The 398,673-nt window shown below is 63.7% G+C and carries 362 protein-coding genes, 5 tRNA genes, 1 other RNA gene, 1 pseudogene and 2 riboswitches (1 of these 371 running past the window's edge); of the genes and pseudogenes, 167 read left to right on the top strand and 202 right to left on the bottom strand.

Annotation, left to right across the window (positions count from 1 at the left end; all coding sequences use genetic code 11):
- Positions 1-414 precede the first annotated feature (414 nt).
- Together B2246_RS26395 and B2246_RS26390 are read left to right on the top strand one after the other, a co-directional pair.
- Positions 415-1,347, top strand: a complete 933-nt coding sequence (locus B2246_RS26395; RefSeq protein ID WP_024569935.1) for an amino acid ABC transporter substrate-binding protein — start codon at positions 415-417, stop codon at positions 1,345-1,347.
- Positions 1,348-1,500: 153 nt separating this feature from the next.
- Complete coding sequence (locus tag B2246_RS26390; protein ID WP_035884832.1) at positions 1,501-2,688, top strand: benzoate/H(+) symporter BenE family transporter; 1,188 nt, start codon at positions 1,501-1,503, stop codon at positions 2,686-2,688.
- 72 nt (positions 2,689-2,760) lie between these two features.
- Here the strand turns inward: B2246_RS26390 and B2246_RS26385 are convergent, their stop codons facing one another.
- Positions 2,761-3,285 (bottom strand): hypothetical protein, encoded by a 525-nt coding sequence (locus B2246_RS26385; RefSeq protein ID WP_008649949.1) that lies wholly within the window; start codon positions 3,283-3,285, stop codon positions 2,761-2,763.
- Between the two features lie 338 nt (positions 3,286-3,623).
- Here B2246_RS26385 and B2246_RS26380 point away from each other — a divergent pair, with 338 nt between their 5' ends.
- A complete protein-coding gene (locus tag B2246_RS26380; RefSeq protein WP_011517120.1) occupies positions 3,624-3,953 on the top strand; it encodes a DMT family transporter in 330 nt (109 codons plus the stop codon).
- Positions 3,954-3,980: 27 nt separating this feature from the next.
- Here the strand turns inward: B2246_RS26380 and B2246_RS26375 are convergent, their stop codons facing one another.
- Positions 3,981-4,307, bottom strand: coding sequence for a hypothetical protein (locus B2246_RS26375; protein ID WP_152415054.1), 327 nt, complete (start codon positions 4,305-4,307; stop codon positions 3,981-3,983).
- A 651-nt stretch (positions 4,308-4,958) separates the two neighbouring features.
- Between B2246_RS26375 and B2246_RS26370 the strand changes: the two genes are divergently transcribed.
- The gene (locus tag B2246_RS26370) at positions 4,959-5,657 is read left to right on the top strand and encodes a fimbrial protein (protein WP_286881484.1); all 699 of its coding nucleotides are present in this window, start codon (positions 4,959-4,961) and stop codon (positions 5,655-5,657) included.
- 99 nt (positions 5,658-5,756) lie between these two features.
- Here B2246_RS26370 and B2246_RS26365 read toward each other — a convergent pair whose 3' ends face one another.
- The 3 genes from B2246_RS26365 to B2246_RS26355 form a co-directional block, all read right to left on the bottom strand.
- A complete protein-coding gene (locus tag B2246_RS26365; protein ID WP_008649945.1) occupies positions 5,757-6,005 on the bottom strand; it encodes a hypothetical protein in 249 nt (82 codons plus the stop codon).
- Positions 6,006-6,732: 727 nt separating this feature from the next.
- The gene (locus B2246_RS26360) at positions 6,733-6,936 is read right to left on the bottom strand and encodes a hypothetical protein (RefSeq protein ID WP_152415053.1); all 204 of its coding nucleotides are present in this window, start codon (positions 6,934-6,936) and stop codon (positions 6,733-6,735) included.
- 172 nt (positions 6,937-7,108) lie between these two features.
- Positions 7,109-7,183: transfer RNA gene (locus B2246_RS26355), tRNA-Arg, on the bottom strand.
- A gap of 109 nt (positions 7,184-7,292) precedes the next feature.
- Between B2246_RS26355 and B2246_RS26350 the strand changes: the two genes are divergently transcribed.
- Positions 7,293-8,063, top strand: a complete 771-nt coding sequence (locus B2246_RS26350; RefSeq protein WP_286881487.1) for a PP2C family protein-serine/threonine phosphatase — start codon at positions 7,293-7,295, stop codon at positions 8,061-8,063.
- Between the two features lie 817 nt (positions 8,064-8,880).
- The gene (locus B2246_RS26345; RefSeq protein WP_286881489.1) at positions 8,881-10,830 is read left to right on the top strand and encodes a DEAD/DEAH box helicase; all 1,950 of its coding nucleotides are present in this window, start codon (positions 8,881-8,883) and stop codon (positions 10,828-10,830) included.
- A 75-nt stretch (positions 10,831-10,905) separates the two neighbouring features.
- Here the strand turns inward: B2246_RS26345 and B2246_RS26340 are convergent, their stop codons facing one another.
- Positions 10,906-12,162: an ergothioneine biosynthesis protein EgtB gene (locus tag B2246_RS26340; RefSeq protein ID WP_008649940.1), complete on the bottom strand. Its 1,257-nt coding sequence runs from the start codon at positions 12,160-12,162 to the stop codon at positions 10,906-10,908.
- A 130-nt stretch (positions 12,163-12,292) separates the two neighbouring features.
- On the bottom strand, positions 12,293-13,381 hold the full coding sequence (gene egtD, locus B2246_RS26335) for an L-histidine N(alpha)-methyltransferase (protein ID WP_035884829.1): 1,089 nt from the start codon (positions 13,379-13,381) through the stop codon (positions 12,293-12,295).
- 569 nt (positions 13,382-13,950) lie between these two features.
- On the opposite strand from egtD, the gene B2246_RS26330 reads away from it, so the two are divergent.
- The 3 genes from B2246_RS26330 (at position 13,951) to B2246_RS26320 (ending at position 16,048) form a co-directional block, all read left to right on the top strand.
- Entirely contained in the window at positions 13,951-14,649 is a 699-nt protein-coding gene (locus B2246_RS26330; protein WP_008649936.1) for a TerC family protein, read from the top strand.
- Between the two features lie 107 nt (positions 14,650-14,756).
- A complete protein-coding gene (locus B2246_RS26325; RefSeq protein WP_286881494.1) occupies positions 14,757-15,551 on the top strand; it encodes a thymidylate synthase in 795 nt (264 codons plus the stop codon).
- Positions 15,548-16,048, top strand: a complete 501-nt coding sequence (locus tag B2246_RS26320; protein WP_008649934.1) for a dihydrofolate reductase — start codon at positions 15,548-15,550, stop codon at positions 16,046-16,048. Before B2246_RS26325 ends, B2246_RS26320 begins: the two co-directional genes overlap by 4 nt.
- A gap of 98 nt (positions 16,049-16,146) precedes the next feature.
- Here the strand turns inward: B2246_RS26320 and pmbA are convergent, their stop codons facing one another.
- Positions 16,147-17,514: a metalloprotease PmbA gene (pmbA, locus tag B2246_RS26315; protein WP_286881496.1), complete on the bottom strand. Its 1,368-nt coding sequence runs from the start codon at positions 17,512-17,514 to the stop codon at positions 16,147-16,149.
- 57 nt (positions 17,515-17,571) lie between these two features.
- Here pmbA and yjgA point away from each other — a divergent pair, with 57 nt between their 5' ends.
- Positions 17,572-18,171 (top strand): ribosome biogenesis factor YjgA, encoded by a 600-nt coding sequence (yjgA, locus tag B2246_RS26310; protein ID WP_411860074.1) that lies wholly within the window; start codon positions 17,572-17,574, stop codon positions 18,169-18,171.
- The gene (gene mog, locus B2246_RS26305) at positions 18,168-18,818 is read left to right on the top strand and encodes a molybdopterin adenylyltransferase (protein ID WP_286881498.1); all 651 of its coding nucleotides are present in this window, start codon (positions 18,168-18,170) and stop codon (positions 18,816-18,818) included. Before yjgA ends, mog begins: the two co-directional genes overlap by 4 nt.
- Before the next feature lie 64 nt (positions 18,819-18,882).
- Here the strand turns inward: mog and B2246_RS26300 are convergent, their stop codons facing one another.
- On the bottom strand, positions 18,883-19,764 hold the full coding sequence (locus B2246_RS26300) for an AEC family transporter (RefSeq protein ID WP_011517153.1): 882 nt from the start codon (positions 19,762-19,764) through the stop codon (positions 18,883-18,885).
- A gap of 73 nt (positions 19,765-19,837) precedes the next feature.
- Positions 19,838-20,455, bottom strand: coding sequence for an oligoribonuclease (orn, locus tag B2246_RS26295; RefSeq protein ID WP_040011205.1), 618 nt, complete (start codon positions 20,453-20,455; stop codon positions 19,838-19,840).
- A gap of 152 nt (positions 20,456-20,607) precedes the next feature.
- On the opposite strand from orn, the gene B2246_RS26290 reads away from it, so the two are divergent.
- From B2246_RS26290 to B2246_RS26280, 3 genes are read left to right on the top strand one after another with little or no spacing between them, the layout of a single operon-like run.
- A complete protein-coding gene (locus tag B2246_RS26290; RefSeq protein WP_286881499.1) occupies positions 20,608-21,858 on the top strand; it encodes a M48 family metallopeptidase in 1,251 nt (416 codons plus the stop codon).
- Positions 21,855-22,826 (top strand): ribosome small subunit-dependent GTPase A, encoded by a 972-nt coding sequence (gene rsgA / locus B2246_RS26285; protein WP_008649927.1) that lies wholly within the window; start codon positions 21,855-21,857, stop codon positions 22,824-22,826. Before B2246_RS26290 ends, rsgA begins: the two co-directional genes overlap by 4 nt.
- 34 nt (positions 22,827-22,860) lie before the next feature.
- Positions 22,861-23,178: a putative signal transducing protein gene (locus B2246_RS26280; protein WP_286881500.1), complete on the top strand. Its 318-nt coding sequence runs from the start codon at positions 22,861-22,863 to the stop codon at positions 23,176-23,178.
- Positions 23,179-23,256: 78 nt separating this feature from the next.
- Here B2246_RS26280 and B2246_RS26275 read toward each other — a convergent pair whose 3' ends face one another.
- Positions 23,257-24,237, bottom strand: a complete 981-nt coding sequence (locus tag B2246_RS26275; RefSeq protein WP_008649924.1) for a CobD/CbiB family protein — start codon at positions 24,235-24,237, stop codon at positions 23,257-23,259.
- A 195-nt stretch (positions 24,238-24,432) separates the two neighbouring features.
- A complete protein-coding gene (locus tag B2246_RS26270; protein ID WP_035884825.1) occupies positions 24,433-25,131 on the bottom strand; it encodes a pirin family protein in 699 nt (232 codons plus the stop codon).
- Between the two features lie 145 nt (positions 25,132-25,276).
- On the opposite strand from B2246_RS26270, the gene B2246_RS26265 reads away from it, so the two are divergent.
- On the top strand, positions 25,277-26,212 hold the full coding sequence (locus B2246_RS26265) for a LysR family transcriptional regulator (protein ID WP_008649920.1): 936 nt from the start codon (positions 25,277-25,279) through the stop codon (positions 26,210-26,212).
- A 41-nt stretch (positions 26,213-26,253) separates the two neighbouring features.
- Positions 26,254-27,186 carry a tRNA glutamyl-Q(34) synthetase GluQRS gene (gluQRS, locus tag B2246_RS26260; protein ID WP_035884824.1) on the top strand — a complete coding sequence of 311 codons (933 nt, stop codon included), beginning with the start codon at positions 26,254-26,256 and terminating at the stop codon, positions 27,184-27,186.
- Here gluQRS and B2246_RS26255 read toward each other — a convergent pair.
- Entirely contained in the window at positions 27,129-28,625 is a 1,497-nt protein-coding gene (locus B2246_RS26255; RefSeq protein ID WP_286881506.1) for a DEAD/DEAH box helicase, read from the bottom strand. The genes gluQRS and B2246_RS26255 overlap by 58 nt on opposite strands.
- 257 nt (positions 28,626-28,882) lie before the next feature.
- On the opposite strand from B2246_RS26255, the gene B2246_RS26250 reads away from it, so the two are divergent.
- Positions 28,883-30,490: an alkaline phosphatase D family protein gene (locus B2246_RS26250; protein ID WP_286881508.1), complete on the top strand. Its 1,608-nt coding sequence runs from the start codon at positions 28,883-28,885 to the stop codon at positions 30,488-30,490.
- Between the two features lie 68 nt (positions 30,491-30,558).
- On the opposite strand, the gene B2246_RS26245 is transcribed toward B2246_RS26250, so the two are convergent.
- Positions 30,559-31,572 (bottom strand): Bug family tripartite tricarboxylate transporter substrate binding protein, encoded by a 1,014-nt coding sequence (locus B2246_RS26245; RefSeq protein ID WP_286881510.1) that lies wholly within the window; start codon positions 31,570-31,572, stop codon positions 30,559-30,561.
- A 69-nt stretch (positions 31,573-31,641) separates the two neighbouring features.
- Positions 31,642-33,285, bottom strand: coding sequence for an acyl CoA:acetate/3-ketoacid CoA transferase (locus B2246_RS26240; protein ID WP_286881512.1), 1,644 nt, complete (start codon positions 33,283-33,285; stop codon positions 31,642-31,644).
- Positions 33,286-33,459: 174 nt separating this feature from the next.
- Here B2246_RS26240 and B2246_RS26235 point away from each other — a divergent pair, with 174 nt between their 5' ends.
- Positions 33,460-34,248, top strand: a complete 789-nt coding sequence (locus B2246_RS26235; RefSeq protein ID WP_008649898.1) for an IclR family transcriptional regulator domain-containing protein — start codon at positions 33,460-33,462, stop codon at positions 34,246-34,248.
- Between the two features lie 190 nt (positions 34,249-34,438).
- Here B2246_RS26235 and B2246_RS26230 read toward each other — a convergent pair whose 3' ends face one another.
- Complete coding sequence (locus B2246_RS26230; RefSeq protein WP_286881513.1) at positions 34,439-35,047, bottom strand: glutathione S-transferase; 609 nt, start codon at positions 35,045-35,047, stop codon at positions 34,439-34,441.
- A 270-nt stretch (positions 35,048-35,317) separates the two neighbouring features.
- Between B2246_RS26230 and B2246_RS26225 the strand changes: the two genes are divergently transcribed.
- From B2246_RS26225 to B2246_RS26210, 4 genes are all read left to right on the top strand, one after another.
- Positions 35,318-36,301, top strand: coding sequence for a 2-keto-3-deoxygluconate permease (locus B2246_RS26225; RefSeq protein WP_286881514.1), 984 nt, complete (start codon positions 35,318-35,320; stop codon positions 36,299-36,301).
- Complete coding sequence (locus tag B2246_RS26220) at positions 36,298-37,530, top strand: four-carbon acid sugar kinase family protein (protein WP_286881516.1); 1,233 nt, start codon at positions 36,298-36,300, stop codon at positions 37,528-37,530. Before B2246_RS26225 ends, B2246_RS26220 begins: the two co-directional genes overlap by 4 nt.
- Positions 37,531-37,560: 30 nt before the next feature.
- The gene (gene pdxA / locus B2246_RS26215) at positions 37,561-38,562 is read left to right on the top strand and encodes a 4-hydroxythreonine-4-phosphate dehydrogenase PdxA (RefSeq protein ID WP_008649889.1); all 1,002 of its coding nucleotides are present in this window, start codon (positions 37,561-37,563) and stop codon (positions 38,560-38,562) included.
- A 108-nt stretch (positions 38,563-38,670) separates the two neighbouring features.
- Complete coding sequence (locus B2246_RS26210; protein ID WP_008649888.1) at positions 38,671-39,447, top strand: DeoR/GlpR family DNA-binding transcription regulator; 777 nt, start codon at positions 38,671-38,673, stop codon at positions 39,445-39,447.
- A gap of 39 nt (positions 39,448-39,486) precedes the next feature.
- On the opposite strand, the gene B2246_RS26205 is transcribed toward B2246_RS26210, so the two are convergent.
- On the bottom strand, positions 39,487-40,083 hold the full coding sequence (locus tag B2246_RS26205) for a hypothetical protein (protein ID WP_035884849.1): 597 nt from the start codon (positions 40,081-40,083) through the stop codon (positions 39,487-39,489).
- Between the two features lie 240 nt (positions 40,084-40,323).
- On the opposite strand from B2246_RS26205, the gene B2246_RS26200 reads away from it, so the two are divergent.
- Positions 40,324-41,562 (top strand): glycosyltransferase, encoded by a 1,239-nt coding sequence (locus B2246_RS26200; RefSeq protein WP_286881519.1) that lies wholly within the window; start codon positions 40,324-40,326, stop codon positions 41,560-41,562.
- Between the two features lie 117 nt (positions 41,563-41,679).
- Here the strand turns inward: B2246_RS26200 and B2246_RS26195 are convergent, their stop codons facing one another.
- Positions 41,680-42,960 carry a hypothetical protein gene (locus B2246_RS26195; protein WP_286881521.1) on the bottom strand — a complete coding sequence of 427 codons (1,281 nt, stop codon included), beginning with the start codon at positions 42,958-42,960 and terminating at the stop codon, positions 41,680-41,682.
- A 209-nt stretch (positions 42,961-43,169) separates the two neighbouring features.
- Between B2246_RS26195 and B2246_RS26190 the strand changes: the two genes are divergently transcribed.
- Positions 43,170-43,427 carry a hypothetical protein gene (locus tag B2246_RS26190; protein ID WP_008649880.1) on the top strand — a complete coding sequence of 86 codons (258 nt, stop codon included), beginning with the start codon at positions 43,170-43,172 and terminating at the stop codon, positions 43,425-43,427.
- Between the two features lie 148 nt (positions 43,428-43,575).
- Complete coding sequence (locus tag B2246_RS26185) at positions 43,576-43,905, top strand: hypothetical protein (RefSeq protein ID WP_317915245.1); 330 nt, start codon at positions 43,576-43,578, stop codon at positions 43,903-43,905.
- Between the two features lie 83 nt (positions 43,906-43,988).
- Here the strand turns inward: B2246_RS26185 and B2246_RS26180 are convergent.
- A tRNA-Ile gene (locus B2246_RS26180) sits at positions 43,989-44,067 on the bottom strand.
- Positions 44,068-44,077: 10 nt separating this feature from the next.
- Entirely contained in the window at positions 44,078-46,357 is a 2,280-nt protein-coding gene (rpoD, locus tag B2246_RS26175) for an RNA polymerase sigma factor RpoD (RefSeq protein ID WP_035884812.1), read from the bottom strand.
- Between rpoD and B2246_RS26170 the strand changes: the two genes are divergently transcribed.
- A complete protein-coding gene (locus B2246_RS26170; protein WP_223277285.1) occupies positions 46,347-46,754 on the top strand; it encodes a hypothetical protein in 408 nt (135 codons plus the stop codon). The genes rpoD and B2246_RS26170 overlap by 11 nt on opposite strands.
- 82 nt (positions 46,755-46,836) lie before the next feature.
- On the opposite strand, the gene dnaG is transcribed toward B2246_RS26170, so the two are convergent.
- From dnaG to B2246_RS26150, 4 genes are all read right to left on the bottom strand, one after another.
- Complete coding sequence (gene dnaG, locus B2246_RS26165) at positions 46,837-48,678, bottom strand: DNA primase (protein WP_035884811.1); 1,842 nt, start codon at positions 48,676-48,678, stop codon at positions 46,837-46,839.
- A gap of 227 nt (positions 48,679-48,905) precedes the next feature.
- Positions 48,906-49,355 (bottom strand): GatB/YqeY domain-containing protein, encoded by a 450-nt coding sequence (locus tag B2246_RS26160; protein WP_008649861.1) that lies wholly within the window; start codon positions 49,353-49,355, stop codon positions 48,906-48,908.
- A gap of 124 nt (positions 49,356-49,479) precedes the next feature.
- Positions 49,480-49,692: a 30S ribosomal protein S21 gene (gene rpsU, locus B2246_RS26155; protein ID WP_008649856.1), complete on the bottom strand. Its 213-nt coding sequence runs from the start codon at positions 49,690-49,692 to the stop codon at positions 49,480-49,482.
- Positions 49,693-49,841: 149 nt separating this feature from the next.
- Positions 49,842-51,083 (bottom strand): NAD(P)/FAD-dependent oxidoreductase, encoded by a 1,242-nt coding sequence (locus B2246_RS26150; RefSeq protein ID WP_008649851.1) that lies wholly within the window; start codon positions 51,081-51,083, stop codon positions 49,842-49,844.
- 149 nt (positions 51,084-51,232) lie between these two features.
- On the opposite strand from B2246_RS26150, the gene tsaD reads away from it, so the two are divergent.
- Positions 51,233-52,273, top strand: a complete 1,041-nt coding sequence (tsaD, locus tag B2246_RS26145) for a tRNA (adenosine(37)-N6)-threonylcarbamoyltransferase complex transferase subunit TsaD (RefSeq protein WP_008649849.1) — start codon at positions 51,233-51,235, stop codon at positions 52,271-52,273.
- A 98-nt stretch (positions 52,274-52,371) separates the two neighbouring features.
- The gene (locus tag B2246_RS26140; protein ID WP_008649848.1) at positions 52,372-54,411 is read left to right on the top strand and encodes an alkaline phosphatase D family protein; all 2,040 of its coding nucleotides are present in this window, start codon (positions 52,372-52,374) and stop codon (positions 54,409-54,411) included.
- A gap of 66 nt (positions 54,412-54,477) precedes the next feature.
- Here the strand turns inward: B2246_RS26140 and folE2 are convergent, their stop codons facing one another.
- The 4 genes from folE2 to B2246_RS26120 form a co-directional block, all read right to left on the bottom strand.
- The gene (folE2, locus tag B2246_RS26135; protein ID WP_008649847.1) at positions 54,478-55,281 is read right to left on the bottom strand and encodes a GTP cyclohydrolase FolE2; all 804 of its coding nucleotides are present in this window, start codon (positions 55,279-55,281) and stop codon (positions 54,478-54,480) included.
- Positions 55,282-55,612: 331 nt separating this feature from the next.
- Positions 55,613-57,526 carry a 1-deoxy-D-xylulose-5-phosphate synthase gene (gene dxs, locus B2246_RS26130; RefSeq protein WP_008649846.1) on the bottom strand — a complete coding sequence of 638 codons (1,914 nt, stop codon included), beginning with the start codon at positions 57,524-57,526 and terminating at the stop codon, positions 55,613-55,615.
- A gap of 44 nt (positions 57,527-57,570) precedes the next feature.
- Positions 57,571-58,455, bottom strand: coding sequence for a polyprenyl synthetase family protein (locus B2246_RS26125; RefSeq protein WP_286881527.1), 885 nt, complete (start codon positions 58,453-58,455; stop codon positions 57,571-57,573).
- Entirely contained in the window at positions 58,452-58,760 is a 309-nt protein-coding gene (locus B2246_RS26120; RefSeq protein ID WP_008649843.1) for an exodeoxyribonuclease VII small subunit, read from the bottom strand. The genes B2246_RS26125 and B2246_RS26120 overlap by 4 nt, the downstream gene beginning before the upstream one ends.
- A gap of 459 nt (positions 58,761-59,219) precedes the next feature.
- Between B2246_RS26120 and B2246_RS26115 the strand changes: the two genes are divergently transcribed.
- The 3 genes from B2246_RS26115 (at position 59,220) to B2246_RS26105 (ending at position 62,357) form a co-directional block, all read left to right on the top strand.
- Positions 59,220-60,323: an aromatic ring-hydroxylating oxygenase subunit alpha gene (locus B2246_RS26115; protein WP_008649842.1), complete on the top strand. Its 1,104-nt coding sequence runs from the start codon at positions 59,220-59,222 to the stop codon at positions 60,321-60,323.
- A gap of 202 nt (positions 60,324-60,525) precedes the next feature.
- Entirely contained in the window at positions 60,526-61,446 is a 921-nt protein-coding gene (locus tag B2246_RS26110; RefSeq protein ID WP_035884809.1) for a DMT family transporter, read from the top strand.
- A 53-nt stretch (positions 61,447-61,499) separates the two neighbouring features.
- On the top strand, positions 61,500-62,357 hold the full coding sequence (locus B2246_RS26105; RefSeq protein ID WP_035884808.1) for a sulfurtransferase: 858 nt from the start codon (positions 61,500-61,502) through the stop codon (positions 62,355-62,357).
- Positions 62,358-62,379: 22 nt separating this feature from the next.
- Here the strand turns inward: B2246_RS26105 and B2246_RS26100 are convergent, their stop codons facing one another.
- The 4 genes from B2246_RS26100 to polA all read right to left on the bottom strand — a co-directional run bounded on the left by B2246_RS26100 (position 62,380) and on the right by polA (position 68,823).
- Complete coding sequence (locus B2246_RS26100) at positions 62,380-63,255, bottom strand: ZIP family metal transporter (RefSeq protein WP_186424897.1); 876 nt, start codon at positions 63,253-63,255, stop codon at positions 62,380-62,382.
- A 123-nt stretch (positions 63,256-63,378) separates the two neighbouring features.
- The gene (locus B2246_RS26095) at positions 63,379-64,254 is read right to left on the bottom strand and encodes a dienelactone hydrolase family protein (RefSeq protein WP_008649833.1); all 876 of its coding nucleotides are present in this window, start codon (positions 64,252-64,254) and stop codon (positions 63,379-63,381) included.
- 128 nt (positions 64,255-64,382) lie between these two features.
- On the bottom strand, positions 64,383-65,786 hold the full coding sequence (locus B2246_RS26090) for an NAD(P)/FAD-dependent oxidoreductase (RefSeq protein WP_286881532.1): 1,404 nt from the start codon (positions 65,784-65,786) through the stop codon (positions 64,383-64,385).
- Between the two features lie 232 nt (positions 65,787-66,018).
- Entirely contained in the window at positions 66,019-68,823 is a 2,805-nt protein-coding gene (gene polA, locus B2246_RS26085) for a DNA polymerase I (protein WP_286881534.1), read from the bottom strand.
- Between the two features lie 145 nt (positions 68,824-68,968).
- Between polA and B2246_RS26080 the strand changes: the two genes are divergently transcribed.
- The 4 genes from B2246_RS26080 to B2246_RS26065 all read left to right on the top strand — a co-directional run bounded on the left by B2246_RS26080 (position 68,969) and on the right by B2246_RS26065 (position 72,335).
- Complete coding sequence (locus B2246_RS26080; RefSeq protein ID WP_411431813.1) at positions 68,969-69,775, top strand: TIGR00730 family Rossman fold protein; 807 nt, start codon at positions 68,969-68,971, stop codon at positions 69,773-69,775.
- Between the two features lie 174 nt (positions 69,776-69,949).
- The gene (locus B2246_RS26075) at positions 69,950-70,369 is read left to right on the top strand and encodes a DUF2782 domain-containing protein (RefSeq protein WP_008649820.1); all 420 of its coding nucleotides are present in this window, start codon (positions 69,950-69,952) and stop codon (positions 70,367-70,369) included.
- A gap of 169 nt (positions 70,370-70,538) precedes the next feature.
- On the top strand, positions 70,539-71,525 hold the full coding sequence (locus tag B2246_RS26070) for a homoserine kinase (RefSeq protein ID WP_008649819.1): 987 nt from the start codon (positions 70,539-70,541) through the stop codon (positions 71,523-71,525).
- A 6-nt stretch (positions 71,526-71,531) separates the two neighbouring features.
- Positions 71,532-72,335 (top strand): BPSS1780 family membrane protein, encoded by an 804-nt coding sequence (locus tag B2246_RS26065; RefSeq protein ID WP_008649812.1) that lies wholly within the window; start codon positions 71,532-71,534, stop codon positions 72,333-72,335.
- A gap of 49 nt (positions 72,336-72,384) precedes the next feature.
- Here B2246_RS26065 and B2246_RS26060 read toward each other — a convergent pair whose 3' ends face one another.
- Positions 72,385-74,748 (bottom strand): UvrD-helicase domain-containing protein, encoded by a 2,364-nt coding sequence (locus tag B2246_RS26060; RefSeq protein ID WP_035884802.1) that lies wholly within the window; start codon positions 74,746-74,748, stop codon positions 72,385-72,387.
- Between the two features lie 218 nt (positions 74,749-74,966).
- Here B2246_RS26060 and B2246_RS26055 point away from each other — a divergent pair, with 218 nt between their 5' ends.
- Both B2246_RS26055 and galU read left to right on the top strand, forming a co-directional pair.
- On the top strand, positions 74,967-77,834 hold the full coding sequence (locus tag B2246_RS26055) for a valine--tRNA ligase (RefSeq protein WP_008649810.1): 2,868 nt from the start codon (positions 74,967-74,969) through the stop codon (positions 77,832-77,834).
- A gap of 114 nt (positions 77,835-77,948) precedes the next feature.
- A complete protein-coding gene (galU, locus tag B2246_RS26050) occupies positions 77,949-78,848 on the top strand; it encodes a UTP--glucose-1-phosphate uridylyltransferase GalU (protein ID WP_008649809.1) in 900 nt (299 codons plus the stop codon).
- 107 nt (positions 78,849-78,955) lie between these two features.
- Here galU and B2246_RS26045 read toward each other — a convergent pair whose 3' ends face one another.
- Positions 78,956-79,276: a hypothetical protein gene (locus B2246_RS26045; protein WP_008649808.1), complete on the bottom strand. Its 321-nt coding sequence runs from the start codon at positions 79,274-79,276 to the stop codon at positions 78,956-78,958.
- A 187-nt stretch (positions 79,277-79,463) separates the two neighbouring features.
- On the opposite strand from B2246_RS26045, the gene B2246_RS26040 reads away from it, so the two are divergent.
- Positions 79,464-80,231, top strand: a complete 768-nt coding sequence (locus tag B2246_RS26040) for a gamma-glutamylcyclotransferase (RefSeq protein ID WP_286881546.1) — start codon at positions 79,464-79,466, stop codon at positions 80,229-80,231.
- Positions 80,232-80,252: 21 nt separating this feature from the next.
- Positions 80,253-81,062 carry an ankyrin repeat domain-containing protein gene (locus B2246_RS26035; protein WP_152415051.1) on the top strand — a complete coding sequence of 270 codons (810 nt, stop codon included), beginning with the start codon at positions 80,253-80,255 and terminating at the stop codon, positions 81,060-81,062.
- A 35-nt stretch (positions 81,063-81,097) separates the two neighbouring features.
- Here the strand turns inward: B2246_RS26035 and B2246_RS26030 are convergent, their stop codons facing one another.
- Positions 81,098-82,798 carry a long-chain fatty acid--CoA ligase gene (locus tag B2246_RS26030; RefSeq protein ID WP_186424894.1) on the bottom strand — a complete coding sequence of 567 codons (1,701 nt, stop codon included), beginning with the start codon at positions 82,796-82,798 and terminating at the stop codon, positions 81,098-81,100.
- Between the two features lie 234 nt (positions 82,799-83,032).
- On the opposite strand from B2246_RS26030, the gene trxA reads away from it, so the two are divergent.
- Positions 83,033-83,875: a thioredoxin gene (trxA, locus tag B2246_RS26025; protein ID WP_286881552.1), complete on the top strand. Its 843-nt coding sequence runs from the start codon at positions 83,033-83,035 to the stop codon at positions 83,873-83,875.
- Between the two features lie 31 nt (positions 83,876-83,906).
- Here the strand turns inward: trxA and B2246_RS26020 are convergent, their stop codons facing one another.
- Positions 83,907-84,389 (bottom strand): bacteriohemerythrin, encoded by a 483-nt coding sequence (locus B2246_RS26020; RefSeq protein ID WP_029307313.1) that lies wholly within the window; start codon positions 84,387-84,389, stop codon positions 83,907-83,909.
- A 133-nt stretch (positions 84,390-84,522) separates the two neighbouring features.
- Here B2246_RS26020 and B2246_RS26015 point away from each other — a divergent pair, with 133 nt between their 5' ends.
- Positions 84,523-85,101, top strand: coding sequence for an AAA family ATPase (locus tag B2246_RS26015; protein WP_008646249.1), 579 nt, complete (start codon positions 84,523-84,525; stop codon positions 85,099-85,101).
- Here B2246_RS26015 and tcdA read toward each other — a convergent pair.
- Entirely contained in the window at positions 85,090-85,944 is an 855-nt protein-coding gene (tcdA, locus tag B2246_RS26010; RefSeq protein ID WP_008646250.1) for a tRNA cyclic N6-threonylcarbamoyladenosine(37) synthase TcdA, read from the bottom strand. The two genes, B2246_RS26015 and tcdA, sit on opposite strands and share 12 nt — an antisense overlap.
- 194 nt (positions 85,945-86,138) lie before the next feature.
- Here tcdA and B2246_RS26005 point away from each other — a divergent pair, with 194 nt between their 5' ends.
- From B2246_RS26005 to B2246_RS25985, 5 genes are all read left to right on the top strand, one after another.
- Entirely contained in the window at positions 86,139-88,340 is a 2,202-nt protein-coding gene (locus B2246_RS26005) for an AsmA family protein (RefSeq protein WP_286881556.1), read from the top strand.
- Positions 88,341-88,648: 308 nt separating this feature from the next.
- Complete coding sequence (locus tag B2246_RS26000; protein ID WP_286881557.1) at positions 88,649-89,839, top strand: MFS transporter; 1,191 nt, start codon at positions 88,649-88,651, stop codon at positions 89,837-89,839.
- Positions 89,840-89,975: 136 nt separating this feature from the next.
- Positions 89,976-90,614, top strand: a complete 639-nt coding sequence (gene pdxH / locus B2246_RS25995; RefSeq protein WP_008646257.1) for a pyridoxamine 5'-phosphate oxidase — start codon at positions 89,976-89,978, stop codon at positions 90,612-90,614.
- 214 nt (positions 90,615-90,828) lie between these two features.
- Positions 90,829-92,070, top strand: a complete 1,242-nt coding sequence (locus tag B2246_RS25990; RefSeq protein WP_035884792.1) for an SAM-dependent methyltransferase — start codon at positions 90,829-90,831, stop codon at positions 92,068-92,070.
- A 3-nt stretch (positions 92,071-92,073) separates the two neighbouring features.
- A complete protein-coding gene (locus B2246_RS25985) occupies positions 92,074-93,144 on the top strand; it encodes a DUF72 domain-containing protein (protein ID WP_035884791.1) in 1,071 nt (356 codons plus the stop codon).
- Here B2246_RS25985 and msrA read toward each other — a convergent pair.
- Positions 93,141-93,683: a peptide-methionine (S)-S-oxide reductase MsrA gene (gene msrA, locus B2246_RS25980; protein ID WP_008646264.1), complete on the bottom strand. Its 543-nt coding sequence runs from the start codon at positions 93,681-93,683 to the stop codon at positions 93,141-93,143. The two genes, B2246_RS25985 and msrA, sit on opposite strands and share 4 nt — an antisense overlap.
- Positions 93,684-93,968: 285 nt before the next feature.
- Between msrA and B2246_RS25975 the strand changes: the two genes are divergently transcribed.
- Entirely contained in the window at positions 93,969-94,529 is a 561-nt protein-coding gene (locus tag B2246_RS25975) for a flavin reductase family protein (protein ID WP_024569952.1), read from the top strand.
- A gap of 1 nt (position 94,530) precedes the next feature.
- On the opposite strand, the gene B2246_RS25970 is transcribed toward B2246_RS25975, so the two are convergent.
- Positions 94,531-95,010: an Lrp/AsnC family transcriptional regulator gene (locus tag B2246_RS25970; RefSeq protein ID WP_008646266.1), complete on the bottom strand. Its 480-nt coding sequence runs from the start codon at positions 95,008-95,010 to the stop codon at positions 94,531-94,533.
- Positions 95,011-95,159: 149 nt separating this feature from the next.
- On the opposite strand from B2246_RS25970, the gene kynB reads away from it, so the two are divergent.
- From kynB to kynA, 3 genes are read left to right on the top strand one after another with little or no spacing between them, the layout of a single operon-like run.
- Positions 95,160-95,816 (top strand): arylformamidase, encoded by a 657-nt coding sequence (kynB, locus tag B2246_RS25965; RefSeq protein WP_008646267.1) that lies wholly within the window; start codon positions 95,160-95,162, stop codon positions 95,814-95,816.
- 35 nt (positions 95,817-95,851) lie between these two features.
- On the top strand, positions 95,852-97,108 hold the full coding sequence (kynU, locus tag B2246_RS25960) for a kynureninase (RefSeq protein WP_286881561.1): 1,257 nt from the start codon (positions 95,852-95,854) through the stop codon (positions 97,106-97,108).
- A gap of 13 nt (positions 97,109-97,121) precedes the next feature.
- Positions 97,122-98,012, top strand: a complete 891-nt coding sequence (gene kynA / locus B2246_RS25955; RefSeq protein WP_008642313.1) for a tryptophan 2,3-dioxygenase — start codon at positions 97,122-97,124, stop codon at positions 98,010-98,012.
- Positions 98,013-98,074: 62 nt separating this feature from the next.
- Here kynA and B2246_RS25950 read toward each other — a convergent pair whose 3' ends face one another.
- Complete coding sequence (locus B2246_RS25950; protein WP_035884788.1) at positions 98,075-98,899, bottom strand: IclR family transcriptional regulator; 825 nt, start codon at positions 98,897-98,899, stop codon at positions 98,075-98,077.
- Positions 98,900-99,121: 222 nt separating this feature from the next.
- Here B2246_RS25950 and B2246_RS25945 point away from each other — a divergent pair, with 222 nt between their 5' ends.
- On the top strand, positions 99,122-100,315 hold the full coding sequence (locus B2246_RS25945; protein ID WP_008642309.1) for an acyl-CoA dehydrogenase: 1,194 nt from the start codon (positions 99,122-99,124) through the stop codon (positions 100,313-100,315).
- 155 nt (positions 100,316-100,470) lie between these two features.
- On the opposite strand, the gene B2246_RS25940 is transcribed toward B2246_RS25945, so the two are convergent.
- Positions 100,471-101,109 carry a peroxiredoxin gene (locus tag B2246_RS25940; RefSeq protein ID WP_008642307.1) on the bottom strand — a complete coding sequence of 213 codons (639 nt, stop codon included), beginning with the start codon at positions 101,107-101,109 and terminating at the stop codon, positions 100,471-100,473.
- 304 nt (positions 101,110-101,413) lie between these two features.
- Between B2246_RS25940 and B2246_RS25935 the strand changes: the two genes are divergently transcribed.
- From B2246_RS25935 to B2246_RS25925, 3 genes are all read left to right on the top strand, one after another.
- A complete protein-coding gene (locus B2246_RS25935; RefSeq protein WP_317915246.1) occupies positions 101,414-101,731 on the top strand; it encodes a DUF883 family protein in 318 nt (105 codons plus the stop codon).
- 145 nt (positions 101,732-101,876) lie between these two features.
- Positions 101,877-102,254 (top strand): phage holin family protein, encoded by a 378-nt coding sequence (locus B2246_RS25930; protein WP_035884787.1) that lies wholly within the window; start codon positions 101,877-101,879, stop codon positions 102,252-102,254.
- Positions 102,251-102,796, top strand: coding sequence for a DUF3318 domain-containing protein (locus B2246_RS25925; protein ID WP_008642299.1), 546 nt, complete (start codon positions 102,251-102,253; stop codon positions 102,794-102,796). Before B2246_RS25930 ends, B2246_RS25925 begins: the two co-directional genes overlap by 4 nt.
- Here the strand turns inward: B2246_RS25925 and B2246_RS25920 are convergent, their stop codons facing one another.
- The 25 genes from B2246_RS25920 to ybgC all read right to left on the bottom strand — a co-directional run bounded on the left by B2246_RS25920 (position 102,797) and on the right by ybgC (position 130,705).
- On the bottom strand, positions 102,797-104,809 hold the full coding sequence (locus B2246_RS25920; protein ID WP_286881576.1) for a diguanylate cyclase domain-containing protein: 2,013 nt from the start codon (positions 104,807-104,809) through the stop codon (positions 102,797-102,799).
- A 141-nt stretch (positions 104,810-104,950) separates the two neighbouring features.
- Positions 104,951-105,802 (bottom strand): hypothetical protein, encoded by an 852-nt coding sequence (locus B2246_RS25915; protein WP_286881577.1) that lies wholly within the window; start codon positions 105,800-105,802, stop codon positions 104,951-104,953.
- 237 nt (positions 105,803-106,039) lie between these two features.
- On the bottom strand, positions 106,040-107,401 hold the full coding sequence (locus B2246_RS25910; protein WP_186424885.1) for a cytochrome P450: 1,362 nt from the start codon (positions 107,399-107,401) through the stop codon (positions 106,040-106,042).
- Positions 107,402-107,425: 24 nt separating this feature from the next.
- Positions 107,426-108,607 carry a hypothetical protein gene (locus B2246_RS25905; RefSeq protein ID WP_186424884.1) on the bottom strand — a complete coding sequence of 394 codons (1,182 nt, stop codon included), beginning with the start codon at positions 108,605-108,607 and terminating at the stop codon, positions 107,426-107,428.
- On the bottom strand, positions 108,604-108,945 hold the full coding sequence (locus B2246_RS25900) for a hypothetical protein (protein WP_008642285.1): 342 nt from the start codon (positions 108,943-108,945) through the stop codon (positions 108,604-108,606). Before B2246_RS25900 ends, B2246_RS25905 begins: the two co-directional genes overlap by 4 nt.
- A 39-nt stretch (positions 108,946-108,984) precedes the next feature.
- The gene (locus B2246_RS25895; RefSeq protein ID WP_008642284.1) at positions 108,985-110,361 is read right to left on the bottom strand and encodes a capsule biosynthesis protein; all 1,377 of its coding nucleotides are present in this window, start codon (positions 110,359-110,361) and stop codon (positions 108,985-108,987) included.
- Between the two features lie 111 nt (positions 110,362-110,472).
- On the bottom strand, positions 110,473-112,524 hold the full coding sequence (locus tag B2246_RS25890; RefSeq protein WP_286881579.1) for a capsular polysaccharide biosynthesis protein: 2,052 nt from the start codon (positions 112,522-112,524) through the stop codon (positions 110,473-110,475).
- Positions 112,508-113,470 carry a KpsF/GutQ family sugar-phosphate isomerase gene (locus B2246_RS25885; protein ID WP_286881580.1) on the bottom strand — a complete coding sequence of 321 codons (963 nt, stop codon included), beginning with the start codon at positions 113,468-113,470 and terminating at the stop codon, positions 112,508-112,510. The genes B2246_RS25890 and B2246_RS25885 overlap by 17 nt, the downstream gene beginning before the upstream one ends.
- 138 nt (positions 113,471-113,608) lie before the next feature.
- A complete protein-coding gene (gene kdsA / locus B2246_RS25880) occupies positions 113,609-114,442 on the bottom strand; it encodes a 3-deoxy-8-phosphooctulonate synthase (protein ID WP_286881581.1) in 834 nt (277 codons plus the stop codon).
- A gap of 47 nt (positions 114,443-114,489) precedes the next feature.
- Complete coding sequence (locus B2246_RS25875) at positions 114,490-115,251, bottom strand: hypothetical protein (protein WP_152414925.1); 762 nt, start codon at positions 115,249-115,251, stop codon at positions 114,490-114,492.
- Positions 115,252-115,278: 27 nt separating this feature from the next.
- The gene (locus B2246_RS25870; RefSeq protein ID WP_081596764.1) at positions 115,279-117,564 is read right to left on the bottom strand and encodes a glycosyltransferase; all 2,286 of its coding nucleotides are present in this window, start codon (positions 117,562-117,564) and stop codon (positions 115,279-115,281) included.
- A gap of 17 nt (positions 117,565-117,581) precedes the next feature.
- The gene (locus B2246_RS25865) at positions 117,582-119,330 is read right to left on the bottom strand and encodes a polysaccharide biosynthesis/export family protein (RefSeq protein ID WP_286881584.1); all 1,749 of its coding nucleotides are present in this window, start codon (positions 119,328-119,330) and stop codon (positions 117,582-117,584) included.
- Between the two features lies 1 nt (position 119,331).
- On the bottom strand, positions 119,332-120,459 hold the full coding sequence (locus tag B2246_RS25860; RefSeq protein ID WP_286881585.1) for a chain-length determining protein: 1,128 nt from the start codon (positions 120,457-120,459) through the stop codon (positions 119,332-119,334).
- Positions 120,456-121,118: an ABC transporter ATP-binding protein gene (locus B2246_RS25855; protein ID WP_008642278.1), complete on the bottom strand. Its 663-nt coding sequence runs from the start codon at positions 121,116-121,118 to the stop codon at positions 120,456-120,458. The genes B2246_RS25860 and B2246_RS25855 overlap by 4 nt, the downstream gene beginning before the upstream one ends.
- A complete protein-coding gene (locus tag B2246_RS25850; protein ID WP_008642277.1) occupies positions 121,115-121,909 on the bottom strand; it encodes an ABC transporter permease in 795 nt (264 codons plus the stop codon). Before B2246_RS25850 ends, B2246_RS25855 begins: the two co-directional genes overlap by 4 nt.
- Before the next feature lie 1,079 nt (positions 121,910-122,988).
- Positions 122,989-123,064, bottom strand: a tRNA-Lys gene (locus B2246_RS25845).
- 69 nt (positions 123,065-123,133) lie between these two features.
- A complete protein-coding gene (locus B2246_RS25840) occupies positions 123,134-124,249 on the bottom strand; it encodes a YeeE/YedE family protein (RefSeq protein WP_286881586.1) in 1,116 nt (371 codons plus the stop codon).
- A gap of 70 nt (positions 124,250-124,319) precedes the next feature.
- Complete coding sequence (queC, locus tag B2246_RS25835) at positions 124,320-125,003, bottom strand: 7-cyano-7-deazaguanine synthase QueC (RefSeq protein WP_008642275.1); 684 nt, start codon at positions 125,001-125,003, stop codon at positions 124,320-124,322.
- A gap of 190 nt (positions 125,004-125,193) precedes the next feature.
- Complete coding sequence (gene ybgF / locus B2246_RS25830) at positions 125,194-125,952, bottom strand: tol-pal system protein YbgF (RefSeq protein ID WP_008642274.1); 759 nt, start codon at positions 125,950-125,952, stop codon at positions 125,194-125,196.
- Between the two features lie 17 nt (positions 125,953-125,969).
- Positions 125,970-126,479: a peptidoglycan-associated lipoprotein Pal gene (gene pal, locus B2246_RS25825; protein WP_011517248.1), complete on the bottom strand. Its 510-nt coding sequence runs from the start codon at positions 126,477-126,479 to the stop codon at positions 125,970-125,972.
- A 19-nt stretch (positions 126,480-126,498) separates the two neighbouring features.
- Positions 126,499-127,839, bottom strand: coding sequence for a Tol-Pal system beta propeller repeat protein TolB (gene tolB / locus B2246_RS25820; RefSeq protein ID WP_035884775.1), 1,341 nt, complete (start codon positions 127,837-127,839; stop codon positions 126,499-126,501).
- Between the two features lie 213 nt (positions 127,840-128,052).
- The gene (gene tolA, locus B2246_RS25815; protein WP_286881588.1) at positions 128,053-129,135 is read right to left on the bottom strand and encodes a cell envelope integrity protein TolA; all 1,083 of its coding nucleotides are present in this window, start codon (positions 129,133-129,135) and stop codon (positions 128,053-128,055) included.
- Between the two features lie 23 nt (positions 129,136-129,158).
- Positions 129,159-129,596 carry a protein TolR gene (gene tolR, locus B2246_RS25810; RefSeq protein WP_008642269.1) on the bottom strand — a complete coding sequence of 146 codons (438 nt, stop codon included), beginning with the start codon at positions 129,594-129,596 and terminating at the stop codon, positions 129,159-129,161.
- Between the two features lie 24 nt (positions 129,597-129,620).
- On the bottom strand, positions 129,621-130,304 hold the full coding sequence (gene tolQ, locus B2246_RS25805; protein ID WP_011517252.1) for a protein TolQ: 684 nt from the start codon (positions 130,302-130,304) through the stop codon (positions 129,621-129,623).
- On the bottom strand, positions 130,301-130,705 hold the full coding sequence (gene ybgC / locus B2246_RS25800; protein WP_008642267.1) for a tol-pal system-associated acyl-CoA thioesterase: 405 nt from the start codon (positions 130,703-130,705) through the stop codon (positions 130,301-130,303). Before ybgC ends, tolQ begins: the two co-directional genes overlap by 4 nt.
- 166 nt (positions 130,706-130,871) lie before the next feature.
- Positions 130,872-130,974: riboswitch (ZMP/ZTP riboswitch) on the top strand.
- 182 nt (positions 130,975-131,156) lie between these two features.
- Between ybgC and glyA the strand changes: the two genes are divergently transcribed.
- The 10 genes from glyA (at position 131,157) to B2246_RS25750 (ending at position 139,743) form a co-directional block, all read left to right on the top strand.
- Positions 131,157-132,404, top strand: a complete 1,248-nt coding sequence (gene glyA, locus B2246_RS25795; protein ID WP_008642266.1) for a serine hydroxymethyltransferase — start codon at positions 131,157-131,159, stop codon at positions 132,402-132,404.
- Positions 132,405-132,548: 144 nt separating this feature from the next.
- Complete coding sequence (gene nrdR, locus B2246_RS25790) at positions 132,549-133,016, top strand: transcriptional regulator NrdR (RefSeq protein WP_008642265.1); 468 nt, start codon at positions 132,549-132,551, stop codon at positions 133,014-133,016.
- A gap of 276 nt (positions 133,017-133,292) precedes the next feature.
- Entirely contained in the window at positions 133,293-133,682 is a 390-nt protein-coding gene (locus tag B2246_RS25785; RefSeq protein ID WP_080709907.1) for a hypothetical protein, read from the top strand.
- On the top strand, positions 133,679-134,539 hold the full coding sequence (locus tag B2246_RS25780) for a PilW family protein (protein ID WP_286881591.1): 861 nt from the start codon (positions 133,679-133,681) through the stop codon (positions 134,537-134,539). Before B2246_RS25785 ends, B2246_RS25780 begins: the two co-directional genes overlap by 4 nt.
- On the top strand, positions 134,533-135,093 hold the full coding sequence (locus B2246_RS25775) for a pilus assembly PilX family protein (RefSeq protein ID WP_286881592.1): 561 nt from the start codon (positions 134,533-134,535) through the stop codon (positions 135,091-135,093). The genes B2246_RS25780 and B2246_RS25775 overlap by 7 nt, the downstream gene beginning before the upstream one ends.
- Entirely contained in the window at positions 135,093-136,907 is a 1,815-nt protein-coding gene (locus tag B2246_RS25770) for a pilus assembly protein PilY (protein ID WP_286881593.1), read from the top strand. Before B2246_RS25775 ends, B2246_RS25770 begins: the two co-directional genes overlap by 1 nt.
- A complete protein-coding gene (locus B2246_RS25765; RefSeq protein WP_286881595.1) occupies positions 136,904-137,389 on the top strand; it encodes a type IV pilin protein in 486 nt (161 codons plus the stop codon). The genes B2246_RS25770 and B2246_RS25765 overlap by 4 nt, the downstream gene beginning before the upstream one ends.
- A gap of 1 nt (position 137,390) precedes the next feature.
- Positions 137,391-137,915, top strand: coding sequence for a GspH/FimT family protein (locus tag B2246_RS25760; RefSeq protein ID WP_286881596.1), 525 nt, complete (start codon positions 137,391-137,393; stop codon positions 137,913-137,915).
- A gap of 44 nt (positions 137,916-137,959) precedes the next feature.
- Positions 137,960-139,081, top strand: a complete 1,122-nt coding sequence (gene ribD / locus B2246_RS25755) for a bifunctional diaminohydroxyphosphoribosylaminopyrimidine deaminase/5-amino-6-(5-phosphoribosylamino)uracil reductase RibD (RefSeq protein ID WP_008642252.1) — start codon at positions 137,960-137,962, stop codon at positions 139,079-139,081.
- 29 nt (positions 139,082-139,110) lie between these two features.
- Positions 139,111-139,743 (top strand): riboflavin synthase, encoded by a 633-nt coding sequence (locus B2246_RS25750; protein WP_286881598.1) that lies wholly within the window; start codon positions 139,111-139,113, stop codon positions 139,741-139,743.
- 129 nt (positions 139,744-139,872) lie between these two features.
- Here B2246_RS25750 and B2246_RS25745 read toward each other — a convergent pair whose 3' ends face one another.
- From B2246_RS25745 to B2246_RS25735, 3 genes are all read right to left on the bottom strand, one after another.
- Positions 139,873-140,064 carry a YjfB family protein gene (locus B2246_RS25745; protein WP_008642249.1) on the bottom strand — a complete coding sequence of 64 codons (192 nt, stop codon included), beginning with the start codon at positions 140,062-140,064 and terminating at the stop codon, positions 139,873-139,875.
- 115 nt (positions 140,065-140,179) lie between these two features.
- Positions 140,180-141,016 carry an alpha/beta fold hydrolase gene (locus tag B2246_RS25740; RefSeq protein ID WP_286881599.1) on the bottom strand — a complete coding sequence of 279 codons (837 nt, stop codon included), beginning with the start codon at positions 141,014-141,016 and terminating at the stop codon, positions 140,180-140,182.
- 58 nt (positions 141,017-141,074) lie between these two features.
- Positions 141,075-142,109: a CaiB/BaiF CoA transferase family protein gene (locus B2246_RS25735; RefSeq protein ID WP_286881600.1), complete on the bottom strand. Its 1,035-nt coding sequence runs from the start codon at positions 142,107-142,109 to the stop codon at positions 141,075-141,077.
- A 235-nt stretch (positions 142,110-142,344) separates the two neighbouring features.
- Here B2246_RS25735 and ribBA point away from each other — a divergent pair, with 235 nt between their 5' ends.
- The 4 genes from ribBA (at position 142,345) to B2246_RS25715 (ending at position 145,919) form a co-directional block, all read left to right on the top strand.
- On the top strand, positions 142,345-143,460 hold the full coding sequence (gene ribBA, locus B2246_RS25730; protein ID WP_008642246.1) for a bifunctional 3,4-dihydroxy-2-butanone-4-phosphate synthase/GTP cyclohydrolase II: 1,116 nt from the start codon (positions 142,345-142,347) through the stop codon (positions 143,458-143,460).
- A 78-nt stretch (positions 143,461-143,538) separates the two neighbouring features.
- Entirely contained in the window at positions 143,539-144,048 is a 510-nt protein-coding gene (gene ribH / locus B2246_RS25725) for a 6,7-dimethyl-8-ribityllumazine synthase (protein ID WP_008642245.1), read from the top strand.
- On the top strand, positions 144,041-144,556 hold the full coding sequence (gene nusB, locus B2246_RS25720; protein ID WP_008642244.1) for a transcription antitermination factor NusB: 516 nt from the start codon (positions 144,041-144,043) through the stop codon (positions 144,554-144,556). Before ribH ends, nusB begins: the two co-directional genes overlap by 8 nt.
- Positions 144,557-144,737: 181 nt before the next feature.
- Entirely contained in the window at positions 144,738-145,919 is a 1,182-nt protein-coding gene (locus B2246_RS25715; protein WP_008642243.1) for a pyridoxal phosphate-dependent aminotransferase, read from the top strand.
- 112 nt (positions 145,920-146,031) lie between these two features.
- On the opposite strand, the gene B2246_RS25710 is transcribed toward B2246_RS25715, so the two are convergent.
- Positions 146,032-147,099, bottom strand: a complete 1,068-nt coding sequence (locus B2246_RS25710; protein WP_035884768.1) for a lytic transglycosylase domain-containing protein — start codon at positions 147,097-147,099, stop codon at positions 146,032-146,034.
- Between the two features lie 647 nt (positions 147,100-147,746).
- Here B2246_RS25710 and ubiD point away from each other — a divergent pair.
- Positions 147,747-149,270: a 4-hydroxy-3-polyprenylbenzoate decarboxylase gene (gene ubiD, locus B2246_RS25705; protein ID WP_035884843.1), complete on the top strand. Its 1,524-nt coding sequence runs from the start codon at positions 147,747-147,749 to the stop codon at positions 149,268-149,270.
- A gap of 86 nt (positions 149,271-149,356) precedes the next feature.
- The gene (locus B2246_RS25700; RefSeq protein WP_011517271.1) at positions 149,357-151,366 is read left to right on the top strand and encodes an acetoacetate--CoA ligase; all 2,010 of its coding nucleotides are present in this window, start codon (positions 149,357-149,359) and stop codon (positions 151,364-151,366) included.
- Positions 151,367-151,375: 9 nt separating this feature from the next.
- Here the strand turns inward: B2246_RS25700 and B2246_RS25695 are convergent, their stop codons facing one another.
- Positions 151,376-152,032: a glutathione S-transferase family protein gene (locus B2246_RS25695; RefSeq protein WP_008642239.1), complete on the bottom strand. Its 657-nt coding sequence runs from the start codon at positions 152,030-152,032 to the stop codon at positions 151,376-151,378.
- A gap of 283 nt (positions 152,033-152,315) precedes the next feature.
- Between B2246_RS25695 and B2246_RS25690 the strand changes: the two genes are divergently transcribed.
- From B2246_RS25690 to B2246_RS25680, 3 genes are all read left to right on the top strand, one after another.
- The gene (locus B2246_RS25690; RefSeq protein ID WP_035884767.1) at positions 152,316-153,548 is read left to right on the top strand and encodes a polyhydroxyalkanoate depolymerase; all 1,233 of its coding nucleotides are present in this window, start codon (positions 152,316-152,318) and stop codon (positions 153,546-153,548) included.
- An 85-nt stretch (positions 153,549-153,633) separates the two neighbouring features.
- On the top strand, positions 153,634-154,533 hold the full coding sequence (locus tag B2246_RS25685) for an aldose epimerase (protein WP_035884766.1): 900 nt from the start codon (positions 153,634-153,636) through the stop codon (positions 154,531-154,533).
- 303 nt (positions 154,534-154,836) lie between these two features.
- Complete coding sequence (locus B2246_RS25680; protein ID WP_035884765.1) at positions 154,837-155,103, top strand: hypothetical protein; 267 nt, start codon at positions 154,837-154,839, stop codon at positions 155,101-155,103.
- 91 nt (positions 155,104-155,194) lie between these two features.
- Here the strand turns inward: B2246_RS25680 and B2246_RS25675 are convergent, their stop codons facing one another.
- Both B2246_RS25675 and B2246_RS25670 read right to left on the bottom strand, forming a co-directional pair.
- A complete protein-coding gene (locus B2246_RS25675) occupies positions 155,195-155,584 on the bottom strand; it encodes a DUF5594 family protein (protein ID WP_035884764.1) in 390 nt (129 codons plus the stop codon).
- 617 nt (positions 155,585-156,201) lie between these two features.
- Entirely contained in the window at positions 156,202-157,089 is an 888-nt protein-coding gene (locus B2246_RS25670) for a phage integrase N-terminal domain-containing protein (protein ID WP_080709906.1), read from the bottom strand.
- A gap of 1,444 nt (positions 157,090-158,533) precedes the next feature.
- On the opposite strand from B2246_RS25670, the gene B2246_RS25665 reads away from it, so the two are divergent.
- Both B2246_RS25665 and trmB read left to right on the top strand, forming a co-directional pair.
- Positions 158,534-158,608, top strand: a tRNA-Gly gene (locus B2246_RS25665).
- A 75-nt stretch (positions 158,609-158,683) separates the two neighbouring features.
- Positions 158,684-159,472 (top strand): tRNA (guanosine(46)-N7)-methyltransferase TrmB, encoded by a 789-nt coding sequence (gene trmB, locus B2246_RS25660; protein ID WP_035884763.1) that lies wholly within the window; start codon positions 158,684-158,686, stop codon positions 159,470-159,472.
- Between the two features lie 56 nt (positions 159,473-159,528).
- Here the strand turns inward: trmB and B2246_RS25655 are convergent, their stop codons facing one another.
- The 3 genes from B2246_RS25655 to B2246_RS25645 all read right to left on the bottom strand — a co-directional run bounded on the left by B2246_RS25655 (position 159,529) and on the right by B2246_RS25645 (position 161,375).
- Positions 159,529-160,410 carry an undecaprenyl-diphosphate phosphatase gene (locus tag B2246_RS25655; RefSeq protein WP_011517276.1) on the bottom strand — a complete coding sequence of 294 codons (882 nt, stop codon included), beginning with the start codon at positions 160,408-160,410 and terminating at the stop codon, positions 159,529-159,531.
- An 85-nt stretch (positions 160,411-160,495) separates the two neighbouring features.
- Complete coding sequence (locus B2246_RS25650; protein ID WP_035884762.1) at positions 160,496-161,062, bottom strand: DUF1439 domain-containing protein; 567 nt, start codon at positions 161,060-161,062, stop codon at positions 160,496-160,498.
- Between the two features lie 13 nt (positions 161,063-161,075).
- Positions 161,076-161,375, bottom strand: a complete 300-nt coding sequence (locus B2246_RS25645) for a YkgJ family cysteine cluster protein (RefSeq protein ID WP_035884761.1) — start codon at positions 161,373-161,375, stop codon at positions 161,076-161,078.
- Between the two features lie 276 nt (positions 161,376-161,651).
- Between B2246_RS25645 and B2246_RS25640 the strand changes: the two genes are divergently transcribed.
- The 4 genes from B2246_RS25640 to B2246_RS25625 all read left to right on the top strand — a co-directional run bounded on the left by B2246_RS25640 (position 161,652) and on the right by B2246_RS25625 (position 165,284).
- Positions 161,652-162,416, top strand: a complete 765-nt coding sequence (locus tag B2246_RS25640) for a TetR/AcrR family transcriptional regulator (RefSeq protein WP_035884760.1) — start codon at positions 161,652-161,654, stop codon at positions 162,414-162,416.
- A gap of 259 nt (positions 162,417-162,675) precedes the next feature.
- Positions 162,676-163,329 carry a protein-L-isoaspartate O-methyltransferase family protein gene (locus B2246_RS25635; RefSeq protein ID WP_011517281.1) on the top strand — a complete coding sequence of 218 codons (654 nt, stop codon included), beginning with the start codon at positions 162,676-162,678 and terminating at the stop codon, positions 163,327-163,329.
- Between the two features lie 13 nt (positions 163,330-163,342).
- Positions 163,343-163,666, top strand: a complete 324-nt coding sequence (locus tag B2246_RS25630; RefSeq protein ID WP_017513381.1) for a rhodanese-like domain-containing protein — start codon at positions 163,343-163,345, stop codon at positions 163,664-163,666.
- Between the two features lie 136 nt (positions 163,667-163,802).
- The gene (locus B2246_RS25625; protein ID WP_035884759.1) at positions 163,803-165,284 is read left to right on the top strand and encodes a TolC family outer membrane protein; all 1,482 of its coding nucleotides are present in this window, start codon (positions 163,803-163,805) and stop codon (positions 165,282-165,284) included.
- Here B2246_RS25625 and B2246_RS25620 read toward each other — a convergent pair.
- The 5 genes from B2246_RS25620 to B2246_RS25600 form a co-directional block, all read right to left on the bottom strand.
- Positions 165,268-166,548 (bottom strand): O-antigen ligase family protein, encoded by a 1,281-nt coding sequence (locus B2246_RS25620; RefSeq protein WP_051705558.1) that lies wholly within the window; start codon positions 166,546-166,548, stop codon positions 165,268-165,270. The genes B2246_RS25625 and B2246_RS25620 overlap by 17 nt on opposite strands.
- A 128-nt stretch (positions 166,549-166,676) precedes the next feature.
- Positions 166,677-167,462 carry an META and DUF4377 domain-containing protein gene (locus B2246_RS25615; RefSeq protein ID WP_411431810.1) on the bottom strand — a complete coding sequence of 262 codons (786 nt, stop codon included), beginning with the start codon at positions 167,460-167,462 and terminating at the stop codon, positions 166,677-166,679.
- Between the two features lie 124 nt (positions 167,463-167,586).
- On the bottom strand, positions 167,587-168,861 hold the full coding sequence (waaA, locus tag B2246_RS25610) for a lipid IV(A) 3-deoxy-D-manno-octulosonic acid transferase (RefSeq protein ID WP_035884758.1): 1,275 nt from the start codon (positions 168,859-168,861) through the stop codon (positions 167,587-167,589).
- Positions 168,861-169,952 (bottom strand): lipopolysaccharide heptosyltransferase I, encoded by a 1,092-nt coding sequence (gene waaC / locus B2246_RS25605; protein ID WP_035884757.1) that lies wholly within the window; start codon positions 169,950-169,952, stop codon positions 168,861-168,863. The genes waaA and waaC overlap by 1 nt, the downstream gene beginning before the upstream one ends.
- Positions 169,933-171,318 (bottom strand): phosphomannomutase/phosphoglucomutase, encoded by a 1,386-nt coding sequence (locus B2246_RS25600; RefSeq protein WP_035884756.1) that lies wholly within the window; start codon positions 171,316-171,318, stop codon positions 169,933-169,935. Before B2246_RS25600 ends, waaC begins: the two co-directional genes overlap by 20 nt.
- 279 nt (positions 171,319-171,597) lie before the next feature.
- On the opposite strand from B2246_RS25600, the gene B2246_RS25595 reads away from it, so the two are divergent.
- From B2246_RS25595 to B2246_RS25575, 5 genes are read left to right on the top strand one after another with little or no spacing between them, the layout of a single operon-like run.
- A complete protein-coding gene (locus tag B2246_RS25595; protein WP_035884755.1) occupies positions 171,598-172,740 on the top strand; it encodes a glycosyltransferase family 4 protein in 1,143 nt (380 codons plus the stop codon).
- Positions 172,737-174,056 (top strand): sugar transferase, encoded by a 1,320-nt coding sequence (locus B2246_RS25590; RefSeq protein ID WP_051705556.1) that lies wholly within the window; start codon positions 172,737-172,739, stop codon positions 174,054-174,056. Before B2246_RS25595 ends, B2246_RS25590 begins: the two co-directional genes overlap by 4 nt.
- Positions 174,056-175,210 (top strand): glycosyltransferase, encoded by a 1,155-nt coding sequence (locus B2246_RS25585; RefSeq protein ID WP_035884754.1) that lies wholly within the window; start codon positions 174,056-174,058, stop codon positions 175,208-175,210. Before B2246_RS25590 ends, B2246_RS25585 begins: the two co-directional genes overlap by 1 nt.
- Positions 175,210-176,460 (top strand): lipopolysaccharide biosynthesis protein, encoded by a 1,251-nt coding sequence (locus B2246_RS25580; RefSeq protein WP_035884753.1) that lies wholly within the window; start codon positions 175,210-175,212, stop codon positions 176,458-176,460. Before B2246_RS25585 ends, B2246_RS25580 begins: the two co-directional genes overlap by 1 nt.
- Complete coding sequence (locus B2246_RS25575) at positions 176,457-177,563, top strand: glycosyltransferase family 4 protein (protein WP_035884752.1); 1,107 nt, start codon at positions 176,457-176,459, stop codon at positions 177,561-177,563. Before B2246_RS25580 ends, B2246_RS25575 begins: the two co-directional genes overlap by 4 nt.
- A 52-nt stretch (positions 177,564-177,615) precedes the next feature.
- Here B2246_RS25575 and wecB read toward each other — a convergent pair whose 3' ends face one another.
- The 12 genes from wecB to rfbB form a co-directional block, all read right to left on the bottom strand.
- Positions 177,616-178,758, bottom strand: a complete 1,143-nt coding sequence (gene wecB, locus B2246_RS25570) for a non-hydrolyzing UDP-N-acetylglucosamine 2-epimerase (protein WP_035884751.1) — start codon at positions 178,756-178,758, stop codon at positions 177,616-177,618.
- A 27-nt stretch (positions 178,759-178,785) separates the two neighbouring features.
- Complete coding sequence (locus B2246_RS25565) at positions 178,786-179,733, bottom strand: chain-length determining protein (protein ID WP_111733585.1); 948 nt, start codon at positions 179,731-179,733, stop codon at positions 178,786-178,788.
- Positions 179,669-180,559 (bottom strand): glycosyltransferase, encoded by an 891-nt coding sequence (locus B2246_RS25560; RefSeq protein WP_160172212.1) that lies wholly within the window; start codon positions 180,557-180,559, stop codon positions 179,669-179,671. Before B2246_RS25560 ends, B2246_RS25565 begins: the two co-directional genes overlap by 65 nt.
- Before the next feature lie 32 nt (positions 180,560-180,591).
- Positions 180,592-181,635 (bottom strand): EpsG family protein, encoded by a 1,044-nt coding sequence (locus tag B2246_RS25555; protein ID WP_035884749.1) that lies wholly within the window; start codon positions 181,633-181,635, stop codon positions 180,592-180,594.
- On the bottom strand, positions 181,623-182,672 hold the full coding sequence (locus B2246_RS25550) for a hypothetical protein (protein ID WP_133258061.1): 1,050 nt from the start codon (positions 182,670-182,672) through the stop codon (positions 181,623-181,625). Before B2246_RS25550 ends, B2246_RS25555 begins: the two co-directional genes overlap by 13 nt.
- Positions 182,673-182,709: 37 nt before the next feature.
- Positions 182,710-183,969 carry an oligosaccharide flippase family protein gene (locus B2246_RS25545; protein ID WP_133258060.1) on the bottom strand — a complete coding sequence of 420 codons (1,260 nt, stop codon included), beginning with the start codon at positions 183,967-183,969 and terminating at the stop codon, positions 182,710-182,712.
- A gap of 6 nt (positions 183,970-183,975) precedes the next feature.
- Complete coding sequence (locus B2246_RS25540; RefSeq protein WP_035884746.1) at positions 183,976-185,094, bottom strand: MraY family glycosyltransferase; 1,119 nt, start codon at positions 185,092-185,094, stop codon at positions 183,976-183,978.
- A gap of 12 nt (positions 185,095-185,106) precedes the next feature.
- Positions 185,107-185,946 (bottom strand): glycosyltransferase, encoded by an 840-nt coding sequence (locus tag B2246_RS25535; protein WP_286881620.1) that lies wholly within the window; start codon positions 185,944-185,946, stop codon positions 185,107-185,109.
- Positions 185,947-186,055: 109 nt separating this feature from the next.
- Positions 186,056-186,607: a dTDP-4-dehydrorhamnose 3,5-epimerase gene (rfbC, locus tag B2246_RS25530; protein WP_035884744.1), complete on the bottom strand. Its 552-nt coding sequence runs from the start codon at positions 186,605-186,607 to the stop codon at positions 186,056-186,058.
- Positions 186,604-187,482 carry a glucose-1-phosphate thymidylyltransferase RfbA gene (rfbA, locus tag B2246_RS25525; RefSeq protein ID WP_035884743.1) on the bottom strand — a complete coding sequence of 293 codons (879 nt, stop codon included), beginning with the start codon at positions 187,480-187,482 and terminating at the stop codon, positions 186,604-186,606. The genes rfbC and rfbA overlap by 4 nt, the downstream gene beginning before the upstream one ends.
- A gap of 9 nt (positions 187,483-187,491) precedes the next feature.
- On the bottom strand, positions 187,492-188,409 hold the full coding sequence (gene rfbD, locus B2246_RS25520; protein WP_035884742.1) for a dTDP-4-dehydrorhamnose reductase: 918 nt from the start codon (positions 188,407-188,409) through the stop codon (positions 187,492-187,494).
- Positions 188,399-189,463 (bottom strand): dTDP-glucose 4,6-dehydratase, encoded by a 1,065-nt coding sequence (gene rfbB, locus B2246_RS25515; protein WP_035884741.1) that lies wholly within the window; start codon positions 189,461-189,463, stop codon positions 188,399-188,401. Before rfbB ends, rfbD begins: the two co-directional genes overlap by 11 nt.
- A gap of 257 nt (positions 189,464-189,720) precedes the next feature.
- Here rfbB and B2246_RS25510 point away from each other — a divergent pair, with 257 nt between their 5' ends.
- Entirely contained in the window at positions 189,721-190,569 is an 849-nt protein-coding gene (locus B2246_RS25510; protein ID WP_035884740.1) for a symmetrical bis(5'-nucleosyl)-tetraphosphatase, read from the top strand.
- 36 nt (positions 190,570-190,605) lie between these two features.
- On the opposite strand, the gene B2246_RS25505 is transcribed toward B2246_RS25510, so the two are convergent.
- The 7 genes from B2246_RS25505 to B2246_RS25475 all read right to left on the bottom strand — a co-directional run bounded on the left by B2246_RS25505 (position 190,606) and on the right by B2246_RS25475 (position 196,130).
- Positions 190,606-191,421, bottom strand: a complete 816-nt coding sequence (locus tag B2246_RS25505; RefSeq protein WP_035884739.1) for a lysophospholipid acyltransferase family protein — start codon at positions 191,419-191,421, stop codon at positions 190,606-190,608.
- Between the two features lie 43 nt (positions 191,422-191,464).
- Entirely contained in the window at positions 191,465-192,739 is a 1,275-nt protein-coding gene (locus B2246_RS25500) for a dihydroorotase (RefSeq protein ID WP_035884738.1), read from the bottom strand.
- A gap of 41 nt (positions 192,740-192,780) precedes the next feature.
- Positions 192,781-193,752, bottom strand: coding sequence for an aspartate carbamoyltransferase catalytic subunit (locus B2246_RS25495; protein WP_008646281.1), 972 nt, complete (start codon positions 193,750-193,752; stop codon positions 192,781-192,783).
- 50 nt (positions 193,753-193,802) lie between these two features.
- Positions 193,803-194,327 (bottom strand): bifunctional pyr operon transcriptional regulator/uracil phosphoribosyltransferase PyrR, encoded by a 525-nt coding sequence (gene pyrR / locus B2246_RS25490; RefSeq protein WP_011517314.1) that lies wholly within the window; start codon positions 194,325-194,327, stop codon positions 193,803-193,805.
- Complete coding sequence (gene ruvX / locus B2246_RS25485) at positions 194,324-194,761, bottom strand: Holliday junction resolvase RuvX (protein ID WP_029307246.1); 438 nt, start codon at positions 194,759-194,761, stop codon at positions 194,324-194,326. Before ruvX ends, pyrR begins: the two co-directional genes overlap by 4 nt.
- Complete coding sequence (locus tag B2246_RS25480) at positions 194,754-195,326, bottom strand: YqgE/AlgH family protein (RefSeq protein WP_008646285.1); 573 nt, start codon at positions 195,324-195,326, stop codon at positions 194,754-194,756. Before B2246_RS25480 ends, ruvX begins: the two co-directional genes overlap by 8 nt.
- 96 nt (positions 195,327-195,422) lie before the next feature.
- Entirely contained in the window at positions 195,423-196,130 is a 708-nt protein-coding gene (locus tag B2246_RS25475) for a pseudouridine synthase (protein WP_035884737.1), read from the bottom strand.
- A gap of 65 nt (positions 196,131-196,195) precedes the next feature.
- On the opposite strand from B2246_RS25475, the gene B2246_RS25470 reads away from it, so the two are divergent.
- Positions 196,196-197,752, top strand: a complete 1,557-nt coding sequence (locus B2246_RS25470) for a cryptochrome/photolyase family protein (protein ID WP_035884736.1) — start codon at positions 196,196-196,198, stop codon at positions 197,750-197,752.
- Between the two features lie 24 nt (positions 197,753-197,776).
- Here the strand turns inward: B2246_RS25470 and B2246_RS25465 are convergent, their stop codons facing one another.
- Genes B2246_RS25465 through hemC form a run of 3 tightly spaced genes read right to left on the bottom strand, consistent with a single transcriptional unit; the run spans position 197,777 to position 202,069 of the window.
- On the bottom strand, positions 197,777-198,967 hold the full coding sequence (locus B2246_RS25465) for a heme biosynthesis protein HemY (protein ID WP_024569046.1): 1,191 nt from the start codon (positions 198,965-198,967) through the stop codon (positions 197,777-197,779).
- 5 nt (positions 198,968-198,972) lie between these two features.
- Positions 198,973-201,054 (bottom strand): fused uroporphyrinogen-III synthase HemD/membrane protein HemX, encoded by a 2,082-nt coding sequence (gene hemDX, locus B2246_RS25460; protein WP_035884735.1) that lies wholly within the window; start codon positions 201,052-201,054, stop codon positions 198,973-198,975.
- Between the two features lie 10 nt (positions 201,055-201,064).
- Positions 201,065-202,069, bottom strand: a complete 1,005-nt coding sequence (gene hemC, locus B2246_RS25455) for a hydroxymethylbilane synthase (protein WP_035884734.1) — start codon at positions 202,067-202,069, stop codon at positions 201,065-201,067.
- 124 nt (positions 202,070-202,193) lie between these two features.
- Between hemC and ppc the strand changes: the two genes are divergently transcribed.
- The 4 genes from ppc to B2246_RS25435 all read left to right on the top strand — a co-directional run bounded on the left by ppc (position 202,194) and on the right by B2246_RS25435 (position 209,326).
- A complete protein-coding gene (gene ppc / locus B2246_RS25450; protein WP_035884733.1) occupies positions 202,194-205,214 on the top strand; it encodes a phosphoenolpyruvate carboxylase in 3,021 nt (1,006 codons plus the stop codon).
- Between the two features lie 228 nt (positions 205,215-205,442).
- Positions 205,443-206,852 carry an argininosuccinate lyase gene (gene argH, locus B2246_RS25445; protein ID WP_008646292.1) on the top strand — a complete coding sequence of 470 codons (1,410 nt, stop codon included), beginning with the start codon at positions 205,443-205,445 and terminating at the stop codon, positions 206,850-206,852.
- A gap of 207 nt (positions 206,853-207,059) precedes the next feature.
- On the top strand, positions 207,060-207,602 hold the full coding sequence (locus B2246_RS25440) for a TRAP transporter small permease subunit (protein WP_008646293.1): 543 nt from the start codon (positions 207,060-207,062) through the stop codon (positions 207,600-207,602).
- Positions 207,602-209,326, top strand: a complete 1,725-nt coding sequence (locus tag B2246_RS25435) for a TRAP transporter large permease (protein ID WP_008646294.1) — start codon at positions 207,602-207,604, stop codon at positions 209,324-209,326. The genes B2246_RS25440 and B2246_RS25435 overlap by 1 nt, the downstream gene beginning before the upstream one ends.
- Before the next feature lie 129 nt (positions 209,327-209,455).
- Here B2246_RS25435 and B2246_RS25430 read toward each other — a convergent pair whose 3' ends face one another.
- The 14 genes from B2246_RS25430 to apbC all read right to left on the bottom strand — a co-directional run bounded on the left by B2246_RS25430 (position 209,456) and on the right by apbC (position 225,030).
- Positions 209,456-211,720, bottom strand: coding sequence for an arginine/lysine/ornithine decarboxylase (locus B2246_RS25430; protein ID WP_008646295.1), 2,265 nt, complete (start codon positions 211,718-211,720; stop codon positions 209,456-209,458).
- A 159-nt stretch (positions 211,721-211,879) separates the two neighbouring features.
- Positions 211,880-212,446, bottom strand: a complete 567-nt coding sequence (dcd, locus tag B2246_RS25425; RefSeq protein ID WP_035884732.1) for a dCTP deaminase — start codon at positions 212,444-212,446, stop codon at positions 211,880-211,882.
- Positions 212,447-212,569: 123 nt separating this feature from the next.
- Positions 212,570-213,406: a formate dehydrogenase accessory sulfurtransferase FdhD gene (locus B2246_RS25420; RefSeq protein WP_035884731.1), complete on the bottom strand. Its 837-nt coding sequence runs from the start codon at positions 213,404-213,406 to the stop codon at positions 212,570-212,572.
- Between the two features lie 62 nt (positions 213,407-213,468).
- Positions 213,469-214,044 carry a superoxide dismutase family protein gene (locus tag B2246_RS25415; protein WP_011517328.1) on the bottom strand — a complete coding sequence of 192 codons (576 nt, stop codon included), beginning with the start codon at positions 214,042-214,044 and terminating at the stop codon, positions 213,469-213,471.
- A 97-nt stretch (positions 214,045-214,141) separates the two neighbouring features.
- Complete coding sequence (locus B2246_RS25410; RefSeq protein WP_029307238.1) at positions 214,142-215,335, bottom strand: formate dehydrogenase subunit gamma; 1,194 nt, start codon at positions 215,333-215,335, stop codon at positions 214,142-214,144.
- A gap of 19 nt (positions 215,336-215,354) precedes the next feature.
- The gene (locus B2246_RS25405) at positions 215,355-215,588 is read right to left on the bottom strand and encodes a hypothetical protein (RefSeq protein ID WP_011517331.1); all 234 of its coding nucleotides are present in this window, start codon (positions 215,586-215,588) and stop codon (positions 215,355-215,357) included.
- A complete protein-coding gene (gene fdh3B / locus B2246_RS25400; protein WP_011517332.1) occupies positions 215,585-216,265 on the bottom strand; it encodes a formate dehydrogenase FDH3 subunit beta in 681 nt (226 codons plus the stop codon). Before fdh3B ends, B2246_RS25405 begins: the two co-directional genes overlap by 4 nt.
- A gap of 14 nt (positions 216,266-216,279) precedes the next feature.
- On the bottom strand, positions 216,280-219,357 hold the full coding sequence (locus B2246_RS25395) for a molybdopterin-dependent oxidoreductase (RefSeq protein WP_035884730.1): 3,078 nt from the start codon (positions 219,355-219,357) through the stop codon (positions 216,280-216,282).
- A gap of 72 nt (positions 219,358-219,429) precedes the next feature.
- Entirely contained in the window at positions 219,430-219,645 is a 216-nt protein-coding gene (locus B2246_RS25390; RefSeq protein WP_008651781.1) for a hypothetical protein, read from the bottom strand.
- A 140-nt stretch (positions 219,646-219,785) separates the two neighbouring features.
- Entirely contained in the window at positions 219,786-220,427 is a 642-nt protein-coding gene (locus tag B2246_RS25385; protein WP_200876321.1) for a TorD/DmsD family molecular chaperone, read from the bottom strand.
- Positions 220,428-220,484: 57 nt separating this feature from the next.
- Complete coding sequence (locus tag B2246_RS25380) at positions 220,485-222,665, bottom strand: 4Fe-4S dicluster domain-containing protein (protein ID WP_011517335.1); 2,181 nt, start codon at positions 222,663-222,665, stop codon at positions 220,485-220,487.
- 103 nt (positions 222,666-222,768) lie between these two features.
- Positions 222,769-223,377 carry a DUF3306 domain-containing protein gene (locus tag B2246_RS25375; RefSeq protein WP_011517336.1) on the bottom strand — a complete coding sequence of 203 codons (609 nt, stop codon included), beginning with the start codon at positions 223,375-223,377 and terminating at the stop codon, positions 222,769-222,771.
- Between the two features lie 9 nt (positions 223,378-223,386).
- Positions 223,387-223,923 (bottom strand): DUF3305 domain-containing protein, encoded by a 537-nt coding sequence (locus tag B2246_RS25370; protein WP_011517337.1) that lies wholly within the window; start codon positions 223,921-223,923, stop codon positions 223,387-223,389.
- A gap of 18 nt (positions 223,924-223,941) precedes the next feature.
- Positions 223,942-225,030, bottom strand: coding sequence for an iron-sulfur cluster carrier protein ApbC (gene apbC / locus B2246_RS25365; RefSeq protein ID WP_035884728.1), 1,089 nt, complete (start codon positions 225,028-225,030; stop codon positions 223,942-223,944).
- 353 nt (positions 225,031-225,383) lie between these two features.
- Here apbC and B2246_RS25360 point away from each other — a divergent pair, with 353 nt between their 5' ends.
- A complete protein-coding gene (locus B2246_RS25360; RefSeq protein WP_008651772.1) occupies positions 225,384-226,019 on the top strand; it encodes an OmpA family protein in 636 nt (211 codons plus the stop codon).
- A 345-nt stretch (positions 226,020-226,364) separates the two neighbouring features.
- The gene (gene metG, locus B2246_RS25355) at positions 226,365-228,437 is read left to right on the top strand and encodes a methionine--tRNA ligase (RefSeq protein WP_035884727.1); all 2,073 of its coding nucleotides are present in this window, start codon (positions 226,365-226,367) and stop codon (positions 228,435-228,437) included.
- 73 nt (positions 228,438-228,510) lie between these two features.
- Here metG and bamE read toward each other — a convergent pair whose 3' ends face one another.
- The 3 genes from bamE to B2246_RS25340 are packed head-to-tail and all read right to left on the bottom strand — an operon-like array spanning position 228,511 to position 235,219.
- A complete protein-coding gene (gene bamE, locus B2246_RS25350; protein ID WP_008651770.1) occupies positions 228,511-229,059 on the bottom strand; it encodes an outer membrane protein assembly factor BamE domain-containing protein in 549 nt (182 codons plus the stop codon).
- A gap of 50 nt (positions 229,060-229,109) precedes the next feature.
- Positions 229,110-233,294, bottom strand: coding sequence for a translocation/assembly module TamB domain-containing protein (locus tag B2246_RS25345; protein WP_286881638.1), 4,185 nt, complete (start codon positions 233,292-233,294; stop codon positions 229,110-229,112).
- Complete coding sequence (locus tag B2246_RS25340) at positions 233,294-235,219, bottom strand: autotransporter assembly complex protein TamA (RefSeq protein ID WP_035884725.1); 1,926 nt, start codon at positions 235,217-235,219, stop codon at positions 233,294-233,296. Before B2246_RS25340 ends, B2246_RS25345 begins: the two co-directional genes overlap by 1 nt.
- Before the next feature lie 157 nt (positions 235,220-235,376).
- On the opposite strand from B2246_RS25340, the gene B2246_RS25335 reads away from it, so the two are divergent.
- The 3 genes from B2246_RS25335 (at position 235,377) to panC (ending at position 237,500) form a co-directional block, all read left to right on the top strand.
- Entirely contained in the window at positions 235,377-235,568 is a 192-nt protein-coding gene (locus tag B2246_RS25335; protein WP_011517343.1) for a DUF3460 family protein, read from the top strand.
- A gap of 22 nt (positions 235,569-235,590) precedes the next feature.
- Positions 235,591-236,496 (top strand): segregation and condensation protein A, encoded by a 906-nt coding sequence (locus B2246_RS25330; protein WP_011517344.1) that lies wholly within the window; start codon positions 235,591-235,593, stop codon positions 236,494-236,496.
- A gap of 161 nt (positions 236,497-236,657) precedes the next feature.
- Positions 236,658-237,500, top strand: coding sequence for a pantoate--beta-alanine ligase (gene panC, locus B2246_RS25325; protein ID WP_035884724.1), 843 nt, complete (start codon positions 236,658-236,660; stop codon positions 237,498-237,500).
- 104 nt (positions 237,501-237,604) lie between these two features.
- On the opposite strand, the gene B2246_RS25320 is transcribed toward panC, so the two are convergent.
- Entirely contained in the window at positions 237,605-238,786 is a 1,182-nt protein-coding gene (locus B2246_RS25320) for a PepSY-associated TM helix domain-containing protein (RefSeq protein ID WP_035884723.1), read from the bottom strand.
- Between the two features lie 135 nt (positions 238,787-238,921).
- On the opposite strand from B2246_RS25320, the gene B2246_RS25315 reads away from it, so the two are divergent.
- Positions 238,922-239,497 carry a GNAT family N-acetyltransferase gene (locus tag B2246_RS25315; RefSeq protein WP_035832483.1) on the top strand — a complete coding sequence of 192 codons (576 nt, stop codon included), beginning with the start codon at positions 238,922-238,924 and terminating at the stop codon, positions 239,495-239,497.
- Here the strand turns inward: B2246_RS25315 and B2246_RS25310 are convergent.
- Entirely contained in the window at positions 239,469-240,131 is a 663-nt protein-coding gene (locus B2246_RS25310; protein WP_035884722.1) for a ParA family protein, read from the bottom strand. The two genes, B2246_RS25315 and B2246_RS25310, sit on opposite strands and share 29 nt — an antisense overlap.
- A gap of 128 nt (positions 240,132-240,259) precedes the next feature.
- Positions 240,260-241,711, bottom strand: coding sequence for a cobyric acid synthase (locus B2246_RS25305; RefSeq protein ID WP_035884838.1), 1,452 nt, complete (start codon positions 241,709-241,711; stop codon positions 240,260-240,262).
- 279 nt (positions 241,712-241,990) lie between these two features.
- Between B2246_RS25305 and cobU the strand changes: the two genes are divergently transcribed.
- The 4 genes from cobU to B2246_RS25285 are packed head-to-tail and all read left to right on the top strand — an operon-like array spanning position 241,991 to position 245,495.
- Entirely contained in the window at positions 241,991-242,581 is a 591-nt protein-coding gene (cobU, locus tag B2246_RS25300) for a bifunctional adenosylcobinamide kinase/adenosylcobinamide-phosphate guanylyltransferase (RefSeq protein WP_024569062.1), read from the top strand.
- Positions 242,578-243,558 (top strand): adenosylcobinamide-phosphate synthase CbiB, encoded by a 981-nt coding sequence (gene cbiB / locus B2246_RS25295; RefSeq protein WP_035884721.1) that lies wholly within the window; start codon positions 242,578-242,580, stop codon positions 243,556-243,558. The genes cobU and cbiB overlap by 4 nt, the downstream gene beginning before the upstream one ends.
- Positions 243,555-244,586 carry a threonine-phosphate decarboxylase CobD gene (gene cobD, locus B2246_RS25290; protein WP_035884720.1) on the top strand — a complete coding sequence of 344 codons (1,032 nt, stop codon included), beginning with the start codon at positions 243,555-243,557 and terminating at the stop codon, positions 244,584-244,586. The genes cbiB and cobD overlap by 4 nt, the downstream gene beginning before the upstream one ends.
- Positions 244,587-244,592: 6 nt before the next feature.
- Positions 244,593-245,495 carry a cobalamin-binding protein gene (locus B2246_RS25285; RefSeq protein ID WP_011517353.1) on the top strand — a complete coding sequence of 301 codons (903 nt, stop codon included), beginning with the start codon at positions 244,593-244,595 and terminating at the stop codon, positions 245,493-245,495.
- Positions 245,496-245,505: 10 nt separating this feature from the next.
- On the opposite strand, the gene cobC is transcribed toward B2246_RS25285, so the two are convergent.
- Genes cobC through B2246_RS25250 form a run of 7 tightly spaced genes read right to left on the bottom strand, consistent with a single transcriptional unit; the run spans position 245,506 to position 252,384 of the window.
- Positions 245,506-246,093 carry an alpha-ribazole phosphatase gene (gene cobC / locus B2246_RS25280; protein WP_035884719.1) on the bottom strand — a complete coding sequence of 196 codons (588 nt, stop codon included), beginning with the start codon at positions 246,091-246,093 and terminating at the stop codon, positions 245,506-245,508.
- Positions 246,078-246,857: an adenosylcobinamide-GDP ribazoletransferase gene (locus tag B2246_RS25275; protein ID WP_035884718.1), complete on the bottom strand. Its 780-nt coding sequence runs from the start codon at positions 246,855-246,857 to the stop codon at positions 246,078-246,080. Before B2246_RS25275 ends, cobC begins: the two co-directional genes overlap by 16 nt.
- 16 nt (positions 246,858-246,873) lie before the next feature.
- The gene (gene cobT / locus B2246_RS25270) at positions 246,874-247,944 is read right to left on the bottom strand and encodes a nicotinate-nucleotide--dimethylbenzimidazole phosphoribosyltransferase (protein WP_011517356.1); all 1,071 of its coding nucleotides are present in this window, start codon (positions 247,942-247,944) and stop codon (positions 246,874-246,876) included.
- A gap of 23 nt (positions 247,945-247,967) precedes the next feature.
- On the bottom strand, positions 247,968-248,597 hold the full coding sequence (cobO, locus tag B2246_RS25265; RefSeq protein WP_008644069.1) for a cob(I)yrinic acid a,c-diamide adenosyltransferase: 630 nt from the start codon (positions 248,595-248,597) through the stop codon (positions 247,968-247,970).
- Entirely contained in the window at positions 248,594-249,403 is an 810-nt protein-coding gene (locus B2246_RS25260) for an ABC transporter ATP-binding protein (RefSeq protein WP_011517358.1), read from the bottom strand. Before B2246_RS25260 ends, cobO begins: the two co-directional genes overlap by 4 nt.
- On the bottom strand, positions 249,400-250,407 hold the full coding sequence (locus B2246_RS25255; protein ID WP_011517359.1) for a FecCD family ABC transporter permease: 1,008 nt from the start codon (positions 250,405-250,407) through the stop codon (positions 249,400-249,402). The genes B2246_RS25260 and B2246_RS25255 overlap by 4 nt, the downstream gene beginning before the upstream one ends.
- An 18-nt stretch (positions 250,408-250,425) precedes the next feature.
- On the bottom strand, positions 250,426-252,384 hold the full coding sequence (locus tag B2246_RS25250; protein WP_411431809.1) for a TonB-dependent receptor plug domain-containing protein: 1,959 nt from the start codon (positions 252,382-252,384) through the stop codon (positions 250,426-250,428).
- 135 nt (positions 252,385-252,519) lie between these two features.
- A riboswitch (cobalamin riboswitch) is annotated at positions 252,520-252,781 on the bottom strand.
- Positions 252,782-252,987: 206 nt separating this feature from the next.
- Between B2246_RS25250 and B2246_RS25245 the strand changes: the two genes are divergently transcribed.
- The 5 genes from B2246_RS25245 to B2246_RS25225 all read left to right on the top strand — a co-directional run bounded on the left by B2246_RS25245 (position 252,988) and on the right by B2246_RS25225 (position 255,617).
- The gene (locus B2246_RS25245; RefSeq protein ID WP_008644078.1) at positions 252,988-253,308 is read left to right on the top strand and encodes a hypothetical protein; all 321 of its coding nucleotides are present in this window, start codon (positions 252,988-252,990) and stop codon (positions 253,306-253,308) included.
- Entirely contained in the window at positions 253,305-253,628 is a 324-nt protein-coding gene (locus tag B2246_RS25240; protein WP_008644084.1) for a cell division protein ZapA, read from the top strand. Before B2246_RS25245 ends, B2246_RS25240 begins: the two co-directional genes overlap by 4 nt.
- 345 nt (positions 253,629-253,973) lie before the next feature.
- Positions 253,974-254,191: non-coding RNA, 6S RNA (gene ssrS / locus B2246_RS25235), on the top strand.
- 73 nt (positions 254,192-254,264) lie between these two features.
- Positions 254,265-254,744, top strand: a complete 480-nt coding sequence (locus B2246_RS25230; RefSeq protein WP_035884716.1) for an EVE domain-containing protein — start codon at positions 254,265-254,267, stop codon at positions 254,742-254,744.
- A 183-nt stretch (positions 254,745-254,927) separates the two neighbouring features.
- Positions 254,928-255,617 (top strand): SIMPL domain-containing protein, encoded by a 690-nt coding sequence (locus tag B2246_RS25225; RefSeq protein ID WP_011517361.1) that lies wholly within the window; start codon positions 254,928-254,930, stop codon positions 255,615-255,617.
- A gap of 73 nt (positions 255,618-255,690) precedes the next feature.
- On the opposite strand, the gene B2246_RS25220 is transcribed toward B2246_RS25225, so the two are convergent.
- From B2246_RS25220 to B2246_RS25200, 5 genes are all read right to left on the bottom strand, one after another.
- A complete protein-coding gene (locus tag B2246_RS25220; RefSeq protein WP_035884715.1) occupies positions 255,691-257,244 on the bottom strand; it encodes a malonate--CoA ligase in 1,554 nt (517 codons plus the stop codon).
- Positions 257,245-257,358: 114 nt separating this feature from the next.
- Positions 257,359-258,141 carry an enoyl-CoA hydratase/isomerase family protein gene (locus B2246_RS25215; protein ID WP_011517363.1) on the bottom strand — a complete coding sequence of 261 codons (783 nt, stop codon included), beginning with the start codon at positions 258,139-258,141 and terminating at the stop codon, positions 257,359-257,361.
- Positions 258,141-259,151 carry a Bug family tripartite tricarboxylate transporter substrate binding protein gene (locus tag B2246_RS25210; RefSeq protein ID WP_011517364.1) on the bottom strand — a complete coding sequence of 337 codons (1,011 nt, stop codon included), beginning with the start codon at positions 259,149-259,151 and terminating at the stop codon, positions 258,141-258,143. Before B2246_RS25210 ends, B2246_RS25215 begins: the two co-directional genes overlap by 1 nt.
- A gap of 119 nt (positions 259,152-259,270) precedes the next feature.
- On the bottom strand, positions 259,271-260,692 hold the full coding sequence (locus tag B2246_RS25205) for a malonyl-CoA decarboxylase domain-containing protein (protein WP_035884714.1): 1,422 nt from the start codon (positions 260,690-260,692) through the stop codon (positions 259,271-259,273).
- Positions 260,693-260,733: 41 nt separating this feature from the next.
- The gene (locus tag B2246_RS25200; RefSeq protein WP_011517366.1) at positions 260,734-261,435 is read right to left on the bottom strand and encodes a GntR family transcriptional regulator; all 702 of its coding nucleotides are present in this window, start codon (positions 261,433-261,435) and stop codon (positions 260,734-260,736) included.
- Positions 261,436-262,224: 789 nt separating this feature from the next.
- Between B2246_RS25200 and B2246_RS25195 the strand changes: the two genes are divergently transcribed.
- On the top strand, positions 262,225-263,295 hold the full coding sequence (locus B2246_RS25195) for a YjgN family protein (RefSeq protein WP_011517369.1): 1,071 nt from the start codon (positions 262,225-262,227) through the stop codon (positions 263,293-263,295).
- A gap of 34 nt (positions 263,296-263,329) precedes the next feature.
- Positions 263,330-264,355 (top strand): M48 family metallopeptidase, encoded by a 1,026-nt coding sequence (locus B2246_RS25190; RefSeq protein WP_035884713.1) that lies wholly within the window; start codon positions 263,330-263,332, stop codon positions 264,353-264,355.
- A 68-nt stretch (positions 264,356-264,423) separates the two neighbouring features.
- Here B2246_RS25190 and lgt read toward each other — a convergent pair whose 3' ends face one another.
- Both lgt and B2246_RS25180 read right to left on the bottom strand, forming a co-directional pair.
- Positions 264,424-265,236, bottom strand: coding sequence for a prolipoprotein diacylglyceryl transferase (lgt, locus tag B2246_RS25185; protein WP_011517371.1), 813 nt, complete (start codon positions 265,234-265,236; stop codon positions 264,424-264,426).
- 52 nt (positions 265,237-265,288) lie between these two features.
- Complete coding sequence (locus B2246_RS25180; RefSeq protein ID WP_035884712.1) at positions 265,289-266,239, bottom strand: LysR family transcriptional regulator; 951 nt, start codon at positions 266,237-266,239, stop codon at positions 265,289-265,291.
- Positions 266,240-266,372: 133 nt separating this feature from the next.
- On the opposite strand from B2246_RS25180, the gene ilvD reads away from it, so the two are divergent.
- Positions 266,373-268,046 (top strand): dihydroxy-acid dehydratase, encoded by a 1,674-nt coding sequence (gene ilvD / locus B2246_RS25175; RefSeq protein ID WP_035884711.1) that lies wholly within the window; start codon positions 266,373-266,375, stop codon positions 268,044-268,046.
- A gap of 103 nt (positions 268,047-268,149) precedes the next feature.
- On the opposite strand, the gene B2246_RS25170 is transcribed toward ilvD, so the two are convergent.
- Genes B2246_RS25170 through B2246_RS25160 form a run of 3 tightly spaced genes read right to left on the bottom strand, consistent with a single transcriptional unit; the run spans position 268,150 to position 270,653 of the window.
- A complete protein-coding gene (locus tag B2246_RS25170) occupies positions 268,150-268,644 on the bottom strand; it encodes a hypothetical protein (RefSeq protein WP_035884710.1) in 495 nt (164 codons plus the stop codon).
- Positions 268,641-269,075: a DNA polymerase III subunit chi gene (locus B2246_RS25165; RefSeq protein ID WP_011517375.1), complete on the bottom strand. Its 435-nt coding sequence runs from the start codon at positions 269,073-269,075 to the stop codon at positions 268,641-268,643. Before B2246_RS25165 ends, B2246_RS25170 begins: the two co-directional genes overlap by 4 nt.
- A 45-nt stretch (positions 269,076-269,120) precedes the next feature.
- Positions 269,121-270,653: a leucyl aminopeptidase gene (locus B2246_RS25160; RefSeq protein ID WP_035884709.1), complete on the bottom strand. Its 1,533-nt coding sequence runs from the start codon at positions 270,651-270,653 to the stop codon at positions 269,121-269,123.
- Between the two features lie 164 nt (positions 270,654-270,817).
- On the opposite strand from B2246_RS25160, the gene lptF reads away from it, so the two are divergent.
- The 3 genes from lptF to B2246_RS25145 are packed head-to-tail and all read left to right on the top strand — an operon-like array spanning position 270,818 to position 273,503.
- The gene (lptF, locus tag B2246_RS25155; RefSeq protein ID WP_011517377.1) at positions 270,818-271,936 is read left to right on the top strand and encodes an LPS export ABC transporter permease LptF; all 1,119 of its coding nucleotides are present in this window, start codon (positions 270,818-270,820) and stop codon (positions 271,934-271,936) included.
- Positions 271,933-273,096 carry an LPS export ABC transporter permease LptG gene (lptG, locus tag B2246_RS25150; protein ID WP_011517378.1) on the top strand — a complete coding sequence of 388 codons (1,164 nt, stop codon included), beginning with the start codon at positions 271,933-271,935 and terminating at the stop codon, positions 273,094-273,096. The genes lptF and lptG overlap by 4 nt, the downstream gene beginning before the upstream one ends.
- 2 nt (positions 273,097-273,098) lie before the next feature.
- Positions 273,099-273,503 carry a sirohydrochlorin chelatase gene (locus tag B2246_RS25145; RefSeq protein ID WP_011517379.1) on the top strand — a complete coding sequence of 135 codons (405 nt, stop codon included), beginning with the start codon at positions 273,099-273,101 and terminating at the stop codon, positions 273,501-273,503.
- 65 nt (positions 273,504-273,568) lie between these two features.
- Here B2246_RS25145 and cobA read toward each other — a convergent pair whose 3' ends face one another.
- From cobA to B2246_RS25110, 7 genes are all read right to left on the bottom strand, one after another.
- Positions 273,569-274,333 carry a uroporphyrinogen-III C-methyltransferase gene (cobA, locus tag B2246_RS25140; protein ID WP_035884708.1) on the bottom strand — a complete coding sequence of 255 codons (765 nt, stop codon included), beginning with the start codon at positions 274,331-274,333 and terminating at the stop codon, positions 273,569-273,571.
- A 39-nt stretch (positions 274,334-274,372) separates the two neighbouring features.
- Positions 274,373-275,677, bottom strand: coding sequence for a sulfate adenylyltransferase subunit 1 (locus B2246_RS25135; protein WP_008644107.1), 1,305 nt, complete (start codon positions 275,675-275,677; stop codon positions 274,373-274,375).
- A gap of 25 nt (positions 275,678-275,702) precedes the next feature.
- On the bottom strand, positions 275,703-276,674 hold the full coding sequence (gene cysD, locus B2246_RS25130; protein WP_011517381.1) for a sulfate adenylyltransferase subunit CysD: 972 nt from the start codon (positions 276,672-276,674) through the stop codon (positions 275,703-275,705).
- A 26-nt stretch (positions 276,675-276,700) separates the two neighbouring features.
- Positions 276,701-277,501 (bottom strand): phosphoadenylyl-sulfate reductase, encoded by an 801-nt coding sequence (locus B2246_RS25125; protein ID WP_011517382.1) that lies wholly within the window; start codon positions 277,499-277,501, stop codon positions 276,701-276,703.
- Complete coding sequence (locus tag B2246_RS25120) at positions 277,498-278,073, bottom strand: DUF934 domain-containing protein (RefSeq protein WP_035884707.1); 576 nt, start codon at positions 278,071-278,073, stop codon at positions 277,498-277,500. Before B2246_RS25120 ends, B2246_RS25125 begins: the two co-directional genes overlap by 4 nt.
- A gap of 18 nt (positions 278,074-278,091) precedes the next feature.
- Positions 278,092-279,774 (bottom strand): nitrite/sulfite reductase, encoded by a 1,683-nt coding sequence (locus tag B2246_RS25115; RefSeq protein ID WP_008644114.1) that lies wholly within the window; start codon positions 279,772-279,774, stop codon positions 278,092-278,094.
- Between the two features lie 108 nt (positions 279,775-279,882).
- Positions 279,883-280,656: a sulfite exporter TauE/SafE family protein gene (locus tag B2246_RS25110; RefSeq protein ID WP_008644115.1), complete on the bottom strand. Its 774-nt coding sequence runs from the start codon at positions 280,654-280,656 to the stop codon at positions 279,883-279,885.
- A gap of 172 nt (positions 280,657-280,828) precedes the next feature.
- Between B2246_RS25110 and B2246_RS25105 the strand changes: the two genes are divergently transcribed.
- From B2246_RS25105 to B2246_RS25090, 4 genes are all read left to right on the top strand, one after another.
- Positions 280,829-281,770 (top strand): CysB family HTH-type transcriptional regulator, encoded by a 942-nt coding sequence (locus B2246_RS25105; RefSeq protein ID WP_008644116.1) that lies wholly within the window; start codon positions 280,829-280,831, stop codon positions 281,768-281,770.
- A gap of 30 nt (positions 281,771-281,800) precedes the next feature.
- Positions 281,801-282,940 carry a methyltransferase gene (locus tag B2246_RS25100; RefSeq protein ID WP_035884706.1) on the top strand — a complete coding sequence of 380 codons (1,140 nt, stop codon included), beginning with the start codon at positions 281,801-281,803 and terminating at the stop codon, positions 282,938-282,940.
- 73 nt (positions 282,941-283,013) lie between these two features.
- Positions 283,014-284,183: an ABC transporter substrate-binding protein gene (locus B2246_RS25095; protein ID WP_035884705.1), complete on the top strand. Its 1,170-nt coding sequence runs from the start codon at positions 283,014-283,016 to the stop codon at positions 284,181-284,183.
- Between the two features lie 21 nt (positions 284,184-284,204).
- Positions 284,205-285,074: an NAD(P)-dependent oxidoreductase gene (locus B2246_RS25090; RefSeq protein ID WP_035884704.1), complete on the top strand. Its 870-nt coding sequence runs from the start codon at positions 284,205-284,207 to the stop codon at positions 285,072-285,074.
- Positions 285,075-285,147: 73 nt separating this feature from the next.
- On the opposite strand, the gene B2246_RS25085 is transcribed toward B2246_RS25090, so the two are convergent.
- Positions 285,148-286,089: an alpha/beta hydrolase gene (locus B2246_RS25085; protein WP_035884837.1), complete on the bottom strand. Its 942-nt coding sequence runs from the start codon at positions 286,087-286,089 to the stop codon at positions 285,148-285,150.
- A gap of 100 nt (positions 286,090-286,189) precedes the next feature.
- On the opposite strand from B2246_RS25085, the gene B2246_RS25080 reads away from it, so the two are divergent.
- The 5 genes and pseudogenes from B2246_RS25080 (at position 286,190) to B2246_RS25060 (ending at position 289,724) form a co-directional block, all read left to right on the top strand.
- Complete coding sequence (locus B2246_RS25080; RefSeq protein ID WP_029307204.1) at positions 286,190-286,552, top strand: HNH endonuclease; 363 nt, start codon at positions 286,190-286,192, stop codon at positions 286,550-286,552.
- Between the two features lie 98 nt (positions 286,553-286,650).
- Positions 286,651-286,735 (top strand) — tRNA-Leu (locus B2246_RS25075).
- A gap of 226 nt (positions 286,736-286,961) precedes the next feature.
- Positions 286,962-288,486 (top strand): annotated as a pseudogene (istA, locus tag B2246_RS25070) (IS21 family transposase).
- Positions 288,476-289,261 (top strand): IS21-like element helper ATPase IstB, encoded by a 786-nt coding sequence (gene istB, locus B2246_RS25065; RefSeq protein WP_035884703.1) that lies wholly within the window; start codon positions 288,476-288,478, stop codon positions 289,259-289,261. Before istA ends, istB begins: the two are co-directional and overlap by 11 nt.
- Positions 289,262-289,346: 85 nt before the next feature.
- Positions 289,347-289,724 (top strand): hypothetical protein, encoded by a 378-nt coding sequence (locus B2246_RS25060; protein WP_152564952.1) that lies wholly within the window; start codon positions 289,347-289,349, stop codon positions 289,722-289,724.
- Here the strand turns inward: B2246_RS25060 and B2246_RS25055 are convergent.
- Entirely contained in the window at positions 289,695-290,852 is a 1,158-nt protein-coding gene (locus tag B2246_RS25055; RefSeq protein WP_286881665.1) for an IS30 family transposase, read from the bottom strand. The two genes, B2246_RS25060 and B2246_RS25055, sit on opposite strands and share 30 nt — an antisense overlap.
- A gap of 195 nt (positions 290,853-291,047) precedes the next feature.
- Between B2246_RS25055 and B2246_RS25050 the strand changes: the two genes are divergently transcribed.
- The gene (locus B2246_RS25050) at positions 291,048-291,287 is read left to right on the top strand and encodes a hypothetical protein (RefSeq protein WP_080709903.1); all 240 of its coding nucleotides are present in this window, start codon (positions 291,048-291,050) and stop codon (positions 291,285-291,287) included.
- A gap of 164 nt (positions 291,288-291,451) precedes the next feature.
- On the opposite strand, the gene B2246_RS25045 is transcribed toward B2246_RS25050, so the two are convergent.
- The 6 genes from B2246_RS25045 to B2246_RS25020 are packed head-to-tail and all read right to left on the bottom strand — an operon-like array spanning position 291,452 to position 300,787.
- Positions 291,452-293,173, bottom strand: a complete 1,722-nt coding sequence (locus tag B2246_RS25045; RefSeq protein WP_035884698.1) for a glycosyltransferase — start codon at positions 293,171-293,173, stop codon at positions 291,452-291,454.
- A gap of 58 nt (positions 293,174-293,231) precedes the next feature.
- On the bottom strand, positions 293,232-294,422 hold the full coding sequence (locus B2246_RS25040; RefSeq protein ID WP_286881668.1) for a phytanoyl-CoA dioxygenase family protein: 1,191 nt from the start codon (positions 294,420-294,422) through the stop codon (positions 293,232-293,234).
- 53 nt (positions 294,423-294,475) lie between these two features.
- Positions 294,476-295,738: a hypothetical protein gene (locus tag B2246_RS25035; RefSeq protein ID WP_035884696.1), complete on the bottom strand. Its 1,263-nt coding sequence runs from the start codon at positions 295,736-295,738 to the stop codon at positions 294,476-294,478.
- A gap of 25 nt (positions 295,739-295,763) precedes the next feature.
- Positions 295,764-298,556 (bottom strand): methyltransferase domain-containing protein, encoded by a 2,793-nt coding sequence (locus tag B2246_RS25030; RefSeq protein ID WP_051705552.1) that lies wholly within the window; start codon positions 298,554-298,556, stop codon positions 295,764-295,766.
- Positions 298,549-300,051, bottom strand: coding sequence for an ABC transporter ATP-binding protein (locus B2246_RS25025; RefSeq protein ID WP_035884699.1), 1,503 nt, complete (start codon positions 300,049-300,051; stop codon positions 298,549-298,551). Before B2246_RS25025 ends, B2246_RS25030 begins: the two co-directional genes overlap by 8 nt.
- Complete coding sequence (locus B2246_RS25020; RefSeq protein ID WP_200876320.1) at positions 300,041-300,787, bottom strand: ABC transporter permease; 747 nt, start codon at positions 300,785-300,787, stop codon at positions 300,041-300,043. The genes B2246_RS25025 and B2246_RS25020 overlap by 11 nt, the downstream gene beginning before the upstream one ends.
- A gap of 196 nt (positions 300,788-300,983) precedes the next feature.
- On the opposite strand from B2246_RS25020, the gene B2246_RS25015 reads away from it, so the two are divergent.
- Positions 300,984-301,322 carry a hypothetical protein gene (locus B2246_RS25015; RefSeq protein WP_152564950.1) on the top strand — a complete coding sequence of 113 codons (339 nt, stop codon included), beginning with the start codon at positions 300,984-300,986 and terminating at the stop codon, positions 301,320-301,322.
- Between the two features lie 302 nt (positions 301,323-301,624).
- Positions 301,625-302,374, top strand: coding sequence for a M48 family metallopeptidase (locus tag B2246_RS25010; RefSeq protein WP_011517408.1), 750 nt, complete (start codon positions 301,625-301,627; stop codon positions 302,372-302,374).
- A gap of 120 nt (positions 302,375-302,494) precedes the next feature.
- On the opposite strand, the gene hutG is transcribed toward B2246_RS25010, so the two are convergent.
- From hutG to B2246_RS24955, 11 genes are all read right to left on the bottom strand, one after another.
- Complete coding sequence (gene hutG / locus B2246_RS25005; RefSeq protein ID WP_008644124.1) at positions 302,495-303,310, bottom strand: N-formylglutamate deformylase; 816 nt, start codon at positions 303,308-303,310, stop codon at positions 302,495-302,497.
- Between the two features lie 49 nt (positions 303,311-303,359).
- Positions 303,360-304,769, bottom strand: a complete 1,410-nt coding sequence (locus B2246_RS25000; RefSeq protein WP_035884693.1) for a formimidoylglutamate deiminase — start codon at positions 304,767-304,769, stop codon at positions 303,360-303,362.
- Entirely contained in the window at positions 304,766-306,013 is a 1,248-nt protein-coding gene (hutI, locus tag B2246_RS24995) for an imidazolonepropionase (protein ID WP_035884692.1), read from the bottom strand. Before hutI ends, B2246_RS25000 begins: the two co-directional genes overlap by 4 nt.
- On the bottom strand, positions 306,010-306,585 hold the full coding sequence (locus B2246_RS24990; RefSeq protein WP_011517411.1) for a HutD family protein: 576 nt from the start codon (positions 306,583-306,585) through the stop codon (positions 306,010-306,012). Before B2246_RS24990 ends, hutI begins: the two co-directional genes overlap by 4 nt.
- Complete coding sequence (gene hutU / locus B2246_RS24985) at positions 306,582-308,288, bottom strand: urocanate hydratase (RefSeq protein WP_017510750.1); 1,707 nt, start codon at positions 308,286-308,288, stop codon at positions 306,582-306,584. The genes B2246_RS24990 and hutU overlap by 4 nt, the downstream gene beginning before the upstream one ends.
- Before the next feature lie 68 nt (positions 308,289-308,356).
- Positions 308,357-309,925 (bottom strand): histidine ammonia-lyase, encoded by a 1,569-nt coding sequence (gene hutH / locus B2246_RS24980; RefSeq protein ID WP_035884691.1) that lies wholly within the window; start codon positions 309,923-309,925, stop codon positions 308,357-308,359.
- A gap of 109 nt (positions 309,926-310,034) precedes the next feature.
- On the bottom strand, positions 310,035-310,802 hold the full coding sequence (gene hutC / locus B2246_RS24975) for a histidine utilization repressor (RefSeq protein ID WP_011517414.1): 768 nt from the start codon (positions 310,800-310,802) through the stop codon (positions 310,035-310,037).
- 4 nt (positions 310,803-310,806) lie between these two features.
- Positions 310,807-311,586, bottom strand: coding sequence for an ABC transporter ATP-binding protein (locus B2246_RS24970; RefSeq protein ID WP_008644773.1), 780 nt, complete (start codon positions 311,584-311,586; stop codon positions 310,807-310,809).
- Positions 311,583-312,458 carry an ABC transporter permease gene (locus B2246_RS24965; RefSeq protein ID WP_017510747.1) on the bottom strand — a complete coding sequence of 292 codons (876 nt, stop codon included), beginning with the start codon at positions 312,456-312,458 and terminating at the stop codon, positions 311,583-311,585. The genes B2246_RS24970 and B2246_RS24965 overlap by 4 nt, the downstream gene beginning before the upstream one ends.
- Positions 312,459-312,474: 16 nt before the next feature.
- Positions 312,475-313,428 (bottom strand): ABC transporter substrate-binding protein, encoded by a 954-nt coding sequence (locus tag B2246_RS24960; protein WP_011517416.1) that lies wholly within the window; start codon positions 313,426-313,428, stop codon positions 312,475-312,477.
- 329 nt (positions 313,429-313,757) lie between these two features.
- Positions 313,758-314,783, bottom strand: coding sequence for an NAD-dependent epimerase/dehydratase family protein (locus tag B2246_RS24955; RefSeq protein WP_035884690.1), 1,026 nt, complete (start codon positions 314,781-314,783; stop codon positions 313,758-313,760).
- Positions 314,784-314,793: 10 nt separating this feature from the next.
- Here B2246_RS24955 and B2246_RS24950 point away from each other — a divergent pair, with 10 nt between their 5' ends.
- Both B2246_RS24950 and B2246_RS24945 read left to right on the top strand, forming a co-directional pair.
- The gene (locus B2246_RS24950; protein WP_011517418.1) at positions 314,794-315,849 is read left to right on the top strand and encodes a CDP-6-deoxy-delta-3,4-glucoseen reductase; all 1,056 of its coding nucleotides are present in this window, start codon (positions 314,794-314,796) and stop codon (positions 315,847-315,849) included.
- 277 nt (positions 315,850-316,126) lie between these two features.
- Positions 316,127-317,314, top strand: a complete 1,188-nt coding sequence (locus tag B2246_RS24945) for an acetylornithine transaminase (RefSeq protein WP_035884689.1) — start codon at positions 316,127-316,129, stop codon at positions 317,312-317,314.
- A gap of 112 nt (positions 317,315-317,426) precedes the next feature.
- Here the strand turns inward: B2246_RS24945 and B2246_RS24940 are convergent, their stop codons facing one another.
- The 7 genes from B2246_RS24940 to B2246_RS24910 form a co-directional block, all read right to left on the bottom strand.
- On the bottom strand, positions 317,427-318,143 hold the full coding sequence (locus B2246_RS24940; RefSeq protein ID WP_011517419.1) for an ABC transporter ATP-binding protein: 717 nt from the start codon (positions 318,141-318,143) through the stop codon (positions 317,427-317,429).
- A gap of 16 nt (positions 318,144-318,159) precedes the next feature.
- On the bottom strand, positions 318,160-318,936 hold the full coding sequence (locus tag B2246_RS24935; RefSeq protein WP_011517420.1) for an ABC transporter ATP-binding protein: 777 nt from the start codon (positions 318,934-318,936) through the stop codon (positions 318,160-318,162).
- 13 nt (positions 318,937-318,949) lie between these two features.
- The gene (locus tag B2246_RS24930) at positions 318,950-320,104 is read right to left on the bottom strand and encodes an ABC transporter permease subunit (RefSeq protein WP_008644903.1); all 1,155 of its coding nucleotides are present in this window, start codon (positions 320,102-320,104) and stop codon (positions 318,950-318,952) included.
- Between the two features lie 13 nt (positions 320,105-320,117).
- Positions 320,118-321,053, bottom strand: coding sequence for a branched-chain amino acid ABC transporter permease (locus B2246_RS24925; RefSeq protein WP_008644904.1), 936 nt, complete (start codon positions 321,051-321,053; stop codon positions 320,118-320,120).
- Positions 321,054-321,270: 217 nt separating this feature from the next.
- Positions 321,271-322,476: a branched-chain amino acid ABC transporter substrate-binding protein gene (locus tag B2246_RS24920; RefSeq protein WP_011517421.1), complete on the bottom strand. Its 1,206-nt coding sequence runs from the start codon at positions 322,474-322,476 to the stop codon at positions 321,271-321,273.
- Between the two features lie 674 nt (positions 322,477-323,150).
- Positions 323,151-324,143 carry a 4-hydroxy-3-methylbut-2-enyl diphosphate reductase gene (gene ispH, locus B2246_RS24915; protein WP_011517422.1) on the bottom strand — a complete coding sequence of 331 codons (993 nt, stop codon included), beginning with the start codon at positions 324,141-324,143 and terminating at the stop codon, positions 323,151-323,153.
- Positions 324,143-324,634 (bottom strand): FKBP-type peptidyl-prolyl cis-trans isomerase, encoded by a 492-nt coding sequence (locus B2246_RS24910; protein WP_008644907.1) that lies wholly within the window; start codon positions 324,632-324,634, stop codon positions 324,143-324,145. The genes ispH and B2246_RS24910 overlap by 1 nt, the downstream gene beginning before the upstream one ends.
- A 382-nt stretch (positions 324,635-325,016) precedes the next feature.
- Between B2246_RS24910 and rpmB the strand changes: the two genes are divergently transcribed.
- The 3 genes from rpmB to nadB all read left to right on the top strand — a co-directional run bounded on the left by rpmB (position 325,017) and on the right by nadB (position 327,222).
- On the top strand, positions 325,017-325,250 hold the full coding sequence (rpmB, locus tag B2246_RS24905; protein ID WP_008644908.1) for a 50S ribosomal protein L28: 234 nt from the start codon (positions 325,017-325,019) through the stop codon (positions 325,248-325,250).
- A gap of 13 nt (positions 325,251-325,263) precedes the next feature.
- Positions 325,264-325,434: a 50S ribosomal protein L33 gene (gene rpmG / locus B2246_RS24900; RefSeq protein ID WP_008644909.1), complete on the top strand. Its 171-nt coding sequence runs from the start codon at positions 325,264-325,266 to the stop codon at positions 325,432-325,434.
- Between the two features lie 180 nt (positions 325,435-325,614).
- Positions 325,615-327,222, top strand: coding sequence for an L-aspartate oxidase (gene nadB / locus B2246_RS24895; protein ID WP_035884688.1), 1,608 nt, complete (start codon positions 325,615-325,617; stop codon positions 327,220-327,222).
- 27 nt (positions 327,223-327,249) lie between these two features.
- Here nadB and nadC read toward each other — a convergent pair whose 3' ends face one another.
- From nadC to purN, 6 genes are all read right to left on the bottom strand, one after another.
- Positions 327,250-328,113 (bottom strand): carboxylating nicotinate-nucleotide diphosphorylase, encoded by an 864-nt coding sequence (gene nadC, locus B2246_RS24890; RefSeq protein WP_035884687.1) that lies wholly within the window; start codon positions 328,111-328,113, stop codon positions 327,250-327,252.
- On the bottom strand, positions 328,110-329,264 hold the full coding sequence (nadA, locus tag B2246_RS24885; RefSeq protein WP_035884686.1) for a quinolinate synthase NadA: 1,155 nt from the start codon (positions 329,262-329,264) through the stop codon (positions 328,110-328,112). Before nadA ends, nadC begins: the two co-directional genes overlap by 4 nt.
- Positions 329,265-329,405: 141 nt before the next feature.
- Positions 329,406-330,596 (bottom strand): DesA family fatty acid desaturase, encoded by a 1,191-nt coding sequence (locus B2246_RS24880; RefSeq protein WP_029310125.1) that lies wholly within the window; start codon positions 330,594-330,596, stop codon positions 329,406-329,408.
- A 295-nt stretch (positions 330,597-330,891) separates the two neighbouring features.
- Positions 330,892-332,262, bottom strand: a complete 1,371-nt coding sequence (locus tag B2246_RS24875; protein ID WP_035884685.1) for a mechanosensitive ion channel family protein — start codon at positions 332,260-332,262, stop codon at positions 330,892-330,894.
- Entirely contained in the window at positions 332,262-333,662 is a 1,401-nt protein-coding gene (locus B2246_RS24870; protein ID WP_011517429.1) for an RsmB/NOP family class I SAM-dependent RNA methyltransferase, read from the bottom strand. The genes B2246_RS24875 and B2246_RS24870 overlap by 1 nt, the downstream gene beginning before the upstream one ends.
- Positions 333,659-334,321: a phosphoribosylglycinamide formyltransferase gene (gene purN, locus B2246_RS24865; RefSeq protein WP_035884684.1), complete on the bottom strand. Its 663-nt coding sequence runs from the start codon at positions 334,319-334,321 to the stop codon at positions 333,659-333,661. Before purN ends, B2246_RS24870 begins: the two co-directional genes overlap by 4 nt.
- Positions 334,322-334,558: 237 nt before the next feature.
- On the opposite strand from purN, the gene B2246_RS24860 reads away from it, so the two are divergent.
- Entirely contained in the window at positions 334,559-335,218 is a 660-nt protein-coding gene (locus tag B2246_RS24860; protein ID WP_011517433.1) for a response regulator, read from the top strand.
- Between the two features lie 65 nt (positions 335,219-335,283).
- Here B2246_RS24860 and B2246_RS24855 read toward each other — a convergent pair whose 3' ends face one another.
- Complete coding sequence (locus B2246_RS24855) at positions 335,284-337,074, bottom strand: ATP-binding response regulator (RefSeq protein WP_035884683.1); 1,791 nt, start codon at positions 337,072-337,074, stop codon at positions 335,284-335,286.
- 1,432 nt (positions 337,075-338,506) lie between these two features.
- Between B2246_RS24855 and ltrA the strand changes: the two genes are divergently transcribed.
- From ltrA to dut, 7 genes are all read left to right on the top strand, one after another.
- Positions 338,507-340,207: a group II intron reverse transcriptase/maturase gene (gene ltrA / locus B2246_RS24850; RefSeq protein WP_035884682.1), complete on the top strand. Its 1,701-nt coding sequence runs from the start codon at positions 338,507-338,509 to the stop codon at positions 340,205-340,207.
- A gap of 123 nt (positions 340,208-340,330) precedes the next feature.
- On the top strand, positions 340,331-341,314 hold the full coding sequence (locus B2246_RS24845) for a bifunctional riboflavin kinase/FAD synthetase (protein WP_035884681.1): 984 nt from the start codon (positions 340,331-340,333) through the stop codon (positions 341,312-341,314).
- A gap of 119 nt (positions 341,315-341,433) precedes the next feature.
- Complete coding sequence (gene ileS, locus B2246_RS24840; protein WP_035884680.1) at positions 341,434-344,313, top strand: isoleucine--tRNA ligase; 2,880 nt, start codon at positions 341,434-341,436, stop codon at positions 344,311-344,313.
- The gene (lspA, locus tag B2246_RS24835; protein ID WP_035884679.1) at positions 344,313-344,849 is read left to right on the top strand and encodes a signal peptidase II; all 537 of its coding nucleotides are present in this window, start codon (positions 344,313-344,315) and stop codon (positions 344,847-344,849) included. The genes ileS and lspA overlap by 1 nt, the downstream gene beginning before the upstream one ends.
- Positions 344,850-344,970: 121 nt before the next feature.
- Complete coding sequence (gene coaBC / locus B2246_RS24830) at positions 344,971-346,170, top strand: bifunctional phosphopantothenoylcysteine decarboxylase/phosphopantothenate--cysteine ligase CoaBC (RefSeq protein WP_008644932.1); 1,200 nt, start codon at positions 344,971-344,973, stop codon at positions 346,168-346,170.
- Between the two features lie 18 nt (positions 346,171-346,188).
- Complete coding sequence (locus B2246_RS24825; protein WP_035884678.1) at positions 346,189-347,208, top strand: LLM class flavin-dependent oxidoreductase; 1,020 nt, start codon at positions 346,189-346,191, stop codon at positions 347,206-347,208.
- A 104-nt stretch (positions 347,209-347,312) separates the two neighbouring features.
- The gene (dut, locus tag B2246_RS24820; RefSeq protein WP_008644936.1) at positions 347,313-347,807 is read left to right on the top strand and encodes a dUTP diphosphatase; all 495 of its coding nucleotides are present in this window, start codon (positions 347,313-347,315) and stop codon (positions 347,805-347,807) included.
- Between the two features lie 51 nt (positions 347,808-347,858).
- Here dut and B2246_RS24815 read toward each other — a convergent pair whose 3' ends face one another.
- From B2246_RS24815 to clpS, 4 genes are all read right to left on the bottom strand, one after another.
- Complete coding sequence (locus tag B2246_RS24815; protein ID WP_035884677.1) at positions 347,859-348,704, bottom strand: VOC family protein; 846 nt, start codon at positions 348,702-348,704, stop codon at positions 347,859-347,861.
- A 14-nt stretch (positions 348,705-348,718) separates the two neighbouring features.
- Positions 348,719-349,723 (bottom strand): tripartite tricarboxylate transporter substrate binding protein, encoded by a 1,005-nt coding sequence (locus B2246_RS24810; protein ID WP_011517444.1) that lies wholly within the window; start codon positions 349,721-349,723, stop codon positions 348,719-348,721.
- A gap of 207 nt (positions 349,724-349,930) precedes the next feature.
- Positions 349,931-352,228, bottom strand: coding sequence for an ATP-dependent Clp protease ATP-binding subunit ClpA (gene clpA / locus B2246_RS24805; RefSeq protein ID WP_008644941.1), 2,298 nt, complete (start codon positions 352,226-352,228; stop codon positions 349,931-349,933).
- Entirely contained in the window at positions 352,225-352,551 is a 327-nt protein-coding gene (gene clpS, locus B2246_RS24800; protein ID WP_008644942.1) for an ATP-dependent Clp protease adapter ClpS, read from the bottom strand. The genes clpA and clpS overlap by 4 nt, the downstream gene beginning before the upstream one ends.
- Before the next feature lie 563 nt (positions 352,552-353,114).
- Between clpS and B2246_RS24795 the strand changes: the two genes are divergently transcribed.
- A complete protein-coding gene (locus B2246_RS24795) occupies positions 353,115-353,324 on the top strand; it encodes a cold-shock protein (protein WP_008644945.1) in 210 nt (69 codons plus the stop codon).
- A gap of 406 nt (positions 353,325-353,730) precedes the next feature.
- Here the strand turns inward: B2246_RS24795 and icd are convergent, their stop codons facing one another.
- The gene (icd, locus tag B2246_RS24790) at positions 353,731-354,981 is read right to left on the bottom strand and encodes an NADP-dependent isocitrate dehydrogenase (RefSeq protein WP_008644947.1); all 1,251 of its coding nucleotides are present in this window, start codon (positions 354,979-354,981) and stop codon (positions 353,731-353,733) included.
- Between the two features lie 238 nt (positions 354,982-355,219).
- Here icd and B2246_RS24785 point away from each other — a divergent pair, with 238 nt between their 5' ends.
- The 3 genes from B2246_RS24785 to B2246_RS24775 all read left to right on the top strand — a co-directional run bounded on the left by B2246_RS24785 (position 355,220) and on the right by B2246_RS24775 (position 356,766).
- A complete protein-coding gene (locus B2246_RS24785) occupies positions 355,220-355,864 on the top strand; it encodes a pseudouridine synthase (protein WP_035884676.1) in 645 nt (214 codons plus the stop codon).
- Positions 355,865-355,969: 105 nt separating this feature from the next.
- Complete coding sequence (locus B2246_RS24780; RefSeq protein WP_008644951.1) at positions 355,970-356,170, top strand: hypothetical protein; 201 nt, start codon at positions 355,970-355,972, stop codon at positions 356,168-356,170.
- A 155-nt stretch (positions 356,171-356,325) separates the two neighbouring features.
- The gene (locus B2246_RS24775; RefSeq protein ID WP_035884675.1) at positions 356,326-356,766 is read left to right on the top strand and encodes a DUF192 domain-containing protein; all 441 of its coding nucleotides are present in this window, start codon (positions 356,326-356,328) and stop codon (positions 356,764-356,766) included.
- A gap of 57 nt (positions 356,767-356,823) precedes the next feature.
- On the opposite strand, the gene B2246_RS24770 is transcribed toward B2246_RS24775, so the two are convergent.
- A complete protein-coding gene (locus B2246_RS24770; RefSeq protein ID WP_008644954.1) occupies positions 356,824-357,309 on the bottom strand; it encodes a YajQ family cyclic di-GMP-binding protein in 486 nt (161 codons plus the stop codon).
- Positions 357,310-357,443: 134 nt separating this feature from the next.
- On the opposite strand from B2246_RS24770, the gene murB reads away from it, so the two are divergent.
- Complete coding sequence (gene murB, locus B2246_RS24765) at positions 357,444-358,454, top strand: UDP-N-acetylmuramate dehydrogenase (RefSeq protein WP_035884674.1); 1,011 nt, start codon at positions 357,444-357,446, stop codon at positions 358,452-358,454.
- A gap of 56 nt (positions 358,455-358,510) precedes the next feature.
- On the opposite strand, the gene B2246_RS24760 is transcribed toward murB, so the two are convergent.
- Both B2246_RS24760 and argF read right to left on the bottom strand, forming a co-directional pair.
- Entirely contained in the window at positions 358,511-358,822 is a 312-nt protein-coding gene (locus B2246_RS24760) for a pyrimidine/purine nucleoside phosphorylase (protein ID WP_008644958.1), read from the bottom strand.
- Positions 358,823-358,913: 91 nt separating this feature from the next.
- Entirely contained in the window at positions 358,914-359,837 is a 924-nt protein-coding gene (argF, locus tag B2246_RS24755) for an ornithine carbamoyltransferase (RefSeq protein ID WP_008644959.1), read from the bottom strand.
- 436 nt (positions 359,838-360,273) lie between these two features.
- Here argF and B2246_RS24750 point away from each other — a divergent pair, with 436 nt between their 5' ends.
- The gene (locus tag B2246_RS24750) at positions 360,274-360,579 is read left to right on the top strand and encodes a DUF3579 domain-containing protein (protein WP_008644961.1); all 306 of its coding nucleotides are present in this window, start codon (positions 360,274-360,276) and stop codon (positions 360,577-360,579) included.
- A 182-nt stretch (positions 360,580-360,761) separates the two neighbouring features.
- Here B2246_RS24750 and rpsT read toward each other — a convergent pair whose 3' ends face one another.
- The gene (rpsT, locus tag B2246_RS24745) at positions 360,762-361,028 is read right to left on the bottom strand and encodes a 30S ribosomal protein S20 (protein WP_008644962.1); all 267 of its coding nucleotides are present in this window, start codon (positions 361,026-361,028) and stop codon (positions 360,762-360,764) included.
- Positions 361,029-361,416: 388 nt separating this feature from the next.
- Between rpsT and murJ the strand changes: the two genes are divergently transcribed.
- Both murJ and B2246_RS24735 read left to right on the top strand, forming a co-directional pair.
- Positions 361,417-362,967 carry a murein biosynthesis integral membrane protein MurJ gene (gene murJ / locus B2246_RS24740; protein ID WP_286881694.1) on the top strand — a complete coding sequence of 517 codons (1,551 nt, stop codon included), beginning with the start codon at positions 361,417-361,419 and terminating at the stop codon, positions 362,965-362,967.
- Positions 362,968-362,980: 13 nt separating this feature from the next.
- Entirely contained in the window at positions 362,981-363,829 is an 849-nt protein-coding gene (locus B2246_RS24735) for a SirB1 family protein (RefSeq protein ID WP_008644968.1), read from the top strand.
- Positions 363,830-363,859: 30 nt separating this feature from the next.
- On the opposite strand, the gene B2246_RS24730 is transcribed toward B2246_RS24735, so the two are convergent.
- Complete coding sequence (locus B2246_RS24730) at positions 363,860-364,531, bottom strand: VTT domain-containing protein (RefSeq protein WP_234707108.1); 672 nt, start codon at positions 364,529-364,531, stop codon at positions 363,860-363,862.
- Between the two features lie 113 nt (positions 364,532-364,644).
- Here B2246_RS24730 and mutL point away from each other — a divergent pair, with 113 nt between their 5' ends.
- From mutL to B2246_RS24715, 3 genes are all read left to right on the top strand, one after another.
- Complete coding sequence (gene mutL / locus B2246_RS24725) at positions 364,645-366,612, top strand: DNA mismatch repair endonuclease MutL (protein WP_035884667.1); 1,968 nt, start codon at positions 364,645-364,647, stop codon at positions 366,610-366,612.
- A gap of 17 nt (positions 366,613-366,629) precedes the next feature.
- The gene (gene miaA, locus B2246_RS24720) at positions 366,630-367,577 is read left to right on the top strand and encodes a tRNA (adenosine(37)-N6)-dimethylallyltransferase MiaA (RefSeq protein WP_035884666.1); all 948 of its coding nucleotides are present in this window, start codon (positions 366,630-366,632) and stop codon (positions 367,575-367,577) included.
- A gap of 64 nt (positions 367,578-367,641) precedes the next feature.
- Complete coding sequence (locus tag B2246_RS24715) at positions 367,642-368,133, top strand: GNAT family N-acetyltransferase (RefSeq protein WP_024569078.1); 492 nt, start codon at positions 367,642-367,644, stop codon at positions 368,131-368,133.
- A gap of 71 nt (positions 368,134-368,204) precedes the next feature.
- Here the strand turns inward: B2246_RS24715 and purM are convergent, their stop codons facing one another.
- Complete coding sequence (gene purM, locus B2246_RS24710) at positions 368,205-369,257, bottom strand: phosphoribosylformylglycinamidine cyclo-ligase (protein ID WP_008641981.1); 1,053 nt, start codon at positions 369,255-369,257, stop codon at positions 368,205-368,207.
- Between the two features lie 192 nt (positions 369,258-369,449).
- Between purM and hda the strand changes: the two genes are divergently transcribed.
- The 8 genes from hda (at position 369,450) to B2246_RS24670 (ending at position 376,083) form a co-directional block, all read left to right on the top strand.
- Positions 369,450-370,157 carry a DnaA regulatory inactivator Hda gene (gene hda, locus B2246_RS24705; RefSeq protein WP_008641980.1) on the top strand — a complete coding sequence of 236 codons (708 nt, stop codon included), beginning with the start codon at positions 369,450-369,452 and terminating at the stop codon, positions 370,155-370,157.
- A 123-nt stretch (positions 370,158-370,280) separates the two neighbouring features.
- Positions 370,281-370,955, top strand: a complete 675-nt coding sequence (locus B2246_RS24700) for an HAD family hydrolase (protein ID WP_035884665.1) — start codon at positions 370,281-370,283, stop codon at positions 370,953-370,955.
- Between the two features lies 1 nt (position 370,956).
- Positions 370,957-372,546, top strand: a complete 1,590-nt coding sequence (gene pcnB, locus B2246_RS24695) for a polynucleotide adenylyltransferase PcnB (protein ID WP_035884663.1) — start codon at positions 370,957-370,959, stop codon at positions 372,544-372,546.
- 1 nt (position 372,547) lies between these two features.
- The gene (gene folK, locus B2246_RS24690; protein ID WP_008641977.1) at positions 372,548-373,069 is read left to right on the top strand and encodes a 2-amino-4-hydroxy-6-hydroxymethyldihydropteridine diphosphokinase; all 522 of its coding nucleotides are present in this window, start codon (positions 372,548-372,550) and stop codon (positions 373,067-373,069) included.
- A 23-nt stretch (positions 373,070-373,092) separates the two neighbouring features.
- Complete coding sequence (locus tag B2246_RS24685) at positions 373,093-373,734, top strand: deoxynucleoside kinase (RefSeq protein WP_008641975.1); 642 nt, start codon at positions 373,093-373,095, stop codon at positions 373,732-373,734.
- Between the two features lie 135 nt (positions 373,735-373,869).
- Positions 373,870-374,691 carry a 3-methyl-2-oxobutanoate hydroxymethyltransferase gene (gene panB / locus B2246_RS24680; RefSeq protein WP_008641973.1) on the top strand — a complete coding sequence of 274 codons (822 nt, stop codon included), beginning with the start codon at positions 373,870-373,872 and terminating at the stop codon, positions 374,689-374,691.
- A 7-nt stretch (positions 374,692-374,698) separates the two neighbouring features.
- On the top strand, positions 374,699-375,397 hold the full coding sequence (locus tag B2246_RS24675; protein ID WP_035884662.1) for an ABC transporter permease: 699 nt from the start codon (positions 374,699-374,701) through the stop codon (positions 375,395-375,397).
- A complete protein-coding gene (locus B2246_RS24670; RefSeq protein ID WP_008641968.1) occupies positions 375,394-376,083 on the top strand; it encodes an ABC transporter ATP-binding protein in 690 nt (229 codons plus the stop codon). The genes B2246_RS24675 and B2246_RS24670 overlap by 4 nt, the downstream gene beginning before the upstream one ends.
- A 30-nt stretch (positions 376,084-376,113) precedes the next feature.
- Here B2246_RS24670 and pabB read toward each other — a convergent pair whose 3' ends face one another.
- From pabB to B2246_RS24650, 4 genes are all read right to left on the bottom strand, one after another.
- Positions 376,114-378,009, bottom strand: coding sequence for an aminodeoxychorismate synthase component I (gene pabB, locus B2246_RS24665; protein ID WP_035884661.1), 1,896 nt, complete (start codon positions 378,007-378,009; stop codon positions 376,114-376,116).
- Between the two features lie 83 nt (positions 378,010-378,092).
- Positions 378,093-379,235 carry a molecular chaperone DnaJ gene (gene dnaJ / locus B2246_RS24660; protein ID WP_035884660.1) on the bottom strand — a complete coding sequence of 381 codons (1,143 nt, stop codon included), beginning with the start codon at positions 379,233-379,235 and terminating at the stop codon, positions 378,093-378,095.
- Between the two features lie 174 nt (positions 379,236-379,409).
- On the bottom strand, positions 379,410-381,356 hold the full coding sequence (dnaK, locus tag B2246_RS24655) for a molecular chaperone DnaK (protein WP_008641962.1): 1,947 nt from the start codon (positions 381,354-381,356) through the stop codon (positions 379,410-379,412).
- Between the two features lie 161 nt (positions 381,357-381,517).
- Positions 381,518-382,072 (bottom strand): cob(I)yrinic acid a,c-diamide adenosyltransferase, encoded by a 555-nt coding sequence (locus B2246_RS24650; RefSeq protein ID WP_008641958.1) that lies wholly within the window; start codon positions 382,070-382,072, stop codon positions 381,518-381,520.
- A 201-nt stretch (positions 382,073-382,273) separates the two neighbouring features.
- Between B2246_RS24650 and B2246_RS24645 the strand changes: the two genes are divergently transcribed.
- The 10 genes from B2246_RS24645 to B2246_RS24600 all read left to right on the top strand — a co-directional run bounded on the left by B2246_RS24645 (position 382,274) and on the right by B2246_RS24600 (position 392,190).
- Positions 382,274-383,692, top strand: coding sequence for an FAD-binding oxidoreductase (locus tag B2246_RS24645; protein ID WP_008641956.1), 1,419 nt, complete (start codon positions 382,274-382,276; stop codon positions 383,690-383,692).
- A 10-nt stretch (positions 383,693-383,702) separates the two neighbouring features.
- Positions 383,703-384,593: a LysR substrate-binding domain-containing protein gene (locus tag B2246_RS24640; RefSeq protein WP_008641954.1), complete on the top strand. Its 891-nt coding sequence runs from the start codon at positions 383,703-383,705 to the stop codon at positions 384,591-384,593.
- 213 nt (positions 384,594-384,806) lie between these two features.
- Positions 384,807-386,309: an FAD-linked oxidase C-terminal domain-containing protein gene (locus B2246_RS24635; RefSeq protein ID WP_008641953.1), complete on the top strand. Its 1,503-nt coding sequence runs from the start codon at positions 384,807-384,809 to the stop codon at positions 386,307-386,309.
- Positions 386,310-386,361: 52 nt separating this feature from the next.
- The gene (locus B2246_RS24630) at positions 386,362-387,285 is read left to right on the top strand and encodes an ion transporter (RefSeq protein WP_008641951.1); all 924 of its coding nucleotides are present in this window, start codon (positions 386,362-386,364) and stop codon (positions 387,283-387,285) included.
- Positions 387,286-387,317: 32 nt separating this feature from the next.
- Positions 387,318-388,421: a glycolate oxidase subunit GlcE gene (glcE, locus tag B2246_RS24625; RefSeq protein ID WP_035884659.1), complete on the top strand. Its 1,104-nt coding sequence runs from the start codon at positions 387,318-387,320 to the stop codon at positions 388,419-388,421.
- 50 nt (positions 388,422-388,471) lie between these two features.
- Positions 388,472-389,743, top strand: a complete 1,272-nt coding sequence (gene glcF, locus B2246_RS24620) for a glycolate oxidase subunit GlcF (RefSeq protein WP_008641948.1) — start codon at positions 388,472-388,474, stop codon at positions 389,741-389,743.
- Positions 389,744-389,880: 137 nt separating this feature from the next.
- A complete protein-coding gene (locus tag B2246_RS24615; RefSeq protein ID WP_035884658.1) occupies positions 389,881-390,291 on the top strand; it encodes a CidA/LrgA family protein in 411 nt (136 codons plus the stop codon).
- Positions 390,288-391,013 carry an LrgB family protein gene (locus B2246_RS24610; protein ID WP_008641945.1) on the top strand — a complete coding sequence of 242 codons (726 nt, stop codon included), beginning with the start codon at positions 390,288-390,290 and terminating at the stop codon, positions 391,011-391,013. Before B2246_RS24615 ends, B2246_RS24610 begins: the two co-directional genes overlap by 4 nt.
- Before the next feature lie 84 nt (positions 391,014-391,097).
- Complete coding sequence (locus tag B2246_RS24605; RefSeq protein ID WP_008641944.1) at positions 391,098-391,478, top strand: VOC family protein; 381 nt, start codon at positions 391,098-391,100, stop codon at positions 391,476-391,478.
- Between the two features lie 19 nt (positions 391,479-391,497).
- A complete protein-coding gene (locus B2246_RS24600; protein WP_008641943.1) occupies positions 391,498-392,190 on the top strand; it encodes a helix-turn-helix transcriptional regulator in 693 nt (230 codons plus the stop codon).
- Positions 392,191-392,216: 26 nt separating this feature from the next.
- Here the strand turns inward: B2246_RS24600 and B2246_RS24595 are convergent, their stop codons facing one another.
- Genes B2246_RS24595 through B2246_RS24585 form a run of 3 tightly spaced genes read right to left on the bottom strand, consistent with a single transcriptional unit; the run spans position 392,217 to position 394,967 of the window.
- Positions 392,217-392,711, bottom strand: coding sequence for a glutathione peroxidase (locus tag B2246_RS24595; RefSeq protein ID WP_008641942.1), 495 nt, complete (start codon positions 392,709-392,711; stop codon positions 392,217-392,219).
- Between the two features lie 55 nt (positions 392,712-392,766).
- A complete protein-coding gene (locus B2246_RS24590; protein ID WP_008641941.1) occupies positions 392,767-393,906 on the bottom strand; it encodes a PilT/PilU family type 4a pilus ATPase in 1,140 nt (379 codons plus the stop codon).
- A gap of 17 nt (positions 393,907-393,923) precedes the next feature.
- Positions 393,924-394,967 carry a type IV pilus twitching motility protein PilT gene (locus B2246_RS24585; RefSeq protein WP_008641940.1) on the bottom strand — a complete coding sequence of 348 codons (1,044 nt, stop codon included), beginning with the start codon at positions 394,965-394,967 and terminating at the stop codon, positions 393,924-393,926.
- A gap of 63 nt (positions 394,968-395,030) precedes the next feature.
- On the opposite strand from B2246_RS24585, the gene B2246_RS24580 reads away from it, so the two are divergent.
- Both B2246_RS24580 and proC read left to right on the top strand, forming a co-directional pair.
- A complete protein-coding gene (locus B2246_RS24580) occupies positions 395,031-395,720 on the top strand; it encodes a YggS family pyridoxal phosphate-dependent enzyme (RefSeq protein ID WP_035884656.1) in 690 nt (229 codons plus the stop codon).
- Positions 395,721-395,805: 85 nt separating this feature from the next.
- On the top strand, positions 395,806-396,627 hold the full coding sequence (proC, locus tag B2246_RS24575; RefSeq protein ID WP_035884655.1) for a pyrroline-5-carboxylate reductase: 822 nt from the start codon (positions 395,806-395,808) through the stop codon (positions 396,625-396,627).
- Between the two features lie 49 nt (positions 396,628-396,676).
- Here the strand turns inward: proC and ubiA are convergent, their stop codons facing one another.
- The 4 genes from ubiA to B2246_RS24555 all read right to left on the bottom strand — a co-directional run.
- Entirely contained in the window at positions 396,677-397,561 is an 885-nt protein-coding gene (ubiA, locus tag B2246_RS24570) for a 4-hydroxybenzoate octaprenyltransferase (protein ID WP_035884654.1), read from the bottom strand.
- A 114-nt stretch (positions 397,562-397,675) separates the two neighbouring features.
- On the bottom strand, positions 397,676-398,161 hold the full coding sequence (locus B2246_RS24565; protein WP_008641932.1) for a Dps family protein: 486 nt from the start codon (positions 398,159-398,161) through the stop codon (positions 397,676-397,678).
- Between the two features lie 85 nt (positions 398,162-398,246).
- On the bottom strand, positions 398,247-398,438 hold the full coding sequence (locus B2246_RS24560) for a hypothetical protein (RefSeq protein WP_035884653.1): 192 nt from the start codon (positions 398,436-398,438) through the stop codon (positions 398,247-398,249).
- Positions 398,439-398,629: 191 nt separating this feature from the next.
- Positions 398,630-398,673 carry the final stretch of a LysR substrate-binding domain-containing protein gene (locus tag B2246_RS24555; RefSeq protein WP_008641927.1) on the bottom strand. It continues 913 nt past the right edge of the window, so 44 of the gene's 957 nt are visible here — the last part of the coding sequence; its start codon lies off the right edge, out of view; the stop codon is at positions 398,630-398,632.

Raw genomic sequence — 398,673 nt, 5'->3', positions numbered from 1 at the left:
TTCCCCGGAATTCCTCGTTGAACCAAAAAAAGAAGGGCCCGTTCCTTCACGGGCCCAAGAGTCTCTCCTCGGTGCCCTGCTCGCAAGGCACGGCTGAAGAATAGCCATTCGCCTGAGTCACAAGAAGTCGGATAACTCCGTAAGGGAAAGCCCCCGTCAACGCGGGTTGGGTCGAAGCGTTGCGTTACGGGGACGCCGCCATTGCGTAGCGCACGTCTGCCGGCGTTTGCAGTTGTGTCACCGCCGCCCCCCGTGGAACAATCAGCGCCATCGGAAACATCCGATCGCACAACAAGAAGCAGCACCACGAAGCACGACAGAGCCGGACCGATCCGGCCAATTGGTGATCGGCGGATGGCCTCGGTGGCCAGCGCCGCCACGGTTATTTCTGACTATTTTTCGACGGGTGTCATCATGACCAATTCGGGCCTGCCACGCCGCGCCTCGTTCGGGGGCGTCGCGTCTGTCTTCCTTTCCCTCGCCGCATTGCTGACGCCGGCCGCCATCCCGGCCGCGCAGGCGGCATCCAGTCCGGTTATCCAGCGCATCCAGCAGACCGGCGTGATCCGCATCGCGCACCGCGAAAGCTCCGTGCCGTTCTCGTTCATGGCCGACGGCAAGCCAGTCGGGTACGCCGTCGATCTGTGCCTGAAAGCGGCTGACGCCGTGCGCGCCCAACTGAAAATGCCGCAGTTGCGCGTGGAGTGGGTGCCCGTGACGCCGGCCACGCGCATCCCGGCCATCGTCGATGGCAAGGCCGATCTGGAATGCGGGTCGACCACCAACAATCGCGAGCGTCGCGAACAGGTCGCCTTCACGATCCCGCACTACATCGCCGGCAGCCGCATGCTCGTCAAGTCGGATTCCGGCATCCGCCGCTGGAGCGACCTGCGCGGCAAGACCGTCGTCTCCACCACCGGCACCACGCCGCTGGCCATGATCCGCAAGATGGACGAGTCCGGCGCGATGGGCTGGAAGGTCCTGGAGGCCAAGGACCATGCCGAGGCGTTCGCGATGGTGGAATCGGGCCGCGCCGATGCGTTCGTGATGGACGACGTGCTGCTGTTCGGTCTGCGCGCAAACGCGAAGAACCCTGCGTCGCTGGCGGTGACCGGCGACCTGCTGACGATCGAACCCTACGCGATCATGCTGTCGAAGCAGGACGCCGAGTTCAAGAAGATCGTCGACAAGGCCCTGGTCAACGCGATCTATGACCAGGAAACCCAGAAGCTCTACCGCAAGTGGTTCCAGCAGCCGATCCCGCCCCATGGGATCACGCTGGATATTCCGATGAGCTACCTGCTGCGGGACTCGTTCAAGTTCCCGAGCGACAAGGTGGCGGATTGAGGCGCTGACGCCGACCGCCGGTCTTTCTCCCCTTTCACCCCTTTCTCCCCCGCTCCCCACTTGCGGGAGAGGGGGAGAAAACAGAACACCACTCCGGTCATCCCGTGCGAAGATACCGCCCGTTGCCCTCGGGCCCGCACCGCACGATCCACCATGACCGCCGCCCCCCTCAAGCTGTCCGACCTGTCCGTTTCCACCACGGTGGCCGGGCTGATCGCCATGCTGACCGGCTACACCAGTTCGCTGGTCCTGATGATTCAGGCCGGGCAAGCCGCGCACCTGACCGATGCCCAGATATCGTCCTGGATCTGGGCGCTATCGGTCGGCATGGGTGTCACTACGCTCGGACTATCGCTGCTGATGCGGGTGCCGATCGTGATCGCATGGTCCACGCCCGGGGCGGCGCTGCTGATCGCATCTCTGCCCGGGGTGCCCTACCCGGAAGCGATTGGCGCGTTCCTGATGGCGGCCCTGCTAATGACGGCGGCCGGCCTGACCGGCTGGTTCGACAAGCTCATGAAGGCACTACCGGCCAGCATCGCTTCGGCCTTGTTGGCCGGCATCCTGTTCCGCATCAGCGTCGACGTATTCGTCCAGGCCCAGCACCAGACGCTGCTATTGCTGGTGATGTTCGCCGTCTACCTGCTCGGGCGGCGCTGGTGGCCGCGGTATGCGGTGCCCGGTGTGCTGGTGATCGGCGTGGCGCTGGCCGGCGTACTCGGCCAGCTGCACTTCGAGCAGTTTCACTTCGCCGTGACCATGCCGGTCTGGACCACGCCGGCGTTCTCGGTATCTGCGTTCGTCAGCATTGCCGTGCCGCTGTTCATCGTGGCGCTGGCGTCCCAGAACATCCCGGGGCTGGCCGTGCTGCGTGCCGATGGCTACCACGTGCCGGCCAGTCCGCTGATTGCGGTCACCGGCCTGGCATCGGCCATCCTGGCGCCGTTCGGATCGCACGGCATCAACCTGGCGGCCATCACGGCCGCGATCTGCACCGGCCCGCAGGCTGACGCCGATCCGCGCCGCCGCTACATGGCCGCCGTGGTCTGCGGTATCGGCTACCTGGTCATGGGCATCATGGCGGCCAGCATCGCCGCATTGTTCGCGGCCTTCCCGAAGGCGCTGGTGGTGGCAGTCGCCGCCTTTGCGCTGCTTGGCTCGATCGCCAACGGCCTGACGGTGGCCATGCAGACGCCGGCCGAACGGGAATCGGCCCTGCTGACGTTCATGATCACGGCGTCAGGCATGACGCTGGCAGGCGTCGGCTCGGCGTTCTGGGGCGTGGTGGGCGGCATGCTCGCGCTGCTGGTGCTCAAGCCGCGCGAGCCAAAGTCCGCTTGATGGTCGCCTGAAGGTCGCCTGAAGGTCGCCTGATCGTCGCCGGGCAACACCCGGGCTCAACGACCCGATCTGCTACAGCAGCAGGAAGGCGATGTCCGCCACGCCGATCTGCGTGAGCAACATGCCCTTGCGGCGCTGGAACAGCACGTGCTCGAGCACCCGGTCACGGTGCTCGGCGAACACAGCGGGATCGAACCGCAATGCGGCGGTGGCGTAGTGCTCCGCCAGCAGCTTGTAGACGCGATGGCGCACCAGCAGCAGTTCGTTGTCGGTTTGCAGGCGCGACATCTCGACGCTGTGCTCATCCTCGAGCTGCCGCATGCTGACCACCACGCGCGCGTGCATCCCTCGATAGCGATCGATCTCGGCATGGGCGCGGCGCAATTCGTCGCGCAGCGTCCGCACCTCCTGCATCAGTTTCAGATTTTGCTGCACGCCTCGCTGAATGCGGGACGCTTCTTCCAGCGCGTGATCGGCGGCGGCAATTGTGTTCTGCCAGACGCCCTCTCCCGGATCGCGCCCGGGATCGGACTCCCCCTGCAAATGGCCGAGTCGCGTGGTCGGCCAGGCCGTTACCCCGTCAAGCTCGTTGTTCATGATGCTCCCCTTGATCCCAACTACAACCTCGCCAGCCGCCGGCGTATGTTTTGGTGCCGGCATGGTCAGGCCAGATTGGATACCGCCGCGACATTCTGGAGGCGCCTCTTGTGTATTCCCGGGCGCCCCGTGCGTTTTCAGCGCATACCATCATTCAATTCCCCTATCCCTTGCAGGGCAACCACCGTGTGGGAGGGTAATCGATCACCTGAAAGCACTATGACGCCAGGATTCTCGGCAATTCGTCCCATGGTTTGCAGCCCCGTTTGGGGGTGATCGGGGGCGCGGATTGCATAATATCGAATCCGCGTGCCGCAACAGTCTCTTTTGATCAATTCATGAACGGATATCTGCTCCTCGCCCTGGCCATCGTTGCCGAAGTCATCGCCACCAGCAGCCTCAAGGCCGCCGAGAACTTCACGCGCCTGGTCCCCAGCGTCCTGGTGGTGACCGGATACGTGGCGGCGTTCTGGTTGCTGATGCAGGTGATGAAAACAGTGCCAGTCGGTGTGGCCTACGCGATCTGGTGCGGCGCCGGCATCGTGCTCGTGACGCTCATTGCATCCGTGCTCTACCGGCAGGTCCCCGACCTGGCGGCCTGGCTAGGCATCGGGCTGATCATCGCCGGCGTGGCGGTAATCCAGCTTTTCTCGAAGATGTCGCACTGATTCCGACAGCACCCTGCCCGGCTGCGCTCACCCCTTTGGTGGCAGCGTGCGCAGCAGCCGATTGACCTGGGCCAGTGTCTCGCATTCGTCAGCCTTGCGCTGCCGGCGCTGCTCGACGATTTCCAGCATGGCGCGGATCTGCCCATTCTTGGCCTCGCATGCCTCGCGATTCGGCTCCGCGCACGGGACCTCCAGCTCACCCCGCAAGCTCTCCTGCACGATATTGATCAGCGCCGTGCAGCCCGATGTATCGGCCAGCGCCGGATCGGACGCCGGTGGCACCGCCAGAGCCGGCATCGCACCAATCAGGACAAGCAGCGGCAACCGGCAGAGGTTCGCGCGGACGGATGGCATGGTTGGGCGGAAGCTGGCCAAATGGGTCCTCGTTTGCGGCGTGAAGCCGACATCATATCCGTTCGCTGAATCATCCAATCGGAAATGTCCACAAGGTAAGCGGGTCGCGTCAAGAGACGCCGCGTTTCGCCTGAACAGAGACATTCAATTTATTACGATTCACACACCAACAGCCCCCCCTTAGAGTCGACACTCGACGAAACTGGCTTTGGAGCATGGCATCGAATGCACCACGATGGCGGTCACCGTTCCCTTCAATAGATGATGGACTGCCGCACGAAATCTCAATCCCGGTGCGCTTCCATCGACGACAAACGATTGCCCATGCTTGAACCGCTCATCAGACCTTTCCAATCAACCGGATGGAAGCCGGCCACGCGCGGACTTATCCGGATCACCCTCCTCGTTGGCTGCATCGTCTTGAGCCAAGTCCAGCCGGCGTCAGCGGGTGAGGTCATCTATCCATCTATCGAATCGACCTCGTTCAATCTGTCATTTGGGACGTCGTTAATGACTTCTTCGCGAGTCGAAAGGATCGGGAAGCAACTGGCACGCGAGTGGCGGAATCCCGGCGTTAGACTTTCTGATGTTCGCTGCTCAATAACGAAAACAGCAAGTGTCAGTGGGGTTCCAGTGCCAGGAATGCCCAATGTGTACCAGACCAATCTGACCGGCTTCGGTATACGCTTCGCACTCACCGACGGCTGGGCGGGGCTTTTCACGCCAGCACCACAGACGGCAACGTTTTCTGCGGCGAGTCCAAGCATCTCCGCCGCGGAGTACTTCTCTGCCGAAATCATCGTGACTGGTCCCATGGAGTCCGGTACCCTGACCGGCCTGCCTTCCATGACCGTTCAGTTCTCAGGCAGTTGCTTCAATACGGTCACCCGTACCGTGACGATCACGCCCGGCACACGGATCGTCGCCAACAGTTGCACCGTCACGACGCCGCACGTCGAGGCGGCGTTACCCCCGGTCAGGCTTGCGAGCCTGCTACCAGTCGGCAACGTTAGCGCCGAGCGCGCCGACTTCAACATCAGTTTTTCGTGTCCAACCGGTATCGGCGTCTATATCACGTTGACGGACGCAACCCGGCCCGGCAACAGGACGAACAATCTCTCGCTGACGCCTGATTCCGCGGCGCAGGGCATCGCGCTTCGACTGTCGAGTGGCGGCACGCCAATCACCTTTGGCGCCGATTCCGCAGTACGAGGAAACCCCGGGCAATGGTACGTGGGGCCGTCTGCCGCCACCACCCTTGTGCCCTTGACCGCGCGCTATGTTTCAACGGGAACCGTCATTCCCGGCGCTGTCAGAGCGCTGGCAACGTTCACGCTCAGTTATCAATAACTGGCGGGCGCGGACACCGGCCAAGATGAAAACAGACCATCGTGAAATGGTCTGCCAAAAGGGGTAGCTCGGTGGATAGGTAGATCAGCGACGGGCCGATCAGTCGTCTCCCCAACGCCAGCGTGGCGGCTCCCCCTTGATCCAGCAAACGACAAACAGCGCCAGGCTCAGGATCACCACGAGGAAGACGAAGACAACGGGACGGTGGTCAACACGGAAGAAGAAGACAGCCAGCGCTAGCATCGCGAAATACGCGCCATAGGCTACCCAGCCTTGCCAGCAAGTCGGGAGCCCCCATCCCCAGCCATAGCGCTTGGCGTGAAACCAGTATTCAGGGTCGGTCTGCATGGTCAGGCTCCGTATGCCGCATGGACGTCAGCGCAATGTACCCGCGCGTGACTGGATCCTCAACGATACGCCTGCCCCGTGGACCTAACGGGGTGCCGTCGCAGGAACGACTGTGGTCCCCGGAGGCGCGATGAACGGAATGAACTTGCAGGGCTCACGCTGTCCCAACGAGCAGTTGGATCCGATCGCGCAGCCGGTAAGTAACAAGGCAAAACACATACTGGCCAATGCTTTCATCAGAATACTTCCAGAGTATTCCTACAGCGTAGCACTGCATCCAACCAGCTCTTCGCCGCAACTGAAACACATATGACCTGCCACAACTTTTCATGTTCGGATCGTTCCCGATGCTAGCGCAGACAATCAATGTGCCAAGGTCAAGTGGTCATGGTTGGAAGGCTGACACGTAGTGAACTGCTGCGGCAATTTCTAAGGCAAGTCAATTCGCCTTGATTTCCAGCTACCAGTCTCAGCGTCAGCAAGACCACGGGCGAGGATGGCCTTGTCCGTCTCGCCCTACCTGATTGTCGGCCTTGTCCACACAGACGGGGCGCGTCCAGCCGCCCCATCTACCGTTGGCCACCTCGCGTGGCAGCAACTACGGATAGTTCATGTACAGCGTCACAATGGCGCTGACGCTTCCGCCGGTGATGACCTGCTCCGTCTGGAAATACGTAGGGAGTCCCCATCCCATCCGTGGCCGCCTGGCACGAGATCAGGACACACACTAATAATGCGGGCCGCCCTGCCAGCGATCCCGGTCATTATCGTTGTCCCGGTGATCGTTCCGGTCACGATCGCCATGATCGTAATCAGATCGACCATCTCCGCCGTAGTACCCACCGCCTCTGTGGTCACCATGGTCGGGTGTAATGACGCACCCGCCAAGCAGCGCCACGGAGGTGATGAGAATCACAAGAATGGGCTTCATATGGCACTCCTGTTCAGCCTTTTCCCTTCTCGAGCATACGCATTGGATTACCGCCACGATGTAGGAACGAGGACATTCCGCAGCAAGACGTTCTCCTACAGCGAGAGACGGCACGGCGCGAAACAATCGGAGGCAACGATGAAGGGAGGGAGAAGCCAGTGCAGACTGATGATGGTCCCGCCGACAGGAATCGAACCTGTATCTAGCGCTTAGGAGGCGCTCGTTCTATCCATTGAACTACGGCGAGCGGACCGTCTGCCTGGGGCTCGCGCCGCATCGGGGCAGGCGAGCCAAAAGACGGGGCGCAGTATAGCAAACTCGGACGCAGGATCGGCGACAGCCGCTATGCTGGACATATGGAGAACACAGCAGAGTTCCAGTGGGAATCCGCCGCCCACACGGATGTTGGACTCGCGCGGGCACGCAATGAGGATGCGTGGCTCGCCACGCCCGGCCTCTGGGTCGTGGCCGATGGTATGGGCGGCCACGCGCTTGGCGATTTCGCCAGCCACTCGATCGTGGAGGCGCTGTCGACGCTATCGCTGCCCGGCGATCTCGATCAGGCCATCGACGATACACGCGCTGCCATCCTCGGCGTCAATCAGTTGCTAATGGATGAAGCGCGGCAGGCGCGGGTACGCGTGATCGGCAGCACGGTGGTAGCGCTGCTCGCGCGCGGGCATCAATGCGCCTGTCTCTGGGCGGGCGACAGCCGGCTCTACCTGCTCCGCGCCAACCATCTGCAACAGCTCACGCGCGACCACAGTCACGTGGAGCAATTGCGCGCGCGTGGCCTTATTACCGCCGAGGAAGCGAAACACCATCCCGCGCACAACGCGATCACACGCGCCGTGGGGGCTGCCGCCACGCTTGACCTTGAAACGCTCACGCTGGACGTCCGGGACGGCGACATGTTCCTGCTCTGCAGCGATGGCCTCTACAACGACGTCGACGATACGGACATCGCCTCGGTACTGGCCTCCGGGGATTGCCGGCACGCGGCGGATGAACTGGTGAGACTGGCGCTGGCGCACGGTGGTCAGGACAACGTCACGGTGGTGGTGATCCGCGCCAGCGAGGCTGACGGCGGCTCGGAATCGCCCTCCTCGTCGGACACCACGGGCTGACCCGCCAAACGTGGCTCAGCGCAAGCAGCGCGCCACACACAGCACAAATAGAAAGCCCGCCAACTGAGTGGCGGGCTTGGGCTGCGGACGGGCCCGGACCTCCTGGGTCTGCGTCGCCGGCAATTCCGGTCATTCCTGTGCCAAGCATGTTTCCCGTGATTCCGCCCATGACGCGGACGTCCATCCGGACCACCCGGACAGTCGAAGAAAACCTGGCAATGGCAACAATGACCGCAATGCCGGGGGGCGAGTGGCAAGCCAACCTTGCCAAAGGCAGGATCAGCGGGACATGTCGTCGTCCGCCCCGTACGAGCATCGAAGCTCGCGCTCTCGAGTATAGGCAGCAAGGCCGGACATTCAAGCCATGTGCGCGATACATCCCGTTACCTTTTCGGACTTTTCGCACCGCAACAAAATATTCGGTGTTCTGCTATACTTCGCGCCGTGAGTTTCGCACTGTGAGTTCCGCAACTCGCCCGGCTTTCAACGCTGTGGCGTATCCGCTACCTCCCAAGCTCTGCTCCCTGCCTCTGTCATTTTCTCGGAAGTATCGCTGACAGGTGCCTGGCCAGAACGCACCACTCACCTGACGCTGCCTCGTCTCCGATCCTGAAGAACAGCCCGATTGTTAGCTGTTTGCCTGCTAGGGTTCCGGTTGGTTTCTCGATAACCAGTCGCCCCTGCCTGCCGCCGTTTTGCCAGCTGAGTCTGTCGAACGGCCCACCGATTGGCGCCGAAGCCTTTTTAAGACTTTGCACTGCGCCCACCCCTTCGCGCACATCTGCCAGGGGTGCCATGCATTTTTAAGACGTACGACATGACCCAGCACGATTTCCGTGCGGAGCAGCCTATTGCCTCCGCCACCGACGCATTCGCCACGCCCGCCGATACCGCCAGCCCGCTCGACAAGCTCGACGCCATGCTGAACGCTGACGCCGCACCGGCCGTGGAAGCCTCGGAAAACGGCTTCGCAAAACTCGGCCTCGACCCCGCCATCCTGCGCGCACTGGCCGAAGCCAACTACAACACACCTACACCGGTGCAGGCGCAGGCCATCCCCGCCTTCCTGGCCGGCCGCGACCTGCTGGTTTCCAGCCAGACCGGCTCGGGCAAGACCGCCGCGTTCATGCTGCCCGCAATCCAGCGCATCAGCGAAAAGCCTGCCACGACGCATCGCCCGACCGAACCGGCCAAGCGCATGAAGGGCAAGCGCCCCCGTCCGTCTCCGGCCCAGCCGTCGCTGCTGGTGCTGACGCCGACGCGTGAACTGGCCCTGCAGGTAACCGAAGCTGCCGCCAAGTATGGCCGCCATCTGCGCCGTATCGTCTGCGCCAGCATCCTGGGCGGCATGCCCTACCCGAAGCAGCTGGCCATGCTGGCCCGTATGCCGGACATCCTCGTGGCCACGCCGGGCCGCCTGCTCGACCATATCGAAGCCGGCCGCATTGACCTGTCCGCGCTGGAAATGCTGGTGTTCGACGAAGCCGACCGTATGCTCGACATGGGCTTCGCCGACGACATCGACGCCATCGTCGCCGCCACGCCGGCATCGCGCCAGACGCTGATGTTCTCGGCCACGCTTGACGCCCGCATCGCCCAACTGGCCTCGCGCCAGCTCCGCGACCCGCAGCGTATCGAGATCGCCGCCGCGCGCGCCGACCACAGCAACATCGAACAGCGCCTGCACTTCACCGACGACATGTCGCACAAGGAGCGCCTGCTCGACCACCTGCTGCGCGATGCATCGCTCAAGCAAGCCATCGTCTTCACCGCTACCAAGCGCGATGCCGATTCGCTGGCCGAGCGCCTGTCGGACACCGGCTTCTCCGCCGGCGCGCTGCATGGCGACATGACCCAGGGCGCGCGTAACCGCACGCTGACGGCCCTGCGCCGTGGCAACCTGCGCGTGCTGGTGGCCACCGACGTGGCCGCGCGCGGCATCGACGTGCCCGACATTACCCACGTGGTGAACTTCGACCTGCCCAAGCAGGCGGAAGACTACGTGCACCGCATTGGCCGCACCGGCCGTGCCGGTCGCTCGGGTGTGGCGATCAACCTCGTGAACCACGGTGACATGTTCCAGTGGCGCCGTATCGAGCGCTTCACGAACAACCGCATCGACGCCTCGGTGATCGAAGGCTTCGAACCGCGTCGCTCGCCGAAGCCGCGTTCGAACTTCGGCGGCAAGCCGGGCGGCCGCGACGGCTTCCGCGGCAACGGTGGCACCGGTGGCGGCTATCGCGGCAACAACGGCGGTGGCTATCGCGGCAACCGCGAAGGTAACGGCGACCGCAACTTCGGCGAGCGCCGATTCAGCAGCGACAACCGTGGCTTCGGCGATCGCGCCCCGCGTCCGTTCGGCGACGACAACCGTGGTGGTTTCGGCGATCGTGGCGAGCGTGGTTTCGGCGACCGCAGCAATGGCAATAGCAATGGCGGCTACCGTGGCCAGGGTCAAGGCCAAGGCCAAGGCCAGGGCCAGGGCCAGGGCCAGGGCCAGGGCCAAGGTCAGCAGCGCAGCTTCGGCGGCGAACGCAGCTTCGGCAACCGCGACTTCGCGCAGCGCGATGGCAACCGTGACGCCGCACAACGTGACGGTAACCGCAGCTTTGGCGGCAACCGTGACGGCCAGCGCGACGGCAACCGCAGCTTCGGTGACCGTAGCTTTGGCGATCGCAGCTTCGGCGACCGCAAGTTCGGTGATCGCGGTGGCGACCGCGCCGGCTTCGGCGGCCAGCGCAACAGCCGCTCGCGTTACGAGCGATAAATAAAAAGGCACCTTCGGGTGCCTTTTTTTATGCTGTCGGCTTGCCTGCGACGAGCGCGAGCCGCTGATGCCCCCTCACACCGCGCAAGTCCTGAACCCGACGAATGAGACATCGTCCTCGGGCAGCAGCGCGGTTCGCGCGCGCGTATGGCGCAGTCGCGCAGGGCTCGCAAACGACACACCCCGCACCACCTGATGGGTACCGAAGCGGCCGACGATCTCGCCGTCCGTCGGCTCTGCGATGAAGCCCAGGTAGGGCTCGTATGGCGTGGCGGTCCACTCGCGCAGCGCGCCCCACTGGAGTCCGCGATTCTGCGTGGCCGCCAGTTCCCATTCGACTTCCTGCGGCAGGCGGCGGCCCGCCCACACGCACCATGCCTGCGCCTCGAACAGGGTCACGTGCCGCACCGGTTCATCGGGGTTAAGCGTGCGCTCGGCACCGAAGCGCGACACCACCCAGCTTCGCGTCACCGCATGGCGAGACCAGTAGCGCGGTGCGGACCGCTCCTGCATCATCAGCCACTGGCGGCCCGCCGCGGACCAGTACGCAGGATGCTCATAGCCGCCGTCCTCGACGAACTCGAGGTATTGCGCGTTGGAGACCAGTGCCGCATCCATCTCGAACGCCGGCACATAGACCTTCTGGGGCGGCAGTTCATCGGGCCATGCGAAACCATCGGCATCGCTCCAGCCCTGCGTGAAGTTTCCGCCCGGAAAATGCAGCGCGTCGTTGTGCGAGACCGATGCCGCCGGGCCCACGGACGCCGGCTCGGCTGGCGCTACGCCCAAGGACTGCAACAATGCCGCGATGGTCTCCCCCTGCACGTCCTCGTGGTACAGCGCGCGGCGGAACGGGTACAGCGTTGCGTCATCGTCGTCGGCCAGCAGCGCGATGCGGCGCAGCAATCCATCCAGCACCTGGGCCGCGTACTGCTTGACGCGCGATACATCGGGTAGCGCGATTTCCCAGCGCTCGTCCGGACCGATGCGCTCGGGATCGAACCACTCGTCGGCGCCATCGAGCAACGATGGCTCGCTGGCCACCGGCAGGCGGATACCGCCCTGCTCCAGATGGCGCACACCGCGCAGACACCACCACTCGGCGTGCCAGGCGACGTGGCCCAGCGTCCACAGCGGCGGGTTGCAATCGTACTGACGCGGGACGGTCCAGCCACGGCGTGTCTGACCAAACGCACCCAGCCACGCCAGCGTGCGGTTGCGCGATTCCACGAGCGCCTGCGCCAGCCCCTCGCGCGGCAGGCGCCGCGCATCGGGCCACGCCGCCTTGCCGCCGGTAAAGTGAAGATCGGGAAGCATGGAGAAGCCGCTCATCGCAAGGTCCGTGACTGAGGGTGAAAGAAAAGCCGGACACGCCGGCTGCGCGCATTATGACACCGGCGAGCCGGTGCCATTTTCCGCGCGCCCTATCCCCCTGCCGGCGCCGCGGCTTCTCCACTGGCGTTCAGCCGCGAGCGTGGAAAACGGCGAACCAGCCACGCGGGTCGGTCCAGCTTACGGGGTCGGTGAAACCAGCCGATTCCAGCAGGATCGCAAAATCCTCGGGCCGATACTTGTGCGAGTCCTCGGTATGGATCCGCTCCCCTTTGGCAAAGTTGCGTTCACCATCGGGCCAGCGAACCGTCACCGCGCGCTCGGCCTCGAGGTGCATCTGGATGCGGGATGCCTGCTGATCGAACGATGCCACGTGGCGCCAGTCCTCGAGCGCGAAGTCGCTGCCCAGGATCCGGTTCACATTGCGCAGCACATTGCGATTGAACGCGGCCGTGACACCAAGGGCATCGTCATAAGCCGCGACCAGCGTATCAGCGTCCTTGTAGAGGTCGACGCCGATCAGGACACCATCGCCATGACCCGTCACCGCGCGTAGCCGCTGCAGTAGCGCCAGCGCATCGATCGGTGTGAAATTGCCGATGCTGGAACCCGGGTAGAAGAGCAACCGGCGGCCACGCCTGACGCTGGATGGCAGGTCGAGTGGCCCGCACAGGTCCGTGCCCAGGCCGAGCATAGGGATATGCGGATGCTGTTGCTGCAACCCGGACAGGGTGCCGCGCAGGAAATCCACCGAGATATCGAGCGCGACGTACTGGGCCGGCTGCAGGCTCGGGAAAAGCCGGGCGGCCTTCTCGCAGTTGCCGGCGCCGAGGTCGATCAGCACGCAACCGCTACCGGCACGCGCCGCGATCGCCGGGGCGACGCTGGCGAAGATCGACGCCTCGGTGCGCGTCGGGTAGTACTCGGGCAGGTCGGTGATGGCCTCGAACAGGCGCGAGCCGAGCACATCGTAGAAGAACTTCGGGCTGATGCCCGCCTGCGACCGGAGCAATCCGGAGACGATCTCCGCGCGCAGCGCATCACTGTTCTCGTGATATTGCTGAATGAATTCCGGCCGGAGCGCGGCATGGGCGCCGTTCGCCACGACCAGGCGTGGCGTCGGGTCCTGCGCGTGTTCGGGAGCGGAATGGTGGTTGGCGTGGTGGAGAGGCTGAGGCTGGGGGCGAGACGGGTTCAGTGGTGTCGTAACAGCCGGCATGACGTTTCCTTATTGTCGATGGGCACTACGTGAATCCCTCAAAGACCGCATGGCACGACGGGCACACGGTTGGCGTGGGGTGCGCTCCTGTCGTGTCTGACGCACACCGACCGACCGCCAATCCAACAAGCATAGGCGCATATGCATATGCGTGCGTCATGCATTGCATGACCCGGCAGCCCCGCATTTGCCTACACACTTTGTCCATACATTCAGACACATTGTCGGTGATGCAACATTTTTCCCGCAGCTTCGGTATAATCGCGCCCAACGCAAAACGCCGGAGCATCCGGTGTCAGCGTCCCTTCCAAAGGGAAGTTAAAGGGGAGTAGCTTGGGGGCCCATGCCCTTAGCACAATCGTCATTCCGAGGCGCTGACCCGTCTCCGGTTGTGCTGACCCTGGTACGCATACCGTGCCAGCGTGTCGAGCAAGACCTTTGCAACCTGGTGTTACGGTTTGCAAAGGCAGTCCCGCCCTTGTCGGCAACTTCCGTCGCTCCGTAATTCCAGGTGTCAAAAAACTTGCTGGCCCGATCGGCCCGCAGCAATTTGCACTTGAGGAGCCTACATGGAGTGGTTTACCGATCTGTTCACGATGCAGTTCCTGACAGCACTGCTGTCGATCGTCGTCATCGACCTGGTACTCGCCGGCGACAACGCCATCGTGATCGCCCTGGCGGCGCGTAACCTGCCGCCGCACCTGCAAAAGAAAGCCATTGTCTGGGGCACCATCGGCGCCGTGGTCGTGCGCTCGGCAATGACCATCGGCGTGGTCTGGCTGCTGAAGATCCCCGGCCTGCTGCTGGTGGGTGGCCTGGCGCTGGTCTGGATTGCCTACAAGCTCCTGGCCGCCGAGGAAGACGGTGACGAGCACGGCAGCGGCGCCAGCACGCTGGTGGGCGCGATGAAGACGATCATCATCGCCGACGCAGTCATGGGCGTGGACAACGTGCTGGCCGTGGCCGGCGCCGCCCACGGCAGCTTCCTGCTGGTGGTGCTGGGTCTGCTGATCAGTATTCCGATCGTGGTCTGGGGCTCGAGCCTGGTGCTCAAGCTGATGGCACGCTTCCCGTCCATCATCTACGTGGGTGCCGGCGTGCTGGCCTTCACGGCTGTGAAGATGATCCTGGGCGAGCCGATCACCAAGCCGTTCTTCGAGGCGCAACCCATCGTCAAGTGGGCGCTGTACCTGGTGATCGTCGGCGGTGTGCTGGGCGCCGGCTACCTGACGCAGAAGCGCCGGGAGCCGTCCACCCAAGCCAACTGACACCCCGCATCTGACGCAGAAAGCCGCCTTCGGGCGGCTTTCTGCTTTCAGGCTAAAATCCCCGCTTGCGGCCCGCGCGCCGACGTCACTTCCCACTTCCTGTTCCGATGAAACAGTACCTCGACTTCATGCGCCATGTGTACGAGCATGGCACCGAAAAGTCCGACCGCACCGGCACCGGTACGCGCTCGGTCTTCGGCTACCAGATGCGCTTCGACCTGAACGAGGGCTTTCCCGTCGTCACCACGAAAAAGCTGCACCTGAAGTCGATCATCCATGAACTGCTGTGGTTCCTGCAGGGCTCGACCAACATCCGGTACCTGAAGGAAAACGGCGTCACCATCTGGGACGAATGGGCCGATGCCAATGGCGAACTGGGTCCGATCTACGGCTACCAGTGGCGCGCATGGCCGACGCCGGACGGTCGCCATATCGACCAGATCACCGAGGTCGTGCGCCAGATCCGCGATAACCCCGATTCACGCCGGCTGATCGTGTCGGCCTGGAACGTGGGCGAGATCCCGCAGATGAAACTGCCGCCCTGCCACGCGTTCTTCCAGTTCTACGTGGCCGACGGCAAGCTGTCCTGCCAGCTCTACCAGCGCAGCGCCGACATCTTCCTCGGCGTGCCGTTCAACATCGCCAGCTACGCGCTGCTGACGCACATGATCGCGCAGCAATGCGACCTGGGCGTGGGCGATTTCGTGTGGACCGGTGGGGACTGCCACATCTACAGCAACCACTTCGAGCAGGTGGCAACGCAGCTTTCGCGCGAGCCGATGAAGCTGCCGACGCTGCGGATCAAACGTCGTCCGGACAGCATCTTCGACTACAAGTACGACGATTTCGAACTGGTCGGCTATGAGTCGCACCCCGCGATCAAGGCGCCGGTGGCCGTATGACGCTGCTGACTCTGATCGTCGCGCGCGCGCGCAACGGCGTGATCGGCCGCGACAACACCTTGCCGTGGCGCCTGCCGGAAGACTTGCAGCATTTCAAGCGCACGACCATGGGCGCGCCGATCATCATGGGTCGCAAGACCTGGGATTCGATCGGGCGCCCGCTGCCGGGGCGCCGCAATATCGTGGTGAGCCGCAACCGCGACCTGCATATCGAGGGCGCTGATGTGGTGGGATCGATCGAGGATGCGCAACGGCTGTGCATAGGTGCGGAACAGGTATTCCTGATCGGCGGCGCGCAGCTCTATGCGGAGGCACTGCCGAGCGCCGATCGCCTGATCGTCACGGAAATCGACGCGGATGTGGAAGGCGATGCGTTCTTCCCGGCCGTGGACCGCACGACATGGGTCGAGACCGCGCGTGAGGTACACCATTCGGAAACGAATGGCTTCGACTATGCGTTCGTGACGTACGAACGGCCGGCGTCCGGGGAAGAATAAAAAAGGGCGGCGCAAACGGGTTCACCCGCTTGCGCCGCCCTTCGTCGTCCCTGATCGACCCTTGTCGTCTCTCCCGTTCGGAAGAGACGCACAAACCATCAGTTCCCGGCGATCGTCATCTGCTCGATCAGGATCGAGCCAGTCTCCTTGGTGCCACGCACCAGCGCATCGGCACCAACGGCAACGATCTGGCGCAGCATCTCGACCATGTTGCCGGCGATCGTGATTTCCTCCACCGGATACTGGATCACGCCGTTTTCGACCCAGTAGCCCGAGGCGCCGCGCGAATAGTCGCCGGTCACGTAGTTCACGCCCTGCCCCATCAGCTCGGTCACCATCAGACCGGTACCCATCTTCTTCAGCATCCCGACGAAATCATCGCCCGCTTGCGTCTGCGAGCTGGTCAGCGTGAGGTTGTGCGAGCCGCCCGCGTTGCCGGTAGTCTTCATGCCGAGCTTGCGTGCCGAGTACGTCGACAGGAAGTAGCCCTGCACCACGCCGTCGCGCACCACGTCGCGCTCGTGCGTGCGCACGCCCTCTTCGTCGAACGGCGCGCTGCCCATCGCGCCCGGCACGTGCGGCCGTTCGTAAACCTGGATGTGCGGCGCGAATACTTCCTTGCCCAGCGTGTCATACAGGAACGTCGACTTGCGATACAGCGCGCCCCCCGACACCGCCTGCACGAACGCGCCCAGCAGGCCAGCAGCCAGTGGCGCCTCGAACAGCACCGGGCACTTGCGCGTGGACAGCTTGCGGGCGTTCAGGCGGGCCAGCGCGCGCTCCGCCGCATAGCGGCCAATCGCTTCCGGCTCAGCCAGCGCTCCAGGAGCGCGCTTCGATGAATACCAGTCATCCCGCTGCATGCCACCGCCCGAACCGGCGATTGGCGCACACGAGATGAAGTGGCGCGAGTAGGGATAGCCGCCCGAGAAGCCGCGCGACGTGGCCAGCACAAACTGCGAGTGCTGGGCCGACACGCTCGCGCCGTCGCTGTTGCGAATCTTCGGCGAGACGGCGAAAGCCGCCGCTTCGGCGCGGCGGGCAATGTCGATCGCGCCTTCGGCATCGATGGTCCACGGGTGGAACAGGTCCAGATCCTGGGGGTCGCGCTCCAGCAACTCTTCCTCGGCCAGGCCAGCGCAGTCATCCTCGGCCGTGAAACGGGCGATGTTGTACGCGGCTTCGGCCGTGGCGCGCAGCGCGGCGGCCGAAAAATCCGACGTGCTGGCATTGCCGCGACGCTTGCCGATCATCACCGTCACACCCACCACCTTGTCGCGGTTCTGCTCGATGGTTTCCACCTCGCCCTTGCGCACCGACACCGACAGGCCACTGCCCTCGGAAATCTCGGTGGCGGCATCCGTCGCGCCTAGCTCGCGTGCCACACGCAGCACATCGGCCGCCATGGCCTTGAGCTGGTCCTGGGTGTAGGTGAAATGCGCGGTCTGTTCAGCGGTCTGGCTCATATGGGCGGGCGTGATCAAAAGTCCAAACGGGAATCATAGCAAGATAAAATGCCGCCCATGACGCGAAATACCCGTAACAATCCCAATGGCCGATTCCCGGGCGCCTTTGCCCCGGAGGACGAGGACGACCTGCCCAAGAGCAAGTCCCAGCGCAAGCGCGATATGACGGCGCTGCAGGACATTGGCGCCGAGCTGGAGTCCCTGCCCAAGGACAGGCTGGCGCGCGTGCCCATGCCCGAGGCGCTGGCCGACGCGATCCACGCGGCCCGCAAGATCACGAGCCACGAAGGCAAGCGCCGCCAGATGCAGTTCGTCGGCAAGGTCATGCGTGGCCTGGACGACGACGAAATTGCCACCATCCGGGCGGCTCTGGAAGGCTTCAAGGGCACCAGCAAGGCCGAAACGGCCCGGATGCACCTGATCGAGCGCTGGCGCGAGTTGCTGCTGGCCGACGACGACGCGCTGACCAAGTTCCTTGGCGAGCACCCAAGCGTGGACGTGCAATCGGTACGCAACATCATCCGCAATGCCCGCAAGGAAAAGGAACTGGCCAAGCCGCCGAAGTACTTCCGCGAGTTGTTCCAGGCCATCAAGAGCGCGCTGGAAGAGAAGGACGCCGACGCGGCCCCAGACAACGCACCGGAGCCCGAAGCATGAACCCGCAGACCCCGCTGACATCGCCCGTCGCCCGCAAGAGCCCAGACGAGCTGGTGGTCGGCTTTGTGTCGATTTCCGACCGGGCGTCGTCCGGCACGTACCAGGACGAAGGCATCCCCGCGCTGCGCGACTGGTTCGGCAAGACGCTGACCACGCCGTGGCAGTCTGTGGAGCGGCTGATTCCCGACGAGCAGGCGCAGATTTCGCGCACGCTGATCGAACTGGTGGACGTGGCTGGCTGTGACCTGGTGCTGACCACGGGCGGCACCGGCCCTGCGCGCCGCGACGTGACGCCGGAAGCCACGCTGGCCGTCGGCACCAAGGAAATGCCGGGTTTTGGCGAGCAGATGCGCCAGGTCAGCCTGCATTTCGTGCCGACCGCGATTCTGTCGCGCCAGGTGGCCGTGATCCGCGAAACGCCGAGCCGCGCCGCGCTGATCGTGAACCTGCCCGGCCAGCCGCGCGCCATCCGCGAAACGCTGGAAGGCCTGCGCGATGCCGATGGCAAGTCGATCGTTCAGGGGGTGTTCGCGGCCATGCCGTATTGCATCGACCTGATCGGCGGACCGTACATCGAGACCGATGAAGCGGTGGTCAAGGCCTGGCGGCCGAAGAACGCCGTGCGCCCGAAGCCGGCATCGGCTTGAAGTTTGAGGTTTGACGTTTTCTCCCCACACCCGCCCGGCGGGAGCGGGGAGAAGACTGAAAGGTTCACTTCAAACCCAGGTACAGCCCGATCGGCACGAATACCACCGCCGCGATATTGCCGAGCAGCACGATCGACGCCACCTGATCCGGCTCCTGCCGGAAGTGGTCGGCTACCAGGAAGTTCAGCACTGCCGGCGGCAGCGCCGCGAAGACGAACAGCAGTCCGCGTTGCAGGTCGGTCATCGGCACCCACCAGGCCAGTCCCAGCGCCACGACGATCCCCGCCAGCGGGCAAACCGCTGCGCCCAGCACCCCCATCCCCCAGTTGCGCAGGCTGACGTCCTTCATACGCACGCCGAGCGCGAACAGCATCAGCGGCACCGTGGCATCGCCCAGTAGCTTGATGGACTCGTAGACCGGCTCGGGCAAGGTGAAGTAGGGCTTCGCCAGCGACAACGCCACACCGGCCACCGTGGCCAGCACCATCGGGTTGCGCGCGATCTGCGCCATCGATGCTTGCCGGTTGACGATCTTCATGCCGACCGTGAAATGCATCAGGTTCGATGCCGCGAACAGCGCCACGGCCGGGGCCAGGCCTGCCGGACCGAATGCGAACACCGACAGCGGCAAGCCCATGTTGCCGCAGTTGTTGAACATCATCGGCGGCACGAAAGTGCGGGGATTGGCCCCGATCATCCGTGCCACGAGCCAGGCAAGCACCCCCGAGCCGATCACCACGGCCACCGCGCAGGCCAGCAGGACAAGCTGGTCGGCCAGCACGAAGTCCTTGCTGATGAACGCCGACACCACAAGTAACGGCGCAATCACTTCCAGCGTCGCCCGGTTGATGCCAGTCATGTCCGGATGGGCACGGCGTCCGTAGAGCCAGCCAATCAGGATGATCAGGATGACCGGGGTGATGATCGAGACGATGCGCGTGAACATGGGCGGGGGCGACAGGGTGGCGCGGCGGAGGCCGCGCACCGGCCCGCCACGTGGAGGTACTACTTTTGAACGGTCAGGCTGCTGGTGCCTGGGGTGCGTCGGGCGCCTCGGGCGTGGCGGAGGCCGACGTCTTGATGAAATGCTGGCGGTAGTAGCGCAGTTCTTCCACCGATTCCAGGATGTCCGCCAGGGCCGTGTGAAGCTGGCGCTTGGTGAAACCCTTGTGGATCGCCGGTTCCCAGCGCTTGCAGAGTTCCTTGAGCGTCGAGACGTCCAGGTTGCGGTAGTGGAAGAACGACTCGAGCTTGGGCATGTAGCGCGCCATGAAGCGACGGTCCTGGCAGATCGAATTACCGCACATCGGCGACTTGTTGGCCGGCACCCAGCGCTTCAGGAACGCCAGCAATTCGGCCTCGGCCTGGGCTTCTGTCAGCGTGGACGCCTTGACCTTGTCGATCAGGCCCGAGCGGCCATGGGTACCCTTGTTCCAGTTGTCCATCGCGTCCAGCACGGCATCCGGCTGATGGATCACCAGCACCGGCCCTTCGGCCAGGATATTGAGTTCGGAGTCAGTGACCACTACCGCCACTTCGATAATCCGGTCGGTGTCCGGCTGCAGGCCGGTCATTTCCATGTCCAACCAGACGAGGTTGTTTTCACTTTTGACGGAGGATGCGGAAGGGCTTGTCATTCTGGCGGTACGGCTCGATATGGAGGTCGGATAAGAGCGCCCGACGAGTTACCCAAGGGTACGGCGGGCGAACAATTTATAATTCTCGCATATCCGCCCCGATGGCCAGGTATGCATGTCTTCCGCCGCGCCATCGTCAACAAGGCCCACAGATGTTCACGCTGATCTTTCTTGCCGCACTGGTTGTCATGGTGCTGACCAAACTCTGGCTGGCCAGCCGCCAGATTCGCCATGTGGGCCGTCATCGCGGCGCCGTGCCGGAACGCTTTGCCGACACCATCACATTGTCCGCCCACCAGAAAGCGGCGGACTACACCATCGCACGCACGCGGCTGTCGATGCTCGAGGTGCTGGCCGGCGCGGCCGTCCTGATCGGCTTCACGCTGCTGGGCGGCCTGCACGCGCTGAACCAGCTCTGGCTGCACGTATTCGGCGGCGGTGGCTACTTCTATGGCGTCGCGCTGATCGCCAGCGTGGTACTGATTGGCGGGCTGATTGACCTGCCCTTCTCGCTCTACGGCCAGTTCGTGGTCGAAGAGCGCTTCGGCTTTAACAAGATGACGTTCGGCCTGTGGCTGGCGGACTTGCTCAAGATGGCCGTGGTGGCCTGCGTGCTGGGCCTGCCGCTGCTGCTGGCCGTGCTGTGGCTGATGGACCAGGCCGGCACGTACTGGTGGGTCTGGACCTGGCTGCTGTGGATGGCGTTCAGCCTGCTGCTGCAGGTGATCTTCCCGACCTTCATCGCCCCGCTGTTCAACAAGTTCGAACCGCTCAACGACGAAACCCTGCGCGAGCGCATCGAGGCGCTGCTGCGCAAGTGCGGCTTTGCCAGCAAGGGCCTGTTCGTGATGGATGGCAGCCGGCGCAGCGCCCATGGCAACGCTTATTTCACAGGCTTTGGCGCATCGAAGCGCATCGTGTTCTTCGACACCCTGCTGTCGCGCCTGGATGGCGAGGAAGTGGAAGCGGTGCTGGCGCACGAACTGGGCCACTTCAAGCGTCGTCACGTGGCCAAGATGATGATCGTGACGTTTGCGCTGTCGCTGGTGTTCCTGGCCCTGCTCGGCTGGCTGGCCACGCGCGAATGGTTCTTCACCGGGCTGGGCGTGCTGCCGAACTTCGGCAGCAGCAACCACGCGCTGGCGCTGGTGCTGTTCTTCCTGACGCTGCCGGTGTTCACGTTCTTCCTGGGCCCCCTGGCCAGCGTATCGTCGCGCAAGCATGAGTTCGAGGCCGACGAATTCGCCGCGCACCAGACCAATGCTGGCCATCTGGTCTCGGCGCTGGTCAAGCTGTACAAGGACAACGCCGCGACGCTGACCCCCGACCCGCTCTACAGCGCGTTCTACTACTCGCATCCGCCCGCAGCCCAGCGGATCGACCGCCTGCTGGCGCACGCATGACCCGCAGCGCGCGCCATCACAACGCCGGGAAAGGCACCGGCAAGAACGACTCGAGCGAATCGGCACTGATTGTCGCGGCACACGGCCGGCACTATGTCGTGGAACGCGCGGACGGCACGCACCTGCATGCGTTTCCGCGTGGCAAGAAGAGCGATGCCGCCGTGGGCGACCATGTACGCGTGGAACTGGCCTCGGTGGATCAGGGTGTGATCACCGCGATCGATCCGCGCAAGAACCTGCTGCACCGCTCCGACCAGTTCAAGTCGAAGCTGCTGGCTGCGAATATCGACCAGGTCATCATCGTCCTGGCCACCGAGCCCAGCTTCTCCGAAGACCTGCTGGGCCGCGCCCTGGTATCGGCCGAAGCGCTGGAAATCCGGCCGCTGGTGATCCTGAACAAGACCGACCTGACCGCGCGGCTCGATGACGCGCGGCGGAGGCTGAAGCTCTACCAGGACCTGGGCTACGAGACGCTGGAGCTATCCGTGCACGGGCGCCCGGAAGAGGCGCTCGCCGCGCTCAAGCCGCGTACGGCGGGCGTCTCCAGCATCATGATCGGCCAGTCCGGCATGGGCAAGTCGTCGCTGCTGAACCTGCTGATCCCGGGTGTGGAAGCGCAGACGCGCGAGATCTCCGCGAAGCTCGACTCGGGCAAGCACACCACCACGTTCACCCGCCTGTACCACCTGCCCGAGGAATGGGCAGTGGTCGACGGCCGTCCGGGCTATCTGATCGACTCGCCAGGCTTCCAGGAATTCGGACTGCACCACCTGAGCGAAGGCATGCTCGAGCGGGCATTTCCGGAGTTCCGGCCACGGCTGACCGAATGCCGATTCTACAACTGCCATCACATCAACGAGCCAGGCTGCGGGGTGCTGCAGGCCATCGACGACGGCACGATTTCCACCCGCCGGCATCAGCTCTACACGCAGTTGCTGCACGAGTCACGCCAGCAGAAGCCGTGGTAAGGTAAGCGCACCTGCCCGTTCGCTTCGCACCATCATGAAACTGCTGCTGAGGACGCCATCGCTGGTCCACGCCGCGCACTGCGAAAACGTGCTGCGCGCGGCGGGCATCCAGGCCGAGGTCCGCAACACATGGCTGGCGGGCGCGGCGGGTGATATCCCGCTGCAGGAAAGCGCACCTCAGGTTTGGATTCTCGATGACTCTACCGAAACCGATGCCTGGGCGGTGCTGAATGCCGCCGCAAACCCGAGGCCGGGTCCGCCCTGGCAGTGCCGGCACTGCGGAGAATGGCATGAGGCGCAGTTCGCGGCGTGCTGGCGCTGTGGGCAGCCACAGGAGCAGGCCGTCGGATAGACCAACCATCGGCCAACGGGAAAAAGAAAAAAGCGCCAACGATGTGGCGCTTTTTCCTTTGCGAGAGTCGCTTCGGGCTCAACCCACCCACAACGCCAGCGAAATCATCGCCAGCAGAATCATCCAGAGGACCACGGCACGCCAGACCAGACCAACCGCCGATTGCAGCGTGCGAACACCCGGATCGCTGCCGAATTCGGGCGGCACGGGGTCCGAACCATCGTCCATGCCAGGAGCATAGTCGACGCCCGCCACGCTCATGCGCAGCATCACACTCGAATCGTCCTCGGCCAGCGGCGCGCCGAGCCGGACGCCAAGCGCCCCGCCACCACTGGCAAGCAGGATGCCGTTGACCGCATCGTTCCATTTGCGCGCGTGGTTGCGCCACGCGTAGACCGCATCCTCGAAGTTGCCGACGATCGCAAATCCGATCGAGGTCAGGCGCGACGGGACCCAATCGAGCACGTAGAACGCCTGCGCGGCAAAGCAACCCAGGGCCGGGCTGCGTTCGTTGGACGGGCTGTTCCACTGCCGGCTCAGATACTCGGCGGTGCGATAGAGGATCACGCCACCCGGGCCGATCGGCACCAGGAACCAGAAGAACACGCCAAAGACATGACGGTGCACGGCGACGATCGCCGCTTCAAGCGTATGACGCACGATCTCGCTGACCGGCATTTCGACGGTATCGAGCCCGGTCCACTCGTGCAGGATCGTCCTCGCGGTATGCAGGTCGTCGCGGTTGAGCGCCTCGTGGATGTCGGTGAAGTAGTGGCTGAACTGCCGGAACCCGAGGGTCAGGTACAGCAGCAGCACATTCCAGACCAGCGTCAGCGCGATGCTGATCGAAGACAGCAGATAGTGGACGATCACTACCGCCAGCGTCAGCGGTAATACCACGGTCAGCCAGGCCAGCGCGGCATCGCGCGGGCGACCGGTATCGAATGCGTGCTCGGCCCGGTCGCCCAGCACGCGCACGATGTCGAAAATCGGATTGTTCCGACCCAAGGCGCGGAACTGTTCGGCAATCAGCGCCAGAAGAATGGAAACGAAAGTCATCGGGTGACGATTAATCGGTGTGCGGCGAAGTGCCGCGGCGGTCCCTTGGCCGTATAGCCAGACGATAGCATAGCGCTTCGGTGGCTTTGCAATACTCGTGTAAGCACTGGTAAGCAAAAAGCTAAAAGCGGCAAAAATACAAAACGCCCGCCGAAGCGGGCGTCAATGCCACGGGGTAGGAAACGGATGAGCCGGTCAGGACAGATCGAAGACCAGCACCTCGGCCCCGCTGCCTTGCGACAGGTTCACGGTTTCCACGTCTTCCAGCTTCGCGGCGTCGCCAGCCTCGAGCGCCTGGCCGTTCATGCTGATGCGCCCACGCGCCACGTGGACATAGGCGCGACGGCCCGGTGCCAACGACAGCGTGGCAGTTTCATCGCCATCGAACAGGCCCGCGTATAGGCGCACATCCTGATGGATCACCACCGAACCTTCGGCGCCGTCCGGGCTGCCCACCAGGCGCAGGCGACCGCGCTTGTCGGCGGCTTCGAAGCGCTTTTCCTCGTAGCCGGGTTCGATGCCGGTCTCGTTCGGCATGATCCAGATCTGCAGGAAATGCGTCGTATCGTGCGCCGCGTGGTTGTATTCCGAATGGCGCACGCCCGTGCCGGCGCTCATGCGCTGCACATCGCCCGGACGGATCACGCTGCCGTTGCCCATGCTGTCCTTGTGGGCCAGCTCGCCTTCAAGCACATAGCTGATGATCTCCATGTCCCGGTGCCCGTGCGTGCCGAAGCCCATGCCCGGCGCCACACGGTCCTCGTTGATCACGCGCAGCGACCCGAACTGGACATGGCGCGGATCGTAGTAATCAGCAAACGAGAAGCTGTGGTACGACTTGAGCCAGCCATGGTCCGCATACCCACGCTCTTCAGATTTACGGATTTCAATCATTTTGATGGCCCTCCTTGTGGCCTGGCTATCGACCCAGATGGCTAGATCCATATGGGTCAGGGGCGTTTCGATGCTAGGCAGTTTAGGGCAGCGGGAGTATATTGGCGGGCACCACATTAGAAGCAGTCATTCAGAAAATCTGAATATGGCCCTGTCCCTGGAATCCCTCGAAGTCCTTGACGCCATCGAGCGCAAAGGCAGCTTTGCCGCCGCCGCCCACGAGATGGGCAAGGTGCCCTCCGCCCTGACGTATGTCGTCCGCAAGCTCGAGGAAGATCTCGACGTGCTGCTGTTCGACCGGCGCCGCCATCGCGCCGAATTGACACCGGCTGGCCGGGCGCTGCTCGACGAGGGCCGCCACCTGCTGCGCGCGGCCGACGACCTGGAGCGACGCGTCAAGCGACTGGCCACCGGCTGGGAGGCCAGCCTGAACATCACCGTCGACGACCTCGTCAATTTCCGCGCCCTGCTGCCCGTGATCCAGGATTTCTACGCCGAGAACACCGCCACGCGGCTGCGCTTTTCCAAGGAGGTGCTGGGTGGCGCATGGGATGCGCTGGTCAGCAATCGCGCGGATCTGATCATCGGCGGCGCCTACGAGGCGCCAAGCACGCAGGGCTTCCAGGTGCGTGCCCTTGGTGCCATGCCATTCGTGTTCGCGGTGGCCGCGCATCATCCGCTGGCCGCCATTGAAGGGCCGCTCACGACGATCGAGATCGCCAAGCACCGCATCGTGGCCGTGGGCGATACGTCGCGCAACCTGCCCGCGCGCACCCACGGCGTGCTGGCCGGCCAGGATGTGCTGGTGGTGCCCACCATGCGCGACAAGCTCGAAGCGCAGATCCGCGGCCTGGGCTGCGGCTGGCTGCCCGCGCCACTGGCCCAACCGCATATCGAAAGCGGCGTGCTGCAGGCCCGGGAGACCGTGGAGGTACGCGCCCCCGGAAACTTCAAGGTAGCCTGGCGGACGAACACGCGCGGCAAGGCGCTGCAGTGGTGGACGAACAAGCTCGAGGACCCTCGGCTGGCACAGGCGCTATTGCTTCAGCCGGCGCACTCTCCGCTAGATCAGACCGATTGAAACAGAGCGACTGAAACAGGTCGACTGAATCCCGCAGTTCCATGTCACAACGCTACCGGGGCCGTTTCGCGCCCTCCCCCACCGGCCCGCTCCATCTGGGCTCCCTGGTTACCGCGCTGGCGAGCTGGCTGGACGCACGCGCCCATGGCGGCGACTGGCTCGTGCGAATCGAGGACATCGACTACCCGCGCTGCGTCAGGGGCGCCGACGAAGACATCCTGCGCACACTTGACGCGCTGGGCCTGCACCCGGACGAACCGCCCGTCTGGCAAAGCCGTCGCGAGGGCCTGTACGCGGAGGCGCTGCGTCACCTCGATGCCGCCGGCAATCTCTACCCGTGCGGCTGCACACGCAAGGAGATCGCCGATTCGCTCGTGCACGTGCGCGAACGGCATCAGACACTCGGCTACCCGGGCACTTGCCGCAATGGCCTGCATGGCAAGCTGCCACGCGCCTGGCGCGTGCGCGTGCCAGATGGCCCGGCGGCAACGATCTGCTTTGACGACCGCTGGCAGGGCCGCCAATGCCAGAACCTTGAAACGGAACTCGGGGATTTCGTACTGAGACGGGCCGATGGGCTATGGGCCTATCAGCTTGCGGTCGTGGTCGATGACGCCGCGCAGGGCATCACGCATATCGTGCGCGGAGCGGACCTGCTGGATTCGACACCGCGACAGATCCACCTCCAGCATTTGCTGGGCTTGCCGACGCCGGGCTATCTGCACGTGCCGGTGGTGGTCAACGCAGTCGGAGAGAAATTGAGCAAGCAGAGCGGCGCGCAAGCGCTCGATGCGTCGGCGCCGCTCGATGCGCTCCGCACCGCGGGAACGCATCTGGGCATCGTGAATCAGGAGAAGACCGTGGCCGCCTGGCTGGCGACCGCAACCGGTCAGTGGCTGGAACGGCTTCGCGCCGTTCAGGACTTGCGCGGCGCGCCGCCCAGCAGCGCGGCCACGGGGCGCTTGGGCGCCTGACGTCCACGCGTCAGCGCGGCGGCCAGTTGTTCCTCGGTCTTCGGTGCCGGCGTGTAGTTGCCTGACGGCTCGTACGGACGCGAGAAGAACGGATCGTCCGACGGACGGAACGCCTGGCGACCATTCGGCTCGGTACGGCGGCGGCGCTGCTGCTCCTCGCCCTCACCATTGTCGCGAACGCGGCGAACTTCCGTACGCGCGCGGCGACGATCGCTGTCTTCCTGACGCGCACGCTCGCCGGTCGGATCGAAGCCGTCCAGCGAGCCACGCGGAATGCTGCGCTTGATCAGCTTCTCGATATCGGCCAGCAGACGGTCGTCATTGCCCGGCACGAAGATCGAAAGCGCGTCGCCGCTGGCACCAGCCCGGCCTGTGCGGCCGATGCGGTGCACGTAGTCTTCCGCACTGAACGGCAGGTCGAAGTTGATCACGCAGGGCATGGCGGGAATGTCCAGACCACGGGCCGCCACATCGGTGGCCACCAGCGCGTCGATCGTGCCATTCTTGAAACCGTCGAGCGTCTGCATACGCTCGGTCTGCGTCTTGTCGCCGTGAATCGCGGCGGCGTTGATGCCCTCGCGCTCCAGATGACGCGCCAGACGCGAGCAACCAATCTTGCTGTTGACGAAAACGATGCACTGGCGCGACTGCTGTTCGTTGGCGCGCTGCTTGAGCAGATGCACCACGGCGGCCTGCTTGTGGCCATCCTGCACCTGATACACCACCTGACGCACGTTCTCGTTGGTCGAGTTGCTGCGCGCCACTTCGATCGTCACGGGCTCCTTCAGGTAGCTGGAGGCCAGCTTCTTGATTTCGGGCGAGAACGTGGCCGAGAACAGCAGCGTCTGGCGCTGCGCCGGCAGCAGGTTGATGATGCGTTGCAGGTCGGGCAGGAAGCCCATGTCTAGCATGCGGTCGGCTTCGTCGAGCACCAGCATCTGCACCTGCGACAGGTTCACCGACTTCTGCTGCACGTGATCGAGCAGACGACCCGGCGTGGCCACGAGGATTTCCACGCCACGGCGCAGCGCATCGGTCTGCGGGTTCATGTCGACGCCACCGAAGACCACCGTGCTGCGCAGGTCGGTGTGCTTGGCGTACCGGGCGACGTTGTCGTAGACCTGATCGGCCAGTTCGCGCGTCGGCGTCAGCATCAGCGCGCGCACCGGGTGACGCGCCGGAGAGGCACTCGCGTTGGCGAGCGGCAGCAGACGCTGAATGATCGGCAGCGCGAAACCGGCGGTCTTGCCGGTGCCGGTCTGCGCGGCGCCCATCACATCCTTGCCCAGCAACACCACGGGAATCGCCTGTGCCTGAATCGGCGTCGGCTTGGTGTAACCCTGTTCGGTCAAGGCGCGCAGAATGCGCGGATCCAGCCCGAAGCTTTCGAACGTCTGCTCTGCTGCTGGGGCCTGGTCTTGTGTGGTCGTCATCGTCATGGTTGAGGTGTCTGTGCAGGGCGCGAAGCCGTCGCAATCGGACACGCGTCTGGAACTGAGACCGGGCAAAGGGTGAATTGCCCGGAAAATCAAAGACTTGGATTCTACCATTACTGCCCGGGCGTGGTCATCCCGGACGCTAGCCAGTATGGGCGCCTGCGATGTCAACAACATGTCACATCCACGCGCGACGATGTCGCCCCGGCTCAAGCGCCGACCATACCACCCAGACAAAGCGTTCCACCACGGACTCCACCATGACCACCACCCCGCTCGCCGAGCCCAGCGATCTGACCCGACGCAGGTTCCTGCGCACTTCCCGGCGCTTTCTGGGCCTGGGCGCCAGTCTGGCGCTGGTTGGACCGGCGGTGCTCGCGGCCCCGGCCGTGGTGTCGAGCGGACGCCCGAACGCGCCCGACGGCATCCAGCTTGGCGATCCGTCGGATGACGGGCTGGTTGTCTGGGCACGCGCCGAGCGCCAGTCGCGCATGGTGGTCGAATACGCCACCGAGCCGGGTTTCCGCAATCCGATGCGCATTTCGGGCCCGCTGGCGACCAGTGAAGCCGACCTCACCGCCCGCACCTTGCTGACCGGCCTGCTGCCGGGTCAGCAATACCACGTGCGCGTCGCATTCGAGAACCCCGAGCAACGCCGCGGCATGGGCGCTTGGATGGAGGGTTCGTTCCGCACCACGTCCCAGCAGGCCGATCGCCCGATCCGCTTCGACTGGTCGGGCGATACGGTCGGCCAGGGCTGGGGCATTAACCCCGACCTCGGCGGGATGCGTATCTATGAAGCGATGCGCCAGCGCAACCCGGACTTCTTCATCCACAGCGGCGACACGATCTACGCGGACAGCCCGATCACGGCCGAGCAAAAAGCCGAGGATGGCCGTATCTGGCGCAACCTGGTGACGGAGGAAGTCAGCAAGGTCGCCGAGACGCTGAAGGAATTCCGCGGCCGCCATCGCTACAACATGATGGACACCAACGTGCGCCGCTTTGCGAGCCAGGTCCCGCAGATCTGGCAGTGGGACGACCACGAGATCACCAACAACTGGTCGGCCTCGAAGGATCTCTCCGGCGACGCGCGCTACACGGAAAAAGACGTGCGCGTGCTGGTGGCGCGCGGCAGCCGCGCCTTCCTGGAAAACGCGCCGATGCGCTGGCACCGCCAGGGGCTGGCCGAGCGCGTGCATCGCAAGATCGGCTACGGACCGTTGCTGGACGTGTTCGTGCTCGACATGCGCAGCTTCCGCGGTCCAAATGGCTATAACCGCGAGACGACCGAGAGCGCGGCCACGGCATTCCTCGGCAATGCGCAGCTCGAATGGCTGGTGGCGGAACTGATGGCATCGCGGGCCACCTGGAAGGTCATCGCCGCTGATATGCCGATCGGCCTTGGCGTGCCAGATGGCAAGGACGCTCAGGGGCGTCCGCGCTGGGAAGCCATCGCCAACGGCGACGGTCCGGCCCTGGGACGCGAACTCGAAACCGCGCGACTGCTCACGCGCATCCGACAAGCCGGCATCAAGAACGTGGTGTGGGTGACGGCGGACGTGCACTATTGCGCCGCCCACCACTACTCGCCGGAACGCGCGGTGTACAAGGATTTCGATCCGTTCTGGGAATTCGTGGCCGGCCCGCTCAATGCAGGCAGCTTCGGCCCGAACCCGCTCGACAACACGTTCGGGCCGCATGTCGCATTCCAGAAAGCGCCCACCGCGCAGAACATGTCGCCGTTTGCCGGCTATCAGTTCTTCGGCGAGGTCAACATCGACCCCGCCTCACGCGCGCTGACCGTCGATCTGCGTGACCTGAACGGCGTGTCGCAGTATTCGCAGACGCTGCAGGCGCAGGCCTGAGCGTCCTCGCGAAGCCGCCGACCGAAACGCCGGACGGCGGTATCAATCGCCGGTATCAATCGCCGAGATCAATCGCTCTTGATACCGTTGTCCTGAATGACCTTGCCCCACTTCGCGTAGTCATTGCGCATACGCGTGGCGAACTGGTCAGAAGGCAGGTACGAGGCCACGGTGCCGGCGCCCAGCATCTTCTGCTCGACAGTCGGATCGGCCAGCGCCCCCTTGAGCGCGGCCGACAGCTTGGCCACGATCTCCTTGGACGTGCCGGCCGGCGCCAGCAGGCCACCCCACGACGCGGCGTCGAATCCCGGGAAGCCCTGCTCGGCTACGGTCTTCACCTCGGGCGCGAAGCTCACGCGCTTGCTTGACCCCACCGCGATTGCGCGCAGCTTGCCCGCCTTGATGTGCGGCAGCGCGGCAATCATGTCGGAGAACATCATCGGCACCTGTCCGGCCAGCACGTCGGACATGGCCGGCGCACTACCCTTGTAAGGCACGTGCTGCACGTCGAAGTGGCCGAGGTTCTTCAGGAGTTCCGTCGACAGATGGCCGAAGCTGCCATTGCCCGCGCTGGTGTAGTTCATCTGGCCAGGGTTGGCCTTCGCCTTGGCGATGTACTGCTGCAGGTTGGTCACATCGGGCAGCGCGTGCGGATTGACCACCATCACGATCGGCAGCTCATATGCGTTACCGATCGGCGCGAAGTCCTTGAAGATGTCGTAGCCCTTGCGCGGCAGCAGATACGGCGCCAGCAGCGTCGGCGTGGCAAGCATCACGATCGTGTAGCCGTCGGGCGTGGCCTTGGCCACGGTCTCGGTGCCGATGGTGCCCGATGCCCCCGGACGATTGTCGATGACGATCGGCTGCTTGAGCGTCTCGCTCATCTTCTGGCCGATGATGCGCGCAGCGGTATCGGTGGGACCACCGGCCGGGAACGGCACGACCAGCCGGATCGGCTTGTCCGGGTAGTTCGCCTGGGCCTGCGCCGCGGCAGGGACGAACGGCAGCAGGGCCGCCACGGCGAGCGTGGACAGCGCCAGACGGCGATGGGTACGTTGATGACGGTGACTACGGTATTGCACGTTGCTTCCTCCAATTGCTGCCGGCGAACAGGACACGCCGGCCTGCTTTTTCGTTCTTGAAAATCCGCTTCAGAGCTTCATGACGCCGGGCCGGAACAGCCGCGCGTCCATCAGGCGCAGGTCTTCGGCCACGGCGACCGGCGTGGCGCATTGATCGAGCACGTCGCGTTGCAGGTCCACGCCGGGGGCGATCTCGACCAGCGTCAGGCGAGCATCGCCCTGCGCGTCAGCGCGCATTTCGAATACGGCACGCTCGGTGATGTAGAGCACCGGCACGCCGAGCGACGCCACGTACGGGCCGTTGAAGCTCAGGTGCGATACCTCGGGCACGATCTTCTTCACACGACCCTCGCGCGCGATCCGCAACTGGTCCTGCTCGACCCGTATCTCGAGGCCACCGGCTGTCAGCGTGCCCATGAACACCACGGCACGTGCGCTCTGGGTGATGTTGATAAAACCGCCAACGCCGGCGATCAACGCGCCCTCGCCTTCCCCGAACTTGCTCACGTTGACGTTGCCGTGCCCGTCGAGTTCAGCCAGACCGAGGATCGCCAGGTCGATGCCGCCGCCTTCGTAGAAGTCGAACTGCGCGGGCTGGTCGACCACCGCCTCAGGATAGGCTGACGCGCCGAAGCTCAGTCCATCCGCCGGCGTGCCGCCGATCGGACCGGCTTCCACGGTCAGCGTGAAACCGCCCAGGCCGGCCTGATGCGCCAGCGCGCCAACCGCGGCCGGCATCCCGACACCCAGGTTCACCACGCGCGGTTTGCGTGCCGCTAGCTCCATGACGGCGCGCCGCTGCGCGATCGTGCGCGCATCGAGTTGCGCCGACGCATCGGGCAGCACCTCGGCTTCCTTCGCCCGCTCCGCGGCCTCGGCGGCTTCACCGCGCCACGGCCTGACATAGGCTTCGTTGTAGGCCTCGGCAAACGTCATCAGGTGATGCCCGGGCTGTTCACTGACCACCACGTAGTCCACCAGAATGCCCGGCACGTGGATGGCCTGCAGGGTCTCGTGGTAGTCGACCACCGACTCCACCTGGGCGATCACGATGCCGCCCGAGTTGTGCGCGGCTTGCGCCATCGCCAGCAGTTCGTGGTGGAAGGCCTCGCGATGCGTGCTGAGATTGCCGCGCGTGTCGGACGCCGTGCAGCGGATCAGCGCACAATCAATGCGGAAGCTCGGATAGAACAGATATTCGTCGCCACGGAAGTCGACCGCCTCTACCCAGTTCGCTGTACCGGCGGCAATGGCATCGCGGGCACGCTGGTTGACCGCGCCACCGTGGTAACGCGCGTCCTTCTCGACACGAGGATCGACGAACGTATGCAGACCGATCTTGGTCAGCACGCCGGGCTTGCCGCCAGCGATGGCCCGATAGAGATGCGTGAGCACGCCCTGTGGCAGGTTGAAGCCTTCGCACTGCTCGGTCATCGCCAGCGTGGCCAGCCGCGTGGCGGAGCGCCAGTGACCGCCGACGACCGCGCGGGTCATGCCGACGTTACCGAAATGGTTCACACCACGGGCGCCCCGGTCGCCCTGCCCGGCCGAATACACCAGCGTCAGGTCTCGTGGCAGGGCCTCGCGCAAGAAGCGCTGCTCAAGCGCCTCGGTCACCCCTTCGGCGTGTCCCGCGCCGACAAACCCGGCGCTAGCCACGGTCCAGCCGCTCTGCACGAGCGCGGCCGCCTGCGCGGTGGTGATCACCTTCATTGCTGTCTCCTGGTTCTTCTGGTTTTTCTGGCGTTTCCGGACTGTCCTGCCATCGTGGTTTTCGCCGAACCACGTTTTGCGAACATTTGTTCGGAAAACGCATATCATACGGATCGGCAGCCCGGACGCAAGCCCGGTCTGACCCTCGGATACCTTTGATTGACTTCCACGCCAATGCCTGACGACCACGCTCCGGAGATCCCGAAGAAGGAAGAACTGCTCGACTCGCTGACCAAGGGGCTTGCCCTGCTGCGGCTGTACGCCAGCGGCGTGGAGCGTCTGACGATGCAGGAGGTGGCGGAAGAACTCGACGTCACCCGCGCAGCCGCGCGCCGGCTGCTGCTGACGCTGGCGCACAACGGCTACCTGGCGCAGGAAGGCCGGCAGTTCGCCCTGACTCCAAAAGTGATGGATCTGGGCTACGCGTACTTTGCGTCGATGAACCTGCCGCAACTGGCCCGCCCCTACTTGCAGACACTCTGCGCCGAAGTCGGCGAAAGCTGCTCGGTCGGGATGCTCGACCAGGAATCCGTGGTGCTGGTCGCGCGCGAGGAACCCAGCCAGCTACTGCGCGTGGACATGGCCATCGGCCGCCGGATGCCGGCATATGCACACTCGCTCGGCCGCGTGCTGCTGGCGGGGCTCGACGCTGAAGCGCTCGACGCCTATCTCGCGCAAGCTGAACTCAGGCAACTGACGCCATTCACGATCAGTTCGGGCCCCGCGCTGGCGCGCAAGCTCGAAGCGGTGCGCGCCGACGGCTTTTGCACGCTGATCAGTGAATTGGCGGATGGCTTCGCCGGCATCTCGGTGCCGCTGCATGACCAGACCGGCAAGACCGTGGCCGGCCTGGGCCTGAGCATGGTGCTGGGCAGCCGCGATCAGGCATATCTCGAGAAACACTACTTGCCGCCGCTACGACGCACGGCGGCGCAGATCGAGTCCATCCTGAAAGCACGCTGACGACGCACGGCCAACACGCAAACGGGCCCGAAAGGAAAAAGCCCCGCTGGCCGGGGAGGTCGCGGGGCTGAAGTGGTAGCGGGGCAAGGATCCAGTCGCCCCAAGGGCTATCTTGGTGGAAGACCTGCGGCTCGGCATCACCCGAATGTGGGGAAAAGCGTGGGGTAACGCACCTAACTTCCGCGAAAAGTCATGCGTGCGGCAGATCCTGGAACGGAGCGAACCGTTCGACCGCCGATGTGAACGCCGCCAGCGCCGGATGCCGCGCCGGGTCGACCGCGCCCGGCAACATGGCCTGCGTGAACGTCCAGACCACGGCAGCGGTCAGTCCTGCCTGATCAAGCGCACGGGCGTCGGCCGGCACCGGCATCTTGGCGATCTCCTGCTCCAGCAGCTCAAACGCGGCCGCGCGCTGGCCGTCGATCCGTTCCAGCCAGGGCTCATGCTGCTTGGCTTCGGGCCGAAGGTTGTGCTCGTAGACGTTCTGGACCACCTTTTCGCAGGCCGCCAACGCCAGGCCAATCGTGCGCAGCGCGCGCTGGCGATCCACCAGACCCGCAGGCATCAAGCTGCGGCCTGCCAGCGTTTCCGCGTAGTCGATGATCAGCGTCGAATCCATCAGCACAACGCCGTTATCGCAAACCAGCGACGGCGCCTTGACCACCGGGTTGATCGCGCGGAACTGATCGAAAGTACGGAATACCGACACCGATTCATGCGTGAACGGCAGGTCGAGCAGGCGCAGCGCGATGGCGGCGCGGCGTACGTAGGGAGAGTCGAGCATCCCGATCAGTCTCATTTCCTTGGCTCCGGTGGCTGGGTGACGCGGCGATTTCCGCGCCGGGACGCATACGATAGCGCAGCCCGGACGCACATGCAGCGTGCCGCACGTGACAGCACATGACCGCGTCGCTCAAGCAACCCAATGATCATTTCGATCATATCAATGATTGAACTGGTCAGAAATTCGCATTTCGCCTACACTTCGCCCCTTAATTGATCGATTCAATCAATTCTTTGATCAAAACACACAGGCTGCCGCGCACCCCAGGCGCGGCTGGAGACGAACATGCAGATTCATATCAAGCGCGCCATCGAGCGCGTGCCGGGCGGCATGATGATCGTGCCGTTGCTGATCGGTTCACTGGTTGCCACCTTCGCGCCCGACGGCCCGAAGTTCTTCGGGTCGTTCACCAACGCGCTGTTCACCGGCGCCCTGCCGATCCTGGCGGTGTTCTATGTCTGCATGGGCGCCAGCATCAACATCAAGGCCACCCCATACATCGTCAAGAAAGGCGGCGTGCTGTTCGCCACCAAGGTGGGCACGGCAATGCTGCTGGGCGTCATCTTCGGTCACTTCCTCGGCGAGTCGCCGATCAGCGCGGGCATGTTCGCCGGCCTCTCCACGCTGGCCGTGGTGGCCGCGATGAACGACACCAACGGCGGCCTGTACATGGCGCTGATGGGTCAGTACGGCCGGCCCGAGGACGTCGGCGCCTACTCGATCATGTCGCTGGAATCGGGGCCGTTCCTGACCATGGTGACGCTGGGCGTGGCTGGTCTTTCGGCATTCCCCTGGCCGACACTGGTTGGCAGTATCCTGCCGCTGATGCTGGGCATGCTGCTCGGTAACCTCGATCGCGAGATGCGCGACTTCCTCAGCAAGGCCGTTCCCGTGATGATTCCGTTCTTCGCGCTGGCGCTGGGCGCGGGCCTCGATCTGCACAAGGTCTGGCAGGCCGGCATGCTTGGCCTCGGCCTGGGTGTGGCAGTGGTGGTGGTCACCGGCTTCGCGCTGTATATCGCGGACCGCCTGAGCGGCGGCACGGGTGTGGCGGGTGTTGCGGCGGCAAGCACCGCGGGCAATGCCGCAGCGGTACCCACGCTGGTGGCGGCAGCCAACCCCGCCTATACCGAAGCGGCCAAGAGCGCCACGATTTTGGTGGCCGCCTGCGTGGTCGTGACCGCCGTGCTGACGCCGCTGGTCACCGCATTCGTGGCACGCCGGGTAGCCAATCGCACCAGTGCGGCCGTGGCCAGGACCACCGCATGACCTGGCTGATCATCGCCGACGACCTGTCCGGCGCCGCTGACTGCGCGATCGGCTTTGCCGCGCACGGCGCGCGCGCGGTGGTCACACTCGACGTGGCCGATTCCGTCGGCATCGCCGATGCAGAAATCGTGGCGGCTGATGTCGATAGCCGCCGCATGACGCCCGAATATGCCACCACCAGCAACATCGACGCCTGGCATCGCGGCGACGGCCGGCACCGGCGTCTGTACAAGAAAATCGACTCGACCCTGCGCGGCAACTGGGCCGCCGAAACGGTGGCATTGCAGCCGCTGGCAGGGCTGGCGATCATCGCGCCGGCGTTCCCCGCGACGGGGCGCACCACGCGCGGCGGCCGCATGTTCGTCAACGGCCAGCCACTGGAGGACACCGACATCTGGCGCCTGGAAGGCCTGAACGGTCACGCTGACATGGTGGCGCTGCTCGCCGCGCGCGGACTGGCCACGGCACTACTGCCGCTCGACGTCGTTCGTGCCGGCGCCCCGGCCGTGCTCGCCGAGTTGCGTGCGCGACAGGCGGACGGCATCGCAGCAGTTGTCTGCGACGCCGAAACCGAACAGGATCTGGTGACGCTGGCCGACGCCTCGAGTCAGCTCGACACGCCGGCGTACTGGGTCGGCTCCGGCGGACTGGCGCGCGCGCTGTCCGCCGTAGCGCAGGTCTCGCGTGCGGAGACGACATCTCCGCTCACGTATCACCGGGGTCCGATGCTGACGATGGTCGGCAGCATGTCGGGCATCTCCGGCAAGCAAGCCGCCTACCTGTGCGAGCGGGCGCGAATGGAAGCCCTGATCGTGGCGCCGCAGACGCTACGCGATGGCCCGGGCCATCCCGCATGGACCACCACGCGGCAATCGATCACGACATGCCTGAGCGCCGGCCGCGATCTGCTGCTCAGCATCGGCCGCGACGATGCCTTCGACCCGGCCGAAGGGCCGCGGCTGTCGACCGCGCTCGCGCAACTGGTTCTGCCCTCCTTCGAACATGTTGGCGGATTGATCGCCACCGGCGGCGAAACCGCGCGCGCCATGCTCGGCGCGGCCGGTATTGCCGCGCTGGCATTACGGCACGAGGTCGAACCCGGCGTGCCGCTGTCCGACACCATTGAATCCCTCCCTGGCGCGCCGGCGCGCCGCGTGGCCACCAAGGCCGGTGCATTCGGCACCGAAGCCGCGTTGTGGCTGGCGTGGCAAGCCATGCGCCAGAACTGAACCGCCCCACGAAACGGGATAAAGACAAACATGAGCGACTACATTCCTGTCATCGGCATCACGATGGGTGATGCCACGGGCATCGGGCCCGAAGTCATCGTCAAGAGCCTGGCCCACGAAACCGTCTACGCCCAATGCCGCCCGCTGGTCATCGGCGATGCGCGCCGGCTCGAACAGGCAGGCAAACTCGTCAACTCGGCCCTCAGGATCCGCGCGATCCAGTCGCCCGAGGAAGCACGCTTCGAGCCGGGCACGATCGACTGCATCGACCTGGGCCTGATCCCCGAAGACCTGCCGTTCGGCAAACTGTCCGCCGTGGCCGGCGACGCCGCGTTCCGCTACATCGAGCGCGCGGTCAGACTGGCGCAGGAAGAAAAGATCGATGCGATCTGCACCGCGCCGCTGAACAAGGAAGCCCTGCACGCGGGCGGCCACAAGTTTCCGGGCCACACCGAGATGCTGGCGCACCTGACCGGCACGCCCGAAGTCTCGATGATGCTCGTCGCGCCGAAGCTGCGCGTGATTCACGTCACCACGCACATCGGCCTGCTGGATGCCATCCGCAAGATCGAGCCCGGTCTGGTACAGCGCACGATCGAGCGGGGCCAGGTGACGCTGCAGCGCGCGGGCATCGCTGCCCCGCGCATCGGCGTCTGCGGCATCAACCCGCACGCTGGCGAGAACGGCCTGTTCGGTCACGGCGAGGAAGAGCAGAAGATCATTCCGGCCGTGGAAGCACTGCGCGCGCGCGGCTGGGACGTGGAAGGCCCGCTGCCGGCCGATACACTGTTCTACCGCGCTGGCCGTGGCGATTTCGATCTCGTGGTGGCCATGTATCACGATCAGGGCCATGGCCCGGTCAAGGTGCTTGGCCTGGAAGCCGGCGTGAACATCACCGTGGGCCTGCCAGTCATCCGCACGTCGGTGGACCACGGCACGGCGTTCGACATCGCCGGCAAGGGCATCGCCGACGAACGCAGCCTGCTGGAAGCGTTGCGCCAGGGCGCGGAACTGGCTACCCGCCGCGCGTGAGCGGACCGGCGGCCCAGCCACACGGCGACACGGCCACACGGCTTGAGCCAGCCACCGCTGCGGTAAGATCGGGGATCGTTTGCGATCCCCTTTTCTCTTTTCCCATCCATGAAAGCCGCCGACCGCCGCCGCGCTATCCTCGAACTCGTACTGTCCGGCGAGGATGCCAACGTTGAACGGTTGACCAGCAACCTCGGCGTATCCGAAGCAACGGTGCGCCGCGACCTCACCGCGCTGGCACGCGAAGGGCGCATCGTGCGCACTTACGGCGGTGCCGCGCCGCTGATGCAGATCGGCGGGCACGAACCCGAGGCTTCGCTCGAGGAACGCAAGGCACTGCAACGCGACCAGAAGGAGTCGATCGCGCGCATGGCGGCGACCTTTGTCGACGACGGTGACGCCGTGCTGCTCGATAGCGGCACCACGGCGGCCGCGTTGGCCCGGATGCTCGCCGCGCGTTCGGACCTGCATGTCTACACGACGAACCTGCTTGTGGTCACTGCTCTGGCCGGCCTGCCCGAAGTCCGCGTCACGCTGATCGGCGGCGATGTGCGGCCATCGAGCATGGGCACGTTCGGCCCGCTGGCACAGTTGGCGCTGTCGCGCATCAGCGTCGACAAGGCATTCCTGGGCGCCGACGGTGTCGTGGCTGGCGTGGGCCTGTGCGAGGCCAGCGCCGAACAGGCTTATCTGAAGGAATGCATCATCCGGCAAGCCGCCGATATCTTCGTGCTGGCCGACTCGACCAAGCTGGGCCGCGCCCGCCAGCAGCATTGGACCCCGCTGGAACGCGGATGGACGCTGGTGACAGATGGCGATGCCACCGCCGACCAGCTAGAACCGTTCCGCGCGCTGAAGCAGGTGCGCGTGGCGGTCGCGAGTTAGCGTCGCGCCGCCCGCGCTTGCACATCCGCCCTCCGGCGTTCAGCCGCGACGATGGCCGTTGTGCTTGTCGTGGTAGATCTGGCCGCTGGCATGGTTCTCGGCACGATTGATCGAGCGTTGTTCCCCCGCCCCGACATGGCCGTTACGGCCCGCGCGCGCTTCTGCGTGATCGACATGCGCCTGGCCACGCTCGAGTTGCGCCGTCTCCCGGTTGGTCAGCGAGCCATTTTCCACACCATTGCGGACGCGCGTCTCCTGGTTGATATTGCGCTGGACATCGGCCTGCATCCGCTGCGACGACACGCTGTCCGGGTTGCCGACCTTGCCGTTGTGGGTATCACGCGATATATCCTGGCTCACTCGGTTCTGCGCGTTCTGGATGCGGGCCTGCTCCTGCGGCGAAAGCTTGCCGTTCTGCAGCGAATTGGCTTCCATGCGATCGACCTTCGACTCCTGCTGCTCCAGGCTTGACGCCTCTCGCGTGGTCAGCGTGCCCGACTTCAGGCCATTCTCGATACGCTGCTGCTGGTTGACGTCGCGCTGGGTGTCGTAGGTCACCGCGCCGGTTTGCGCGCTGGCGATACCCGAGAGGGTGGCTGCGATCAGGCCAGCAAGAAGAACGGAATTGCGCTTCATGATTGATTCCTCCACATACGTTGTCAGGGTGCTCGGGCCGTCGTTTCTGATGGGGACGTCGCCCTTGCCTGCATTAATGCGGCAACTGCGCAGGCAGACGACGCCCGGTCTGTAAGCCGTGTTACGGCGCATTTCGTGCAGCGTGACGAACGACTGCATGTCCGCTCGTGCAGACAAGATCCTCGCGACCATGAATGCCATAATCGCCACTCACATGCCCGTACGACGCAGAGGTGAACGATGAAGCTGGCTGTGGTGACCTATGGAACCGAAGGCGACACGCGCCCGCTCGCGGCGCTTGCCCGTGCGTTGATCGACGCGGGTCATGAGGTGCATCTGCAGGCCGACGCCTCGACGCTGCATTCGGCCGAGGCGCTCGGCGTCCCGGCCTCGGCACTCTCAGGCGATATCCGCAAGGCGCTGGCGCCGGGGCAAGCGCTGTCGAACGCGGTCTATCGCAAGGGCGGGTTCCAGGACACGAGCCGTGCGCTGGCGGCCATCGCCAATGCCAGCACACCGGCCTGGATGCGCGAGGTCGCCGACGCATCGGAGGGTTGCGATGCGTTGATCATCTCGGGGCTGGCCGCCTTTGTCGGCCTTTCCGTGGCCGAGTATCGCGGCATCCCGGCCATCGGTACCGGACTGATCCCCATCACGCCGACCGCCGACTTCGCTTCGCCTTTCCTGCCGCCTGGCAAGGTGCCGCGATGGCTCAATCGCGCCAGCCACCGTCTGGTGAACGAACTGCTCTGGCAGGCATTCAAGAAAACCACCAACGCCGCGCGAGCCGATGTCTGCGGCCTGCCCGCACGCAAGCATGTCTGGAGCGATCATCCAATGCTCTACGGCGTATCGCCAAGCCTGCTGCCACGCCCGCGGGACTGGGCTGCGAACGCATTCGTCTGCGGGCAATGGAGCGCCGCAGCGACCCACTGGACGCCACCTCCAGCGCTCGAGGCATTCCTCGCAGCGGGAGAAGCGCCCATCTACATCGGCTTCGGCAGCATGGCCGGGTTCGATCATGTGGCAATGACCGATGCGCTGATCACAGCCATCGCTGGTCGGCGCGCGCTGTTCTATCCTGGCTGGAGCGGCATTGATGGGGCGTCATTGCCGAAGAACTTCTTCATCGTGGGCGAGACCCCGCATCATTGGCTCTTCCCCCGGACGTCGATGGCGATTCATCACGCCGGATCGGGTACCTCGCATTCGGCGGCGCGGGCCGGCATCCCTTCGGTGGCTGTGCCGTTCGCGGGCGATCAGTTCTTCTGGGCACAGCGGCTACGGGATGCCGGCGTGGCCGGCGATCCGGTCCCAGGCAAACGGCTGCGGGCTTCCACGCTGACACAGGCGATTGCATTCGCACAACGGCCAGAGGTCTGTGATCGCGCCCGGGCACTTGGCGAACGCATGGCGCAGGAGGACGGATTGGTTGCGGCTGTTGGCGCGATCGGACGTCTGGTAGCCGCCCGTCTGTGATCCGGCCCCGTGCGCTAATCCCAGCCCGATGCCGGCGATTGCCAATAGCGTGCAGCGGGACACGACGTCCCGCTGCACGCATGATGACCGCCGCATCCGGCAGCGGTCATCATCAGGCTATAGCGAACACGCGAGGTTGACCGAGAGGCCGCCCCAGCCCGTTGCCTGGTTGTTGTCGAGTTGTACCTGCAGCTTGTCGCCATGTGCTACCGCACCTGCCGGAGCCTGCACGCTGCAGTTCTGCTGACCGTTACTGATCTTGCAACTCAACCCGCTGACCGGTGCGTACGTCGCGGAAACGCCGGAGCCCGTGACCTTGAACACAGCGAGGTTCAACGCGCCCGTAGCTTTGCCAAGCGTCGTGGCCGTCAGGCTAACGCTTCTGCAGTCGTACGGAATCGTGACGCCGAAATCGCTCGGCAAGGCCACCGCGCCACCGTCGCCAGTCATGACATACGCGCCACGGCTCAATGTATCGGGCACATTGAAGTTGCCGCTGTAGACGGTGCCGGTGGTCATGGTGATACCGGTGCCAGGCCACTTGCCCCCCGTCTTGGGGCCGTAGAGGGTGGACGTTGTGGTATCGAGATAGAAATCGCCGTCGACCCCGATGCTGTCGGACGGAGCGCCGCTCCCGGACAGGATGTGGCCGCCGGTGTCGGAACCGCTGCCCGTGCCAGTACCAGTATTAGTACCGCCGCCGCTGGAACTCTGGTTGATCAGCGATACGCCCGCCGGCCAGACGCCATTGGCCTTCGGCCCGTAGATCGTCCAGGTGCTGGTGTCGAGATAGAAGTCGCCATTGTTGCCAATGGTGTTGCCGGGAGCGCCGCTGCCAGACAGCACGGCGCTGCCGTTGGTACCAGGCGCGCCGGGATTGCCGCTCGGGCCAGCCGGCCCCACCAGCGAAGTACCCGGTGGCCACGTGCCATTGGCCTTGGGCCCGAATAACGTGGACGTTGCGGTGTTGATGTAATAGTCCCCGTTATTGCCAACGCTGTCGGTCGGGTCGACCGAGCCGGAAAGAATGGTGTTGCCGGCTGCTCCGGTATTTCCGGTGGCGCCCGTCGTACCCTTGGTGCCATTTACGCCTGCGGGCCCCGCCAGAGACACGCCCGCCGGCCACACGCCATTGGCCTTGGGCCCGAAGATCATCCAGGTGGCGGTATTGATATAGAAGTCCCCATCGTTGCCAATATTTGGACCGGGATCCGTGATCCCTGACAGAAGCGTATTGCGCTGGACGGTCGGAGACTGTGTGGTCGGCGTGGTCGGCTGCGTTCCCGTGCTCGTGGTAGTGGCGCTCGTTGGCGTGGAATCGCCCCCTCCTCCACAACCCGCCAACGCGATGGTCAGGCAGGCAAAGGACATTGCAGTCAGCTTCGCAGGATGTGTCATACGGCTCCCCCTTGTTCTGATTTCCCTGTACGCGTTGTTCAATGGCTCGCCATGAGCGCGACAACCGTATGGGTAACGTATCCCCTGACGTTACGTTGGAGAATCAACTGATCGTATGAGGCGTGGAGGGGTAGACTGACGTACAGGCGGGTTGGCTACCAGACGTCTTGGTGGACGACTTCGTCGCTTGATTTTGGGGAGGCAGGCAAATGACGAACATCTATGGAAGGCTCGGCGCGCTGGTCATCGCGATGGTTGTCATCCCGGCGCCCGGACTGGTCAGCGCCACTGAACAGGCGCAGCAACGCCGCGCTGGTCGCGACGTCCGCCAGGACACCCGCCAGGGCTCGCGCGAGACCAAACAGGATTGCCGCGCCGCGAACCAGAAAAGCAACTCGCATTGCCGACAGGACAAGCGGGACACCAAGCAGCAAGGGCGACAGACCGCCCGCGACATCAAGTACTGAAAGACTGAACACACCCGTTTCTGACCAGTCAGGGGCTCCGGCACGACCGCAGCCCCCGGGCCCTCCTTTTGCCGGCGTGACCTGAAGCCGGAAGCCCCCCGCGACGCCCAACCACACGGTCTCTTGCCCGGATCGGGGGATTTCGTGTTTGTCTTTTCTGCGATTGGCTGTCAATGGCGAATTCGCGCTGGAGCGTGTGGAGATCGCCACCCATCGCGCGCGAGGTGCGACGCCTCGAAGCCGAAGGCACCCGCTCGCACTCGGCACTCGCGACCTTATCCTGTCCTCGCGCACCCAGGAACGCATGTACCTGGGCGGCGATACCGACGCCGGCATCGTCTCGCTCGGCCCGGCCGCCGGCTTCGCCGACGCAATCGAGCCGGCGGGGAAGATTGTCGAGCGATTGGTGGAAGGGGCGTGTGCGGCGTTGGGGGGCGATGACAGGGCGGGTGGAACGGGCGTGGGCTTGAGTCCTTGATCGACAGTCGCGGTCGATCGCCCGGCAGAAACAGAAAAGGGGTTACGGCATAAACCGTAACCCCTTCGCATTTACAACATCAGTGGTGGGCCTCCCGTGAGTCGAACACGGCACCAACGGATTATGAGTCCGCTGCTCTAACCAGGCATGAGCTAGAGGCCCTTGAAAGGCGTTAGTTGCCTTCCAGGAAGCTCTTCAGCTTGTCGGAGCGGCTCGGGTGGCGCAGCTTGCGCAGTGCCTTTGCCTCGATCTGGCGGATACGTTCGCGCGTCACGTCGAACTGCTTGCCGACTTCCTCGAGCGTGTGGTCGGTGCTCATTTCGATGCCGAAACGCATGCGCAGCACCTTGGCTTCGCGCGGCGTCAGGCTGTCGAGCACGTCCTTGACCACGTCGCGCATGGAGCCATGCAGCGCAGCCTCGGCCGGGGCCAGCGTGTTCGTGTCTTCGATGAAGTCGCCCAGATGCGAATCGTCGTCGTCACCGATCGGCGTTTCCATGGAGATCGGTTCCTTGGCGATCTTCATGATCTTGCGGATCTTGTCCTCGGGCATCTCCATCTTCTCGGCCAGCGTTGCCGGATCCGGCTCATTGCCGGTTTCCTGCAGGATCTGGCGCGAGATCCGGTTCATCTTGTTGATCGTTTCGATCATGTGAACCGGAATACGGATGGTACGAGCCTGGTCGGCGATCGAGCGCGTGATGGCCTGGCGAATCCACCACGTGGCGTACGTGGAGAACTTGTAGCCGCGACGGTATTCGAACTTGTCCACCGCCTTCATCAGGCCGATGTTGCCTTCCTGGATCAGATCCAGGAACTGCAGGCCGCGGTTCGTGTACTTCTTCGCGATCGAGATCACCAGACGCAGGTTGGCCTCGGTCATTTCACGCTTGGCTTCGCGGGCGCGCTTCTCGCCTTCGGACATCTTGCGATTGACGTCCTTCAGTTCCTTCAGCGGCAGCACCACGCGCGACTGCAGGTCGATCAGCTTCTGCTGCAGCTCGTGCACGGCCGGCACGTTACGCTCGACGATCGTGCTGTACGACTTGCCGTCGGCCACGATGGTCTGGATCCAGTCCAGGTTCGTCTCGTTGCCCGGGAAACGGGCCACGAAGTCGGCGCGCGGCATGCCGCACTTGTCGACGACGATATTCAGGATGGCGCGTTCCAGCTTGCGCACTTCGTCCACCTGGCCACGCAGCGTGTCGCACAGACGCTCGACATTACGCGCGGTGAAGCGAATGCTCATCAGTTCGGCCTGGATAGCTTCCTGGGCCTTCACGTACGGCTTCGACTTGTAGCCTTCCTTTTCGAAGGCACGGCGCATCTTGTCGAACTGCTCGGCGATCACGCGGAATTTTTCCAGCGCGGCAACCTTCAGTTCCTCGAGCTGGCGAGCCGACGCACCGGCGCCACCGCCGCTTTCGTCGTCTTCCTCTTCGCCGTCGTCGCCGTCTTCGTCCGAATCCTCGTCCTCGTCATCGGCAGCTACCGCCTGGGCCGGGGAGTTGTCCTGGACTTCCTCTGCGTTCGGGTCGATCAGGCCATCGACGAACTCGTCGATCTTGATCTCTTCGTTCGCCACGCGCTCGGCGCTGGCCAGGATTTCGGAGATCGTGACCGGGCAGGCCGAGATCGCCATCACCATGTCCTTCAGGCCCGCTTCGATGCGCTTGGCGATCTCGATTTCGCCTTCGCGCGTCAGCAGTTCCACGGTACCCATTTCACGCATGTACATGCGGACCGGGTCGGTGGTGCGGCCGAATTCGGAGTCCACGGTCGACAGGGCGGCTTCGGCTTCTTCCTCGGCCTCTTCCTCGCTCGTGGCGGACGGTGCGTTGTCGTTGAGCAGCAGCGTCTCGGCATCCGGCGCCTGTTCGTAGACGGCGATACCGATGTCGTTCAGCGTGGCGACCAGCGTGTCGATCGTTTCCGAATCGACCATGTCGTCCGGCAGGTGATCGTTGATTTCCGCGTAGGTCAGGTAGCCACGCGATTTGCCGAGCTTGATCAGCGCCTTGAGCTTCTGGCGACGGATCTCGAGCTCTTCCTCGCTACCAGCCTGATTCGACGATGCAAATTCCTTGAGCAGGGCCTTTTCCTTGGCCTTGCGGTCCTTGGCTTTCTGCTTTTCGGTCTTGGGCGCAGCGGCAGGGGTAGCCGGCGCGTCGTTGTCGTAAAACTCTTCAGTCACGTCTTCGATGGTGCTGTCGTCTTGCTGCATCTCGGCCTTGGGCTTGCGGCCACGCTTTTTCGGCTCCGGCTTGACGGCCGGAGCGGCGGGACGCTCGGATGCAACGGGTGCGGGAGTCGCGGCACGGGCCTTGGGCGTCGCGGCAGCGGTGGTGCCTGCCTTGGCGCCTCCACTCCGTGTGCCGGCCGTCGTTGCCGCACGCTTGCTCTCGACTTCGGTATTCTGCTGTTTCGCCACGGTGATACTCTTGCCTTTCACTGGTGCAGCGGCGCTCTTGCCGCTTGTATTGGCGCTCTTGCCGCTCTCGCGTGCCGAAGTCGAGGGCTTTGTATTTTCGGATGTGCGATTCCTGGCGGAAGTGGTTCCGGCGGGCGCAGTTGCGCTCCGCGCGGATTTTGCTGGCGCAGACCGGGCTGATGTCGTCCTGACTGACGCGGTCGATGTCTTCGCCGCCGTTGTTTTCACGGACGCCTTGCCGCTCCCTGATTGGGGAGCTTTGGAGGGCGCCTTCACGGCTACCCCTTCGGTTGCTTTGGCCTTTGCCATTGGCACGCTCACTTTCGCCAGTAATGGGAAGAAAGATTTCGCAATCCAAACCGGGCATTGTAGCACGTCACCAACCCCCGGCTTCCTGTCAGGTTGTGTTTTCACCTGAAAAATCAAGGCTTAAGCAGTTTGGCCGCCAATTTTTCCATCGGTTCAGGCCACGTGCTCAACTGCTCACGCCGAAAATCGGTTCAACTATCCTCCATGGCGGCGGGCCGCCAGCCCATTTGCCTGCGCCGCTGCACTTCGCGCGATAGCCAGAGATATCGCGCCTTGGTCTCTTCGTCGGCCGTGCCCGCGCTCACCATGGTCTCGAGCGCCTTCTGCTCGCGCTCCAGCGGCTCGGCCAGCAACTTGTGGACGGCGCCGTCGAACTCATGCGTCGCCGGCTCCTCTTCGATTTCCTCGCGCAGTACCGCCGTGCGTGCGCTCGCGTAGACATCGGCGTAGGGCGTTTGCGCCAACTGCTCGCTGAAGGCCGCGAAGTTCACCTCACCCTGAATGCCGTCGCAAGCGGACACCAGGTAGCCCAGCGCCTCGGATCCGGAGTGCTGGGGGTCAAGCAGCAATGCGCGTGCGTCCCCATCGAGCCGGGCCGCCAGCGACGGGTAGCACATCAGCAACTGGATCACGCGCTGTTCGAGCCCCGTCGGCGCCTGACGCCGCGCGCGCGGGCGCGGCTGAGCGAATCGACCAACCCGTGAGGAATCGCTGCCCAGGCCACAAATCGCCTCGATCTCGGCCGGCGTGGTGCTTGTGGTATCGGCAAGTTCGCGCACGATCTGCAGCCGCAAGCCACCGGCAGGCATCGCCTGGAGCAGCGGCTTGGCCTCGTACTGCGCGCGGGCACGGCCTTCGGGCTGGCGCAGATCCTGATCTTCCGTGACGATTTGCAGCAAGAAGCGCGACAAAGGCATCGCGTTCTGAACCTGGCGCGCGAACGCGTCGGTTCCCTCCTCGCGGACGTAGCTATCCGGGTCGTGTTCGGCCGGCAGGAAAAGGAAGCGGATCGTCTTGTTATCCGCCACGTGCGGCAGGCAGGCTTCCAGCGCGCGGCGCGCGGCACGGCGGCCAGCGGCGTCACCATCGAACGAGAACACCACGGCGTCGGTCTGGCGCATCAGCTTCTGCACATGAACCGGCGTGCAGGCCGTGCCAAGTGTGGCGACGGCATTGGCAAACCCGAGCTGAGCCAGCGCGACCACATCCATGTAGCCTTCTACCACCAACACGTAGCCATTTTCGCGGATTGCGTGACGCGCCTCGAACAGACCGTAGAGCTCCGTTCCCTTGCTGAAGAGCGGCGTTTCCGGGGAATTCAGGTACTTTGGCTCGCCCTGCCCCATCACGCGGCCGCCAAATCCGATCACATTGCCCTTCGTATTGCGAATCGGGAACATGATGCGATCGCGGAAGCGGTCGTAGCGACGCGGCTTGCCATCGGCATCGCGTTTGTCCTGAGATTCGATCAGCAGCCCGGCCTCCACCAGCGGGCCGGCGATGGCGTCATCGCGATAGCTTCCGAACACGGTCTCCAGCCCTTGCCAGTCGTCCGGCGCGTAGCCAAGACCGAAGTGAGCGGCAATCTCGCCGGTCAGGCCACGACCCTTGAGGTACTGGATGGCCTGCGGGGCGCCGCGCAACTGCTTCTTGTAGAAGTCAGTGGCACGCGTCATGGCATCTGTCAGCGCCAACGACCTGGCTTGCTGCTCTGCCCGCTGGGCGGGTGGCAAGCTATTGCGCTCCTCCGGCACGGACAGGCCGACCGACTGGGCCAGCTCGCGCACCGCGTCCGGGTAGGACTGCCCCGAGTACTCCATCAGGAACCCGATGGCGGATCCATGCGCGCCGCAGCCGAAGCAGTGATAGAACTGCTTGGTCGGCGATACGGTAAAGGACGGGGACTTCTCGTTATGGAACGGGCACAGGCCCATGAAGTTGGCGCCGCCCTTCTTCAACTGCACGTACTTGCCCACCACATCGACAATGTCGACGCGGTTGAGCAGGTCCTGAATAAAGGATTGCGGAATCACCCGACTGACCGTCCTGATGGCACGGCCTGCCGGGCAAAACGCCGGCGGCCGTTTCGAAGTTTTCTGGAATACGTGACCGGGGCGTCGCCCGGCGGCTATCGAATCATTGTAGTGCAGATGCAACGCGCCACTTGGGATTGCTGACATCTACGCGCAATTTTCATCAACGCGCAGACAACATCACGCATTACATCTGCTGACGGCAATGATTCTGACCGATGAGAGGCTTACTTCGGCGCGAGCGCGGCCTTCACCAGCCCGGAAACCGCGGTCATGTCGGCACGGCCGGCCAGGCGGGCCTTCACCAGGCCCATGACCTTGCCCATGTCCTGCGGACCGGCTGCGCCGCTTTCGGTCACGGCCTTCTGAACCTCGGCAGCCACTTCCGCGTCGGAGAGCTGTGCCGGCATATAGGCTACCAGCACGTCGAGTTCGGCCTTTTCCTTGGCAACCAGATCATCGCGGCCCGCCTGCTCGAACTGGGAGATCGAGTCCTTGCGCTGCTTGATCATCTTGTCGATCACGGCGGTGATGCCAGCGTCGTCCAGTTCGATGCGTTCGTCCACCTCGCGCTGCTTGATGGCCGCCAGCAGCAGGCGGACGGTGCCGAGACGCTCGGCTTCACGGGCACGCATGGCGGCCTTCATGTCATCGTTGATGCGGGCTTTGAGGGACATGGCAATCTTCCGAAAAGTTGGATTACGCGCCAGCAACGGACGCGAGCGGGGCAAACCCGACCATAACGCAAAAACCCGCCGGAGCCATGCTCACAGCGGGTTTCGTGCTGACGCTAAGACACGGTCAGTATAGCTTCTTCGGCAGCATCTGGCTGCGCAGGCGCTTGTAATTGCGCTTGACGGCGGCGTCGCGCTTGCGTTTGCGTTCGGCGGTGGGCTTCTCGTAAAACTCCCGCGCCCGCAGTTCGGGGAGCAGGCCATTCTTCTCGATGGTGCGCTTGAAGCGACGCAGCGCAACTTCAAACGGTTCATTTTCCTTAAGGCGAATCGTCGTCATATGGCGGCCGAAATGCAATGAGAAAACCGGGTGGGATTGCGCCGGCACCGCGCCGGCGGCTTTACGAGAGCGACGATTCTAGCGCAAGGTCTGCCAAGCTGCACATGAGGGCCGGCACGAGGGCCAACATGCGGGCCGACACATGCTGCCTACGCAACAGCGCCTGCGCCGCGAGCCGCCTCGGCCACGGCTTCCCCAGCCGCCACCGCCGATGCCCAGGCCCACTGGAAGTTGTAGCCGCCGAGCCATCCGGTCACGTCCACGACCTCGCCAATGAAATAAAGTCCGTCGACTTCCCGCGCCATCATCGTGTTCGACGACAGTCCGCGCGTATCGACACCACCCAGTGTCACTTCGGCCTTCTTGTAGCCCTCGGTGCCGGACGGCACTAGCCGCCAACGATTCAGCGATTCGCCCAGTTGGCGCAGTGCCTTGTCCGGCATATCGGCCACGGATTGCGTGCCTTGCAGCCCCACCGCCGCGCACCATGCGTCGGCCAGTCGCGACGGCAGACGCTCGCCCAGCAGATTGTTCAGATGCTTACGGCTGCTCTTCTTGTGCCCGATCAACCACGCGGCGGCGTCCTCGCCATCGAACAGGTCAATCTCGATCGGCGTTCCGGGGCGCCAGTAGCTGGAGATCTGCAGCACCGCCGGCCCGGACAAGCCCCGATGCGTCCACAGCAGGTCTTCCTTGAACGTGCCCGCGGTCTTGCCGCTGCCCGTGGATATATCGACTTCCATCGACACCCCCGCCAAGGGCACGAACGGCTGCCACGCCTGGCCGTCGAACGTCAGCGGTACCAGGGCCGGTCGCGTGTCGATGATTTTCAGGCCGAACTGACGGGCGATGGCATAGCCGAAGTCCGTTGCGCCGATCTTCGGGATCGACAGCCCGCCGGTAGCGACCACCAGCGCGCCGGCTCGCACCGTGCCCTGGGATGTCAGCAACAGGTAGTCGGCACCCTCGCGGCGGATCTCATGGATGCTGCAGCCGGTCTGCCAGCGCACGCCGCCAGCCTCGCACTCAGCGCGCAGCAGGTTGATCACGTCTTCGGCGCTGTCATTGCAGAACAGTTGGCCGCGATGCTTCTCGTGCCAACCAATGTCGTAGCGGCGCATCAGCGCCAGGAAATCTTGCGGCGTGTAGCGCGCCAGCGCCGAGCGGCAGAAATGGGGGTTGGACGACAAATAGTTGGCCGGGCTGGCCTGGAGATTCGTGAAATTGCACCGCCCGCCGCCGGAAATACGGATCTTCTCCGCCAGCTTCGTGGCGTGGTCGATCAACACCACGCGCGCGCCGCGCTGCCCGGCCACGGCGGCACACATCATGCCGGCGGCTCCCGCGCCCAGCACCGCCACATCGAACCGGTCTTGTCTGCCCTGAGTCATGCCACCCCTTCAACGAAGCCCGGATTGTATCGAAATGCGGGCCCGCGAGCGCGCCTGGCCCCGGTGTGCTACCCTGCTGGCCTTCAGATTTTGCCGGCACGATCGCTGCAGATGCCTGCACGGGCGCTGCCAGCCGCACCAGAAACGCCATGCTTGTCCTCGGTATCGAATCCTCCTGTGACGAAACCGGGCTGGCCCTCTACGACACCGAGGCCGGCCTGCTCGCGCACGCGCTGCACTCGCAGATCGCCATGCATCGCGAATACGGCGGCGTGGTGCCCGAACTCGCATCACGCGACCATATCCGGCGCGTGCTGCCGCTGTTGCAGCAGGTACTGGACGATGCGGGCCGCACGCGCGCGGACATCGACGCCATCGCTTACACGCAGGGCCCCGGACTGGCCGGCGCGCTGCTGGTGGGCGCATCGGTGGCCAATGCGCTGGGCTTCGCGCTCGGCGTGCCGATGATCGGCGTGCACCACCTGGAAGGCCATCTGCTCTCGCCACTGCTGACGAGTGCCCCGCCGCCGTTCCCGTTCGTGGCGCTGCTGGTGTCTGGTGGGCACACCCAGCTCATGGAAGTAAAGGGCATCGGCGACTACAAGCTGCTCGGCGAAACGCTCGACGACGCCGCCGGCGAAGCATTCGACAAGACCGCCAAGCTGCTGGGCCTCGGGTATCCGGGCGGCCCGGAAGTGTCGCGGCTGGCGGAATTCGGCAACCCCGGCGCCTTCGAACTGCCGCGGCCGATGCTGCATTCTGGCAATCTCGATTTCTCGTTCGCTGGCCTCAAGACCGCCGTGCTGACGCAGACACGCAAGCTCAGCAATGCCTGTGAGCAGGACCGCGCCAATCTGGCGCGCGCGTTCGTCGATGCGATCGTCGACGTACTGGCCGCCAAGTCGTTCGCCGCGCTCAAGCAGACCGGCGACAAGCGGCTCGTGGTTGCGGGCGGCGTGGGCGCGAATCGGCAACTGCGCGAACGGCTCAATGAGATGGGCAAGCGCCGCAAGGTCGAGGTGTTCTACCCCGATCTGGCGTTCTGCACTGACAATGGCGCGATGATCGCGTTTGCCGGCGCGATGCGCCTGAAGGCCGCGCCGGAGCTTGCCCGGCACGGCTACGACTATGGCGTGACGCCACGGTGGGATCTGGCCGATATCCGCCTGCCCGAGGCCCGGACTTCGTAGAAAAGCTCTAATCGAGCTGACATCCAGACACATGGTGGTCACGGGACCACCGAACAATTTGCGATTCCTGCATCACATAACAAGGAAGGGAACGCAAAGTGGATCGCCGCAAATTTCTGCAATGGGGAAGTTTCGTCACCGTGACGGTGGCCACCACCGGCCTGGCCGGCTGCGGTGGTGACGACAACGCCTCGCCCGCCACCCCCTCGACCAATCCGCCCACGACGCCGCCCGCCAACGAGCCGGGCAACACGTTCACGTTCCAGCAAGGCGTGGCATCCGGCGACCCGAAACCCGATAGCGTCATGCTCTGGACGCGCGTGGACGGCAACAACGGCAGCAAGCCCGTCAACGTGCAACTGCAGGTGTCGACACAGGCGGACTTCAGCACGCTGATCGTCAACAGCACACTGGCTGCCTCGCCTGACTGGGACTACACGCTGCGCAACAAGGTGACGGGTCTGTCCGCCGGCACCACGTACTACTACCGTTTCCAGGTTGGCAATCAGACCAGCCCCGTGGGCCGCACCAAGACCGCGCCCACCGCCGGCACGCCACTGTCGCAACTGAAGTTCGCCTTCATCACCTGCCAGGACTGGAGCGTGAATCACTGGGCCGGCATGGAGGAGCTTGTCAACGAAGACCTCGATTTCGTGGTCCACATGGGCGACTACATCTACGAGACCGTCGGCGCGGCGTTCCAGACCGGCAAGGTGGAAACGCGCCATGCGCAATTGACGTTGCCCAACGGCACGCTGCGCGACGATGGCGCTCACTACGCGACCACAATCGACGACTATCGCTACCTCTACAAGTCATATCGCAGCGATCCACGCCTGCAGGCGCTGCACGCGCGCTTTCCCGTGATCGCAATCTGGGACGATCACGAATTCTCCGACGACTGCTGGCAGGACCATCAGACCTATACCGCCGCTGACGATGCCACGCCGCGCACCGCGCGCCGGCGCGCGGCGAACCAGGCGTGGTTCGAGTTCATGCCAGCCGACGTCAGCTTCGACCAGGCGGATACGTCGTTCCACAACATCCAGATCTACCGTTCGTTCACGTTCGGCAACCTGGCCACGCTGGTGATGACGGACGAGCGGCTCTATCGCGCCGATCATGTGATTCCGGAACAGGCGGCGGGCAGCGAAATCGGCAGCCGCTACTTCGTGCCGAAGACCACGCTGGCCGCGCTGGAAGGCAGCAAGCTGGCCGCCGCTGGTGGCGCGCTGACGCCGGTGTCGATCCTTGGCGACACCCAACGCGGCTGGTGGCAACAGCAGATAGGCAATGCCACGACCACGTGGAAGCTGTGGGGCAACGAGGTCTCGTTGCTACGCATGCAGATTGACGGGGCGCTGGCGGTCGGATCGTTGCTGGCCGACGCCGTGATCGCGCAAATTCCCGCGCTGGCATCGCAGAAGCGGCCCCTGACCGGCGCCATTGCGCAGGATCTGAAGGACGCAAAGGCCGCCAACAGCTACCAGGCGCCGGCCTTTACCCAGTTGCGCGGCCTGCTGACGGGGCTGACCGTGCCCGCGCTCCAGATCAACGCCATCGTGGCCGCGCTGACCGGTGGTCTGCCACCTGCGATGCTGATCGACCAGTTCATTCTCAACGCCGACCAGTGGGATGGCTACAACGCCGAGCGCAAGGCCATGATGGCCTTCCTGAAGACGCAGCGCATCAGCAATGTGGTGGCGCTGACCGGCGACATTCACGCGTTCTTCGCGGGCCCGGTCATGGACGACTACGACGCCGCGACGCCGGTCCCGGTCATGGTGGATCTGGTCACGGCGGGTCTGTCGAGCAACTCGTTCCAAAGCTACTTCAAGAGCGTGGTAGACAGCGACGCGGCATTCGCGGACGCTAAACCGCTGGTCTACACGACCGATGGCAACGGGGCGATGGTGAACACGTTCAACACGACGCTGACGTCGTTCAATCCGTGGCTGACGTATGTGAACTCCGACGCGCAGGGTTACGCGGTGGTGACGCTGACGGCTTCGAAGCTGAGTTGCAGCTTTCACAAGCTCAAGCCGATCGCGGGCGGCGTGGCCCCGGCGATGCCAGCGACAGCCAGTGTGCAGGTGGTGGAGGTTGCGGCGGGAACGCCTGCGGTGACGCTGGTCTGATACCAGCCTGATGCGGCAACGCGCCCCTCTCCCACACGTGGGCGAGGGGCGAAAAACAAGCAACCGTTACTGATGCCGCTTGTCGTGCTCGATCACAGCATAGGCGCTGTGATTGTGGATCGATTCGAAATTCTCGGCTTCCAGCGTGTATGCGACGATGCGATCGTCTGCGTTCAGCCGCATCGCGATATCGCGCACCAGGTCTTCCACGAACTTCGGATTCTCGTAGGCACGCTCGGTAACGAACTTCTCGTCGGGGCGCTTGAGCAGACCCCACAGTTCGCACGATGCCTCTTCCTCAGCCATGCGCACCAGCGCCTCGACATCGAGGTCACCGGCAAGCTCCACGCGCATCGTGATATGCGAGCGCTGGTTGTGCGCGCCGTACTGCGAGATCTTCTTCGAGCACGGGCACAGGCTCGTCACCGGCACCAGCGCGGTCATGAACATGCGTGTCTGGCCGTCACGCGCCTCAGCCACGAGCGTGACTTCGTAGTCCAGCAGCGACTGCACGCCCGACACCGGCGCGGTCTTCGTGATGAAGTACGGGAACGACACTTCGATACGGCCCGCATCGGCTTCCAGGCGAACCAGCATGTCGTCGACCAGCGCGCGGAAAGCGGCCAGGTCCAGCGGCGCCCGGTTTTCCTCGAGCAGGGCCACGAAGCGCGACATGTGCGTGCCCTTCTGGTCGGCCGGCAGGCGCACGTCCATATTGAACGTACCGACCGTGCCCACTGCGCCGGCAGGCGTCTTCAGCGTCAGCGGATATCGCACGCCCTTCACGCCGACGCGCTGGATCACGATCTGGCGGGTATCGACGCTCGACTGCACGTCGGGCATGACGAAGGCGGGATTAATGTCATTCATCTACGGTTTCCTCCAGGAGGCCGACAAAGGGGGCGCGGCCATCCTTACGGTCGCGGCGATTTCGCAGAACATCTCTACGCCGCGCAACGAGTGTGAAACGACGGGTCCAGGCTGGATGGGGGCGCCGGCCCGCAGCTGCGAACACAAAAACGGAAAGGCGATTTTACGGGATATTGGACAGTCATGTTCCCGCCCGCCGTGAATCCGCATATTTCATGCGGATAATGCCGCAGCGCTGCAGAAAAATGCCATTCCCGCGCGCCAAAAAACAAACCGGCGCGGGGTTGCCGCGCCGGTTCTCAGTACCGCGTATGACCTGTATCGGTTGGCGTCAGGCCACGCTCGCCACCTTGACCGGTTGCGCCGCCAGGCCGAAGCGCTCGCGCACCGAACGCTCGATGCCGGCCGCGTCGAGGCCGCACAGCGACAGCAGATGCGCCGGATCGCCATGGTCGATGAACTTGTCAGGCAGGCCCAGCACCAACGTCGGCAGTGCGATATCCGCCTCGGCCAGCGCCTCGAGCACGGCGCTACCGGCACCGCCCATCGTGGCGCCCTCTTCCACCGTGACCAGGAAGTCGTGATTGGCGGCCAGTTGCTTGACCAGTTCCACATCGAGCGGCTTCACGAAACGCATGTTGGCCACCGTGGCATCGAGTTGCTCAGCCGCGGTCAGGGCCGGATGCACCATTGAACCGAACGCCATGATCGCCACACGCTGACCTGCGCGGGCATGGCCTTCGCGGCGGATCTCGCCCTTGCCCACCGGCAGCGCGGTCAGTTCGGGCTGCGTGGCCACGCCGACGCCGGCGCCGCGCGGATAGCGCACGGCGGTCGGGCAGTCCTGCTGGAACGCGGTCGTCAGCAACTGACGGCACTCGTTCTCGTCTGCCGGCGCCATCACCATCATGTTCGGGATGCAGCGCAGGAACGGGATGTCGTACACACCGGCGTGCGTGGCGCCATCCGCGCCTACCAGACCAGCGCGGTCCAGCGCGAACACCACTGGCAGGTTCTGCAGCGCCACGTCGTGAATAAGCTGGTCGTAACCACGTTGCAGGAACGTCGAGTAGATCGCCACCACCGGCTTCAGGCCCTCACAGGCCAGGCCGCCGGCGAAGGTCACCGCGTGCTGCTCTGCGATACCGACGTCGTAGTAACGGTCCGGGAAGCGTTTTTCAAACTCGACCATGCCCGAGCCTTCGCGCATGGCCGGCGTCACGCCGATCAGGCGCTTGTCGGCCGCGGCCATGTCGCACAGCCACTCGCCAAACACCTGCGTGTAGGTCTTGCGCGACGGTTTGGCCGACGGACGGATACCCTCGGCCGGATTGAACTTGCCCGGGCCGTGGTAGAGGATCGGATCGGCCTCGGCCAGCTTGTAGCCCTGGCCCTTCTTGGTCACCACGTGCAGGAACTGCGGGCCGTGGCCTTCCAGCGCGCGCTGGCGGATGTTCTGCAGCGTCGGGACCAGCGACTCGAGGTCGTGGCCGTCGATCGGGCCGACGTAGTCGAAACCGAATTCCTCGAACAGCGTGGCCGGCACGACCATGCCCTTGGCATGTTCTTCCAGACGCTTGGCGAATTCGAGCACCGGCGGCGCCACCGACAGCACCTTCTCGATGCCCTTCTTCGTGGCCGCGTAGAACTGGCCCGACATCAGGCGCGCCAGGTGCTTGTTCAGCATGCCCACCGGCGGGGAGATCGACATGTCGTTGTCGTTCAGCACCACCAGCATCGGCAGGTCCTTGTAGACGCCCGCATTGTTCATGGCTTCGAAAGCCATGCCGGCGGTCATCGCGCCATCGCCGATCACGGCGATGCCCACGCGCTTCTCGCCCCGGGTACGGGCACCGAGCGCCATGCCCAGCGCCGCGGAAATCGACGTCGACGAATGCGCAGTACCGAAAGTGTCGTACTCGCTCTCGGCACGGCGCGGGAAGCCGGAGATGCCACCATACTGGCGCAGCGTCGACATGCGGTCACGGCGGCCAGTCAGGATCTTGTGGGGATAGCTCTGGTGACCCACGTCCCAGACCACGCGATCGTTCGGTGTGTCGAAGACATAGTGCAGCGCGATCGTCAGCTCCACTGTGCCGAGGTTGGACGACAGGTGCCCGCCGGTTTGCGAGACCGATTCGAGCACGTAGGCGCGGAGTTCCTCGGCCAGCGTGTCGAGCTGGCGACGGTCCAGCTTGCGCAGGTCCGCGGGGTCGTCGATTTTATTGAGCAGCGTGTAGGTCATGGTGTCCGTTCGGCCGCCGGATTCTGTGCGTCCGGCTTTTCAGTTCAGTTTGAGCGCAGCACGATCAGGTCGGCCAGTTCGGCGAGCCGGCCAGCGCGTGCGCCGAATCCCTCCAGCGCCTCGTGGGCGTCGGTGCGAAGCTGGGCAGCCAGTTCGCGTGCGGCATCCAGGCCAAGCAGCGACACGTAGGTCGGCTTGTCGTTCGCGGCATCCTTGCCCGCCGTCTTGCCAAGCGTTGCCGTGTCGGCAGTGACGTCGAGAATATCGTCCACGACCTGGAACGCCAATCCCACGGCCGCGGCATATCGATCAAGCGCCACAAGGCCGGCCTGGTCGATGTTTCCGCACAACGCACCCATGCGCACGCTGGCGCGCAACAGGGCGCCAGTCTTCATGCGGTGCATGCCTTCGAGTGCCTCACGGGTCATGGCCTTGCCGACGTTCTGGAGATCGATGGCTTGTCCACCGCACATGCCCACCGAGCCCGATGCCACGGCCAGTTCCGCCACCACTTTCAGGCGCGCTTCCGCGGCCAGTGCCGGGGTCTGGGCCAGCACGATGAACGCCTGGCTCTGCAATGCGTCACCCACCAGCAGGGCCGTGGCCTCGTCATAGGCCTTGTGGACCGTGGGACGTCCGCGGCGCAGATCGTCGTCGTCCATGCAGGGCATGTCGTCGTGGACCAGCGAATAGGCGTGAATCATCTCGACGGCACATGCTGCGGCATCGCAAGCCTCGGGTGTCGCACCGACCACCTCGCCCGCAGCGTGCACTAACAGGGGGCGCACACGCTTGCCACCGCCGAGCACAGCATAGCGCATCGCCTCATGGAGGGTGTGTGGAATTGTGTCCGTGGACGGTAGGGCCGCTTCCAAAGCGGCTTCGGTGCGGGCGCCCTGCGCCCGCACCCAGGTGGCGAAATCGCTCATTCGAAATCTGCGCTGTTGCTATCTGCGTTGTTCTGGGTGCGCGACTCGCCGGCAAGCGGCTTCAGTGCGTCACCTTCGAGTACCTTGACCTGCTGCGCCACGCGCTCCAGGCTCTGCTGGCAAAAACGCACCAGCTCGGCACCGCGGCGGTAGGCGGCAAGCGATGCCTCGAGCGGCAGATCGCCGCTTTCCATGCTCGCCACCAGCGTTTCCAGCTCGGCCATTGCGGCCTCATAGGAAGCCGGCGGCACGCTGGCGGCCGGCGTATCTTCAGGCTGGACCGGGGCGGTCGTGGTTCTTGGCATGTCAGGCCTTCATCAGGGGAATCCGGGATTTTACGCCAATCCTGAGCTTGGTCGCAGAATCGCCTGACCGGCGCAATAGCCATATCGTCCATGTGGATATCTACCTGGCACCGGGTTTTGACAGGGAAGTGACGTGTGCGGCCGGGTCGTCATTCGGAATGCGCCCGAAAGGGCACCTCCATGACGACCCGGGTCGACTTTTTCGCTAAAAAGGCAAAAAAATCAGGCCCTTAACTTTTTGGCTCGGGTACAATCCCGGGCTCGTCAGCGAGTTCCAGGCCGTTGCGTCCGCACCAACATGACCGCTCATACGCGGTGTGTCGGCGGGCACATTTTCCCCATCACTAACCCCGGGGGAACCTGGCCGGATCCTGCTCGTCTGACACGGTTTCCCAAATCGATTCATATTTCGATGGTTGGGTTGTTCACTGCTTTCGCCTGTTATAGGGAGTGGGGATAATGTCCAATCTCAGCACCGCGCTCAAGCTGGCGCCGGCTGATTCGCAGTTGCCCGTGAATGTCTACTTTGACGAGGCACTGCATCAACAAGAACTGGAACTGCTGTTCAAGAATGGCCCCGGCTACGTCGGTCACGAACTGATGGTGCCGGAGACCGGCGACTTTCAGACGCTGGCCGCCGAGGACGAAGGCCGTATGCTGGTGCGCAATCCTGACGGCATCGAACTGCTGTCGAACGTGTGCCGCCATCGCCAGGCCATCATGCTCAACGGCCGCGGCAATGCCAGGAACATCGTCTGCCCGCTGCATCGCTGGACATACGATCTCAAGGGTGGCCTGCTCGGCGCGCCGCACTTCGAGAAGCAACCCTGCACGCACCTGAACCGCTCGCCGCTGCAGAACTGGAACGGCCTGCTGTTCGAGGGCAAGCGCGACGTGCGCGCCGACCTGGCAAAGCTCGGCGTGGCGCAGGACCTGAACTTCGACGGTTACAAGCTCGACCACGTGGAAGTCCACGACTGTGATTACAACTGGAAGACCTTCATCGAGGTCTACCTGGAGGACTATCACGTCGTGCCGTTCCACCCGGGCCTGGGCAGCTTTGTCTCCTGCGACGACCTCACGTGGGAATTCGGCGACTGGCATAGCGTGCAGACCGTGGGCCTGCATGCTGGCCTGAAGCGCCCGGGCACCCCTACGTACGAGAAGTGGCACGAGGCCGTGTTGCGCTTCAACAACGGGCAACTGCCGAAGCACGGCGCGATCTGGCTGACCTACTTCCCCAACATCATGGTGGAGTGGTACCCGAACGTGCTCTGCATTTCGACGCTGCACCCGTTGGGCCCGCGCAAGACGCGCAATATCGTCGAGTTCTACTACCCCGAGGAAATCGCGCTGTTCGAGCGCGAGTTCGTCGAGGCCGAGCGCGCTGCCTATATGGAAACGTGCATCGAGGACGACGAGATCGCTGAGCGCATGGACGCTGGCCGCCTGGCGCTGATGAAGCGCGGTATCAGCGAGACCGGCCCCTACCAGTCGCCGATGGAAGACGGAATGCAGCACTTCCACGAGTGGTACCGCCGCGTGATGGACTACAACAGGTAACTGGCGTGCGCTGATCGCCCGTTATCGGTGGATGCCAGCAAACGGACCGCGAGAGCGGTCCGTTTTGCATTGGTGCGGCCGCCGGAGCACTGCTAGAATCCGTCTCTTATTCGTTGCTTTTACAACGGTTTGCCTGCCTTTGGCGCCGTGCCGACACCGGCACACGCTTCCGTTCCGCCCCCCCTCGCCCTCGCCCGCCATCATGCAATCGCTCTGGATGTTGTTCGCCGCCTTCTCGTTCTCGTTGATGGGGGTGGGTGTCAAGCTGGCGGCCGAGTTCTACACCACGGGCGAGATCGTCTTCTATCGCAGCCTCATCGGCGTGACGATCATGTGGATCATGCTGGCCTCGCGCGGAGTGCCGGTGCGCACGCCGCACATGGCCACTCACATCAAGCGCAGCGTGTTCGGCGTGACCGCGCTGCTGCTCTGGTTCACCTCGATCTCGATGCTGCCACTGGCCACGGCCATGACGCTCAATTACATGTCGCCGGTCTGGATCGCCCTGATCCTCGGCGCCAGCGCCGCGCTCGCCGGTACGACCGGGGCGGCGGATCGCAAGCTGATCGGCGCGATCCTGCTGTCGTTTGCCGGCGTGATCTGCCTGCTGCAACCCTCGGTTGGCCAGGACCAACTCACTGGCGGCCTGATCGGCCTGATCTCGGGCGTGTTCACGGCACTGGCCTATGTCGAGGTGCGCCAACTCGGCCAACTGGGCGAGCCGGAAGGCCGCATCGTGTTCTATTTCTCGGCCGTGGGGCTGGTGTGCGGCCTGGTCTGGATGCTGTTTACCGGCGTGAGCCCGCACACGTGGCATAGCGCGGGCCTGCTCCTGGCGATTGGCATCCTCGCCACGCTTGGCCAGACGTCGATGACGCGCGCCTACAAGCGCGGCAACACGCTGCTGACCGCCAACCTGCAGTACGCGGGCATCGTGTTTTCCAGCCTGTGGGGCATCCTGGTGTGGAGCGACAAGCTCAACTGGATCTCGTGGCTGGGCATGGCACTGATCGTAGCCAGCGGCATCGCCACCACGCTCACCCGCGCACGCGCTACAGACAAACACCCCACGCCGGCCACCCCGGTCAAGTCACTCGAGGCCGAGGTGCATCCGGAGGTGTAGGCCGGTGTAGCATTGGCGGCATGTTCCCGACACGTAACGCAGACAGGACTTTCATGCCGACTCCGCTGATCACCGCCACCGAACTCGACCAACTGCGCGCCGCCGGCAAGCCGCGCGTGGTCGTCTTCGACTGCTCGTTCGACCTGACCAACCCCGCCGCCGGCCGCGATAGCTATCAACAGGGCCATATCCCCGGCGCGTATTACCTCCACCTCGACAACGAACTCTCCGGACCGAAGACGGGCCTCAGCGGTCGCCACCCGCTGCCTGATGCCGAACTGTTCGCGGCGCGCCTGCGCGTGCTGGGCGTTGATGACGATACGCTGGTCGTGGCCTATGACGGACAAGGCAGCATGTATGCCGCACGGCTCTGGTGGATGCTGCGCTGGGTCGGCCATGCCGCGGCGCTCGTGCTCGATGGCGGACGCAATGCGTGGGTGGCGGCTGGGCTGCCGCTGGAGCATGGCGCAACGACCGAGCCGGAGATCGGAGGTAACCTGACGCGCCGTGCGTCACTAGTGAAGACCGTGGATGCCGACGCGCTGGTGGCGAACCTGAGCCAGCCTTCGCTGCTGGTCGTCGACGCCCGCGCCGCCGACCGCTTCCGTGGCGAAAACGAAACGCTCGACCCGGTGGGCGGCCATATTCCCGGCGCCGCCAATCGTTTCTTCAAGGACAACCTGACGGCTGACGGCTACTTCAAGCCGGCCGATCAGTTGCGCGCCGACTTCGGACAGGTGTTCGCGGGCAAGGCCCCGGCGCAGACGGTGATGCAGTGCGGCTCGGGCGTCACGGCCTGCCACAATCTTCTGGCATTGGAAGTCGCCGGCCTGACCGGCGCGGCGCTCTATCCGGGCTCTTGGAGCGAATGGTGCGCTGACCCGAAGCGGCCAGTCGCCACCGGCAGCTAAGCCGGAATTCCCGCCAGCGACATCAGTTCGATGTCACCCCGGCGGCGGTGCGCGAGTGGCGATGCCCGTGTTGCTCGTGCACGCCATTCGTGATGAAGACGATGGCCGCAATGCCGGCCGCCACCAGCACCACCTGCACCGCCGACTCCTTGAGTCGCGGCTTGCGCTGCATCTGCGGCATCAGATCGCTCACGGCGATGTAGAGGAAGCTGCTCGACGCGATCACCAGCACGTATGGAATCCAGGCCGTGAGCTGGTCGAGCAGGAAATATCCGACCAGCCCGCCGATGATGGCTGCCAGGCTCGACAGCAGGTTGAACGCAAACGCCCGTGCCTTCGAGAACCCGGCATTCAGCAGCACGATGAAGTCGCCCACTTCCTGGGGGATTTCGTGCGCGGCGATCGCCAGCGCGGTGACGATGCCGATATGCGGATTGGCAAGGAACGCGGCGGCAATCACGATGCCGTCGGCAAAGTTGTGGAAGGTGTCGCCCACCAGGATCGTCAGGCCGCTGCGCCCCGCTTCCTCGCGGTCATGCCCGTGATGGTGATGATGCCCGTCGCCCTCGTGGTGATGCGAATGACGCAGCAGCGAGATCTTCTCCAGCAGGAAGAAGCCAAGAAGCCCCGCCAACAATGTGCCGAACAGGGCGCGCGGATCGGCGCCGGATTCGAAAGCCTCGGGCAGCGAATGCAGCAGCGCGGTGGCCAGCAGCACTCCGACCGAAAAGCTCACCATGCGCTCCACCACACGCGACGCGACGGTCAGCGAGAGCAGCGCCGCGCCAAAAATGCTGCCGACGCCCGAGATTGTCGCGGCCAGCAGGATGTAAAGAAGCGTGGAATGGATGATGGGCTCCCCGGAACCGGTGTCCGCCCGGAGTCGGGCAGGCGCCACCGATTAACGCAACAATGTTGCAAAAACGTGAAAGCGGCATTGTACGTACGTCCGCACAGTCTTTGCAATGACCGCAACGCCGGAAGGGCCAGATGGACCTGATGGCCCTTCCGGTGAGTCAGGTCAGGCGACCTTGTGTTGACGGAACCAGTCGAGGCAGCGCTGCCAGCCGTCCTTGGCAGCCGACTCCACATAGCTGGCGCGATAGTCGGCGTTGAAGGCGTGCCCGGCTTCCGGGTAGACCACGAACCGCGACGCCTTGGCGTTCGGATTGGAAGAGGCGGCCAGCGCGGCCTTCATCCGCTCCACCTGCTCCTGCGTAATACCAGTGTCCTTGCCGCCATACAGACCCAGCACCGGCGCATCGAGTTCGTTGACGATATCGACCGAATTGCGCGGCTTGAGCGTTGTCGGCTCGCCCACAAGCTGCCCATACCACGCCACGCCGGCCTTCACGCGATTGTTGTGCGCCGTGTAAAGCCACGTGATGCGACCTCCCCAGCAGAACCCGGTAATGGCCAGACGGCTCAGGTCGCCACCATTGGCGCCGGCCCAGGCCACGCAGGCGTCGAGATCGCCCATCACTTGGGCGTCGGGCACCTTCTGGATGATATTGGCCTGCAACTCCTGGATCGTGCCGTAGCTGCTCGGGTCACCCTGACGCGCGAACAGCTCGGGCGCAATCGCCAGATAGCCCAGCTTGGCGAAGCGGCGGCAGATATCCGCGATGTGTTCGTGCACGCCGAAGATCTCGCTGATCACCAGCACCACCGGCAGGTTTGTCTTGCCTTCGGGCTGTGCGCGGTAGACCGGCATCTTGAAACCATTCGACTCGACCGTGACCTCTCCAGCCGTCAGTCCCTTGAAATCGGTCTTGATGGTCGTGGCGTGAACCGGCAGCACGGCGGCCGCGAAAGCCGATCCGAGTGCGGTCTTGACGAAACTGCGGCGGTCGAACGTCTGACCAGGAACGAGGCTTTCGACTTCGGGCTTCAGCATGGGGCGGTCTCCTTGATCACGGAAAATCGGATAAGTGATGCAGACATCGCCGCCAATTCTAAGCAATCCTGGAACAAGTGGGGCCGGCGGCACGCATCCTGGGTGGCGCCGGCCTCCGCCCGCTGCGCCTAATGCAGCTTCACGCGCGGGCTGGTCTTGCTGCGCAGCCAGTGCGTGATGGTGTCCAGCCCCATGCCAATGGCTCCATGCAGCGCCATTACGTGCATCCGGTACAGCGACGTGTACATGAAGCGCGCGAACAGCCCCTCGATGAACATCGAACCACCGATCAGGCCACCCATCAGACTGCCCACTGCGCTGAAGTGGCCCAACGACACCAGCGAGCCGAAATCCTTGAAGCCGAACTTTGGCAGCGGCTTGCCAGCCAGCCGCGCACGAATCGCGTCATAGAGGAAGGTTGCCTGCTGGTGCGCGGCCTGAGCGCGCGGCGGCACGGTGGTCTGCTTCTCGGGCCACGGCGCGGCAGCGCAATCGCCGAACGCGAAGATGTCCGGATCCGTCTCGCACTGCAGCGTCGGGCCCACGACGATCTGGCCCATCTTGCTGACTGGCAGGCCGAGCGTGCGCAACACACCCGGCGCGGTAATACCCGCCGCCCACACCGTCAGATCGGCATCGACATGCTTGCCGCTGGCGGTCAGCACGGCGTCCTTCGTGACTTCGGTCACGCGTTCCGAGGTGAACACGTCGACATCGAGCTTGCGCAGCAGCTTGGTCGTCTCGGCCGATACCCGCTCCGACAGCGCCGGCAGGATGCGCGGGCCCGCCTCGACAATATGGATGCGTACGTCGCGACGCGGATCGAGCTGGTGCAGCCCGTACGCATTGAGCACGTGCGCCGTATTGCGCAACTCCGCTGACAGTTCGACCCCCGTCGCGCCGGCGCCGATGATCGCCACGTCGACCCGTGGACGGCCATCCTCACCGACTCGGCCCCGGCCGTTCTGCGCGCGCACGCACGCGGCAATCAGCTTGCGCCGGAAGCGCTCTGCCTGATCGACCGTATCGAGCGCGATCGCGTTCTCAGCGGCTCCAGGCACACTGAAGAAATGCGTGACGCAACCGATGGCGAGCACGAGCGTGTCATACGGCAACTCCCGGGCAGGCAGCAACTCCGCGCCATCCTGATCGAGACACGCCGCCACCTTGACAAGCTTGCGCTCCCGATCGATGCCGGTCAGTTCACCTTGCTGGAATTCGAAGTAGTGCCAACGCGCCTGGGCCACGTACTCGAGCTGATGCGTGTTCGGGTCCATGCTGCCCGCCGCCACCTCGTGCAGCAGCGGCTTCCAGATGTGCGTGGGCGAGCGGTCGACCAGCGTCACTTGCGCCGTACCAGACTTGCCAAGCTTGTCGCCCAACCGCGTGACAAGCTCGAGCCCGCCGGCTCCGCCGCCGACCACGATGATCCGGTGTGCCTGCTTCTCCGATCGTGCCACCGTGCTGGGCTGGGTACTTACGGTTGCCGCCTCCCTCTGCGTGCTGTCCTCTTTGTCGTATGCGTGACTCATGGTCTACCCGATGTTTTCAATTTGAAAACCGGCAGGCCTCGTCGGCGACTTTCTATTGTCGTCTTGCGCCGCGAAGCCGATGTTCTTGCAGCATTTCTTGATGTACCGCAAATGCGTTCATTGTTGCCAGTGTGCTGCAGAGCAGCACCCCTGACAAGCCTTCCGCAGTCGCTTCAATCAGTACTCTTATGCATACATCGGCATCGCGTTGAGGACATCCTCTTCGCGAGGATCAGTGGGCCTCTTCCCAGTTCGCACCACTACCCACTTCGGCAACCAACGGCACATTGAGGGTGGCCACCGCGCACATCAGCTCGGGCAGCTTCACGCGGACAAGTTCGAGTTCGGCCTGCGGCACTTCGAGCACCAGTTCATCATGCACCTGCATGATCTGGCGCGTGCCGAGACGCTCGCCTTCGAGCCAGTCCTGCACGGCGATCATCGACAGCTTGATCAGATCGGCCGCGGTGCCCTGCATCGGCGCGTTGATGGCCGCGCGTTCTGCGGCCTGACGGCGCGGGCCATTGCCGCCGTTGATGTCCGGCAGCCAGAGGCGGCGGCCGAACACAGTCTCGACATAGCCCTGCTCGCGCGCCGTCTGGCGCGTCTGCTCCATGTAGTGCGCCACGCCGGGGTAACGCATGAAGTAGCGGTCGATATAGTGCTTGGCCGCCTCGCGCTCGATGCCAAGGTTGCTGGCCAGCCCGAACGCGCTCATGCCATAGATCAGGCCGAAGTTGATCACCTTCGCATAGCGGCGCTGCTCGCTGTTGACGGCCTCGCGCTCGACGCCGAAGATTTCGCCGGCCGTGGCACGGTGAATATCCTCGCCATTGGCGAACGCGCGCAGCAGGTTTTCGTCGCCCGAGATATGCGCCATGATGCGCAGTTCGATCTGTGAATAGTCGGCCGAGACGATCACGTTGCCGGGCGCGGCGATGAACGCCTCGCGAATGCGGCGACCTTCCTCGGTACGCACCGGAATGTTCTGCAGGTTCGGATCGGTCGATGCCAGGCGACCCGTCACCGCAGTGGCCTGCCCGTAGCTCGTATGCACGCGCCCGGTATTCGGGTTGACCATCTTCGGCAGCTTGTCCGTGTAGGTGGACTTCAGCTTCGACAGGCCCCGGTAGTCCAGCAGCAGCTTGGGCAGCGGATAGTCGTCCGCCAGCTTCTGCAGCACCTCTTCATCGGTCGACGGCGCGCCGCTGGCGGTCTTCTTGACCACCGGCAGCTTCATCTGGTTGAACAGGATCTCGCCGATCTGCTTTGGCGATCCGAGATTGAACGGCTGGCCCGCCGCATCATGCGCGGCGCGCTCGAGGTCCATCATGCGTAGACCCAGCTCGGCGCTCTGCGCGGCCAGGCGGTCGGCATCGATCAACACGCCGTTGCGCTCGATCTTCTGCAGCACCACCGAGACCGGGATCTCGATCTGTTCGTAGACGTACTTCAGCCCTTCCGATGCCTCGAGCTGCGGCAGCATCTTGCGATGCAGGCGCAGTGTCACGTCGGCATCCTCGGCCGCGTATTCGGTGGCGCGCGGCAGGTCGATCTGGTCGAAGCCGATCTGGTTCGCACCCTTGCCACAAACTTCCTCGTACGTGATCGTCTTCAGGCTCAGCAGGCGCTCGGCCAGGCTATCCATGCCGTGATTGCGGTACGAAGCCAGCACGTAGCTCTCCAACATCGTGTCATGCGCGATGCCGCGCAGCGCCACGCCGTGGTTGGCAAACACGTGCGAGTCGTACTTCAGGTGCTGACCGAGCTTCGGACGCGTCGGATCCTCGAGCCATCCGCGCATACGCTCGAGCACGTACTCGCGCGAGAGCTGGCCATGGTTCTCGAGGCCCGCGACGTCCGGGCCGCGATGCGCCACGGGAATATAGGCAGCCGCGCCCGGTTCGACCGACAGCGAGATGCCGACGAGCTGCGCCAGCATCGGATCGAGCGAGGTCGTTTCGGTGTCGACGGCGACGATCGGCGCATCGGCGATCTTGCGCAGCCATTCGTCGAGCGCGGCCTCGGTGGTCACGGTCTCGTAGTTGATCTCGGCCGGGGGCACATCTTCGGCTGGGGCGTCGGCCTGCGCCGGCGCATCGAACAGCCCGCCCTGCGCCGGCGTAGGCTTCGGCACCGCGCGCGCTGCCGCGCGTGCGTTCGGCAACGACTCACCGGTTGCCTCGCGCAGCCACGACTTGAATCCGTAGCGCTGGAAGAACGCGATCAGCTTTTCCTTGTCTTCGCCAAGGTCGTGCAGCGCCTGGAAATCGGCAACGGCACCGCTCAGGTCGCAATCGGTCTTGACCGTGACCAGTTCCCGCGCGCGCGGGAGCCATTCGAGCGTGTTGCGCAGGTTCTCGCCCACCACGCCCTTGATCTTCTCGGCGTTGCCCATGATCTCGTCCAGCGTGCCGTATTCGGTCAGCCATTTGACGGCGGTCTTCGGACCGACCTTCGGCACGCCAGGCACGTTGTCCACCGCGTCACCGATCAGCGACAGGTAGTCGACGATGCGCTCGGGCGGCACGCCGAACTTCGCCACCACACCCGGCGGATCGAGGACCTCGCCGCTCATGGTGTTGACCAGCGTGACGGTGTCATTGACGAGCTGCGCAAGATCCTTGTCGCCCGTAGAAACGACCGTGTTCACGCCCTGCTGCGACGCCTGGAGCGCGAGCGTGCCGATCACGTCGTCGGCCTCCACGCCTTCCACGACCACGATCGGCCAGCCAAGCGCGCGCACGGCCTCGTGGATCGGCTCGATCTGCTTCGCAAGGTCCTCAGGCATCGACGGGCGATGCTCCTTGTATGCCGGATACATGTCATCCCGGAACGTCTTGCCCTTGGCGTCGAACACACAGGCGATATACTGTGCCGGGTAATCATTGCGCAGCTTGCGCAGCATATTGATCATGCCGTAGATTGCCCCGGTGGGCAGACCTTCGCCATTCCTCAGGTCCGGCAGAGCGTGATACGCGCGATATAGATAGCTCGATCCATCGACGAGCAAGAGTGTTTTTGGACTATCCGACATTCCCATGGACTCAAAATTGACTGGTGCCCCCGCAGGCGGTGCTGACGCCGCCCCCCTTGCCGCTACAGACATTGCTGACGTTGCCGGTAACAAGGCAGACCAGCGGGCCGATAAAGCGGCCGCACATGCTGCTGCCATTGCCGCCATGGCCGATGCCGCCGAGGCAGGCAAAGGCCCCGACGAGCAGGAAGCTGCCGCACGCGATGCGGCAGCGCGCGCGAATCCGCGCAAGATGATTCCAAGCCTGCGCGCGTTGGCCGATGAAGACCGCGCCACGGCCAAGAAGGCGCGCGCCTCGTGGCAAATGTTCACGATTATGGCAGAGTTCATCGAGGCGACCGAGTACCTTTCGGAGATCCGCCCGGCCGTCTCGATCTACGGCAGCGCGCGCCTGCGCGAGGACTCGCCTTACTACCAGAAGACCATCGAAATCGCCCGGCTGTTCTCGGATGCCGGCTTTGCCGTCATCTCCGGCGGAGGCCCCGGCATCATGGAAGCGGCCAACAAGGGCGCGCACGCGGGCAAGTCCGCCAGTGTCGGCCTGAATATCGAATTGCCCCACGAGCAACAGGGCAATCCGTACCAGGACATCGCCATGCGGTTCCGCCACTTCTTCACGCGCAAGGTCACGTTCGTGAAGAATTCAGATGCATTCATCGTCATGCCGGGCGGCTTCGGCACCCTGGACGAACTGGCCGAAGTGCTGACGCTGGTACAAACCGGCAAGTCTCGTTCCGTGCCCGTGGTGATGTATGGCAGCCGCTTCTGGAAGGGCCTGCTCGACTGGTTCCGTTTCACGCTGCTGCCGATGGGCCTGATCGCCGAGCACGATCTGGACCTGATGAAGATCGTCGACGAGCCGCAGGAAGTGCTCGAAGCCGTCTACGAGTACTACGAAAAGCGCGGCGGAGAGCATCCGATTCCGCCCAAGGAAGAAATGTTCTATCTGTAAGGCATGGACGCCCGCCGGCGGTGCTGGCGGGTGGACGCTAGGGCACGAGAGCGGCCCGGAACCGACAGGAATTGCTAGAATGGAAGCATTCTCCTGCCAGATCCGGCACCGCCGGGTCCTTGCAGGCCAAATCCGCGTCGCTGGGCAGCTGGCCCGCACGCACAGGAGCCCCAGATGACTTCCCCTTCGCATACGGGTGCCAGGCTCGCCAATGTCCCGACGGCCATTGGCCGTCATGGCTACCTTCTTGCGCTTGCTGCAGCTGCGCTTGCACTGACTGTGACCACCCATGCCGTGGCCCAGGACAACGCGGAAAGCAATGCGCTGACCCAGCAGGAACTGAACGAAATCAACAACCAACCGATCGCCCCTGCCGCGAAGAGCGAGATCAACAAACCGCGCGAGCCGAGCTTCGTGCTGCGCGAGCGCGATGGCACGCAGGTGACCGAGTACCGCAACAAGGGTCGGGCCACCGATATCCAGGTTCAGTCCGGTTTCGGCACCAAGTACGAAATGAGCAAGCCCGAAGACAGCTCGCCCAAGATTCGTGACCATGACGTGAACCGCGTGCCGTCCGTGAACCTGAAGTTCTGATACGGCAGCCTTTCCCGTTATCCTGATTGTCTTTTTACCCACGATCCTCGCCGGGCGCTCGCGCCTGGCGAAGGTCGCGCCGGCCCTCCGGCAGTGATGCCGCGGCGGCGAACCGCCATTGCCATCCGCCCTCGGTTCGTCGCGTCCCGAATTGCACCAACAGAACAGTATGGCCGTTTTCACCACGGTCTCGCAGGACGAGATCGCCCGCTGGCTGCTTGACTATGACCTTGGCGAAGTGCGCGCGCTGCGCGGCATTGCCTCGGGCATCGAGAACAGCAACTTTTTCCTGACCATGGAGCAGGATGGCGTCACACGTGAGTACGTACTGACGATCTTTGAACGGCTGCAATTCGACCAGCTGCCGTATTACCTGCACCTGATGGACCATCTGGCACGGCACGGCATCTGCGTGCCGGCGCCGATGCCAGCCCGCGACGGCGAGATCCTGCGCGAACTGAAGGGCAAGCCGGCGACCATCGTCACGCGCCTGCCCGGCGCCTCGCAACTTGCACCGCAGCCCGACCATTGCGCCGAAGTCGGCGCAATGCTGGCGCGCATGCATATCGCCGGCCAGGACTATCCACGCAAGCAGCCGAATCTGCGCAGCCTGGCGTGGTGGCAGCAGACCACCCCGGAAATCACGCCTTTCCTCGATGCCGCGCAGCGCAAGCTGCTGACCGAGGAAATCGCGCACCAGACCGCGTTTTTCGGCGGCGGTGACTACGCCGCGCTGGAGGGTGGCCCTTGCCACTGCGACCTGTTCCGCGACAACGCGCTGTTCGACACTGACAGCGCCGGCAACCACCGGCTCGGCGGCTTCTTCGATTTCTACTTTGCCGGCGACGACAAATGGCTGTTCGACCTGGCCGTCACCGTCAACGACTGGTGCATCGACCTCGCGACCGGCACCATCGACATGGAACGTGCGCAGGCCATGCTGCGGGCTTATCATGCGGTCAGGCCCCTGACGGCAGTGGAGGCGGCGCACTGGCAAGATATGCTGCGCGCCGGCGCGCTGCGCTTCTGGGTATCGCGCCTGTGGGACTTCTACCTGCCGCGCGAGGCCGATATGCTCCAGCCGCACGATCCGACCCACTTCGAACGCATCCTGCGCCGCCGCATCGACGACGCCGCAGCGCTCCCCTGGATCTGATTCGCCATGCAACTACTGGAAGTTTCCGCCAAGGAAGGCTACGTCTGGTTCCGCCAGGGCATCTGGCTGTTCCGCAAGAACCCGCTGGCATTCCTGATGCTGTTGTTTATCTATCTGATTGCCGCGCAGTTGGCGATCTTCGTGCCGCTGTTCGGCATCATCGCGCTGCTGGTGTTCACCCCAGGCCTGTCTGTGGGCGTGATGACCGCCTGCCGCGACGTCATCCAGAACAAGCGTGTATTGCCCACGATATTGCTATCGGGCTTCCGCACGAACGGGAAACAGGCCACCCGCAACCTGCTGGTGCTGGGTGGCATTTACGCGGTGCTGGTGTTCGCGCTGAGCTTCATCGCCACGGCCGTGGTCGACATCAGCGCACTGGCGCCGATGGTGCTCAAGGGCGAGGAGCCCTCCGGCGAAGCGGTACGGCAACTGTATTACGCACTGTTGATCGGCGCGCTGCTGTACACACCGGTGGCAATGATGTTCTGGTTTGCGCCGATGCTCGCCGCCTGGCATGGCGTGCCGCCCGTCAAGGCGCTGTTCTTCAGCTGGACCGCCTGCTGGCGCAACCGTGGCGCGTTCTTCACCTACGCCCTGCTGTTCGCGCTGTTGCTGGTGGTAGTGCCGCTGTTCCTCGAGGTAGTGTTCGCCTCGATCGGCGCGGATACCGTGCTGTCGTTCCTGATCACGCCGTACTCGCTGCTGATGCTGGCGATCCTCTACTGCTCGTTCTACGCGACGTACCGCGGCTGCTTCAACATCGCGCCGCCGGGTGAGACGGCGAACGATAGCGTGGCGCAGTCCTGATCCTCTTTTCTCCCCGCTTCCACGTGCGGAAGTGGGGAGACCCCCCTCATCAATCGATCGCGTCCAGCTTCGCCACCGACAGCGCCAGCCACTTGGTGCCGTGGCGCTTGAAGTCGATGTTCGCGCGCGCATCGGCGCCCTCGCCTTCCAGCGCCTTGATCTTGCCTTCCCCGAACTTGTTGTGGAACACGCTCTGGCCCACGCGGAATCCAGTGGCCGCGGCGCGCTTTTCTTCGGCGTAGTTCTTGCCGGTGTCCATGCCGCCGGTCGGCTTGACGCCCGTATAGGGCACATCCTCGGCACGCTTGAACCAGTCGCGGCCCCACGCGCTTTCGCGCTCGGATGACTGGCGTCCGCTGCCCGAGCCATAGGTACCGTAGGCCTGGCCCTGCGGAGTGATCCACTTCAGCGAGGCCTCGGGAAGCTCCTCGAAGAAGCGCGACCGCACGTGATAGCGCATCTGGCCGTGCAGCACGCGACTTTGGGCGAACGACAGATAAAGCCGTTCCCGCGCGCGGGTGATGGCCACATACATCAGGCGACGCTCTTCCTCCAGACCGTCGGCCTCCATCGCGCTGTTCTCGTGCGGGAACAGCCCTTCCTCGAGCCCGGTGATGAACACCACATTGAACTCGAGCCCCTTGGCCGCGTGCACGGTCATCATCTGCACCGCATCCTGGCCGGCCTGCGCCTGGTTGTCTCCCGCCTCCAGCGACGCGTGGGTCAGGAACGCCACCAGCGGCGTCATCACCACGGGCAACTGTTCGGGGTCCAGCACCTGCTGGTCCTGTTCGCCCTGCGCCAGCGCCGGCGTGGCATCGCGGTTCGCCGGCAGCATGCGGCCCAGCGCCTCGAGCCCGTAGCCTTCCTCGACCACGAATGCCTGCGCGGCCGTCACCAGTTCCTGCAAGTTCTCGATGCGGTCCTGACCTTCCTTCTCGGTCTGGTAGTGCGTCATCAGGCCGCTGGTGTTGGTCACGTACTCGACCGTTTGCGCCAGCGTCATCCGGCTGGTCTCGGCACGCATCTGCTCGATCAGCCTGATGAAGGCGCCCAACGAGCTACCGGCCTTGCCGGGCACGTAGGCCACCGCTTCGGCCAACGAACAGTTGTATTGCCGCGCCGCGTCCTGCAGCACTTCGAGCGACTTCGCGCCGATGCCGCGCGTGGGGAAATTGACCACCCGCCCGAATGCGGCGTCATTGCGCGGGTTCTCGATCAACTGCAGGTAGGCCAGCGCGTGCTTCACTTCGGCGCGCTCGAAGAAGCGCAGGCCGCCGTACACCCGGTACGGGATACCCGACGAGAACAGCGCGTGTTCGATGACCCGCGACTGCGCATTGCTGCGATAGAGGATCGCAATCTCCGAGCGCGACATGCCCTGCGCAATCTGGTCGCGGATTTCTTCGACGATCCAAGAGGCTTCCTGGCCGTCCGAACCTGCCTGGAACACGCGCACGGGCTCGCCGTGCCCGGCGTCAGTGCGCAGGTTCTTGCCCAGTCGGCGCGCATTGTGCGAGATCAGGTGGTTGGCCGAATCGAGGATATGCCCGTGCGAACGGTAGTTCTGCTCGAGCTTGATCAGGTGGCGAACGCGGAATTCCTGCTCGAAGTCGCGCATATTGCCGACGTTGGCGCCACGGAACGCGTAGATGCTCTGGTCGTCGTCGCCCACGGCGAACACCGCCGCGGCATTGCCCGAGCCGTAGCCGGCCAGCAGCTTGAGCCACTGGTACTGCAGCACGTTGGTGTCCTGGAACTCGTCGACAAGCACGTGGCGGAAACGGTGCTGGTAGTGCTGGCGGATCGCGTCGTTGTAACGCAGCAGTTCGTAGCAGCGCAGCAACAACTCGGCGAAGTCGACCACACCCTCACGCTGGCACTGCTCGTCGTAGGCCGCGTACAGGTCGACGAAGCGACGATTGAAATCGTCATTGGCTTCGACGTCGGCCGGGCGCAGGCCCTGCTCCTTGGCGTTGTTGATGAAATACTGGAGATTCTTGGGCGGGTACTTCTCGTCGTCGACGTTCAGCCCCTTGAGCAGGCGCTTGATCGCCGAGAGCTGGTCCTGCGAGTCCAGGATCGCGAATGTCTGCGGCAGGCCGGCGTCACGGAAATGCGCGCGCAGCATCCGGTTGCACAGGCCATGGAACGTGCCGATCCACATGCCCCGGGTGTTGATCGGCAACATCGACGACAGCCGGGTCTGCATCTCCTTGGCGGCCTTGTTCGTGAAGGTCACCGCCAGGATGCCGGCCGGGGACACACGGCCGTTCTGGATCAGCCACGCGATCCGCGTGGTCAGCACACGGGTCTTGCCACTGCCCGCACCGGCCAGGATCAGGGCCGGCTCGTCAGGTAATGTGACGGCGGCGAGTTGTTCAGCATTGAGATTGGCGAGCAGACTGGACATCGGAGCAGGGCCGGAAGGATAGGCCGCAATTATACCGATGGCCCCCGCCGCGCCCTGGCAGCAATGACAGCATTCGCCCGCCCGGGCCACCTTCCGGCGCCGAAATGCGCACCGGAACCCCGCCTCCCCTATAATTTGACGTTTTCCCGGCCCAATGCCGCGGCGCGCCGATCCGCCAGCCGGCCAGAGCCCTGACCCGCACATCTCGACATCCCAGCATGACCGCAGAAGACCAGTCCCTAGCCAAGAGCTTCGAACCCGCCGCCATCGAGGCGAAATGGGGCCCAGAATGGGAGCGGCGCGGCATTGCCCAGCCCACGTTCGACGCCAATCGCCCCGATTTCGCCATCCAGCTGCCGCCGCCCAATGTGACCGGCACGCTGCACATGGGCCATGCGTTCAACCAGACGATCATGGACGGCCTGACTCGCCACGCACGTATGCGCGGCGCCAACACGCTGTGGGTGCCGGGCACCGACCACGCCGGCATCGCCACGCAGATCGTGGTGGAACGCCAGCTCGAGGCGCAAGGCGTATCGCGCCACGACCTGGGCCGCGCCAAGTTCACCGAGAAGGTCTGGGAGTGGAAGGAAGAATCGGGCTCGACGATCACGCGTCAGGTGCGCCGCATGGGCGCGTCGATCGACTGGACGCGCGAGTACTTCACGATGTCGCCCGAGATGTCGAAGGCCGTGACCGAGGTATTCGTCCGCCTGCATGAGCAAGGCCTGATCTACCGTGGCAAGCGGCTGGTGAACTGGGATCCGGTGCTTGGCACCGCCGTGTCCGATCTGGAAGTCGACAGCGTCGAGGAAGACGGTTCGCTGTGGCACATCCACTACCCGCTGGCCGAGCCGGACACCGTACGCGGCCTGACCCACCTGACCGTGGCCACCACCCGTCCCGAGACGATGCTCGGCGACACGGCGGTGATGGTGCACCCCGAGGATGAGCGCTACGCCCACCTGATCGGCAAGTTCGTGCATCTGCCGCTGACCGATCGCAAGATCCCGGTCATCGCCGACGAATACGTGGATCGCGAGTTCGGCACCGGTGTGGTCAAGGTGACCCCGGGCCACGACTTCAACGACTACGCGGTGGGTCAGCGCCACAACCTGCCGCAACTGTCGATCCTGACGCTCGACGCGAAGATCGTCGCCGATGCGCCGGCCGCCTACGCCGGCATGGACCGCTTCGACGCGCGCAAGAAGATGGTGGCAGACCTTGAGGCGCAGGGCCTGCTGGGCGAGGTCAAGAAGCACAAGCTGATGGTGCCGCGCAGCGAGCGCACCAGCAGCGTGATCGAACCGATGCTGACGGACCAGTGGTTCGTGGCCATGAGCAAGCCGGCCCCGGAAGGCACATTCAACCCGGGCCGCTCGATCGCCGAAGTCGCGCTCGAGGCCGTGCAGAGCGGTGAAATCAAGCTCGTACCGGAAAACTGGATCAGCACGTACAACCAGTGGCTGTCGAACATCCAGGACTGGTGTATCAGCCGCCAGCTCTGGTGGGGCCACCAGATTCCCGCCTGGTACGACGATGCCGGCAACTGTTTCGTGGCGCGCACCGAAGAGGAAGCACGCGCGAAGGCCCAGGCCGCCGGCAGCACCGGCGCGCTGCGCCGCGAGGAAGACGTGCTCGACACGTGGTTCTCGTCTGCGCTGGTTCCGTTCTCGTCGCTGGGCTGGCCCGAGAACACGCCCGAGATCCAGCACTTCCTGCCGTCGTCGGTGCTTGTGACCGGCTACGACATCATCTTCTTCTGGGTGGCGCGCATGGTCATGATGACCAAGCACTTCACCGGCAAGGTGCCGTTCCACACCGTGTACGTGCACGGCCTGGTGCGGGACTCCGAAGGCAAGAAGATGAGCAAGTCCGAGGGCAACACGCTCGATCCGGTGGACCTGATCGACGGTATCTCGCTCGAGCCGCTGCTCAAGAAGCGCACCACCGGCCTGCGTCGTCCGAAGGATGCGCCGAAGATCGAATCGAAGACGAAGAAGGAATTCCCGGACGGCATTCCCGCATTCGGCGCCGACGCGCTGCGCTTCACGTTTGCGTCGCTGGCCACGCTGGGTCGCAACATCAACTTCGACACTGGCCGCTGCGAGGGCTATCGCAACTTCTGCAACAAGCTCTGGAACGCCACGCGTTTCGTGCTGATGAACACCGAGGGCCATGACTGCGGCATGGGCCCGTGCAACAACGATTGCGGCCCGGACGGCTACCTGCACTTCTCGCAGGCCGACCGCTGGATCGTATCGCTGCTGCAGCGCGTGGAAGCGGAAGTCGAGAAGGGCTTCGCCGAGTACCGCTTCGACAACATCGCCAGCGCGATCTACAAGTTTGTCTGGGACGAATACTGCGACTGGTACCTGGAGATGGCCAAGGTCCAGATCCAGACCGGGACCGAAGCCCAGCAACGCGCCACGCGCCGCACGCTGCTGCGCGTGCTGGAAACGGTGCTGCGTCTGGCCCACCCGATCATCCCGTTCATCACCGAGGAACTGTGGCAGAAGGTGGCCCCGCTGGCCGGCCGCGCCAAGGGCGATGGCAGCGAGTCGATCGCCACGCAGGATTACCCGCTGAGCGCCGCGGCCAAGATCGACGAAGCCGCCGAAGCCTGGGTGGCCCGCCTCAAGTCGGTGGTCGACGCCTGCCGCAACCTGCGCGGCGAGATGAATATCTCGCCGGCCCAGCGCATCCCGCTCTATGCTCAGGGAGACAGCACGTTCCTGAAGGAAGCGGCGGCGCAAATCCAGGCGCTGGCGAAACTTTCCGAGGTCAAGGTGTTCGAAGACGAGGCCACGCTGCAGAAGGAAGGCGCCGGCGCCCCTGTGGCGATCGCCGACGGCAACCACCTGCTTCTCAAGATCGAGATCGACGTGGCTGCCGAACGCGTGCGCCTGGGCAAGGAGATCGACCGTATCTCCGGCGAAATCGGCAAATGCCGTGGCAAGCTGTCCAATGAGAGCTTCGTCGCCAAGGCACCGCCGGCTGTCGTGGCTCAGGAAACGCAGCGTTTGTCCGATTTCGAACAGACGCTGGTCAAGCTTCAGGATCAACTACAGCGATTGCCTGCCTGAGCGTAAAAAGTGCTTCCCCGGTTTCGTGCCGACTGCAGCGTCGGACGGAACCGGACAGACGGCACCCCTACCGTTACGGCACGGTATCACTCCGGATAAACAAGGAAGGCTGAAATGGAAAACCGCGTCACCAAGGCCGTCTTTCCCGTTGCAGGGCTAGGCACCCGGTTTCTGCCCGCCACCAAGGCGAGCCCCAAGGAAATGCTGCCCGTGGTCGACAAGCCACTGATCCAGTACGCCGTGGAAGAAGCCATGGCCGCAGGCATTACCGAGATGATCTTCGTCACCGGGCGCTCCAAGCGCGCCATCGAGGATCACTTCGACAAGGCTTACGAACTGGAAGCGGAACTCGAGGCCAAGAACAAGCAGGCACTGCTCGATGTGGTGCGTTCGATCAAGCCGGCGAACGTCGAGTGCTATTACGTGCGCCAGCCCGAGGCGCTGGGCCTGGGTCACGCGGTGCTTTGCGCCGCCAAGCTCGTGGGCGACACGCCGTTTGCCGTGATGCTCGCCGACGACTTGCTCGACGGTGGCAAGGACCTGCCCGTGATGAAGCAGATGGTGGATATCTACAACCACTACAACTGCTCGGTACTCGGCGTCGAAGAGATCGCGCCAGAGCAAAGCCGCTCGTATGGCGTGATCGACGGCCGCGAGTGGGACGACCGCGTGATCAAGATGTCCGCCATCGTCGAGAAGCCGGCACCCGAGAATGCGCCGTCGAACCTGGGCGTGGTGGGTCGCTACATTCTCACCCCGCGCATCTTCGACCATATCCGCGAGCTGAAGCCGGGCGCCGGCGGCGAGATCCAGCTCACCGACGCCATCCAGTCGATGCTCGACCAGGAACAGGTGCTGGCCTATCGCTACAAAGGCGTGCGGTACGACTGCGGCAGCAAGCTCGGCTATCTGAAGGCGACCGTCGAATTCGCCCTCAGGCACCCCGAGGTGCGCGACGAGTTCAGCGCCTATCTGTCGCAGCGCTGCACCAGCCCGTCGAGCGTACCCGCCTGACATCCGCCTGAAAAAACGAAGCCGCCCCGGAAGAGGCGGTTTCGGCTGGAAGGCAGAAAAAACCCCGCTTTGTTACCGAAGCGGGGTTTTTCTTTTTTCCGGGGCGGTCAGAAACCGATTGCCGCGCTGCCGACATCCACGCGCACCTTGTCGCGATCGAGCAGCCGGCCGGCGTGCCGGGCATAGTCCTGCGCCCATTCCGGATGGGTGGCAAAGCGATTTTCGCCCGAGAACTTCGCCACGTTCAGGATCTTGTCGATCACCAGGACCTTGCCGACCGGACTCGACGCCTGGCAATCCAGCTCGGCGTATTCGCGGTCAAACCAGCGCCAGGCGGCATCCTCGGTCACCGCGGCGAGTTCACTGTCGCCCAGCGTAAATTCAAATTCCTTGCCACTGCCGAACACTACGGTCAGGGTACGCGCCATTGCCGGTTCTCCGAAAATCTCCGAGGATGAGGCCCCTATTGTAGTGACTTGCCGCCGGATCAGGGCGGGCGGAAGAACTAGGCCGTTGGAACAAACCGTTGCCGACCGTTGCCTTGTACACACACCCCTGCTGGCATCTGTGGTTTCCTTGCGACGCATCAATGCGCTTTGGATTATGCTGTCAAACATGGCCATTACGCGACAGGACCTCGAATCGGACAGGCTGCGCACATCGTTGTGCAGCACGCCGGTCGCGTCCTCGTTATTGCCAGAAGCCGATGTGGAGCGTTCGCTCTGCGACGCGCTCGGCGCCCGGCCCGAGACACCCGGTCTGAACGGCGATGTCTGGCTGTTTGGCTATGGCTCTCTGATCTGGAATCCGATGGTGGTCCATACGGATCGCAGGCTGGCCACCGTGCATGGCTACCATCGAGGCTTCTATCTCTATTCCCGCATCAATCGGGGCACATGGGACAATCCGGGCCTCGTGCTCGGCCTGGATCGTGGCGGTTGCTGCACCGGCATGGTATTCCGCATCCCCGGGCACGTGATCGAGCAGGAATTCCGCGTGCTGTGGCGCCGCGAGATGCTGACCGGCGCCTATCATCCGCGCTGGCTGCGCGTGAGAGTCGGCAATGCGCCGGACGCACCCGAGCAGCGCGCGCTGGCCTTTGTCATGAACCGCGAGCATTCGGCCTACGCTGGCCGCCTGCCAGACGAACGCGTGGTGGCCTGCCTGCGCCATGCCTGTGGTCTATATGGCCCGGCGCGCGAGTATCTCCAGCAAACCCTGCTTGGCCTGACAACGAATGGCGTGGACGATCCGTACCTGGGACGCCTGTGGCGCCAGCTCCAGGAAAGCGATGCCGCCGAGTCCAACGGCGCCGCAACGCGGGCGAGTGTCGCCAGCGCTGACGCCGTCGAGTCCATTACCCAGCCGCACGAAACTGTCTGATCGATCCTGTCACCTGCCAACATGACGCGCTCCCAGACCCGTCCCCGCCGCCAGGCACTTGCCGAGATACTTGGGCTGATGGGATTGCTGGTCGCTGGGGGGTTGCTGGCCGGCCAGGGCGGGCAGACGCTGGCCCGCTCGGTGGGTGGACTGGGCGGCGCATCCGCGCCGATGCCTTCTCGCCCGTGGCACGGCAGCAATCACACACCCCTGCCGTCGCGCGGGGACGGCATGGCCGCCCTCGACCACAACCTGATCACGGCAGCCAGTATCGGCGACCTCGACCTGGTCAATCGGCTGCTCAAGGCCGGCGCATCGGCCCAGGCCACGGACGAACGCGGACGTACCGCTCTGCTCGCGGCGGTCTACAACCGTCGCGGCGATGTCACGCGGGTGCTGGTTCAGGCTGGGGCGGACGTCAACCGCAAGGACGATGAAGGCAACAGCCCATTCCTGCTGGCGGCGGCCACGAACCAGATCGACGTGGTACGGCTGGCCCTGTCGCATGGCGCGGACCTGAACAGCACCGACCGCTACGACGGCACGGCGCTGATCGCCGCAAGCCAGCACGGCAATGTGGAAATCGTGAAGCTGCTGCTCAGCGCGGGCGTCCCGGTGGACCGGGTGAACCAGTTGGGCTGGACGGCACTGCTGGAAGCCATCATCCTCGGCGACGGCAGTTCGCGCTACGAAGATATCGTCCAGGCACTGCTGGACGCCGGGGCCGATGCCAACCTGGCCGATCGCGAAGGCGTCACGCCGTCGCGCCATGCGAGGGAGCGTGGCTACAAGACGATGGTGCGGATGCTGATGCGGGCCCGCGGCCACTGAGTTTCCAGTGCCGCGGGGTGTTACGCCTCACCTGATCAGCCAGCCTGACGCGCGTTTTCCGTTTCCTGCAGTTGGCGCCACATCACCTTGCCGGTGCCGGACTTCGGCAGGGCATCGACGAACTCGACCACGCGCGGATACTTGTACGCGGCCATGTGCTCCTTGGCCCATTCGATGATGTCTTCCGGCTGGGTCTTGCCCTTGGCATCCGCGCGCAGCACCACCACCGCCTTCACCGTTTCGCCGCGATAGGCATCGCGCGTGCCGATGATGCAGGCTTCCTGCACGGCCGGATGCTTGTACAGCAGGTTTTCCACTTCCGCCGGCCACACCTTGAAGCCCGAGGCATTGATCATGCGCTTCAGACGATCGGTGATGAAGAAGTAGCCTTCCTCGTCCATGCGGCCGAGGTCGCCGGTGCGGAAGTACGTCTGGCCCTCGAACTCGATGAACGCATCGCGCGTGGCGTCAGGCTTGCCCCAGTAACCCTTGAACACCTGCGGACCGCGCACGATGATCTCGCCCACCTCGTTCGGCGCCAGTTCCTTCAGCGTGACCGGATCGACCACGCGCGCGTCGGTGTTGAACGTCGGCACGCCCAGGCACTGCAGCTTCGGGCGATCGGCCGGGTTGCTGTGCGTCGGCGCCATCGTTTCCGACAGGCCGTAGCCTTCCAGATAGTTCAGGCCGAACTGGGTCTTCAGGCGCTCCGCCACGGCCTGCGGCATCGCCGCACCGCCCCCGCCGATATAGCGCAGGCTGCTCATGTCGAACGACGCCAGGTTCGGACTGCCCAGGAAGTCGATCACCATCGTCGGGATATTGGTCCAGTGCGTGACCTGGTAGCGCGAGATCAGGTGGCCAGCCACTTCGCGATCCCAGCGCGGCAGCATTACCACCGTCGCGCCGCTATAGATCGGACCGTTCATGCCGTACTGCATCCCCGTCACGTGGAACAGCGGCAGCACCGACAGGATTACTGATTCCGCGCCGCTGCCCGACCACGTCGAGCCGCCGACGATGTTGTGCATCACCGAGCGATGGGTATGAATGCAACCTTTCGGGAAGCCGGTGGTGCCGGAGGTGTACGGCATCACGGCCATGTCATCCGGTCCGGCGGTATGCGGGCCTGGCTTCAGGCCGGCGGCAAGCGCCTTGGCCCACGGCGTGGCGTTGTCCGGCAGCGGATGCTCGGCGGTGAGCCAGGCCGGCGGCGCGTCCTCGGGATGCTCGTGGGTCGGCGGCAGGGCATCGGCGTATTGAGTCACGAGCAGATGCTGGAGGCGCTCATCGGCAGGCAGCTCGGCGTCGGCCTGCATCACGCCCGCGGCCAGATCCGCCGTGCAGATGGCCACGCGCGCCTGGCCGTCTGTCACGTAATGCTTGAATTCCTCGGACCGGTTCATCGGATTGACCGGCACCACCACGGCATCGGCACGCAGGATCGCGTAGTAGCTGATGATGAACTGCGGGCAGTTCTGCATGTAGAGCAACACGCGATCGCCCTTCTTCACCCCTGCCTTCTGCTGCAGCCAGCCTGCCAGCGCGGTGGCTTGCGCCTCCAGCTCACGGAACGTGATCGCATTGCCGAAATAGCGAATCGCCGCCTTGTCCGCATAACGGTGCGCCGAGACTTCGAGGTTGTACCAGAGCGAAGTCTCCGGCAGCACGATGCTCGTCGGCACCCGCTTGGGCCAGAACTGGAAATGGGGGCGAACGGACGGCGTTGTGGTCATGGTGTCTCCTGCGGACGGTCGGACGTCGACCGGATTTCTGGAATCGCTAGCGTCGCGAGGTAGGCCTCGCGTATCGGTCAAGCAATATAACTGAACGACCGTTCTATTTTCAACAGGATGTTTTCCCACCCCTCCCCCACGTGGGGTTGCTGAGGTTGTTTTCGGCGCTTACGCCCTCACAATAAGAAGGTCAGGCCGTACCCGACGGTCTTTTCAATTCCGAGGTGCAGAACAATGAGCGACGTCACCCTGCAGAACTTTGAAGCCGATGTCATTGAGATGTCGCGCCAGGTCCCCGTGCTAGTCGACTTCTGGGCGCCGTGGTGCGGCCCGTGCCGCACGTTGGGACCGATGCTGGAAAAGCTGGAAGCGGAATCTGGCGGCAAGTGGCGGCTGGCAAAGGTCAACGTCGACGAAAACCAGGAACTCGCCGCCCATTTCGGCGTGCGCAGCATTCCGCATGTGGTGGCATTTGCCGACGGGCAGGCCGTCGACCAGTTCATCGGCGTGCTACCGGAATCGCAACTGCGGGAATTCCTGGATCGCCTGACGCCGAATCCGGGCGAGTTGGCGCTGCGCGAAGCCGTCGAACTGGCCGCCGCTGGCGACCGCGAAGCCGCGCAGGCGTCGTTCCAGGCGGCACTGGCCTACGATCCGGGCGCAGACACCGCACGCCTGACGTACATCGGGTTCCTGCTGGACGGCAACAAGATCGCCGATGCGGAAACCGAGTTCGGTCTGCTCTCTCCGCGTGCCACGCAGGAAGATGCGTATGCCGCGCTGCAAACGCGCCTTGAAGCCATGAAGGGAGTGGGCGATCTGCCCGATGGCGCCGAACTGAAGGCGCGGGTGGCGGCGAATCCGGCCGATCTGCCAGCGCGACTGGATCTGGCGCATCTGCTGATCGCCCGGCGCGAGTACGAAGCCGCGCTTGAGCAACTGCTGGAAATCGTGCGGAGCGACCGCGGGTTCGAAGACGACGTCGGCCGCAAGACCATGCTCTCGGTGTTCGAGCTCATGGGCGACGACCCGGCGGTATCACGGTGGCGCCGCCAGCTCGCCACTGTCCTGAACTGAGTTTGAGGTAGCTGACGGTCCAGCCGGACCGTCAGGCCGCTGGCGCCTCGACCAGCGAGAAGCCGTTGGCTTTCATGTGCTCGACCATCATCGTGTCCATCGACTTCACGTGATTGTCGAACCACCCCGACAACTCACCCGTCAGGCGGCGGCCCAGCGACAGCGCGCCCTTGCCCGGACCCTCGGGGTCAGCCCGTTCCTCCACGATCTTGTCGCGCACGGCCTTGGCCACGGACATCACACCCTGATGCTCGTTGGTGTGGCAGAAGCGCGGGCCGAACTGCATCGCTTCCATCCACTGCTCCTCCTGCTCGAAGTGGTGGCGCGTATGCTCGATCCACTCCTCGAAAGCGGCCAGGAAACCGGCATCGTCGGCTTTTTCCATGGCGGCGAGCAACTGGAGGAATTCGGCGTGCGTGGCATCGGTGACGGGCTCGCCAAGGCGCAGATCGTCGGGCAGGCCTTCGGCCGAAAGGCCGGCGTAGGGGTCGGCGTAGGAGTCGGTATTGGTCATGGAACCGCAGGATAAGGAAGCCGTGAACAGTCGGCAAGCATACCCATTCCGCACCGGTCTGGTCTGATTTCCCGCAAACGGCGCGGCAAATGACGCTATCCTTGCGGCTCATGCCTCACGCTGGACACGTGCGATGCCACGATTGATTTTCTTCTGCGGCCATGCCGGTACCGGTAAGACCACCCTCGCCCACAAGCTGATCGGCCCGCTGATGCAGGCCACCGGCGAACCCTTCTGCCTGCTGGACAAGGACACGCTCTACGGCCGCTACAGCGCCGCCGCGATGCGGGCGATCACTGGCGATCCGAATGATCGCGACAGCCCCGCCTATCTCGACAACCTGCGGGACCCCGAATACGAAGGCCTGCTCGATACCGCTCGTGAAAACCTGATGCTCGGTATCAGCGTGATCGTGGTCGGCCCGCTCTCGCGCGAAATCCGCGCGCACCAACTCACCGACCCCTCGTGGCTGCGTGTACCCGAAGGCACGCGGACCCATGTCGTCTGGGTGCACCTGCCCGAAAGCGAAGCGCAGGCCCGAATCGTGCGGCGCGGCAACCCCAACGACGCCTACAAGCTCGCCCACTGGGACGCCTATCGCACGCGCCGCTTCCTGCCCGAGCCGGCGGAATATCCCGAACTGATCTACTTCGACAACGTCGCGCCCCAAGAGGCGGACATCAAGCGGCTGCTCGCGGCATTAGCCGCCTGAGGCAATCGCCCCGATCACGGCCGAAGCAGCCACGAAGCCGAACACGGCAGTCACGGCCACCGAGGAGCCAAAACCCGCGCAGGCCAGCCCCTGCGGGCCCTGGCGTGGCGCGGGCGGCACCTCGTCGATCTCGCACGCCTGCTGTTCGGGCTCGGGATAGCGCAGCGGTTCGTCAGAGTAGACAGCCTGGATGCCGAACTTCTTCTTCGGATCACGCGGAAAGCCCCACTGGCGCCGCAGGTTGCCACGAACCTTGGCCAGCAGCGGGTCCTGGATCGTGCGGGCCAGATCCTCGATGCGCACGCGCGTCGGGTCGAGCTGACCGCCCGCCCCGCCACACGTGATCACGCGAGCATCCTCGCGGCGCGCCCATCCGAGGATCGCGGTCTTGACCTTCACGGCATCAATAGCGTCGATCACGTAGTCGAACCCCGACAACAGGGCCTGCACGTTGTCCTCGGTCACGAAGTCGTCCACGGCCGTCACGCGGCAGCGCGGGTTGATCGCCACGATACGTTCGGCCATCGCGTCCACCTTGGCACGGCCATAGGCGTCGCCCAGCGCATGGATCTGCCGGTTCGTATTCGATGCCGCGATGTGGTCCAGGTCGATCAGCGTCAGGCGGCCCACAGCGTTGCGAGCCAATGCCTCGGCTGCCCAGCTTCCCACCCCGCCGATGCCGATCACGCAGACATTGGCCGCTTCGAGCCGCGCCATGCCTTCGGCGCCATACAGGCGCGCAACGCCGCCAAAGCGGCGATGATAGTCATCGTCCTCGGGGCTTTCGTGAGACAACGGCGCAGGCAGGTCCTGCGTCGCGAGAGGCGTGGGGGTAAGGGTCATGCGTTCTTGTTGCTGTGTCTGCCGGCACCGGCTGCCGACGAACCGTGCCGGCATTTTATGCCAGCCGCCGCCTCCGGGTCGGCGCCAGAATTCTGAAAGTCAGTCAAAGGCGGACAAACGCATTGGCATTGCCTCCCTACAATAGGCATAGTGGTTGATCCGCCGCATGGCTGACACCAGGAGATAACTTTCCCATGCCCGCCTCGCACCGCCGCCGCACGATCGCTCTCTTGAGCCTGTTCACGCCCCTGGCGCTGATCGCGCTGGTGGTCGTCGTCGTCCTGACCTTCGACTGGAATCGTATCAAGCCGTGGCTCAACGACAAGGTCACACAGGCCATCGGCCGCCCGTTCGCCATCAACGGTGACCTGACGGTGACCTGGAAACGTGCCGAGGGCGAAGCCGGCTGGCGCACGCTGGTGCCGTGGCCCCGCCTGTCGGCCAAGGACATCACGGTCGGCAACCCGGACTGGGCCAAGCAGCCGAGCCTCGCCACCATCCGCGAGCTGATCTTTATCCTGCGGCCAGCCCCCCTCCTGACGCACGAGATCAGCGTGCCAACGATCGTGGTGGACAGCCCGGCCGTCTGGCTCGAACGCCTGGCCGACCGCCGTAACAACTGGACATTCGATACTGGACCGGAAACCGGCGAGTCGCCGTGGCATCTCGATGTTGGCGAAATCGTGCTGGAACGCGGCAACCTGTCCCTGAACGACGGCGCGGAGAAGATCGAGTTGCAGGCCACGCTCGACACCATCGGCGACCAGCCACTCTACGATCAGGAACGCGACGGCGCGCTGGCCCCGCCCGCTGACGCCTCGGCGGCTTCCGCAGGCGCGCCAAACAAGACGGAAAGCAAACCCGAAAGCCGGTATGGCATCCGCTGGAAGGTCGTCGGCCATTACAACCAGGCCACGATCAATGCGACGGGCAAGGCCGGCACCGCGCTGAGTCTGCGCGACACCAGCAAACCTTTCCCACTCCAGGCCGATGTACGCGTCGGCGGCACGCGGGCCCGAATCGAGGGAACGCTGACCAATCCGGCGGAACTGGGTGCGCTGGACGTGAGTCTGGTGCTGTCCGGCGACAACATGGCGCGGCTCTACGCGCTGACCGGCGTGGTACTGCCATCCACGCCGCCGTACGAAACACGCGGCCGGCTGGTGGCCACACTCAAGAAAGGCGCATCGTCCTATACATACCGAAATTTCACGGGCAAGGTTGGCAGCAGTGACCTCGGTGGCACGCTGACGTTCGCGCAGCGCGCGCCACGACCGCTGCTGTCCGGTGAGCTGGTGTCGAAACAGCTGCTGTTCGCCGACCTCGCGCCGATCATCGGCGCCGAGGCCAAGCCCGGCCAGGCCGCCGCGGAAAGCACGGTCAAGCAGCCCGCGAACAAGGTGCTGCCAGTGGCGCCCTTTCATACCGAGCGCTGGGATGCCATCGATGCTGACGTGACGTTCACGGGAGAGCGCATCGTTCGCGACGAAACGCTGCCGATCACGAAACTGGCCACGCACGTCAAGCTGACCGATGGTGTGTTGCGGCTCGATCCCCTCAATTTCGGCCTGGCCGGCGGCAACCTCGTCTCGACGATCCAGCTCGATGGCAAGCGCGAGCCGATGGCCGCCATGATCGACATGCACGCCCGCCATCTGCAGATCCGGCAGCTTTTCCCGAAGATCGAATCGATGCACGCGAGCGTCGGCGAGGTCAACGGCGGTGCCAGGCTGACCGCCACCGGCAACTCGGTCGCGGCGCTGCTCGGCTCGGCGAACGGCGAAGCCCGGCTGCTGGTCGAGAATGGCACGGTCAGCAAGTTCATCCTCGAGGCAATCGGCCTGAACGTCGGCAGCGTGGTGATTTCGAAGCTCTTCGGCGACAAGCCGGTGCAGATCAATTGCGGCGTCAGCGCGTTCGGCTTCACCAATGGCGTGGCCCAGGCGCAGACGTTTGTGCTCGACACGCAGGATGCCGTGGTCAAGACGGATGGCGCGATCGACTTCAAGGAAGAGCAGCTGGCACTGACGATTCATCCCGATTCCAAGGGGTTACGCATCTTCTCGCTGCGCTCGCCGCTCTACGTCGGAGGAACATTCAAGAAGCCGTCCGTCAGTCCGAACTACGCCATCCTGGCACTGCGCGCCGGCAGCGCGCTGGCGCTGGCATTTACGGCGCCTGTCGCGCTGGTGGTCCCCCTGCTCGACATCTCGCCGCCCGAGGACAGCCAGTGCGGCAAGCTGCTGGCGAACCTGAAAAAGCGGCCCGTCATTGCCACGCCGCCGGGCAAGCCCGGTCCAAAGAACCGGCAGCCCGCATCCAGCCCGCCTGCCTCCGCCGCACCGCACAATCCGTCGCGTCCTGCCAACGATGCGCAGCTCTATCAGGGGGGCTGAAGACCGACCATGGATTCCGCATAGCTTCCACGCAACAGATCGTTGAAAGAATCTGTTGCGGATTTGCACTTCCCCCCTTCACCAACGTTGTGCATGCCCGACGTCAGTCGCATAATCAGACGGCCATTGACTAAGCAAGCATTTAACACAATGGCGAACAACGGTTGCCGTTGCTGGTCCAGTCCAGCCATTGACGACCTTGTCTGGTGCGGCCTCGCGCCGCACTGGTTTTTCTTTCGCGCGTCTTATCGCCTGGGCCCCCAAATCATTGCCGGCGGCGCGAACCACCCCATTGCCACCGCGCCCCCATGACGTTGCCCCACGCCGCCGTCCCCCCGATCAGTTGGCTGATCGCGCTGACGGTGTGCAACCATTTGGCGTTCAACGCCAGTCGCGTCGTCGTTTCCCTCTTTGCCATCTCGCTGAAGGCGTCCACCGTGACGCTGGGCATCCTCATGTCGCTCTACGCGCTATTGCCGATGTTCCTGGCGATTCGCGCCGGCAAGCGCATTGACGAGATCGGGCCACGCCTGCCGATGACGGCGGGCTCGCTGATGGTGGTGGCCGGCACGCTGCTGCCGGCGGTCTGGCATGACATAACCTCGCTGTACGGAGCCTGTGCGCTGATCGGCGTGGGCTTCATGCTCGTGCAGGTGGCCATGCAACTTCTGATCGGGCAGGTATCGACCAACGAGACCCGCCTGCGCAACTACACGCTGCACGCACTGGGCCTGTCCATCTCTGGCACGCTGGGTCCCGTGGCGATGGGCTACATGATCGAGCACGCCGGATACCGTGCGGCATTCTGCGTGCTGGTGGTCATCGCGCTGGTTGGCCAGGCTGGCCTGCAGTACGTGCGTCCGCGCCTGCCGGCCCAAGGCGGCAACGCAGGCAGGATCGCCATCGAGGACGGCTCGCGCCGCTCGACGCTGGATCTGCTCCAGCACCCCGAGTTGCGCGCGGTGTTCATCGCCAGCGCCGTGCTTTCGGCCGCGTGGGATCTCCACGCGTTCCTGATTCCGATCCAGGGCACGCATATCGGCCTGTCTCCGTCGTCGATCGGCTGGGTGCTCGGTGCGTTCTCGATCGCCACGCTGGCGATCCGCGTGGCCATGCCGATGGTGTCGCGCCACTTTTCGGAATGGCGGATCATCCGCCTGGCGCTGACCGTGGGCGCGATGGCGTATCTGGTCTATCCGTTCGTGTCGCACTTCTGGCTCATGTGCAGCCTGGCATTCGTGCTCGGCCTCGCGCTGGGCAGCGCCCAGCCGAACGTCATGAACATCCTGCACACGGTGTCGCCTTCGGGTCGCGCCGGCGAGGCACTTGGCCTGCGTTCGGCGGTACTGAACACGAGCCAGGTGGTGTGGCCGCTGACCTTCGGCGTGGTCGGCACGGCGCTCGGCATGTTGCCGATCTTCCTGTCGATGGCCGGCGCGATGGGCATGGCGGGTTACTACTCGCGCAGGCAGTCGCGCAAGATCGCCCTGCCCGACTGAAGCACCCGGTGCGCCCCCCGGGGTGCCCTGAGCGCGTTGCGGCAACGCAAATGCAGCGTGCAGCGCATTCGCTATACTCGAAGTACGCTTATCCGCGCGATTCGTGCGCGGAACGCAAACCTTCCTGATACGCGACATGACCCAACTCGCAGACCTGCGCCGCAACTACATGCTGAGCGCGCTTTCCGAAACCGACGTCGCTCCCGACCCGATTCGCCAGTTCCAGTCGTGGTTCGACGAAGCCATGCAAGCCAAGCTGCCCGAGCCGAACGCCATGACGCTGGCCACCGTGGGCGCCGACGGCCAGCCGTCCGCGCGCATCGTGCTGCTCAAGGGCATGGATGCCGACGGTTTCACATTCTTCACCAATTACGAAAGCCGCAAGGGCGTGGACCTGCTGGCCAACCCGCGCGCGGCGCTGTTGTTCCATTGGGTGCAGCTCGAACGGCAGGTCCGAGTCGAAGGTATCGTCGAGAAGGTCGAGGGCGCGGAGAGCGACGCCTACTACGCGTCGCGGCCGCTCGGTTCACGCCTGGGTGCCTGGGCATCCGAACAGAGCCGCGAGGTTGCAGGGCGCGACGTGATCGAAGCGCGCGAAGCGGATTTCCGCAGCAAGTTCGGCGAGAACCCGCCGCGCCCGCCGCACTGGGGCGGCTACAGGCTCAAACCGACTTGGATCGAGTTCTGGCAAGGCCGCCCTTCGCGCCTGCACGATCGAATCGCCTATCGCCAGAACGCCGATGGAAACTGGCAAATCGTGCGGCTCTCGCCCTGACGCCATCAGCGTCTGCGAGGTCTGATAGACATTTGTCCAATGAAGGACCTGCACTGCACAATTTCAAAAATTGGCGTAAAGTTTGACGGTTGCTGCACCGGCTATGCACCGGTGCGCACCCCAAGGCCAGCGCTGCGTATGAACGCGCAGTGATCGCAGCAGACCGTGGGGCATTCGTTCGAGAGGGATAACCAACCAATCGGGAGAAAGCCGCATGTTTTTCAAGCAGACCCTGGACAAGCAACTCGATAGCTGGATTGCCGATGTGCGCGAGCACTCGAATTTGCCCGTCAAGCTCCGACTCTGGAATGGCAGCGAATATCAGCTCGGCAGCTTTGACAGACCCGCCGTCACGCTGACCGTGCGCGAAGCCTCCGCGCTGCCATTCTTGCTAGTACCCAGCCTGGACAACCTCAGTGAAGCGTATGTCCAGGAGAAGATCGACCTCGATGGGCGCCTGGCCGACATCATCAAGGTGGGATACGGTCTCTCCGCCGCCGCCGCCCGCCGTGCGGGCGGCGTGCTGAACAAGGTGGCGCAACATTTCACGCACACCAAGGCCGAGGACAAGGCGTCGATCCAGTATCACTACGACGTTTCCAACGACTTCTACAAGCTCTGGCTCGATCCGAACATGGTCTATTCATGTGCGTACTTCGAGAACGGCAACGAAGACCTGGCCACCGCGCAGCTCAAGAAGATCGACCATATCCTGACCAAGATCCGGTTGGAGCCGGGGCAGACGCTGCTCGACATCGGTTGCGGCTGGGGCGCGCTGGTGCTGCGGGCCGCGCAAAAATTTGGCGCCAGGTGCGTGGGCATCACGCTGTCACAGAACCAGTTCGATCTGGCTACCGCGCGCGTGAGGGCTGCGGGCCTGCAGGACCGCATCGAGATCCGCCTGCAGGACTATCGCGACATCAGTGGGCAATTCGACCGCATCACGAGCGTCGGCATGTTCGAACACGTCGGCAAGGATAACTTGCCGGGTTATTTCGCCCGTATGCGCGACCTGCTGGCCGAAGGTGGCGTGGCGATGAACCACGGCATTACCGCCACCGACCCAGACAGCGGCGAGATACCGATGGATGGCTCGGGCTTCATGGATCGCTATGTGTTCCCACAGGGCGAGTTGCCGCATATCGGCATGGTGCTGACCACGATGCAGAAAGGCGGCCTCGAAGCCTTCGACGTGGAACTGCTGCGCCGCCACTATGCGCAGACGCTGCGTCACTGGGCGGAGAATTTCGAGACCAATGCCGATACCATCCGCGAGATGGTCGGCGAGAAGAAGTTCCGCATCTGGCGCATCTATCTGGCGGGCTGCTCGCACGCATTCACAAGCGGGAAGATGTCGATCTACCAGGTGGTATGCCAGAAGGCCGATCGCAATGCCGACACATTCCCGACGTCGCGGCGTTATATTTACGCGTCTCCGATCGGTACGCCTTCCTGACGCTTGACTGAGAACCTCGACCTATTCGGCGATGCCCCGGCATCGCCGCCCGTTGCGAAGCCCGCCGCCCGACCTGCGGCGGGCGATCCCGAAAAGAAAAAGCCCGTTGGCAAGATCGTCCAGCCTTGGACGCCCGACGCCGCGTTGCAGGCGCTCGCGAAGCAACTGCCGCCAAATCTCTACTTCGGCACCTCGTCCTGGTCCTATCCCGGCTGGCACGGCATTACCTACGACGGCCAGTACACCGAGAGCCTGCTCTCACGCAAAGGTCTGAGTGCCTGTGGCCAGCATCCGCTGCTGCGCGCGGCTGGCATCGACCGCGGTTTCTACGGCCCGATTCCATTGGCCGATTACCTGAACTACGCCTCGCAGGTGCCCGAAGACTTTCGCTTTCTGGTCAAGGCGCCCGCCAGCGTGTGCGACGCATGGCTGCGCGGCCCCGATGGCGCCGGTCGGCTGCAGAACGCCGCGTTCCTCAATGCCGAGATCGCAATCCGTGACTTCATCGAGCCGGCCACGAGCGGGCTCGGCCCGCGCTGCGGCCCTCTGCTGTTCCAGCTTTCACCGCTGGCTGGCATGGCGGATGACGGCCCCGCTTTCCTGGCACGGCTGGACGCCTTCCTTGCCGAACTGCCCGCGCTGGACCGCGCGGTGACGCCAAATGCCTGCTATGCCGTGGAGATCCGTGACGCGGCGCTGCTGACGCCACGCTACATCCGAATGCTGCGCGAGCGCGGCGTGCGTTTCTGCCTGGCCGCGCGTGACCGTCTGCCGCCCGTGCAACGTCAGGCTGCGGCGCAGGCATTGATGGACGATGGCGCGCCCGGCCCGCTGGTCTTGCGCTGGATGCTGCGTGATGGCCGGTCCTATTCGATGGCCGAGCAGGCATTCTCGCCGTTCGACAAGCTCGTGGACGAAGACGCCGAGACGCGCCACGCCATCGCTGACGTGATCGTGCGCACGCTGCGCGCCGGCCAGCCCGCCTATGTCATCGTCAGCAATAATGCCGAAGGCTGCGCGCCGTTGAGCATCGCGCGGCTCGCTGAGGTAATCGCCGGGAAGCTGACGACCTAGCGCCGCATCCGGTGCGAGAAATCGCGCCGGAATTTCGTCAGCTTCGGCGAGATCACAAACGCGCAGTACCCTTGCGCCGGGTGCTCCTGGTAGTAATTCTGGTGGCTGGCCTCGGCGGGCCAATAGGGTTGCTCCGGCTCCACCTGTGTCACGATCGGCGCATCGTAGACATGCTCGGCAACCAGCTTGCCAATCACATACTCGGCGACCGCACGCTGCGCCTCTGAGTGCGTGAAGATGCTGGAGCGGTACTGTGTGCCGACATCGTTACCCTGCCGGTTCAGTTGCGTCGGATCGTGGATCGAAAAGAAGATTTCAAGGATCTCGCGATAGTTGATCGCGGACGGGTCGAATGTCACCCGCACCACTTCGGCGTGCCCGGTATCTCCCGCGCAAACCTCGTGATAGGTGGGCTGGCTGACGTGTCCGCCCGTGTATCCCGATTCCACCGCGCGCACACCGGCGACCTGTTGGTAGACCGCCTCCAGACACCAGAAGCAGCCGCCACCGAGCGTGGCGATTTCAAGGCCATGGTCCATTTGCTCGTCCCCTTCCAGTCGCGGACGCCACGCTGGCTCGCGCAGGCGTCCTGTCTAGGATAAGCACTGGCCGCGCTTGCTGCCGACTTTAACGCGCCCGGACGGCTTCCAACGTCACTTCAGCGGTGATTGGCTGGACTCCGCTACAATCGCAGACAACGTTGGCTCGCCTGCTTTGTGCGAAAAACCACCGAAAACATCGCAAACGCGGTTTAGGTTGATACGCGTTGAATGCAAGGCGGCCATCCCGATATGAAGATCATGGATTTGTGTGAAGCCCGAGACATGGGCATACCCGAGGCCGAGACCCCGATCATGGCGCGCAAGGCCACCGCCCCCGATTTCGACAGCCAGCATTTCAAGCGGGCGCTGTCGCAGTTCGCCACCGGTGTGACCGTGATCACGACGCGCGCGGCCGGCCACCCGCACGCCAACGGCGCTCCTTTCGTCGGCATCACCGCGAGTTCGTTCAACTCGGTATCGCTCGATCCGCCGCTGGTACTGTGGAGCATGGCCACGCGCGCCAACAGCCTGCCGATGTTCCGCGACGGCTCGCACTACATCATCAACGTGCTGGCGGCGTCGCAGCTCGACCTCTGCCAGCGCTTTGCCACGCTCAAGGGCGACCGGTTCGCCGGCGTCGACTATCGCCTTTCCGCCACCGGATTGCCCATCCTTGCCAACGCGCTGGCATGGTTCGAATGCCACAACCGCAGCCGCTATGACGAAGGCGATCACGTGATCTTCGTCGGCGAGGTCGAACGTTGCGGCATTTTCGATACCGGCGGACAGCCGCTGGTGTTCCAGGGCGCCCAGTTCTCCACGCTTTCGCCGCTCGACCGCTAGGCTAGCCGCCCGCTTCCTTCACGATCGCCAGCGGCGATCCGTCGGTCTTGATCCGCTGCAGGACGATGTTCGAGCGGATATCCATGACACCCGGCGTGCGATAGAGCCGGTTCACGATGAAATCCGAGTAGTGCTTCAGGTTGCGCGCCTGAACGCGAAGGATGTAGTTGCTGTCCCCCGTGATCACATAGGCCGTGAGCACTTCCGGCCACGTCTGCACGACCGCGTTGAACGTGTCGTGCCACCCCTCCACGTCGTGCCGCATCGACACCTGCACGATGGCCTCGATCTCCAGCCCGAGCTTTTCGGCGTCGAACCACGCGTGGTAGCCGCCGATTACGCCACTCTCTTCCAGCAACCGCACGCGCCGCAGGCACGCCGACGGCGACAGCGCCACGCGGTCGGCCAGGTCCTGGTTGCTGATGCGGCCGTTCTCCTGCAGGCACGTCAGGATGCGCAGATCGATCGGATCAAGGTTCATTTCGCAGAATCCACGAATTTCCAGAAATGATACGCAATTTTATGCGAAAGAAGGCCAAATCGACGGCCCAATTCGCAAGGCTTTTTTCGGGCAGTTTGACTATGATGCCCACACACACCGCGCCCGAAAAAGCGCAGACGCGAGACACCATGCCCCAAGCCCCCCACAGACACGACGGTCGCCGCATCTGGGATATTTCCCCGGCCGTTTCGCCCGCCACGCCAGTCTGGCCTGGCGACACACCGTTCCAGCATGACCCGGCCTGGCAACTCGACGAGCACTGCCCGGTGAACGTCGGCCGCATCACGATGTCGCCGCACACTGGCGCCCATGCCGACGCCCCGCTGCACTACGCGGCGGATGGCGCGCCGATCGGAGCCGTTCCGCTGGACGCCTACCTGGGCCCGTGCCGGGTGATCCACTGTATTGGCGCGGCACCGCGCGTGGAACCGCATCACATCGCGCACGCATTGGCCGGCACGCCGCCGCGTGTGCTCTTGCGCACCTACACGCAGGCGCCGCAAGGCATATGGGATTCCGCTTTCTGCGCCGTGGCGCCGGAGACGATCTCGCTGCTGGCCCGCCATGGGGTCCAGCTGATCGGCATCGACACGCCGTCGCTCGATCCCGAAACCTCGAAGACGATGGACGCGCACCACGCCGTGCGTGACCACCAGCTTGCCATTCTCGAAGGCATCGTCCTCGACGAGGTGCCGGCCGGCGACTACGAACTGATCGCGCTGCCGCTGCGCCTGGCCACGCTCGACGCGAGCCCGGTGCGCGCCGTGCTGCGCGAGCTCCCCTGACATTCACGAACCGATTTCGAACGGACGAAGACCGCATGACAACGCTGACCCGAGCACACTGCCAGACGCTGGACCGGGACGACCCGCTCCGCGCACTGCGCGAACAGTTCGCCCTGCCCGAGGGCGTGATCTACCTCGATGGCAACTCGCTGGGCGCACGCCCGCGCGCCGCCGCCGCGCGCGCCGCGGAGGTCGTGAGCGAGGAATGGGGCAATGGCCTGATCCGCAGCTGGAACACCGCGGGCTGGTTCGACCTGCCGCGCCGCCTGGGCAATCTGCTGGCTCCGCTGATCGGCGCCGGCAATGACGAGGTAGTGGTCACCGACACGACATCGATCAACCTGTTCAAGGTGCTGGCGGCCGCGCTGCGCGTGCAGCGCCTGCGCGATCCGGCCCGGCGCGTGATCGTGTCCGAAGCCAGCAACTTCCCGACCGATCTCTATATCGCCCAGGGCCTGGCCGATCTGCTGCAGCAAGGCTACGAGGTCCGGCTGGTCAACAGCCCGGACGAGATCGACGCCGCCGTAGGCGCAGACACCGCGGTGCTGATGCTCACGCATGTCAACTACAAGACCGGCGAGATGCTCGACATGGCCGGCCTGACCGAGCTGGCGCACGCACGCGGCGTGCTGACCGTTTGGGATCTGGCCCATTCGGCCGGCGCCGTGCCCGTGGCGCTCAACGTGGCCAAGGCCGATTACGCGATCGGCTGCACCTACAAGTACCTCAACGGCGGCCCGGGCTCCCCGGCTTTCGTCTGGGTAGCACCCGCGCTGCGCGACCAGTTCTGGCAGCCGCTGTCGGGCTGGTGGGGCCACGGCGCGCCGTTCGCGATGTCGCCGCAGTACGAACCGGCGCAGGGCATCGGCCGCTTCCTGTGCGGCACGCAGCCGATGACGTCACTGGCCATGGTCGAATGCGGCCTGGATATCTTCGCGCAGACCAGCATGACCGTGCTGCGCGCCAAGTCGCTGAAGCTGACCGATCTGTTTATCGAGCTGGTCGAGGCCCGCTGCGCCACGCACCCGCTCTCACTGGTCACACCGCGCGACCACACGAAGCGCGGCAGCCAGGTCAGCTTCGCGCACCCCGACGCCTACGCGCTGGTGGCCGCGCTGATCGAGCGCGGCGTCATCGGCGACTATCGCGAGCCGGGCATCGCGCGATTCGGCTTCACGCCGCTCTACACGAGCTTTACTGAAGTGTGGGACGCCGTCGAGATCATCCGCGACGTGCTCGACAGCGGCGTCTATCGTGACGCGCGCTTTGCCGTGCGGACGGCGGTGACCTGAGCGGGAGTCGATCATGAGCGAATTCAAGGGATGCCCGATGGGGCACGGAACCGCCCCGCAAAACGGTGATGGCGGTGATAGCGGCGATGGCTGGCACGGCGCGCAGATGGATTTCGCGCGCGACATGAGCTATGGGGACTACCTGGGCCTGGACCAGATCCTGAGCGCCCAGCATCCGCTGTCTCCGGATCACAACGAGATGCTGTTCATCGTCCAGCACCAGACCACCGAACTCTGGATGAAGCTGATGCTGCACGAGCTGCGTGCAGCGCGTGACGGCGTCAAGTCCGATCAGCTCCAGCCGGCATTCAAGATGCTGGCGCGCGTCTCGCGCATCATGGATCAGCTTGTGCAGGCGTGGAATGTGCTGGCGACGATGACGCCGCCCGAGTACTCGGCGATGCGGCCGTACCTGGGGGCGTCGTCCGGCTTCCAGTCATACCAGTATCGCGAGATCGAGTTCATCCTCGGCAACAAGAACGCAGCCATGCTGCGTCCGCACGCGCATCGGCCCGAACATCTCGAACTGGTGGAGACCGCGCTGCATACGCCGTCGATGTACGACGAGGCCATCCGGCTGATGGCACGGCGCGGCTTCCAGATTGACCCCGAGGTCGTGGAACGTGACTGGACCCAGCCGACGCAGTACAACGCATCGGTGGAAGCGGCCTGGCTCGAGGTCTATCGCAACCCGTCGGCCCACTGGGAGCTTTACGAACTCGGCGAGAAGTTCGTCGATCTGGAAGACGCGTTCCGGCAATGGCGCTTCCGCCACGTGACCACGGTCGAGCGCGTGATCGGATTCAAGCGCGGCACCGGCGGTACCGAAGGCGTCAGCTATCTACGCAGGATGCTGGACGTGGTGCTGTTTCCGGAACTGTGGAAACTGCGGACAGACCTGTAATGCCTGCTGGTTTGCTCCCCTCCCCCCAATTCATGGGCGAGGGGAGCGCATAGCGGCGGCACTCAGACTTGTCGCCCGGCCGGGTCCGACAACCGCGTGGCCAACGCCTGCAACGCAGGCGCCAGCTTCTCCCGAAACACCTCCTCGCCGACGGCGCCATACGATGCGCTGCAGCTGAGCATGTGCAAGTCCTTCTCCCCCACTGGACGAAACGCCACCGCGCACGCGTGAATGGCGGGATGCCAGTCACGGAACGACGCCGCGTAGCCGTCGCGCTCCGCCGTCGCCAATGCAGCGCGCGTCGGCGCTTCCTGTGCCTTCCATTGTTCCGGGAACGCCTGCGCGAACTCGGCCAGCACGCGATCGCGCCGGGCCTGCGGCAGCGCAGCCAGATAAGCCCGCCCCATCGAACTCGATACCAGCGACAGGCGCGATCCCACGCCCAGGCCGAGCATCGCGCCCGCGTCGTTCCGGATCGACTCCAGATAGATGACTTCCAGCCGCTCGCGCTTGCCCAGTGACACCGAGACACCGTGCTGCTGCGCGAATGCCAGCATGTGCGGACGCGCCAGCGCCACCACGCCGGAGGCCGACAGGTACGAGAACCCGAGTGCCAGCACGCCGGCATCGAGCGCATACTTGCCCAGGCTGTCGTCATAGCGAAGGTAGCCAAGCTGCACCAGCGTGCCGGCCAGGCGGCTGACCGTCGCCTTCGGGAAGCCGGTGCGGCGCACGAAATCCTGATTGCCGAGCATGGTCTCGCCCGTGCGGAAACAGCGCAGCAGCTCCAGTCCGCGCGCCAGCGCAGTAACGAAGTTCGGATCGCTTTCGCGTTCACGCGGGGCCGGCTCTGCGGCTGGCGCGACGGAATTGGATGAAATGTCCAAGGCGAAACTCCAGATGGGGTTGGTCGATTGCCGAACGCAAATCTCCGGGGCGCGAGATTTCCCCTGTTGCGCCGCGGATCGGTTCGGCTATACTAGCTCATCGGAACAAGGTTCCGCAATGCGGAACCAAAGAAATTCCACCCGATTCCCACTTCGTGTCGTTTTTCCCGGATTGTGTGAAGGCTCCAGGCCTTCCTCGCCACATCAAAGAAGGAGACCTCCATGGCTGCCAACGCCGAATTCAACTGGGCTGACCCGCTGTTGCTCGACCAGCAACTGACCGCCGACGAACGCATGGTGCGTGACGCCGCCGCGGCTTACTGCCAGGACAAGCTGATGCCGCGCGTGCTGCAGTCCTTCCGCAACGAGAAGACCGATGTGGAGATCTTCCGCGAGATGGGCGAACTGGGCCTGCTCGGCCCGACCATCCCCGAGCAGTACGGCGGCCCCGGCCTGAACTACGTCAGCTACGGCCTGATCGCGCGTGAAGTGGAGCGCGTGGATTCGGGCTACCGTTCGATGATGAGCGTGCAGTCGTCGCTGGTCATGGTCCCGATCTACGAATTCGGCACCGAAGCCCAGAAGCAGAAGTACCTGCCCAAGCTGGCCACCGGCGAGTGGATCGGCTGCTTCGGCCTGACCGAACCGAATCATGGCTCGGACCCGGGCTCGATGGTCACGCGCGCCAAGAAGGTGGCTGGCGGCTACGAGCTGACCGGCGCCAAGATGTGGATCACCAACTCGCCGATCGCCGACGTGTTCGTGGTGTGGGCCAAGCTGATGGGCGACGATGGCAAGGAAGCCATCCGCGGCTTCATCCTGGAAAAGGGCTGGAAGGGTCTGTCGGCCCCGGCCATCCACGGCAAGGTTGGCCTGCGCACGTCGATTACCGGTGAAATCGTGCTGGACCAGGTATTCGTGCCGGAAGAGAACATCATGCCGGGCGTCAGCGGCCTGAAGGGTCCGTTCACCTGCCTGAACTCGGCCCGATATGGCATTGCCTGGGGTGCGCTCGGTGCTGCCGAATTCTGCTGGCATACCGCACGCCAGTACACGCTGGACCGCAAGCAGTTCGGCCGCCCGCTGGCCGCCACCCAGTTGGTGCAGAAGAAGCTGGCCGACATGCAGACCGAAATCACGCTGGGCCTGCAAGGCTGCCTGCGCCTGGGCCGCATGAAGGACGAAGGCACCGCCGCGGTGGAAATCACCTCGATCATGAAGCGCAACTCGTGCGGCAAGTCGCTCGACATCGCCCGCGTGGCGCGTGACATGCTCGGCGGCAACGGCATTTCCGACGAGTTCGGCGTGATCCGCCACGTGGTCAACCTCGAGGTGGTCAACACCTACGAAGGCACGCACGACATCCACGCGCTGATCCTGGGTCGCGCGCAAACCGGCCTCCAGGCATTCTTCTGAAGCCGGAAGCATGAAAAAAGCCCGGTCTTGAGTCATCAAGCCGGGCGGAAGCACACTACCAAGGAGACGACGGGCGAGCCCGCCGTTTTACGACATCATTCGAAAGGTCAGTGGCACTGAACCGGGCCGGGGGCAAACCCCGGGCCCGGTTTTTTTTACTTGTTGGGCTGCGGCGTCAGACGCAGGTACGGACGTACGGCCTTGTAACCCTTCGGGAATTTCTGGCGGATGACCTCTTCGTCCTTCAGCGAGGGCACGATCACCACATCGTCGCCGTCCTGCCAGTTGCCCGGCGTGGCCACGCTGTGATTGTCGGTGAGCTGCAGCGAATCGATGACGCGCAGGATCTCGTTGAAGTTGCGGCCGGTGCTGGCCGGGTATGTAATGATCAGGCGGACCTTCTTCTTCGGGTCGATGACGAACAGGGAACGCACCGTCAGGGTTTCGTTGGCGTTCGGGTGAATCATGTCGTACAGCTCGGACACCTTGCGGTCGCCATCGGCCAGGATCGGGAAATTGACCGAGGTCGACTGGGTGTCGTTGATGTCCTGGATCCAGCCGTGATGCGATTCCACACTATCCACCGACAGGGCGATCGCCTTGACGTTGCGCTTTGCGAATTCCTCTTTCAGCCGGGCGGTCAGGCCCAGCTCGGTCGTGCACACCGGGGTGTAGTCCGCCGGGTGCGAAAACAGGACACCCCAGCCATCGCCGAGCCAATCATGGAAGCGGATACGGCCTTCGCTCGATTCCTGTTCAAAATCCGGTGCGATATCGCCAAGACGCAGTGCCATCGGGGGTCTCCTGAAACAACAGTAAATAAACGTAAGGAACGACGTGTAAACACAGGGAACCGAGCTTAGTTGGATTGCCTTCCAACCCAAACGAATATAAAGTCACTACAAAATCACTCGAAGTCATAAAGACTTGTGGTGACCACGCTTTGACGTCCCCTGCCTTGGCGCGCTACGGCCGAAACGGGGGCGTGGCAAGTGACAGCAGCATGGATTTGCGGATTCAGGCTTGAAACGATGGCAGGCCGCCACATATGCTACTTGGACGACAAGAAACGCCACAAGCCAGGGCTGGCAAGGCAAAATGTCACCACTTGAACCAACCGCCCGCAAACAGGAGAAACTAATGAGCGATGTCAAGACCGTTCTGTCCGATGCCGAGGAACTGCTGAAGCAAGCGGCCTCGACCACCGGGGAAAAAGCTGCCGAACTGCGCGAGCGTGGCATGGGCCTGCTGAAGCAAGCCAAGGAAAAGGCCCAGGATCTGCAAGACGCCGTGGTCACCAAGAGCAAGGCCGCCGCACGCGCCACCGACGACTACGTGCATGACCACCCGTGGCGCGCCGTGGGCGTGGCAGCCGGCGTGGGCCTGCTGATCGGTCTGCTGCTGAACCGCAAGTAATACCCATCGCAGCACGGCGTCCTGGCCGCGCATCTGCGCCGGACGCCCTGGTCTGAGGCCCGGTCCGCGGCACCGCCCGCCGCACCGGGACCTTTCCATTGCAGATGCCGCCACTGCGAGCGCATCGATCCTTCGCCGGAGCCGCATGAGCGAATCCCCTTCCCCCAAGTTCCTGGAGTCCGTTCGCAACCTCGCCAGTTCCGTGGTGTCGATGCTCCAGACGCGCCTGGAACTGGCCAGTGTGGAATTGGCCGAGGAGCGCGGCCGGCTGATGAAGGTCGCGCTGCTGGCGTGCTTCGGACTCGTCTTCTTCAGCATGGCGCTGATGACGTTCACGCTGCTGGTCGCCATCGTATTCTGGGAAAGCTACCGCTGGCAGGCCCTCGGCCTCATCATCCTGGCCTACCTCGCCTGCGCCGCGATCTGCCTGTTGCTGGCGCGCCGCATGGTCCGACGCGCGCCGCCGCTGTTCGAAGCCACGCTGGCCGAGCTCGATAAAGACAGGGAGATGCTGCGCCGATGACCACGCCCGCCGACGATTCGACCAACCCGGGCCAGCGCCACGAGCATGCGCGTCCAGTCCGATTCTCCAAGGAAGTCCGGCTGCCGCTGGAGATCCGCAAGGAACTGCTGATCACCCGCGCGGCGCTGGAACGCTACGACGCCGTGCAGGCGCTGCACAACGTCAAGGGCGGCGTGCGCCGGATGACCAGCCTCGGCAACTGGCTGCCAAACCTGACCCACACCCCCGGCTGGCTCAAGCTGCTGGGTCTGACGCGCGAATATCCGATGGTCAGCACGGCGATCACGCTGGCGTTACCGCTGCTGCGGCGCACACCAATCGGCCGTGTCGCCTGGAAGGTCTCGAAGCTTGGGGTCGTGGCCGGCGCCGGCTATTGGGCCATCAAGACCTGGCAGTCCGTGCGGGGCGTACCGGCGAATGCTGGTGCATCAAAAGCGTCCACCCCGACTGCACCGACCGCACCGACCGAGGTAGTCGACACCGGCTTCCGCGATCCGCTGGTGAAATCCCCACCGGCAACCTCCACCCCACCCCAATCCTGACTAGCTGACCTCCACGCGATTACGTCCGGCACGCTTGGCCCGATAGCAGGCCACATCGGCGGCGCCGAGCGCGTCTTCCGTGCTGGAGGTCCGCTCATCGAGCCGGATCAGCCCCACGCTGACGGCGACCGAGAACACGTGCCCCCGACAGGTAAAGCGGAACGCAGCAATCGCCTGACGCAAGGATTCCGCCACCCGTTCGCCATCACTCGGCAAGCAGTGTTCGAGCAGCACCGCGAATTCGTCGCCACCCAACCGCGCCAGCGTATCGCTACGGCGTAGCTGCTGGCGCATGAGATCGGCGATCTGGCAGAGCAGTTCGTCCCCGGCGGCATGGCCACACGTATCGTTGACAGCCTTGAACCGATCCAGATCGAGGTACATCAGCGTGTGCGTGCAGCCCTCCTGCCGGGCCCGTGCAATTGCCGTTTCGAGCCTGCGCTCGAACTCGGGCCGATTCACCAGACCGGTCAATGGATCATGGCTGGCTTCATAGGCCAGCTGGGCCGCGTGCGCGCGTTCCAGGCTGACGTCGTGGAGCACGACCACCACGCCAATGGCTTGCCCAACCTTGTCCCGGATCAGCGCCACGGAGGGCTTGACGACCACTCTCGCCGAAGACTCGCCCGCCGAACGCCGGCTCAGGACCGTGACGGTCTGGCTCGGCCACGTCCCGCCCAGCGCACGTGGCACCAGATCAGTAACCAGATCGCACGTGACTTCATCGGTCAACGGACAAACCTGAGGCAGGAAGCAACCGGCGGCTTCAGCCTCGGTCCAGCCCGTCATCGCCTCGGCCACCGGGTTGAGCGATTCGATCCGTCCCCAGACATCGGTCGTGATTACTGCCTCGCCAATTGCCTGAAGCGTGACCTGCGCCCGCTCCTTCTCCGCATGCAATTGCGCCTCGAAGCGCTTCCGGTCCGAGATGTCGCTGAGCGAGCCTGCCATGCGCACGGCCTTGCCAACCGCGCTGCGCACCATGCGGCCCCGCGCCCGCGTCCAAAGATATCCCCCCGCCTTCTTCCGTAGTCGCAGTTCGATGTCGTACGGCGTGCCCTCGCGCATGTGCCCCGACAGGCGGCGCCCCAGTTCGGTGACGTCGTCGGGATGGGTCAGCGCCATCAGGGTCTCGACCGCGTGCGGGAGTTCGGTGGCGCGATAGCCGAGCATTTCCGCGCACCGAGGGGAAAAATAGAGTTCTCCGCGATGCGGATGCCAGTCCCACAGGCCATCGTTGCTACCGGCCACCGCTAGTTGCAGGCGTTCCTCGCTAGTCGCAAGTGCGGCGCGTAGCTGCCGCTCCTTGATCATCATGCTGCGTGACACCCACGTGACCCACGCAAGCAACGCCACCGCCACCGCAATCGAGCTCCACGTCAGCAGCGCGCGCACGCGCCGCGAAGCTCTGCCGAGAGTCGAGGAGAACGCCGCCTCCTGGGGTGTCAGCCGATTGTCGATATCGACGATCTCGCGCTGGATAGGCGCCACACAGCGAGCATCGCAGTCGCCAGCACGAAAGCGCTCGCGCAATGTCCGGGACAGCGTGTCGAGCCGGGCGATATCGACATCGGCCGCCGCCCAGATCTCGATAGCTTCGTCAATCTCCGCGACATCGCGGAACGTGCGGTAGAGCCGGATCATTCCGGAAATGTCGTCGGTATGATTGCCGCCGATCAGCAGCCCTTCGACGGCCCGCGTATGGTCATAGCGCGGATGCTTTTCCAGTTCGATACGCGCCTGACGATCGCCAAGCGGCACGGCGATGGCGGCAAGGTATGCGTCGTAATCGGTATCGAGCTGGCTGCGCGAATAGTTGAGCAGGTGCAGGACCGCGGCCTTCTGTCCCTTGGTCCAGAGGCTTTCCCCGGCGACGAAGCTGCGCGCGGCGGATAGCACGTCCACGCTGGCAACGCAGAACAAGGCCAGCGCCACAACCACCGGAACGAACGGCCAGATGAGGTTCGATACGTGCTCACCGACCGGCAGGCTACCCTCACCAGCTCGCTGCATTGGAGACTTCCCGTGCCGGACGTTCCGGCACCATCAAACGACTACGTCGCGCCAGATGTGGCGCAGCGTAGTCATTGTCAGCGAGCCCGCCCGGGGTGTCTCTAACTCAGACTGGGTAATTGAAACGGTTCAACCGGCACGTCAGCCCATCAAGACGATCAACAGCATGACGCCATTGACGACGGCGAGCGCGCCGAGGACGAACGCCGCATGTGACACGTGGTGCAACCGGTCGGCCAGCAACCGAACCGATGTTGGCGCCACGTTGCGGCCCCTGCCGTGTGCCAGTACCCAGGCGCACATGCAGAGAACGGCCACCGGCAGGATCAGCCAGGCGAGCACCCAGGGCGGAACGTCACGCGCCGCACGTGCCGGGACGGCAGATGTCGCAATCGTCACAGGCTCGCTGCGGACAGGAGGCGAGAGCGCCGGGGGCGGCGCCGTCGACGCGACGGACAATGCCTTGATCGCTGGCGACAACATCGGGGCCGGCGCGGGTGTGGGTGCAAGTGCAGGTGCAGGTGCAGGTGCAGGTGCAGGTGCAGGTGCAGGTGCAGGTGCGATAGTCGGCGGACGGTTCGCCGTCGAAGCCATGGTTCGCGCGGTCACGGGATGCTCGACAGGTCGCCTCGCAGGCATTCGCCGCCAGTCCGCGAACACCTCGTCGACGCACGTGACCGTCTCGCAGCCATTGCGCTTCCTGCGCCAGGCCGCAAGATCGGCCGTGCTCAGCGTGCCCGCATGCAGCATCCGCTGCTGGTCCGCGTAGATGCGTTCGTAGGCAACATTGAGCATCGCGTACTCGCAGATCAGCCGCTCGCCTGACGCCAGCCGGGCAGCCGGGCGCGCGCAGTAACTGACCGACGGATCGACACATCGGACGGTACTGGCCTGATAGTTCGGCGGACAAACGATCTCGGACGCCCGCGCGCTGCTGATGGCTGCGAGGCCCAGGGCAAGAAGAATGGCCAGCCGGCCTGCAAGCCGCTTCATGACATCCTCTCATCGGTCCTTCGCCATGTTGCGTGCGACGACCAGCCTGGAGATATCCGGATTAAATACCATGATCGACTGCGCGCCAAAGCCCGAGACGCTGCCACGCAAGTTGCGCGCAATCGGCGCAACGATCACTTGTGACGCGGCCTGCCCAGCAAGCTCCCGGCCATCGTTGGCACACGGACGCCTATCACGCCTATCACGCCCATTACGCCCATTACGCCCGAAGCCCCATCATCGGCGATGCAATCGGACTCGCACCCCATTGCCCGAGCGGACAGTGACGCGCCCTACCACCTTGGGCACGTGCATGGGGTCCGCATCCACCCGATAACGACGCACGATGCTGGCCAGGATCAGCACGGCTTCCTGCGTCGCATAAGCCGCGCCGATGCAAACACGTGGCCCCTTGCTGAAGGGGATATAGGCGCACTTTGCCGAGGCCTTTCCGGCTTCCGTTTCGAAACGTTCCGGCGCAAAGTCGTCGGGGCGTTCCCACAGCGTCCGGTGCCGATGCAGCAGCCACGGCGAGATCAGGATCGGCGACCCCGCCTTGACGTCCTTCTTGCGTATGCACTGCGATTGCGTGGCTTCACGTACGAAGAAGCCGACCGGCGGATACAGCCGCAGCGTCTCGCGAAACACGTTCCCCAGCGCAGGCAGGTCCTTGATATCTCCGGCCACAAACTCCCGATCGCCGACCACTGCCTCGATCTCCGCCACGATCTTGTCTTGCAGATGCGGGCATTGCGACAGCAGATAGAGCGCCCATGTCAGCGCGCTGGCCGATGTCTCGTGGCCGGCAAGGAACAGCGTGCAGACCTGATCCACCAGTTCCTCGTACGAGAGACTGTCACCCGTGACCGGGTCCACCGCATCCATCATTCCGGAGAGAATGTCCTGACGGTCCGAGAGCTTCCCTTCGTCCCTTTCAGCCATTCGCCGCGCGATGATGCCGGAGAGAATTGCACGAATCTTCCGCGCCGCGCGTCGGCTGCCCCAGGTCGACAGCACCGGCGGCAGCCGGTAGATCATCAGGATCATCGCCCGCTGTGCATGATGCTGGAACTCGAGGAACGCGTCGTAGATCTCCTGCGCCGTGGAGGCCTCGAGGTTGTCGGAAAGGATCGTGCGAAAGATGATGTCGGCGGTAACGTAGCTCATCTCGCCATCGACTTCATGGCTGCGCCCGTCCGCCACCGCGTCCAGACGCTGCAGCATCGACGCCGCCGCGTCCGCCATCAGCGAGAACACCAGCTTCAGACGGGCCTGCGCGAACGCCGGCTCCACCAGTCGGCGCTGGCGTTCCCACTCATCGCCGTTGGTCGTGAAAATGCTTGACCCCAGCAGCGGTTCCAATGCCCGTTGCATCAGCTCGTGCTTGGGATACTGGTGGGTATCGCCCAGAATGCGGCGCACCCAGTCAGCATCGTTGACCATGAAGATATCCATGCCGGGCTGCGATATCTTGCCCATCTTCATCGAGTAGCTGCGCTCGAAGAGCACATCGATCCACGAATTCCAGCCACGCAGGAAACGCAGAATGAACGAACTCTTGCGCACATGCGGCTTGGGATACGGCGGCTGGAAACTCATGACGTCGGGTTCAGCTTCAGAAAGTCAGAATGGTTGGATGCGGCTAGGACCAGCCGTCATGCGAAAGTAGTCGTACTCGTTCGGCAACGCGCTCGCCATCAGGTACTGAAAATGCATGCGCTGACGATTGAGCTTCATCCGCGCATAGGTACGCTTGTCGAACATCTTGAACGGGCGCACCACCTGGGCAGTTGGACGGCCACCGCCGCGGATGCCCGAGACATCGAGCGGATTCGCCTGCGAGAAGCACAGGGCGTCTGCCCTGGCATTCATGTCGAGCCACGACATCGCCCGCTCGTCGGCAAGGCGACCCAGATCGTGGTGGAACGGCTTCGCCGTCGGCATCAGGCTCAGCAGCGGAATGCACTGCCCCAGCGTGACAAGCGTGATCCTGCCGCGTTGTTCGTCCGACAACAGCGCCGTCAGCCGCGCCGCGATGGATACCGCCAGGATCGACCCGACGCTGTGGCCCACAAGCAGGACCTCGTCCGACGGTGACGCTTGCTGGTCCAGACGAATCCATTCGGCCAGCGCATCCACTCTTGCCATGACGTCGATGGGTTCCCGCGCCCCCCATGCCTGCACGAAGCAGTAGGTCCGCAATAGCCAGAACACCGCCAGCCGGTTGGCCAGCGCGATGCCGCCCGCGCCCAGCGCCGCTCCGGCGGCAATGCCACCCGCCCACGCCCATCCGGATGCAAGTCCTATCACACCAAGCAAACTGCCAACGCCGACGCCGCAAGCGATCGCGAGCAATAACAACAGAGCAAGATAAGCCATTGGATACACCGCGCTGAAGAACGGCCCGCGAAACGTTTTCTTCAGCCGGCCCAGCGCGCCGCAGCGGATGTAGTACCCGTAGTCCCGTACCGCCGCCATGATCACGCGCAGCAGGCTCCCCTGCCAGTGGCGGCGCACCAGATCGTCCCAGTGCAGGTAGTGGTAGGTCGTCTCCACGTCGTGCCCGTCCCAACGGCTATCCACATTCCAGGCGCTAACCAGAGGATCGAGCTTCGCACGTTGGCCCACCGAGATCGACGCCCCGTCATGATGCGTGGCCTGCTTGGCCGACTCTTCGCGATACAGGCGGTGATAGTAGCCAGCGCCACGTGGGTCGAAGCCGGCGACGTAATACACCTTGCGGCGCGTGACATCCTTCGGAATCGTTGCCGACGCGGTATGTTTCGCTTTGGTCGTCTGGTTCATTGCGTCCGCTCATGCAGCTTCTTCTTCAGTACCAGATCCACCACGGCCTGCTCGCGCTTGTTGGCACGCCGACAATGGTCCTTCTGAAAAAGATCGGTGACCCAGATGATGGCGCGAGCCCACCAGCGATGCTGCGCGCGCCAGGCGTGGGACGATACCGACTCCCATGCATAGCCGTTGAACAGCGTGGCATTGACGAACTGATCGAGCGCCCTCACGCCAGCGCGGCCACGCTCCGTCTTGCCGAAGAATCCGACATAGACGATCAGCAGATAGCCAACAACCGCGAGCGGCACGATAAAAGTCATCAGCAGGAATCCAGCGATGCGTTCTCTCATATGACAAACATTGAATCTCGATGATCGGTATCGCGCTCGTCATCCAACCACCAGCTCCGCAACGAAACTGATCGTGGTCGTGATATCCCAGGGGCGGCCGCTGTAGGCGTCCGCCAGAATCAGCATCGTCATGCAGACGATACGGGCCGGTGCCGACGCGGCTAATCGCCAACGCTTGTTCTCCAGTGCCGGCAGCAGCGCATCGTCCGCATAGAACGACGAATTGATCTGTGAATTGCGCACCAGGTAGTTGCGGAAGCGCGTGAAGACGCTCATATCCACTGCACCGGGGTTATTCCAGAAGGCACCCAGGGAACCCTGGAACGTCAGGCCGCGCTTGGCATAAAAGCAGCGTCCCAGCGCAATGACGGGCACGCGATGGAACAGCGCCTGCAGCCCGCTGGTGGAGTTGACTGTGACCAGACCCAGGCAGCGATGCAGCAACGACGGCAGATGCGCATCGTGGATATACACGACGCGGTCGGTCACGCCATACTGCACTGCGGATGCCGCGACCACCTTGCCGTAGTCGGTATGCCCGCGGTCCATCGGGTGATGCTTCACCACCAGCAGGCTATCGGCAGGCGCATCCGCGGAAAACGATTGAATGGTCCACTCGATGAACTCTTCCATGCGCCGCCACGGGCTGTGCATGCGGATCTGACTGTCGTTGTGAACCTGCAGGGCGACCATGAAGAAATGCGGATGATCGCTATTCAGCAAGCGCTGGCGAACGCCGCGCTCCTGCCACCGGTAGGCGTGCTTCCGGTACCACGCACGCGTCCACAACGCCAGCTCATGCAGGCCGAACGGTTTGTGATGCCGATAGTCCGGATAGCGGCGTGCGCCGAGCATACCGCCGACGAAATACCAGAACGAGTACAGCGCCATGTTGCGGAACGCATGCGCGAACCGGCGCGGCCTGGTCGGCAGCGTCGTGGCGGGAAGTTCTTCCATCGTGACGGCGGACAGCGGTGAATCGGCATTGACGCCTCCCCGCTCCAGCGTGATGTAGTCCGGACGCACGTAGCCTTCCTCGAACACCCAGAATGGCATCCCAAGGGACTGGGCCACGCGAGCGGCGATGCGATGCTGTCGACGACCGGAGCCGAACACGACGATGGCTTCGATTCGACGTTCGGCCAGCAGCCGGCGCAGCGTAGCCTCCCAGATCACCATCGGATCGGTGAAGCGCACGATATCGCCACTGCGATAGAAAAGATCGTCGCCACCATTAAAGTTCACCTTCACCACCTGACTGCCACGGCCAGTCAGGTAATCACGCAGGCGCGCGAAGAACGGACCATTCGGTCCCTGCAGCAATAACACGCGGCGATAGCAAGCCAGCCGGTCAAACGGCGCGCCCCCGCCGACGCGCTGAAGCTCGGAGGCAACGCTGCCCCCTTGCTGCGGCACGACGGCTGGTTCTCTTCCGTAGATTGCGGACTTCCCGTCCAATGACGAAATCATGCTCGCCTCGAATTCTTGTGGTAACTGGTATGTTCTTGTTTTCTGGATCGTCGCCCGTCAGTCGGGTCTTGGATTGGCGAGCCCCCTGGCCGCTGGTCTCGCCCATCGCCGCAAAAGCGGCTGCATGAGCGTTCGCAGTAGCCGCCCACCGGTCCTCTGGCGTTCGTGCTTCCATGTCAGCAGGTCCGCGATCACCTGCTCCGGCGATGCAAAGCCTGCACCCGGGTAGCGCGACACGTAGCGCGGATACAGAATCAGCGCACCCGCAACCAGTGCTTCCAGCGTCAAGACGCGCTGACGGCGCGGATTGACGCAGCGATCATCGGTCAGGCCCCATCCCGCGTAGAACGGCATCCCATGCGTGGTCACCGGCTTGCCACGCAGCAGCGCCTCGAATCCGGCAAGCGAGGTGAGGACATGCAGCCTGTCCACTGACTCGATCAACTGGTGCATGGGATAGTCGGACACCAGCTCGTCGCACAGCGTGCCAAGCCCCAACTCCGCATCGCGGCTGCCGCGAAGGCCCGCCATCACATCCGGATGAGGCTTGTAGACGATGTAGGCATCCGGCGCTTCCCGACGGGCCGCTTCAAGCAACGCCCGATTGGTGTGAATGCCCGGCGCGCCGAAACGCAGCGATGCGTCGCTTTCCACCTGCCCCACCACCAGCACAACGTCCCCCACGTGCGCGGGCCGTTGCCACGTGCCACCGCCGACGTTGTACTTGGTGATGCCAGTCCGCACGATGGCGTCGCGTAGCCGTGCCGCGCGCGCCAGCGTTGCGGCATCGAACGACGTCTCCGCCAGCAACCGCTCCAGCACCGAGGGCTGCGTCGCGTCGTAGTAGATGCCGACGTCGTCGAACACCCATGACACCGGACGCACGAGTTGCGCGCCCAGGCCAACGGAACGGAGGAATCCGTCCTCGACCGTGACGACGGACCAGTCCGCACGCGGGCAAGGCAGTTGTCCCCTGCCCCAGCGCAGCACGGTCGCCTGTGGCGGAATCGTGCGTTCACGGCGATGAAAGCGAACGGTGTGACCCTGGAGGAATTGCCGGAGGATGGGACGCTTCCATCGGGAGAAGCCGATGGCGTGCACATGTGCGGGCAACTGTTGCCGCGTGCGACGCTGAAGTGCCAGATACTCGATCGCGTCCTCCGCATCGCAACGCTGCCCGGTGTGCGGCGATACATATCGCGTGTAGCGCACCAGCGCGGCAAAGGCCAGTTGCGGCAGGGAAACCGGGATTCGGCGCTCTGGCGCGCGCAGGGCGTCCTGTGTCAGTCCCCATCCCGCATAGAACGGCATGCCGAACGTGTGCACCGGCTTGCCGTGCAGCAAGGCCTCGAAGCCCACCTGCGACGTGACCACGAACACGGCGGTTGCCTGCCGAAGCAGCGGGACGACATGAACATCTTCCTGCAGACGCAGCACGTCCCGATACTCGCCACGATCGAGCATGGCGCCGACATAGCCCTGCTTGCGCCCCAACTTGACCTCCGGGTGCTCCTTGACCACAACCTTGCAGCCGGGATACAGCCGCATCGCCGCATCGAGCATCGTCCGGAAACTCTCCGCATCCGCATAACCGTATTGCACGGAGGCATCGTTCGCGGTCTGGTCGATCACGAGCACGTAGGGCGTATCGGTCGTATCAGCCAATTGCGCCGGGTCCGGAGCGTAGTTGTACTTCGATACCCCAGCCGCACGCCATTGCGCGATCAATCGCAGCGCACGTTCGTTTTCCTCCGCGGAAAGCGGCGCGGCGATCATCGACTCCAGACGTGACGGCGTCATGGCGTCGTAGAAGATGCCGAGGTCGTCGACCACGAGCGAGCAGGTCGGCGACGAAGCACCGGGATGCATCGAGCGGAGGAAACCATCTTCAAGGCAGAGCATGCGTTCGACGCCGCGCGCGCGCGCGAACGCCCACGCCTTGCGCGCGGTCGGACGCCGCCCCCAGGCGGCTACGCCTGTCAGCCCCTCAGCCGTGCGCCGCACGGACGAAACCCTGACTACGTTCTCGCCCAGCAGCGTCTGCAGATGCTCGATGCCAAGTATCCCGCGGGAAAGGATACCGATGGCGCCGTCACACGGCCGGCTCATCGGCGCCAAGGTCGTGGATCTGAAGAATGCCGACCACGCGGCCCACATCGTTCTTCACCACCAGACCACCGATGCGTGCGGCATGTATGCGCGCCTCGGCGTCCGCGAAGCGCTCATCAGGCGACGCCACCTTCGGATCGACGGACATGATGTCCCTGGCCAGGATCGACCGGTAGTCACGATCGGAATCGAACGCACGGCGGATATCGCCATCGGTAATGATGCCCAGCAACGCTTCACCCTGCATCACGAGCGCCATACCCAGACGGCCACGGTTGACCACATGCACCACGTCGCGGAACGTCGCGTCGGCTGCGCAGACCGGGAGGTTCTCCTTGTGCATGACATCGGCCACGCGCGTCAGTAATCGGCGCCCCAGACTACCGCCCGGATGGAACCGCGCGAAGTCCTCGGGCTGGAAGCTGCGCTTCATCGAGAGCACCACGGCCAGCGCATCGCCCATGACCAGCGCCGCCGTCGTCGAACTGGTTGGCGCCAGGTTGTTGTTGCAGGCCTCTTTTTCGACTGAAACGTCGAGCACGACGTCCGCGTGTCGTCCGAGCGTCGAATCCGGACGCCCTGTCATGGCGATCACAGGATTCTTCTGATACTCGAGGAACGGCAGGATACGAATCAGTTCCTCGGTTTCGCCGCTGTTCGAGATCATCAACACCACGTCGATCGGCTTGATCATGCCGAGATCACCGTGGAACGCTTCACCCGGATGCACCGAGAATGCCGGCGTACCCGTCGATGCCATCGTCGCCGCGATCTTCTTCCCGATCAGTCCAGATTTGCCCATGCCCACCACGACCACGCGGCCGCGTGCGCCCAACACGATGTCGATGGCGGCTTCGAACGCCGCACCGATGCGACTGGACATGCGATCCAGCGCCTGAATCTCCGTGGCAACAACATTGCGTGCCAGCGACATGACCCCTTCCATGACTTCTACTCCTGCTCTTCTTTGTTCTGCTTGTATTTGTGTTGCTTGTACTTGTGCTGTTTGTCTTTGCTCTGCTCACGCGACTACAGCCGGCCCCTTCATGCCGGAGTTCCAGCCTCTGTCATCCCGACGGCGGCTTCAGTCGATGACCAGTGGCGTGAACGACTTGACGAGGTCATCCACCGCCTTGATCTGCGCGAGGAACGGCTCCAGCTTGTCCAGCGGCAACGCGCTCGGACCATCGCACTTGGCGTTGTCCGGGTCCGGATGCGCTTCCAGGAACAGACCCGCAAGACCCACCGCCATGCCGGCGCGCGCCAGATCCACCACCTGCTGCCGCCGGCCGCCCGACGCCGCACCGCCCTGATCGCGCTGCTGCAGCGCGTGTGTCACGTCGAAGATGATCGGCAAGTTGTTCGTCACGCGCTTCATGACGCCAAAGCCAAGCATGTCAACCACGAGGTTGTCATAGCCGAAACAGGTGCCGCGGTCGCACAGCATCAACTGATCGTTACCCGCCTCCTTGAACTTCTCGACGATGTTCAGGATTTGCGACGGGCTCAGGAACTGCGGCTTCTTGATGTTGATCGGCTTGCCCGTCTTGGCCAGCGCGACGACAAGATCGGTCTGCCGCGCCAGGAACGCCGGCAACTGGAGCACGTCAACCACCTCGGCCACCGGGGCCGCTTGCCACGGCTCATGGACGTCGGTGATCACTGGCACCCCGAACGCCGCCTTGACCGCCTCGAAGATCTTCATGCCCTCTTCCAGCCCAGGCCCTCGATAGGAATGGATCGAGGAACGGTTGGCCTTGTCGAAGCTGGCCTTGAAAACGTAGGGAATGCCGAGCTTCTGCGTCACGCGCACGTATTCCTCGCACGCCCGCATGGCGAGATCGCGCGATTCGAGAACGTTGATGCCGCCGAAGAGGGTGAAGGGGGCGGTGTTGCTGCTTCTCGGTAGATTGGACATTAATTTCTCTTCATCGACTGCTGCTTGGAACGCCAGGATTATGCAAACTACGTATTCAATGCCCCATCACGGGCAATTTTGGCCAGTGCTCGTTCATTTGGAGAGAAACGCGAGATACGTCGAAAGGCGCACAAACACTCATGCAACTGGAAAACAGATTCAAAGTCATTTATATAGAATCCATGCCGATCATCATCAACGGAAGAGATGCTCATCCATCGATTCCTTATGTCAGCCTTAATGAGACACTTAATATTTTCCACATCGAGCACATTTCGACCGTGAATTAAATGAATCGCTGAATCTCGGTAGTTATCAGGCATCCAATCATCCAGATTGATACATTCCTTCAATCTCGAAATTGTATTTCTCAATGCCGGCCAGCAGTACTCTTTTGTCACCTCAAAATTTATCTGAGGATTGGATGCAATTACATTGCAGTTCAATCGCACACCATGCAAAAGTGCACCATATCCAGCCATTGATGATCCAAAAAATGTGACATTCTTTGGATCAAAGAGACTGATGCAATGGTCAAACAGTTCCTCATACGAGCATCTGCCATTGGCGCCCAAGTAGTAACTATTATCAGGGTCAGTTACAAATAACAGACTTGCGCTCTTGTGTTTTCGTAGGGCGTCTATAGCAAAATAGCGATCTCCATTATTGTGGGTAGCCATCACAATAATTAGCCCTTTATCCGCCAAAACTTCTCCGTCGTCACTCAACAACGGCCAGAATACATAGCGCCGTCCGTTGAATTCACACTCCTCAATAGCACCCCATTGAGTAAAATAACGTGAGCCCATTATTACCCCAAAAAAACTGATTCTTGCCTAGGAATCCGTAGAACGGAAGATTCTCAGAAATCTTGAGTCTTTGAGGAACTGAATAGGATCTTTGCGCAACTTTCTGAGTTTCCGTGAGCGCAAAGCTTGCCGTATCGGATTTTGTGGAATATCCATTGCTCCGATTGGCTTCTTCATTTCCACTTTATTAACAAATGCAATACTCGTCTTTTCTTCCGCTTTGATAGTCGATCCTGCCTTCTGCCAATTGATCCGCCGCCCTACTGCATTGATCAATGGCTTCAGTCCAATTGAAGCATCGAGAGATTCCGTCGACTTCAGCAATATCTCTGCCACATTTATTTGACGGTCCTTGAATGCCCTCATTAATGCACGACGATGCTCAACATCACAGCTAAGCTCAGTCCGCCATCTGCCAGCAAGGTTACCGTCGTCGCAACAGATCGCGACACCTTTGTTATCTATAAGTGATCTTCCGAGCGCATAGATATTAATCGGATAGTCGAGCGCTTGCAGAAGAACAGTGGAGTTCAATCCAATGACAGCACCGGCTTCTCGCAGAGCATCCTCAATAGGCCTATCCGAATCCAAAGATACTCGCTCATTGAGGAATTTATCAATGTAGCCAACATTTCCATCTAATGGGTGCGGACGGATAATTACTTCCCAGTCCTGTGGAATTTGCGATAGAACATGACGCAGGAAATTCTCGTTTCCCTTAAAATTTGGAGAATTCACGATCAAGTTCGTGTCATTCTCGAGTTGCATTGTTACGAGCGCAACTTTCGGCAAGACAATCGTTTTTTTTACATTAGTGGGAAGTTCATAACCACATAGGGATCTAAAACCTAGAGTCGCCAGACGGGAAGCACCATTTGTGCCAACCTCGTCAAAGTAAATATTCCCTTTCTGCGGAAACCAACCCAATTCAGTATAGACAATGGGAATTCCTAACGCCTTTACTTTATTCAGCGCACCCTGATAGCGGGGATGCAGTCCGTTGTGAAAAATCAGAAAATCAGGTTTGAAGTTCTGAATATTCTTAATGAGTCGATCCGTATGCTTGATCCAATCGTAGACCGCGTATGCTTTATCCTCAATATCGAAGGCCTGGTCGAAAAGGCGACGGTGCCCCTTCTCCCTTAGGCAAACATAGCGACGATCCATATCCAATGCGCGAGCCACCGGCTCCCACATCTCTTGAATATGCTCATTACTTATGCTGAAACCGAGAAAACGCCGGCCACGCAGTCTACTAACGTCAATAGACTTCGGCACCGTCACATTCACGCTTCTCCTAAAATCGAGTGCCATCCATTGGCGATGCTGAGTCAAACGATCAATAACGGAACCCATCCCGTTCCTAAAGTCTGCCCGAAGTGAATCCAGGGCACGACGAAAATCACTCCGCTCTGGATAAGGGAAGTCCTTCTCCAGTACGTTGATCACACTTTCGCTTATAGCATCGACATCTTCAAAATCAAATGCATTTAACAATGGAGGTGGCGCTATTTCGGCATTCCCCCCTACATTCCAGCAATGAACAATAGTGCCTGCTGCCAACGCTTCTAAGATGACCATAGAGCAATTTTCGAATTTGCTCAGCATCAACAGGGCCTTCGCTCGTCCCACATAATCCAACCGCTCAGGGCCTTCGATGTGCTCGTGGCATTCGACTTGACACTTGATTGCACGACTCAGGACAAACTGTGAGGATCCACGGCCAATCAGCACCACCTTAACGTGCTCAGGCAATCTCTCCAGAATCGGATTAATGTAGGCTACTCCCTTCAGCTCCTGGAAGCGACCTAGAAATACTACGTCCAGATCTTTTTGTTCGGCACCGCGCATTGGGATCGAATCATCAACCGGATTCTTGAATACCGCTCCACTTCGGGGGTTGAATTCTGGGCTTAAATGTTCCAGCAATGCATGTGACGGCGATGAAACGAGCGTCGCCTTGTACATAACCCGCAGTTCGTTCGAGAAGGCGTCCTGATTCACGTCATGCCCGTCATATTTCTGCGCAATTGCAAGTGGACAATGAAGCCGAATATGGGTTTTGTACTGCCGCGGCAGGAGTAAAGTTGATGCCTTTGCCTCCGGAGCTTCGATAATTACGTCCTCATAGCCGTAGCGCGAAAGAACGTACTCTCGGACCGCAATCCGAAATTGAGCGGGGCTCAGGTTTTCGCTGTTTTGAAAATAATCACACTGAATTCCGATCTGCTGTAGCTGCGGAATTAGAGCTCTCGTGTAATTATCAATTCCACTTGAGCCGCCAGACAAAGGATTAATCAGGAGATATTTCATGCAGTTCACCCGTTTTGTTATAGCCCGAGGACAACCTTGGCACTAATCGCAATCTGATAAAGAATCTGGAACACGTCCTTGGCGAACTGGCGCGTCTTGAAATCGATTTTCGGCAACACCATGATTTCATCGCCCGGATAAACTGTGCCGTCCTTCTTGCCGTCCGAGAAACTGCCGTCGCGATGCGCGATGATGATTCGCGACGTATCGGCGTTCTGTGAGAAGCCGCCAGCCTGTTGAATCAGGTCGTCCAGATCCATGCGCCCGTCGAAGGCGATGGCGTTCGGGAAGAGCACTTCCCCGCTCACCAGCACGAGCCCATCCTTGACCGGCACACGCAGGACGTCGCCGTTTTCAAGCAACAGGTCATCCCGCGCGGCGGATTTCGAGATCAGGGTCTGGCCGGACGCTTCAATCTTCTTGGCGCGTTCCACCCACTGCAGCACCAGCGCGGCTTCTTCCTTGCGCAGTTGGGCCTCTTCGGCGGTGCCCGAACGGGCGGTCAGCACGCTCGACTCCAGGCTCTTCAGGGTGGTGGCCAGCAATGTCTGCTGGCGATCCTTCACGCTCAGACGGAACAGCTGAATGCTTGCGGCATCCGATTCCGGCGTGAATTGCACCTGCTTCAGCAGTTGCCCCATGCGGCTGCCATAGGGCAACACGAACTCTTGCGGGCCAGTGTGCTCCCCCTCGACGCGCACCGTGATCGTGCCGGGACGTTTGTCGGCTGTGAAATCAATCTCGTCGCCGTCATGCAGCACGATCTGATGACCTTCGGAGATCCGGAAGTACTCGACGTTCTTCACCGTTCCGGTATTGCGGACCACCCGCACGTTGGTGGCCGACGGCAAGGGCCTGGCTAGCCGAACGAACTGGTCGAGACGGGCGATATCGCCCATGAACTCGAAGCGCTTTGCGTTCTCGGCCAAGCCGCTCACCTTGACGGTTTTCTTGCGGGCCTGCACGAAGATCACGTCGCCGTTGTTGAGTTGCCGTGCCGTGAGGTCCCCCTTGAGCAGGAAGTCGTAGAGATTCACGACGTCCAGCGTCTGGTTGGCCCGCTTGATCGCAACGTCCAGGAACGATCCACGATCCGGGTCGATGCCGCCCGCCTGATCGAGATAGCGCAGCACGCTGTCGCTCGATGTGCCGTCGTACATGCCAGGGCGACGCACGGCGCCGGTCACGTACACCCGCACCGGCTGCGCGGCCAGCAGGCTGGCGTAGATCGATACCTTGCTGGCAAACGCGCGGCGCAGTGCATTGCCGACGGCGGTCTGCAGGTTGCCGTTGGTCGTGCCCTGGACGTGGAAGGGGCCAACCTCGGGCAGCAGGATGTTGCCGCCGGCATCCACCACAAGCACGGTGTCAAGGTTGTAGCCGTTCCACATGCGCAGCTGGATGCGGTCCCCGACCGAAATCACATGGCTTGGATTGAAGAGCGCCGAGCTGTCTCGACTGAACGCCCCCGTGAACAGTTGCGCGCCAAAGGCGTCGCTCGCCATATTGGCCGCGTAGTCATTGTTCTGCGGCGCGTTGGCCGGCGCTGCCGTGTCCAGGCGGGCGGGCACCACCGGCGCGGCGGCAGGCACCGCAGGCACGCCGCCGCTGACCGGCATTCCTGTCAGCAACGTGCCACCTTGCGCTGCCAGGGCCGCGTATTCCATTTGTCCGACACCGAGCGAGCGCGACGAAGTCTGCGCGTGTACCGGCATGATTGCGAGGCTGGCGGCAACCGCGCCACTGGTGATGATTCTTCTGAGCATGTCAGTCTCGGTGGTCGCGGATGATGGCGCTCAGCAGTTGCACTACACCTGCCAGCATTGAGGTCGCCAGCACGAACACCACAATGGTGTAGAGCCGTCGGGGCTGGAGCGGGTACTCCGGCCGGGTCGGGCTCTGCACCACGGCAACGTTCTTGAGTTTGCGGGTAGCTTCGATACGCGCCTTTTCAAGGGCGCCGATGGCCGTCTTGTAGATGTCGAACGCGAATTCGGCTGCCGCCTGCAGGCGATCGTGCTCTTCGACCACGCGGTTCAGGCCACGTCCCTTGGTCGACACCATCCGGCCATGCTGCTCGGCAATCTGCCGCTCCACGGCGGCGATCTGCGCATCCAGTTGCTGGATGGTCGGCGACTGTGCCGTGTAGATTTCCTTGAGGGAGTTCCGCTTGACGTTGAGCTCGGCAAGCGTGGCTTCCGCGTTTGCCACCACGCCGGAGAGGCTTTCGACTTCGCCACGCGGCGACACCAGACCGTTGGCGTTCTGGTAGGCCACCAGCGCCTGACGCGCCGCTTTCAGCCGCTCGCCCTGGTCGTGCACCTGTTTCTCGATGTAGACCACCTGCTCGCTGGCGATGCGATGGGTCATCTCGTTCATGAAGCGCTCGCCTTCGGACACCAGTTCCTGGGCGATGTCGTGGGCCATGTCAGCGCTGAATCCCTCGACCCGGATCACCAACACGCGCGCGAAGTCATCGTAATCGACGCTCACGCGTTTAAGGTAGTAATCATGAAAGCGCTCCAGCGAAGCATCCTCAAACCACAGCCGCGACAACGGGTCACGATGGCTGTCCGCGTAGTGCTTGCGCAGGCCGAGACGCGCGTCCAGCTTCTTGAGCATGTCCACGGAGAGCAGGTATTCGCGCAGCAACAGCAGGTCCTGCGGCGCGGAGGACGTGCCGGTCAACAGCGACGTGAAGTCAGAAGCGCTAGCGCCCACGCCATCGCTGCGCTCCACCACGACGCGCGCTTCAGACACATAGCGGTCGGAGGCAATTACGCTCCAGTACACAACAGCCAACAGGCAGGCGCCGAAGGCCAACTGCCAAATGCGGTTCAGGCGCGTAATGCGGCCAACCTGGCCGACCGCGCCCGACGTAATCGTCTTCATCATCCCGAAATACTTCCCCTGTACTCCCGCAGAGCCTCCTCGACGGAATCGAACCAATGCGCGCGGCCCTGATGCAGCCAGACCGCCGATTGGCAGAAATTTTTCAATGTGGATTCGCTGTGCGAAACCATGACCAGGCCCGCTCGCCCGACAAGGTCCTCGAAGGCCTTCTGGGACTTGCGCTTGAACGCCGCGTCGCCCACCGACGTCAGTTCGTCGACCAGATAGGTGTCGAAGTCGAAAGCGAGCGACAGCGCGAAGGCGAGTCGCGACCGCATACCCGACGAGTAGGTCTTCACCGGGTCATCAAAGGCGTCGTTGAGTTCGGAGAACTCGCGCACGAACTCAAGCTTCTCGTTCAGTTCGTCCCTGACGCCGTGAATGCGGCAGACGAACTTGGTGTTCTGCCGTCCGCTGAGCGACCCCTGGAATCCACCACTCAACCCAAGCGGCCAGGACACGCGGCAATTGCGGACAATCTTTCCGCCGTTTGGCTGATCGATGCCGCCCACCAGGCGCAGCAGCGTCGATTTGCCCGCGCCGTTAGCACCGATCAGCGCCACCCGGCTATGCCGGGCGATCTTGAGCGACACGCCCTTGAGCACCCACTTCGAGCCATGTGAGGTGCGATAGCGCTTGTGAACGTCGGAGACCTCGATCATTGCGCCGTCAGCCTTGTCGCGTATCGCACGTGCAAGGCCAGCCCCAGGAACATCGTCGACAAAGCACAAAAGCCCAGGTAACCCAGACTGATCTGTGTTGCGCCGTGATACGCGGCGAACCATCCAATGCGCATTGCTTCCACGCCATGCGTGATCGGATTGGCGAGCACCGTGTCACGCATCCCGCCTTGCGGCAGGTTCGACACCGAGTACATGACGGCGGACAGGAAATATAGCGGCGTGAACAGAAGCCGGACGATCTTGCCGACCTCGGGCAATAGCGTCTCGACCACCGAGAGAATCAGCCCGAGACCGAGTCCGAACGTCCAGAGCAGGCCACCCGCACCGATGACCAGCAACGGATTCGAGGGCCGTATGTCGATGTCGAACAGCGCCAGCGCAGTCAACAGAATCGCGCCAACGATGAGGTACAGGAATGCCTCGACAGCGGCGCGCACCAGCACAGTGTCCACGGGCCGCACCTGCCGGTAGGAGAACAGCGCAGCGTTCGCCTGAATCGCATCCATGCCGCGCTGCGCGATATTCCGCACCAGGAAAAAGCTCCACACACCAACCAGCACGAACACCTCGATATTGGCGCCCCGAACCACGGCATGTCTCAGCACGCCGATCACCACCATCAGAAAAACGAGGTGTGCCGCCGGTTCGAGCAGGATCCACAGCCACGCGGAACGACCAGCCGCCAGGCGGCCGTTCGCCTCGCGCAGGAACAGCGCCTGCCAGACGGAAAAAGCAACGGAGAAGTCGGTGCGGACCGATGTCCGGTTCATTGTTCGTATTTTTGTGTTGTGTTCACCAGTGATGCGGCTTCACCAAAGGCGAAGCAACGCCGAGCGGACGCCTGACTCCCCGGGGACGAGGAGGTCGGCACAGGACGCGCCCATCGCAGCAGAAAGCGCGCGAAGGCTGATGATCAGAAACCGGGTGAGAGAACGGAGGAACAGACAGGAGCCGGTCCTGGCCACGCCTAGAATGGCAGGCAGGCTCCAGCAAGGAGCAGCGCGCTCCTTTTGACGTGCCTACTTCATTTGGCCATGGCAGCAGCCTGCCTGACCGGCAAAGACTACGGACTTCCAATCGCTTTTTCCAATGCACACGACAGTCCTGTCTAGACAGGACTGTCCCAAGCACCTTCCCCATTCCTCAAGTTTCCTGAACGATCCGAGACTTGATGGCTATATCCACTACGACAACGGCCGCAATGCTAATGCACGAATTGATTAAAGTGCAACAAAAACTGACAATTTGACATATCCCCCATATGAGGCTTGACACCTCTCTTCCGCATACATGGCAGTGATCGCGATTTGCGATTATGTTGATGAATCAACGAAATTCAGGCAATGAATTCCGACGCTGCCACTGATTACCAAGGGACATCAGGCAATACCGGCGATAATGCGAATTTATAATGAGGGTATTGCGCGCACCTTTACGGGGGAACAGATGAACAACCAGAGCGCTAATCATTATTTAAGTCATTGATTCTTATAGACTAAATCCGCATAAATGGCCAATGTACCGGCGGAATATTCGCTAAGAAATGGCGACATTGGACACAGCGATGAAGAATAGGCCACAGCCGCTCTGGAGCGAGTCCGCTCCTCGTCATGGATTATCTTGATGTCAAGCCGTTCCCGACCTGGAAATTACGTTTTATCGACCATCAAACGATGCCGGAGAATAACCGGGACGGCCATCGTATTCACTGTACTCAGGGCGTCGCCCTGCAATCTGTACTTATGAGATGGAGAACACGTAGCACAGGGAGCCCGATTAATTACCCCCCATTGCGGGGGTATAAAAACAAAAAGGGCCTGTGACTTTCGCCACAGGCCCTTCGTAATACTGGTGGGTCGTGCGTGACTCGAACACGCGACCAACGGATTAAAAGTCCGCTGCTCTACCGACTGAGCTAACGACCCGCAAAAACTGAATCGGCGATTATAGGGATACTCCTACTGACTGTCAAGCATGACGGCTCGCCCGGCGCTTTAGGCCATGCGTTCGAGCCGCCAGATCTGGTACTTGAACGCCAGCACTGCCCCGACGATGATCGCGGCGAAAGCGATGAACGAGCCGACTGCCAGCGTCGACACACCCGACAGCCCCTGCCCCACGGTGCAGCCCAGCGCCGTGACGCCGCCTGCCCCCATCAGGATGCCTCCGACCATATGGTTGGCCACGTCCTCGGCATTGCCGAATCCCTCCCAGCGGAACGTGCGCGAGGCCAACGCATAGGCTGCCGCGCCAGCGATTACGCCGAACACGCTGACAATGCCGATCGTCAGCACCTTGCTCTTGTCGCTGAACATCATCAGCCAGTCCAGGGTGTACGCATACGGCGCCACGAAGCTCAGGCTTTCCATGCGACCGCTGTTGCTGGCCACGAACAGCTCTTCGAGCGTGTTCGGGTCCTCGGACACATAGCCGATATGTCCCGATACGTACCACATGCCAACGATGATCAACCCAACCGCCAGCCCGCCCAGCAGGTTGTCGAACGTGCGAAAGCCGTTGCCGAGCAGCGCCCAGGTAACCAGCACGGCGCCGATCACCACACCCAGCGCCAGTTGCAACGTGCCGCGCGCCAGGCCGGTGCCATGCGCGATAAGCGACGGCAGATCCTGCGTCGCCGGCAGTGTGACAGCCACGGTATCGACCGTGCTCACTCGCACCACGCCGAACAGGCCACGCAACGTCATATAGGCCGAGAGCCCCAGGAAGACGAACACCACCAGCGACTTCAGGTTGCCGGCGCCAATCCGTACAAGCGTCTTGCTGCCGCAGCCCGACGCCAGCACCATGCCGAAGCCGAACATCAAGCCGCCCACTGCCGCAGACAGCCAGCCGAGCCTGGCCGAGGTGTAGATCGTCTTGGTCGGATCGATCAGGCCAGCCCAGGCCAGTACGCCAGTGCCGATCATTGCCACGCCAATGGCCATGATCCACATACGCATCCGGCTCCAGTCACCGATGTTGACGATGTCGGAGACGGCGCCCATCGTGCAGAAATGCGTGCGCTGCAGGATCGCGCCAAACAGGAAGGTCAGAACGAAAGTGCTCAGCAGCACGGTGCGCGTAAGCGCTGGGATATCGATATCGGGCATGTCGGACCGGGGGTGGCTCGTGGATTTCTGTCTGGAGGGGGCACTCTGGCGGCGCCCCTCTCTTCTTCAATCAGTTGGAGGTCTGGTAACGGGTCGGGTCGGGCACGCCGGCGGCCTCGAACCCTGCCCGGCGAATCCGGCACGAATCGCATACGCCGCACGCGCGGCCATCGTCATCTGCCTTGTAGCACGAGACGGTCAAGCCGTAGTCGACGCCGAGCTTCACGCCCGCGAGAATGATCTCGGCCTTGGTCATGTCGATGATCGGCGCATGCACGTGAAAACGATCGCCTTCTACGCCAGCCTTCGTAGCCAGGTTGGCCAGCGCCTCATAGGCGGCGACATATTCGGGCCGGCAGTCCGGATAGCCGGAGTAGTCGACGGCATTCGCGCCGAAAAACAGGTCGCGTCCGCCAATTGCCTCGGCCCAGCCAAGCGCCAGCGACAGCATAATCGTATTGCGCGCCGGCACGTAAGTGATCGGAATTCCGCCTGCGGTGCCGTCGGTGGGCACGTCTAGCGCGTCATCGGTCAGAGCTGACCCCCCGAAACGGCGCAGATCGAGGTCGATGATTTCGTGGCGCTTCGCGCCGAGTTCGGCCGCCACGCGTTTGGCCGCTTCAAGCTCGGACGAATGGCGCTGGCCATAGCGCATGGACAGCGCATAGGTTTCGAAGCCGGCCGCGTTGGCCATGGCGAGGACGGTGGCGGAATCAAGGCCGCCGGAGAGCAGAACGATGGCGCGTTTGGTCATGATGATTGCGCGCGGAACAAGCGCGCTGTAATACGCCCGGATTGGGCGAAGCGCGTATTTTAGCGCGGTGGCCGGATCAGCAGGATCAGGCACGGCTGATGGCCTGAATCCCACGGCAATTGATAAGCGCCAGCCCAAAGAAAAAGGCCCGCTCGCGCGGACCCTTTCCTGGACTACATACCGGTATCGGTTACTTCAGCGTCTTCAGCCGGTTGCTCGCGGCCTGGGCACCTTCAGTCCCCGGATATTTCGCCACCACGGCTTCCAGTGTCTTCTTAGCTGCGGCCTTCTGGCCAGATTCGAACTGGTTGTTGGCGATGGCGATCATGGCGTCCGGCGCCTTAGGGTGCGTCGGGAAGTTCTTCACCATGGTATCCAGCACGTAGGTCGACCCCTTGTAGTCGCGCTGCGCGTAGAGCGAATTGCCGAGCCAGAACTGCGCCAGCGGCAAGTACGGGCTTTGCGGATACTTCTTCGCAAACGCCGAGAAGGCATTGCCCGCGCCCTTGAAGTCGCCCGACTGGAACTGCTTCAGCGCTGCGTCGTACTCCGGCTTCTCGGTCGGTTGGGCGATGCCCTCGCGCCCTTCCACGGTCACCTGCTGCGGCTCGAATTTCTTCAGGCGCGCATCCAGGTCAGCGTAGTAATCCTTCTGCTGCTTCTGCAGCGTATCCACCGTGTTTTGCAGCACTTCATTCTGACCGCGCAGTCGGGCAACCTCCTGGCGCAGACCTTCGAGCTGGTTCTGCGCGTCGAGCAGGGTCCGGCTGTTCTGGTCGATACGCTGGGATGCCGTGGCCTGGAAACCGTTGAACTGGTCCCGGATCTGGATCACCGCACGGCGCGCCTCGTCGTCGTCAAAGACGCCGGCGTGCGCGGGAATGGCTGCCAGCAGGCCACCGCCGGATACAGCGGCCAGCCATAGCAGCGTGGAAACGCGAGCATTCATGAAGAATTATCCGTGGATCAGTAAACGATATCGGCGCGACGGTTCTCGGCCCACGAGGCATCATCGTGCCCGGTTGCCTTCGGCTTTTCCTTGCCCAGGCTCACAGCTTCCATCTGCGAGTCAGGCACGCCCATCGCAGCCAGCGAACGGCGCACGGCTTCGGCACGCTTCTGGCCCAGTGCCAGGTTGTACTCGCTGGTGCCACGCTCGTCGGTGTTGCCCTGGATCAGGATCTTGCGGCTCTTGTTGCTGCCCAGGTACTGCGAGTGGGCTTGCAGCATGCCTTGGTAGTCCTGCTTCACCGAGTAGCTGTCGAAATCGAAGTACACGCTGCGCTTGGCCAGCGGGCCGTTCGGGTCGTTCAGCGGGTCACGCGAAACATCAACCGGCGCCACATTGCGTGCGTCGGTGGTCGCGCCGGTGCCGGCGCCGGACTTCGATGCGTCGTCGAGCTTCACACCCGAGCTGCAGGCGCCCAGAGCCAGCAGAGCAGCAATGGCGAGCGATTTGGTCATCATTTGGGACATGGCGAGAGACTCCTCTTTTTTACTGCATGAAAGGCCCCCAGGACGGCTCTCGAACAGCGCCGGACTGGAGAGACAGAACCTGCTTGGTGCGTCCGTCCGTGGAGACTGCCGCCAGTACGGAGCGGCCGCCCACGCGGGTGGCATAGAGAATGTACTTGCCGTTGGCCGCGAAGCTCGGGGATTCATCGTTGGTCGTATCGGTGAGCGACGTCACATCACCGTTCGACAGGTCCTGTAGTTGCAGCCTGAAGCCACCGCTGCGCGAAATGTAGGCCAGGTACTTGCCGTCCGGCGAGATACGCGGGCTGACGTTGTAGCTGCCCTTGAAGGTCACGCGCTGCGCTGCGCCGGATTCCTCGCCAGACGCCGGCATACGGTAGATCTGCGGCGCGCCGCCGCGATCGCTGGTGAAATAAATGCTGCGGCCATCCGGGGAGAACTGCGGCTCCGTATCGATGGCGCTGCTGCGGGTCAGGCGACGCAGGCCTGAGCCATCGGCGTTGACCTGGTAGATCTGCGTGTTGCCGTCGCGGGAGAGCGACACGGCCAGGTGCTGGCCATCGGGCGACCAGGACGGCGCGCTGTTATTGCCCTTCTGATTCGACACCACAACACGCTTGCCCGTCGCCAGGTCATGCACGTAGACCACCGGTTTCCTGGCTTCGAACGAGACATAGGCCACGCGGCGGCCATCGGGCGACCACGCGGGGGAGATGATCGGTTCGGTGCTGGTCAGCGCGATCTGGGCGTTCTGGCCATCCGAATCGGAGATCAGAAGCTGGTAGCGATTGCCCACCTTCGACACATACGACAGGCGCGTGGCAAACACGCCGCGCTCGCCGAGCAGCTTCTCGTAGATGTAGTCGGCGATCTTGTGCGCGGTCACGCGGAGCTGGCCCTGCGTGACGGTGAATGCCAGACCGCCAAGGCTCTGCCCCTTGGCGGTGTCATACAGGCGGAAACGCACCTCGTACTGGCCATTGCTGGTCGGCGTCACGCTGCCGGCCACGAACGCGTCGGCGCCCTTCGCCTTCCAGCTGCCCAGGTCCACCTGGGCCGATTCGGCCACGGTGGCACCTGCGGGATCGACGTTGCGGAAGCGTCCGCTGTTCGTCAGGTCGCTGCGAATGATGGCGGTCAGGTTCTGCGGGGCCTGGGCCTCGCCCTGGAAGTTGGCGGTCGCTACCGGGAACTGGTTCGAGCCAACTCCGGTGATCTCCACGTTCAGTTGCGCGTGCGCCGCGCCCGCCGACATCAATGCCGCAGCCAGCCACGCCATCAAGGCATGGCGGCTCTGGTCGCGGGTGGGATTGGCGTTCTGGCGTCGGGATAGCCAGTTGGGGGCCCAAAGCTTTCGCATGCTGCTCCTCAGTCGATTTCAGGTTTCATCGTTGCGGCGGCACAGCAAACACGGCGAGACGGGCGACATGCGGCTTGGCATGGCCCCACAAGCGTACGTATTGCACGCTGCCGGCCGCGTCAGGCAACCATTTATGGTAGCGGTGGGACCTAACGCCCACGATGAAGGTTGCATTATGTTGCAAAACATGGCGCTATCGACACGGTTCGCCGTTCAACCCTTCGGCCTGAACGTAATCGTGAAGTTCGCGGGTGCTTTGCCGTCCTCATCGCGCGGCAGCGGGTCGGAGCGGTGCACTGCACGCAGCACGGCGTTGTCCCAGTCCGAATTGCCGCTCGACTTGGTCAGCCGCGCCGACAGCAGCGAACCATCCGGCGCCAGCGAGACCGACACCACGGCTGCAGGATTGCCCTCGACATCGCCACCAAAAATGATGTTGGGCTTCACGAGGCGACGCACGCGGTCGGCGTAGCCCGGAGAAGCCTTGCCTCCCGATCCGGCGCCCGAACCCGCGGCGCTGCCGACTCCACCGCCGGACGAAACGCCGCCACCTGCCATTGCCTGCAAGCGGGCCAGTTCGCTCTTGCGCTGGGCGTTGGCCGCGGCGTCACGCTTGGCCTTGGCATCGGCGTCGGCCTTCGCCTTGGCTTTCTGCTCGGCATCGGCCTTCGCCTTGGCATCCGCGTCAGCCTTGGCCTTCGCCTTCTGATCAGCCTCTGCCTTCGCCTTGGCGTCCGCGGCTTCCTTGCGTTCCTGGTCGGCCTTTTTCTTCGCGTCTTCCTTGTGCTGCGCCTCGAGTTGCTGCTGACGCAGGTCTTCCTTGCGCTGGGCTTCCTTCTTTTCCTGGTCTTTCTTTTCCTGATCCTTCTTCGCCTGGTCCTTGCGCTCCTGCTCCTTGCGCGCGGCCTCCTGCTTCGCGGCTTCGCGCTCGGCGGCCTCTTCGGCCTGCTTGCGCTTCTGGCGTTCCAGGGCGATATCGGCCGCTTCCTCGACCTTGCTGCGCACGGCAGGCTCGGGCGGCGTGGGACGCGGCTGCTCCACCGGGCGCGGCGGAGGCGGTGGTGCAGGCGCGACGTCCGGCACCTCTTCCCAAAGCTCCGCCTCGGCTCCCACCGGCGTGCTGCTCTGCCAGTGCACGCCGTAATACAGCACGATACCGAGCAGCAAATGCATCACCAGCGCCAGCAGGAACGAGCGAAGCGTGCCACGTTCCTTGACTGGCTGGTACGGATAGGCGGCGGCTTCCACCGCGCGCGCGGGCCGTTGATGCGGATGACGGGACGAAAGGCTGGCCACTTTGAGTTGCGACGTTGAGGCGCTTACTTGGACTTCACCATCAGGCCGACGCGCTTGACGCCATCGGCCTTCAACACGGACATCACGTCGAGCACGGCTTCGTACTTGACGGAGCGGTCGGCGGCAATCACCACCGGCTGGTCCGGATTTTCATTCTGACGCTGGTGCACGAAATCGATCAGGCCACGCTTGTCGAGCTTGCGCTCGAACGCGTTGCCGGCGTTGTCCTTGCCACGCGCGGTCAGCTCGCCGTCCTCGTGCACGGTGACGATGATCGGCGGCGTCTGTTGCTGCGGCGTGGCATTGGCCACTGACGGCAGGTCCACCACGGCCGGGTTCACGATTGGTGCTGCCACCATGAAGATAACGAGCAGCACGAGCATCACGTCGATATACGGCACGACGTTGATTTCCGCACTGGCCCGACGGCGTGATCCGCCGCGGCGCTGAATGGCTGCCATGACTGGTGCTCCCCCGCTCTCGGTTTAACGCGTCTGGCGCTGAAGGATGTTCAGGAATTCTTCCATGAAGCTTTCGAACCGGATGGCCAGACGGTCGATTTCCGTGGCATACCGGTTGTAGGCGATCACGGCCGGGATAGCTGCAAACAGGCCGATCGCGGTGGCCACGAGTGCCTCGGCGATACCGGGCGCCACCGATGCAAGCGTTGCCTGCTGCACATTCGACAGACCGCGGAATGCGTTCATGATCCCCCAGACCGTGCCGAACAGGCCGATATAAGGGCTGACCGAACCGACCGACGCCAGGAACGGCAGGTGCGATTCGAGCACGTCCATTTCACGCTGGTACGCGGCGCGCATCGCGCGGCGGGCGGCGTCGAGCAGCGCGCCGGCCTCGTTGCCACGCTCGCGTGCCTTCAGGAACTCGCCCATGCCCGATTCGAAGATCCGCTCCAGGGCGCCGGTGTTGTGACGATTGTTGACCGCACTGTTATAGAGCGCCTGCAGGTCGCCGCCTGCCCAGAAATCGCGCTCGAAGCCCTCGGTCTGCGTGCGCGCGGCGCGCAGTGCCAGGTGCTTGCGGAAAATGTAGGTCCACGAGAACAGGGACATCACCAGCAGCAGGGCCATGACGGCCTGTGCCAGCAGACTGGCGTGAAGTACCAGCGAAATGATCGACAGGTCTTGCGTGACGGTCACTGGATTCATCGAGCGTTTTTGATAGTGGCGAGAACAGGGGCAGGAATCGGGGTCGGCCGGAACGTGCTTTTATCGACACATCCGACTCGAATTTGGCCGGCGGCCAGCATCAGCTCGCCACGCCAGGCTTCCTGGGCAAATTGGACCGACGCCGGTCCGACGCGTTCGATATGCGTACGGATCTCGAGCTGGTCGTCCAGCCGGGCGGGCGCATTGTATTCCACAGTCGTGCTGCGGACGATGAAGACCACGCCGGACGAATCCGCGAGGCTCTGCTGTTCGACGCCGAGCGAGCGCAGCCATTCGGTCCTGGCCCGTTCGAAGAATTTGAGGTAGTTGGCGTAGAACACCACGCCGCCTGCGTCGGTATCTTCCCAATACACGCGCAGCGGCCATACGAAATTTGGCATGGCGGGCATTGTAACGGAGTGCACTGGTAAACCCGTGTGTGACTTTGCAACAGCAAGTTGCGAGCCAATCCTCGCCAGGCCTTGCCGAATCAGGGCCGGGCGTGCATCCGGGCCGGCCGTCGTCTTGCAGCAAGCCGCTTGCTCGCGTAAACTCTGCGGCAACCATTCCACCTTGCGCGACTGGCGAAGTCAGTGGGTACTACCACGAGGAAGCGCAAGTTCATTGGGCGTGATATTCGATGCGCCTGCCGCTCGCCTGGGCAGCGAATGGGAAGCAGGGTGCGCCCTGCACCGGCTGGTCGCGTTTTCGCGCCCCCGGTGCTGGACGCCAGTGCCTTCCCCGCGCGCCCTAATACGCGAAAATTCCGCAATACAGAGTAGCGTCGACAGGCATCCGGTTTCCGTACCGGCCGTGCCATCCGCTCTCCCTTTTAAACAGACGAGTCACGCCATGTTTGAACGTAGCCGCTTCACGATCGAGCAAATCGACCCCGAAGTCTTTGCCGCGATCCAGAAGGAAAATCAGCGTCAGGAAGATCACATCGAACTGATCGCTTCCGAGAACTACACCTCGCCGGCCGTGATGGCCGCCCAGGGTTCGCAGCTCACCAACAAGTACGCCGAAGGCTATCCCGGCAAGCGCTACTACGGCGGTTGCGAGTATGTGGACGTGGTGGAGCAGCTCGCCATCGACCGTGTGAAGCAACTGTTTGGCGCCGAAGCCGCCAACGTGCAGCCGAACTCGGGCTCGCAGGCCAACCAGGGCGTGTTCTTCGCCATGCTCAAGCCGGGAGACACGATCATGGGCATGAGCCTGGCCGAAGGCGGTCACCTGACCCACGGCATGGCGCTGAACATGAGCGGCAAGTGGTTCAACGTGGTCAGCTACGGCCTGAACGCGCAGGAAGACATCGACTACGACGCGCTGGAAAAGCTGGCCCACGAGAAAAAGCCGAAGCTGATCATCGCCGGTGCATCGGCTTTCGCGCTGCGCATCGACTTCGAACGCATCGCCAAAGTTGCCAAGGCAGTTGGCGCCTACTTCATGGTGGATATGGCCCACTACGCCGGCCTGATCGCCGCCGGTGTGTACCCGAACCCGGTGCCGCACGCCGACTTCGTGACCACCACCACCCACAAGAGCCTGCGCGGCCCGCGCGGCGGCGTGATCCTGATGAAGGCCGAGCATGAGAAGGCCATCAACTCGGCCATCTTCCCGGGCATCCAGGGTGGCCCGCTGATGCACGTGATCGCCGGCAAGGCCGTAGCCTTCAAGGAAGCGCTGCAGCCGGACTTCAAGGCGTATCAGGAACAGGTGGTCAAGAACGCCGCCGCACTGGCCGAAACGCTGATCGCCCGCGGTCTGCGCATCGTGTCGGGCCGTACGGAAAGCCACGTGATGCTGGTTGACCTGCGCGCCAAGAAGATCACCGGCAAGGAAGCCGAGAAGATCCTCGGCGACGCCCATATCACGGTGAACAAGAACGCGATCCCGAACGATCCGGAAAAGCCGTTCGTCACCTCGGGCATCCGCCTGGGCTCGCCGGCCATGACCACGCGCGGCTTCAAGGAAGAAGAAGCCCGCCAGGTGGCCAACCTGCTCGCCGACGTGCTGGACAACCCGCACGACGAGGCCAACATCGCCGCCGTGCGCGAACAGGTTGCCGCACTGACCCGTCGCTTCCCGGTCTACGGCTGATTCGCCAGTCGATCGCGCTATAGTTAGCGCACACGAACGGCGCTGTCACCTCTATGGTGACAGCGCCGTTTCAACAACCGCAGGACCGCAACAGAAATCGAAGATGCAAAATGCGGTCAGGCTCTTACATTCAGGTGGTCAGGCATGAAATGCCCCTTCTGCGGTCATTCCAGCACCCAGGTTCTTGACAGCCGCGTCTCGGAAGATGGCGATACCGTGCGCCGCCGACGCCGCTGCGAAGCCTGCGACCGCCGCTTCACCACCTACGAGCGGATCGAGCTGTTCTTTCCCGCCATCGTCAAGAAAAATGGCTCGCGCGTGGACTACGCGCGCGCCAAGCTCAAGGATTCGATGCGGCTGGCACTGCGCAAGCGGCCAGTTTCCGCCGAGGCCATCGACGAAGCAATCACTCGCATCGAAGAAAAACTGCTGGCTCTGGGCGAGAAGGAAATCCCGAGCAGCCAGGTCGGCGAGCTGGTCATGCGCGAGCTTCGCAAGCTCGACAAGATCGCCTATATCCGCTTTGCATCCGTGTATCGCAGCTTCGAGGACGTTTCCGAATTCCGGGACATGCTCGACGAATTCTCGTCATCCACCCCGCGAAAGGGGTAGGAAGGACCGCAGAAGCGCTGTCTCATCACCACTTGCTGCTCTTGGGTAGAGCGAGGCAAGCGAGCGCGCTTGCAGGTCCGCCTCACGGCCTGTGTGCAACCCGGACCTCGAAAGCCAGACTTGCGTGATGTCACGCCCCTGACGACTCTGGCACTGACTCGGATGTTTCCGGGCTCGACTCGGAAACACACTGACACCAATCCTCCACAGCCAGACACGTCCTGACACCATCCCCGCCGTTATCGTGGCCTTCCGTTCCAATCGAACCGATACGCCATGGTTGCCCGCCTTCACCCCCGTTCCCCTTCATTGACTTCGTGCCGAGGTCACGTCCTGTTCGAGGCATTGCTGAGCCTGGCCGTCATCGGCCTCGGCGCGATACCGCTGGGGATGCTCGGCACGGTCTGCCTGCGCTGGACCGGTGAACAGGAACACCTGACCACCGCCCTGATGCGGGCCGCTGAACTGGCCGAAGCAAGTGCAATGGCACTGCAGCCACCCGGCAACGACGCGCTCCCGATCCCGCTTTGCGGATTGGCCGGGCAGCAAGAGCGTTGCGTGCCAGACAAACGCCTCGCGATCGCGACCATCGAGAGCCGTTCTCCAACGGATGCAGCCGGAATTGACACCATGCCTACCCGGCTGGCATTGTGGGTAGCACCATGAGGCCAAGATCGCAGCAACACGGCTTCACCTTGGTGGGCATGATGATCGGTGTCGCGCTTGGCACGATTGCAATGCTCGCTGCGCTGACCATGTGGCAGGTCATGCGGGACGCCTATGCCAGTGTGGCAGATGGGATCGAGATCGAAGAGCGCGGTCAGCGCGCATTGGCCATCATCGCGCATGCGATCCGGCAGGCGGGCTGGATTCCCGCGCAGGTTGCGCTGGAGCCCGCACACCCTGCCCCACAGGGGCCGCTTGAAGGCCATGACGATTGTGGTGCGCCGTCGATCGATGACGGGCTGGAATGTGGGCGACGCGGCGTCCGTGGCAGCGATGCACTGCTGGTGCGATTTTCCGGCAGCGGCCGGGCAACCGACCCAAGCCTGGCCGACGGCACGATGACTGACTGCAGTGGCTACGCGCTGCCTGCAAAAACAGTTGGCGACGGCATCGCGCCGCCAGCACACCATGCCGCGACCAACGTCTTCTATATCGGCAACGGTAGCGATGGCGTTCCCCAGTTGCTGTGCCGTTACCCGCGCCGCAGCGACAACCGCGCGCAGGCACACGCCCACACATCCGGCACCCTTGTGCGCGGCGTCGAGTCGATGCAATTGCGTTTCGGCATGGTCGATGAGGGCGATGGCCAGGGCGAGAGTGAGCGCGTCCCCGCTCTGCTTGACGCCCAAGACGTGGCGCGACAGCGACAACTCGCCTGGCATCACGTGCGAGCGGTACAGGTCACGCTCGTCGTCAAGGGACAGCGCCCGACTGTCAGTCGCGCGCCGAGAGAACGAACCTTCACCACGACTGTTCGTCTACGCAATCCGTCTCCATGCCGGGAAGCCCTATGCTGAACCTCCGCCCACATTCCGGTGCGGCGCTACTGGCATTCCTCTCCAGCCTGCTACTGATGATGGGTAGCATCGGCGCCGCCGCCGCGCACCTGCTGTTTGCCGGGCGAAGCATGACGAGCCAGTGGCTGGACCGCGAGATCGCCTTCCGTGCAGCGGAGGTGGCGCTGCTCGACGCGGAAGCAGATCTGATCGCCGCCATCGCGGAGGTCGGCGGCGGGCGACTGGCGTCATGGCCAACGCCCGGAACGTGTGGGACGGGAGCACAACGCGGACTGTGCATGGCCGATGGCGACATGACGGCATGGATGCCATGGCTCGAGGGCAATTTGCCCGCAGATCTCGGCATCGAAGCCGGCACGTTCACGCGTATCACCATGCCAATCCTGCCCGCCGATGTCATCGGAGCGACCACGGCACCTCGTTACGTGATCGAAGCCCTTGATGATCGAACCGGCCTGACAGCCGACGCCTGGCCGCGCTTTCGCATCACGGCGCTAGGCTTTGGGCGCCACACCGGCGTCCGGGCTCTGCTCCAGACGGAGTTTCAGCCGTGATGCGCCATCGCACATGCTTCGACGGCATCGTCATCCTTGCACTTTGGCTGAGCATGACCGCCCCCAGCCATGGCTCCACGACCGGTCAGCTTCCGCTCAGCTACCGCATCTCGGCAGGCAGTTTTCCATGGACCGGCCGGCTCCATGCAATCGTCTTCCGCACCGCGCGCATCCACACTTCCACCGTGCTCACGAAATGGGAGGCGGGCGCCGAGCTTGACCTGCGCGATACCGCCTCGCGCAGGCTATACCTCGGTGGCGATCGTCTCGTGCCATTCCATTGGCGCTCCATCGACGCCGACGCCCAGGCAGAACTTCACACCCCCGAGCCCAGTGGCAATGGCACGAGACGGCTCGCATGGTTGCGAGGCGACAGGACGGACGCCACACTTCGCCCGCGCGACACGCGATTGGCCAGCGGCGCTGGCGCCCGCGTGCGCGTTGTGGCAGCCCCAGCCTGGCTGCCGATGCAACCGGGCCACGCCCAATTTCGCCTGCGTCACGCAAACCGCGCGGTCACCGTCTGGATCGGTACACGCGACGGCATCGTGCATGGGTTCGATGCCGTGACCGGCAAGGAACTTGCAGGATTCCTCCCGCGCGCCGCGCTGGCCGGTTCCGCCGCCCTCACCGTACCGGGCAGCGCCATGCCCGTGGCGCCTTGCCCGCGCCCGGATAGCATCGATGCGGATCCATCCGGCGTCTGGCGAACGCTGTTGTTGTGCGGCATCCCGTCGACGGACAGGCGGCCGGCCGCCGTGTTCGCCCTGGATGTCTCGTCACCGGAAAGCGAAGCGCCGATCCGGCTGCTCTGGGAAATTCCTGCTTCCGAGGCGTTGCCATTGACAGGCCAGGGCCCGATCCGCGCACTCATGTGGATCGAGCACGGCGCACGTCGCTGGGCCGCGCTGACCATCATCACCGCGACACCGGAAACCGGCTCACCCGCCGGGATTGCATTGCTGCCGCTTGATCGGCCCATCGTGAATGGACTCCCATCCGGCACGGCGCCAAGGCTATATCTGCCCTCGACCGGATGCGGTGCAGACACCACCAGGACTCGGCTGCTCGCAGCCAGCGTGCTTGCCAACGCAAGTGGCCACGCCCGTGCCGCATACGTCGTCGACGACACGGGCAGACTTTGGCGATTCGGACTCGATCACCTTGGCGCGACGCAGCAGGCGGAGTCAGCACGATGCCTGCATCGTCAGCGCGGAAGTGCCACCGCCGAGGCGCCAATCATCATGCATCCGTCCAGCGGACCGCTCGTCATCTACGCGGGCGGTGGCGAGCTTTCCGCAATTCCCGATGGGCGCGGTCCGCGCGGCACCCCCTCGCGGATCGACGCCATCGTGTCAGGCAATGGCGTGATCCTCCGTGCGGGCCAGCCCCAGTTGGACACCGGTGCGAATGGCTGGACTCTGCCACTCCCCCATCCTGGGGAATCGATCACGACGCTGGACAACGTTGGCCCGGCGCATCTGAGCTTCACCACGCTAACACCCGACGGGCGCACTCGCAGCTACCTGATCGAAGCGGCCAGCGGAGAGTCAGTCATGCAGACGGACCCGGATGGCACGCTCGTGCGCGCCGTAACCGGTGTGCCGTTCGATGACCGGTTCGGCACGCCAATCGCCGTGGTATCGCCAACCTTGAACGGGGGGCCGGTCGTGCCCGGCAAGTCGACCTTCGACACGTTCGAGCTCGGCATGTGGCAGGTCGACGGCAACACCGCGCATCTCGCGCAGAACACGCACTATCGGCGCCGGCGCGGACGCCTTGGCTGGCGCGAACTGATCCGAACCGAGCCATGAACCTCGCTCATCTTGCTCATCTCGCTCCCCTCAGACGCATCAGTCGCCGCCAGACCGGCTACAGTCTTGCCGAACTGCTGGTGACCCTGCTGATCGCCGCGATCCTGTCGATGCTGGCGATGCCCGCATGGCGGCATCACCTGGAACGCGCGTGGCGCGTACAGGCACGGGCCGAGCTGGTTTCCGCGATGCTCGCACTCGAGCGGCACGCCCTGCTCACCACCACGTTCGCCAGCACGCCGGGTGCGACGACACCAGCTGGCCAGTGGCCGCGTCCCGTACCGCCCCCACCAGCCCGCACACGCCACTGGCTGACTGCCACAAGCTGTGCCGGACTCGATCTGTCGCGTTGTGTGGAGATACGCGCCGCCCCAGTCCATGTGGACAAAGCGTGTGGCACGCTGGTCCTGCGCAGCAATGGCGAGTGGCTCTCCATGCCCACGGCGGACGCCGCCGCCATTCCGTTGCCTTGGGAGTGCTGACATGCGAACCACAGGCCACGCGTCCCGAAGCGCCAAACGCGGCGCCACCTTGCCCGAACTGCTGATCTCGTTGGCCATCAGCGCGATCCTGGCCATCGCCGCGTGGCCGGTGCTTCGCAACCTGATTGCGGAGCAGACGGTGGCCCATGCCGCCGACCGGCTGGCCGCGTCACTGGCGCTGGCACGCACAATCGCGGCCAGTCGCCGTGTTGAAGTGCGTATCAGCCCCCTCGCAGGCGCCCAGACCCTGGATGGCGGCTGGCAGTTGGACAGTGACATGGAGCCTTCGCTCGCGGTCGTCAGAGCCAGCGACCCGTGCCTGCGGATCACGCTCCGCAGCACGGCGGGCCCTGCCGGCGCACAAAGCCTGCGCTTGACACCTGTGGGATACTCACGGTCTGAGCAAGGCGGCTTTCTGGCCGCCACGTTCCAGTTGCGCTGCCACCGCGCGCAGCGTCAGGTCCGGCTCGGTGCCCAGGGGCGCATCCGGATCTGCCGGCCCGGCATCGATGTCGATTGCGACTGACCGGACCGGATTCCCGACAAACCCTTTGGCCAGAATCCCACGCCATGTTTTCCGCCGCTGACTACACCGCCATGGAACAGGCCCTCGCGCTCGCCGCGCGTGGCATGTTCACCACCACGCCGAACCCTCGTGTCGGCTGCGTGCTGATGAAGGACGGAATGGTCATCGGGGAAGGCTACACGCAACCGGCCGGCCAGGATCATGCCGAGATCCAGGCCATGAAGGACGCGATCTCGCGCGGCCATGATCCCGCTGGCGCCACCGCCTACGTCACGCTGGAGCCGTGCAGCCACTTCGGCCGCACGCCACCATGTGCCGACGCGCTGGTGCGCGCAGGTATCGCGCGCGTGGTGGCTGCCATGGAAGACCCAAATCCCACCGTATCCGGCCGTGGCCTGCAGCGCTTGCGCGACGCGGGCATCGACGTCCGCTGCGGGCTGCTGGAAAAGGAAGCACGGGATCTCAATATCGGCTTTATCTCGCGCATGACGCGCGGACTTCCCTGGGTGCGAGTCAAGGTAGCTGCATCCCTCGACGGCGGCACTGCGCTGCACGATGGCACAAGCCAATGGATCACCGGCCAGCCGGCACGCGACGACGGGCACGCCTGGCGCGCCCGGGCCTGTGCCATCCTGACCGGTATTGGCACCGTCCGCGACGACAATCCGGCACTGACCGTGCGTGCCATCCCGACGCCGCGACAGCCGCAGCGCGTGCTTGTCGACTCACGGCTTGAAGTGCCGCTCGACGCGCAGATCCTCAACCGCGATACCGGCGACTTCGCCAAACCCGTGCTGGTCTTCTGCGCCATCGAAGACAAGGCCCGCCAGCGCGCGCTCGAGGCACGTGGCGCCGAAGTCGTGGTGCTGCCCAATCCGCATGGCAAGGTGGAACTGCGCCGCATGCTGGAAGAACTCGCGCGGCGAGGCATCAACGAACTCCACGTGGAAGCGGGTTTCAAGCTCAATGGCTCACTGATCCGCGAAGGCTGCGCGGACGAACTGCTGGTCTACCTGGCGCCGAAGCTGCTTGGCGACGCGCAGGGCATGTTCAATCTGCCGCCGCTGTCGAAGCTTGAAGACGCGACCGAATTCCGCTGGCACGAAGTGCGCCAGATTGGCGACGATCTGCGCCTGATCGCGCGCCGCGCCGACACCCAACGCTGAACAAACACACACACATCGAAGAGGCAAGCATGTTTACTGGCATCGTGGCGGCGGTTGGCCGCATCGAATCCGTCTCCCCGCTCGGTGACGTCAACGCAGGCGTGCGCCTGCGCGTGGCGGCCGGCGACCTCGACCTGACAGACGTCGGCATCGGCGACAGTATCGCCATCCAGGGCGCGTGCATGACCGTGGTAACGCTGGGCGCGGGCCAATTCGACGTCGACGTCTCACGCGAATCGCTCGACAAGACCGTCGGCCTAGACCAGCCAGGCCGCGTCAATCTGGAAAAGGCGCTGCGTCTGGCCGACCGCCTGGGCGGGCACCTGGTGTCTGGTCACGTGGACGGACTTGGCGAGGTCGTTCGCTTTGCACCGGTGGGCGAATCGCATGAACTCGGTATCCGCGCGCCGCGCGAGCTGGGCCGCTATCTGGCCTACAAGGGATCGGTGGTGGTCAACGGCGTGTCGCTGACCGTCAACAGCGTCAGCGATGAAGCCAACGGCTGCGTGTTCTCGATCAACCTGATTCCGCATACCGTGGAAGTCACCACGCTCAACGAACTGGCACCGGGCAAGCGCGTGAACCTCGAGATCGACCTGATCGCGCGGTACGTGGAGCGAATGCTGTCGGCTTCCGCCGAGGCGGGACAACCGCTCGTCTGACAATCGATGGCGCCGGTAGCTGCCGGCGCCTCCTCCCGGCGTCCACTCGACGGCCACCGGCGCAATGCAGAACGGCCACTGGCAATTCGATTGCCAGTGGCCGTTCGCACTTGCTGCGCTGCCTGAGGCTCAGACCTTGATGTCGATGTTCTGACCCAGATGCGGCGGATTGCGGCCAGCCGATCCAACACCGGGCATGGATTGCAGCAGTTGAGCCACGCCCTGCGACTGCATGTCGAGCGTCTTGCGCAACATCGTGATCCCGACGGGATCGCTACCTGGGTCTGAGGCGTTCAGCGAACTGACGATGGAATTGATCATTGGGTTCTGCCTGATTCAAGTTTGACAAGTGCGGCACGGCAGGCACAAGCACTTGCGCCATTCAGCCGCATCCATGTTGTCGGCAGAATTCCGGCATGACTTGAGCGCGGGTCTTTCACTCGTCGCCCTTCTCGCCCACCGTCTCCACAACCTTGCGCGTGCTAATCCAGTCGCCAATCGCCCGCATGACCACCTGTTCGCGCCCTACGAAGCCGTGCTGCGAGAACGCCTCGCAAGGCTCTCCGCGCGCCCCCTTCGACCCCTGCACCGTGATCAATGGAATGTTTCCACGCCGGGCCGCGATACTCCGGTACTGCGTCAGCGGACACGGGTCATCCTGATGATGGACAAACAACTGATCGACATGCGTCGCCGTCCAGTCAAAGTTCCACATCGGCAGACCGTGCGCATTGCGATTGCGGCCTGCGCGAGGGTCAGTAATGGTGGACGTGTGCACCGCGCCGTCGATGCGACCGTCGAGCTTGCGCGCCAGGAAGGCGCTCGACACGGTGCCATAGCTCGTGCCGATCAGGTAGACCTTGCCAATGCCAAGGTCCGCCTTGAGCTTGTCGATCGCCGCACCTACGTCGGCCGCATACTGGTCCGATGTCCGGTATTCGTCATCGCAGTTGCTCCAGCGGTCCTTCGGGCAGTCGACCATCACCGTCATCACCTGATCGCTCACCAGATGCCGGCGCGCGCGCACCAGGAAGTTGCCGCGAAGCTGATAGACCGGCGCCCCGTTCTGGACTTCGACCCGCAATACGCCGGGATAGCCCGGGAACAGTAGCGCCGCCGTCGAAGGGCTGGAGCCGGGCTTCTTGCTGACCACGAGACTCAGCTCGGTGCCTCGTGGCAGGCTTACCGTCGTGACGCTCTCATCGAGCGCGGCTTCCTGCGCCATCGTGCAGGGGCTCATGAAGACACCCAGACACAGTGCGACGATCGTCATTACGTATCTCATGTTCTCCCCCTCTCCGCTCGATGCGCGCCGTGCGCATTCGCTCCAGTCAGGCCGCCCCTGACGGCGCAAACCTCGGCGCGCCCGCCACGTCCAGCGCCCCATCCTCCTGGGCGATGAACACGCCGCGCGCCACATTGTGTGGGTGCCGCGCCGCTTCCGCGACGCTCAGCACCGGTGCATAGCAAACGTCCGTGCCGCCAAGCAGCGCGTCCCAGTGCGCGCGCGGCTCGCTCGCGAAGAGCCTGGTGAAACGCTGCTTCAACGCGGGCCAGGCCGCGTGGTCATACTGCGCGGCGGGATCGACGTCGGTCATGCCGAGCCGCTCCAGCAACAACGCATAGAACTGCGGCTCCAGCGCGCCGATCGTGATGAATCCACCATCGGCACAGCCATACACATCATAGAACGGCGATTGATGGAACGGGCTGGGTGTCGGGCCATCGAGCTGGCCGTTATTGCGCACCCACATCGCGATGCTGCCGAGCATCGCCACCATGTCGACGATGGCGCCATCGACCACACGCCCGCGCCCCGAGGCACGGGCGTCAAGCAGGGCGCAGACGATACCGAACGCCAGCCCCAGCGCGCCGCCCGCATCGCCGACCACGGTGGGCGGGATCATCGGCGCCTCACCCGGGCGGGCCGAGAGCGACAACATGCCCGTCAGCGCCACGTAGTTGAGGTCGTGTCCGGCGGTCTGCGCGAGCGGGCCGGACTGGCCCCACCCCGTCATGCGCCCATAGACCAGCTTCGGATTGCGGGCGGCGCAGTCGGCCGGGCCCAGGCCCAGCCGCTCCATCACACCCGGACGATTTCCTTCGATCAGGGCATCGGCGCCGTCCACCAACCGCATTGCCTCGGCCAGATCGTCGGGCTGCTTCAGATCGAGTGGCACGATGACCTTGCCGCGCCGCAGCGGGCTGGGCTTGTCACCGCCTAGCTGGTCGGCCACGGCCACACGCTGGCGCCGCGCGATGACCGTCACTTCCGCCCCCATGTCGGCCAGCATCCGGCCCGCCAGCGGCCCAGGGCCGATTCCTTCAAATTCGACAATGCGGATGCCCTGCAGCGGCGGTGTCATGCGCGATCTCCTTGGATGGCAAAAATCATGGCTCTAGGTATGGCGCTTCGCGCACACCGATGCAACCGGGACCAACCCGGATGCGGTGGCGTCGGGGCGCCCGGGGCCGGAGCCGGCCCGCCATGCACGGCTTGGCGTACAATAGCGGCCTTGATTTCGCCGGCATCGTCGCATCCCGCCGCCGGCCCTGCCCGCCGAAAAGCATCCCGCTCGCCATTCATACGTCGCCCCAACCATGACTATCTCTCGTATCGAAGACATCATTGCCGACATTCGTGCCGGCCGCATGGTCATCCTTGTGGACGAGGAAGATCGTGAAAACGAGGGCGACCTTGTCCTGGCGGCCGATTTCGTCACGCCGGAAGCCATCAACTTCATGGCCAAGTACGGCCGCGGCCTGATCTGCCTGACGCTGACCGCCGAACGCTGCCGCCAGCTCGAGCTGTATCCGATGGTGTCGCGCAACGGCACCGTGCATGGCACCAACTTCACGGTATCCATCGAAGCCGCCGAAGGCGTGACCACCGGCATCTCGGCAGCCGACCGTTCCCGCACCGTCCAGGCCGCCGTGGCCCGTGACGCCCGCGCGAGCGACCTGGTGCAGCCCGGCCACATCTTCCCGCTGACGGCCCAGCCCGGCGGCGTGCTGATCCGCGCCGGCCATACCGAGGCCGGCTGCGACCTTGGCACCCTGGCTGGCCTGACGCCCGCCGCGGTGATCTGCGAAATCATGAAGGACGACGGTACGATGGCCCGGCTGCCGGACCTGATCGAGTTCGCGCGCGAGCACGACCTCAAGATCGGAACGATTGCCGACCTGATCCACTACCGCAGCCGCACCGAAAGCATCATCGAACGAGTGGGCGAGCGCGACATGCAAACGCCGTGGGGCACGTTCCACAGCGTGCTGTATCGCGACAAGCCGTCCGGCCGCGCCCATGTGGCGTTGATCAAGGGCAAGCCCCAGCCTGAGCGCGAGACGCTGGTGCGCGTGCACGAGCCGTTGTCGGTGCTCGACCTGCTGGAAGCCGGCCACACCACCCATTCGTGGAGCCTGCCCGCCGCGCTGGAAGTGCTGCATGGCGCCGAACATGGCGTGATGGTGCTGCTGAACTGCGGCGACTCGCCGGAAATGCTGTTCGAGCAATTCGCCGCGCTGGAGGCCCCGGAGAACCGTCCGCGCCGCAAGCCGGACTTGCGCACCTACGGCGTGGGCGCGCAGATCCTGCGCGACGTCGGCGTGGGCAAGATGCGCGTGCTGGGTTCGCCGCAGAAGATGCCGAGCATGACCGGTTACGAACTCGAGATCGTTGGCTGCCAGCCGATGAGCGGCGAGTCGAATCGCGGCTGACCGGGAACGGATCGTACCGATTGACCCGGCAGCGGCGCATCCGCGCGGCTGCCTGACCGAATCACTGGAGAAATAACAATGGATCACGGCTTCTACGAGAGCAACCTCGACGGTGAAGGCCTGCGTATCGGCATCGTGCAGGCACGCTTCAACGAGCCCGTCTGCGACGAACTGCGCGAGGCCTGCATGGCGGAACTGGAAAAGCTGGGCGTCGAAGGCGAAGACACGCTGCTGGTGACCGTGCCGGGCGCACTGGAAGTGCCGCTGGCGCTGCAGAAGATGGCCGAGAGCGGCCAGTTCGACGCGCTGGTCGCGCTGGGCGCGGTGGTGCGTGGCGAAACCTATCACTTCGAGCTGGTCTCGAATGAATCCGGCGCCGGTATCACCCGCGTGGGCCTCGATTTCAACGTGCCCATCGCCAACGGCATCCTGACCGTCGACACCGACGCCCAGGCCCATGCCCGCACCCGCGAGAAGGGCCGCGATTGCGCCCGCGCCGCAGTGGAAATGGCCAACCTGGTGGTCGCGCTCGATTCGCTTCGCGAGCATGGCGCCGAAGACGCAGAAGACGAGGAAGATGATGAGTGACGCGCCCGACACCGGCGACAAGGGCGAGGCAGCCGGCAAGCCGGCTGGCGCCAAGCCGCGCACCGAGCCGAAGGCACCGCCGAAGAGCGCGCGTCGCCGTTCGCGCGAACTGGCCTTGCAGGGCCTGTACCAGTGGCTGCTGAATCGCAACGATATCGGCGCCATCCAGGCCCATCTGCACGATGCCCAAGGCTTCAACAAGGCCGACCGCGAGCACTTCGACGCCCTGCTGGGTGGCGCCGTGCGCGAGGAAGCACGTCTGACGGCGGCCTTCGAGCCGTTCCTGGACCGCACCGTCGACGAACTGTCGCCGGTTGAGCGCGCCGCGCTGCTGGTTGGCAGCTACGAACTCGTGCACTGCCTGGACATTCCGTACAAGGTCGTGATCAACGAAGCTGTCGAACTGACCAAGACCTTCGGCGGCGTGGAAGGTTACAAGTACGTCAACGGCGTGCTCGACAAGCTGGCCGCGCAGGTGCGGGCGCCGGAAGTATCAGCTCGTCGTTAATTCGAGCATTTAAAACAGATGTTGCATTTCGGTGCGTGGCATTCGAATATGCTCAGCACCGGCAAGACACCCGCCCCGGCGGGTGTTTTTGTTTGGTCACCCGATGTTCGGCGGGCGTAGCCGATGACGATGCGCCATGCCACCCCTTCTCTGACTCTCTGACGGGCCAGTCCCGATTGCCATGGATCTCCAGCGCCTTGCCACCGCTTCCCGCCTCGCCAACATCGACGCCTTCCACGTGATGGAGTTGGCCAAGCAGGCCGCCGAACTCGAACGCGCCGGGCGCCACATCATCCATATGGGTATCGGCGAGCCGGACTTCACGGCTGCCGCGCCGGTTATTCACGCTGCCGAAGCCGCGATGCGCCGCGGTGTCACGCAGTACACGGGCGCGCTTGGCATCCACGCGCTGCGTGAGGCGATCGCCGGCTATTACAAGACGGCCTATGGAATCGATGTCCCGGCCCGGCGCGTGATTGTCACGGCCGGCGCCTCGGGCGCGCTGTTGCTGGCCTGCGCCGTGCTCGTCGAGATCGGCGCCGAGGTACTGATGCCGGATCCGAGCTACCCGTGCAACCGGCATTTCGTGGCGGCGTTTGACGGCCACGCGAAGATGATCCCGAGCGGCCCGGAAGAACGTTTCCAGCTCACGGCGGCCCAGGTGGTCGAGCACTGGGGCGAGAACACGCGGGGCGTGCTGTTGGCATCGCCGTCGAACCCGACCGGCACGTCGATTCTGCCCGACGAACTCAAGGCCATCCTGGCCGAGGTTCGCAAGCGCCAAGGCTTCGCAATTCTCGACGAGATCTACCAGGGGCTGTCGTACGACGCGCCGCCGGTCTCGGCGCTCTCGCTCGACGACAACGTCGTGACCGTTAACAGCTTTTCGAAGTACTTCAATATGACCGGCTGGCGCCTGGGCTGGCTCGTGGTGCCCGACTCGCTGGTGCCGGCATTCGAAAAGGTCGCGCAGAACCTGTTCATCTGCGCGTCGGCCGTGGCGCAGCACGCCGCGCTGGCCTGCTTCACGCCCGAGGCGCTGGCGATCTATGACGAGCGCAAGGCGGAATTCCGCCGCCGCCGCGATGCCATCGTCCCCGCGCTCGAAGCACTCGGCCTGCGCGTACCGGTCAAGCCGGACGGCGCGTTCTACGTCTACGCCAACTGCCGCCACGTCAATCATCCGGCTGCCGGCAACGCCGACCGTCTGACGCAGGCCATCCTGCACGATGCCGGCGTGGTCATGGTGCCTGGCACGGACTTCGGCCCGCATACCGCCAACGACTACATCCGGATTTCATACGCGACGTCGATGCAGAACATCGAGGAGGCGATGCAGCGACTGCATCATTTCCTGCGGTAGAGGTAGAGGTAGCGCCTGCGCGGATTGCCTGGGTTGCTCACCGTTCCACAGGCATCAAACGAAAAAGGCACCCCAAGGGGTGCCTTTTTCATGAGCGACGAGAATCCGCGGCTCAGGCCGACTGGGCCGTATTGCCGGACGCCTCGAGCTTCTCGGTGCCTTGATGATGCTCGGCCTGCGTCTTGGTGTCGGGAACGGCCGGTGCCTTCTCCGTGCTCGGCAGACCCAGCAGGGCACGCAGACGCGCGCGCTCGGCCAGCACCTTTGCGCCATAGCCGCCGTCGGTATTGGTCGTGGCACCCACGTAGTACTTCAGCCCGCCTTCGATCGAACCGGCACGCGCGATGCAATCCTTGAGCACCAGCGCGCCAATCTTGATGTTGGCGTACGGATTCAGCGCGGCGGACACGCCGCCCACGGCCTCGTACTTGTCCTGGTGGACCTTCGTCATGACCTGCATCAGGCCCTGCGCGCCAACGCCGCTTTCCGCGTACGGATTGAAGCTCGACTCGATCGCGATCACGCCCAGGATCAGCAGCGGATCGATACCGACCTCGCGCCCCGTCATATAGGCGGCCTTCACGAGCTGCGCAGTCGCCTGCGTCGCCACGCGGTACTTGCGGGCGATGTACTCGGCCACGGCAGCCTGCTCACGCGCGGAGCCAAGCGCAGCCGTGTTGCGGGCGTCCAGCGCCACGCGCTGGACCGGAATCTGCGCGGCCAGATGCGCCACGGACGGCACCTTGCCGGCAGCCGTCTGGCTCCATTCGTCCACGCCCGACACGGTCGGCAGGCCCGAGCTGCCATGGCTGGCTACGGCGGCCATCAGGCGCGACGCGGCCACATCCGCCGACATGGGCGGCACATGGCTGATCGAATCCTTCGACATGGCAGCATCCACCAGCACGGCAGGGGCTTCGTTGCCTGCCAGCGCACCGGCGAGCGAGGTCCGCCATTGCTGGCTGACGGTCAAGGTGACCGCTGCGGCCACCGACAGCACCCCGAGACTGTTCAGGGTGTATTTCAAGGTTGTGCGGCTGCCGCGCAGCAACGCGCGGCCTGCCACCGGATGGGCCAGTCGCACTTGCAGTGCGCGGCTCACACCGGGAACCGGTTGTCTGAAGCGGACCTGCAATGCCCGCCCGATACCGGGAAGATGAAGGGTTTTCCAACCGCTCATGCTTACCTCCATCCGCTGCCCGCTGCGCGCGCCTGACAACTGCGCGAGCCCGATCTCAACGTACTCAAGTAAGGATGCTGCGTCACCTAGCAGGGGTGTCCAGCACCTGTTGGCGGGCGCTCCCCATGCGCCCAACGAGAAACAGGGTACGAACCTGGGGAGCCGCACCCTGCCACTAAGCACTCATTCATGCCCCGGCATCCCGCCAGGGTGATCGTCGATCGGGCCACTCCCGGCAGCCTCGTGATCGCAATCAATTGAGGTGTTGTATTCGCAGCGATTCGGCAGACATCCTATTGACAGAGGACAAAAAGCCATGTTGCGGCGCAACACCTCGAAGAGCAGACCGGATTGTAGGAACGCTTTTATAACCCGTCAAGCATAACAAAACAAATTAACACTACTTTTATATATATGTAACAGCGGCCTCCGGGCGGCCGTCAGCGCACCCGCAAACCCGGAATCATAAGCCGGGCCTAGTATTGCTCCCCCTCCCCGACCTGACCGAACTCGCAATTTACTTACAATTTCAACTCAGTCGCTGGCACGATTTTTTTGCGCCTTTGCGGTGGCGTGTGTATCGTCACACACATTGGAAACGTCGCGCCATGACCCCTCGCGACACCGCACCCCAAATCGATTTCACTATGCAATACAAAGACTTGCGCGATTTCATGAGCCAGCTCGAGCAGCGTGGCGAGCTGAAACGCGTGGCAGCACCGGTGTCACCGAACCTCGAAATGACCGAGATCTGCGACCGCCTGCTACGCGCAAACGGCCCGGCCGTCCTGTTCGAGCAACCGCGCCGTGACAATGGCGATATCTATAAAGTGCCTGTCCTGGCAAATCTGTTCGGCACGACACAGAGGGTGGCGCAGGGCATGGGCGCATCGTCGCTTGAGGATCTTCGCGACATTGGTCGCGTGCTCTCGGCCCTCAAGGAACCGGAGCCGCCGCGCGGCCTGCGTGAAGCCGGCAAACTGTTTACGCTGGCCAAGTCCGTATGGGACATGGCGCCCAAGCGCGTGAACAGCCCCGCGTGCCAGGAGATCGTCTGGGAAGGCAACGACGTCGATCTCGCGCGCCTGCCGATCCAGACGTGCTGGCCCGGTGATGCGGCACCACTAATTACATGGGGCCTGGTCGTGACGAAGGGCCCGCACAAGAAGCGCCAGAACCTGGGCATCTATCGCCAGCAGGTCATCAGCCGTAACCAGGTCATCATGCGCTGGCTCGCCCACCGTGGCGGCGCGCTCGATTTCCGCGAGCACGCGCTGGCCAACCCGGGCAAGCCGTTTCCGATCGCCGTGGCGCTGGGCGCCGATCCGGCCACGATCCTCGGGGCCGTCACGCCCGTGCCCGACACACTCTCCGAGTACCAATTCGCCGGCCTGCTGCGCGGCAGCCGCACCGCGCTGGCCAGCTGTATCACGCCTACGCTGTCCGAACTGTCGGTGCCCGCATCGGCGGAGATCATCCTCGAGGGCCACATCCAGCCCGATCCGAACCACCCGTCCGGCTACCAGCACGCGCTGGAAGGCCCGTATGGCGATCACACCGGCTATTACAACGAGCAGGACTGGTTCCCGGTCTTCACGATCGATCGCATCACGATGCGGCGCGACCCGATCTACCACTCCACCTATACGGGCAAGCCGCCCGACGAGCCGGCCGTGCTCGGCGTGGCGCTGAATGAGGTGTTCGTGCCGCTGCTGCAGAAGCAGTTTCCCGAGATCACCGACTTCTACCTGCCGCCGGAGGGCTGCAGCTACCGCATGGCACTGGTCCGCATGAAGAAGCAGTACGCCGGCCACGCCAAGCGCGTCATGTTCGGCGTGTGGAGCTTCCTGCGCCAGTTCATGTATACGAAGTTCATCGTCGTGGTGGATGACGACATCGACGTTCGTGACTGGAAGGAAGTGATCTGGGCGATCACCACGCGAGTGGACCCGACCCGCGACACGGTGATGGTCGACAACACGCCGATCGACTACCTCGACTTTGCCTCGCCGGTCTCGGGCCTGGGATCGAAGATGGGTATCGACGCCACCGACAAGTGGCCCGGCGAAACCACGCGCGAATGGGGCACCCCGATCACCATGGCCCCGGAGATCAAGGCCCGCGTGGATCAGATGTGGGGCTCGCTGTTCGAGGAAGGCCCCGGCAAGTAGCGCGATTGCCCGCTATCATCGCTTTTTGACCGGCAATCCAAGACAACACTCTCATGGCCCGCGCAGACGGGCTCCGGAGGAGACAAATGACGCTTGCAACCCAGGCCGGCCAGCCGGCATGGACGCCGTCCGCGGCATTCACCGAAAGCAGCCATCTGGCCGCATATATGAAGTGGTTGCGCGGCGCGCGCGGCCTCGACTTCCGTGACTACGCCAGCCTCTGGCAATGGTCGGTCACCGACATCGAAGCGTTCTGGCAGACCATCGTCGATTACTTCGACGTACGCTTCGACACACCCGCGCAGCGTGTGCTGGATCGCCGCACCATGCCGGGCGCGCGCTGGTTCGAGGGCGCGACGCTCAACTACGCGCAGCAGATCTTCCGCCACGCCGGCACCGGCCTGGCACGCCAGCGCACCGCCATTCGCCATGCCGGCGAGGCGCAACCGCTAGCCGATATCAGTTGGGACACGCTGGAATCACAAGTCGCCTCGGTTGCCCACGCCTTGCGCCAGATGGGCGTCACGCGCGGTGACCGCGTGGCTGGCTACCTGCCCAACGTGCCGGAAACGATCGTCGCATTCCTGGCAACTGTCAGCGTGGGCGCGATCTGGTCGGGCTGCGCGCCGGACATGGGCCAGGTGGCTGTGATCGACCGCTTCCGCCAGATCGAACCCAAGGTGTTGATCGCCGTCGATGGCTACCGATACGGCGGCAAGACGTACGATCGAGCGCCTGTGGTCGCCGATCTGGTTGCCGCGCTGCCCTCGCTGACCGACCTCGTGATCGTGCCGTCGATCGGCAGCAACGTCACGCCCGAGCCACATGCCCGGCGCCACACCTGGAGCGACGTGCTGGCGCACGACGTGCCGCTCGAGATCACGCCGGTCCCATTCGATCATCCGTTGTGGATCGTCTATTCGTCCGGCACCACCGGTATGCCAAAGCCAATCGTCCACGGGCACGGCGGCATTGTGATCGAGCAGCTCAAGCTGATGGCATTCCACAACAACCTGGGCACAGATGATGTGTTTCACTGGTACAGCAGCAGCGGCTGGATCATGTGGAATGCGCAGGTAGCTGGCCTGCTGCTGGGCACCACCATCGCGCTCTACGACGGCAACCCGGCGTGGCCCGATGCCGGCGTGCTCTGGCGATTCGTGGATCAGGCGCGTGTGACGATGTTCGGCGCCGGCGCTGCATTCTTCACCAATTGCATGAAGGCGGGCGTAGAACCGGCGGAGATCGCCGATCTGTCGCGCCTGCGCGGTCTGGGCTCGACGGGATCGCCGCTGCCGGAGGAAGCGTACGACTGGATCTACGGGCATGTGCGCGCCGACATCTGGCTGGCGCCGATGTCCGGCGGTACCGACTTCGCCGGATCGTTCGTGGCCGGATGCCCCCTGCTGCCGGTCTATCAGGGCGAAATGCAGTGCCGTTGCCTGGGCGCCAAGGTCGAAGCCTTTGACGACAACGGCAAGCCACTGATCGACGAGGTGGGCGAACTGGTCTGCACCGAGCCGATGCCATCCATGCCGCTGTTCCTGTGGGGCGATGCCGACGGCAAGCGTTACCGCGACAGCTACTTCGACACCTATCCGAACGCGTGGCGCCACGGCGACTGGATTCGCATCACACCGCGCGGCGGCGCCATCATCTACGGTCGCTCCGATGCGACGATCAACCGATACGGCATCCGCATGGGCACGAGCGAGCTGTATCGCGTGGTGGAAGAGTTGCCCGAAGTGCTCGACAGCATGGTGGTCGATCTCGAATACCTCGGCCGCGAATCGTATATGCCACTGTTCGTGGTGCTGCGAGAGGGCATGGCGCTGGACGATGCCCTGCGCGACACCCTGCGCGCGCGCATTCGCGTTGCGCTGTCGTCGCGGCACGTGCCGAACGAGATCCTGCAGGTGCCCGGCGTGCCGCGCACGCTCTCAGGCAAAAAGATGGAAGTGCCGATCAAGAAGCTGCTGCTCGGTCATGCACCCGAGAAGATCGCCAACCGCGATGCCATGGCGAATCCCGAGTGCCTGACGTGGTATTTCGCGTATGCGGAGGACTACCTGACGCGCGCGGCGCAGCCGGCGTAAGGCGCTACGTCAGAACTCGACGTCGAGTTCGCTGATCTCGTCGGGCTCCTCGCGGGCGGCATGAATCCATTCCTGCATCTCGGGCATGGCCAGGATCGTCTTGCAGAACTCGACTAGCGGCGCATCGAGCTTCACGCCGTACGTGATGAAACGCGTCACCACCGGCGCGTACATCGCATCGGCAATGGTGCGGCGCTTCCCGAACAGGTAAGGACCGCCGTAGCGTTGCAGGCACTCCGCCCAGATCGCGGTAATGCGGTCGATATCGGCCTGCGCGCGCGACCAGACCTTCAGCCCCGGGAAATGCCCCTTCAGGTTCATCGGCAGCGCCGCGCGCATGGCGGCAAAGCCGGAGTGCATTTCGCCGCAGATCGCGCGGCAGTGGGCGCGCGCGACCAGATCGTCCGGCAACAGCTTCGCCTTTGGCCGGATCTCGTTGAGGTACTCCGCAATCGCCATCGTGTCCCAGACGGTCACGCCCTCATGGCGCAAGCACGGCACCAGGATCGACGGCGACAGCAGCAGGATCTCCGCCCGCGCGGCCGGGTCATCCGGCGGCACCAGCACCTCCTCGAATTCAAGCCCCGCAAACCGGGCCAGCAACCATCCACGCAGTGACCAGGACGAATACGTCTTGCTGCTGATCGTCAGCGTCGTCTTCGACATCGTGCCTCCTCTGCCCCCGGGGCATTGTGCGATGTTCGCTTGCAGTATCGGCGGCGAGCGGACCATATGCCAGCACGCACCCGCGCGGTGCGTGCTGGCATATGGTCCGGCACCAGTGCGAGGCCGCCTGTCGCCGCCGCTACGGGGCCGCTCCGCCACTCCGCACCCTTTGCGTGCCCTCACCCACCAAGCCAGACAAAATTTGCAAACGGCGTGCCAACATCGACGCCCGTGGCATATATATTGCGGCAATGGGGCTCGACGGACGTGGGGGGACCGAGCCATGCTCTACCAGACCTATCAGCTCTACGCGGATATGATGCAGCCGGCCTGCTCGCTGGCCGACATCGCCTCCACGCTCATTTCCGGATACCGTCGCGCCGACAACAGCGAGACGCTGCGCGCGCTACGCGCCTGGTGCGAAGTGCTGGCACTGGCACGTCTGACTCACTACCGCCCTCCTTTCGGCATCGACCGCGTGCGTATCAATGGTCGCGGCGAGTATGTGCCCGTGACCGAAGAAATCGTCATACGTACGCCGTTCTGCACATTGCTGCGTTTTCGCCGCGAGGGCGCGCCCCAGCAACCGCGTGTGCTGCTGGTGGCGCCGATGTCCGGCCACTTCGCCACGCTGCTGCGCGGTACCGTGGAAACGATGCTCCGCGACCATGACGTCTACATTACCGACTGGCATAACCCTCGTGACATCCCGCTCATCTGTGGCCGATTCGGCTTCGACGAATTCGTGCATCACCTGATCACGTTCCTCCACGTATTGGGTGGCAACACGCATGTCGTGGCCGTGTGCCAGCCGACTGTCGCCGCGCTGGCGGCCGTCGCGCTGATGGCCGAGGACGGCGACCCGGCACAGCCGCCGAGCCTGACGTTGATGGCGGGCCCGATCGATGCGCGCGTGAATCCCACCCGCGTCAACGCGCTGGCTACCAGCCGCCCGATCGAGTGGTTCGAAAACACGTTGATCGGATACGTGCCGCTGCGTTTCGCCGGCGCGCTGCGACGCGTGTATCCGGGCTTCGTCCAGCTCATCGCGTTCATGAGCATGAACCGCGAGCGCCACGAACAGGCGCTGCGTGATCTGTATGACCTGCGTGCGCGCGGCGAGCATGGCAAGGCCGATGAAATCCAGACGTTCTATAGCGAGTACTTCGCGACCATGGACCTGACGGCCGAGTTCTATCTCGAGACCATCAGCCTGGTCTTCCAGCGCTTTCTGCTGGCCCAGAAACTGCTCGACGTGGCGGGGCGGCGCGTATCGACCGACGCGATCCGCCGCACCACCCTGCTGACCGTGGAAGGAGAGCGCGACGACATCTGCGCCATCGGCCAGACCATGGCCGCGCAGGACCTCTGCGCCAGCCTGCGCCCGTATATGCGGATGCACCACATCCAGACCGGCGTAGGCCACTACGGCGTGTTCAACGGCAAACGCTGGGAATCGCAGGTCTACCCGCTGCTGAGAGAGACCATCCACATGAGCGACGAGATGTTTGGTTGAGCGATGGCGCCTGCATGGGCCGACGAAATGAGCCAAAGAGGCAGGGTGCTAACCTTCGGTTTCCCCCCTATCTTCCGCAGTCGACATGCCCACCACCTCCACGCAGCGATACCAGGGCCAGGATCTTCTCAGGATCGGTAACGACCACAGCTATCTGCTGCTCGCCCCCGAGCATGGTGGCCGGCTGGTGCGCTGGGTCCATCATGGGCAGGACATCCTGTTCTGGCCCGATGACGCCGACTGGTCGCGCGTAGCCAAGATCCGTGGTGGCAATCCGTTGCTGTTTCCGTTTATCGGGCGGCATTTTGTCGATGGCGAAGCTGGCAAATGGCACGACCGCGATGGAACGGTTTACACCCTGCCGCAACATGGCTTCGCGCGCCACCTGCCATTTGCGGTCACCGAGGTTTCGGACTCTGCCGCAAGCCTGACGTTGACGTCGTCCGATGCCACTCGCCCGGGCTATCCTTACGAGTTCGAATTCACCGTGACCTATCGCCTGGCCCCGGACGGACTCGAAGCAGTTCTCGACACCCACAATACGGGTACGCAAACCCTGCCCTACTATGCTGGCCACCACTTCTACTTCGCTCTGCCACACGAACAGCGCGCGCAGAGCCAATTGTCGATGCCCCCGGCCGAACGCATGCGCCAAAACGACGATGGCAGCCTCACCACGCCTCAGGCTGGCAATAACACATACACCGTCGACGATCCACGCCTGCAGGACACGTTTCACGCCCTGCGCGCCGAGGGCTCCGCTCGCCTTACCATGCCATCACGCACGATCGAAATCGCGCTGAACGACGAGGCCTTCACTCCCTGGTACGCCGTCATCTCATGGACGGAACGCGACGACTCTGACTTCTATTGCGTGGAGCCTTGGTTAGGCTTGCCGAATGCAATTCATCATAGCCAAGGGTTGCGATGGATAAAAGCTGGTACTAGGGAACGCGCGATCTGTAGACTTTCGGTTTTACGGTAGGCGAATCACAATCGCTGTCGCAGATAATCTTGAAAATCGACCCCGTTGATTACCCTGGAAACAATGTGATCAGCCTTCCGCGTCAAGGCATGACGAAAGGCATCGTACAATATAAAATAATGTCAATGCTACGTTGAAGATTGCTTCCGTCTCGCGGTACCCACGCCGTGATAGTTGTCTACTGCAAAGATGCCTCGCCTCTTACCGACTCCTCGCCCTCCAGAACCTGTACACGGATATGAGCCCTCACCAATTGGGTATGGCTACAGCCGCTTCTACGTTTTGGACCAAGCAGGTCGACCCATGCGCGTCTACGACTTCAAGGAACATGCTCGCTGGGAGCACTTCGAGGGAAAAGGCTGGCAGATCAAGGACACGTTGCCTGAGCTAGCGATCGAAGTTTGGACATATTTTTCCGGTTGGGGAAGTCGGAAAAATGAAGATCCACCAAAATTTGTGACACACGTCAGCGGCTCGATTAAGGGAATTTATCTTTCGCTGACCTGGGAAGAGGCAAAGGACATGCACCAGCGCGTAGTAGAAGAACTCGCACGAGGGATAGCTGAGTAGCTCGAAGTTTTCTATGCATTCGCTGCCATAGCAATTGGTAGCCCACCACAACCGTAGGCACATACAGAACAACTCTCGCGCACAACAACCGCTATTGATGCAGATGCTCGAAGTCGAGTCCGCCAAGCAATACGGTGGGGTCGGCCTGCGTGCGCGAACCAAAGTCGATCTGCCGCGCCTCCTGCCAGGCATCGAGCTTGCCCGGCAAGGCGTCCAAATATTCGGCAAACCGCAGGTCACCACCCGGTCCGAACAGCCGGTCGACCTCATAGCTGTCCCAAGACATCGTAATGTCCAACGGACAGGCATACCGTCCGCCGCCACTTCGCGGAGGCGCCCAGATGCGCAGGCGTGCCGGCAGGTCGGGAGAGGCTGGGGGAAGAACGTCGGCAAGCAGCGTCCCGTGGGAAAGCCGTTGGACCCGCTCGACGATACGGGGAAGGAGCTCGGCATTGAAGCGTTGGGCAGGGTCTGGATGCACGATAAGATGAATAGTGAGAGTACTTGGTTGCCTGCAAAGCAGCCCTCGATCATGAGCAGACTGATTGTCCAAACAGCCTTACATAATTGCAGTTGGCTATACCAAGGCACTCGCACGCTTGCCTGCGACGCTCGCCGCTGCCTAAAAGTGCCCGCCGAGGATTGCTACGCCGCGTCCACATCAAGGAGAATAGCCTAAGAATAGAAGGCCACGCGCTTCCTCAGTGCGTGGGCGCATCAGACAGCCTTTTCGTCACTGACGCCTACCAGCCCCAATATGCGCCTCGCCAGTGTTAAAGACGCCAGCCGTCACACCGAGGTGGCACGGTAGCAGGTAGGACTTCACGACCAGGAATTTCTGGCCAGCTACTGAGGTCTACCATGACCCGCTTGCAGCCTATGTCTTGCAGATATGCCATCGTTCTCTCCAAATTGTCAAACTGGTGCGGAATTTTGCGAGCGGATCGGAGCCATTGCCCTCCATTGACACGCACAAACCACGCCTGCTCGCCATGTATAACTTCAACCAAATATACCGCTCGCATAGCGAGGAGTTGCAGTAACTGATACTCTAGAATTTCTGCCATATTAATGGTATCCAATTTCTATTGGAAATTTTTAGCGACCCAAATAAACAGCGGTAATTGCTTCGCGGTTATGTCCCAGCTCAGCCGAAATCTTGAGCCGAGCAATATGGTCCACCAAACGCTGATCAGGCGTAAGGTGGGATGACCCCGGACCACCTGCAGCTGGCGCCAACCATCCCGTAAATTCCTTATAGCGCCGCTGGGCATATTCATGCCGGAGACCATGCAATTTACAAATCCCCGCCTTGCGGGTTGCCCTGATGTAGCGGCCGAGCTGCTCAACATATTTGAGATGCTCCGGAATCATTGAGCCGCTTCCGCACAATACTAGTACACGAGCAAGCAAGTCACGCTGCTCCTCCGTTGTGACAGGTACAACACGCGCTCGCCCTCCTTTACACCAAGTTGGCTTCAAATGAATCTCTTTTACCTCATTAGTAGATTTACCGTTTAATGCATACTTGATTTGAAATTTTATGCACTCTTCACGGCGCAGACCAAACTCTTTCTGAAGCTCCACAGAGCAACGAATACGATCATCAGAAATTTTTCGCAAATCTCCAGAACTCAGAGTTATGGCCTTGGAGACATTCGTCACAAATCTTCGCTTACCAATTCCAAGCTCCGCATTCGTGCGTGGCACGCAGTTTTCCTTACCCACCTTTTCGGCCCACCAGCGCACATACGACATACGATTTTTCATCGTCGACACAGCGACTCCAGATTCTTGCCATCGAGCAACCAGCGCACGCACGTGTTTCGGCTTCAAACCCGTAGCCGGAAGAGTTCGATAGCCCATATCCTTAAGGTCGTGAGCCACTTGCGCCAAGACCTCTCTACGAGCGGCCTGAGTTGAGAAGGAGCCATCTCGATTGCGATCAACCATTCGCATTAAGTCTAAAAAAATATCGATCTTCATTTGAATCCTCACGTTACTCGCAACATTACTTATTTGGTCAGTGTTAACTGCGACTGGCTAGACCAGTCCTGGCACTGATGTCCTCAGGCATCAGTACGGGCAAACAAGTGCTGCGGCGCAGCTGGCCGGCCAATGTGTCCCGTTGAGCCCACAATGGCGTTCCGAGCAGATGGATGCCGCCGAAGGCGCAAGCGCGAGTAGAAGACGCGTTTGACAGCCTTCCAACCGAAGACAGCAAAGAGTGCCGGCTGTCGGATACCTGCTTGGGGAGAGCGCAGGAGGACTCTGGGGACGATATGTCCACCTCTGCTCGGGGAAACCCGAGAACAAGGCCCTGTTGGGGTGATGGCGCAATGGGCGCGCCCTGCGTTAGACGGGAATGGGAGATTTAATGAAATCCAGACGCGAAACTGATTGCAGTTATGTCCACGAACAGGAAAGGGAGGAAGGTCGGAAAGCGAAGAAAGGTATCCTGCCCGCTCAACGGCGGGCAGATCGCCAGCATTGCACTGACTTATAGAGCAGCCGATGAACCCTATGCCAAGAAAAATCTTGCACTAGGACGCCAAGGGAACAAGAAACACCACTAAAAACAGGCGGTCGGCAGTACATCCTCAGCTGCGCTCCACTAAGGAGTGCGAAGCCGGAATAACTACACAACAGACGAATTCGCATCCGCCATGCTTTTACAAGCACTCCGTAGAAGGGATGCGGGACAAAAGGATCTCACGGAGCCGCAGAGGCTCACAAGAAATCATCGCCGATTAATACGCCGCAACCTGCGAACTTCCGGAAAGGCGCGGCAGGCGCGTACAATTTGCGACCTAGGTCGCGAGTCGATGCGTCATTGACGCGAGTGTGAAGCAAAGATAACGCACAAAGGGCGCCTTGGCAAGCCTCTCAAGCGCAGCAGGCGGCATGTCTTACATACCCGTTCTTCGGGCCACTGGAGCGCCGACTGATGCGAATTCTATTGCGAGATTGATGAGGGCGCCTTGCCGCTACGTTCCTCACTTCGACCGAATTCCCTACCACAGTGGCAGCACTGACATTCGCAGCTGCGCTTGAATTCGACGCGCGCCTCCCATTCGGCTTGCTCAGCCCGAATCCCGTTCTTAGCTACCCAGATAAAAAAAGCACAGAGAGGGAAGCCGACAATTAGTACAGCCAAACCGAGCGACATAGTAGTACTCCGGACGCTTGCCTAGGACAGCAAACATGTTGAGTGCAGCGCTGATATTAGTGTACATAAAACTCACCTAGAAGTGCAGGAGCGCCCAACTCCACTTGTCAAGTCTGGTCGCGGCGATTAGGTCTGGTCCTACTGAACTTGGTGCAAGGCCGTTCGACACCACTCGCAAGTAGCATACTCGACACTTTCACGCACGGCGCACAAGTCTCATACTTGCATCCATCTTGGAATCCCGCATAAAATCGCGGTTCCGCGGGCGTCGTATAATGGCTATTACCTTAGCTTCCCAAGCTAAAGACGTGGGTTCGATTCCCATCGCCCGCTCCACTCTTACTACGCAAGCCGCCTCTGGCACCCGATCGAAGCGATGATCGGCGATCCGCCCGGCGGTTTTTTGTTGCCATGCTTCCCCAAGACACCATCACCGAGCCGCTGCCGGGCGACGACGCCAAAGGCGCCCCTGGGCAGTCTGCCGACACTTCCACCGCCGATTCCAACCCGGGCGATGATGTCGCGCACCCGCGCCGAATCCGTTCGTTCGTCAGGCGCGCCGGGCGTACCTCGACGGGACAGCAACGGGCGATGGACGAGCTGGGACCGACCTACATCGCCCCATACAAGCCCGAGCCGCTGGACTGGACCGCCGCATTCGGGCGCGAGGCTCCGTCGATCCTTGAAATCGGTTTTGGCATGGGCGAGACCACGGCGCATATCGCGGGCCTCCGCTCGCAGGACAACTTCCTGGGTTGCGAGGTGCACGAGCCCGGGGTTGGTGCCCTGCTCAAGCTGATCGGGGAGCGCGAACTCACGAACGTGCGCATCATGCAGCACGACGCGGTCGAAGTCGTCGCGCACATGCTCACCGAGAACTCGCTAGATGGCGTGCATATCTACTTTCCCGATCCGTGGCACAAGAAGCGTCACAACAAGCGCCGTCTGGTGCAGCCGCCGCTCGTGAAGCTGCTGGCCAGCCGCCTCAAGCCCGGTGGCTATATTCACTGCGCGACAGACTGGGAAGAGTATGCGCACCAGATGGTGGAGGTGCTATCCGGCGAACCGGCGCTGGAGAATACGTCGAAGGCCGATGGGGGATTTGCGGACCGGCCGGATTATCGGCCGGTGACCAAGTTCGAGAAGCGCGGTCTGCGCCTGGGTCATGGCGTGTGGGACGTGGTGTTCCGGAAGAAGTAAGCCAGAATGTGAAAGAGGGGCGACTGCCCCTCTTTCACATTCTGGCGCTCAAGCGCTCAGGCGTGCCAGGAAATGACCCCGGTCCACGCGGTCAGGAGCACGATGATGCCAAAGGCGATGCGGTACCACGCGAATGGCTTGAAATCATGCGTGGCCACGAAACGCAGCAGCCAGCGCACGCAAAGGAACGCCGACAGGAACGCGAAAACGAAGCCCACCGCGAAGATGCCGAGATCGTCAGCGGACAACAGCGCACGCGCCTTGTAGAGTTCGTAGACCGTGGCGCCGAAGATCACCGGAATCGCCAGGAAGAACGAGAACTCCGTGGCCACCTGGCGCGACAGACCGAACAGCATGCCGCCGATGATCGTCGCACCGGAGCGCGAGGTACCGGGCACCAGCGCGAAGCACTGGGCCAGACCCACCTTCAGCGCATCGCGCCAGTTCAGGTCGTCCACCGATTCGATGCGCGGCGCGCCCGCCTTGGCGGCCTCCAGCAACGCATTGCCTTGTGGGGCCGACACCGTGCCGCGACGCGCCTCGCGCCATTCGGCCAGCAGGATCACCACGCCACCGATGATGAACGCCGTCGCCACGGTGATCGGATTGAACAGATGGGCCTTGATCCATTTGCCGAAGACCAGGGCCAGCACGATGGCCGGTATCGTGGCCACGATCACGTTGACCGCAAAGCGCTGCGATTTGACATCGCTGGCCAGGCCGCTGATCACGGTGCCGATGCGCTGTCGGAATTCCCAGCAAACGGCCAGGATGGCGCCGAACTGGATCACGATCTCGAAAATCTTGCCCTTCTCATCGTTGAAATCGAGCAACTGACCCGCGAGGATCAGGTGGCCAGTACTGGAGATGGGAAGGAATTCGGTCAGTCCTTCGACAATGCCAAGGATGACGGCTTTCAGGGCGAGTGCAATATCCATGCGGAATCAGGAGAGGGAGGCGCGAAAAGTCTGCGCAAGACCCGCCGGTATGGGCGCGGGCACGAGCATTATTGTTGATTCGGATTTATGGCCGATTAATCTTGACGTTGATACCGTCCGGCAGGACCGTGATTGTACCGGGCTCGACGTTAGTGCCGGCCAGCCGAAGCTGTTCCGGCTTGAACGTATAGAGCGGATAGCCCTGCAGCAACTGCTCCGAGAGAATACCGCCAAGCGCATTGAGCTGGCGAGAAAACTGGCTTGGCAGCCCCTGCACGTCGAACTGTTTGACCTCGGGGTCCTGCAGGACCAGGGACCGCGTTGGCTGGTCGTACCGCAGGGCGCTGTCAAGCGCGAAGCGCCCCGTCAACGGCTGCCGGAAGAACAGGCGATTGTCGATCGTCGCATCGAATGCCACCGTCACGCGATTGCGCGTGGCGTCGAGCATGAGCTGCGGATTGGCAAGCTGGATATCGAACAGCTCCATATACCGCTTGTTGAACGGAAATTTCTTCTCCAGCGCCACTTGCAACTGGCTTTGCGAGAAGGTGTATTCGTCGCGGAACACACTACATCCACCCAGCCATCCGGCCGTGGCAAGCGCCGCGACACCCGCAGCCGCCAGCCAGCGCCGGCGCGTTGTGCCAATCATCGATTTACCTCCGTCAAGCATGGCCACCATCCGAACGGGATGCCGGTGCGGTCATCGCTTCCAGCCGCGTCAGCCACAGCAGCGCCGCCTCACGCGAATCGCCGCACATCTCATGCGACGGACGCAGCCCGCCGCAGAAATCCGGCCTCTCGGACCGCCCAAACACCGCGCAACGCATGTCGGGCAGCAACTGGGCGCATGCCTGCCCTGCGGCCTTGCCAGCGGGCATTCCCGGCAGCGGGGAGGTAATCGACGGCGCGATGCAGCAGGCGCCACAGCCTTCGCGGCAGGTCAAAGCGGATTGGCACGTCATGGTGAAGATTTCTGCGGCAACTGCCGAAAAACAGCATATGAAGCCGATCAGACCTAAGAAAGCCGCAATTGTGCCCCAGGCGGGCGCTGGCACCTGAAACAAAGGGCAACTTCGACCACGTGAGACAAGTGAGTCACTTTTAAACAAGCTGCGCCTTGTTCATATTGTCTGCTTGACCATACGTAAGCGCCCCCCTACATTACTGACCCATAGGTTATTAATATCGGTCCCCGCGAGGCCTTGCTCCGCCCGAGGGCCCTGCCATTCCCGCACACCGTGACCGCCGCCCTGCCAAAGAAAGACCCTGATACCCGGCGCTGGAGCCGGCGCAAGGCTGCCCGCCCCCAGGAACTGGTTGCCGCGGCGCTGGACCTCTTCGTCGAGCGCGGCTACGCGGCAACACGACTCGAGGATGTCGCCGCCGCCGCGGGCGTATCCAAGGGCACGGTTTATCTCTACTTCGCCAACAAGGAAGAGCTGTTCAAGACCGTGGTCCGGGAGAACATGGTGCCCGCGCTCGTGCGCGGCACGGACTTGGTTGATCGCTACGAGGGCTCCACGCCCGAGTTATTGCGCGAATTGCTGCTTGGCTGGTGGGGCCTGATCGGCGCCACGCCCGTGGCCGGCCTGACCAAGCTGATCATGGCCGAATCGCATAATTTCCCCGATATCGCCCAGTTCTACCAGGACGAGGTCATGGGACCCGGCGACGAACTGTTCGCACGTGTGCTGGCCCGTGGCGTGGCGCGCGGCGAGTTCCGCGCCGCGCCGGCAAACCCTACCACCACGCTGATCTGCGCCCCACTGGTATTCCTGATGCTCTGGCGGAGCGCATTTGGACAACTGGACTGCCGGGTCATCGACCCCGAGGCGTTCGTCGACCAGTTGCTCCAGGTACTGCTGTTCGGCCTGACCACCGGGCCATCGCGCGATACGCCGCTACCGCCGGTCCAGGGCCCATACATATGGGAAAGGATCCGCGACGAGCTGCTGGCCGAACGCGCAGCGGGCCTGGCGCCACCTGCGGAGACGGGCCAATGACCGACCTTGTCGCCCGCAAGATGGCGTCTCGACACCACCGTGGCGCAAACGCATCCCGCCGCTCGCTTCTAATGTTTTGTAAACATGCCATTCGGGTGCGAGAGGGTAAAATAGTGGGCTTTTGCGTAACTTCCCGGCAGGCTGCGGCTTCGGCACCCGTCGGGACGTCACCCGGCATCAACCGCAACGACAGCGCTGACGGCGGCATCACCCGCTAACCGGCAGCGCAACCCCGCAAGCATTTGGAAGGAAAGGCAAGATGGATCTCGAAAAAGCCCGCTTCAACATGATCGAACAGCAAATCCGCCCATGGGACGTGCTGGACCAGGAAATCCTGGACCTGCTGGCCGTGGTCAAGCGTGAGCAGTTCGTACCGCAGGCCTACGCCGCATTGGCTTTCGTCGACATGGAGATTCCGCTGCCGTGCGGCGAGAACATGCTGCCCCCGCGCGTCGAGGCCCGTCTCCTGCAGGACCTGAACGTGCGCAAGCATGAGAACGTGCTCGAAATTGGCGCGGGCTCCGGCTACATGGCCGCCCTGCTGGCCAACCGCGCCCGTCACGTGCTCACCGTGGACGTTCATCCCGAACTGGTCGCCCTGGCTCGCCAGAACCTGGCCAACGCCGGCATCACCAACGTGGATGTCGCAGAAGGCAACGCCGCCGAAGGCTGGGCGGTCGCCGCGCCGTACGACGTGATCTGCATCTCGGCGTCCGTGCCGGAGATTCCGAGCGCGATCCTGTCCCAGGTGAAGGTCGGCGGCCGTATCGCTGCCATCGTCGGCTCGGCCCCGGTCATGGAAGCCCGCATCATCACGCGCGCCTCCGAGACCGAGTACCAGGTTGTCGACCTGTTCGAAACGCTGGCCAAGCCGCTGGAAGGCGCCGTCCAGCCGTCGCGCTTCAAGTTCTGATCAGACGCCAGATATGCAAGTCATTACCGCTCCCGAACTCGCCCAATGGCTGGCGGATGCCGGCCGCGCGAAACCGGTGCTGCTCGACGTACGCGAGGACATCGAGATCCGGACCGCCGCAATGCCCGGCATCACGCATATCCCGATGGGCCAGATTCCTGGCCGGCTGAACGAACTCGACGAAGACGCCGAAATCGTCTGCATTTGCCACCACGGTGCGCGCAGCATGCAGGTCGCGAACTTCCTCGAGCGCCAAGGTTATGCCAAGGTCTACAACCTGACCGGCGGCATTCACGCTTGGTCGACGCAAGTCGACCCGTCCGTCCCGCAGTACTGACCCGGGAACTGGCCCCGGGACGGCAACACCGCCCGGGACCATCCCGCCCTGCAGCACCTCCGCAGTCCTTGCCGTACCACCCGTCGATGTAACCGAACATTGGCCGCGCCGCGTCGCAGGCCGCGCTGGAGATGTCATGAGTTTTCCGCTTTCCGCCGTGCCCGGTGCGGCCAGGAGATCCCTGCCGCTCGCGGCTGCTCTTGTGGCCCTGCTGCACTTGCCGGCCGCGGAGTCAGCCGATCTGCTGCAGGTGTATCGCGATGCGCAATCCAATGACGCCCAGTTCGCCAGCGCACGTGCGCAGCTCGTCGCCACGCGCGAGAAGCTGCCCCAGGCGCGCTCGGGCCTGTTGCCGCAGGTCTTTGGCACGGCAGGCGCGCAGCGGACCCAGGCCGACTACAGCTCGCCGGTCGACGTCACCCGCTATTTCAACGCCAACACCTGGCAGCTGCAGCTGACACAGCCGCTGTTCCGCTGGGATCGCTGGGAAACCTACAAGCAGGGAGAACTGGCCGCACTGGCGGGCGAGATCACCTTCCAGCAGGCACAGCTCGACCTGATCACACGTGCCTCGCAGGCGTACTTCGATGTGTTGGCCGCGCAGGACAACCTCTACCTGGCGGGTGCCCAGAAGAAGGCCATTGGCGAGCAACTCGAGCAGGCCAAGCGCAATTTCGAGGTAGGCACCGCCACCATTACCGACGCCAACGATGCCCAGGCGCGCTACGACCTGGCCACCTCCACGGAGATTGCTTCGCAAAGCGCGCTCGAGGTGTCCCGCGCCACGCTGCAACAGATCACCGGCAAATCCGTCGACGAACTGATGGGACTGCGCTCCGAAGCGGCGATTCCGGGCCCGGCGCCGGCCGATGTCAACGCATGGGCGGCCCAGGCCGAGCAGGCCAATCCGCAGGTCAGCCTGGCCGGATACAACCTCGAAACCGCGCAGCGCGAAACAAAGAAGGCCAAGGCCGGTCACCTGCCTTCCGTGGACTTCGTCGCGTCCTACGGCTACACCAATGCCCAGGGCACTGCCACGCAGCTTAGCAATGTGGGCAGCCGCTACAACTCAGGCGTGGTGGGCGTGCAGTTGAGCATTCCGATCTTCACGGGCGGGCAGATCCAGTCGCGCGTGCGCGAAACGCTGGCCCTTGCGGACAAGGCCGCGAGCGATCTCGAATTCGCGCGCCGCACCGCCGCGCAGACAGCGCGCCAAACCTATTCCGGCGTGTACAACGGCCTGGCACAGGTCAAGGCGCTCGAAGCCGCCGAACGTTCGGCGCAAAGCGCGGTGGAATCGAACCAGTTGGGCTATGAAGTCGGCGTGCGCATCAACATCGATGTGCTGAACGCGGAGGCGCAGCTGTACCAGACCCGCCGCGACCTGGCCAAGGCCCGCTACGACACGATCGTGAACGGGATGCGCCTGAAGGCTTCAACTGGCGCACTGTCGGAGGCAGACGTGGTGCAGATCAACACGCTGCTGACGTCGGCGCCGGGGGCGATGTTTAAGTTGCCGGGGAAAGCAAGCGTGGGCGCAGTGTCAGCGCCGAAGCCCCCACGCGGCGAGCGCGGCCGCCGCGCAACCCTGGCGCCGGGCGTTACGCCGCGATCCTGACATCCGGCTGACCAGGTGTCGCCGACCTGGCCAAGCGCATCGCCCGCGATTCACACCCTGCCATCCCCAGAAGCAGGCCAATTAGGCCTGCGTAGAACACGACGTTGGCCTGGTGCGCGGTCGTCACCTGAGTCAAGCCGGAGATCAGCGACGCCATCACTACCCCGAGTCCAGCGCCGGCCAAACTTATACCCGAACCATTCTTGTTGGCACGGCACGCGCGCAACGTACGCCAGAGCAGCAAGGCAGGAACAAGGAAGAGCCCAAGCATCGTCAACAGGCCCGGGATACCAGTAGTGGACGCCGCCTCAACGATATCGTTATGGGCGTGCTCCAGAACACACGCTACAGATTCAGTTCGATGCTCGCAGTAGGGGGCAGCATGCAGAATGCGGGCGAACTGTCCGACGCCGACGCCGGTCCAAGGATGCTCCTCGAAATACTGGATACCGATCTGCCAGATTTGCAGCCGGGCACCCACCGAGGTTTCGGCATTCCCCTGCTGGAACTGCTGAATCTCCATGACAGCCTGGTCAACCCGCTGGGCAACCGGACTTCCGGGAATCATGTACAGGCCGATAATCAGCACGACGATTCCGGCGGCTGCCGCCAGGAACAAGCGTACATTAAAATACCTGTAGCGAACGAGAAGTAGTGGGAACAGCGTCACGAGCATCGCCACCATGCCACCTCGCGTACCGTTCACAATGAGAATAGATGCAGCGCAGAGCACGTTGAACCAAGCCTCCGCATGCGAGCGGAACCCCTCCCCAGGACGAGCGAAACCCGCCAGCGCGAGCGCCGCCACCATGTTGGCAAAGGCGATGGCTTGGACAAAAGCCGACGGCCTCCCATCGCCCAGCATGAAATGCTGATAGCCAACAATCAGCATTGCAAGGAAAAGCCCCACGGTAATGCCGCGCCAGAACCATTTGGGATTGGGTGCCGCGCGCACAATCACCCAGCATGTCAGGATCGCCAGCAGTGTCCGGGACGGATTATCGATGACGTTCCACGGCGTATGAAAATACAGCTTCGATCCAACATAGACGGCCATAAAGGCGAGCACTGCCACGGCGAGCGGTGTTAGGACATTGGCATGCTCACGCCATGCACGCCCCATGCCCCGCCAGCCCAGCAACGCCAACATGCCGACCCCGGCAAGGAAGACCCCTGCGCCTCTCGGCACGCAAAGGATCAACACGGGAAAGGCAAATACGAGGACAGTAGCGATCCTCGTCAGGAGCTTGTTGCTGAAGGTCATAGTTGGACTTGTAAAGCGACGATCTCGCCACAGTGCCGTGGCGCTCTTGAAACCAGGCGGGATTCTATATGATCGCCGATGGACGACTAGCCACGCGCCGCACATCATCCCTTCTGTCAAATCCTGCGTCACCGAGTCCGCGTTCGCTCCACCACCTCTAGAAGCTGCCAGAGAATCGACGCCGCATCGGCAGGCGGGTTCGGCACCTGGTACTCGCGTACGCGCAGCTTGTAGCTGACGCCGGGTTCGAAATCGAGCCCTTCGATCGGTCCATACCAGAGCTGCCACGGGGCATCGGACGACTCGCGCCAGCGATAGCATTGCATCTTGCCCACGCCCGGGCATTCCACGCGTCGCGAGTCGATATAGACGATCTTCTCCTTGCCCGGCGGCGCTGCATCGATCTTCGTACGGCGCTGGCCCACGCCCTCGCGCTCGATGAACTGCAGTAGATCACCATCCGCCGTCTTCCAGACGATCTGCCGCCCGGTCGAGCCCGCCGACGGCTGGGTGCCGACCGTCGTCAAGGGCGAATCCATTGCCTTGAACAGCGCCGACTCGAGTTCCATGCGCGGCTCCGGGCAGGCCATGCGCGTGCTGGCGATGTGATCGAAGCGAATGCCGGTGCTGGTCTTGCCATAGCCGCCCGTGAAGCGGTTGCAGCCACTGGTGCCGCTTACCGTGCCTTGTTGCGAATCGATACCGTCGTTGAAGTCGAAGACGATCGGCTGGCCATTATCGCCGTGGGGAATATCGCGCAAGGAGCCATCGGCGCGTTGCCAGCGCACAAGCTCCCAGCGGCTGGGGCCGCCCGAGCGGGTGTCGCCGAGGCTGGTCGTGGCGGACGGGCTGTCGGGCAGCGGTCCGGTGGCGCAGGCGGAAATCATGGCGGTGGCAGCGAGGGCCAATGTCATGACCAAAGGTCGGGGAATATGTTGCATCGATCTACTCCTTTGCTAGATGAAACGCCTTCACAACTCTTGCGCATCAATCTCCACAAAAGATTGTCAGTCTAGCGCCGAATCGCGCGTCCGTATGTCAGCGCAACACAGGCGCCAGCGCGCCAAGCGTACGCGCCGTCGCACCCCGATGCAGGCCCGCAAAGGTCAGGGCGTGCGCGCGCATGTCGGCCAGCTGGGCTTCGTCGCCCAGCACAGCGGCGGCTGCGGCCATCAGTTCGTCCGCATTGGCCACGAGCTTGCAGGCGCCGGCCGCGATCGCATCTTCGGTGGCCTGTGCGAAGTTGAACGTGTGCGGCCCCATCAGCACCGGCGTGCCGACGGCGCATGCCTCGATCAGGTTCTGCCCGCCCAGCGGGAGCAGGCTCCCGCCGATATAGGCGATGTCCGAGGCCGCGTAGTACATCGCCATCTCGCCCATCGAGTCGCCCAGCACGACGTCGGCGGTGATCGGCCACGCAAGCTGTTCAATATCGAGTGCGCTGCGACGCTGGACGCTGAAGCCGGCGCGCGTGGCCATCGCAGCCACCTCGTCGAAGCGCTGCGGATGACGGGGCACCAGCAGCAATGCAGGACGATCGGCGCCGGGCCAGCGCGAGAACGCGTCCAGGATCAGCGGTTCTTCGCCCTCGCGTGTGCTTGCCGCCGCCAACACGTGCCGATTACCAAAGGCGCTCCGCAGAAGCTGCCCGCGCGCGACGCCGGCCTCGGGCGGCCGCATGTCGAACTTCAGGTTGCCCGTAATCTGCACCGACCGCACGCCGAGCGCGTGATAGCGTTCGGCATCGCCGGCGGTCTGGGCCAGCACCATCGTGAAGTCGTTGTACAGCGACGCGGCGGCATTGCCGAAACGCGCCGTGCGCCGATAGCTGCGCGGTGAGAGACGCGCGTTGACCAGGAACAGCGGCACGCCGACGCGGCGCGTCACGTGCACCAGATTCGGCCACACTTCGGTTTCCATGATCAGGCCGGCATCGGGGCGAAAATACGCGAGGAAGCGCCGCACCAGCCAGGGCATGTCATACGGGAGATAGCACTGCTGGACACGCGAATTGCCGCCGTACAACTGCGCGCCAGTCTGGCGACCGGTCGGCGTCATATGCGTCAGCAGCAGCCGATGCTGCGGATAGGCCGACAGCAGGGCATCGATCAACGGCTGCGCTGCCCGAGTCTCGCCGACCGATACCGCATGGACCCACAGCCACGGCCCAGCGGCCGGCAGATCGCCATACTGGCCCAGGCGCTCGCCCACATGCTGGATATAGCCGGGCTCCTTGCGCGAGCGCCAGACCAGGCGCAGCAGCGCCAGTGGCAGGATCACCAGCCACAACAGGGTATAGACCAGACGAAGCATCAGGCGGCCACTCCGCGCACGCGCAAGGTAGCGGCATGGACCTCGTCGACGGTCGGCACGACGCCATCGTCGCCGACATTGGCGATGCAGTCGGACCAGTAGCCCTCAGTCTTCCAGCGCCACGTGGCGGTATAGATTTCGACCGTGGCGCGGCACAGCGCGGCGGCAATATGCACCAGCCCCGTATCGACGCCGATCACTACCTCGGCACGATTGATCAGCCCGAAGCCCTGCATGACCGAAAAGCGCGGCAGCACGCGCGCGCCCGGGATCCCCGCGGCAAGTGCCTCGGCATCACGACGCTCGGACTCGCTACCCCACGGCAGTAGCACGGTCAGACCCTCCGCGTGGAGCCTCTGACCCAGTGCGTGCCAGTTCGCCACCGCCCAGCGCTTCTTTGCACCGGCCGTGGCATGGAAGCACACCGCATAGCGTGCAGGCAGATCCGCCCACAGCGAATCATTGACGTTCAGCGTGTTGGCGGCAGGGCCAAAGAAACACGGTGGTTCAGGCGGCGTGATGCCGGTCAATGCGGCGCCAAGCAGGCGCGACCGGCGCACCGAATGGGTCTTGCGCGGTACTTTGACTGGCGCCGTGTAGAACAGCCGGGCGGCCGGCTCGTAGCCCGAGCCCTGCGTGGCATTGCCCAGGCCGATCACCGGCGCGCCAGCGGCGCGGGCCGCGGTGCGGGCCACGATGGCGGTCTTGAGCAGGCCCTGCGTTTCGAGCACGGCGTCATAGGGGCGGGCCTGGATGGCATCGCGCAGCGCGCCAACCTCGGCCCAGGTCTCGCCCTGCCAGAACCGCTTGCGCCAGCGGCGCAGCGCGAACGGAATTACGCGGCCCACTTCGGGCAGCAATCGCACCAGGTCGACATAGCCCTCTTCCACCACCCAGTCGATCTTGGCATCGGGCCAGCGCGCGCGCAGATCGTGCACGAGCGGCATGTTGTGGACCACGTCGCCCAGCGACGACACCTTGACGATCAGGATGCGCGGTCGCGCGGGCAGCGCAAACGGAGACACCGCCGCCAGGGGCGACGGTGTCTCTACTGTCGATGCCTGCACGACTTCAGAACGGGAGCTTTGCATCCGGTTTTTCGGCCAGGATCACGCGTTTGAACTCGGCCTGGATGCGTGCCAGCGCGGCGTCGTTGTCGGCCTCGAAGCGCATCACCACCACTGGCGTCGTGTTGGACGGGCGCGCCAGGCCAAAGCCGTCGGGATACTCGACGCGCACGCCATCGATCATGATGACATCCTTCGCGCCATCGAATTTCGCATTCGCGCGGATCTTGTCGAGCAGCGTGAACGCTTCACCTTCGGCACACTTGAGTTGCAGCTCGGGCGTGCAGTTGGAGTTCGGCAGCGCGTTGAGCACGGCGCTCGGGTCGGCGTGGCGCGATAGGATCTCGAGCAGGCGAGCTCCCGTGTACAGGCCATCGTCGAAGCCGTACCAGCGGTCCTTGAAGAACACGTGGCCGCTCATCTCGCCGGCGATCGGCGCACCCGTTTCCTTGAGTTTGGCCTTGACCAGCGAATGGCCTGTCTTCCACATCAACGGCTCGCCGCCGTGCTGACGAATCCACGGCGCCAGCTTGCCCGTGCACTTCACGTCGTAGATCACCTGCGCGCCAGGATTGCGCGAGAGGATCTCCTCGGCGAACAGCATCAATTGCCGGTCCGGGAAGATGACCTGCCCGTCCTTGGTGACCACACCCAGGCGGTCGCCGTCGCCATCGAAGGCTAGGCCAAGCTCGCAGTCGGTGTCGCGCAAGCACTGCATCAGATCCTGCAGGTTTTCCATGTGGGCCGGATCAGGATGGTGGTTCGGGAAATGGCCGTCGACGTCGCAGAACAGCTCGGTCACCTCGCAGCTAAGCCCCCGGAACAGATCGCCGACGAACGCCCCGGCCACGCCGTTGCCGGCATCGAGCGCGATCTTCATCGGACGGGCCAGCTTCACGTCGCCAACGATGTGGTCTAGGTACTGCTGGCGCACGTCGACAAGCTTGTAGGCGCCAGCGTCCTTCGTGAAGTTGCCGGCGTCGATGCGCTGGCGCAGGGCCTGGATCTGCTCGCCGTAAATCGCCTTGCCGCCCAGCACCATCTTGAAGCCGTTGTAGTCGGGCGGGTTGTGACTGCCCGTGACCATGATGCCTGACGTCGCACGGCGGCCATCCAGTTCGATATTGGTGCCGAAGTACACCATCGGCGTGGCGACCATGCCGAGGTCGATCACGTCCAGCCCCGCGGCACGCAGGCCTTCCACGAGCCCGCCAAGCAGGTCGGGGCCCGATAGCCGGCCGTCGCGGCCGACCACGACCGTCTTTTCGCCTTGCTCGGCGGCGGTCGAGCCAAACGAAAGGCCGATGAAACGGGCCACTTCCGGCGTCAACGTCTTGCCGACGATGCCGCGGATGTCATAGGCCTTGAAGATCGAAGGATCAATTTGCATGTGGCTTCCTGGGGACAAGGTTCATCGTGCGATTCCGCACCGGGGTGGGACACCTCGGGCGGGGCGCGGCAGGGCGCCAAAAAACCGTATTGTGCCGGATTGCGCGTGGCGCAGGCGCTATAATCGCCGTCAGCCACCCCTTCAAGGGAATTTTTCGGCCCTTTTGGGCAGTTTTCGGTCCGCATGCGCACGTTTTGTCGGACAACCGATCCAATCGAGTGGCGGCTGAATGCGCACGTCGCATCGCCTACACATGCCACCCCTGTTCGAGATTCCACATTGCCCTTGATCGCGCCGACTGGACGGCCACGCATCGCCTGTCTCATCACGAATTCCGAGACCGGCGGCGCCCAGACCCATGTTGCCGACCTGCTGCGCGCCCTGCGCGGGCGGGCCGACGTCACGTTGCTGGCGGGCGGTGATGGGCCCCTGTTCGCCCTGGCCCGCGACCTGGGCATTCCCGCCATCCGGCTGGCGACGATGGACAATGCCCTGTCTCCGGCCAAGGCCGTGGCGGCATTGCGGGAACTGACCCAGGCACTGCGCGAGGCCGCGCCCGACATCATCCATACGCACAGCGCCAAGGCAAGCGCACTGGGACGCATTGCCGGCAAGTTCCTCGGCATACCCGTGGTCTATACCGTCCATGGCTTTGCGTTCAAGCCGGCCGCGCCGTGGAAGCAGCGCACCGTCGCGCGCATCGCCGAATGGTTGCTGGCGCCCCTGACAAGCCATGTCATTTGCGTGGCCGAGGCCGAGCGGGCCCTGGCGCGCAGCCTGCCGATCCGCGCAGACCGTATCAGCGTGATCCCAAATGGCATTGCCGATGTGGCGGCGCGGGCGCGTCCGGCCGCCCCGCTTCGGCGCGTCGTGACCGTTATTCGGCTGGCGGCCCCGAAACGCCCTGACATCATGATCGAGGCGTTTGCCGCGGCGCAATGGCCCGATTGCGAACTGGTCATCGCCGGCGACGGGCCACAGCGCACCGACCTTGAGCGACTGGCCAGTCAACTGGCACCGGGGCGCGTGCGTTTTGCTGGCACCATCGACAACATCCCTGCCCTGCTTGCCAGCGCACAGCTTTTCCTGCTGGCCTCCGACCATGAGGGACTCCCAATTTCCATTCTGGAAGCCATGCGCGCAGGGCTGCCGGTGATCGCCAGCGAACTCCCGGGCATTCGCGAACAGCTTGGCGACGGGCTGTGTGGGGTACTGGTGAAGGGCAGTGACCCGCGCGGCTTTGCCGACGCACTGCGCAAGCTTGCGGCCGACGCGCCGGCCCGCGCCCTGGCAGGCGAAGCCGGTCGGCTCCGGTGGGAGGAAACGTACGGTCTGGAGCGCATGGTGGGCGCCATCTGGATGGTCTATCAACGGGTCCTGGCTCGCGTGCGCCACGCGGATGCACGCATCTCGGCATCATGAATACCCTGCACGGCAGCGCCCTGCGGCGCAACGGCCCTGGCACACCCGCACGATCGGAGACAATCCGGCGGGCCAGCCGCATGATCGCCTGGGCCGCCATCGGCCTGGTACTGTTTGGCATCGACGCCGCGTTGTCGGAAGTTGCCCACCAGGCGGGCTTTGTCACCCACGTGTTCCCGCGCACGTTGCTGTGGTCGATCCTGCCCTACCTCGCGGCGTTCCTGCTGGTGCATCGCGCATTGCATCTGCCGGCAATGGAGGGCGCCAGCATTGTCGGCGTGGCCACGACCCTGCCCTTTGCCCTGCTGCTGATCGTCTATGCGGGTTTCCATATCGAGTACTCGCGTGGTGCCGTGCTGGTGAGCTACTTCACCACGCTCGCGTGGATCTGGTTCGGGTATCGCCGCTACGTGCAGAAGTATGTGCCGGTATTTGGCTACATGGACCCCGCGACACTGCAGCATCTGAACCGCATCATCGCGATGCCCGGCGCCAATCCGCCCGCCAAGACGCGCTTCGAGCAGATCGGCTCGCCCGAGGATGCCATGCATTGCGACGGTATCCTGGTGGAACGCGGCCTGACCGCCGATCCGGCGCGCACGCGGCTGCTTAGCCAGTACCGGCTCGGTCACCTGCGCATGTACTCCGTGGAGCGGATCGGCGAGATGCTGACGGGACGCGTAGGCCTGGACCATATCGACGAGAATTTCTTCGACGACTATGCCGACCACTACCTGTTTGACTACGTCAAGCGGCTGATCGACATCGTCGCCGTGATCGCCCTCGCCCCGCTGGCCCTCTCCATTGGCCTGGCCGTGGCGCTCGCGGTCAGTGCGGAAACCGAAGGGGGTGCGCTGTTCCGGCAACGCCGCGTGGGCCTGTTCGGCAAGCCGTTCACGATGCTGAAGTTTCGCAGCATGGGGGGGGACAAGCATGCGCCAGCGCAGTTCGCCTTGCGCCAAGACCCGCGCGTGACCCGTGTGGGCCGCATCATCCGCAAATACCGGCTCGACGAGATCCCGCAACTGTGGAACGTGCTGGTCGGCGACATGAGTTTCATCGGCCCGCGCCCCGAGCAGGTACCAATGGTCGACGAATTCTCCGAAACCATTGCCTATTACCCGTACCGGCACCTCGTGCGCCCTGGCCTGTCAGGCTGGGCGCAGGTGCAGCAAGGCTATGTCGGCACCCACGCCGAGACCGTGACCAAGCTCAGCTACGACCTGTACTATGTCAAGCACTGCTCGTTCGCGCTGGATCTGCTCATCGCGGTAAAGACCGTCCGCACATTGTTGACCGGATACGGAGCGCGTTGATGACGTCGACCGCTCATACGGGGCGCTCACCGATGCGCATCATGCTTGTCACGACCGGACTCAAGGTGGGCGGCGCCGAGCACCAGGTGATACTGCTGGCGCAAGCCTTCCTGGCGATGGGCCATGCCGTTGCCATCCTCAGCCTGTCGCCAGGGCGCGAGATCGACTTGCCACCGGGCGCCCATGTGGTCGAGCTCAGCATGCGCAAGACGCCGGCCGGCATGATGCGCGCACTCGGGCAAGCACGAACGCTTGTCCGCACCTGGCGGCCTGACGTCATCCATGCCCATATGGTCCATGCCAATCTGTTTGCCCGGGCGCTCACGCGCATCGTGAAGTGTCCGCCGCTGGTTTGCACGGCACACAGCTTCCGTGAAGGCGGCCGTCTCCGCATGGCGGCCTACCGGCTGACGGACCGCTGGGCCGACATCACCACGCATGTCAGCATCGATGGCCGCCTCGGCATGATCGCGTCAGGCGGCGTGTCGGCGTCGCGCATTGTCGTGATGCCAAATGGCATCGACGTTGAGCGCTTTCGTCCCGACCCCGCAGTGCGCCAGGCCACGCGCACGCAACTTGGCTTCAGTGCCGACACGCGGGTGCTGCTCAACGTCGGCAGGCTGGTACCTGAAAAGGCGCAAGACACCCTAATTCGCGCCTTTGCACAAGTCGACCCGGCAATTCCCGCACACCTGCTGATCGCAGGCCATGGAGCGTTGTGGCAACCGCTGTCCGACCTTGTCGCATCGCTTGGCCTCGCGTCGCGCTTGACGTTGCTGGGACAGTGTCACGACATCCCCGCCCTGCTCAACGCCGCGGATGCCTTCGCGCTGTCCTCGAACGTCGAAGGCCTGCCGATGGTACTGGTCGAAGCGCTTGCATGCGGTTGCTCGGTGGTATCGACCGACGCACCAGGCGTGGCGGAAGTGGTGGGAGACCTCGGTGTCGTTGTGCCTCGCGGCGACGTCGAGGGACTTGCCGCTGCGCTGACCGATACATTGCGGACGGGCTGCGGATCGCCCGCCGTGCAAGCCAGTCGGCGCGGGCGCGTGCTGGCCACCTTCTCGATCGAAGCTGTGGCCCGGCGCTGGCTCTCGCTCTATGTTGGCCTGCCCGGCGGCGGCGCCATCGCGCCGCATTCGGAGGCGGCCTGATGCGACGTCGCGTTACAGGCAACCTGCTCTGGATGCTGGCCGAACGCGGCTTGCAGGTCGGATGCGGCATTGCGATCGTTGCAATGCTTGCGCGTGCCCTTGGCCCCGTCGGTTTCGCACATTTCCAATATGCCCAGTCCGTGGTGCTTGTCGCCGGCTCATTGGCCTTCGTATGCAGCGCGGAAGTCATTGTACCCCGACTTGTAGCCGCCCCCTCTCCAACTGCTGAGCAAGAACTGGTCTTACATGCACTAATCCTTCGTCTTCTGGGAGCATTCAGCGGGTACCTGCTGATGTACGCATTTCTCGGGGTCACCTCCGCGTCGGCGGACGTCTGGCAAGCCGCTCTTCTCCTCGGAGTGGCCTTTCTGTTGCGCGAACCGTTTGGCGTGGCGATTGCCTGGATGCAAGCCCATATCAACAACCGGCCAGGAACGCTGTTCTCGTTGCTTGCGCTGGCCGTCAAGATGGCACTCGTCGTCGGACTTGTTCTCCTCGGCGCCAGTAGCGTCGCGGATTTCGCCTCGGCAATTGCGATAGAGGCTGTCGTGCTCGCGGTGCTCCTCAGCGCCTACTACGTCAGGAAGACACCCAGGCAGGCCATCGTCTGGCAGCTTCCCCTGATGCGGGAACTAGTATCCACTGGCTCGTTGTTCTGGGTAAGCTTCATACTAATGATGGCTGCACGTCGCGTAGACCAGCTTATCTTGCAGCCCGCTGTACCTGCCCCCGATTTTGCCGCATATGCAGCGTGTATCCAGATACTGGATAATTTCACTATTGTCGCGAGCATACTCGCCGCCGGCATTGCCCCCGCCTATGTCTACCGATCAGATTCCTTGGCGACCGCACGCAAGAACGTGCTGAGAATCACGACACTACTAGCAATCCTTGGGATGGGCGGCGCCGTCATCATTGCTTCGCTGGCACCATGGATTGTGCATTTGCTCTACGGAAGTCGATTTTCGGCCGCGGTCTCCTTGCTTCAAGGCGGAGCCATCATATCGGTGCTTGCCTTTGTTGACGTAGGACTGACTTTGATGGCTGTGTATATGCGGCGGCCAGCCTGGATCGCAATGAAATGGGGTATTGTGTTGACCGGGACTGTGATCGTCGATCTCTGGCTGATTCCCCGGTATGGAGTCCGGGGAGCATTAATTGGATATGGTGCGGCCTACCTGCTGGCAACAATGGCAGGAGTGGCCACGCTAATAGCAAGTCGAATGCATCCATTGCGGGTTGCGACATGAGCCACAAGCCTCGCGTTTGCTTCTTGACGGGGACTCTCGGCGAGATAGGTGGCGCCGAACGAATGACAGCCGTCATTGCTAACGACTTAGTCACGCGTGGATACGAAGTCTTTATTGTGAGCTTGTGGGGCAAGACTTCATGCTTTCAGCTACACCCGGCAGTACGGCATCATACGTTGCACGCTCGACGCCCCTCGTTCAAACAAGCGTTCCTTTCCACGATCGTGAGGATCCGTCGCTTCCTGCGGGACAACACCATTGACACGCTCGTCGATGTCGACACGATGCTCAGCTTGTTTACCCTTCCTGCAACGTTGGGCCTAAATGTCAGGCGCATTGCCTGGGAGCACTGCCATCTTGGCGAGGATCTCGGCCGTCCTCAACGGCGCCTGGCACGAATGCTCGCGGCACGCTTCAGCGAGTCAATAGTGGTTCTCACAGAACGCGACCGTCAACAGTGGCTGGTCGACATGGCGCCTCGCGCTCGTGTTATCGCCATTGGGAATCCCCTACCGTTTCCATACCCGATCGATCCAGCACCCCGTTCGTCAAATACCGTTCTGGCCGTTGGGCGGCTAACGGCAGCAAAAGGGTTCGACGTGCTGCTGCACGCCTGGAAACTCGTCAGCGCCGAGGCCCCTGACTGGAAGCTCGTCATCGCGGGCGACGGGGAAGAGCGTTCGGCGCTCGAAGAGATTATCACGATGCTCAACCTGCAAGATTGCGTGACCCTTGTTGGCATGCGGCAAGACATAGAAAATGTCTACCGTAACGCAAGCATCTTTTGCCTGAGCTCGCACTATGAGGGCTTTGCGCTAGTGCTACTGGAAGCCATGGCATTTGGCTTACCAATCGTTTCGACAGATTGCGAAACCGGTCCGACGGAACTCATTCGCAACGGCGAAAATGGCATGCTGGTGCGGGCGGGCGATCCACGCGCGCTTGCGGACGGACTGATCGAGGTCATTCGCGACAACAACCTGGCAAACGCGCTTGCGAGCAGCGCTAGAGATGTCGCACGGCGTTACACCCTTGACGGTATCGCCAAATGCTGGGAGCAGCTACTGGCTCCCGCCCCGGACGCAGTATGCAACACGCACTAAGGTTGCGACGGATTGATCACACTTGCCACGGCCGGGTATGCCGGGTATGCGCTCAATGTGGCTGCATCGACGATTTGTGATATTGGACCAGTTGGTTTGCGATGCGTGCCGACGCCTTTCCATCGCCATAAGGATTATGCGCAAAAGACATCCGCTCGTATTCCTCGCGATTATTGAGCAGCAAGCTCACCTGAGCGCAGATTAACGCTTCATCGGTTCCCACCAGCCTCACAGTCCCAGCCGCAAGCGCCTCCGGGCGCTCCGTCGTATCGCGCATTAACAGAACGGGCTTGCCCAGCGAAGGTGCCTCTTCTTGCACGCCACCGGAATCCGTCAAAATAATGGATGCCCGCATCATCATGAACACAAAGGGAAGGTAGTCCAATGGCTCGATTAGATGAATATTGCCGATACCCTGAAGAATTCGGTTGACCGGTTCGCGAACGTTGGGGTTCAGGTGCACCGGATAAACGAAGTCGACATCGGCATGGACCGAAGCCAGACGTGCGATTGCAGAGCAAATACGCTCGAATCCGCTGCCAAAATTTTCGCGTCGGTGCCCAGTAATCAGAACGATGCTGCGCTTGAAGCCGAGCATCGGAAACTGTTCTGTTAGTTGCCGCGCCAGCTGCGGGTCTCCATCAATCTTGTCGCGGACTTCGAAGAGCGCGTCGATGACGGTATTCCCCGTCACCATGATCTGCTCCTCCGGAATATTCTCCTTGCGTAGGTTTTCCGCCGCTTCTGTGGTGGGAGCAAAGTGCAGGCGCGCCAATGCGCCAGTCAGACGCCGATTTGCCTCTTCCGGCCATGGCGAGTACAAGTTGCCGGTACGCAATCCTGCTTCCACATGCCCTACTGGAATCTTCAGATAGTAGCTGGCAAGGGACGCCGCGAACGTGGTCGACGTATCACCATGGACGAGTACAACATCTGGTCGATATTCGAGAAGTACCTGGCGCAAGCCTTCTAGGACCCCTGTCGTGATTTCGAATAAGCCCTGTCCGGGCTTCATGATGTCCAGATCGTAGTCGGGTGAGATCGCAAATAGATCGAGGACCTGATCAAGCATTTCCCGATGCTGCGCGGTCACGCAAACACGAACTTCCAGATCTGGATGATGCACGAGTGCGTGTACGACCGGGGCCATCTTGATGGCTTCGGGTCGGGTTCCAAATACGGCAAGTACTTTCATGAAACTATCTCAATTTAGCGCTGGCTGCTAACGGCGACGGCTGTCAGCATAGAGGCCTGCGGCAACAGCAAAGGCCATGCCCAAGACAGCCCCACCGAGTAAGAAATAAAGCTTACGCGGAAACGCCGGGTGTCGGCTGACCGCAATGGCCCCGAGCGGCCGGGTGTTGAATGTCCGATCCGGATCGATCTGCTCTTCAAGCGCTATCTTTCGTTGCGACAGCGTGCGCAGTTGGAGATCATTCTGCTGCACCATCTCGGTGATCAGCACGCCCACGGAGAATCGCGCTGCGCTGCTCTTCAGGCTGGTGGCAACAAGTTCGTCCAGCCTTTTCTTGCGCGCCTGCTCGATACCGAGAGCTTCCTGCACGTCGACCATCTCTTTTTTCATCCGATCGATCGATGGTTTAGCCAGGGAGGAATGGATGTCAATCAACTGCTCCTGGACGGCGGCCAGATTACGGCGCGCTTCGTCTGGCGATTCGCCCCGGACAGCAATTTGCAGAATATCGGCACCGCGATTGTAATTTACATTAAGTGATGCTCTCAGCACGTCACTCTCACGATTGACACCAGCTTCCAATGGCAAGCCGAGCCGAGTCAGCACCGCATCGACAAACGGCGCTTGGCGCATTCGCTCCAGAGAACGTGCAGTCGCTTCGATTTGAGTCGGAGGACCGTTGCCACTATAAATTTGTCCGATCTGGATGTTGGAAGTAGCCTCCCACTGTTTGCGCAAGACGAATGACGTGCCAAGCCCGATCGCCAGACCCAGCAGGATGAACGTAATGAGCACGATAAAATGCCTGCGGCAAAATTCGACCGCGTCTCCGACCGTCACGCCATCAGCCGCCCGCTCCAAAATTTCGCTCATGAAATAGTGATATGATTTAAATAAAATGTTACCAAAATTAAAGATTTTTCGAAAGTGCCGGCCATTTTTCCGCAAATGTCCCAACGCGACGAAAAAGCCCATCGAAGACACCCAGAATTGCGGCAGACACCTTCCGCATCCGATTTTTCTCAACGAACAGGATGCATAGCAACTCGTGCACCATGCGGGCAATATTCAAGATAAAGAACGAGGGTCGCCTTCTCAAATGGCGAAAAGCCAGAAGCAGCCCATTTCTGAAAATGTAGTACCGTCGAAATGGCGCATGATTATTGGGCCGCAACCGAAGGCCTAACAAATGATGCTCCGAGCGCTTCCCGATTGCATGATCGAGAACGGCATCGATACACATGAATACCGGAACGCCTGCCTCATCCGCACGCAGTGCATAGTCAGTGTCTACGTGATCGATTACCAGCGTTTCGTCGAATTTTCCCAATCGCTCCAACGCGGCTCTGGAAATCGCACTACCCGACGAGATAACAGAAAAAACCCGCCTCAGACCACTCTCCGCAGGGTTGATCTCTTCGGAATGGTACGCCCATTTTGTCAGATTCAATAGCGGAGCAAATTTCTGAAGATTCACATCAAATACTGCCGGCCCTATAATAAACGACGTGCTTTCCATTGTCGCAGCTGCTTTGACGAGCTTTTCAACGCAATCTTCTGTGATGCGCGAATCCTGATCTAATAGAAAAATGAGATCGAGATCCTTCTCGAACCAGTCTAGTGCTGCATTGAATGCACCAGCAATCCCCCCCAGGTTACCGTTCTTGATACAGTGGATATGGGGCGAAAGCGCATCGAGATCCACAGGATGTTGCGAGTTATCGACAACGACAAGCCGGTCGAAATAGCCGCCAACGCGCTCAACGTTATGCACATCATCCGATTTTGGATTGAAAAGCACGACGACTGCGCCGCACCGCAACTTTTTTCGAGTCATAGAATGATTGGTTGGATAAAATAGAAATTAACAACAAATAATCCCAATACCAATAAAAATGCAGCGACACCAATCAATCGATTCTTGAATGCCACCAATAACGCCGGCAGCAGCGGAATGCTCACGATATCAAACAGCTCACTGGCCCGGAAAGCAAATACCGGCACACCGGAAAAAGCAAAGTAGACAATCAGAGACAGCGTCCAGACCCTGAACAACACATCAAAATACTTGAATCGCGCTCTCAGTCCCGAAGACGAGTTGCATAGGGCGAACCAGATAGCGATCTTGATGATCGCTTCCACATTGAAAAGATTAATTTCCGCATACTGCCCCTCGGCAAGCAAATCTATGTAAACCTCGACCTTTGGAAACACCTGGGCCACCATGGCGAAAAGCGCGCCATTGAAGTTCAGAAGGTAAACTAGGCTTGCACCCAGCGCAGCACAAACTACCAACTGCCTATTATTCCAACGCTGCGATCCTAGTGGATAAGCAGCGAGATACAGAAATGCCGATGGATGGAACGCCGCTGCCCCAAGTATCGAAAGCAGATATCGCCATGGCTTGCGCGCAGAAAGATAGGGAACTCCACACAAAAATATTGCAGACGCTATGCCGGCGCGCACCTGCGCAAACTCGTGCAGGAGGAAATACTTCGACAGATAAACAAGGACGGACGCAAGAAAAAAACGGCTACATCGATGTATGCCTATCAGCTTGAGCGTTACACCTACGCCAGCCACAATCCAGAAATAGCCACCAACCTCCAGATTAAAATACTTGGCTATCCAGCTCAGCGCTGTAAAGGCGGGAGCGAAATGCCCCCCAAATAGACCATCCGCGGGATCGTATTCTTCGAATATCCTAATATAAATATCAGTGTCGGCGGTAACCAGGCCCCCTCGGGTAGCGGCGAGGGGGAGCAGAACCACGAGGATGACAATTCCCACAACGGGAATTCGCATCCTCTGAAGGTATTCCAGGAATGCGCCCTGCCTCTTGTTCGGGGTCAGGTCCTGCGAAATCATGGAATACATCCCAAATTCTCGAGCAAAGCCGACAACTCGGTCCATCCTTGTTCATGGAGATCTGTCAACCGGCGCAGACAAGCGTAATTGCTGGTACGCATGTCGTTCAATTTCTGCCTCATATCCTCAACTGCCAACTCATCAAGTAGGAGAAACTGAGCACCCAGATCTGCAAAGTCACCAATCCGGTTATTCAACACAACTGGAACGACACCTGATGCCAAATACTCGATCGCCTTCGTTGGGCATGCAACGTTGTTGATGGTGGAGTCATCGCGCAGCAAGAAGCCGAGATCGGCCGTCGCATACCGCTTGACCACGTCGGCCCGTGTACCGGATGAAAACTCGGCATCCCGGATATCCCATCGTCCGGCGCTAGCTCGCATTTGCTCCGGATTAGGGGTCATGAAAATGTAGCGATAACGGGGATATTTCGCAGCCGAACGAAGCATCAAATCAATATTTTGCCAGACTTGGGTCCCACCAGCATAAATCACGGAGATAGGCCCATCGGTAAGTGTTTGCCGTGGTGGCACCGGGATGTCCTGCTCAAAGATAGGCAAGAGGATACTCGGAGCGGTCCTACCGTACTTAGCGACTAAGTGACCAGCCATGCGGCGTGTCACGCAAATGATGGCGCGACTTCTTTTGACAACAATCCTCTCGATGCATCCAAAAATGAGCGCCTTGACAGCCTTGCCTTCGGCTTGCGTCTCCTCTGGAACTACCCCATGAATGTCGGTAATTACGCAGTTGCGCATGAAGTAGGCGGGTAAGGCGAACATCGCATGAAACACCGAATGCACGTAGACACATCGGGCGCGCAAAATTAGGCTAAGCGTGAGGAAGAAATGCGCAAAGAAGTTCACATAGTAGACGGTCAGATTACCGTCATAATACGAACGGACTTTCCAGTGTCTACAATATGCGCCACAAACATAAGTTCGGGCGCTTTCCTTAAGCAGAGACTCAATGGCGGCCACGCGCTGCACCATTCCATCGCGCTCATTCTCTTTCGTTGGAAAAGGTCCAAAAATAAGAATCATCAAGAGCCTCGGATTTATTTATATCCATAGGTGGGACTTATCGTATGGAATGGGCATGCATTGTGCGATAAATTACAACAACCGCCAAGCACGTTAGCATCAACTCGCCCCCAACCATGCCAAGAATCACGCCCTTCTCGGCCATACGCGGAACCAAGACCACAAAATTGACGATAGTGAAACATGCCGCAACCGCAAAAATGGTTGCATACGGTTTGCCCCGTCCCATTGCTCCCAACACTTGCACGCCCAGTACATTATTCAGGACACCAAGGAAGATCCACGGGCAAAGCCACCGAATCACGTCAAGGTAACGCGGATCAACCCATTTCAGCGCCGCCAGTCCGTATGGAGCGATTACGTACAATGTCACGGTACCAAGAACTGCAGGCACCAAGAGAAATATCGAGGTCCTTCGCACACTCTGAAACCCTGCTTCCACACTTTTCCCGAATGCCTGAGCATTAACCGGATACAGACTCTGACTGATGGGTGCCAAGCATCCGATCGCTGCCTTGATGATTTTTTCGGCTGCCGCATAAACACCGACGACGGCACTATCGTGGAAAATACCCAGCACAAAGACGCCACTACTGGACAGTATCCCTCCACCTGCAGATGAAAAGAAATAAGGTGCGCCATGCTTTAATTCGGTGATGATGCCAGCAATGCGCACGCTCGTGGGATCAAGAACGCTGCTCCGAAGAAGCATACTGACGCACACCGCCCCGACAAGAATCGGAGGAACCGACAGTACCAACGCGGTCAGTACGAGGTCTTCGGGCTGGCGCACCCATAACAGGACACCCACTGCACTCAGCAGCTTCGTGACCGTACTGGCGATCGCCACAGGACCCATCTGATTCATGCCTTGGTAGAACCAAATGGGCGTGAGCACATTGCCTACCGCCGACGCAAGCAGCAGCACGTAGGCAAGCATCTCCGAGTTCGAGGACGCATGCCACCAGCAAAGAGGAATGGCGACCAGGAAGACCGGGATAAGTAGGGCTATCTTGGCACCCATGATGGTCGATACATAGACGGAGAGCTCTCGGTGTGGCCCTGTGCGCTTGATCGTGACATTCCTCGTGGCAGAAATGTTGAAACCATAATCTGCAACTAGTTGTGCATATACCGCCACTGCCTGACCGAACGCCACCACTCCGAACACCTGAGCTCCAACATGGGAAACCAGAAATGGTAGGGTGATCAGTGGAATAAGGTAATTTAGGCCCTGCGCCATAAATAAATATGTCGCATTTTTAACTATACCAGGGTGATTCGCATTAATACCCAAGATCCATCAACCTCTATCCGATTTGCTGCTATTCCTTCTTACGATCATCCAGCGCGGCGACTGGAAGCGTACTATTCTCCAATAGAGCCACACGTATAGAACGATAAAAACAAGCACAAACGCCGGCAGCGCCAGCCGGTTACTCCAAAACAAAGTCGCCGGCAACACCGCAAGCAGACTGATCATCCACAGGTACGGGGATGTCATTGAATTTCTGCGCAAACGATGCCGGACATCCTTGCTGCCAACCGCCCAGCGCATCAGGCGCTGATAAATTAGCGTGTGCAAATGGACGCCATCCGGATAGCCAGCGGGCACTCCCTTAAGTACACGACGACGATAAATTGAAAATAACGTTTCAAATATCGGATAAATAACCATAAGCACTGGATACCATGCCGACACTTGAGAATTTCGCATAACCAAAAGTATGCTGCATTCAGCCAGAATAAAGCCAATGAAATAGGCCCCTCCATCACCCAGGAAGATGTGTCCAGCTGGAAAATTCCATATAAAGAACCCCAGGATGGCCCCTATCATCGCAAATGCCACGGTCAAGACAAGTGTATCGCCGACCTGAAACGCGACGTACGCTAGCGACACAAACATCATCATCGATACCATCGCGGCTAATCCGTTAAATCCATCGATGATATTGATGGCATTGGCTAGCCCGGCCACGGCCACAGTCGTTATTGCGATCGAAAGCAATGGAACGGCGAAAAACCAATCCAGAAGCGGCAAATCGATTCGGACAACACGCGCTCCAAGTAGGTACGCAGCTAGCAGCGCCGAAACCATCGTCGCGATCAGCCGATCTCTCGGCGTAACACGCTTCGTTAAATCTTCAACAAACCCAGCACTAAATGCAGGAATTGCTGTCACGAGCAATAAAGCGAATGAGTAGGAAACAGCAATGGACGCACGCAACCAAACTGCGACCACCACAGCCCACAGCGCTAGAAAAATCCCCAGTCCCCCAACACGCGGCACTGGCCGGGCATGGAACTTCTGTACCCCATTTAAATCCCAGTCTGCGGTCAAGTGCTCATGAAGCCTGGAGTAGCGAATCACCATCAATGTGATGGCGAACGAAACCACGAAAGCGATCGAAAGAGTCAGCATAGAGGTTCGGAACTATGCACGGCGCGATGTTTGAATGTGGTTCGCAGCTATTCGAGCTAGCACAGCCTGATTCAAGCGATCTCGCTCAACGTCCCGCCACCAACCGAAACGGGAAAAATAAAGGATTGCAGATCGGATATGCTCTTTGAGTAACCGGAATGAACGGTATGATCCTTGTCCGTGTTCATGAATGACGCTGGCTTGCGGCAAGAACACCAGCGATCCGTGACTAGCGGCTCGGCGGCAAATATCAACGTCTTCCAAATACATAAAATATCGTGAATCGAATCCCTCGATGGCAAGAAACGTCTTTGAGCAGAAGGCAAGGAATGCTCCCGACAGGCAGTCCACCTCGAGAGTACGGTCATAGCGGAATGCCTGCAATTCGTATTTGGCGTCCGCCGTAGCATAGAAGTAGCTGGGCATGAAGCGGCGAGCGAACAGATTCCACGGCGTCGGCAGTAATTTGCAGGACCGATACAAGTCGCCTTCCGGTGACATGATCTTCGGGCCCACCAGTACGACGTTGTCATGCCCCACAACATAGTCAGCCATGGCCTTTACGCTGCCGCGAGTCACCACGATATCCGGGTTCACCACCAGATGCACCGCTCCCCCGAGCCTTTCGATTGGCGCCAGGGCAAGATTGTGCCCACGACCAAAGCCGATGTTGCCGGGTGCATCAATGATCTGGACGGTGTCCGACGCCAGCGCCGCATAGTGCCCCTTCTGATCGGAGTTGTCGATCAGAAAGACTTGAACTGGATAATCGGCTTGCAACGAAGCGACGCACTCTCGAATCTGCTCAAGTGCGTTGTTGTAGAGCACAATTGACGCGGTGACGATATGCATGAACCTAAACTGGTTATGTTACGAGGGAACTGATGGCAGCTCCAGAACCGGCGGCCGACAGTGGTGCGGGCGATGCAACCGACTGGGGCAGGAGTTCCCCGGCTAAAAGTTATGCAAATAGCTCGGCTTCTACCAGACGTTTGGCACTCGCATCCTTGGCCGCTAGCGTCGGCATGCCATTCACCGGCCAGTGCACACCGATATCGGGATCGTCCCACGCAAGACTGCGCTCATGCTCTGCGTACCTATAGTCTGTCGTCTTATAGAGGAAATCCGCAGACTCCGATGTCACGACAAATCCATGCCCAAATCCTTCCGGAACCCAAAGTTGTCGCTTGTTTTCGGCCGACAGGCTGACGCCAACCCATTTGCCGAAGGTTGGAGAACTTCGCCGCAAATCCACTGCCACGTCAAAGACCTCGCCAGAAACCACACGTACAAGTTTCCCCTGAGGCTTCTGTATTTGGTAATGCAAGCCACGCAAGACGTTCCGTACCGAGCGCGAATGATTATCCTGAACGAAATTTCTTTTCAGCCCGGTGGCTTCTTCGAATACTCTGGCGTTGAAGCTCTCAAAAAAGAATCCCCTGTCGTCACCAAAAACTTTTGGCTCAAGAATTAGCACTTCGGGGATTGCGGTTAGTATTACATTGAGATTCATTTCACAGCATCCAGAATAATCTGATTGAGATATTTTCCGTAGCCATTCTTCGCCAGTGGTGCTGCTAGCTTCGCGACCTGCTCCGCGTCGATCCATTTGTTGCGATAGGCAATTTCCTCCGGACACGCCACCATCAGTCCCTGCCGATTCTGCAGTGTGGCAATGAAACTCGCCGCTTCAAGCAGGGAATCATGCGTACCGGTGTCCAGCCACGCGTAACCACGCCCCATGATTTCGACATCAAGCTGCCCCATGGCAAGGTAGCGCTTGTTCACATCGGTAATCTCGAGTTCGCCGCGGGCGGAAGGTCGGATGTCCGCGGCGATATCGCACACCTGGTTATCGTAGAAATAGAGCCCAGTAACGGCGTAGTTCGATCGCGGCTTGAGAGGTTTCTCCTCCAACGATAGCGCGCGGAAATTGTCGTCGAATTCCACGACGCCGTAGCGGTCCGGATCATGCACGTGATACGCAAAGACCGTGGCACCATTACCCTGCTTCGCCGCACGACCCAGCTGCGCCACGAGCTCATGTCCGTGGAAAATATTGTCGCCGAGTATCAGTGTCGACGGGTCATTCCCGACAAAATCCCGCCCAAGGATGAATGCCTGTGCAAGACCGTCCGGCGACGGCTGCACCGCATATTGAAGGTTGATGCCCCAGTTGCTTCCGTCTCCCAGCATGTCGGAGAAACGCGGGGTATCTTCGGGCGTCGATATAATCAAGATGTCACGAATCCCTGCCAGCATGAGCGTGGACAGCGGGTAGTAGATCATCGGCTTGTCGTAGACAGGCAGAAGCTGCTTCGACACCGATCGGGTAATCGGATAAAGCCGGGTACCGGAGCCACCGGCCAGAATGATGCCTTTACGCATGATGCGGTATCAGGAGAGGACTTGGTCAAGCAGGTGATGGACACCCTGCTGCCAGTCCGGAAGATGGATGTCGAACGTTTCGCGCAATTTGCGCGTGTCCAACCGCGAATTCGATGGCCGGGGTGCCGGCAGCGGGTAGGCCGTGGCGGGAATCGCTTCGATCGCCTCCGGCGCCACCTTGAGCGCCACGCCCTTGCTGGCGGCATAGCGCAAGACTTCCGACGCATAGCCATGCCATGATGTCTCGCCGGATGCCGCAAGGTGATAAATGCCAGCTGGGAATGCCGCGCGGTCGCCATGCAGCCAGGCACGGCTCACGATCTGTGCTGTCACGTCGGCGATCAATGCTGCCGTCGTGGGAGCGCCAAACTGATCCGCGATCACGCGCAAACTGTCGCGCTCGCATCCAAGCTTGAGCATCGTCTTGGCAAAGTTGCCACCGTGTACCCCGGCCACCCAGCATGTGCGGAGCACGATGGCCTGGCTGCCAGCCTCGGCGATCGCCTGCTCTCCTGCAAGCTTGCTCTTACCATATACCGAAAGCGGGCCCACGGCGTCTTCTTCCGAATAGGGCGTCGTACCCTCTCCACTAAAAACGTAGTCCGTGGAGTAATGCACGAGCAGGCTGCCCGCCGCGCGTGCCGCTTCGGCCAGCACGCCAGGTGCCACGCCATTGATGGCGAACGCGGCCTCCATCTCGGTCTCGGCTCGGTCGACGGCCGTGTAGGCCGCCGCGTTGACGATCACCTCGGGCCGTGTGTGGCGAACCACCTCGCGCAGGGCGGCCGGATTGGAGAGATCACATGCCGTGCGATCCAGCGCAACAACGCGGCCAAGGGGCGCCAGACTCCGGCGCAACTCAAATCCGACCTGACCGTTGCTTCCTGTTACAAGAATGGTGGAAATGTGCGGCGCCTTATGCTGCATATTGCTTCGCCACCCAGTTCCGGTAATCGCCCGAAACCACATCCTGCACCCACGGTTGATTATCGAGATACCACTGCACGGTCTTGCACAGACCGGTCTCGAACGTCTCTGCCGGTTTCCAGCCCAACTCGCGCTCGAGCTTGCGCGCATCGATGGCATAGCGGCGGTCGTGGCCGGGCCGATCCTTCACGAATGCGATCTGGTCGCGGTACGACCCCGCTGCCTTCGGCTTGAGGTCGTCCAGCAGGTCGCATAGCGTATGCACGACGTCCAGGTTGGTCTTCTCATTCCAGCCGCCCACGTTGTACGTTTCGCCCAGGCGGCCGCGCCCCAGCACTTCGCGGATTGCGCTGCAATGGTCGCGCACGTATAGCCAGTCGCGCACATTCTGGCCATCGCCGTACACTGGCAGCGGCTTTCCGGCGAGGGCATTGGTGATCATCAGCGGGATCAGCTTCTCGGGGAAGTGATACGGGCCGTAGTTGTTCGAGCAGTTCGTCGTCAGGACCGGCAACCCATAGGTGTGGTGATAGGCGCGGACGAGATGGTCGGATGCGGCTTTCGATGCCGAATACGGGCTGTTCGGCGCGTATGCCGTAGTCTCCGCGAATTGAGGATCCGCGGCACCGAGGGAGCCAAACACCTCATCAGTAGACACGTGCAGGAATCGGAAGCTGGCTTTGGCTGCGTCATCGAGACCGCTCCAGTAGCCACGCACCGCCTCCAGCAGCGTGAACGTGCCAACGATATTGGTCTGGATGAATTCTCCGGGCCCATGAATTGACCGATCAACATGACTTTCGGCCGCAAAGTGCACCACGGCACGCGGCTTGTATTCGCCCAGCAAACGGTCTAGGGCCGCACGATCGCAAATATCGGTCTGCGAGAAGATGTGACGGCCGTCACCCTCCAACGAGGCCAACGTTTTCAGATTGCCGGCGTACGTCAGCTTGTCGACGTTGACAATGCTGTCTGCACCCGGCTGGGCAAGCCAGTCGAGGACGAAATTAGCGCCGATGAACCCGGCCCCACCCGTGACAAGAATGTGCGACAAAATTTCTGTTCCCTGCTTATCGATATGTTTCGAGTGCCCGACAATAGCCGGGTGCCTGCCTGATCCAGTGGGGGATAGCGGCTTTTCTAAGTCCTCTTGGAAGTGGTGCTAGTCTATCTGACCACGCCCCCCAACCTTAGCGTGCCAGCCAACTTTTTGTAGCGTGTTGTAACGAATCGCCAAATCGGTTATTTGCTGGTATGAGAAGGCCTGTTTTGGCACTTCTTCGGCCTTCCTAATAATTGCGGCAATTCCCGATGCCTGTGAATCAGATCCTTTCAGACAGCGCTTTCGCCATTGGCGACCTCCAGGGCTGCACCCCATCCCTGCGTGAATTGCTTGCGCAAATACCCGCCGACGCCTCCTTGCGTTTCGTCGGCGATCTCGTCAATCGGGGCCCGGCCTCGCTGGAAACCTTGAGGGCCGTGAAAGGCTTGGCGCCCAGGGCACAGACCGTTCTTGGCAATCACGATATCCACCTGCTCGCCGTGGCAGCTGGCGTGCGCAAGAAGGGAAAGTCGGACACGCTCGACGACATCCTGAGCGCGCCGAATTGTGATGCGTTGCTCACCTGGTTGCGCCATCAGCCACTCGCTATCCTGGAGGACGGTTTCCTGATCGTCCACGCCGGCATACTGCCCCAATGGACGGCAAGTCAGGTCATCGACCTGGCGCAGGAAGTGGAAACCGCGCTTCAGGGCCCAAACTGGCAAGGTTTCCTGGCCGACATCTTCGGCAACGCGGCGGATCGTTGGGACGACGGCCTGCGGGGCATCGAGCGCCATCGGGTGGTCATCAACGCGCTGACCCGTCTGCGCTTTTGCTCCGCAGACGGCGTGATGGACCTGAAAACCAAGGAAGGGCTCGATGGTGCACCTGCCGGGGTCATGCCATGGTTCGACGTTCCTGGCCGGCGCACCAGAGACGTCACTGTCGTATGTGGCCACTGGTCGACACTTGGCCTCGTCATGCGCCCCAATCTGATGGCGCTCGATACCGGCTGTGTCTGGGGAGGCAAACTGACGGCAGCAAGACTGGCGCCCAATCCGCACGAGCGGACAGTCATCCAAGTCGATTGCCCGCAGTATTGTGATCCGCTTGCCTGACGATGAGACCCCGCCCTAGCGGGAAGGTCCGATGGTTCAGGACATGGCAGATGCGGGCTGCGCCTCCGGAAGCGCCGGCTGCTGCCACCGGCCTGCGGCGGCGGCCGCCTCCTCCTGCCTCCCAGCTACCAGTTGCGTCACGACCTCCCGCGCCGCCTCTGCCAGCTCCCGGCGTCCGGACTCCCCGGCAACCAACTGTGGCCCAATCACCAGCCGTGCCTTGATCTGCGGCGACTTCAGAATGGCATTCAGGCACTGCACCAGCGAAATATCGTCGATATATGCCGGAGCCAGCGTCGGTGTGCCTGTCGTAGCGTCCAGGTACGTCAGGCCCACCGGCTGCACGGGAAGATGGCCCGCCACCGGCGCCTGCATCAAGTTGGCGTGAAAGGGCAGCACCTTGCTGCCATCGGTGGTCGTACCCTCGGGAAACACACACACCAGATCGCCCTGCCGCATCACCTCGGTGATGTGATGCAGAACGCGGTGCGCATCGCGCCTGCGGGCGCGTTCGATAAAGATCGTGCCGGTTTTATCGCACAGCCAGCCGATCACGGGCCAGCTGCGGATCTCCGACTTGGCGACGAAGCGCACCGGTTGCCAGCTATGGATGACGTAGATGTCGAGCCACGAGATGTGGTTCGACACCAGCATCGCGCCATGCGGTGCCGGTTGGCCAGGCGCCAGCCCCTGCACTTCCACCTCAATTCCGCAGATGGCCAGGAGCTTGCGGGACCATGCGCGGATCAGACGTTCGCGCAGACTCGCGCTCGCCCACGGAAAGACAGTGGCGCAAACCAGCATTCCACGCAGCAGGTGAAATACCAGCCGCGCCTTGCGCAACCAGATCATCGTGAGGCCCCGGTTTTCCTAGAGGTGAGCTTGCCGGCGCTTGTCAGCGCTGTTCGTAGACGATCTGGCCGCAAATCAGCGTCGTGCGCACGCGGCCTTCCATCTCGTAGCCCATCCACGGCGAGTTCTTGCCCTGGCTCTTCAGCGCGCTGCGCTCCACCTTCCAGACCTGCTTCGGGTCGAAGACGCACACGTCCGCGGCACTGCCTGCGGTCAGCGATCCGGCGTTCAGGCCGATCACGCGCGCGGGTTCGCTGGTGATGCGGGCCAGCGCGCGCACCAGCGGCACCTTATGCTCGCTAGCCCAGCGCAGCGTCAACGGCAGCAGCAGTTCCAGGCCCGTGGCGCCCGGCGAGGCCTCAGCGAACGGCAGCAGCTTTTCGTCGTCGTCCACCGGAGTGTGGTCCGAGCAGAGTGCGTCGATCGTGCCGTCGGCCAGCGCCGCCACGATCGCGTCGCGATCGCGCGTGCTGCGCAGCGGCGGCGTGAAACGCATCTGGCTGTTGAAGAAGCCGATGTCCATGTCGGTCAGCGACACGTGATGGATGTTCACGTCGCAGGACACCGGCAGGCCTTCCTTGCGGGCCTGACGCACCAGTTCCAAACCCGCGGCCGACGACAGGCGGCACAGGTGCACGCGCGCGCCCGTGGCACGTATCAGTTCGAAGATCGTGTGCAGGCGCACGGTTTCCGCGATGACCGACACGCCGGACAGACCCAGGCGCGATGCGACCGCGCCGCTTGCGGCCACGCCCCCGCCCAGGAACGGGTCCTCGGGACGCAACCACAGCGTGAAGCCGAACGTCTGCGCATATTGCATCGCGCGCTGCAGCACCTTGGTATCGTGAATCGGTGCTTCGGCCTGGCTGAAACCGACGCAGCCAGCCTCGGTCAGCTGGCCCATCTCGGTCAGTGCCTCACCCTTCAGGCCGACGGTCAGCGCGCCCAGCGGGTACACGTGCGTCTGGTTCAGCTTGTGGGCGCGGAACTTGAGCATTTCCACCAGGCCCGGCTCGTCCAGCACCGGATCGGTGTCGGGCGGGCAGACCAGGCTCGTTACGCCGCCGGCAGTGGCTGCGGCCAGTTCGGACTCGAGCGTGGCCTTGTATTCATAGCCCGGCTCGCGCAGCCGGGCGGACAGGTCGACCAGCCCCGGGCACACGATCATGCCGCGGGCGTCGATGGTCTTGTTGGCATGGAAGTCAGCGGGCGCGCGGCCCACGCCGACAATCTTGCCGGCGGCGATGTACAGGTCCTGTTCGGCGTCGACGTTCGCGGCCGGGTCGATCAGGCGGCCACCCTGGATATGGATCTTCATGTTCTGTCGGTGTGTGCTGTTCGTTGTATCCGGGGTCCGGCTCAATCGTTATTACCCGCCACGATGCCCATCACGGCCATGCGTACGGCGATGCCGAACGTCACCTGGTTCAGGATCACCGATTGCGGACCGTCTGCCACGGCGGAGTCGATCTCCACGCCGCGGTTCATCGGGCCCGGGTGCATCACAATGGCATCAGGCTTGGCCAACGCCAGGCGCTCCGGGGTCAGACCGTAGGCCTTGAAGTACTCCTGCGCCGACGGCAGCAACGCGCCGGTCATCCGCTCGTTCTGCAGGCGCAGCATGATCACGACGTCCACGCCCTTCAGGCCCTCTTCCATGTTGTGGAAGACCCGCACACCCATCTGCTCCAGCCCGGACGGCAGCAGCGTGCGCGGCCCGATCGCGCGGACTTCCGGCACGCCCAGCGTGGTCAGCGCGTGGATGTCCGAGCGCGCCACGCGCGAGTGCAGGATGTCGCCGACGATCGCCACCGTCAGGTTCGTGAAGTCTTTCTTGAAATGCCGGATCGTGTACATGTCCAGCAGGCCCTGCGTCGGGTGCGCGTGGCGGCCATCGCCGGCGTTGATCACGTGCACGTGCGGCGCCACGTGTTCGGCGATCAGGTAAGGCGCGCCCGAGCTGGCGTGGCGCACCACGAACATGTCGGCCGACATCGCCGACAGGTTGTTGATCGTATCGAGCAGCGATTCGCCCTTGCTCGTGGACGACGCGTTGATATTCAGGTTCAGCACGTCCGCCGACAGCCGCTTGGCCGCGATCTCGAAGGTCGTGCGAGTCCGGGTGGAGTTCTCGAAGAACAGATTGAACACGCTCTTGCCGCGCAGCAGTGGCACCTTCTTGACCTCGCGGTCGGAGTCGGAGAGCGATACGAACTGGCTGGCGGTATCGAGGATGTGCGTGATCATGTCACGCGACAGCCCCTCGATCGACAGCAGGTGCTTCAGTTCGCCGTTCTTGGTGAGCTGCGGGTTGCGAAACGTCTTGGTCATGGCAGGTCGGGCGCGGGTTCTATCTGTGTGGTACTTGCGTGCTTGCGGGTTCAGCTACGGACTTCAGTGGCAAAGGCAAAGCGGGTGTCCGCACCCTCGCCCTGGCGCGACAGCACCAGGGTCTTGTCCTGGGGCAGCGCGACGGTAACAGCGGCAAATTCGGCGGCGATCGGCAACTCCCGGCCACCGCGATCGGCCAGCACGGCCAGCGCCACCCGGGCCGGACGGCCGTAATCGAACAGCTCGTTGACGGCGGCGCGAATCGTGCGGCCCGTGGCCAGCACGTCATCGATCAGCAGGATATTGCGGTCTTCCACCTCGAACGGGAGCGTGGTCGACTGCGCTTGGCTGTGCAGGCCCTTCTTGGCATAGTCGTCGCGGTGAAAGGCCACGTTGATCACGCCGTGCCCGCCCAGTTGCAGGTCGGACGCCAGCCGCTCGGCGATCCAGGCGCCTCCGGAGTAGATCCCCGCGACGGACCAGCGCGCACGCTCGCTGGAGGGCATCAGGGCCTGGGCCTGGTCGCGCAGCGCGTGATACAGCGCCTCGGCGTCGGGTGTAGAGGTCTGGGTCATAGCGGGAGTTCGTCGAAATACTGTTGCAGGATGATCCGGGCTGCCTCGGCATCGAGCGCGCCTCGCTTGGCGCCCGCCATGGCGGCGGCGCGCGAGGAGTAGCGTTCGTCCACCCATTCCACGGGCAGATTGAAGCGTCCATTCAACTGGTTGCCAAAGCGGCGCGCAAGCCGCATCGAGGGCTGTTCCTCGTCGTCGGGGCCGGCTTCCGGATTGACAGGCATCCCGACCACGAGTCGCACCGGCGTCCACTGGCGAATCAGTTCGCCAACGGCGTCGAAGCGGGCCTCGACCGTCACATTCGGAAGGATCGTAAGTGCGCTGGCTTGCCGGGTGATGAAATTACCGAGCGCCACGCCGATTTTTTTCTCGCCATAGTCGAAGGCAAGCACCGTGCCGTCGCGGGGCGTCTCGCGCCCCAGCTGGTCAGGCATGTCCCGCGTCACCCGAAAGCATCGAGATGTCGATGCCGAGCAGGCGAATGGCCGCTGCAAAACGTTCCTCGGGGGGCACGCTGAAAATGATCTCGGGATCGGCCTGGACGGTCAGCCAGCCATTGCGGCTCAGTTCGTCCTCAAGCTGGCCGGCGCCCCACCCCGCGTAACCGAGCGTGAGCAGGAACCGGTGCGGGCCGCTGCCGTTGGCCACGGCTTCGAGCACGTCCTTGGAGGTGGTCATTTCCAGCCCGCCGGGCACCGCCAGCGACGACACATAGATGCCGACCGGGTCATGCAGCACGAAGCCGCGTTCGGTCTGCACCGGGCCGCCGAAATAGACCGGCTGATGGGCAACTGGCTGGATTTCGAGCTTGAGATCGATCTTGTCGAAGAGCGTGGCCATGTCGATGTCGATCGGCCGGTTGATCACCAGGCCGAGCGCGCCGCGCTCGTTGTGCTCGCAAAGATAGACGACGGAACCTGAAAACGTCGGATCGGCCATGCCGGGCATGGCAATCAGGAACTGATTGGTGAGATTGATTGGAGCTTCGGACGTCGCCATGGCTTGCATTCTACCAAATCACCGCAGCGACTTCCCGTAAAACTTCGGCGTCCGGCGACATGCTGCAGTGCACCATTTGTTGCTGCCTCAACGCCCTCACCCGCGCAGCGCGGCCAGGTCTTCGGGCGTGAGCCAGCGCCATTCTCCGGGGCCCAGCGCGGGGTGGAGCACGAGCCCGCCGATCGCGCTGCGATGCAACGCGGTCACGTGGTTGCCCACCGCGGCGACCATCCGCTTGACCTGATGGTACTTGCCCTGCAGCAGCGTCAGACGCAGGCTGCGCTCGCCGGTCGCTTCGCACGCATCGGCGGCAATCGGCGCCGGTTCGTCGTCGAGCTTCACGCCAGTGCGCAACGCTTCCACCTGTTCCGGCGTAACCGGGTCGAAGGTCGTCACTTCGTAAATCTTCGGCACCTGCTTCTTCGGCGAGGTCTGGGCGTGGATGAACTGGCCGTCGTCGGTCAGCAGCAGCAATCCGGTGGTGTCGTGATCGAGCCGCCCCACAGCCTGGACCTCCCGCTGGCGCAGCGGTACCGGCAGCAGGTTGTACACACTTGGATGATGGCGCGGACGCTGGGAGCATTCGTAGCCCGTCGGCTTGTTCAGCATCACGTAGGCCTTGGTGCACGCCAGCCACTCCTCGCCGTCGACCATCAGGCGCAGCCCGTCCACCTCGAAACGCGCACCCGGGTCCTCGCAGAGTTCACCGTTGACCTCGACCAGCCCGGCTGCCACCAGATCGCCGCAATAGCGGCGGGTGCCGAAGCCTTGGGATTGCAGGATGCGGTCGAGTGTCGTGGCCATGGGAATATCTTTCTGCTGCTTGGATGGGACTGCTGGAGTTCCGGTTGCTATGTTAGGTTACGGCGATGTCTGGATCGCCCTCCCCCGAATCTGAAGCCGACGCCGCGCGCCTGCCTTACCGGATCGACCGGAATTTTACCCGCGGCCTGGTCTGGCTCCGGCGCGACTTGCGCGCCGATGACAACGCGGCGCTGCATTATGCCCTCAAGCACTGCCGGCAGGTATGGTGCGTGTTCGTGTTCGACCGGGAAATCCTGGCGCCGCTGCTGGCGCGGGGGCTGCATGCCGATCGCCGCGTCGAGTTTATCCTGCGTTCGCTGGAGCCATTGCGCCGGGCGCTGGAAGATTCGGGCGGCGGCCTGATCGTGCTCGACGGCACCGCGCGGCAGGCAATTCCGACGCTGGCCGCCGAGCTTGAAGTGGAGGCCGTCTTCGCCAACCATGATTACGAGCCGGCCGCCAACGATCGCGACGAAGCCGTGCGCCGGACACTAGCCGCCGACAGCCGGGTGCTGCTCACGTTCAAGGACCAGGTCATCTTCGAACGCGACGAGATCCTGACTGGCCAGGGCCGCCCCTTCAGCGTGTTCACGCCCTACAAGAACGCCTGGCTGCGCACGGTGCAGCCGTTCGACCTGCGGCCATATCCGATCGGGAAACACCTGGAAGCGATTGCACCTGTTCCACAACGGTACCGGGGGCAATTGCCGACGCTGGCCGACCTCGGTTTCACTGCCACCAACCTGGCTGGGATCGCCATGCCCACGGGCAGCGACGGCGCTCACGCGCTGTTCGACGAATTCCTGTCCCGCATTGGCGACTACGGCCGTCGGCGCGATTTTCCGGCCTTGCGGGGGCCAAGCTATCTCTCGGTTCACCTGCGCTTCGGCACGATCTCGATCCGCACACTCGCCCGCGCCGCGCATGACGCCATGCTGCGCGGCGGTGCTGCGAGCGAAGGCGCAGGCGTCTGGCTCTCGGAACTGATCTGGCGCGACTTCTATTTCATGATCCTGCATCACCATCCGCGCGTGGCGGAAGGTAAGTCGTTTCACGCCGAATACGATGCGCTGCGGTGGATCGCGCCGGCCACGGGCGACCGGTACTTCGCAGCCTGGTGCAACGCGCAGACCGGCTATCCGCTGATCGACGCAGCGATGCTCCAGATCCGCCAGAGCGGCTACATGCACAACCGCCTGCGCATGGTGACCGCTAGCTTCCTGGTCAAGGACCTGGGCGTGGATTGGCGCCGTGGCGAACAGTACTTCGCCGACCAGCTCAACGATTTCGACCTTGCCGCCAACAACGGCGGCTGGCAGTGGGCGGCCTCGACGGGTTGCGACGCGCAACCGTACTTCCGTATCTTCAATCCGGTCACGCAGTCCGAGAAATTCGATCCGCAGGGGCAGTTCATCCGGAAGTACCTGCCGATGCTGGCCGCGCTGCCCGACAGGTACATCCATGCGCCGTGGACGGCACCCAATGAGGTGCTACGGGCAGCGGGAGTGACACTTGGAAAAGACTATCCACGCCCGATCGTTCAGCACGATGTGGCGCGGAAGGAAGCGCTGGAGAGGTATGGCGTGGTGAAGGAGAAAACCCTCGGCAACCGGGACGTCTGAGATGCCTTGGACACCCGCGGCACGTCAAGCCGCCAGCATCGCACCTTCACGATAGTGCCGCTGCGCATCCTCGGCGCGGTCGGTTTCTTCGAACAGCCGCGCCAGCGCCAAATGCGCGCGAATGCAGATGCGGCGTTGCGCGTCGCGATCCGCATACTTCAGGGTGCGTTCGAAGTTCGATTGCGCCTTGCCCCAGAGCTGTTCGCCCAGGCACAGCACGCCAAGCGTGTAGTACAGGTCGGCATCGGTCGGGTGATCAACCAGCCATTTCTCGGCCTGCTGGATCTGCGGCAGCGCCTTGCCCGGCTCCGCGCAGTCGGCGTAGCGCTGCACCAGCCGGCTGTCCCAGTTGACCTTGAGTGCTTCCTCGACGATGCGGCGTGCCTCGTTCTGCTTGCCGAGCGACGAGAAGTAGCGCGCCCCCAGTTCGGCGATGCGCACCGCGTGGCGTTCATCGGCCGTCAGCGAGCGCCAGAAATGAAACAGCGCCTCGGCATCGTGGCGGCGCTCCTCGAGCATCGCTTCCACGGCCATCTGCTTCAGGCGCAACGCCAGCACCGGGTGCAGCGCGTTGCGCTTCTCCAGCGAGCGCGCCAGTCGCAGGACCTCGCTCCAGTTCTTCAGATGCTGATGCGCGCGCAGTGCAATACGCTGCACGTGGATCTGGCGGCCACCCTTTTCCTGCAACTGGGCGATCGTCGCCAAGGCACCTTCGGCGTCGCGCGCGTCGACCAGCAGTTCGGCCATCGAGACCAGTCGCGCCTGTTCGCGCTCGGGGTCGGTGACCTGCGCCATCCAGGCGTCGCGGCGTTCCGACTCCTGCATCCGGTGCGCGGCACGGGCGCCCACCAGCGCGGCGGTTTGCGCCTGCTCTGGCCACGCCTGGGCCTCGTGGGCAGCGCGTTCGGCACGGGCAAAACGTCCCGCGAACAGATTCTCGATCGACTCGCGCATGGCCGCCTGCGCCTTGCTCATGCGGCTGCGCTCGCGATAGGCGGCGGCACGCTTCGGCATCTCCGACAAGTGCCGGAAGGTCGAAAGCACCGTCCAGACGATGAAGAAGGCCAGTAGCAGCAGCGCCAGCGTCAGGTTCAGCGACATTTCCACCCGGTACGGCGGATAGAACAGCACCACATTGCTCTGGTTGAACTGTGTAAACAGTGCCAGGCCGACGGCGCCGCCGAATAAAACAGCTACCCAGAAAAGGAGTCGCATGGCGGCTACTCCTTCTTCAGGGCGTGCAGCGCGCCGAGGCTATCCGCCATCGTCGGCAGGGATACCGTCACCGCGCTGGCCTGGGCCTGCTTGAGCATCGTCAGCACGCCCTGCACACGGCGCGAACGGGTATCGCAATAGCGCGCGATCATGCCCTGCGCGGCGGCAAGGTCGTTCCGGAAGACCGGTTCGTTACGCGACAGTAACGCCAGCCGCGCATTGAGCAGGCGCAGCTTGATGTTCTCGCGCAGGAACCAGCCCTGGTCACCGGAGAGCAGCAGCGCGTTGGTGTCATCGACCTTGCGCACGCGGATCACCTGGCCAAGCTCGTCAAGTACGTACGTCCACAGTCGCGACACCATATTGCCACCCGTCGCGCTGGCAGCCGCGGGCGTCGAGGCGCCCTTCGGCGCGGCCGGTGCCGGCTTGTTGCCCTCGCCAGGCGTGCGGTCGAGCATCCGCTCGCCCGACAGCAGCGGCAATGAATCGATCTGGTTAATCGCCTCGTCAAGCTTGATCGCCGCCCCGGTCAGGTCGGTATCCGGCACGGCCTTCATCCGACCGATATCGCGCGCAATAGCGCGGCGAAGCTGGTTGTATTGGGGCTTGTCCGAGCGCGCCAGGCGCGCGTCGGCGCTTTGCAGCGCGGCCAGCGCCACCTGCACGTTGCCGGTGAGCTGAAGCTGCTGGCCGGCGTTGGTCAGCAACTGCTGGATTTCGGCGATTTCCCAGTCGTCGCGGTTGCGCATCAAGTCCTGATAGACCTGTTCCAGCGCGGCCTGCTTGTCGCGCGTCTCCGTGATTTGGCCGTCGAGCGCGCCCACCTTGCCCTGCAACGCCTTGACCGTTTCCTGCGCATCCCGCGACAGCACCCGCGTTTCCTGCACCAGCGTGTCCGCGCTCTGCTGGCGGCGCGCCAGTTCCTGGGTCAGATGCTCGACCCGCATCTGCAACCACCAGAAGCCCCCGGCAATGGCGACCACCAGCACGGCGACAAGCAGCCACCATGGACTCATTCGGCGCGCGGGTGCCACAAATGCGCCGGACATGCCGGAACTACCGGGGTTACCGCCCGGATTCGGCGAGGGGGACGTGGTGTCTGTCGTCACGCGTTCGACTTTGGTTGACGTGGGTTCCTTGGGTGCCATTGGCGCCGGTGTCGGCTCCGGTTCCGGCTGCACGACCACCGGAGCGGGTGCAGGCGATACGGGGGCGGGCGCTGGCGTGGCCGGCCCAGCATAGGCTTCGCCCCATTGCGTGCATGCGGCCAGCAGCCCGGCATCTCCGGGCGCGGCGGGCAGCACGTGGGCAAATCCCAGCGACTGAGCCTGCGCGGCAATTCTCGCATGTGGTGCGATGCACTGCATCTGCTTCAGACGTTCGTGTTCCTGAGGCGACAGATGCAAACGCGCCAGCCCGTCCAGGTTGCGAACGGCTTCCGAACTGGTCAGCAGCCACGCGTACGGCGGCGCATCGGGCTTGAGGCTGTCGCGCACGGCCTGCCATTGCATGCCGCTCGGCTCGGGCAGCGTGCGACTGTAGGCTTCCACGGCTTCGACGGTCGCGCCGGCGTCGCGCAGACGATCGGCCAGCCATTCGCGCCCGCCGCTGCCGCGGATGATCAGGACCTTGCGGCCGGCAAACGCGCCCGGCGAGGTGTCGAGTTCGGACCAGAGCGCCTCTGAATCGAAGCGCGCTGCGTCGCCGGCCGTGTCATTGCCCTGCGCGCCAGCAGGCGCGATCACGCGATACGCGGACGGGGCGATACCCCGTTCCGCCAGCGCGATCACGCTCGATGGCCCCACCACGGCCACCGGCACGCTTTCCGGCCACCGGGCTCCGCCCGGGGCGTTCTGGACCTGGGCAAGGGTGTTCAATCCGTAGGACACCGCGTTCGGGCTCACGAACACCACCAGCGCGTAGTCCTCGATCCGGCCAAGCTCGGCGCGCAGCGGCACGTCATCGGCCGCGGGCCCGATCGCCAGCAGCGGAAAACTGAGCACGTCGAGACCCGCGGCCTGTAACGCTTCGGTCAGTTGCCGGGACTGCCCGGCGGGTCGTGTTACTACGACGGTCGGGCGAGGCATTGCGGGTTCCTCAAGCAGGTCCGGCGGCGGAGTCCGTGGAAAGCGCGGCCAGCACGCCGTCCGCGCCCTGGGCCAGCAGATCGCCGGCGACGGCGGTTCCGATCGCTTCGGCGTCGGCTACCGTGGCGACGGGTCCCGTGGCATGGGCACGCACCTGACGCGAACCGTCGGGCAGCGCCACGAAGGCGTCGAGTTGAAGACTGGCGTCACGCCAGCGCGCGTGCGCGGCCAGCGGCACCTGGCACGAGCCGCCCAGGCGGCGCGAGACGGCCCGTTCGGCCGATACGGCGAGCAGCGTGGGCAGATGGTTCAGCGGTGCCAGCCATTCGGCCAGTTCAGAACGATCCGCACGGATCTCGATGCCCAGGGCGCCCTGTCCGGCCGCCGGCAGCGAGCTTTCCGGCGCGATCAGCGCACGGATGCGATCACCCAGGCCCAGTCGTTTGAGCCCGGCCGCAGCCAGGATGATGGCGCCGTACTCGCCACGGTCCAGCTTGCCCAGGCGCGTGTCCAGATTTCCCCGGAGTGGCTTGATCACCAGATGCGGAAAGCGACTGCGCAGCGCGGCTTCGCGGCGCAGGCTCGAAGTGCCCACCACGGTTCCGGCCGGCATCTCTTCGAGCGAGGCGAATTGCGCCGAAACCAGCGCATCGCGCGGGTCCTCGCGCTCCATCACCGCCGTCAGCGTGAAGCCTTCGGGCAGCTCCATCGGCACATCCTTGAGCGAGTGAACGGCCAAGTCGGCGCGTCCCTCGGACATGGCGACCTCCAGCTCCTTCACGAACAGGCCCTTGCCGCCTACCTTGGACAAGGTCCTATCGAGAATTTGATCACCCCTTGTCGTCATGCCGAGAATGGACACATCGCAGGAGGGATAGTATTGTTGCAACGCAGCACGAACATGTTCAGCCTGCCACATCGCCAGCCGGCTTTCGCGCGAGGCGATGACCAGCTTGTGCGGCATGCTGCTTGACACTGCAGCGGACGAAGAAGACGGATTGGCGGGTGCTTGCATCCGCGCATGTTAGCACGCAGGCTGGTAGCCTCAGGCCCCTGATAAGCCGTAAAAGTACGATCCGGCAAGGCTTTGCGGCCGGTCAATATAGAAAAGCTACGAAGCGATAAAGAGGAGATTGTTGATGACGCAGCCTGCTGCGCGCCCCACCGGCCGTTCACGCTCTACCGGCCGCAAGTCTGTTACGCCAGCCTCAGGCCAGCTTGACCCCGAAGGCGCATCCCCCAAGACCCCGAAAGCCACGAAAGCCCGCTCCAAAGCGGCAGCCAGGCCCAAGCTCGCTGTCGTGACGGCGGAGGGCGCCGCCGCGGCCGCCACTACCCCCGCCCGCCGCACCGCCGACAAGGACCTGCCGCTGCGCGAGGACATCCGCTTCCTCGGCCGTCTGCTGGGCGACTGCGTGCGCGAGCAGGAAGGCGATGCCGCCTTCGACCTGGTCGAGACGATTCGCCAGACCGCCGTGCGCTTCCGGCGCGAGAACGACCGCGCCGCCGGCACCGAACTAGACCGCCTGCTGAAACGCCTGTCGCGCGACCAGACCAATTCGGTGGTGCGCGCCTTCAGCTACTTCTCGCATCTGGCCAATATCGCCGAAGACCAACACCACAACCGCCGCCGCCGGGTGCACGCACTGGCCGGATCTCCGCCGCAGCCGGGCAGTCTGGCGCGCGCGCTGCAGGCCATTGACGCCGCCGGCGTGACTGGTAAGCAACTTCGAGAATTCCTCGACGACGCGCTGATCGTGCCGGTGCTGACCGCGCACCCGACCGAAGTCCAGCGCAAGAGCATCCTGGACGCGGAGCGCGAGATCGCCCGCCTGCTGGCCGAGCGCGACCTGCCGATGACCGCCCGCGAGCGCGACCACAACACGGCCCAGCTCCGCGCGCGCGTGACCACGCTGTGGCAGACCCGCATGTTGCGGAACACGCGCTTGATGGTGGTCGATGAAATCGAGAACGCACTCTCGTACTACCGCACCACGTTCCTCCAGGGAATTCCGCGCCTGATGGCCGAGCTGGAGGAAGACATCGCCGAAGTCTTCCCGCGCCGTTCCAAGACCGGCACCACGCCCGCGCCGCTGGCGCCGTTCCTGCAGATGGGCTCGTGGATCGGCGGCGACCGCGACGGCAACCCCAACGTCACGGCCGAAACCCTCGAGCACGCGGCGCGCCAGCAAGCCACCCTGCTGTTCGACTGGTACCTCGATGAACTGCACGCGCTGGGCGCCGAGCTGCCGCTGTCGTCGCTGATGGTCGATGCCAGCCCCGAACTGCTGGCGCTGGCCGAAGCCTCGCCGGACCACTCCGAACACCGTGCGGACGAACCCTACCGCCGCGCGCTGATCGGTATGTACGCGCGCCTGGCCGCCACCTCGCAGTTGCTGACTGGCCATGTCGCGCAACGCCATCCGGTGGCCGACGTCGCTCCCTACGAGAACGCCGAAGCATTCGCAGCCGACGTGCAGATCGTGGTCGATTCGCTACGCACCCATCATGGCGAGGCGTTGGCGCGCGGCCGCGTCGACGCGCTGGTGCGCGCGATCGCGGTCTTCGGCTTCCACCTGGCCTCGATCGACATGCGTCAGGTATCTGACGTGCACGAGGCCGTGATCGCCGAACTGTTCGCGACGGCCGGCATCGAGTCCGACTACGCTGCGCTGCCGGAAGCACGCAAGCTGGAACTGCTGCTGGCCGAACTGCGCCAGCCGCGCCTGCTGACGCTGCCGTGGCACGACTACTCGGAACAGACATGCAGCGAACTGGCGATCTTCGCGATGGCCCGCGACCTGCGCGCCCGCTATGGCGCCCGCATCGCGCGCAACTACATCATCTCGCACACCGAGACGCTGTCCGACCTGATCGAGGTGATGCTGCTGCAGAAGGAAGCCGGCATGTTGCGCGGCACGCTGGGCAGCAAGACCGATCCGGCGCGCATGGAGCTGATGGTCATCCCGCTGTTCGAGACCATCGAGGATTTGCGCAATGCGGCCGGCATCATGGAGTCGCTGCTGGATCTGCCGGGCTTCGATTCGGTGATCGCCCACCATGGCGTCGAGCAGGAAGTGATGCTCGGCTATTCGGATTCGAACAAGGATGGCGGCTTCCTGACGTCGAACTGGGAGCTCTACAAGGCCGAACTGGCGCTGGTGAAACTGTTCGAGGAACGCCGCGTGAAGCTGCGCCTGTTCCATGGCCGGGGCGGCACGGTGGGTCGCGGCGGTGGCCCGACCTATCAGGCCATCCTGTCGCAGCCACCCGGCACCGTGAACGGCCAGATCCGCCTGACGGAACAGGGCGAAATCATCAACAGCAAGTTCGCGAATGCCGAGATCGGCCGGCGCAACCTGGAAACGGTGATCGCTGCCACGCTGGAAGCATCGCTGCTGCCCACCCAGAACGCGCCGAAGGACCTGGCGACGTTCGAAGGCGTCATGCAGCAGCTGTCCGACCATGCGTTCTCCGCGTACCGTGACCTGGTCTACGAGACCCCGGGCTTCAAGGACTACTTCTTCGCCACGACCCCGATCACCGAAATCGCGGACCTGAACCTCGGGTCGCGGCCGGCATCGCGCAAGCTGATGGACAAGAAGCACCGCCGCATCGAAGACCTGCGGGCGATTCCATGGGGCTTCTCGTGGGGCCAGTGCCGTCTGCTGCTGCCGGGCTGGTTCGGCTTCGGCAGTGCCGTGCAGGCCCTGCTGGACGCCGCGCCGGACGAGAAGTCGCGCAAGGCCACGGTGGCCACGCTGAAGCGGATGGTGAAGTCGTGGCCGTTCTTCAGCACGCTGCTGTCGAACATGGATATGGTGCTGGCCAAGACCGACCTGGCCGTGGCGTCGCGCTACGCGGGGCTGTGCGAGGACACCGCGCTGCGCAAGGCCGTGTTCTCACGCATCAGCGCCGAATGGCACCTGACCAGTGACATGCTCGGCCTGATCACTGGCCGGCAGGAACGACTGGCTGACAACCCGCTGCTGGCGCGCTCGATCAAGAACCGCTTTGCCTACCTGGATCCGCTGAACCACCTGCAGGTGGAGCTGCTCAAACGGTATCGGGCCGGCAAGGATGGCGACGACGTGCGCGTGCGACGCGGGATCCACCTGACGATCAACGGGGTGGCGGCCGGGTTGCGTAATAGCGGTTAATCCGTCGCTGACATGTGCCGTATTCGCCGGTTTTCTCCCTTCTCTCGCTGGCGGGAGAAGGGGCGGGGGAGAGGGAGCGGCGGCCCTGAATGCGGCTAACGTGCCTTGCACGGCCTGCCCTCTCCCCTGACCCCTCTCCCACGTGCGGGAGAGGGGAACCGGTCCGCAGCAGTTCTGCCCGCCTCTGGCGATATAATCGCCGTTTCCGATTTTCCGCCCTGCCCCGCCATGACCTCCCAACTAGCCAAGAAAGGCGAAGCCTGGTCCGCCCGCTTCTCCGAACCGATGTCCGATCTGGTGAAGCGTTACACCGCGTCGGTCTTCTTCGACAAGCGCCTGGCGCTGTTCGATATCCAGGGCTCGCTGGCCCATGCGGCCATGCTGGCAAAGCAGGGCATCATCGCCGAAGCCGACCGCGCCGAGATCGAGCGCGGCATGACGCAGATCCGCGGTGAGATCGAGTCCGGCGCGTTCGAGTGGAAGCTGGACCTCGAAGACGTGCACCTGAACATCGAAGCGCGCCTGACCGCCCTGGTGGGCGATGCCGGCAAGCGCCTGCACACGGGCCGTTCGCGTAACGACCAGGTGGCCACCGACATCCGCCTGTGGCTGCGCAGCGAGATCGACAGCATCGTCGGCCTGCTGGGCGATCTGCGCGGCGCGCTGCTCGACCTAGCCGAGAAGAACGCCGACACGATCCTGCCCGGCTTCACCCACCTGCAGGTGGCCCAGCCGGTCACGTTCGGCCATCACCTCATGGCCTATGTGGAAATGTTTACGCGCGATGCCGAGCGCATGGCCGATTGCCGCCGCCGCGTGAATCGCCTGCCGCTGGGTGCCGCCGCGCTGGCCGGCACCAGCTATCCGATCGACCGCGAGTTCGTGGCCGCGCAACTGGGCTTTGACGGCGTGTGCCGCAACTCGCTCGACGCCGTGTCCGACCGCGACTTCGCAATCGAATTCCTGGCTGCCGCGTCGCTGATCATGACGCACGTCTCGCGCTTCTCTGAAGAACTGGTGATCTGGATGAGCCCGCGCGTCGGCTTCATCGACATCGCCGACCGCTTCTGCACCGGCAGCTCGATCATGCCGCAGAAGAAGAACCCGGACGTGCCCGAACTGGCCCGCGGCAAGACTGGCCGCGTGTACGGCCACCTGACCGGTCTGCTGACGCTGATGAAGGGCCAGCCGCTGGCGTACAACAAGGACAACCAGGAAGACAAGGAGCCGCTGTTCGATACGGTCGATACCGTGGTCGATACGCTGCGCATCTTCGCCGACATGGTGCCCGGCATCAGCGTCAAGCCGGACAACATGCGCGCCGCCGCGCTGCAGGGCTACGCCACCGCCACCGACCTGGCCGATTACCTGGTCAAGCGCGGCCTGCCGTTCCGCGACGCGCACGAGGCCGTGGCCCACGCCGTGCGCGCCTGCGACGACCGCCACTGCGACCTGGCCGACCTGACCGTCGAGCAACTGCGCGAAGTCTCGGGTCTGGGCGACAAGGCCTCGCTGATTGGCGACGACGTACACAGCGTGCTGACGCTCGAAGGCTCGGTGGCATCGCGCAACCATATCGGCGGCACCGCGCCGGATCAGGTACGCGCCGCCATCGCCGCCGCACGCAAGGCGCTGTAAGTTTCGCGTAAGTCTCTGTCGTAAAAAAGCCGCTGTGCCGTCAGGCCAGCGGCTTTTTTGTTTCCGGTTTTCTCCGCCCGGCCAAGCGCGGGAAAGGACAGAAAGAGAAGAAAACCCACGCCATGTCCGCCTGTTAGGACAATCCCCTAGCGCCCTTACAAATTGTGACAGATACACTATTTGGCGCAAAAACCGGGGAGACAACCCATGAATTACTTGCTTGGTCTGTCACGACAGATCGACAGGTTGAATCAGCATACGGGCAGGCTTGCAAACATCATGATCCTGCTGTCGTGTCTGATCAGCGCAGGTAACGCCCTGCTCCGCTACGGCTTCAACCTCAGCGACAACTGGCCACTGGAGTTGCAGTGGTACATGTTTGCCATCGCCGTCATGTTCGGCGCGTCGTACACGTTCCAGCGCAATGAGCACGTGCGTGTGGATCTGATCTACGGCAGCGTGTCCGAGCGTGCGCAGCACTGGATCGACATCTTCGGCATCGTCGTTTTCCTGCTGCCCTCCACGATCCTGTTCACGTGGCTGTCGTGGGAATCGCTGTTCCTGCCTTCGTGGCGCATCCTCGAGCAATCGGGCAATTCGGGCGGCCTGCCCCGTTATCCGATCAAGCTCGTCGTGCCCATCGGCTTTGCCCTGCTCACGCTGCAGGGGATTTCCGAACTGATCAAGCGCTTCGCCGCCCTGCAGGGCCTGCTGCGCATCGAATCGAAATACGAAAGGCCGGTGCAATAATGATTCCATTGGAATATATGCCGCCGCTCATGTTCGGCGGCCTGGTGGTATTTATGCTGATCGGGTTCCCGGTCGCATTCTCGCTGTCGGCCGTGGGTCTGGCCTTCGGCTTCCTGGCCATCGAATGGGGCTACTTCCCCGTGCAGTTCCTGCAGGCCGTGCCGAGCCGCGTGTTCGGAAGCGTGCTGTCCAACGAACTGCTGCTGGCGATTCCGTTCTTCACCTTCATGGGCGCGATCCTGGAGAAATGCGGACTCGCGGAGGACATGCTCGACTCGATGGGCCAGTTGTTCGGCCCGGTTCGTGGCGGCCTGGGTTACTCGGTCATCATCGTCGGCTTCATCCTGGGCGCGATCACCGGCACGGTGGCGGCGCAGGTGATCGCCATGGCGATGATCTCGCTGCCCGTGATGATGCGCTACCGCTACAACATGAAGTACGCCACGGGCGTGCTGGCCGCATCGGGCACGATCACGCAGCTGGTGCCGCCGTCGCTGGTGCTGGTGGTGCTGGCCGACCAGTTGAAGACCCCGGCCGGTAGCGCCGACGTCGGCAGCATGTACCTGGGCGCCTGGGGCCCGTCGGTGATCCAGATCGCGCTGTTCGCGCTCTACACCTTCGTGCTGACCCGCATCAAGCCAGACTGGCTGCCGCCGGTGCCGGAAGAAGCGCGCACGCTGCGCGGCTGGGCGCTGTGGCGCACGTGCCTGCGCGGCATCATCCCCTGCGCCGTGCTGATCTTCCTGGTGCTCGGCACGATCATGCTTGGCATTGCCACGCCGACCGAGTCCGGAGCGATGGGCGCGGTTGGCGCGCTGGTGCTGGCCGTGATCCGCGACAAGGGCTTCAACAAGATCGACCGCAACATCTATCGGCTGGGCCTGTTGGCAACGCTGGTGGCCGCCGCGGTGGGCGTCTTCGCGTTCGGCTCCCATGCGTTCCGCATCCCGCTGGCGATTGCCTACCTTGTGGTGTTGTGGCTCCTGATCCGCGCCGGCCAGCTTACCGACCTGCGGCTGCTGATCGTGGATGCCTACCAGTCCACCGCGCGCATCACCGCCATGGTCGTGTTCATCCTGATCGGCTCCACCTGCTTCTCGGTGGTGTTCCAGGGCGTGGACGGCGGCGCATGGGTGGAACACCTGTTCACCTCGCTACCGGGCGGCTGGATCGGCTTCCTGATCGTGGTGAACCTGTTCATCTTCTTCCTGGCGTTTTTCCTCGACTTCTTCGAGATCGCGTTCATCGTCGTGCCGATGCTGGCGCCGGTTGCGGTCAAGGTGCTGGCCCCGGTGGTAGCCGATTCGATGGGCGGCAACCCCGAAGCCGCCGCCACGGCCGCGCTGGTCTGGTTCGGCGTGATGCTGTGCGTGAACATGCAGACGTCGTTCATGCACCCGCCGTTCGGCTTCGCGCTGTTCTACCTGCGCGGCATCGCCCCGAAGGAAGTCAAGAGCTCGGACATCTACTGGGGTGCCCTGCCGTGGGTGGGCCTGCAGCTCGTCATGGTGCTGCTGGTGATGTTCTGGCCGGGCATGGTGACTGGCCTGCTCGACAAGGGATCGCTCAAACACAGTAATTCCGCCGAGGTCAGTATCCCGCTTGGCGGACAGGACGATGGCAAGCCCGGGGGGGCGTCCTCGCCCGGCACGCTGGAGTTGCCGAGCGGCGGCGACTCGAGTGAACCGGTGGCGCCTTCGTTCCAGTTCGAGAAAAGCAAGTAACTGGATTGAAGTGGGGTTGGAGGGTGATGCGCTGACCCTCTCCCCACAGATCACGCAAGACACAAAAAACCCCCGGCCTCACGGCACGGGGGTTTTTGTTTGGATCGAATGAAGCCTAACTGTGAAGCCTTACTGCTTCACGCAATCCACGAAGTACGCCTTCTGGCCATCGACCTCGTCCTCGACCAGGCCGTGGATGTCGGTCTCGAAGCCCGGGAAGAGCTTGTTGAACTCGCGTGCGAACTTCAGGTACTTCACGATCGTGCGGTTGAAGCGCTCGCCCGGGATCAGCAGCGGAATACCCGGCGGGTACGGCGTCAGCAGGATCGCGGTCACGCGGCCTTCCAGTTCGTCGACGGGCACGCGCTCGATTTCGCGATGCGCCATCATCGCCCAGGCATCCGACGGCTTCATCGCCGGCTCCATGTCCGACAGGTACATCTCGGTGGTCACGCGCGCCACATCGTTGGCCTTGTAGACGCTGTGGATCGCGTCGCACAGGTCACGCAGGCCCAGCCGCTCGTACTGCGGGTGCTTGCCGACGAACTCGGGCAGCACGCGCCACAGCGGCTGGTTCTGGTCGTAGTCGTCCTTGAACTGCTGCAGCTCGGTCACCAGCGAGTTCCAGCGGCCCTTGGTGATGCCGATCGTGAACATGATGAAGAACGAGTACAGACCCGTCTTCTCGATGATGATGCCGTGCTCGGCCAGGTACTTGGTGACGATTGCCGCCGGGATGCCGCGCTCGCTGAACTCGCCGTCCACGTCGAGACCCGGGGTGATGATCGTGGCCTTGATCGGGTCCAGCAGGTTGAAGCCATCGGCCAGATCGCCGAAGCCATGCCAGCGCTCGTTGGCCTTGAGCATCCACTCTTCGCGGTCAGGAATGCCGTCTTCGGCCAGCGCGTCCGGGCCCCACACCTTGAACCACCAGTCGCCATTGTTGGCGACGTCGTAGTCGGCTTCCACCTTGCGCACGGCACGGCGGAAGTCCAGCGCTTCCTGGATGCTTTCCTCGACCAGCGCGGTGCCGCCCGGCGCTTCCATCATCGCCGCGGCCACGTCGCACGAGGCAATGATCGAGTACTGCGGGCTCGTCGAGGTGTGCATCAAGTACGCCTCGTTGAAGCGGTAGCGATCCAGCTTGCGCGTTTCCGAATCCTGCACGAGGATCTGCGAGGCCTGCGACAGGCCGGCCAGCAGCTTGTGCGTGGACTGCGTGGCGAACACCAGCGCATCCTTGCTGCGCGGACGGTCACGGCCGATCGCGTGCATGTCGCGATAGAAATCGTGGAACGCCGCGTGCGGCAGCCATGCCTCGTCGAAATGCAGCGTGTCGATTTCCGACGTCAGCATTTCCTTGATCTGCTCGGCGTTGTACAGCACGCCGTCGTACGTACCCTGCGTGATCGTCAGGATGCGCGGCTTCTGGTTCTTCGCCTTGCTCGCGAACGGATGGTTCTCGATCTTCCTGCGGATCGTCTCCGGGTCGAACTCGCTCTTCGGAATCGGGCCGATGATGCCGTAGTGGTTGCGCGTCGGCATCAGGAACACCGGAATTGCGCCCGTCATCATGATCGCGTGCAGGATCGACTTGTGGCAGTTACGGTCCACCACCACGATGTCGCCCGGCGCCACGTTGGCGTGCCAGACCATCTTGTTCGACGTCGACGTGCCGTTGGTCACGAAGAACATGTGGTCGGAATTGAAGATGCGCGCGGCGTTGCGCTCCGACGCCGCCACCGGGCCAGTGTGGTCCAGCAGCTGGCCAAGTTCCTCGACCGCGTTGCAGACGTCGGCGCGCAGCATGTTCTCGCCGAAGAACTGGTGGAACACCTGGCCCACCGGGCTCTTCAGGAACGCCACGCCGCCCGAGTGCCCCGGGCAGTGCCACGAGTACGAACTGTCCTGCGCGTAGTCGATCAGCGCCTTGAAAAACGGCGGGGCCAGCGAATCCAGGTAGACCTTGGCTTCGCGAATGATGTGGCGCGCCACGAATTCGGGGGTGTCCTCGAACATGTGGATGAAGCCGTGCAGCTCGCGCAGGATGTCGTTCGGAATATGGCGCGACGTGCGCGTCTCGCCATACAGGAAGATCGGCAGATCCGTGTTGCGGCGACGCACTTCGGTCACGAACGCGCGCAGCTTCTCGATGGCGGCCGCTTCGGGCTGGTCGTCGGCGCGCACGAACTCGTCGTCGTCGATCGACACGATGAACGTGGATGCCCGGCTGGACTGCTGGGCGAACGACGTCAAGTCGCCATAGCTGGTCAGACCCATCACTTCCATGCCTTCATTCTCGATGGCCTCGGCCAACGCGCGAATGCCCGAGCCGGAGATGTTCTCGGAGCGGAAGTCTTCATCGATGATGATGACGGGGAAGCGGAATTTCATCGGGCATCCTTGATGATCGTGCTTGGAAAGAACTTGAGCCACATGGCCGGCGGGGATTTCCCCGCAAACGGCGGCATGTGGCTCTTTCGTCAGGTCTGGCGCCTGACCGGTTCATGGCCGGCGGCGCCCCCGGCGACGGACGCCGGCATTGTAATGCGATCAGGTCTTCGGCAGTGTGACACCCTGCTGGCCCTGGTACTTGCCGCCACGGTCGGCATACGAGGTCTCGCAGATCTCGTCGCTCTCGAAGAACAGCACCTGCGCGCAGCCTTCGCCGGCATAGATCTTGGCGGGCAGCGGCGTGGTGTTGGAGAACTCAAGCGTCACATAGCCTTCCCACTCGGGTTCGAACGGCGTCACGTTGACGATGATGCCGCAGCGAGCGTAGGTGCTCTTGCCCAGGCAGATCGTCAGCACGCTGCGCGGAATCCGGAAGTATTCCATCGTGCGGGCCAGCGCGAACGAGTTCGGCGGGATGATGCAGACATCGCCCTTGAAGTCCACGAACGACTTCTCGTCGAAGTTCTTCGGATCGACGATCGTGCTGTTGATGTTCGTGAAGATCTTGAATTCGTCGGCGCAGCGGATGTCGTAGCCGTAGCTCGACGTGCCGTAGGACACGATCTTGCGGCCCTCCGACTCCCGTACCTGGCCGGGCTCGAACGGTTCGATCATGCCGTGCTGCTCCGCCATGCGGCGGATCCACTTGTCGGATTTGATGCTCATAAAGGCGTGGGCGGAAAAGTCGGGCGGCGGGCTGCCGCTGGATTGGGGCGCATTGTACAACCAATCGCTTCTGGCGCTCTTGTTCCGGCTTCTGTTGCGATCTGGTGCCGCGCAGCGGAATTCCTAGACCGCCGGCACCAGCGCTTCGGCCGGTGTGTGGCGGAACCTCTCCCGCCCCGTGTAGAGCAGGAAATGCTTGCCGGTGCAGCGCGCGAATAGCGTCATTCCGACACGCTTGGCCATCTGGTAACCCATTTGCGTCACACCCGAACGCGATAACAGGAACGGAATGCCCATCTGGGCGCCCTTGATGACCATTTCCGACGTCAGTCGGCCCGTGGTGTAGAAAATCTTGTCGGCGCCGCTCATGTCCTCGAGCCACATCCACCCGGCGATGGCATCCACGGCGTTGTGGCGGCCCACGTCCTCGACGAAGGTCAGCAACTCGCTGCCCCGGAACAAGGCGCAGCCGTGTACCGAGCCGGCCTGCTTGTAGACCGATTGCTGAAGCCGGATGGTATCGACGATCGCGTACAGCGTTTCCTGGTCGAGTCGGGCGTCCGGGGGCAGCACGATGGTGTCGACCTCGTCCATCAGCGAACCGAACACCGTGCCCTGCCCACAGCCCGTGGTCACCACGCGGCGCGCGGTGCGCTCCTCGATGCGATCGACCCCCGAACGGGTGGTCACGGCCACCGACTCGGTTTCCCAGTCCACCTGGACCGAAGCAATCTGCTCGATCGACTCCACCAGTCGCTGATTGCGCAGATAACCCAGGACGAGATGCTCCGGCGCGCCGCCCAGCGTCATCAGCGTGACCAGTTCGCGTTTGTCCAGATAGACCGTCAGCGGGCGCTCGCCTGGCAGCCAGGCCGGACGTTCCCTGCCTTGCTCGTCGAGGACAGCCACCTCTTCGATCAGGGGTACGCTGGCATGGGTCAGTTCGGGGCGCAGTGACATGTGGGAGGCGGGCTGGCCCTTCCGAAGGTCGGGCCAGCTACAGCGGATGCTATCTGGAGGGATCAGGAGGCGGCGATCACACCGCAGGCGATGCGGCCGCCCGAGTTGCCGGTGGGCTGGGTGCGATAGTCGTCGGCATCCTTGTGGACAACGACGGCGCGGCCAACCACGCTGTTCGGGCCGGGTGCCACGGTCACGTCCGGCATGATGAACTGCACGCGCGCGTTGCCGCTGGAGTCCGCGACGAGGTTGTTCATGTCGCCGGCATGATGATCGGGCATCGTCATCTGGCCATGCGGCTTGCCTGCCGGGTTGAAGTGCCCACCCGCGCTCATCGCGTCGGGCGCGGAGCAGTCACCCTTCTCGTGGATATGGAAGCCATGTGTCGTGCCTGGCGGCAGGCCGGTCACCGATACCACCACCATCACGCCACCGCCCGCCTGCTGGTCGAACGTGACGCGTCCCGCGGTATTCGTGCCGCTCTTGGGGCTCAGCGCTGCGGCGGCCTTCGTGGACGCGCTGGTTGCCGCCGTGCCACTGCTGCTACTGCTGCTGGACGAACCCCAGCCCCAGCTCGAGCAACCCGCCACAGCCAGTGCGGCAGCGCCCATCGTCAAACCGAAAAGTACACGTTTCATGCCGAGCCCTCCTCTTGCGGTTAAAAGCCCGGGCGATTGTACGCCTGACCTGCACATACGACTGCCGCAAACTGCAACGCCGTGCCAATGCACATGATCAAGCCTGCCCCGGACGCTGGCGGCTACGGCCCGCGTCCTCCGGCGGTGTGGAACGCTGCGCGGGGATCTTGCCGGCCTTGATATCGTCGTACCAGTGCTCGTGGTGCTCCTGGGCCCAGGCCTCGTCCACGTAGCCATCACGCATGGCGCGGTAGGCGCCCTCCATGCCGATCGTGCCCATGTAGATATGGCCGCAGGCCAGCGCAATCATCAGCACCGCGGCGATCGCGTGGATGACGTTGGCGATCTGCATCGTGGCGCGGTAGTACTCCAGGCCCGGCACGATCATGTCGAGCACCCACCCCGACGCAGACAGGATCAGCCCAAAAAAGACCAGTCCGATCCAGAACCAGAGCTTTTCGCCGGCGTTGAAACGGTGACTCGGCACGTGGCTGCCCGTGAGGAGCCCCCCTGCCCGCGCGATCCACGTCAGGTCGTCGCGGCTGGGCAGGTTGTCGCGCACGAAGAGCACGAAGGCAACGACGATCGCAACCGTGAACACCGGCCCGCTCAGGTTATGCAGGTTCTTGAGGATGTACGTGAGCCATCCGAACAGCGTATGGCCGAAGATCGGCAGCAGGACGTGCTTGCCAAACAGGATCACGAGGCCCGAGATCGCCAGGATCGAGAACGAGATCGCCATGGTCCAGTGCACGATGCGTTCCAGCGGCGTGAAGCGTTCGATCATGCGGCCCGTGCGCGGTGTCTTGAGCGGAATCGTGCCCCGCCAGGCGAAGAACGCCAGGATCGCCAGCGGCACGATCAACACCAGCCAGCCACCCCACACCGTGATCACGCCATTGCGGAACAGACGCCACTTCTGACCCGTGCGCTGGATCAGCACACCAGCTTCCTTGGCCGGCAGGCTGCTGTAGTTCGGCTGGTCGGAGTTCGCCTCGCGCCAGACCGGCGCATTGTTGCCCGGCTGCGTCTGCGAACGCTCCTGCTGCGCACGCGCCTCGGCGGCCATGTCGCGGCGCGGCACATTGAAGATGTTCTCGCTCGCAATGCCCGCGAACGGCTGCGCGGGGTGCGTGGCCGGGTTGTTTGCGTTATCGGACTGTGTGGCGGACTGCGTGGCGGACTGTTGCGCCTGCGGTGCCGAAGCTGGCGCCTGCGCGAACGCGCCGGCCATCGCCAGCGTCATCAGCGCGCCGGCTAGCCACCGTCCTGTACGTGAAAGCCGCGTCATAAGCCCTCCTTGCCGGCGCTCACGGCGTCTTGTTGTACTCGTTCTGGTACTGGTTGCGCTCATGGATCTGGCGCACCCAGCTATCCCTGTCACCCGGCGTCCATCCCTTGGCGACGAACGGATCGCCGGGGGCGCCCTGCCAGGCCGGCGTATCCGATTTCTTGAACGAAGCGGTCGATGTCTGCGCCTTCTCGCCGCAGCCGGCGATCAGCAGGCCCGCAAGGCTCAGGGCAATCAGTAGCGCGCGGTTCATGATGCGCTCCCCTCGCTGGCTGGCGCGGCAGGCGCCGTGGGTGCGGCACCCGGCGCCGCGGGCGGCGTGCCCGCTGCCGGCTGCGCCTTGACGCCGCCATAGGCGGTGCCCCAGCCGAAGACGTCGCCGCCCTTGCCGCGCTTGATCACGCGATTGCGCAGGATGTCGGCAATCACGTCGCCATCGCCGCCGAGCAGCGCCTTGGTCGAACACATTTCCGCGCACAGCGGCAGCTTGCCTTCGGCCAGGCGGTTGCGACCGTACTTCTCGAACTCTGCCTCGCTGCCGTTGGCTTCCGGGCCGCCGTTGCAGAACGTGCACTTGTCCATCTTGCCGCGCACGCCGAAGGTACCTTCGCTAGGGAACTGCGGCGCGCCGAATGGGCAGGCGTACGAGCAGTAGCCGCAGCCGATGCAAACATCCTTGTCGTGCAGCACCACGCCGTCCTCGGTGCGATAGAAGCAATCGACCGGACAGACCGCCATGCACGGCGCATCGGAGCAATGCATGCACGCCACCGAGATCGACTTTTCCGCGCCGACCACGCCGTCGTTGACCGTCACCACGCGGCGCCGGTTCACACCCCAGGGCACCTCGTGCTCGTTCTTGCAGGCGGTGACGCAGCTATTGCACTCGATGCAACGCTCGGCATCACAGATGAATTTCATGCGGGCCATTTGCGTCTCCGTCCTTATGCGAACCGCTCGATCTGGCAAACGGTGGTCTTGGTTTCCTGCATCATCGTCACCGAGTCATAGCCGTAGGTGGTGGCGGTGTTCACCGCCTCCCCGCGCACGATCGGCATGGCGCCCTCCGGGTAGTAGGGCTTGAGATCCTTGCCCTGCCACCAGCCAGAGAAATGGAACGGGATGAACGCCGTATCCACGCCCACGCGCTCGGTCACCAGCGCGCGCACCTTGATCCTGGCGCCGGTCGGCGTCTTGACCCAGCAGTAGTCACCGTTGCGGATGCCGCGTTCGGATGCCGCCTTCGGGTTGATCTCGACGAAGTTCTCCTGCTGCAATTCGGCCAGCCACGGGTTCGAGCGCGTTTCCTCGCCACCGCCCTCGTACTCGACCAGACGGCCGGAGGTCAGGATGATCGGGAATTTCTCGTAGACCTTGTTCTCGATGTTGCGCTGCTGCACGGTCTTGTAGAGCGTGGGCAGGCGCCAGAAGGCCATCTTGTCGTCGTGGGTCGGGTACTTGGCGACCATGTCCGGGCGCGTCGAGTACAGCGGCTCGCGGTGTTGCGGGATCGGGTCCGGGAAGTTCCAGACCACGGCCCGCGCGCGGGCGTTGCCGAACGGGTGGCAGCCGTGGTTCTTCATCACCACGCGCTGGATGCCGCCCGACAGGTCGGTCTTCCAGTTCTTGCCATCGGCCGCCTTCTTTTCGGCGTCGGTCAGTTCGTCCCACCACCCGAGCTTCTTGAGCAGCACCGCGTCGAATTCCGGATACCCGGTAGTGATGTCCGCGCCCAGCGAGTGCGATCCGTCGGCCGCCAGCAGGCTCACGCCATCACGCTCCACACCGAAGTTGGCGCGGAAATTGCCGCCGCCGTCCATCACGTTCCTGCTGGTGTCGTAGAGGTTGGGCGAGCCCGGGTGCTTCAGCTCCGGCGTGCCGTAGCACGGCCATGGCAGGCCGAAGTAATCACCGGTGATGTCATAGCCGGTGACCGGGTCCTTGCCACCCTTGCAGCGCAACGAGCGCACATCGAACATGTGCATGTTGCGCATGTGGGCCTTCAGCCGCTCGGGTGACTGGCCCGTGTAGCCGATGGTCCAGTTGCCGGCGTTGATCTCGCGCAGGATCGATTCGGTCTCGGGCTCCCGCCACGTGCGCCCGGCGCGCTTGACCTCGACCAGCTTGTAGTTCTTCGACAGTTCGTTGGCAAAGCCCAGCTTCTCTGCGAACGCCTGCATGATCGCGTGGTCGGGCATCGACTCGAACAGCGGCTCGATCACCTTCTCACGCCATTGCAGCGAACGGTTCGACGCCGTGCACGAACCCGAGGTCTCGAACTGGGTGCAGGCCGGCAGCAGGTACACCGCACGGTTCGGGTTGGGGGTATCGCCTTCGGTCGCCGGCATGTTGGCCATGGCGGCCGTGGCCGACGGATACGGGTCGATCACGACCAGCAGGTCGAGCTTGTCGAGCGCGCGCTTCATCTCCAGGCCGCGCGTCTGCGAGTTCGGCGCATGGCCCCAGAAGAACACGCCACGTACGTTGTGGTCCTGGTCGATCAGTTCCGGCTTCTCGGTGACGATGTCGATCCAGCGCGACACCGTGGTGCCGGACTTCTCCATCATCGCCTGCGAGGCGAACTGTTTCTTGATCCATTCGTAGTCCACGCCCCAGACCGTCGCGAAGTGCTTCCACGCGCCGGCAGCCAGGCCGTAGTAGCCCGGCAGCGAATCCGGGTTCGGCCCCACGTCGGTGGCGCCCTGCACGTTGTCGTGGCCACGGAAGATGTTGGCGCCGCCGCCCGACACACCGATGTTGCCGAGCGCCAGTTGCACGATACACGACGCACGCACGATGGCGTTGCCGATCGTGTGCTGCGTCTGGCCCATGCACCAGACCAGCGTGGACGGACGGTTCTTCGCCATCGTCTCGGCCACGTACCGGACTTCGGCCTCGGGCACGCCGCAGACTTCCTCGACCTTGTCCGGCGTCCACTTGGCCAGCACTTCCTCCTTGACCTTGTCCATGCCGTAGACGCGGTCGGCCAGGTACTTCTTGTCTTCCCAGCCGTTCTGGAAGATGTGGTACAGCACGCCGAACAGGAACGCGATATCGGTGCCCGAGCGGATACGGACGTAGTGATCGGACTTGGCCGCCGTGCGCGTATAGCGCGGGTCGACCACGATCACCTTGCAGCCGCTCTCCTTGGCGTGGAGCAGGTGGAGCATCGACACCGGATGCGCCTCGGCCGCATTCGAACCGATATACAGCGCCGCCTTGGCGTTCTGCATGTCGTTGTACGAATTGGTCATCGCACCGTAGCCCCAGGTGTTCGCCACGCCAGCCACGGTGGTCGAGTGGCAGATGCGCGCCTGGTGGTCGGTATTGTTGGTGCCGAAGAACGAGACCCACTTGCGCAGCAGGTAGGACTGCTCGTTGCTGTGCTTGGACGAGCCAATGAAGAACAACGAATCCGGTCCGGTTTCCTGGCGGATCTGCTTGAGCTTCGCGCTGATCTCGTCGAGCGCCTGATCCCAGGAGATGCGCTGGTACTTGCCGTTGACCAGCTTCATCGGGTACTTCAGCCGGTATTCGCCGTGACCATGCTCACGCAGCGCGGCGCCCTTGGCGCAATGCGCGCCCAGGTTGATCGGCGAATCGAACACCGGCTCCTGCCGCACCCACACGCCGTTCTGCACCACCGCGTCGACCGCGCAACCCACCGAGCAATGGCCGCAGACAGTGCGGCGCACGACAATATCGCCCTTGCCGCCTGCGCCGCCCTTGCCGTCGTCGGCATCGGCGCGACGCATCATCGTCAGTTGCGTGGCGGCCAGCCCCGCGCCCACGCCGATGCCCGAACGCTTGAGGAAGCTGCGACGGTCCATGGTCGGCATGGCGCCGGCCAGGCCTGCGGCAAGGCGCGCGGACAGACGTCCGGATGACTGGGACTGGGACTGGGATTGCGAACTGGAATCAGCGAGCCGGCTGGTGAGCCGGCCGGTCTGGCCGTGGTCCGCGCGATGGTTGGCGCCGTCGTTCGCGCCGTTGTTCGCACGTTTGCGGGTCAGGGGGGTCATGGCTTGCCTCGATCAGAGCGGTTGGCGTGTGCGACAACTCGGGCGCGCGCCAGCACGCCAGGGGCAACATGCCTAAACCAGCGTGGTCCGGTAGTACTTGCGGATATGTGCGGAGACCCGGTAGCCATCACTGCCCGGCGCGGGATCGGCGGGCTCGGCCTTAGCGGCGACGGCCTCGGCAAGCGCGGGCTGTCCGCGCGTGGCCACAACGGCGGCGCCGGCTGCGGCAACCACGCCGGCACCCGCCAGAAAGGTGCGACGTGCGACCCGGGGTTGTTTATCTTCCATGAGGACTCCTCGGCTATGCCGTACCGATGGATGATTTATTTATGACGTGTTTTGCATATTCTAGTTGCAACACCACCGAATGACCACGCGCGCGGCCGCAAAATCGGTAAATATCGGACAAACCCCGACCGCGCCCCCGCTCAGTGCATCTCGAGCGCGACAGCCTCGACGCTGCAAAACGCGCGTAACAGTCCTGCGGCACTGCGGTAGAAGCGGGCCTGCGGATGGTTCTCTAGGGCGTCACACAACCGGTCCACCCAAGGCTGCAGATGCCGGGCGAAGAAGCGTTGCTGCTCGCCGAGGTTCGACACCGCCAGGTCATCGCCTGCCACGAGATAGCGCATCACCTCGCACAGCGCGGCCACGTGGTCCTCGGTTTCGCTGACGTTATCGTGCCGCGTGAGCCCGTAGCGGGCCAGATCGTCACGCAATGCCACCAATGGCCGCTCGTTGAGAAAGCCGGCCTGATAGAACGAGCCGTAGAGAAAGATCTCCTGCTTGCCGACGCCGACGAACAGCTGGGCGTACTCGTCCGCGGCTTCCGCGGCGGTCGTGATCGATGCTGCGTCGCACAACGCATTCCACGCGCGACCGAGCACGGTATCGGCATCTGCACCTGACGCGCGATTGGCCGCGATATGGTGCAACAGCGTCGCATCGGGCGCCTGATAGAACAGCGTGGCCAGCAGACCATAAAGATCGGCGCGCGCGGTGTCCTCGGGATCGGGCTCGCCGTGCGCCGGTGTCTGGGCGGTAAGCTGAATCGGCTGGAAATCGCTCATATCGTGATGCATCCCTTCCGTTTATCCCTTCTGTAGCGCGCTATCCCGTGCGCTGCCTTATTGCAGCGTCGCGCCCGTGGCGGCGCCGCTATCCTTTTCCACCATGTCGATGACCCGGCAGTCGCTGCACATCTTCAGCCGCTCAGCCGCCGCGCCGGCAAACGCCGGGTGGCCAGCCAGTCGGACCAGCATGGATTCCACCATCTGCGCCGTGCCAAATGGCTTGCCGCAACGGACGCAATGGAACGGCTGGGTCTCGTTGAGCGTGACGGGCCGGCGCGCGGCATCGCCCGCCAGCAAACGTGGCACCAGTGTGATTGCGTCCTCGGGGCAGGTCTTCTCGCACAGCCCGCACTGCACGCAGTTGCGCTCGACAAAGGCCAGCACGGGCCGCTCGGCGTTGTCGCGCAGTGCCTGCGTCGGACACGCGCCCACGCAGGCCATGCACAGGGTGCAGCGGGCGGTGTCGACCTGCACGGCCCCAAGCGGCGCGCCCGCAGGCAGCGCCATCGTTTCGGCGGGCACCGGAGCATTGCGCGCCAGGTGATCCACAACGAAATCCAGGGTCTCGCGCTTGGCCAGCGCGGCGCGGAATCCCGCGACGGGCAGCGGGCTCAGCGGTTCGGCCGGCGTGGAAATCGCGCCCAGCCCCACATCGAGCCCGGCAACGTCGCTCGCCTCGACCAGCGCCAGCCGCTGGCCACGATAGCCGAAGCCTTCCAGGATCGTCCGGGCCACGGCCATCTGCTCGAGCAGCGCCGCACGGTATTGCGGCGCTTCGTCGCCAGTCAGCAGCACGGCCACGCCGCCCGCACCCCAGCACAGGGCAGCCAGCCACAACTCGATGCCCGTCGAGGCCGGATGGAATGCCGAAACCGGAATTACGTTCGGCGGCACGCCCCGTGCCTGGCCGGCCCGCGCGGCGCGACCCAGCGCGAGGATGGCTGACGTACCGTGCTCCGCGCCGTGGATCAGCAATACGGCATCACGGCCGCCGGCACGGCTGTAAGTGGTCACCAGCGTGCGCAGGCGTTCGCCAAACGTCTCCGGGCCAGGGTAGCCATAGCTGATGGCACCGCTCGGGCAAACCGTCGTGCACGCGCCGCAGCCCATGCACAGGTTCGGCGTGACCTCGATACGGCCCTTGCCGTCGCGCCAGTGCGAACTGATCGCCTGCGTCGAACAGATGTCGATGCAAGCCGTGCAGCCCGTGGTCTGGTTGCGGCCGTGGGCGCAGACGCTTTCCTTGTAGCGGAAGAACTTCGGCTTCTCGAATTCGCCGACCAACTGCTGCGCGGTTAGTGCCAGCGCGTACTGGCGCGCCACGTCACCCCCCGCATGCAGATAGCCTTGCGGCGGCTGATGCATCGTGAAAGCCGGTGAATCGTTGAGATCGAAAACGATGTCGAACCGGCCCGATTCGGTCGCAGCCGGGCGATCGAAATCGATAGCCGCCGCCGCGCCGCACGCTTTCACGCATTCGCGATGATCTCGGCAACGGTCGAGGTCGATCTGGTAGCTGAAGTCGATCGCCTGCTCGGGGCACGCCGCAATGCAGGCGTTGCAGCGCGTGCAGAGATCCAGGTCGATCGGATTGCTCTTGCCGGCACCGGTCTCCCAGGTGGCAGTGAACGTGCCCAGCCAGCCGGTCAGCGACGCGAGCCTGCCACTGTGAACCGGCCACGCGCGATCCGCCGGATTCGCGCCGCTACCCACCACGCCGTCGGCCTGGCCCAGCAGCACGGTCACATCGAGCCCCGCCTCACTGAGGCGACCCGCCCACGGCAGTGCGCGAGCGGCGGGTCCCATGATCAGTACCGTGCCTTCGGAGCGGTAATCGACCGTGGCCACCGGATCAGGATCGGGCAACGCCGCCACCGCAAGCAGCGCGGCGATCTTGGCGTTGGCCGTGGCCGGATCGCGCCGCGCCCCGGCCGACCATCCACCAGTCTCGCGAATGTTGACGAAGCGGACCGGCGCGGTCATCACACCTTGCTCACTGGCCGTTTGCGCGGCCACTTCGGTGAACAGCGGGCTTTCCTGCGTGCACGCGACGATCACGTCGTCCGTGCCATCGAGCGCCTTCCGGAAATCGCCAATCTCGCGGCGGCACAGCAGGCGATGCACCTTCAGCGGCGCGGTGCCCTGCGTCGCATCCTGGTTACCGCCACTGGCTTTGGCCAGCGCCGCGCCGTCGAGCGGCATGGTGTCATTGCAATTGCAGATCAGCGTCGGCATTTGGACTTGCGCAGCGGCCGATGCGCGCCTTCTCGTCGCGGAAGGATCATGCGTCGGCGGATTTGTGGGAGTGGCCTATTCTAGGCCCGTGCCGGGTCAGCGGCTACGCGTGTTTGTCCGCAGCGGGATCTTCGTCCGGCTCGGACGAGGCCGTGGGCTCCTCGACCATTGCTGCCTGCAGACCCTGCCCGGGTTGAGGTGCCTGCGACGCCGCCGCGTCATCCACGGCCTTTCCTGCCTTGCCCGCCTCTTCGACTTCCGCGACGTCTTCGGCCTCCTCGACCGGATCGAAAAGCCCCAGCGTCTCCGACTGCCGCAGCCTGCGCAGGATCTCGGGCGGGATCGGGTCGGGCTTGCTGTAGTCGTCGATGTAAGTGTCCAGCCCGTCCATCACGTTGAAGTGCGGATCGGCGAACAAGGTCTTCAATGCCGCACGTTTGACGGACTCGTCGACCCCCTGTGCCACGAAGCGGGCGATGTTATCGCCCGGGCGTAGCACGGCCACGTCCGCAAGCGTCGGCATGGGTACAGCGGATGCGGCGGGCGTTGGAACAGCCGCTGTCACATCCGGCGATGTCGCGGTGGAAGACGGCAACACAGCCGGCGGCTGTACCTGTTCCTGTACCTGTTCCTCCGGCACGGGCTTGCCCTCGCGGACCGCCGCCTTGCGGCGCGACCAGCGGGACAGGAAGGAGCTATCGCCGTCGCTCATCGCAATCCCTCAATAGCGCGCACGTTCTTCGGGCGCCTTGAAAGATTCCGGCCGGCGCCGCTTCTTGGGTTCGGGCCGATAGTGCTGGTCCGTGAACGCCTGGAGCCACGCGCGTTGCTCCGGCTCCAGCGGCACGTTCTCGACGTTCTCGCCTGCGTCGAGCCAGCGCCCCGCCTCGTTATACGACAGGCTCACCGTAACCGGCACCGGGCGCGTCTCGCCATCCTCGTCGGGCTCCTCGGCCATGCGCCAGAGCACGAACCAGCATGGCGCGGTGGAGGTCAGGTTCAGGTAGTAGCCCTCGCCCTCGTCGCGGTACAGCGTGACCGCATAGCCGGGATGCGCCCAGTGCTCACCGTGCTCGTCCGCGTCGAGCCGCTTCGGCGCCGTGCCGAACTCGCCGAGATCCGGCAGCACGGCATCGAGCTCCCACTTCCAGGGTTGCCAGCGGTTGGTCAGCGCAACGCGGCGCATGACCACCGCCATCGTCACCGACGGCCTGCCAGCGGGCAAGGCTTCCGGCTCGGGAACAGCGGGTTGGTCCACGGCGGACTCCGGTGAAGGTCAGGTGTTCTGAACGACGATGCTCGGGAACTTGTTGCTCATGTCGCGCGTCTTGTCGGCAACCTTGATCGCCACCTTGCGCGCCACTTCGCGGTAGATCGTCGAGATCGGGCTGTCCGGTTCGGCCACGACGGTCGGGCGTCCGGAGTCGGCCTGCTCGCGGATCGACAGGTTCAGCGGCAGGCTGCCCAGGAGGTCCACGCCATACTCGGTGCTCATCCGCTCCGCGCCGCCCTCGCCGAAGATGTGTTCGACATGGCCACAGTTCGGGCAACAGTAGACCGCCATGTTCTCGACGATGCCGAGAATCGGAATGCCGACCTTCTCGAACATCTTCAGGCCCTTGCGGGCGTCGAGCAGGGCGATGTCCTGCGGTGTCGTCACGATCACGGCGCCCGTGACGGGCACCTTCTGCGACAACGTGAGCTGGATGTCGCCGGTGCCCGGGGGCATGTCGACGATCAGGTAGTCCAGGTCGCGCCAGTTGGTCTGGCGCAGCAGTTGTTCCAGGGCCGACGTGACCATTGGGCCGCGCCATACCATCGGATTGTCCTGTTCGATCAGGAAACCGATCGAGTTGGCCTGCAGGCCATGACCCTCCATTGGCTCCATGGTCTGGCCATCGGTCGATTCGGGTCGGCCGTCGATACCCAGCATCATCGGCAGGCTCGGGCCGTAGATATCGGCGTCCAGCATGCCGACGCGCGCGCCTTCGGCGGCCAGCGCCAGCGCCAGGTTCACGGCGGTGGTGGACTTGCCCACCCCGCCCTTGCCAGAGGCCACGGCGATCACATTGCGCACGCCCGGCAGCAGCTTGACGCCGCGCTGCACCGCGTGGGTGACGATCTTCATCGACATCGCCACGCTGACGTTGGTTACGCCCGGCAGATTGCGCAGGGCGCCGATCACGAGCTTGCGGATGGGCTCGAACTGGCTCTTGCCGGGGTATCCGAGCTCCACTTCCACGGAAACGTCACCGCCATCGACCCGCACGTTACGCGCCGAGCGCGTGGACACGAGGTCCTTGCCCGTGTTGGGGTCGATCACGGTCCGCAGGACTTCGGTTACCTGTTCAATGGTGAGACTCAAGACAGACTCCGCTTCTAATATGGATATGTGGGGTTGAGGCACGCAATGCTAACAAAGTCGCCCACACGATATGGTCTTGTGGCCCGCGCCGCCGGGAAACCCCTTTGCCGAGTGCGGAATTACAGACAATTACATCTCTCACAGTCTCGGGCTTGTGCACGCGCCGCCATATGCCTATTGTAGTGCGCCAATCCCGGGATCCCGCGTGCCGACAGGCGGTATGCGGGATCGTCCTGAGTGTTTTTGATTGCATCATGAAAGTTGTACTGCCAGTGGGCGGCATTACGCGCCAGGCGTTAACATGCAGGATGGCTTTGGCAAAACATTTACGGGAATCACCAGAAGGAGAAAGCATGAATTTCAAGCTCGTCACCGTCTCGCTCGTCGCGGCTGCGGCCCTGGCGGGTTGCGCCACCGAACAACAGACCAATACGGCGGTCGGCACCGGAGTCGGTGCGGCGGTAGGCGCGGGGATCGGTAACCTGATCGGCGGCAACACCACTGGCACGCTGGTCGGCGCGGCAGTGGGCGGCGCGCTCGGCGGCGCCACCGGTTACAACTGGAATGCCATCCGCGGCAAGCTGAACAAGGACACCGCGGGCACCGGCACCCAGATCACCGAGCAGCCGGACGGCTCCCTGAAGGTCAACATCCCGAGCCAGGTCACGTTCGACACGGACAGCTCGACGATCAAGCCGTCGTTCCGCAACGTGCTCGACCAGGTGGCCCAGACGCTAGCGCAGCATCAGGACGTGTCGGCCAACGTCGTTGGCCATACGGACAGCACCGGCAACCCGCAATACAACATGCAGCTCTCGCAACGCCGCGCCCAGAGCGTGGCCGGCTACCTGGGTGACCGTGGCGTCGCCCGGACCCGCCTGAGCGCCGAAGGCCGGGGCCAAACCCAGCCCGTCGCGGACAATTCGACCGAGGCTGGCCGTGCCCAAAATCGTCGCGTCGAAATTTTCTTGAAACCAATTTCTGGGTGACCAGTCATAGAGTTCAGGTACCGCTTGCCACCGTTGCTGGCTCGCGATGGGTGGCTGACCTCCCGGGCGGTACCTGATTTCTCCTCCTTTTCCGTTGTGGAAAGCTGCGCCGGTGACTAACCGGCGCTTTTTTTTGCCCATTTGCCTCGTGAATTAACGGTTTCCGGGCTGTTTTCGGCGATATTCGCCCCAATTCGGCCCAAGTTCGCCCCCCGTTCGCGCCCAATCCACACGCAAACCGCGCACCGACGCGGGGCAATTGCTAAAATAGCGCCTTTACCCCCGTGCCTCCTGCCGGTCACCGCCGGCGCTCCTGGCGCAAAACCCCTCTGAACGGCTCTTTTCATGACAGCACGCCGCATCCTCGTCACTTCCGCCCTGCCATATGCCAACGGCCAGATCCATATCGGCCACCTGGTGGAGTACATCCAGACCGACATCTGGGTGCGCTTCCAGCGCATGATGGGCAACGAGGTCAATTACGTGGGCGCCGATGACACCCACGGCACCCCGGTCATGCTGCGCGCCGAAAAGGAAGGCATCACCCCGAAGCAGCTGATCGACCGCGTCTGGACCGAACACAAGCGCGACTTCGACAACTTCCTGGTGTCGTTCGACAACTACTACAGCACCGACGCCGAAGAAAACCGCCAGCTTTGCGAGAAGATCTACCTGGCCCTGAAGGCCGAGGATCTGATTACCGAGCGCGACGTCGAGCAGTTCTACGACCCGGTCAAGAACATGTTCCTGCCGGATCGCTTCATCAAGGGCGAGTGCCCGAAGTGCGGCGCCAAGGACCAGTACGGCGATTCGTGTGAAGTTTGCGGCACAACCTATGTCCCGACGGATCTGAAAAATCCGTACTCTGTGGTGTCCGGGGCAACGCCGGTGCGCAAGTCGTCGACGCACTTCTTCTTCAAGCTGTCCGACCCGCGCTGCGAAACGTTCCTGCGCGAGTGGGTGGCCGATCTGGCCCAGCCTGAAGCCAGCAACAAGATGCAGGAATGGCTGGGTGCCGAAGGCGAAGCCTCGACGCTGTCCGATTGGGACATCTCGCGCGACGCCCCGTACTTCGGCTTCGAGATCCCCGGCGCGCCGGGCAAGTATTTCTACGTGTGGCTCGATGCCCCGATCGGCTACTACGCGAGCTTCAAGAACCTCGCCGAGAAGCGCGGCATCGATTTCGACGCCTGGGTCGGCCCGCACTCGACGGCAGAGCAGTACCACTTCATCGGCAAGGACATCCTGTACTTCCACACGCTGTTCTGGCCGGCGATGCTCCGCTTCTCGGGCTATCGCACCCCGACCAACGTGTTCGCGCACGGCTTCCTGACCGTCGACGGCGCCAAGATGAGCAAGTCGCGTGGCACGTTCATCACCGCGCAGAGCTATACCGATACCGGCATGAACCCGGAATGGCTGCGCTACTACTTCGCCGCCAAGCTCAATGCGAGCATGGAAGACCTGGACCTGAACCTGGACGACTTCGTCGCCCGCGTGAACAGCGACCTGATCGGCAAGTACGTGAACATCGCCAGCCGCGCCGCCGGCTTCCTGGTCAAGCGCTTCGACGGCAAGGTGAACGAGGCCGCGCTGGCCAACCCGCTGCTGGAGCAACTGCGCCAGGCCGCACCGCAACTGGCCCAGTACTATGAAGGCCGCGAGTACAGCAAGGCACTGCGTCTGGTGATGGAACTGACCGACGCGGTCAACGCGTTCGTCGACACCAACAAGCCGTGGGAACTGGCCAAGGACGAAAGCAAGCGCGATGCGCTGCACGCCGCCTGCTCGGTGTCGCTGGAAGCCTTCCGCCTGCTGACGATCTATCTGAAGCCGGTAGTGCCGACCATGGCCGCTGGCGTCGAGCGTTTCCTGAACGTCGATCCGCTCGACTGGCGCGCCATCGACAAGCAGCTTTCGGCCGACCGCCCGGTGCAGCCGTACCAGCACCTGATGACGCGCGTGGATGTCAAACAGATCGATGCGCTGTTGGCAGCAAACCGCGACTCGCTGCAGGCTGCAGCGCCGGCCGCCGAAGCTGGCGCAGCAGGCGCCTCGGCCATCGAGCCGGTTGCCGACACGATCACGATCGACGACTTCGCGAAGATCGACCTGCGCGTGGCGAAGATCGTGGCGTGCGACAAGGTCGAAGGTTCGAACAAGCTGCTGCAGTTGACGCTGGACCTGGGCGAAGGCAAGACGCGCAACGTGTTCTCGGGCATCCAGTCGGCCTACACGCCCGAGCAACTCGTGGGCAAGCTGACCGTGGTGGTGGCCAACCTGGCACCGCGCAAGATGAAGTTCGGCATGTCCGAAGGCATGGTCCTGGCTGCATCGGCCGCGGATGAAAAGGCCAACCCGGGTCTGTACATCCTCGAACCGCACAGCGGCGCCGTGCCCGGCATGCGTATCCGCTAACCGGTAGCCGCCTCCCGGCCCGCGTGCCGGCGGTCTCCCCGATCGCCGGCACCACCTCCCCCCTCAGACCTGGTTAGCCGCCACCCATCTTCGAAGGATCGTCACTCCGCGACGTCGTGGTAACGATACCGTCGTTGTTGAAGTGGACGTTGAAGAACGCGCGTTCGGTCGGGTTCTCATACCAGCGGTATCCCCACACCTCTTCCTGCTTCAGCGCGAACGCCTCGACCTTGGTCGGCTTGCCGAGCATCCGTCGGATCTGGTCCTTGTTCATGCCGGGCCGCACCTGCGAGAACGACTCGGCGGACAGCACCTGTTCGATCTTGCGCACGGTACCGTCCGGGCCCGTCGTCACCATCCAGGTGGTGGTGCCTTCCGGGCCACGCGGGTACTCCAGCCGGCGTCCGCCGTCTGCCTCTTCCCACACGATCTCGGGCTTGCCGGCCTGACGGCGCACATCTTCCTCGGTGGACTTGCCGATCTCGATGCCCTTGAACAGCAGGCTGTCGGGCTTCACGCTGTTCCACGTGCCGCGCGCGGCGTCGCCGGCCTTCTTCATGGCTTCGTCGACCTTCTGCTGGTCGCAACCAAACAGGGCAAGCAGGCTGGCTATCAGTCCCATGGCGGCAAGGCGTCGGCGTGACGCGTCAGTGAGTCGGAGTTTCATGGATGTCATTGCTGGGTAGCGTCGTCCTGGGCTTCGGCGGGCTTGCCCGTATCGGGAGCTGAGGCTGCGGCGGCCGCCGCGGCCGATGCGGCTGCCGCCGATGCTGCCTCGGCGGCGCGCCTGCCGGAGCCGCCACCGCCGGAGAACAGGTTACCCCAGTTGTTGAAGCGCCGGTTGAACAGCACCGAGAGCCCGTTGATCGAACCGCCCTTGGCAAGCAACGACCATCGTTGCGAGAAGGCCCAGGTCAGCTTGACCACGTTGGATGCCGATGTCAGGCTCTGTTCGTAGCCCACCGATATCTTGTCGGTCACGGCCTTGCCGACGCTCACCACCTGCGTGTCGCTCAGGCCAGCCGTGCTCGGTCCGATCGAGAATTCATCGATGCCGAAGTGCGACACCACGTTTTTGCCGGCCTTGCCGCCAATCATGCCGAGCGCCGCACCGCCGAGCGCCCCGCCGCTCAGTTGCTTCTGCTGGCTCGCCCCGGCGCCCTCGGCGCCGTAGCCGAACATCAGCCATGACAACTTGTCCTCGTCAGGCACGTTCGGCTCCGATACCAGCCGCACGCGCGGCAACCGCACCGTTCCCGTCACCTCGACACCGGCCTCCACCTCCTGGTTGCGGCGCATCGCGCGGATATTCATGCCCGGGTTGTCTACCGCGCCGTTGAAGTTGATATAGCCGTACTCGATTTCCAGCTTGCGGCCGAAGGCCTCGTACGTGCCGGTTACCACTCGAACCGTTCCGGTGGCGCGCATTGGCGTCAGCGGTTCGCTGCGCACGCCAAGCTGGCCGGCCAGCAAAAGGTCGGCGCCGGCGCCACGGAAGCGGAAGTTGTCACCCAGATCCACGGCAAGATCGATCAACGGGCTGAAACGACTGGCTGGCTTGGTCTCGGGTGCCTGCGTGGCGGCCGTCTTCACTTCGCGCTGGTCGCGCCTGCGCACCACCACGACATCGTCGCCAAGCACCGGTGCGCCGGCCTTGGGCAGGTCGAACAGGCCTCGGTCGACGCGGAACTTGCCGCGAATCGCGATCTTCCGATTCTCGTTGGCAATGCCGGCTTCGCCGGACACGATCAGCGTGCGCTCGGGGCTGGCGAACAACTGCAGCTTGTCGGCCACGATCTTGGCCGTCAGGTTCGGATCAGCCTCGCCGAGCTTGACCGCGCCTGTCGCCGTCACCGTGCCGTCGCCACCACGGAAGCGCACCTGCTTGAGTTCCACCGTGTTCTGGTCCAGCGCGATCTGCACCACGCCATCCGTCAGGCGGATGCCCAGGTCGTATAGCGTAACGGCGATGTCGCTGCCATCGACCGTCCCGGTCAGCAACGGACTGCCGACCGAGCCGCCCAGGCGCACCGCGGCAGCAATCTTGCCGTCGTACGCGAACTGCGGCCCGCTCAGGGCCTCCAGCGATTTCAGGCGTGGAATGTCGGCGGTCACCGTGCCAGCCAGCGTGGACGCCGACCCAATCGTCAGCAGACCCTGCTCGCTGATCAGCCCCGCCGACGCATCGACGTCGAGCTTGCCGATCCGCTGCGAGGTGGTGCCGCCACGCAGCGTCATGCGATTGCCGACGAACTCCGCCCGCAGCGCGGTTTCGCCCAGGCCGAGCGTGGCCCAGCCGCGACCCGCATTGACCGAAACGTCGCCGCTGCGGCGGCGGATTTCGGCAAACCCGGTCGCGGTCTCGGCGAGGTTCAGGTTCCACTTGCCGTCGAGCACGAGATCCGACCGCATCGGTGGCGGCTCGCCCGTCAGCGCCTGCAACACCTCCAGCACATGGGCCACCTGCACGCCGTCAAGGTTGCCCTGCGTGTGGATGCGCCCGTGATCAAACTCGAATCCGTCGATACTCAGCGTCGAGCGGTCCAGCACCAGCCGGGTCTGGCCGAGCCGGATGTGCTGGTCCGCCACCAGCAACTGCGTCGGCGCGGCCAGTCTGAGATTGACGGTGCCGCGTTCCTCCAAGGTGTGAATCGTGCCGTTCCAGCCCTGATCGCCCCGCCATGCGCCCTGCCCGGCCAGTGTCAGTTGCATGGGGTGCCCATGCAACGAGCCGGCGGCCTTCACGTCGAAGGTGTGATTGACTTGCGTGCCGGAAAGGTTGGCGTCGAGCGTGCGGAGGCTGGCCTGCGGGCCACTGTAGTCACGCGCGCTAAGCTGCGCCGACAGCGTGCCATCGAGCCCACCACGCAGTTCCGCATGGCCGCTGGCGCTCGCCACCTTGTGCGGGCCGATGACCAGCGACTGGGCGCTGTAGTCGCCAACGATCTCGGGGCGCTTGAGCGTGCCCGTGATCTCGGCATCAAGCTTCGCCCGGCCCGCCACACCGAACTTGAGCCGATCGAGTTGCGGCGCGTCGACGTTGACCTTGAGCCGGTCTCCACGCGCGCCAAAGCTGCCACTCAGGTTGACCTGGTTACCGGCCATCAGCAGCGACGCCTCGCTGGGCAACAGGCGTTCGCCTTCGAGCCGCACCTTGCCGCTGCCGGTCATCGGCAGTCCTGCGTACTCGCTCTCCTTGAGCCCGAAATCGACCGCCACGCGCAACACCTTCGCCAGCGATCCGGTCGTCGAGAAATCCGCATTGATGCGCCCGGGCGCCACCTTGGCCAGCCGCGCGGGGTCGAAGTCGGCCAGTTTGCCCTTGAAGCTGAACGCCTGCTCGTCCTTGAGGCCGAGCTTGCCGTCGGCGGTCAGCGTTCCGCTGCCGAGCCCGGCTCGCAGTGTGGATAGCGTCACCGCATCCTTGTCGACGCTCGCGTTGGCAAAGAGCTTGATGTCGCCGCCCGACACATCCAGGGCCACACTCTGGCGTCCCGGTTCGAGGCGCAGGCTCACGGGGCCGGACAAACTCGTCGGCATCAGGCTCGTGTAGAGCGCGGCCACGTCAAGCCGGCGCACATCGAGGTCGAAGCCGCCGCGCCCATCATGCAGCGATCCCTTGCCGACGATCTCGGCCTTGCCCAGCAGCGCGATGCGAAGGTCGCTCAGAATCTGCGTCGCCTCGCTGAGTTCGACGCGGGCCTGCACGCTCTGGACAGGCAGGCGTTCCTTGTCTAGCGGCCCTGGTTCGAGGTTGTTCACGGTCACTTCGCCCGCCACGGTCAGCGGCGCGGTCGCGCTTGACGCGGGCTTCGCGGACGCGCCGCTGGCTGGTGGCGGTGAAGCAGATGCAGATGCAGGGGCAGGGGCAGAAGCTGAAGCACGGGCAGAAGCAGGGGCGGCTGGCGCTGACACGGAAGCAGCCGGGGCCACCGGACGCAGGTCCGCATGGACACTCAGATTCGCCTGCGGCGCGGTCGCACTGAACAGTCGTGGATTGATGCGCTCGCCGTCCACCATCAGATGCGTGAATGGCACCTCGCCAAACGGCGTCACATCGGCACTGGCACGGGCACGTATCCGGTCGCCGTTAGCTTCGACCTGCGCGTGCAGCGTCTCCAGCGAGCCATCGACACGCGCGGTCATCTCATACGACTCATCCTGCCAGCGGCCCTCCGCCAACGCCTCGACGGTCAGCGCGAACGGCTTGCGGCCGGCGATCTGACCGTTCGCCTGCAACTTGCCGTACGGTGTGACCAGTCGATCGATCACGATGCGGTGACGCTGCCCGTCCGAATGCACCGCGCCCGACAAGCCCGACAGCACCAGCGGACTCGACGTAGCGGGCGGGCCCTGCAGCAGCGACAGTTCGCCCAGCGTGAGGGTGTCGATATCGATCGCGAGCGGCAACTCGAGCGTCGCCGGCATTTGCGCGGGCGGCGTGTTGGGTTCGGAAGCCGGCAGTCGGGCGTCGATCTTGCCCACGCGCAGCCATTCCACATGCAGCCGCATCGGCGACCATGTCATCTTCCATCTGCTGTCGATACGGTCAATCGCGACGCGCGTGTCGCCGCTGGCGTACACCACGTCATGCAGACGCAGCCCGCTCGCCACGGTGCCACCATCGAACTGCCCGGCCAGCATTCCAGCCGACAGCCGCGTGGCCAGCCCCCAGAGGTGGCGCGTACCGGTTTCGTTATGCAGCGCGAACGCGGCCGCGCCGATAACCGCGATCGCCAGGAACACCAGCAGGCCGACGATCCATGCCAGCACACGCCACACGCGGCGGCGAGGACGTAGTGGTCGCGGCGCATTCGGCGTCTCGCGCGGGACAGGGGGCATGTCCGGGATACTCATCAGAACGCCACTCCCAATGAGATATGCGGACGGAACTGCTTCTGCTGGATGCCGTAACCGACATCGAGCTGCACCGGGCCCACCGGGCTGCGCCAGCGCGCGCCCACGCCGACGCCGTTATAGATCGTGACACCCTTGATGCTGTTCGACGCTGTACCCGCGTCCCAGAACACGGCGAAACCCCAGTCCGGCTTGAACCAGTGCTGGTATTCGAGGCTGCCGGTGCCCAGGTAGCGCGCCGGCACCACGGCGGCGCCCTCGGGCGTGCCGATCGACTGGAAGCTGTAGCCGCGGATCGAGTCGGTACCACCGGCCCGGAACCGCAGCGACGCCGGCACCTGCGCCGGATCGGCCTTGGTCAGATCCGCGCCGAGTTCCAGGCGGGCCACGAACAGGTCGCGGTTGCCCACGGGCATGTACTGCCGGATACGGCCATAGAGACGCAGGAACGTGGCATCGCTCAGGAAGCCCTTGCCCGCCACGCCGATCTGCGTGCTGATCACGTTGCCCCGGCGCGGAAACACGGGGTTGTCCACATCGCGGCGCGTCCAGGCGAACGCCGGCACCAGTGCCTTGGAGATCTGCGCCGGTTCCCCGAACGGCAACAGGTTGTCGTAGTAGAAATCCAGCGAGAACGTGGTGTCGTACTTGTCGCGCGAGCGCGAGCGCTTCAGACCCGCGCGCCAGCTCGTCAGATCGGTGCTTTCGACGTCGATCGTGCGTTCGTAGCTGCCGTAGATACTGTTGCGGAAGGTACGCGTGTCCGGCGGCATCGCCGTTTCCAGATAGGCGTACTGGCGCTTCTGTTCGATGCTGAGCTGGGAGTCGAACACCCACGCGCGATTGAACAGGTTGTAGTAGGAGTACCGTCCGCTCACCTGCGCGCCAGTGTCAGTCGTGTAACCGACGCCGGTATTGAGGCGATGCAGCGGTTGCTCGCGCACCCGCACGCGCACTGGGGTCGTGATGGTATCGGGCTGCGTGGCCTTGGTGGTCTTGGTGGTCGTCGTCGCGCCATCGGCCTCGGTCGCGGCATCGGCGGCAGTCCCTGCTTCGCCCTTGGCCTCGGCCACGGCATCGGCCGGCTCCAGCAGGTCGACCTGCACGTTCGAGAAATAGGGCTGGTTCTGGACCGCGCGCTGCAGTTCGAGCAGCCGCTCCACGCGATATGGCTCGCCAACGTTCAGCGGGTTCACGTTGCGGACGATCTGCTCCGGATAGCGGCGTGTGCCCTCGATCACCAGCGGCCCGAGCATATAGGCCGGCCCGCTCTCATACCGGGCGGACAGATCGGCGGCCTGTTCGTCGGGTTCGACCCGCGCGCGCGACGCGGCCAACTTCGCACCATAGTAGCTGCGGCTCTGCAGCGTCACGAGCGCGTCTTCCTTGGCCTTGTCCCAGGTGGACTGCCGGAACGGTTCGCCAACGGGCAATCCCCACTTGGCGCGCATCTGCTCCACCTGCTCAGGCGACTGCGTGGCGGCCGGGCCGGTCACCTGCACATCCACGGCGCGGATCAGCGTGCGCGCGCCGGGATCGACCGAAATGTGGACCACCCGTTTGTCGCCCTCACCTTCCACGGTGGCCTTGGTCACCGGATCGAACCAGCCCTCGGTGGACGCAAACTGGCGCACCTGGTCGTCCACGGTCTCCACCATGTACTGGAACTGGTCGTCGGAAATGTCGGTGCGATCGGTGTAGCGGGCCAGATCGAGGTGTTCCTGCAGGATGCCCTTGAGCGCATCCGGCGCGTCGATCTCCACCTTGTAGGCCGCCTTGGCGGCATAGCCGAGGGATGCGTGCAGGGCCAGCAGGAGCGTCAGGACGAGCCCGGCCAGACGCGCAACCCGCCCGGCACTCCGGTGGCTAGTCGGCGTCCTGCCAGCAGCGACCATTCCGGCCAGGTGGCCCAAGTCAATCCTCATCCTGTCGGTGTCTACCCGCAAAGTCGCTATTTGACCACACCGCCGCAAGGGCCACGTCAGTCCGACACCAAATTTCAAAATTCTTTTAGCGGCCTCCAATACGGTAAAATCCAGCCCCAACATCCCTAACGCCGCCCAGAGGGCACAAGGTTTCACCATGGCCATGTACGAATCGGATATCACCCAGTTCCTGAAGACGCTCAAGCAGGAGCGCCCGTCCCTGGACGCTGAACAGCGCGAAGGCCGTGCCCTGCTGTGGGACAAGGCCCCGATCGACCTGGAGGAGCGCGCTCGCGCCGACGCGTCGCGCGTGGCCCAGAAGCCGTACGTGTACGCCTCCGAGAACTGATCTCCCCGCCGGGACGCCCCCGATGCACCCAAGCGATCCGCAGGAACAGGCCGCGCAGGAAAAGCTGAGCCTGCCGGTCGAACTGCCCAGCGTAGCTGGTGCCGGTTCCGCCACCAGCGCCGCCGACATGGTCGACGGCCTGGCGTTCGCGCGCCTGTATGGCGAGCCGCTGTTCAAGCTGCCGCAGGACCTGTACATCCCGCCAGACGCGCTCGAGGTGTTCCTGGAGGCCTTCGAAGGCCCGCTGGACCTGCTGCTGTACCTGATCCGCAAGCAGAACTTCAACGTGCTGGACATCCCGATGGCCCAGGTGACGCGTCAGTATCTCTCGTACATCGAGCAGATCCGCAAGCGCAACCTGGAACTGGCCGCCGAGTACCTGCTGATGGCGGCGATGCTCATCGAGATCAAGTCCCGCATGCTGCTGCCGGTGAAGAAGGCCGACAGCGACGAGGAAGCCGAGGATCCGCGTGCGGAACTGGTGCGGCGTCTGCTGGAATACGAGCAGATGAAGCTGGCCGCCCAGCGCCTGGACACGGTGCCGCAGCTCGGCCGCGACTTCCTGCGCTCGCAGGTATTCATCGAGCAAAGCCTGGCGCCCCGCTTCCCCGACGTGGAAACGCTGGACCTGCAGTCCGCCTGGGCCGACGTGCTCAGACGCGCCAAGCTGAACCAGCACCACAAGATCTCGCGCGAGGAACTGTCCGTGCGCGAGCACATGAGCCAGATCCTGCGCCGGCTGCAGCACGCGCGCTTCATGGAATTCAGCGAACTGTTCGAAGATGCGATCCGGTCCGGCAAGGGGGTGCCCGTGGTGGTGGTGAACTTCATCGCCATGCTCGAGCTCTCGCGCGAATCGCTGGTCGAGATCACGCAGGCCGAGCCGTTCGCGCCAATCTATGTGCGATTGGCGTACACGCCCGCGTAGACTTACCCGGATATCGGACAATACGAAGGGCGTCGCGCGGCCTGAAGCCGCGATGATGCTCTACAATCCGCCGACAGCCCGGCCGACGTCTGCCATGAGAGCCAGGCACGGGTGAAGTCCGACTTCGGGACGCTCCCCTACCACGACCGCACACGACATTCATGAAAGTCATCTCCTCCATCCAGGCGCTGCGGGACCAGTTGCGCGGACAGAACCGCGTCGCTTTCGTCCCGACCATGGGTAACCTGCACGAAGGCCACCTGTCGCTGATGCGGCTGGCCCGCCAGCATGGAGACCCCGTGGTGGCGTCGATCTTCGTCAACCGCCTGCAGTTCGGCCCGAACGAGGACTTCGACAAATACCCGCGCACGCTGCAGGACGACATCGAGAAGCTGCAGAGCGAAGGCGTCTACGTACTGTTCGCGCCGACCGAGTCGGACATGTATCCGGTACCGCAGGAGTACCGCGTGGACCCGCCGCATGACCTGGGTGACATCCTCGAAGGTGAATTCCGCCCGGGCTTCTTCAAAGGCGTCTGCACGGTGGTGATGAAGCTGTTCTGCTGCGTGCAGCCGCGCGTGGCGGTGTTCGGCAAGAAGGACTACCAGCAGTTGATGATCGTGCGCCGCATGGCCAAGCAGTTCGCGCTGCCGGTGGACATCATTCCGGCCGAAACCATCCGGGCCGAGGATGGGCTGGCCCTCTCGTCGCGCAACCGCTACCTCGGCGAGGCCGAGCGCGCCGAGGCGCCGGTGCTCTACAAGACGCTGCACGAAGTGCGGGACACCGTGCTGGGCGGCGATGGCGTGGACCTGCTGGCCGTCGAGGCCGACGCGCTGGCCCGCCTGCAGGCCCGTGGCTGGAAGCCCGACTATGTGTCGATTCGCAAACAGGACAACCTGCAGCCCCCGACCCGCGAGGAATTCGCGGCCGGCGCCCCGCTGGTGGTGCTGACGGCGGCCAAGCTCGGCGCTACCCGGTTGATCGACAACCTGGAGATCTGAGCGCGAATCTGAACGCAAGAGCGATCCGACCCCGCAACAAAAAAAGCCTGCGCACTTGCCGCAGGCTTTTTGCTTCTTGAACTGCTTCTTGAACGGCTGAACCCTCAGGCCCGCCGCAGCCGTTCGCGCTCCAGATGCCGGCGATGGCCGCTGCGGCGCTTCCACCAGATCAGCACGCCGGTCACCGCGAATGCCAGCGGCACCAGACCGAACACGGTGATGAACGCGCGCCCCCAAGAGCCAAACGCCTCGCCCGTGTGCAGCGGGAACAGCCAGTTGATGATGGTATCGCCAGACGCCGCGTTGCGTGGATCGCGCACGGCCAGCGGGCGGCCGGTGTAGGCGTCGAGCCAGAGCCGCGTGGCCCCGGTATCGGCACGTACCTCGCCTTCCTGGCGCAGGCGTACCTCATAGGCGTCGCCGGGCTTGCGCGGCAAGCTGATGCGCGTCACTGCCGCATCCGGGAACTGCTTCTGCGCCGCTGTCATCGCCTGAGCCGGCGTGATGGCATGCGTGCCCTCCGGGGCCGGATCCGAAACCGGCTTGATCTGCGGGCTCAGCGTCGCAACGCTGGCGATGATCGGCGTGACCCACTTCGGCAGGTTCAGGTACCAGCCGGAAAACGCGATGGTCGCCAGGATCGGCGCCACGAAGATCCCGCCCGCACGATGGCTCGTGTAGATGAACCGCGACCACGAGCCGCCATGCGTGATGCGCACCGACTGCTTCAGCGAGCGCCACTTGAACTTGGGCCACCACAGCACCACGCCCAGCAGCACGCTGATGAACAGCATCATGCCGGTCACGCCGGTGATCGTCTTGCCCGTATCGCCGGACAGCAGGTAGCGGTGGAGATGGAAGACCGTAGGCATCAGTGCCTGCCGCGAAAGCCCCGGCACGCCCCACAGTCGCTCGCCCTTTACGGCCAGCGTGATCGGGTCGATCATCACCTGGCGGAAGCGTCCGGGGCCGGCCTCGGGCCCCTTTATCGGGTAGTACACTACGAACACGTCGTGCTCGTCGGTGGGCAACATCAGCAGGTTCGGCTTGCCGAAGTGAGGATCGGCCATCAGCTTCGCGGTCACGGACTCCACCGTGGCGGCCCCCACCGGGATGCGTGTGGCGGATACGGCCTGCAGCAGGTCCGGATTCAGCCACTTGTCGATCTCGTCACGCCATGAGATGGCGGTGCCGGTCAGGCCCATCAGGATGAAGAGCACGCCAAAGACCAGGCCAATATATAGGTGCAGTTTTACGAAAAACGTGCGCAAACGACCGGAGAGCATTGTAGGATTTGTAGATGCTTGCACGAGGCGCGCAAGGCACTTCAGAAAACAGTCAGAATGCCGCCTGGCGCAAGCCTTCGCAAACGCAAATGCGAAAGATTCGCGATTCTAGCAGCGCAAACCCGTCACCGCCCCATGACGCCCAGTTCCATGCCCCATCAGATCGAACTTGTTCAGGCGACGCCAGCCGACGTAGCGCTGATTGCCACCATGCACGCCGAGAGTTGGCGCGACACCTATGCCGGCCTGATACCCACCGAGTATCTCGAACAGCACACGCCGGCGGAGCGCCTCGCCACTTGGCGCGCGCGGCTGGTGGACGGCGCGGAGGCACCGCTGGAAGTCAATATCCTGCTTGTGGATGGTCAGGCCGCCGGTTTCGCATGTCTGATGCCGCTGGCGGAGCCGGGCTACGGCATTTATCTGGATAACCTGCATGTGCGCAAAACGTATCACGGACACGGCTACGGCAAGCTGCTGCTCGCGCATTGGGCCGACTACACGGCGCGCCGGTGGCCCGGCAAGCCGCTGTTCCTGTACGTGCTGGACGGCAACACATCGGCGCGGGAGTTCTACCGGCGCCTGGGAGGCGTAGAGTCGGACAGCTTCGACGACCCGTTTCCGGGGACCGACATCATGGTAACGATCCGCCGCGTGACCTGGAACGAGGTGCCAGTACTGGTCAGCCGGTTGCGGTCGTCCCCTCGGTAACGACGTCGCCCTTGCCGTCGAGCCAGCGCAGGATCGGCTGCCATTGTTCCCAGTCGCGCGCCACGCGCGACGGCGCCACGTCCCACAGCGTCAGGCCGTGCGCGGCAAGCTGGACGTAGTTCTGTGTATCGCGCAGGTAGCCAAGCACAGGCAGGCCCAATCCTTCGACAAAGCGCTGGAGTTGTTCGGCTGCGCGGGTACGCACGTCCACGCGCATACCGATCACACCCACCGGCACCTCGCCGTGCCGCACGCGCTTGTCACCGGCCAGCTTGGCCAGGAAGTCCTGCGTGGCCAGGATGTCGAACATGGACGGCTGCAGTGGAACCACCACGCGGTGCGCCAGTTTCATGACATCGGCGTAGCGCCAGCCATGCAGGCCGGCGGGCGTGTCCAGCACCACGTGCGTGGTGCCCTTCGGCGGACGGGCGATATTGTTGGCGTCGATGTCCCAGGTCGAGATCGGCGGCGCCGATTCAGGCCGCAGGTTCAGCCAGGCGCGTGACGACTGCTGACGATCGGTATCGCCCAGCATCACGGCGTGCCCATGGCGGGCGAAGTATCCGGCAAGGTTGGTGGCCAGCGTGGTCTTGCCCACACCCCCCTTTGGATTGGCGATCACGACTACCGGCATGAAAGTCCTCCAATGTCCGATTGGGTGCCATGAACGACAACAAGACTCTCGACTTCACCGGGCGCACGGCGTCATGGCAGGCCGCCCCGACTCTCCGACAACTCCGCAAGTGTAGCGTGCCGCCCGGGCTAACGACCCAGCGGCGCGAATAGCGCCCCCAGATCGAGATTGGCGGCCAGGCTGTCGGCCAGCCTGTCGAGCGACGCCTCGCGCAGCGCATCGAGGTCGACGCCTTCAGCCTGACCGAGCCCGGCCCAGCGCAGCAGCGCGCCGCACGCGGCGGGATCGTCGAACAGGCCGTGGACGTAGGTCGCCAGTACCTGACCATCGTCGGATCGGGCGCCGTCCGGTCTGTCACCCTCAAGCCACAGCGCTGGCCGGGCCAGCGCCGGGCCCTCGGTAACCCCGAGGTGAATCTCGTAGCCGCGCACCGTCGCGTCATTGCCATCGGCAAGCCGCCCCGCCACGCGCCGTAACTGCTTTTCTGGCGCCAGCGTGGTTTCGAAATCGAGCAGCGCGAGGCCGTCGCTCGTGCCCGCGGGCCCCTCCCTTCCATCAGGGTCGTGAATACTCCGCCCCAGCATCTGCATGCCACCACAGATGCCGATCAGCTTGCCGCCATAACGCAGGTGCCGCCGCAACGCGCGATCCCAGCCATTGGCACGCAGGAAGGCCAGATCCGCGCGCACGCTCTTGCTGCCCGGCAGGATCACGAGATCCGCAGGCGGAATCGGCATCCCCGGGCCGATGAACTGGAGATCGACGCCCGGGTGGGCTCGCAGCGCGTCAAAATCTGTATGGTTCGAAATCCGCGGCAGCACCGGGACGATCACACGTAGCACTTCGCTCCCGCCCGCCTGCCCGGCCACCTGGGCGCTGACGATCGCATCCTCGGCATCGAGGTGCAGGCCATGCAGATACGGCAGCACCCCGAACACGGGTTTGCCGGTTCGCGCCGTGAGCCAGTCCAGCCCGGGTTCGAGCAGCGCGATATCGCCACGGAAGCGGTTGATGATGAAACCGGTCACGCGTGCACGCTCTGTCTCGGACAGGCAATCGAGCGTGCCGACCAGGTGCGCGAACACGCCGCCCCGGTCGATATCGGCCACGATCACCACCGGGCAGTCCACGCGCTCCGCGAACCCCATGTTGGCGATATCGCGATCGCGCAGGTTCACTTCCGCCGGACTGCCCGCGCCCTCCACCAGCACCACGTCGTACGCCTGCGCCAGCCGCTGATGGCTTTCCAGCACAGCGGCCATCGCCCGTGGCTTGTAGTCGTGATAGGCACGCGCGTCCAGATCCATCCGCGCGCGGCCATGGATGATGACCTGCGCGCCAGTATCGCTGCTGGGTTTGAGCAGGACGGGATTCATGTCGGTATGGGGCGCCAGTCCGGCAGCCTGCGCCTGCAGCGCCTGCGCCCGGCCGATTTCGCCACCATCGACGGTCACCGCGCTGTTCAGCGCCATGTTCTGCGGCTTGAACGGCGCCACCGGCACCCCGGCCCGCGCCAGCACCCGGCAAAGGCCGGCCACGACGGTGCTCTTGCCCGCGTCGGAAGTGGTGCCCTGGATCATCAGGGTGCCGTGCAGGGCACGCCCAGCCGGGAGGAAATCGGTTCGGGAAGCAGGTTCGTCGCGCATCGCGCGATTATCGCAGCATCGTCCTGGCGCGCGGGAGGTCTGGCGCACCAGTCTGCAAGATCGATGCGGACGGCTACAATACGTCGCATGAAGACCAAGGCCATCGCCCAGGCACTCAACATCTCGCCCTCCGCCGAACCAGCATCGGCGGGCGCCGCCGTGGCCGGCGAGCCGGAAGCCCGGCCCACCCATGAGCCGCACGCGAGCATGTCGATGCCGCGCCAGTTGACGCTCGTGATCGGCGGCGCGCGATCGGGCAAGAGCCATTTCGCGGAGCAGCTCGCCACGGACCATGCGGCACTGACGCGTGGCCCGGTCACCTATATCGCCACGGCGCGCCACGATGTCGATTCCACCGACGAAGAGATGGAATTGCGCATAGCGCTGCATCGCGCGCGCCGGCCGGCTGACTGGACCCTCGTGGAAGAGCCGGTGCATCTGGCCGACGCGCTCTACGGCCATGCCCGTCACGACGGCTGCATTCTGGTGGACTGCGTGACGCTGTGGCTCAACAACCTGATCTTCAGCGAAAGCCGCGACTATCCCGAGCACGGTGTCATCACGCCGCCACCGGCCTTCACCGAGGAGATCGACGCGCTGATGACCGCGCTGCCGATGCTGCCGGGCCACGTGATCCTCGTCACCAACGAAATCGGCTTCGGCGTGGTACCGATGGGCGCCATCACGCGCTTCTATGTCGACGAGCTTGGCCGCCTGAACCAGAAGCTCGCCGCGGCCGCCGATCGCGTGCGTCTGCTCGTGGCGGGCATCCCCGTCGCCGTCAAGGACGCGCCCATCGCATGATCATGCTGTCCTGGCCGGCCTGCGTGGCGGCTGCGATCGCCGGCGTTCTGCTGGATCGCTGGCTGGGCGAGCCGCGCCGCTGGCATCCGCTGGTCGGCTTTGGCCGCTTGGCCACGGCCGTCGCCAATCGCCTCAATCGTCCCGAACGTGGCGCGCTACGCCAGCGCGTGGCGGGCCTGATTGCGTGGGCGGTGGTCGTGCTCGTGCCGGCCGCCATCGCGGTGTGGCTGATCTCGCTGGCGCAGGCCGTGCATCCCGCGCTGGCCTGGGTGCTCCATGCAGTGGCGCTCTATGCGGCGCTTGGCGCCCGCAGCCTCTCTCAACACATCGCTCCGATCGCCGGCGCCCTGATACGCGGCGACCTGTACGCCGCGCGCCGGCTTACCGCATGCATCGTCTCGCGTGACACCGAGGATGCCGACGCCGAGGCGCTGGCCCGCGCCGCGTGCGAATCGGCGCTGGAGAACGGCAACGATGCGATCTTCGGCGCGCTGTTCTGGTTCCTGATCGGCGGCGCGCCGGCCGTGATCGTGTTCCGTCTGGCCAATACGCTGGACGCGATGTGGGGCTATCGCACGCCACGCTGGCTGATGTTCGGCTGGGCGGCGGCACGCATCGACGACGTACTCAATTTCGTTCCGGCGCGACTGACCGCGCTTTCCTACGCATCGCTCGGCGCAACGGCGCAGGCGCTGCGCTGCTGGCGCACCCAGGCACGCGCGTGGTCGAGCCCCAATGCCGGTCCGGTGATGGCGGCCGGCGCGGGCGCCGTGGGCGTGGCCTTGGGCGGCGGCGCGCGCTATCACGGCGAGTGGGAAGAGCGACCGCCGCTCGGCGCCGGTGACGCGCCCGCGGCCATCCACATCCGCGCCTGTCTTCGGCTGGTGCAGCGCACGGTGTGGCTGTGGCTCGGTCTGGCGATGCTGAGCGTGCCGCTGGTCGACCTGCTCGCCGGACTGCTGGAGCGCACGCCATGACCCACGCACCGATCCGCCACGGCGGCAACCTGCTCGCCGCCGTGCACCGCTATGGCCGCCCGGCGGAAACGTGGCTCGACTTGTCGACCGGCATCAATCCCGACGGCTATCCGGTGCCCCTCCTACCCGCTGACGCCTGGCAGCGCCTGCCACAGGACGATGATGGCCTGGCGGGCATCGCCGCGCAGGCCTATGGCGCCGCGCACGCGCTGCCCGTGGCCGGCTCGCAGGCCGCCATCCGCACCCTGCCGCGACTGCTGCGCCCGGGGCGCGTCGGCATCGCCGCGCTCGGCTACAGCGAATACGCGCCGGCCTTCGCACAGGCAGGACACACCGTCACTCCGCTGGACGAGGCCGACTTCCAGCGTGCGGATCTGGCCGATGCGCTCGATCACCTCGTCGTCGTCAATCCGAACAACCCGACGGCCCGGCTGTTGCCCATCGACACCCTGCGGCACTGGCATGAGCGACTGGCATCGCGCGGCGGCACGCTGATCGTCGACGAGGCTTTTATCGATTGCACCGGTGCGGCATCGCTGGCCGGAAGCAGCGCGGCACCGGGACTGATCGTGCTGCGTTCGCTTGGCAAGTTCTATGGTCTCGCGGGTGTGCGCTGCGGCTTCGTGCTGGCACAGCCGGCCCTGCTCGACGCCCTGGCCGATCAGCTTGGCCACTGGACCGTGTCGGGCCCGGCACGCGCCGTGGCACGCATCGCGCTGACCGACACCGCGTGGCAGGCCGCCACACGCACATCGCTGAGCGCGGCAGGACAACGACTGGCGATACTGCTGAGCGACCATGGCCTGTCGCCCGTGTCGCAGCCATTGTTCAGCTGGGTGCCCGACGCGCGGGCCGGCAGCCTGCATGAAGCCCTGGCTCGGCAAGGCGTCTGGACACGCCTGTTCGACGCAGCCGGCGGATGCCCGAGCAGCCTGCGCTTTGGCTTGCCACCTAACGACGACGCGGCATGGCAGCGGCTGGATGCCGCGCTTGGCCACGCACGCCACGCACACCCTTCCCTGACCTGAATTCCGATGAAAGCCTTCTACGTAGCGAGTGCAGCAAGTGCCCTGCTGATTGCCGCCATGCCGGCGCATGCCGCGGTCTCCGTGGTCGACGATGCGGGCGAGACCGTCACGCTGGCGCAGCCGGCACGCCGCATCGTCTCTCTGGCGCCGCACGTGACCGAACTGATCTTCGCAGCGGGCGGCGGCGACCGCATCGTCGGCACAGTCAGCTACAGCGACTACCCGCCGCAGGCGCGCGATATTCCGCGCGTGGGTGACAACAAGGCGCTCGATCTCGAACGGATCGCCGCGCTCAAACCCGACCTCATCGTGGTCTGGCGCCACGGTAACGCGCAGAAGCAGACCGACCGCCTGCGCGCGCTCGGCATGCCGCTGTTCTTCAGCGAGCCACGCAAGCTCGATGGCATCGCCGACAATCTCGAAAAGCTCGGCACGCTGATGGGCACCACGCCCGTGGCCCACCGCGCCGCTACCGATTTCCGCCAGCAGGTAAGCACGCTGCGCAAAACCTACGCGGGCCGCCCGCCCGTGACCGTGTTCTATCAGGTCTGGCAGCAGCCGCTGATGACGCTGAACGGCGAGCACATGGTCAGCGACCTGCTCGCGCTATGCGGCGGTCGCAACCTGTTCGGGAAGGAAGCGGCACTGGTGCCGACGGTCTCGGTCGAAGCCGTGGTCGCGGGCAACCCCGAGGTCATGCTGACCGCCGGTATGGGCGCCACGCGATCCGACAAGCCGCTCGCGGACTTTGCAATGTGGGAGAAGTGGAAGCAGGTTACGGCCGTGGCACGCAACAACCTGTTCGTGATTGACGGCGATCTGGTCAATCGCGCTGGCCCGCGCGTGGCCCAGGGCGCGGCGGAGATTTGCAAGGACCTGGACGTGGCGAGGTCACGGCGGCCAGGCTGATGCTGGCGCGCTACGCCTTGGCGCTCCGGTTCCACCACCCCAGTCGGGCCTGCCGCTTCCCCAGGTGGAAGTGACAGGTCGCCCCGAACTCAAGCTCCCACTGCAGCGTCTGGGACAGCGTCAGCCCAAGCCAGTGCGCGGCCAGCATCCGCATCGGCCCCGCATGGGAGACGGCCCAGAGGCAATCGCCCGAGCTTGCGTCGAGCGTGTCAGCCCACGCCGTCACTCGCGCCATCACCTGCTGCGCGCTTTCGCCACCGTGCGGGCGCGCGCCCATCAGGTCCGCCGCCCACAGGTCAAGCGCATCGCGCGGAATCTCGCTCCACGCCTTGCCTTCCCACGCGCCAAAATCAAGCTCTCGCAGCCGGGGCTCGATTTCGCGGACTGGCATCTCGACATGCGCGGACAGTAGCGCCGCGGTCTCCGTCGCACGCACCGCCGGACTCGTCACCAGACGTGAGGGCGGCAAATCGCCGAGCAAGCGTACGATCCGCTCCGGCGCCGGACTGACCGGCTGCGCCAGTTTCAGATCGAGCGCGCCGTAGCAAACGCCCGGCGCCACATCGGGCCGGACATGCCGGATCAGGACCACTTCCATGCCGCCGCCACCAGGTAGATCGACAATTCGGCAAGCTGCTGCGCCATACCGAGGCAGTCGCCGGTATAGCCGCCGATACGACGCACGAAGTACGCACCCAGCGCGGCACGCAGCACGGCCAGCACCAGAATCGCCACGCCCGCGAATAGCGGCGACAGCCACAACAGCGGCACGACGCCGCACGCCAGCGCGAAAACCAGTCCGACACCAAACAGGCGCTGCGCCACCGGCTTGGCCTTGCCCTCGGCACGCACATAGTCATGTGTGGCCAGGAACGTGATCGCCATCGCGCGGCTGGCTCCATGCGCCGCCACCAGCAACACCAGCAGCACCATCGCACCGCCCGATTCCGCCACCGATACCAGCAGTTGCCACTTCAGCAACAGCGCCACCACAATGGCGATCGCGCCAAACGCGCCCACGCGCGAGTCGTGCATGATCCTCAGCACATCCTCGCGGCGATAGCCACCACCGAAGGCATCGACGCAATCCGCCAGGCCATCCTCGTGAAACGCGCCGGTGAACAGCAACGTGGCCGCCATGCCGAGCACGATCGCCACCGACGGGGACCAGAACGACAGCGCGCCCCATGCCACCAGCGCGCCGAAGGCGCCAACGATCAACCCCACCAGCGGGAAGTAGCGCGACGCGGCATTCAGGAAGTGCGGCTCGAACCCCACCCAGCTCGCCAGCCGCGCCGGCAACGGCACGCGCGTGAAGTAGCCGACGGCAGTGAGAAAGAAGCGGAGTTCGTTGGCCATCATGGCGCCTCAGGTCGCTTCAGGTCGCCGACGCGTTGCTGACGCCCGCGCCGCTGAACGTGGCCATTTCCCGCAGGAACGCCACCGCCGAAGCCACCAGCGGCCATGCCAGCGCTGCCCCGGTACCCTCGCCCAGCCGCAGGTCCAGTGCCAGCAGCGGCTCGGCCTTGAATTCGGCCAGCAGCGCGCGGTGCCCCTGCTCGTGCGAGCAGTGCGAGAACACGCAGTACTGCAGTACGTTCGGGTCAATGCGCGCGGCCACGAGCAACGCCGCCGACGCAATGAAGCCATCCACCAGAATCACCATGCGGCTGGCCGCAGCCGCCAGGTATGCGCCGGTCATCGCGGCGATCTCGAAGCCACCGAACGTGGCCAGCACATCGAGCGGATCGGTGACGTCCGCGTGCCTGGCCAGCGCCCGCGAGAGGACGTCATGCTTGCGTGCCACGCCCGCATCGTCGAGGCCTGTGCCACGGCCAATGCATGCCTCCAACGGCAAGCCGGTCAGGCGGCTCATCACGCAGGCCGCGGCCGACGTGTTGGCGATGCCCATCTCGCCGAAGCCGATCACATTGGTACCTTGCTGGCCGTGCCGCAGCACGCGTGCGATGCCGGCATTGATCGCCGCGCCGGCCTGCTCCGGCGTCATGGCTGGCTCTTCGACAAAGTTGCGCGTGCCGTTGGCCACGCGGCAGTTCACGAGGCTCGGCGAGGCCGGCAGCGGCGCGCGCACGCCCACATCCACCACCTCGAGCGCCAACCCGTGAAGGCGGGTGAAGACGTTGATCGCCGCGCCGCCATTCAGGAAGTTCAGCACCATCTGCGCCGTGACCTCCGCCGGAAATGCGCTGACGCCCGTGTCCGCCACACCGTGGTCGCCGGCAAACACGATGATTGCCGGGCGAGTCAGATCAGGAACGGTCTCGCCACGGATCAGCCCGATCTGCATGGCCAGCGTCTCGAGCCGGCCCAGCGAGCCGGGCGGCTTGGTCTTGTCGTCGATTGCGGCCTGCAGCGCGGCGCGCAGCGATGCGTCGAGCGGCGCGATCGGTGGCAGGGTCAATGCGTAGTCTGAAATTGCAGTTGCCATGGTGCTGATTCGAATAAAGCGAATTACATTTCCACGCCCGGCTGGGCCTTGATGCCCTGCTCGAACGCGTGCTTGACCGGTGTCATGTCGGTTACGGTATCGGCGGCCTCGATCAGCGCGGACGGTGCGCCTCGACCTGTGATGACCACGTGCTGCTTCGGCGGACGCGCGCGCAGATCGGCGATGACGGTATCGAGATCAAGATAGTGCAGCTTTAGCGCAATGTTGAGTTCGTCGAACAGGATCAGGTCGAACGACGGATCGCGCAGCATCCGGCGCGCCACCTCCCATGCGGCCTCTGCCTTGGCCACGTCACGCGCGCGGTCCTGGGTTTCCCACGTGTAGCCTTCGCCCATCACGTGGAACTCGCACTCCTCCGGAAAGCGCCGCAGGAACATTTCCTCGCCGCTCGGGAACGCACCCTTGATGAACTGGACCACGCCGGTACGCATGCCATGACCCATGGCGCGCACCACCATGCCGAAGCCGGAGCTCGACTTGCCCTTGCCATTGCCCGTGGTGATCACGATCACGCCGCGCTCGGTCTGCGCCGCGGCGATCTTGGAATCGACCACCTCCTTCTTGCGGACCATGCGTGCCTTGTGACGGGCATCGCGGCCGGCGTCATCGTTGGTATTCGGGGTATCGCTCATGTCTGATTTCCATCTGGGATCAGCGCGGTATGGGTGCCGTCGCTGATGCTGATAATCGGGGTACGCAGCGCATGGGAGCACTGCGCGGGAGTCAGGACCTCGTGCGCCGGGCCGTGCAGCGCGTGACCATCCTCGGCCATCAGCAGCGCGTGGGTGGCATAGCGATGCGCGAGGGTCAGGTCATGCACGATCACGACAACGGCGTGGCGGCCCGATCGGGTCAGGCGCTGCAGCAGGTCGAGCACCATGATCTGGTGCCGCAGGTCCAGGTGCGCCACGGGTTCGTCCAGCAGCAGCAGCGGCGCCTGCTGCGCCAGCGCGGCAGCCAGCGACACGCGCTGGCGCTCGCCACCGGACAGTGTCAGCACGTCGCGGCCACGCAGTGGCTCGAGATCGAGCGCGTCGATGACATCATCCACGATCCGGTCATCGTCACGCTGGCCCCAGCCCCAGCCGCTCAGATGCGGATGCCGACCGATGCGCACGGCATCCTCGACCAGCATCGAGAACGTATCGTGCACAGCCTGGGGCAAATAGGCCCGCTGCCGCGCCAGCGTGGCAGGGGCGATCTGCGTGACCGCAATTTCGTCGACCTCGGCCGCGCCGCTGTCGGGCGCGCGCAGACCGGCCAGCACGCCCATCAGCGTGGACTTGCCGACCCCGTTCGGGCCGACGATGCACCAGAGCTGCCCCGCGCCGATCGACATCGAGAGGCCATCGAGCAGCACGCGGCTCCCGGCGTGCAGGCCGAGTTGCCGCAGGGTCAACTGCGGACAGTCTGTGAGCGGCTCGGACCAATGGCTCATCGCGGTCTCCGCAGCAGCAGGTAGAGAAAGGTCGGCACGCCCAGCAGCGCCGTGATGACGCCCACCGGCAGTTGCGTGGGGGCAACCACCGTACGCGCAATCAGGTCGGCAGCCATCAGCAAGGTGCCGCCCAGCAGCACTGATGCCGGCAGCAGCAGGCGCTGGTCGTTCCCCCAGGCCAGGCGCACCATGTGTGGCACCACCAGGCCGACGAAGCCAATCGACCCGGCCGTCGTGATGGCGGCGGCAATCGAAATGGAGGAAATCAGGAAGGTAGCCAGGCGCACGCGGCCAACGCGAACACCCAGCGATTGCGCCACGGTCTCACCCAGCAGCATCACGTTGAGCGCCCGCGCCATCGGCATGGCCAGCAGCAGTGCGGCGATCAAGGTGGCCAACGCCGCGCCATAGGCGGCCGTGCCACCGAGGTCACCGGTCAGCCAGAACAACATGCCGCGCAGGCGCGATTCCGGCGCGATGGCGAGGATCAGCGTGATCAGCGCGCCCCACCCCGCGGCCAGGATGACACCGGTCAGCAGCAACCGCGCGCCGGCCTCCTGGTGTCCGCCCTGCACTTTTGGGTTGAGCAGGTCACGGCGGGCAAGCGTGGCGACGAGCAGCATGGACACCAGCGCGCCACCCGCCGCGCTGGTGTGCACGATCCATTGCGGAAGCATCAGCAGCATCGACAGCAGCGCACCCGTGGACGCCCCGCCGGAGACGCCGAGCACGTAGGGTTCGGCCAGCGGATTGCGCAACAACACCTGCATCAATGCGCCGGAAAGCGCCAGCAGCCCGCCACAGGCAAACGCGGCGGCGGCACGTGGCAGCCGTAGTTCGCGGACGATGGCGCCTGCGGTGCCATCGTCCGCGCCGCTCAGCGCCTGCCAGAGTTGCCCGGCATCGAGCGACACGCTGCCGATCGCCAGCGACAGGCCGAAGACGGCCAGCCCTGCCAGCGCGAGGACACCCCAAACGATCAGCGCGCGCCGCAGCTCAGCCATGGCTCCCCGCGCGCGGCATCACTTCTGACGCCATCCCAGCGTGATGAAGCCGGCCCTGCCCTGCGTGTTGTAGGGGTAGGCCAGCTGGTAGTTCTTGTCGAACAGGTTTTCCACTCGGGCGGCGACGAACCATTGTTTGTCGATGTTGTAGCGGGCGTTCAGGTTGACGATACCGTACCCGCCCAGCGTGCGCGAACCGCTGTCGAGTCGCGCCGAGGATACCAGCCATTCACCGCCGAAACGCCAGTTTCCGAAATTCCGGCCCACGTCGAACGACGCATGGCGCCGGGCACGCCGCAGAAGCTGCGTATTGTTGGTCTCATCCAGCGGATTCTGGAACGTCACGCTGGCGCCCACGTCAGTGCCCCACAGGCTGGCGCGCCACGATGCCTCGATCCCCTGCACCTTGGCCTTGTTGACGTTCTGCGCCAGGTAGAGGCCGCTGGGCTGCAACGCGGAGACGATCAGGTCGTTGTAGCGCGTCTCGAACGCGGTCACGCGCAGCAGGCCGGTCGACGCCGTCTCCACCTGCACCCCCACCTCCGCCGACTTGGCGCGCTCGGGCTGCAGGTTCGGCTGGCCGTAGTACGGGTAGTAGAGCTCGTTGAACGTCGGCGCGCGGAACGCATTGCTGACGTTGGCAAGCAACTTGACCGCGCTGGTCAGGTAGTAGCCGTAGCCGGCGAAGAAGCTGCCCTGGTCGCCGAAATCGGAATAGTGGTCGTTACGGCCGTTCAACTGGATCTGGTGCTTGCCGATACGCCCCTCGTAGCCGCCATAGACCGAAAACACATTGCGCGACGGCGCGTTGTACGAGCTCGAAGCCAGCTCCTGCTGCAGCCAGTCCGTGCCAAACATCAGCGTATGGTCGGGTGTCAGCGCGTACTCGTTCTGCCAGTTGAACTGGCGGGTGCGCGTGCTGAACAGGCTGTCGAACAGGCCGTTGATCGTGCCTTCGCTGCGGTCTTCGCTTTGCGCAACCTTGAAATGCGTGGTCCAGTCAGGTAGCACCTTGCCGTTGACGAACGCGGACAGCGTGTAGAGCTTGCTATCCATGCGGTAGTCGTCGGTCGGCTTGCCGTAGGCGTTGTCGTAGGAAAGCTGGCTGTTCGAGTAGTAGGTCGCGACGCCAGCGTCCCAGTCCTGCGTGAACTGGTGCTTGATCTGGCCCGAGATGCTCTTGTTCTCGTACGGGTTGTTGGCCGGATTCGGGCCGATACCGCGCGCGGCGCTCTTCGGATTGTCGGCGTTCCACTGCGCCGCATTGATGGCCGAGAAGCCATCGGTCTTGTACATCGAGCCGGTGACGTTGAACGAGGTGGCACCGATCTGGCCACCGTAACCCACCGTGCCCTGGCGGGTATTGTTGCTGCCGTACTCCACCTGCGCGTTGGCGGCAGGCGCCTGGCCCGCGCCACTCTTGGTGAAGATCTGCACCACGCCACCAACGGCGTCGGAGCCATAGAGCGCCGAGACGTTGCCGCGCACCACTTCGATATGGTCGATCTGGTCGGGCAAGATATTGGCGATCTGCGCATTACCGTTGCTGACGCCGGAAATCCGCACGCCGTCGATCATGATCAGCACCTGGTTCGAATTGGCGCCGCGCATGAACAGCGAGGTATTGGTACCCATGCCGCCGTTGGTCGAGAACTCCACGCCCGCCTGGTTGCGCAGTAGCGAGCGCAGGTCCGGAGCCTGGGAGTTGACGATGTCTTCCTGGGTGACCACCGTGGTGTGCGGCAGGGCCTCGGTCACCGACTGCGCGGTTCGGGAGGCGGTGACGACCACGGGCGCCAGCGTCTGCCCGCTGGCCGCCTGCGCGGCGGCCGGTGCGGCTGCCGGTGCGGAAGCGGGAGCGGGACCATTGGCCGATGCGCTGGCCGGCGTGGTGGTCGACGACTCATCTGGCGTCGCGTCCTGCGCGAAGACCGATGCGGACGGAAAAAGGGCGATGGCCGCCAGGATGGCGGGCATGGAGGGGCGAACCGACGGCTTCAGCGCGGCGGTCGACCTGGATAGCGTGGAACGCATGAGCAGGGATGGAAGAGAACGGCCAGGCCCGTTCCCCCGCGGGCCATATGGCGATGGGGTATGCCACCTTCGGCGCGGCATACCCTCGTTCTGCAGGCCGGTATCCGGGCTGACGACATCAGGCTGGCCGCCTTCCCGATCAGATCGTGACGATTCAGATTCAGTGGCGTTTGGCCGGCCCTGCGAGCCGCTCGTGGCGGGCGTTCGCGGTCGCTTACCGTTGCGGGGGCAGCACAGGTTGGCCTGCCCCGATATGGATTTCGGCGCCCGGCTCCCTGTTTCCCGTTGAACTGCAGCCCTGTAAGAGCAGGGCGCGAGCACCTGGAACGGGGGCGAGTGTATGGAGTTTCAACTTTGGCGTCAATGCAGCGGGTCAAGCTGCCGATAACCGAGATTTGATATCTGGAGACGGGCCAATCGTTACAGAACGATGCAACTTCGTGGCGCCTCGGGCGTCTTAACCGGCTCGCTGGGTGTGGCCGAGCCGCCTGCATCGGCTAGAATCCCGAAACCTGACCTTCACTCCTACCGGACACGACAGGCACTATGCTCAACGAACTCGAACAACTGGCCGCCAAGATCGGGCGCGTGCTGCATCAAGCAGACACCCTGGCGGCGGAAAACCAGCGGCTGCGTGCGGAGATCGAGCGTCTGCAAGCCGAGGCGAGCCAGTTGCGCGCGGATCGCGAAGCCATGGCAGCCGACCGCGAACTGCTCAATATCAAGATCGAGGAAGCCCAGCTTCGCATCCAATCGATTCTCGACAAGCTGCCCACGGCCAGTGACGCGCGCCAGCTCGACCTGCTCGGCGACGGCAAGCGCGCTACATCTGAAGGTACGCAGCAGGCCCCCGGAGAACACGCATGAGCAACAAGCAAGTGGAAGTGAACATCGCCGGCCAACCGTATCGCTTCGCGATCGCACCGGACAACGAGGCCGCGCTGCTGGAAGCCGTGGCATTGGTCGACGACAAGATGAACAAGCTCAAGGGCACCGTCGCCGCGAAGGGTGTGGAGCGGGTGGCCGTGATGGCGGCGATCAGCATTGCGTCGGACCTGCTGGCAATGCGCCGCAAGCAGGAAGAAGAAGGCGCGATTCCCGTCGACGCGGTGCGCGCGCGCATTCGCGAACTGAACGAGCGCGCCGACGAAGCACTGCGCCAGTACGCGCACGTCGGCACGCGCTGAGCGGCCTGCTTGCGGTCTGGCTGCGCTCTGTTTCGCTAACCGGAAGAGCCAACCCTTGCATTGCGCGGCCACGGCCCCATCTGCCCGGATGTGAAGCCGATGCCGCGCACCGCGCACGCCGTGCGCGAGTGTTGTGGAAAATGTAACGACGCCGTACGTCCGGCTTGGTATGACTGTCGTCGCGGTGTATAGTGTAGCCACTGCACGGCGCATGCGACCGATGCAGTTGGATGGTCGGGTTATCGCGCCTGGCCGCCGTTTCCATCCCATCCTTAGTTGAAACGGCAAACGTCTGACATCCCGAGCGTATTGCACGCACAGGAACCAAAAGTCAGACGTTTGACAGTTTCCCTGCCTGGTTCGTGAGGGTCATAAACTCCTTGAACCGATATGCATTGCATGGTGCGGGATCATGTCGTATGGGCGAGCGCGTTACCGCATTCATAGTCTGGGCCGAGCTTGGACTCCCTGAGTGGGCGATGTACCCGAAATACGACTTCCGCAGCCACTCTGAACCTCACTTGGGTTCAGGATGCCGACCCAGCGGCCGAGGCGGGGACCCCCTAAAAGGCGGTGGTTTGATAGAACCACCGCCTTTTTCTTTGACTGCTCATAGACGGACCGATCGGTATCACAATGCCCTCCTCCGCCCAGCGTGCCCGCCAGTACTGGCTGATGAAGTCCGAACCGGACGAAGCCAGCATCGATGATCTCGCCCGTGAAGGCACGTTGCCGTGGACCGGGGTTCGCAATTACCAGGCACGCAACTTCATGCGTGACCAGATGCGCATCGGCGACGGCGTCCTGTTCTATCACTCGTCATGCCCGGAGCCGGGCATCGCCGGCTTGGCCGAGGTCTGCTCGCAACCCTACCCCGATTCCACGCAGTTCGATCCGAAGAGCGACTATTACGACAGCGCATCGAAGCAGGACAATCCGCGCTGGTCGCTTGTCGACGTGAGCTTCGTCCGCAAGAGCACGCTGATCCCCCTCCAGGCACTGCGTGAGCACGATGTGCTGGCCGACATGGTCGTGCTCCGCCGCGGCAATCGTCTGTCGATCACGCCGGTCACGCCGGCCGAGTGGCGCTATATCACCGAAAAGCTGATGAAGTAAGCACCGCCGCAGCAATGCGGCACTGCGCGTCCAGCAACACTGGGCCGCACCGACGCCGCCGGCGACTTTGATTTGCAGCAACAAGTGCGCGAGACACGCGCGAATGCGTCACGTCCGGGCGAGCCAGGGAACGAACACCGGCCACGTGCGTCTGATAGCCATCACTTTGATCGGGAGAACAATATGAAGAAACTGCTGGCTGCCTCGCTGCTGAGTACAACCGCCGCCATGGCCGCCGCCCAGACGGTTGCACCTCCCTCGGGTGTTCTGTCGCTGTCCGCGCAAGCCGCGACCGAGGTGCCGACCGACGTCGTACACCTGACCCTGGCTGCCGAACAGGAAGGCCCCGAGCCGACGGCCATCTCCAATGCGCTGTCGTCGCGCACGCAGGCCGTGCTGGCACAGGCCAAGCGCACGTCAGGCGTGGAGGCCCAGTCGGGCGGCTTCACGATTCATCCGAATACCGACCGCAATGGCCGCATCAGCACGTGGCGTGGCCGCTCGGAGGTGATCCTGAAGTCGAAGGATTTCGCCGCCGTGTCGAAGCTGGCCGGCGAACTGGCCAGCCAGATGCAGGTGCAGAACATCGCGTTCTCGCTGTCGCGCGAGACACGCCTGGCTGCCGAGCAAAAGCTCGCCGACCAGGCCGTGGCCGCGTTCCGCGACAAGGCACAGGCCACGACAAAGCTGTTCGGCTATAGCGGCTACACGATCCGCGAAGTCTCGCTGAACGAATCCGGCGGTGTCATGCCGATGCCGCGCATGTATGTCGCGAAGGCCATGTCGGATAGCGCTGGCGCGCCGATTCCGGTGGAAGGTGGCAAGAGCCAGGTCACGGTTTCCGTGAACGGCTCGGTGCAGATGGTGAAGTAAGCGGGTCACTCCCCTCTCCCGTGGTGTATAGACCAGGAAACGGGAGAGGGGGCCGAGCCCCTCTCGGCTCAACTCACAGCGCCCCGAACTGCTGGCGCAGCACGTTCTTCTGCACCTTGCCCATCGTATTGCGCGGCAACTCATCGACCACGTGCACACGCTTGGGTACCTTGAAATTGGCGATGCGGCCCTTCAGCGTGCCGATCATGCCAGCCTCATCAATCTCCATGCCCGGCTTGCGTACGACCACGGCAACGACGGCCTCGCCGAAGTCAACATGCGGCACGCCGATCACGGCTGACTCCACCACGCCCGGCATCTCGTCGATAAAGCTCTCGATTTCCTTCGGATACACGTTGTAGCCGCCCGAGATGATCAGGTCCTTACTGCGACCTACGATCGTCAGGTAGTTGTCCGGCACGATGCGTTCGCCTGCCTGGCTGACGATCGCGCCACCAAAGCGGCCCACATCCCCAGTCTTGAACCAGCCATCGGCCGTAAATTCCTCCGCCGTCTTCTCGGGCATCCGCCAGTAGCCCTTGAACACGTTCGGCCCCTTGACCTCGACGTTACCGATCACACCCGGCTCGCACGACTTGCCTTCGCTGTCCGTCACGCGCACCGACACGCCCGGCAGCGGCCTGCCCACGGTGCCACCGATCCGCTCACCCAGTGCCGGGTCATACGGATTCGATACCAGCATCACGGTCTCGCTCATGCCGTAGCGCTCCAGGATCGTGTGGCCGGTGCGCTCGCGGAATGCGTCGAACGTCTCCAGCAGCAGCGGCGCCGAGCCCGAGACGAACAGGCGCATGTTGCTGCACAGTTCCTTGTCGAAACGGGGCTCCTGCAGCATTCGCACGTAGTACGTAGGCACGCCCATCATCACGGTGGTACGCGGCAGGTACTTCAGGATCTGGCCCATGTCGAGCTTCGGCGCCCAGATCATCTTGGCGCCCGCGAGCAGCGCACCATGCGAGGCCACGAACAGGCCATGCACGTGGAAGATCGGCAGCATGTGCAGCAGCACATCATCGCTGCGCCAGCCCCAATACTCATTCAGCGTTTGCGCGTTCGATGCCAGGTTTCGATGCGTCAGCATCGCGCCCTTGCTGCGGCCGGTGGTGCCCGACGTGTAGAGAATCGCGGCCAGATCGTCGTCTGCGCACTCGACCGTCTCGAACGTGTCAGGCTGCACTGCCGCGCGTTGCAGCAGCGAACCGGTGCGGTTGTCGTCGAGCGTGAAAACATGGGCGGTGCCGTGCCGGAACGCCACTTTCGACACCCAGCCGAAGTTGTTGCTACTGCAGACCACCACGGCAGGCTCGGCGTTGCCGACAAAGTAGTCGATTTCGGCCTCCTGGTACGCGGTGTTCAGCGGCAGATACACATAGCCGGCGCGCAACGTGGCCAGGTACAGGAACAGTGCTTCCGGCGACTTCTCGACCTGCACCGCCACGCGCGAGCCGGCGGGCAGCTTCAGCGCGGTCAGCAGGTTGGCCAGCTTGGCGGTGGCGCGATCGAGGTCGTCCCACGAGTAGTAGAGCCCGTCATGCGTTTCGATGCAGCATGCGGTGCGGTCGGCGGGAAAGCGGGATTCGAACAGGGCGAACAGGTTGGCGTTCATGGTGCGGGACTAGTACGAAACAAGTACGGACAGGTATGGAATGCTGGGAAAAGCGGACCCGGGGAGCCTTGGCGATACGGTGCGGCCGGTAATGATAGCCCGGCCGCCACCCGGTTACTCTCCAGTGAAATCCGGAGGCCGGTGCGCCAGAAACGCGGCCACGCCCTCGGCATGGTCGCGACTGGTGGCGTAACGGAAATGGGCGTCGAATTCGGCGTCGGTCAGCAGCGTGGGATCTGGCGACAGGCGACGAATCGTCGTCTTGTTGATGCGGGCCGCAAGCGGCGCGCCGGCGCTCAGCCGCTGCACGGTTGCCGTCACTTCGTCGTGCATGGCCGCCGCAGGCACCACTCGCGTGAGCAGCCCCTTGCGCTCAGCCTCCAGTGCATCGAACACACGGCCTTCGAGCAGGATCTCGAGCGTCACCGCCCGCCCCACCAGCGCAAGCAGGCCGCGCAACTCGCCGGGCGCCATCGGAAAGCCGAGCCGGTTGATCGGCACGCCGAAGCGGCTGCCCGCAGCGGCCACGCGCAGGTCGCAATTGCAGGCGATCTCGAGGCCACCGCCAACGCAAACGCCCTCGATGGCGGCCAGCGTCGGATGCGGGCATTCTGAAATCGCCCGCAGCGCCGGTGCGATGATCTCCGTGTGGTAGCGACGGACAGCCGCCTCGTCGCCGCGCACGGTCGGAAACTCCGCGATGTCGGCGCCGGCGGCGAAGTTGCCGTCGGCACCGCGCACGAGCACGCAGCGCAGCGACATGTCCGCCGCCAGCGTGGCGAATCCGGCGGCCAGCGCCTGCCACATGTCGACCGAGATTGCATTGAGCTTGCCCGGATTCGACAGCGTGACGACGGCCGTCGACCCTTCGCGCGAGAACGTGACGGTGTCGCTCATCAGTCGATCTTCGCGCCCGAGCGCTGCACCACGTCTGCCCAGCGCTTGATCTCGGCGTGCTGGAATTGCGCGAACTGCTCCGGCGTGTACTGCGGGATGTCCGAACCGTTCTGCAGCCAGATCTGCTTCATCTCCGGGTTGTTCAACGCCTTGGTGGTCTCGGCGTAGAGCCTGTCGACGACTTCCTTGGGCGTGCCCTTGGGCGCCCACAGCGCATACCAGGTGGACACGTCGTAGTTGGGCAAACCGGCCTCGGCAGCGGTCGGTACGTTCGGGAACGCCGCGGAACGCGTCTTCGATGCCACGGCCAGCGCCTTGATGCGCCCGGCGCGGATATGTTGCGACGATGAACCGAGGCCATCGAACATCAGATCCACCTGGCCGGCGATCAGGTCCGACAGCGCAGGGCCCGCGCCCTTGTACGGCACGTGGATCAGATCGGTCTGCGTCTGCAGCTTGAACAGCTCGCCCGCCAGATGGTGCGAGGAACCGTTGCCGGCCGAGGCGTAGTTGAGCTTGCCCGGATTGGCCTTGGCATAGGCGATCAGGTCCTTCACGCTGGTGGCCTGCACCTTGCCCGAATTGACCACGATCACCTGTGGCGGCTGGGCAATCACCGTGATGGGAATGAAGTCCTTCTCGATGTCGTAGTCGAGCTTCTTGTAGAAGGACGGTGCGATCGCGTGATGCGCGCCGCCAATGAACAGCGTGTAGCCATCGGGGGCCGCCTTGGCGGCGATGCTCGCGCCAACGGTGCCGCCCGCGCCACCACGATTGTCGATGACGAACTGCTTGCCGAGCTGCTTCGACAACTGCGCGGTAAGCGGCCTCGCAAACGCATCGGTGCCGCCGCCGGCCGGGAACGGCACGATGACGGTGACCGGCTTGCTCGGCCATGTATCGGCCTGCGCGGCCGGTGCGTAAAGACTGGTGACCCCGGTCCCGGCCATCAGGCCAGCCACTGCAAACACGCGTGCAAATGTGGTCAGATTCCGCTGACGACGATTCATGTACTGTCTCCTCTCTCTTCTCTTTGGAAAGTCAATCAAAAGTACGACTTGCTACGACTCATACACCCGACGAAAAATTGCCCTGGCGGTCTCCGTGTCCGCTCGTTTTCGACCCTCGATTACAGAAGCTTTGCCACCGCCCGACTGATGCGGGGATTGCCGTCGCCAAGGCGAGCCAGATTGTCATCCAGCGCATCAGGCACGTAAAGGTAATTGACCATCATGCCGCACGATTGCGCACGCCCTTTGCGTGACATGTCGGCGCCCCAATTCACGCGCTCCACACATGCGCCATTGCCGAGGTGGAAGCGCGCCACCGGATCGGCCGGCACGCCCTTGCCACCCTCTCGGACCAGATAGTGCGCGGCCAGTGTCATGGCCGTATCGCGTATCACGGCGTCTTCGCTGTCCGCTGACAACGCGCTGAACCATGCGGCGCCATCGGCGGGCACCTCACCATGCTGCTCGCGCCAGCGTGCAAGGCGCTTGACACCGAGCACGCGGTCGATGGACTCACCGTCCCGCTTGCGCAGCCAGTCCGCAAACCCGGGGATCGGCGACAACGTGGCGAACTGCTTGAGCTTGGGATGTTCGCGCTGCAATTCCTCGATCACCCGCTTGAGCAGGAAATTGCCGAAGCTCACGCCGCGCAACCCCGCCTGCGTGTTCGAGATCGAATAGAAGATGGCCCACTTCACACGCCGCAGGTCTTCCAGCGGTGCGGCTTCATCGAGCAGTGCCTGCACGTTGGCGGCCATCTCGGGCACGAACGCAACCTCGACGAAGATCAGCGGTTCGCGCGGAATGCGGGGGTGGAAGAACGCATAGCAGCGGCGATCCGAATCCAACCGGTTGCGCAGGTCGGTCCATGACGAGATCTCGTGCACGGCCTCGTAGCGAATCAGCTTCTCGAGCAGCGACGCGGGCGAGTCCCACGTGATCGGCTGCAGTTCGAGCAAGCCCACGTCGAACCAGTTCGAGAACAGCGCCTCCAGGTCCTCATCGAGTTCGCGCAAGCCCGGGATGCGCTTGTGCCAGCGCAGCATGTCCGCGCGCAACTGGATCAGGAAGTGCAGCCCGCAAGCACTGTTGCCACGCTGCCCATGCAGTGCGGCAAAACGCTTGAAAAAACGGATGCGTGCGTTGGACAGCGCCTGCGACAAGCCGGACGCGGTAGCCGGCTGGCCGCCAGCCGCATCGCGGACGGCGGCCACCTCGGCCAGCACGCCGAGCATCGCCTGGCGAAGCGGCTCCACCGCAGCCTCGTATTCGTCCTGCCACGCCTGGGCGGCGGCGTTGGCGGCGACATCGGTCAGCCGCGCGTCGAAGCACTGACGCAACTGGTCGCGCTGACGTTTGGTTGCGCGCGTGGACAGGGCGGGCGTGTCCTGCGCCTTCGCAGGGCCTGCCGCAGTGGCATCCGCATCGCCCTTCCGGTTCCACCAGCGGCCGAAGCGCGATAACAAGGTGTCGGACACGGGCTCGGCGGCATCGAGCGGCGCGCTGACTTTCTGTTGATCTGAGGTGTCGAGGGCGGTCATGGAGATTCCTGCGTAGGGGCGAGCGGATCGATCACAAACCTTCAGTCCTGTCCAGCCAGGCGAAGCTGGCCCGGCGCTACGGCGGGCGGCTCCGGATCGGCACGATCCAGCGCGCTCAACGCGCCGCGCTGGCGCAGCACGTGGGTTTTCATTAGCGCTTCCGCGCCTTCCGGATCGTGTGCCTTCAGCGCCGAGAACACCGACATGTGCTCGGCACACGATTCCTGAATGCGGCCCGGCAGCTTCAGGCTCTTGTGCCGCGACAGGCGCAGCACCTTGCGCAAGTCACTGACCACGCCCGACAGCCAGCGGTTGCCGGCCAGCCGCTGGATCGCCTCATGAATCTGGTAGTTGGTCTCGTAGTAGGCGTCGATATCGCCCGCCGCCGCATGACGGGCCAGCTCGGCATGCAAGCCTTCGAGCGCATCGAGATCGGTCTGGGTGACGTTGCGCGCGGCCTCGTAGGCGCAGCGCCCTTCGAGCAGGGCCATCAGCGGAAAGATTTCGTCGAGATCCTGCTCGGTGAGTGCATTGACGAAACATCCGCGACGCGGCTCCAGCCGCACCAGCCCTTCCGCGGCCAGGACCTTCAGCGCCTCGCGCATTGGCGTGCGCGACGTGCCCAGTGCGGCCGCAAGCGCGACTTCGTCGATCCACGCGCCTGGCAACAGCGTGTGATCGTCGATCATGGCACGCAGCCGATCGGCAACTTCGAGGTAAAGCGCCTGCTGGACGATCCGCATGAAGCCCTTTCGATGACATCACCGAGCGGCGCATACACCGCAATAATTCATAATTATGAATAAGGACGCGCGCGCCGCAAGGAGTTTCGATGCTGCAAAGCGGCATCAAAGTCGTGAATCGGCCATGCGCCACACGGTGATATCGGATAGTCCCGTGAGATGAGGGCGGTAGACGACGATGGGATGCGGATAGAGGGGATAGAGGTGCGGCGGGCAATGTTCCTGCCTCCCACAGGAAAATTGCCCGCGCCAGAAAGAACCGCCACTGGACAACATCATCGACGCCGGACTGGGTGCGCCTGGCGCGTGGGTCAGATTTGACATGCTGGCGCTGGCCCAGCGCCTGCCCCCGTTCAAGCACCCAAGCGTGGGTGCAGATTTTCCCGTTTGGCTTTTCCGTCGTTTTCGGTCGCATCCGCGCATCTTTCGTACGCGCTCTCCCTTCGATGCGGCCGTGGACATTTCCTGTCCCGACCTGATTCTTGTAACAGACTGTATAGCGAGGACCATGCCACGCTGGCTAAGTTATTGATTTTATTGAGGCGGACGATCCGAGACTTGTTACAAGTGCCAGATCATGTAACAGGATGTTTCTCCTTCGTTACGACCCCCACTACCCTGCTGGTTGTCGCCAATATGCCGCAGCGAGCGATTAGTGATGGCGGCGGTACGCCGCGATGCGAAAATGCGCCGCACACTGCACGAAAGCCGATGTTCAATCGGTTGCAAACATGAAACATGGGCTGGAAGCGACATCCGGCCCTGTCAAAACTCTCGGAGAGGTCCGGCATGGAAGACAATTTTCAGGGAAGCCACTACATCGGCGACGGAACGCAGGCCGCGCCGCGCAATCTGCCCCTGTCGTTCACGGGCTCGGGGTCCGAGTACTTCCGCATCTGGATCGTCAACGCATTGCTGTCGATCATCACGCTGGGCATCTACTCCGCATGGGCGAAGGTCCGCACGCTGCAGTACTTCTATCGCAATACGCAGCTCGATGGCGCCACGTTCGACTACCACGGCAGTCCAACCGCGATTCTCAAGGGCCGCGCGATCGTTTTCGTCCTGGCCCTGGCGTACAACCTGGCCAGTCATGCATCGCCACTACTGGCTGTCGGGCTTGCCGTCGTGCTGGCTGCCGTGTTTCCGTTTCTGCTGGTTCGCTCGCTGCGATTCCGCATGGCGAATTCGAGCTACCGCGGTCTGCGTTTCGCCTTCATCGGCAAGGATGCCGAGGGTTATCAGGTCTTTCTGCTCTGGCCGATCCTGACCGTGTTGTCGCTCTATCTGCTGGCGCCGTTCGCGCACCAGCGTTTCAAGCGCTACCAGCACAACCACACGCTGTTCGGCACGGCGCCATTCGCATTCGACGCCACGGCCAGCGCCTTCTACGGTGTCTACCTGCGCACCGCAGGCATGGTCGCGATCTTCCTGATCGGCGGCGGTCTGGTGGGCGGCTCGCTGGCCAGCGCGGTTGGGCAATCGAAAGGGGCGGTCGGCGTTGTATTTGGCATGATGATGATCGGCCTGTACTTCGGCCTGATGATGATCGGCCCCTATTTCACGGCTCGGCTGCAGAACCTGGTGTGGAACAACACCACCCTGCTGCCGCACCGCTTTCGCAGTGACGTGCGGGCCGGCAAGCTGTTCTTCATCGTGCTGACCAACTTCATCTTCATTGCACTGACGCTGGGCCTGTTCTATCCATTCGCGCGCGTGCGCTCGACGCGCTATCGCGTGGAAGCGATGACGATGATCGCGGTCGGGCCGCTCGACGAGTTCGTGGCTGGCGAGCAGCAGCACGTTGGCGCGCTCGGTGATGCCGCGGTCGACTGGTACGACATCGACATCGCGCTCTGACAGACACCACCAACGGACACGCCCGAAAACAGTCATGGTTGCCGCGCAATACTTCGACACCCGCTCATCACGCGCGCACGCGGTGGTGCTGATCGTCACGGACGGCGAGGCCATCCTGCAGGATGCGAATGGCGCTGAGTTGCGACGGGCACCACTCGCATCACTGCGCGTGTCGGAACGCATCAAGCGCGCGCCACGGCTTGTCACGTTCGACGACGGCGCCTATTGCGAGATCGCGGACCAGGCCACGTTCGATGCGATGCTCGCGGCAACCGGGCATCGCGAAGGGCTGGTTTCGCGCGCGCAGAACAGCTGGCGTCTGGCCGGACTGTCGCTACTCGGGCTGGTTGTGTTCGTGGTGTTTTCGTATTACTACCTGCTGCTTTGGACGGCCACGGTGGTGGCGCGATCGGTGCCGCCGTCGATCGAGGCTCAGTTGGGAAAGGCCACCCTCGACAGCCTGGATCAGGGGCTGGTGGAACCTACGAAATTGCCACAGGCCGACCAGCAACGCATTCGCGACAACTTCGCCGCGCTGCGCCGCCCGGACGATCCGGGCCACCACTATCAGATCCTGTTCCGCAAGGGCGGGCGGCTTGGCGCCAATGCCGTGGCACTACCGGGCGGCACGATCGTCGTTACCGACGAACTGGTCAAGCTGATTGGCACGGGCGCGGGCATGATGGGTGTACTGGCCCACGAGGCCGGCCACGTGGCCGAGCGCCACGGCCTGCAGCAGGTATTCCAGGCATCGGTGGTCGGCGCGCTGGCGGCGTACATGGTCGGCGATGTTTCGTCGCTGCTGGCCACCGTACCCGCCGCGATGATGTCGATGCGCTATTCGCGCGAGCACGAACGCGAGGCGGATGCCTATGCCGTGAAAATCCTGCGGGACAACCGGCTACCGGTGACCGCGCTGGCCGATGCGCTTCAGCAGCTTGAGGACGCGCACCGCAAGGGTGAAGGCAAGCAGGCTGCCGACGATGAAGAGAGCGGCTTCTTCTCGACTCACCCGCTGACGCGGGAGCGGATCGAAGCCATCAGGAATGGTGGGGAGTGATTGTCTTGCATCCCTCTCTCAATGAGGGAGAGGGATGCAAACCGAGAATTAGCCTGACGGCCTGACGATCAGCGCGCCGCTGCCGTCGCCCCATTGCCACGACGGTAAGCCCAGACCACCATCACGGCGCCGATCACGATCATCGGCAGGCTCAGCCACTGGCCCATCGACAGCTTGAGCGCCAGCAGGCCCAGGAAGTTATCCGGTTCGCGGGCAAATTCGGCCAGGAAGCGGAACGCGCCATAGCCGATCAGGAACACGCCCGATACCGCGCCCATCGGCCGCGGCTTGCGTGAGAACAGCCACAGGATGATGAACAGCGCCACGCCTTCGCCAGCGAACTGGTAAAGCTGCGACGGATGACGCGGGATGTTGTCGCCGGCCTGCGGGAAGATCATGCCCCACGGCAGGTCGGTCGGACGCCCCCACAACTCGCCATTGATGAAGTTGCCGATCCGCCCGGCCGCGAGTCCGCACGGAATCATTGGCGCGATGAAGTCGGTCACCTCCATCCAGTGGCGACGGCGCACTTTCGCGAACACCCACATCGCGATCAGCACCCCGAGGAATCCGCCGTGGAACGCCATGCCACCCTCCCAGACCTTGAAGATCTCGAGCGGGTGCGTGAGGTAGTAACCCGGCTTGTAAAACAGCACGTAGCCCAGGCGGCCGCCCAGAATGACCCCGAGTACCCCATAGAACAACATGTCGTCGAGGTCCCGCGCCACCCAGCCACGCGCCGCGATATGTGGCTGGCGGATACGCAGTCGGCCGAACCACAGGAACATGATGAAGCCGGCCAGGTACATCAGGCCGTACCAGCGAATGGCCAGCGGCCCGAGGTGAATGGCGACCGGGTCGAATTGGGGATGAACGAGCATGTCGGATCGAGTGAGTATCGGTAAGTATTCTGGACAGCGCGGAGTCGCGAAGTCAGGCCTTTATGCCATTGTCTTGCGTCAGTCCGATGGCGCCGGCGAGGTCCATGGCGATATCGATGAAAGAGCGCAGCACAGGCGCCACGCCAGCCGCGCCTTCACGCCAGACCAGACCGGTTTCGATTTCCGGCCCGGCATCGCGCAACGCCAGATATGACACCCCAGTCCGGCGCAGGTTGCATAGCGATGCGGGCACTAGTGCCACCCCCATGCCGGCGGAGACCAGACTGACGATCGTCTGCATCTGTATCGCCTCCTGGGCAATCATCGGCGTCAACCCATCGCGCGCGTAATAGCCCGTAATGATGTCATAAAACGCTGGCGCGCTTCGGCGCGGGAAGATGATCAGCGGCTCGTGCGCGGCATCGCGCAGGGCCACGGTCTGCGGTGGTGCTCCATCGACCTGCCCCGCCGGACGCCAGCCATCGGGCACGGCCAGCACGAGCGGTTCGCGTACCAGTGGCAAATAGGAGAGCCCGTGCGGCATCACGGTCAGTTGCGGCCGGATGACCAGTCCCGCGTCGATCGTCCCGTCGACCAGCGCCTCGAGCTGGACGTCGCTGGTGGCCTCGCGCAGTTGTAGCTGGACTTCCGGATGCCGGGCCCGGAAATGCCGCAGAAGGTCGGGCAGGATGCCGTAATCGGCCGTGCTGACGAACGCCAGCGCCAGCGAGCCGACCTCCCCCCGCGCGAGCCGCTGGGCCAGCCCGGGCAAGGCGGCCGCATCGGCCAGCACGCGGCGCACCTCCGGCAGCCATTGCTGGCCGGCCGGCGTGAGCATTACCGAGCGGCGCGTGCGCACGAACAGCTGGACGCCGATCTCCTCTTCCAGTGCCTGGATCTGCTGCGACAGTGGCGGCTGCGTCATGGCGAGCCGCCGCGCGGCGCGGCCGAAATGCAACTCTTCGGCCACTGTGACGAAATAACGTAGCTGGCGCAGGTCCACGGGGTAGTTTGATATTTTTATCGACTCAATAAAGGTCGAATCATATATTTGACACGATAAAACGCAAGCGCCATTCTTCTGACCACAACACGGCCACCCCGCCACCAGCCCCCCCCCCCCGGAGACACCCGCCATGGCTTACAACAAACGTTCCCAGCACATCACGCAAGGCGTGGCGCGCTCCCCCAACCGTTCGATGTACTACGCGCTCGGCTACAAGAAGGAAGACTTCGACAAGCCGATGGTGGGTATCGCCAACGGCCACTCGACGATCACCCCCTGCAACGCCGGCCTGCAGCGCCTGGCGGACGCGGCCGTGGATGCGATCAAGGCCTCGGACGCCAACCCGCAGATCTTCGGCACGCCGACGATCTCCGACGGCATGTCGATGGGCACCGAGGGCATGAAGTACTCGCTAATCTCGCGTGAAGTCATTGCCGACTGCATCGAAACCGCTGCCCAGGGCCAGTGGATGGACGGCGTGGTCGTGATCGGCGGCTGCGACAAGAACATGCCCGGCGGCATGATCGCACTGGCGCGCACCAACGTGCCGGGCATCTACGTCTACGGCGGCACCATCCGCCCGGGTAACTGGAAGGGCAAGGACCTGACCATCGTGTCGTCGTTCGAGGCCGTGGGCGAATTCACCGCCGGCCGCATGAGCGAGGAAGACTTCGAGGGCGTGGAGAAGAACGCCTGCCCGAGCACCGGCTCGTGCGGTGGCATGTACACCGCCAACACAATGAGCTCGTCGTTCGAGGCGCTGGGCATGTCGCTGCTGTATTCGTCGACGATGGCCAACCCGGACCAGGAAAAGGTGGACAGCGCCGCCGAATCGGCCCGCGTGCTGGTGGAAGCCATCAAGAAGGACATCAAGCCGCGCGACATCATCACGCGCAAATCGATCGAGAACGCCGTGACGCTGATCATGGCCACGGGCGGTTCCACCAACGCGGTACTGCATTACCTGGCCATCGCCCACTCGGCCGAAGTGGAATGGACCATCGACGATTTCGAGCGCATCCGCCGCCGCGTGCCGGTGATCTGCAACTTGAAGCCGTCGGGCGCCTACGTGGCCACCGACCTGCACCGCGCCGGTGGCATTCCGCAAGTGATGAAGATCCTGCTGAACGCCGGTCTGCTGCATGGCGACTGCCTGACGATCACGGGCCGCACGCTGGCCGAGGAGCTCGAGCACGTTCCCAATGAGCCGCGTACCGACCAGGACGTGATCCTGCCGATCTCGCAGGCCCTGTACAAGCAAGGCCACCTGGCCATCCTGAAGGGCAACCTCGCCGAGGAAGGCGCAGTGGCCAAAATCACCGGCCTGAAGAACCCGGTCATCACCGGCCCGGCCCGCGTGTTCGAGGACGAACAGAGCGCCATGGAAGCGATCCTGGCGAACAAGATCAACGCTGGCGACATCCTGGTGCTGCGCTACCTTGGCCCGAAGGGCGGCCCGGGCATGCCTGAAATGCTGGCGCCGACTTCGGCGATCATCGGCAAGGGTCTCGGCGAATCGGTTGGTTTCATCACCGACGGCCGCTTCTCGGGGGGCACCTGGGGCATGGTGGTTGGCCACGTTGCGCCGGAAGCCCATGTGGGCGGTACGATTGCACTGGTTCAGGAAGGCGACTCGATCACGATCGACGCGCACCAGCTGCTGCTGCAACTGAATGTGGCCGACGACGAGCTGGCCCGCCGCCGCGCTGCCTGGAAGCAGCCGGCTCCGCGTTACACGCGCGGCGTGCTGGCGAAGTTCGCGAGGCTGGCCTCCACGGCCAGCAAGGGCGCCGTGACGGACTGATCCGGCGAAAGTAGCCCCCTGCAATGCAAAAGGCCTGCGAGTCCATCGCAGGCCTTATTGCTTGGGTGCCGATACCGGCGCGGGCCGGTAGCAAGGCCCAGGCTTACATCCCGCCCGGGTCCCGCTCGATTTCCTCCAACGTCGCGTCGAGCCACTCCACCAACCGGGCCTCGAGGGCCTGGGTCAGTTCATTGGCCAGTTGCGCCGTCAGCGGCGCCAGCCTCGATTGCAGCGTGGCTTCGGTATGGGCTTCCACCACCTGCGGCCACTCGGTGCGGAAGCGCATCATCACGCGCGTCAGCAACTCGGTGCGCACCGCACGCAGGTCGTCAGCCCCCGGCATGAACGGGGCCGTGTCCACCACGTCGGACGCCGCAGCCGGCGCGTCCTCTCCCGTCGATCCGAAATCGCCGACCGCGGTGACCACGCCAGATTCTGGCATGTCCGCCGTGTCGATCACCGTGGCCTGGGCTGGCGCGGGTGCGGGTGCCGGCGCATCGAACACGGTGTCCGGCAACTCGACCACTTCGGTCAGCAGCGGCACGCTGTCATTGGGATCCAGCCGCGGAATGACCCGCGAAGTCGTGCGTTCGCTCATGCCGCATCTCCCTTGGCCTGGCCAATGTCATGGTGCGTGAGCGGATAGCCGCGCTCACGATAGAAACGATACCGCTCCCGCCCGGAATCCCGGGCTTCGGGCGTGGCGCCGACCACTTCGATCAACCGTTCGAAGCTGGCGAACTGCGCCGGGGCCTCCGGCGCCAGGTTCACCAGCAACTGATGGTGCGGGACGCCGTCGAGCGCGGCGGCCAGGATGATCGGCGTCACCGCCGCATTCGGGCTGTCGACCCCGCAGTGCGGCAGGAAGTCGAGCGGCGAAAACGACCACAGCCGCGCGTCGAGCTGCGCTAGCTGCTGCGGCGCGCCGTGCACCACCACCTTCTGCCCTGCCCCATAGGCCTTGCGAACCAGCCGGCAGACATATGTCAGCGTGTCCGGCACATTGCTATGGAAGTCGATGCGCGTCATCCCGGCTACCTTTACCTGATCCTAAAATCCGCCCGATACGCCCGATTAGGCCGCGCGGTCCATCAGGAACTGCGTCAGCAACGGCACCGGACGGCCCGTGGCGCCCTTGGCCGCGCCGCTCTTCCACGCTGTGCCGGCGATGTCGAGGTGGGCCCAGTCGTACTTCTCGGTATAACGCGCCAGGAAGCAGGCCGCGGTCACGCTGCCGGCCGGACGGCCACCGATATTGGCCATATCGGCAAAGTTCGACTTGAGCTGGTCCTGGTAGTCATCGTCCAGCGGCAGACGCCAGGCCGTATCCATGGCCTTGCGGCCGGCACCCAGCAACTGGTCCGCCAGCGCGTCGCTGCGGGCGTACAGGCCGCTGTTGACGTGGCCGAGCGCGATGATGCAGGCACCGGTCAGCGTGGCCACGTCGATCACGGCGGCCGGCTTGAAGCGCTCCACGTAAGTCAGCGCGTCGCACAGGATCAGGCGGCCTTCGGCATCGGTATTGAGGATTTCGATGGTCTGGCCGGACATGCTGGTCACTACGTCGCCCGGCTTGGTGGCGATGCCGCTCGGCATGTTCTCGCAAGTCGGCACCACGGCGATCACGTTCTGCTTCAGGCCCATTTCGGCCACGGCCTGGAGCGTGCCCAGCACCGATGCCGCGCCGCACATGTCGTACTTCATCTCGTCCATGCCCTCGCCCGGCTTCAGCGAGATGCCACCCGTATCGAACGTGATGCCCTTGCCCACCAGCACCACCGGCGCCTGCTTGGCGCTCGCGCCGTCATAGCGCAGCACGATGAACTGCGGCGGCTCGACGCTGCCCTTGGTCACGGCAAGGAAGGCGCCCATGTTGAGCGCCTCGATCTGCTTGCGGCCCAGGATCTCCACCTTGAGCTTGTGGCGCTTGGCGATGCCACGGGCGGTATTGGCCAGATAGGTCGGCGTGCAGATGTTGGACGGCAGGTTGCCCAGATCGCGGGTCAGTTCCATGCCGTTGGCGATGGCAGTGCCACGCACGGCGGCCTGCGAGGCGGCCTTGGCGTCGCCCACGTCCACGGCCAGCACGATCTTGCGCAGCGTCGCCTTTTCGTTGGCGCCGGCGCCCCGGGGCGCGCGCTTGAGCTCGGGATGGCGCTCCAGCAGGCGATAACCGGCCTCCCGGACCAGCGTGATCGTGGTGATGATGGCCCAGGCAACGTCGCGCTGCTGCGGTGGCTGCTGAACCAGGCACCAGAGCGCCGAGGCGGCGCGCGTGCCGCCCAGGGCACGCGTGGCCGTGCGCACGGCTTCGGCAAAGGCCTTGTCGTTGAAATCGGCTTCCTTGCCCAGGCCCACCAGCAGCACGCGGGCGGCGCCAACGCCGGCCACCTCGTGCAGCATCAGTTGCGTGCCGCGCTTGCCTTCGAAGTCGCCTTGCTTGACCAGACGCGCCACCAGCCCCTTGGTGGCAACGTCCAGCGCCTTGGCCACGCCGGCCAGACTTTGGCCCTCGAACAGGCCAACCACCAGACAGTCCGTCTTCGTGGCCAAGAAACCATTTTGGCCGGCTTTGCTCAGATCCAGGGCTTTTGTGCTAAATTCCATCGCGCTTCCTTCAAGGGGCTCGTCGAAAAGAAACCCCCATTATCCGCGATTTTCATCCGCGATCCGCCGCCGCCGATCCAGAAAGCTGACAGCCCGCGGTCCTGCCAGTCCATCGGCCCCCGGCGCATCGCCCGCTCCGGCCGGCAGCCGGAAGCGTGTCTTGCATGATCTTCCAACAAGCCCTGCGGCGCGAACTCGCCTACACCGCCGGTGCGGTGTTCCTGGTGATGCTGACGTTCATGCTGACGTCGCTCGTGATCCGTATCCTGGGAATGGCCGCCAATGGCAAGGCCAGCCCCAACGACGTGCTGATGCTCATCGGCCTGGCGACGATCGGCTATCTGTCGATCCTGCTGTCGGCCACGCTGTTCATCTCGACGCTGATCGTCCTGACCCGGTGGTACAAGGACTCCGAGATGGTGGTGTGGTTCTCGTCCGGCGTCTCCCTGCGCGATCTGATCAAGCCGGTGCTGCAGTTCGCCGCGCCGTTCTTCGTCATGGCGCTGCTGCTGGGCCTGTTCGCGTGGCCGTGGGCCAACCAGCAGAGCGCGCTGTTTCGCGACCGCTTCGAGCAGCGCGGCGTGCTCTCGATGATCGCCTCGGGCCGCTTCATCGAGCCGGCCAATGGTAACTACGTGCTGTTTATCGAAGGCATCGACGCCGACATGAAGCACGCGCGCAATGTCTTCGTGGCCAATGCCGAATCGGGCAAGATCGGTGTGGCGCTGGCGCATCAGGGCCAGTTCGAGACAATGCCCAACGGCGACCGTCTGGTGGTCATGGAACATGGCCGCCGCTACGCCGGCATTCCCGGCCAGCTCAATTACCGGATTGTCGAGTTCGACAAGTACGCGGTCAAGGTCGACAACAAGCCGCAGGATGCCGCCGCCGACCTGCCGACCAAGAGCCGCGACACGATCGACCTGATCCGCGACCCGACCCGCGAGAACCTGGGCGAACTGCTCTGGCGGATCTCGCTGCCGATCCTGGCGTTCAACTTCGTGATGATCGCGATCCCGCTGGCCTACGTGAATCCGCGTCTGGGCCGGTACACCCCGCTTGTCTTTGCCGTGCTGATCTACCTGACCTACAGCAACCTGATCAACCTGGCGCAGGCCTGGGTCCGTTCCGGCGCGATGTCGTTCTGGATGGCCATCTGGCCGATCCACCTGGCCGTGTTCCTGTGCGCGCTGGTGATGTTCCGCTACCGCGCCAACCGTAGCCTGGGAGGCTGGCGTGCCGTCTTCGGCCTGCGCCGCAAGACCACCGGGGGCCGCGCATGAGGGTGCTGAGCGTCTACGAGCGCTACTTCGCTCGCCTGATCTATGGGGTTTTCGCCTTCATCCTGTTCGCGGTGCTGGCCCTGTTCGTGTTCTTCGACATGCTTAGCGAGCTGGAAAGCGTCCAGGGCAAGTACACGTCGCTGATCGCGTTCTTCCACGTCATGCTGGAGGCGCCGACGCGTATCTACGAGGTGCTGCCGATCGCGGTGCTGATCAGCGCGATTTACGTCTTCTCGCAACTTGCCAGCCAGTCGGAGTACACGATCTTCCGCGTGGCCGGCCTGAACACGCGGCAGGCGCTGTTCTCGCTGTTCAAGCTGGCGGTGCCGCTGGCGCTGGCCACGTTCATCTTCGGCGAGTTCATCGGCCCGGCAGCCGAACAGTACGCGCAGAAGATCAAGCTCGAGGCAATCGGTGCCACCGTGTCATCGGGCTTCCGCTCGGGCGTCTGGGTCAAGGACCGCGATCGCGAGCCCGAGGAGAAGGGCGCGGGAGAAATCACCCGCTTCGTGAACGTGCAAGGCCTGAGGCCCGACCAGTCGATTACCGGCGTCACGATCTATGAATTCGACAAGGACTACCGCCTGCGCGTGATCCGCGTGGCCAAGGAAGGCAAGTACCAGGGCGGGCAGTCCTGGCAGCTCAACGACGTCAACGAGACGCGCTTCATCGAGCTGCGTGACGGCCAGCCGGCCGCCAATCGTGACGCGCTGGCACCCGACTTCCGCGGCGAGCAGGTGCAGTTCCCGAACATCCTGATGCACTCCGAGCTGACGCCGCAGATCCTGTCGGTGCTGCTGGTGCAGCCGGAGAACATGTCGACGGTCAACCTGTTCCGCTACATCCGCCACCTGCGCGACAACAAGCAGGACACGCAGCGCTACGAAATCGCGTTCTGGAAGAAGGTGGTGTATCCGCTGACGCTGTTCGTGATGGTCGCGCTGGCGCTGCCGTTCGCATACCTCCATGCCCGTGCGGGCGCGGTGGGCGTGAAGGTGTTCGGCGGCATCATGCTGGGCCTGTCGTTCCACCTGTCCAACACGCTGTTCTCGCACGTGGGCCTGCTGCATACCTGGCCGCCGATCGTCTCCGCGCTGGTGCCCGGCACGCTCTACCTGATGATTGCGCTCGGCGCGCTGCGCTGGGTCGATCGCCACTGATCATGGGCGCTGGGCGACAAGGGCTCATCCTGTTCGGGCACGGCGCGCGCGACGCGCGCTGGCGCGATCCGTTCGACCGGCTTCACGAAAAGCTCGTGGCGTTGCTGCCGGACTGTGCGGTTCGACTGGCGTTCCTGGAACTGATGACGCCGTCGCTGGAGGACGCCATCGACGAGCTGGCGGCGGCTGGCGTTGGCGCGATCACGGTCGTGCCGGTGTTCTTCGGCCAGGGTGGGCATCTGCGGCGCGATTTCCCGCTGCTGATCGACGCGTGCCGGGCGAAGTATCCGGGGGTGGAGATTCGCGCTTCGGATGCGGTCGGCGAAGTCGACAGCGTGCTCGATGCCATCGCGGCATATTGCGCGCTGACCCTTTCTCCCGCTCCCGCCCCCGATTCTGGACATTAGCCCGGGACACAAAATGCAAAAAGGCCAGAGTCAATCTCTGGCCTTTTTTCCACCGGGCAAACCGATCACGCGGCGCGTTCGGCTTCCACGTACTCCGTCGCCCTGCTCCCCAAGGCCTCGCCGATCATCAGCAGGCTGGGCTGCACCGGGTCCATCCAGCGTGCCGCCTCGCCTGCCGCCATCTGGCCCAGCGTGAACTGGTGGCTGCGCTGGCGCGGCGTCGTAGCGGCTTCCACTACCCATGCGGGTGTCGACGCCGGCTTGCCGCGAGCGATCAACTGCGTCGCAATGTTCGCCGCCTGATCACGGCCCATGTAGTAGATGATCGTGTCTGCCTTCACATCGGCCTCCACGTCGACGGCATCGGCCGCCTTGGCCTGGGTAGCGAACGCCACGCTGCGCGATACACCACGCTTGGTCAAGGGCCGGCCGATCGCGCTGGCCGCCGCGAGCGCCGCGGTGATGCCGGGCACCACCTCGTACTCGATACCGGCCGCTTCCAGCGCCTGCAACTCCTCGTCGGCGCGGCCAAACAGCATCGGGTCGCCGCCCTTGAGCCGCACCACGCGCTCGTACTTCGTGGCCAGATCGACGATCTGGCGATTGATGAAGAGTTGCGCCGTGGAACGCTGGCCGCAGCGCTTGCCCACCTCGACCAGTTCGGCCTGCGGACACCACGCCAGCATCTCGGGCGATACGAGTGCATCGTGCAGCACGACCTGCGCCTCGCCCAACAGTCGTGCGCCGCGCACCGTAATGAGATCGGCCGCGCCGGGACCCGCACCAATCAGGTACACCTTGCCCGTGGCCTTGCCGTGCTGCCTGTCCATCCTGACCCTCGCTGTATGAAATGCCCGACTCAGACGATATCAGGCATACGCACGGATCATGCCCGCCGCCACCGTGTGGTTGGTGGCTTCGTCGATCAGCACGAACGCGCCCGTCGCCGGATTGTCGCCGTATGTATCGCAGACGATCGGCTTCTGCAGCGAGATCTGCACCGAACCGATGTCGTTCAGGTTGATCTCATGGCGGCCGGTTTCGTGCGACAGCGTATGCACATCCAGCACGCGATCCACCGCCGACACGCGCGCGAACACGCTGGCCGTAGTGTGCTTGAGCACGTACTTGCGCGACGGGTTCAGCGACTCGTCATCGAACCAGCACAGGTCGGCAGTCAGCTTCTTCGCCGATTCGGCGGCGGTATCGGCCGACACGAACATGTCACCACGCGATACATCAACGTCTTCGGCCAGACGCACCGTGACGGTGTCGCCGGCGCTGGCGGAATCGGCCGATCCATTCGGCGTCAGCACTTCGGCCACCACGGCTTCGCGATTGGCGGGCAGCACGCGCAGCTTCTGGCCCACGCGCACGGTGCCGGCTTCCACACGGCCAGCGTAGCCACGGAAGTCGTCGGCGGCGGAACCGTCCTGGCGAACCACCAGTTGCACCGGGAAGCGCAGCGCGGCATCGCCTACCGGCGCCACATCTTCCACCGGCAGCGATTCCAGCAGCGGCAGCAGCGGCTCGCCCTGGTACCACGGCATGGCGTCGCTGGCATGGACGATGTTGTCGCCACGCAGTGCCGACACCGGCACGTAGGTCACATCCTTCAGGCCCAGTTGCGCGGCCAGTTCGATGTAGGCGGCGCGGATCTCGTTGAAGCGCTGCTCGCTGTAGTCAACCAGGTCCATCTTGTTCACGGCGACGATCACGTGCTGCAGTTCCAGCAACTTCAGGATTGCCGAGTGACGCTTGGTCTGGGCCAGCAGCTCGGCGCGGCCGTCCTTGACCGTGACGCGGGTGGCATCCACCAGCACGATGGCGGCGTGCGCAGTCGAGGCGCCCGTCACCATGTTGCGCGTGTACTGCTCGTGGCCCGGCGTATCGGCAATGATGAACTTGCGGCGCGCGGTCGAGAAATAGCGGTAAGCCACGTCGATCGTGATGCCCTGCTCTCGCTCGGCCTCGAGGCCGTCGGTCAGCAGCGAGAAGTCGATCTGCTCGCCAGCGGTGCGCTTGTTCTTGGCGTTGGCCAGCGCGGTGAGCTGGTCGGACAGCACTGCCTTGCTGTCAAACAACAGACGGCCGATCAGCGTGCTCTTGCCGTCGTCCACGGAGCCCGCGGTGATGAAACGCAGCAGGCCTTGATGTTGGGATTGGTGAGACATTGTCGTATTCCTCTGCTGCGTCGATTTAGAAGTAGCCTTCTTTTTTCCGGCGTTCCATCGACGCTTCGCTCGTCTGGTCGTCCATGCGGGTGGCGCCGCGCTCGGTGATCTCGGTCACCGCGGTCTCCGCGATGATCTCCACCGGCGTGGCCGCGGTGCTAGCCACCGGGCACGTGCAGCTGATGTCGCCCACGGTGCGGAAGCGGACCGACAGCACTTCGCTCACATCGCCATCCTGCTTCGGCGTAATCGGCGTCACCGGCACCAGCAGGCCGTTCTTGCGCACCACTTCGCGCTCGTGCGCGTAGTAGATCGGCGGCAGGGCCAGGTTTTCGCGGGCGATGTACTGCCACACGTCGAGTTCGGTCCAGTTCGAGATCGGGAACACGCGCATCTGCTCGCCTTGGGCCATGCGGGCGTTGTACAGGCTCCACAGTTCCGGGCGTTGGGCCTTCGGGTCCCACTGGCCGAACTCGTCGCGGAACGAGAAGATGCGCTCCTTGGCGCGAGCCTTTTCTTCATCGCGACGGGCACCGCCCATCAGCGCGTCGAACTTGTGCGCCTCGATCGTTTCCAGCAGCGTCACAGCCTGTGCGGCGTTGCGCGAATCGGTTTCCTTGCGCAGGCGCACGGTGCCACGCTTGATCGAATCCTCGACATGGCCCACCACCAGGCGCGCGCCCAGTTCGCCCACACGCTGGTCGCGGAACTGGATCACTTCCGGATAGTTGTGGCCGGTGTCGATGTGGACCAGCGGGAACGGCAGCTCCACCTTGCGGTCGCCCAGGCGGAAGGCCTTGAGCGCCAGATGCAGCATGACAATCGAATCCTTGCCGCCGGAGAACAGCAGCGCCGGGTTGCGGCACTCGGCCACCACCTCGCGGATGATGTAGATCGATTCGGCTTCGAGCCGGTCGAGGTGGTCGTTCTGGACCTGCAGCAGGTGTTCCACGTTGGCGGGGATGCCTGCGCTTGCGATGTCGTTCATGATGCCCATGTCGTTCTCGGCCTCAAATATTCTGTTCAGTGCTTGATGTTCTGTTCGTGGAGCCCGCACTCTTTCGAGTCCTTGCTCTCCCACCACCACCGTCCGGCGCGTACATCCTCGCCGGCCTTGACCGCCCGCGTACAGGGCTCGCAACCGATGCTCGGATAGCCCTTCTCGTGCAGCGCGTTGACCGGGACGTTGTGGCGCGACAGGTACGCCCACACTTCGGCCTCGGTCCAGTCGGCCAGCGGATTGAACTTGGGAATGCCGCGCGACTCGTCCGTTTCCTCGAACGGCAGTTCGGCGCGCGTCACGGCCTGCTCGCGGCGCTGGCCCGTCATCCACGCATCGGCGTGCGAAAGCGCGCGATTGAGCGGTTCCACCTTGCGGATGCCGCAGCAGCTCTTGCGCAGGTCCACGCTGTCGTAGAAGGCATTCAGGCCGTTCTTCTTCAGGTAGTTCTCCACGGCTTCCTGGTCGGGCGTGAACTGCTCGATCGTGTAGCCGTAGTGCGTCTCGACCTTGTCCAGCACAGCAAGCGTTTCGGCGTGCAGGCGGCCGGTGTTCAGCGTGAACACGCGGATGCCGGCGCGCACGGCCGGGCTGCCGCGCAGGATCGCGTCGGTCAGCACCATGTCTTCGGCGGCCAGGCTCGTGGCGAAGCGCGCGCGGAAGAAACGTGCCGCGATGCCGGACAGGCGTTCGGCCAGTTCACGTTCCTTCACTTCGAGCGCCTCGATCGTGCCGGCGTACGCCGGCTTCGTCCACAGCGCTGGGGGGCGCAGCGACGACACCGAACCGTCGACGACTGGGATCTCGGAGATCACGGAGCTCATGCCACGCCCCGGGCGGTCACGTCGGCACGTGCGCGGCGGAACAGCGGCAGCGGCTCGTCCACCGAAGCCTGGTAGGCCACCGTGAACTCGGTGAAGCCCTTCAGCGCGTCGTCGATGTTCTTGTCGGCGCGCACCGCGAAAGTGTCGAAGCCGCAGCGCTTCATGAAGTTGAGCTGATCGCGCAGCACGTCACCGATCGCGCGCAGCTGGCCTGCCCAGTGGTAGCGCGTGCGCAGCAGATAGGCCGACGAGAAACCGCGGCCATCGCGGAACACCGGGAAGTCCACGGCCACGACCGATACGCGATCGAACAGCGCTTCGGCGTCGCCCGGCTCGTCTTCCGGCGCCAGCCACACGCCGGTGATGGCCTTGTCGCGGCCAGCCAGCAGGGCTTCGTTCGCCTTCCACACTGACAGCGGGAACAGCACGGCGTCGGTGCCTTGCGCGACGACAGCGATCTTTGCCTCGTCGAGCGGTTCGGTTTCGGTGGCACGCAGCACGGTCCAGCTATCGTCGACGATGACAGGACGGAATTCGGCGGCGTCGCGTTGCAGTTGAATGATCTTTGCCATGTTCGGTAACTCCGTTCGTCAGGCTTCGGCGCGCTCTTCGCGCTGCTTGTCCGCGTACACCCGTTCCTTGAACGGCGCGATGCCAATCCGGCCAACGGTTTCGATAAAGCGCTCGTCGCCAACACGGTTGGCCACGAATGTCTCGATGATGCGCGACACCACATCGGGCATCTCGTGGGCGCTGAACGACGGGCCGATCACCTTGCCCAGCGCCGTGTCATTGCCCTGGGCGCCGCCGATCGTGACCTGGTACCACTCGGCGCCATCCTTGTCGACGCCCAGCACGCCGATGTTGCCGACGTGGTGGTGGCCGCAGGCGTTGATGCAACCCGAGATGTTCAGCGAGATGTCGCCGAGGTCGTAGACGTAGTCGAGGTTGTCGAAGCGCTCCTGGATCGCCAGCGCGATCGGAATCGACTTGGCGTTAGCCAGCGAGCAGAAGTCGCCGCCCGGGCAGGCGATGATGTCGGTCAGCAGGCCGATGTTGGCCGTGGCCAGACCTGCCTTCTTCGCGTCTTCCCACAGTGCGAACAGGTCACGCTTCTTCACGTCGGGCAGCACCAGGTTCTGCTCATGCGCCACGCGCAGTTCGCCATAGCCATAGCGATCAGCGAAATCGGCAACCGTGTCCATTTGCGCGGACGTGGCATCGCCCGGGGGCGACACCGGACCCGGCTTGGTCGACAGCGTCACGGATGCATAGCCCGGCACCTTGTGCGCGTGCACGTTGCGGTTGACCCAGCGTGCGAATGCCTTGTTCTCGAGCAGGTGCTTTTCGAACGATGCGTCGGTGTCGGGCAGCTTTTCGTAGGCGGGCGGCTGAAAGTACTGCGCCACGCGATCGAACTCGGCCTGCGTCAGCGTGCCCGGGCCGTCCTTGCTGAACTTCCACTCTTCTTCCACTTCGGCGGCGAACTTCTCGGCGCCGATGGCCTTCACCAGGATCTTGATGCGGGCCTTGTACTTGTTGTCGCGGCGGCCGTAGCGGTTGTACACGCGGATCGCGGACTCCACATAGGTCAGCATGTGCTGCCACGGCAGATCTTCCTTGATGATCGTGCCCAGAATCGGCGTGCGGCCCAGACCTCCACCAGCAAGGATGCGCAGGCGCGTCTCGCCAGCGGCGTTCTTGTACGCATAGATGCCGATATCGTGCATCTGCACCACGGCGCGGTCATCGGCCGACGACGAGATGGCGATCTTGAACTTGCGCGGCAGGAACGCGAATTCGGGCTGGAACGTGCTCCACTGGCGCAGCAGTTCGGCCAGCACGCGCGGGTCCACCGTCTCGTCCGGCGCCACGCCGGCGAACTGGTCGGTGGTGATGTTGCGCACGCAGTTGCCGGAGGTCTGGATGCCGTGCATTTCGACGCTGGCGAGGTCGTCCAGCACGTCGGGCACGCGCTCCAGATCCATCCAGTTGTACTGGATGTTCTGGCGCGTGGAGAAATGGCCGTAGTCGCGGTCGTAGGTGCGGGCGATATGGGCCAGCATGCGCATCTGCTTCGAGGCCAGCAGGCCGTACGGAATCGCCACGCGCAGCATGTAGGCGTGACGCTGCATGTACAGGCCGTTCTGCAGGCGCAGCGGCAGGAATTCTTCCTCGGTCAGCTCATCGGACAGGCGGCGACGCACCTGGTCACGGAACTGGGCAACGCGCTCCTGGACGATACGCTGGTCATATTGATCGTACTGATACATGGTGTGGGTCCGTTCAGTATTCGGTAACTTTAGGGAGGCTGGTCAGGAATGAAGCGAAGCAGTTCTGGCAAGGCCGCGAAACGACGCCTGAATCATTCATAACCGGTCTCATGAAACGAGCTTGATGGCCACGAGCGTCAGCGTCGTGGCAAGTGCGGCGCGCACGATCCGCTCGGGCAGTGCCCGCGACAGTTGCGCACCGAGCCAGATGCCGGGGATCGAGCCCACCAGCAGCGCCAGCAACAGATTCCAGTCGACCGTGCCGAGCCACACGTGGCCCAGCCCTGCCACGGCCGTGAGCGGCACCGCGTAGGCGATATCGGTACCGGCCACTTCGGCCGGTTTCATATGGGGATACAGCAGCAGGATCAGGGTCGCGCCCACGGCGCCGGCACCGATCGACGACACCGTCACCAGCACGCCGATCACGGCGCCCACCAGCACGGTGGCCACCACCTGCTTGCGGCCTTCGAGCTGGAAGCGCGGGTTACGCGCCAGCCAGGCCAGCATCTGCTTGCGGAACAGCAGCGACAGCACGGTCAGCAGGACCGACACACCGATCGTCACGCGGATCGCGTGGAGCCACTGCGCATTGAGTTCACCCGCGCTCTTGAGCACGAGGATGGCGGCCACGGCGGCCGGCAGGCTGCCCACGCACAGGCGGCGCACCACCTGCCACTGCACATGGCCGTGCGCCCGGTGGGCCAGCGTGCCGAAGCCCTTGGTAATCGAGGCAAACGCCAGGTCAGTGCCCACCGCGGTGGCCGGCGAGAAGCCGAACAACAGCGTCAGCAGCGGCGTCATGAGCGAACCCCCGCCGACTCCGGTCAGACCGACCAGGAGACCTACCAGCAGACCGGAAACGGTATAGGCAAGGGACATCGGGGGGGATTCTCGAGTTGCCCGGCTTTCCCCTCGTCCGCGTCACCTATACAGGCTGGGGGCTGGACGCAATACGGGCAGGCCGAACGTTTAACAAAGTTCGAGAATCGTAATAAACTCGCCTCATACCTCAAACTAATAAGAAGTTGTTTGTTTATACGGACGCAGTTATATGAACCTTCATCAATTCCGCTTTGTGCGTGAGGCTGTCCGTCAGAATTTCAACTTGACGGAGGCCGCAAAGGCGCTCTATACGTCACAACCCGGCGTTTCCAAGGCGATTATCGAACTGGAAGAGGAGCTAGGTGTCGATATCTTCACACGTCACGGCAAACGGATTCGCAGCCTGACCGAACCGGGGCGACGCATCCTGACCTCGGTAGAGAAGATCCTGCAGGAAGTGGAAAGCCTGAAGCGCGTGGGCAAGGACTACGCGGCACAGGATCAGGGCAACTTCACCATCGCCACCACCCATACCCAGGCCCGTTACGCGCTGCCGCGCGTGATCAGCGAGTTCACCAAGCGCTACCCGAAGGTGCGGCTGTCGATCCAGCAGGGCAATCCGGCGCAGATCGCCGACATGATCTTGCATGACCAGGCCGATCTGGGCATCGCCACCGAGGGCATCTCGGGCGACAAGAGCCTGGTGTCGCTGCCCGGGTACCAGTGGCAGCACATGGTGATTACGCCACCTGACCATCCACTGCTGGAGAAAAAGCACCTGACGCTGGAAGACCTGGCCACCTTTCCGCTGATCACCTATGACGTGAACTTTGCTGGCCGGCCCAAGATCGACAAGGCATTCGAGTTGCGCCATCTCCAGCCGGACATCGTGCTGGAGGCCATCGACGCCGACGTCATCAAGACGTATGTCGAGGTCGGCCTGGGTGTCGGCATCGTGGCCGGCCTCGCCTACGACCCCGAACGTGACCGCAACCTGCGCGGCCTTCCCGCCGGCCACCTGTTCGGCACCAATGTCACCCACCTGGCCGTCAAGCAGGGGGCCTATCTACGCAGCTTCGTCTATACATTCATCGAGTTGTTCTCGCCGACCCTGAACCGCAAGCTGGTGGAACAGGCGATGTCGGGCGACCACGAAGCCTACGAACTCTGAGCATCGCTCGAAGCACCCTGCCCTATATATATGTCAGTCACTGATTCCCTCCCGACGATCCACTGGACCGAAGACGGCGCCGAGCGCAGCGCGATGTGGCGTTCCGAAGCCGGCCTGCCCCCGCCGAAACGCGTGGTGATCGCCGACGACCAGACGCCGGCCGATACCGCGTTCCGTCTGGCCAGCGAAGGCACCGCCCTGCTCTGGCGCGGCGACTTCCAGAATGCGCGCCAGTTGCTGCAGGCGATGGCGCGGCGCGTCGATCGCAAGCCGAAGAAGGCGCCGAAGCCGCCCGCCAGCCTCACCGAGGCATTCCACAAGCACCGGCTCGTCCAGTCGCAGCGAGCCCGCACGCTCGGCATGTTGCTGCTGCCGTTCGAGGCCGGCCACGTGGTGCCGCTGCGCCGCGCGCCCGATGTGCATGAAGCCTGCGAGCAGGTCTACGGTCCGTCCGACACGCCGTACGTGGCGTCGATGCGTGAACTGCTCGGCCTGATCGGCGCATTCGAGTGGCGCAAGAAAGGCATCGAGATCCCGGCGCTCGGCGAGCGCATCCATCCGTGGTACGGCGTGTTCGCGCCTGTACGCGGCGAGTACATCGACCTCGTGGCGAAAGAACCGCTGCCATCGGGCACCCTGGCGTTCGACATTGGCACCGGCACCGGCGTGCTCGCGGCGCTGCTGGCCCAGCGTGGCGTGAAGCGCGTGGTGGGCACCGATCAGGACGCCCGCGCGCTCGGCAACGCCCGCGCCAACGTCGAGCGGCTTGGACTGACGGGCGACGTCGAGATCATCGAAGCCGACCTGTTCCCCGAAGGCCGCGCGCCGCTCGTGGTCTGCAATCCGCCGTGGGTACCCGCGCGCCCGAGCTCGCCGATCGAGCACGCCGTGTTCGACCCGGACAGCCGGATGCTGCGCGGCTTCCTGAACGGCCTGGCCGCGCATCTGACGCCGGATGGCCAGGGCTGGCTGATCCTGTCGGACTTTGCCGAACATCTGGGCCTGCGCACGCGCGACGAACTGCTTGGCTGGATCGATGCGGCGGGGCTCAAGGTGCTTGGCCGCTCCGACATCCGCCCGCGCCACCCGAAGGCCGCCGATGCCGACGACCCGCTCTTCGCCGCGCGCAAGGCCGAGATTACGTCGCTGTGGCGACTGGCTGCGAAGTAAGCCACGTAGTCGTCCCCGAAGCCGTCCCCAAAGTCGTCCTCTTCACGATCCTGTCTCGTCCGGGAGTTCGCCGATGCGTCTGCGCAAGCTGCTGCTGCCAGTGATGTCCATGTTGTCTTTTGGTGTCGCCTCGGGGTCGGCCCATGCCGATATCCGCGTCGGCGTCGACCTGTCGACCACAGGCCCCGCCGCCGCGATCGGCATCCCGTCGCGCAACACGGTGCAGATGTGGCCGCAGACGCTTGGCGGCCAGCGCGCGCAGTACATCGTGCTCGACGACGCCACTGACCCGGCTGCTGCCGTGCGCAACGTGCGCAAGCTCATCGCCGAGGACAAGGTCGATGTGATCGTCGGCCCCAACATCACGCCAAACGCGATTGCCGCGCTCGACGCCATTGCAGAGAGCGGGACGCCGATGGTGGCGCTGGCCGCCTCGGCTTCGATCATCGAGCCGCCCGGCGACGCACGCCGCCGCTGGGCATTCAAGATGCCGCAGAACGACGCCCTGATGGCGACGATCCTGACCGAGCACATGACCAACCAGGGCGTGAAGACGGTGGGCTTCATCGGCTTCAACGATGCCTACGGCGAAAGTTGGTGGCGCGAGTTTTCGAAGATGGCCGAGATCCGTCGCCTGCGCGTGGTGGGCAACGAGCGCTTCGGGCGCACCGATACGTCGGTGACCGGGCAGATACTGAAGCTGATGTCGGCGAATCCGGATGCCATCCTGATTGCGGGCTCGGGCACGCCGGCAGTGCTGCCTCAGAAGACACTCGGCGAGCGCGGCTACAAGGGCCGCATCTACCAGACCCACGGCATTGCGTCGTGGGACTTCCTGCGCGTGGGTGGCAAGGACGTCGAGGGCACACTCTTTCCGACCGGGCCAGTGGTGGTAGCGCGGCAGTTGCCCGATAGCCATCCGGTGAAGAAGGTGGCGCTCGATTTCGTCGCGCGCTATGAAGCGAAGTACGGCCCGGATACGGTGACGCAGTTTGCTGGCGATGCATGGGGCGCATGGCTGCTGCTCGACGATGCCAGCCGACGCGCGCTCAAGAGCGGCGCGCAGCCTGGCACGCCAGCGTTCCGCGCCGCGCTGCGTGACGCGATCGAATCGACGCACAACCTGACCGTGCCCAATGGCGTGCTCAACCTGAGCGCGCAGGATCATCAAGGTTTCGACCAGCGTGCCCGCGTGATGGGCGTGGTGCGCAATGGCAAGTTCGCCTACGCAGGCGACAAGTAAGACAAGTTCGAGGAAGCATTCATGACCACCGTAGCATTTATTGGCCTGGGCGCGATGGGCGCGCCGATGGTGGGCCACCTGATCCGCGCCGGCCATACCGTGCGCGCCTTTGTGCGCCGCCCCGAAGCGGCCGATGCCGCGCGCCAGTTGGGCGCGGAACCGTTCTTCACGCCCGCGGAAGCCGCGCAAGGCGCGGCCGTCGTCTTCACCAACGTGACATCGTCCGAGGACGTGCGCGAAGTGCTGCTCGGCCAGAACGGCGTGGTGGAAGGCGCCGCGCCAGGCACGATCTGCGTCGACCACAGCACGATCTCGCCGATCGTCACGCGCGAGATCGCGCAAGCGCTGGCAGCGCGCGGCATCGAGGCGCTGGACTGTCCGGTATCGGGAGGCACGGTGGGAGCGCAAGCCGCCACGCTGACGATCATGGTCGGCGGCAAGGCCGAAGCGTTGGAAAAGGTGCGTCCGCTGCTGGAGCAGATCGGCAAGACCATCACGCACATCGGCGACAGCGGCGCGGGCCAGGTGGCCAAGCTGTGCAACCAGATCGCCCAGGTGGTCAATATCGAAGGCATCGCCGAAGCCATGCGCTTTGCCGGCGCGCAGGGCGTGGACACTGCCAAGGTGTTCCAGGCAATGTCCACCGGTATGGCCGGCAGCCGTATGCTCGACATGCTCGGCCCGAAGATGGTGACGCGCGATTTCTCCGCTGGCATAGAGTCGCGGCTCCACGCCAAGGATTTCGGACTCGCGGCGGACATCGCCACCGAGATCGGACTTGAGTTGCCGGCGATGCGCGCCACGTCGGCGCAACTCGGCGAGTTGATGGATCAGGGCTGGGGCAAGGACGATACGTCGTCGCTGCTGAAGGTGCTGGAACTGAAGGGCTGACGAAAGTCACCCTGTGGGGTCGCCCAGTAGGCGAGCGACTGGCGTCCGCTCGCCCTCGGCCCCACCAAGCCGTTCAAAACCCCGCGATCATCCCAAGCAGCGCGCGCATCATCGGACTGTCGTCGCGCATCAGGTCATCCATCGCATTGAAGTGATGGCGGCCCGGCAGCGCGATCGGCTCGCGCACATTGTCGGGCCATGCCGCGCGAATCAGCGCGTTGTGGCGGTGATACTCGCTCGACTCCAGTTCGCCCACCGCCGTGATCAGCGGCGCGCGCGTGGCCGGCGGCATGAATGCCGGCGACATGCGCGCGACGTCCGACTCCGTAAGCTTCAGATCGGCCTGCAGGAACGCGGTGCGACGCAGCGGCTCCAGATCGTACAAACCGCTGATCGACAGGCCACCCTTGACCAGATCCACCGGCAGATCGGCGCCGACCTGCGGCCACAGCGCCGTCATCAGCATGGTCACCAGATGGCCACCCACCGAATGTCCGGCCAGGAAGATACGATCCGGGTCATGGCCCAGCGCATCAGCCTGGCGATACAGCCATGCCACCGCCTCCAGTGCCTGACGCACGATCGTTTCAACGGTCACGTCCGGGCACAGCGCATAGTTGACAACCGCCACCGACACACCGCGCCGAGTCGGCACGCTGGCCACAAAACTGTGATCGCGCTTGTCCAGCGCCCGGTAGTAGCCACCGTGCAGGAACACCAGCAATGGCGGACGCGTGCCATCCGGCACGTGCATGGCCGGGAAATAGTCGTATGTCTCGGTGGCGACCAGTGGCGAATCCGCCTCTCCGTAGGACAGATCCTCGAAATACTCGATCGCACCGGCCCGCGCCAGCGCCGAATCCGCCGCCCAGCGCGCCATGTGCACGGGATTCTCGGGCACGTTCGCGCGATTGTTGTACTGCTGCGCGTAAAACGCGGGGTCCTGCGAAGGGAGTTCAGCCAATGCGGCAAACGTGGCGGCAGGGGCAACATCCAGGGGCGGCTGGACTGACATGGCACTCGGCTCCAGTGGCATCTCGGGGGGGCACCGCAAGGCGCGGTTGCGCGCTATCCTACCGCAACTGCCGCCCCTCCCTGACTCCACAGGAATACCAATGGTCGTCAAGCGCCGTCTGCGAGAAGGCCACGATGGCCAACTCGGCCCGCCCCCCGAAGCGCCAACCGCAGCCGGATCGCTCTGCCCGCTATGCGGCCGCAGGTTGCTGGACGATGCCACAACCGACCTCCACCACCCTGTGCCACGCAGCCACGGCGGCCGGGCAGTCGTGCCAATGCACCGCGTCTGCCACCAGAAAATCCACTCGGTCTTCACCGAGGCGGAACTGGCCACGACCTATCACGACTGGAACGCGCTGCGCGCCCATCCAGCCATCGCCGATTTCATCCGCTGGATCGCCCGCAAGCCGCCCGGCTTCTACGACCGCAACCGCGCCACCAACGCCCGGCGCGGACGCTGACACCAAACCCGCCCCGGGTTGTCCGACTGGGCGATTTCCGGCATAATCCGCGATTCATCGCAGTGCGACAGGCATTCTCGCCCGTCGCCAGATATCCAGCCCGGGTGGTGAAACAGGTAGACGCAGGGGACTCAAAATCCCCCGCCGCAAGGCGTGTCGGTTCGAGTCCGACCCCGGGCACCATCAGCTTCAGGTCATTGATTTGATTGCGGTTTCTTCAGAGCCATCGAAGGTCTGAGAAACTCACGATTCCACGACTTTTCCGCGATTTTTCCGTAGTTCTCGCTTGCGTCCGGATCGCACCGTGTTGATTTGCACTGAATCCTGACCCACCCCCGGTAGGTATTTGCATCGAATGTTGACCCACGTATAGAACACTTGCCCGCTTGGAAACGAGCGGGAGTTCGGAGTGATCGACGTGGCCATACTGAGCATCATTCGACGCTGGCATCTTCGCGACCAGATCCCGCTGCGCGAGATCGCCAGACGCCTGGGCATTTCCAGGAATACGGTCAGGCGCTATCTGCGCACTGACGTCACCGCACCCGCCTATCCCGCACGGCGCAGCCCGAGCAAGCTCGACGGTCATGCCGCCAAGCTCGCCGCCTGGCTCAAGACCGAGGCAAACAAGCCGCGCAAGCAACGACGCACGCTCAAGCAGATCCATACCGATCTGTGTGCTCTGGGCTTCACCGGTTCCTATGACCGCGTCGCGGCGTTCGCGCGTCGCTGGCGCCAGGAACAACAGGAGCAAGCCCGTACCTCCGGGCGCGGCACCTTTATCCCGCTGCGCTTTGCCGAGGGCGAGGCCTTCCAGTTCGACTGGAGTGAGGACTGGGCCGTCATCGCTGGCGAGCGCACCAAGCTGCAGGTAGCCCAGTTCAAGCTGAGCCACAGTCGGGCCTTCTTCCTGCGCGCTTACCTGTTGCAGACCCACGAGATGCTGTTCGATGCCCATCACCACGCCTTTGTCGCGTGGGGCGGTATCCCGCGCCGCGGCATCTACGACAACATGAAGACGGCCGTCGACCGGGTGCGCCAGGGCAAGCTGCGCGACGTCAACCTGCGCTTCGGTACCATGGTTAGCCATTACCTGTTCGATGCCGAGTTCTGCAATCCAGCCTCGGGCTGGGAGAAGGGCCAGATCGAGAAGAACGTTCAGGACAGCCGCACCGGATCTGGCAACGTGTTCCAGCCTTCAGTTCTTTAGCCGCGCTCAATGACTGGTTGGCCGACCAATGTGTGCGCCTGTGGCAGCAGACCCGCCACCCGGAGCTGGACATGACCATCTGGGAGGCTTGGTCACAGGAGCGGCCGCACCTGATGCCGGTGGGACAGGCGTTCGACGGCTTTGTCGAACACACCAAGCGCGTGTCACCCACCTGCCTGGTGACCTTCGAGCGCAACCGCTACAGCGTGCCCGCCTCGTTTGCCAACCGGCCCATCAGCCTGCGGGTCTATGCCACGCGGCTCGTGTTTGTCGCCGAAGGCCAGATGATCGCCGAGCACGTACGGCACATCAATCGCGGTCACCATCCCGGCCACACGTTCTATGACTGGCGTCACTACCTCGCGGTGCTACAACGTAAGCCCGGCGCGCTGCGCAACGGCGCACCGTTCGCCGAGTTGCCAGAGGGCTTCCGGCGCCTGCAGGCCACGCTGCTCAAGCGGCCCGGCGGCGATCGGGAGATGGTCGAGATCCTGGCGCTTGTACTACTGCACGACGAACAGGCTGTGCTGACCGCGGTGGAACTGCGCTCGAAGCAGGTGCCGCCTCCAAGCAGACCGTTCTCAATATCCTCAGCCGCCTGCTTGAAGGCGGGCCGACGGCTCCCATCACCACGCCCCAGGCACTGGCTTTGCAGGTAGAGCCACAAGCCAACGTCGCGCGTTATGACAGCCTGCGTGACCGGGAGGTGCCGCATGCAGCATGAAGCCATGATGGAGATGCTCAAATCCTTGAAGCTGCACGGTATGGCTCAGGCGCTGGGCGACCTGGCGGCTCAGGACTCGCCGGCTTATCAGTCCGCCGTTGCCATTCTGTCTCGCCTGCTCAAGGCGGAAACCACTGAGCGTGAGGTGCGCTCGCTGGCCTATCAGATGAAGGTGGCGCGCTTCCCAGCCTACCGGGATCTGACCGGCTTCGACTTCAGTTGCAGCGAGGCCAACGAGGCGCTGGTGCGGCAACTTTACCGCTGCGAGTTCCTTGAATCCGCCCACAACGTCGTGCTGGTCGGCGGCCCTGGCACGGGCAAGACGCACCTGGGCACAGCCCTCGGGGTACAGGCCGTGGAGCATCACCATCGCCGGGTGCGTTTCTTCTCGACCGTCGAACTGGTCAACGCACTGGAACTGGAGAAGAATTCCGGCAAGCCCGGCCACCTGGCCACGCGACTGATGTATGCCGACCTGGTGATCCTTGATGAACTGGGCTATCTGCCCTTCAGCCAGACCGGTGGTGCGTTGCTGTTCCACCTGATCAGCAAGCTCTACGAGCGCACCAGCCTGATTATCACCACCAACCTGAGCTTCGGCGAATGGTCCAGTGTCTTTGGCGACGCCAAGATGACCACTGCGCTACTCGATCGCCTTACCCATCACTGCCACATTGTGGAAACCGGCAACGATAGCTATCGTTTCAAGCACAGCACCACCCAACCCAAGAAGGAGAAACGCACCGCCAAACAGCCCGCACAAAGCAACAACTAACTCCCTTTGGAGTGGGTCAGTTCTCGATGCAATTCGTGGGTCAGGATTCGGTGCAAATCAACAAGTCGACGGCATCAAGGACGGTATGAGCACGTCGCAAATGTTAGCAGCGATGGCGACCCGGGGGGCACTGGCGCCCGCGAATATCAAGCAGTTCTCTAGCTGCGGCGATGATCTGCAAGTGTCTGACGTGCTGACCGAGCTGCAGAAGGCCGGCGGCGAAGTCAGCGGCGGCAATCTGGGGCGGGTTGAGAAGTTGCTGGTAAATCAGGTCATCACGCTGGACACTTTATTCCACAACCTGCTGCAACGGGCAGGCAGCCAAGAGAACATGAAAAATCTGGAGACGTTCATGCGGCTGGCGCTCAAGGCTCAGGCGCAGGCCAGAGCGACCGCCGAGGCATTGGGGATACTGAAGAACCCGCCGGTAGGTTCAATGGGTCGCTGCAACAGCCTCGCGTAGTTTATCGGCCGGAGACATGAAGCCCAATGTTTTTCTGGGCCTTTCATTGAGCCGTGCTGCGATTTTGTTCAGTTCTGCCTGCGAGTATTGATCAAGTTGCGTACCGTGGGGCAAGTACTGACGCAGAAGTCGGTTCGTGTTTTCGTTGGTACCGCGTTGCCAAGGACTTCGCGGGTCGCAGAAGTAGACCTTCACATCCGTGGCGATCGTGAAGTCTTTGTGGTTCGCCAGCTCCATGCCGCGGTCCCAGGTGAGCGATTTGCGTAGATGCTGCGGCAACCGCTTAACCTCGCGCTTCAGGCCCGCAACAACGCTCACCGTGTCCTTTCCCTTTACCTTGACGATGATGGTGAATTTCGAGCGCCGCTCGACCAACGTGGCGACATGAGTATTGTTGGCGCCACTGACGAGATCTCCTTCCCAATGACCAGGCACCGCACGGTCGGCTGCTTCAGGTGGTCGCTCGTGAATAGAAACCGCGTCAGCAATCTTATTGCGAGCGCCCTTCGTGCTGGAGAAGCGTGAGTGACGCATCTTCCGTTGGGTCCGCAAGTGATACTGCAGCTCCTTCTTCAGAACGCCGCGCGCTTGCACAAACAGGCTGCGATAGATCGTCTCGTGAGACACGCGCATCGCCTCGTCATCGGCATATCGGTTCTTAAGCCAACCGCTCACTTGCTCTGGAGACCATTCGCGGCAAAGCTTACGCTCGACCGCATAGCGCAAGCGCCGGTTCTGCTCCAGCAGGCAGCGTTTGGGTCGCAGAGCAGCCCGCATGGCTCGCTCATCCGCTTCCAGAGCTCGATAGTGGCCTGTTCCGCCGTTACGCGCAATCTCACGGGAAATCGTGGAAGGCGCGCGTTTCAACTCGCGGGCAATCGCTCGAATTGAAAGTCCAGCTGAGACGCCGCGCGAGATCTCTTCACGTTCACTCAAGGTCAATGCCCGCAACGACCGCTTACGAGCAGCAGGGGTGTACCCTCCGCATAGTCGGATCACGCCGTAGATCGACCCTGCAGGCTTGCCTAGCGCCTTCCCGATGCCAAGGAATGATTCACCTGCCCGCCACCGTCGCCAAACCTCTAACTTGCCTTCTGGCGGCAACCCTGGCCGTCCCATTTGTGCCATTCGTCAGCCCTCCCTCATTCGATATTAATAGGAAGGTGTTGCAACGACCCATTGAACCTACCCCGCCGTATATCAAACAGGCGAACATCTCGGCGGGCCATCAGCAAGTCAACAACCATACATATGCCAGCGAATCACTTCATACGCGCGCGGCAAATTCCCTTTCTGCTCCAAACGAACTAATGGGAGCAAGCAATGGCGAATGGCTGGACACCCGAACGAAGGGCAAAGCAGGCCGAGGCGATCCGAAGGTGGTCGCCGTGGAAGCAGTCGACCGGACCTAGAACGGCGGCGGGTAAAGCAACGGCATCGAAGAACGCATGGAACGATGGTCAGCGGGAAAAGCTGCGGGAACTGTCACGCCTCATCAATGCCGACATCCATGCGGCGCGTGAGCTGGTCAACCTCGTAAGTGCAGAGGCGGTAGGCGAATAGAGGCGCTAGCCAGACGTTCAACTTTGATTCTACGGGGCGGCCGCTGCTTGCAGCCGGTTAGCGAGTTGCGCAAAGCCGGCAGAATTTCAATTTCGCTGTCCATCATGCTTGCGTCCGCAAATTGTAGTTGCGGATGCAAGCATGCCCACTCTCAGCTGCAACAGCTAGGTGCGCTTAATTTCGCGCTTACGATCCGCTTCGCGCCCGGCTCTTGGCTCTTTCTGCGCTTGCGGCACCTTGAGCAGATTGTCGCGCAATGCCGCCGCGGCTTCCAGTAATGCCTCGCCGTCGCCGAGCGGGACCACGCGGCCGAGCCTGTAGTTCTTCACGCGCTCGGCCGGCGCCCCGAGATCGAAGCAGACAATCGGCAGACCGAGGCTCATCACTTCCGCCACAACAAACGAGAAGGTCTCCGGCCAGATGGAGGTGAAGGCGATCACATTAACCTTGTGCTTCGCAATTAGGCCCGTAAGTTCATCGCGATCATATGAGCCCGTGATCGTAATCGTCCGCGACTTGCTCACGCCGTCGAGCGCGCCGAGCACAATGATGTGGGCGTCCTCGCCTCGATCCTTGATCGCAGCCGCCATCTGCCCCACCACGCGTGCGCCTTTGTGCGCATTGATCCGCCCTACGACGCCGATATTCAATGGCGCGCGCAGATCGAACGGCAATGGCCTCGACACAAAGTCCGAAATGTCGTGTGGCCGAAGCTTCAAACCCGGATGTCGCGCAAGCTGCGGAAACGCGCGAATTAGCAAAGCCATGCTCGCCTCCGAAAAGTAAACGATCTCATCCGCTTCCGACAGGAATGCCTCCCAGCGTCTGCGCCACAGGTGGGGGTCTCGCTCGGCGAACAGCGACACAAGGCCGTCCTTCATTTCCGGCATGCACTTCAGGCACCGAGTGATGCTCGGCACGCCGCAGTACTCGCCGTCCTTGTCCAAAAGGAAATGCGAGGGACAGATGCTGTGGTAATCATGCAGGTAATACGTGATGGGCACGGTCGTGCGCCGCACCAGCGACGTCAGCGCATCCAGCAGCGTAATCTGGCGTGTGAACGAAACGGCATTGTTCCAATGCACCCGGCGCAACTTTAGATCAGGCAGCGCCTGCAGGAATTCGCCGAAATCTACGGTGAGCCGCATCGATTCGTTACGCCGGCGGCATTCGAGCACGTACTGCAGCGTCGGTACGTGAAACGTCAAGATGAAGATCGTCGCGCCGGTGCCCAACAGGTCCCTAACCAGCGAGTGCCGGAAATGGTTGGCGCCGCCCCCAAGATCGTGGTCGATAATCAGCTGGGCCGCGCCGCGCGCTTCGGCGGCCATCTTGCGCACGTGTGCGATGCCGTCGGCGACATGCTGCGGTTTGCCCCGCAGGTAGCGGCTCGCGGCCGATACCAGATCGTGATAACGTCCCGAGCGGATGAACTGCAGCGCTCGCACGGCCAGATGCCGATAGACCGTGATCCGCGGCGTGCTAGCTCCCTGCGCCGCGTCACGCCGCGGCACTGCAATCGTGCTATTGGTCGGCAGCTTGGCGCACTCGCCGTTGGCAAGATGGCCTTGCAGCGACAGTGAAACAATGTCCGTGCGCTGGGCCTGGCCGAAAATGTAATAGCCGCTGCTCAACGCACGGGGGTTGTCGTTGACCGACTGGGCGACATCCGTCCGTTCTGTGCCATAGACGGCCTGGAATTTCTGCTGCGAGCCGTCGCTGAATGTGAGCAGCGCCCGCATCGCGACAATTTCCTGCGTGTCATGTATGGCCCACCCAAAGATGAGCAGCGCTCCTTCTTCGTTGATCGCGGAATGGTCTACGGACCAGCGAAACCTGATGAGGTCCGTCTCCGCAGAGTCGTTCTCGTTGACTGGTGAGTTCATCTTCTCGTAGTAGGCATTACGCGCACATCGCAGACGCGAATGCGCGTCCTCTTGCTCTTTACACGGTTTGCGTCAGCTGCTGAACGTTGACTGCGCTGCCCGCCATACCGGTGGAGTCGTAGTAACCGATGGCCCCATCGGCGAACGTGTGGATCACCACCGAGCGGCGCGGGCGCGACATGTCGCGACGAACCGAGCCAGCATGCAGGAGGTTCTCGTGCCAGATCAGCACGGTGCCTTTCTTCGGCCGATAGACAAATGGCTCGTAGCGCGAAGCCATGTCCTTCCACATCGGCACCACCTTCGCGCCGAACTCCGACCAGTCGGACTGGACCTTTTCGCAACCCGAGTTGCGCAAGTAGACACGCGGCTCGCGATGACTGCCCGGATAGACGATCAGCTCGCCGCTGTCTTCCTGCACATCCTGCAAGGCGATCCAGATGCCGCACATGTAGCCCGCTGGGAACGGCGTGAGGTGAATCGTGTCCTGATGCGCATCCTGCTGGCTGCCGAAGACGTATGTGAGCGTCTGGCATGGACGGGCAAGACCATTGAAAATGGTATCGGCGAAGCGTAGATGGCGGCGGTCCAGCCACAGCTTTCGCATATTCGGATATGTCACGTGAAGGTGCTCGATGCGCTGGCTCGTGCCGTATTCGTAGCCCTGATAGCCGCTTTCGATTGCATGATCAATCTCGCCGTTGACGGCGGCGACGAGCTCGTCGTCGAGCAGGTCTTCGAGCACCATGAAGGCGTTCTTCACGAAGCCGCGCAGCGCCTCCGCCTCCGTGGCGTCGATCTCGCCTTGCGAGAGCAGACGCTCGATATGCGCATCCGCGTCCGGACGATCGAACCAAGCCGTGGCCTCGGCGGCACCGTATGGATAGAACGATGAATCGCACAGGCCGGCGAACAGGACGGGCACGTTGCTCTTAGTGAGCAGGTCGGCAACCTGTTCCGACAGCTCGGAGCCGTTCATTACGGAGAATTCAGCACTGGCGGTGACCGTGCCGAGCAGCGCGTGCCGCGTGCTCACAGTCAGTGTGTGCGCACCGTTCTTCAGCAAGTGCGTATGCACGTTGAAAACCACGGCGTCATTCGGATAGAACATCGCCGAAACGGCCTGATCGACCTGGCCGTCCAACTCCGCTACAAAAGTCGCTCCCTCTTTGGCGATTGTCGCGCCGACGAGGTTGTAGGTGATGATCCCCGCCTTACCGTGCACGTCTGATGTTGCAATCAGCTTCATGTTGTTGGACCCTCGACGTCCTCATGCATCTCTATTAATCAATGGCGGTGCTCTTACACCAGGCGCCGTCTTATACCGCTCAATCCTTCCTGCTTCAGAATCTCCCACGCGCGCACTGCGTACCGCCCGGCATGCTGCGGACTGCTAATCGCGTCCGCTGCCATACGGCTGATGCGCCGCCATTGCAGGCTTTCCGGATGGTTGGGCGTGAAGCCGGCGGTAAGCTGCTGCTTGAGCTGTTGCAGCGCTTCGCCGGGCGCGCCGCCCTCGACGCCTGGATACTCATGTTTCGCCTGGCCCTGAAGCCAGCCATGGAAGCCTTCGTTCGATGCGTCGAACGGGTTCGGATACGCACGCTGCAGATCGACGCGTTCGCGATAGATCAGCCGGTGCAGCGGGAGGATCTTTTCGCCATTCGAGTAAGTGCCGTACACCCAACTCTTCTTGGTGAGCGGGTCCGACGAGAGATGTTCAGTTTCCTTGTCGTACCAATCAATCAGCAGACCAGCCTGCGAATCCGATTGGCCGTTGATGGCCGCCATGATTCGGTGTGCGCCACTGTCGAAGCCCGTAAAGTGATAGAAGCCTAGCGGCTCGCCGTTGACCTTGAAGCCCTGCTGGAAGTCGCCGGTGATTTTGCGCGTCGTCAGATTCCAGGGCGCGACGTTGTGTCGGGGAGAACGGATGATCGCAACGTCCGAGAAGAACGCAGGCACAAGGTCGATCCAGCGTTGATCGGTGAACAGACCGTTCGGGATATCCGCGCGGCAGAAGTGATAGATGCGCTGCTTCCACCATTCCGCGAAGCGCATGCCTTCCTCCGTTGCTGACACGCCCACGAAGCCCAGGTTGTAAACGCCGTGCTTCAGGCTGCAGATCTCGTTGTCGATGACGGCACTCAAGCGCGTTTCCGGCTCGACTTGATGCGGCGTCAGGATGACGTTCGCCTCATTTAGCGCTCCAAGCAGGTCATCCACACGCGAGAACAGCACCATGTCCGGATCGAAGTACAGCACGCGGTCCACGCCTTCGCGCTCGAGCAGCTTCTGCAGCACGAATGGCTTGATTGCCGTCGAAAGCTCGACGATGTTGTGGCAGAAGGCCCATCCTTGCACGTCGGGGATGTCGAGCGTCGCGAGCGGGTGAACTTCATCGAACGGCTCGTTACTCAGGTCGATGTCTTCCGGCAGAACGTCCGAAAGCGCCAGGTGCAGCTCAATCTCGGGGTGCAGTTTGCGCAGTGATTTGAACAGCAACCGGACCTTCGGAATGTAGTTCAATGCGGCGCTGGTGAAGACGCAGGTCTTTTTGGACATAGGCTCAACTTTAAGTACAGGCTAATCACCGCAGCGAATCTGTCTCGACGGTCTGTGCGGGTTTCGGGTCAGCTGCAACAACGACGGAGGTGGGGCGTTCGGCTGCGTTAGCGCTTGCGGCTTTTGATGCAGACTGAGCAACCCGCAGTTCGAGCTCGAGCGCCTCAATGCGCTTCAGGCGCTCGATTGAAAGTTGCTTGACTTCTTCCAGCGCAGCATCGGTCTGTTCGATGCGTTTCTCGAGCATCATTTTCTCGTCAAGGCGCTGCACTGACTGCGCCTTGACCTGATTGAGCGCAGTGTCGGTATTACGCAGGCGCGCTTCAAGCGAGATTATGTGCTCGAGACGCTGTACGGATAACACCTTGACCGCGTCGAGTGCCGTATCGGTATCGTGCAGGCGTGCGTGCAGCGCGACGTTTTCCTCGAGCCGCTGCACCGAAAGAGTCTTAGCCTCCTCTAGCGCGCCATTGGTTTGCTGAATGCGCGCTTCGAGCGCGAGTATGTGATCGAGACGCTGCACCGATAGCACCTTGACCGCGTCGAGTGCTATATCGGTGTCGCGCAGGCGCGCGTGAAGCGCGACATTCTCCTCGAGCCGCTGCACCGAAAGGGCCTTAGCTTCCTCTAGCGCGCCATTGGTTTGGTCGATGCGCGCTTCGAGCGCAAGGATCGAGTCGAGACGCGCAAGCGCGGTCTTCTTCGCATCGGCGAAGGCGGACTGTGTGCTCGCGAGCTGCGCTTCCAGCTGGTGGATACGTTCGAGCCGCTCCATCGAAGCTTGCTCAAGAACCGCCTTGTGCTCACCCTGCGCGTGACGCTCCTTACACACGCGATCGAACTCGTCGCGCAGCGCCGCAGTTTCGGCGCGGGCGGAGATGAGGTCTGTGTCACGCTGACGCAGCGCCGAGCGAAGCGACTGCTGGCTGATGCCATATAGCATCGCCTCACACCCATCGCCGCGCTCATGCGTAAGGGCCAAGGCCTGCGAGCAGGCTGTCGCACGATCTGCGATCTCGATCGCGTCGTTCATTGCGAAGACAAACGGGGCCTCGACGTTGCCGAAGAATTCCGGCCAGGCCGAACCAAGCAGCTGACCAGCGGTCGTCAAGCCGCGACGCCACCAAGTGCGCGCGCCTGCTTTCTCCGCGCCGAGCCACGACAGGGTGCCGGCCCAGAGCGCGGCATCGACCACCTTTGTACCAAGCGTCGGCGTGATATGTGTGATGTCCGCCCCTGCGACCGCCGCAAAATCGGCAAGCGCGGCGCTGCGATCGCCGCGCCGCAGACGTAGGCGCGCGCGCACATAACCCAACGAGACCTGCCACCGCTGGATATGCGGGTTGTCGGAAGACAGTGCGAGATAATCGGCGATCTGCTTGTCGAGTTGCGCGAGGTGCGCGTCGTCGGCGTGCTCCTCCAGTGCTCGGTAGCAAACGACGGCCAACGCCGCCCCATGATCCGCCGAATCGCGCGGGTAAGCCACCTGCACCTGCCTGGCGAGCCGCTTCAGTTCGTCTGCACGCTGCAGGCGGAACGGTATCTCGACCATTGCGTGGACGATCCATGGATTCGTGTAGTGCGCGCCGAAGTCCACCAGATGCGTAGCACCATCGAATCGACCGTGCACCGTCTCGCGATAGGCGAGCGAACGGCCGGTCTCCGGCGACTTCATCGCGACGGCAAGCCACCATTCCGCTTCCGAGCACGGTGCACTGGCCGGCTCGACAGCTTCGAGCACGCGCGGACGCTCGACCCACTGGCAATGCGAATCGACGAGCTTGCACCCGCTCGCGATCTGCCGCGCCAACTGCTCGATGATGAAGCCTCCAGCCACCTCCTTAGCGAGCCGCTCGTATGTATAGACGTGCAGGTGATGCGGGTTCGGGTCCTCGCCCGTCTCGTCGCTCCAGTCATTGGGCACGCTGACTATGATGCGGCCGCCCGGTCGCAGTACGCGTCGAAACTCGTCGAGCAAGGCAGTCGGCGCAGCCACGTGTTCGAGCGTCTCGAACGACACCACGACGTCGACTGACGCATCTTCGAAGCGGCCGAGCGCGTCGGGCAGGAAGCCGGCGATGAATTCCGTGTTGTCGCTCGCGAAGGACGCCGTGGCATAGTCGACCGCCCACCCGCTTCCGTCGATGCCATAGAAGCGGCTTGCGGCGGACAAATGGCGCATCGCATACGTTCCATAGCCAAGTCCGCACGCGGCGTCGATCACGACGTCGTTCGGGCGGATGAACTTCGACGCCCAGTTGTAGCGGACCACGTGCGCGTCGGAGCGCCGGCCGGCTTCGCGCAGCATGTCCATGTGGAGGTCGCGCTCTTCGAGCAGCCGCGCCATCGGAAAGTGCACCGCCGTGGCGGGTACCGGCTCAAGCAGCGTTGCGAGCTCGCGTGAAGTCTGCTCGAGCTCCGCATAGCCGAACAGGCGATAGTACGCGGGATGCTTGCGATACCCAAGCGCGAACGCGCGTCGCTCCATGCTCTCAACTGTATCCAACGTTTCGCTTGCGAGATGCTGAATGTATACACCATACGTGCGCGAAAAATTCGCGTCGGAGAGCACGGCGATGAGCGCGTCGTCAGACAGGTTTAAGCAGACAAGGCAAGACTTAGCTAAAAAATCGGGCGAGCAAGCCGAATGGGCAACGCCAAACAGCGTCGCGCCAGCCAACCCGTCGCCCTGCTCCAGGACTTCGCTGCCCGCGTCGCGCAGCAGGCTGCGGGCCGTCTCCGACATCGCACCGAAGACTATGAATCGGTTCGGGCCGAACGCGAGCAGCAGACGGCGGGCTATGTCGGCGTCACGCAACGCATTCTCCCTTCACTGCCTCTGCCGATGCGGCAACCAGCTTGACCTCCATAGTCGGGCAGATGTCGCAGACACCGCCGTACCAACGCTCGAACTTGTTCATCGAAACCCGGAAGAACGCACTTTCATCGACCCAGTGAAGCATGCGCTGATGACCCGGCACCAACAGTTTCTCCTGGGTGACGTATGACTGAACTTCGTAATAGCCCTCACCCAACCGGCATTCGAAACGCTGGCGCAACTCGATGATCTCACCTTCCGCGAACTGGCGATCCCACGTACGGGCAGCGCCGACTGGGCGCGTCGGCAGCAAATCGTCGTTGAAGGTGCCGCCCGAGTAGATTTTCACGCCTTCCTTGTTACGCAGGCGGAAGCCCAGGTTGAGGCCCTTGATGGGGTTGTTCACGCGGTATTGCACGCGGACATCGATCTCGTCGCCGGGATAGAACAAATTGCATGCTTCGCCCCTCGCATCGAAGGTCGTGGTACTCAAGACCTCGACATCGAGATCGCCGAACGACATATCCTCGCTGCGGGAGCGCACCTGCGCCGCCGCTTCAACCTCGGCAGGCGCCGCAACGCTTACGGCCGCTTCTTGCGGTTCTTTCTCGTCCCCTGAGACCACAACGGGCTCAATCGGCTTCACGCGCGGTTTCCCCGAGCTCGATAGATATTGCAGAACGTCCCGTGCCTGCTGGTTCTCCGCCTCGTGAAGCAGGCGCCGGTACTCCAGCACTACTTCCGACGATGTTCCCGTGCAGACCGTCTGGCCGTCCTTGAGCAGCAACGCGCGGTCAGTCAGTGTGCGCACTGATTCCTGGTCGTGCGAGACAAAGAGCAGGCTGCCGCCGTCGGCGAGGAAGCGCTCGATGCGTTGATAGCAGCGTTTCTGGAACAGAGCATCGCCCACAGCTAGCGCCTCGTCGACGATGAGGATGTCGGGATCAAGCTGCACCTGCACGGCAAACGCGAGACGCACCATCATTCCGCTCGAGTATGTCTTGACCGGACGATCGATAAAGTCGCCTATCCCTGCGAACTGCTCGATCTCGTCGAAGCGCTCAAGGACCTCAGCGCGCCGAAAGCCCAGCATCGCGGCGTTGAGGAAAACATTCTCACGGCCAGTGAATTCTGGATTGAAGCCGGAGCCGAGCTCGAAGAGGCCCGCAAGCCGTCCATCCGTCTCGATGCGCCCTGCGGTCGGCTTGAGGATGCCCGCGACCACCTGCAGGAGCGTCGACTTGCCGGCGCCATTCATGCCGAGAATGCCCACGCTTTCGCCGCGCTTCAGTTCGAAGGAGACATCACGCAACGCCCAGAACAGCCGGTGATACTCCTTGTTCAGCAGATGCTGCGGCAGCATGCGCTGCACCGCTTGAGGCAGCGCATGCTGGATCCAGCGCACGCCGTACTGCCGCAAGCGATCGGACGGTGCCGAGTAAATCCGGAAGCATTTGCTGACTCCCTCAACCCGCACTACGGTATCAGAGGACATCAGCAAACCCGTCGGAAGTATTCGAGAACCAGAGAAAACCTATCCAGGCAACCACCCAGCCCATGAGGAGCGCGGTGAGAAAGGCGGTTATGTTCGGAACGCGCCCCCAGAGCAGGACATCGCGCATCGACTGCACCTGCGCCGCGAGCGGATTAAATGCGGCAAAACCGCGCAGCGCTTCAGGCACGTCGGTCGGCGGATAGAAGATCGGCGTGAAGAACAGCAACGCAGTCGTGACAAGCCCCACAAGCTGCGCAATGTCGCGCACGTACACGCCAAGCGAGGCAAGGAACCAGCCTAGGCCGAGCGCGACGAACGCAACCGGCACGAGCATCAACGGAAAGAGCACGGCCGTAAGCGGGACGTGTCCCACCCATAGCCACTCGCCGATCAGCAAGACGACCACGCTGATCGAAGAGTTGATGCCCGCCGTGAAGACCGTCATCCACGGGAGGATCTCTAGCGGGAATACAGACTTCTTTACGAGATTTGGCGAACTCGTCACGAGCGTCGGCGCACGGTTCACGCATTCGGCAAAGAAGTTGAAGACGAGCAGTCCGGCAAAGAGGACGAGCGGGAATGGAAAATCGGAAGCACCGGGCGCGTTCCAGCGCGACTTGAAAACCGCGCCGAAAACGTACGAGTAGATACCCAGCATGGCTAGAGGCAGTAGGACAGCCCAGCACATCCCGAGGTGAGACCCTTTGTAACGGGAGGACACGTCGCGCTTAGTCATCTCCCACAGCAAGTGTCGACGACTGTGTCGGAGAGCGGCAAAAACTTTGAAAGGATGCATTACGGTGAGCAACCCCGACCATGGGTCACCATGGGTCCAAGCGGAGCCTAGATTACAGCTTGTCGCAAATTTTAAATGGATATTTACAGAATGGCCACCCCCCCCGAACGGGGGGGCTTGCACCTACAAATTTCGCATGCCGGACGCCAAGTCGTGCGTCTACCTAAGCTTGGGTTTGGAGCCACCCGGCCTCCCTTTTTATGAAGGCAGAATGGAAAAGTGGGGCAGCGCGGTAGTTCTGGGGGTACATCTGGGGGTACATTCCGAGCAAAGAAACAGAAAATCCTTATCCGGCGTACCTTTCCGGCAACTGTTTCAGTCCGACCCCGGCACCAACTCCCCCATCGATTCCATTGCCAACCTATCCACCGCCAGCGTGGAGGATCAAGGCATGGCGAAACCGACGCTCCAGTCTTCGACCTTGCCCTTGGCATTGTCCGGGTTGCCCCTGGCGCTGGCATCGGTCCTGGAATGACCATCGCTGCCCATCAGGCTCAGGTGCCCCCGGCCCGTGGCGGTCTGTCTGGCTACCTTCCCACTTGCCAACCGCGTATAGCCCGCCGGAGGCCGGCTTGTCGCTGTCCCGGTCGACGCCCTGCTCTTCCACGTACTGCGGCTCACCGAGCCGATCGTGCAGGCTGTGCGCGAATACGTAAGACATATCCCGCTGGCGCAAAGGCGCATCCGTTGCTTATTCTTCTACCGTGCGATCGAGCGGGCCCGTCGAAGGCCCGCCGGCACGAACAATCCTCGATAACTGCAACACAGGGAATGAAGATGATCCGACTTACCGCCACAACCGCGGCCGTCGCCTGCGCCGCACTACTGGCTGGCTGCGCCGGCGCCAATATGGATAGCCTCACCCAGGCTGGCACCAGCATGTTCTCGGCCGCCACACTCAGTGATGCCAACGTCAAGCAACTGTCCGACCAGTCCTGCGCGCAGATGGACAAGCAGAACACGCTGGCCACGCCGGACAGCACCTATTCGAAACGGCTCGTGAAAATCATGAGCGGTCTGCAGAACACCGGGCTGCCGCTCGATGCGAAGGTCTACATGACCAAGGATGTCAACGCGTGGGCCATGGCCAATGGTTGCGTGCGGGTCTATAGCGGGCTGATGGACATGATGAGTGACGACGAAGTGCGCGGCGTGCTTGGTCACGAGATCGGCCACGTGGCGCTGGGCCATACCAAGTCGGCAATGCAGGTGGCCTATTCCACCGCCGCCGCGCGTGGACTGCTCGGTTCGACGGGCAACGCCACGTTGACCGCGCTGTCGTCGTCGCAGTTGGGCGCGCTCGGCGAGCAGCTCGTCAATGCGCAGTTCTCGCAGCGGCAGGAAAGCCAGGCCGATGACTACTCGTTCGACCTGCTCACCAAGAACGGCGCCAACCGCCAGGCGCTTGTCACGGCATTCCAGAAACTGGCCAAGCTCGATGGCGGCCAGTCGAGCATGCTGAGTTCGCACCCCGGTTCGGCTGCGCGCGCGCAGCATATTCAGGACCGGATCGCCAGCGGGAAGTAGTCTCGCGCTCCCAGGACGCGGGAGCGGGTGTGGAGGTTCAGGATGCGACGTACGGCATATTGAACCGCTGGCCCCCGTTCCTCTCCCGCAAGCGGGAGAGGAACGAACACCACAGGCGCATCAGCGCGCTTCGACAAACGCCAGCATCGTCTCCAGCATCTTGCGGATAGCGGGCTGGATCGCGGCGGCCTTGGCCTCGCTGTACGCGAACGGGTACACCTCTTCCATGTAGGACGACTGCGTCTGCTCAAGCTGGACCGCGTGCACGCCCTGCGCCGGGTTGCCATACTGGCGCGTGATATACCCGCCCTTGAAGCGGCCATTGAGCACCGCGGTATGGTTCGGCACCGCGTCGGCGATCGCGATCAGTTCGGCTGCCAGGCCAGCGTCGCAGCTCTTGCCATCGGCGGTGCCCAGGTTGAAATCGGGCAGCTTGCCTTCGAAGAAGCGCGGCAGCATCGAGCGGATCGAATGCGCTTCCCAGAGGCCAATCGTCCCATGCTCGGCACGCAGACGCGCCAGCTCTTCCTGCAACGCGTTGTGGTACGGGTGCCAGACTGCGCCACGGCGCAGCGCGACTTCCGCATCGTCCGGCCCGTTCGTGCCATCGGCGTAGATCGGCGTCTTGTCGAACGTATCGACCGGGCACAGGCCCGTGGTGTCCTGGCCCGGGTACAGGTTCTGGTTATCGGGCGGACGGTTCAGGTCGATGACATAGCGCGAGTGCGTGGCCATCAAGATCGACGCGCCCAGTTCGCGCGCGCATTCATAGACGCGATCCATGTGCCAGTCGGTGTCCGGCACGGTGCGGGCCTCAGGCGTCAGGCGCTCGGCCAGTTTCGCGGGAAGATGGGTGCCAACGTGCGGCATCGACACCAGCAGCGGGCGTGTGCCGCGATGCAGGGTGAAAGCGGGGATATCGGTGGTGAAGGACATCGTTGTCTCTGGGGCTTCGGGATTGCAGTCCAGGCTCGGTCGGCCTGGCTCAGTCGGCCAGCAGGCGAGCACGCGTCTCGGCGAACAACCGGCCCGCGTCCGCCTGTTGCGGATGCACGCCATGCTGCACGCGGCACATGCCGCCGGTGCGGACTTCCGCTAGTGTCTCATGTCCGTGGCTGGCAAACACGTGCGTGGCCAACGCGCGTGCGCCGTCCAGGCCAGCCAGCGTCGGATGATTGCCATCCAGCACGACGAAGTCAGCACGCTGCCCCACTGCCAGCCCGGCCACCGGACGCGCCGACGCGCGCGCGCCGCCAGCCACCGCATCGAGCCAGAGCAGATCCGCCACCTGCGGATGCCGCGCCGATGCCAGCACATTGCGCCGCTGCATGGCCAAGCGCTGCCCATACTCGAACAGGCGCAGTTCCTCGGCCACGCTCACGCTGGCATGGCTGTCCGAGCCGATGCCCCATGCGCCGTTCTGCGCAAGGTACGGCGCCGCGTCGAACACACCATCGCCAAGGTTCGCCTCGGTGGTCGGACAGATGCCCGCCACCGCGCCGCTGTGCGCCAGGCGCCGGCGTTCGTCCCAGTCCATGTGCGTGGCATGGACCAGGCACCAGCGCGCATCCACCGGCGCGTGATCGAGGAGCCACTGCACGGGACGCACGCCCGTGGTCGCCAGGCATTCATCCACCTCTTTCTGCTGTTCGGCGATGTGGATGTGCACGGGCGCCGTCGCGTCCATCGCGTGCAGGTGCGCGACGGCCTGGGCCAGGCTGTGCGGCGGCACGGCACGCAGAGAATGCGGCGCGAGGCCGAGTCGCGCCCCATAGGCCGCGCAGTGGGGCGCGAGCTTTTCCAGCAGCGCCAGCATCGCATCGGTATCGTTGAGGAAGCGTCGCTGGTCATCCTGCGGAGGCTTTCCGCCGAAGCCCGCTGTCTGATACAGCACCGGCAGCAGCGTCATGCCTATGCCCGCCGTCTGCGCCGCGCGCAACAGCCGCAGCGACATCTCCGCCGGATCGGCATACGGCTTGCCATCGACATCGTGATGAACGTAGTGAAACTCGCACACGCTCGTATAGCCCGCGCTCAGCATCTCGATGTAGAGCTGGGTCGCGATGGCCTCCAGCGCATCGGGTGACAAGCGCAGCGCGAAACGGTACATCAGCGCCCGCCAGCTCCAGAACGAATCGCCACCAGCCGGGTCAGCGGTCTGGCTGACACTGCGGTACTCGGTGAGCCCCGCGAATCCGCGCTGGAACGCATGGGAATGGAGATTCGGCATCCCGGGCAATACCGGGCCTGCCGCTTGCGATTCTCCGGGGGCAGGTGCCACATCCGTCGTGACCGACGTAAGCACCCCGTGGGCGTCCCATTGCAGCCGTACATTGCGTGCCCACCCGCCGGGCAACAACGCGTGCGGCGCAAACAAGCTTGTCACTGCGGTCATCGTTGCCAACCTTCTCCCTTGCGGAATACCCGCCCTCGCCGCACGACGGCGGCGCATGGATTGCGGCCGAACCAGTACGCAAGCTCGGCCGGCGACGCGACCTGCCACAGCACGAAATCGGCGGCGCGATCCACCGCCAGCAGGCCATGCCGGTCGGCCGCGCCGAGCGCGCGCGCCGCGTGTGTCGTCACACCGGCCAGCACCTCGGGCACCGTCATGCGGAATATCGTGCAGCCCATGTTCATCATCAGCAGCAGCGAGGTGGTGGGCGACGTACCTGGATTGTGATCGGTCGAGATCGCCATCGGCACGCCATGCTTGCGCAGCAGCGCCAGCGGCGGCAGTTGCGTATCACGCAGGAAATAGTACGCCCCGGGCAGGAGCACGGCCACGGTACCCGCTTCGGCCATCGCCACCACACCGGCCTCGTCGAGGTGCTCGAGGTGATCGGCGGAAATCGCCTTGTGGCGCGCTGCCAGCGCCGCGCCGCCCAGGTTGCTCAGTTGCTCGGCATGGAGCTTGACCGGCAGGCCGTGGCGCGCAGCGGCCTCGAACACGCGCGTGGTCTGCGCGATCGAGAAGCCAATGCCCTCACAGAACGCGTCGACCGCATCGACAAGCCCTTCCGCAGCCAGCGCCGGCAGTATCGTCTCGCAGACCAGCTCGATGTACGCGTCGGCGCGGCCGGCGTACTCGGGTGGCAGCGCATGAGCGCCAAGGAACGTCGTATGGACGGCGACGCCATAGGTCTCGCCAAGCTGGCGCGCCACACGCAACTGCTTGCGTTCAGCTTCCAGCGACAGGCCATAGCCCGACTTGATCTCGATCGCGGTCACGCCTTCCGCGAGCAGCGGCTCGAGCCGCGCGGACGCCTGCGCGAACAGCGTGGCTTCGTCCGCCTCGCGCGTGGCGCGCACCGTGGACACAATGCCGCCTCCCGCGCGCGCAATCTCTTCGTAGCTTGCGCCGGCCAGCCGCATCGCGAACTCGTCGGCACGCTGCCCGCCATAGACCAGATGGGTATGGCAATCGACCAGTCCTGGCGTGATCCACGCGCCGTTGGCGTCGTGCCGCGGCAAATGGCGATATACGTCGGGCAGCGCGGCGAATGCGCCGAGCCATGCGATGCGGCCCTGCTCGACGACGATGGCGCCATCACGAATCGCCTGCGCCGGATCGGCGGCGGGCAGCAGATGGCAGTGATGCCAGACGCCGTCGGCTGACGGCGCTTCGTTGAATTTCATCGGACCGGTTCCTTATGCAAGGCCACGCGTAGGCACAGCGCGGACATCTCATCGTGAATCATCGTGACGGCCGGCGCTCCGGGCACCATCACGATGCCGTCGCCAGCCGTCATGTGCTGGCCGTCGCCACAATCCCATGCGCCGCGCAGCACCAGGATCAGCACCGTGGCGTCGGTGGGGTCGGCGGTGAACGCCTGACGCATCAGTCGAACCTCCGCGCGGCAAACGCCGCGACGCGTCATGACATTGAAGTCGCGCGTCGGGCCGTCAACCAGCGTCGCGTGGACGGCGCTATCGCCGGAAAATGCGAACGGCTCGCCGAGGTGCCTGAGCTTGTGGCAAAACGAATCGTCGTGAGCCTGCAGATGCACGCCAGCCCCGTCGATCAGCACGATCTGTCGGTCGATACCCGGAAACGCCGAGAACGGCCCGTCCATGGCGATATCGGCCACGCTGATGCGCCAGTCGAACGTATCCATGCCCGCGCCCGGCGGCCATACGGCGATTTCGCGCGTGGTGCCGCCACCGTTCTTCCACGGCGTCGGCACGATCCTGTCGAGTCCAAACTTCATGTACGGTTCACCATCGGCAGATTCAGTCCCTTTTCCTTCGCGCATTCGATGGCGGATTCGTAGCCGGCATCGGCATGACGCATCACACCGGTGGCAGGATCGTTCCACAGCACGCGTTCGATGCGCCTGGCCGCGGCGTCCGTACCATCGCAAACGATCACCACGCCAGCATGTTGCGAGAAGCCCATGCCAACACCGCCGCCGTGATGCAGGCTGACCCACGTGGCGCCGCCAGCCGTGTTCAGCAGCGCGTTGAGCAGTGGCCAATCAGACACGGCGTCGGAGCCGTCACGCATCGCCTCGGTCTCGCGGTTCGGTGATGCCACCGAGCCGCAGTCGAGGTGATCGCGGCCGATCACGACGGGCGCCTTCAGTTCGCCAGACTTCACCATTTCATTGAAGGCCAGGCCCGCGCGATGGCGCTCGTCGAGACCAACCCAGCAGATGCGCGCGGGCAAGCCCTGGAACGCGATGCGGTCGCGCGCCATGTCGAGCCAGCGGTGCAGGTGCTTGTCCTCCGGGAACAGTTCCTTCATCTTGGCGTCGGTCTTGTAGATATCCTCGGGGTCGCCGGAGAGCGCCACCCAGCGGAACGGCCCCTTGCCGCGGCAAAACAGCGGACGGATATACGCGGGCACGAAGCCGGGGAAATCGAAGGCGTTCTTCACGCCTTCGTCGAACGCCACCTGACGGATGTTGTTGCCGTAGTCGAGCGTGGGCACGCCCATCTGCTGGAACGCGAGCATCGCCTCCACATGCTTGACGATCGACGTACGCGCGGCCGCTTCCACGGCCTTTGGATCGCGCTGGCGCAGGTCCTCCCATTGCGCCACGGTCCAGCCCTCTGGCAGGTAGCCATTGACGAGATCATGGGCGGAAGTCTGGTCGGTGACGATGTCCGGTCGCATACCGCCGGCCTGCGCGCGACGCACCAGTTCCGGCACGATCTCTGCGGCATTGCCGAGCAGCCCCACCGAGATCGCCTGGCCATTTTTCGTGGCCTCGGCAATCATCGCCAGCGCTTCATCGAGCGTGGTGGCCTTCTTGTCGAGATAGCGCGTGCGGATACGGAAATCGATGCGCGATTCCTGGCATTCGATCGCCAGCACACAAGCACCGGCCAGCACGCCGGCCAGCGGCTGCGCGCCACCCATCCCGCCCAGGCCAGCGGTCAGGATCCACTTGCCGGTCAGGTCGCCGTTGTAGTGCTGGTTGCCTGCTTCGGCAAAGGTCTCGAACGTGCCCTGCACGATGCCCTGCGTGCCGATGTAGATCCACGAGCCAGCAGTCATCTGACCGTACATCATCAGCCCGGCGCGATCGAGTTCGTTGAACTTGTCCCAGTTTGCCCAGTGCGGCACCAGGTTCGAGTTGGCGATCAGCACACGCGGCGCATCGGCATGGGTGCGGAATACCCCGACGGGCTTGCCCGACTGCACGAGCAGCGACTCGTCTTCGCCCAGGCGGCGCAGGCAGTCGAGAATCGCGTCGAAGCACTCCCAGTTGCGCGCGGCCTTGCCAATGCCGCCATAGACCACCAGATCCTGCGGGCGCTCCGCCACGTCGGGGTCGAGGTTGTTCTGGATCATGCGATAGGCGGCTTCGATCAGCCAGTTCTTGCAGTGAAGCTGGCTGCCATGCGGCGCGCGGATCTCGCGCGGGCCACGCAGCGTCTGGGTGAATTGGTGTTCGTTGGCGTTCATGGTCGGTCCCGGGATGGATGAAGGCTGCTCGAATGGAGAATGGAGAATGGACTAGCGGTTCACGAAGCTCATGCGCCGACGTTCGTCGGCAAGATCTCCCGCACGGCGTCAGGCCAGCCCGCGCCCGCATCGCCTTGAACCACCCACTGCTTCATGGCCTCGATGTCCGGCGCGAGATAGCGATCGGCTTCGACGAACGCCACGCGCGCGCGGATACGCGCCAGTTCCTGCTCCACCAGCGGCGACGACTTGAGCGGTCGATGAAATTCGATACCCTGCGCGGCGGCCATCGCCTCGATGCCGACGATCACGGCGGTGTTGGCCGCCATATCGCCCAGGCGGCGCGCGCCGTAGGTGGCCATCGACACATGGTCCTCCTGGTTGGCCGAGGTGGGCAGGCTGTCCACGCTGGACGGATGGGCCAGCGACTTGTTCTCGGACGCCAACGCCGCGGCCGTGACCTGCGCGATCATGAATCCGGAGTTCAGGCCGCCATCGCGCACCAGGAACGGCGGCAGGCCCGACAGGCCGGTGTCGAGCAGCAGCGCAAGGCGGCGTTCCGAGATTGCGCCGATCTCGGCGATCGCCAGTGCGATGATGTCGGCGGCAAAGGCCACCGGCTCCGCGTGGAAGTTGCCGCCGGAGACCACATCACCCTGTTCGGAGAACACCAGCGGATTGTCGGATGCCGCGTTGGCTTCGATGCGCAGGATGCGGGCGGCATGGGTCAGGTTGTCCAGGCACGCGCCCATCACCTGCGGCTGGCAGCGGATCGAGTACGGGTCCTGCACCCGGCCGCACATCTTGTGCGAGTCGACGATCTCGCTGCCATCAAGCATCGCGCGTGCCGCGCCGGCCACGGCGATCTGGCCCGCCTGGCCGCGTGCCGCGTGAATGCGAGCATCGAACGGCTTGACCGATCCCTTGATCGCTTCGAGCGACAGCGCGCCCGCCACCAGTCCGGCCGCGAAGGCGTCCTCCGCGGCGAACAGGCCGGCCAGGGCCAGAGCGGTGGAAACCTGCGTGCCGTTGAGCAGCGCCAGACCTTCCTTCGGGCCCAGCGTGAAGGCGGCGAGCCCCGCATGGACCAGACCCTGCGCAGCCGGCACGCGCTGGCCGTCGACATACACATCGCCCACGCCGATCAGCGTGCAGGACATATGGGCCAGCGGCGCCAGATCGCCCGATGCGCCGACCGAGCCCTTGGCGGGGATGCACGGCGTCACGCCGTGGTTGGCCAGCGCCAGCAGCGCTTCGATCAGTTCGGGGCGCACGCCCGAATGCCCACGCGCGAGGCTGACAGCCTTGATGGCCAGGATCAGCCGCACGGTATCGACGGACAGGTCGGAGCCCGTGCCCACGCTGTGCGAGAGCACCAGATTGCGTTGCAGTTCGGCGAGCTTGTCGTGCGCGATGCGCGACTGGGCAAGCTTGCCGAAGCCGGTATTGATGCCATAGACCACCGCGTCGGCGTCGATGATGTCCTGCACGGTGGCCTGCGCGGCACGCACGCCGGCCCACGCCGACTCCGCCATCGCCAGTCGCACTTCGCCACGATGGATGCGGCGCAGGTCGTCCAGCGACACGTGGCCGGGGTTCAGCGTCAGGAGCGGTCGGGAATCTTGGGTCATCGTCATTCTCTGCTTGCTTTTCGGTCTTGGATAAAGACCTTGTATGGGCCTGTCTATACAGGTTAGTCGAAAAATAAGCCCGATGACCAGCTGTTGCTGGCCTCAGGCGCAAATATCAGCCGAAGGCAGGATTGCCGTCGGCACGGAAGCGGCTGCCAAGCCGGTAGCGGTTGCCCGGGTGCAGGCAACGCACGAACGTCACCGGCACGCCGTTGGTCCATGTGCGGCGCGTCAGCAGCAGACACGGCTGCGTCGGCGGCATTTCAAGCTGCGCCGCCTGCTCGGGCGTGGCGGAGATCGCATCGACCACATGCTCCACCTGGTCGTACGGCACATTGCGCAACAGGTATTCGCCGGGCTTGGTGCCGCTGAAATCCTGGTTGATGAAATCTGGCGCCACGCGCGGGTTCACGTAGCGGTCTTCGAGCTGAACTGGCACGCCGTCCTCGCGATGCACACAAACCGAGTGGTACACCGACTCGCCCGTGTGCAACTCCAGTGCGGCGGCGACCTCGATCGGCGCGGAGACGCGCTCCACCAGGATCACGTCGCACGCGTAGTCATGCCCACGCATACGGATCTCGTCCTGCAGGTTGACCACGGAAAGCAGCGTCGACTGCGGCTTCTGCTCGGCCACGAACGTCCCCACACCAGCCACGCGCACCACCCTGCCCTGCTCCGACAATTCGCGCAGCGCGCGATTGACCGTCATCCGCGATACCGAGAAGCGGTTCACGAGTTCCTGCTCGGACGGCACGCGGTCACCGGGTTTCCACACGCCGCTCTGGATCTGGCGCGCGATGTACTCCTTGACCTGCCGATACAGCGCGGCAGGTGCGGTGGCGTTGGTCGGGGTGGGTGCCTGGCTGGCGGACTGGTTCATGGTCTCAATGCTCGGCCGAGGCCATGGCTTCGGCGCGAATCTCCTCGGTCAGCCGTGCCTTCAGCGCGGAGAACTCGGGAGAGGTCTTGATCGTGTAGTGGCGCGGATGGGGGAAGTCCACCGCGATTTCGCTCTTGATCCGACCCGGCCGCGCGGAGAACACCGCCACCCGGTTGGCCATGAAGATGGCCTCGTCGATATCGTGCGTGACGAATAGTACCGTCTTGCGTGCGGACTCCCAGATGCCCAGCAGCAGTTCCTGCATCAGCACACGGGTCTGGTTGTCGAGCGCGCCGAACGGCTCGTCGAGCAGCAGGATCTTCGGATCGTTGGCCAGCGCCCGCGCAATTGCCGTGCGTTGCTGCATCCCGCCGGAGAGCTGCTTCGGATAGTGATGCTCGAAGCCGCGCAGCCCCACGCGCGCCATGAAGAAGTCGCTGCGCTCCTTCTGCGCGGCCTCGCTCATGCCGCGCTCGCGCAGCCCGAAGCGCACGTTCTGCTCGATGGTCAGCCATGGAAACAGCGTGTACGACTGGAACACCATGCCACGGTCCGCGCCCGGGCCGGCCACCGGCTGGCCATCGAGCAGCACGCGACCCCCGCTGGGCGTATCAAGCCCTGCCACGATGCGCAGCAACGTGGATTTGCCGCAGCCCGATGGGCCGAGGATCGTCACGAAATCGTTGTCGCGTACTTCGAAATCCACGGGCAGCAGCGCCTGCGTGGAGCCTCCGCGCGGATTCTCGAACGTGCGGGAGACCTGCTGGATCGACAGCGCGCTCATTTGATCGAACTCCACGGGAACAGGCGCTGGTTGGCCTGCTTGAAGACGAGGTCCGACACCAGCCCGATGCAGCCGATGACGATGATGCCGAAGATGATCTGTCCGGTATTCAGCAGTGCCTGGCTGTCCGTGATCATGTGGCCGATGCCTGACGACGAGCCGATCAGTTCAGCCACGATCACATAGGTCCAGGCCCAGCCGAGCACCAGACGCAGCGTCTCGGCGATATCGGGCGCGGCGCCCGGAATCAGCACGCGCCGCACGATGCCACGCGGCGTGGCGCCCAGCGTGTAGGCCGCTTCCACCAGATCCTTGCGCGCGCCGCCCACCGTCACCGCCACCATCAGCACGATCTGAAAAAACGAGCCGATGAAGATCACCAGCAGCTTCTGCGTCTCGCCGATACCTGCCCACAGGATCAGCAGCGGAATAAACGCCGACGCCGGCAGGTAGCGGCAGAACGAGACGAACGGTTCGAAGAACGCTTCCGCTGCCTTGTACGCGCCCATGAAGATGCCGAGCGGCACGGCCAGCAACGCGGCCAGCACGAACCCGCCCACCACGCGCCACACGGTCATGCCGATATCGCCGATGAAGCCGTACTGCGTGAAGAGCATCCAGCCTTCATGCGCCATCGTCAGCGGATCGGCCAGGAACGTGCGCGACACGAAGCCGCCCAGCGTGGCGACGGCCCACACCGCGAAGAACGCGACGAAGAACGACATGCCAAGCAGCCAGCGCGCGCGGGGCGATACCGGCACCAGCGGCGACATCCACGGATGGCGCGCGCGCCGCGCGGGCGCGCCCTGCGCCTCGATCGGCGCGGGCACGCGGGCAGCGGCCGCGGTGGTTGGCGTGGAGGCTTGCGACATGGCCGGGGACTCCGTCTTACTTGAGGAAGCGTGCGTCATAGATCGCCGTCACATCCGGCACCTGGCGAATCACGCCGATGTCCATCAGCACGCCGGCGGCTTCCTTGCTGAAGCTGGCCAGCTCACCACTGAAGAACTTGCGGTTGGCGTCCTTGTCCTGCCAACGCAGGTACGCCGCGGATTTCGCGAACTGCTCGCCGGTCTGCTTGACCGCCGCGCCCATGATCTCGTTGGCCTTGTCCGGCTCCTTGCGGATCATCTCGAGCGCTTCGAAATAGCTATCCACCAGCGCCTGCGCGGCCTTGGGATTGTCCTTGAGCCACTTCGGCGCGCAGCCGAGCGTATCGGTCACCATCGGGTAGTCGAGCGTGGTGGCCAGGATCTTGCCCTTGTCCGGGTTCGCGCGCACCGTCGACAGGTACGGCTCGTACGTCATTGCGCCGTCGTTCTGGCCGGCCACGAATGCCTGAGCGGCAGCCTGTGGCGACAGCGTGGTCACTTTGACGTCCTTCAGCGTCATGCCGTTTTTCTTGAGCATCCAGGCCAGGCCGAAATACGGCGCGGTGCCTGGCGCATCGACGCCGATGGTCTTGCCCTTCAGGTCCGCGAAGCTCTTGACGTCGCTGCGCACGGCCAGGCCGTCCGCGCCATAGGACTTGTCGAGCTGCACGATCTGCGTGATCGGCACCCCGTTGGCATTCCACGCCACATGCGTTTCCACCGTGGTCGCCGCGCACTGGATCGCGCCCGACGCCAGCGCAAGGTGGCGGTCCTTCTGCGGAATCATCTTGATGTCCACGTCAACGCCATGCTTCTTGAAGATGCCGGCCTTGTCGGCCAGTGTCAGCGGCGCGAAGCCGGTCCATCCACTCATGCCGAGCACAACCGGCGTGTTATCCGCATGGGCGGTGGCGGCGGCGGAAGCCGCGAGGGCAAGAATGGCGGTGACTGCGTGGCGTTGCAGCGACATGCGTCGGCTCCAATGGTCGTCAGATGTGGGGGCAGGACCCGTCTCCCGGATCGGGCGGCGCTGACTGCGCTGCCGCCGTGACGGGCAATTTAGCAACGCTGTATATACAAGTCAAACCCGGGGTTTACCTGAGATCAGGCACGCACCTGATTGCCGGAATACCAATAAACATGCGCGATAGCGGTGCGCCGGGATGCTGCGGCGCACCGTTGCCGATCACATCCGGATCCACTGGGATGGCACGCCGCACCATTGCTGTATATACAACAAGCGATGACAAAGGCATACGCAATCGGCGTGCCACCGCGAGATGGCGGGAGCAGATAGGGTCAGCGGTCGAAGAACGACGCGACGGTGGGGTATCGCAGCCGCAGCCGCAGTTCGCGCTTGAGCCGGCGATTGTCGATCCGGCGCGACTCGCTCATGAAGCTCAGCAACGTCGGCTCGATCATCTCGCGCGCCTGCTGCCGCGTGATGCGCGGCGGACGCGGCAGGCCCTTGCGATCCGCCACGAGGTCGAAGTAGTCGGCCATGCGCAATTCCGTGTCATCACTGGCGTGGACCACGCGCTGCGGGCGGCCACGCCACATCGCCGCGATCATCGTGCGCGCCAGGTCGTCGGCATGGATGTGGCTCGTGTAGACGTCATCCTGCGACGCCAGCGCCGGCGTGCGCTTGTTCAGGCGCGCGATTGGCAGGCGATCCTCGGCATAAATGCCCGGAATCCGGACGATACCGGCACGCCAGCCGGCGTCGCGGCCGAAACGCCGCACCGCCGCCTCCGCGGCGACCCGACGGCGCGCACGCGCGGTCTGGGGGCGCACCGCATCGAATTCCCGCACGCGAGCGCCGCCGCGATCACCGTAGACACCTGTCGTGCTGGCGTAGACGAACACCCCGCGCGACTGGTGCCGGCGGGCTGTCTGAAACGCCCGGTGCCAGCCTTGCTCGGGTAGAATGGCGGCCTCGCCAGCGCCGGTGGGGAGCCGGGGGAAGCGTGCTCGACGCCACGCCGTGCGGCGCAACGCGCCTAGCAAACCCTGCGTGCGCGGATCGCCCTCGCCCTGCCCGGGCGGCGGTGCCAGATCGATCACCCGCTCCGCCAGCCGCGACAGACGCGCCAGCGTGGCGGGCCGGTCCAGGTCCGCCACCAGCGGCACCGCGCCGGCTGCGCGAAGCTCGGCCCGGCGTTCTGGTTGTGAAGTGACGGCGAACACGCGCATACGCGCGGACAGCAGGCGCAGGATGCGCGTGCCGACATCGCCGCAACCGACGATCAGCAGGCGCGGACGACCCAGGCGCCGTGCGCCCCGTGGGGAAGACAATGCCGTTCGCGGCGACAGAATTTGGCTCATAGATCCGATTATGGCGTATCAAGTCACCGTAATGCCCAGCGGCCACAAGTTCGAAGTGGCCACCGATGAAACCATCCTTGGCGCGGCCCTGCGCCACAGCATTGGCTTGCCCTACGGGTGCAAGAACGGTGCGTGTGGCTCCTGCAAGGGCCGCGTGCTCGAAGGCACGATCCACCAGGGCGACCACGCCGCCGCGGCTCTGACCGCCCAGGAAAAAACGGAAGGCCGCGCGCTGTTCTGCTGCGCCAACGCCACTTCCGACATTACGATCGAATGCCGCGAGGTGCATGGCGCCGGCGATATTCCGATCAAAAAGATCCCCTGCCGCGTGGCCTCGGTGGAGCGCCTGGCCGACGACGTCATCGCCATCAAGCTGCAACTGCCCGCCACCGAGCGCATGCAGTACCTGGCCGGCCAGTACGTGGAATTCCTGCTGCGTGACGGCAAGCGCCGCAGCTACTCGATCGCCACGCCGCCGCACGAGGAAGGCCCGATCGAACTGCATATCCGCCACATGCCTGGCGGCGCGTTCACCGACTACGTATTCGGCGCCAAGGAAGGCGCGCCGGCCATGAAGGAGCGCGACATCCTGCGCTTCGAAGGCCCGCTCGGCAGCTTCTTCCTGCGCGAGGAATCGGACAAGCCGATCATCCTGCTGGCCTCCGGCACCGGCTTCGCCCCGATCAAGGCGATTGTCGAACATGCCGCGTACACGGGCATCACCCGTCCGATGACGCTGTACTGGGGCGGACGCCGTCCGCGCGACCTGTACATGCACGCGCTGTGCGAACAGTGGGCGCGCGACCTCCCGAACTTCAAGTACGTGCCGGTGGTATCCGACGCGCAGGCTGACGACAACTGGACCGGCCGCACCGGCTTCGTTCACCAGGCGGTGATGGCCGACCATCCGGACCTGTCCGGCCACGAGGTCTACGCCTGCGGCGCGCCCGTGATGGTGAACGCCGCGCGCGGCGACTTCTCGGCGCAATGCAAGCTGCACGAGGACGCGTTCTTCGCCGACTCGTTCACGTCAGAAGCAGACCTGCACAAGGGTGGCGCGGCCTGAGGGTATTGCCCCCAGAACGCCACTCGCCGTTCCGCTGACACAACAATGGCACCCGGGCCTGCCAAATTTCGCTTTGACACCCGGGCCCATGCGTCTTATATTGGCCGCCATGAACACCGCCAACTTCATCCGACGCCGCGCTCGTACGTTGCTCCCATTCGGGGTGCCGCGCGGCTGACCGTCAACAGCGTCTGTTCAGGTCAACAAGCCACGGGCAATCCCCGTGGCTTTTTGCTTTTTTCGACTTTTAGTTTCATGCCGACCCCAGGAGTCCGCCATGGCATTTGCTGAGTTTCCCGTCCAATCCCTGATGTACATCACCAACCGGCCCGAACTGGTTTTCACCGAAGGCAAGGGCTCTTGGCTGACGGACCATAACGGCAAGCGCTATCTCGATTTCGTGCAGGGTTGGGCGGTCAACGCACTGGGCCATTCGAACGAAGGCATGATCCAGGCGCTGGAAAAGCAGGCGCGCAAGCTGCTCAACCCGAGCCCGGCGTTCTACAACGAGCCGATGCTGAAGCTGGCGCAGCAGCTCACCGATAACAGCTGCTTCGACAAGGTCTTCTTCGCCAACAGCGGCGCGGAAGCCAACGAAGGCGCGATCAAGCTCGCACGCAAGTGGGGCCGCAAGCACAAGAACGGCGCGTACGAGATCATCACGATGGACCACAGCTTCCATGGCCGCACGTTGGCGACCATGAGCGCGTCGGGCAAGGCCGGCTGGGACACGATCTTCGCGCCGCAGGTGCCGGGCTTCCCGAAGGCCGAGCTGAACGACCTGGCTTCGGTGGAAAAGCTGATCACCGACAAGACCGTTGGCATCATGCTCGAGCCGGTGCAGGGCGAAGGCGGCGTGATTCCCGCCACGCGCGAATTCATGCAGGGCATGCGCGCGCTGGCCGACAAGCACAAGCTGCTGTTCATCGTCGATGAAGTGCAGACCGGCTGCGGCCGCTGCGGCACGCTGTTCGCGTATGAGCTGTCGGGTGTGGAGCCGGACATCATGACGCTCGGCAAGGGCATTGGCGGCGGCGTGCCGCTGTCCGCGCTGCTGTGCAAGGCCGATGTCGCCAGCTTCGAAGCCGGCGACCAGGGCGGCACGTACAACGGCAACCCGCTGATGACAGCCGTGGGCAGCTCGGTCATGGAACAACTGACCGCGCCGGGCTTCCTGGACGACGTGAAGGCCAAGGGCGAATACCTGCGCGAGCAACTGCTGGTGCTGACGAAGGAGTTTGGCCTGGGTGGCGAACGTGGTGAGGGCCTGCTGCGCGCGCTGGTGCTGGGCAAGGACATCGGCCCGCAACTCGTGGAAGAAGCACGCGAAATGTCGCCGGTGGGCCTGCTGCTGAACGCGCCGCGCCCGAACCTGCTGCGCTTCATGCCCGCGCTGAACGTGACCCGCGAAGAGATCGACCAGATGATCGGCATGCTGCGCGAGTTGCTGAAGAAGTTGGCCTGACTTCACGCCATGCAATGAAAAATGCCTCGCTTTCGCGAGGCATTTTTTGTTTGAAGCACCGGGTGTCTGCTCCCCTCTCCCGCAAGCAGGAGACAGGAGCACCACTGGCCTTTTACTCCCCCAGATACGCGGCCCGCACCTTCGGATCGTCGAGCATCTGCTTTGCGTCGCCGCTCATCGTGATCAGGCCAGACTCCATTACGTAGCCGCGATGGGCCGCCTGCAGCGCCAGGCGCGCGTTCTGCTCGACCAGCAGAACGGTCACGCCCTGCGACGACACCGTGCGTACCACCTCAAAGATCTTCTCGACCATGATCGGCGAGAGACCCATCGACGGCTCATCCAGCAACAACAGCTTCGGCTGGCTCATCAGCGCGCGGGCCATGGCCAGCATCTGCTGCTCGCCGCCAGACATCGTGCCGGCAAGCTGGTTGGCACGCTCCTTCAGGCGCGGGAACGTTTCGAACATACGGTCGATGTCGGCCTTGATGCCGGCCTCGTCGTTGCGCGTGTACGCACCCATCTGCAGGTTCTCGGTGATCGTCATGCGCGCGAACACGCCGCGGCCTTCCGGCACCATCGCCAGCCCTTGCTTGAGCAGCGCATAGCTGGGCACGCCCTTGATCGACTTGCCCATGTACTCCACGTCGCCGCCGGCCCAGCCCTGCAGGCCGGTGATGGCCTTCATGGTGGTGGTCTTGCCGGCGCCGTTGGCGCCGATCAGCGTCACGAGTTCGCCGTCTTTAATATCCAGGTCCACGCCCTTGACGGCCTGGATGCCGCCGTAGGCCACCTTCAGGCCCGAGATCTTCAGGATCGTCTGTGTCATTTGCGTCTCTCCCGCCTTAGTGCGCCGCTGCGCCGAGGTAAGCCTCGATCACGGCAGGATTGTTCTGCACTTCGTGCGGCAGGCCCTGCGCGATGACCTTGCCGTAGTCCAGCACGGTGAGGCGGTTGCACAAGCCCATCACAAGCTTGACGTCGTGTTCGATCAACAGGATGGTCTTGCCATCGTTCTTGATCTTCTCCAGCAGGCCACGCAACTCCACCTTCTCGGTGGCGTTCATGCCGGCGGCGGGTTCATCCAGCGCCAGAAGCTTCGGCTCGGTGGCCAGCGCGCGGGCGATCTCCAGACGACGCTGGTGGCCGTACGACAGGTTGCGCGACGTGAAGTTGGCGTACTTGCCGATGCCAACGTACTCGAGCAGATCGTGGGCCATGTCTTCAACGGCCTCTTCTTCCTGACGCACCGCAGGCGGACGGAAGATGGCGCCGAACAGGCCTGCCTTGGTGCGCACGTGCCGGCCCACCATCACGTTTTCCAGCGCGGTCATGTCGCCGAACAGTCGGATGTTCTGGAACGTGCGCGCGATGCCAGCCTTGGCCACTTCGTGCACGGCAGTCGGCTGGTACGGCTTGCCGCCCAGCACGAACTCGCCGGAGTCCGGCGTGTACAGGCCCGTGATCACATTGAAGAACGTGGTCTTGCCGGCGCCGTTCGGGCCGATAAGCCCATAGATCTCACCCGGATTGATCTGCAGGCCCACATCGGACAGTGCCTGCAGGCCACCAAAACGTTTGTTGACCCCCTGTACGGACAGGAGGAAATCGGAATTGCTCATGTTGTCCCCCTGTTCAGAAACGACCGACACTGCCGGCACGACGCACAACTGGGCGGTCTTCCTTGCGTGGCGATGGCCACAGGCCGGCCGGGCGATACAGCATCACGCCCACCAGGGCCAGACCGAACAACAACTGGCGCAGCACTTCGGCATCGACAATGACCTGGCCGAAGATACCGGTCTGGATCGGTTCCGCCACGGCACGCAACAGCTCCTGGAAGCCCACCAGAAGGATGCCGCCCAGGATCACGCCCGGGATGTGGCCCATGCCGCCCAGCACCACAATCGCCAGGACGTAGATCGATTCCCACAACGTGAACGATTCCGGCGAGACGAAGCCCTGGAATGCGCCGAAAGTCGCACCCGATGCACCGCCAAACGAGGCACCCATGGCAAAGGCCAGCAGCTTGATGTTGCGCGTGTTGATACCCATCGCCTTGGCGGCGATTTCGTCTTCGCGGATGGCCACGAAGGCACGGCCGATACGCGAGTTCTGCAATCGCAGGCAGATAAAGACGATGACAATGACCAGCGCCACCAGCAGGTAGTAGTACATGAACACCGGTGTGAACTTGAGCCCGAAGATCTCGTGCGACTTCGAGAAGTCGAAACCGAAGATGTGGACCGGGTCCACTGCCGTGATGCCCTTGGGGCCGTTGGTGATGTTCACCGGACGGTCCAGGTTGTTCATGAAGATGCGGACGATCTCGCCGAAGCCCAGTGTCACGATGGCCAGGTAATCCCCGCGTAGCTTCAGCGTTGGCGCACCCAGCAGCACGCCGAACGTGGCCGCCACCACCACCGCGATTGGCAGGACGAACCACATCGACAGGTGCAGTCCGTTAGGGAACAGCTGGTGGATCCACTCGAACTGATTGGACAGGTGAGGCGAGCCGAGCAACGCCATCATGTAGGCGCCTACCGCGTAGAACGCGATGTAGCCCAGATCAAGCAGACCGGCAAAGCCGACCACGATGTTCAGGCCCAGCGCCAGCATGATGTAGAGCAGCGCGAAGTCGAGCACGCGCACCCAGTAATTGCCGCCAAAGGTCTGGACGAAGAACGGCGCGCAGAGCGCGACCACCAGGAAGCCGACCAGCGCGGCCAGCGTCTTGGCCGGCACGCGCGACGGCGCCGCCACGGCCGTGGATGGAATCGGAGTATTCATGGATTCTCTCCCCTCAGGCGCGGTCAGCCACACGTTCGCCCATGATGCCGGACGGACGGAACACGAGCACGATGATCAGCACGATGAAGGCGAACACGTCCTGGTAGTTCGAGCCGAACACACCGTTGGTCAGGTCGCCGATGTAGCCCGCGCCAAGCGCTTCGATCAGGCCCAGCAGCATGCCCCCGACCATTGCGCCAGCCAGGTTGCCGATGCCGCCGAGCACCGCGGCGGTGAACGCCTTCAGGCCCGGGATGAAGCCCATGTAGAAATGGGCATTGCCGTAGTTGGTGGCCATCATGACGCCGGCCAGCGCCGCAAGCGCCGCACCGATCATGAACGTGGCGGAAATCACGAAGTTGGGGTTGACGCCCATCAGGCCCGCCACCTTCTGGTTCTCGGCGGTGGCGCGCATGGCGCGGCCGAGCTTGGTACGGTTCACCAGGGCCAGCAGGCCCGCCATCACCATCACGGCCAGGCCGATGATGACGATTTCCTTGCCGGTGATCGTGGCGCCGGTGGAGCCGATGTCGATCGGGCTCGACGGCAGCAGTTGCGGGAACGTCAGCGGGTTACGCGACCAGATCAGCATCCCCATGGTCTGGAGAATGATCGAGACGCCGATCGCGGTAATAAGCGGGGCCAATCGTGGCGCGTTGCGCAACGGCCGGTAGGCCACGCGTTCGATGGTATAGGCCAGAACTGCACAGACGGGCATGGCGATCAGCGTGGCGATCACCAGCGTCAGCCATTCGGGCAGGCCGGGGGCGAACTTTTGCAGCCCCATGATTGCCGACAAAGCGGTCAGCGCGCCAATCATCAGCACATCGCCGTGCGCGAAGTTGATGATGCCCAGAATGCCGTAGACCATGGTGTAGCCCAGTGCGATCAGCGCGTAGATGCTGCCGAGCACAAGACCGTTCACGATCTGCTGGATAAAGATATCCATGAAAACTCCTGCTTCAGCCCCGATCCGGCCGGCATGGTGTGGATGCCTCGGATGGGACGGTAATGTTGGATAGGTCAGGTGTGGGTGTTGCTCTGCTGGTGTGCCTCCCGCCCTGTTCCACCCTTGGTAAGGATGCTGTCAACACGTTGGCGAGACTAAAAAGAACGGCACCGTAAAAGTGCTCACGGTGCCGTTCGTCTGGGCTGGTAAGCCCTGATTACATCTTCACGACGTCGAGGACGGACTTCTTCTTGTCCTTGTAGTCGTACAGGGTGATGGTGCCCTCCTTCATATCGCCCTTCTCGTCGAAGGCGATGTTGCCGATCACGCCCTTGTAGTTCGTCTTCGGCATCTCGGCCAGGATGGCCGCCGCGTCGGTCGAATTGGCGCGCTTCATCGCGTCGACGATCACCATGACGGCGTCATAGGTGAACGGCGCGTAGATCTGCACAGGCGAGTTGAAACGTGCCTGGTAGCGCTTCTCGAAGTCGGCGCCCTTCTCCATCTTGGACAGTGCCAGACCGGCTTCCGAGCAGATGAGGTTGTCCACGGCGTCGCCAGCCAGTTCGGCCACCTTGTCGGTACAGACACCATCGCCGCCAACGATCTTCGCCGTGATGCCGAGTTCCTTGGCCTGCTTGGCGAACGGACCGCCGGTGGCGTCCATGCCACCGTACATGATCACGTCGGGCTTCTTGCCCTTGATCTTGGTCAGAATGGCCTTGAAGTCGGTGGCCTTGTCGTTGGTGGCTTCACGTGCCACCACGTTCACACCATCGGCCTTCGAGGTCTTCTCGAACTCATCGGCCAGGCCCTTGCCGTAGGCGGTGGCATCGTCAACGATGGCCACGGTCTTGGCGTGCAGGGTCTTGGCAGCGTAGTTGGCCAGTGCCGGACCTTGCTGGGCATCCGTCGCCACCACGCGATAGGTGGTCTTGAAGCCCTGCTTGGTGTAGTCGGGGTTGGTCGACGACGGCGAGATCTGGACGATGCCGGCATCGCTGTAGATCTTCGAAGCCGGGATCGACACGCCCGAGTTCAGGTGGCCCACCACGGCCACGACCTTGGCGTCCACCAGCTTCTGGGCCACGGCGGTACCGGTCTTCGGATCGGCCGCGTCGTCTTCGCCAACCAGTTCCAGCTTGATCTTCTTGCCGTTGATGGTCAGGCCATCCTTGTTGACCTCTTCCACGGCCAGGCGGGCGCCGTTCTCGTTGTCCTTGCCAAGGTGGGCAATGCCGCCGGTCAGGGGCGCCGCGTGACCGATCTTGACGATGGTCTCGCCGCCACTCGTGTCGGCTGCCGCCGTGGCAGCGGGTGCCGGTGCGGCCGATTCAACCGGCTTTTCTTCTTTCTTGCCACATGCAGCGACCAGCGCCACAGCGGCCGCGATCGGCAGAATCTTGGCAAACGTGAATTGCATGAGTGATCTCCTAGGATTCACAAAAACAGGGAATAAAACACGCCTCCCGGACGTATTCCCCGAACCGCCTTTGTTTAGTTTCAATTTGAAACGCGCGAATTGTATCCCCTTTCTTTGTAGATGCAATACGCGACGCAACAACCTGAACCTTTTACCCGCCAAATGAGCTAGGGAATTTCCCCAATGCACAAAATGGGGCAATCTCCGCTCAGTTGGCAGACCCGTCACATACCCTTACAAGAATCGTGCCCAGCCCCTGCCCAACCAAGCGGCACCACCGTATAAGCATTGCCGGAGCCACCTATAATCACCAACTATTAATTAGGCATTTCATTTCAAATGCAAGATTGCCTCTCTAATGTGCAGAATATGTCGCCGCCCCAAAATAGGGAAAACCCCAGCATCGGGGATTACCCTGTATTGTCTGCGTGTATAGACACGCGAGAAACGTATTAATAAAGAAACGGCTATTACAGAAGTATTGGACGAGGAACAAATGCGCGGCGGCAACGAACGTGCGGAATGACACCCAAGCACCAATCATGGGCGGGAGAAAGGCGGTGCGGATTGCTGGGGAGGGATTTCGGCGCGGACACGGTCACGCGTGCGCGTGAGGTGTCCGGCAGGGACGAGGCAGGCAGGGCGCCCGGCCTCGGGAACTCAGGGCTTCAGGATCAGGACTGGACCGACACGCTGGCCAGGCCGCGCGGCAGCGGGAACGACATGTTCTCTTCCACGCCCTCGAGCGCACGCACGCTCTTGACGCCGAAGGTCCGCAGACGCTCGACGATTGCCTGGGCGAGCGCCTCGGGCGCCGAGGCGCCGGCTGTCAGGCCAATGCGGCGCTTGCCAGTCACCCATTCCGGCTTGAGCTGTTCCGGATCGTCCACCATGTACGCCGGCACGCCCAGACGGTCGGCCAGTTCGCGCAGGCGGTTCGAGTTCGAGCTGTTCGGGCTGCCCACCACGATCACCACTTCCACCTGCGGCACCATGAACTTCACGGCGTCCTGGCGGTTCTGCGTCGCGTAGCAGATGTCCTGCTTCTTCGGCTCGCGGATCTGCGGGAAGCGGACCTTGAGCGCGGCCACGATCTCGGCGGTCTCGTCCACCGACAGCGTGGTCTGCGTGACGTAGGCCAGTTGTTGCGGATCGGCAACGACCAGACGATTCACGTCGTCCACCGATTCCACCAGCAGCATCCCGTGTTCGGATTGGCCCATGGTGCCTTCCACTTCGGGGTGGCCCCGGTGGCCGATCATGATGATCTCGCAACCCTCGCCGCGCATCTTGCCGACTTCCACGTGCACCTTGGTCACCAGCGGGCAGGTGGCATCGAAAACGGTCAGACCTCGCGCTGTGGCGTCGGCGCGCACTTCCTTCGATACGCCATGGGCGCTGAAGATAACCGTCGAGCCCTGCGGCACTTCGTCGAGCTCGTCGACGAAGATCGCGCCTTTCTTGCGTAGGTCGGCCACCACGTAGGCGTTGTGGACGATCTCGTGGCGCACATAGATAGGAGCGCCGAACCGCGACAGCGCGCGTTCGACGATTTCGATCGCACGATCGACGCCCGCGCAGAAGCCGCGCGGCTGCGCCATCAGGATCTCGGCATCGGCAGGGACAGTGGTTTCGGTCATGCTGCGTTCCGTTACAACGGCAGACATCAGAGAATTCCGATCAGCTGGACGTCGAACAGAATTGCCTGTCCGGCCAGCGGGTGGTTGAAATCGAAAAGCGCGGCGGTCTCGCCGTACTCCTTGAGCACGCCGGCGTACTTGCCGCCGCCAGGCGCGTTGAATTCGACAAGGTCGCCCGGCGCGTAGTCTTCCTCGAACGAGCTGTTCTCGCGCAGCGTGGCCAGCGAGACCCATTGCAGCAGTTCGGGATTGCGCGGGCCGAACGCCTGTTCGGGAGCCAGGCGATAGAGGGTGCGCTCGCCTTCGGCCATCCCCAGCAGCGCCTGTTCCAGCGTCGGAACGAGCTGACCCTGGCCAAGCAGCAGCGTGGCGGGCTTTTCCTCGAACGTGCTCACCACTTCGGTGCCGTTCTCGAGGGCAATGCTGTAATGAAGCGTCAGGAAGGAGTCTGCCTGGACGGTCTTGCGCGCAGGCGCGGCGTCACGTTCGGCCTGGGCCGCAGTAGATTGCAAAGTCATGGGAGTCAACCGGTCAACAGCCGCCATTGTATGCGACTAGACCATCGGCCGTTGGGCTGCTCGCGCTGGCAACTCGGAAAACCTTGAGGAAACACATCCCGGAAGAGACTGGACAGCACTCGCCGGGGCCGTTACATTGTGGGCCCCGTCGATCTCCGGTCGACGGCAGAACATGACCGGCCCATCCGTCAGCCCATGACGTGACGCAAGCAGCACGATGCAACGGCCCGCTTCCGAATCTGTCGGAAGGCATTGATTCGTCGCTCGTTTCCGGTCTATAATGTTCGTTTCGCTGAAGTACCAATCCGCTGCAGTCCGGGCCCGCGCGCCTTTTGTTGATCTGTTGCGAACATTGTCCACGAATAAGATTTAGGAGTGCTTCATGGCACGCGTCTGTCAAGTGACCGGGAAAGCGCCGATGGTCGGCAACAACGTTTCCCACGCAAACAACAAGACCAAGCGCCGTTTTCTGCCCAACCTGCAGAACCGCCGCTTCTTCGTTGAATCGGAAAACCGCTGGGTGAGCCTGCGCGTCTCGAACGCCGGTCTGCGCCTGATCGACAAGAAAGGCATCGACGCCGTGCTCGCAGACCTGCGCGCACGCGGCGAAGTCTAATTAGGAGTACACCATGGCCAGCAAAGGCGGACGCGACAAGATCAAGCTGGAATCGACCGCAGGTACCGGTCATTTCTACACGACCACCAAGAACAAGCGCACCATGCCGGAAAAGATGGAGATCTCGAAGTTCGATCCCGTCGCCCGTAAGCATGTGCCTTACAAGGAAACCAAGATCAAGTAATTGATCTACGGTCTTCAGCCAAAAGCCCCGCACTAGCGGGGCTTTTTGTTTCTGGGCGGCCGTCCGGCAATCGCCGCCAAACCTTGCCGGCCAAGGGGAGGTGTAACAGTCTGGTGCAGGTGGGTGTAGACTTGCGAGCTTTCCCCCAACGCTCTTTCGCCCTCGCGCGATCCCTGCACCATGAACTACGACGTCGCGATCGTCGGCAGCGGGCTGGCCGGCCTTACCGTCGCTTTGCAGCTTGCCGATACCCACCGGGTTGTCATCCTCAGCAAACGCGCCATGACAACGGGGGCAAGCGATTGGGCCCAGGGCGGCATCGCCGCGGTGCTCGACTCGGGCGATAGTCACGACGAACACACGCAGGACACGCTGGTTGCAGGTGCAGGACTTTGCGACGAGGATGCGACGCGCTTCATCGTGGAGCATGGCCGCGAAGCGATCCAATGGCTGATCGACCGCGGGGTGCCGTTCACGCGCGACGAACAGGCCGAACTCGGCTTCCACCTCACCCGCGAAGGCGGGCATAGCCGTCGCCGCATCATCCACGTTGCCGACGCCACGGGCCATGCGGTGGTGACCACGCTGGCCGAGCAGGCCCGCCAGCATCCGAACATCACGATCCTCGAAGACCAGTTCGCAGTCGACCTGATCACGTCCGCCAAGCTCGGCTTGCCCGGCAACCGTTGCTATGGCCTGTACGTGCTCGATGCGGAAACGGGCGAAGTGCGCACGCTCACAGCCACGCATACGGTACTGGCCGCCGGCGGCGCGGGCAAGGTCTACCTCTATACGACCAACCCCGATACGGCTACGGGCGACGGCATCGCCATGGCCTGGCGCGCGGGCTGCCGGGTGTCGAACATGGAATTCATCCAGTTCCACCCGACCTGCCTCTATCACCCCTACGCGAAGTCGTTCCTGATCTCGGAAGCCGTGCGCGGCGAAGGCGGCCTGCTGAGGCTGCCGGATGGCACGCGCTTCATGCCCGAGCATGACGCCCGCGCCGAACTGGCGCCGCGTGACGTGGTGGCCCGCGCCATCGACTTCGAAATGAAAAAGCGCGGCCTGGATTGCGTGTATCTCGACATCACGCACCAGCCCGTGTCGTTCCTCAAGGAACACTTCCCGACGATCTACGCCCGCTGCCTGGAACTCGGCATCGATATCGCGCGCGAGCCGATTCCCGTGGTGCCGGCCGCGCACTACACCTGCGGTGGCGTGGTCACCGATACGGCGGGCCGCACCGATCTCGGCAATCTCTACGCAGTTGGCGAGACGGGTTGCACTGGTCTGCACGGCGCCAACCGCCTGGCGTCGAACTCGCTGCTCGAATGCATGGTGATCGGCCGCGCCGCAGCTTCGGACATTGCCTCGCAAGGCAAGGCCGACGCGCCGGACATCACGCTGCCGGCCTGGGACGAGAGCCGCGTATCGGATGCCGACGAGGAAGTCGTCGTCTCGCACAACTGGGATGAGCTGCGCCGCCTGATGTGGAACTACGTCGGCATCGTGCGCACCGACAAGCGGCTGGAGCGCGCGCAGCACCGGATCGGCATGCTGCGCGAGGAGATTGCCGAGTACTACGCGAATTTCCGTGTTACTCGCGATCTGTTGGAATTGCGCAACCTGGTGGAAGTGGCGTCGCTGATCGTCGACAGCGCCTACTCGCGCCACGAAAGCCGTGGCCTGCACTTCAGCCGTGACTATCCGGAAACGCTGCCGAAGGCGCTGCCTACCGTGCTGCAACCGCTGACGGGCCGCGCGGCAAGCCGCCGGAAGGTCTGAGCCTCCGGCGACAGCCCAGGACCAGGTTCAGCCGACGATGCGCAGCGAGTAATCGGTCGCGCGCACATCCTTGGTGAGGGCGCCGACCGAGATCCGGTCGACGCCGGTTTCGGCGAAACGGCGAATCGTTTCGTAGTTCACTCCGCCCGACACCTCGAGAAGTGCGCGCTCACGGTTGATCGCCACGGCCTCTCGCATCATTTCCAGCGAGAAGTTGTCGATCAGCACGGACTTCGCGCCTGCCGCCAGCGCCTCTTCCAGCTCGGCGATCGATTCAACCTCGATCTGGATCGAAGCATCGGTGCCAAGCGCCAGCGCCGCTTCCATCGCCGCCGCGATACCGCCGGCCGCCGCGATGTGGTTCTCCTTGATCAGGATGCCGTCGTATAGCGCCAGGCGCTGGTTCTCTCCGCCTCCGATCCTCACCGCATACTTCTGCGCAAGCCGCAGACCCGGCAGCGTCTTGCGCGTATCGAGCACGCGTGCGCGCGTATCGGCGATCAGATCGGCGTAACGGCGAGTGGCCGACGCCACGCCGGAGAGCAGTTGCAGGAAATTCAGCGATGGCCGCTCGGCGGTCAGCAACGCGCGTGCCGGCCCGGTGATTTCGCAGACCACGTCGCCCGGCGCCAGGCGCGCGCCCTCTTCCTTTTGCCAAGTCACCTGCAGCCTCTCGTCGATGGCTTGCATGCAGGCGTCGAACCACGGGCGACCGCACAGCACGGCAGCTTCGCGAACAATCACGCGGGCGTGCACGGGCTTGTCGGCCGGCACCAGCAGACCGGTCAGGTCACCAGCCCCCACATCCTCGGCAATCGCCGCCTTGACGTTGGCGGCCAGCGCCACACGCAGCGCGGGGCCGTAGCTATCGAATACGGAATTCACGCTCATGCCGGGCCAACTCCGCTGAACAGTGCCGATTCCTTGGCGAGATCGGCTGCGGGGCGAACATTGGCTTTCTGCTGCGCGGCGAAATCGAGCATCCGGTTGATACACGTTACGGCGCGTCGTCCGATGTCGGCGTCGACGTGAATTTCGTTGCGGCCGGTCTCGAGGACTTCGGCCAGATTGGTCAGCGCATTCATGGCCATCCACGGGCAATGCGCGCAGCTCTTGCAGGTGGCGCTGTTGCCGGCGGTCGGGGCCTCGATGAACATCTTGCCCGGCGCGGCCATACGCATCTTGTGCAGGATGCCGTTATCGGTGGCAACGATGAACTCGTTGGCGTCCAACTGCTGGGCCGCGGCGATCAGCTGGCTGGTCGAGCCAACCACGTCAGCCTGCGCAACCACGTTGGCCGGCGATTCCGGGTGGACCAGGATCTTGGCCTTCGGATGCTCGCGGCGCAGCAGATCGAGTTCGATACCCTTGAACTCGTCGTGCACCAGGCACGAGCCCTGCCACAGCAGCATATCGGCGCCGGTCTGCTGCTGGATGTAGCTGCCCAGATGCTTGTCCGGTGCCCACAGGATCTTCTCGCCGCGCGCGTGCAGATGCTCGACGATCTTCAGGCCGATGCTCGACGTCACCATCCAGTCGGCGCGTGCCTTCACCGCCGCGCTGGTGTTGGCATAAACCACCACGGTGCGATCCGGGTGCGCATCGCAGAATGCCGCGAAATCGTCGGCCGGGCAGCCCAGGTCCAGCGAGCAGGTGGCGTCCAGATCCGGCATCAGGATGGTCTTCTCGGGGCTCAGGATCTTGGCGGTCTCGCCCATGAATCGCACACCGGCCACCACGAGCGTCTTGGCATCGTGATCGCGCCCGAAGCGGGCCATTTCCAGCGAATCGGACACGCAGCCGCCGGTTTCCTCGGCAAGATCCTGCAGGTCGGCATCGACGTAGTAATGCGCCACCAGCACCGCATTGCGCTCTTTCAGCAACTTGCGAATGCGGGACTTGAGCGCCTGGCGCTCATCGGGTGTCAGCGCCGGGGGCACCTTGGCCCAGGCGTGCGCGACGCAGCTACCACCGGCGGCCGCGTCAGGGTCCGTCAGGTTCGGCTTCTCGAACTCGACGCTCTTGATCGTTTGTGGGGTCATCTCTGCAGTACTCCTCGGCGCACCGTTGGCCGCCGCGCTGTGAACGCGCGGTCTGTGCCATCACATGGAGAAGTTTAGCCAAAAGAAAAGCCCCGCCTGGGGCGGGGCTTTGTAGCCATGACGGGCGCGTCGGCGATTGTATCAGGCGTACCGGCGCAGGCGCAGCGAAAACTCCTGCAGCGCCTGGATCCCGCTGGCTTCGGCGCGATGGCACCAAGCCTGCAGCTGAGCCAGCAGTTGCTCGCGCGTCAGGTTCGAGCGGCCCCAGATCACAGCCAGTTCGCGGCGCATTTCCACGAACGTGCTCAGCATCTTGTTTTGCTCGACGATGGTCGCCAATTGCTGACGTTGCGGCGCAGCCAGCTTGGTTTCCTCGCGGTGGAACCACTTGCGGGCCGGCTTGAAGCTCGAGTACTCGGGCGTATTGCCTTCCTTGTGCTTGCGCAGTTCATCCTTGTAGGCGGACTTCAGCGTCTTGGCATAGCGGGCCATCACGTCGTAGCGGTTAGCGATGATCGCTTCCAGCGTGTTGTGATCCACCGGACGAGCCTCCACCAGGCGAGCCTTGGGCGGGATCTTCTTGACCTTGGCCAGGCCCACCGACTGCATCGCGCGGATGTACCACCAACCCACGTCGATCTCATACCACTTGATCGAGAACTTGGCCGACGTCGGGTACGTGTGGTGGTTGTTGTGCAGCTCTTCACCGCCGATGATGAAGCCCCACGGCGACACGTTGGTCGATGCGTCCTCGCAGTCGTAGTTGCGATAGCCCCAGTAGTGGCCCAGGCCGTTGATGATGCCGGCGGCATGGATCGGGATCCAGAGCATCTGCACTGCCCACACGGACATGCCGACCAGGCCGAACAGGGCCAGGTCGATGATCAGCATCAGCGCTACGCCTTGCCAGGAGAAGCGCGAGTACAAATTGCGCTCGATCCAGTCATCGGGCGTGCCGTGGCCGAACTTGGTGATGGTTTCCTTATTCTTGGCCTCGGCGCGATACAGCTCGGCGCCTTCCAGCAGCACCTTGCGGATGCCGCGGGTCTGCGGGCTGTGCGGATCGTCTTCGGTTTCGCACTTGGCGTGGTGCTTGCGGTGAATCGCGGTCCACTCCTTGGTCACCATGCCCGTGGTCATCCACAGCCAGAAACGGAAGAAATGCTGGGCGATCGGATGCAGGTCCAGCGACCGGTGCGCCATGCAGCGGTGCAGGAAAATAGTCACGCCGGCGATCGTGATGTGCGTCATCACGAGCGTGTAGATCACGATCTCCCACCAGGACCAGTTGGCGAGGCCGTTGGCGGCCCAATCAAGAATTGAGTCGAACAAACTGTGTTCTCCGTCTAAAAAACGAGGGATGCAGTGCGGCACTACCATGCAACGCACCAAACGCGCAGAAAAAAGACTGCAAATTCAACGATTGCGATAGCTTTCTGGCGCTGGCGCAATCCTGCGTACGTGGCAGGAGCCGGGCCGAGGCACGAACCGCTGCAATCTGGCGGCTGTCTGGAAGTGGGGCTGACGGGTTGGTCTGCAACCCGCGTTCAGCCCGATATTCTACCGGATCGACGCGGGTCAGACATCCGCTTTTTCCCCGATTTTGAGCGGCTGGCGCGGGAAACGTTCAATCCTGTGCGGCATCCGCCACGACAAGTGGCGTCGCCGGATTCAGCATCCGCACCTCGCGCTGCGGATATGGGATCGAAATGCCATTTTCGTGAAACGCGCGCCAGATGGCCCGATTCATCGCCGACTGCACGCCAAGCTTGCCGTTCTGTGGATCCGCGATGTAGACGGCAGTTTCGTACTCGATGCCGCTGTCAGCAAACATCACAAGGAATGCGGCGGGTGCCGGCGCTTCGAGCACACGTGGCAAATTGCGCACACAATCCTGCAGCAATCCGATCACCATTTCTGGATCGGCGGCATAGTCCGCTTGCACCCGGGTAGCCACGCGCACATTCGTTCCAGAGAACGAATGGTTTTGCACTGACTGGGCCACAAGTTGCTCATTCGGCACAAGCGTCTCGCCGTCACCATTGCGCACAACGGTGTAGCGCGTGCGAATCTGCGACACGATGCCGGTGTACTTGTCGACCGTGATCTGGTCGCCAAGCTTGACCGAGCGATCGAGCAGGATGATGAAGCCCGATATGTAGTTGCTGGCGATCTTCTGCAGGCCAAGACCGAGGCCGACACCCAGTGCGCCGCCAAACACCGAGAGCACGGTCAGGTCGATGCCCACGAGCGACAGGCTCAGCAGCAACGACACCAGTAACAGCAGCGCCTTCGTGATGCGCGTCAGCACGACCTTCAGGTTCGAATCGAGCGTGGTCGCACGCATCAGGCGCTCTTCCAGCCACGAACCAAACCACATCGCCACCAGCACGGTCAGGAGAATCCAGACCATTGCCATCAGCGAATCGGCCAGGTTGATGTGCTGCTTGCCGCCAATCGAGAACCGCACGTCCCGCATCCACGCGACCACGTCCGGCAGCACGCCAAGCACGTACAAACCCATGGCGATCCACGTCAGGGTCGTCAGTACCTTCTCCACCAGCACAAGCATGCCGTGAAGCTGGCCATGTCCCGATATCACTCGCCGGAGGATGTAGAACGTCACATACAACGAGGTGATGCCGAACAGCGGCACCAGCGCGAGCCGCAGAACGCTGATCGGGATCAGCGATTCCAGCGAGAAACGCGCCACCAACACCAGCAGCCAGCTGATGAGCGGGAACACCGCACGCTCCAGGCTGACCGCGGCCATGCGCAACGAGAAGCTTGCCGACTGGTGGCGAACCTCCAGCCGCTTGACCACGCGCCGCGACAGCGGCCACGCGATCAGCAGGCAAATGGCCAGTACCCCGATCTGCCAGAAAAACCCCGGACCGCCCGCATCGTGGATCAGGTCCTGCACCATCTTACCGAACATCGCGTGCGATCGTTTCAGCTCCGCGAGCGTATCGGGGTTCATCAGCGTGCTATCCGCCATCAGCGCGTGCGCTCCAGCACAGCGGCGAAGAAGCCATCGGTCTGATGGATATGCGGATAGAGCGCCAACATGCCGCCTTCCGCCGGCAACTCCGGCACCTCGATCTTCTGCTCGGCCAGCACTTCGCTCACCGGCACAAGTCGGAAATTCTCGTGGGATGCCAGGAAATCACGGATGATTGCCTCGTTTTCGGCCTCCAGCACGCTGCACGTGGCGTACACGACACGGCCGCCGCCCTTCACCAGCTTTGCCGCGGCATCGAGGATGGCCGCTTGCTTCGCAGTGAGCTCCACAACCGATTCCGGCGTCTGACGCCACTTCAGATCGGGATTACGGCGCAGGGTACCCAGGCCGCTGCAAGGCGCGTCCACCAGCACACGATCGATCTTGCCGGCCAGGCGCTTGACCTTGGCATCGCGCTCGGAGTCGATCAGCACCGGGTGCACGTTCGACAGACCACTACGAGCCAGACGCGGCTTCAGATTGGCCAGGCGCTTCTCCGACACATCGAATGCATAGAGCCGCCCAGTCGAGCGCATGGCCACACCCAGCGCCAGCGTCTTGCCGCCAGCGCCCGCACAGAAGTCAACCACCATCTCGCCGCGACGCGGCGCAAGCAGATGGCACAGCAGTTGACTGCCTTCATCCTGCACTTCCACGCCACCGTTGATGAACAGCGGGAGCTGGTTCAACGCGGGCTTGCCCTTGAGGCGGATGCCAGCCGGCGCCATCGGGGCCAGTTCGGCGGCGATACCGGCAGTCTGGAGTTCGGCCAGTGCCTCTTCACGCGACAGCTTGGCGGTGTTCACGCGCAGGTCGAGCGGCGCGGGCCGCAGCCAGGCATCGCCAAGCGCAGCAGTGAATGCCTCGCCATGACGCGCCACCAGATCGTCATACAGCCACTCGGGCAGGTTGGCGCGCACGCGCGGCGCCAGGCTGGAGCGCTCGATCGTGGTCAGGCGGTCGAGCCAGACGGCTTCGTCGGGATGAAGGAATGGCGAAAGCACATCGCGGCCGAGCGTCGCGGCCAGGCCCAGCAGCCCGAGGCGGCGCGTGGCCGAACCCGTGCCACTTTCGGCAAATTGACCAAATTCGACGCGTCGGCGCAACACTGCAAAAATTGCTTCAGCGATGATGCCTCGGTCGCGATGACCAAGTTTGCTATTTTCGCGGAAGTAATGGCTGACCACCGCGTCGGACGGACGCGCGAACAACAGCACCTTGCCGAGCAGTCGGTCGATATGTTGCAGATGGAAAGCCTGCAGGCCGCCGGGCGTGCGCGGCGCGCCGTCAGCGCCCTGCTGCCGGGCGTTGGGCGACTTGCGGATCGGGCTGGCCTTGCCTTTGCTCGGACGCGAGCGCTGGCGATTGTCTTGGGAAGTTGCGGGATTGCGACTCATGGCTGTTTTCCTGCCGCTTGGGGCGAGATGGCCATGAACCATTGGGGCTCGGCCGGTTGAACTACTTGAACGACACCGTCCTGCACGTGCAGACGGTCTTCGACGAACCAGCGCACGGCGCGCGGGTAAATGACATGTTCGCTATCGAGCAAACGATCGGCCAGCGACTCCGGTGTATCGCCAGGCAGAACATCAAGTGCCGCCTGCAACACGATCGGACCATGATCGAGTTCTGGCGTCACGAAATGCACTGTCGCGCCATGCAGCTTGACGCCCGCCTCCAACGCCTGCTTGTGCGTATGCAACCCGGGGAAGCTCGGCAGCAGCGACGGATGGATGTTGAGCATTCGACCGGCGTAATGCTCAACGAAGCCAGGCGTCAGGATCCGCATGAAGCCTGCCAGCACGACGAGGTCGGGCTGATAGACGTCGATGGCGTCCCGCATCGCGGCGTCGAAACTCTCACGTCCGGAAAACTGCTTGTGGTCCACCACACCGGTGGCAATACCGTGGCGCGAGGCGAACTGCAGGCCCGAAGCATCGGGGCGGTTCGACAGTACCGCGGCCACGCGCGCCGGCCATTTTTCGGCGGCGCAGGCCCGGACGATCGCTTCCATGTTGGAGCCACGCCCGGAAATCAATATCACAATATTCTTCATCGCCGCGATTCTACCAAGCTGTGGTCCAAACACTTGCAAACCATGCGCATTAGGTACTTAATTACCGCCAAACGCACATGGGGCAACAAAAACAGGCGCGCCCACCAATCCCACTACCCCCGTGTGATGGATTGTGACGCGCAACCCGCTCTGTTAGAGTGGCCCCTACGCCCACGCGCCGCGACACAAAAAGACGGTGACAACAAGGGCGAAACGGGAACTTAGACGGGAATACGCATGTTGAACGCTGCACCGACTTTGTTGGTGGTCGATGATCATCCTATGGCGCTCTCGGGCACAACCGCCTTCCTGGCGGAAGTGATGCCCGACGTCGCCGTTCATTCCGCTGGCAGCGCCAAGGAAGCCCTTCACTCCCTGAACCAGGGGCTCCGTCCCGATATCGTGCTGCTCGACATCTGGCTGAACGATGGTACTGGCTTCGATGCCATGCAGTCGTTCAAGACCGTGATCCCGGGCGCCCGCTTCATCTTCATGTCGGCGGAGGCCACACCCGAGATCGTGGGCCGCGCCCGCGCGCTATCGGCCTGCGGTTTCGTCGGCAAGCATCTGGACGCCAACGCGTTCACTGCGGCCGTGCGCAAGGTCCTGGCCGGCGACACCAGTTTTCCATCCGATGAGGCCTTGTCCGGCCGATCGCAATCGTTCGGCCCCGCCCACGGCATTCCGGTCACGCCGGCCGAACTCGGCCTCACGCCGCGCCAGGGCTCGGTGCTCGCGCTGGTGCTCGAAGGACTGCCGAACAAGGTCATCGCCCGCAAGCTGGGGCTGACCGAGAACACCGTCAAGGAACACGTCTCCGCCATCCTGCAACGGCTGGGCGTGCGCACGCGCATGCAGGTCATGTCGCGCATGGAGCGTTTCCGCCTGCGCCAGTGAGGCAGTGAACATCGCCACGCATGAATGACAACGCCGCCTCAAGGGCGGCGTTGTCATTCATGCGTTCATGCCGTGGGCAACCAGCGGCGCAGCAACATGCGCAGGTTCGCCGGGTCCACCGGTTTCGGCAGGACGAAGTAGCCTGCCTCCTCGGCCGCCTGCAGCGCCGCGGACTTCAGATCGCCCGTCAGCAGCGCGCTGCGTGCCTGAGGCTGCGAGGTCTGCCAGCGCTCCAGCAAATCGAGCCCGTTCTCGTTGCCGGGCAAGCGCAGGTCACAGAAGATAATGTCCGGCTTGAGACCCTTCGCGAAGAGACGGTCGGCCTCTTCCCCGTGCGCGGCACATGCCACGCGAATGCCCCAGGCCTCCATCAAGGCGATCCACGCCTTGCGAATCTGGCTATCGTCATCGACCACCAGCACAGTGCCACGCAAACGATCGTGTCGCGCTTCTTCCGCCTGCGCATTCGCCCGCATCGCCCGAACACTGGCTACGGTCTCCTCGGGCACCGGCGCCAGCGCGAACCAGAATACCGATCCCTTGCCCGGCACCGAGCGCACGCCGTAAGTCCCGCGCATCAGACGCACGCATTCCCGGAAGATCGCGAGCCCCAGACCAAGACCCTGCGACGGATCGCGCTGCGGATTGTGAACCTGGTAGTACGGCGAGAAAATTTCCGGCAGGTGCTCGGGCGTGATGCCCGCACCGGTGTCCCAGACCTCCAGCCGCACGTGCTTGCGGCGCTGTCGTGCGGTCACCAGAATGCCGCCGCGCTTCGTATAGCGCAGCGCGTTCTGCACGAGGTTGAACAGCGCCCGCCGCAGCAGCACCGGCTCGGCCATGGCGAACAGTTCGTCAGGCACGCGTGGCGTCAGCGTCAGACCGCTTTCGCGCGCATCGGCGGCGAACTGGCTCATCACGTCATGGATCAGCGAATTAAGTTCGCATGGCTCCAGCGTTGGTAACACCTTGCGCCCTTCAAGCTTGGACAGGTCAAGCAGGGACCGGAACAGCAGGTCGATGGTCTGCGTCCCGGCGGCCACCTGCTCGACGAGCGGGTGGAGCGAACTCGATTGGTTGCGCGCACGCAACGCTTCGACCAGCATCACCAGGGCATGAACAGGCTGGCGCAGGTCGTGACTCGCGGCCGCCAGGAAGCGGGATTTCTCCTCACTGGCATGAAGTGCCCGTTCCTTCTCTTCCTGAAACTGCTTGGCGAGCCGGCGGCTTTCGGATTCGAGCTGGATGGCCCGCACCAGCGTGTGCTGCAGATTCAGCGAGTGCCGTGCCAGCATCAGCGCGTAGATAGCCAGCAGCAATTGCACATAGGTGCCGTGGCCCGGAAAGGCAAAGTCAGCCAGCAGCACATTCGGCACAAGGATCGGCACGCCGGCAAAGACCAGGTTCGATGGGATGGGCGACTGCGACGTGGCGCCGCCCGCGAGCACACCCAACGTCAACAGATACAGCACGCTCGAGAACACCACGGACGACGAATACAGGTGCAGCAGCGCCGAACTGCCCCAGGTCAGTCCCGTCAGGAACGCAATGGCGCGCATGTTGTTCCACCACTTGCGCGTGTGCGCCGAGCGGCTCAACCTGCCCATATCGCGCTGGAACCCGAGGTAGAACCACGTCCCGCCGATGGTCAGCAGCAGCATGATGGCGCACCAGATCACCAGCGCCACGTGGTTGGCTTCGTTCCAGAACGTGTACGCGGTCAGTCCCGGCAGCAGGGCCGAGGATGCGATGCCCGTGGGGGAGACACGATGAACGGTGACGAGCAGCTTGGCTCGCGTTTCGGTGTCCAGTTGCGGCCCGGGCGGGGGCAGGATCTTGTTGAGCAGCGCGTTCAAGTGTGGCGTGGCACGTAAGGCGACGTTCTTCGTCGCTGCAACTGGCACCAGACAAGTCTGCCGACGTTGCAGAAATCGCGCAATTTTGTTGCAAGTGGGGCATATCATGCCGATTTTTGCGGCGCCGCGCCATTGCGAGGCGCCCCAATAACCCACAAATTTGTCAAAAGCACCACGTTTGTGGGGGGCGTGTGTCGAAAGCGCGCGCCAGACCAGCGTCAAATTGGTCGGCCGGCAGGCTTTTCGGGCGGCAAACCGGTGGTTCGCCTTATAATGCCCCCTTTCGTGCGACACGCACCCTCGTGTCCGGTAGCTCTACGTTAAGAGCATCGACCTTTGTTGAGACAAGGGGAAGGCTTCGGCCAGAACCGTCCAATCTCAACCATTTCTTGCTTTGACAAACCCGGCCGCAAGGCCGGAGCGAGTCCATGTGTTGCGAGGAGGCCAAAGTATCGGCCGACTCAAAGCTTGCTTTCTGCTGGATGGATTTCCAGCCATTGCCCAAAGGCGGGGACGCTTGCCTTTGGGCAGGTGTCTTTGCAGTACGCACTCTCTACGGAGGTGTGGGCGAATATGCGGCGGTAATTTGCTGCGTCTTCGCTACATAGCATTCAGACCGGCCCAGTAGGGTCGGCACTACGTCTTTGGGATGAAGGCGGGCGCGTCAGCGTCTGTCTTCATCGAGCGCCTGCCAGTATGGAGGCACTGAAGTAATGAAGTGAGGTTTCCGGAGCGTTTAGCTCTGCGCGTTATGGTTCGGTCGAATACACCCGCGAGGGTGCCTCGATAGAGAACCTGCTATGCGACTAGCAGTAGCCTAGGGAGACATGCGTCACGGGTAACTGTGGGGTGTGAAGCTCTCCTGACAACGAAGCCCCCGCAAGGGTGCGTAACTGCCGAGAGGTAGAGACGCAGAGACTCCTAGCAGCAATGGGGTCGAGGAGCCAGGCTGGCTGGTATGGGCAACATATGTGAACTGCTGATAAACACCGTAAGCATTGCAGTGCCAAAGCTGCTGATAGGCACTAACCAAAAGGTATGTGGTCGGTTGTTCCGCTGAAAGTTCGGAACACGTCGCCATTCGGACCACCGGTGAAGAGGCAGGCCCTAACCCAGTCGTGTAATGCGCAGGGAACGTGGTAAGCCCGTATGGCTGCCGGAGCGCGGTATGGCTCAGGCAGGCGAACCGCAAGGAACGCTGTTGGCTGTGCGGGTATGGGAGGTTGGAAAAAGCGAATGCCGAGCTGTAATGGTCCGGATAGGGGTTGAGACATTACCTCACGCGAAAGCGGGCAGACTTCCAACTGGTCTTTCGTCGCAAGACGGCTGACTGAACCCGCTTGTTTAATTTTCTTCCCTTGGGGGGTGATATGCCCCTCAAGGGGCATGTTGTCTCCGTTGTCTTGGGAAGTCCTCAAGATAGGAGAGCAGCATGGAAGCATTGATCCGTGAGGATGAATCTGCGCCCTCCGGCATCCCGCAGCGATGGGGCGACATCAATTGGCGCCGCGTCGAACGGAATGTTCGGGCAATGCAGATTCGAATTGCGAAGGCAACACAGGAAGGGGATTGGCGCAGGGTGAAAACCTTGCAACGGTCCCTGACCCGCTCGTTTTCTGCCAAGGCATCGGCGGTAAGGCGAGTGGCGATGAACCAAGGGGCGCGGACGGCTGGTGTCGACCGCGTTGCGTGGGACTCGCCTGAAGCTCGATGGGAAGCCATTGGGAGGTTGAAGCGCCGGGGGTATCGTCCGCTGCCGTTAAGGCGGGTGTACATCCCCAAGGCGAATGGGAAGGAGCGCCCCTTGGGCATTCCAACTCTGCACGACCGAGCCATGCAGGCGCTATACCTGCTGGCGCTGGAGCCGGTGTCCGAGGGGACGAGCGATCCGAACTCTTACGGGTTTCGGATTAATCGTTCGACTGCGGATGCCATGTCCCAGCTGTTTGTCTCCTTGTCCAAAAAGGCTTCGGCCCAATGGGTGCTGGAGGCAGACATTAAAGGGTGCTTCGACCATATCAGCCACGACTGGCTGGAGCGCAATGTCCCCATGGACAAAGCAATCCTTCGGAAGTGGCTGAAGGCTGGCGTGGTATTTCAAGGCCAGTTTCAGGCGACCGATGCTGGAACACCACAGGGGGGCATCATCTCCCCAACCTTGGCCAACGTGGCACTGAATGGGCTGGAACGTGACCTGATGAAGTTCTTACGAACGAAACTCGGGACTGTCCAGGCCAACAGGCTAAAGGTGAATGTCGTGCGGTACGCGGACGACTTCGTGATCACCGGCAATACGCCGGAAGTTTTGGAGCACGAAGTGAAGCCGTGGGTAGAACAGTTCCTAGCAGTACGGGGACTCACTCTTTCCCCGGAGAAAACGCGAATCGTGAACATCGCCGATGGCTTTGACTTCCTTGGGTGGAATTTCCGGAAGTATTCGGGAACGCTGCTCATCAAGCCGAGCAAGAAGAACGCACTAGCGTTCTATCGCAGGGCCAAGGAGGTTATCAGGACACACCATGGGAAAAAGCCGGAGGATCTGATCCGAACGCTGAACCCGATGCTGAGGGGTTGGGCACAGTATCACGGCCCAGTGGTTGCAAAGGCGGCGTTCACCCGAATGGAGCACCTGATCTTCAGGTGTCTATGGAGGTGGGCAAAACGGCGACACCGAGGGAAGAATACCGAGTGGGTGCGGAAGAAGTACTTTGCCTCAATCGGAATGCGGAACTGGGTGTTTGGAACCAACGTTTTGGGTAAGGCTGGCGAACGCTACTGGATGGAGTTGTATTCGATACCGAGTACGCCTATTCGGAGGCACAAGAAGGTTCGAGGGGACTACAACCCCTTCGACCCAGCGCAGGAAATGTATGGCGAAACACTGCGGCAGGAACGCATGGCAGAAAGCATGTCGTACCGAAAGCAGTGGGCAAAGCTGTTCATGTCCCAGCGGGGCTTATGCGCGGTATGCCAAGGCAAGATAACCAAAGAGACAAGATGGCATGACCATCACATCGAACCACGGGTTTCCGGTGGCTCGGACGCTCTAGGGAATCGAGTTCTGGTGCACCCCGACTGTCATGTCCAAGTTCACTCCTATGGTCAAGTTGCAGTGAAGCCGGTGTTTGATTAACTCATTCATTTTGTAGAGGCTTGAGCCGTATGCGGGGAAACTCGCACGTACGGTTCTTAGGGGGGAGCATTGCCAGTGATGGTATGCTCCTACCCTCCCCAAAAACGCTCGTCCGCCGTCCTCGTGAAAGTCTTCCGCGGTCTGCCCAATGCCGAAAGCCGGGCGCCTTGCGCGCTTACCATCGGCAATTTCGACGGTGTGCATCGCGGCCACCAGTCGTTGCTCGCGCGCGCCCGCGCGGCCGCCGATGCACGCGGCCTGCCGCTGTGCGTGATGACATTCGAGCCGCATCCGCGCGAATTCTTCGCCCCCGAGCACGCTCCCACCCGTATCGCCCTGCTGCGCGACAAGCTCGACGCGCTGCGCCGCAACGGCGTGGATCGCGTGGTGGTGGAGCATTTCAACGCGCATTTCGCCGCCCAGTCGCCTCAGGCTTTCGTCGAGAACGTGCTCTGGCACGGCCTCCACGCCCGATGGGTGCTGGTTGGCGACGACTTCCGCTTCGGCGCCAAGCGCGCCGGCGACTTCTCCTATCTGCAGGAGGCCGGCCGGCAGTTCGGTTTCGATGTCGAGCAGATGGGATCGGTCTCCGAAGGCGGCATCCGCATCTCCAGCTCAGCCGTGCGCCAGGCACTGGCCGGTGGCGACCTGGAACATGCGCGCCGGCTGCTCGGCCACGGCTACGCGATTAGCGGCCACGTGATCCATGGGCGCAAGCTCGGCCGTGACCTCGGGTTTCCGACGCTGAACCTGCGGATCTCGCACAAGCGCCCAGCCGTGAACGGCATCTTCGTGGTGCAGGTGCATGGCATTGCCGACCACCCGGTGCCCGGCGTGGCCAGCATCGGCGTGCGGCCGACCGTCGAGGACGCCGGCCGCGTGCTGCTGGAAGTGCACCTCTTCGACTTCAACGAAAACCTGTACGGCAAGCTGATACGGGTGGAATTCATGAAGAAGCTGCGTGACGAGAAGCGCTACGACTCGCTCGAAGCGCTGACCTCGGCCATCGCCAAGGATGCCGCCGACGCGCGCGCATTCTTTGGCCAGACCGCGCCGGATGCCGGCCGGCGCGACTTCGCCACCTCCGCCACCGACCGAATTAGCTAGCGGCCGGCAGCGCGCTCGATCCACGAGCCGCGGCCGGGACCCGCCCTGCCTCACCCCGAATGACACGCGCGGTGGTCATGCACGCGCCGCGCCCTACCGAATTGCCTTGAGAATCAACCATGTCCGACGACAAACGCGCCAAGCCTGAAAAAAGCAAGTATCCGGTCAATCTGCTGGATACCCCGTTCCCGATGCGCGGCGATCTGCCCAAGCGCGAGCCGCAATGGGTAAAGCAATGGCAGGACAAGCAGCTCTACAAGAAGATCCGCGCCGCCCGCCATGGCGCCAAGAAATTCGTGCTGCATGACGGCCCGCCGTACGCCAATGGCGATATCCACATCGGCCACGCAGTCAACAAGGTCCTGAAGGACATGATCATCAAGGCGCGTGGCCTGACCGGGTTGGACGCCGTCTACGTGCCGGGCTGGGACTGCCACGGCATGCCGATCGAGATCCAGATCGAAAAGCAGTTCGGCAAGGGTCTCCCGGTGCAGGAAGTCCAGTCGAAGGCGCGCGCCTACGCCACCGAGCAGATCGCCCGCCAGCGCAAGGACTTCGAGCGTCTGGGCGTGCTCGGCGACTGGGAGAACCCGTACCTGACCATGAACTTCAGCAACGAGGCCGACGAGCTTCGCGCGCTGGGCAAGATCATGGAGCGCGGCTACGTGTTCCGCGGCCTGAAGCCGGTCAATTGGTGCTTTGACTGCGGCTCGGCGCTGGCCGAGGCGGAGGTCGAGTACAAGGACAAGGTCGACCTGTCGATCGACGTCGGCTTCCCGTTCGCCGAGACCGACAAGATCGCCCACGCATTCCATGTGCCGCTGGCCCAGCTAGAAGGCAAGCCGGGCTGGATCGTGATCTGGACCACCACCCCGTGGACCATCCCGTCGAACCAGGCGCTGAACATGCACCCGGAGGTGGAATACGCGCTGGTCGACACGCCGCGTGGCTTCCTGATCCTGGCCAAGGATCGCGTCGAAGAACAACTCAAGACCTACGCGCTGGAAGGCACGATCGTCGCCACGGCGCGCGGTGACGCGCTGACCGAAGTGCGCTTCCACCACCCGCTGGCGAAAATGGATGCCGGCTACGTCCGTACGTCGCCGGTCTACCTGGGCGACTACGTGACCACCGACACCGGTACCGGCATCGTCCACTCGGCGCCGGCCTACGGCGTGGAAGACTTCCAGTCGTGCAAGGCGCACGGCATGCCGGATTCGGACATCATCAGCCCCGTGATGGGCGATGGCGTCTACGCCAGCACGCTGCCGCTGTTCGGCGGCCTGTCGATCTGGGATGCCAATCCGAAGATCGTCGAGGTGCTGCGCGAGTCGGGCAACCTGTTCAACTCGCACAAGTACGAGCACAGCTACATGCACTGCTGGCGTCACAAGACGCCGATCATCTACCGCGCCACGTCGCAGTGGTTCGCGGGCATGGACGTGGACCCGGTGGACAACGGCCCGACGCTGCGCGAAACCGCGCTGGCTGGCATCGAGGCCACCGAGTTCTACCCGGCGTGGGGCAAGCAGCGCCTGCACAACATGATCGCCAACCGCCCGGACTGGACGCTCTCGCGCCAGCGCCAGTGGGGCGTGCCGATGGCCTTCTTCATCCACAAGGAAACGGGCGCCCTGCACCCGCGCACGCCCCAGCTGCTCGAGGAAGTGGCCAAGCTTGTGGAGAAGCACGGTATCGAGGCGTGGCAGACGCTCGACCCGAAGGACCTGCTCGGCGACGAAGCCGCGCAGTACGAGAAGAACCGCGACACGCTCGACGTGTGGTTCGACTCGGGCACCACGCACTGGACCGTGATCCGCGGCTCGCACCGTGACGAGCTGTACGATCCTGCCGCCGACCTGCCGGATGGCCGCCTTGCCGACCTCTATCTGGAAGGCTCGGACCAGCATCGCGGCTGGTTCCACTCGTCGCTGCTGACCGCGTCGATGCTCTATGGCAAGCCGCCCTACAAGGCACTGCTGACGCACGGCTTCACGGTCGACGGCGAAGGCCGGAAGATGTCGAAGTCGGTCGGCAATACAGTGTCGCCGCAGGACATCTCGAACAAGATGGGCGCCGAGATCATTCGCCTGTGGGTGGCATCGACCGACTATTCGGGCGAGCTGTCGATCTCCGACGAAATCCTGAAGCGCGTGGTGGAAGGCTATCGCCGCATCCGCAACACGCTGCGCTTCCTGCTGGCCAACCTGACCGACTACGACCACGCCAAGCACGCGCTGCCGGCGTCGGAATGGCTCGAGATCGACCGCTACGCCGTGGCGCTGACCGACCGCCTGCAGAAGGAGGTGCTGTCGCACTACCAGGCCTACGAGTTCCACCCGGTCGTCGCCAAACTGCAGACGTTCTGCTCCGAGGACCTCGGCGGCTTCTACCTGGACGTACTGAAGGACCGCCTGTACACCACGGCCGCTGACTCGAAGGCTCGCCGTGGCGCGCAGAACGCGCTGTATCACATCACCCAGGCGATGCTGCACTGGATGGCGCCGTTCCTGACGTTCACGGCCGAGGAAGCATGGCAGATCTTTGCCCACGGCACCGAGCACAAGGACACCATCTTCACGAGCACGTACTATGCGATCCCGTCGGTGGACGACGGCGACACGCTGTTGCAGAAGTGGCACGAGATCCGTACCGTGCGCGCCGAAGTCACGCGCCAGCTCGAAGCCGTGCGCGTGGAAGGCGACATCGGTTCGTCGCTGCAGGCGGAAGTCACGATCGCCGCGGGCGGTCCGGTGCTGGCCGCGCTGCAGAGCCTGGAAGACGACCTGCGCTTCGTGCTGCTGACGTCGGCCGCCAAGGTCACGCCGGCGCCAGAAGGCGGCGACCTGCTGGTGACGGTCACGCCTTCGCAGCACGCCAAGTGCGAGCGTTGCTGGCACTACCGCGCCGACGTGGGCCACAACCCCGAGCATCCGACGATCTGCGGCCGCTGCGACAGCAACCTGTTCGGCGCCGGTGAACACAGGAGCCACGCCTGATGGCATCGTCCACTCGTTCGACGCGTTCGACGCCGGCCCGCGGCAAGAGCAAGGGCACCAGCAGCAACGTCACGCCGTGGCTGTGGATGGCCTTTGCCCTGCTGGTGGTGATGATCGACCAGTTCTTCAAGGTGGTGATCACGCGCTCGTTCCAGTACGGCGAGTCGCGCCCGGTCACCAGCTTCTTCAACCTGGTGCTGGTCTATAACAAGGGCGCTGCGTTCAGCTTCCTGGCGGATGCGGGCGGGTGGCAGCGCTGGTTCTTCACGCTGCTGGGCGTGGTAGTCGGCGCGTTCATCATCTGGCTGCTCTATCGCCATACCGGACAGAAGCTGTTTTGCCTGGCGGTATCGCTGATTCTTGGTGGTGCCGTGGGCAATGTGGTCGACCGGATCATCCACGGCCACGTGATCGACTTCCTGGACTTCCATCTTCGTAACACGCATTTCCCGGCATTCAACGTGGCGGACTGCGCGATTACGCTCGGGGCGATCCTGCTGATCGTCGACGAGCTGCGGCGCGTGCGACGTCACTGACACCTGTCATACGCCCCTCTCCCACAAGCGGGAGAGGGCGCCAGCCAACTATCCCTTCCAGCGCGTCGCCTCTCCCAGCGGTATCATGCGCAGACTCCCGTCTCCCTGAAGAGCTCTCCCCATGGATTTGCGCGGCAAGCACATCGTCCTTGGTCTGACTGGCGGCATCGCCTGCTACAAGTCAGCCGAGCTGGTCCGACTGCTCACCAAGGCTGGCGCCACGGTGCAGGTGGCGATGACCGAAGCGGCAACGCACTTCATCACGCCTGTCACGATGCAGGCGCTCTCCGGACGCCCGGTGTTCCTCTCCCAATGGGACGCCCGCATCGACAACAACATGGCGCATATCGACCTCTCACGAGAGGCGGACGCCATCCTGATCGCGCCAGCATCGACCGATTTCCTCGCCAAGGTGGCCAACGGCCTCTGCGACGACCTGCTGACCACGCTGTGCATCGCGCGTGAATGCCCGCTGCTGGTGGCGCCGGCGATGAACCGGCAGATGTGGGCCGCCGCGCCAACGCAACGCAATGCCGCGCAGCTACGCGCCGATGGGGTCATGATTCTCGGCCCCGGCACGGGCGACCAGGCCTGTGGAGAAATCGGCGATGGGCGGATGCTCGAACCGGAAGAACTTGTCGAAGACCTGATCGCGTTCTTCCAGCCCAAACCGCTGGCTGGAAAGCGCGTGCTGATCACGGCTGGCCCGACGTTCGAAGCGATCGATCCGGTACGCGGCATCACGAACCTGTCGTCGGGCAAGATGGGATTCTCGATCGCGCGCGCCGCACGTGAAGCGGGTGCCGAGGTACTGCTAGTGGCTGGCCCGACCGCGCTCGACACGCCCCGTGGCGTCACACGCACCGATGTGCGCAGCGCCCAGCAGATGCACGACGCGGTCATGGCGCAACTGCGCGATGTCGACGTGTTCGTCGCCGTGGCCGCCGTGGCGGATTGGCGTCCCGCGGAGGTCGCGCAGCAGAAGCTCAAGAAGGCCAACGACACCGACACGCCGACCCTGCAATTCGTGCAGAACCCGGACATCCTGGCTGCCGTGGCCGCCCGTGCCGATGCCCCCTATTGCGTCGGCTTTGCGGCCGAGAGCGAGAACCTGGAGCAATACGGCGAGCAGAAACGCAAGCGCAAAGGCGTGCCGCTGCTGGTCGGCAATATCGGCCATCGCACGTTCGGTCTCGACGACAACGAGATCGTGCTGTTCGATGCCAACGGCATGACGCGCCTGCCGCGCGCGGACAAGCTCTCGCTGGCGCGCGAGCTTGTCACCGCAATCGGCCAGCGTCTGCCGCGCAAACCCGTGTAATCCGCCGCCCTGCCTGCCATGAGCCAACCCCGCCCCAAGCTGCGCCTGTCGGTGCTCGACCAAAGCCCGGTCATCGCCGGCCATACCGCGCGCGACGCCGTGGCTGCGACCGTCGAACTGGCCCAGATGGCCGACGATCTCGGCTATACCCGCTACTGGTGCGCCGAACACCACGGTCTGCAAGGCGTCTGCAATCCCGCGCCCGAAGTCATGCTGGCGCGGCTGGGCAGCGCGACGAAGCGCATCCGCGTGGGCTCCGGCGGCGTGATGCTGCCCTACTACAGCCCGTTCAAGGTGGCCGAGCAGTTCCGTATGCTCGAAGCGCTGTTCCCGAACCGCGTCGACCTGGGCGTGGGCCGCGCGCCCGGCGGCGATATGCGCACCGCGCAGGCGGTGGCCATGGGGCAGTACAACCGTGGCGACCAGTTCCCGCAACAGGTGCAGGACCTGGTATGGCTGCTGCGCGGGGAAGTCCCGCCCGACCATCTGGCCGAAGGGGTGCTGCTGCAGCCGGTGATCGACACCAAACCCGAACTCTGGGTGCTTGGTTCGAGCGATTTCGGCGGTGCACTGGCCGCCCGTCTCGGGCTGCGATTCGCGTTTGCCCACTTCATCAATGCGCACAGCGGGCATCTGGTGGCGCAGCAATATCGTGAAGTGTTCGAGCCCGGCTACGAGGATAAGCCTTACAGCGCCGCGGCTATCTTCGTGATCTGCGCCGATACCGAACAGGAAGCCGCGACGCTGGAACGCGCGGTCGATATCCGCCGGCTGCAGATGGCCTATGGCGTGAACGCGCCGATTCCCTCGCTGGCGCAGGCGGCTGACTTCACGCCGACCGAACGTGACCGGATGATCATCGAGCACGAACGGCCGCGCACGATCTGCGGCACGCCCGAGCAGGTTGCCGAGCGGATGCTGGCGCTCAAGGACCGGTTCGCGGCGGACGAACTGGTCGTGCTAAGCGTGACGGCCTCCTACAAGGCGCGTCTGCGCACCTATCAGTTGCTGGCCGAGGCATTCGACCTGGCCGCCTGACCCCAGGCCATCCGGCGCGGCGCGGTATGATTCGGCCTTTGGTCAGTCCGTGCTTTTGCCGGACTGCCCAGCCCATCTTTCACGCATTGCAGGAAACCGCTTCCATGACCGTAGCCGCCAATCCGACCGTCGAAATCAAGGTGCTCGACGCCCGCCTGAATGACTGGGGCCTGCCCGCCTACCAGAGCGACATGGCCGCCGCCATCGACCTGCACGCTTGCGTGGACGGTCCGGTCACGATCGAGGCCGGCACGCCTGCGCAACTGATTCCGGCCGGTATCGCGGTGCATATGGCCAACCCGTACATGTGCGCCACGATCGTGCCGCGCTCGGGTCTGGGCCACAAGAAGGGGCTCGTACTCGGTAATTCGATCGGTGTGATCGACGCGGATTACCAGGGGCAAATCATGGTCAGTGTGTGGAACCGCAACGCGCCCGGCACCGAACCGATCGTGATCCAGCCCGGCGAGCGTATCGCCCAGATGATGTTCGTGCCGGTGCTGCGCCCGGTATTCACGACGGTGGAAGAATTCTCGGAGGATTCGACGCGTGGTGCCGGTGGCTTCGGGTCAACCGGCGTCGCGCACGCAAAGGCGTAAAGCCAGAGTAGTGCTCTCCCCCTCACGCACAGCGAGAGAGGGAGAAAGACTTCAGTGCTGCTCGAAGATCAAGGCCACACCGTTGGCCTGCGTCGCCGGGATCAGCGTGACGTCCGGTGACAGGTCGATAGATTCGACACCCTGCTCGCGCCAGTGAGCGCGCGCGCCAGCCAGGTCGGACGTGGCAAGGCGGATGGCCGCATAGCCGCGCCCGGCGCGTTGCAATTGCGGCGCGCCAGTGGCAACCGCCAGCGCCTGCGGCGCCACGATCACGAACCTGGCGTCGCCAATGGCGATCGTGGCAGCCTCATCGGTCGCCTCGATGATCGCCCCGCCCGTCAGCACAGCGTAGGCCTCGGCCGTCGCGCTCACCTGCCCCGCCTCCACCACCAGATACGTTGCCGCAATGGCCCGAGCGCCATTAGCGTGCGCAGTCCATTCCGGGCGCCACAGCAGCTCCGGCGTGCGGTGTTCGCAGACGAAGTAGCGCGCGCCCGGCGCGCCATCAAGTGCCGTAACGCGGAACGTGGCCGGATGCTCGCTGCCATCATCGAGCCGGACCGGGCGTGAGAACTCGATCGGATCGGACGGCTGGAAGCCCGCCGCACGCAGGCGGTCGGCCGTGGCGAACGCATTGCTGCTCTTGCAGGACATGGCCGCGCAGCCATCCCCGCCCTGCTGGGCGCCCCAGTAGTACTGACGACTCGGGCTCGGCGCGGTGACGTGCAGCAGTTCCAGGTAATCACGCGCCAGCATGATGCAGTGGTTCTGCGATCCTAGCGTGTGATAGCCGCGCGGCGTCAGCGTGAATCCCAACGCGCGCCAGTTGGCAACCGCGGCGTCCAGGTCGCCGCAAACCACCACGGCATGATCGAAAGGTTCAGGCAGACCGCTCATTGCTGACTCGACATTTACTCGAACTGGATATTGGCCTTGCGAGCCACCGCCTGCCATTTGTCATGCTCGTGGCGCACCAGGTTGCCGAGGTCGGCAGGTGTGCCAACCGCAATTTCGAAACCCTGAGCCGTCAGCGCCTCAACCACCTTCGGCTGGCGAATTGCGACGCCCAGAGCATCGTGCAGGCGGGTCACGGTATCGGGCTGCATATGAGCCGGGCCGAAAACGCCGATCCACGAGTAGGCCTCGAAGCCCTTGAAGCCCTGCTCGGCCACGGTCGGCACCTGCGGAAGCTGTTTGATGCGGCTCGATCCGGTCACGCCGAGCACCTTGATCGTCTTGGCGGCGATGTGGGCCTGCACGGCGGCGTAGCTGCTGAAGAACAGGTCGACCTCCCCCGCCAGCACGGCTTGCACAGCCGGGCCGCCCCCCTTGTAGGGCACGTGGAGGAACTGGACACCCGCGTCGGTGGCCAGCGCTTCCGCGGCAAGCTGGTTCAGGCTGCCAATGCCCGACGAGGCATAGCGCACGCCTTTGGGATTGGCGCGGGCCAATTCCACGAGTTCACGCACGTTCGAGGCTGAAAGCGCCGGATTGGCGGCGATCACCAGCGGGAAGCGCACCAGTTGGGAAATCGGCGTGAAATCCTTGAACGTGTCGTACGGCAGGTTCTTGTACGCAAATGGATTGATCGCATGCGTATCGAAAGCCATCAGCAGCGTATTGCCATCCGGCTTGGCACGCGCCACGGTGCTGCTGGCAATCAGTCCACCAGCGCCAGGCTTGTTATCGACGACGACGGTCTGGCCGAGTCCACTCTTCAGCCCGGGCTGCAGTTGGCGCGCAACGATGTCCACGCTGCCACCCGGCGGGAACGGCAACACCATGGAAATGGGACGGCCACCCGAGGCAGGTTCTGCCGCCCGGGCAAGGCTGGAGATCGAAGCGACGGGCACGGCACCCATCGGCAAGGTCTTGAGCAGCAGACGGCGCAGCCGCATGCGGTCTGGAGAGGACATCGGTGACTTGAGCTGTGCGGCCACATGGCCGCGTGACAAAAAAGAAAGGGCGACATGCCGCCCGCCCGTATTTTGCCCGATGATCGCTCACGTTGCAGGCAATGCCTTCGCTGATCGCCCAAAAGCCCACGAGGCTGGAACAATCGCCCAAGAAAAACGGCCGGGGATGACCCGGCCGATATCCAATTTTGCTGATATGTCAGACGCTCAGACTTCTGCGCGCTGCTCGCTTTCCGGCGCCTCGGGCGGCTCCGGATCCGCCTCGGAGAACGTCAGCTTGATCTGGTCGTCGTCGTCCAGGTCCACCGCGACCTTGCCGCCGCTGACAAGCTTGCCGAACAGCAGCTCGTCGGCCAGCGCCTTGCGGATCATGTCCTGGATCAGACGTTGCATCGGACGGGCACCCATCAGCGGATCGAAGCCCTTCTTCGCCAGATACTTGCGCAGCTTCTCCGAGAAGCTGGCATCTACCTTCTTCTCGTGCAGTTGCTCTTCCAGCTGCATCAGGAACTTGTCCACCACGCGCAGAATGATTTCCTCATCCAGCGAACGGAAGCTGATCATCGCATCGAGCCGGTTACGGAACTCGGGTGTGAACATCCGTTTGATATCGGCCATCTCGTCGCCCTGCTCGCGGGCGGTGGTGAAGCCGATCGTGGCACGGTTCATCGTCTCGGCACCCGCATTGGTGGTCATGATGATGATCACGTTGCGGAAGTCGGCACGGCGACCGTTGTTGTCGGTGAGCGAACCGTGGTCCATCACCTGCAACAGGATGTTGAAGATATCCGGATGTGCCTTTTCGATCTCGTCGAGCAGGAGCACGCAGTGCGGCTTCTTCGTGACGGCCTCGGTCAGCAGGCCGCCCTGGTCGAAACCGACATAGCCCGGGGGCGCGCCGATCAGGCGGCTCACCGCGTGGCGCTCCATGTATTCGGACATGTCGAAGCGCAGCAACTCAATGCCCATGATGAACGCGAGCTGCTTGGCCACTTCGGTCTTGCCGACGCCGGTCGGGCCCGAGAACAGGAACGAGCCGATCGGCTTGTCGGTCTTGCCCAGGCCAGCACGCGACATCTTGATCGCCGAAGCCAGCGCCTCGATAGCCGGGTCCTGACCGAACACCACCGACTTCAGGTCGCGTTCCAGCGTCTGCAACTTGCTGCGGTCGTCCTGGTTCACGCTTTGCGGCGGGATACGCGCGATGCGCGACACGATGTCCTCGATCTCGGCCTTGCCGATCGTCTTCTTCTGCTTCGACTTCGGCAGGATGCGCTGTGCCGCACCCGCTTCATCGATCACATCGATCGCCTTGTCCGGCAGATGACGGTCCGTGATGAAGCGTGCCGACAGTTCGGCCGCCGCGGTCAGCGCCGAGGCTGCGTACTTGACGCCGTGATGCTCCTCGAAGCGCGACTTCAGGCCACGCAGAATCTGCACGGTCTGGTCTACCGAAGGCTCGACCACGTCGATCTTCTGGAATCGACGCGATAACGCCGCATCCTTCTCGAAGATGCCACGGTACTCGGTGAACGTGGTCGCGCCGATGCACTTGAGCTGCCCCGACGACAGCGCCGGTTTCAGCAGGTTGCTGGCATCCAGCGTGCCGCCCGATGCGGCGCCCGCGCCGATCAGCGTGTGGATCTCGTCGATGAACAGGATCGCGTTCGGATTGTCCTTGAGCGACTTCAGCACGCCCTTGAGGCGCTGCTCGAAGTCACCACGGTACTTGGTGCCGGCCAGCAGTGCGCCCATGTCGAGCGAGTACACCACGGCCTTTTCCAGGATATCCGGCACCTCGCCCTTGGTGATGCGCCAGGCCAGACCTTCGGCGATCGCCGTCTTGCCCACGCCGGCCTCGCCGGTCAGCAGCGGGTTGTTCTTGCGGCGGCGGCACAGCACCTGGACGACGCGCTCGACTTCGCTTTCGCGGCCGATCAGCGGATCGATCTTGCCGGCCTTGGCCAGCGTGTTCAGGTTCTGGGTGTATTGCTCGAGCGGGCTTTCCTTGCCGTCACCGCCCTCGCCTTCGGCGTTGCCGTCGCCATGCTTGGCGGGCTCGGCCTGATCCTTGCGGATGCCGTGGCTAATGAAATTCACCACGTCCAGGCGCGTGACGCCCTGCTGCTGCAGGTAGTAGACCGCGTGGGAATCCTTCTCGCCGAAGATCGCCACCAGCACGTTCGCGCCAGTCACCTCCTTCTTGCCGTTGGAGGTCGACTGCACGTGCATGATGGCGCGCTGGATCACTCGCTGGAAACCGAGTGTCGGCTGTGTGTCCACTTCATCGGTGCCGGGCACGACCGGCGTGTTGTCGGCGATGAAGTTCTTCAGACTAGTGCGCAAGTCCTCGATGTTGGCTGCGCACGCGCGCAGCACCTCGGCCGCCGTGGGGTTGTCGAGCAACGCCAGCAGCAGGTGTTCCACGGTGATGAACTCGTGGCGCGCCTGGCGAGCCTCGACGAAGGCCATGTGCAGGCTCACTTCCAATTCTTGCGCAATCATGCTTCCTCCATCACGCACTGCAGCGGGTGCCCCGCCTGCCGCGCATGGGTTGATACAAGCTCGACTTTGGTCGCCGCGATATCACGCGTATAGATACCACAAACGCCCTTACCTTCCCGGTGGACGGTCAGCATGATCTGCGTCGCCGTTTCCCGGTCCCTGCTGAAATACTGCTGCAGGATCATCACGACGAACTCCATCGGAGTGTAGTCGTCGTTGAGCAGGACCACCTTGTACATCGCCGGCGGCTTGAGCTGCTGCTCCTTCCGTTCGATGACAGTGCCCGTTTCGCGTTGGGGGGTGTTCGCCAGCCGTGTCGCCATGGCTTTTATTCTAACCCTTGTTCACAAGTCTGCAATTTGGGGAACTGGGCTGTTATTCAAGCCCCGCACCCGGTAAATTCTCTGCGTGGCCCGCCACACAAAGGACGTTCGGCGCACGTTGGCGGAGCACGCCGCACACGAGCGGGACGGCTCCCTGGCACCAGTCCGGGGCATTCGGGAAAATCCGTACGCCCCGCGCCAAAGGTACCACTGGTGGCCGTTTCAATCCCGCCACACCCCGCGCCGAGTGGGGATTCTGCCAGCTTGACAGTATGTAGGTTTGCCGAAAGAATCGTTCGCGCATTCGGGCATGGCCACGCGAGCCAAGCAACAAGGTCAGTCCGGATGATTCCGTGAGCAGGGGAGGCCCACGACCGGCGTCGTTCATGCGTCCGCATGCCAGCATTTGACTGGTAACCGGGCGCCGACCACGCGAATCTCATCGATACGGCACCTTTTGGCTGCCGGTGCCGCAGGGCGCCGACGCTGGAAGCCCGTCGAAGTGTTTTTCAGCTGGCCATCGGTTTCCCCGCTTGAAATCTGCTTTTTCGTTGGGGGAGTTTATGGCAAGCGGTATCGTCAAATGGTTCAATGACGCCAAGGGTTTCGGCTTTATCAAGCCGGACGACGGCGAGGAAGAACTGTTTGCGCACTTTTCGGCAATTCAGATGTCGGGTTTCAAGACGCTGAAGGAAGGCCAGCGTGTGGTGTTCGAAATCGTGCAAGGCCCGAAGGGCAAGCAAGCTACGAACATCCAGGACGCGAACCAGTAAGAGTGCGCCGCGACCGAACCGGCCGCAGAGCCGCGTCGGTCCGTCAGGATGCTGGGGGATGTACCCCCGCGGAACGGGATCCAGTGCCACGGTACGGCAATGCCGGCCAGCGGCACGCTGCTTTTGGCGGTACGCCACGCATCCGATGGAACGCCCGGCCTCGTGCCGGGCGTTCTGCTTTCCGCCCCTCGCGCTCACTCCCACCGTCCGTCGATATTCCGACCGCTCGCCCGCTGGGCGTCTTCGCGGCTGACTATCCGCAACGCAAGGACCGAAGACCTTGCCCCCAATCGAATTTCGCTATCAGGCCAACGCCGCGACGATCGGGTGATCTACGTCGGCCGTTAGACGTGAAAAAGCCCCGCATCTGCGGGGCTTCCTGTCTCCGGCGGAGTGGCCGTCGCGCTTACATATTGTCGATCATCACCTGACCAAACCCCGAGCACGACACCTGCGTCGCACCTTCGAGCAGCCGGGCGAAGTCGTACGTGACCTTCTTCGACTGGATCGACTTCTCCATCGAGCGAATGATCAGGTCGGCCGCTTCGGTCCAGCCCATGTGGCGCAGCATCATTTCCGCGGAGAGGATTTCCGAACCTGGGTTCACGTAGTCCTTGCCTGCATACTTCGGCGCGGTGCCGTGCGTGGCTTCGAACATGGCGACCGAATCGGACATGTTCGCGCCCGGCGCGATGCCGATGCCACCCACCTGGGCAGCCAGGGCGTCGGAAATGTAGTCACCGTTCAGGTTCAGCGTGGCGATCACCGAATACTCAGCCGGACGCAGCAGAATCTGCTGCAGGAATGCGTCGGCGATAGCGTCCTTGACGACGATATCGCGGCCAGTCTTTGGATTCTTGAACTTGCACCACGGGCCGCCATCGACCAGCTCCGCGCCAAACTCCTGCTGCGCGAGTTCATAGCCCCAATCGCGGAAGCCGCCTTCGGTGAACTTCATGATGTTGCCCTTGTGCACGAGCGTCACCGACGGCTTGTCGTTGTCGATCGCGTACTGGAGCGCCTTGCGCACCAAGCGCTGCGTGCCCTCCTTCGAGACGGGCTTGATGCCGATGCCGGACGTTTCCGGGAAGCGGATCTTCTTCACGCCCATTTCGTTCTGCAGGAAGGCGATCAGCTTCTTCGCGCCTTCGCTTTCGGCTTCCCACTCGATACCGGCATAGATGTCTTCCGAGTTCTCGCGGAAGATCACCATGTCGGTCTTCTCGGGCTCGCGCACCGGGGACGGCACGCCCTTGAAATAGCGCACCGGGCGCAAGCAGACATAGAGATCGAGCTGCTGACGCAGTGCCACGTTCAGCGAGCGGATGCCGCCACCGACCGGCGTGGTCAGCGGACCCTTGATCGACACCACGTATTCCTTGACCACTTCCATGGTCTCTTCCGGCAGCCACACATCCGGGCCGTAGACCTTGGTCGACTTCTCGCCGGCGTAGATCTCCATCCACGAGATCTTGCGCTTGCCGCCATACGCCTTGGCCACGGCGGCATCCACCACCTTCAGCATCACCGGAGTGATATCGACACCCGTGCCGTCACCTTCGATGTAGGGAATGATCGGATTATCCGGCACGTTCAGCGAAAGATCGGTGTTGACCGTGATCTTCTCGCCTGCCGGCACCTTGATGTGCTGATACATATTCGTCTCCAACTGCGGATGGGGGTAAGGACAGCACCAGGCCGCAGAGCCCGGCAATGCGATTGTGTCGTGCAAGGCATTGTAACGGGCGAATTGGATTCGCCACGTGAACGGCCGCGATCACATCTCGCTCGGCATTTCATGTCAGTCTTATATAAGACCCAAGAGCATCCGCATATTATGCATAAACGCCGTGGGCACGCCAAATGATTCGGCGGCTCGTGCATACTTCGCGCCCATGACCCTGATCGCGCTAAACAAACCCTACCAGACCATGAGCCAGTTCTCCGCGCACCCCTCGCGCGCGACGCTGGCGGACTGTGTCGACGTGCCTGGCGTGTATCCTGCCGGCCGGCTTGATGCGGACAGCGAAGGTCTGCTGCTGCTCACCGACGATGGCGCGCTGCAGGCACGCATCGCCGATCCGCGACACAAGCTCGTCAAGACGTACCTCGCTCAGGTGGAAGGTGTTCCAGACGAGGCCGCGCTGGCCACCCTTCGCGCCGGCGTGGACCTGGGAGATTTCAAGACGCTGCCAGCAAAGGCGCGCGTCGTCGCTGAGCCGGCATGGTTGTGGGAACGCCATCCTCCGATCCGTTATCGCGCAGCCATTCCCACTACGTGGATCGAGTTGTCGATCCGCGAAGGCAAGAACCGGCAGGTGCGCCGCATGACTGCCGCGGTGGGGCTCCCCACGCTTCGACTCGTCCGCATATCTATCGGCAATCTGAAACTGCCGGAGCTGGGATTGATGCCCGGCCAATGGTGCGAAACAGATGTCTCGAAACTAGGACTTTCAAGCAGCAATCCGCATGTTTCGACTGCAAGACCTGAACGCGCACCGACATCAGGACCGGCAAGACGCAGTTACAAATTCAAGTAAATATGGCGTCAACGGCCAGCCTTGCCGCTTCGTTTTTCGAGTGACACGTTCTACTACGCGTCGCACTCACCAAATGCTGGACACAAATTCTCGAGGTACTCGCAAATGAAAAAACTGATCGCTGCCCTGGTTGTTGGTCTGTTCGCTACCGGCGCTTTCGCCCAGGCTTCGGCTCCCGCCGCTGCTGATGCTGCCGCACCGGCCGCCAAGGAAGCCAAGCCCGCGAAGTCCACCAGCAAGAAGCATCACAGCAGCAAGAAGCATAGCTCGAAGAAGACTGAAGCTTCGGCTCCGGCTGCTCAGTAAGGCAGTTCGCGCGCGACTCGCCGGCATCGGTTCGGCGCTCACGCGAAGGGCAGGCACGTTTCGACGGCCTGCCTTTTTTATTGCGCGAACGACTGACGCACGCGCGCTGCGCTATGCTCTCGGCTGCAGTCGACCCACTCACTCCCGATAACGCCATGCATCGCATGATCAAGACTCTGCTGGCCGCAGGCACCACGGTGCTGGCCACGCTCGCCCACGCACAAAGCGCGCTGCCCGTGATTCCGCTGACCGCTGGCATGTATGCCATCCAGGCGGAGGTGGCGGCCTCGCCCGAGGCGCGCGAACGCGGCCTGATGTTCCGCAAGACGATGCCCGCCAATGCCGGCATGTTGTTCGTGTTCGAGGATAAGGCCGGCCACTGTTTCTGGATGAAGAACACCGACCTGCCGCTGTCGATCGCCTTCCTGGCCGATGACGGCAGCATCGTGAACATCGAGGAGATGAAGCCGCAGACCGAGGACAATCACTGCCCGCGCGCGGCCGTGCGCTACGCGCTGGAAATGAACAAGGGATGGTTTGCCCAGAAGGGCCTCAAGCCGGGCGCGAAGATCGGCGGACTGCCTCAGCCGAAGTAGCCTCGATAGCCGCAGCAAGGCAGCCCGCGAACTGCGTGTTTGCAGGCTGCGGCGCGTTTAATCGCGGAAGTTGTTGAAGTCGAGGGGCGCCTCGTTGGCGTCCTTGCGCAGCATGGCGATCACCGCCTGCAGATCGTCGCGCTTGGTACCCGATACGCGCACCGCATCGCCCTGGATGCTGCCCTGGACCTTGATCTTGCTGTCCTTGATCATGCGCACGATCTTCTTGGCGAGATCGCCGGTCACGCCCTTCTTGATCGTGATGACCTGCTTGACCTTGTCGCCGCTAATCTTCTCGACCTTGCCGTAGTCCAGGAAGCGCACGTCCACGTTGCGCTTGGCCATCTTGTTGATCAGGACGTCCTTGACCTGATCCAGCTTGAAATCGTCATCGGCAAAGGCGATCAGCTCGCCCTCCTTCTGCTCGACCCGGGCATCGGAACCCTTGAAGTCGAAACGCGTGGAGATTTCCTTGTTGGCCTGCTCCACGGCGTTCTTCACTTCGACCATATTGGCTTCACACACTACGTCAAACGACGGCATTTCAATTCTCCTGGTATTGCATGGCCGCTGGCACAAAGCAGCGGCCGGTCCGTAACGGTTACGTATAATCGGGCCTGCCTCTCAGTCCGGGGAGGCCATTCCGCCGCTTCGGCGCCCGCTTTTCCCGTCCTTGCATGGCAGATTTCCTCGAATTCTATCCCCTGCGCACCCACAATACATTCGGGTTCGATGCGCGCGCGCGCCTAGCCGTCCATATTCGCAACGAATCGGATCTGGTTTCGGCCCTGTCCGACCCTCGGATCGGCAATCTGCCCATCGTCGTGCTCGGTGGCGGCAGCAACGTGGTGCTGACCGGCGATCTCGATGCATGTGTGCTGCTGATGGAAATCCCCGGGTACGACGTGGCGGAGGATGATTCCAGCTGGCTCGTCACGGCCGGCGCCGGGGAAACCTGGCACGGGCTGGTGAACCGCACGATCGACGAAGGGATGCCTGGCCTGGAAAACCTGGCGCTGATCCCGGGCACGGCCGGCGCCGCCCCGATCCAGAACATTGGCGCATATGGCGTGGAACTGCGCGAACGCTTCGCCCGGCTACGTGCCTATGACCGGCAATCCGGCGACTTTGTCACGATCGACCTGAACACATGCGCGTTCGGCTACCGGGACAGCCTGTTCAAGCGCGAAGGCCGCGACCGCTACATCATCACCGCCGTCACGCTGCGGCTGCCAAAAACCTGGCAACCGGTACTGAACTACGGCGAGCTGGCGCGTGAACTGGAAGGTGTGCGCACGCCCGATGCGGCGCAAGTCCGCGACGCGATCGTCGCGATCCGCTCGCGCAAGCTGCCGGATCCGGCAAAGATCGGCAACGCCGGGAGCTTCTTCAAGAATCCGGTCGTCGACGCCGCGCTGCGCAATGCCCTGCTGGCCGACCACCCTGCCCTCGTCAGCTATCCGCAACCCGATGGCAGCTACAAGTTGGCCGCAGGCTGGTTGATCGACCAGTGTGGATTCAAGGGTGTCGACGACGGCCCAGTTGGCGTCTACGGCAAACAGGCGCTGGTGCTGGTGCACCACGGCGGTGGAACCGGCGCGGCGCTGCTGGCGCTGGCTAACCGCATCGCGGACGCAGTGCAGGCGCACTTCGGAGTCCGGATCGAGCCGGAACCGGTGATTCTGTAGAGGGTGTCTGCTCCCCTCTTCCACAACGTGGGAGAGGGGAAAGTTCTCAGTACGGCTTAACCGAAGTGGCAGACGTAATCCAGGGTCTCGGTCACTTCGATGTCGAAGCTGCTGTTGCCCGGCACGTCAAACTGCTGACCAGCGCCATAGGTCTTCCACTCGTCCGAACCCGCCAGACGCACGCGGCAGACGCCGGCATTAATTTCCATGATTTCGGGCGCGCCGGTGTTGAACGTCAGCGCGGCCGGGAAAATCACGCCGAGCGTCTTGCGCGTGCCGTCGGCAAAGGTCACCGTGTGGCTGACGCACTTGCCATCGAAATACAGGTTGGCCTTCTTGACCACGGATACGTTGTCGAACTGGCTCATCTCAATCTCCTCGAGTCTTCGGGTTTCATCAAATCGGTGGGCGTAAAAAAGGGAGCCTGGACGGCCCCCTTTGATCGGCTCCGGCAGGTGCTTAGTAGCGGCCGCAGAGCAGGTATTCCATCAGCGCCTTCTGCACGTGCAGGCGGTTCTCGGCTTCTTCCCACACCACGCTGCGCGGGCCGTCGATCACCGCCGCTTCCACCTCCTCACCACGGTGCGCGGGCAGGCAGTGCATGAACAGGGCGTCGTCCGCGGCGCGATCCATCATCGCGGTCGTCACCATCCAATCCTTGAACGCACGCTTGCGCGCATCGTTCTCGGCCTCGAAGCCCATGCTGGTCCACACGTCGGTGGTGACCAGATGTGCGCCCTGGCAAGCGTCGAGCGGATTATCGAACACCTTCACGCGCGACGCGGCCCAGTCCGGCACCATCGCCGGATCGAGCTGATAGCCCGGGGGCGCCGAGAAATGGAACGTGAAATCAAGGCGCTCGGCGGCCTGGATCCAGGTGTAGGCCATGTTGTTGGCATCGCCGATCCACGCCACCGTCTTGCCGGCGATGGCGCCGCGCTGTTCGATGTACGTGAACACGTCGGCCAGTACCTGGCACGGGTGGTATTCGTTGGTGAGCCCGTTGATCACCGGCACACGCGAGTGCTTGGCAAAGCGGTCGATGATGTCCTGTCCGAACGTGCGGATCATGATGATGTCGACCATGCGCGAAATCACCTGGGCGGCATCCTCGATCGGCTCGCCACGGCCCAGTTGCGAATCGCGGGTATTCAGGAACACCGCGTGACCGCCGAGCTGGTGGATGCCGGCTTCGAACGACAGGCGCGTGCGCGTGGAATTCTTCTCGAAGATCATGGCCAGCGTGCGGTCATGCAACGGGTGCCACGTTTCGTAGTTCTTGAACTTCGCCTTGAGGATCTGCGCGCGGTCCAGCAGGTACTCGTACTCGTCGGCACTGAGATCGCTGAACTGGAGGTAATGCTTGATCGGGGTTGGGCTCATAAAACAAATAAGGCGGCTCGGTTTGGACACGTGGCCCGGACGCCAGACTGGGCGATCCTTCAGGGCCAGAGCGTGTCGCGGAGCCGCCTTTCGCGTCGCTTACGCAATGTAATTGCAAGAATCATAAGGGATTATTCCTGCTTTGGCGAGCCCGTAGCGCCCACTGGCGACACGCGCCGGGGCCCCCATTGACAGGTTTCCGACAGGATTTCCCGCTATGCGCAACTCTTATATAAGATATAATACTCGCTGATTCACGCGGGGCCCGGCATACCCATGCCACCGCCCGCCGCCGGCATCAAAAGTGCCCCCGCCGACACCACCGCCCTGCTGCTCCAGCCCGGATGCGCGAGAACCTTTGCGCTCCGGATGCGTCAAACGGGCGCCCGTTGAAGCGGGTTTACCGTCGAGTCACCAAGCAGATCCCCGCAGTCCCATGACGACCCCCCAAGTTCGCGAATATTTCATCCAAGGTGTGACCAAGGAAGGCAAGACCTTCCGCCCGAGCGACTGGGCTGAGCGACTGTGCGGGGTGATGGCGCAATTTCGCCCCGAGGGCGACACCGGCGACCCTCGCCTGACCTACTCGCCGTATGTGCGACCGATGATCGTGGCCGGGGTCAAGAACGTTGTGGTGGACACCCGCCTGCGGGATATCGAGCCCAAGGCGCTCGACTTCGTCCTGAACTTCGCGCGCGACAACAACCTCCAGGTCGTCGAAGCCTGCTCGTTCGGCGAATAAGCGACGGGAGCACGGGTCGCGGCAGGCGCGGCCCGGACAGAGCCGTCAGGCAAACCCAACAGGAAGCAAGGGGAAGGAAAGCGGACCCGAAGCCGCAATCAGTAGCCGGAAAACAAAAAAAGCTCGTCGCAATGACGAGCTTTTTTTGTACCACAGGGTCACCGGAGTGACCCAGGCAGCTATCAGGCAGCCATGGCCTTGATGGCGGCCGACAGGCGCGACTTGTGACGTGCAGCCTTGTTCTTGTGCACGATCTTCTTGTCGGCGATGCTGTCGATCACGACTTGCGACTGCTTGTAGATCTCAGCAGCAGCGGCCTTGTCACCAGCGTCGATAGCCTTGCGAACGGCCTTGACGGCAGTGCGCAGGCGCGAGCGCAGGCTGGAGTTGTGGGCGTTCGCGGCGACGGCTTGGCGCGCGCGCTTGCGAGCTTGTGCGGAATTTGCCATGTATCTCTTCCTGAATTCAGAATGCGCGCCCGGGGCGACGCAACAAAATGGGACGCAACAATTAAGTCACATCTGCGACCCGGGATGTTCGGACAAACGAATCCGGAACGCGACTGTCCTTGCGAATCGGCGATTATACACACATCGCAACAGGACAGGCAAGAACAACCCGTACCTGTCGCACCACGCCCGCCCCTGCCCCGTCGTACGGGGGCAAGTCACGGTCGATCCGCAAGGCTGCATCCGTATAATACCCGCCACATGAGCAGTCGCAGCCGCGCAGGAAGCGTGGTGTCGCGGCAACTTTACGGCCGGCCGAGCGTCTCAAACCCGTTTGCCGCCCCGGCGCAGACCGCACGCCGGCCTCACGCTTCCCCGAATTCTCATCTTGAACCTGCTCAAAGCGCTTGCCACCATCAGCAGCCTGACGATGCTCTCCCGCATCACCGGCCTGGTGCGCGAAATCCTGATCGCCCGTGCCTTTGGCGCCTCGGACATGACCGACGCCTTCAACGTGGCGTTCCGCATCCCCAACCTGCTGCGCCGCATTTTTGCCGAAGGCGCGTTCTCGCAGGCCTTCGTGCCGATCCTGAACGAGTACCACGGCAAGCGCGGCCATGACGAGACCATGAGCCTGGTGGATGCCGTGGCCACGGTGATGACCTGGGTGCTGGCCGCAGTATCGCTGCTCGGGGTGATCGGCGCGCCGATCGTCATGACGGTGGTCGCCACCGGCTTCCGTGGTGACTCCGAAACCTACAACGCCGCCGTCTTCATGACGCGCGTGATGTTCCCGTACATTGGCCTGATCTCGATGGTGGCCCTGGCCTCGGGCATCCTGAACACTTGGCGCAACTTCGCCGTGCCAGCGTTCACGCCCGTCCTGCTGAACCTCTGCCTGATCGTGGCCGCCCTGTTCGTGGGCCCGCACATGAGCCAGCCAATCTACGCGCAGGCGTGGGGCGTGCTGGTCGGTGGCGTGCTGCAGCTGGTGATCCAGGTACCCGCGATGCGCAAGCTCGGCGTGATGCCGCGTGTGTCGCTCAACCTGCGCGCCGCCTGGGCAAACCCTGGCGTGCGCCGCGTGATCACGCAAATGCTGCCGGCGCTGCTGGCCGTATCGGTGGCGCAGATCAGCCTGATCATCAATACCAATATCGCGTCGCGACTCGGAGCCGGCGCGGTGTCGTACATCACCTATGCCGATCGGCTGATGGAATTCCCCACCGCGCTGCTCGGCGTCGCGCTAGGCACGATCCTGCTGCCTAGCCTGTCGCGGGCAAGCGCCGAGGACAATCGCGAGGAATACTCCGGCCTGCTCGACTGGGGCCTGCGCCTGACGTTCCTGCTGGCGCTGCCGTGCGCGGCCGGACTGATGCTGTTCGGCACGCCGATCACGTCGGTGCTGTTCCACTATGGCCGGTTCGACGCCCATGCGGTCGAAATGACGCAGCAGGCATTGACCACCTACGGTGTCGGGCTGCTTGCGCTGATTCTGATCAAGATCCTGACGCCGGGCTTCTACGCGCGCCAGGACATCCGGACGCCGGTCAAGATCGCCATTCTCGTGCTGAGCATCACGCAGGCATCCAACTATGTGTTCGTGCCGATGCTCCAGCACGCGGGCCTGCCGCTGTCGATCAGCTTTGGCGCCACGGTGAACGCCCTGCTGCTGTTCTACGGCCTGCGCCGACGCGGCTACTACCACCCGGCGCCGGGCTGGGGCCTGTTCCTGCTGCGACTGGTGGCCGCGATGCTGATCCTGTCGGGCATGCTGCTCTGGTTCGCACGCAACTTCGACTGGATCGCGCTGGGCGCCACCCCGGGGTTGCGCATCGCGCTGATGGGCGCCTGCCTGGTACTTGCGGCGACGGTCTACTTCGGTACACTGTGGCTCATGGGCCTGCGCTACTCCTCCTTCCGGCGCCGCGCGGGCTAGTCAGGAACCCGCCATGACCTCCACGAAAGTCCTGGACTACTTCGCCAGCCTCGTGGCCGACGACGACGCGATCCCGCTCACCGAGACCGCGTTGGCGATCGCCCAGGACGCCTATCCTGACCTGGACCTGCAAGCCGAACTGGCAGCCCTGGATGTTCTGGCCCTGCGCCTGAAGCGCCGGATCGCGGAGGGGACGGCGGCCATCCAGCGCCTGCGCCTGCTCAATCATTTCTTCTACCGCGATCTCGGCTTCGGCCCCAACGCGAACGACTACTACGATCCGGACAACTCGTACCTGAACGTGGTGCTCAAGCAGCGCCGGGGCATTCCGATCTCGCTGGCCGTCCTCTACATGGAACTCGGCCAGCAGATCGGCCTGCCGCTCAAGGGTGTTGCCTTCCCCAGCCACTTCCTGGTTCGCATGACGATTCCGGCGGGCGAGGTCGTGCTCGACCCGCTGACCGGCGAGACGCTTTCGAAGGAACAGTTGCAGGAAATGCTCGACCCCTATCTCGAGCGCGAGGGGATCACCAATTCGAGCGAAGTGCCGCTTGGCCTGTTTTTGCAAACGGCCAGCCATCGCGAGATCATCGCGCGGATGCTGCGCAACCTGAAGGCGATCTATTTGCAGGAGTCACGCTGGCAGCGGCTGCTGGCGGTGCAGAACCGCCTGGTGATCCTGTTGCCGGACTCGATCGAGGAAGTACGCGACCGGGGGCTGGCGTATGCCAACCTGGAATGCTTCCGCCCGGCGCTGGAGGACCTGGAAGCCTATGTCCAGGCCCGCCCCGATGCGGCCGACTCCACGCAGATCCGCGATCGGATGCCGGCCTTGCGGATGATGAGCCGCAGCCTCAACTAACGGCTGCAGGCCCATCCGACCCCGCCCCGCTCAGGAAGCGCGCGTATCGCGCGCCTTGCCGCGCACCAGCTTCCACAACCCGCCCAGCACCAGCGGCACCACGGCCGCGCCAATACCAGCCAGCACGATCAGGTTCAGGTATTGCTTGATGAACGGCAGGTTGCCGAAGAAGTAACCGGCGAATACCAGGCCGAACACCCAGATCACCGCGCCGATCACATTGAACAGCTGGAATCGCGCGAACGTCATCTGCGACACGCCGGCCACGAACGGCGCGAACGTGCGCACGATCGGGATGAAACGTGCCATCACCAGCGTCTTGCCGCCATGCTTCTCGTAGAACATGTGCGTCTTGAGCAGCGCCTTCTGGTCCAGGAATCGCCACTGGTGATCGAATACCTTCGGCCCGATCCAGCTACCGACCATGTAGTTGACCGTATTGCCGGTCACCGCCGCCAACAGCAGCAGCCCCGCCAGCACCCATTCGTTCATCGCGCCGGTCGCGCACATCGCGCCGGCAATGAACAGCAGCGAGTCGCCCGGCAGGAAGGGCAGCACCACCAGCCCCGTCTCGGCAAAGACGATCGCAAACAGGATGCCGTAGACCCAGACGCCATAGTCCAGGACGAACTGTCCGAGGAATTTGTCGACATGGAGAACCATGTCGAGCAGTTGCAATGCGGTATCCAAATTTGTCCCCATTCAATGAAGGTCCACATCATACAAGAGCGCCCGGTTTGATCCGTCACCTGGCGCCCGGAAAAGTGCCCAGGACTGTGCCGAATTCGTGTCCTCGCGCACGTATAATCGCCCACATGCCTGCCGAAGCCGACCGTACCCATCCTCGCACCGCCCAACCCAACCGCCCCATTCGCCCGCTGCCGGACCAGCTGATCAGCCAGATCGCTGCCGGCGAAGTGGTGGAACGGCCCGCGTCGGTCGTCAAGGAACTGCTCGAGAACGCACTCGACGCCGGCGCCACGCAACTGGGTATCCGGCTCGAGGAAGGCGGCGTGAGACGCATCGTCATCACCGACAACGGCTGCGGCATTCCCGCCGACGAACTGCCCGTCGCGCTGATGCGCCACGCCACCAGCAAGATCGCCTCACTGGACGAACTCGAATCGGTCCTGACACTGGGCTTCCGCGGCGAGGCGCTGGCCTCGATTGCCTCGGTCTCCCATCTCGTGCTGACCAGCCGCACGGCCACCGCCACGCACGCCACCCAGATCAGCGCCGACACAGGCCATCTGCAACCCGCTTCAGGCGGAGTTGGCACGATGATCGACGTGCAGCACCTGTACTTCAACACGCCAGCCCGTAGAAAGTTCCTGAAATCGGAACAAACCGAGCTGGGGCATTGCCTGGAAATGATCCGCCGCGTCGCGCTGGCACGGCCCGATGTCACGATTTCGGTGCACCACAACGGCAAGCCGCTGGAGCACTGGAATGCCGGCGACGTGGCCACGCGCACGGCGCAGGTGCTCGGCAGCGACTTCGCGCGCGCCCGCCTACCGCTCGACGAACAGGCCGACGCGCTGCACCTCTATGGCTTTGCCGGACTGCCCACCGCATCGCGAGGCCGGCCGGACCAGCAGTATTTCTTCGTCAATGGCCGTTTCGTGCGCGACAAGCTGCTCAACCATGCTGTACGCAGCGCCTATCAGGACGTGCTGCATGGGGACCGATTCCCATCGTATGTGATCTGCCTGGACCTGCCGCCCGAACTGGTCGACGTGAACGTTCACCCTTCCAAGATCGAGGTTCGCTTCCGCGAATCGCGTGCGGTGCACCAGTTTGTCTATCACGCAGTGCAGCGATGCCTGGCACGTCAGGCCGGCGAGCAAGGCGACAGCCTGCATTCGGAGATCGCCGATGATGCGGGACGGCCTTCGATGCCTGCGGCCCGTCCAGGCGGCGCGCCGGGTGCGCCGGGCGCCGCGCCGCAGTGGGTCAATTATTCGGCAGGCCGCCAGACCGAGCTTGGTATCGCGCAGCCGCGTCAAGCCTATCTGGGCATGGTCCGCGACGCCGCCGGGCAAGGTGGCGCGCGGCCCTGGCAACCCTCACCACAGCCACCGGCCTGGTTGGCCGACGCACAGGCAGCACGCGCAGACGAACCGCCGGGCCTGCTCGATCGATTACCGCAGCAACCGCAGCAGACTTCCACCCTGCCCGCAGCGAACGAAGGCGACGACGATCATCCGCTCGGTTACGCAGTGGCGCAGCTACACGGCATCTATGTGCTGGCGCAAAACGCCCGGGGGCTCGTGCTGGTCGATATGCACGCGGCGCACGAGCGCATCCTGTACGAACAGATCAAGACCGCCCTCGACGCGCGCGAACTGGCGGTGCAGCCGCTGCTGATTCCGGTGACGCTGCCGGCCAGTCCGGTGGAAATCGGCGCAGCCGAAGAACATCAGGAAACGCTGCGACTGCTCGGCTTCGACATCAAGCCCGTATCCCCCACGACGCTCGCCGTGCGCGCGATTCCCGCACTCCTCAAGCAGGCCGATACCGAAGCCTTGGCCCGCGACGTGCTGCGCGACCTGCAGGCCTACGGCGGTTCGCGCGTGCTGGCCGAGCGCCAGAATGAACTGCTGGCCACGTTGGCTTGCCACAGCGCCGTGCGCGCCAATCGCAAGCTGACCGTAGAAGAGATGAACGCCCTGCTGCGCCAGATGGAGCAGACCGAGCGCGCCGACCAGTGCAACCACGGCCGCCCGACATGGGTGCAGTTGACGGTTGCGGAACTCGACCGCCTGTTCCTGCGCGGCCAGTAATCTCCCCCAGCTTCAAGATGTCCGCACAGTCCCACCCGCCCGTCGTCTGCCTGCTCGGCCCCACCGCATCGGGCAAGACGGCGGCCGCGCTCGAACTGGCCGCGCGCACGCCGGTCGAGATCATCAGCCTCGATTCAGCGCTGGTCTATCGCGAGATGGACATCGGCACGGCCAAGCCCACGCGCGAGGAACTGGCCAGCGTGCCGCATCACCTGATCGACATCATCGATCCGCTCGAAAGCTATTCGGCGGCGCAGTTCGTGACCGACGCCGAGCGGCTGATCGGCGAGATCCGCGCACGCGGCCGCACGCCGCTGATCGTCGGCGGCACGATGCTCTATTACAAGGCGCTAACGCAAGGGCTCAACGACCTGCCTCAGGCCGATGCCACGGTGCGCGCGGAACTCGACGCGCTGGCGGCCGAGCGCGGCTGGCCGGCGCTTCATGCGATGCTGGCCGAGGTCGACCCCATCACGGCTGCGCGGCTCGCGCCCAACGATGCGCAGCGCATCCAGCGCGCGCTGGAAATTCATCGCCTCAGCGGTCAGCCGATGTCCGCGCTGCTGGCACGGCAAGCCGACGCCCGCACGTTCACCGGCGTGGCCGACGCTCGCTACCGCGTGATCGCCCTGGAGCCGTCGGACCGCGCCGTGCTGCACGCGCGCATTGCCGACCGCTACGACGCGATGCTCAAGGGCGGGTTGATCGAGGAAGTGGAGCGCCTGCGCGCGCGCGGCGACCTCCACCTGGGTCTGCCGTCGATCCGCTGCGTGGGCTATCGTCAGGTGTGGGAATACCTCGATGGCGACTGCGACTTCGCGACGATGCGTGAGCGCGGCATCGCCGCCACGCGCCAGCTATGCAAGCGACAGCTGACCTGGTTGCGCAGCACCCCGGAGCGCATCGGCATCGACTGCCTGGCGCCAGACTACGTTGCAAGGGTTGCCGACGCGGCGGGGTGGTGACGGCGTGCGGAGTGGAAGATAATCGTCGCTCAAACCTTTTTGGCCTGCTTTCCGCCCGCCCCAGATGACCACGTTCACCATCCGCCCCGCCGCCCCCGCCGATAGCGAGACCCTGTACAACCTGATTTCGGCGCTGGCCGAATACGAGAAGCTCACGCATCTGGTGGAAGCCACGCCGCAGAAGCTCTGCGATGCGCTGTTCGGCGCGCATCCGGGCGCCGAGGCCGTGATTCTCGAAGTGGATACGGACAGCGGCAAGCTGCCGGTCGGCTTCGCGCTCTTTTTCCACAACTTCTCGACGTTCCTGGCCAAGCCGGGGCTCTACCTGGAAGACCTGTTCGTCGACCCGGCATGGCGCGGGCACGGGCTGGGCAAGGCCCTGCTCAAGCACCTGGCGGCGCTGGCCGTGGAGCGCGGCTGCGGCCGCTTCGAATGGTCGGTGCTCGACTGGAACCAGCCGTCGATCGATTTCTACCGCGCGATGGGTGCCGACGTGATGCCGGACTGGCGCATCTGCCGCGTGACGGGCGATGCGCTTACGAAGCTGGGTGCCTGATCCCTGACGCCCAGGAAACAAAAAGCCCGGCCTCTCGGCCGGGCTTTTTGTTGATACGTCAGCAAGGCTGATCAGACCACCACGGTCTGCGCCTGGCCTTCGGCACGCTCGCGGATCTCACCGATCTGCCACACGGCCTCGCCGGCCGCCTGCAGGTGGCGGATGGCGCGTTCAGCGTCTTCCTTCGCCACGATCACGACCATGCCGATACCGCAGTTGAACACGCGGTGCATTTCGGCGTCGGCCACGCGGCCTTCTGCCTGCAGCCACTGGAACAGCGGCGGCAGCGTCCAGGCATCGCGCTGGATCACGGCGGTGACGTTGTCGGCCAGCACGCGCGGCACGTTCTCGGTCAGGCCACCACCGGTGATGTGGGCCATACCCTTGACCGGCAGCGTTTCGATCAGCGACAGCAGCGGCTTCACGTAGATGCGCGTCGGCGCCATGATGGCGTCCTGCAGGCGCTGGCCGTGGAAGTCGGCGTCCAGGTTCGGACGAGCCACGTCGATGATCTTGCGCACCAGCGAGTAGCCGTTCGAATGCGCGCCCGACGAAGCCAGGCCCAGCACCACGTCACCCGGGGTGATCGTGCTGCCGTCGATGATCTTCTTCTTTTCCACGGCGCCGACCGCGAAACCGGCCAGGTCGTATTCGCCGTCCGGGTACATGCTCGGCATTTCGGCGGTTTCGCCGCCGATCAGCGCGCAGCCAGCCAGTTCGCAGCCGTGGGCGATGCCCTTGATCACGGTGGCCGCGGTTTCCACGTCCAGCTTGCCGCAGGCAAAGTAGTCGAGGAAGAACAGCGGCTCGGCACCCTGCACGAGGATGTCGTTGACGCTCATCGCCACCAGATCCTGGCCCACCGTGTCATGGCGGTTGAGCTGGAACGCCAGCTTGAGCTTCGTGCCCACGCCGTCGGTGCCCGAAACCAGGACCGGCTCCTGGTACTTCTTCGACAGCTCGAACAGCGCGCCGAAACCGCCAATGCCGGCCATCACGCCTTCGCGCATGGTGCGCTTGGCAAACGGCTTGATCCGGTCGACCAGCGCGTCGCCGGCTTCGATGTCAACACCGGCGTCGCGGTAGGAAAGGCCTGCCTGGCCGGCGGTCGGGGATGCGCTCATGAGAACCTGCTTGTCTTTGAGGAGGTGAAGTGTGGATTCCGGCGCTCGGCTGACGCGCTTTTCGCCAAATCTGGCGTAGTGGGCGGGCTCGAGTCCAGTAAAATCGCAATTTTAACGGATACAGGCTCCCGGCGACCAGCTATCGCGGTCACTCTCCGTCAGCCGCAGAATCGGGCAAGTAACGCATTCGTCATGTCACCGCGTCAAAAGCAGCTCTCGCTCGAACTGGGCAGCCCGCCGCCGTCCACATTCGAGAATTTCTTCGTGGCCGCCAACCGCGAGTCCGTGCAGCGCCTGCGCGAACTGCCTGGCCTGGTCGCGCGCGAGCAGGCCACGGACCGCCTGATCTACCTGTGGGGCGAGGTCGGCTCTGGCCGCACGCACCTGCTGCATGCCGTATGCGACGCCGCGCTGCACACCGGCCTGAATTGCCGGTACCTCAGCCCGCACCACGCCCTGTCCGACTTCATGTTTGACCCGTCGTGCCAGATTTATACGGTCGACGACGTCGAATTGCTCGACGAAGCCCGCCAGATCGCGGTGTTCTCACTGTACAACGAGGTCCGCGCCCATGTGCGGTGCGCGCTCGTGGTGGCCGGGGGCCTGGCGCCGCGGGCCATGCCGGTACGTGAAGATTTGCGCACCCGGCTCGGCTGGGGCCTGGTATACCAGGTGGAATCGCTCTCGGACGAGGACAAGATGGCCGCGCTCTTGCAGGCCGCACGCGAGCGGGGCCTGCAGTTGTCACCCGAAATCCCGCACTGGCTCGTCACACGGCACTACCGTGACATGCCCAGCCTGATGGCGCTGCTGGACGCGCTCGATACCTACTCGCTCGAACGCAAACGCGCGGTGACGCTGCCGCTGCTGCGCGAAATGTTCGCTGAATTCCGGGAGTAACCGACGCCCCGCCGGCCTGGCTGGCACGAAATCCGCTCGGTCCGGGCTCAGGACACCGCCGGACTGGCAAGGCCGGCTCCCTGCCCCGACTGCCTGTTGCACTCTCATGTAAAATCGCCGCCCATGAATCTGGCATTGTTTGACCTCGACCACACCCTGATCCCCACCGATAGCGACCATGAGTGGGGCCGCTTCCTAGTTCGCATGGGCGTCGTCGACGAGGAATCCTATCGTCGCAAGAACGACGAGTTCTATAGCCAATACAAGGCTGGCACGCTCGATATCGGGGCATTCCTGCGCTTCGCGCTGGCCCCGCTGGCTGCCAATCCGCGCGACCGCCTGGATCAATGGCGTGTGCGCTTCATGCACGAGGTAATCGAGCCCGTCATCACGCCGCAGGCCCGCGCGCTGGTCTACAAGCACCTGGAAGCCGGCGACCTGTGCGCGGTGGTGACTGCCACCAACAGTTTCGTGACGGCCCCGATCGCCCAGGCATTCGGGATCAAGCACCTGATCGCCACCGAGCCCGCGACCATCGACGGCAAGCCGGAAAGCGCCTTCACCGGTGAAGTATTCGGCGTGCCGAGCTTCCGGGAAGGCAAGATCACCCGCGTGGAGAGCTGGCTGAAGGGCTTGGGCGCCCGCTGGGACGACTTCGGCTCGACGACGTTCTACAGCGACTCGGCCAACGACCTGCCCCTGCTCGAGAAAGTCAGCGAGCCGGTGGCCGCCAACCCGGACGATCGCCTGCGCACCCATGCAGCCTCGGCCGGCTGGCGCATCATGGATCTGTTCTGAAGTGATCAAAAAGCTCATCAACCGGCTGCTTGGCAAGCCGGGGCCCAAGCAGCGCCGCACCGGACGCGCCCATGCGGCGCGCGTCGTCGGCGTTGACGAACACCGAATCGACCCGGCGCTGATTTCGCGCAACGCGGTCAAGGTGACCTCCGCCCTGCAGCAGGCCGGCTACCAGGCCTTCATCGTGGGTGGCGCCGTGCGCGACCTGCTGCTCGGCATCAAGCCGAAGGACTTCGACGTGGCAACCAATGCCACGCCCGAGCAGGTGCAGGCGCTGTTCCGCCGCTCACGCATCATCGGCCGACGCTTCCAGATCGTTCACGTCACGTTCTACGGCGGCCGCGAGCAGGAAATCATCGAAGTCTCGACCTTCCGCGCGCTGGTCGACGCCGTCGCCAGCGAGACGCTGCCCGAAGGCCGCCGCCTCAAGCGCGCGGAACTCGACAGCAAGACCCACGCGATCGACGCCAGCGGCCGCGTGCTGCGCGACAACGTCTGGGGCACGCAGGCCGAGGACGCGGAACGCCGCGACTTCACGATCAACGCGATGTACTACGATCCGGCCGCGCAGACCGTGCATGACTACCATCACGGCATGGAAGACATCCGCGCGCGCACGCTGCGCATGATCGGCGACCCGGTCACGCGCTATCGCGAGGACCCCGTGCGCATGCTGCGCGTGGTGCGTTTTGCGGCCAAGACGGGCTTTTCGATCGACGACCATACGCGCGAGCCGATCGTCGGCCTGGCCTCGCTGATCCACAACGTGCCCAGCGCGCGCCTGTTCGACGAAATGCTCAAGCTGCTGATGTCCGGCCATGCGTGGGCCTCGCTGCAGGAACTGCGCAAGGCGGGCCTGCACAAGGGCCTGCTGCCGCTGCTGGACGTCGCGCTGGAACAACCGATGGGCCAGCGCTTCGTGCAGCTCGCCCTCGACAACACCGACCGCCGCGTGCAGGCGGGCAAGCCGGTTTCGCCGGGCTTCCTGTTCGCATCGCTGCTCTGGCACCACGTGCTGCAGCGCTGGAACAAGCTGCGCGAGCAAGGCGAGCACCCGATCGCCGCGCTCAACACCGCGATGGATCAGGTGCTGGAAAAGCAGACCGGCCAGCTTGCGATCCAGCGCCGCTTTGTCACCGACATGCGCGATATCTGGGGGATGCAGCCGCGTTTCGAGAAGCGCGTCGGTCGCATGCCGTTCCGCCTGCTGGAATCGCCGCGCTTCCGCGCTGGCTACGATTTCCTGCAACTGCGCTGCGAAGCCGGTGAACAGGCGGCCGAAATGGGCCAGTGGTGGACCGACTTCCAGAACGCGTCCCCCGATCAGCGCGAAGCGATGATCGAGGCCGCGCGCCCAGCCCGTTCCAGGGGTGGCAAGGGTGGCCAGGGCGGCCAGGGTGGACAGAGCGGCGCAAACGAACCGGAAGCTGGCGAAGGCGCGGAAGGAGCGGAAGGCGATGCGCCGGCCCGCAAACGGCGTCGCCGACGCAGTCCGCGGAAATCAGATAAAGTGTCTTCCCGCAGCGAGGCGGATTCGGCAGAAGGAGGTCAGGCCGTCGCACAATCCCGCCGCGCCCAGCCGGAGGAATAACATGACGCTCGCCTTCATCGGCATCGGCGCCAATCTTGGTGATGCACGCCAGGCAGTAAAAGACGCCATCGTGTGCCTGGCCCAGCAGGTCGGCATCACGGTGGTCGCCAAGTCGTCGTTCTATCGCACCGCACCAGTCGACGCCACAGGCGCTGACTACTTCAACGCGGTGGTGAAGATCGAGACGCCGTTCACGGCAGCGCAGCTCCTGCGTATCTGCCACCACATCGAAGACCAGTTCGGCCGGGAACGGCCGTTCCGGAACGCGCCGCGCACGCTCGACCTGGATCTGCTGCTGTTCGGCGCGGAGTCGATCAATACCGAAGTGCTGACCGTTCCGCATCCGCGCATCACCGAGCGTGCGTTCGTGCTGGTGCCGCTGGTCGAGCTCGATCCCGAGATCGAGATTCCTGGAGTGGGCCGCGCGGCCGGTTTCCTGCCGGACGTGCAGGAACAGCGCATCGAGAAGTTTTCCTCATGCAAATGCTCGCGCATGAAGGAAGGCGACGGCGCGCAGCCATGAGCGCGCCACGCCGCGGCTGACACATGCTCGATCATCTGCGTCGTATCGTCATCGAAGGCCCGGTCGGCTCCGGCAAGGCCGCGCTGGCCCAGCGCCTGGCGCGCCATCTCCAGGCGGGCGAACTGCCCGACGGCGCGCGCAACAACCCCTTCCTCGAACGCTTCTACCGCGAACCACAGCGCTATGCGCTGGCGATGCAGCTCGCCTGCCTGAACCAGCGCGTAACCCAGCTCCAGCAGTGGCATTCGGCGATGCTGGCCGGCCAGCGCATGATCGGCAACTTCCTGTTCGCGCGCGACCGTGTCTACGCTTCGCTGACACTCGACACCGACGAACTCGCGCTCTACGACGCGCTGGCGGCACGCCTGCAAGCGCCGGCGCAGCGCGTGGATCTGGTCATCATGCTACAGGCCACGCCTTCGTTGCTGCGTGAGCGAATCGCGCGGCGCGGCCTGCCCGGCGAGAGCGGTATTGACGACCAATATCTGCAGCGGCTCACCGATGCTTATGGCGAGTTGTTCCACCGCTACGACGAAGCCCCCGTGCTGATCGTCGATACCGCACATTTCAACCCGGTAGACAACGACGTTGATTTCCGTACACTACTGTCGCGCATCGAGAACATGCGAGGCCGCAGGGCCTTTCTGAATCTCGTAGCGTCCTGAGTCGTCCCGAGCGCCTGTCGGGCCGTTTCCACACGTGAAGCGGCTTTCGCCAGGCAGCACAACACACGAAAAAGACAGCGGTCGACCCTGGCAATTCGATGCACGGGTCCGAACCGATCAACCACGGGTACTGCCATGAGTTACCTCCTCGATCCCTCCCGCAAGACCGTTACCATCCCCAAACTGCAGGCCATGCGTGAAGCCGGCGAAAAGATCGCCATGCTCACCGCCTACGATTCCAGCTTCTCCGCGCTGCTCGATCTCTGCGGCGTGGAAGTGATCCTGGTCGGCGATTCGCTCGGCAACGTGATGCAGGGCCAGCAGACCACGCTGCCCGTCACGCTCGAGCACATGGTCTATCACACCGAATGCGTGTCGCGCGGCAACCAGACCGCGCTGCTCGTGTCCGACCTGCCGTTCGGCACGTATCCGACCCCCGAGAAGACCTTCGAAAGCGCAGCCGCGCTGATGCGTGCCGGCGCGCAGATGGTGAAGCTCGAAGGCGGTGACTGGCTGGCGCCGACGGTGAAGTTCCTGGTCGAGCGCAGCATTCCGGTATGCGCGCACATCGGGCTGACGCCGCAATCGGTACACGCGCTCGGCGGCTTCAAGGTGCAGGGCAAGACCGACGAGAGCGCCGCGCAGCTGAAGCGTGACGCGCTGGCGCTGCAGCAGGCCGGCGCGCAGCTGATCGTCATGGAGGCCGTGCCGGCCAAGCTCGCCGGCGAAGTGACTGCGCAACTCTCCATCCCGACCATCGGTATCGGCGCTGGCGTCGATTGCTCGGGCCAGGTGCTGGTGCTGCAGGACATGATCAACATCTACCCGGGCCGCAAGGCCAAGTTCGTGCGCAACTTCATGGAGGGACAGACCTCGATCGAAGCGGCGATCCGGGCCTATGTGGCTGCGGTGAAGGACGGCAGCTTCCCGGCCGTCGAGCATACGTTCTCGGCCTGAACGCCGCGTGGAGATCGGCGCCGCCACGCTCGAAGCATTCCGCCTGCTGGGCAGCGGCGACGGCGCCTTGTGGTTCATTGTCTGGACTTCGCTGATGGTGGCCGGGCTGGGACTGGCACTCGCCACGGTGCCGGCCATCGGCGCGGCCTACCTGATCGCCACGCAGCAATTTCCTGGCCGGCGCGCCGTCGTGGTCGTCGCCCAGGCATTTCTCTCGTTCCCGACCGTGCTGGTCGGCCTGATTCTCTACCTGCTGTTCACGCGCCAGGGGCCGTTGGGCGGCTTCTCGCTGTTGTTCACACCCGCAGGCATGGTGATCGGCCAAGCCGTGATCGCCTTCCCCGTCATCCTGGCGTTCGCGTTATCCACGCTGCAGTCGGCCGATCCACGTCTGCGTGAGACAGCGTGGGTGCTCGGCGCAGGACGCTGGCAGACCTGCATGACCGTGCTGCGCGAACTGCGTTTTGGCCTGATGGCCGCAGTGGTCGCCGGTTTCGGCCGCGTAATCGCCGAGGTCGGTTCGGCGCTGATGATTGGCGGCAATATCGAAGGCGCCACACGCACGATCACCACGGCCATCGCGCTGGAAACGAGCAAGGGCGAGTTCGCCGAAGGCATCGCATTGGGCATCGTGCTCGTGGCGCTGGCGCTGATCGTCAATGTGCTGATGGCCTGGTTGCAGGGCGCCGGAGGTTTTCGCCGATGAGCACGCGGACACCTGCCCCGCTGCTGACGGTGCGAGGATTGTCGCGGCGCGTCGGCGCGCGCAAGTTGTTCGACATCGCCGAACTGGATTTCCCGCGCGCGACGGCCATCGCGCTGACCGGTGTCAACGGCGCGGGCAAGTCCACACTGCTGCGGATAGTGGCCGGGCTCGAACCGGCGCCCGGCGCGACCGCAAGCTGGACCGATGCGAATGGCACCGCGCACACCGTGCCGCTTTCGCCGTTGCCAATGTCGCTACGCCGTCGCATCGCCTACATGCATCAGCATCCATACCTGTTCCGCACCTCAGTGCGCGAGAACATCGCCTATGGTCTGCGTCACCACGGCCTGCCACGCGACGAGATTGATCGGCGGGTGGGCGCGGCGCTGGGCTGGGCCGGCGTGGTGCACGTTCAGGACACTGCGCCCGACAAGCTATCCGGTGGAGAAATCCAGCGTGTGGCACTGGCGCGCGCGAAGGTGCTGGAACCCGATCTGCTGCTGCTCGACGAGCCGACCTCAAGCCTCGATGGTCACGCGCGCGAACAGGTCATCGCACTGATTGGCGAACTGGCCGCCGAAGGGCGAACCGTCGTAATGGTCTGTCACGACCGCGAGCTGATCAACCTGCCCGGTGTGGTGCGCTGGAAGCTCGGCGAAGGCCGGCTTGATACGCGACACAAGTAGTCGCTGTGGCAGACACCCTAGACACCTTGCTCAGATCAGGCGCGCGCGCAGCGTGCCGCGCAATGCGTTGGCGATAACGATGGCTTCGGCGCGCCGCACCATGTCGCGCGTCACGGTGGCTTCCTGCACCGGTCCGTCGATCAATGCGTCACCTTCTTCGAGCACCACGGCACGCATCACGCCCGGCAGGATGTCCGCCGAGAGTGGCGGTGTCATCCACTGGCCATCCACCTTGATGAACACCGAACTGCGGCCGCCTTCGAGCAGTTCGTCGCACGTGTTGAAGAACAGGCTATCGAATCCGCCTGCCCGCTCCGCGGCCTGCCATCCCTGATCAAACACGGCGCGCGCGCTGAGCTTGTGCCGGCGCAGCGGATCGTGAACGGGCAGGCATGTCGGTGCGATCCCGAGACCCGCGACGCCATGCGCGAGCGGAGCCAATGCCCCGCTGGCAAATACCAGCGTGCCGCGCTTGTCCACGCTCACGCGCAGGCGCCAGTCGCCATCGCCCAGTCGCGCGGCTTCAGCCTGCACCGCCGCGCGGGCTTCAGGCAAGTCCAGCGCGAAGCCGAACGCCGCCGACGAGTTCGCTAGTCGCTGCAAATGGCGCTCGCGATGTAACACTGCGCCATCGCGCGCATGCATGGTCTCGAACAACGTGAAGCCGGGGTCATGACCCGTCAGGAACCGCGCTTTCCATCCGCATTCGGCGTACTCGTCGTCGGCCACGCTATCGTGCACGATGCCACCGCCCACGCCCATCTCGGCCGCACGCAGGCCATCGGCCCCGGGCGGCGCCAGCACCAGCGTGCGGATCGCCACAGACATGCCGAAGGCGCCGACGCCAATGACTTCCGTAGTCTCATGCGATGGTGCATCGAGCCAACCGATCGCGCCCGTGTACAACCCACGTGGCGACGTCTCGAGCTCGGCGATGATCTGCATCGTGCGCCGCTTGGGCGCGCCGGTAATCGAGCCGCACGGGAACAGCGCGGTCATCAACGCTCCGAACGACGTACCCGGGCGCGCGGTCGCGGTGACTGTCGACGTCATCTGCAATACGCGACCGAACGGTTCGACGACGAAGCGCTCGGGCACCTTCACGCTCCCGGGGACCGCCACGCGACCGAGGTCGTTGCGCAGCAGGTCGACGATCATCACGTTCTCGGCGCGGTTCTTGGCATCGGTGGCCAGTTGTTTCGCGGCGCGCGCATCCTGCTCGGCATCCCCGGAGCGCGGCGCGGTGCCCTTCATCGGACGCGCGACGAGATGTCCGTGGCCATCGTGCTCGACGAACAGTTCGGGCGATAGCGACAGCACCCAACCGTCACCGGGCAGATGCGCTAGCACGCCGAACGGCACCGGCTGTGCCGCGCGCAACGCCGCGTAGAACGCCATCGGATCGCCAAACACGCGACAGCGCAGTCGTCGCGTGAAGTTGACCTGATAGGTATCGCCCGCCTCGATGTAATCGTGGATGCGCGCGATCGCTTCGGTGTATTGCGTCCGCGTGGTGCTGGCCGTGACGTCGAGTGTGCCCGTCGGGCCTGGTTGCGCGCCTGCGGCTAGCCACTGGGCCACGCCTTCGGTATCGAGCCGGCGCAACGTGCGAAACCACAGCACGCGCAGGGCGCCGTCGTGAAACGGCAGCGCATTGCCGACGTGCACGGGTGCGCCGACGATCTCACCACCGAATTCGTAGGGCGCAAAGAACGCGGCGTGCAACCCGTCCCGCCAGCCGCTGGCCAGCAGCGTGTCGAGCGCCGATACGTCGGCGCCGGCCTCCAGCACGTCCTCCCGCACGAAATCGGTATAGAGACGCGAAGCCGTCACGCCAGGGCCGGCTGTGGCGTCGTCGAGCAGAACGAAGGGGGGCGAAGGGATGGGTACCACGAAGACTGGATGCGAAAACGCTGCAGTCGGCATTATCGCTGCGTTGGGCGTAAAAAAACCGGCCACGCTGGACACGTGGCCGGTTTCATCGTCCTGTTGACGGGTCGATGAGGCGATCAGCTAAAGAAGCTCTTCACCTTGTCGAGCCAGGACTGCTCCTGCGGGCTGTGACGCGAACCGCCCTCGTGCACCGAGCGGTCAAACTGACGCAGGATGTCCTTCTGGGCCTCGGTCAGCTTGACCGGCGTCTCCACGTTCACATGCACGTAGAGGTCGCCCGGATATCCGGAACGCACACCCTTGATGCCCTTGCCGCGCAGGCGGAACGTCTTGCCGGCCTGGGTGCCTTCCGGCACCGGGAAACTGGCCCGGCCGCCCAGCGTCGGCACTTCGATATCGCCGCCCAGCGCCGCCGTGGCGAACGAGATCGGCATCTGGCAATGCAAGTCGTCACCGTCGCGCTCGAACACCGGGTGCTGCTTGATATGCACCTCGACGTAGAGATCGCCCGGCGGGCCGCCGTTGATGCCCGGCTCGCCGTTGCCCGACGAACGGATACGCATCCCTTCGTCGATACCGGCCGGAATCTTGACCTCGAGCGTCTTCTGCGACTTGAGCTTGCCCTGACCGTGGCACTTGGTGCACGGCTTCGGGATGAACTTGCCGCTGCCGTGGCACTTCGGGCAGGTCTGCTGCATCGTGAAGAAGCCCTGCGACACACGCACCTGGCCCACGCCGTTACAGGTCGGGCAGGTTTCAACCGACGAACCCGGCTCGGCGCCATTGCCGTGGCAGTGTTCGCAATCGTCCCAGTGCGGCACGCGGATCTGCGCCTCGTGGCCATGCGCGGCCTGCTCCAGCGAGATCTCCATGCTGTAGCGCAGGTCGGCGCCACGGTAGGCCTGCGGGCCGCCGCCACGGCGTCCGCCGCCGCCGGCTGCCTGGCCGAAGATGTCGCCGAAGATATCGCCGAACGCTTCCGCGAAGCCACCGCCGCCAAACCCGCCGCCGCCGAATCCACCGGCCATGTTCGGGTCCACGCCAGCGTGGCCGTATTGATCGTAAGCCGCCTTCTTCTCGGGGTCGGAGAGCATCTCGTAGGCCTCCTTGACCTCCTTGAATTTCTCCTCGGCTTCCTTGTTATCCGGATTGCGGTCCGGATGGTGCTTCATCGCGAGCTTGCGATAAGCCTTCTTGATCTCGTCGTCGCTCGCGTTCTTGCCTACCCCGAGCACTTCGTAGTAGTCACGTTTTGCCATGGTGGCTCATACCTGATTGGCCCGACGGAGCCCTTACATGCCCGCCGCGCGATAAGCAAAAAAGCCGAGCGCAGTGTCCAACCGAGGTTTGCACCTGGTGTCAGACAACCGTCGCCCGGCGTCGGGAACGGGTGGCGGCGCCGGCATCACCCGCGCCGCCACCCGCCGTCCCGATTACTTCTTGTCGTTCACTTCCTTGAACTCGGCATCCACGACGTTGTCGTCCTGCGGCTGGGCCTGCTGCTGTGCGCCGCCGGCTGCGCCGGCACCTGCCGCCGCACCTTCACCGGCCTGGGCCTGCATGTCGGCGTAGACCTTCTCGCCCAGCTTCTGGCTGACTTCGGACAGCGCATTGACCTTGGCGTCGATCTCGGCCTTGTCACCACCGCGGGCGGCATCTTCCAGGTCCTTGATCGCGGCTTCGATCTTTTCCTTCTCGCCGGCTTCGAGCTTGTCGCCGTACTCGCCCAGCGCCTTGCGCGTCGAGTGGATCAGCGCGTCGGCCTGGTTGCGGGCGTCGGCCAGCTCACGGGCGCGCTTGTCTTCCTCGGCATTGGCTTCGGCATCCTTCACCATGCGCTGGATCTCGTCTTCGGACAGACCCGAGTTCGCCTTGATCGTGATGCGGTTTTCCTTGCCGGTGGCCTTGTCCTTGGCGCCCACATGCAGAATGCCGTTGGCGTCGATGTCGAACGAGACCTCGATCTGCGGCGTGCCACGCGGTGCCGGCGCAATGCCTTCCAGGTTGAACTCGCCCAGCATCTTGTTGCCGGTGGCCATCTCGCGCTCGCCCTGGTACACCTTGATCGTCACGGCCGGCTGATTGTCGTCAGCGGTCGAGAAAACCTGTGCGTGCTTGGTCGGGATGGTCGTGTTCTTGTTGATCATCTTGGTCATCACGCCACCCAGCGTTTCGATGCCCAGCGACAACGGCGTCACGTCCAGCAGCAGCACGTCGGTACGGTCGCCCGACAGCACCGAACCCTGGATGGCGGCACCCACGGCCACGGCTTCGTCCGGGTTCACGTCCTTGCGGGCTTCCTTGCCGAAGAACTCGCGCACCTGTTCCTGCACCTTCGGCATACGGGTCATGCCGCCGACCAGGATCACGTCGTCAATGTCGCTAACCTTGACGCCTGCATCCTTGATCGCGGTACGGCACGGTTCGATCGTGCGGGTGATCAGTTCTTCCACCAGCGCTTCGAGCTTGGCGCGCGTGATCTTCAGATTCAAGTGCTTCGGACCCGAGGCATCGGCCGTGATGTACGGCAGGTTGATCTCGGTCTGCTGCGAGCTCGACAGTTCGATCTTGGCCTTTTCAGCGGCTTCCTTCAGGCGTTGCAGCGCCAGCACGTCCTTCGACAGATCGACGCCCTGTTCCTTCTTGAACTCGCCGATGATGTAGTCGATGATGCGCTGGTCGAAGTCCTCGCCACCGAGGAACGTGTCGCCGTTGGTCGACAGCACTTCGAACTGCTTTTCGCCATCCACGTCGGCGATTTCGATGATCGAGATGTCGAACGTGCCGCCGCCGAGGTCATACACGGCAATCTTGCGGTCGCCCTTCTCGTTCTTGTCCATGCCGAACGCCAGCGCTGCAGCGGTCGGTTCGTTGATGATGCGCTTGACGTCCAGCCCGGCGATGCGGCCGGCATCCTTGGTTGCCTGGCGCTGCGAGTCGTTGAAGTACGCCGGCACCGTGATCACGGCTTCGGTCACCGGCTCGCCCAGGTAGTCCTCGGCGGTCTTCTTCATCTTGCGCAGCACTTCGGCCGAAACCTGCGGCGGGGCCAGCTTCTGGTCGCGCACGCCAACCCAGGCGTCGCCGTTGTCGGCCTTGACGATCGCGTACGGCATCAGGCCGATGTCCTTCTGGACTTCCTTCTCTTCGAACTTGCGGCCGATCAGGCGCTTCACCGCGTACAGCGTGTTACGCGGGTTGGTGACGGCCTGGCGCTTGGCAGGCGCGCCAACCAGGATCTCGCCATCTTCCATGTAGGCGATGATCGACGGCGTGGTGCGTGTGCCTTCGGAGTTCTCGATGACTTTCGGCGTGTTGCCTTCCAGAATGGACACGCAGCTGTTGGTGGTACCGAGGTCGATACCGATGATCTTACCCATAGTGTTCTCTCCTATTGAGCCCCGCTTCTTGAGATCAGGGCTGCAATTCAACCTGAATGCGAAATGTGGCCATCGCGGGCCATTTCAAGGGCGAAATTCGCAAATCCGAGTAAATTTCTCGGAAAAACGAGTCAGCCTAATTAGTGGCTCATGCGTAACTTTCAGGATTCCCGCTCGCGCTGCCAGAGCACGTCGCTCCCGCCACCCACACGGTTCAGCACACGGGCCAGCACGAACAGCAGGTCTGACAGCCTGTTCAGGTACTGGCGCGGCGCCTCGTTGAGCGCTTCGGCTGCGCCCAGCTCCACAAGCGCACGTTCCGCCCGGCGGCAGACCGTACGGCAGATGTGGGCCTGCGCGGCGGGCCGGCTTCCGCCCGGCAGGATGAATTCGGCCAGCCGTGGCAGGGCGGCATTGTAATGGGCCAGCCAGTCGTCGAGCTGGGCCACCTGTGGCGCCTTGAGCAAGGTATAGCCCGGGATGGAGAGTTCACCACCCAGATCGAACAGGTCGTGCTGGATATGGAGCAGCGCGGCGCGGACGTCCTCGGGCAGATCCGGTTCGGTCAGCAGCAGGCCGATATGGGAATTCAGCTCGTCCACGTCGCCGATCGCGACGATGCGCAGGCTGTTCTTGCCAACCCGGCTGCCGTCGCCGAGGCCCGTGGTGCCGGCGTCGCCGGTGCGCGTGGCAATTTTGGACAGGCGATTACCCATGCCGGTCTCCTTGTGGTCAGTGTTTTAGAAGTGGCGCAATTATGGACCCTCCGGGGCCCGGCAGGCCCTGCCACGTGCCGCGCGGGGCGTGTTGGAGACGCATTGGGGACGTATTGGGGACGTATGGGAGACGTGGAAGGCGACGTAGAATGGCGGCATTCCCTTGCATACAGAGCTATACGGCCCGAGCCGGAGACCCGCATGAACCACCCCACACCTGCCGCCGCCCTGGCGCGCCGGCCGTTCCCGTCGGAACTGGCCGATGCCCTCGCCGCCCGCTTCGGCGACCGCTTCACCACCTCGGCCGGCGTGCGCGAGCATCATGGCCGCGACGAATCCCCGTTCCCGCCCGAACTGCCGGACGCCGTGGTCTTTGCCCATAGCACCGAGGAAGTGGCCGAACTGGCGAAGCTCTGCAACACGCATGGCGTGCCGCTGATCCCCTACGGCGCCGGCTCCTCGCTCGAGGGCCACCTGCTGGCCGTGGCCGGCGGTATCAGCCTCGACCTGTCGCAGATGAACCGGGTGCTGGCCGTGCACCCCGAGGATCTGACCGTCACCGTCCAGCCCGGCGTCACGCGCAAACAGCTCAACCAGGAGATCAAGGACACGGGCCTGTTCTTCCCGATCGACCCGGGCGCCGATGCGTCGCTGGGTGGCATGTGCGCCACGCGCGCCTCGGGCACCAACGCGGTCCGCTACGGCACCATGCGCGAGAACGTACTGGCGCTGACCGTGGTCACGGCCGACGGCCGGGTTATCCGCACCGGCACCAATGCGCGCAAGTCGTCGGCGGGCTATGACCTGACGCGCCTGTTCGTCGGCAGCGAAGGCACGCTCGGCATCATCACCGAAGTTACGGTGCGGCTCTATCCGCAGCCGGAAGCGATCTCCGCAGCCGTCTGCGCCTTCCCGAGCATGGGCGACGCCGTGCGCGCCACCATCCAGACGATCCAGCTTGGCGTGCCCGTGGCCCGCGTGGAGTTCGTCGACGCCCTGGCAATCCGTGCGATCAACCGCCATGACAATCTGACCTTGCCGGAAACGCCCCACCTGTTCTTCGAGTTCCATGGCACCGAGGCCGGCGTGCGCGAACAGGCCGAGACCGTGCAGGACATCGCCGCCGAGCACGGTGGCCAGGGCTTCGAATGGGCCACACGGCCCGAGGACCGGTCGCGGCTCTGGAATGCCCGCCATACCGCCTATTTCGCGATGCTCCAGCTGAAGCCGGGCTGCAAATCGGTCACCACCGACGTCTGCGTGCCGATCTCGCGGCTGGCCGACTGCGTGACCGAAACCGAGCGCGATCTGAACGCGTCGTCGCTGCCTTGCCCGATCGTTGGTCACGTCGGGGACGGCAACTTCCACGTGGCGATCCTGGTGGACCCGGACAAGCCCGAGGAAATGGCCGAGGCCGAGGACATCAACCGCCGCATCGTGCAGCGCGCGCTGGCGATGGGCGGCACCTGTACCGGCGAGCACGGCGTGGGCCTGCACAAGATGGGATTTCTGGTGCAGGAGCATGGCGAGGATGCGCTCGACCTGATGCGCGCGATCAAGGATGCGCTCGATCCGAACCACATCCTGAATCCGGGCAAGATCTTCAGCGCCACGCGCTGAGCACGCGGCCATGGCATCGGTTTTCCATCGCGTCCCACCCCTGCACCTGCTGATCGCGTTCGAAGCGGCTGCCCGGCTGGGCAGCTTCGCGCGCGCTGCCGAGGAGCTGTCGGTGACGCCGAGCGCGGTCTCGCACAGGATCAAGAACCTTGAGGAACTCTGGGGCGACGACCTGTTCGTGCGCTCGAACGCCGCGCTGCGGCTGACCGCGGCCGGCACGCGCTACCAACGCAACGTGCAGGATGCGCTGAAGTCGCTCAACGAACTGGCACGCCCCGAGTACAACAAGCTGCGCACGCGGCTGCGCGTGGCGATCCCGCCGACATTCGGTCGCCAGCACCTGGTGCCGCGCCTGCCGGAGTTCACGGCGCTCTATCCGCATATCGATCTCGAACTGCACCTGGCCGTGCCGTTCCTCGACGTCAAGGCCGAGGACACCGATATCGAAATCCGCTACGGCACCGGCCGCTACCCCGACCTGAAGACCACGAAACTGCTGGTCGAGCCCGTGTTTCCGGCGTGCGGCCGCGAGTACTACGAGCGCGTGAACGGCTTTGCGGTCACCAAACCCGAGGATCTGCACAATCTGACGCTGCTGCGCAGCCCGCTGGAACCGTGGCGGCCGTGGTTCGAAACCGCCGGCCTGGACTGGCCGGAGCCGCTGACCGGCGCGCAGTTCAACGATATCGGCCTGATGCTGGAGGCGATCGTCTCGAACCAGGGCGTGGGGCTGGTGCGCCAGCGCATGGCGCGGCAGTGGCTGGCGGCGGGCCAGATGGTGAAGCTGCTCGATATCGAGTCCGTATCGCCACACGGCTACTACATCGTCGAACGCGAGCAGGCGCCGCTGATGCCCGAGGCGCGCTACTTCATCGACTGGCTGCTCGGGCTGGACTGGTAGCGGACAAGCCACTACGCTGGAAGCGGCATCGTCCGCGGCCTCGGGCATTTGCACCCGGCATGAACCTTTTTGATCGGGTCGTCGTGCCGAATTCACGTGCGCCAAGGCGCTCCCGGCGGGGTGCCTGCGCTATAGTCTGCCGTCCCGGCCCCGGTACGAGCACGCATCCACGCGGGAATCGTGCGCGTCGGCCGGTCCGTCACAGGAGTTGCCATGAACGCCCCGCAAGACGCCCAATCTGTCGCCGGTGAATCCGCGGAGACGCGACGCGCCACGCTGCTGGCCGGCCTCGCCCGCATCCTGCCCGACACGGCCGTGCTGTGGAAGGCCGAGGACACTGTGCCGTACGAGTGCGACGGTCTGGCCGCCTATCGCCAGGTTCCAGACGCCGTGGTGCTGCCCGATACCGAGGAGCAGGTCTGCGCGGTGCTGCGCCTGTGCCATGAGCTCGGCGTGCCGGTGGTGCCACGGGGCTCCGGCACCAGCCTGTCTGGCGGCGCGATGCCGATCGCCGGCGGACTGGTGCTGTCGCTGGCCAAGTTCAAGCGCATCCTGTCTCTCGATCCATATTCCCGCACAGCGGTGGTTCAGCCCGGCGTGCGCAACCTGGCGATCTCTGACGCCGCCGCCCCGCACAACCTCTACTACGCGCCCGACCCATCGTCGCAGATCGCCTGTTCGATCGGCGGCAACGTGGCCGAGAACTCGGGTGGCGTGCACTGCCTCAAGTACGGCCTGACGGTCCACAATGTGCTGCGCGTGCGCGCGGTAACGATGGAAGGCGAGGTGGTCGTGTTCGGGTCCGAGGCGCCCGACGCGCCGGGCCTCGACCTCCTGGCCGCAATGATCGGCTCCGAAGGCATGCTGGCCGTGGTCACGGAAGTCACCGTGAGGCTCATTCCCAAGCCGCAGCTCGCGCAGGTCATCATGGCCAGCTTCGATGACGTGGAGAAAGGCGGCAATGCCGTGGCCGACGTGATCGCCGCGGGCATTATCCCGGCCGGGCTGGAGATGATGGACAAGCCCGCCACGGCCGCCGTGGAGGAGTTCGTCAAGGCCGGCTACGACCTCGACGCCGCCGCGATCCTGCTGTGCGAATCGGATGGCACCCCCGAGGAAGTGGCCGAGGAAATCGCCCGCATGAGCGAGGTGCTGCGCGCATCGGGCGCGACCCGCATCACGGTGTCGCAAAGCGAAGCCGAGCGCCTGCGCTTCTGGAGCGGCCGCAAGAACGCCTTCCCGGCTGCGGGCCGCATCTCGCCCGACTACTACTGCATGGACGGCACGATCCCTCGCAAGCACATCGGCACGCTACTCAAGCGCATCGAGCAGATGGAGCACAAATACGGGTTACGCTGCATCAACGTTTTCCATGCGGGCGATGGCAATATGCACCCCCTGATCCTGTTCGATGGCGCGGATCACGACGAGTGGCAGCGCGCAGAGTTGTTCGGGTCGGACATCCTGGAGACCTGCGTGGAACTCGGCGGCACCGTGACCGGCGAGCACGGTGTGGGCGTGGAAAAGCTCAACTCGATGTGCGTGCAGTTCTCCCCGTCCGAGCGTGAGGCGTTCTTCGGGGTCAAGGCCGCATTCGATCCCGCCCGGCTGCTGAACCCGGACAAGGCAATCCCCACGCTTGCGCGCTGCGCCGAATACGGCAAGATGCACGTCAAGCGCGGCCTGCTGCCGCATCCGGACCTGCCGCGTTTCTGACACCATCCAGACGGGAAGGCGCGAGCGTCCGCAACCCTTCTCCGCCTTGCACATGTCACGATCCACACGATCCGATCAAAACGCGCGCATTCGCCAACGGCTGGGCCAACCCGAGTCGGGATGGCGCCAGCGCTGGTACACGATCATCTTCGAAGCGGACACGCGCCCGGGGCGCACGTTCGACATCGTGCTGCTGGTGGCCATCATCGCCAGCGTGGCCGTGGTCATGCTCGACAGCATCCAGGCCATTCACGCGCGCCTGGGCACGGTGTTCACCGTACTCGAGTGGTTGTTCACGCTGCTGTTCACGACCGAATACATCATGCGGCTGAGCGTCGTGCGGCGACCGCTGCGCTACGTCTTCAGCTTCTACGGCATCATCGACTTCCTGTCGATCATTCCGACCTGGGCATCGTTCTTCGTGCCGGAACTCGCCTTCCTGATCGACGTGCGCCTGCTGAGGCTGTTGCGTGTCTTCCGGATTCTCAAGCTGACGGTCTATTTCGAGGAAGCCGAGATCCTCATGCTCGCGCTGTCCAACAGCCGCCGCAAGATCTTCGTGTTCCTGGGCACCGTATTCATCATCACGGTAATCCTGGGCACGATCATGTACGTGGTGGAAGGCCCCACGCACGGCTTCACGAGCATCCCGGTCAGCATGTACTGGGCCATCGTCACGCTTACCACCACGGGCTTCGGCGACATGGTGCCGAAGACGCCAATCGGTCAGTTCATCACGTCGATCACGATCCTGCTCGGCTACGGAATCATCGCGTTTCCGACTGGCATCGTTGGCGCTGAACTGGCTGCAAGCATCATCCGGCGCCCGCTGACCACGCGCTCGTGCGAACACTGCCTGACCGAAGGCCACGAGCCAGACGCCACGTTCTGCAAGCACTGTGGCACCGCGTTGCCAGAGTATCGAACCGAACTGGCCACCGACCAACGCAGCGACAACGGTAGCCGATCCCGCTGACGCCCCCCAATTCCAATTACGACAACGTCCTCATGCAAGCCACTCTCGACGCCTTTCGCGATGCGATCCGCCAGGCCGGCGACACCCGCACACAGCTGCGCCTGCGCGGTGGCGGCAGCAAGGACTTCTACGGCCAGGCGTTGGCCGGCACCGTGCTCGATACGCGGGCCTATCGCGGCATCGTCGAATACGATCCCGCCGAACTCGTGATTACGGCACGCTGCGGCACGCCGCTGGCCGAGATCGAGGACGCGGTGGCGCAAAAGCGCCAGATGCTGGCCTTCGAGCCGCCGCATTTCGCGCTGCGCGGCCAGGCCAGCACGGCCACGATCGGCGGCGCGGTGGCAGCCGGGTTGTCTGGCCCGCGCCGTCAGTCGGCGGGAGCGCTGCGCGACTTCGTGCTGGGCACGCAATTGATGGACGGCCACGGCGAGATCATGCACTTCGGTGGCCAGGTGATGAAGAACGTAGCCGGCTATGACGTGTCGCGCCTGCTGGCCGGCTCGCTCGGCACGCTCGGCCTGATTCTTGAGGTCTCGCTGAAGGTGCTGCCCGTGCCATTCGATGACGCCACGCTGCGCTTCGCGATGGGCCAGGCCGAGGCGATCGACCAGCTCAACAAATGGGGCGGCCAGCCGTTGCCGATCGCGGCGTCGGCGTGGCATGACGGATTCCTGCATGTGCGACTCAGCGGCGCGACCGCCGCGGTTTGCGCCGCGCGTGACAACCTGGGCGGCGAGGTCATCGATGCCAGTCACGCCCAGCAGTTGTGGACGGCCTTGCGCGAACAGACGCACTCGTTCTTCTCCCCGGCAAACGATGCGGGCCACGCCCTGTGGCGCATCGCCGTGCCAACGGTCTGCAAGCCGCTGGACCTGCCCGGCGCCCAGCTCGTGGAATGGGGTGGCGGCCAGCGCTGGTGGATCGCTCCGGATGACAGCGCCGCATCGGCGGATCGGGTGCGCGCCGCAGCGCAGGCCGCCGGTGGTCACGCCACGCTGTTCCGCAATGGCGACAAGTCCGTTGGCGTGTTCGCGCCGCTGTCATCGCCGCTGGCCGCGATCCACAAGCGGCTCAAGGACACCTTCGACCCTGCGGGTATTTTCAATCCGCAGCGCATGTACAACGGACTCTGAGTCCGCAGGCAACCCCATAGCGACCTTCGCGACCACAGCGACCCCACATCATGCAAACCACACTGGCCGATTTCCTGCGCAACACGCCCGAAGGCGAAGAGGCGAAATCCATCGTCGGCAAATGCGTGCACTGCGGTTTCTGCACGGCCACGTGCCCGACCTATCAGTTGCTCGGCGACGAACTCGACGGGCCGCGCGGCCGCATCTACCTGATGAAGCAGGTGCTCGAGGGCAACCCCGTCACGGAAAGCACGCGCCTGCATCTGGATCGCTGCCTGACCTGCCGCAATTGCGAATCCACCTGCCCGTCTGGCGTGACCTATGGTCACCTGGTGGACATCGGCCGCAAGATCGTCGATGACCGGCTGGAGGCACAAGGCATCAAGCGCCCGGCCAAGGAACGCATCGTGCGCTGGGTGCTGCGCGAAGGCCTGACGCGCCCGGCCCTGTTCGGCCCCGCCCTGAAACTCGGCCAGATCGTGCGCCCCTGGCTGCCGCAGATGCTGCGCAACAAGGTACCCGCGAGCGAGCCCGCGGCGGGCGCCTGGCCGCGCACCGAGCATCCCCGCAAGATGCTGTTGCTCGACGGCTGCGTGCAACCAGCCATGTCGCCCAACATCAATGCCGCCACGGCACGTGTGTTCGACAAACTCGGCGTACAACTGGTGGTGGCGCGGGAAGCCGGTTGTTGTGGCGCCATCCGCTTCCACAATGGTGACCATCCAGGCGGACTCGACAATATGCGCGCGAACATCGACGCGTGGTGGCCGCATATCGAGGCCGGGGCCGAAGCGATCGTCATGACCGCGTCGGGCTGCGGCGCGATGGTCAAGGACTACGGCCACCTGCTGCGCAACGATCCGAAGTACGCATCGCGTGCCGCGCATGTATCGGCCATGACGCGCGACCTGTCGGAACTACTGCCCGACTTTACCGACGAACTGCACCGCCTGGCCGGCGCCGTGCCGCGCGATAGCCGCCGCGTGGCGTGGCATCCGCCGTGCACGCTGCAGCACGGGCAACAGATCCGCGGCAAGGTCGAAGCGCTGCTGACCCGCCTGGGTGTGGACGTACGCCTCTGCGCGGATAGCCACCTGTGTTGCGGCTCCGCCGGCACCTACTCGGTGCTGCAGCCCGAACTGTCGTACAAGCTGCGCGACGACAAGCTCGCCAAGCTGCAGGCCACCTCGCCGGAATCCATCGTCACGGCCAATATCGGCTGCATCACGCACCTGCAAAGCGGCACGGAAACGCCGGTGATGCACTGGGTCGAGCTGGTGGACCGGATGCTGGCGCCGGTGGTGGCGGCACAGGCGGCCTAAGCCACGGGTGATGGCGGTCTCCCCTCTCCCGCGAATGGGCGAGGGGAGCAGGAAGCCAATGGCAGCACTGACGTCCGGCTTGCACGCATCTTGTACGGGAGTACCATGTCGGCACATTTCGTCTCCCTACGCGCCCCATGCTTCAGACGTTTGCCATCCTGCTGGTCTTTCAGACCGTGGGCGAGGTGATCAGCTACGCGCTGCACCTGCCCGTGCCGGGTCCCGTGATCGGCATGCTCCTGCTATTCGGCTGGCTGGTCTTCGACAACCGGCTGCTGCCCGTCGTCCAGAACTCCGCGAATGAACTGCTCAAGCACCTGTCGCTGCTGTTCGTGCCGGCCGGCGTCGGCATCATGGTGCACGCGAACCGAATCGGCAGCGAATGGCTCCCCATCGTCATCGCCTTGGTGGTTTCCACCTGGGTGGCCATCGCGGTCACGGCGCTGGTCACGCGTGCGCTGATGCGCAAGCCTCCTGCCGACACTCCTGCCGACACTCCTGTCGACACTCCTGTCGACACGTCGGCGGACACGGGAGCACAGCCATGATGTCGCCACGCCTGAACGAAATCTGGGTCTACCTGGCGGCGAGTCCGCTGATCGGGCTCACCGCCACGCTGATTGCCTACGTGTTCGCGTTCCGCATCTACGAGCGCGCTCGCTTCTCTCCGCTGGCCAATCCGGTGATGATCTCGGTGGCGATCCTGGTGACCGTGCTGACCGTCACGGGTACGCCGTACAAGACCTACTTCGACGGCGCGCAGTTCGTGCACTTCCTGCTCGGCCCCGCGACGGTGGCGCTTGCCGTGCCGCTCTACACGCAATTGCCGAAGCTGCGTACCAACGTGTTCCCCCTGCTGTGCGGCCTGGTAGCCGGTTCGTTCGCGGCCGTGGTGTCGGCGGTGGGCATCGCCTATGCACTCGGCGCGACGCCGGACGTGATTCGATCGCTTGCGCCGAAATCGGTGACCATCCCGATTGCGATGGGGGTATCGGAAAAGATCGGTGGCCTGCCCTCGCTGACCGCGGTGCTGGTCATGGCAACCGGCATCATCGGCGCCGTCACCGCCACCGGCCTGCTTAACCTGCTGCGCGTGCGGGACTACACGGTGCGAGGCTTCGCCACGGGCGTGGCCGCGCACGGCATCGGCACGGCACGGGCATTCCAGGTCAGCCAGGAAGCCGGAGCTTTTTCGGCACTCGGAATGGGGCTGAATGGCGTACTGACGGCCATCATGGTGCCGGTGCTGGCGGCCTGGATGCCGCATTGACACCCTGACACGCTCCTGACAGTACGCTGTCAGGAGCCCACGCGCATGATCCGTTCTCCCAACTTCGTAACGAGGAGAGCCAAGATGTCCACCCCCAACACCACCCTGGTCAACTGGCTGGAAATCCCGGTGACCGACATGCAGCGCGCGGTCCAGTTCTATGAAGCCGTGTTCGAGCATCCGCTGCGCCGCGAGACGATGGGTAAAGTCGATATGGCCGTGTTCACGCACGGCGACGGATCGGGCGCGCTGGTCCAGGGCGACCAGTACCGCGCGAGCGCGTTCTATGGTCCGGTGCCGTACCTGAACGCCCCGCAACTCGACGACGTGCTGGCACGTGTCAGCCACGCCGGCGGCCATACGCTCGAAGGGCCGGTCGACCTGCCTGACAACCTTGGGCGCTACGCGCATATCAAGGACAGCGAGGGCAACCGGATCGGCCTGCACGAGCCGGGCACCCACTAACGAGGAAAGCGAGCACCCAGTGAGCCGACGCGCCGACCGCCTGTTCCAGATCGTCCAGGTCCTGCGAGGCCGCCGCCTGACCACGGCGGCGCTGCTGGCCCAGCGCCTGGGCGTTTCCGAACGCACGGTCTATCGGGATATCCAGGCGCTGTCGCTCTCGGGCGTGCCGGTTGAAGGCGAGGCCGGCATTGGCTACCGGCTGCGGCCCGACTACGACGTGCCGCCACTGATGTTCACGTCGATGGAAGTCGAGGCCATGGTGGCCGGGTTGCGCCTGCTCAAGGCCTGGGGAGGCGGCGCGCTGGCCGCCGCCGCCGATCCCTCGCTCGAAAAACTGATGGCCGCGCTACCGCCGCAGCGGCGCGTGGCCGCGCAGCAGAGCCGCATTTTCGCGCCCGAGTACGTCAACCAGCCCGCCGTGCGCGAGGCTTTCGACATCGTGCATACGGCCATCGGCGCGCAACGCCTGCTACGGATCGACTACAGCGACGCGCAGCAACGCGAAAGCGTGCGCGTGGTGCAACCGCTGGGCCTGTTCTTCTGGGGTAATGTCTGGCTGCTGGCGGCGTGGTGCACGACGCGCTCCGACTACCGCAGCTTCCGGCTGGACCGCTGCCGCGCCCTGACGATGCTCGACGAGCATTTCCTCGAGACGTCAGAGCGTTCGCTCAACGGATTCCTCCGCACCGTCCAATCGGACACGCAGGGATAGTCGAGCACGGAGCCCGCCGGCTTATCTCACGCCGGCTGTTCGGCGAGCAACGACTCGATATCCGCGCGGATTTCCTCGGGCTTGGTTGTGGACGCATAACGCTTGAAGACGGTACCGTCGCGGCGCAGCAGGAACTTGGTGAAATTCCACTTGATCGCCTGGGTACCGAGGAACCCCCGCTTCTCCGACGTCAGCCACTTGTAGAGCGGATGCGCGTCCGCGCCGTTCACGTCGATTTTCTCGAACATCGGGAACGTGACGTGAAAGCGGGATTCGCAAAACGCGCCGATCTGTTCGGCGTCACCAGGCTCCTGCTTGCCAAACTGGTTGCAGGGAAAGCCAAGCACGTCGAAGCCGCGCGCCTGATAGGAGGCCTGCAGCGTCTGCAGGCCCGCGTATTGCGGCGTGAAGCCACATTCGCTCGCGGTGTTGACGATCAGCAGCACCTTGCCGCGGTAGTCGGCCAGCGGCTGGGGCTGGCCGGACAGCGAATTGGCTTCGAACTGGTACACATTGCTCATCGTGGTCTCCTGCGGTGTATGGGGGCAGTACAGGCCGTGAGAATACCGCGTCCGCTCAGATCACGTTCAGGTGTTCGGTGCCGGCGCCGAGATCGTTGTCGCGATGGCGTTTGCTGTGGAGTTTGATCATCAGGCGCAGATCGTTGAGCGAGTCAGCGTTCTTGAGCGCGTCTTCGTACGTGATCTTCTCCGTCTCGTAGAGTTCGAACAGCGCCTGGTCGAACGAGATCATGCCCTGCTCGCGCGACTTCTTGATGACCTCCTTGAGCTCGTGAATCTCGCCCTTGAAGATCAGATCCGCCACTAGCGGCGTGCCGATCATGATCTCCACCGCCGGCACACGGCCCTTGCGGCCGGCGCGTGGCAGCAGGCGCTGCGAGATCATCGCCTTCAGGTTCAACGACAGGTCGATCAGAAGCTGCTGACGCTTTTCCTCTGGGAAGAAGTTGACGATACGGTCGATCGCCTGGTTGGCGTTGTTCGCGTGCAGCGTGGCCAGGCAAAGGTGGCCCGTTTCCGCGTACTGCATCGCGTATTCCATCGTGTCGCGATCGCGGATTTCGCCGATCAGGATCACGTCCGGCGCCTGACGCAGCGTGTTCTTGAGCGCGATGTGCCACGACTCGGTGTCGATCCCCACCTCGCGCTGCGTGACGATGCAGTTCTGATGCGCGTGGACGTATTCGATCGGGTCCTCGATCGTGATGATGTGGCCGTACGAATGCGCGTTGCGGTGGTCGAGCATGGCCGCCAGCGAGGTCGACTTGCCCGAGCCAGTGGCGCCGGTGACGATCACCAGACCGCGCTTGGACATCACGATCTCATGCAGCGCCGGCGGCAGGTCCAGGTCTTCGACCGAGGGAATGCGCGTGTTGATGGTCCGCAGCACCATGCCCGCACGGCCTTGCTGGATGAAGGCCGAGACACGGAAACGTCCGACGTCCGGCACGGCGATCGCGAAATTGCATTCGCGGGTGTCCTCGAACTCCTTGGTCTGGCGCTCGTTCATGATCGAACACACCAGGGTAAGCGCGTGGGTCGGGTTCAACGGCTGCTGGGAGACCGGCGTGATCTTCCCGTCGACCTTGACGGCCGGAGGAAACTCCGCGGTGATGAACAGATCGGAGCCACGGTTCTTGACCATCAGCCCCAGCATTTCGTTGATGTACTTTGCAGCGGATTCGCGGTCGAGCATGGTCATTCCCTTCCCCCTTAACCCATGAAGGCGTCGGGATTCTTCGCAATCGCCCGCGCGTCGCTGTAGTTGATCATGCCGCGCTTGATCAGGTCGCTCAGGCACTGGTCCAGCGTCTGCATGCCCAGGCCGCTCGACGTCTGCATCATCGAGTACATCTGCGCGATCTTGTTTTCGCGGATCAGGTGGCGAATCGCAGGCGTGGCGATCATGATTTCATGCGCCGCCGTCCGACCGTTGCCGTCGCGTGTCTTGAGCAGCGTCTGCGAGATCACGGCCTCGAGCGACTCCGACAGCATGGTTCGCACCATGTCCTTTTCTTCCGGCGGGAACACGTCGACCACACGGTCGATCGTCTTGGCGGCCGAACTCGTGTGCAGCGTGGCGAAAACCAGGTGACCGGTTTCCGCGGCGGTCAACGCCAGGCGGATCGTTTCCAGGTCACGCAATTCGCCCACCAGAACCACGTCCGGATCCTCGCGCAGTGCCGAGCGCAGCGCGTTGGCGAACGAATGGGTATGAGGGCCAAGCTCGCGCTGGTTGATCAGACTCTTCTTGGACTGATGCACGAATTCGATTGGATCCTCCACCGTGAGGATGTGACCCATGTCGTTGTCGTTGCGGTGGTCGACCATCGCGGCGAGCGTGGTCGACTTGCCAGAGCCCGTGGGCCCGGTGACCAGCACCAGGCCACGCGGCTTCATGCACAGATCGGCGAACACGGCGGGCGCGCGCAGGTCCTCGAGCGTCAGGACCTTCGACGGAATCGTCCGGAACACCGCGGCCGCGCCGCGCTGGGTGGTATAGGCGTTGACCCGGAAACGGGACAGACCAGAGATCTCGAAGGAGAAATCGACCTCAAGGCGCTCTTCGTAAGACTTGCGCTGAACGTCGCTCATGATGTCGTACACCATGGCGTGGACGTCCTTGTGCGTCATTGCCGCGACGTTGATGCGGCGCATATCCCCGTGAATACGCACCATCGGCGGCATGTCAGCCGAGAGGTGGAGATCGGATGCCTTGTTCTTGACCGCAAAAGCCAATAGCTGCGCGATGTCCATCTATAATGACCCCACCCTAAAAGACTGCTTTTTGTTGTACTTCTTTGGTATGTTCGCCGGATTATGTCTGTAATCGCCGCCAACTTGCAAGCCGTGAAGAATGACATCGCGGCGGCTGCACAACAAGCCGACCGGGACCCTTCCGGGGTGACCCTGCTGGCCGTCTCCAAGACCGTCTCACCCGATCGTGTGCGCGAGGCCTTCGAGGCCGGACAGCCGGCGTTTGGCGAGAACTACGTGCAGGAAGGTCTGGACAAGATCGCCGCGCTGGGCGATCTGCGCAGCCGCATCGCGTGGCACTTCATCGGCCCGCTGCAAAGCAACAAGACCCGCCCCGTGGCGGAGCAATTCGACTGGGTCCACGCCATCGACCGCCTGAAGATCGCGGAGCGGCTGTCCGCGCAGCGGCCGGCGAATCTGGCGCCCCTGCAGGTCTGCATCCAGGTCAATATCAGCAACGAAGACACCAAGAGTGGCGTGCTTCCCGAGGAAGTGCTGCCGCTGGCGCGCGCCGTGGCCGCATTGCCGAACCTGCAATTGCGCGGCCTGATGGCGATTCCCGCGCCGGCAGCGGACCTGGCCGCCCAGCGCGTGCCATTTGCCGCGCTGCGCCGGTTGCTCGAGGAACTGCGACAGTCCGGACTGGATGTGGATACGCTCTCGATGGGGATGTCCGCCGACATGCCAGCTGCCATCGCCGAGGGCGCCACGATGGTACGGATCGGCACCGCGATATTCGGCGCACGAGGCTGACGGCGCCCTTCGCTTCACACCCTCCACGCTCAACAGATTCATCAACGCCAGCCGACATGCGTCGCGCCGGCAGACAGGAACCATGATGCTCGACTCCCTTACTTTCGGCTTCCTCGGCGGCGGCAATATGGCCTCGGCCCTGATCGGCGGCCTGGTAGCCCGTGGCGTGCCGGCCAACGCGATTCGCGTGGTCGATCCGTTCGAAGACGCCCGCCAACGCCTGGCCACGACGCTTGGCGTACAGACCCTGGCTGCGCCGGACGCCGCGTTTGGCGCCAGCAACGTGATCGTGCTGGCGGTCAAGCCGCAGCAGTTCAAGGACGCCGTGGGAGCCCTGGCGCCGCAGTTGAAGAACAGCCTGATCATCAGCGTGGCGGCTGGCATCCGGCTGCAGGACATGCAGCGCTGGCTGGGCACCAACCGCCTTGTCCGCGCGATGCCCAATACGCCCGCGCTAGCCGGCATGGGGATGACCGGACTGGCCGCCGCCCCGGGTCTGTCCGACAACGACCGCGCCATCGCCACGGCCGTGGCCGAGGCAGTTGGTCAGTGCGTGTGGGTCGAGGGCGACGACCAGATCGACGCCGTGACGGCGATTTCCGGCAGCGGGCCGGCGTACGTGTTCTATTTCGTCGAGGCGATGGAGCGCGCCGCCACCGAGATGGGCCTGTCCTCCGAGCAGGGTCGCAAGCTGGCCGTCGAAACGTTCCGCGGGGCCGCCGCGCTGGCTGCGGAGTCGACCGAACCAGTATCGACGCTGCGCGAGCGTGTCACGTCGAAAGGCGGCACGACGTATGCCGCGCTGACCTCGATGGACGCCAGCGGCATCCAGGACGCCTTCGTTCGCGCCATGCTGGCCGCCGCCGCGCGGGGCCGCGAGATGGGAGCGGAGTTCGGGAAGGACTAGGAAGCTGCTTCAGGCTTCCAAGAAAAAACCGGGGCCTGGCCCCGGTTTTTTACTTCAGCAGGTACACCACGAACGTCCCGGCGAACACGCAGGCACCCAGCCAGTTGTTGTGGCGGAAGGCCGCGAAACACTTCATGCGGTCGCGCTCGCGAATCAGCGTGTAGTGATAGCCCGCCATCCCCGCGGCTGCCACCAGGCCGGCATAGTACGGCCAGCCCAGTCCGAGCAGCGATCCGGCCCAGGCCATCAAACCCAGGAAGGCGGCGTAGCAGATCATGATCGCGGCCACGTCGAACCGGCCAAACGTGATCGCCGACGTCTTCATGCCCAGCAGCAGGTCGTCATCGCGATCGACCATCGCGTATGCGGTGTCATAGGCAATCGCCCAGAACACGTTGGCCAGCAGCATCAGCCAGGCCACGAACGGCACCTGATCCTGGATCGCCGCGAAGGCCATCGGGATGCCGAAGCCGAATGCGATGCCCAGGTACGCTTGCGGGATCGCGAAAAACCGCTTGAAGAACGGATAGGTTCCCGCCAGGACGGCGGCCACCACGGCCAGCCATTTGGTCAGCGAATTCAATGGCAGTATCAGCGCCAGCGCGATCAGCGCCAGCACAGCCGCCACGGCCAGCGCCTCCCAGCTGGCAATCAGCCCGGCGGTCAACGGCCGCTCCTTCGTGCGTTTCACGTGCTTGTCGAAATCGCGGTCGGCCCAGTCGTTCATGGCACAACCGGCCGAACGCATCAGGAACGTGCCGGCAAAGAAGATCCAGAACAGGGTCCATCCCGGCGGCCCGCCGGCGGCCATCCACATGGCCCAGAGCGTGGGCCATAGCAGCAGCAGCGTGCCAATCGGCTTGTCGATGCGAACCAGGCGCGCGTACAGCGCCAGACGGCTCGGGTGGGCGGGGGCGGTGGAGGGATGGGACATGGCGGCGTACTTCTGGCAAGACTCAAACAAAAACGCGCCGCGGCCAGTTGGGCCGTGACGCGTTGGCCCGGTTGCCGCAAGCGACGTGGCAACCGGTGACTGGCATGACGGGGATCAGGCCAGCAGCGAACGCAGCATCCACGCGGTCTTCTCGTGCGTCTGCATGCGCTGGGTCAGCAGGTCCGCCGACGGTTCGTCGCCAGCGGCATCGATCGCCGGGAACAGCGAGCGCGCGGTGCGCACCACGGCTTCCTGGCCTTCCACGAGCTTGCGGATCATCTCGGTGGCTTCGGGCACGCCCTCTTCCTCGGCGATCGAGGACAGCTTGGCGTATTCCTTGTAGGTGCCCGGGGCCGGATAGCCCAGTGCGCGGATACGCTCGGCGATTGCGTCCACGGCCAGCGCCAGCTCGTTGTACTGCGTCTCGAACATCAGATGCAGCGTGTTGAACATCGGACCCGTCACGTTCCAGTGGAAGTTGTGGGTCTTGAGGTAGAGGGTGTACGTATCGGCCAGCAACTTGCAAAGGCCTTCCGCGATCTTCTTGCGGTCCTTGTCCGAGATACCGATGTTCACGCTCATCTCATTCTTCTTTGCCATGGTCGTTCAGCTCCATTTAGTTCAAGCCACGAGGATTGGCGCCCCAATGTGACGCGGGCGGACAGTGGCCATTATCGCACCAGGACTACGCCACAAGGGAAGAAAGCCCCCTTGCGGCATCGAGGAACATCGCCATCGCGCCGAGCGCGACGATTGCCATGCCAATTTCCTTGCGTACCACCTTGCGGCGCAGGCGAGAGGCTTCACCACGGCCAGCATCGCGCACTTGTGCGCGGAGTTGGCGGAAGCCTGATACGAAAAGATTGAGCATTGCCATGATGTCACTCCGTAGTCCATCGAGTTTCTGGACGGGTTCCCGGGACCCGATGGAAGAAGTGTATTAGACGGCTATTGGTTCGGCTATTCGATAAATCTCATATATCGAATAGCCGGTACCTATGCTTGCGGAAGGGATATGCCCGGCGGTCGGGCCGGGATGGGCCGGGATGGGCCGGGATGGGATGGGATTCAGGCCGCGACTGCCTCGACCGTCTCCGTGTCGCCGAGCCTGC

Source organism: Cupriavidus sp. UBA2010 (assembly GCF_002335265.1).
Classification (GTDB): domain Bacteria; phylum Pseudomonadota; class Gammaproteobacteria; order Burkholderiales; family Burkholderiaceae; genus Cupriavidus; species Cupriavidus metallidurans.
The sequence above is the reverse complement of the archived record's forward strand: the minus strand, read 5'-3'. Positions and strand labels throughout refer to the sequence as shown.

Bases quoted from the DNA above. Each gene is read 5' to 3' on its own strand.
- B2246_RS26395 (WP_024569935.1), top strand. From the start codon at position 415: ATGACCAATTCGGGCCTGCCACGCCGCGCCTCGTTCGGGGGCGTCGCG.
- B2246_RS26390 (WP_035884832.1), top strand. From the start codon at position 1,501: ATGACCGCCGCCCCCCTCAAGCTGTCCGACCTGTCCGTTTCCACCACG.
- B2246_RS26385 (WP_008649949.1), bottom strand. From the start codon at position 3,285: ATGAACAACGAGCTTGACGGGGTAACGGCCTGGCCGACCACGCGACTC.
- B2246_RS26380 (WP_011517120.1), top strand. From the start codon at position 3,624: ATGAACGGATATCTGCTCCTCGCCCTGGCCATCGTTGCCGAAGTCATC.
- B2246_RS26375 (WP_152415054.1), bottom strand. From the start codon at position 4,307: ATGCCATCCGTCCGCGCGAACCTCTGCCGGTTGCCGCTGCTTGTCCTG.
- B2246_RS26365 (WP_008649945.1), bottom strand. From the start codon at position 6,005: ATGCAGACCGACCCTGAATACTGGTTTCACGCCAAGCGCTATGGCTGG.
- B2246_RS26360 (WP_152415053.1), bottom strand. From the start codon at position 6,936: ATGAAGCCCATTCTTGTGATTCTCATCACCTCCGTGGCGCTGCTTGGC.
- B2246_RS26350 (WP_286881487.1), top strand. From the start codon at position 7,293: ATGGAGAACACAGCAGAGTTCCAGTGGGAATCCGCCGCCCACACGGAT.
- B2246_RS26345 (WP_286881489.1), top strand. From the start codon at position 8,881: ATGACCCAGCACGATTTCCGTGCGGAGCAGCCTATTGCCTCCGCCACC.
- B2246_RS26340 (WP_008649940.1), bottom strand. From the start codon at position 12,162: ATGAGCGGCTTCTCCATGCTTCCCGATCTTCACTTTACCGGCGGCAAG.
- egtD (WP_035884829.1), bottom strand. From the start codon at position 13,381: ATGCCGGCTGTTACGACACCACTGAACCCGTCTCGCCCCCAGCCTCAG.
- B2246_RS26330 (WP_008649936.1), top strand. From the start codon at position 13,951: ATGGAGTGGTTTACCGATCTGTTCACGATGCAGTTCCTGACAGCACTG.
- B2246_RS26325 (WP_286881494.1), top strand. From the start codon at position 14,757: ATGAAACAGTACCTCGACTTCATGCGCCATGTGTACGAGCATGGCACC.
- B2246_RS26320 (WP_008649934.1), top strand. From the start codon at position 15,548: ATGACGCTGCTGACTCTGATCGTCGCGCGCGCGCGCAACGGCGTGATC.
- pmbA (WP_286881496.1), bottom strand. From the start codon at position 17,514: ATGAGCCAGACCGCTGAACAGACCGCGCATTTCACCTACACCCAGGAC.
- yjgA (WP_411860074.1), top strand. From the start codon at position 17,572: ATGACGCGAAATACCCGTAACAATCCCAATGGCCGATTCCCGGGCGCC.
- mog (WP_286881498.1), top strand. From the start codon at position 18,168: ATGAACCCGCAGACCCCGCTGACATCGCCCGTCGCCCGCAAGAGCCCA.
- B2246_RS26300 (WP_011517153.1), bottom strand. From the start codon at position 19,764: ATGTTCACGCGCATCGTCTCGATCATCACCCCGGTCATCCTGATCATC.
- orn (WP_040011205.1), bottom strand. From the start codon at position 20,455: ATGACAAGCCCTTCCGCATCCTCCGTCAAAAGTGAAAACAACCTCGTC.
- B2246_RS26290 (WP_286881499.1), top strand. From the start codon at position 20,608: ATGTTCACGCTGATCTTTCTTGCCGCACTGGTTGTCATGGTGCTGACC.
- rsgA (WP_008649927.1), top strand. From the start codon at position 21,855: ATGACCCGCAGCGCGCGCCATCACAACGCCGGGAAAGGCACCGGCAAG.
- B2246_RS26280 (WP_286881500.1), top strand. From the start codon at position 22,861: ATGAAACTGCTGCTGAGGACGCCATCGCTGGTCCACGCCGCGCACTGC.
- B2246_RS26275 (WP_008649924.1), bottom strand. From the start codon at position 24,237: ATGACTTTCGTTTCCATTCTTCTGGCGCTGATTGCCGAACAGTTCCGC.
- B2246_RS26270 (WP_035884825.1), bottom strand. From the start codon at position 25,131: ATGATTGAAATCCGTAAATCTGAAGAGCGTGGGTATGCGGACCATGGC.
- B2246_RS26265 (WP_008649920.1), top strand. From the start codon at position 25,277: ATGGCCCTGTCCCTGGAATCCCTCGAAGTCCTTGACGCCATCGAGCGC.
- gluQRS (WP_035884824.1), top strand. From the start codon at position 26,254: ATGTCACAACGCTACCGGGGCCGTTTCGCGCCCTCCCCCACCGGCCCG.
- B2246_RS26255 (WP_286881506.1), bottom strand. From the start codon at position 28,625: ATGACGATGACGACCACACAAGACCAGGCCCCAGCAGCAGAGCAGACG.
- B2246_RS26250 (WP_286881508.1), top strand. From the start codon at position 28,883: ATGACCACCACCCCGCTCGCCGAGCCCAGCGATCTGACCCGACGCAGG.
- B2246_RS26240 (WP_286881512.1), bottom strand. From the start codon at position 33,285: ATGAAGGTGATCACCACCGCGCAGGCGGCCGCGCTCGTGCAGAGCGGC.
- B2246_RS26235 (WP_008649898.1), top strand. From the start codon at position 33,460: ATGCCTGACGACCACGCTCCGGAGATCCCGAAGAAGGAAGAACTGCTC.
- B2246_RS26230 (WP_286881513.1), bottom strand. From the start codon at position 35,047: ATGAGACTGATCGGGATGCTCGACTCTCCCTACGTACGCCGCGCCGCC.
- B2246_RS26225 (WP_286881514.1), top strand. From the start codon at position 35,318: ATGCAGATTCATATCAAGCGCGCCATCGAGCGCGTGCCGGGCGGCATG.
- B2246_RS26220 (WP_286881516.1), top strand. From the start codon at position 36,298: ATGACCTGGCTGATCATCGCCGACGACCTGTCCGGCGCCGCTGACTGC.
- pdxA (WP_008649889.1), top strand. From the start codon at position 37,561: ATGAGCGACTACATTCCTGTCATCGGCATCACGATGGGTGATGCCACG.
- B2246_RS26210 (WP_008649888.1), top strand. From the start codon at position 38,671: ATGAAAGCCGCCGACCGCCGCCGCGCTATCCTCGAACTCGTACTGTCC.
- B2246_RS26205 (WP_035884849.1), bottom strand. From the start codon at position 40,083: ATGAAGCGCAATTCCGTTCTTCTTGCTGGCCTGATCGCAGCCACCCTC.
- B2246_RS26200 (WP_286881519.1), top strand. From the start codon at position 40,324: ATGAAGCTGGCTGTGGTGACCTATGGAACCGAAGGCGACACGCGCCCG.
- B2246_RS26195 (WP_286881521.1), bottom strand. From the start codon at position 42,960: ATGACACATCCTGCGAAGCTGACTGCAATGTCCTTTGCCTGCCTGACC.
- B2246_RS26190 (WP_008649880.1), top strand. From the start codon at position 43,170: ATGACGAACATCTATGGAAGGCTCGGCGCGCTGGTCATCGCGATGGTT.
- B2246_RS26160 (WP_008649861.1), bottom strand. From the start codon at position 49,355: ATGTCCCTCAAAGCCCGCATCAACGATGACATGAAGGCCGCCATGCGT.
- rpsU (WP_008649856.1), bottom strand. From the start codon at position 49,692: ATGACGACGATTCGCCTTAAGGAAAATGAACCGTTTGAAGTTGCGCTG.
- B2246_RS26150 (WP_008649851.1), bottom strand. From the start codon at position 51,083: ATGACTCAGGGCAGACAAGACCGGTTCGATGTGGCGGTGCTGGGCGCG.
- tsaD (WP_008649849.1), top strand. From the start codon at position 51,233: ATGCTTGTCCTCGGTATCGAATCCTCCTGTGACGAAACCGGGCTGGCC.
- folE2 (WP_008649847.1), bottom strand. From the start codon at position 55,281: ATGAATGACATTAATCCCGCCTTCGTCATGCCCGACGTGCAGTCGAGC.
- dxs (WP_008649846.1), bottom strand. From the start codon at position 57,526: ATGACCTACACGCTGCTCAATAAAATCGACGACCCCGCGGACCTGCGC.
- B2246_RS26125 (WP_286881527.1), bottom strand. From the start codon at position 58,455: ATGAGCGATTTCGCCACCTGGGTGCGGGCGCAGGGCGCCCGCACCGAA.
- B2246_RS26120 (WP_008649843.1), bottom strand. From the start codon at position 58,760: ATGCCAAGAACCACGACCGCCCCGGTCCAGCCTGAAGATACGCCGGCC.
- B2246_RS26115 (WP_008649842.1), top strand. From the start codon at position 59,220: ATGTCCAATCTCAGCACCGCGCTCAAGCTGGCGCCGGCTGATTCGCAG.
- B2246_RS26110 (WP_035884809.1), top strand. From the start codon at position 60,526: ATGCAATCGCTCTGGATGTTGTTCGCCGCCTTCTCGTTCTCGTTGATG.
- B2246_RS26105 (WP_035884808.1), top strand. From the start codon at position 61,500: ATGCCGACTCCGCTGATCACCGCCACCGAACTCGACCAACTGCGCGCC.
- B2246_RS26095 (WP_008649833.1), bottom strand. From the start codon at position 64,254: ATGCTGAAGCCCGAAGTCGAAAGCCTCGTTCCTGGTCAGACGTTCGAC.
- B2246_RS26090 (WP_286881532.1), bottom strand. From the start codon at position 65,786: ATGAGTCACGCATACGACAAAGAGGACAGCACGCAGAGGGAGGCGGCA.
- polA (WP_286881534.1), bottom strand. From the start codon at position 68,823: ATGTCGGATAGTCCAAAAACACTCTTGCTCGTCGATGGATCGAGCTAT.
- B2246_RS26080 (WP_411431813.1), top strand. From the start codon at position 68,969: ATGGCCGATGCCGCCGAGGCAGGCAAAGGCCCCGACGAGCAGGAAGCT.
- B2246_RS26075 (WP_008649820.1), top strand. From the start codon at position 69,950: ATGACTTCCCCTTCGCATACGGGTGCCAGGCTCGCCAATGTCCCGACG.
- B2246_RS26070 (WP_008649819.1), top strand. From the start codon at position 70,539: ATGGCCGTTTTCACCACGGTCTCGCAGGACGAGATCGCCCGCTGGCTG.
- B2246_RS26065 (WP_008649812.1), top strand. From the start codon at position 71,532: ATGCAACTACTGGAAGTTTCCGCCAAGGAAGGCTACGTCTGGTTCCGC.
- B2246_RS26060 (WP_035884802.1), bottom strand. From the start codon at position 74,748: ATGTCCAGTCTGCTCGCCAATCTCAATGCTGAACAACTCGCCGCCGTC.
- B2246_RS26055 (WP_008649810.1), top strand. From the start codon at position 74,967: ATGACCGCAGAAGACCAGTCCCTAGCCAAGAGCTTCGAACCCGCCGCC.
- galU (WP_008649809.1), top strand. From the start codon at position 77,949: ATGGAAAACCGCGTCACCAAGGCCGTCTTTCCCGTTGCAGGGCTAGGC.
- B2246_RS26045 (WP_008649808.1), bottom strand. From the start codon at position 79,276: ATGGCGCGTACCCTGACCGTAGTGTTCGGCAGTGGCAAGGAATTTGAA.
- B2246_RS26040 (WP_286881546.1), top strand. From the start codon at position 79,464: ATGGCCATTACGCGACAGGACCTCGAATCGGACAGGCTGCGCACATCG.
- B2246_RS26035 (WP_152415051.1), top strand. From the start codon at position 80,253: ATGACGCGCTCCCAGACCCGTCCCCGCCGCCAGGCACTTGCCGAGATA.
- B2246_RS26030 (WP_186424894.1), bottom strand. From the start codon at position 82,798: ATGACCACAACGCCGTCCGTTCGCCCCCATTTCCAGTTCTGGCCCAAG.
- trxA (WP_286881552.1), top strand. From the start codon at position 83,033: ATGAGCGACGTCACCCTGCAGAACTTTGAAGCCGATGTCATTGAGATG.
- B2246_RS26020 (WP_029307313.1), bottom strand. From the start codon at position 84,389: ATGACCAATACCGACTCCTACGCCGACCCCTACGCCGGCCTTTCGGCC.
- B2246_RS26015 (WP_008646249.1), top strand. From the start codon at position 84,523: ATGCCACGATTGATTTTCTTCTGCGGCCATGCCGGTACCGGTAAGACC.
- tcdA (WP_008646250.1), bottom strand. From the start codon at position 85,944: ATGACCCTTACCCCCACGCCTCTCGCGACGCAGGACCTGCCTGCGCCG.
- B2246_RS26005 (WP_286881556.1), top strand. From the start codon at position 86,139: ATGCCCGCCTCGCACCGCCGCCGCACGATCGCTCTCTTGAGCCTGTTC.
- B2246_RS26000 (WP_286881557.1), top strand. From the start codon at position 88,649: ATGACGTTGCCCCACGCCGCCGTCCCCCCGATCAGTTGGCTGATCGCG.
- pdxH (WP_008646257.1), top strand. From the start codon at position 89,976: ATGACCCAACTCGCAGACCTGCGCCGCAACTACATGCTGAGCGCGCTT.
- B2246_RS25990 (WP_035884792.1), top strand. From the start codon at position 90,829: ATGTTTTTCAAGCAGACCCTGGACAAGCAACTCGATAGCTGGATTGCC.
- msrA (WP_008646264.1), bottom strand. From the start codon at position 93,683: ATGGACCATGGCCTTGAAATCGCCACGCTCGGTGGCGGCTGCTTCTGG.
- B2246_RS25975 (WP_024569952.1), top strand. From the start codon at position 93,969: ATGGGCATACCCGAGGCCGAGACCCCGATCATGGCGCGCAAGGCCACC.
- B2246_RS25970 (WP_008646266.1), bottom strand. From the start codon at position 95,010: ATGAACCTTGATCCGATCGATCTGCGCATCCTGACGTGCCTGCAGGAG.
- kynB (WP_008646267.1), top strand. From the start codon at position 95,160: ATGCCCCAAGCCCCCCACAGACACGACGGTCGCCGCATCTGGGATATT.
- kynU (WP_286881561.1), top strand. From the start codon at position 95,852: ATGACAACGCTGACCCGAGCACACTGCCAGACGCTGGACCGGGACGAC.
- kynA (WP_008642313.1), top strand. From the start codon at position 97,122: ATGAGCGAATTCAAGGGATGCCCGATGGGGCACGGAACCGCCCCGCAA.
- B2246_RS25945 (WP_008642309.1), top strand. From the start codon at position 99,122: ATGGCTGCCAACGCCGAATTCAACTGGGCTGACCCGCTGTTGCTCGAC.
- B2246_RS25940 (WP_008642307.1), bottom strand. From the start codon at position 101,109: ATGGCACTGCGTCTTGGCGATATCGCACCGGATTTTGAACAGGAATCG.
- B2246_RS25935 (WP_317915246.1), top strand. From the start codon at position 101,414: ATGTCACCACTTGAACCAACCGCCCGCAAACAGGAGAAACTAATGAGC.
- B2246_RS25930 (WP_035884787.1), top strand. From the start codon at position 101,877: ATGAGCGAATCCCCTTCCCCCAAGTTCCTGGAGTCCGTTCGCAACCTC.
- B2246_RS25925 (WP_008642299.1), top strand. From the start codon at position 102,251: ATGACCACGCCCGCCGACGATTCGACCAACCCGGGCCAGCGCCACGAG.
- B2246_RS25920 (WP_286881576.1), bottom strand. From the start codon at position 104,809: ATGCAGCGAGCTGGTGAGGGTAGCCTGCCGGTCGGTGAGCACGTATCG.
- B2246_RS25915 (WP_286881577.1), bottom strand. From the start codon at position 105,802: ATGAAGCGGCTTGCAGGCCGGCTGGCCATTCTTCTTGCCCTGGGCCTC.
- B2246_RS25910 (WP_186424885.1), bottom strand. From the start codon at position 107,401: ATGAGTTTCCAGCCGCCGTATCCCAAGCCGCATGTGCGCAAGAGTTCG.
- B2246_RS25905 (WP_186424884.1), bottom strand. From the start codon at position 108,607: ATGAACCAGACGACCAAAGCGAAACATACCGCGTCGGCAACGATTCCG.
- B2246_RS25900 (WP_008642285.1), bottom strand. From the start codon at position 108,945: ATGAGAGAACGCATCGCTGGATTCCTGCTGATGACTTTTATCGTGCCG.
- B2246_RS25890 (WP_286881579.1), bottom strand. From the start codon at position 112,524: ATGAGCCGGCCGTGTGACGGCGCCATCGGTATCCTTTCCCGCGGGATA.
- B2246_RS25885 (WP_286881580.1), bottom strand. From the start codon at position 113,470: ATGGAAGGGGTCATGTCGCTGGCACGCAATGTTGTTGCCACGGAGATT.
- kdsA (WP_286881581.1), bottom strand. From the start codon at position 114,442: ATGTCCAATCTACCGAGAAGCAGCAACACCGCCCCCTTCACCCTCTTC.
- B2246_RS25875 (WP_152414925.1), bottom strand. From the start codon at position 115,251: ATGGGCTCACGTTATTTTACTCAATGGGGTGCTATTGAGGAGTGTGAA.
- B2246_RS25870 (WP_081596764.1), bottom strand. From the start codon at position 117,564: ATGAAATATCTCCTGATTAATCCTTTGTCTGGCGGCTCAAGTGGAATT.
- B2246_RS25865 (WP_286881584.1), bottom strand. From the start codon at position 119,330: ATGCTCAGAAGAATCATCACCAGTGGCGCGGTTGCCGCCAGCCTCGCA.
- B2246_RS25860 (WP_286881585.1), bottom strand. From the start codon at position 120,459: ATGATGAAGACGATTACGTCGGGCGCGGTCGGCCAGGTTGGCCGCATT.
- B2246_RS25855 (WP_008642278.1), bottom strand. From the start codon at position 121,118: ATGATCGAGGTCTCCGACGTTCACAAGCGCTATCGCACCTCACATGGC.
- B2246_RS25850 (WP_008642277.1), bottom strand. From the start codon at position 121,909: ATGAACCGGACATCGGTCCGCACCGACTTCTCCGTTGCTTTTTCCGTC.
- B2246_RS25840 (WP_286881586.1), bottom strand. From the start codon at position 124,249: ATGCCCGATATCGATATCCCAGCGCTTACGCGCACCGTGCTGCTGAGC.
- queC (WP_008642275.1), bottom strand. From the start codon at position 125,003: ATGACCAAACGCGCCATCGTTCTGCTCTCCGGCGGCCTTGATTCCGCC.
- ybgF (WP_008642274.1), bottom strand. From the start codon at position 125,952: ATGAATGCTCGCGTTTCCACGCTGCTATGGCTGGCCGCTGTATCCGGC.
- pal (WP_011517248.1), bottom strand. From the start codon at position 126,479: ATGTCCCAAATGATGACCAAATCGCTCGCCATTGCTGCTCTGCTGGCT.
- tolB (WP_035884775.1), bottom strand. From the start codon at position 127,839: ATGCGAAAGCTTTGGGCCCCCAACTGGCTATCCCGACGCCAGAACGCC.
- tolR (WP_008642269.1), bottom strand. From the start codon at position 129,596: ATGGCAGCCATTCAGCGCCGCGGCGGATCACGCCGTCGGGCCAGTGCG.
- tolQ (WP_011517252.1), bottom strand. From the start codon at position 130,304: ATGAATCCAGTGACCGTCACGCAAGACCTGTCGATCATTTCGCTGGTA.
- ybgC (WP_008642267.1), bottom strand. From the start codon at position 130,705: ATGCCAAATTTCGTATGGCCGCTGCGCGTGTATTGGGAAGATACCGAC.
- glyA (WP_008642266.1), top strand. From the start codon at position 131,157: ATGTTTGAACGTAGCCGCTTCACGATCGAGCAAATCGACCCCGAAGTC.
- nrdR (WP_008642265.1), top strand. From the start codon at position 132,549: ATGAAATGCCCCTTCTGCGGTCATTCCAGCACCCAGGTTCTTGACAGC.
- B2246_RS25785 (WP_080709907.1), top strand. From the start codon at position 133,293: ATGGTTGCCCGCCTTCACCCCCGTTCCCCTTCATTGACTTCGTGCCGA.
- B2246_RS25780 (WP_286881591.1), top strand. From the start codon at position 133,679: ATGAGGCCAAGATCGCAGCAACACGGCTTCACCTTGGTGGGCATGATG.
- B2246_RS25775 (WP_286881592.1), top strand. From the start codon at position 134,533: ATGCTGAACCTCCGCCCACATTCCGGTGCGGCGCTACTGGCATTCCTC.
- B2246_RS25770 (WP_286881593.1), top strand. From the start codon at position 135,093: ATGCGCCATCGCACATGCTTCGACGGCATCGTCATCCTTGCACTTTGG.
- B2246_RS25765 (WP_286881595.1), top strand. From the start codon at position 136,904: ATGAACCTCGCTCATCTTGCTCATCTCGCTCCCCTCAGACGCATCAGT.
- B2246_RS25760 (WP_286881596.1), top strand. From the start codon at position 137,391: ATGCGAACCACAGGCCACGCGTCCCGAAGCGCCAAACGCGGCGCCACC.
- ribD (WP_008642252.1), top strand. From the start codon at position 137,960: ATGTTTTCCGCCGCTGACTACACCGCCATGGAACAGGCCCTCGCGCTC.
- B2246_RS25750 (WP_286881598.1), top strand. From the start codon at position 139,111: ATGTTTACTGGCATCGTGGCGGCGGTTGGCCGCATCGAATCCGTCTCC.
- B2246_RS25745 (WP_008642249.1), bottom strand. From the start codon at position 140,064: ATGATCAATTCCATCGTCAGTTCGCTGAACGCCTCAGACCCAGGTAGC.
- B2246_RS25740 (WP_286881599.1), bottom strand. From the start codon at position 141,016: ATGACGATCGTCGCACTGTGTCTGGGTGTCTTCATGAGCCCCTGCACG.
- B2246_RS25735 (WP_286881600.1), bottom strand. From the start codon at position 142,109: ATGACACCGCCGCTGCAGGGCATCCGCATTGTCGAATTTGAAGGAATC.
- ribBA (WP_008642246.1), top strand. From the start codon at position 142,345: ATGACTATCTCTCGTATCGAAGACATCATTGCCGACATTCGTGCCGGC.
- ribH (WP_008642245.1), top strand. From the start codon at position 143,539: ATGGATCACGGCTTCTACGAGAGCAACCTCGACGGTGAAGGCCTGCGT.
- nusB (WP_008642244.1), top strand. From the start codon at position 144,041: ATGAGTGACGCGCCCGACACCGGCGACAAGGGCGAGGCAGCCGGCAAG.
- B2246_RS25715 (WP_008642243.1), top strand. From the start codon at position 144,738: ATGGATCTCCAGCGCCTTGCCACCGCTTCCCGCCTCGCCAACATCGAC.
- B2246_RS25710 (WP_035884768.1), bottom strand. From the start codon at position 147,099: ATGAGCGGTTGGAAAACCCTTCATCTTCCCGGTATCGGGCGGGCATTG.
- ubiD (WP_035884843.1), top strand. From the start codon at position 147,747: ATGCAATACAAAGACTTGCGCGATTTCATGAGCCAGCTCGAGCAGCGT.
- B2246_RS25700 (WP_011517271.1), top strand. From the start codon at position 149,357: ATGACGCTTGCAACCCAGGCCGGCCAGCCGGCATGGACGCCGTCCGCG.
- B2246_RS25695 (WP_008642239.1), bottom strand. From the start codon at position 152,032: ATGTCGAAGACGACGCTGACGATCAGCAGCAAGACGTATTCGTCCTGG.
- B2246_RS25690 (WP_035884767.1), top strand. From the start codon at position 152,316: ATGCTCTACCAGACCTATCAGCTCTACGCGGATATGATGCAGCCGGCC.
- B2246_RS25685 (WP_035884766.1), top strand. From the start codon at position 153,634: ATGCCCACCACCTCCACGCAGCGATACCAGGGCCAGGATCTTCTCAGG.
- B2246_RS25680 (WP_035884765.1), top strand. From the start codon at position 154,837: ATGCGCGTCTACGACTTCAAGGAACATGCTCGCTGGGAGCACTTCGAG.
- B2246_RS25670 (WP_080709906.1), bottom strand. From the start codon at position 157,089: ATGAAGATCGATATTTTTTTAGACTTAATGCGAATGGTTGATCGCAAT.
- trmB (WP_035884763.1), top strand. From the start codon at position 158,684: ATGCTTCCCCAAGACACCATCACCGAGCCGCTGCCGGGCGACGACGCC.
- B2246_RS25655 (WP_011517276.1), bottom strand. From the start codon at position 160,410: ATGGATATTGCACTCGCCCTGAAAGCCGTCATCCTTGGCATTGTCGAA.
- B2246_RS25650 (WP_035884762.1), bottom strand. From the start codon at position 161,062: ATGATTGGCACAACGCGCCGGCGCTGGCTGGCGGCTGCGGGTGTCGCG.
- B2246_RS25645 (WP_035884761.1), bottom strand. From the start codon at position 161,375: ATGACGTGCCAATCCGCTTTGACCTGCCGCGAAGGCTGTGGCGCCTGC.
- B2246_RS25635 (WP_011517281.1), top strand. From the start codon at position 162,676: ATGGATCTCGAAAAAGCCCGCTTCAACATGATCGAACAGCAAATCCGC.
- B2246_RS25630 (WP_017513381.1), top strand. From the start codon at position 163,343: ATGCAAGTCATTACCGCTCCCGAACTCGCCCAATGGCTGGCGGATGCC.
- B2246_RS25625 (WP_035884759.1), top strand. From the start codon at position 163,803: ATGAGTTTTCCGCTTTCCGCCGTGCCCGGTGCGGCCAGGAGATCCCTG.
- B2246_RS25620 (WP_051705558.1), bottom strand. From the start codon at position 166,548: ATGACCTTCAGCAACAAGCTCCTGACGAGGATCGCTACTGTCCTCGTA.
- B2246_RS25615 (WP_411431810.1), bottom strand. From the start codon at position 167,462: ATGACATTGGCCCTCGCTGCCACCGCCATGATTTCCGCCTGCGCCACC.
- waaA (WP_035884758.1), bottom strand. From the start codon at position 168,861: ATGCTTCGTCTGGTCTATACCCTGTTGTGGCTGGTGATCCTGCCACTG.
- waaC (WP_035884757.1), bottom strand. From the start codon at position 169,952: ATGCAAAGCTCCCGTTCTGAAGTCGTGCAGGCATCGACAGTAGAGACA.
- B2246_RS25600 (WP_035884756.1), bottom strand. From the start codon at position 171,318: ATGCAAATTGATCCTTCGATCTTCAAGGCCTATGACATCCGCGGCATC.
- B2246_RS25590 (WP_051705556.1), top strand. From the start codon at position 172,737: ATGAATACCCTGCACGGCAGCGCCCTGCGGCGCAACGGCCCTGGCACA.
- B2246_RS25585 (WP_035884754.1), top strand. From the start codon at position 174,056: ATGACGTCGACCGCTCATACGGGGCGCTCACCGATGCGCATCATGCTT.
- B2246_RS25580 (WP_035884753.1), top strand. From the start codon at position 175,210: ATGCGACGTCGCGTTACAGGCAACCTGCTCTGGATGCTGGCCGAACGC.
- B2246_RS25575 (WP_035884752.1), top strand. From the start codon at position 176,457: ATGAGCCACAAGCCTCGCGTTTGCTTCTTGACGGGGACTCTCGGCGAG.
- wecB (WP_035884751.1), bottom strand. From the start codon at position 178,758: ATGAAAGTACTTGCCGTATTTGGAACCCGACCCGAAGCCATCAAGATG.
- B2246_RS25565 (WP_111733585.1), bottom strand. From the start codon at position 179,733: ATGGGCTTTTTCGTCGCGTTGGGACATTTGCGGAAAAATGGCCGGCAC.
- B2246_RS25555 (WP_035884749.1), bottom strand. From the start codon at position 181,635: ATGTATTCCATGATTTCGCAGGACCTGACCCCGAACAAGAGGCAGGGC.
- B2246_RS25550 (WP_133258061.1), bottom strand. From the start codon at position 182,672: ATGATTCTTATTTTTGGACCTTTTCCAACGAAAGAGAATGAGCGCGAT.
- B2246_RS25540 (WP_035884746.1), bottom strand. From the start codon at position 185,094: ATGCTGACTCTTTCGATCGCTTTCGTGGTTTCGTTCGCCATCACATTG.
- B2246_RS25535 (WP_286881620.1), bottom strand. From the start codon at position 185,946: ATGCATATCGTCACCGCGTCAATTGTGCTCTACAACAACGCACTTGAG.
- rfbC (WP_035884744.1), bottom strand. From the start codon at position 186,607: ATGAATCTCAATGTAATACTAACCGCAATCCCCGAAGTGCTAATTCTT.
- rfbA (WP_035884743.1), bottom strand. From the start codon at position 187,482: ATGCGTAAAGGCATCATTCTGGCCGGTGGCTCCGGTACCCGGCTTTAT.
- rfbD (WP_035884742.1), bottom strand. From the start codon at position 188,409: ATGCAGCATAAGGCGCCGCACATTTCCACCATTCTTGTAACAGGAAGC.
- B2246_RS25510 (WP_035884740.1), top strand. From the start codon at position 189,721: ATGCCTGTGAATCAGATCCTTTCAGACAGCGCTTTCGCCATTGGCGAC.
- B2246_RS25505 (WP_035884739.1), bottom strand. From the start codon at position 191,421: ATGATCTGGTTGCGCAAGGCGCGGCTGGTATTTCACCTGCTGCGTGGA.
- B2246_RS25500 (WP_035884738.1), bottom strand. From the start codon at position 192,739: ATGAAGATCCATATCCAGGGTGGCCGCCTGATCGACCCGGCCGCGAAC.
- B2246_RS25495 (WP_008646281.1), bottom strand. From the start codon at position 193,752: ATGACCAAGACGTTTCGCAACCCGCAGCTCACCAAGAACGGCGAACTG.
- pyrR (WP_011517314.1), bottom strand. From the start codon at position 194,327: ATGACCCAGACCTCTACACCCGACGCCGAGGCGCTGTATCACGCGCTG.
- ruvX (WP_029307246.1), bottom strand. From the start codon at position 194,761: ATGCCTGACCAGCTGGGGCGCGAGACGCCCCGCGACGGCACGGTGCTT.
- B2246_RS25480 (WP_008646285.1), bottom strand. From the start codon at position 195,326: ATGGCGACGTCCGAAGCTCCAATCAATCTCACCAATCAGTTCCTGATT.
- B2246_RS25475 (WP_035884737.1), bottom strand. From the start codon at position 196,130: ATGGCCACGACACTCGACCGCATCCTGCAATCCCAAGGCTTCGGCACC.
- B2246_RS25470 (WP_035884736.1), top strand. From the start codon at position 196,196: ATGTCTGGATCGCCCTCCCCCGAATCTGAAGCCGACGCCGCGCGCCTG.
- B2246_RS25465 (WP_024569046.1), bottom strand. From the start codon at position 198,967: ATGCGACTCCTTTTCTGGGTAGCTGTTTTATTCGGCGGCGCCGTCGGC.
- hemDX (WP_035884735.1), bottom strand. From the start codon at position 201,054: ATGCCTCGCCCGACCGTCGTAGTAACACGACCCGCCGGGCAGTCCCGG.
- hemC (WP_035884734.1), bottom strand. From the start codon at position 202,069: ATGCAAGCACCCGCCAATCCGTCTTCTTCGTCCGCTGCAGTGTCAAGC.
- ppc (WP_035884733.1), top strand. From the start codon at position 202,194: ATGACGCAGCCTGCTGCGCGCCCCACCGGCCGTTCACGCTCTACCGGC.
- argH (WP_008646292.1), top strand. From the start codon at position 205,443: ATGACCTCCCAACTAGCCAAGAAAGGCGAAGCCTGGTCCGCCCGCTTC.
- B2246_RS25440 (WP_008646293.1), top strand. From the start codon at position 207,060: ATGAATTACTTGCTTGGTCTGTCACGACAGATCGACAGGTTGAATCAG.
- B2246_RS25435 (WP_008646294.1), top strand. From the start codon at position 207,602: ATGATTCCATTGGAATATATGCCGCCGCTCATGTTCGGCGGCCTGGTG.
- B2246_RS25430 (WP_008646295.1), bottom strand. From the start codon at position 211,720: ATGAAATTCCGCTTCCCCGTCATCATCATCGATGAAGACTTCCGCTCC.
- dcd (WP_035884732.1), bottom strand. From the start codon at position 212,446: ATGAGCATCAAATCCGACAAGTGGATCCGCCGCATGGCGGAGCAGCAC.
- B2246_RS25420 (WP_035884731.1), bottom strand. From the start codon at position 213,406: ATGTCACTGCGCCCCGAACTGACCCATGCCAGCGTACCCCTGATCGAA.
- B2246_RS25415 (WP_011517328.1), bottom strand. From the start codon at position 214,044: ATGAAACGTGTACTTTTCGGTTTGACGATGGGCGCTGCCGCACTGGCT.
- B2246_RS25410 (WP_029307238.1), bottom strand. From the start codon at position 215,335: ATGACGCGGCTTTCACGTACAGGACGGTGGCTAGCCGGCGCGCTGATG.
- B2246_RS25405 (WP_011517331.1), bottom strand. From the start codon at position 215,588: ATGAACCGCGCGCTACTGATTGCCCTGAGCCTTGCGGGCCTGCTGATC.
- fdh3B (WP_011517332.1), bottom strand. From the start codon at position 216,265: ATGGCCCGCATGAAATTCATCTGTGATGCCGAGCGTTGCATCGAGTGC.
- B2246_RS25395 (WP_035884730.1), bottom strand. From the start codon at position 219,357: ATGACCCCCCTGACCCGCAAACGTGCGAACAACGGCGCGAACGACGGC.
- B2246_RS25390 (WP_008651781.1), bottom strand. From the start codon at position 219,645: ATGGAAGATAAACAACCCCGGGTCGCACGTCGCACCTTTCTGGCGGGT.
- B2246_RS25385 (WP_200876321.1), bottom strand. From the start codon at position 220,427: ATGAGCGATTTCCAGCCGATTCAGCTTACCGCCCAGACACCGGCGCAC.
- B2246_RS25380 (WP_011517335.1), bottom strand. From the start codon at position 222,665: ATGCCGACGCTGATCTGCAATTGCAATGACACCATGCCGCTCGACGGC.
- B2246_RS25375 (WP_011517336.1), bottom strand. From the start codon at position 223,377: ATGAGCGACGGCGATAGCTCCTTCCTGTCCCGCTGGTCGCGCCGCAAG.
- B2246_RS25360 (WP_008651772.1), top strand. From the start codon at position 225,384: ATGAATTTCAAGCTCGTCACCGTCTCGCTCGTCGCGGCTGCGGCCCTG.
- metG (WP_035884727.1), top strand. From the start codon at position 226,365: ATGACAGCACGCCGCATCCTCGTCACTTCCGCCCTGCCATATGCCAAC.
- bamE (WP_008651770.1), bottom strand. From the start codon at position 229,059: ATGGGACTGATAGCCAGCCTGCTTGCCCTGTTTGGTTGCGACCAGCAG.
- B2246_RS25345 (WP_286881638.1), bottom strand. From the start codon at position 233,294: ATGAGTATCCCGGACATGCCCCCTGTCCCGCGCGAGACGCCGAATGCG.
- B2246_RS25340 (WP_035884725.1), bottom strand. From the start codon at position 235,219: ATGAGGATTGACTTGGGCCACCTGGCCGGAATGGTCGCTGCTGGCAGG.
- B2246_RS25335 (WP_011517343.1), top strand. From the start codon at position 235,377: ATGGCCATGTACGAATCGGATATCACCCAGTTCCTGAAGACGCTCAAG.
- B2246_RS25330 (WP_011517344.1), top strand. From the start codon at position 235,591: ATGCACCCAAGCGATCCGCAGGAACAGGCCGCGCAGGAAAAGCTGAGC.
- panC (WP_035884724.1), top strand. From the start codon at position 236,658: ATGAAAGTCATCTCCTCCATCCAGGCGCTGCGGGACCAGTTGCGCGGA.
- B2246_RS25320 (WP_035884723.1), bottom strand. From the start codon at position 238,786: ATGCTCTCCGGTCGTTTGCGCACGTTTTTCGTAAAACTGCACCTATAT.
- B2246_RS25315 (WP_035832483.1), top strand. From the start codon at position 238,922: ATGACGCCCAGTTCCATGCCCCATCAGATCGAACTTGTTCAGGCGACG.
- B2246_RS25310 (WP_035884722.1), bottom strand. From the start codon at position 240,131: ATGCCGGTAGTCGTGATCGCCAATCCAAAGGGGGGTGTGGGCAAGACC.
- B2246_RS25305 (WP_035884838.1), bottom strand. From the start codon at position 241,711: ATGATCCAGGGCACCACTTCCGACGCGGGCAAGAGCACCGTCGTGGCC.
- cobU (WP_024569062.1), top strand. From the start codon at position 241,991: ATGCCGCGCCAGTTGACGCTCGTGATCGGCGGCGCGCGATCGGGCAAG.
- cbiB (WP_035884721.1), top strand. From the start codon at position 242,578: ATGATCATGCTGTCCTGGCCGGCCTGCGTGGCGGCTGCGATCGCCGGC.
- cobD (WP_035884720.1), top strand. From the start codon at position 243,555: ATGACCCACGCACCGATCCGCCACGGCGGCAACCTGCTCGCCGCCGTG.
- B2246_RS25285 (WP_011517353.1), top strand. From the start codon at position 244,593: ATGAAAGCCTTCTACGTAGCGAGTGCAGCAAGTGCCCTGCTGATTGCC.
- cobC (WP_035884719.1), bottom strand. From the start codon at position 246,093: ATGGAAGTGGTCCTGATCCGGCATGTCCGGCCCGATGTGGCGCCGGGC.
- B2246_RS25275 (WP_035884718.1), bottom strand. From the start codon at position 246,857: ATGATGGCCAACGAACTCCGCTTCTTTCTCACTGCCGTCGGCTACTTC.
- cobT (WP_011517356.1), bottom strand. From the start codon at position 247,944: ATGGCAACTGCAATTTCAGACTACGCATTGACCCTGCCACCGATCGCG.
- cobO (WP_008644069.1), bottom strand. From the start codon at position 248,597: ATGAGCGATACCCCGAATACCAACGATGACGCCGGCCGCGATGCCCGT.
- B2246_RS25260 (WP_011517358.1), bottom strand. From the start codon at position 249,403: ATGAGCCATTGGTCCGAGCCGCTCACAGACTGTCCGCAGTTGACCCTG.
- B2246_RS25255 (WP_011517359.1), bottom strand. From the start codon at position 250,407: ATGGCTGAGCTGCGGCGCGCGCTGATCGTTTGGGGTGTCCTCGCGCTG.
- B2246_RS25250 (WP_411431809.1), bottom strand. From the start codon at position 252,384: ATGCCCGCCATCCTGGCGGCCATCGCCCTTTTTCCGTCCGCATCGGTC.
- B2246_RS25245 (WP_008644078.1), top strand. From the start codon at position 252,988: ATGCTCAACGAACTCGAACAACTGGCCGCCAAGATCGGGCGCGTGCTG.
- B2246_RS25240 (WP_008644084.1), top strand. From the start codon at position 253,305: ATGAGCAACAAGCAAGTGGAAGTGAACATCGCCGGCCAACCGTATCGC.
- B2246_RS25230 (WP_035884716.1), top strand. From the start codon at position 254,265: ATGCCCTCCTCCGCCCAGCGTGCCCGCCAGTACTGGCTGATGAAGTCC.
- B2246_RS25225 (WP_011517361.1), top strand. From the start codon at position 254,928: ATGAAGAAACTGCTGGCTGCCTCGCTGCTGAGTACAACCGCCGCCATG.
- B2246_RS25220 (WP_035884715.1), bottom strand. From the start codon at position 257,244: ATGAACGCCAACCTGTTCGCCCTGTTCGAATCCCGCTTTCCCGCCGAC.
- B2246_RS25215 (WP_011517363.1), bottom strand. From the start codon at position 258,141: ATGAGCGACACCGTCACGTTCTCGCGCGAAGGGTCGACGGCCGTCGTC.
- B2246_RS25210 (WP_011517364.1), bottom strand. From the start codon at position 259,151: ATGAATCGTCGTCAGCGGAATCTGACCACATTTGCACGCGTGTTTGCA.
- B2246_RS25205 (WP_035884714.1), bottom strand. From the start codon at position 260,692: ATGACCGCCCTCGACACCTCAGATCAACAGAAAGTCAGCGCGCCGCTC.
- B2246_RS25200 (WP_011517366.1), bottom strand. From the start codon at position 261,435: ATGCGGATCGTCCAGCAGGCGCTTTACCTCGAAGTTGCCGATCGGCTG.
- B2246_RS25195 (WP_011517369.1), top strand. From the start codon at position 262,225: ATGGAAGACAATTTTCAGGGAAGCCACTACATCGGCGACGGAACGCAG.
- B2246_RS25190 (WP_035884713.1), top strand. From the start codon at position 263,330: ATGGTTGCCGCGCAATACTTCGACACCCGCTCATCACGCGCGCACGCG.
- lgt (WP_011517371.1), bottom strand. From the start codon at position 265,236: ATGCTCGTTCATCCCCAATTCGACCCGGTCGCCATTCACCTCGGGCCG.
- ilvD (WP_035884711.1), top strand. From the start codon at position 266,373: ATGGCTTACAACAAACGTTCCCAGCACATCACGCAAGGCGTGGCGCGC.
- B2246_RS25170 (WP_035884710.1), bottom strand. From the start codon at position 268,644: ATGAGCGAACGCACGACTTCGCGGGTCATTCCGCGGCTGGATCCCAAT.
- B2246_RS25165 (WP_011517375.1), bottom strand. From the start codon at position 269,075: ATGACGCGCATCGACTTCCATAGCAATGTGCCGGACACGCTGACATAT.
- B2246_RS25160 (WP_035884709.1), bottom strand. From the start codon at position 270,653: ATGGAATTTAGCACAAAAGCCCTGGATCTGAGCAAAGCCGGCCAAAAT.
- lptF (WP_011517377.1), top strand. From the start codon at position 270,818: ATGATCTTCCAACAAGCCCTGCGGCGCGAACTCGCCTACACCGCCGGT.
- lptG (WP_011517378.1), top strand. From the start codon at position 271,933: ATGAGGGTGCTGAGCGTCTACGAGCGCTACTTCGCTCGCCTGATCTAT.
- B2246_RS25145 (WP_011517379.1), top strand. From the start codon at position 273,099: ATGGGCGCTGGGCGACAAGGGCTCATCCTGTTCGGGCACGGCGCGCGC.
- cobA (WP_035884708.1), bottom strand. From the start codon at position 274,333: ATGGACAGGCAGCACGGCAAGGCCACGGGCAAGGTGTACCTGATTGGT.
- B2246_RS25135 (WP_008644107.1), bottom strand. From the start codon at position 275,677: ATGTCTCACCAATCCCAACATCAAGGCCTGCTGCGTTTCATCACCGCG.
- cysD (WP_011517381.1), bottom strand. From the start codon at position 276,674: ATGGGCATCATGAACGACATCGCAAGCGCAGGCATCCCCGCCAACGTG.
- B2246_RS25125 (WP_011517382.1), bottom strand. From the start codon at position 277,501: ATGAGCTCCGTGATCTCCGAGATCCCAGTCGTCGACGGTTCGGTGTCG.
- B2246_RS25120 (WP_035884707.1), bottom strand. From the start codon at position 278,073: ATGGCAAAGATCATTCAACTGCAACGCGACGCCGCCGAATTCCGTCCT.
- B2246_RS25115 (WP_008644114.1), bottom strand. From the start codon at position 279,774: ATGTATCAGTACGATCAATATGACCAGCGTATCGTCCAGGAGCGCGTT.
- B2246_RS25110 (WP_008644115.1), bottom strand. From the start codon at position 280,656: ATGTCCCTTGCCTATACCGTTTCCGGTCTGCTGGTAGGTCTCCTGGTC.
- B2246_RS25105 (WP_008644116.1), top strand. From the start codon at position 280,829: ATGAACCTTCATCAATTCCGCTTTGTGCGTGAGGCTGTCCGTCAGAAT.
- B2246_RS25100 (WP_035884706.1), top strand. From the start codon at position 281,801: ATGTCAGTCACTGATTCCCTCCCGACGATCCACTGGACCGAAGACGGC.
- B2246_RS25095 (WP_035884705.1), top strand. From the start codon at position 283,014: ATGCGTCTGCGCAAGCTGCTGCTGCCAGTGATGTCCATGTTGTCTTTT.
- B2246_RS25090 (WP_035884704.1), top strand. From the start codon at position 284,205: ATGACCACCGTAGCATTTATTGGCCTGGGCGCGATGGGCGCGCCGATG.
- B2246_RS25085 (WP_035884837.1), bottom strand. From the start codon at position 286,089: ATGTCAGTCCAGCCGCCCCTGGATGTTGCCCCTGCCGCCACGTTTGCC.
- B2246_RS25080 (WP_029307204.1), top strand. From the start codon at position 286,190: ATGGTCGTCAAGCGCCGTCTGCGAGAAGGCCACGATGGCCAACTCGGC.
- istB (WP_035884703.1), top strand. From the start codon at position 288,476: ATGCAGCATGAAGCCATGATGGAGATGCTCAAATCCTTGAAGCTGCAC.
- B2246_RS25060 (WP_152564952.1), top strand. From the start codon at position 289,347: ATGAGCACGTCGCAAATGTTAGCAGCGATGGCGACCCGGGGGGCACTG.
- B2246_RS25055 (WP_286881665.1), bottom strand. From the start codon at position 290,852: ATGGCACAAATGGGACGGCCAGGGTTGCCGCCAGAAGGCAAGTTAGAG.
- B2246_RS25050 (WP_080709903.1), top strand. From the start codon at position 291,048: ATGGCGAATGGCTGGACACCCGAACGAAGGGCAAAGCAGGCCGAGGCG.
- B2246_RS25045 (WP_035884698.1), bottom strand. From the start codon at position 293,173: ATGAACTCACCAGTCAACGAGAACGACTCTGCGGAGACGGACCTCATC.
- B2246_RS25040 (WP_286881668.1), bottom strand. From the start codon at position 294,422: ATGAAGCTGATTGCAACATCAGACGTGCACGGTAAGGCGGGGATCATC.
- B2246_RS25035 (WP_035884696.1), bottom strand. From the start codon at position 295,738: ATGTCCAAAAAGACCTGCGTCTTCACCAGCGCCGCATTGAACTACATT.
- B2246_RS25025 (WP_035884699.1), bottom strand. From the start codon at position 300,051: ATGTCCTCTGATACCGTAGTGCGGGTTGAGGGAGTCAGCAAATGCTTC.
- B2246_RS25020 (WP_200876320.1), bottom strand. From the start codon at position 300,787: ATGACTAAGCGCGACGTGTCCTCCCGTTACAAAGGGTCTCACCTCGGG.
- B2246_RS25015 (WP_152564950.1), top strand. From the start codon at position 300,984: ATGCCGGACGCCAAGTCGTGCGTCTACCTAAGCTTGGGTTTGGAGCCA.
- B2246_RS25010 (WP_011517408.1), top strand. From the start codon at position 301,625: ATGATCCGACTTACCGCCACAACCGCGGCCGTCGCCTGCGCCGCACTA.
- hutG (WP_008644124.1), bottom strand. From the start codon at position 303,310: ATGTCCTTCACCACCGATATCCCCGCTTTCACCCTGCATCGCGGCACA.
- B2246_RS25000 (WP_035884693.1), bottom strand. From the start codon at position 304,769: ATGACCGCAGTGACAAGCTTGTTTGCGCCGCACGCGTTGTTGCCCGGC.
- hutI (WP_035884692.1), bottom strand. From the start codon at position 306,013: ATGAAATTCAACGAAGCGCCGTCAGCCGACGGCGTCTGGCATCACTGC.
- B2246_RS24990 (WP_011517411.1), bottom strand. From the start codon at position 306,585: ATGAAGTTTGGACTCGACAGGATCGTGCCGACGCCGTGGAAGAACGGT.
- hutU (WP_017510750.1), bottom strand. From the start codon at position 308,288: ATGAACGCCAACGAACACCAATTCACCCAGACGCTGCGTGGCCCGCGC.
- hutH (WP_035884691.1), bottom strand. From the start codon at position 309,925: ATGACGATGACCCAAGATTCCCGACCGCTCCTGACGCTGAACCCCGGC.
- hutC (WP_011517414.1), bottom strand. From the start codon at position 310,802: ATGAACCAGTCCGCCAGCCAGGCACCCACCCCGACCAACGCCACCGCA.
- B2246_RS24970 (WP_008644773.1), bottom strand. From the start codon at position 311,586: ATGAGCGCGCTGTCGATCCAGCAGGTCTCCCGCACGTTCGAGAATCCG.
- B2246_RS24965 (WP_017510747.1), bottom strand. From the start codon at position 312,458: ATGTCGCAAGCCTCCACGCCAACCACCGCGGCCGCTGCCCGCGTGCCC.
- B2246_RS24960 (WP_011517416.1), bottom strand. From the start codon at position 313,428: ATGTCGCTGCAACGCCACGCAGTCACCGCCATTCTTGCCCTCGCGGCT.
- B2246_RS24955 (WP_035884690.1), bottom strand. From the start codon at position 314,783: ATGAGCCAAATTCTGTCGCCGCGAACGGCATTGTCTTCCCCACGGGGC.
- B2246_RS24950 (WP_011517418.1), top strand. From the start codon at position 314,794: ATGGCGTATCAAGTCACCGTAATGCCCAGCGGCCACAAGTTCGAAGTG.
- B2246_RS24945 (WP_035884689.1), top strand. From the start codon at position 316,127: ATGGCATTTGCTGAGTTTCCCGTCCAATCCCTGATGTACATCACCAAC.
- B2246_RS24940 (WP_011517419.1), bottom strand. From the start codon at position 318,143: ATGACACAGACGATCCTGAAGATCTCGGGCCTGAAGGTGGCCTACGGC.
- B2246_RS24935 (WP_011517420.1), bottom strand. From the start codon at position 318,936: ATGAGCAATTCCGATTTCCTCCTGTCCGTACAGGGGGTCAACAAACGT.
- B2246_RS24930 (WP_008644903.1), bottom strand. From the start codon at position 320,104: ATGAATACTCCGATTCCATCCACGGCCGTGGCGGCGCCGTCGCGCGTG.
- B2246_RS24925 (WP_008644904.1), bottom strand. From the start codon at position 321,053: ATGGATATCTTTATCCAGCAGATCGTGAACGGTCTTGTGCTCGGCAGC.
- B2246_RS24920 (WP_011517421.1), bottom strand. From the start codon at position 322,476: ATGCAATTCACGTTTGCCAAGATTCTGCCGATCGCGGCCGCTGTGGCG.
- ispH (WP_011517422.1), bottom strand. From the start codon at position 324,143: ATGTCTGCCGTTGTAACGGAACGCAGCATGACCGAAACCACTGTCCCT.
- B2246_RS24910 (WP_008644907.1), bottom strand. From the start codon at position 324,634: ATGACTTTGCAATCTACTGCGGCCCAGGCCGAACGTGACGCCGCGCCT.
- rpmB (WP_008644908.1), top strand. From the start codon at position 325,017: ATGGCACGCGTCTGTCAAGTGACCGGGAAAGCGCCGATGGTCGGCAAC.
- rpmG (WP_008644909.1), top strand. From the start codon at position 325,264: ATGGCCAGCAAAGGCGGACGCGACAAGATCAAGCTGGAATCGACCGCA.
- nadB (WP_035884688.1), top strand. From the start codon at position 325,615: ATGAACTACGACGTCGCGATCGTCGGCAGCGGGCTGGCCGGCCTTACC.
- nadC (WP_035884687.1), bottom strand. From the start codon at position 328,113: ATGAGCGTGAATTCCGTATTCGATAGCTACGGCCCCGCGCTGCGTGTG.
- nadA (WP_035884686.1), bottom strand. From the start codon at position 329,264: ATGACCCCACAAACGATCAAGAGCGTCGAGTTCGAGAAGCCGAACCTG.
- B2246_RS24875 (WP_035884685.1), bottom strand. From the start codon at position 332,262: ATGGCGGATAGCACGCTGATGAACCCCGATACGCTCGCGGAGCTGAAA.
- B2246_RS24870 (WP_011517429.1), bottom strand. From the start codon at position 333,662: ATGAGTCGCAATCCCGCAACTTCCCAAGACAATCGCCAGCGCTCGCGT.
- purN (WP_035884684.1), bottom strand. From the start codon at position 334,321: ATGAAGAATATTGTGATATTGATTTCCGGGCGTGGCTCCAACATGGAA.
- B2246_RS24860 (WP_011517433.1), top strand. From the start codon at position 334,559: ATGTTGAACGCTGCACCGACTTTGTTGGTGGTCGATGATCATCCTATG.
- ltrA (WP_035884682.1), top strand. From the start codon at position 338,507: ATGGAAGCATTGATCCGTGAGGATGAATCTGCGCCCTCCGGCATCCCG.
- ileS (WP_035884680.1), top strand. From the start codon at position 341,434: ATGTCCGACGACAAACGCGCCAAGCCTGAAAAAAGCAAGTATCCGGTC.
- lspA (WP_035884679.1), top strand. From the start codon at position 344,313: ATGGCATCGTCCACTCGTTCGACGCGTTCGACGCCGGCCCGCGGCAAG.
- coaBC (WP_008644932.1), top strand. From the start codon at position 344,971: ATGGATTTGCGCGGCAAGCACATCGTCCTTGGTCTGACTGGCGGCATC.
- B2246_RS24825 (WP_035884678.1), top strand. From the start codon at position 346,189: ATGAGCCAACCCCGCCCCAAGCTGCGCCTGTCGGTGCTCGACCAAAGC.
- dut (WP_008644936.1), top strand. From the start codon at position 347,313: ATGACCGTAGCCGCCAATCCGACCGTCGAAATCAAGGTGCTCGACGCC.
- B2246_RS24815 (WP_035884677.1), bottom strand. From the start codon at position 348,704: ATGAGCGGTCTGCCTGAACCTTTCGATCATGCCGTGGTGGTTTGCGGC.
- B2246_RS24810 (WP_011517444.1), bottom strand. From the start codon at position 349,723: ATGTCCTCTCCAGACCGCATGCGGCTGCGCCGTCTGCTGCTCAAGACC.
- clpA (WP_008644941.1), bottom strand. From the start codon at position 352,228: ATGATTGCGCAAGAATTGGAAGTGAGCCTGCACATGGCCTTCGTCGAG.
- clpS (WP_008644942.1), bottom strand. From the start codon at position 352,551: ATGGCGACACGGCTGGCGAACACCCCCCAACGCGAAACGGGCACTGTC.
- B2246_RS24795 (WP_008644945.1), top strand. From the start codon at position 353,115: ATGGCAAGCGGTATCGTCAAATGGTTCAATGACGCCAAGGGTTTCGGC.
- icd (WP_008644947.1), bottom strand. From the start codon at position 354,981: ATGTATCAGCACATCAAGGTGCCGGCAGGCGAGAAGATCACGGTCAAC.
- B2246_RS24785 (WP_035884676.1), top strand. From the start codon at position 355,220: ATGACCCTGATCGCGCTAAACAAACCCTACCAGACCATGAGCCAGTTC.
- B2246_RS24780 (WP_008644951.1), top strand. From the start codon at position 355,970: ATGAAAAAACTGATCGCTGCCCTGGTTGTTGGTCTGTTCGCTACCGGC.
- B2246_RS24775 (WP_035884675.1), top strand. From the start codon at position 356,326: ATGCATCGCATGATCAAGACTCTGCTGGCCGCAGGCACCACGGTGCTG.
- B2246_RS24770 (WP_008644954.1), bottom strand. From the start codon at position 357,309: ATGCCGTCGTTTGACGTAGTGTGTGAAGCCAATATGGTCGAAGTGAAG.
- murB (WP_035884674.1), top strand. From the start codon at position 357,444: ATGGCAGATTTCCTCGAATTCTATCCCCTGCGCACCCACAATACATTC.
- B2246_RS24760 (WP_008644958.1), bottom strand. From the start codon at position 358,822: ATGAGCCAGTTCGACAACGTATCCGTGGTCAAGAAGGCCAACCTGTAT.
- argF (WP_008644959.1), bottom strand. From the start codon at position 359,837: ATGAGCCCAACCCCGATCAAGCATTACCTCCAGTTCAGCGATCTCAGT.
- B2246_RS24750 (WP_008644961.1), top strand. From the start codon at position 360,274: ATGACGACCCCCCAAGTTCGCGAATATTTCATCCAAGGTGTGACCAAG.
- rpsT (WP_008644962.1), bottom strand. From the start codon at position 361,028: ATGGCAAATTCCGCACAAGCTCGCAAGCGCGCGCGCCAAGCCGTCGCC.
- B2246_RS24735 (WP_008644968.1), top strand. From the start codon at position 362,981: ATGACCTCCACGAAAGTCCTGGACTACTTCGCCAGCCTCGTGGCCGAC.
- B2246_RS24730 (WP_234707108.1), bottom strand. From the start codon at position 364,531: ATGGGGACAAATTTGGATACCGCATTGCAACTGCTCGACATGGTTCTC.
- mutL (WP_035884667.1), top strand. From the start codon at position 364,645: ATGCCTGCCGAAGCCGACCGTACCCATCCTCGCACCGCCCAACCCAAC.
- miaA (WP_035884666.1), top strand. From the start codon at position 366,630: ATGTCCGCACAGTCCCACCCGCCCGTCGTCTGCCTGCTCGGCCCCACC.
- B2246_RS24715 (WP_024569078.1), top strand. From the start codon at position 367,642: ATGACCACGTTCACCATCCGCCCCGCCGCCCCCGCCGATAGCGAGACC.
- purM (WP_008641981.1), bottom strand. From the start codon at position 369,257: ATGAGCGCATCCCCGACCGCCGGCCAGGCAGGCCTTTCCTACCGCGAC.
- hda (WP_008641980.1), top strand. From the start codon at position 369,450: ATGTCACCGCGTCAAAAGCAGCTCTCGCTCGAACTGGGCAGCCCGCCG.
- B2246_RS24700 (WP_035884665.1), top strand. From the start codon at position 370,281: ATGAATCTGGCATTGTTTGACCTCGACCACACCCTGATCCCCACCGAT.
- folK (WP_008641977.1), top strand. From the start codon at position 372,548: ATGACGCTCGCCTTCATCGGCATCGGCGCCAATCTTGGTGATGCACGC.
- B2246_RS24685 (WP_008641975.1), top strand. From the start codon at position 373,093: ATGCTCGATCATCTGCGTCGTATCGTCATCGAAGGCCCGGTCGGCTCC.
- panB (WP_008641973.1), top strand. From the start codon at position 373,870: ATGAGTTACCTCCTCGATCCCTCCCGCAAGACCGTTACCATCCCCAAA.
- B2246_RS24670 (WP_008641968.1), top strand. From the start codon at position 375,394: ATGAGCACGCGGACACCTGCCCCGCTGCTGACGGTGCGAGGATTGTCG.
- pabB (WP_035884661.1), bottom strand. From the start codon at position 378,009: ATGCCGACTGCAGCGTTTTCGCATCCAGTCTTCGTGGTACCCATCCCT.
- dnaJ (WP_035884660.1), bottom strand. From the start codon at position 379,235: ATGGCAAAACGTGACTACTACGAAGTGCTCGGGGTAGGCAAGAACGCG.
- dnaK (WP_008641962.1), bottom strand. From the start codon at position 381,356: ATGGGTAAGATCATCGGTATCGACCTCGGTACCACCAACAGCTGCGTG.
- B2246_RS24650 (WP_008641958.1), bottom strand. From the start codon at position 382,072: ATGGGTAATCGCCTGTCCAAAATTGCCACGCGCACCGGCGACGCCGGC.
- B2246_RS24645 (WP_008641956.1), top strand. From the start codon at position 382,274: ATGAACCACCCCACACCTGCCGCCGCCCTGGCGCGCCGGCCGTTCCCG.
- B2246_RS24640 (WP_008641954.1), top strand. From the start codon at position 383,703: ATGGCATCGGTTTTCCATCGCGTCCCACCCCTGCACCTGCTGATCGCG.
- B2246_RS24635 (WP_008641953.1), top strand. From the start codon at position 384,807: ATGAACGCCCCGCAAGACGCCCAATCTGTCGCCGGTGAATCCGCGGAG.
- B2246_RS24630 (WP_008641951.1), top strand. From the start codon at position 386,362: ATGTCACGATCCACACGATCCGATCAAAACGCGCGCATTCGCCAACGG.
- glcE (WP_035884659.1), top strand. From the start codon at position 387,318: ATGCAAGCCACTCTCGACGCCTTTCGCGATGCGATCCGCCAGGCCGGC.
- glcF (WP_008641948.1), top strand. From the start codon at position 388,472: ATGCAAACCACACTGGCCGATTTCCTGCGCAACACGCCCGAAGGCGAA.
- B2246_RS24615 (WP_035884658.1), top strand. From the start codon at position 389,881: ATGCTTCAGACGTTTGCCATCCTGCTGGTCTTTCAGACCGTGGGCGAG.
- B2246_RS24610 (WP_008641945.1), top strand. From the start codon at position 390,288: ATGATGTCGCCACGCCTGAACGAAATCTGGGTCTACCTGGCGGCGAGT.
- B2246_RS24605 (WP_008641944.1), top strand. From the start codon at position 391,098: ATGTCCACCCCCAACACCACCCTGGTCAACTGGCTGGAAATCCCGGTG.
- B2246_RS24595 (WP_008641942.1), bottom strand. From the start codon at position 392,711: ATGAGCAATGTGTACCAGTTCGAAGCCAATTCGCTGTCCGGCCAGCCC.
- B2246_RS24590 (WP_008641941.1), bottom strand. From the start codon at position 393,906: ATGCTCGACCGCGAATCCGCTGCAAAGTACATCAACGAAATGCTGGGG.
- B2246_RS24585 (WP_008641940.1), bottom strand. From the start codon at position 394,967: ATGGACATCGCGCAGCTATTGGCTTTTGCGGTCAAGAACAAGGCATCC.
- B2246_RS24580 (WP_035884656.1), top strand. From the start codon at position 395,031: ATGTCTGTAATCGCCGCCAACTTGCAAGCCGTGAAGAATGACATCGCG.
- proC (WP_035884655.1), top strand. From the start codon at position 395,806: ATGCTCGACTCCCTTACTTTCGGCTTCCTCGGCGGCGGCAATATGGCC.
- ubiA (WP_035884654.1), bottom strand. From the start codon at position 397,561: ATGTCCCATCCCTCCACCGCCCCCGCCCACCCGAGCCGTCTGGCGCTG.
- B2246_RS24565 (WP_008641932.1), bottom strand. From the start codon at position 398,161: ATGGCAAAGAAGAATGAGATGAGCGTGAACATCGGTATCTCGGACAAG.
- B2246_RS24560 (WP_035884653.1), bottom strand. From the start codon at position 398,438: ATGGCAATGCTCAATCTTTTCGTATCAGGCTTCCGCCAACTCCGCGCA.